Raw genomic sequence first — 460,018 nt, forward strand, 5'->3', positions numbered from 1 at the left:
AACACGCGTGTAACTGCGAAATTGCGCGATGTGTGCGTTAGTGGACTTCGCAGATTTCGCGGTACATGCTGAACCCCATGAGCGATTCAGATGCGCCAGCAGAGGCACGGCTGATCCGGCGCACCAGAGCCGCGCAGATTCCCAAGCTGTCAATCCGGAGGGCGGCAGAGCTCGCAGGGATCAGCGAGGGACGATGGCGGCAGATTGAATCAGGCTTCCAATGGGTTAGGGCGGGTGACAAAGCCCGAGTCGATGCACCACCGGAGACGCTCGCGCGAATGGCTTCCGTGCTGGGGATAAGCGCTCGCGAGTTGAAGGAGGCCGGAAGGTCAGATGCCGCCAGCTTCCTAATGGCCTTGCAGGAGAACGAGCGCCGGATCAAGGAGCATGAGCGACATTTCGCGGGTGCACTTTCACAAGTATCTGATGAGGAGCTTCTTGATGAGCTGGGCCGCCGCCTACGAGCTAAACAACGCCGCAGCGCACTCACCGACGACGAACAAGTTCAACGCCAAATGGAGATCGATCGGGGTGTGCGCCCGAACTTAGACCTCACGTCAGAAGGCAGGCGAAGACTCGGCGTCGTCCCACCAGAGGACCCAACCCCCGACTTCGACGACGAACAACTCGCAGCACACGAGCGCAAACCAGGGGACCGGCACACCAGCGACGACCAGGAGGACTAGCCAATGACCGCATACCTGATGTTCAAGCACCTCGACGTGTGCTACCGCTTCGCAAACGAAACCGTCGAATCCCTCGAAGCCCACGTCGCTGACTGGATGAGCCGCGGCCTCGTCATTCGCATGCCGACCGTTATTAATGGGCAGGCCCGCTCAGCGCTCATCATCAACCTGGCCGCCACGCAATTCGCGGTCATTGTCGAAGAAGCCCCAGAAGATCGTGAGACAGAAGCTGGGCGGCGCGATCAGGGTCGTCGGCTGCAAGATGCCGAGGTGCTAGAACAAGGCGGCTGGCGTCCCCTGGAAGCGCTGTAGCGTCCGGACCGTCATTGCTACCCGGCGATTCTGGAAATCTCGTACCGCCAGTGTCCCTGGCTCCACGGAAAAGAACCCTGAGCATTTCGGAAAGCAACGAGGCCATGTGAGCGACGATAAACCTGACGAGTGCAGCAGCACTCAAATCCCCGATGTCGTGCCCTTCAACACGCTGCACACCCATCCCATCCCCGCGGAACTGAAACTGGCGCGACTGCTGCGTGACTACCTCGCCGACAGCCTGCCAAAACTGCCTGAGGACCAACGAGGCATGTTCCCCATGCTGGCTGGCGCCACGGTGTACCCAACTCAGAAGCTTGAACAGGGTATCCGCAGGCTTGAGGCGCGAGTGAAGAAGCTTGAAGTGACCGTGGCCGCGCAGGCGGTGCGCATTAGTGAGCTTGAGCGTCGGCTGAACGAATGATGCTCGTGTTGTCTACGCGGAAAACGCGGTTACGCGGTAATTCGGTGGGTGTCGTTCGAACGGTCTAATCTCCAGTTGATGTCGTGAAATCTGTCAGCATCTCACGCTAAATTCGAACGCATGTACGACCCATTCGCTGACCTAATGACCCGCTACCCCCAAATCCCGCTGCACGACCACATCCCGCTCCCGGACTGGATGAACGGATGCACCGACGGCCGCAGCATCTGGCTGCACCCCCGCCTGGTGCCCACCTGCAAACGCTGCACCCTCACCCACGAAATCGTTCACCTCGAACGCGGCACCCACACAACAGGCCCCTACCAAAGCAGAGAAGAACGCATCGTCGACCGCGTCGCAGCAAGACGGCTCATCAAAATCGAACACCTCGCCAATGCACTGAAATGGACCAGAAACCACTACGAGCTCGCAGAAGAACTCAGCGTGTCCCCACACATGCTCCGAGTGCGGATGGAAACACTCAGCAACACCGAACACCTGCACCTCACGGAGGCTCTTGCTGGCTAGAAGCCCGTAGGTGCGACCTCCACTGACAAGTCGCGCGCGCAGTATTTCCGCGGTCCGCGCTGAGACGACCGAAGAATCCTCACACGACACGTCGCGCGAATCACCTCCCTGCGCTGCATCAACGCTAACCCCTCCCACGTGTCAAACGCGTTCTCCCCAGCCAGCTGCGCAACCAGTGGCGAAAGCACAACGTGTTTCGCGCGCCGTTCCAACTGGGCGATCTCACCCAACAGCCTGCCCTCGATCCGCGCGAAAGCCGCAGGGGTGATCTCCCCACCTGCTGCTGCATCCGTGAAAGCGTCAAGCCGCTGCCGGAGTGCGCGGATGTCATCCTGAGCCTGGCGTCCCTCACCACGTTCTTCTGGCGTGAGCTGCTGAATGTCCCAACGCCGCAACGCCGTCAACAATGTGTCCGTGACCTGCAAATCCACCATGTCCACACGTCGGCCCACACAAGACGACTTCGAGCATTGATAGCGGGGTGTCTTCAGTCCCTTCGGCCCGAAATACCGCACAGGCGAATCGCACACGTCGCACAATGCGATCCCCGTCAGAAGGTGCTTCACATCGCAGCCCCTGTACGTCGCGCGCGCTGGATCAGTGAGGATCGCGATCAGCCGGTGGTGCTCGTCGACCGTGATGAGCGGCTCCCACGCGCCCTCCCCAACGACGGTGCCGCGGTGAGTGAGCAGTCCCGCGTAGGTCGGTGTGACGATCATTGTGCGTAACCGCTGTCTGATCCACTCCGGGGCTGGTGCACGGTCGCCGCCGACAGACGGGGGAGTGACGCCCCGCTGGTTGAGGTTGGTGCTGATGCTGTTGATCGGCTCGCCAGCTAGCAGGCGAGCCACAATCTCTCTGACGATCGGCGCGGTCACGGGGCACGGTTGCCATCCCTCGGTGCGGCCTGTCCCGGGGTTTATTATCCTCCGGTAACCGTAGGGCATGCGCCCGTTCGGTTTTCCCTGATTCAGCCGGGAGCGTTTCCCGCGGAGTACGCGTTCCCGGAGTTGTTCGACTTCTTTCTCCGATAGCAGAGCATCGAGCCCCGTAGTGAAGCGATCATCGCCTTTGGTGAGGTCGTAGAGGCGGCCGGAGTAGGACCAGTACACGCCTTTCGCCGCGCAGAGGTCACGCAACTGGGTATAGGCGGCGAGGTCACGTTGCGCCCTTGATGCTTCCCAGGTCACGAGCACATCGCCAGGGGAGAGGGTCTCTTTCAGCCGCTCGTAGGCGGGACGCTGGCGCCCGGAGTGGCGGGATGCGCCCATGTCGTTGTCGGTCAGGACTTCCGCAACATGCCAGTTGTTGCGCGCGCAGATCGCGCGGCACTCGTGTTCCTGGTCAGCGACTGATTTGCCGTGCCCGGTGGTGTCGCTGGAGACACGGCAGTACAGGATAGCGCGGGAGATCGGGGTGTGAGGCACGTGACCAGCATAAACAACAGGCACCCTTTTTCACGGTTGGTTTCCACCATCTGACCGTTGCCAATCACCATGGCGACGTGACCATCCCACACGGCCAGGTCACCCGCCATCAATTGATCAGGCCTGACGGGCGTACCGACATTCTGCTCCTGAGCGAGCCGGGGAATTTCTATCCCAGCCTGTGCATACGACCATTGAGTCAGCCCGCTGCAGTCGAATCCCGCACCCGGTGTTGTGCCACCCCAAACATAGGGCACGCCCCGCTGGCTGAGTGCGTTGCGCACCGCGTCGGCAGCCTGTGGAGTAGGGGCAGACGCGATGCTGCCGTCCGGTAGTTGGACTATCGCGCCGCCCCCGGAAGCGGTCTCGAATGATCCGTTCGCCGGCAAAACATCGGACTGGCCACCGAACGCGGCGGCAGCGGCAGAACCGTATCCCTGATCGGCGATACCCGGCCCGGGGGCCGCCGGGATGCGAATATCTGCCCCTAGCGTGTTGAGTCCGCCGGCGTTCGATGACAACTCGCTGCTCAAGCGGATGACGACGTCAAGGGCACGGGACAGGTGATCGAGTGCTTCTTTCAGCAGGGTGAGCTGGCCAAGCGGGTGAGCGAGGAGGGTTTCCGCGTGCTGCAGAATACGCATGAATGACGCGCCAATCGCCGCGAGCTCACCGACGCCGCGCAGCACCGACTCCGCTGCGGACAACCAGCTGAATCCCAGGCTTTGTCCGTGCGTGGCCAGCTGGCCGGCAGCGTTTCCGAAGTCAAGTCCCTTAGCCGCGGCAGCATCCGCGGCGTGACCACGCCATGCCCCTTCGAGTTGTCTCACGGAGCTGAGTCCAAGATCGCTGACTTGGTTGAGCGTCCCCGCGACGTGCGTAAGTTCCCTCATCGGATCAGTCGCTGGCATCTGCCCGGTGCCTAGGGTTGCAGCGAGGTCGTCGAGGGGCTTCTTCAGCAGTGCGACGTCGATCATTGGCTCATCTCCTGCACCGGGCCCCCGAGCGCGGCAGAGAACGCTGCGTCGCGGGTCGTATAAGCCTGTGCGGTCACCGTAGCGGCGGACGACATCGCGTCGGCCACGTGCGCGAGGGAATTGAGAGCTGAGGCGTATCGCTGCCGCGCGGTGTTGAAGGCCGTCAGATAGTCACTGCCGATCAGTCCGAGTGCTGGCGCTAACTGCGCAGGCTCGAGCGCAGCCACCGAGGCCGAGGCCATGGTGAGACGTGTCCTCTGTTCCTCCACGCACACCCCGAACCGGCGAATCTCCTCTGGCGCCGCAACCAGTTCGCTCAAGGCCGTCTCCCCTCTTCTGTCGGTCCATCTCGTCAGTCGCACATTTCTGCCGCTGAGAAGGTGGGACGCATCGCGACGGCCGAACGGTTCCATTCGGTGGCGAAAATCTTTTACCGATATGCTCGCGACTATGGACACGCTGGTTGTCGATCACCCTTTAGCCGCCGTACGCCTGACATTGATGCGCGATGCGCGCAGCGACAGTGCAGTGTTCCGGAATTCGCTGCGCGAACTGACGCAGATGCTCGTATATGAGGCGATGCGAACGGCGAAAGTCGCGGCATTCGACGTCGCAACTCCGGTAGCGACCGCGACCGGCTTCCGGTTGCAGGACCCGCCGCTGCTTGTGCCTGTGCTGCGTGCTGGGCTGGGCATGGCTGATCAGGCGAGCGTCATGATCCCCGAAGCGCAGACCGGGTTCGTGGGTATGGCACGCGACGAGACAACACACAAGCCGGTGCCCTATCTCGAGGCGCTGCCGCAGCGCCTCGAGGGCAGGCCTGTGTTCGTTCTCGACCCCATGCTCGCCACGGGAGGTTCGATGCTCTACACGCTCGAACTGCTCGCGGAGCGCGGCGCGTCAGACATTACGGCTATCTGTGTCGTCGCGGCGCCAGAAGGGATCAAGGCCCTCGAGCGATTGGGATACCCGGTACGTCTCGTGACAGCCGCTGTCGATGCGGAGCTCAACGATGACGCCTTCATCGTGCCTGGGCTTGGAGACGCGGGAGATCGTCAGTTCGGTCCCCGCTATAGCTGAGCAGTCAGAGCGAAGCAGCGAACGTCCGGCCCGCATCGATCAGTTTGCTCGCCGCAGCACGTGACCCTGGACTGTTGTCGTCCATAGCCGCTTCGAGATAGCACTTTAGCTTCGGCTCGGTGCCTGAGGGACGCACGACGATGCGAAGGTGCCTGCCGCGCAACACGACCGCATCGGTCCGGCGCTGCCCGCGCAGCGTCAGCATGTCAGTCACCTCGATCTGCTCACCGCCGATTTCGGCTGGCATGGCACCGCGCAGCCGGGCCATCGCGTCAGCAATACCGTGAAGCGATGCGAAACGGCGGGAGACCTGGGCGGTGATATGAACTCCGTGCTCGTCCATCAATGTGCTGAGCGCGTCGAGGAGGGTGCTGTTTGCGGACTTCAGGGACGCTGCGAGGTCACACGCGACGACGGCAGCGGAAATGCCGTCTTTGTCGAGAACTGTGTGGGGGTCGGCGCAGATGCCGATCGCTTCCTCATAGGCGTACACCAGGCCTGAACCGGCTCGCACGAGCCACTTGAAACCCGTCAGGGTCTCTGCATACCGCGCGCCGTACGCGGCGGCGATCTTGCCCAGCATCGAGGAGGACACAATGGTCGTTGCGACTAGCCGGTCCCCGGTCGTGTGGCGCAGCACGTGATCGCCCAGGAGCACGCCGGTCTCGTCGCCAGACAGCATCCGCCAGCCCCCGGGCGCAGGTACGCCAATGGCGCATCTGTCCGCATCTGGGTCCAGTGCCACCGCGATGTCGGCCTCTACCTCGGCTGCGAGCGACAACAGGAGATCGGATGCGCCGGGCTCCTCAGGGTTCGGAAAGCGGACTGTGGGGAAAGCGGGATCGGGCTCGAACTGTTCACGCACCAGATGAATATCGGTGAATCCGGCACCCCGGAGCGCTGCGACGGCAGTTTCGCCACCGACGCCGTGCATCGCGGTAAGCGCCACCCTGATGTTGCGTTGCGGTGTGCGAGGGAGCGTGGCAACGCGGTGAAGGTAACTCGTCACGATCTCATCACCTGACGCCTCAACCGGCTGCCGGGGCACTGATGTGGCACCGGGGGCAGCGGCGATCAACTTTTCGATCTCACGGTCCGCAGGAGCCACGAGTTGCGCGCCCCCATCGAGGTACAGCTTGTACCCGTTGTCCTCGGGAGGATTGTGCGACGCGGTGATTTGTATCCCTGCTGCCGCACCTAGTTTGCGCGTTGCATAGGCAACCAGTGGCGTCGGCAGCGGTCGTGGCAGAAGCACGACGCGAAAGCACGCTCCGGCCATGACTTCGGCTGCGGCACGGGCAAAAGATTCAGAACCTCGGCGGGTATCGCGGCCCACGACCACTGTCGAACCGCCGAGGCAGCGCCCCTGCAACCACGCTGCGATACCCGCAGTGGTGCGTGTGACCACCGCGATGTTCATTCCGTTGGGTCCTGCCCGGACGGGTCCGCGGATGCCTGCGGTACCGAATGTCAGGGGCGCAGCGAAACGTTCAGCGAGTAGCTCGGGGTCAAGTGCGCGTAGTTCGTCTCGGGTTGCCGGGTCAGGATCAGCGTCGATCCATGCGGCAATGATGCCGGGATCGACTTGAGTCACAGTCGCGTCACCAGATTGTGCAGGAGCGTGCCCATCCGCTGCGCGGCGGTCCGTCCGGCTTCGATGACATCTTCGTGACTTAGTGGCTCCCCGGTCATCCCGGCGGCCAGATTGGTGACTAGCGAGATACCGAGGACGCTCGCCCCTTCGGCGCGCGCGGTGATTGTCTCGTGAATCGTCGACATCCCGACTAAGTCGGCGCCGAGTGTCCGCAGCATTCTGATCTCGGCGGGTGTCTCGTAGTGCGGACCGGGAAGCCCGGCGTACACGCCTTCGGCCAGGGACGGTTCGATTTGCTGAGCGAGTTCACGCAGCTTCGGTGAGTACGCATCGACGAGATCGACGAATTGAGCGCCCATTAGTGGTGAACGCCCGGTCAGGTTGATGTGGTCGCTGATCAGCACCGGCTGTCCCACGTTCATGTCGCCACGGAGCCCACCTGCGGCGTTTGTCAGGATGATGGTGTGCGCTCCGGCCGCGCAGGCGGTGCGGATGGGGTGCACCACCGTCGATAGCGGATGCCCCTCGTACGCGTGTGCTCGGCCGAGCAGAACAAGGACATGAGTGCCGTCCACGGCCACCGACCGGATCTCACCTCCGTGCCCAACCGCGGTGGGGACCGCGAAGCCAGGCAGCTCTGGCATCGGGATCGTGGCAGTCGGTGCACCGAGGACTGACGCCGCTGGCGCCCAGCCCGAACCGAGTACCACTGCGACTGTGTGCTCCGCGACGCCAGTTCGCGTCGCGATCGAATTCGCGGCGGCGCGGGCGAGGACGTGAGGATTGTCGATGTTTCTCACCCACACCACCCTAGCGGCACTGCAGCGTTTATGACTGCGGTGGCACGGTCATCAGTGGGGACTGGCAGGTGTGGAGCAGAGCACGGCTCGTGGAACCGAGGAGCATGCCGGTGAAACCCCCACGCCCGCGATTGCCGACGACAACCAGACTAGCGGCGGCAGAAAGTTCGCTGAGGTATCTGACCGGCCGGTCCTGGATTACCACACGGCGAACCTCAACCTCTGGGTATTTCTCGCCCCAGCCTGCAAGCGACTCAGCGAGCCGGGCCTCTTCAGCTGTCACCATGTTTTCCCACGGCAGTCCTTGGTCGGAACGGAGGGCCTTCGGGAGTACGACGTCGCTCCATGCGTGCACGGCAATGAGCTGCGCCCCACGAACTGATGCCTCGGCGAACGCTATGTCGATGGCGGCCAAATTGTGCTCTGAACCGTCTACGCCCACGACCACCGGCGCTGAGGGTGCGGTGTCCCATCCGGGCTGGAGCTCCTGAATCACCACCAGTGGTGCCGTGACGTGTGAGGCGACCGCGTGAGTAACCGACCCGACCATGCTCGCCTTAAAAGGGGAGAGGCCTCGCGAGCCGAGAACGAGCATGCGCGCATTGCGTGATTCCGCGATGAGATCCTCATGAGCGAACCCTGACAACACCGCGGTTTCGGCGTTTTCGATGCCAGCCTCCGCAGCGATACGGGCGGATTCCTTCAGCCGAGAAGCGGCGAACTGGCGGGCCTCCTCGAGGTAGGTAGTGGGGATCGCGAAGTCCCCCCAGACCTGTGGCGGTCCATCGAGGGCGGAGACGATCCGTAGTGGCGCATCGTGGAGCACCGCTTCACGTGCGGCCCACCGGACAGCGCTTTCCGCCGCAGGTGAACCGTCTGTTCCGACAATGATCGGCTGAGTAAGTGACATGGTGGCTGCTTTCCGTTGCTCGACTGCATGGACTGTTCCAAGTCTCGCCCTTGCAGACCGTCGTGTGGAGTGCCGAACGGCACTTCGCCTAGATGACAGAGGTCCCTAACGAGTCAGCGCCTATCGCGGCCGCGCTTGTCGAGCCGCGGCGCGAGAATAGCCGCTTGCGTTCGGCGCTCTACACCGAGTTTCGCGAGAAGACGCGAGACATAGTTCTTGACGGTTTTCTCCGCCAGGAACATCCGCTCGGCGATCTGCCTGTTCGTCAGACCTTCACCGATCAGGGCGAGGAGCGTGTGCTCCTGTTCCGTGAGAGTGGGGAAGGGGTCCTTCTCATCGGGGCCCGATCGGAGCTTCGTCATCAGTGCCGCCGCGGCGCGGTTGTCAAGGAGCGACTTGCCTGACGCGACGTCGATGATGGCTCTGGTCAGATCCATCCCACGGATATCTTTGATCACGTAACCAGCGGCACCCGCGAGTATGGCGTCGACCATCGCCTGCTCGTCAGTGAAGGATGTCAAGATGAGGCAGGCTTGCGCTGGGTTTGCGGAACGCAGCTCTCGGCACAGTTCGATGCCGTTCCCGTCCGGCAGCCGGACATCGAGCACCACGACGTCAGGTGCTGCCGCGGGCACACGCGCGAGCGCCTGCTCCCGGCTGCCAGCCTCACCGACCACAGAAAGTTGTGGGTCGGCAGAGATCAAGTCAGCTAGCCCACGCCGGACGACTTCATGGTCATCCACCAAGAACACTGTGTACATTCGGCCTCTCCTAGCTGTTCCTGCCTTGATCGTAGCGCTGATAGTCCTTACTGGCCGCAGCACAACGGCCGTACCCGTTGGGACTTTGGTCCCGGAACCTGCGACCCAGCGACTCTCGTGTCAGGAGCGTGCCGCACGGTTGGCTAGAGGTCACAACACCTGCATAGAAAGGCACGGACCTATGGCACTCACCGACGGATCTGTCCTCGTTACCGGCGGCGCGCGCGGAATCGGGGCGGCGATAGCGAGAAGTTTCTGCGCCGAAGGCAGAACGGTCGTGATTTCGGACGTCCTGCACGAGGAGGGCACGCTGCTCGCCGAGGAACTCGGCGAGCGCGTCACCTACGTTCCTCTCGATGTCCGCGACGAATCACAATGGGCCGCGGCGATTGCGGAAGCCACCAAGAATGAGCCGCTGGCAGTCCTTGTGAACAATGCGGGGGTCGTGAAGTTCGGTGGAATCGAGGAACAATCCACCGAGGACTTCAGGTTCGTTCTCGATGTTAATCTCATCGGCGCGTGGCTTGGCATGCGCGCGGCTGCCCCGTCGCTGCGAGCGAGCCGCGGTGTCATCATCAACATCTCGTCCACTGCCGGGATGGCTGGCTATAGCCAGGTCGGCTCCTATGTGGCAAGTAAATGGGCAATGCGCGGACTCACGAAGACTGCAGCACTCGAATTCGCCCCGGCTGGTATACGAGTGTTTTCCGTCCACCCCGGCCCGATCCGCACGCCCATGACGGCCGGATTCGGCGAGGAAATGGTCGAGAACCAGCCAATCCCGCGCTTCGGAGAGCCAGAGGAAGTTGCGGACCTCGTCACATTCCTGGCACACAAGGCGACCTTCTCCACAGGATCAGAGTTCCTTGTCGACGGAGGTGCACTCACAGGAGTTGTCCTGACGCCGCCGGAATGACTTCGTCGAACCTGTGTGACCACGCCAAATGGCCCTCTACTGCGGGAAGTAGAGGGCCACACCTTCGGACTTCAGTTGTCGGGTGAGACCCGTATCCGCAGGATCTCCTCAACAGGACGCCGACCAGTTTCGGGCGGGAGCCCAGACGAAAGACGTTCCCCCGCGCGAATGACGACCTGCGGGTACCTGCGAACCTCCCCAGCGCGCTGCGCAGCGTCACGAACGAGAGCGCGGCTGTCCTCGATTTCGGTGACATGGGTGACCGGGCACGCACCCAGCCGTGACGCCGCCGCTCGAAGCAGCACAGCCGACATCGCCTCACCACAGCGCAGCCAGTCTTCGGCTGAATCCCCCGACGTGCTCATGACGAGAAGGCTTGCCCTATCGGGCACATCGCGCTGCGGCTTCAGCGTGCCCGCAGGGAACTCACGGCCGCTCGGCACCGCCCCGCGTTTCTCGAGTGAGGGGAGCGACGAGCGCGGTACCCCGTCGAAAAGTCGATAATGGCCGCTCCACCAGTTCAGTTCGCGATGGTACTGCTCGTCGGTGGCGCGTTCACGTACCGCCAATTCGGAGGCTTCTTTCACGATCTGTGCCCCGTCGCGGTCGAGGACGGCGATCGACACCAGATCATCGTGAAATGCCGTTTTGAGGTTGTATATCTCGTTGTCGGACAACGGGCCGAGCGGACGCCGATCGCTTCGACGCATCTGCACAGCCTCACCGAGGATACGATCACGCTCGTCGGGGAAAGTGACCGGTTTGATGGTGATCGTCGCGAGGTGGAATGCATCTGACGGGTCGGGCATCCGAACGATGGCTGCCTCGTAACCCATGCTCGTCAGCGCGACCTTCGCGTGATGCAGTACGGCCCCGCAGCTGATCACCATTTGCCTGCCACTGGGGTCCGCCACATTGACCATCCGTTCAGGATCGGCGAACAATTCCAGCGACCCGTCCCGGAGTTCCCACAGCCAGGGCTGCGTGTTGTGGACTGATGGTGCCCGATGAGCTCGCGCGACAGCGCGCCGCAGGGCCTGCTCTGGGGTGTGGCGGTCGTTGGACATCGGTGATCCTAAGGTTGAACTGGTGTGATGTCTCAAGCATCCGTCGAGCCGGGATCGGGCCATAGGGTCCACGGTCAGCGATCGGAGGGACGGAAGTCCCTGAGCCCAGCCGTCGTACTCAAAGAAGCAGAAACCAGGACTGCTGCGCAGGTCTGAGTCACAGTTGTAGATGTGGGATACCTGATCGGCTTCGCACCCTGGATTGTGTACTGGATCCTGGTCGGCAACACGGGTTTCGTCCATGCGGTGGCGATCGCGCTGGCAATCGCGATTGCAGGACCGATCGTGCAGAGAATTCGTGGCGAGCGCCTGCATTCCCTGGACGTGGGGACTGTGGTCGTGTTCGTCGCGCTCCTCGTGCTCGCACTGCTTCTCAGCGACGCAGTGCTTGAACGCTGGCTGCAGCCGGTGAGCAACGCGGGACTGTTCCTCATATCGCTGGCTGGCCTCGCAGTGGGGCGCCCGTTCGTCCGCGAATACGCGGAGTCGGAAGTCGATGCACAGACCGCCGCCAGTGACGGTTTCCGGGTGATCACCACCGCGATGACTTGGATGTGGGTGGGCACGTTCGGCGTGATGACCGTTTCGTCACTGATTCCTCCCATTGTTGACGGAGACGCCACGATCCGGGATCAGGGCCACCTGCTATCCGTCATCTGCTACTGGGTGGTGCCATTTACCTTGGTTGGCATCGCTGGCCTCATCTCAGGGGTGTTTCCGCAGTGGTTCGACTCCCGATCGCGGTCGGTGTCGGCGCGAGACGCAACGCTGCCGATACGCGAGCAGCCGGTCCCGCCGAAAGATGTTGTTGACACACGGATTTCACTGTCCGTGCCGGACATCTCACGTCACGATTCGCCGTTTCCCGTGCGCGTCGAGGGATGCGCCAGCGGCACTGAGGTGCGAATTCAGACGAACGGCACCGATCTGTTCGGGCGGAAGTGGCGGTCTGCCGCAGTTTTTACCGCGCCTGTGGCTGGACCGCTGGATCTCGCATCCGCAGCACCCGTGTCGGGCGACTGGGCGGTAGCTGATGGTGACGCACCCATCTGGGCGATGCGACCCGCTCCAGCTGAGGGGCCGTCAGGAATGTTCGTCGCGCCGGCCGGAGACTGGCTCGTCACCGTCGAGGCAACATCGGGCAACGCGGTGGTTCGGCGGACGGTCGTGCGCCACGCGGCGCCATCCTCGGTGACTGTGACCGGGGAGGACATCGATGGCAGGGCTGGCCTGCTCGCGTTGCCGTCCGGTCCTGCTCCGTCCGGCGGCTGGCCTGCGGTGGTCTGCTTCGGGGGGTCGGAGGGTGGATGCGATTCTCAACGCCAGACGATCGCTATGTTTGCCTCGCGAGGGTTCGCCGCCCTCGCGTACAACTGGCTCGACGAGGGTGCGCCGGTGGCGCGGATTCCGCTCGAACGGTTCGTATCCGCAGTGAACTGGATGTCAAGCCGAGCCGATGTCGACTCGGACCGAGTGTCTGGGATCGCCATTTCTCGCGGAGCGGAAGGATTGCTCGCTGCGGCTGTCAGCAGCCCCCTCATCGTTCGAGCGCTCGTTCTGGTCAGTCCCAGCGCGGTGTCCTGGCAAGCCGTTGGGCCCGACGGTGAAATCGCGGACACGCCGTCATGGACGCTATATGGCGAGGGTTTTCCCTATGCTCAGTTGCCAACAGGTGCACTCATGCCGCAGCTTGTGCGTAACGCCTGGCGCGTGCATCGCGACATCGCCGCGGGCAGGCCCAGCCTGCTGAAACTCTGCCCCGCCTATCAGGCCGGGCTAACCGAACCGAACGGGGAAGCGGTGCTGCACGCCGAGAACGTACGCTGCCCCTTACTGTGCATTTCGGGCGCGGCAGACGCGGTCTGGCCGTCCGCGAGCATGGCGGAAATGCTGATCAAGCGCCGAAGCGGCGTCCCTCATGACCGACACATTGACTTCGCCGGCGCTGGACACGTATTCCGGTTCGGCCGCTTCCCCACAGACGCCTTGTGGGCGGAGGGAATTGCGTTCGGTGGCGAACGGCCCGCTCACGCAGCTGCGGAGCGTGAAGCCGCCGAACATGTCGTCCGGTTCATCGCCGAGGTTGCAGGTGACGTGAGGGCCTTCGGGCACGGCCAATGATCGGTCAAATTATTGGCCGTCAGTCGTGCCGGGCGTGCCGCCGACGGCGCCCTCTTCGCTGACGTGTTCTTTGGGTTGTTCAGGGTCGGTGCTGCCCTTAGCGGCATCGAATATCTTCTGCTGTTCGTCCCGGTCGTCAGGTACTTCTCGGTCCACGGTGTCCTCCGTTTCCGGCGCGGTCACTTTCGCCCCACCGTACGCGGATTTCGTTATGCGATGCGACCAGGTGAGCAGAGTTGCTCGAGGCGTAGTTTTGACTACCGTTCTGAATTGTCGCAACGCTTGCCGCAGCGCCCAGGAGCCGGCGCGGTGGTACGCAATGCCGATCACGATGCTCGCGACGAGCGCGGTCCACTTCCCGAACTCGTCGCGCACGAAGGGGAAGACCTGCCAGTGCGTCAGATAGATGTACAGGGAACTGTGCGCGACAAGCGCCGCGCCCCAGACGACCGGTGCGGGCAGCCGTACTGACCGCACCCACAGCAGCAGGAGCACGCCAGCGAGGACGAGAATTCCGCGCCGAGTGCCATCGAAATAGGTGGGCAAGAAGACTGCCGCGAGTGTGGTGACGAATGCGCGCTCTTGCCAGGTCCGAGCGGCCCAGGCTGCCCAGCCCAAAGTGAACACCCAGAAGGTAAGCGGCAGATACACCGCGTCTTTCGGTGCGATCGGATCCCACGGCAGCCCGTAGCGAAAAGCGATTCCCACGCCTGTGAGCGCCACTGGAAAGCCGAAAGGGTAGCACCGCTGGAGCCGCGCGACCGCGGGAAAGCTAAATAGGACCGCTGCACTCACCAGAATCAGTGCAAGGATCTCGATGAACCACAGCACCCCAGATGTGCGCGTGTGCGGGCCGACGAGTTTGTTGACGAGGAAGAGGTTGCTGACCTCGTACCAGTCAGTCGCCACATAGACCGCAGCTATCCAAGCGACTGACGGGATGGCGACGCCGCCAAGCGCCTTCAGTATGGCGCCGCGCCGGCTCTGGATTGACGATCCGCTGAGCGTGAAGCGCGCGAACATGTAACCCGCGACCGCGAGGAGAATGTGCGCACCGCCTAAGAATTTCCACAGCGGGACGTGCACCCCCACGATCGCGATGATTGCGACTGCGCGCAGCAGAATGGGTGTTTCGACGGTGCGAAGCCACGATGATCGTGGTCGCATCGCTGTTTCCAGCTGCGCGATCGACAGCGCGTGCCAATTTCGCGGGAGATTGCCGAGGAGTTTTTCGAGCCGAACAGACATGGTGACGTAGGAGAGCGAATTGCCGCCGAGTGTCGTGAAGCTGTCGTTCGGTGTGATCGTGCTGAGAGGGACGTTCAGCACATTGCTGAGAAGGTCGGCCACGTTCGACGCCTGCGGGCTGTCCGAACGGAGAGCGAGCACGGCCGGGTAGTTAGGTTTGCCGTTTTCAAGCCGGGGCAGTTCGGTGACGTCCGCGACGGTTATCGTCCAGCCGGGGAGCTTTGTGAAGCTGGCGACGCGCTGACGAACGCGCTCCGCGGCGCCGTTCGTGACGGCTACGACGAGGTGTTCGTCGGTTGCCGCGGCGAGAGCGGCCACGCCTTCCTCGCGGAGTGTTGCCTCGATGTGATGAAGGTCGATTCGCAACCCGAAGATCTTCGCGAATCTGCTGCGCCGTCCAACGATTTCATACAGCCCCTCCATCGTCCTTGTCGCGATGTCGCCGGTGCGTAGTTCTTCGAGGTCACGTCCGCGGCTGAGGTCGGATGGGTGCTGGGCATAGCCGAGCATCACGTTGGGTCCGGTGTAGACGAGTTCGCCTGTCTCGTGGCCATCAAACCCTTCGCACGCTGCGAGAGTGAAGGCTCCACCGGGAATTGGCACTCCGATTGCCTGCGGATGCTCGGCGGCACAAGAAGGCGGCAGATAAGCCATGCGCGCGGTTGCTTCCGTCTGCCCATACATCACGACCAGTTCCCACCCTCGCTGGCGCCCGAGTTGGGAGTATTTTCGCACCAGGCCGGGATCCATACGGCCCCCGGCCTGCGTGATGTAACGCAGAGTGGGCAACTCCATTTCGGTGAACCCTGCGCGTTCGAGCAGTTCGAACGTGTATGGGACCCCTGCCAGTGACGTCCCTCCGTGGCGACGGAACGTCTCCCAGAACCGTGGTTCGGCGACTGAATCATCTGTGAGCAGCAGACCCGCGCCGCGCAGCAGATAGCTGTGCAGGACCGAGAGCCCGTAGCAGTAATTCAGCGGCAGAGTTGTGACTGCTCGGTCCGATGACCGGATCGCGAGATATTCGGCGATGGAGTCCGCGTTGGCGTCGAGATTGTCATACGTCAGCCGCACAAGTTTGGGAGACCCCGTTGATCCTGACGTGCTCAAGAGAAGTGCGAGATCAGGGTGGAGTTCGTGAATGGATGCCGCGCGCCGGTCGACCCAGCCGGATTGCGCCGTATAGACGCTGTCCGGGTCGTAGGTCCGCAAAATGCGTTCGAGTGAGTCTGGGGAGTCGGGGGAGATGAGAATCACAGGCTGCGCGGCCCATAATGCGGCCAGGTACGCGATGATCGAGCCTGGCTCATTGGTGATTGACACGACGACGAGGCGGCGACCGTCGGCGAATCGCGCGGCCTCCTGGACGACCGCAGCAGCGAGTTCAGCATAGGAAAGAGTTCCTGAACTGTGTGCTAGAGCTAGGTTTTCGCCGTAACCCGCCAGTCCGTTGACGATTCGCGACGGCGTTACTTCGGTGAGGTTGCGCACCTGTGTCTCCTGAGTTCGCGTTGCCGGGGAATTATGACGCCCTTACTTGGGGCCTCCACAAGTCCACGCGGGGTGTCGACGGCTCGCAGATCGCGGCGGACTACGCTCCTTCTATGCCATATGTCTCACGCGAGGGCGACGTTTTTGTTCTGAACCTGGGCGCCGAGGGCGAACAGGCCGGCGAAAACCGGTTCCATCCGGATTGGATGGACGCGATTCATGCGAGCCTCGACGAAATCGAGGGATCCGAGGGGCCAGCTGCACTTGTCGTCACGTCGACCGGCAAGTTCTTCAGCAATGGACTCGACGTGGAGTGGATTTTCGGTCACCTCGACCAGTTGCCTGAATATCTCGATCGCACGCACTCCATCTTTTCTCGTTTGCTGACCTTTCCCATGCCGACGATCTCGGCAGTCAGCGGCCACGCGTTTGGTGCGGGCGCGATGCTCGCTATCTCTACTGACTTCCAGCTGATGCGCGAGGATCAGGGGTTCTTTTGCCTGCCTGAAGTGGACCTGAATATGCCGTTCACCGTCGGTATGAGCGCGCTGCTCAACTCCCGTTTGCCCAAGCAAACTGCGATTGAAGCGATGACCACAGGACGCAGGTACGGCGGTCCGGACGCGCTCGCAGCGGGGATCGTCCAGGCGACGAGTGACGCGACTGCGCTGCTGAGTTCGGCTGTAAGCCGGGCTGAGCAGTTGACGAGCAAGCGCGGCGCGAACCTAGGCGGCATCAAACGGAGTATCCACGGCGATCTGATTGGCGCACTGGAAACGAAAACCCGCGACACGAACTTCGCTTTCGGACAACAATAATTGGCGAGACACCAGAGGAGCATGCGTAGCTGTGAGGGAGATGATCGGCAAGTGGCTAGTCGCACACCGGGACGATCTCGTCCGGTGGCGACGCGAGCTGCACCGGCACCCCGAACTCGCGCGGGCCGAATTCCGGACGACCGCTTTTGTGGAGGACCACTTCAAAAAGGCGGGGCTGAATCCCGTGCGCTTTCCTGGCGGCACGGGGCTGTATTGCGATCTGGGACCGCCTGACGCACGTGGCAAGCGTCTGACGCTGCGCGCGGACATGGATGCTCTCCCTATGCAGGAACTTAACGACGCCGACTACACCTCCGACGTGCCCGGTGTCGCCCACATGTGCGGGCATGACGCGCACACCGCGATTCTTCTGGGCACAGGGCTGGCTCTCGCAAGTCTGCCGTCTCTGCCGCGCGGCGTGCGGCTCTTGTTCCAGCCCGCGGAGGAAGTCATGCCAGGCGGCGCGCTCGATGTGATCGCATCTGGTGTGATGAGTGGTGTCTCACGGATCTTCGCGCTGCACTGCGACCCCCGGCTCGAGGTAGGCAAGGTCGGGGTGCGCACTGGGGCGATCACGTCTGCCGCCGACCTCATCGAAATCGTGTTCTCGTCCTCTGGAGGGCACACGTCCCGGCCGCACCTCACCTCCGATCTCATCTACGCGATGGGTACGGTGATCACGTCGCTGCCGGGCCTGCTCGGGCGCCGGGTCGATCCGCGTTCCTCGACGGTGATGGCCTGGGGTGCGGCTAAGTCTGGGGACGCCGCGAATGCGATCCCTCGGGTAGGCGTGCTTCGCGGAACCGTCCGCACCGGTGACCATGCAACGTGGGCGCTGCTGGAACCACTCGTGCGCGAAATCGTCGCGTCAACTATGGCGCCGACCGGTGTGGATTACGAGATCAAGTACCGGCGCGGTGTGCCACCGGTAATCAACGATCCTGAATCGACCGCGATATTTCGCGCGGCGGTTACGGACGGCGACCCGACCGCGATCACGGAGACCGAGCAGTCTGGTGGTGGGGAGGACTTCTCCTGGTACCTCGAGCACGTGCCGGGTGCTATGGGGAGACTCGGCGTCTGGTCAGGCGAAGGTCCGCAGCGTGACCTGCATCAGCCGACGTTCGACATTGACGAGCGTGCTCTTGAAGTGGGGGTGCGCGTTTTCACGAGTTTGGTGCTACAGGAAGATTTGGATAACCAAGCCTTATATAGGTTAGGGTAGCCTCGTCGTAATTGTCTGGTTGTAGATGAGGAGCCCAGCGTGATCACACGCAAGCGTTTTACGACAGTCCTCGCGGCTGTCGCCCTAGCGGTTCCCCTCGCGGCATGCGGTTCGGACGAGCCGACGACCGCCGCGCCTGAGGGTGAAACCAACGGAGCAGCTGAGGAAACCACTCTCGTGCTGTATTCGGGGCGCAACGAGGATCTCGTCGCGCCGCTTATCGAGGATCTCGAAGCGGCCACTGGTGTGAGCATCGACGTGCGATACGGAAACACCGCAGAACTCGCCGCCCAGATCCTCGAAGAAGGCGCCAACTCTCCCGCTGACGTCTACTTTTCCCAGGATGCTGGTGCGCTGGGCGCGCTATCGCAGGCAGATCTGCTCGCGACGCTCGACGATGAGACTCTCGAACTCGTGCCGGAGCAGTACCGCGCGGGTGACGATACCTGGGTGGCCACATCCGGGCGCGCACGCGTAATCGCCTACGACAGCGAAGCACTTGACGAAGCAGCGGTGCCGGACACCATCGACGCTCTGGTCGAGCCTGAATGGCGCGGGAAAGTCGGCTTCGCACCGACCAACGCTTCGTGGCAGTCATTCGTGACCGCGCTGCGCGTTTCGCGCGGGGACGACGGCGCACGCGAGTGGCTCGAAGCTTTCCGCGATAACGAGCCGGTCAGCTACGAAAACAATAATGCGATTCTGACGGCGGTCAATGAAGGCCAGGTGGAGATCGGGCTCATCAACCACTACTACTGGTACAAGCTTGCGAAGGAAGAGGGTGCCGAGAGTCTCCGCGCGAACGTGAAGTACCTCGCCCCGGGTGACGAGGGTGCGCTAATCAACATTGCGGGCGTAGGTGTCCTTGCCAGTTCGCAGAACCAGGAAGCCGCCCAGGCGCTCGTGGCCGCGATGCTCGCCGAAGACGCCCAGCAGTACTTCCTCGACGAGACCTCCGAGTATCCCGTCATTGACGGGCTTTCCTTCACCGACGAAGGCCGCCCCCAGCTCGACGAGCTGCAGGGGCCAGATATCGACCTGTCCGACCTTGCTTCTCTCGAGGAGACGCAGGAGCTTCTGACTGAGGTCGGTCTCCTCTGATTTCGCTCGCCCGCAGGACCCAGCGCGGCCGCCCGGTAACCGGGCTGGCCGCGCTAGGTGTTGCGGCGCTCGCCGCAACACCGCTGATCTACCTCTTCATTCGCGCGTTCGAACGAGGCCCCGACGTTTTCTGGTCGGTCCTGACCCGTCAGCGGACCGCGGAGCTCTTCTGGCGCAGCTTCTGGCTTGCGCTCGTCGTCACGGTTGCGTGCATCATCCTCGGTTCGGTGCTCGCGTGGATCACTGTTCGATCTGACCTGCCAGGCCGCCGTTGGCTGGGCATCGCGTTCACCGTCCCGCTCGCTATTCCGTCTTACGTCCTGGGTTTCATCTGGATCGCGGAGTTCCCGCAGTTCGCCGGGTTCACTGGCGCGGTTCTGGTCCTGACGATCGCAAGCTATCCCTACGTGTTTCTCCCAGTCGCCGCCGCTCTTGCGGCAGCCGATCCAGCTGGTGAAGAAGTCGCGCAGACTCTCGGCAAAACGCGGTTAGGCGCGGTTCTTTCCGTCACGGTCCGGCAAGTGTGGCCAGCGGCGACCGCTGGGGGACTACTCGTCGCGCTCTACACGCTCAGCGATTTTGGTGCCGTCGCGCTGATGCGATACGAGGCGTTCACCGTCGCGATCTACACAAGCTACCGCGGATCTTTTGACCGCACGCCCGCCGCCATTCTTGGACTGATCCTCGCGCTTGCCGCCATATTGCTGACCATCGCCGAGCGTCGCGCACGCCGCGGGTATGCGGCGCGTATCGGGTCGGGAACACCGCGACGTGCCCAGCCCTTCACGCTCGGGAAGGCGCGCGGCGCCGTTTTCGCGCTCTCCGCGGCCGTGATCACTATCGGTGTCCTTCTGCCGTTCGCGGCTCTCGGGCGCTGGATCTACCGCGCCCAGCAGGTCAGTCCGCAATGGGACATGGTGATCTCGGCGGCCTGGTCGACAACCCGAATAGCCGGAGTCGCCGCGCTGATCACCACACTGGTGGCTTTGCCCGTCGGCGCCTATGCAGCCCGCTCAAGGTCAGTTGCGGCGCGGACTGCCGAGTCAGTCTCATATGTCGGTTTCGCGCTGCCAGGTATCACCGTGGGCCTAGCGATCGTGTTTCTGGGCATCCGAGTCTTGCCGCAGTGGTACCAGCAGGTGCCAATGCTGGTACTTGCCTACATTGTCTTGTTCCTACCGCTCGCTGTCGGGGCGATCCGATCCGCCGTCGCCGCAGTCCCGGAGTCACTTGAAGACGTCTCAGCAACGCTCGGCGAGCGGCGGTGGCGCACCAACCTCCGCGTTGTACTTCCGCTAGCGCTGCCCGGTGCAGCAGCGGGCGGGGCACTAGTTTTCCTCGCTGTGGCCAAAGAACTGCCCGCGACGCTTATGCTTAGGCCTACCTCAGTAGATACACTCGCTACCCGGCTATGGAGCCACACAGACGCACTTGCGTATGGAGCAGCCGCGCCGTACGCCGCTGCCCTGATCCTTGTAGCGGCGCTGCCCGCGCTGTTGCTCGGAAACGTAATGGGCTGGAAGTCTGCAGCACCACAGCTGCAGACAGAAATCGAGGCGCAAGCTAGCAACCGTCCGCCAGCACAGCGGGGGACGGCAGTGACAGAGGACGTGCACCAGTGAACGAGCGGCCAAGCGATCTGCAGGTGAAAGGGGTGACCGCCTCGTACGGCCGGTCACGCGTCCTTCATGATGTCTCGTTCGACGTCAATGAGGGAGAGCTCCTCGCGGTGCTGGGTCCTTCCGGCTGTGGCAAGACGACACTGCTGCGCGTGATAGCGGGTCTGCACCGCGCTGAAGCCGGCCTCGTAAGTCTGGGATCACGTGTCGTCGCGGACGGTAACGGGCGGCACATCGCGCCGGAGCGGCGCCACGTCGGCCTCGTGCCGCAAGAAGGCGCGCTGTTCCCACACCTGTCCGTCGCCGGGAACATTGCGTACGGCCTCGGGAACAGCCGAATGCGCAGAATGGATCTCAAAGCGCGCGCGTCGCGTCGAGAACAGGTCACCGCTTTGCTCGATCTAGTTGGCCTTCCGGGGACTGGGAAAGCGCGGCCTGCGCAGCTCTCTGGCGGTCAGCAGCAGCGTGTGGCACTGGCACGCGCCCTTGCGCCCTCGCCCGCTCTGGTCTTACTCGATGAACCGTTCAGCGCGCTCGACGCGGGACTACGGGCATCTTTGCGCGCCGACGTCCGAACTTTGCTGTACGAACGGAAAATGACCTCGATCTTGGTCACGCACGATCAGGACGAGGCGCTCGGCATGGCTGACCGGGTTGCGGTGCTGCTTGACGGCAGGATTGCGCAAATCGGAACGCCGGAAGACGTCTACCACAATCCGGTGTCACTCGAGGTCGGGCGCTTCGTTGGTGACTCAGTCGTCCTCGACGCGGATCCCTCGGCAGCGCCGAGCGGATGGGTGCGCACCCCGATCGGGTTCATCCCCGTTCTTGGTACGCCGAGTGGCCGCGGCAAAGTGCTGATCCGGCCTGAGCAAGTCGTATTCAGTTCCGCCGCCGAACCCACCGGACTGACCGTCACCAACGTGCGCTTCACCGGTCCGTCCACGCTGGTGACAGCCGCCACCGAAGACCGCAAGATCTGGGTGCGCGCACACTGCGCTGGAGACCGCCAGTTCACTCACGGCGAGGAAGTCAGCGTGGACGTGACGTCGTCAGTACCGTTCTTCGCGGACTAGCCGAACGAGGTCCCTGGGCCGACGTTGCGCGCTTCACGAGTTCTTATCCAGCGGACGTACTCGGCGGGTGCGCCTGCCTTCTCCGCCGCATCAGCCATGACACCGAGATACCGCGCCGATGGAAGACCACCCTCATAGGCGTCGAGGACATATAGCCACGCGAGTGCAGGTTCGCTGCCATTGATATCCACACGCACGCGAAGTTTCCGGTGAATGCCCATTTCGGCGCCTTCCCACCGGTCCATGCTTGATTCATCTTCAGGCGTCACGTCGTAGAGGACGACAAAGACGCGCGACGAGGGGTCTTCGACGACCGTGGCGAGGGCACCTTCCCAGCCAATATCGTCGCCGCCAAAGGTCAATCGCCAGCCGTACAACCAGCCGGTTCCCGCCATCGGCGAGTGCGGAGCACGGGACAACATCTGTTCAGGGTCCATGTTCGACCCGTACGCGGCATACAAGGGCACGGCGGCAAGCCTAGATCTTCTCGGTCAACATTTCAGCTGTCACGTCCCATCATCCCCGATATTGGTACCCGATTCGAGGCCGGGGTGCACGAGAGGTGTGACGACGCTATAGCGTAGGTGCCGATGACGAGGAACCCCGGGGCGACCTTGGGGCTTCCGCCCTTGGGAATGGAGGACAAACATGACCCGGATCGTGATCATCGGTGGCGGGCCAGCGGGCTACGAGGCCGCGCTTGTCGCAGCTCAGCACGGGGCCGATGTCACGGTTATCGATGCTGACGGCATCGGTGGGGCGTGCGTGTTGTTCGACTGCGTGCCATCAAAGACGTACATAGCCTCGACAGGTGTGCGCACAGATATGCGCCGGGCGGCTGCTCTGGGCATTGAACTCGATCCCGCGAACGTCGGAATTTCGGTGCCGCGGATCCATTCCCGCGTGAAAAGTCTCGCCCAGGCCCAGTCGTCCGACATCCGGGCACGTTTGCAGCGCGAAGGCGTTCGGCTGCTCAACGGCACCGGTCAGCTCATGGACACGGGTAAAGGGCTCGCTGCCCATAAAGTGCAAGCGACGCTGGCGTCCGGCGAGGAACTCGTACTCGATGCTGACTTCGTCCTGATCGCGACGGGCGCGTCACCGCGGATCCTGCCAAGCGCCCGCCCGGACGGCGAGCGGATCCTCACATGGAGGCAAATATACGACCTCGACGAACTGCCGGAGCACCTCATTGTTGTCGGGTCCGGCGTCACCGGTGTCGAGTTCGTGAACGCGTACACGGAGATGGGGGTGGAGGTTTCCCTCCTCACTAGCCGCGACCGCGTGCTGCCCAGCGAGGACGCCGACGCCGCGATGGTTCTCGAGGAATCACTCGCTGAACGTGGAGTGAACTTCATCAAGCACGCACGCGCCGATTCAGTGAAGCGCACCGATGACGGCGTACTTGTCCACCTGAGTGACGGCCGTACCGTCACTGGCAGCCACGCTCTGATGACGGTGGGTTCAATCCCGAACACAGAGTCTCTCGGTCTCGACGGTGTCGGCATCGAAGTGGATCCGGGGAGTTACATTCGCGTTGACCGTGTCTCGCGGACCAGCATCCCAGGTATCTACGCGGCGGGTGACTGCACGGGCCTGCTCCCGCTCGCGTCGGTGGCAGCCATGCAGGGCCGCATCGCCATGTATCACGCGCTCGGCGAGGGTGTGAACCCAATCAAGCTGAAGACCGTAGCCTCCGCGATCTTTACACGCCCCGAGATCGCCACCGTGGGTGTCGCACAGACCGCGATTGACGAAGGTCAGGTGCCTGCGCGGACTGTGATGCTGCCGCTGAATACCAACCCGCGGGCGAAGATGATGGGGTTGCGCCGGGGCTTCGTCAAGATCTTCTGCCGCCCAGCGACAGGTGTGGTCATTGGTGGCGTGGTGGTAGCACCCGTTGCCTCAGAGTTGATCCTGCCCATCGCGATGGCCGTGCAGAACCATTTGACTGTTACCGACCTCGCGTCGACGTTCTCTGTGTACCCATCTCTCTCGGGGTCAATCAACGAGGCTGCCCGCCAGTTGATGCGTCACGACGATCTGGACTAGTCGCGCTCCTTCACGATGGATGCGCCGCACTAGTTATGTGCAGTCGCGGTAGAAGCAACTAACGTCGCTGCACATTTCCAGTGCGGCCAGTCCTATGCGGCGGGGACCCAAAGCCTGGTTGGCCGCTGCTGGCGATATGCCTCATCAAGAGCCCTCCGTATGCGCTGGATAAGCCGCTCAGGGTGTGCCAGGTCCGCCCAGGTCCATCGGATCACGATCCAGCCCGCCTCGCGTAATGCATCTTCGCGCAGCTTCTCACGGACAACGGCGTCGGCGCTCGTCTCGCCAGGCCTCAGGTGTGAGCTGTATTTGACCCGGCCGTCGAACTCCCCGATTACACCCTCGTCGAACAGAAAGTCGACGCGGGCGAGCACTGCACCACGTTCATCGACGACACGAGCCTGCACGTGCATGCCCGGGAACTCGGTATGTAACAGGACTCGGCTTCGCGATTCACCGACGCTTTCGCTGCGGCCATCGAGGAACTCCACAACTCGGCGCGCGGCTTCGATCCCGTTCCTGTTCACGGCGCGCTCGAGGCACTTCATCAGGTCGGTCTTTGACACCAAGCTGCGATTCAGGGCTGCGTCGCCGACAACTACCGCGTGTTCGAACGGAACGGTGCGGGCGATATCCACGATGGTGCGTTGAGGGGTCGTGAGCGCAACGCCCTCTTTTCTGGTGACATCGGAGGGGGAGAGAGGAGCGACATGAATGGTGCGCGACCGTTCGGTTCGGCCTCCTCCGTTGCCCGGCCGCGAGAGGTGTACGCGGTCCAGGGGCAAATCCCATATCGGCAACCCCCACATTGCAGCTGCGGAGACATGACTAACCACGGTCGACCGATTCTGCACGCTGTCTATCGCGTCAAATGTACGCAAAACGTGTTGGTGCTCAGGAGTGAGCGCTTCCCACACGTCGCTGCGCACGTAACAGTTGCGCCGCAACTGCACGAACTCACGTTTCCGCCGGTTTGCCCGCCGCTGCGACGACGTGAGATTCCTGACGAGGAGTCCCCTGTGCGGGGAGAAGTTCGATGTCACGCAGGCAATCTTGTATCAAATCTGGCTGTGACCGCGGAAGTTATCCACAGTTCTAGGGCCTCACTGCACGCCGGACCCGTTATCCACATGCCCCCGCGTGAGATACGTGCAGCCGCGTTAGATATGACTCCCGCGCGTGCCCATTTCTCACGCGGCTGGAGGCGGCTAGACCCAGCCGTAGGTCCGCTCAACCGCCTTATTCCAGTCGGCGTAGAGCCGGGCGCGTTCACTGGCCTCCATCGATGGCTGCCAGGCTTTGTCTTGCGCCCAGTTGGAGCGAACATCCTCGACGTCATCCCAGAACCCGACGGCGAGCCCTGCCGCATAGGCGGCTCCTAACGCGGTCGTCTCCGACACCACCGGTCTGATCACGGGAACATCAAGCATGTCAGCCTGGAATTGCATCAGAAGCTCGTTCGACACCATCCCGCCGTCGACCTTCAGTGTGGTGAGGGCAACGCCGGAGTCGGCTCGGGCGGCTTCGAGAACTTCACGTGTTTGATAGGCGGTCGCCTCCAGAGCCGCGCGCGCGATGTGTCCTTTGTTGTGGAACCGTGTGAGACCGGCGATGACTCCCCGGGCGTCTGGTCGCCACCGTGGAGCGAACAGCCCAGAGAAGGCGGGAACGAAATACACGCCCCCGTTGTCGTCGACGGACCGGGCCAGGGATTCGACCTCCGCTGCGGACGAGATGAGCCCGAGGTTGTCTCGCAGCCACTGCACCAGGGATCCCGTAACGGCGATCGATCCTTCGAGCGCATAAACAGGATCAGCGGCCCCCAGGCGGTAGCACACCGTTGTCAGCAGGCCGTTTTCACTGTGCACGGGAGAGGTGCCTGTGTTCAGCAGAAGGAAGTTGCCAGTGCCGTAAGTGTTCTTTGCTTCTCCAGGGGAGAGACACGCCTGGCCGAAGGTGGCGGCCTGCTGGTCGCCGAGGATCCCCGCAATCGGGACCCCGTCTAGACCGCGTTTCGGCCGGGCGCTGCCGTACACCTCAGACGAGCTGCGGATCTCCGGGAGCATCGCGACAGGGACTCCGATATCTTCACAGATCGCCTCGTCCCACTCGAGAGTCGTGAGGTCCATCAGAAGCGTTCGCGAGGCGTTGGTGACATCGGTGACGTGAACGCCTCCATCCGGTCCGCCTGTGGCATTCCACAACACCCAAGTGTCCATGGTTCCAAAGCACAACTCGCCCCGCTCGGCGCGTTCCCGGGCCCCGTCGACCTCGTCGAGAATCCATCTGATCTTTGGGCCCGAGAAGTACGTTGACAGTGGCAGTCCCGTTCGTTCGCGGTAGAGGTCGGGACCTTGCGATCCAGCAATTTCGCGGCACAGCTCTTCAGTTCGAGTGTCCTGCCAGACGATCGCGTTGTAGATCGGCTTTCCCGTCGCACGCTCCCACACGACAGTGGTTTCACGCTGATTTGTGATTCCAACAGCCGCGATTGAGTCCTTCGGTATATCAGCTTTCCCGATGGCCGCACCGACGACCTCACGAACGTTTGACCAGATCTCGGCCGGATCATGTTCGACCCAGCCTGCTCGGGGAAAGATCTGTTGGTGTTCCTTCTGAGACACCGAAACGATTCGTCCGGAGTGGTCGAAAACAATACAGCGGCTCGAGGTCGTGCCCTGGTCGATAGCGGCAACGTAGCGGGTCACAGTCACATGTCGCTCCAGTGTGTTCGTCCTGTGCTTCCTGGCCCAAGCTACTAGCCTGGGAATCACTCCGGCGCCGTTTAGGGGGTTCTCGTTGCGTCATCAGTCTGACACCCATGTTCTCGGTCCTGCCCGGCGAAAGCAGGCCTGGGAAGATCTGACGACCCAGCAGTTCGATGTCCTTGTGATCGGCGGCGGTATCGTCGGCGCCGGCGCGGCACTCGACGCGGCGACCAGGGGTTTGAAAGTGGGCCTAGTTGAGGCTCGGGACCTGGCTTCTGGCACGTCGAGCCGCTCGTCGAAGATGTTTCACGGGGGACTGCGGTATCTCGAACAGCTCGAATTTGGGCTCGTCCGCGAGGCGCTGAAGGAACGGGAACTCGCACTGAGCCGCCTTGCACCGCATCTGGTGAAGCCACTGGAGTTCTTGTTTCCCCTGACGAAGCGCTATTGGGAGCGTCCCTACATTGGTGCCGGGATTTTCTTGTACGACAGGATGGGTGGCGCGAAATCGGTGCCCGCGCAAAAGCAACTGACACGCGCGGGCGCCCTCCGGATGGCGCCGGGACTGCGACGGCAGTCGCTCATTGGCGGTATCCGCTACTTCGATACGGTGGTGGATGATGCTCGCCACACGATGACCGTCGCGCGGACCGCCGCGCACTATGGCGCTGTGGTTCGTTCATCGACGCAGGTCATCGACTTCCTCAAGGAAGCTGACCGTGTATCGGGTGTGACTATCCGGGATTGTGAAACCGGAGACACCGGTGAGATCAAAGCTCACGTGGTGATCAACTGTACTGGCGTCTGGACGGACGAAATTCAGGCTCTTTCCGGCCAGCGCGGCAGGTTCCGTGTGCGCGCCTCGAAAGGGGTGCACATTGTGGTTCCGCGCGACAGGATTATCAGCGAAGCCGCGATCATCTTGCGGACCGAGAAATCAGTACTCTTTGTGATTCCTTGGGGCCGGCACTGGATTATCGGCACTACCGACACCGACTGGCACCTCGACCTGGCCCACCCAGCAGCAACCCGAGCTGACATCGAATACATCCTCGCGCATGTGAACAAGGTTCTGGTGACACCGTTGACGCCCGGCGATATTTCGGGTGTGTACGCCGGTCTGAGGCCGCTGCTCGCCGGTGAGAGTGATACGACGTCAAAGTTGTCGCGCGAGCACGCTGTCGCGGAGGTCGCGCCGGGGCTCATAGCGATCGCTGGTGGGAAGTACACGACGTACCGTGTGATGGCCGCGGACGCACTGGATGCTGCTTCCGAGTTCATTCCTAATCGCGTAGCACCTTCCATCACGGAGAGAGTGCCGCTGATCGGCGCGGATGGCTACCACGCGCTGATCAATCAGGCCGATCACCTCGGCGCGCAATACGGCGTCCATCCCTACCGTGTGCGCCACCTACTCGACCGGTACGGCTCGATGGTGTACGAGGTGCTGGCGTGCGCAGAGAAGGCACCGCATCTCCTTGATCCCCTGGAGGCGGCGCCGGACTACCTGAAGGTCGAGATTGTGTACGCCGCCTCCGCTGAGGCGGCGCTGCACCTCGAGGACATCCTTGTCCGGCGTACCCGGATCGCTATCGAATACCCGCACCGGGGTGCAGATTGTGCCCATCAGGTCGCCGAACTGGTCGCCCCGGTCCTTGGGTGGGACGACGTGGACGTCGATCGCGAAGTAAACCTTTTCCTCGCGCGCGTGAAGGCTGAGAAGGAATCCCAAGCGCGCCCGGACGACGCGTCAGCGGATGCTTTGCGGGCGGCGGCTCCAGAAGCGCGGCCGTTCATCAAAGAACCAGTCAGCGCGAATATCCCGCACTAGCAATCAGCAGGTCGACCGGACCGGGCGGTCAGCGAATCTGGCGTTGATGAACTCGATTGATTCACCTATCCCCGCCAGGTAGGGCACTGCGTGGTTAACCGCAAGCCCGGGAATGATCGGCGGGAGTTCGTTCGGAGACAGCTCGACAGTAGCGTCTTGGCTGCACCACTCACGGGCCAACTGACGGACCTGATGCGCCGGCACGATGTCATCTGCGGTTCCGCTCTGAATCAGCACGGGTACGGTCGGCGCGATGCTACCGAGGCGCTGGTCCGCCAATATCGCACGCACTTCCTCGTATCGATCGAGGATGACCGACAGTGGTTCGCCTGAGCGCGTGTAGTCGCGGGTTTGCTGGAAACCGAACCGTAAAGCGGTTTCCGCGACGCATTGGCCCGCCACCTCATTGAGTACTGAACGGCCGACCTCATTCACCTCGTTGTCGACGATCGGGCGGATTTCCGGATAGGCCTGAGAAAAACCATTGATGGCGTAGCCGATGACACCTGTCAAGATCGTGCCGTCGACGACCTGCAGCACTTCGGCAAGGTCGGCGGGCGGCGCCCCCACATATGCGCCCTTAATGTCGAGTTCCGGGGCGTAACTGGCATGAAGCTCCGCTGCACTCGCGGACGCGCCACCGCCCTGTGAATATCCCCACAGGGCGACAGGGCCCCCACTGCTGATCTTCGTGCCGGGAAGCCGCTGTGCTGCTCGGACAGCATCGAGAACAGCGTGACCCTGTGCCTTGCGATTGACGTAAGTGTGATGCCCTGGCGTGCCGAGGCCTTGATAGTCGGTCATCACGACAGCAATGCCCTGCGCGAGCATGGCGGTCATGAATGGCAGCTCATACTCGCCGCGCAGGTCGAGCGGATAGTCAAAGTGAATCAGCTGACTGAGAAGTTTGGAAGGGGCGCATTGATCGCCCTGGCCCTGAGTACCGGGCGCCATACTGATGAGCGGCCGTGGCCCAGGACCGGGCCACGGCGCCGCCGGATCGAGATACGTTCCAGTGACGGCGACAGGAGCCCCGTGCGTGTCCGTGGACTGGTACATGAACCGAGTTGCTTCAGCCGGGATCAGGCCGTCGGGCGAGGGGATCTCCAGCAACAGCGGCGACGGCTCGGTGCGGATGATTTCCCCGGGCGAGCTGGCCGCAAGGGGAGAGGGCGGCTCGTAGAAGCCGGGCGACGGAGCATTCTGCGCGACAGCCGGTGAGCCGCTCACGAGAACCATGAGCGCAGCCGAGCAGGCAAGCAGCACTCGATTGGCCCGGATTCTTGACATCACAAGAGGATTCTAAGTGATCGCTGTCACGATCCTGTGGAGGGGCTTAAATTCGGCTGAGTGCCGTTCTCAGATAGCCGGGGTATCGAAGTGGGTTGAGCAGGCTGCGCGTCGAGGATGCCGCAGCCTGCTGTGCATCGTGCAGGCGTGTCAGCGGCATGTCACGTGGTCGGCTGCGGCGGGGGACCAATCCCCCCGGCTTGTTGTCGCGCCCGATCTCGCCGAGGCACTCGCGAGCGAGATTCAGCCGCCGACGGATCCTGCGGTCACGCACGGCTCGAGCAAGGATCCGAAGCTCTTCCTGGACTGCGTGCAGCTTCTCGATATCACTCTGAGTGAGGACGGGTAGTTCCGGCTCGGTGGTCGTTTTCGGGCCGAGGCTGCTCGAGGCGTGAGCGATGACCTTGCGAGCCGGGGACAAGGCACCTTTTGCGGTCTTTCCGATATGTGCGGGCACCGCCGCGAGCGACCTCAGAGCATCCCCGGGGGATGACTCGTCAAGGAGGGGCAGTGGGGCAGTTGGGTGCTCAGGACGAGGCGGCTGTGAGCGGCGAAAGTGCCCGCCCCCCAGCACAGATGGCAACGGAACACGGAGCCGAGCGCGAATGTCGGATGCTGCTGCCCGCGGCGGCATCTGATCGTTCTTAGGCCCGTTTCTCACACGTCTGAGCCTACCGGTTCGACGGGTGTGAGTGCTCGGCCGAGGCGCGACCAGAAGAGTGGAGGAAAGTCGCGCGTGCGGCCATCAGGCCAGCGATCGCTCCCGCAATGTCAGCCGCCACATCCAGTGCGTCAGCAGTCCTGTTGCCAGGAAGAGCCCCTTGCAGCAATTCGGACAGTACTGCGAAGGCACAGACCCAGAGGAGCGTTGGAAAAGCTCTTATCTGCGCAAAACGCGAGGTGAGAGCGAGCGCAGCGAAAAGTACGAAGTGGACAGCTTTATCGAGATGGGGGATAGGACTCGGAGCATCCGGAGCGGGGCCAAAGAGCATCACGCACGCGACCACGAACGTGATTGCCAGTGGAATGCGCCGCCACATGGAGCGTGTGAGACACCCCACAGTCTTAGTTAGTGTCGCTAATGGAAAGCCCGAGGCCCGCTTCACAGAAGCGGATGACCGCCTCGCGTGAGGTGGCTACCGCTGCCTCTTGGCCTGCACGATGCCAGGTCTCGACCACAGCAGATCTTTCGCCTGGGTGAAGCGAGACCTCACCGAGCATTTCGCCAGTGGACGGTTCGCACACCGCCCAGGTATATCGCGTGTCAGCGCTCCACTCGGCAGTGCAGGTCCGCACGTACCGCGCGGGATCGGTGACCCCGTGCGCGCGCAATGCGGGACTGTCATCGACGCGTTCGTCACAGCGCAGCGCACGCAGGTACCACTCGCCAGCGTTGATCTCGACAGGTTCCACTTAGCACTTTCCTGAGTTGTCATCCGAGCTGCCAAAACCGAAAAGCAGGATCGCTGTCACCGGGACTAGGAGAAAGAAAAGCCAGTTGTTATGGAAGTCCGTGACGATGAAGAGAGTGAGCGCGACGAATGGCATCAGGGCCATGATGGGACCGCGGGGGAGCTCCCGGCCGCTAGGTTTTGCAACCTGGGGATGCTGTTGGGCAGGAGGTGGGGCGGGCTGCCCCACGCGTGCTGGAAGTAGCGGAAGATCTGTGAAGAGGGTATCCAGATCTCTGCGCGTGGTGGCAGCAACAGCCCTTGCGGACCGATCATCGTATTCGGTGAGAGTGAGGCGTCCAGCGGAGAAATGCTCGTTCAGCGCCGCTATGGCCCGCTCCCGCTCCTCATGACCAACGCGAATGTCAGGTACGTCCCCATAGCGGCCATTCTAGTTGCTCACGACAGCGCGGCTACTTGAGCTCGAGAAGAACAGTGCCCTGTGTAATCGCCGAACCGGGGCTTACTGCGAGGCCCGTGACAACACCTGACTTGTGGGCGCTCACCGGGTTCTCCATCTTCATCGCTTCGAGTACGACGACGAGTTCGCCTTCTTGGACTTCCTGTCCCTCTTCGACGGCTACCTTGACGACGGTTCCCTGCATCGGCGCGACGACCGCGTCACCAGAAGCGACGGCGCCTCCTGCGGCGCCACGCGTACGTGGCTTTGGCTTTTTGCGTACACCGCCAGTAGCTGCACCGTTGCTGGCGACTGTGAAGTCGCCGGGCAGTGAAACTTCGAGGCGTTTTCCGCCGACCTCAACGACGACACTCTGGCGCGGCAGTGGTTCTTCTTCAGGCGCAACAGAACCGACGTACGGTTCGACGCTGTTGTCCCATTCGGTCTCGATCCAGCGTGTGTGGACGCTGAAGCCTGTTTCGTCCCCGATGAAGGCAGGGTCCGCGACGACCGCGCTGTGGAAGGGAATAACGGTCGCCATACCCTCTACGTGGAACTCGGCAAGCGCTCGCCGAGACCGTTCAAGTGCCTCTTTCCGCGTCTGCCCGGTGACGATGAGCTTCGCGAGCATGGAGTCGAACTGGCCACCGATGACGCTTCCATTTTCCACGCCGGAATCGACACGAACGCCAGGCCCTGACGGTACTTCGTATCGCGTGATTGAGCCGGGAGCGGGGAGGAAGTTTCGGCCGGCGTCTTCTCCGTTTATCCGGAACTCGAAGGAGTGGCCGCGAGGTGTGGGGTCCTCTTTGAGATCGAGAACCTGACCTTCGGCGATGCGGAACTGCTCACGGACGAGATCGATGCCGGAGGTCTCCTCAGTCACCGGATGCTCGACCTGGAGACGCGTGTTGACTTCGAGGAACGAAATGAGGCCATCCTGGCCGACGAGGTACTCGACGGTCCCCGCGCCGTGGTAGTTCGCCTCGCGGCAGATCGCCTTGGCGGAGGTGTGGATCTCGTCGCGCTGGCTGTCAGACAGGAACGGAGCAGGAGCTTCCTCAACGAGCTTCTGGAACCGCCGCTGAAGCGAACAGTCGCGCGTGCCGACGACTACGACGTTGCCGTGCACGTCAGCAAGCACCTGAGCTTCGACATGCCGGGGCCGATCTAGATAGCGCTCGACGAAACACTCGCCGCGGCCGAAAGCCGCAACTGCCTCTCGTGTTGCGGACTCGAACAGTTCAGGCACCTCTTCGAGGGTGCGTGCCACCTTCATGCCTCGCCCACCGCCACCGAACGCAGCTTTGATCGCGATCGGGAGGCCGTGCTCCTCCGCGAACGTCACCACTTCGTCGGCGTCCTTTACCGGATCTTTCGTTCCCGGGACCAGCGGCGCACCTGCACGTGTGGCGATGTGCCGCGCGGTTACCTTGTCGCCCAGGTCGCGGATGGACTGTGGGTCGGGACCGATCCAGATCAGGCCAGCGTCAATGACGGCCTGGGCAAAATCGGCGTTCTCCGACAGGAAGCCGTAGCCGGGGTGAATCGCGTCCGCGCCGGAACGGCGCGCTGCGTCGAGAAGCTTGTCAAAAACCAGGTAAGACTCTGCAGAGGTCTGACCGCCGAGTGCGAAGGCTTCATCGGCCAGTCTCACGAAGGGAGCATTTGCGTCCGGTTCGGCGTACACGGCGACGCTCGCGATACCTGCATCCCGTGCCCCGCGTATCACCCGGACAGCAATCTCGCCACGATTGGCGACGAGAACCTTTGTGATGCGTGCAGTCGTCTCGCTGGGCACGGGGCCTCCTGTTTTCGCCCTAAGTCGTTGCCTCCGGTTCTAGTCGTGTTGAGCCGGGGAACGATGAACTTCCACGTTGTGTCGAAGGTGAGTCTATGCAGAAGGGCTACCACAGCGTAATCCGAGGGTGCCCGTCTGCTGACTTCCTGTCTCTCCACTGTCACAGATTACCGATGGGTAACCCAGCAGCGACGCGAGCGGAGCACCAGCGGAAAGCCGCGATTTGATCACATTTTCTCACGCAGCTTCCGTTTGATGCGCGCGAGCATCGCCGACATACCGCGCAGGCGAAGCGGACTCACCACGGAACTGAGACCAAGGTCCGAGTAGAAGTCGTCTGGAACCTCGAGGATGGCGTCCGCGCTCAGCCCGTCGAGACCCTGATGCAGTATCGAGGCGAAACCACGAGTCGTGGGCGCCTCCGGCGGAGCACTGAAGTGGAGACGCACACGCCCACGATCTGCGGCATCAACGGCGAGGAACAGTGGGGACTGGCATTCCGGAACGGGTTCCATGGCCGCTTCCTCCAACTCGGGGGGAAGCGCCGGCAGTTCCCGGCTGAACTCCAGTAGGAGCTGGAGTTTGTCCTGTCCGTCAACTGATCTGAAGTCCTCGACGATATCCCCGAGTGACTCAGGAATTGAGCCCATCAGCTATCGGTCCTCACGACGCTCGAGAAGGGGCTTCACCTGGCTCCTCGCCCTTAGCGATCGGCACACGCACGGTATTTCCCCACTCTGTCCACGATCCATCGTAGTTGCGCACGTCCGTGAACCCCAGCAGGTACGTAAGGACGAACCACGTGTGGCTTGAACGCTCCCCGATGCGGCAGTAAACGATTGTGTGGCCGTTCGGGTCGAGATCCCCGTAGATCGCATCGAGTTCGGTGCGTGACTTGAATCGGCTGTCATTAGCGGCGGCCTTCGCCCAGGGGATACTCGCTGCCGTCGGGATGTGGCCGCCGCGCAGTGCGCCCTCTTCGGGATAGTCCGGCATGTGGGTGCGTTCGCCCGTGTACTCAGCGGGTGAGCGCACGTCGATGAGGGGCCCCGAGCCGAGGTGGAACAAAACCTGATCGCGGAATGCGCGAATCTTCGAGTCGTCCCGGGCCACGACCGGATAATCAGCTGCAGGCAATTGTGGGACGGAGAAGCTCATGTCGCGTTCTTCCGCGATCCACGCATCCCTGCCGCCGTCGAGAAGGCGAACGTCGGGGTGACCGAACAATGTGAAAACCCACATTGCGTAGGCCGCCCACCAATTCGATTTGTCGCCGTAAATGACGACTGTGTCGTCACGGTTGATGCCTTTGCGGCGCATCAGGTCGGCGAACTGCTGGCCGTCGATGTAGTCACGCGTGACGGGGTCGTTGAGGTCTAGATGCCAATCAATTTTGATCGCGCCGGGAATGTGGCCGATGTCATAGACGAGCACATCCTCGTCTGACTCCACGACCTTGAGCCCGGGAGCACCGAGGTTGGCGGAAAGCCATTCGGTCGAGACCAGGCGCTCTGGATGTGCATATGCGGCGAAGGCTGCGTTCTTCTCCGGAGGGACTGGCACGGCGTCAGCTCCTTTGTGGTGCCTATGGAAATGTTGTCACGTCAACGTTAGCGGTTCTTTGTACGTTGCGGCATGCAGCAACAATGCGCAGCGCCGCTTGGATGCACTATCAACGGCGTTGACGTCACCTGCGCAGCAGTTCATCAAACTGCGCCACTGTCTCGAGGGCGGTGTGGACAGAGCCGTAGCTGACGTCAGCGGTCACGATGACCCGGCCCGTCCGCACTGCGGGCAACTGCCCCAGGAAAGGGTGATCTACCAGGTAATCCGGCTCGAGTTCGGGATCATCGCTGGAGACGAGGATGCGGTCGGCTTCCGCAAGTGCTGCTGCTGCCGCGTCGGGATCTGCTGGCGCCTCGGGATCCGTTGTGAAGCGGACAACGGTGGCCCCGAGGTCCTCCACAGTGACTCCCGGAATGGTGGGCGTGTGACTCAAGTCCGTAATTGTGCCGTCTGTGGCGATCCCCACAACTGCGACACTTTCGCGCAGGTTTTCGCCGTGGCGGCTGCGCACGCGCTCGATACGATCCTGGTAATTCTTGATTTCGGCGTCTGCGACGTCCTCCCGGCCGAGCCACCCGCCGATCGTCGCGAGATTTGTCTGCCATGGGGCGCGGGGGTCGACCGGCAGCACCGGAGCCACCGATCTGAGTTCCGGCGTGAGCCAGAACGGGCTTTCGATGTTCGTGCAGATGATGAGGTCGGGATCGATCCGGACCAGTTCGACGATGTTGACCGGCGAGCGCAACGATTCAGGGTCGCCGCGCAGCGGAACCCACGGCCGAATGAGCGGGGAGGTATACCCTGCGACGGGCAGACCCAGCGCGAGAGCGATCTCGAGATCTTGACGGCTGTCAACGGCGACGACGCGTTGCGGGTCGAGCGGAACGGTCACCGTGCCGAGGGGTGTGGTTACGGTAGCTGTACTCGCGGCGCCTGAATCACCGTCCCCTTCGCCGCCGCAGCCAACCAGTGCCGCCCCGCTCGCGCCCATGAATGCGCCGAGGAATGCTCGACGAGAGAGCCGAGGTGTCATTGAGTGTGGCTCCAGAGGTCGGAGATACTAATTCCAAGTCTGGTGAGCAGGGACCGTACAAGAGGCAGCCCGATCCCGATGACAGACGAGGGGTCGCCTTCGATACGGTCGATAAACCAGCCTCCGAGACCGTCCAGAGTAAACGCCCCAGCGACATTGAGCGGTTCGCCGGACGCGAGGTACGCGTCAAGGTCTTCTTCGCTCGGATCGCCGAAATGAACGGTGGTCGTGCTACAGCCCGATGCTTCGCCCACGACAACGCCATCACGAACGTGAATGGCGCAGTGCCCGGTGAGCAGATCACCGGTGCGCCCCATCATGTGCTTCCACCGCTGTCTGGTCACATCGGTGGTGAGCGGTTTTCCCTGCAGCTCACCACCGATGAACAACATCGAGTCGCATCCCACCACCACGCAGTCGGTGAGCCCAGCAGCGTTGCCTTCACCCGCCCATTCGGTACCTCCCCGAGCGATCTCCTCAGCCACCCACCGGGCTTTCGCCTGAGCGAGCACAGTCACGACTTCGTCGGGGTACGCACCGGGGCCCAGATCTTCCGCGATCGCCTCTTCGTCGACTCCGGAGACTCGAACCAGCGGTTCGACACCGGCCGCGCGCAGGACAGCACGTCGCGCCGGTGATGCCGAAGCGAGGACAAACCGGGCCATACTTTTACTGCCAGTACCGCTGGTTGACGAACGCACCCGGCGGGAGGGGCGGCTGGTGGCGCAAGTTGTCGACAACGTTTCCCCACATCTCCCGCGGTCGCGGATCTGGGGCTGGATTCGCAGAAGCCGCCGCGGCAGCACCGGCGAAGACGGCGACGAGCGCGGCAAGTTCCTCATCCGTGACGTTTCCGCGCTCCACCTGGAGAAAGGTGGGGGCTGGTGTTGGGTCTGACTCGCTCACAGTGGAATATTCCCATGCTTCTTCGGTGGAACGTTGACGACCTTCCGCTCCAGCAGTCGCAGCGCAGTGGCAACCTGCCAGCGTGTGTGCGACGGCGGAATCACTGCGTCGAGGTACCCGCGCTCCGCAGCCATGTAGGGGTTGACGAGAGTGTCTTCGTACTCCTGCTGCAGCTGCAGCCGTAGCGCGTCGACGTCTTCCCCGTTCTTGGCTGCCTCGAGCAGACGGCGCCGGTACACAAACCCGACCGCGCCGGACGCGCCCATCACGGCGATCTGTGCCGTCGGCCAGGCAAGGTTCACGTCGGCGCCCATGTGCTTGGAGCCCATCACGTCGTAGGCCCCACCGTATGCCTTGCGGGTGATGATGGTGATCTTGCCGACTGTGGCCTCACCGTAGGCATAGAGGAGCTTCGCTCCTCGCCGAATGATGCCGTTGAACTCTTGGTCCGTTCCGGGGAGGAAGCCCGGCACATCAACGAGAGTGAGGATTGGCACGTTGAACGCATCACAGGTGCGGACGAACCGCGCTGCCTTCTCTGACGCAGCAATGTCGAGCGTGCCCGCGAACTGGGTGGGCTGATTTGCGACGATCCCCACGCTGCGGCCCTCGACGCGCGCGAACCCGCAGAGAATGTTCATCGCGCGCTGGGCTTGTACCTCGAGGAACTCGCTGTCGTCGACGATTCGCCTGATGACTTCATGCATGTCATACGGCTGGTTAGGTGAATCGGGGATGATTGTGTCGAGTTCGAGGTCATCAGCCGTAAGGGAGTCCTCCGCGCTGCCGTGCAGAGGGGCTGGCGACGGGAAGCGCGGCGCCTCGCCCCGATTGTTGCTGGGCAGGAAGCTGAGTAGTTCTTTGACGTAGTCAAGCGCGTCGTCTTCGCTGTTTGCGACGTAATGCGCGACACCGGACTTGACCATGTGCGTGTGTGCGCCACCCAGTTCTTCCATCGTGACCTCTTCGCCGGTGACCGTCTTGATGACGTCCGGCCCGGTCACGAACATCTGGGACTTCTGGTCCACCATGACGACAAAGTCGGTTAGGGCGGGGGAGTACACGTGTCCGCCCGCGGCGGGCCCCATGATGAGGGAGATCTGGGGAATGACGCCCGAGGCGCGAACGTTCCGGTGGAAGATCTCGCCGTACAGGCCGAGCGATACAACGCCTTCCTGGATGCGCGCTCCCGCGCCCTCGTTGATTCCGATCAGTGGACGTCCCGTCTTGAGGGCGAGGTCCATGACCTTGACGATCTTCTCGCCGTAGACTTCGCCGAGACTGCCGCCGAAGACGGTGACGTCCTGGCTGAAGACGCACACCTCACGCCCGTCGATAGTGCCGTAACCGGTGACGACCCCGTCGCCGAGCGGACGATTGTCGGCCAGCCCAAAGTTCGTGGAGCGGTGCCGGGCGAGGGCGTCGAGTTCGACGAAGGACCCGTCGTCGAGAAGCTGCTCGATCCGCTCGCGGGCGGTGAGTTTCCCCTTGTCGTGGACCTTCGCGACCGCAGCTTCACCTACCGGATGCTGCGACTCCTCGAGCCGCCGCCGAAGGTCAGCAAGCTTTCCCGCTGTGGTGTGGATGTCGATTGTCTCTGCGGCTTCGCTGTTCCCGCCCGGCGTTGCTTCTGGCGCTTCCGGCGAGGTCTGCTCTGGCTCGGTCACACTGGTCATGGGCGCGAGTGTATCGAGAAACTCCCAGAAAGATGTGACCGAGTACCCATTACACGCCATGCCCCGTCGTAGTGTGAGGCCATGGCACACGCGCAATCCGGCCCTCTCAGCGCACAAGAAATCCGCTCCCAACTCGAATCTGAGTGCAGTAAAGCGTCGGACTTCTGGGACACAATCGACGTTGTTTCCGAGACTGGCTCGACGAACGCGGACCTCCTTGTGCAGGCGGCGAACGGCACGGACCGTGCGGTTCTCCTTGCTGAACAGCAGACTGCCGGGCGGGGCCGGCACGACCGTACCTGGGTTACCAGGCCGGGCTCGGGCCTCATCATGTCGGTGCTTTTCCGGCCGGTCGGCGTGGAACCCGCGCGGCTCGGATGGATTCCGCTACTTACCGGCGTTGCGGTTGCGCGCGCACTGCGTGAGGCAGCAGGTGTCGATGCGAGGCTGAAGTGGCCGAACGACATCTTGGTAGGCGAGCGCAAGATTGCCGGGATTCTCGCAGAAGTTGCCGCTCAGCCAGGCACTCCAGGGGTAGTGGTGGGATTCGGTATCAACGTCCGCCTGGCCGAGAACGAACTTCCCGTACCCACCGCGACGTCACTGATGATCGAGGGCGCGCCCAGCGTTGACCGCAATTTGCTCGCAGCCGCCGCTCTGAAGGAACTCGCGACTCGGCTCGATAACTGGATGGCTGCGGGCGGCGGCGACTCGGAAGTCGCCGCGGAGTACGTGGCGTGGTGCGTCACGCTGGGTCAACAGGTACGAGTGTCATTGCCAGGTGACGAGTCGCTGTACGGCCGTGCCGAGCGCATCGACGCATCTGGCCGCCTGGTGGTGCGCCCCGATTCTGGCGGTGAGGTGGTTTCGGTATCAGCTGGTGACGTGACTCATGTGCGTCCAGCTGAATAGGGACGCAAAATAAGAGCATGGCTTTTCTGGGTGGCCCCTTCCGCGGGGGACGATCATCAGCACGCGAAGAACTCGTGCTGATGCAGCGGCACCCGCATTGGAAAATGCTGCTTGGACCCGCTGCGTGGATGATCGCTGCTACTGCTATCGCGGGTGCCTTGATCGGTCTGATCGAAGTGAGTGCTCCGGCAGGCATCCGGGGCATCGCGATTCTGTTCGTGATTTTTGTGTGGCTGATCACTGCGATCGCCAAGTTTTTCCGCCCATACGTCAGTTGGTGGCGGACTGTGCTGATCATCACTGACCAGCGGATTGCGGTGCGCGAAGGCCTGCTGTCGAGACGTGGATTCGATATTCCGCTGCAGCGTGTAGCTGGCGTGCGATTTCACTGCGGGTTCACCGACCGTCTGGCAAAAACAGGAACACTGATCATCTCACCAGTTGGTGAGCCACCCTTTGAGTTCGCACACCTGCCTGCCGTTCGCGACGCCCACGCAGTGCTGTACGAACATGTTTTTGGTGCCGGAACGGCGCCCAAGGGGCGACGTTTCTTCGGACTCCTCAAAGCCAAGTAGGCCACGTAACGCGCTGAATCCGCGCAGAAACTCTAACCTGGTGTTCGTGAGATCCGTGCTGCTCGCCGAAGATGACGAAGCAATCGCCGCGCCGCTGTCCAGGGCGCTTGAACGCGAAGGCTACGAGGTGCGTATCGCCCCCAACGGCGACGACGCGCTGGAACAGGTGTTAACAGGCACCTGGGACCTGCTGTTGCTGGATCTTGGCCTCCCCGGAATGGACGGCCTTGAGGTATGTCGGCAGATCCGGTCGAACAAGCTCGATGTGCCGGTGCTGATGCTTACCGCGCGCACAGACGAGGTTGACTTTGTGGTTGGCCTCGATGCGGGTGCCGACGATTACGTGGGGAAGCCGTTCCGGCTTGCCGAGCTCCTCGCGCGAGTCCGCGCGTTGCTGCGCAGGCATGGCGGGGCCAGCGATGAAGCGTCCATCGAGATCGGTGGACTCCTCCTCGACAAGCCGGCACGCCGTGTTCTGCTGGAGGGAAAAGAGCTTTCCCTGGCAAACAAAGAATACGAGCTGCTGAAGCTCCTGATGGAACACGCGGGCGAGGTCGTATCCCGGGATCAGATTCAGCGGGAGGTCTGGGGAGACGTTGACCTCCGAGGTTCCAAGACGCTCGACATGCACATGTCGTGGCTGCGCCGGAAGATCGGTGATGAAGGCCGGGAACTGGGCCGCCGGATTTCGACCGTCCGTGGCGTCGGATTCCGGTTCAATGCTGACTAGCCGCCAGGCGGAAGACCAGTGAATCGCCGCATCTTGCTCTCCACTGTCGCGGTTGTCGTTGTGGTGGCGATGCTTCTCGGAGTGCCTTTGCTGCTCAGCGCCTGGCGCATCGTCGAGGAGTTCACTCGAGAGGATATGAAGGTCCGTCTCGACCAGATGGCGACCGAGGTGCTCAGCCAGCAGGGACAAGAGGGCCTGATCCAGGGGCGACTCGACACGGAACCGCTACGGCTGGTGGTGCCCCCTGGCGGCAGGCTCGAGGTTATTTATCCGACGCCACTCGACAGCGCCTCACGAGCTTCCGTAGGTGAGCAATTTGTGGAGCAGGCGATCGTCGAGTCGTTGTCTCTTGGTGTATCGGGGTCGCTTCGCCTGGAAATCCCTCCAGACGAGATGCGGGCCGCGCAATGGCAGGCTATCGCGGTCGTCGGGGGTCTCCTTATCCTGTCGATCGGCGCCGGTTCTGTAGTTGCCCAGCTGACCGCCCGCAGGCTGTCTGACCCGCTCAGTGACGTCGCGGCCCGCGCCGCACGGCTTGGAGCAGGTGACTTCCGTCCAGATCCCCGCCGCCACGGCATCCCCGAACTCGACAGGGTCTCGGAGGTGCTGGATGCGGCGAGCGTCGAAATAGCGGAACGCCTCCAGCGCGAGCGCACGCTCGTTGGCGATGTGTCCCACCAGCTCCGCAGCCGTCTGACCGCAATCCGGCTGCGCCTAGATGAACTCGCTGAGCACCACGACTCGTACGTGGTCGCGGAAGCAACTGAGGCGCTGGGGCAGGTCGACCGGTTGTCGCAAGCGGTTGACGATCTTGTCCGGGCGTCGCGTGACCACAGTCTCGACGACTCAGCGCCCCTTGAGGTCGTAGACGAACTCGGCAAGCTCGTCTCGGATTGGTCCGCACCGTTTCAGAAGGAGCGCCGCCGCGTCACCCTCGAAGGCAGCCCAGGTGTCACTGCCAGAGCTACCGCATCACGGCTTCGCGAGGCAGTGTCGGTGCTGATCGACAACTCCCTCAGATACGGGGCGGGAACATGCACGATCCGCGTACGCAATGTGCGGTCGTCCGGAGACCGTCGCGAGATGGTAGTTGTCGAGGTTGCCGATGAAGGGCAGGGAATTCCCGATGACATTGCCCCCCGGATTTTCGAAAGAGGATTCTCCGGGGGTGGTTCATCCGGAGTTGGGCTCGCCCTCGCCCGTGCCCTGGTTGAAGCCGACGGTGGTCGTATGGAGCTACAACAGCGCAAACCAGCCGTATTTGCCCTTTTTGTCGAATCTGGCGCTGAGCAACGTCGCGGGAGAGTGGTTCACAGCACAGGCGGCGAGCCTCGCTAAGCGTGGCCCAGCTCCTCTTCGAACAAATCTTCCGGCGTGGGCAGAATAACTGCGGATCCAGCGGTGGCGACGAATTCGTCGGGAAAAACGTACCTGCGCATCGCCCAGAAACGGAACAGCATCTGGAGGATATTTCCGATCAAGTAGGCGCTGATGAAATCCGCGATGTTTTCGGTTGTCAGAGAGACATTGGGAACCCTGAGTTCGAGGACGTAGGACGAGACCCATAGTGGGATGAACGCGATCACGACCCCAATGCCGCTGACCACGAAGAAGAGGAACGCTTCGTGGTGCCGCTCGCGCCCGCCGCGGTTCTTGAAAGACCATTCTCTATTGAGTACGTACGACAAGATGACGGCCATCACGCCAGCGATGATCTTCGCGGTTACTGGATTATCGGCGAGAATCGTTAACTTGAGGGTGTAGAAGATCGCCATGTCGAAGATAAATGTCGTCCCGCCGACGATCGCGAACTTGATGAATTCGCGGTGCTGGATTGCGAAACCCCGGAAAGGGTGCGGAATTCGCGAGATGACGACGTCTGCCAGGGACACAAGATCGCAGTCTACTGAATGACCTCGCGGGCTAACCCGGTTCGGTGGGTGACATCACGGAATTACGCTCACCGCGGCTCTTCTGTCACCATGGACAATCGTGGTAACAGACCAGTTCAGCCAGCCGCGTGCTGATATCGCCTACCAGCGTCAGAGTTCCCAGCTCCCGACCGTACTAATGGTCGGTGGCGGACAGCTTGCACGAATGACCCACCAGGCCGCGATCGCCCTCGGTCAGTCGTTGCGCGTCCTCGCCGCGTCACCCGAAGAGTCGGCGGCGCTCATATGCCGGGACGTCGTCCTTGGCCGCCACGACGACCTCGAAGCCCTGCGTAAAGCAGCAGATGGGGCGACCGTTCTGACGTTTGACCATGAACATGTTCCGCCCGGCCACCTCGAGACCCTCATTAGTGAAGGGGTGAATGTCCAGCCCCCACCAACCGCGCTGATCCATGCCCAAGACAAGCTGGTGATGCGGGAAAAACTCGCGAGTATCGGTGCTCCTGTGCCTCCGTTTGCGGCAGTCGACTCGGCTGCGGACGTGACCGCCTTCGGTGCGGAACACGGTTTCCCCGTCGTCGTCAAAGCTACGCGCGGAGGTTACGACGGCAAGGGCGTCTGGGTCGCCGAGACAGCGGATGAAGCGGCGAAGATCGTCTCAGATCAGCTCGCTGCCGGCGTGTCTCTGCTCGTCGAGGAGAAAGTGGACATGCGCCGCGAGCTCTCCGCGATGGTCGCGCATTCGCCCTTCGGGCAGGGCGCTACGTGGCCGGTTGTCGAAACGGTTCAGCGTAACGGCGTGTGCGCGGTGGTGATCGCCCCCGCACCTGAGCTGCCTACAGCCCGCGCGTCAGAAGCGCAGCAACTCGCCCTCAGAATCGCGGAGGAATTGGGTGTCACCGGCTGCCTCGCGGTCGAGCTCTTCGAGACGAGTGATGGCAGGATCCTCGTGAATGAACTTGCGATGCGGCCACACAACTCGGGGCACTGGACTATGGATGGCGCCCGAACCTCGCAGTTCGAGCAGCATGTCCGCGCTGTGCTCGACTATCCACTCGGGGACACAAGCCCCACCGCGCCTGTGACGGTGATGGCGAATGTGCTCGGTGCTGCGGAGCCTCCAGCGATGAGCATGGATGAGCGCGTCCACCACCTGTGCGCACGAATGCCAGACGCGAAGGTGCACCTCTATGGAAAAGGGGAGAGGGCGGGCCGGAAACTTGGTCATGTGAACGTTCTCGGTGCCCCGGGAGGGTCACCCGACGATACTGAGTACGTCGAATCGGTCCGTAACCGCGCAGAACTCGCCGCGCACTGGCTTTCCCACGGTGTGTGGGCCGATGGGTGGAATTCGCATACAGCAACTTTTGAGGAGCAGTAACGGTGGCGGCACAGCACACAACCCCAGGTCCGCAGGTGGGTCTGATCATGGGCAGCGATTCGGACTGGCCGGTGATGGAGGCCGCCGCGGAAGCTCTCGCGGAGTTCGGCGTTCCGTTCGAAGTGGGGGTCGTTTCGGCGCACCGCACGCCGCAGCGGATGCTGGATTACGCGAAGAGCGCGGCTGCACGTGGCATCAAGGTGATCATCGCGGGCGCGGGCGGTGCGGCGCACCTTCCAGGCATGGTGGCATCGGCCACGCCGCTGCCGGTAATCGGCGTTCCAGTACCCCTGAAGTATCTCGACGGCATGGACTCGCTGCTCTCCATCGTGCAAATGCCTGCAGGCGTACCGGTCGCGACGGTCTCGATCGGTGGCGCGAAGAACGCGGGGCTGCTTGCCGTGCGGATTCTCGCTGCGGCAGATGTGCAATTGCAGGAAAAAATGACCAGTTTCCAGGATGGACTTGAAAAGATGGTTCTGGATAAGGATGACGCATTGCGGCGGAAGCTCCTGGGCTAGGATTCAGGCCAGACGGCCGTGATGTATCCAACCGCAAGGAGCTGCAGGAATGGCTGGTAACCCGGACTTCGATCTCTTTCAGCTCGCCGACGAGCATAACGAGTTGCGTTCGGCGATCAGAGCGCTGTGCGAAAAGGAGATAGCTCCTCACGCGGCAGATGTCGACGAGAATGAACGCTTCCCTGAAGAAGCACTAGCAGCACTCACAGCATCCGGTTTCAACGCAGTTCATGTGCCGGAGGAATATGACGGTCAGGGTGCTGACTCTGTCGCGACTTGCATCGTCATCGAGGAGGTCGCGCGTGTGTGCGCCTCATCCTCGCTGATTCCGGCAGTCAACAAACTCGGCACGATGGGTTTGATCCTCAGCGGATCCGACGAACTGAAGCAGCAGGTACTCCCCTCGCTCGCGTCCGGAGAAGCGATGGCCTCGTACGCGCTCTCCGAGCGCGAAGCAGGCTCTGATGCCGCTGCGATGCGTACTCGCGCGAAAGAAGACGGCGACGACTGGATCATCAACGGCAGCAAGTGCTGGATAACTAACGGGGGCAAGTCCACCTGGTACACCGTGATGGCGGTAACCGATGCAGATCTCGGTTCGAGTGGCATCTCCGCGTTCATGGTGCATAAGGATGATGAAGGCTTTGTTGTCGGTCCCAAGGAAAAGAAGCTGGGGATCAAGGGCAGCCCGACCGCGGAGCTCTACTTCGAGAACTGCCGCGTCCCTGGCGACCGCATCATTGGTGAGCCCGGAACTGGATTCAAAACCGCGTTGCAGACGCTCGACCACACCCGTCCGACGATCGGTGCGCAAGCGGTGGGCATTGCCCAGGGCGCGCTAGACGCGGCAATCGCGTACGTAAAGGACCGCAAGCAATTCGGTTCAGCGGTCTCGTCGTTCCAGGGTGTGCAATTCATGCTCGCTGATATGGCGATGAAGCTCGAGGCGGCTCGGCTGATGGTTTACCACGCCGCAGCACGCGCTGAGCGTGGTGAGCACAACCTCGGATTCATCTCGAGCGCATCGAAATGCTTCGCCTCGGATGTGGCGATGGAGGTCACCACAGATGCGGTGCAATTGTTCGGTGGTGCCGGATACACGCGTGATTTCCCAGTCGAGCGCATGATGCGCGACGCCAAGATCACTCAGATCTACGAGGGCACCAACCAGATTCAGCGCCTCGTCATGTCGCGCTCGCTTCTCCGCTGAGAGGACCACGCATGGCTGGGCCGTCGGTTCCGGCCGCTGGAAAAGCCGCCGACGGGTCCTTCGTGTCGCGCTGGTTCGCATGGTCGCGGCGGAACGCGATGCGGATCGACGTCGGCATCGCTATCTTCGTGTCGCTTTTCGGGCTGCTGGGCGTGCTCGCCACCGCCGATCGGCTGCTTGAGCTGGTGCTCGCGCTCGGTATGACCGTGCCTCTCGCATGGCGCCGCCGGAATCCCGAAATTTCCGGCTTCACGGTCGCGGTATTCGCGTACGCTAGCCTCGCGCTGATTGGCGAACCGCGGCCCGCAGCAGTTGGCGTTCTTTTCGCAGCGTATGGACTTGCAGCGTACGGCTCAACGCTGGCCGCCAGAGCCGGAATCGTGGCCGGTGCGTTGGGCATGGGCATCATGGGCGTGCTCAATACCTACGAGGGCGCGCCGATGCAGGCGAGAATCGCGAACGTCGTGTTCGCCGTCATCCTCATCACTGTTGTGTGGACGTTCGGCATGATCCGTCGGTTCCGTATCAATGAAGTAGCTGGACTCACCGAACGAGCGCGACTCCTCGAGCTCGAGCGGGAACAGGAAATGAAACTCGCCGCGGTTGAGGAGCGCACGCGGATTGCCCGCGAAATGCACGACATCGTGGCTCACTCACTGACTGTCGTGATCGCGCAAGCAGACGGTGGGCGGTATGCGGGGGCGACGAATCCGGACGCAGCGGTTGACGCTCTCAGCCAAATCTCGTCCACGGGACGACAAGCGCTGACCGATATGCGCGCCTTGCTTGCTGTGCTGCGGGAGGGGGATTCGCGAGATCTGGCAAGTGCGCCAGGGATTGACGATATACCGCCGCTTCTAGAGGATTACCGTCGCAGCGGCGTATCGACGACGCTGCGGGTCACCGGTTCGCCTCGGGAAATCTCGACGGGCGCGGCTCTTACCGCTTACCGCATCGTGCAGGAATCGCTCACGAATGTGCTCAAGCACGTGGGCCCCATGGCGACAGCTGAGGTGCGGTTGTCTTGGGGGGAGAGCGAACTGACAGTCACGATCACAGACGACGGTCGTGGTCTCGCTGGAATACTCCCGAAGCCCGAGGCGCCAGGGCAGGGTGTGCTCGGGATGAAGGAACGCGCCCAGCTGTACGGTGGCTCGGTTTCGGCGGGTCCCGGTGAGGGTGGTGGTTACGAAGTGCGGGCCTCACTGCCGTACCGCTTGGCTAGCTGAATTCTGTTACGTTATGGCCGTGCCCGGGGACCAGATTCGCGTTGCTCTCATTGATGACCAGCAGTTGGTTCGTGCGGGCTTCCGGATGGTCATTGATTCGCAGCCTGACATGAGCGTGGTCATCGAAGCCTCCGATGGTGAACAGGGTGTGCGGGAAATTGCCAGGGTTGGCTGTGACATCGTTCTGATGGATGTCCAGATGCCGCGGCTCAATGGGATCGACGCAACTCGGCGCCTGACGGATATGGGGGACACGCCCAAGGTCGTCGTGCTGACGACGTTCGACAACGACGACTATGTCATGAACGCGATCAGCGCCGGTGCGAGTGGTTTTCTCCTGAAAGACGCAGATCCTGAGCAGCTCCTCGCCGCGATCCGGACCGTGCACCGTGGCGACGCTGTGATGGCGCCGAAGGCCACGCAGAGGCTGCTGCGTCACGTTGGGCCGCTGCTTCGTGACGGAACAGATCAGGGTGAAACGCGGCCCTCCCTCCCTGCGGAGCTCACGCCTCGCGAGGTCGAAATTCTGACGGCAATGGGCCGGGGCCTATCCAACAGCGAGATCGCCGAGACGTTCTTCGTGTCTGAAGCCACAGTGAAAACGCACGTGGGTCGCGTGCTCGCGAAGACGCAGTCCCGTGATCGCGTGCAGGCGGTGATCCTCGCTTTCCAGACTGGCCTTGTGCGGCCGGAAGACCTGTTGCGTGGAGTTTGAGCTCACGTGTGGATGTCACGATTTTCAGCCTCAGGCCTGAACCCGGCACAATAGGCGTGCGTTCGTGTCACCCTGCTGCCCTCAAGGAATGTTGCCGTGTCGATCCCAAAAATCGTGCTGTTCTATGTGTTCGCGCCGCTGCCCGATCCGGAAGCGATCCGGCTGTGGCAGCACACGCTGTGCGAGGCGAACGACCTCAAGGGACGCATCATCATTTCCCAGCACGGAATCAACGTCACGGTTGGCGGTGAATTAGCGCAGGTCAAGCGCTACGTTAGGGCGACGCGCGGCTACGCGCCGTTTCGCGATGCGGACGTCAAATGGTCGGATGGCTCCGGTAACGACTTCCCCCGGCTCACTGTGAAAGTCCGGCAGGAAATCGTGACATTTGGTGTCCCCGGCGAGATCAAAGTCGATACCAGCGGCGTTGTCGGGGGTGGCACTCGTTTGAGTCCTCAAGGTGTGCACGACCTTGTCGCACAACGCGGGGACGAGGTGGTCTTCTTCGATGGCAGGAACGCGATGGAAGCGGAAGTTGGCCGGTTTCGCGATGCGGTGGTGACCCGGGCGGAAACTACGCGCGACTTCGTGGCAGAGATCGATAGTGGGCGCTATGACCATCTGAAGGACAAGCCAGTCGTGACGTACTGCACGGGCGGTGTCCGCTGTGAGGTGCTTTCGGCGCTCATGCGAAATCGTGGTTTCAGCGAGGTCTACCAGCTTGACGGCGGAATCGTTCGGTATGGCGAGCAGTACCGTGATGGTGGCCTGTGGGAGGGCGCGCTCTACGTGTTCGACGGACGGATGACGACGACGTTCTCGCCACAGGCGAAAACACTTGGCCAATGCACGCTGTGCTCGTCACCTACCTCCCGTTTCGAGAACTTCCCCGACCCGGAGGGGCGCGATCTCAAGCTCGTGTGCGAACGCTGCTCATCAGCCGAGATACCTGCTGGTCATGCCTAAGCTTCCGCTGCCAGTCCGGGACGGTTTGGGTCCCGCACGGGTTCGTGTCGAGCCTGGGTCACCGGCAGTGACGATGTTCGGCTACCTGATCGAACGTTTCCCAGGGTCCGATGATTTCTGGACTGAACAATCACATCGCGATCTGGTGGTAGACCAGAACGGCCGCAAGATCACACCGGACACCGCCTATCAGCCGGGACGACTGATCTATTACTACCGAGAACCAGTTCCGGAACCTCCCGTCCCCTTCAGCCTGACAGTGCTTCACCAGGACGAGCGGATCGTCGTAGTCGACAAGCCCCACTTTCTGGCGACAATTCCCCGTGGACAGCATGTGACCGAGACAGTGCTGGTTCGGGCGCGCCGACAAACCGGAATCATGGAGCTCACGCCGGCGCACCGGCTCGACCGGATGACCGCAGGGGTGCTGATACTTGTGGCAGACCCGCGCTTCCGGCAGCCCTACCAAGACCTTTTCGCACGCCGGGAAGTCACCAAAACCTATGAGGCAGTGGCCCGGTATGACGAGACGGTCCGCCTCCCCGTGACGGTGCAGAGCCGGATCGTGAAGCAGTCAGGTGTGATGGTGGCCGAGGAAGTGCCGGGCGAACCGAACAGTAAAACCGTTGTGGAACTCGCCGAGATCGTAGGAGAGTACGCACGGTACCGGCTTCATCCGATCACGGGTAAGACACACCAGTTGCGGTTGCATATGGCGTCGCTCGGCATCCCGATTTCGGGTGACAACTATTACCCGGATTACCGGCCAGTCACACGAGAGGACTTCTCTCAGCCGTTGCGGCTGCTCGCGCGTGAGATCGAGTTCACCGACCCGCTAACCAACGAAGCCAGACACTTCGCTAGTCAGCAACAACTATCTATCCCTGCCAGTTAGGCTCACTTTCGTGAGTGACGAGAGGCCGCGGTTCTCCGCGCTGCGCGCAGCGGCGCGAAGCAGCTGGCAGTCAACCGTGGTGACGGCGCTGGCGCTGCTCTACGCGCGGATGCTCGGCTCGAAGCCGCGGTTTGAGGGCCGCAGCCGACTGTTCATCGCCTCTGGCATGCGCGGGGGTTTCGCCCGGGCAGGTACGACGGTTGGTGGAGTGTTCCTCACAGGTAAAGCCCCCTCAGAGCGCCTGATCCGCCATGAATCGGTGCACGCGGATCAGTGGGCGCGGTATGGATTTACTTTTCCCGTCCGGTACTGGATCGAGGAGCTGCGCAACCCGCGAGGGAGAAACCGTTTCGAGATCGAGGCGGGCCTCGAAGACGGTGGTTATGTGGGATAGACGCTAGGCTTGCTTATCCAGCGTGTGGGTCACCTTCTCGGTCGCGATCCTGCGCTCGAGGGCGCGCGGATCCAGGTTTGCCACCTGGACGAGTGAAGCGGACACCGCCAGGATCGAGATGAAGCCGGTGATCATGTCTTCTGCGTCGGTCCAGTCGAGCGTCGACAGGATGCGGTCCGTCGCTACCCAGCCCCGGCCCGCCGCACCTGCCTGGGCGCGCGATAGGACCTCCTGAGCGGTGAGGCCAGCGAGTACGGGGCCACTGGGGGTTTCGTAGGACCGGTACTGGTCGCCATGCACGCGGACTGATGAGGCGTAGTCGGTGGCCCCTGGAGGCAGGTCCGGAACAGGGCGACCGAAAGGGTCTAGGGAAAGGACGACAAGTTCCCCGTCAGTGCCGGCGGCGGCGACCGTGTCGCTCGTTGCGAAAGTGAGATCGGCATCCTCTTCCGCGGCAAGCACAACTTCACAGCCAGCCCACCAGGAACCCAGGAGTACTGCTGCTGTTTGCCAGTGTGCCGGAAGAAGGACTGCGACTTTGTCGTCCGTAGAAAGCATGAACTCGTCGCGAAGAAAGTTCGCGGTTTTCGCGGCCCAGTTCGCGAGAGTCACGCCCGACAACTCGATGCGTTCACCGGTCGCATCGTCATAGAAGGTGATTCGGGGAGCAGCTGGATCTGCGGTGAGGATCGGGCCGAGTAAATCGTCGGTGAGAGTCATTCCTCATTCCTACACCTAGTCGATGCACGGAGGTCCGGGGTTGTCGGCAGTCATTGGCGGGGGTGGAGCGTCCTCTTCCCCTGCGACGAACTGCTCGGCTGCCTCCACCGAATCCGGGGGAGCTTCGGCGCCGGGGCCGTCGTAGCGTGTGGTCAGAACCACTTGGATCTGGTTCTTTTCGAGGCTCGGATCCTGCTCGATAGCGAGACCTCCGAGGTGCTCGGCGATCGCCTGCGCGGACTTGCTCGACGCGTCCGCCGTAATCACTTTGCTCTGCGGGGTCGGGCGCCCGAGCCAATTGCCCACTTCACCCTGGCTGAACCCGACTCTATTGAGCTCGTCGGACACACGCGTTGCGAGACCTTCGATGAAGCTCGCGTTCGCGACACTGACGGTGACTTCAGACGCGTCGAATCCGAAGTCGGGGACCTCTTCTTCCTCTGGTTCGGGGTCGGTTGCGAGCACTTCAGCGATGCGTTCGCGGACCTGGTCAGGATCGATTTCGACCACACTCTGCATGCCATCTGTGCTCCAGGAATTCATGCTCACGACCGGGATGGTCTCGAATTGAACATCGCCGACCGCGAGACCCTGGAACTGTTTCGCAAAGCCAAGGATGTCCCACTCGGAATCGAGAACGACGGATCGCTGGATTGCCTGAGATAGGCGGTTGAGTGCGGTGGGGTTCGTGAGTACCTGCGTGCTGAGCACACGCTGTGCGAGTGACGCCATGAACACCTGCTGGCGGTGAATACGGCCAATATCCATACCCGGAAGACCCTCACGCTGGCGGACGAAACTCAGCGCGTCCGCCCCATCAAGGGTCTGCCGCCCTGCCGGGAAGTTTGCGCCGGACTTCGGCTCGTTGACAGCATTGTTGAGGCACACCTCGACACCACCCACAGCATCAGTGAGGAGGATGAAGCCCAGCAGCCCGATCTCGGCGTAATGGTCGACTGTGATGTCAGTAAGACCTGAGACGGTGCTGACCAGAGCCTCGCGGCCCGCCGCGGTCGCACGAGGCTCCGCTTCTTCGTGGCTCATGCCTTCCCGCTCAACCAGGCGCACAAGTTCCTGGTGGCGGGTTGATCCGAACACGCTATTGATCTTGACTTTTCGGTTAGATGGCCAGTCCTTGCCGGGCACGTCCTCGGGGATTTCGACATACGAGTCGCGGGGGATTGAGAAGGCCGCTGCTGAACCGCCGTCTTCCGGGATTCGGATCAGGATGATTGTGTCGGTGTTTGTCCCGTCCACGTCTCCAGCCCGGAGCTGCTCGAGTTCCTCGTCTGACAGCTCATCGCCGTGCGCATCAGTACGGCTATCAATACCCACCAGCAGAATGTCAATCGCCCCGTCCTCGCCATTCCCCAAGTTGAGGCCGGCGGCTGTCGCGAGACGGGAGGAGAATGAGTCGAACTGCTTCCATGCGAAGCCCGTAATGAGAAGAACCGATACCGACAGCAGCGCCACCGCGATCTGAAGATGGCGCACAAACGGGGGCTTCGGCGGCGGGCCCTGACGAGTGGCCGGCCTGGCGCGTCCGTAACCGCCATCGCGAGGAGGGTTTCCCCGGTTTGGTGACGGATCCCGTTCCGGCACAGCGAGAGTCCTTTCAGCTAGTGCAGGGCAAGTCAGAGCGGTGGTGGCGCTGGTTAAACGATGTGGAACTTGGGTTCACACACTATCGAGGACACCCCTTGTTTGGGTGGCGGCGCTCCGTGGCGGTGCGTGACGTGTAACACTGACAAAGATCTGTGGAGGGAGCCACTCGCGTGCGAATCCTTGTGACAGGAGCCCGCGGCCAGGTCGGTCGGCAAATCGTGCAACGCGGCGCAACGACCGGCCTGGACGTCGTCGGGATGTCGTCGAACGAACTCGATATCACCGCTGAAGCGTCGGTGCACAGCGTGCTCGGCGATGTGCGGCCGGACGTAGTGATCAACTGCGCCGCGTACACGGCCGTCGACAAAGCCGAGCTGGAACACCGGCGCGCAGCCGACATCAATGAGCGCGGAGCGGGGAATATCGCGGCGGCGTGCCACGCGACGGGTGCGCACCTCATCCACGTGTCGACCGATTACGTCTTTGGCGGCGACGCTATGGAGCCGTACGAGATCGATGCGCCGAAGAACCCCAGAACTGTGTACGGCCGCACCAAGCTGGCTGGCGAAGTTGCAGTGCATGCGCTGGCGCCGACATCCCAGATCGTTCGTACTTCCTGGGTTTTCACGGGCATAGGAAGTGACTTTGTCGCGACGATGCAACGGCTTGAGTCGGAACGAGAATTCCTCAATGTCGTCGACGATCAGGTTGGATCACCGACCTACGCTGCTGACCTTGCGGAAGGTTTGCTCCGGCTCGCCGCGACGGCTCAGAGCAGAACAGTGACGACGCTGCATGCGGCGAACTCCGGCCTAGCCACCTGGTATCAGCTCGCCAGAGCTGTGTTCGAGGAGATCGGAGCGGATCCGGACCGGATTCGCCCATGCACCACCGACGAGTTCCCGCGGCCCGCGCCGCGCCCACGGTATTCGGTCCTCTCGGACCGGGCTTGGCGGGAGGCAGGGCTCGAACCGTTGCGGCCGTGGCGTGACGCGCTGCACGCCGCACTCGCTGTTCACAGTGCTCAGTGACGACAGAGTTGCCTGGATTACGGCGATTATGGCCGACGCCCGCTACAGTGACCGCGTGACTTCCCGACTCGCCGTAGTGACCGTGACCTACTCGCCCGGTCCGCACCTCGACGCCTTTCTCTCGACGCTCGCAGTAGCGACGCGGGAACGGCCCGAGGTCATTCTGGCCGACAATGGCTCCACTGATGGCGCGCCGGAAGCCGCTGCCGAGAAGTACCCGACGACGGTGCGGCTGCTGCGAACTGGGGCGAACATTGGTTATGGAGCTGCAGTCAACCGGGCGGTGGCGGAGGTCGATCCTGCCGTGGAGTTCATCGTTGTCGCCAATCCGGATATCAGATGGAGTATGGGCGCGATCGACGTGCTACTTGCGGCAGCTGGGCGATGGCCGCGTGCTGGTTCGCTCGGACCTCTGATCCGCAACACGGACGGGTCGGTGTACCCCTCTGCTCGCCAGGTGCCCACCCTGTTCGCCGGCGGTGCGCATGCTGTTCTCGGATCGGTGTGGCCCGGCAATCCGTGGACGCGCAAGTACCGGCAGGAGAATGAGCGGATCACCGAACGTGCGGTGGGCTGGCTGTCTGGATCGTGTCTGCTCCTGCGTCGGGCCGCTTTCGACTCGGTGGGGGGATTCGATTCCCGCTACTTCATGTACATGGAGGATGTGGACCTAGGTGACCGGTTGGGCAAGGAGGGCTGGCTGAACGTCTACGTGCCCGGTGCTGAGATAACCCACGCAAAAGGGCACGCGGCTGGCCGGCATCCCGAGATAATGCTGCCAGCCCATCATGAAAGCGCGTACCGATTCCAGGCTGATCGGCATCCCCACTGGTGGCAGGCGCCGCTGCGGGCGGCACTGCGTGGCGGGCTGAGGGCGCGGTCAAAGGTTGTGGTCGCTGCCGCGCTGCGAAGCGAACGAGACAGTCGGAAGGAAGTGAGCTGAGAGTGGTCGGCCAGATTTTTCGGTTTGGTGCTGCTTCGACCGCTGCGAGCGAGAATCGGGAAACGGACCTGTCCCTGGCGGACGGTACCGATGCTGTGATCCTCGTTGGCGGCAAAGGCACGCGGCTGCGTCCCCTCACACTTTCGGCGCCTAAGCCGATGCTCCCGACTGCAGGCCTTCCGTTTCTTCAGCATCTGCTGTCTCGTATCAAGGCCGCCGGAATCAAACACGTCGTGCTTGGGACATCCTTCAAAGCTGAGGTGTTCGAGGAATATTTCGGCGATGGGTCCGGACTCGGTCTTGAGATCGATTACGTGATGGAGGATGAACCACTCGGTACCGGTGGAGGCATTCGGAATGTGTTGCCGAAGCTCCGGGGCGATACGGTCCTCGTGTTCAACGGCGATGTGCTCGGTGGCACTGATCCCCTCGCGGTGTTGCGGACACACCGCGAGAAAAATGCCGATGTCACGATGCATCTCGTGCGGGTAGGTGATCCGCGTGCCTTCGGTTGTGTCCCCACCGATGAGGAGGGGCGTGTCACCGCGTTCCTCGAGAAGACGCAGGACCCACCTACAGACCAGATCAATGCGGGCTGCTACGTGTTCAGCCGCGAGATGGTCGAACAGATCCCGGCTGACCGGCCCGTCTCCGTGGAGCGAGAAGTCTTTCCGAAATTGCTGACCGATGGGGCGAAGGTCTACGGCCATGTCGACGCGGCGTACTGGCGTGACATGGGTACCCCAGAGGACTTCGTCCGCGGCTCGGCTGACCTGGTTCGGGGAATCGCGCCCTCGCCTGCGCTCAACGGGCAAAGCGGGGAATTCCTGGTTCACGAGGGCGCAGGTGTTGCGCCGGGTGCCCTGCTGATGGGCGGAACAGTGGTCGGCCGCGGTGCGGAGATAGGCGCTGGTGCCCGCGTAGACGGTGCGGTGGTGTTCGACGGAGCCAAAGTTGACGCGGGTGCGGTCGTCGAACGGTCGATCATCGGATTCGGTGTCCACGTCGGCCCGCGCGCACTTGTCCGGGACGCCGTCATCGGTGACGGAGCCCAGATTGGTGCTCGCTGCGAACTGGTGGGTGGCGCGCGCGTCTGGCCCGGGGTGATCATTCCCGACGGCGGGCTGCGGTTCTCCACCGACGTGTAGCAGCCGCTAAATGAGGCTCTCGTGGCTTTCTGCGAAGGTGATGAGCTGGCTGATCGTGTCGTGCTCGGCATTCGGTGGGAGGTCTGCGACCGGCCACCAAGCTAGGTCCACGGACTCTTCGCTGCGTGCGATTTCCGCAGTGGCAGGCGCCCACACCAGAAAACGAACATCAAGGTGACGGGTGGGTACGCCGAGCGAACACGTTATTGGATGTGTGTGTAGTCCAAGCACGCGCGGATCAAGACGGAGCCCGACTATCCCCGATTCTTCCTCCGCCTCGCGCAGCGCAGCCGCATGTATGGTCGCGTCGGTCTCCTCGCAATGTCCGCCGAGCTGAATCCACCGGCCGACCTTAGGATGCAGTGTCAGCAGTACGCGCGTCCGATCCTCCGTCATCACAAGGCTCGATGCAGTGATGTGTCCGGGCGCGTGTTTGCGGAGGCAGCCGTCCGGCGCTGAGTCCAGGAACGCAAGCATTGTGTGCCGCACCGAGTCCTGTTCCGTGGTCGGGGCGCGGAAGTCACGCAGAGCGGAGCTGGCTGAGGCATGGAGAGAGGACATTACAGTTCCCAAACGAGCTCATCAGTTTCGCGCGGTGGCCGAACAGACAGCGGCGAACTGGGGTGTCCGAGTGCGATCGCGCCGAGCGGCATCCAGTCGCTGTTGAGGCCGAGTTCTGACCGGACGACGGTAGGCGCGAATATGGTCGATCCTACCCAGCAACTCCCGATTCCCCGAACCGCGAGAGCAACCAGCAGACCCTGGACCGCGGCACCGACAGCGACGGTGAACATCGTCGTCTCGGCGTTTCGGCGCGCAGCGTCAGAATAGTCGTGGGCACCTTCGGGGACGAGGAAGGGGATGACGACTTCTGGTGCGCGATAAAGGATTTCCCCGCGCGCTAACCGCCGCTCGATCGCCTTCTCCGAGAGACCGTCATTCGTGAGATCCTGACGCCACGCTACGCGCATCGCATCGAGAAGCCGGATGCGCGTCTCTGGTGTCCGCAGCCAGATGAAGCGAACTGGGCGCGTGTGATGAGGGGCTGGCGCGGTGAGCGCATCGCCAAAGGCTTCGCGGAGGACGTTGGCGTCGACCGGTTCGTCGGTGAACTCACGCACGGAGCGGCGCACCAGCAATGCTTCCTGCCGGCCCTGTTCGAGCGCTTCACTGGTTCCGAGCCAGAAGAGATCTTCCTCGCCGCCACGGATCAGATCGCGGGCAGATGAACCGTCGTCGACCGTTGAGAATCCGCGAATAACAGCTGCCGGAGTCGCGGTGAGCTTTCCTTTGACGAGATCAGCGGCGGCTGCGAGTTCATCCGCAACCGCGACGCTGGTAACGAGAAGATCGTTACCGTAGTCGTCGTGTGCTCCAGCATAGGCGTGGAGGACTCGCAGACCGCACGCCCCGATCGCGGCGTCGGTTTGGCCGAGGCGCCACGCTCGGCCCATCGTATCTGTGACGATGACAGCAACGTCGGCACCGAGTATCTGTTTGATGCGCGCGCGAATCTCTGCGGCGCTTGCATCTGGATCCTCGGGCAGAAGTGCTAGTTCGTTGGTCGCGACATTCGAACCGTCCACACCGGATGCAGCCTGGACGATTCCGAGCCGATTCTCGGTAATGAGAGTTCTCCCGAAACGGGCGAGAACACGCACAGCTTCCCGCTCGACGAGACTGCGGCGCAGCACATCTCGATCATCCGGGTCGGATGGAGCCTGGACGATACGCCCCTCGGCCTTGGACACCGCTTTGCTCGTGACGACGATTATGTCGCCATCTTCGAGCCACGGCGCCGCGTCTGCGAGGGCTCGCCCGAGGTCGGTGCCGGACGTTATCTCGGGAATGCCCCGTACGGGGATGATCCGCAAGTCGTCAGCCGACGCATGGTCGAAATGTGTCACGGGCGCACCCCTGCCACTTCCAGTGCCTCGCTCACGATTGCTGCTGTCGCAGCAGTGCTGCTCATGAGGATAGGAGTAGTGCGGGATGTGACTCCTGGTACTTCTGCCGAATCACCGGGATGCACTAGCCACCCGTCGAGGATCCCTGTTTCCCTGCGTGCGCCGTAGTACTCCGCGACTGCTTGCGCGGTAGGTTGACTACCGATCACTCGCAGGCAGGTATCTGCCATGCCGCGCAGAGGTGCCCCGCCGATGATGGGGGAGACGCCGATGACTGGAGCAGAAGCAGTTCGGAGCGCTCCGCGCACACCAGGGATGGCAAGAATCGGGGCGATGCTCACTACCGGGTTGGAGGGTGCGATCAAGATCACATCTGCTTCCGAAATGGCATCGAGGACACCGGGAGCTGGGGAGGCGTCCTCGGCGCCGATATAGACGAAGCTGTGTGTTTCGACCTGTGCGCGGTGACGCACCCACCATTCCTGGAAATGTATCGCCCGCTGGCTGGCGTCTTCAGGGTCGGTGATGACCGCGTAAGTCTCGCAGCGGTCGTCGCTGACGGGCATCAGATGCACGCCGGGGTTCCACCGTTTGCACAATGCCTCGGTGATGGCAGACAGCCGGTAGCCGGCGCGGAGCATCTGGCTGCGAATGAGGTGCGTGGCTGCATCGCGGTCGCCGAGGCCGAACCAGTCCGGCTTCGCTCCATAGGCTGCGAGTTCAGCTTTGAGATTCCACGTTTCGTTCGCGCGGCCCCACCCGCGTTCCGCATCGATACCACCACCGAGGGTGTACATGCAGCTGTCTAGGTCGGGGCAGAGGCGCAGGTCATGCATCCACGCGTCATCGCCGACGTTCACGATCGCAGTGATCTTGTGATCGCCTATTTCTGGTACGCTCGTATCATTCCTGGGGTCGAAACCGGGTCGCAGCACCTCTCGGGCGCCGACGAGGAATCGTGCACCGCCAACTCCACCGGCGAGGACTGTCAGCTTCACGGAGTGACAGCCTACGTGGTTTTCGGGGGCGCCGCCCGCTCGGGCGGCGGTGTACCGGCGGCTGCGGAACGGTATGAATTCGGCATACCTTCATTTGCTGTCCGTGTCGTCATTCATGATAGGGGTGAGAAGTGGTAGGGAATCTTTTCCGTTTACTTGCGGAGTCCGCCGAAAAAGTGTCTAATCACACATGTGTCATTCACTCCATGACATGGGGCGAACACCGCACAGGGGCCGTGCGGAACTTGGATGGGGCTGTCCATCTGTGCGGCGCCACGCGTTAAGACGTCCGGCACCGTGAACTTCATTGCCATCAGTGCGCGACAACAGGTTGGGGATACAGACTATGCCGCACTTTCAGGGATTCAGCGAACCATCCACATCAATGTTGACTAATTCATCCAGTGACGGAATGCCGGAAGCCGGGGTGGCTGCCGGGATTGCCGTTGATGCAACGCGTGGGCGTGGTGAAGAGGGCCGGCCGCGCCTGAGTTTGGTCGAGGCGGAGTTCGACGATCTCTTTGAGGTCGTTCATGAGGAGTGGCAGGACCGTGCCCTCTGCGCGCAGACAGACCCTGAGGCATTCTTCCCAGAAAAAGGTGGCTCTACCAGGGAAGCGAAGCGGATCTGCCTCGGCTGCGAAGTACGTGATGAGTGCCTGGAGTACGCATTGGCGAACGACGAGCGGTTCGGCATCTGGGGCGGACTGTCTGAGCGTGAGCGTCGCCGCCTCAAGCGCGGGATCGTCTGAACGTCCGGCTCGATTGCTTGATGCACCCGCACGGTATCTGTGAGATTGCTGAGAGAATCGCAATTTCCCGGAATTCATTGCGATCGTGCTGTAACGCTTTCCGGTTCCTATTTCGCAATTGAGTCCTTGGGTGCAGTGCATCGCCGCGTATCTCAACGTGACTCGATAGGCGAATTCCCGAAATATTTATGTAGGTAAGCTAATTACAACCCCTGCGCCCTTCTTTGTGAAAGGGTCGGCAAATCGACGCGATCGTTCTGCCCGTAATGCCGGATTTACGAATCCACCTCGTCAGGAGATAGTCCGAGGTAAGTCGCCACCTGTTCGACGAGGATGTCGTGAACAAGCTGCGTGAGTTCTTCCGCAGTTTCCGCCCTTAGTTCGAGTGCGCGGCGAAATAGCACAATGCGGGCACGCGTTGCCTGTCCTCGCTTGTCGATCCCTGCAGGAACAAGGCGAGACAGGGGCACCGGACCATCAGCAACGATCTCAGGCGGCCACGTCACAGATTCAGGATTGAGCGCACGGATCATCGGCACCTCATCGACGGCGATATCGAGCTCCCCGAGGCGTTTGTGCCATCGGACTTCGATCGGCTCGAACGCTGCGAGTGCAACAGCATCAAACTTCTGTGCGCGTGACTTCCACGTGGGTACGGATTGCTGAACGAGCCTGCCGCGTAATCCGCGGCCACGTCTTTCAATCGCTCGGGTAGACCGTCTGCGTGCCGCCGCGACCGGGGACGCGTCGCCGTGCGGGGTTCGTGCAGAGCTTCGCGGAGGGACGGCGCGCTTTCGGTTCATGGCGGCACTTTACCGCCCGGCCACGGGGCGCAAAGGGGCGACACCTCGACACGAGGTTGAGACTCGCCGCGTCAATCGCGCGATTGTTGGCTCCGGCGCGTTAGCCTCCAGTCTTGTGAGTATCGTGCGGCGCTGTTGTAAACCAGGGTGCAAAGGCCCCGCAGTGGCAACGCTGACTTATGTATACGCAGAGTCTGTCGCCGTTGTTGAGCCACTTACGGACAGCGATGGTCCGCACTCGTGGGATTTATGTGAAGCTCATGCGCTGCGGATCACCGCGCCGCGCAACTGGGAGCTGATCCGGCATTGGTCACCTGTCGACGCGATACCGGCGGAGTCCATTCCGGAGGCGGGGGACCGTGCAGTCCCGGGCGACATGGACCTGGACCCACGGGGCGACGAGCCGCTGTATCGTGAAACGCAGTCGCGTCGGTCGCATCTGCGGTCGCTTCCAGCGCCGGGTGTCGAATCCCCCGTTTTCTGACGGCTCCTTATCGCACGCCTGTAGTTAACTGCAGCTAGGCTGACTCAAAACCCGGGCTGTTCAGTGCTGACAGGAGTGTTCTAGATGAGTCGTTCGGCCGACGCCGTGAACTCGGTGATCAAGGCATACGACGTTCGTGGTGTAGTCGGAGAACAGATCGACGCAGCCTTCGTCCGCGACGTCGGCGGCGCCTTTTCCCGGCTGGTTCGTGACGAAGGCGCTCAGCGCGTCGTCGTCGGGCATGACATGCGCGAGTCCTCCCCGGGGCTGGTGGAAGCGTTCTCCGAGGGTGTGATGGCGCAGGGACTCGACGTGGTGCACATCGGCCTCGCTTCTACGGATGCGCTCTACTTTGCCTCCGGTCGTCTCGAATGCCCGGGTGCGATGTTCACCGCGAGCCACAACCCTGCCCAGTACAACGGGATCAAACTATGTCGTGCAGGGGCAAAGCCCGTAGGACAGGACACCGGTCTCGCGCAGATTTCCGGCGAGGTAGTCGAAGGTGTCCCGCACTACGACGGTGCCCCTGGGCGCCTCACCAAGCGGGAAGTGCTCGACGACTATGCGGCATTCGTTTGCAGTCTCGTTGACTTGGAGCGGCTTCGGCCGCTCACCGTCGCTGTCGATGCTGGCAATGGGATGGGCGGCTATACGGTCCCGGCGGTCTTCAGATCGCTCAACGTTGATTTGAAGCCGCTCTACTTTGAACTCGACGGCTCTTTCCCCAACCATGAAGCCAACCCGCTTGACCCCGCCAATCTGGTCGATCTGCAGAAGTTCGTCAGGGAGACCGGTGCGGACATCGGGCTGGCGTTCGATGGCGACGCTGATCGGTGTTTCGTCGTCGATGAACGGGGCGAAGCCGTCTCGCCATCGGCAGTGACCGCGCTTGTCGCGGGTCGTGAACTCCTGAAGGAGCCGGGCGGCACAATCATTCACAACTTGATCACGTCGCGTGCCGTCCCAGAACTCGTCACAGAACGCGGCGGGCGAGCGGTGCGAACCCGGGTCGGTCACTCTTTTATAAAGCAGACGATGGCAGAGACCCAAGCGATCTTCGGCGGTGAGCACTCTGCGCACTACTATTTCCGGGACTTCTGGGGCGCAGATTCAGGCATGCTCGCGGCGCTGCACGTGTTGTCAGCGCTAGGCGAACAGGAGCGTCCCCTGTCCGGACTCATGGCAGAGTATGAACGGTACGTAGCCTCGGGGGAGATCAACTCGACTGTGCCAGATGCGCGAGAGCGGATGGAAGCTGTCGCCAGTGAATTCAAGCACCGGGCGACGCAGGTCGACTGGCTTGATGGACTCACCATCGACCTCGAGAGCGGCGAGTGGTTCAACCTCCGCGCCTCGAACACGGAGCCATTGTTGAGGCTCAATGTCGAGGCGCAAAACAGCGAGCGCGTCCGAGAGATCACAAATGAGGTTTTAGCGATCGTACGCCGGTAATACACCAAGGGAAGAGACGATAATAAGAAGTGAAGCAGCTCGAGCCCCTAGTTGACGCTTTGTCCAACTAGGCCGAACGCACTGGAGAGGGGTGGCTTCGATGGACACACTACTGCCAGGCGTTGGGCTAGATGATGCGGACGGGCTGTTGGCAGCTGACCGGGAGGGACTGCTCCGCAGTGCTGCCCTGTCGGGCGCCCAGGTTCGGGCCGCGGCGGTCGCAGCCGAGGAGGGCGCGCTGGCGGCGCTGTCTACCTCCCGGCCCCGGAGTCTCGTCCTCGTAGCAAGGCGCGGATCGGCGCTCAGCGCGGTCGAAACCGTAAGCGCGGCGTTTGCGCGGCAATTCGCTGTGCCCGTGGTAGCGGCCGATCATGCGCCATCCTGGGTTGGGCCGCTCGACGTAGTCATTCTTGCAGGTGACGACGCCGGGGATCCGGTTCTCGTCGAATCGGTCGACCGGGCCGTACGCCACGGATGCGAGGTTGTGGTGGTGGCACCCGAAGGCGGGCCCCTGCAGGCGGCCGGCTCGGGCAGGGCGATCACGCTCCCCCCGCGCGTGGTCGTGCCAGATCCGTTTGCGATGGCTGGTTACATCGCAGCTATCGCGACAGTTCTCGCAGCCCTGGAAGGATCCCTGCACGACGGGGTGCAGATCGACCTGATGGCGTGCGCAGATGCCCTCGACCATGAGGCGCTTCTGAATCATCCTCAGCGTGAGACTTACGAGAACCCAGCGAAGTCTCTAGTCGAGAAGGTAACGAATCACCGTGTCGTGATTGCGGCGGATTCGGCTGCCAGTCGCGCGATCGCCTCCCACGCGTCGCAGATATTCGTGCGGATTGGGGGTCAGCTCGCACCTGATGCAGATCTCGCGGATGTGCTCAGCGGTCTGCCGGTGTTAGCGTCAGTTAGTGTTCCGCCGGGGTTCGATCCGATCTTTCACGATCCGCAGCTCGATGGGCCACCGCCCGTCGCTCCGCTTCGTGTCCTCCTCCTTGCGACTAATCGCGGTCGTGCAGAGGCTGAGCGCCGAAGTGCCCTGCTTCGCGGTAACGCGGTGCTAGTCGTGCCCGAACATGCAGCGGACGGGAAGCTGCCGGGTGTGGAGCTACAACACGGTCTTCCTCGGGAAGGAAGTCGATCATCCGGCGCGGAAGAGCAGTCCGATAGAGGGAAGATGAAGGAACTGTGTGAACTGATGGTTCTTGCGTCGCGGCTCGAAATGGCCGCAGTGTATGTGCAGATGGTGGGGTCTCACTAGTGCGATTGCTCGAATGCCCTATCCGGAATTACGCATGGGGATCGAGGACATCACTTGCCGAGTTGCGGGGGGTGCCGACGCCTGCTCCCCACCCTGAGGCGGAACTCTGGATGGGGGCACACCCGGCTGACCCGGCCTGGGTGGTCAGCGACGGCGACCGCGTCAGCCTCATCGAAGCGATCGGTGCGGATCCCGGGGCCACGCTCGGAAAGCGGGTGGCCTCTGAGCACGGAGAAAAACTTCCCTTCCTCCTGAAAGTCCTTGCGGCGGAAGAGCCGTTGTCTTTGCAGGCGCATCCGAGCCTCCAGCAGGCGAAGGAGGGCTTCGCCCGCGAGAACCGTGCCGGCATCGCCCTTGGCGCCGCGCATCGCAATTACAAAGATGACAATCACAAACCGGAACTGGTCGTTGCCCTGACGCCTTTCAAAGCGCTGGCGGGATTCCGCGATCCCGTGCGAACTGCCAAACTGCTGACCGAGCTGGCGGGGCCTGCAATGAAGCCGTACTGCGACATGCTCGCTGAACAGCCAGACTCGGCGGGACTGCGGGCGCTCTTCACGACCTGGATCACCCTGCCTCAACAGCCCCTGCGAACGTTGCTGGACGACCTGACCGACGGTTGTGTGCGTCACCTCAAGGGGGCGAAGAACGGCCCTTTCAGGCGAGAAGCACAGATGCTACTTGAGCTGGCAGAACACTACCCGGGCGATGCAGGCGTGCTGACCGCGTCTCTGCTCAACTATGCCGAGTTAGCTCCAGGCGAAGGGCTGTACGTTACAGCTGGAAGCTTGCACGCCTATCTGCATGGCATGGGTGTGGAAGTGATGGCCACCTCCGACAATGTTCTGCGCGGCGGAATGACACCGAAGCATGTTGATGTAGCCGAACTTCTCCGCGTGCTCGACTTCTCACCGTCAGATGCGCTTCCTGTGTCAGTGCACAACGCGAGCCCAGGAGGTACCGCTGAGTACATCTATGACACACCGGCGCCTGAATTCCGCCTGTCACGGATTGAACTCGATGCAACTGGACTACATCACAGCGTGTCACTCGGGCTGATAGATCCGGGCCCGCAGATCCTGGTGTGCACCCGGGGCGGCGTCACAGCCCGCTGTGGATCTGAGGAGATCGATGTGCCGCAGGGGGGCGCGCTCTGGGTTCCAGCGCAAGATCCGGAAGTCATTCTGCACGCCCACACGGCCCGAACCCAGGTGTTCAGGGCTCTCGTGCCTGCAGTTGGGTAGCAAGCGCTGCAATGGTCTAGTGCTCGATTTCACTGGGTTTTGCTGCAGTTTCCCCGCGGAACTGCTAGCTGCAGCTAGCAGCTGTACCGATTCAGTTTAGACAAATAGGCCCTTCGTGTCTAGCTAGCGAACGTTTATGCCGCTATAGTCAAGTGAACGAGTTGCTACGACATCGGGGTCTAGCACGTAGACATAGTTAGGCATGATGTAAATGTCTGCACCGACCGAAGGCATTGTTGCCGAGTCCGGGGAGCGCGATTCTGCTGCGCTCGAGCGCTGGCGAGACCGGAAGCGCTACCTCTGGCTGCTTTCTCTTATCCCCTCAGCCGCTACGTTCATCGCGTGGGGACTTGTTTCCGCGACCGGGTGGGGCGGATTCTGGTGGGCCGGAATAGTCATCGTCTTCGTCTTGATCCCGCTGATCGACGTTCTCCTCGGCGACGACGGACAGAATCCGCCGGATGAGTTCATCGAGGAACTCGAGAACGACAAATTCTACCGGTGGTGCACCTACCTCTATATTCCTCTCCAGTACGCGGGGCTTCTGGCCGCGGTTTACCTCTGGGCCTCAGGCACGCTGAGCGTCGTTGAAAGCCTGGGTCTAGCGACAACCGTGGGTGTTACGGCTGGTATCGGCATCAACACGGCACACGAACTTGGCCACAAGAAGGAAGAGAACGAGCGCTGGCTGTCCAGGATCGTTCTTGCGCAGACCTTCTATGGGCATTTCTTCATCGAGCACAACCGCGGGCACCACGTCCGAGTTGCAACTCCCGAAGACCCAGCGTCATCGCGCTTTGGTGAGTCCTTCTATCGTTTCTGGCCACGGACGGTCCGGGGCAGTCTGACGTCAGCATGGGAGATCGAGAAGGCCCGCTTCGGCCGCCTCGGTACCTCACATTGGACGCTCAAGAACGACGTCCTTAACGCCTGGCTGATGTCGGTCGCGCTGTTCGGTTCGATTTTGATCGGCCTCCAGGCGCTCAGCTTTGCGGGATTGCTTGACGGCTACAGCATCTGGAACGTGCTCCCTTACCTGGTTGTCCAGGCCGTCTTCGGTTTCACCTTGCTCGAGGCCGTGAACTATCTTGAGCACTATGGTCTCCGCCGGAAGACGCTGCCAAGCGGCCGGTACGAGCGCTGCACGCCCGAGCACAGCTGGAACAGTGACCGCATCTGCACAAACGTGCTCCTCTATCACTTGCAGCGGCACAGTGACCACCATGCGAACCCAACGCGCCGCTACCAGACGCTGCGCAGCATGGAGGGCGCCCCGCAGTTGCCGGCTGGTTACGCCACCATGATCGTCGTCGCGCTGGTTCCCCCGCTGTGGCGCAAGATTATGGACAAGCGAGTCCTTGCCCACTACAACGGGGATATTACGCAAGCTAACATCGACCCGAGCAAGCGAGAAAAGGTTCTCGCGAAGTTTGCGGAATCAGCGCCAGCTACAAAGGTGTAGGAGGTTATGGCGATGAGCACGTATAAGTGCGAGGTATGTGACTACGAGTACGACGAGGCCAAGGGTGATTCGCGTGAGGGTTTCCCGCCAGGCACCCCCTGGGGTGACGTGCCTGACGACTGGCCTTGCCCCGACTGCGGCGTCCGGGAGAAGGTTGACTTCATTCCCCTCAACAACGCCTGATTGACACAGACAATGTCGTCGAAGATTGCGAGAAAATCATGAGCGTCGAATACAAAGTCTATCGCTGTCTGCAGTGCGGCTTCGAATATGACGAAGCTGAAGGCTGGCCAGATGAAGGCATCGCCCCGGGGACTCTCTGGGACGATATTCCCGACGACTGGAGCTGCCCCGACTGCGGAGCGGCAAAGGCTGATTTCGAGATGGTCGAGGTTTCGCGCTCGTGACTGATCAGATCGCCCCAGACGGCACCGTCGTCATTATCGGCAGTGGCGTCGCGGCGGCCACAGCTGCCGAGTCTCTCCGGAAGGAGGGCTTCGGCGGCCGGGTAATGATGATCAGCAACGACGCTGAGTACCCCTACCGCCGTCCACAGCTGTCGAAAGAGCTCCTGCAAGGGACGATCGCCTTCGAGCGGTCGCGTCTTCGCCCCCCGGATTTCTGGGAAGAGCAGAACGTGGAGATCGTTCGAGGCGCCACGGTCACCGATATCGACACCGCTGAGCGTGTGGTCCTCCTCGAAAATGGTGAACAGCAGCGGTACGACGCGCTATTGATCGCGACGGGAGGCCGACCGCGCGCTGTGCCAGGCTTCGCGCCCGAGGAGCAGTCGAACGTTCACTATCTTCGCAGCGTCGCTGATGTCGAACCGCTGCGTAAGGCGATCGAGGAGCCTGGCGCACTGCTCATCATCGGCGCCGGTCTTATCGGTTGTGAGGTCGCCGCAACTGCGCGCGGCCTCGGCAGCGAGGTAATCCTGCTCGAAGCCGGCGATCGCCCACTGGGCCGCGTCCTTCCGGAACCGGTCGCTGAAATCTATTCGAAGATGCACCGGGACAACGGTGTTGATCTGTGGACCAACGTTGAACTCGACCAGCTAGATGTCAGGCCTGACGGCGTGACAGCGATCTCCCCTCGGGGCCAGGTCTGGTCTGGTTCATCCGCGCTGATTTCAGTGGGCATGGCACCGAACACGGATCTTGCCGATCGTGCGGGTATCTCGATCGACACGTCTGGGCGCGGCGGGATAATCGTTGACAAGTACTGCCGGACTTCAGATCCCCACGTCTACGCTGCCGGTGACGTAGCAATCTTCCCGAACCTGCTGCTTGGCGGTGTTCAGCGTGTCGAGCACTGGAACAATGCCCAGGAACAGGGGGCCCATGCGGCCCGCGCGATCCTCGGCATGCCAACGCCGTTCGCTGATGTGCCGTGGTGCTGGACTAAGCAATACGGCAAGAACCTGCAGATCGCTGGCTGGCCATCACCTGACGACGAACTCATTGTTCACGGTTCGCTTGAGGACCTGGACTTCACAGTGTTGTGCCTTCGGAATGAGCGCCTCATTGGTGTCATCTCCATGGGACGCCCGAAGGAGTTCCGCAGTGCCCGCGCGCTGATTAACGATGCGCCGTATATCCGTCGCAAGGTCCTGGAGGAAGGGATTCCCACGACCGCGCCGCTTGCGATCCCGGACCTCTCCTCAGCCTCCGCTCGCACGTAGCAAACGACCCCCGTGTCAAGTTCGTTGACACGGGGGTCGCGTTTCCATACTGTCGACGTCATGCCCGGTGTACGAACTCGTGGGTCCTATCAAGAAGCTGCGCGGCAACTGCTCCGCACGTCTGTCCTCGACGCTGTCCGTTCCCTCCTTGATGAGAAGGAGTGGTCCGACATCACGATGGCGGAAGTCGCGCGCGCTGCGGGTGTCAGTCGTCAGACTCTGTACAACGAATTCGACTCGCGGCAGGGCGTTGCGCAGCAGTACATCCTGCGCCTTGTCGATCAATTCCTCGACGAGGTAAAGGACGCAGTCGCGGCGCATCCGGACGACGCGCGCGGGACAATAACGAGCGCGTTCGAGCGTTTCATCAGCATCGCCACGAGTGATCCAGCCGTTCGGTGGGCGCTGCTCGGCCGTGCGAAATCCGAACTGCTCAGCCTGATCACCACTGACGGGTGGCCGGTCCTGGAAAAAGCTGTGAACTCCCTGGCCGAGGTGTTCGAGGGAAGCTGGGTCCAACTCTCGCCGCGCGACGCCCGGATAGCGGCAAATCATGTCGGCCGGATCGCATTGAGTTTCATCGCCATCCCGGCGCGCTCTCCGGACACGATAATCGACGACTTCACGGACTTTGTCGTGCCATTCTTCGAGCGCGCGTACGAGGATTCACTCGCGCGCCGGCAAGTGTCCTAGTTGTCGGCAGCGGGACCTCCCCGTTCCTGCCACAAATCTGCGAAGCGTATAGCCTGACGTATCGGGGCGGGAACTTACCCGTGTCCCGCGAAAAGGAGTTGATGAGGAGCATGGCGGCACAGCCATCTGTGGAACGGCGGAACGGTCTCGACTACAAGGTCGCGGATCTCTCCCTCGCTGAGTTCGGACGAAAAGAAATTCGCCTGGCCGAGCATGAGATGCCCGGATTGATGACCCTGCGTCGCGAATACGCTGAAGTGCAGCCCCTCAAAGGGGCAAGGATCACGGGCTCGCTGCATATGACTGTCCAGACCGCGGTCCTGATTGAAACACTGACAGCGCTTGGCGCGTCCGTCCGGTGGGCGTCTTGCAACATCTTCTCGACCCAGGATCACGCGGCCGCCGCCATTGTCGTCGGCCGATACGGTACTCCTGAGGATCCCCAGGGGGTCCCCGTCTACGCCTGGAAAGGCGAAACGCTCGAGGAGTACTGGTGGTGCACTGAGAAGGCACTGACCTGGCCGGAAGAGGCTGGGCCCGCCAACATGATTCTCGACGATGGCGGCGATGCGACGATGCTGGTTCTTCGCGGCGCTCAGTTCGAGGCCGCAGGGACCGTTCCCCCCATCGATCCGGACCAGCATTCGGCTGAATACCAGGTATTTCTTGGCCTGCTCAAGCGTTCACTGGAGGCAGACGGAAAGAAATGGACCCGGATCGCCGATTCGGTGCAGGGCGTCACCGAAGAGACAACGACCGGCGTGCATCGCTTGTACCAGTTCGCGGCGGCCGGTGAACTCGTCTTTCCCGCGATCAATGTCAACGATTCCGTCACCAAGAGCAAGTTCGACAACAAGTACGGCACCCGGCACTCGCTGCTAGACGGGATCAACCGTGGCACCGATGTCCTGATCGGCGGCAAGCACGCTGTCGTGTGTGGTTACGGCGACGTCGGTAAGGGATGTGCGGAAGCTCTGCGCGGCCAGGGTGCACGTGTGACGGTGACCGAGGTTGACCCGATCAACGCACTCCAGGCGATGATGGACGGATTCCATGTTTCGACTGTGGATCAGGTGATTTCGGCGGCGGACATCGTGATCACATCAACCGGCAATATGAACGTGATCACTTTTGAGCACATGGAGCGTATGAAGCACCAGGCCATTCTGGGCAACATCGGACACTTCGACAACGAGATCGATATGGCTGGGCTCGAGAAGGCGCCGAATGTTCGGCGGGACACGATCAAGCCGCAGGTGGATGAATGGATGTTCGATGACGGGCACTCGATCATCGTCCTGTCAGAAGGGCGCCTGCTGAACCTGGGTAATGCGACCGGTCATCCTTCTTTCGTCATGAGCAACAGCTTCTCGAACCAGGTCATCGCGCAACTGGAACTCTGGACGAAGAACGATGAGTACGACAACGAGGTTTATCGACTGCCCAAGCACCTTGATGAGAAGGTCGCGCGCATCCATGTCGAAGCTCTTGGGGGAACACTCACAAAGCTGACAAAGGAGCAGGCTGAATACATCGGGGTCGATGTGGAAGGGCCATATAAGCCGGATCACTACCGCTACTAATGGGAGAGCTCATCGCGCTGGAGGGTCTCGACGGAGCGGGAAAGAGAACTCTGACAGCGAAGCTTGTCGTTGAACTCGAGGCGGCAGGTGCGAGGGTCGCGACGTTGGCGTTCCCTCGATACGGCGAGTCGATTCACGCCGACATAGCGGCTGAGGCGCTGCGCGGCCAGCACGGCGACCTCGCCGCTTCGGTGCATGGAATGGCGATGCTCTTCGCCCTCGACAGGGAGGAGGCGAAGTCGCATCTGTGCAGGCTGTGCAGTGACAACGACGTCGTCATACTCGACCGGTATGTCGCATCGAATGCGGCGTACGGAGCGGCACGCTTGCGTGAGAATTCCGATGGTCCATTTGTGCAGTGGATCGAGAACCTCGAATTCGGAAGGTTCCGGCTTCCGCTTCCTGCCAGACAAATGTTTCTCGGCGTGCCGGTTGAGCTTGCCCAGCGGAGAGCGGCAGGGCGCGAAGGGAGTGAGCCGGGGCGCGAGCGCGACATCTTTGAGCGCGATGGCGGGCTTCAGCAGCGCACCGCAGACGTGTACTCGGCGCTCGCGGCCGCGGCCTGGGTGTCGCCCTGGCGTGTACTCTCTGCGACTGACCCTGGGGCGGAGCTAGCACAGTGGATTCTCGGCTAGCACCCATTGGCGGTCGTTTCGGTACTCTCGACAGTGAGGGCATCGGCAATGCTGGACAACGTGCGGCGCGCCGGCCAGGTCAAAGCGCCTCTTCACACTATTGGAATGTCACGATATGAATATGAAGCCGAAGATTCTGGTTGTCGATGACGATGCGGCCCTCGCCGAGATGCTCACGATTGTGCTGCGGGGTGAGGGATTCGAGCCGTACGTGATCGGAGACGGCACTCAGGCTTTGAGCGCGGTGCGTGAGATTCGCCCGGACCTGGTGCTGCTCGATCTGATGCTGCCAGGAATGAACGGGATCGATGTGTGCCGAGTTCTTCGAGCGGACTCTGGCGTTCCGATTGTGATGCTCACTGCGAAGACGGACACTGTCGACGTTGTGCTTGGACTGGAGTCGGGCGCCGACGACTATGTCATCAAGCCATTCAAGCCGAAGGAACTCGTGGCTCGTGTGCGCGCTCGGCTGCGCCGCCGCGACGATGAGCCCGCCGAGCTGCTCAGCATTGGCGACATCGAAATCGATGTCCCCGCGCACAAAGTAACGCGGGAAGGCGAGCAGATCAGTCTCACTCCGCTGGAGTTCGACTTGCTGGTGGCGCTTGCCAGGAAGCCTCGGCAGGTCTTCACCCGTGAGGTCCTTCTGGAGCAGGTGTGGGGCTACCGCCACGCGGCAGACACCCGCCTGGTCAATGTGCACGTGCAGCGACTGCGTGCGAAGGTCGAGAACGATCCCGAGAAGCCCGAAGTTGTGCTCACTGTGCGAGGAGTTGGATACAAGGCCGGACCGCCGTGATCGGGCGCGCCCGAACGCGGCGCAAGATCAATGGTCGGACGACCAGATGGGTGCGCCGTATTCGCGCCACCGGTGCACTACTCGCACGATGGTGGCGACGCTCCCTGCAGCTTCGAGTTGTTACGTCAACGCTTGCGCTGTCACTGGTAGTTATTCTTGTGCTCGGGTTCACTCTGACGAACCAGCTCACCGAGAGGATGCTGGAAGCCAAGATTGCTGCGGCGGAGCAACAGATTGAATCCGCGCGACAGACTGTTGAGCGTGAACTTGCCGGGGCGGGGGATACCACGTCCCGGCAAGGGCGTCTCAATAGCGCGCGGTCGGCACTGAGCTGGCAGGAAGAGACTGAGCAGACATCGGGCGGCGCGGGTCAGTTCAGCCCCGTTCTGATCGCTGACGCCGATGCTTCATCGCCTTTGATAACGAGTGGTCAAGCTGAACAAATCCCCACCTCTCTGCGTGATTACGTTCGTCAGGGCCAAGTAGCCCGGCAGTACTCGACAGTTCAGAATGCTGCGGGAGCTCAAGTCCCGGCGCTGATCATGGGCAGTCCGACTGCATCGGACATCCCGGCGCTCGAGCTCTACCTGGTCTTCCCACTCGAGAGTGAAGAGCGCAGTCTCGCGCTGATGCGCGGCACCATCGTCACCGGCGGCGCGGTGCTGCTGGTCCTGCTTGCTGCTATCTCGCTGCTTGTCGCGCGCCAAGTCGTGATGCCCGTCCGCTCGGCTGCTCGGGTGGCCGCCAGATTTGCCGAAGGCCGGCTCAAGGAACGGATGCCGGTACGTGGTGAGGATGACATGGCGCGGCTTGCGATGTCGTTCAACGAGATGGCGGAAAGCTTGTCGCGGCAGATCACGCAGCTAGAGGAGTTCGGGAATCTCCAGAAACGATTCACGTCAGACGTCAGCCATGAGCTGCGTACGCCGCTCACGACGGTGCGCATGGCCGCCGATGTGATTTACGACAGCCGGGATGACTTGGACCCCATGCTTCAGCGGTCAGCGGAACTCATGGTGCGCGAACTGGATCGGTTCGAGGGGTTGCTCGCAGATCTTCTCGAGATCAGTCGTCACGACGCGGGCGTTGCGGAACTGGCGGCGGAGCAAATTGACGTTCGGTCGTGTGTCCAAGCCGCGCTAGCGACCGTAAAGCATCTCGCGGCGGATGCGCGGACCGAACTGATCGTGGACATGCCCGACCAGTCAGTCGTGGCGGAGGTAGATCCGAGGCGAGTCGAGCGTGTGGTGCGGAATCTTCTCGCGAATGCGATCGATCATGGTGAGGGCAATCCCGTACTGCTGCGAATGCGCTCAGACGGTGAGGCGTTTGCCGTCATTGTGCGTGACTGGGGTGTGGGCCTGAAATCTGGGGAAGAAAAACTGGTGTTCAACCGGTTCTGGCGATCGGATCCGTCCCGCGTTCGCCGCTCAGGCGGCACTGGGCTGGGTCTCGCGATCAGCGTCGAAGATGCGAGGCTGCACAACGGCAGGCTCGAAGCCTGGGGTGAACCTGGCCATGGCTCGTGTTTCCGGTTGACCTTGCCCGTCGTGCGCGGGCGACGGATCACTGGCAGTCCACTTCCGCTGCGACCTGAGCCCGGTGATATTGCGCTTCCTGAGGTGCCCTTCATTCAGTCGTCCGAGTCTCCCGCCGACAAGTCACAGGACAGCGAGCCGCATAGTCCCGGTGGCACGATGGACAGCGAAGCGATGATGAGCGGACCGCGGGGAGCGGGACGGGAGAGCAGTCAGTGAGTGACTCCAGCGCTGCACGTCTCAGGCAGCCCAGGGCGTGGAGCCCGGCGGCCCAGCGTGCTGCGCCACGACATTCACGCACCGTCCACGTGATGGCTGTGGTCATCTCGGGCATCTCGGCCGGGGTTTTGCTGTTGAGTGGGTGCACGGCGCTGCCGACACACTCACAACCGCAGGCGATCGGCGCCATCCAGCACAATCCTGCGGAGACTGCAGTCCCTGAACCCACCCCGGGTATTGACGCTTTCCCGCTCGTCAGGGAGTTCATCAAGGCCAGCGCACAACCGGCGGGCCGTCATGCGGCGGCGCGCCAGTTCCTCACAACGGAGGCTGAGAGTCGCTGGAATGATAGTGCGAGCACCACGATCGCCAATCGTGTCGATGTGCTCTCCGAGGGGCTGAGGTCAGAAAACACGGCGACCTTCATCGTGCGTGCAGAGAAAGTGGGTCAGCTGAGCCCAGACGGGGTGTTCACCGCGGAGGAGGGCACGGTAGAGACGAAGATCTCGGTGGTACGTGTCGACGATGAGTGGCGGATCGACGACCTGCCCAGTGGAGTGATGATCGAGCGGCCGCACTTCCTCAGCCATTACGAACGTCAGGCCGTCTATTTCCTCGACCCCACCGGACGTCGCCTCGTCCCCGATCTTCGGTGGGTGGCGGTGAACCCCGAACAGATCGTGCCGCAGTTGATGGCGATGCTGATGGACGGCCCGTCGACGAACCTCGCACCAGGAGTGACGAGTCAGTTCTCGGAAGAGGTGCGGCTTCGGGGGCCGATCACGAAAGCTGATGGGCGCACCACACAGGTAGGCGTGGGGCTCGGTGGAATCAAAATGGATCTTCAGGGGCTTGCCGCGACGGGTGCCGAGGAGCGTCGCCGACTTGCGGCCCAGATAATCTGGACGCTCGATCACGCGGACGTGCCAGGGCCTTACGTGATCGAGGCAGACGGTGCCCCGCTTGACGAATCGCTGCCGACTGGCTGGACGCGCCAGGATGTTGCGTCGATGGACCCGAACGCCGCAGCGTCGGCTGATGTCGGTTTGCACGCGATCTTCAACGGAGCACTCGTATCAGTGACAGATTCTGCGGTCAGTCCTGTGCCTGGGACGGCTGGGGCCCTCGACTCACTGGATTCCGGCTCGATTTCGCACGACGGCAAACAAGTGGCGGTGATCACGCGCAACGAAGATTCCGAGGGGAGCGCGTATCAACTCTTGATCGGCGCTTACGGCGGCGCGCTGACCGTGGCTGCTGAAGGCAGTTCGATAACCAGGCCGAGTTGGTCAGCGAGCGACAACTCGCTGTGGGCGGTCATCGATGGCGACACGGTGATTCGTGTCGTCAGGGAACCGGCCACCGGAGAACATTCAGCGCTCGAGGTCGAATCGGGCGCTATTGCGGGACTGCAGGGCCAGATCACCAGCTTCCGTCTCGCTCCGGACGGCGTGCGTGCGGCACTGATCGTGGGCGGGAAGGTCTATGTGGCGGCTGTAGCGGAGCCACGCCAGGGGCTGCATACGCTCCTCAACCCGAAGCCCGTAGCGCTGAACCTAACGGACACTGCAGTCGCTCTTGACTGGGGAAGTACTGACTCTCTGCTCGTTGTGCGCAACTCGTCCGAAGCGCCGGTGGCCAGGGTGACAGCGGACGGCTCCCGCGTCGAACAACTTCCGCGTGGGAATCTGTCGCCGCCAGTGACGGCGGTCGACGCTTCACCGACAACTGAGTACGTCACCGACAGCAGGGGGGTCTTGCGACTGGGTCAGGATGAGCCCGACGGTGAGCGATTCTGGCGGGAAGTTTCTCGACTCATGGGTGTGGACGCGAAACCCATCCTGCCGGGCTGAGCGTTCTCCACAGGTGCGCCCCCGGACGACGGTTTTCCACAGTTAAAAAATTTCCCGTTGTGACACCCCCTGGCCAGCCACGATCCTGAGAGCATGCGTGCATTACTCGACCTTGTCCTGCCAGCGGAGTGTGGCGGGTGCAGTGCCCCCGGGCTGGTGTGGTGCGGCCAGTGCGCTGAGGTCGCCTTCGGCTCCCCTCGCCTGTGTAACCCCAGATCCGACCCCGGCGTTCCGGTCTGGGCGCTTACGCGCTATCGCGGCGCCGCGCGTGAGCTGATAGTCAATCTCAAAGAGCGTGGTCGCTCGGATCTCGCAGCGGTTGCGGGGGCCGCAGTGGTGAGCGGGATTGAGACTCTGAGACAGGAAGGTGAGCTTGATCCCGCACAACTGGCTCATCTCTTACTGGTGCCGGCCCCTAGCAGGTGGCTCGCCGCGCGCAGACGTGGCGGTGACCCGATTGCGTCAATCGCGGCACACGCCATACGAACATTGCCCGACGAAGCGGCTTCCGTGGTGAAAGCACTCCGCTTCACGCGCGGCGTGAAGGACTCGGTAGGTCTTACTGCTTCACAGCGTCACCTTAACGTGGCGGGGCGCGTACGGATGCGTCAGCGATTCGCGTCCCAGCTTTTGCCCAGTTTGAGCAGACCCGCGTCTGCGGTTCTGCTTCTCGATGATGTGGTCACGACGGGGTCGCTGCTCACGGAATCGGTGCGGATCCTGCATTGCGCGGGCGTCCGGGTTAGCGGGGCGCTTACGTTGGCTAGCGCTTGAGGGGCCGTGAAAAGAGGGTTCCCTGCGTTTGGTGAGGCACTAGATCTAACGGGGCGCAAAGTGAAACTGCTTCTAGGCAAATATCCCGTGACATTTCTGTTGTAATGGTGGCAGAAAAGGAAACGGCGTACTACCGTCGCGAACACAGCCCGTTGCACCGCATGTAGGGGAGGTGAGGAACATCGATCCCTCGTGCCGGGTGCTGATATGGGAGTCTCCCGGCACATTCGCAATGCAGGTCGATGCCGTGTAAGCGCGCATCGGCAGATTCTGGGAGGTACAGTGTCGACCGTTCCACAAGCGGATCTCGTGAGAGCCCGCAATGGCGAAACCGAACGTCTGTCCGAGCAATCTGATTCGCTCCACGCCGATATCGTGGTGAAGGGGCGCAACGTAGAGGTCCCCGACCACTTCCGAATTCACGTGGAGGAGAAGCTTTCTCGACTCGAGCGTTTCCATCCGAGCGTTTACCTCTTCGACGTTGAGCTCCACCACGAGAAGAATCGCCGCCAATCGAAGACATGCCAGCGGCTCGAGATCACAGCGCGAGGGAAGGGCCCGGTTATCCGAGCCGAAGCCTCAGCGGAGAGCTTCTATGCCGCCCTCGAAGTCGCGGTGGACAAGCTTGAGAGCCGCTTCCGGCGCTTCCGCGACCGGCGGAAGGTTCATCATGGCAGCCGCACACCGATCTCGGTTGCTGAGGCCACAGCTGCCCTCACTAACGCGCAGCCGCCGCTGCCGAATCTAACTAGTGAAACCAAAGCTGCTGAATCAGCCAGCGAAGAAGCTGAGGAAGCCGCGACCAAAAACGGAGCCGAGTTCGCTGAGGACGAATACCCGGGCCCCGGGCACATAGTTCGTACCAAAGTGCACCCGTCGCAGCCGATGACTGTTGACGACGCGCTCTCTGAAATGGAACTTGTGGGACACGACTTCTATCTCTTCCACGATGTCGAGACCGACAGTCCGTCGGTGGTCTACCGGCGTCACGCCTTCGACTACGGTTTGATTAGGCTGACGTGACGGGAAGGGACGGATTCGCGTCTGCGTCCTAACATGGAGTCCGGCTGGGTTTCGCCTAGCCGGACTTTCCATGGCGGGGCCAGTCCAGGCCGGGCCCGCCATGCGGGCGCTCCCCGACGCGGGTGGGTGCCCGTCACAACGACGATTGAGGGAATCTGTTCATGCTCTCGAAGCTGCTGCGAGTCGGCGAAGGCCGCCTGGTCAAGCGACTCAAGGTCATTGCCGACCACATCTCTACGCTCTCACCCGAGGTAGAGAAGCTGACCGATGAGGAGCTGCGCGCAAAGACTGACGAGTTCCGGCGCCGCCACGAGTCAGGCGAGTCGCTCGATGACCTGATGCCGGAAGCTTTCGCCGTCGCCCGCGAGGCATCATCGCGGGTGCTTTCGCAGCGGCACTTCGACGTCCAGGTCATGGGCGGCGCCGCACTTCATTTCGGCAACATCGCCGAAATGAAGACCGGCGAAGGCAAAACGCTGACCTGTGTGCTTCCCGCCTACCTCAACGCGATATCCGGTAAGGGTGTCCACGTCGTCACGGTCAACGACTACCTCGCGAAACGTGACTCGGAGTGGATGGGCCGCGTTCATCGATTCCTGGGGCTCGAGGTTGGCGCAATCTTGTCGGGCATGACGCCCCAGCAGCGTCGCGACGCTTACCACGCAGATATCACCTACGGCACGAACAACGAGTTCGGCTTCGACTACCTGCGCGACAATATGGCTCATTCGCTGTCGGACCTCGTCCAGCGCGGACATAATTTCGCAGTCGTCGATGAGGTCGACTCAATCCTCATCGATGAGGCTCGGACCCCGCTCATCATCTCGGGACCTGCGGACGCCTCGTCGAAGTGGTACGCGGAGTTCGCCCGTCTTGCCCCGCTGATGAAGAAGGACGTCCACTACGAGGTGGACATCAAGAAGCGGACGATCGGCGTTCACGAAGCGGGTGTGGAGTTCGTCGAAGATCAGCTGGGTATCGAGAACCTGTATGAGGCAGCGAACTCACCGCTGGTGAGCTACCTCAACAACGCCATCAAGGCGAAGGAACTGTTTCAGCGCGACAAGGATTACATCGTCCGCGACGGTGACGTCATCATCGTTGACGAATTCACTGGACGTATCCTCACCGGACGCCGCTACAACGAGGGCATGCACCAGGCCATCGAGGCTAAAGAGAAAGTAGAGATCAAGGCGGAGAATCAGACTCTCGCCACGATCACTCTGCAGAACTATTTCCGCCTTTACGACAAGCTCTCCGGCATGACGGGTACGGCACAGACCGAGGCTGCCGAGTTGCATCAGATTTACAAGCTCGGAGTGGTGCCGATACCGACGAACAAGCCGATGATCCGTGCAGATCAGCAGGACCTGATTTACAAGTCAGAGCGCGCGAAGTTCGAGGCCGTTGCGGACGATATCGCGGAGCGTCACGCCAAGGGCCAGCCTGTTCTCGTCGGCACGACGAGTGTCGAGCGTTCTGAGTACCTGTCCGAACAGCTCCGCAAGCGCAAGATCAAGCACAACGTACTCAATGCGAAGTTCCATGAGCAGGAAGCCCAGATCATCGCCGAAGCCGGCCGGCTCGGTGCCGTGACTGTGGCAACCAACATGGCCGGCCGCGGTACGGACGTGGTGCTTGGCGGCAACCCCGAGATCATTCTGGACGTCGAACTCCGCAAGTTGGGACTCGACCCAGTCGAGGCCCCCGAGGATTATCAGGCCAAGTGGGATGAGCGAATCGAGGAGTCGCGCGCCGAAACCGCCGCGGAAGGGGACCAGATCCGTGAGGTAGGCGGCCTGTACGTCCTCGGCACGGAACGGCACGAGTCACGACGGATCGACAACCAGTTGCGCGGCCGTTCCGGCCGACAAGGTGACCCCGGCGAATCACGGTTCTATCTGTCTCTTGGCGACGAATTGATGCGCCGCTTCGGGGCGGTGGAAGTGATCATGTCCCGCTTGAATCTGCCGGATGATGTGCCGATCGAGTCGAAGATGGTATCTCGGTCGATCAAGTCGGCCCAGACGCAGGTCGAGCAGCAGAACTTCGAGGTGCGCAAGAACGTCCTCAAGTACGACGAGGTCATGAACCAGCAGCGCACCGTCATCTACGAGGAGCGCAACCGCATTCTGCGCGGCGAGAACCTCGAGGGTCAGATCAGTCACATGATCACCGATGTGATCACCGCGTACGTCAACGGTGCGACCTCGGAGGGGTTTGCGGAGGACTGGGACCTCGAGCAGTTGTGGAGCGCTCTGAAGACCCTGTACCCGATTTCCGTCAGCTGGCAGGAACTCGCAGGCGAGACGGAGATCGGTGACCGCTCCGACCTGACACGCGAGCAGTTGCTTGATGCCGTCCTCAAAGACGCGCACGCGTCGTACCAGAAGCGTGAAACGGACATCGACGCGATCGCCGGCGACGGCGGAATGCGGGAGCTGGAACGGCGAGTTCTCCTCCAGGCGCTGGACCGTAAATGGCGCGAGCACCTGTACGAGATGGACTATCTGAAGGAAGGCATCGGTCTGCGCGCGATGGCGCAGCGTGATCCCCTCGTCGAGTATCAGCGCGAAGGTTATGACATGTTCGCCGGAATGCTCGAAGGTCTCAAGGAAGAGGTTGTGGGCTTCCTGTTCAACGTCGCGATTGAACAGCCCGGCCAGCAACAAGCTGCCACACCGGCGTCAAGCCTGAGCGGCGCTGGTGCGAGTCCTCTCGCCCAGGCTGCTGCCGCTTCGCGCGCTCAAGGCGCGCCCGTGGCTGCCGGGGCGGGTGTGGGAGCGGCGTTGCGGGCTCGTGGGCTCGAGGATCAGCGTTCCCCGCAAGGTCTCACCTTCTCAGGACCGTCAGAACAGGGCGGAACCGAGGTACGGCGCGACGATGGCACAGACGCAGAGAGCGGCAACCGGAAGGACCGGCGCGCATCTCAGAAGGGCCGCAAGAAGGCCGGTCGGCACCGCCGCTAGCGATTGATGTCCGTGCGCAGAGCACGTGCACTCGTGGTGTGCACGTGCTCTGCGCACGTGGATGTGTGTTTCACCGGACTACCCGCAACGAGGTGCAGACCCACCGGGGTGGAACTCCAGGCGCCAATTCAATCTTTGCGGCGATCGCGAACACCCGATCACCCCGTTCGCAGGTGCAGAACGCCTCCGTCGCCATCGAGCTGACCGGCCGTACATGTACACGGAGTAGTCGCGCATTGCCGACAGTGCCGCGTAAGTCGTTTCTGCGCGAAATCGCGCCCACCTGATCGACTATTAGCCGTGTCGCGCACTGGGACAAGTGTGTGACTGGCCTGCGCCGGTCGAGGATCTCAAGTGTCATGCGAAACAATGCGCTGGCGGCGGCATGAGCGCCGCCGGGCGGCGATACACGGCGTGCGGGCGGCAAGCCAGCGCGTCGCTGCCGCGGCTGTGAGGACCCTGCGCATCGCTGGGCATCCTGAGTGGGTGCTGCAGGGCTTGAGGCTGGGTTCTGCTCGGCTGATGGTGGTTCAGCGGGGACGACCCGGCGGACGCTGAGACCTGTCGGGCATGGCCGACTCGATGGCTCCCGGCCTCGTGCGATGCTCGACTCCGCGACACTGGGGGAGTCGGTGTCGAGCGAAACGTGGCGGCTCAAGATAGATTCCTCTCCGTAGAAAAGCATGCGTCTGCCTGCGGTATCTCCGGGAGAGGACGGAGCGCGCCGCCAGTCTAGCGTGACCAGGTCGGTAGTGCCGCTTTTGTACGTATTGAGCTCAGTACGAGTAATATTTCCGCAGGGAAAACAGTTTGCGCGAAACGCGGTAATCTGTGGTGCATCATCTTGACGAGAGCTCATGTGAAGGGGACAACAGCTTGGTGACGGTGTGGGTGCACCGCCACGTCGGGGGCGTCACGATCGAAGTGAGTGTGCTGAAGGCGGGGAGTGCCGCGGCGGACGGGCCGTATGAGTCGAGTATGCGCAGCCAACGTGGGGAGGTGGCGCGGCAGTGATGAAGCTGTCCAATCTCGATTCCGCTTTCTACTATCTAGAAGACAGCACCACGCCGATGCATGTCGGTACGCTAGCGATCTTCCGCACTCCACAGGAGGGGCTTGATTACGACAGCCTGCTCAATCTGGTGGAGGAGCGCATCGGATTAGTGCCCCGGTACCGGCGGCGTGTCAAAGAGGTAGCGCGGGGGCTGGGCCGCCCCGTCTGGGTAGATGATTCTGATTTTGACATCACTTATCATGTGCGCCGCTCGGCGCTTCCGAGGCCGGGTGGCGACGATCAGCTCCACGACTTGATCGCACGGCTCATTTCGCGGCCGCTCGACCGGACTCGTCCGCTATGGGAGATGTATCTCGTAGAAGGACTTTCAGAGGGGCGTGCAGCACTCTTCATCAAGTCGCATGAGGCCCTCGTTGACGGCATCGAGAACATGGAGATCGGGCAGGTCATTTTTGATCGCAAGCCGCGCCCGCCGGAACTCGCGGATGACCTGTGGATGCCAGAGCGCGAGCCTAGTGATGCCCGATTGCTCGCGGGCGCGGTGATGGACTTGGTGTCCCGCCCTCGTGAAGCTGCTGACACACTGCGGCTGGCTACGAAGGACGTATCCACGACGGTCACGAAGGTTGCACAGGGCGCCGGCAAGCTCGCGTCCATGGTGTGGTCTGCGGCAAGCAACGCTCCTACGAGTCCACTGAACGTGACGATCTCAAGGAACCGCCGCTACGCGGTCGCGGCGGTGATGCTTTCCGACTTCCGGCGGATCCGGGCGCGCTATGGGTGCACTGTCAACGACGTGGTTCTGTCTGTGCTTACCGGTGCCCTTCGGAACTGGCTGGTTTCGCGGGGCGAGCCCGTTTCTGCGTCGACGACGGTCCGCGCGCTGGTGCCGATGGCGGTGTACCTGGAAGGCGCACCTGAAGGGCCTGACTCGCGGAAGAAACTATCTTCTTTCATGATCGACCTGCCGGTCGGCGAGGCGAATCCGATCGTCCGGCTGTCACAGGTGGCACACGCGACGGAAGTGCATTCCACCTCAGGCCGTTCGGTCGACGCGGGGACACTCGTGCAACTGAGTGGGTTCGCGCCGGCCACCCTCCATGCGTTGAGCGCGCGCGTCGCCAGTTCCTTCTCACAGCGTGGGTTCAACTTGATCATCACTAATGCGCCTGGTCCGCAATCACCGCTTTTCTCGGCCGGCGTCCAGATGACGGAAATGTATCCGGTGCCGCCGCTCGTCAAGAACCAGGCGCTGTCTATCGGCGTAACGTCTTACGATGGTCGCATCTACTTCGGCTTCAATGCGGATCGTGCCGCTATGCCCGATGTCGATGTGTTCGCTGCGATGCTTGGAGAGTCTCTCGACGAGTTGCGCGAGGCATGTAGCTAGATGGCGAAGAGCCAGGCAGTGACACTGTGGTTGCCAACTGGTGCACTGCGAGGCTGACACCGAAAAGGCGGGTTATGCGCATTTATGTTCCAGTCACTCTGCGTGGGGTGCAGCAACTGGTCGAGCAACGCGAGCTGTTCCCGCTCGCGGGGCGGGCATTTGCGGTCACACCTGCGCTGCGTGAAGCGTATCGCTCCGGCGACGATGACGAACTTGCGGAGGTCGCGATGCGCGATGCCGCACGGGCGTCTCTCCGGCTACTCGCGGCGGAGGCGGAAAGCGGCGCCCAAGCTGATGTGCGGTACCGGCGCGCGGTGATTGCGGCCGACGTCGACGACGGCGAGGTGACACTCCGGTCAGATCTTGACGACGCGGTCGTGTCGGTCAGTTCGGCCATCACGCTGGAGCAGGTCGCGTCAGCGCACATCGATCTCGCCGACGCAGAAGAGTCTGTGTCACGTGCCGCGGCAATCATCGATGAGGCAGACCTGGGGGACAGTGAGGCGGAGTTCGTTCTAGGCGATGCCGAGGACCATGATCTGGCCTGGTACGCCACGCAAGAACTGGGGTTCCTCGTCGAGCTGCTGTGACAGAGTGAGTTAGGTCTCATCGCTTCGGTAATGTCGCGGCCCGGAACGTAACCTACGTAACCGTAACCTACGAGCGCTGGGGTCCGTAGGGTAGCGGATGGTGAAAGGGTGGCTATGAAGTTCAAGGATCTCGCGCGATGGCTTGAGGAGCCGATCGAGGGGGTTCCCGCTCTCGAAAACCGCAGGCTGAACGCGGTGCGGGGCTTCTTTGCGCGCCTTACGACACCACTGATCCCGGATGACTATCTGCACCTTGTGAACCCACTTTGGTCGGCGAGGGAACTGCGCGGCCGAGTTGTCGAGGTACGGCCGGAGACCGCTGATTCGGCAACGCTTGTCATCAAACCTGGCTGGGGCTTCCAGTTCGACTATCAGCCTGGTCAGTTTGTCGGAATCGGCCTGCATATCAACGGGCGGTGGCACTGGCGCTCGTACTCGCTCGTTTCGCCGCCAGCACGTGATGAGGGCGTGATTTCGATCGCGGTGAAAGCGATGCCGGAAGGCTTTCTGTCTACGCACTTGGTTGGCGGAGTGAAGCCGGGGACGATCGTCCGGCTTGCTGCTCCGCAGGGTGACTTCACGCTGCCCGAGCCGCCGCCGGAGAAGATTCTCTTCGTCACCGCAGGCAGTGGCATCACCCCTGTAGTGGGGATGCTGCGGACACTGGCGAGACGCGATGAGATTGCGGACATTGCGCATATTCACTCAGCTCGCAAGTCGGATGACATCATGTTCCGAGCCGAGTTGAGCGAGTATGAGGAACGCGCGGGTTATCAGCTTCACCTTCAGCTCACGACCGAGGATGGCAAGTTCATGCCGGAAATGCTGGACGAGCATTTCCCCGACTGGCGCGAGCGTGAGGTGTGGGCGTGCGGGCCTGAAGCGCTGCTCGACAATCTCGAGGTTTATATGGAGGAGCAGGGACGGGCGGGCCACCTTCATGTCGAGCGCTTTACCATCGACCGCACCGCGAACGCGGGTGAAGGCGGAACAGTGAAGTTCCGGCGTTCCGGCAAAGCTGTCGAGGTCGACGGCGCCACAACCGTCCTTGAAGCTGGCGAGAAGGTCGGCGTGCGAATGCCGTTCGGTTGCCGAATGGGCATCTGCCATACCTGTGTTGCGGAACTGAGCGAAGGATTTGTTCGGGATCTGCGCAGCGGCAGGGAATCGAACCCGGGGGAGCGCGTCAAGACGTGTGTGAATACGCCGGCCGGCAACTGTACCTTCGAGCTATGAACTGCGCCACACATACGATACCGTAACTTACGGTTTGGTAACCTACGTACGCGTAGGTAAGATTACTGCCTCCGATTACGTTAGGACGGACTCAGATGGCGATCACCGACATCAAAGAATACGCGCATCTCACTACAGAAGACGTCGAGGCGCTGGGGCGCGAGCTCGACCAGATTCGCGCGGAATTCGAGGAGTCGCTCGGTGAGGGTGATGCCCGATACATTCGCAACACCATTCGTTTTCAGCGTTCGCTGGAGTTCGGCAGCCGCGCGGTTCTTTTCGCCAGCTGGTTCCCTCCAGCCTGGGTCCTCGGGACCGTGGGACTTGGGGTTGCCAAGATTATCGAGAATATGGAAATCGGGCACAATGTCATCCACGGCCAGTGGGACTGGATGAATGACCCTGAAATTCACAGCTCCACCTGGGAGTGGGACATCAGCGACCCTGCGGCCCACTGGAAGCAGACCCACAACCACATGCACCACAAGTACACGAACGTGGTGGGTCTCGATCCTGATGTGGGGTACGGTCTGCTGCGCGTTACGCGTGATAACAGGTGGACGCCGTTCAACCTCGGCAACCCGATCTACAACTTCATCCTCGCGGCGCTCTTTGAGTACGGGGTTGCGATTCAGCACCTCGAATTGGGCAAGGTAGCAGCTGGAAAGAAGGATCGCGAGGAGTTCGAAGAGCTTCGCGCAGAGGTTCTCAAGAAGATCGCCAAGCAGATCGGCAAGGACTACCTGCTGTTTCCGGCGCTCACCGGCCCCGCGTTTCTGACGACACTGGCAGCGAATTTCACTGCGAATGTTATAAGAAACTTCTGGTCGAACGCGATCATCTTCTGCGGGCACTTCCCAGACGGTGCTGAGAAGTTCACGAAAGAGCAGTACCGCAACGAAACTCCAGCCGAATGGTACTTGCGGCAGATGCTCGGTTCGGCGAACTTCAAGGCGGGCCCGATCATGCGTTTCATGAGTGGCAACCTCTGCTACCAAATCGAGCACCACCTCTTCCCTGATATGCCTAGTAACCGGCTCAAGGACATAGCTGTACGGGTGGAGGCCCTGGCCGATAAGTACGACCTGCCCTACACCACGGGCTCATTCCCGAAGATGTACCTGCAGACGTGGCGGACCATCGCGAAGCTTGCGCTTCCAGATCGCTACCTGACAGCCACGCGAGACGACGCGCCGGAAACCAACTCGGAGCTGAAGTTCCGTATTCGCGGCGGGCTCAAAGACACATTCGCAGGTATAGACCCGGTGACAGGAGCGCGCCGCGGTCTCCGCTCCGCGATGAATGCCACAAAGAAGCAGCGCGGGGTTGTTCCCGCGATCCGCAAGCTGATCGGCCGTCCCGCCACACCGGCGGAGTCCGCTCGCGCATTGCAGGCGGCCTGACAGTCACCACATATCGTTCGAACGGAGCGCCTCAAGCATCCGCCGAACGGCCATAGCTCGCGCATGGGATGCGCCTTCGAGAGAATCGAGGGCGCATTCTGGATCTTCAGGCGGCCCGAGGTGGTTGCAGCCGCGTGAGCAGTCCTCCGCTGCCTCGGCCAAATCAGCGAAAGCGCCAAGAACATCGTTCACGTCGATGTGTGCGAGGCCGAACGAGCGGACACCCGGGGTATCTACCACCCAGCTAGGCCCAGGCAACTGGTCCAGTCTCAGGGCGACCGATTGCGACGATGTGTGTCGGCCTTTGCCGACACCGGTGACTTCACCAGTTGCGCGGTAAGCCCCCGGGACCAGCCTGTTCACCAGCGTCGACTTCCCGACACCAGAATGCCCCAGCAGTGCGGTGACCGAGCCTGCAAGAAGAGTGGTCAAGGGTTCGAGCCCGTCATCGATACCGCAGCGCACAATCGGCAAGTCGAGCTTTTCGAAATGCACAGTGAACTCTGCAGGATCAGAGAGATCACCTTTCGTGATGCCCAGAATCGGTGCGATGCCGCCCGCGTATGCCGCGATGAGCGCCCGTTCCACGAAACCAGTTCGTGGTGGGGGATCAGCGGCCGCGACGACGATGAGGAGCTGCTCGGCGTTAGCGACGACGATCCGTTCGAACGGGTCCGTATCATCCGCAGTGCGCCGTAATACGCTGGTTCGTGCTTCGAGCCGGACTATCCGCGCGAGCGAGCCAGGCTTCCCTGAAAGGTCTCCGACCAGCGAGACGCGGTCGCCTACAACAATCGGGGTCCGGCCCAGTTCGCGGGCACGCATCGCGGTGACGGTGCTGCTGTGGTCTCGTTCCAGTACGCAGCCCCAGCGGCCACGATCGACCGATATCACCATCGCCATCTCGGCGTCTAGGTGCTCAGGCCGAGTCTTGGTGCGCGGACGAGTCCGTTTCCCCGGTCTGATGCGGACATCAGACTCATCAAATTCACGTTGTCTCAGAGCGAATCCCTTCGTCGAGACCCTGATCAAGCATCGCTCCCCAAAGTTGGGCAAACCCGGGAAGTGTCTTAGCGGTCGTGTCGATGTCGTCGACCCTGACCCCCTCGACACGCAGCCCAATGATCGCGCCAGCAGTTGCCATCCTGTGGTCGGCGTAGGCGCGCCAGTCGCCGCCGTGAAGCGGCGCAGGTACGATCCGCAGTCCGTCTGCGGTTTCCTCGCACTTCCCGCCAATCCCGTTGATTTCGTGGCTCAGCGCGGCCAGCCTGTCAGTTTCGTGGCCGCGCAGGTGCGCGACTCCCCGTATCTGTGTTGGCGTATCAGCGAAGACAGCGAGCGCAGCGACAGTCGGCGTGAGTTCACCGACGTCCCCAAGGTCAACGTCGATCCCGGTGAGGTTGCCAGAACCCGTGACGGTCAGTGCGCCGCCGTCATGAGTGACCCGCGCACCCATTTCCGTGAGGATGCCACGAATGTGGTCGCCAGCCTGCGCGGTGCGGCCCGGCCACCGCGGCACCGTCACTGAACCACCAGTCACGGCAGCGGCGGCTAGGAACGGGGTCGCGTTCGACAGGTCCGGCTCCACATTCCAGTCGGTTGCGCGGATTGGCCCAGGTTCGACCTTCCACTGTGACGCTGTCGGTCGCGTGGCCGGAACTCCTGCTGCTGCGAGCATTTCCACCGTCATATCGATGTGGGGGGTTGACGGCACGCGAGCGCCGGTGTGCCGGATCTCGACCCCACGCTCGAATCGCGCGCCCGAAAGGAGGAGACCCGAAACAAATTGGGATGAGCCGGACGCATCGATGTCCACAGTGCCCCCGCGCAGAGCGCCCGTCCCGTGCACAGTGAAGGGCAGTCCATCGCCGGTGACCGAGGCGCCGAGCGCGCGCAGAGCATCGAGGGTGACACGCTGCGGGCGCTTGCGGGCCTGCGGGTCACCGTCGAAGTGAACGTCTCCGGCTGCGAGCGCTGCGGCAGGCGGGAGGAACCGCATTACCGTTCCCGCGAGACCGCAATCGATCGCCGTGCCGTGCATCGAAGCTGGGGAGACGTGAAGCGTCGTCTCATCCCGAGGGTCCTCGGTGATGCTGATTCCCAGCATTCGCAGCCCATCGATCATCAGGTTCGTGTCGCGACTGCGGAGTGCACCGCGAATGACTGAGGAGCCGTCCGCGAGAGCAGCCAGAATGAGGGCACGGTTGGTAACCGACTTCGAACCTGGGATTTCCACCTTCGCGTGGATGGGCGACGGGTGGGTAGGTGCGGTCCACATGCTCATGTTCCTATCTTCGCGCATAGCGGCGACACCGGGGCAGTTGGCCCGTCCCCTTTTTGCGGTTCGTGCTTAGCATGGAACTTATGTGTGGCAGATACGCAACCACCGCCGATCCCGCAACGCTAGCGGCGGAACTCGATGCTCTCGACGAGACGCCCAAAGCTGAGGGCGGCGGCTCACCGCGGGTGGGTTACAACATCGCGCCCACGACGACCGTCGCTGCCGTGGTCGACCGTCGTGACGACTCTAATGATGCGGACTCCCCGCTGCGCCGGCGAATCCGGGCGATGCGCTGGGGACTCGTCCCGCACTGGTCGAAGGAAATCAAGAAGGGGCCTCCGCTGTTCAACGCGCGGGCCGAATCGGCGGCCGACAAACCCGCGTTCAGAACGTCGATGAAGAGTAAGCGCTGCCTCATCCCGATGGATGGCTGGTTCGAGTGGGTACAGGCCGATGATCCCGCCACTGGAAAGCTCGTGAAGGTGCCGTACTTCATGACCCCGCACGATGGATCTCGGCTCTACGTCGCTGGTGTGTGGTCCGCATGGCGGGACCCTTCCGCGCACGATGCGCCCCCGCTTCTCAGCTGTGCAGTTCTCACGACCGACGCGGTGGGGAGCCTGACCGAGATTCACGACCGCATGCCGCTCGTAGTGAGCCCTGACTGTTGGCAAGCGTGGCTCGCGCCAGATCGTCCAGCGGCTGAGGACCTACTGCACCCGCCCGCTGATTTCGACAGCACAATCGAGATCCGCCGCGTGAGTACCAAGGTCAACCAAGTGCGCAACGAAGGATCTGACCTCATCGTGCCGGTAGGTGATGCCGATGAGCGCGAGCCGCAACTGTTCTGAGAACGTGCAGAGCGACACAGTTAGCGGGGAACAACTGCGCCTTTTCAGCTGTTGAATCGATGCGTACGGAATGTCCGTGTGCCAAACTCGATGAGGAGCGTGTACGTAACGATGGCGGTGCTGTGCCTAGACGATCCTCCTACTTCGCAGACGCAATATTTCCGGCGGGCACGCAGGTATCAGGACTTACCTTCCCGGGCGGTAGGCTTGGAACCTGCTATCAGCGAAGGGAAGCCTGTGCCGGAAAGTAATCAATCGGATGCACCGCGTGGCGAACCATCGCAGGGTGAAACGCCCGAGCAGATGATTGCGCGGTTCGAGCGTGACGCGATGCCGCTCATCGACCAGCTCTACGGCGCTGCGCTGCGGATGACGCGCAACCCTGCCGATGCGGAGGATCTCGTCCAGGAGACCTATTTGAAGGCGTACTCCGCTTTCAATTCCTTCAAGGAAGGGACGAACCTGAAGGCGTGGCTGTACCGCATTCTCACGAACACCTACATCAACGGGTACCGCAAGCGGCAGCGGCAGCCAGCCCAGTATCCGACGGAGGAGATCACCGACTGGCAGATCGCGGCCGCGGCGGAGCACAGCTCCACCGGCTTGCGCTCAGCTGAGGTGGAGGCGCTCGAAGCACTCCCCGACGACGACATCAAAAACGCACTCCAGTCGCTGCCTGACGAATTCCGCATGGCGGTCTATTACGCGGATGTCGAAGGGTTTCCGTACAAAGACATCGCGGAGATCATGGGAACGCCCATTGGCACTGTGATGTCACGCTTGCACCGCGGACGTAAGCAATTGCGCGGCATGCTTGCCGACGTCGCCCGGGATCGTGGATTTAACCGTTCGAACAGCGAGGCTTCCGCTGAAACTCAGGAGAGGGCGCAATGATGACCCCACCGGACAATTACGGCGAGGAGGGGTTCCTCGAAGCGGATAGCCATGTCGACTGCGCCGCGGTCATGGCTGACGTGTATTTATTGCTCGATCATGAGTGTGACGAGATCATCCGTGAGCGACTGCAGGCCCACCTCGACGAATGTGGGCCCTGTCTCGAGGCATATGGCGTGGAGGAGAAGATCAAACGACTGCTGTCGCGAAAGTGCGGCGGTGAGCGGGCGCCCGAGTACCTCCGTGAGCGGCTGACCATCGAAATCCGCAGGCAAGTCACGATTCACCGGATCGTCACCGATGAGTGAGGCCGCCTAAAACGACGAAAGTCCGGGTTTAACCCGGACTTTCGCGGTATCAGGCGTTTGGACGCTTTCCGTGATTCGCCTTGTTCTTACGGCGGGCGCTACGCTTGCGGCCACGCTTGCTCATGGTCACTCCTTATGCGGACGGGCAACCCCGGCCTTCTGCTCTCTTTATTGCCGGTCCAGTGTACGCGCCCCGCGGAGCATGTCTGTGCACACATGGTGGGCGAATCGCGGTAGCCGCCCTGATGTCGCTGCACGTATTCGCGCTCGATTAGCCTAGAGGAGCTAGCGAAACAGCGGAGGTCCCCATGGCGGAAGATGTGCGCGCGGAAATGGTCGCGCAGGTACTCGATGTTGTCGTCAACGTCGGTGATGCGGTCCGTGAAGGTGACACACTTGTGCTGCTCGAATCGATGAAGATGGAAATCCCTGTCCTCGCGGAACTCGACGGCACCGTCAGCGCCGTCAACGTCACCAAAGGTGATGTGATCCAGCAGGGCGACCTCATCGCTGTGATTTCATGAGGGTGCTCGCGTATGTCAACTCTTAGTGCCCTCCTCGCGGAGCACACTGACCTCCCAGGCGATGCCGTCAACCATTTGCAGCGGCTTGTGGGGGAGTGGCAGTTAGTCGCGGACCTCTCGTTCTCTGACGTCCTCATGTGGGTGGCTACTGGCGATCTGGACGAAGCAGAGGGGCAAGATGACCTGGCTGGCGCGAAAGCGGTCTGTGTGGCCCAATGCCGCCCCACTACCTCTCCGACGGTGTACTCCCACGACCGGGTAGGAAGCTCCGTCGATTGGGCGGATCACCCCGAGCTTGTCGCAGCGATGCTGCGGGGCGAGATTCTGCGCGAAGACACACCTCGCTGGTATGAAGGCACGCCCCTTGCGCGCGAGGCAATACCTGTCCGCAGCGGCGGGCAGATCATCGCGGTTCTCACCCGCGATACGTCGCTTGCCCAGCTTCGAGTTCCGAGTGCGCTCGAGATGGCCTACATCGCGTGTTCGGCTGACTTGTGTCAGATGATCTGCGACGGGAGTTTTCCTTTGCGGGAGGATCTCGTTGGCATCCAGTCGAGCCCGAGAGCCGGTGACGGGCTGATCCGGATCGACGTCGAGGGCACCGTCGCGTACGCGAGCCCGAATGCGCTGTCGGCATTCCACCGGATGGGACTCAGCACCGAGATCGCGGGCCAGAACCTCTCAGCGGTGACACGGCCGCTGATTTCCGACCCGTTCGACGCGCAGGAGTTTGGTGTCCGCCTGCAAGCCGTCACAGCCCGTGAATCGAGTATGCGAATGGAGATCGACGCCCGGGGTGCGACTGTGCTCTTCCGGGCTCTGCCGCTGTATCCGCAGTCGGAACCCGCAGGGGCGCTCGTGCTCGTGCGGGACATCACGGAAGTGAAGCGCCGCGACCGGGCACTGCTCTCCAAGGACGCGACGATTCGCGAAATCCACCACCGCGTGAAGAACAACTTGCAAACCGTGGCCGCACTGCTGCGCCTACAGGTGCGACGGACAACGAACGAAGAAGCACGCCAGGCTCTCGCGGAATCGGTGCGCCGGGTCAGTTCAATCGCCCTTGTGCACGACACCCTGTCGATGTCCGTCGACGAGCAGGTCAACCTTGATGACGTGATTGATCGTCTGGTGCCGATGATGGTCGACGTCGCCACTGTGGGCATGCCGATCGCTGTCCGTCGAGAGGGCAGCCTCGGTGTTATGCCCGCGGACAAGGCGACGCCTCTTGTCATGGTGCTGACTGAACTTGTCCAGAATGCGATCGAGCACGCGTTCAACCTTGGAGTTCCAGAGGACCTCGAGTCGGCTGAGTCGAGTGATCGGGAGGTGCCTGGAGAGATAGTCCTCAGGGCCGAACGTTCGGCGCGATGGCTCGATGTCGTCATCCACGACAATGGCAATGGCCTGCCCGAAGGGTTCAGCCTGGAACGTTCCGACCGTTTGGGTCTGCAGATCGTCCGCACACTCGTCGCCGCGGAACTGGGAGGCTCGCTCGGGCTGCACGAGAGCGAAGCGGGCGGCACGGACGCCGTTCTGCGGGTGCCGCTCGGTCGCCGAAGGGCGTGAATTCAACACATTAATTGTGTGCTGTCGGAAAAGACAGAAAAATGGCCTGGATCCCGAAGAATCCAAGCCAATTACTGTTTGCGAATAACTAACGTCAGACAGTGCTGCGCGCGCGCGTCCGTGCTTTCCGTCGCTTCAGTGCACGACGTTCATCTTCACTCATGCCACCCCACACGCCGGCGTCCTGGCCGGATTCGAGTGCCCACGTTAGGCATTCGGGGGTGACGGGGCATCTGCTGCAGACAAGTTTTGCCTGCGCGATCTGCGCAAGCGCCGGGCCACTGTTTCCAACGGGGAAGAACAGTTCCGGATCCTCATCGCGACAGACCGCCCTGTGGCGCCAGTCCATGATCGGTACTCCTCACTGGGTGTGCTGCGCACGAGGAACCGAAGTGCGTCACACCATTGTTGTCAACAATTAATTCACGCGTAGCCGTTGTGTTTCCACGCCGTTAACTAGAAATGCTGTCACGAACTCACTGGAAGCTCAATACTCCCGAGTAGGTCGTAACGAACATCACTAAGCCGCCGTCCGCTGCGGTCCGCACCAGACGTAGGGGTCTAGATCAGGTGTGTGGATACCCATCTATTTGTACGCTCGGATGTTCCAGTCTGTGTCAAATCGGGCAGAATCTCTAGATGAAATTTGACATTGACGCGTAGATGTGCCTGAACTCACATGGTTTGCGGGCCGTTTTAGGCGGGATTCTTTGGTGCAACAACGTCGAGCATGTTAGGCGTTGCGCGGAACGTGACGTTCTCACGTAACCCGACAAAATCTCCGTCGAGCTGCAGTCCGATAGGCCGACTGCTGGTGATCCGGATTTCTTTCACGTCATCGATACGCAGTAGATCTCGATGCCGGGGCCCGCCGCGCCGCGGAAACACCAGCTGCCTCGCTATGCGCAGTGTGGACATCCAGCGAGCAGTTTTCAGGGCGAACACACCAAGACCGGAGTCGTAATCGGCACCAGGGTTCGTATAGACAGGGCGGTCATCGAGGTATGTCCACGGACTCGCGTTCGACACGAATGCGTAGTACACGCCCTCTTCTTTCGCTCCATCTGGAGTCTCGACGGTCAGTGCGGGGGTGAGTTTGCGTTCGCGGATGAACGTGCGAACTGTCGCGCGTACATATCGCCCCGAGGTTGCGGTCTTGCCGCCTGCGCGGCTCGCTTCAACGGACTCGACGACGTGCGCATCAAGTCCCATTCCTGCGTTGAACAAGAACCAGCGCCCATCGCAGTGTCCAAGGCCAATCCGGCGATGGTGGCGCAACTGAACGAGGCTGATGAGCTGATTTGCGGCGTCGAGAGGGTCATTCTTGATGCCAAGCGACCGTGCGAAGACATTCGCCGACCCGCCGGGCACTACCGCAATCGTCGGTAGCGCGGTCGCGGCGATCGAGGCCATCGAGCCCCCCTCGCCCCCGAGAACCTCACCCCCGAGCACCCCATTGACGACTTCGTTGACGGTGCCATCGCCGCCATGGACGATGATCAGCGGGTAGCCATCAGACGCGGCCTCCGCAGCGAGTTCCGCAGCATGGCCGCGATACGCGGTGTGGGCCACCCGGAGCTTGAGAGCGCTCGATAGCGCGAGCGCGATCAGGTCGCGACCCGCTGGTGTAGTCGAGGTCGCGTGAGGATTCACGATCAGCAGCGCACGCACGATGAGTGAGCCTAGCGTGTTGATGCGTTGCGACCGGGACCGGCGCCGTGGAATACCCTATCGGGGTGGCCACCCACTCATCGTTTCCGGAAGACTCGCGCAAGCCCGTAGAACCGCCGGTGCCTCCTGGTATCAGGGCGGCGGGCGTGATCGTCTCGCTGCAGGGTCTCGTCTTGCTCGGACTTGGGGCCTGGCTGCTCGTGCGCGCGGTCACCGGCACCGGGGGTACCGAAGTCAGCGGTTACGCGACAGCTGGGTGGTTCGTATTCCTGGGTGCGCCGGTGCTCGGCGGAGGCATCGCCCTCGCGCTGGGGAAACGCTGGGGACGGGCTATAGCAGTGGTAATCCAGTTGCTGCTGCTTCCTGTGGTGTTTTCGCTCATTTCAGGGTCGCAGCAGTACCTCTGGGGATTCATCCTCGGCGGGGTGGTTGTTCTGACACTTGTGCTCCTGATGAGCGGGCGCTCGAGCGAATGGATGTCCGCTGACTGACGACCGCCTATTTGTCAAATCCACAGCCAAAACACCCGGCAAAACGCCGCGCATGTCCTCGCATCTGCAGAAATAATCGGGGAGTATGGCGGTGTGACCAGAGTTCTCGCAATAGCGAACCAGAAAGGCGGGGTCGCCAAGACCACGACGGTGGCGTCGCTCGGTGCCGCACTGTCGGCGCTTAGCCAACGAGTGCTCGTGGTTGACCTCGATCCACAAGCGTGCCTTACATTCTCGCTCGGGCATGACCCGGACAAACTTGAAATGTCGGTGCATGACGTTCTGATCGGCGAGCAGAAGATCGGCAATGTTCTTCTCGATACAGCTGATGGGGTGACGCTGCTCCCAGCGAACATCGACCTCGCTGGGGCGGAGGCGCTCCTGCTGATGCGACCCGGTCGCGAGTTCACCTTGCGCCGCGCGCTCGACCCGGCATCGTCTGATTTCGATGTCATTCTCATCGATTGCCCACCGTCGCTCGGCGTCCTAACACTCAACGGCCTGACGGCAGCGGACTCGGTGATCGTGCCGCTCCAATGCGAGACACTCGCCCATCGAGGTGTTGGTCAGCTGCTGCGCACGGTGACCGAAGTGCAACAGATCACGAACCCAGATCTGGCGCTGCTCGGGGCATTGCCGACGCTTTACGATGCGAGAACCACCCATAGCCGGGATGTGCTCGCAGATGTGTCCGACCGCTACGGGCTGCCCGTGCTGGCGCCACCAATTCCGCGGACGGTGCGTTTCGCGGAGGCATCCGCATCAGGTGCGTCGATTTTGGCAGGACGGAAGAACAAGGGCGCCGTCGCTTATCGAGAGCTCGCTGCGAACCTGCTGAAGACCTGGACAGAGGGCGGCGAGCTCAACACTTTCGCGTCCTACGAGTAGGGCGCGGGACCTGTTAGCTGGTGCCCCTCGGCCGTGCCGAAGTGCGTTGGCCCAGAACGACGACAGTCCCCGCGTCACCGTTGCGTTGTTCGAGAATGAAATCTCCAAGGACTGCAAGGCCAGTCACGTTGTCGCCGTTCCGATCGAGGGCGATGGTGCGCTCCAAAGCCCCGGTGCGCGCGTTGTGGACGCTGATTCCGGCAGGGGTGGGAATAAGCAACTGCCCAGCCATTGTCGCCGGGAGACCCGAGGCGGGAACTCGCCATAGCGGCCGGAAGTCCCGTCCCGACAGGCTGACCACATCGGTGCCAGTGAACCAGTACGCCATATCCATGGGAGCACTGACGGTCCCGGTGGACATTCGCTCCGGACTGAACCCGATTGGGGCGTCATCGGAGATGCCAGGAGCGGTGGGCACATCCGTGAGCGCCCACCGATGGATCGCTGTGCCTTCCTGCCCGTATACGGCGATCTCGTCTGCATCTCCCGGGACGAAGATCGCAGTTAACTGGGCAGATACCGCGGCAAGGGACGTGCCGTGAGCTCCCGGAATTTCACCCAGGGCGGAATCTTGAGTCGTGAGGAGCGTGCTTCCGTGCTCTTCGGGCTCGTTGTTCCGCTCGGGTGTGCTGTCGAGCAGGACGAGCCGTTCACCCGATTCGTCCGGGCACTGCAGAATCGCCGCTACACGGGACCGGGTGAGGTGTGCGTCGAGAATGTCGCAGCCAGCGCGCTGCTGGCGGTCCGGATTCACTGGCGCGGCAACCCTGCCGAATTCGAGCGTCCGAACCAAGTCGGAGCGCCATACCTCGAGCCGCTGCGGCCCCTGCGACATGACGTGGGGTCCGTCGGAGGACAGCATCACCGAGGCATCCGCGTCGCTCGTTCGCTGCTCCCCGCGCACACCGGTAGCGCTCTCAAGGGCGGTCACCTGCGTGCAGCCGCGCGGAGTCCGGTACACCGCGACCACCTGGTGTTCTTGTCCTGTCACCGCGCACAGTTCGCGCTGGCGTTCATAACGCCAGCGCGGGTCGCCGGTGGCTACGTCATGACCAGTAACCTCGCCCGCGTGTGTGCTCACGACGGTGCCGCCGGACGTTATGGGAACGGTCGACGCTTCATTTGGTGCGCGCCACAACTCGCGCACGGATGTGGGTGTTGCTAGAGCCCCGGCGACTGCTTCGATCGGACGCTCGGCGGGGGAGGATTGTGCTTGTCGGTAGTCGCTGCGCCACCAGATCGCAAATGTCGCAACGATGACAAGCACAGTGATTGCAACGGCGGCGACCACATCTGCCCGGGTACGGCGCTCAGGTGCGATCACGACCGCTCCCCGCACCCTGTGCGCGGTTGATCATTCTGCGGAAGCGTTTTCCGGTGCTCCCTTTTTGGCAGCTGACGGTGCACCGTCAGATCCGCCTTCCATGGCGGGTTTGCGGCCACGCGTGCGTGTGCGGCGCCGCTTCGGGCCGTCAGGAGAGGAGGGGGTACTTGGAGTTTCAGGAGAGGTCGAGGCCGTATCGCTCGTCGCGTTCGTCCCGCCCGGCGTATCGTCGTCCCGTCGTGCTCCCCGTGTGCGTCGCCGCCGGGACGTCGTGCGCTTCTTCTCGTCGCTCGTCTTGACGTCTTCGGTTTGTGGCGGTGCGTCACTGCGTGGCGGCACCGAGACACGTCCGCTCGCGTCGTCCGGGATATCGAGGTCCTTGAAGAGGTGATCGGACGTGGAGTATGTCTCGACCGGAGCATCGATCTTCAGGTCCAGCGTCTGGCTAATGTGCTTCCAGCGCTCGAGGTCTTCCCAATCCACCAGGGTCACTGCTATTCCGGTGCGCCCGGCGCGGCCGGTGCGGCCCACCCGGTGAACGTAAGTGTTCTCGTCGTCGGGGCAGTGGAAGTTGACCACGTGCGTGACGTCATCGATGTCGATGCCGCGGGCTGCAACGTCAGTTGCAACCAGCACATTTGCTCGGCCTGACCGGAACGAGCGCAATGCCTTCTCCCGAGCACCCTGCCCGAGGTCGCCGTGGATGGCACAGACCGCGAAACCCCGCTGCTCGAGGTCGCGGGAAAGCTGGTCGGCCTGCCGCTTGGTCCGGGTGAAGACCATGGCAGCGCCGCGTTCGCGGGCCTGGAGGACCTTGCTGACGAGTTCCAGTTTGTCTAGCGCGTGCGCGCGGTAGACAAACTGGCGAGTGCGGTCATGAACCGCTGATGAGTCGGTCTCCTCCGCGCGGACGTGCGTCGGCTGAGTCAAGAATGTTCGCGCGAGTGTGATGATCGGCCCAGGCATCGTGGCTGAGAACAGCATCGTCTGCCGCGCGTCAGGCACGCGGCTGAGAATCTTCTCGATATCGGGAAGGAAGCCCAGATCGAGCATCTCGTCGGCCTCGTCGAGTACGACGATTGAAATCCCGTCGAGCTTCAAATACTTCTGATTAGCCAGGTCCAGCAACCGGCCAGGGGTGCCGACAACAACGTCGACCCCAGCGCTCAGCGCCGACGTCTGCTCCTCGTATGGCCGACCACCATAAATCGCGGACACACTCAGCTTGCGGGTACTCCCGTTCGCCCCGGCGCTGAGATACCGTCCAGCCGCTGTCAGATCTTTCGTCACCTGAATGCACAATTCGCGCGTTGGGACCACAACGAGCGCACGCGGAGTGCCGTCGAGCGGTGCGCTGCCAGTCACGACGCGGTGCAGAAGTGGGACACCGAAACCGAAGGTCTTACCCATGCCGGTGCGAGCTTGCCCGATCAGATCTTCGCCTGCGAGTGCCAGCGGAAGTGTTAGCTCCTGGATCGCGAACGTACGCTCGATGCCCTGCTCGTTCAGGGCGCGAACGATGTCGTCGATGACGCCCAATTCAGCGAAGCTCGGTGATTCATGGGGTGCGGTGAGGGCGCGGGCGTCCGCAAGTACGGTCTTCTCCGTAGCGGACGCAGTTCCTGGCGGCCCTGCCATACCCGTGTCTTTCGTGAACTTGCTCAGGATGTGCCTTTCTGTTGTTCGCCGCGGCTTCATAAGCGCGGCGCGAGGTTCAAGAAGCCGGCGCGGTGTCATCAAAATCCGCTGCGGACTGACCACCCAAATGAAAGGTGAGCAACCGCTCGTTGCCAAGGGCTTGCAGCCATGGTACCGGCCACCGCGGGCCCTGGAGGAAAATCGCATGTCAGGGGCAGGCATATTGGCTCGCCTCCGATCTGGACGCCAGAAAACCTGCGTCCGGAACAGCAGCTGATTGACGGTAGGCGCGCGGGTGATCCGATCAGTGGAATAGGCTCTCCGTTATGGGATCTGTGACTAGCGATCACCCAGGAATAATCGAACTATATGGCGCATTGGCATGCGGCGAGATCACGGCGTTCTATCGACTGGCAGACGAGGCGAAATTCGCTCCGCACCTCTACGGTCGCGTGGCGATCGCACGTATGGCCGGTTCCGAGATGCGTCATTACGAACTATTGCATTCGGCCATCACGGAGCGGGGCCGGGATCCGTTCGAAGTGATGGCACCTTTCATCGACGTCCTGGATGCCTATCACCGCTCGACCACGCCGAGTACGTGGCCGGAAACCTTGGTCAAGGCCTACATCGGCGACGGCATCGCGGCGGACTTCTATCTGGAGATCTCGAGCGCCTTCCCCTCTGACGTCGCCGCGGTGGTCCAGGGCGTGCTCGCTGAAACACACCATTCCGAGTTCGTGAAGGATGAGGTGCGCTCGATCGTCGACGGTGACACCATCGCTGCGGACCGGCTGCGCCTGTGGGCGCGGCGCCTGTTCGGTGAGGCGCTCACGCAAGCACAATTTGTACTGGGGCAGCGTGACGACCTTGCGGAACTTGTCCTCTCAGCCAGCGGCGACCTCAACCACATCGCCACGCTGTTCGACAGCATGCAGGCTAAACACGACGAGCGGATGAAGCTTCTCGGCCTGTAAGTGCCTGGCCGTTCGCTTACAGCGCAGGGTAACGGCGGCCCTCTGGCCCGCCGTTTCGATAGCCTGACATCAGGATGACTGGATCGTGTTCAGCAGCACGCCATTTTATGTGATCGGAGGACAGCGTGGAGGTCAAGATCGGGATCGCCGACAGCAGTCGGGAGCTGATCGTAAACAGCACCCAGTCCGTTGATGAGGTAGAGGAACAGGCACGCTCTGCCTTCGAGAAGGGCAATAGTGCGACGTTCATATTGACGGACGAGAAGGGCCGCAAGTATCTGATTCAGTCCAGCAAGATCACCTATGTGGAGATCGGTCCGGCCGATTCACGCAAGGTCGGGTTTGCACCAAGCTGATTGACAGCTAATTCGGGCGCGGCAGCGAAAGCTGCCGCGCCCGACGTGTCAGATCAGACTGTGCGGGGGCTCGTATCCGTGGACGTGGGTGTGCGCGTGGACGGCGCCACGGCCTTTCCCTCATCAGAGGACCGCTGGTAAGGAACGTGCGACAGTCCACCCCAAGCAAGCGTGACGGTTGTTTCGACCGCGTCACTCTTACTGATCGGGCGGTTCGCTTCGAGCCAGTAACGAGCGTTGACCTGGCTGACACCGACGAGCCCCACAGCGAGCATGCGGGCCCGGTACGGATCAAGGCCGGAATCGTGGCTGACCAGATCGAACACGGCGTCTATACAGTCCTCGCTGGCTTGCTCGACGCGCTCCTGAACGGAGGGGTCGCTCAGTGCATCGGATTGAAAGATCAGCCGGTAGCCCTGAGTGTCATTGTCGACAAAGTCGAAGAAAGCCATAACAGCGGCGTAGAGACGCTGCTTGTTGTGAGTAGTTGAGCGCAGCGCTTGACGAACGCCCGAGATCAGCTTTTCGACGTGGGCTTGCAGCACAGCGAGGTATAGGTCGAGTTTGCTCGGGAAGTGCTGGTACAACACAGGTTTGCTGACGCCGGCCCGCTCCGCGATCTCATCCATCCCTGCGGCGTGATACCCCTGGCTGGCGAAGACATCGCTCGCAGCATTGAGAAGCTGAGCACGTCGCGCGCCGCGCGGGAGCCGGGTGTTCTTCCGTGCTGGTGTGCGGGGCTGCTCAGTGCCTCGCACTCCACTGTTGTGTTCCTCAGTGGATGAGGGTGGAGTGCTGATCCGTTCCGTCAATGCCATCACCGTTCGTATACCGCTGGTGTCGTTGCTGGTTACCAGTGCATTGACACTACCCTGTAGCGGCCTAAATTCCGATCTCGCGTCCGCCCTCTCGGTGGGTGTGACGGTGGCTGGTTCGGGTAGGCTCGCGGTGGAATTGTCCGTCTGCGTGGCAGCTGCGCCGCGCGGCGCGGCGGGGTTTGTGCCCGGTCGAATTGTGAGAGTGTGGGAGGGTGACGATTCGCGGAGCACGTCACCAAGAAGACGGTCGGCGGCGGCCTCGTGACGAGGTTCGTAGTGTCCGTGGACGGCGGACACGGGCGCCGTCACGCTCGCGCTCGGCTGTGCGGCAGAGCCCGTGGAACCAGCCGCTCGAGGCGCAATGGGATCCCACAGAGCACTCGCCCGGCACGGCAGACTTTCATGGCGAGCCTGAACCGCCGCCCTATGTGCGCCGGCGGCCGCCGAGGGGCGCCCGACGGCTCCGGAAACGCGCGAAGCGCTCACCCAGAACAAACCGGGCGCTCGCTTTCTTGCGCGCGAATGGGTGGCGCGCGTACGCGGTCCCGATGGTGGCGCTTCTGATTGTGGCGGTCACGGTGTTTTCCGCCAACGGTTCTGAGGATCGGTTTTCGTCGGATCAGACGGTGGCAGGCATCCAGAACCTGCCGATGCTCGATGGCGGCACCAGCCAGAATGAGGAACTCGCGCCGCCTCCTGCTGACGGTTCTTTTCCTGATCTGCCCACCGGTGAACTTCCCGCGGGTGGCCCCTACACCGAGCACGGCACGGGCGAATGGCGCATTGTTCCGGGCCATACAGGCGAGGTAGGGGCAGGGGAGAACCGCGTGTTCACGTACACGGTCGAAATCGAGGAGGGTGTCGACACGACCAGCTACGGCGGAGACGAAGCGGTGACTCGGATGGTGGATGAGACGCTAGCCAACCCGAAGAGCTGGATCGCGGACCCGCAATTCGGTTTCCGGAGGATCTCGGGGCCGGAAGACGGACCGCCCGACTTCCGGGTTTCGCTGACTTCAGTGATGACGGTGCGGCAGTTCTGCGGTTACACGATCCAGCTCGAGGTCTCTTGCTTCTCGCCGCGCAGTGGCCGAGTGATCATCAATGACGCGCGGTGGGTCCGGGGCGCGCTGGCATTCCAGGGTGACATTGGGTCGTATCGCCAGTACCTCGTCAATCATGAGGTGGGCCATGCGATTGGCTACCCGGAACATGTCCCGTGCGAATCTGACGGGGGGCTTGCGAACGTCATGATGCAGCAGACGCTGAGTACGGCGAACAACGAAATCGCCCAGCTTGACCCGGGCGGTGTGGTCCCGCCGGATGGTTTCGTGTGCCAATACAACGCGTGGCCGTACCCGCGAGCCGGGCAGTAGGCTGGTGACGGAATGAATGCGTTACCCCCGCTGGTAGCCCCGGCTGCTGAACTGACGCGCGATGACATCGCGCGGTACTCGCGGCACCTTCTGATCCCCGGGATCGGTGTCGGAGGTCAGCGCAGGCTGAAGAACGCGCGCGTACTCGTGATCGGCGCAGGTGGGCTCGGCTCGCCGGTTTTGATGTACCTCGCGGCTGCGGGCGCTGGCACGATCGGCATCGTCGAGTTCGACAGCGTCGAAATGTCGAACCTGCAGCGGCAGGTTATTCATGGCGAATCCGATCTGGGGCGGCCGAAGGGTGAGAGTGCCCGCGAGTCAATCCGGAATATCAATCCGCATGTCGAGGTGCGCTGGCACAACCTGCGTCTCGAGAATCGCAACGCGGTGAACATCTTCAGGCAGTACGACCTGATTGTCGATGGAACAGACAACTTCGCGACCCGGTATCTGGTGAACGATGCGGCTGCGCTAGCTGGAAAGCCCTACGTATGGGGGTCGATCTTCCGGTTCGAAGGTCAGGTCTCAGTCTTCTGGGAGGACGCTCCGCACGGTCGCGGTGTCACCTACCGGGATCTGTTTCCCGATCCACCTGCACCGGGAACGGTGCCGTCTTGCGCCGAAGGGGGAGTGTTCGGTGCGCTGTGCGCGACGATCGGTTCCTTGATGGCGACGGAGGCGATCAAGCTCATTACCGGGACCGGTGACCCGCTGCTGGGGCGCGTCCTCGTGTATGACGCGCTCGCAATGTCCTTCCGCTCACTTGGACTGCGGCGTGCGGCAGGCGCGCCGCGCATAACAGAACTGACGGATTACGAGGAGTTCTGCGGAACGGCGATCGCGCCCTCAGCGGGGGACAGCTCGATCGCGCCCACTGAGCTCGCGGACTTGCTCTCATCTGCTGCTCCGCCGGTGCTGATCGATGTCCGGGAGCGCACCGAATGGGAGATTGTCCGCATTGAGGGAGCTACATTGGTGCCGCACTCTGAGTTCGATTCGGGCGCGGCGCTCAGCCAGCTGCCGCAAGACCGGGAAGTTGTGCTCTATTGCAAGACCGGTGTCAGGTCCGCAGAGGCACTCGAAGCGCTGCATAAGGCTGGGCTGAAGAATGCGCGCCACCTTCGCGGGGGTCTGGCTGCGTGGGTGAAGCAAGTGGATCGCTCGTTGCCGATGTACTGATCTACGGCAGCCGGGACCCGACACGGCCGCGGTCCTACCGGGTATCCACTGTTCAGAGGAGTAGGTTACGGTCGTGAGTTCCGCCCCGCCTCCAGACCATGTGCGCTCGACTTTCGGCTTGCGAGAAAAAGAACCCGTGTCATTGGGTGCGGATTGGGACGGTGGCTGGCGTTTCGGCGACGTTGTGTTGTCCCCGGTCGGAGATCATGCGCGCGCAGCGTGGTCCGCAAAAGTTCGCGAGACCTTGATGGTCGATGGCGCGCGCGTAGCCAAGCCGGTGCGTGCAACGGATGGGCGCTATGTGGTCTCGGGATGGCGTGCGGATACCTTCATTGAAGGTTCTCCTGAACCTCGGCATGATGAGGTGGTGTCGCTCTCGGTCCGGTTGCATGCGGCGACGTCGCGGCTTGAAAAACCTCGATTCCTGACGCAGCCTCCGGTAGCGCCTTTCTCAGATATCGACGTGTTTGTTGCCGCGGACCGTGCTGCGTGGGAGCCGGTGCCGTTGCGTGACCCGCGGCGTACGGGTCTGCTCGACATGTCGAAGGAAGGTGTGGAGGGAAGCCTCGCACTGCTCAAGCATCTAGCTGAGCAGCGCAAACCGGTGGAGTTGCCGACTCAGCTGGTCCACGGTGACCTGTTCGGAACGGTGCTGTTCGCTGAGACCGAGGCCCCGGGAATCACGGATATTACGCCGTACTGGCGACCGATTTCCTGGGCAGCTGCGGTTGTCGTGGTGGACGCCTTGTCCTGGGGTGGTGCGGACGAAGGTCTCGTCGAACGGTGGGATGCGATGCAGGAGTGGCCCCAGATGCTGCTTCGCGCACTGATGTTCCGAGTTGCGGTCCATGCACTGCACCCGCGTTCAACGCCGCCGGCTCTCGTCGCGATAGAGCGGACCGCCGAGCAGATTCTAGCTACTCTCTAGATCCCTACCCGATGTTTTTCAGCACGCTGGCGAGGAACTGCTGAGCCTCCCGGCTCGCCTCCCCCGGATCGCCCGCGATGATTGCCCGGACCAGCCTGGCATGCTCGGGGTCATAATGGGTCTCGGCCAGCCCGTGGTATTCGAGGTGATAGTGAATCGACGACTTGATAATCGGTACGAGCGAGTCGTAAAACTCCAGGTAGAGGGCGTTGTGGCTGGCGGCGACGATCGCGCGGTGCAGATCGACGTCGACCTCGATCGCGCGATCGAAGTCGCCCGCGGCGTTAAGTCGTGTGCGTTCGTCTAGAAGCCGCTGCAAGGTAGCGATGTCGTGGTCATCCCGGCGTATCGCGGCGAGGGCCGCGGCGGTCACGTCCAGGGCCTGCCGCAGCTCGACGACGTCACGTTCCGCCGCATCCGCTAGGTGTTTCGACAGCGCTCCAGTGACATCAGAGGCGGAGAGGACGTACGTACCCGAGCCCTGACGTCGCTGCAGCATCCCGGCATGGACAAGCGCCTGTACGGCTTCACGAACCGTGTTCCGCCCAGTTCCGGTCAGTTCAGATAGTTCGGGTTCAGTAGGGATGCGCCTGCCGACTGGCCACGCCCCGGAGGTGATCTGCTCGCGGAGCATGTCAGTCACTTGCGAAATCAGGCTTTGTCGCTGCACGTGTCGCACCGGTGCCTCCTGACGGTGTGCTGTGTGGCTCAGAATACGTTGCCGATGTTCATAGGGTCATCCTATGATTTGATGAACCCATCCTTTTTGCCTAGGGAGAGACCTGTGCCTCCATTCGTTCCGGCCGAAGCAGTTGCGAGCGACGCTTCCCGCATCGAGGTTGCCGACGCGGCAATCGTGCGTGGAGTGCGCGAGCATCTGTGGCGCGGACGTCTGCTGGTATTCGCTGGGCTCCTTCTCGCCGCTTTTACACTCCGCCTAGCAGTGACGTCGCTGACGCCGTTGCTCGCCGACATCGGTTCGGCAGTGGGCTTCGGTGCCGTAATGGCCGGAGTATTCGGCATGATGCCGCCGACGATGTTTGCGGTAGCAGGTCTTCTGACCCCAGCGGTGATGGTGCGTATCGGCCTTGAGCGGACGGCGCTGCTGTCAGTGGTGCTCTCAACGCTAGGCCTCGCTGTCCGGCCCCTCGCCGGGCACGTCACCCCGATGCTTCTGCTCACCGCGATAGCACTGATGGGGATGGGTATCGGTAATGTCGTCCTGCCTCCGCTGGTCAAGCGTTACTTTTCCGACCGCATCGCGCTCATGTCCACGCTGTACATCAGCTTTGTGCAACTCGGCACGGTCATTCCCGCGGTCATGGCGATCCCAGTCGCCGACGCGGTCGGCTGGAGGTTCTCGCTGGGCATGTGGGCTGCGGTCGCGGCGGCCGCAGTTTTGCCCTGGATAAGCCTGACTCGACGCACGCGGGTTCAGCGCACGGCTGCTGCGGGGGCTGTGAGCGTGGCCGGTGACGGCCAGGTCTGGCGGTCGCCACTCGGATGGGGCCTCGCGGTCATGTTCGGAATGACAGCGCTCATGACGTACACCTTTTTGACCTGGCTCCCGACGATGCTTATGGACTTCGGCATCAGCCGGGGTGATGCCGGAACGCTGTTTGGTGTTTTCATTTTGGCCGGCCTGGTGGGTGTGCTTGTCATGCCGACTCTGACGACACGGATGGCTAACCCATATCCGTTGGTGGCTGGATGCATGAGCGTCATTGTTGCGGGAATGGCCGGGCTGCACTTCGCGCCACTGCACGGCACTATTATCTGGATCGTGCTGCTCGGCCTCGGGCCGTCGACGTTCCCCATGTCGCTGACGCTGATCAACCTGCGGTCCCGAACGGACGTTGGCGCAGCCAGGCTGTCGGGATTTGCGCAAGGGTTTGGCTACGCGCTCGCGTGCATCGGACCGTTCGGCGTCGGAGTTCTGCACGAACTGACCGGAGGATGGACTGTGCCCTTCGCAGCGCTCGCGGGAGTTGTTGTGATCACCCTCATAGCCGCACGTCACGTATGCGCCCCACGTGTGATTGAAGACACGTGGAGGCGTCCGATCTTCACCCACTGACACAGCGGCGAAACACGGAAGAAACCCTCACGGGGCAGGATTTGTCCAGGTGAGGAGATTTTGACGGTGCAGTCATCTAGGGCAGCACCGTCGCAACACCCAATTCCTACATTGAGGTCTCCACACTAGAAAGGGGACCGCGATGACGCTCGTGAGCGAACGACCCGCACCAGAGCCAGGGGCGGAAGAGACCGCCGCAGCGGCTCACCGCAAAGGACGCTGGATTGACCACTGGGAGCCAGAGAACCCCGACTTCTGGGAGAAGAAGGGCAAGAAGGTTGCCAAGCGCAACCTGATGTTCTCGGTTTTTGCCGAGCATCTCGGCTTCAACGTGTGGGTGCTCTACAGCATCCTTGTCACGCAGATGGGCAATGCAGGGTTCGCGTTCATGCAGGGCGATGCGGCTGTCAACAATGCCCTAATCCTGATCTCGGTCCCGGTCATCGTCGGCGCAATTCTCCGAATCCCGTACACCTTCGCTGTATCGAAATTTGGTGGGCGTGGCTTCACCACTTTCAGCGCGGGGATGCTGCTGATTCCGACAATTGGTCTGGCGGTCGCGTTCAGTCAGCCGTCCACGCCGATGTGGGTGTTCGTGGTCCTAGCCGCTCTCACGGGTTTCGGTGGCGGCAACTTCTCGTCGTCGATGACCAACATCTCCTTTTTCTTCCCGGAGAGCAAGAAGGGTGCCGCCCTGGGCATCAACGCAGCTGGCGGAAACCTCGGTGTAGCGGTCACGCAGCTCGCGATGCCGCTGGTGATCACGGGAGCCTTGCTGTTCACCGCGCAGGATGAGGGCGGCTACCGATTCGCCCTCACCGTGGCAGCTCTCTTCTGGGTGCCGTTCGTCCTCGTCGCTGCAATCGGTGCGTGGACCCGCATGGACAGCATCAGCGGCGCAAAGCCGGATGGTGACTCGTACCCACGCGCAATGAAGAACAAGCACACCTGGATCATGGCCTTTCTGTACATCGGAACCTTCGGTTCGTTCGTTGGGTTCTCATTCGCGTTCCCGACGCTGCTCCGTGCCTACTTCCCTGAACTGCAGAACGTCGGATGGATGGTCGCGCTCGGCAATCTCGCCTTCATCGGTGCGCTCGTCGGCTCGTTCGCGCGCCCAGCGGGCGGCTGGTTCGCTGACAAAGTGGGTGGCGCGAAGCTCACCTTCTTCGTCTTCGTAGGTCTGTCTGTGAGCATCGCGGCAGTGATGGGATCGCTCGCGCTCGAAAGCTTCCCGCTGTACCTCATTTCCTTCATCGCACTCTTCATCATTACCGGCGTGGGCAACGGATCGACCTACCGCATGATTCCGATGATCTTCAGCGCGAGCGTGCGGCATCGTGCTGAGTCAGAAGGCATCAGCATGGAGAAGTCGCTCGCATCAGCGAAACGCCAGGCTGGTGCAGCAATTGGCGTCATTGGAGCAGTCGGCGCTTTCGGTGGCTTCCTGCTGCAGCAGGCGCTTCGCTTGTCCAACGTGCACCTCGGCACAATGGCTCCAGCTTTCTGGACTTACGCGGTGATCTTCCTGGTCATGGCCAGCGTGACGTGGTGGTACTACCTGCGCTCTTCATTCGCAATCTCGCGCGCACCGAGCCTGGCCCACGCCAACGTCTAGCTTGGCGCCGTACAACCCCCAACTCGGTATGACGATCCGGTATCTGGGCGCAGCGTGGGATTTGCTTCTTGCGTTCCCATGCACCCAGATGCCGGATTTGGAGGCACAGCCGGTGACGATTCCTGCAGTGAGATCAGTAGCTGTGCGGCGCCGGCTCCCTGTGGTGGCGCACAGCCCGTGCGGATGGCTTAAAAAGGGCGACCCGGACGCGAAACAGGGAGGTAACGAAGCGTCCATACCGTTAGAACATCAGCACCAAGAAGGAGCGGCATGATGCAGAAGAAGGTCGTTGTTGTCGGCCATGGAATGGTCGGACACCGATTCGTCGAGGCGCTCCGGGCACGTGATGATCGGGGCGAGTGGACAGTCACGGTTCTTTGCGAAGAGCCGGAAGCGGCGTATGACCGCGTTGCTCTGTCGTCCTATGTGAACACCTGGGATCCGAAGGAACTCGCTCTCGCCGGTAATGACTATCCGGACGATGTGAACGTCGACGTCCGTCTCGGCTCAACTGGTGTCAAGATCGACCGCACCGCGCATACGGTGACCACGAGCACGGGTGACACCCTCAGCTACGACAAGCTCGTCCTCGCAACCGGTTCGTACGCCTTCGTTCCGCCGGTTCCGGGCAAGGACTCGCGAAACTGCTTCGTGTACCGCACGCTCGACGACTTGGACAAGATCAAGGCAGCGGCGGAGACAGCCTCTGCGGGCGGCGGTGTTGGTGTCGTGGTGGGTGGTGGCCTGCTCGGTCTCGAAGCGGCGAACGCGCTCAAATTGCTGGGACTCACTCCACATGTCGTCGAGCTTGCGCCCAGGCTGATGCCGCTGCAGGTCGATGAGGGTGGCGGCGCGCTGCTGAAGAACCTGGTAACGGATCTGGGTCTCACGATTCACACTGGGGTTTCAACCGCCGCCATCAACGAGAAAGAAGACGGCTCCCTCACGGTCGAGCTGTCCGACGGCGCAACAATCGACGCATCACTGCTGGTCTTCTCGGCTGGTGTGCGCCCCCGCGACGAACTGGCGCGGACCGCAGGGCTTGACGTCGGCGAACGCGGCGGGGTCATCACCGGTCTCGAATGCCAAACCTCAGACCCGGACATCTACGCGATTGGTGAGGTCGCGGCGATCGAGGGCCGTTGCTACGGGCTCGTCGGCCCCGGCTACGCCACCGCAGAGGTTGTCGCCGACCGACTGCTCGGCGGCGACGCCGAATTCCCCGGCGCGGACCTCTCGACCAAACTCAAACTGCTGGGCGTCGATGTGGCGAGTTTCGGCGATGCCTTCGCTCAGACGCCGGGAGCTCTTGAGGTTGTTTTCAGCAACCCCGCTGCCGGAACCTACGCGAAGATCGTCGTCTCAGATGACGCGAAAACGCTCCTTGGCGGCATCCTTGTCGGTGACGCGAGCTCCTACGCGACCCTTCGGCCGATGGTCGGCCGCGAACTGCCTGGCGACCCCGCTGCGATGATCGCGCCAGCCGGTGGCAGCGCCGAAATCGGCGCAGGCGCGCTTCCCGATGATGCCCAGATCTGCTCGTGCAACGCCGTCACCAAAGGCGACATTTGCCGAGCCATCGCGGACGGCGCGTGCGACATCGCGGCCGTGAAAGGCTGCACCAACGCAGGCACCTCTTGCGGAGGCTGCCTCCCGCTCGTGAAGAAACTGCTCGCAGATTCTGGAGTGGAGCTGTCGAAGGCGCTGTGTGAGTGCTTTGCACATTCACGTGCTGAGCTGTTCCAGATCGTGCAGAGCACTGGAATCCGCACATTCTCGAAGCTCATCGACAAGCATGGCGACGGCAGCAGAGGCTGTGACATCTGCAAGCCAACGGTGGCATCGATTCTGGCCTCCACCAGCAGCGATCATATCCTTGACGGTGAACAAGCCTCCCTTCAGGACACCAACGATCACTTCCTCGCGAACCTGCAGAAGAACGGCACGTATTCAGTTGTCCCGCGCATGCCAGGCGGTGAGGTAACTGCAGACCAGCTAATCGTTATCGGTGAGGTGGCGAAGGAATTTGACCTCTATGTCAAAGTCACCGGTGGTCAGCGGATCGATATGTTCGGTGCTCGCGTTGAGCAGTTGCCCGCGATCTGGAAGCGACTCGTAGAAGCGGGGATGGAATCCGGCCACGCCTACGGGAAGTCGCTGCGAACGGTAAAGAGCTGCGTGGGTTCCTCGTGGTGCCGATACGGGCAGCAGGATTCCGTGAAAATGGCCGTTGACCTCGAGAAGCGCTACCGCGGCCTCCGCTCTCCGCACAAACTGAAGCTGGCGGTTTCCGGTTGCGCCCGTGAATGCGCTGAGGCCCGCGGCAAGGACGTGGGAGTCATCGCGACGGAAAAGGGATGGAATCTCTACGTCGGCGGAAACGGCGGTCAAACGCCGAAGCACGCTGAACTGCTGGCGGGCGATCTCGACGACCACACGCTGATCAAATACATCGATCGGTATCTGATGTTCTACATCCGCACCGCCGACCGGTTGCAGCGCACCGCGCCGTGGCAGGAGAGCCTCGAGGGTGGACTGGACTACCTCAAGCGGGTCATTTGCGAGGACAGCCTCGGCATCGCCGCCGAACTCGAAGCGGCAATGGAAAGGCACGTGGCTGGCTACAAGGACGAGTGGGCCGGTGTGCTCGAAGACCCGCAGAAGCTTTCGCGCTTCGTATCGTTCGTCAACGCGCCGTCTGAGCCAGATCCCCTGGTTCAGTTCGCCGAGTCTGATGGGCGCAAGATCCCCGTGACCTTGGGGATGCCAGCAATGCCCGAAACTGCGACAACAGGGGTGAAATGATGACCGCACTCGATGTCCGAGAGGCCGGTGAGGCTCTCGACCTGAATGGTTCGGAAGGCTGGACGACTGCGTGCGCCTACGATTTTCTGATGCCGAATCGAGGTGTTGCGGTCCTGCTGCCGGGCAATGAGCAGGCCGCGCTATTCCGACTCGATGATGGATCGTTGCGGGCAGTGGGCAACATCGACCCGTTTGCTCACGCGGCTGTCATGTCACGCGGCATCGTCGGCGATCGCAAAGGGGAGCCCACTGTTGCGTCGCCGCTGCTCAAGCAAGTGTTCTCGTTGGAGAGCGGCGTATGCCTCGACGACGCAGGCCATTCGCTGCCCGTGTATCAGATTCGGGTTGTCGACGGTCTTGTCCAGGTGCGCGCCGCAGCCACGGAGTGACCGACACGACAGGTGCCAGGAACCAGTTATCAAGCGAACTAGGACCGCGCACCGTGCGCGACACATCAGTACAGGGGAAGCCAGTAGCGTGAACATTATGGGAGCGAAGGAGAGGACTGTGCCGCTAAGGTCCGACGAGGACAGTCCAGCGGCGCTCGCCGGCTTCACGATTGGTATCACCGCTGCGCGCCGGGCTGAGGAGTTCGCCACCCTCCTGAGCAGGCGGGGCGCAACTCTTGTGCACGCGCCAGCCATCCGGATCATCTCTCTCGTCGATGACACCGAGTTGCGTAAGGCGACTGAGTCGGTGATCGCGTCCCCTCCGGATATCGCCGTGGCGACGACGGGAATCGGTTTCCGGGGCTGGGTTGAAGCTGCCGACAACTGGGGTCTCGCGGAGCCACTTCTCAGCGCGCTGACTTCGTCGAGGCTGTTGGCGCGCGGCCCAAAAGCCAAGGGTGCGATGCGCGCTGCGGGCCTGCGGGAGGAATGGTCTCCCGACTCGGAATCCTCTGCCGAGGTGCTGGACCACCTTCTTGAAGAAGGGGTCGAAGGCAAGCGGATCGCCGTGCAGCTTCACGGCGCAACCACAGAGTGGGAGCCGATTCCCGACTTTTGTGAGGTCATGCGCAGCGCTGGAGCGGAGGTAGTACCGGTTCCCGTATACCGCTGGGTCCCGCCGGACGATCGTTCTCAGCTCGACCGAATGATCGAAATGTCGATCAACGGCGAACTCGACGCCATCACATTCACCAGTGCGCCGGCCGTCGCGTCGCTGCTCGGCCGGGCGAAGGAGACACGTGTGCTCGAGTCTCTGCTCAACGCGCTGCGAGGCCGTGTCGTCCCGTTCAGCGTGGGGCCGGTGACGGCCGCTCCGCTAGAGGCGCTCGGTGTCGCGACTACGCAACCGCATCGCGCTCGGCTGGGTGCCCTTGCTCGCCACATCGCGGAAGAGTTGCCTCGCAGGGCGAACCACCTGCAAGCTGGTGGGAGCCATTTGAGTATCAGGGGCAGCTGCATCGTCGTTGATAGGGAAGTGAAGCAGGTGCCGCCCGCATCGCTTTCGATCATGCGCGCGCTTGCGAGGCGTCCTGGTGCCGTCGTGTCGAGGGAGGATTTGCTGTCGGTCCTGCCTGGCGCGGGAGGTGACACGCATGCGGTGGAAACTGCGGTGGCCCGCTTGCGGGCGGCCCTTGGCACGCCAAAGGTTGTGCAAACAGTGGTGAAGCGCGGCTACCGGCTGGCGCTCGACCCCGTCGAGTCGGATCCGAAGGGAGACCGGTGATGGAGACACACGGGCAAGTGCTCGTAGCGCACGGCACGCGGAACCCTCGGGGCGTGTCCATGATCGCTGCTGTCGCGGATGCGGTGTCCGAGCAGGCCGGCCCAACCCGCGTTGCTTTCGTTGACGTCTTGGGCCCCTCTCCGGCCGAAGTGTTAGCGCAGATGCGTGGACCGGCAACGCTGGTGCCGGCGTTCCTCGCGTCGGGCTACCACGTACGGACCGACATCCCCCGGGAGGTCGAGGCCTCCGGCCACAGCCGAGTCCGCGTAACGCAAGCGATAGGTCCTGACCCAGCGCTCGCCGCTATCCTCGCCGATCGGCTGGCTGAGGCGGGATGGGCCCCCGGAGATGCTGTTGTTCTCGCGGCGGCGGGATCATCAGACGCACGGGCTTTGCGAGATGTGCGTCGCGCAGCGGTGCTGCTCGCCGATCGTTTGCAGACGCGGGTTGACGTGGGTTACATCGCGACCGCCGCGCCTCGGATCGGTGACGTGGTCACCGCTGTGCGGCAGAAGACGGGGAAACGCGTGTTCATCGCGTCCTACTTGCTTGCTCATGGTCTCTTCCACAACCGGCTCCACGAACTCGAAGCTGATGGCGTTGCCGAGCCGATCGGTGTGCATCCCGACCTCGTGAGCCTGATCCATTCGAGGTTCGCGGCTGCTCAGTGCTTGCCAGCGCCGACGTTGCACTACTGAGCGGAGTTCGCGTCAGGCGCTGAAATCGTGCCTGTACTCAGCGACGCGAACCCGTCCATCAACGATGTGGACTCCCTCCCTGGCGAGCAATCCCGCCTGTTTGTCAGCGAGGTGTGCAGGGAGAATGCCGTCAGCTCGCACTACACGATGCCACGGGATATCGGCTCCGTCTGTCTTGAGAATCCAGCCGACGATACGTGCGGATGGAAGCCCAGCTGCAGTCGCAATGTCTCCGTATGTGGCGACACATCCGGGAGCGATTCCGGACACGAGTTCACGCACGTGCTCCACAGTCTCGTCTGAGATCGCCGGAGTCACTGCTCTGCACTCCTCGTGCCGCGGACATTGTCCCTTGCGTTGATGAGGGCATCTCTGACAATGCTGCCCACGAGGCCGGGGTCTTCTTGCGCCACCATATGGTCAGTTTCGGATTCGACTACCGTGAGCGCGGGGCCAAGATGATTTTCCAGCATGGCCCGAAACTCCGCAGTGACGAACGGTGGGGCCGATCTTTTCGCTACAACGAGGACAGTCGGAATATCTTTGGGCGGCAGAGCCGCGGGGCGAGCGAGTTCGCTGAACGTGGTGATCACTCCGGGCACTGAGATGCGCCAATTGACACGGCCATTGGGCAGTACAACGAGGTGCTCGGCGAGTTCCCGTTCGAGTACATCAGGGTCGACGTCACGCCAGGCCCCGTTGACTTTGTCGCTGCGCGCTTCTTCTCTGTCGGTGTAATCCGGTGATGCCGTGGTGGCCTCCGCGAGACGTAACATCCAGGCCGGGTCGAGTTCGGCTGCGGGGTCAAGAAGTACCAGCCCGGCGACGCGCTCAGGCATCGCGCGCGCCAAGTGGATCGCCAGGTTTCCGCCGAACGAGTGGCCAGCAAGGACCACACGATCGAGTTGGCCAAGAATCTGCTTAAGATCGTCCACGTGTTTTTCGATCGTCCATGGTGGTTCCCACGTCGATCTGCCGTGGCCCCGCAGATCCGGGGCAATCACCTGGAACTCGGGAAAGTGCCTGCGTGCGAGGTCCTCCCAGCGCTGCCCGTGGCCGGTGAGCCCATGTAGCGCGAGAAGGGCGGGATCGCGCCGGCGCATATCGGTGGACGGTTCGGTGCATCCGAACCTGTGAACGTGCAGTTCTCTACTTAAATTCACCATAGTGATCTCGGCCTGTTAGCAGGTACAGTTAGCCCCACTGAGGGATGCAGCGACGGGGGTGCAGCGACTCTTTTCCTTCGGGCATGGGGAATTAACCCGGTTGAAATAGCAGGGACTGTACGCTGATCACACGTGGGTCACGCAATGCTAACCTTCGAGATTACGAAGGTTCGAGTGGAGTAGTTAAGCAATGGGTCACAACGCCGGAAACAACGTGCGCCCGGTCTGCGGCGCGACGCAGGGGCGCGGGCTCTGGCTGCTCGATGGGACTGCAGCGTACGCGGCGCCCGCATCACTCTTCTCGGCCACGTCGGCCTTTTATCCTGCCACGGTGACGTCATCGGTGCGTGGCACCGTGTCGTTACACGATCACTGGCTCACTGTGATCGAGAACCCAGCTAGCTGCATCACTGGCAGCAGCGGACACAATGCAAGGAGCGCCTGAATATGAGCGACGCACCAGACACCGTTGCCTCCGTGCCCGTAAGCAGCCAGGACAACGCGCATCCGAGGGCTCCCTGGAATGCCGGCCAGCGTCCCGCGCTATCGGGCCGTGAGCGACCGGAGCGCATTCCGCTATCACTCGGTGAGCAGCGGCTATGGCTCATCAACAGGTTCGATCCCTACTCACCGGTTCACAACGTCCCCATTTCGGTTGAACTGATCGGTGAGCTGGATGGCGCCTCGCTAACGGCAGCAGTACAGGATCTCATTGAGCGCCACGAGGTCTTGCGGACGATCTTCCCGGCATCCGCGGATGGGCCCTACCAGACGATCGTGCCCGCGTGTGAAATTACCGTTGACATGACGCCTGCGGACCTGGATTTTGCCGATGCTGAGGATCCGGCAGGGGCCATTCTCGCGTTCGCGAGAGAAGGCTTTGACCTGACTAGTGAGGTCCCTTTCCGTGCGCGCCTGTTCCGGATGGCAGACAGCGAATACATTCTGACGCTCGTCGTGCATCACATAGCCGCGGATCGGGCATCCCTGCGTCACCTCTTGAGGGATCTCTTTCAGGCGTACGAGTCTCGCTGTTCAGGCGCCGCCCCAGACTGGTCGGCGCTTCCTCTGCAGTACGCGGATTATGCGCTGTGGCAGCGCGAGCTACTCGGCGAGGAATCCGACCCAGAGAGTGTGATCGCGCGTGAGATCGAGTTCTGGCGGGCAGAACTCGACGGATTACCGGATGTGCTGAATCTGCCGCTGGACCGGCCCCGCCCAGCCTTCCAGTCGCTGTGCGGGAAGGCTGTGGACTTCTACCTCGGTCCACAAGTTCACGCAAGCCTGAAGAGCATTGCTGAGCGGTACAACGTGCCAGCGTTCACGGTCCTTCAATCAGCGTTCGCCGTTCTGCTCTTCAAGTTGTGCGGCTCCGACGATATTGTGCTCGGCACGCCAGTGGACAAGCGGGCTGATGACTCGCTCGATCCAATCGTCGGAATGTTTGGCAACACGCTGGCGCTGCGACACCGCGTCATCGAGTCTGAGCGCTTCTGTGACCTGCTCACGCGGTCACGTGAGCGCAGTGTCGAAGCCTTCAGCCACGCCGAGACTCCGTTCGAGCGACTCGTGGAGGTTCTCGGCATCCCGCGCTCTCCGTCCTTCCATCCGGTGTTCCAGGTAATGATCTCGCTCCACGACGAGGAGCAGCAGATGACCTCCATCGCTGGCCTCGATGTGGCAATCGGTGGGCTGGAGGCCAAAGCCGCCGACTGCGACCTTGAGCTCGTCCTGACCGAGAGTTTCGGCCATGAGGGTGAGCCAGCCGGAATCACCGGGTCGATGGTGTATGCGGTGGAATTGTTCGACGAGGCGACGATTGTCGGAATCGTGCAACGGTTCCAGCGTCTGCTGACAGCGATCGGGGCGCACGCGGAGTTGCCGGTCAGCGACATCGATGTGCTGACTGATCGGGAGCGGGGGCTCTTGCTGCCGCATCGCAAATCGCGCAGCTCGCTCGACCGCTTGGTTGGCTACGCGGCGAGCCACGGGACGGCGCTCTTGCCAGGGACAGAGGGTGGTTACGCGGAGCTCGCGGGACGCGTCGGTCAAGTCGCGTCCCGAGCGACTGGTTCGACGCTCGGGGCCGGCAGCGACCTCGCCCTCGCCCTGCTCACCTATGCGGCCGGAAAGATGGACGTCACGGCGGCGCAGCGGCTCGCAGACACAGTGCTGCCAACGCTCGACAAAGCCGCGCAGAATCGGCCTCCGCGCGACACCCGCGAGCTGAGCGCGTAAATCTGTCAGACCTTCGTGATGTCATGTAGCGCATGACGGCACGGCGGGGGCTGACGGATGACGTCAGAGTCAGGTTAGTTGGCGCAGAAGCGCCAAAGCAGCGTGTCCGGACGTGGTCGGGCGCGGCGGCGTCGCTCCTTGACCGTGTTGCGAGTGGGGACGTTCCACGTGCCACGTCGTCGAATCCGGTTCCGTCCGGGTGGGCTCCTGTGCAGCTTCTCGGTGGCCCCGGCACTGGGAAGACCGCCTACATCGCTGACCTGGCTGTGGCGATGATGGCGGCGGGGGTGGATCCCGAATCGATTCTTGTGCTGACGCACTCACGTGCAGCCTCTACGTCTATGCGGGAAGTCATCACCTCTGCGCTGCTGGCAGAGGGAGGTAACGCACCGCAAGCCACGCGCGAACCACTGGTGCGAACGGTGCACTCGTACGCGTTTGCCGTCCTGCGGCTGCAGGCCGCGCAGTACGGAAATCCGCCGCCTCGCCTCATCACCAGTTCTGAACAGGACGCTGTGTTCAGGGAGATGCTCCGCGGTGACATCGAAGATGGTGCCGACTACTGGCCGGCAGAGTTACGTCCCGCACTGGGCCTGGCTGGGTTCGCGTCCGAACTTCGGGGTCTCCTCCGGCGCTCCGCAGAGCGGGGGCTAGGGCCGGAGGATCTTGTGAAGCTAGGCCGGAAACACCGCAAGGCGGAGTGGGTCGCGGCGGGCCGGTTCGCCGCAGTTTACGAACAAAGCACGCTTCTCCGGGGGTCCGTCGGTATGGAGGTCCCGCAGGCCACGGCACCCGCACTCGATGCGGCTGAGCTCGTGAGTTCGGCGGTGACCGCGCTGTCAATCGATCCAGATCTGCTTCAGCGTGAACGCCAGCGCGTACGTTTTCTTCTGGTTGACGATGCTCAGCATCTCGACCCTCAGGCTGCCTGGCTCATCGAACTGCTGGGAACAGGGACTGACCTCACTGTGATAGCTGGGGATAGCGACCAGTCGGTCTTCCGTTTCCGGGGTGCTGAGCCGGCGTTCCTCGAGCAGTTGGCGGACAATGAAACGGCTGCACGGATCGTTTTCGAAGAGAATCACCGGAGTGCCCCCGAAATCGTCGGTGCAGTGGCGCGGGTGGCAGCGAAGCTCCCAGGCATGCAGCCGCAGCGCAAGGCGTTCACTGTCAGCCCAGCAACGGGGACTGGCCGTGCGCTGGTGCGCGTACTCAGCACGCCGGCACGGGAAGCGGCGGCCGTCGCCGACACACTTCGCCGCGCACACCTCCACGACGGAGTCCCCTGGTCGAGGATGGCGGTGATTGTCCGCTCGGTTCCGCAGCTTTCAGCTCCGCTGCGGCGAGCCCTGCTGGCTGCGGGAGTGCCGGTCAACACCCCGGTCCCGGAACTGCCGCTCGGGAGGCAGCGGGCGTCGAGGTCTCTGCTGCTCGTCCTGAAAGCGGTAGCGGGGCCACCTGACCAGAATTCGAGTCTGACAGCGGAGGAAGTACTGGAGCTTTTGGCCGGCCCGATCGGTGGTGCAGACCCACTGACACTGCGGCGTATGCGCCGCGGAATCCGGCGCGCTGAGGTTGCCCGCGGCGGTGACCGGGAGTCGGCAGAAGTTCTGACGCGGCTGATCTGTTCGCCCGAGACGTCCGCTGACTCCGGAATCCTGGGTGCGCTGACGCCAGTGGAAGCCGCACCAATCGAGCGGCTGAGGAAGGTGCTCCGCCGTGCACGAAAGGTCCGGGAACGGCATCGCGGCCTCGAAGAGGTGCTCTGGGAGGTGTGGCGCGCTGCGGGACGCGAACGGCAGTGGGTGCGGCAAGCCCTGCGTGGTGGTCCCGCAGGCGTGCAAGCGGACCGTGATCTCGACGCCGTGGTGGCGTTGTTTGACGCCGCGGCCAACTATGTAGACCGGCTGCCCGCCGCGTCGATCGCGGGGTTCGCCGATTACATCTCTCATCAGGAGCTCCCAGCTGAGCCGGTGGTCGGCAAGGTTACACACGCCGATTCAGTCACTCTGCTGAGTGCGCACGCGGCGGCGGGTAACGAGTGGGATGTCGTCGCGGTCGCTGGTGTCCAGGAAGGCGTGTGGCCGTCTCTGCGTGGCCGGGGAAGTGTGCTCAACGCTGGGGATATCGACGATGTGCTGCGGCGAGACATGACGGGGGAGTCGGCGACGCCCGTTTCCCGGCTCGCGCCGCTGCTCGCGGATGAGCGCAAGCTATTTCTCGTCGCTTGTTCGCGCGCACGCCGACAGCTCCTCGTGACCGCCGCGCAGTCGGTATCTGGCCAGTCAGAGCTCGTACCCTCGCGATTTATCGGCGAACTTGGTCTGGATGCCACCGCGGGACAGGAAGACGACCCGCGGTCCGAGCGCGGTGAGGAGCCAGAAACAGTGCTCGCGCTGCCAGCGCTCGTCGCGAAGCTCCGCGCTGTGGTGTGTTCGCCGTGCGAGCCCGAAGGGCGGAAGGCTGACGCTGCCGTCCAGCTCGGCCGTCTGGCGGAAGCGGGTGTCCCGGGCGCGCATCCGCAAGAGTGGTACGGGCTGCGCCCCATCACAACTGATCGCGCGATGTGGGCCGCCGAAGACGGCCCGGTCCGCATGTCGCCTTCGACAGTGGATCAGCTTTCAAAATGTCCACTTAGGTGGCTTCTGGAACGTCACGGCGGCTCAGATGGCAACGACACAAGTGCGGTCAAGGGAGTGCTCGTTCACACGCTCACGCAGGCGATTGCGGGAAACATCTCCGATGCGCAGGTGCGCGAGGCGCTCGTTCAGGCCTGGGACAAAGTGGATCTAGGGTCCCCGTGGTACGCGCGGCATGAGCGTGCACGGATCGAGAACATGCTCTCGCACTTCGAAGAGTGGTTGCGAAGTTCGCGCACCGAGCTGACTGAGGCGGGCGTCGAGGTCGCGGTCGACGGTGTGCTGGCCGACCCGTCCGGGGAAGGCCCCGACGTTCGGTTGCGCGGGCGGATTGACCGGCTCGAACATGACAACGAGGGGCGGCCCGTGATTGTGGACGTGAAGACGGCACGTACCCCAGTGAGTGCAACTGCCGCTCTTGACCACGCTCAATTAGCTACGTATCAAGTTGCGGCGGCATCCGGCTTGATCGACGGGGAGCCTGCGACCGAGCCCGGCGGCGCGCGGCTCGTGTTCGTCGCGAAGCCGCACAAAAACACCGGTGCCGCCGAGCGGAGTCAGCCAGCACTGACCCCGGAACAGGTTCAGCACTGGATTACGCTGATTCGCGACGCTGCGAAGGCAACCCGGGGACCGTCATTCGAGGCTCGTATCAATGACGGCTGTAGCCACTGTCCCGTTCGCTCCAGCTGCCCCGCCCAGGATGTGGGAAGGCAGGTGACCCAATAATGAGTACGAATTCGGTGCGCAGCGGACGCCGCAGGAAGTCCTCTGGCGCCGACTTCTCCCGGCCCCGATTCACACCCTCCCAACTGGCTCAGTCGCTCGGGCAGCCGCTGCCGACTCCTGAACAGCAGGCGGTCATCACAGCTCCCGCTGGGCCGTTGCTCGTTGTGGCGGGCGCTGGCGCGGGAAAAACTGAAACGATGGCCACCCGCGTCGTGTGGCTGGTTGCCAATGACTTCGTCCACCCAGAAAAGGTTCTTGGGCTTACTTTTACGCGCAAGGCCGCGCACCAGCTCACGACGCGTATACGCAGCAGGCTGGCGCGGCTCGCTGGAACGCAGCTTCTACACAGTGCTGATCCTTCGGGAGAGCTTCGTGCCCGCCTGAGTATGAGTGAGCCAGAGGTCAGCACTTATCACGCCTACGCTGGAAAGTTGCTGGCCGAACATGCATTGCGGCTGCCGATAGAGCCCTCCGCGACGCTCCTCAGCGAAACCCAGCTATGGCAGATCGCCCACCGTGTGGTCAGTACTTGGGATGGTGAGCTCGACCTCGAACGAACACCCGCATCGGTTACGAGCGCGGTGCTGGCGCTCTCCGCAGCGCTCGATGAGCACATGATCGATATCGACGACCTTTCCTCCGCACACCTCGAACTAGAGAAGCTGGTGTACTACCTGCCTCCCGGACCGCGGCAGCGGCAGGAGCCTAACCAGCGCCTATTGTCACTGCTCGCGACCCAGCATCAGCGGTTGCAGTTGCTCCCGCTTGTGCAGCAGTTACGGTCAGTGCTGCGAGAAGAAGGTGCACTCGATTACGGCAGCCAGATGTCGCTCGCTGCCCGGCTGGCAGCTAATCACCCTGAAGCGGGGCAGGGCGAGCGGGAGCGCTACCGTGCGGTGCTGCTCGACGAATACCAGGACACTGGGCACGCGCAGCGAATCCTCCTCGCCGGACTTTTCGGCAACGGCAGTGATCCAGCGCTCGCGGTCACCGCGGTGGGCGATCCAATCCAGTCGATCTACGGGTGGCGCGGCGCGTCCGCGGCCAACCTTCCACGATTCGCGATGGACTTCCCATGCGGTGACGGTAGTCCTGCGCCGCGCCTCGAACTGCTAACGAGCTGGCGCAATCCAGTGACGGCACTTTCGATCGCGAACAAGGTTTCGGAGCCGTTGCGGAGTCGTGGCGTGCCTGTCAGCACCCTCAAACCGCGGCCCGATGCAGCCGAAGGCGAGGTTCAGCTCGCGTTGTGCGGAGATGTCGCTGCCGAACGCAGATGGGTGGCACAGCAGATGTTGCTGGAGTACGACGCGGCGCGTGAGCGAGGGGAGCCGCCACCTACTGCGGCCGTTCTGGTGCGGCGCAACCGTGACGCCGCACCGCTCGCAGAGGCTATGCACGAATTAGGCATACCGGTGGAAGTGGTGGGGCTCGGCGGGCTGCTCGAGACACCCGAGGTGCAGGACCTGGTGGCAATGCTCCGCCTGATAGCCGACCCAATGGCGGGCACGGCGGCCGTGCGCGTGCTCACAGGAGCCCGCTGGAGGCTCGGGGCGGCAGACCTTGCTTCGCTGTGGCGGCGAGCGCGGGAACTCGCAATTGCCAGTGGTCAGAACCAGTCAGCGGTATCCACTCGTGAGGAACTCGATAATGCGCTCGATGACGCGATACCGGGCGAAGTCGCCGAGCAGCCGGGCATCTCTGATGCACTTGCAGATCCGGGCGCGGCGGACCGATACTCATCAGCGGGTTTCGCGCGGATCACTGAACTAGGTCGCGAACTAGCGGCACTTCGTGAGCGTTTGGGTCAGCCGCTCACGGAACTCGTCGCGGACGTGGAACGTACCGTCGCGCTGGGCATCGAAACTGAGGCGCGCGGTTTCTTCCTCGCCGAGAATGCACTTGGCGCCGGACGCGAGCACCTTGACGCATTCGCCGACGTTGTCGCTGGTTACGCGCGCCACCCCGCAGCATCGCTGACGGGGCTGCTTGCCTTCCTCGACGCTGCCGCAGTGATCGAGAACGGCCTCGCACCGGGTGAAACACAGGTTGCACCGGACCGAGTGCAGATACTCACCGTGCACTCAGCCAAAGGCCTCGAATGGGAGGTCGTCGCAATCCCGCACCTGGTCGAGGGAGTTTTCCCCTCGTCCACTTCAGCGGAGACCTGGCTGACGTCCATTGGGCAGATTCCGTCAGCGCTCCGGGGCGATCGCCAAGAGGGGCCCGATGGGGAAGGCTCAGACGGTGTGCCGGTGCTGAAGCTCGAGAATCTGAACGACCGCAAGCAGCTCGAGGAAACGATAACTCGGCACCAGGATGCCTTCAAAGCTCGCGGGCTGGATGAAGAACGCCGTTTGCTCTACGTTGCGCTGACTAGGACGGAACGCGTGCTCTGCATCTCGGGCCACCAGTGGGGAGAGACGGGTGACAAGCCAAAAGGCCCGTCGTTGTTCCTTGAGGAGCTTCGTGACCTCGGCGAATCCGGGGGCATCTCGATCTGTGAATGGGCACAAACGCCAGGCCCGGGCGACGAAAACCCACTTACCACCACCACGCGGATCGCCCAATGGCCCATCGATCCGCTGGGGCAACGGCGCGCAGACATCGAAGCTGGAGCGTCACTGGTGTTCACCGCGCTCAAGCGTCTTAACAGTAGCTCCGCGCACGAAGATGACGATCAGGCAGAAACCAGCGACGGAGCTGCATGGGCAGCCGATGTCGATGTCCTGCTCGCGGAGCGAGAGCGCCGGCGTACCAGCGAAGTGCTCGTAGAGATGCCCCAGCACCTTTCGGTGAGCAACCTTGTCGCCCTCGCTAGCGACCCTGCGGAACTTGCGTTGCGTTTACGCCGCCCGCTGCCGTTCCCGCCGAATCCGCTCGCGAGGCGCGGAACGGCTTTTCACGCCTGGCTAGAGCGCAGATATGGCGCAACACGTTTGCTTGACCTAGATGAGCTCCCCGGAGCCGCTGACACGGGTGCCAGCCCCGACGCTGACCTCGAGCAGCTGCAAGAAGCGTTTCTCGCTTCCGAATGGGCTCTCCGAAGTCCAGCAGAAGTCGAGGTGCCATTCGAGACGACAATCGGCGGCACAGTTTTGCGCGGGCGGATAGATGCTGTCTTCCGGGACGATGACGGCGGCTACAGCGTCGTTGACTGGAAAACGGGCGCTGAACCGGGGCCCTGTGATCGCACGGCTGTGAGTATGCAGCTGGCCGCGTACAGGATCGCGTGGGCTGACCTCATGACAGCGCGAGGGACTCCAGTCTCACTGGAGAAGGTGCGCGCGGCATTCCACTACGTCCGGTCCGGGAGAACCATTGCGCCGCAAGACCTTCCAGACAAGGATGGTCTTCGCACGCTGCTGGCGAACCCGGGTGACACGCACCATACCGACGGTGCCGGATCGAGCGAGCAGACGCGAGGCGATTAGGCTCGGACAATATGACGAGAAGAATCCTGCTCTTTGGCGCAACCGGATACACCGGGGGACTGGTCGCGCGAGCGCTTCTTGAACGCGGCGAAGTCCCTGTCCTCGTGGGACGTGACCGCGCGGCGCTCGACAGGCGTGCCGCGGAGATTCGCCCCTCGGACCCGCCGTACACGATGGTTCTCGACGTGCACGACGTCGGGACACTGCGCCGCACCATCTCGGCGGATGATGTCATCGTCACCACCGTCGGTCCATTCCACAGCCACGGCCGTACAGTGGCGGAAGCTGCCGCTGAAGCAGGTGCTTCTTACATCGACGCAGCCGGTGAACCTCCGTTCATCCGGTGGACGTTCGAGAAGCTCGGCACACGCGCGGCGAACCGTGGTGCGCGCATCCTGCCAGGCTTCGGCCACGAGTATGTGACGGGACAGCTCGCCGGAGCGTGGGCGCTGGAGCGTGCAGCCGAGATGGGGGTGCCACACCGTTTGGAGATCGGGTACTTCAGCACTGGCGGGTCGTTGTGTTCGCTGAGCCGTGGAACTATCGCATCCCTCGCTGGATCGAGCCTCGAACGCTCCTACACATACCGGAACGGAATCCGTGCGGAACGGCCCGGTGCGCGAAGCGGTTCATTCCGGATTGGTGGCCGCAAGTACTCGGGGTTCAGTCTTGGGACAACGGAACACCTGACGCTTCCGGAAGTGTCGCCGAGCCTGCAGGAACTCGATGTGTACCTCGGCTGGTTCGGTAAAGCATCTCCGCTGCTTGCGAGCGCGAGTCTTGCGGGCCCACTGATCCGTCGACTGCCCGGAGCGAAACGCGTCGTTTCGACCGTCGGGGCGCGGCTGGGCGGATTTGGCAAGGATGGACCGGAATCGCATGAGCGTGACCGCTCAGGCGTGCTTGTCTCTGCACGCGTCTTTTCGAAGACGAAACACAAGTTGAGCGAAATTACGCTGGCAGGGCCAAACGGATACGAACTCACGGCATCGTTGATGGCATGGGCTGCAACTGTGGAGTCGCACGCCAGTACGCGTTCGGTGCACCGCAGGACCGGCGTGCTTGGCGCAATTCAGGCCTACGGCCTTGGTGTTGTGCGCGATACCTGTCTGCATCTCGGCGTACGGGAAGTAGAGCCGGCCGTCGTGTCGACATAGCCGCTAAGGCCACTGCCCGACCTGTTGTTACGGCTCGGGCTCGGTACCCCGGACTTGTCAGCACAATCCGGGTGCTGGCGATATGCTTCCGCGAGTGCGAAGTCTTGTGCGGAAGAGCAGGGCGCCCGCGGAATCGCTGACGGAGCGACCTCTGTACGCGCTGGTCGGCGTCGTCACGATGCCGAAGCTCAAGCGGAGTCCCGTTCAAGCGATAACGAGGCGCATCGCCGGGGCGATCGTGGCGCTAGTTCTGACGTCTACGCTCGTATATTTCGACCGGGACGGTTACAGCAATTCGACCGTCGAACCGCTGACCTACCTTGACTGCTTGTATTACGCCACGGTGAGCCTGTCCACGACGGGCTATGGCGATATCGCTCCGCTGACGCCTTTCGCGCGAGCTACCAACATTTTTGTCATCACGCCGCTCCGGGTGATGTTCTTTATCTTGCTCATCGGCACGACGCTGGAAGTCCTCACGGAGACTTCGCGGCAAGCCTGGAGAATTCAGCGCTGGAGGCAGCAGGTGCGCAATCACACCATCGTTGTGGGTTACGGAACCAAAGGCCGCACCGCGGTTGACGCAATGATTGGAGACGGCGTGCGGCCGTCCGAAATCGTGGTGGTCGACACGGAACAATCTGTGCTCGACCACGCACAATCACGTGGGCTCGTCACGGTTCACGGATCTGCGACACGTTCGGATGTTCTGAAACTGGCTGGGGCCCCGCACGCGGCAGCGATTGTCGTCGCGACCAATCGAGACGACTCAGCTGTGCTGGCAACGCTGACGGCCCGCGAACTCGCACCTCGCGCGAAGATCGTCGCATCGATCAGAGAGGCGGAAAATACACACCTGCTCAAGCAGTCTGGAGCTGACTCAGTCGTCGTGTCCTCGGAAACTGCGGGACGCCTCCTCGGGATTGCGACAACAACCCCGAACGTCGTTGAAATGATTGAGGATCTGCTGACGCCCGAAGTGGGTTTCGCGATTGCGGAACGACCTGTCTCCCGGGAAGAGGTCGGCGGCTCGCCTCGTCAGCTCCGCGATATCGTGCTGGGCGTGGTGCGGGCGGGCCGCTTGACCCGTGTGGATGACCCGTCCGTGGGTACTGTCGAAAAGAACGACCGGCTTCTCTATATCCGCCGCGCACACGATGACAGGCGACAGTGATTAATGCATTCGAGCTGGCGAACACCCCGGCGCTTTCCAGGTCCGCGTTAGAACGCGCAGCGGAGCTCCGGAGCGCTCCAGATGTCCTCGGAGCAGGCTGGAAGCACGCAAAGGTGCTGTTGCTGAACGAGCAGAATCACGCGTTCGGTACTGCAACCCGGCTGCACCTTCTCGCAGGGCCTGCCGTAGCGGAGGCGCCACCATCGAACGCAATTCTTATTGCCATCGAGGGGGAAGAAGGATCCGGACGTCACGTCTGGGCGCTGCGCGGATCGCTGCCACCAGGCCAGGTTACGACGCTACGTGAGTCGGGCTCACTTCTCAGCCCCCGTGATGCTGGCCTTTTCACTACGGCTCAGGCAGTCCTGAACTGGCATGACGCGGCACGTTTCTGTGCTGTTTGTGGCGGCCCCACGGACGCTATCTCGGCGGGATGGGCGCGCCGATGCCGGTCGTGTGGCCGGGAAGACTATCCGCGAACCGACCCTGCGGTCATTTGCCTAGTGCATGACGGGGGAGACCGAGTACTGCTCGCGCGCCAGCCATCTTGGCCGTCGGGTCGATATTCGCTGCTAGCGGGCTTCGTCGAGGCAGGGGAATCCGCTGAGGCTTGCGTGCACCGCGAAATCGCCGAAGAAGTGGGCGTCGCGGTGCGCGACGTCCGTTACCTGGGCAGCCAGCCGTGGCCTTTTCCGCGGTCGCTGATGCTCGGCTACCACGCGCTTGCAGATCCGGCCGAGCCCATCACTCCCGAACCGGGGGAAATCGAGGAAGCGCGATGGTTCGGTCTCACCGAGGTCGAGTCCGCGGTGGCCGCCATGGCTGCTACCGCAACCCGCGGCGAATCCAGGACTGCGGCTACTGCGTTTACCCCTCCGGGGGCTGTCTCTATTGCGCACGGCATTCTGACAGCGTGGGTACGGGCTCGGCGCGCGTGAGTTCAGTTCGCCAGAATCTGCTTGACCTGCGCGAGTGACGGGTTGGTGGCGGTAGCCCCGTTGGGGAACTTCACAGTGGGTACCACGTGGTTGCCGTTGTTGACCCTGCCAACGAAATCAGCCGCATGCTGGTCGAACTCAATGTCGACCTCTTCGTAAGCGATCCCCGCTGCACTGAGCTGTTTCTTGAGGCGGATGCAATATCCGCACCATGTCGTGGAATACACCGTGATCGGGCTGTTCTGAGAAACTGCTACATCTGTCACGCTGAGAGTGAACCACTTGTTGAGCCCGGACATTCCGGATGCCGCCCGGTGTGTGGGATTCTTCACTGTCGTACCCACCTGCCATGATGGGTGCCATGTCCCGACCTTCCGCGACCAAAGCCCGTATCTCCGCTACTGACTTGCTGGACGGTCTCGACCCGGAGCAGCGCGCTGCTGTCATCGCGCCTCGCGGTCCTGTGTGCGTACTTGCGGGAGCGGGCACCGGAAAGACCCGAACCGTCACTCGCCGAATCGCACATCTGGTCTCATCCGGCCACGTGGCTGCGGGGCAGGTCCTTGCCGTCACCTTCACGACGAGGGCTGCGGGGGAAATGCGCACGCGTTTGCGCGAGCTAGCCGCCACGGGGGTCGCGGATCCATCGTGCGGAACTGTGCAGGCCAGGACCTTTCACGCTGCAGCAATGCGCCAGCTGAGGTACTTCTGGCCACGCGTCATTGGCGAAACATCGTGGCAGCTGATGGATCGGAAGTTCCCCGCTGTTCGGCAGGCGGCCCAGGCTGCCCGCGCATCGACAGATCCGGACAGCGTACGTGACCTCACCGCAGAGATTGAATGGGCGAAGTCGCGTCTGATCGCACCGGACGATTACGCCTCCGCGGTCGTGGAAGAGGGCCGTGACTCACCTGCTCCGCCTGAAATTTTCACCCGTGTCTACCAGAATTACGAGCAGCTCAAAGTCTCCGGTGACACGATGATGCTCGACTTTGACGACCTTCTGATATTCACCGCCGCCGCACTGGAGGAGAATGCGGTCGTCGCTGATGAGTTCCGCGATCGCTACCGCTCGTTCCTGGTCGACGAATACCAGGATGTGACACCGCTACAGCAGCGCGTACTCGATGCGTGGCTCGGTGAACGGGACGATCTTACGGTCGTCGGTGATGCGAACCAGACCATTTACTCGTTCACGGGCGCCACGCCCGCGTACCTACTGAACTTCTCCCGCCGATTCCCCGAAGCTACCGTGGTCCGTCTCGTCCGCGACTATCGTTCGACCCCGCAGGTGGTGGGACTGGCGAACGATGTGATCGGTGCCGCGCGTGGCCGGATCGCGGGTATGCGGCTCGAACTAGTTGGACAGCGGGCGAACGGGCCCGAACCGGAGTTCACTCAGTTCGATGATGAAGCGACCGAAGCCGCGGGGATTGCTGCACGCATCAAGAAGCTTCAGGCACGCGGGGTTCCGGCATCTGAAATGGCTATCTTGTTTCGGATCAATGCCCAGTCCGAGGTGTATGAGCAGGCACTGACTGAAGCGAAGATCCCATTCCAGGTGCGCGGTGGTGAAGGGTTTTTCTCGCGGACAGAGGTAAAACAGGCAATGGGCGCGCTGCGCGCAGCGGCGGACCGGAGTGATTTGCCTGACGACGTGCCGTTGGACCGATTGGTGCGAGCCGTGCTCGTGCCGCACGGGCTTACTGAGGCTGCGCCCCCGGGACAGCAGGCACGGGAACGGTGGGAGTCGCTCGTCGCGCTGGAGCGACTAGCAGCCGACCTGGCCGCGATGCAGCCAAATCTGACGATCAGGGAACTCGTCAGCGAATTGCAGGAAAGAGCCGCGTCGCGCCAGCCACCAGTGGTGGATGGCGTCACCCTCGCTTCGCTTCATGCCGCCAAGGGCCTCGAGTGGGATGCGGTTTTCCTCGCTGGACTGACCGACGGAACGCTGCCCATTTCGCATGCTCTCGGCGACCGTGATGGGACGGGCGCGGAGAACGCGATCGAAGAGGAACGCCGTCTCTTCTATGTCGGCGTGACACGTGCGCGTGAACACCTGACGCTTACCTGGGCGCTTGCGCGGGGAGAAGGTGGCCGCAAAACGCGCAAGCCCTCGCGTTTCCTTGCTCCGTTTCTGCCAGCGGGATCTTCCACCCAGCGCGCCGCCAGTGGTAAGCGGTCTAAAACCACACGGGACCATCTCGATCCGGCGGGGGAGGAACTCTTCGAACGTCTGAAGACGTGGCGCCTTGCAACCGCACGTGACCTTGACGTTCCCGCGTTCGTGGTGTTCACCGACGCAACGCTCACTGCAATCGCTGAGAAACAGCCAGCCGACGGGGCAGCACTCGTGAAGATCCCCGGTATCGGTGCCGCGAAGCTCGAGCGGTTCGGCGCGGATGTTCTCGCGGTCGTCAACGGTGGGGGCGTGGGCTGAGGATGGGCACTCGGGAATGTGTTTGTGCAGCTAGAAAATAGGTTGTGCCTTCTGTAGGTCACGGATTACTCTGAAAACACCCGACACGCGAGGGGCCGGCTACTGCTGGCGTCGAGCGTGTCACAACTCGGGCAGGGCTCACTCTTAGGTGCCTCCCGATCTGACTGAGGAGGAGCGAGGTGGACAACGCAATCGTAGGTGCGATCCATGGCATTGGTGTCAATGCATGGGGCGCGACGGCTGCTGCTCCCGCTTTCCTCGCTACTGCAGGCGACGTAGCGACTGCGCGCCGCCGCGTGACGGCCACCGCCGCAGAACTAGCGGCCATGCAGCCCATCAGCCAGATCGCACCAGGGTCCGTTCAAGGTCTCACAGCGAATCCCCGAACGGCGTAGCCGAGGGATTACCGCCGCACGAGGCCACGGACCGCCAGTCGGATCCGTGGCTTCGGCCATGTCGTCGCATGACAGCCCAAAACATCTGTCACGACGCTCAATTAGCTGAGGCCCCGGTCCGCTGGTCAAGGAATGCACTAAGTCAAACCTTCACCTGAGCCCGAGGAGCACTACCGTGACCATCGACATTGGACACAGAACCGGTGTCGGACTATCCGCATCCGTCGTCCGCGTTCTGCCGGACCGTCTTCGCGCACTCCCGTGCCGACGCGAGGATCCTGACCTGTGGTTCGCTGATAGTCCCGCTGACCTTGAATACGCGAAAACACTGTGCGCAGAGTGCCCGGTGCGTGCGAGGTGCCTCGAACTTGCGCTCGACCGGCAAGAACCCTGGGGCGTGTGGGGTGGCGAGATATTTGATCGCGGCGCGATCGTCGCGCGAAAAAGACCGCGTGGTCGCCCGCCGAAAGCATCACCGGCCGCATGAGGCGCTGGTCCGCCGTGCCGGGGGCTTGTTGAGTCAGTCTGCAACAGCCTCCGGCACCCACTGGCGAACTATCTGGCCGAACGGTACGTGCGCGTCAAGCTGGCAAAGCACGGCCACGGTGCTGATCAGCACCCGGTGCAGCATCATGTACTGCGCGGGCATCGTGAAGGTTCGCGCAGTCCGGAACTCGTTGCCCCGCCAGTTCGAGTATTGAGCGGCGACGCGCTGCATCCATTCCCTGGAGAAAGTGAACGATTCGGCCCGAAGAGGTTCAAGCAGCGGATGCAAGAACTCCGCTAGGTCCTCTGTCTCCGGGGAGCGTTCTGCGGCTAAATAGCCCGCTTCGACCATGTGATCAAGCAGTTCTCCGTAATGCTCACCGACAGCCAGCGCAATCATTTTCGTCAGCTCCGGCGGGAAGCCACCGCTCAAGGACACAATCGCACCGAAGTCGATCACGCCGAGCCGTCCGTCATCGAGGATCATGAAGTTCCCCGGATGTGCGTCCGTGTGAATCATCGACGTGAGCGCCGGTGAGGACAACGCGAACTCTGTGAGCATTTGCGCTGCGTGACTGCGCTGCACCGCGCTGCCGCCAGCGATCACTCGGGATAGCGGCAGACCTTCGATCCACTCCGTCACGATCACCTTGGGCGCACTCGCCACCACCTTCGGGATCCGAATGTACGGACTGTCGGCAAACGCCTCCGCGAAAGTGCGCTGGTTGTCAGCCTCGAGCCGATAGTCGAGTTCCTCGACAGACCTCGCGGTGAGTTCGTCAACGAGCGCGCGGATATCGGTCCCTGGTGCCAGCGGCTTGAACAGAGGAGCGAGGCGGCCGATCTGGCGCAGGTCGGAGCGCAGCGCCTCATCCGCCCCTGGATACTGAATTTTGACAGCGACCTCTCGGCCGTCTGCCCATCGTGCCTTGTGTACCTGACCGATGCTCGCCGCGGCCGCCGGTATTTCGTCGAACTCGGAGACGTGATCGCGCCACGAGGTACCGAGTTGTTGATCGAGGACCCTATGGACCTGCTGCGGGCGCATCGGCGGAGCGTCCCGCTGCAGCTTTGTCAGCGCCTCCCTGTACGGCGCGGAGAGGTGCTCCGGTACGGCAGCTTCGAAGACGCTCATCGCCTGGCCGAGCTTCATCGCGCCGCCCTTGAGTTCACCAAGGACGTTGAAGAGCTGCTCCGCGGCTCTTGCAGCCATTTCGGCGCTCACTTCTTCGCTGCTTTGCCCCGCGATCCGGCGGCCCAGGCCCGCCGCTGCCCGGCCAGCGTAGCCAAGCGGCAGTCTGGCGAGTTTTGCGGTGCGGGCAGCGCGGCCTCGTGGAATAGCAGTCACCCCAACATCATTACTGAAATTGCTGGCCGTGCCCAACTTCCCTGCCAGTCGTGTCCGAAAACATTCGTCAGGCAGCTGAATCCCCGGCGCCGCCCGGCTCGCCTGTCCAGCACGAGCAGAGCGGATGACGCGGCCAGTCCCGTGTCGTCATGGTGACCGTCAGCGGGTCGATCTCCACAGTCGCACCGAGAGTCGCGGGCGGTCCGAGTGGGCCCGGATCGTTCGGCCTCCTAGCAGCGGCGAGAACAAGTTCGACCTGGCTGAGCGCATAGCCTGCTGCCGCGTGGATCGTCGCCGGTGACGCATGGGTGACACTGCCGGTAAGCTGCGCGGCGATATGCGGCCACTCCGGGTCGCGATCGGTTCGGTACAAGTCTGCACACCTGAGGCAGCTGGTAGCGCCGGGGAGGACTAGCGGACCGATTAGTCCGCGCCCGTCACGCACACGCACGGCGAGATGGGGCAGCTGCTCGCGGATGAGGAAGTCATTGAGGACCGGGCTGACAAGCGCAGAATCTGTGAGTACGACGAGGAGCGGGCGTGTTCGCGCGATACATTCTTGGGATCGTTGCTGGTTCGGTGTTGTGAACTTGGTCACCTGAACTCCAAGTTCAGGGAGCGCGCCTGCGAGCACATCGGCCAGGGGGCCCCTTCCCGCCAAAGCAACGGCAGCCGCCTCCGGAGCAGTCGTATGCCCGGCGCCGGCAAGCACTCCAACGTCCCGCAGGTGACTTAGGAGCGTCAGAAAGGACGTGCGGGAAGCGCCCGCGCGCTCACCGGCGCGCACCGCCGCATCGATAGCCATCGTGCCATCCAGGGAACGGAGTATTCGGGCCAGGGCGTCCGCGCTGCACCCCGGTGGCGGTGAGATGAGCAGAGCGGTCTCGGGGTCCCAGCCGATCTGCACATCTCCGCACGGACGGACCAGTACCGGCCTGTTCCGGTCGACGACGGGATTCTGTCGGCCATTCGTGTCAGCCGTCCATGGGGACTGGTTGTCGTGCGTCACATTCCAAGCTTTGCATGAAGCACCGGTGGCTCACCGAAGTTATCCACAGCGCTGGAGCAGGGGGCGGTAAATCACGATTTATCCACAGGCGGACGCGCGGAAGCGACTCTGGGGCGGACGGCTAGCCGCTACATCGCTATCCTTCACATCATGAGCGACGGATCGCGGCGGGGCCGCAAGGCCGCCCCTTCTCCCGTCAGTGCGGGGATTCTTGATCAGCCATCAGTGATTCGGACCGCGCGTCCGGAAACAGTCACAGAGCATGCACTCGGCAAGGTTGAAATTCGCCGAAGTCCGCGAAGGCGAAAAACGATCAGTGCCCGGCGCGAGGGCGATCGCATCGTTGTCCTTGTTCCGAGTGGCCTTTCTGAATCCACCGAGGCTGAATTGGTGGAGCGTATGGTCACGAAGATCCGGAAGGCAGATCAGCGGCGCGATGTACAGCGCGGCGGGGACAACGAGCGGCTCGAAGAACGAGCGCGCCAGCTTTCGTGGCGGTGGCTCGACGGTGCGGCAGAACCGAAATCCGTCCGCTGGGTGCCAGCTATGCGTACTCGGTGGGCGTCGTGCACCCCTGAAGACGGGACGATCCGCGTCAGTACGCTACTTCGCGCAGTTCCGGACTACGTCCTCGACTACGTGCTCGTCCACGAACTCGTACACCTCATCGTTCCGGGCGGGCATCCACCGGAATTCTGGGAACACGTCTACCGGTTCCCACGGACCGAGCGCGCGGTCGGCTTCCTTGAGGCGTACTCACGGATGAGCACCGTCAATCCCGATGGCAACAACGAGATTGGCGAGTGCCGAGACGGCGATCGCGCGGTGGCGGCGGAGCGCTAGAGACTGGCCGGGTCAGGAACCCGCGGTGCCCTCAGGACGTTCGTCATCGTCGCCTTTCTCGCTTTCCTCTGCTCCCCGCTCCGCAGCAGAACGTTCCTGCTCTTCAGTCCGGCGCAACTGTGCGATTGGGTCGTCCTCAAAGGCTGAGGTATCACCGCCGACTACACGGTCAACAAACGCGGCGGGGTTGTCGAGGTCTGACGAGTCAGGCAGCAGGTCAGGGTGCGCCCACACTTTGTCGCGCTGTTCGACTCCGCCGAACGCAACGATCTGGGACCACATTTGAGTCGCCTCACGGATACGACGTGGCCGAAGTTCGAGACCAATCAGGTTTGCGAACGTCTGCTCGGCCGGTCCACCAGACGCTCGGCGGCGACGCAGGTTCTCCGTAAGTGCGGAGGCCGAGGGGATACGGTCCGCGAGCGCCTGCGACACCACGCACTCGACCCAGCCTTCAATAAGGGCCAGCATCGTTTCGAGGCGCTCGAGAGCGGCCTTCTGTTCAGGGGTGTTCTGCGGTTCGAAAGCGCCCTGCTGGAGCAGCTTCTCTAGCTCGGCGGGATTTGCCAGCGCCATAGGGTCCATCCCCCGTGCCGCTTCTTCGATCGAACTGAAGTCAATATGGATGCCCCGCGCGTATTCTTCGACGGCGGCTAGGATCCTGCTACGCAGCCAGGGCACGTGACTGAAAAGTCGCTGATGTGCGGCCTCACGCGCAGCGAGGAAGACGAGAACCTCGCGGTGGGGGAGATCAAGGCCCTCCGCAAACTTGCTGATTGCCTCCGGTAGTAACGCCGCGGTGCCCGCCGGTCCGAGCGGCAGTCCAATATCAGTAGACGTCAGCAATTCCTTCGCGAGGTGGCCAAGGCCCTGGCCTAGTTGCGAGCCGAACGCCGCGCCACCCATTTGTCTGACTATCCCCATCATCGGACCCGCGATTTCGCGAGCTTCCTCCGGAAGGCCTTTGATCCACATGCCCGACATCTGCTCGGCAACGGGATCACAGAGTTGGGGCCACGTGCCGATCGTGTTTTCGAGCCAGTCGTTTGGAGTCCAGGCAGCCGTGCGGGTCGCGCCCGACGGGAGGGTCGTCACGCCGTCAATCCACACATCGACGAGGTGGATTGCGTCGTTGACAGCAGTGCGCTGGCTTTCGCTCACGGGGCTGAACGAGCCAATGTGCTGCCGCGCGATATTCTTGGCCAGCTGGTAATTGACGGGGCTCTGGCCTTGCTGCCCCTGCTGACCCATTGACGAACCCATGCCGGACAGCATCTGGCCGAACTGGCTCAGCATCTTGCCAAGAGCCGCGGGATCGAAGCCACCGGAGCTGAAGCCGAACTGGCCGCCCTCGTTAGGCGGCTGTCCACCCGGCCCGGAACCCTGTCCACCCGAACTGCCGCCCTGGCCACCGCCCTCGCCCCCCTCGTTCTTCTTGCGGCGATCGGGGTCGTCGTCGGAATGGGAAAAACCAAAGGGCGAATCGCTCATGCCTCAACGGTACAAGGCCGCCGTTGTGAGATGGCGGGCAGTCGTGACGCCCTGGGCGAACAAACCCTCCGGGAACTCGGCCAGAGAACCATCTACTCTGGGCGGGGTGAATCGCCGGATCGTGACGCTAATAGCGGCTCTTGTGCCGATCGTGATCTTTGGATCACTGGGCGCGAACATGAAAGTTCCGTATGCGGCGGTCGGTCCCGGGCCGACCTACAACACCCTCGGAACACTGTCTGGCCGCGACATCATCGAGATTTCCGGCATCGAGCCTGAGGACTTCGGCGGGAATCTCAACATGACGACTGTGGCTGTCCGCAGTGAACTTTCACTTTTCGACGCCCTGGGATTCTGGATCGGTGGGCGCAACGGACTCGTCCCACTGGATGAGGTGATACCACCGGGCAGAACCAACGAAGAGGTGCGGGAACTGAACCGGCTGGACTTCGAGCAGTCAGAGCGGCAGGCCGAGCGCGCCGCGCTGCGGCACCTTGATTTTCCATTGGTGGTGGAGGTCGCGGAGGTCAGCGAAACGAGTCCGTCCGCCCGCTTCCTCGAGCCCGGCGATGTGATCACCCGCGTCGACGATGTGGAAGTCTTCTCCGCTGCCGACGTCCCCGCGCAGCTTGACGGTCTTCGACCGGGGGACAGTGTCGAGGTGACCTTCACCCGTGACGGTGAAGCAGGCATGGTCACAATCGCGCTCGGCTCCCATCCAGACGACGAAGACCGCGGCATATTGGGCATCGCTGTGGTCGACGAGCCTCAGAAGGACTTCCAGGTCGATTTCAATGTTGAGCAGGTTGGAGGGCCCTCGGCTGGCCTCATGCTCGCCCTGGCGCTCATCGACAAACTCACCCCCGGGGAACTGACCGGCGGACAGTTCATTGCGGGAACCGGGACTATTGATGCTGAGGGTGCGGTCGGACCCATTGGCGGCATTCGCTACAAACTCGTTGCCGCCCAGGAAGAAGGCGCGAGTGCGTTCCTCGTCCCCGGCGGAAATTGCCGCGAAGCTCTGACCTTTGCTCCTGATGGTTTGACGCTGGTGCGTGTCGATACGCTAGACGATGCGGTGAGCGCCCTAACCAGCATTACGACGGGTGAAGAGGCGCCGACGTGCTGAGACCGTTCACTCTCAGCCGAAGCGGTGGCGGTAGTGGTTTCGTGCAAAGCGTCCGGATTTCCGTAGAGTTGAGAGTGAACACTGAATTGATCGCAGCGGCGCGAGAGTGCCGCCAGGAACGTATGGAGAGGCCCTCGTGGGCATAAGGCCCCCCGCTGGAGTACCAACCCTGTCCCGTCGCAGCCGGATTCTTATCGTGCTCGCCGCTGTCGGCGGCATTTTGCTTGCCGTGGGTCCACGGCTGATCGATACGTATATCGACTGGCTGTGGTTCGGTGAAGTCGGCTTCCGGAACGTATTCACCACCGTCATTTTCACGCGGCTCGCCCTGTTTGTTGCGGTTGGCGTGATCGTCGGACTGATCATCTTCGGCGCTCTCGTCCTGGCGTACCGAAGCCGTCCAATCTTCGCGCCGACCTCGCCGAACGATCCTGTTGCGCGATATCGCATAGCGGTGACGAGCCGGCTCAAAGTCTTCGCGATCGGTGTCCCGGTCGCCATCGGCGTCCTGGCCGGTCTCGTTGGCCAAGGCAACTGGCAGACAGTGCAGCTGTTCCTCAACCGCCAGGAATTCGGAGTCAACGATCCGCAGTTCGGTCTCGACGTGGGCTTCTACGCATTCGCGCTGCCGTTCTACGAACTCGTATTGAACTGGCTGTTCGTCGCCGTTGTGCTCGCTTTCATCCTGAACTTGATCACGCACTACATATTCGGCGGCATCCGGCTCGACAACCGCGACCGTGCGCTGACGAATTCCGCTCGGATCCAGCTCGCTGTTTTAGCGGGAACGTTCATCTTGCTGAAGGCAGTCGCTTACTGGTTCGACCGCTATGGCCTCCTGACGAGCAGCCGCAAGGAACCAACGTTCACCGGTGCGGGATTCACAGATATCAACGCAGTGCTTCCGGCAAAGCTCATACTGCTCGCGATCGCGGTTATCTGTGCCGTGGCCTTCTTCGCCGCGATTGTCCTACGTGACATGCGTATTCCTGCATTGTCAGCAGGGTTGCTCTTGCTGTCGTCGATTCTTGTCGGCGCCGTATGGCCCATGCTGATGGAGCAGTTCTCGGTACGTCCTAACCCTGTTGACCGCGAGGGCCAGTACATCGAACGGAACATTGCCGCGACGCGCGCGGCATACGGCATCGAGCCGGAGCGGATCGATTACGAAAGCTGGGCGGGCGTGGGCAGCCGCTCACCGAGCGACGATCCTGCCGATATCACGACGATTCAGAATATCCGCTTGCTGGACCCCGCGATCCTCTCGCGGACCTTTACCCAGCAACAGCAGCTGAAGAACTTCTATGGCTTCCCCGAAGAGCTCAACATTGACCGGTACGCGATCAATGGAACCTTGCAGGACTACATCGTGTCGGTCCGCGAGCTCAATCCGCGCGGACTTGCTGCCAATCAGCAGGACTGGCTGAACAAGCACACGGTGTACACCCACGGCAACGGCTTCGTTGCGGCACCGGCGAACCGCGTCAACGCGGCGGTCGGCGACGTTGACGGTGCTGACGCGTCAGACAGCGGGTACCCGATCTACGCCGTCAGTGACCTGTTCAACGAGAGTGACATCATTCCCGTTGACCAGCCGCGGATCTATTTCGGCGAACTCATCGCGCAGATGAATCCGGACTACGCGATCGTTGGAGAGACGGAGCAGGCCGGCGCTCGCGAGTACGACACGGACCTCGAGCAGTACACCTACACCGGCGCTGGTGGTGTAGCCATCGGCAATTGGGCGAACCGGCTGGCGTTCTTCGCGAAATACTCCGAGCGGAACATTCTGTTCTCCGATGCTGTCGGGCCTGACTCGAAGATCCTCTTCAAGCGTGATCCGCGGGACCGTGTCGAGGCCGTTGCCCCGTGGCTGATCCCCGACAGCAACACGTATCCCGCAGTGGTCAATGGTCGCGTCGTCTGGATCGTGGATGCGTACACGACGCTGGACAACTACCCGTACGCGCAGCGCTCGACCCTCGACAGTCTCGTCGCCGACAGCACGGAGTCACTCCGTCCGCTGCCGCCCGAAGAGGTTTCCTACATCCGTAACTCCGTGAAGGCGACAGTGGATGCCTACGACGGCACTGTCAATCTCTATGAGTGGGACGAGGAAGACCCTGTCCTCAAGGCGTGGATGGGCGTGTTCCCGAACACCGTTGAACCGAAGGATTCGATCGACGACGAACTCCGGGCGCACTTCCGGTACCCCGAGGATCTGTTCAAGGTCCAGCGCGAAATGCTGTCGCGCTACCACGTCAACGATCCACGTGAGTTCTTCACCACGAACGCGTTCTGGTCAGTGCCAAAGGATCCGACGGTCGAGAACAATCCGCCGGACCAGCCGCCGTACTACATGCTGATGGGCGACCCCGAAACAGGTGACCCAACCTTCCAGCTGACCAGCCCGATGGTGGTGTTCAACCGTGAGTTCCTCGCCTCGCATATCTCGGTGAATTCTGACCCAGAGAACTACGGCCAGTTCACGATCCGGAGACTGCCAACTGACACTCAGACACCGGGTCCGCAGCTCGCTCAGAACTCGATGGTTACCGACACTCGTGTGGCGACCGATATCACTCTGCTCGAACGGGCAAACCGGCTGCACTTCGGTAACGTGCTGACGCTCCCTGTCGGCGAGGGCGGAATTCTCTACGTCGAACCCATCTATACCGAGCGTCGCGGTGCGGCAGACAGTGCCTTCCCACAGCTCGCCCGCGTGGTCGTGAGCTATCGAGGTGAAGATGGCCGAGTGCGAATCGGCTACCACGCGACGCTGGCCGGTGCACTTCGCCAGGTCTTCGATACACGGACAGCTGGCCTGGCAACCGCCCCTGGCGGGGATGCGGTCGAGGCTGAAACCGCTGAAGAAGCCGGCGTAGACATCGAAACGGAACTGCCGATCGACGAACAGGCAGCGGGCGTCACTGATGGTGTCGAGGAGGAGACGGTCACTCCGCCTCCTGCTCCGTCCCCACCAGCGGATGGTGCTTCCGACGACGTCGTTGCTGAACTTGATGCGGCACTCGCCGCGCTTCGAGATGCCCAGCGCAACGGTAACTTCGCTGAATACGGCGCAGCACTAGATCGCCTTGAGCGAGCAGTGCAGTCGTACGAGCAGACCGGGGGGAACTAGCACCCAGGTGTAACTCAGGCGCACGCGCTTGAGGGTTCGAGTCAGCATCAGCCGAGAGGCGCCGCAGTCCTGCTGCGGCGCCTCTCGTTTTTATCCGCGAAATTGCCTGTGGCCTGGCCATATTCGGCCGATTTGCAATCGCAGAACGCGTGCCTGTAACCTTGGGTTCACCAACGCGGGGTGGAGCAGCTCGGTAGCTCGCTGGGCTCATAACCCAGAGGTCGCAGGTTCGAATCCTGTCCCCGCTACTACCAAAACCCCCTTCCAGTCTCAGGACTTGAAGGGGGTTTTTCTTTGTGTCTCTCCGCTGATCGTCAGGATGCTGGCGACATTTTCCGGACCAGCATTGCGCGAATGGTGTCGGTCAAGATCTGCGCGGAGACACTGGGATCGATAGCGCGCTGTAAGCCGAGTCCAATCCCGAGGCTCAGTAGTGCGGTCGCAACATCGCCAGCGGGCATGTCGAGTTCGAGGTCGTAGGACTCTGTGGCTGCGGAGACGAGTTGAGTGATCACTCTGCGGATCTCGGCAGCGTCGCTGCTGAGTTGCTGTCGCAAGAGTTCGTCCGCGCTGGCCCGAACGGCGAACTCTGCTTCCAGGGTTGACCACTTCTGGTCGCCAATGGTGCGTTCCGACCAGGCAGCGAATGAGTCCAGAAGCTCCTGAAACGAGGTGGCCGAAGAAACTTCCGTGACCAGCGCAGCGGCATGATCTGCCCGAATGTGGCGGAGGACCTCACGACACAACGCATCCTTGTTTTTGAAGTTCGAGTAGACAGCGCCTTTTGAGAAACCGGCTTCGTCGGCGATAGCCTCGAGTGACGTTGCGGCATAGCCCTGTGCCAGTAGCATGCGTTGAGCGGTTTCGATCAGATGTTTTCGTGTTTGCGCCTGGCTTTCTGCGCGGCTCATACGAACCATATTCGACTCCTCGACCAGCATCCCCCGCCAACCAACCTACCGGGGGAATTCAGATACTGCTAGTATTTGTCCTAGTTGGGCGTCGCTCGTGGTGCCGCTTCGTTAGACGCTGCCCGAAGGCGACGGTAGCGTCGAGACTGCGGGCAGACGCACAAGGGACACAGAAGCGCCGGACACGGTGAGACCGGATGATGCATCCTGCCGCCCGGTCCCATTGCTGATGCGGCACGTAAGGAGTTGGACCCATGAGGAGGCGTTACCCGCAGATTCCGCTCGATAGCTCGGTAGTGGTCATCACAGGCGGAGCGAGGGGGATTGGACGTGCTACGGCTGAACTTCTCCACGACATCGGAGCGATCGTCTGGATCGGCGATATCGACTTCGAGCAGGCCCAGGCGACGGCGGACTGTCTTGGGCCCGGAGCGTTCGCTTTCCCGCTTGACGTGACATCCAGACAGTCGTGGGCGGAGTTCAGGGAAACCATCATCGAGCGGCACGACTACATCGACGTGCTGATCAACAACGCGGGAATCATGCCGGCGGGGGGCTTTCTTGACGAGCCGGATGACGATAGCTTCGCGACGCTCGATATCAACACAATGGGGCTCGTCCTCGGAATGCGGGCAGTCCTGCCGACGATGATCGAACATGGCCGTGGCCATGTGATCAATGTTGCGTCTATGGCGGGGAAGGTGCCGATCCCTGGTCTTGCCGTGTATAACGCGAGCAAATACGCAGCTGTGGGGCTTTCAGCCGCCGTGCGCGCGGAGTTTGCGGGCACCGGCGTGAGCATCAGTACAGTGTTGCCGTGCGCGGTCAGGACTGCGCTGAGTTCGGGTATCCCACTCGGACAGGGGCTGCCCACAGTCAATCCTGAGGATGTCGCCGCCGCCATTGTGCGCAACTGCGCAACTCGTAAGGCAGAAGTGGCGGTCCCGGGCTATGCAATCGTGTGGGACGCCCTCCGTGCGGTCGTTCCGGAGCCGCTGTTGCGCACCGCGATGCGGCTCCTCCGTGCAGATCGCGTCCTCACAGCTGTCGATGATGGGCAGCGTGCCGAGTACCGGTCTCGCATGCGGCAGCACGTAGGAGCAGTCACGCGCGGTGGCAGGATTACCAGCTAGCCGTCGCGACGGCGACCGCAGCTTCGCTGTCCGCCGAAGTTCCGCTCGCGCGGCATAGCTAAATCCGGGCATATCACCACCCGACTCGGACCGGGATTCTCCGATGCCGTATCGTGACTAGGCACACAGTAGCGGCGGCGCGATACGCATCTGGCTGAGCTACTTCGGGGGTCCCAAAAACCGTGCATGTGGCTCATTGTCACCACGGGTTTTTGGGAATTGGGTGCGTAACACGGCCAGGTTCGTTATCGTGCCGTTATAGATAGCTTAAGGGGGCGGTTCTTGGCCGGGAAGTCCACCGACGGATCGAAAGTGGTTGCGGCAGCTGAAAGTGGCAGCACAAGTCAGCGACCAGCGAAGTCGGGTAAGTCCGCCGCAATAGCGCGCACGTTCGGCAAGGCGCGAGCGCGCATCCCTGATAGTGCGTTGACGGTTTTGGTGGCCGTCGCGTCGACTATTGTTGCGGGGACCCTTGCTGCCCAGGTGAGCGCGGGTAGTTCGACTGACGCCGCAGAAGCGCGTGCCGCCGTAGCTGAAGTGCCCCGGCATGACGTCAGCACTGCGGGTGCTCAGTCGCCGCTTCAGCAGGCCGCTGTGACGCCGGAATTGCCTGAACAGCAACAAACCACCAACCCCACTGACGAACCGGCCGCAGAAGCGGCTGCAACGCCAAATGAACCTGCTGGTGCTCCCGCGGCGGACCCGCTGGGGAGTATCGCGCTGCCAGAGAGTGTCGCGCGTCCTTTCGCTATCGGGCCCACTTATGGCGGGATAGTGACGTCTGACTTCGGTCCTCGATGGGGGCAGTTCCACTACGGACTGGACATTGCTGCGCCGCTCGGCGCTGCTGTCCTGGCCGTAACCGACGGCGTCGTGCTCGAATCGGGTCCCGCGCAGGGATTCGGCCTGTGGGTGCGGGTGACTCAGGATGACGGCACGATCGGTGTGTACGGTCACGTCGACCGGTCACTGGTGACGGCCGGGCAGCACGTCAAGGCAGGCGAGATGATCGCCACTGTGGGCAGCCGAGGCCACTCAACCGGCCCGCATCTGCACTACGAGGTGCGAAAGACCGACGGGACCCCCATGAGTCCGCGTCACTGGCTCGCGCTGCGCGGCGTGTGGCTGAACTGACGTCAGCTCTGCTCCGTCTGCGTGTTCAGTCCAGTCCGCTGAGCAGAGCGTCCTCCTTCTGACTCCCAGCTTTGCTGTGCAGCGAGTCCTTCTTGGTGTCTCAAAAGGGTTGATGACTGGGGGTCCAGTAGGTCAGCCACCGTGGATACATCGTGCGGCTGTGCGGCGACCCGCAGGATGGCATGCGCGGTATCTGATGAGGCCTCAGGGGATATCAGAAGGATCGCTACGGTCCTGCCGTTGACGCCTTGTACATTCAGAGTCTGGCGCGCCTGGAAGCGATATCCGTCGAGTTTCACGGGGTGTCCGTTGATGGACACACTCGATGGCGCGAGAGGCCATTCCTGCCGCGAGTACGCGACTCGGCCGATGCGTCCAAGGATCGGATCAAGCGCGTCCTGAAGGGCAGGCATCTCGCTGGCGAGGTCGTTGCTCTGAGGCCACCACGCGCCGTCGACTATCCCTGTCTGGGAACCACCGGGCTTCATGAGCAATCGTGGGCTTTGTGTGGGGAGGGTTCGTTGTAGCGTCATTGCGACGCTCCGATCCGAGCCTGTTCGATCAGGCTGATTCGTGACGAGGGACGAGGGCGAGCTGCCCTTGATGCGCTAGCTCGTCACACCACGACTGTACGCCGTTCACCTGTGCTTTCTCTGGCAGAACGACTGCGGCCCTGGCGGAATTTGATGTTCGCCAGGGCCGCAGGAGTCGCGGTGCTGTTACTTCAGTTCTGCTGAGGACTTGTTCAGCAGGCGGCGAGCCACGATGAGCTGCTGGATCTGCTGGGTGCCTTCGAAGATGTCGAGGATCTTCGAGTCCCGCGCCCACTTCTCGAGCAGCGGCCGCTCTGAGTAGCCAAGGGAGCCAGCGAGTTCGACAGCGCGAAGTGTGATTGCCGTGCCAACCCGGCCGGCCTTCGCCTTCGACATGGAAGCCTCGAGCGAGTTGGGCTTCTTGTTGTCAGCCATCCAGGTGGCACGCATAGCCAGCTGGTATGCCGATTCCCAGTCTGCCTCTAGTTCGAGGTAAGCGGCAGCCGCAGCGTGCTGTGTCAACGCGGGCGCGTTGTAGTCGATCTCGACACCAGCTTCGCTGAGGATCTTGCGCAACTCCTCGAGGGCTGCACGTGCGACACCGATGGCCATGCCGGCGACGAGCGGACGAGTGTTGTCGAAGGTGGCCATAACACCGCCGAAGCCCTTTTTGACGTCCACCTCAGGCGAGCCAAGGATGTGGTCCTTCGGGATGCGGCAATTGTCGAGAATGATCGTTGCGGTGTCGGATGCGCGGATACCTAGCTTGTGCTCGAGACGCGCAACGGTGATGCCGGGCGCATCCTTAGGCACAACGAAGGACTTGATTGCGGCACGCCCGGCGGACTTGTCCACCGACGCCCACACCACGACGTGCGTGGAGCGGTCACCCGCCGTCACGAAGATCTTTTCACCGTTGAGCACCCACTCTTCACCGTCGAGGACAGCGGTGGCTGTCACGGCAGCGGAGTCGGATCCGAAGCTGGGCTCGGTGATCGCCATGGACGCCCACACCTTGCCGAACCGCTCGAGCTGTTCATCGGTGGCGACGGCGGCGATAGCCGAGTTGCCCAGACCCTGGAAAGGGATCGCCAACGTCAGTCCCACGTCACCCCAGCACGTCTCGATGACGTTGAGCAGGGCGGACATGTTGCCACCGTTGATGTTGCCTTCGCGTGCTTTGTCACCGCGGCCCAGCGTTGCGCCGGACGCGGCCTGTCCAGCGTCGGCCATGCCTTCGACGAGGCTTGCCATGGTGTCGAGCTCAACTGGACGCTCGTGCTCGAGCAGGTCGTATTTGCGTGAGATGGGGCGGAAAATCTCCGCGGCGGCTTGGTGTGCCTGATTCGACGCGGCCACCAGCCTCTTGGGGAGTTCGAGATTGATCATGAAAATCTCCAGGCTTGAGGAGGGGAGGACTAGATGACGACGACGCCTTCAGCGACACCAACGGCCCGAAGGTCGCGGTACCAGCGTTCGACGGGGTGTTCCTTGGTGAAGCCGTGGCCACCGAGGAGCTGGACACCGTCGAGACCGATCTGCATGCCTTTTTCGGACGTGAGCCGACGGGCAAGGGCAGCTTCGCGGGCGAACGAGACGCCCTGCTCAGCGCGGGACGCGCCGCGCCAGGTCACCAGCCGCATGCCATCAAGTTCGATGCCGATATTCGCAACCATGAACGCAACGCCCTGCCGGTGACTGATTGGCTCACCGAACGCCTCACGCTCGTTGACGTAAGGAATGACGTAGTCAAGCACGGCCTTGCTGGTGCCGCACGCGAGCGATGCCCAGCCGAGGCGTGACAGTTGAATGATGTCCTCGTAGTCCTTGGCGCGACTCGCGGGGTCACCATCGCCCAGCAGTGCGGATTCCGGAACGACGACGTTATCGAGGTTCAGGCGCCCGATGCCAGCGGCACGCAGTCCCATGCTCGGGTCAGCTTCGACAACCAGCCCAGTCGCATCGGATTCCACGATGAAGAATGCGGGCTTGCCACCGAGTTCAGCAGCGACGAGGAAGAGTTCGGCGGACGATGCGATAGGCACCAGGCTCTTCACACCCTGCAGGGTGTAGCCGCCCGCAGCGCGGTTCGCCTTCGTCTCGAGTGCGAATGGGTTGAACAGCGCTCGTGGCTCGTTCACGGCGACGACGGCGCCGGGGACGTTCTCACCAGCGAACGCCGGAAGGTAGGTCTGCTGCTGCGAATCGTTGCCGTACTGAGTCAGCGCCACGGCGAAACCGCTCGGCGCGAGAATCGGCAGGGCAAGTCCCATGTCGCCATGCGCAAGTGCCTCGGCGACCAGGGCGTTCGTGATCGCACCACGTTCAGAAGCAGCACCTTCGAAGTCCTCAGGGACATTGATCAGCGTGATTCCGAGTTCGGCCGAACGCTTGATGAGATCGGCTGGTGCTTCCGAAGCGCTATCCGCGTCGGACGCGGCAGGGCGGAGGATTTCCTCCGCGAAGTCGGAAACAGTCTCGACGATCATCTGTTGTTCGTCGCTGAAGGTCAGGTCGTAGAGACCCTTCTTCTTCGCCTCGGAATCGGGGAGTCGCTTCGGCTTGCCGCCGCCCGAGACCTTCTTGAAGGTGCGGGTTGCGGTGCCGAGGGTGCGGAAGCCCGTCTTGGTGGCTTCGTATGCGACCCGATCGATTGGCTTGCGGAGGTTGTACTTTTCTGCCAGCTCTGAACCGGTGAGCGAGGTCAGGACACGCATTGCGGTGCCGATCGCGTCGCGCTTCACCGGGTTCAGGCCCACAGCGGAGGTGGAGCGCCTTGACGCGCCGCCTGAGGAGTTCTTCTTACTCATGATCTCCAGCTATTCCTGAGAGAAGGGTCATTGTGTGGTCGCTATCTTACCCGCCGGTAAGGTCGAAGTGCGCGGGGCCGGCGATTTTGTTGCGCGTGTGTTGCGAGGGTCACCCCAGGGCACTCAGTGTGATGTCCTGGAGCAGGCCATTTGTTGCGACGGCGCTGCCTCCATGCGGCCCCGGGACGCCTTCGAGAGAGGTGAAGTGGCCGCCCGCTTCGCGAACGATGATGTCGAGCGGCGCCAGATCCCACAGCGACACCTCGGGCTCGGCGGCGATGTCGACCGCTCCTTCGGCGACCAGGCAATAAGAGAAGAAGTCTCCGTAGCCGCGCAGGCGCCACACCTGATCGGTGAAAGTGATGAGCTTGTCGCGAATGCCCCGCTCCTGCCAGCCAGAGAGGCTGGAGATGCTGAGGCTCGCGGCGGAGGGGTCACCGACCTTCGATACTGAGATACGTTCCGGCTGCGCGCTGTGCAGTTGCCGGAAGCTTCCCTGGCGGGCGGCCGCCCACCAGCGCCGGCTGAGTGCGGGCGCGCTCACCACGCCGACAACGGGGATGCCGTCCTCGAGAAGCGAAATCAGCGTGGCCCAGATCGGCACTCCGCGCACGAAGTTCTTTGTACCGTCGATCGGGTCGATGACCCATTGACGCCCTTCGAAGGTCGCGTCACCACCGAACTCTTCCCCGAGCACAAGGTCGCCGGGCCGCTGGCGGGCGAGGTATTCGCGCGCCATCTTCTCGACGGCGATGTCAGCGTCGGAGACGGGCGTCAGGTCGGGTTTGTCGTCGACTGCCAGGTCAAGCGCACCAAAGCGAGCGAGTGTGATGGCGTCAGCGCGATCAGCGATATCGCGGGCGACAGCGAGGTCCGCGGTGAAGTCGGTCATGAGGGAAACGCTACTCGTGCGCTTCACGGGGGCGCGTGAATGTCCTTATTGAAAATGATTACTATTAAGAAATGACTTCAGTTGCTGAAAGTGACCTGATCCCCGTCACCGTTCTGTCGGGTTTCCTCGGCGCCGGCAAGACGACGCTGCTCAACCATGTCCTCGCGAATCGCGAGGGTCGGCGCGTCGCTGTCATCGTCAATGACATGAGCGAGGTGAACATCGACGCCCGCCTCGTCAGCGGCGCGTTCGGGAATGAGCCGCACCTCGATAGGACGGAAGAAAAGCTGGTTGAGCTCACCAATGGCTGCATCTGCTGCACTCTTCGGGAAGACCTCGTCGAGTCGGTCGGTGCGCTCGCACGAGAAGGCAGATTCGACCAGATCCTCATCGAATCCACCGGCATCTCCGAACCCATGCCTGTCGCTGCGACATTCGAGTGGGAATTCCAAGGGGGATTCCGGCTCGGCACGCTGGCGCGGCTCGACACTATGGTCACAGTTGTCGACTCGTCGACGTTTCTGGCAGAACTCGCGCGCGGCGAACACCTCGCGCAGCGAGATCTCGAAGCCGGTGACGGAGATTCCCGCACTATCTCTGATCTGCTCGTTGACCAAGTCGAGTTCGCGGATGTCATCCTACTGAACAAGACCGATCTGGTTACGGACGCGGTGGCGGGAGTAGTCGAGGCCACAGTCCGGCGACTCAATCCGCACGCCCGGATCCTCCGGACCTCGCATGGGGTGGTGGCGCTTGACGATGTTCTCGCCACCGGACTCTTCGACCGCGAACAAGCGTGGGAGGCCCCTGGATGGGCTGAAGAACTCGCAGCGGGTCACACTCCAGAGACTGAAGAATACGGAATCAGTAGCGTGACCTTCCGCAGCGATCGGCCATTCCACCCAGAACGCTTAGCGGAGGCGATCCAGGGCTTCACAGGCCTGTTGCGCAGTAAAGGTTTTTGCTGGCTCGCAAGTCGTCACCCCTACGCTGCGGTGTGGTCGCAGGCGGGTCCGCATCTCACGATCGATCCAGCCCAGCGCTGGAAGGACGTCGATGTGGAGCCTGGCCAGGAGATCGTCCTCATCGGTCTTAAGCTTGACCAATCAAAACCGCAGCTCGCGCTCGCACGGGCGCTGCTGACCGACCGTGAACTCAAGGCCGGACCCGCACAGTGGCGGAGTTATGCCGACCCGTTCCCCCAATGGGAGGTTGCGCAGCTTGTCCACCAGCATTGAGCTGCCGCCAAGCGTCCCGGGGCTGGCGTCGTCGTGGTGGGGAAGCGGGTAGGCTAGAGGATTGTGCATCCTGATGTTTCCGCAGATATCGCCGACCTCGACAACACTCTGAAGTCTGTCGAGGCGGTAGTTGACATCGACGAGTTGCGCCGGCGGATCCGCGAACTCGAAGACCAGGCGGCATCACCCGATCTCTGGGACGACCAGGAGCATGCGCAGCAGGTCACCAGCCAGCTCTCGTATGCGCAGGGTGAACTGCGGCGCTTGGAGGAACTGCGTCAGCGCATCGACGACCTCCCCGTGATGTACGAACTCGCGGAGGCTGAGGAAGGCACGGCCGCGCAGGAAGCTACGACTGAAGCTGACGATGAGCGTACGGCGCTCCGAGGAGAAATCGAGCTCCTCGAGGTCCGCACCCTCCTGTCCGGTGAATACGACCAGCGCGAAGCGCTCGTCACGATTCGGTCCGGCGCGGGCGGCATCGATGCTGCCGACTGGGCGGAAATGCTGATGCGCATGTACATCCGCTGGGCCGAGAAACACAAGTATTCGGTCGAGGTTTACGACACGTCATACGCTGAAGAAGCGGGCATCAAGAGCGCCACCTTCGCCGTCAAAGCGCCCTACATGTACGGCACGCTGTCCGTCGAGCAGGGGACCCACCGGCTCGTGCGGATCAGTCCGTTCGACAATCAGGCGCGCCGCCAGACGTCCTTCGCTGAGGTGGAGGTCCTTCCTGTGGTCGAGACGACCGACAGCATTGACATCCCCGAAACTGAGCTGCGAGTGGACGTCTTCCGTTCCTCAGGCCCTGGCGGACAGTCCGTTAACACGACCGACTCCGCGGTACGCATCACGCACCTCCCGACCGGCATCGTGGTCTCCTGCCAGAACGAGAAGTCGCAGCTGCAGAACAAGGCCGCCGCGATGCGAGTCCTTCAGGCCAAGCTTCTCGAGCGCAAGCGCCACGAAGAGCGCGCGGAGATGGACGCGCTGAAGAGCGAAAGCGGCAGTTCATGGGGCAACCAGATGCGCTCCTACGTTCTGCATCCTTACCAAATGGTCAAGGACCTTCGGACTGAAGTCGAGGTGAACAACCCCTCCACAGTGCTCGACGGAGAGATCGATCGTTTCATCGAAGCAGGCATTCGCTGGCGCAAGAGCGAAACGGTCTAGGACGCGAAAATGCTAGCTGTCGGTGTCGCGCTATACACTCGGCGGCGTGATCAGCCTCGAGAACGTGACGAAGTCGTACAAGACCTCGACACGCCCCGCGCTGGACAACGTGTCCGTCTCGATCAAATCCGGTGAGTTCGCTTTTCTCATTGGGCCGTCGGGATCGGGAAAGTCCACGCTCCTGCGCCTTCTGCTCCGCGACGATGTGCCCACTTCAGGCGACATCCACGTAGCGGACTTTCATGTAAACAAGCTTCCGCCGCGCAAAGTGCCGAAGCTGCGCCAAAGCGTCGGCTGCGTCTTTCAGGATTTCCGGCTGCTGCCTAAGAAGACGGTTCAGGAGAACGTGGCTTTCGCGCTCCAGGTGATAGGGAAGTCGCGCAGTGAGATTCGCGAGACGCTGCCCGAGGTGCTGCAGCTAGTCGGCCTCGAGGGTAAAGCCAATCGATTGCCGGACGAGCTTTCGGGCGGTGAACAGCAGCGTGTAGCGATGGCACGCGCCTTCGTTAACAAACCCAAGGTGCTGCTCGCGGACGAGCCGACAGGCAACCTGGATCCGGATACGAGCAACGACATCATGCTCCTGCTTGAACGCATCAATAGGACGGGTACGACGGTTCTGATGGCGACGCACGACAACCACATCGTCGATGCGATGCGTAAGCGCGTCGTCGAACTCAGTCATGGTGCGGTCGTCCGTGATGAGAAGAGCGGTATCTACGGAGTAGGGCGGTAATGCGACTCACCCTTATCATCCGCGAGGTCTTCGCGGGGCTGACCCGCAACATCACGATGACTCTCGCCATGATCATCACGACCGCGATATCGCTTGGCCTCTTCGGAGGAGGGCTGCTCGTCGTCGACATGACGAACAAGACGGAGCAGCTCTATCTCGACAACGTTGAAGTCGAGATTTTCCTGACCGACGACATCAGTACCGCCGACCCGGGATGTGAGACGGACATCTGTTCGACGCTCCGGGAAGATCTCGGCGAGTTCCCTGGTGTCACAGATGTGCGCTACGTCAGTCGTGAGGAAGCGCTCGAGATTTATCGGGAGACGTTCGAGAACAACCCGGAGATCCTCGATCTGGTTCGCCCTGAGGCTCTGCCCGCGTCGTTCCGGGTCCGGCTCGACGACCCCGAGCAGTTCGTCGCTATCTATGAGCACTTCAACCTGTATCCGGGTGTCGAATCCGTCCGGAACCAGGAAGAACTAGTGCAGCGATTGTTCTCCGTTCTGGACGGCCTTCGCAACGGCGCGTTCGCGATTGCGATCTTCCAGGCTTTCGCGGCGCTCATGCTCATCGCGAATATGGTTCAGATCGCTGCCTTCACTCGCCGTACGGAAGTCAGCATCATGCGGCTCGTCGGTGCCACACGCTGGTACACACAGCTGCCTTTCCTGCTCGAGGCGGTGGTCGCCGCACTTGCCGGTGCGCTTGTTGCGGTGGGTGGTCTCTTCGTTACGAAGAATGTATTCCTCGACGACGTTCTCAGTGAGGTGTACCAATCGAACATCGTCGCGCCGATAACGAACGCTGCGATCGCCTCGGTCTCACCCTGGCTCGTGGGAGCGGCGGCCGTGCTGTCCGCATTTACGGGATACTTGACGTTGCGGTGGTACGTGCGCGAGTGAAAACCAGTTGCGTATGCCCGTATCGTTGGAAGGTCATGATCAGAAGGAATCCAGGAAGGGCCCTGACGTGAAGGAGAAGGGCCGCAAGGTCATCGCGAGCAACAAGAAGGCGCGCCACAACTACGCGATCCTCGACGTCTACGAAGCGGGCGTCGTGCTGCTCGGCACCGAAGTGAAGACCCTGCGTGAAGGTAAGGCATCGCTGGTAGACGCGTATGCCACCGTCGACGACGGCGAAATCTGGCTGCGCGGCCTCCACATTCCCGAATATGGGCAAGGCAGTTGGACGAATCACGAACCGCGACGGACACGGAAGTTGCTGCTCCATAAGCGCGAAATTGAGCACCTCGTCGGCAAGACCCGTGAAGGACAACTGACGCTCGTCCCGCTCTCCATGTACTTCTCCGATGGCAAAGTGAAAGTGGAACTCGCGCTCGCGCGAGGCAAACAGTTGCATGACAAACGCCAGGACCTCGCGCGCCGCACCGCGGAGCGTGAAGCTACCAGCGAACTCGGACGGCGCATCAAGGGAATGAGCGGATAGGGAGTTATCCACAGGGTTGTGGATAGATTTCTCGTGGCTTGCCGGATCCGCGGCAAACTCTGTACGTGACGATCGAGAGATATGCGGCCTGCCGAAAATCGCTGTTGACGAATCTGCCGCCCAGGGAACGTCGGCAGGGTGGGGCCGAACTTCTGAAGTTGCGCCGCAATTGCTATGTCCGCAGCCGCGAGTGGGCAGCAATGTCCACTGAACAGCGCCACCTCCTCCGCGTCGCGGCGGTTTCGGCCGCGCGACGGCAGGGCGATGCTGTGTTGAGCCACTCGTCAGCCGCGGTCATGTATGGCCTTCCCACATGGGGTGTCGACCTGCAGCGGGTTCACGTCACTCGTGGTCAGCGCTCCGCGGGGCGGGTAACTGGTGACATGCACGTGCACTCCGGTTCGGTTTCTGGTTCGGGACTGGTCGCGGGTCTGCCCGTCACGACGCCCGCGCGAACGGTCGTCGATATCGCCCGGACGGTGCCATTCGAGCAGGCCGTCGTGATCGGCGACGCTGCGCTCCAACGAGGCTTGGCTACCAGAGACCAGTTGAGCAGCGAGCTTGGTGCAGCGCGCCACTGCACGGGTATCCGGGAGGCACAAAAGGCAATCGCTTTCCTCGACGAGCGAAGCGAGAGCCCAGGCGAATCACGCAGCAGGGTGTTCATGCATCGATATGGACTTCAGTTGCCGTGTCTCCAGGCGTCTATCCGGGACAAGCGCGGAAAGGTGATTGCGCGCGTGGACTTCCTCTTTCCGTGCGGCGTGGTCGGAGAGTTCGATGGGCGCATGAAGTACGGGCGAGGTGATGACGTCTTTCGCGAGAAACAGCGCGAAGACGCGCTGCGAAGGCTGGGCTGGCTGGTGGTGCGCTGGGTGTGGGCCGACCTTGAGCGACCTGATGAACTTTTCCACCGCATCTCGGAAGCACTTGCTGAGGCGAAGCACCGGCCAGCGCCTGTGGGGGAATGGTCTGAGCGGCCACGGTGTTAATCTCCTCAGGAACCGCAGATTGCCTAAAGATACTGTGGATTTCCTCGGGACGTTTCCGAGTAGATCTGCAGTATGTTGCGCGAATGTGCGGTGCACGAGGAAATTGACAACTGGAAACGGGAATGACAGGGCCGCCGGGAGGCGTTAGAGTAGGTAGTCCTGTAGAACCCAGGCGCGAGGGGCTGATCGGTTTCGACTCTGTTCGTCGCGATGGGGGAAGCGTGCCGGTGCAGGCAAGAGACCACCGTTAAGCGTCGTTGCAAACCAATAAGCGCCGACAATGCTCAGCGCAGCCAGTCTGACTTCGCTCTCGCAGCTTAGTTAGGCAGATGGCTCGTCAGACCGGGAAGGCCCTCGGCCCGGACCCTGGCGTCGACTAGAGGGACAAACCGTTTACCCCGGTCACGGGGGTAGATGGGACATCAAACAGTGACTGGGATCGTCATCACAGCTCGTCCGTGAGACTGTGAGATCCGAGTAGAGACACAACGGACTGCGCACGGAGAAGCCCCATCAACACTGCGGAGGACCCGGGTTCAATTCCCGGCAGCTCCACGAGAAGCGGCCCGGACCGACAAGGTCCGGGCCGCTTTGTTATCTCCATTCACTCTCTTTCGAGTTGCGGGCTGCCCCACCATTGGCGAAAGTGATCTTTTCGCGGTGTCACCACCGCGAGACAGCACAAACCTCAAGGGGTCGTATGCACTACGCCGTAGGGATAGCTGGTCTCGCCGTTTTCATGACGCTGGCCTGGGCTGCCAGTTATGACCGGAAGCTGGCGCTCAAACGGCTCAAATACGTGGCCATCATGCTTGCGATCCAGGTGGTCCTCGGTTTCTTCCTAATCCGCACCGCCGTTGGTCAGACCGTCGTCGACGGAATAGCTAGCGGTTTTGGCCGGCTCCTCGAGTTTGCGTTCGAGGGAACGTCATTTGTGTTCGGTGGCCTCGCTGGTGATCCAGACGCGACGAACGGCCTCACCCCAGCGTTCTTTATGGCAGTGCTCATGCCGATCGTGTTCATCTCGGCGATTATCGGCATCCTCGAATGGTCGAGGCTCTTGCATGTCGTGATCCGGAATTTAGGCCTGGCAGTCGGCAAGATCAACGGCCTTGGCAAGCTCGAATCATTCGGCGCATCGGCATCCTTGCTTCTGGGCCAGTCTGAGGTGTTCATTGCGCTGAAGAACCAGCTGCACCACCTGAATGAACGACGGCTTTACACGCTGGCGGCCGCGGCAATGTCGACGGTCTCCGCCTCGATCATGGGCTCCTACATGGTGCTCCTCGACCCGCAATATGTGGTCACAGCGATAGCGCTGAACTTCTTCGGCATCTTCATCGTGGTGACGCTGATCAATCCGTATGACCTCGAACCTTCCGAGGACGTGGCCGTTTTCTCCGACGCGCGACACCGGTCATTCTTCGAGATGCTCACCGAATACATCTGGGACGGTTTCCGCGTGGCGATCACCGTTGCTGCGATGCTGATCGGCTTCGTCGCGCTGATCGCGATGGTGAACGGCATCTTCAACGGAATCTTCGGCGTGACATTCCAGCAGGTGATGGGCTACGTGTTCGCGCCGCTGGCGTTCCTGACGGGGGTTCCGCCATCGGAGATAGTGGACGCAGGCAGCTTGATGGCAACGAAACTCGTGACGAACGAATTCGTCGCGATGACACAAATCGCGGCGGGGGAGTACGAGTTGTCGGACCGCGCCTACGCGATCGTGGCAGTGTTCCTGGTTTCGTTCGCGAACTTCGCGTCAATCGGAATCATCGCGGGAGCGGTGAAGGGCCTCGCGCTGGCGCAGGGCGACACGATCGCAAGATTCGGTCTCCGGCTGCTGTACGGTGCAACACTCGTGAGCTTCATCAGCGCAACGATGGTCGGGCTCCTCATCTGATTGTCAGTGCGCTATGGCACGCTAGTACCGCCCCTCAACGAACAGCGGAAGGACGACAGTGAGCGCGAGGAAGACGCCAAGCAAGAGCGCCTACACTCCCGAGAAACCTTCCAACTCAGCGACGTACATCCTCGGCGCGATCGCTGTCGTCATCGCCGCAATCGCTGTAGTCGGGATGGTGCTGTGGCAGCAGCGCACAAGTGAACCCGTAGACGAGGGGTACGGAACAGTCCGCGAAGCGCCCGTGGCGATCGCCGACGACGGTGTCATCGTGCTCGGCTTCCCGGACGCGCCCCGCTCGATCGCCATATTCGAAGACCATATGTGTGAAGGATGCCAGTCCTTCGAGCGGCTGTTCGGCCAGCACATCGCACGGGTGATCGACGAGGGCGAAATCTCCGTCGAGTACAACACGATGAACTTCCTCGACCCCGCATCGGGCAGCGGCACGTATTCCACTCGCGCCGCGGCGGCAGCTGAATGTGTGGCCGAAACGGGCAATGGTGCAGCATTCAGCGGGTTCCACGCTGCGCTCTATGAGGCGAAGCCGCGAAGCGGAGAGGACCGCACGAATGAGGAACTCGCGGACGTCGCGCGCGAGGCGGGCGCCGACGATGCCGCAGTTGACTGCATTGCGACGGGGGCGCGGGAAGACGCCGCGCGCGAGCATGCCGACCTAGCTCGCGCGGCCATGGAGGCCGCGGGCGGCCAGGGAACCCCGACCGTGGTGGCGGACGGCGAAATCGTCGACTGGAACAACCGGCACTGGCTGAACAACCTGATAGGCGAGTGACCCCAGCAGATTTGCCGGAACTGCTCGACGTGGTGTAATTTCGGTCGAGCACCGGCCCGATAGGCTGATGTGAACGGGGCTATGGCGCAGCTGGTAGCGCACCACACTGGCAGTGTGGGGGTCAGGGGTTCGAGTCCCCTTAGCTCCACCCAAAGTGTCTTATGGGAACACGCGACATGGCTCGACGAGTCGTGTTCGTGTTCCGCTTCATTGCCTTCGTCGTCTGTCTCGCTTTCGCGGATGATGGTGGCGATGGCTCGGCGAGCCGCGGGCGTAGTTCCTCGTTGTCGGTGATGTCCAGCCGCGTGTAGAAGGCTTGGTTCGCCAACCGCCGGTCGGTGCCGCGCGGGTTGGTGGCGAAGTCGAGCAGCATCCGCGACCCCGCAGGTGCCGCAGTGCAGCAGCCCTTTGAGGTGGTGGGCGTGCTGGACGTGCCGGGTCATCTTCGCTGTGCGCGCCAGCAACAGTGACTGCATCTTGTCGAACATCGCCGGTTTCACGGTGGTTTCGTGCGCGCCAGGGTGGAGCGCGACGTGTAGCGGATCACTCCCGCGTAGTAGGGGTTCGTGAGCAGCTTGTAGAGCGTGTTCTTCCCGAGCGGCTTGGACGGGCGTTTCGGGGTCGGCACCGTCGTCAACGCTCGTGCGGTGAGGTCGCGCAGCCCGGTCACGGAGGTCTCGCCCTCGGCGTAGCGCTCGAACGCGTCAGTCAGTCAGCACGGATGCCGCGAGGAGGCCCGCGATGAGAGCTCGATATCGGTCCACCGTGCCACCGCCCTGACCAACGAACCGGTCGTAGAGTTCGACGGCGCCAATCAGCGTCGTCCGATCGGTGAGTTCTTCGAGGGGGGTGTCATCTCGCAACCAGCCCTTTGCGTGCCACATCCTGATCACGAGGGCGTTCTGCTCCCGGATCGAGGCGGTGAGCGCGCGCAGCTCTGCAGCGAGAGCCGCATCATGACGGGCCGCCTCGGCGAAGGCCTGCCACAAACCGTGTCCGGCCTGGTTGACGGCAGTCAGCACCTCGGCGGCCACCTGCGCCGCCTCGTGAGGAGTGCGTGCAGCCAGAAGCTGGAGTCCAAGTTCTGTCTCCAGCACCGGCTGATCCCGGCCTCCCGCGAAGGACACCAGGTCGATGGCGGCCCGGAGAAGTTCGGGCTTCGGTCCGTAGTTCTGCACGGTCTCAGTTGACACGCCCGCGCGCTCTGCGATCTTCGGCAGTGTTGTGGCGGCGTATCCGCTGCGGCCAAAGAGCTCGGCAGCTGCCTGCACGACACGGACCCGAGTCTGCTCCGCCTGCTCACGGCGCAGGCGTGACGTGTAAGGGCGTGTCGGTTTCGCAGACATATTGACTCCAGTGCAGACAAGATGGATACTAGAGCACAGTATCGAAATATCCTCACCCTGACCGGAGGATCGATCATGGCGCACGCAGGTGGCACTCTGACTCATCCTGTCACCGGGGAGCGTCTGAAATGGCGGCAGGTCGCCACCGACACGGACGGAGAGCTGCTGCAGGCCGACATGTGGGTGCGTCCGGGCGGATTCGTCGCTGCGGCGCACATCCACCCGCAGCAGGAAGAGCGATTCGAGGTCCTCACTGGCACCGCCGCGTTCATGCTCGACGGCGTGAAGAGCACCGCGACAGCGGGGCAGTCCGTCACGGTGCCCGCCGGACACCCGCACGTATGGTGGAACGGCGGCGACGATGAGGTGCATGTACTCGTCGAGCTACGCCCCGCACTTCGCACCGAGGTGTTCTTCGAGACGTTCTTCGGCCTCGCACAGGATGGGAAGATCACGCAGAAGGGTCTGCCTCACCTGCTTCAGATGGCAGTGATCCTGCGGGCGTTCGCACCCGAAATCCGGCTCGCGCAGCCTCCCAGCAGGGTCCAGGCGATGCTGTTCGCGCCGCTCGCAGCTCTCGGCCGAGCACTCGGCCGTCGGGCCTCGTACTCGAAGTACAGCTCGAAGCCGCTCCCGATGTGGGAAACCGCATAGCCTTCTCACCGTTGACCGAATTTTGTGTTCACCCGCCGTTTGCCATGGTCGACCCCGCTCGGCGACGCACTGAACCTGCTTCTTGATCGCCTCGACCTGTACCGCGACGTCATCCAGCATGGTCTGGCCGGACATGGCTATGTGCTCGATTGCCTTCTCGACGCTCGCGAGCGCCGGTGACGCATTGCCGACAATGCTCGTGAAGTCGCCGTAGTCCTCGGCAATTCCCTTGTGTCGAGCCCGAGTTGTGGGACGCTGACCGAAGGTGACGAAGTGGAGCTCGTCAGCAGAACTCTCGGCTGGGTTCGCAGCGCGAGGATCATCAGGCCGTCGCGTTTTAGAGCCGGGCAGTAATTGTCCGTTCGGGGTCAGGGTGCACATGGATCGATCGCAGACAGTGCGGCACGCGGGGGAGCGAACCACGCACCGTCGTGTCCCTGAATGGCTCCTCACCACCCTCGCCGCCCTACTGGTCTTCCTCGCACTCATCGCACCTCCCGACACCCAGCACCTAATCCCCCTGGCGATACTGCGGATCCCCGTGGAGGGACTGCTCGCTGCCGCGCTCCTGCTCGTTCTGCCAGCACGCCCACGCCGGATTGTGGCTCTCGCCCTAGGCTCCCTGCTCGGCTTGCTGACCCTGCTGCGCATCATCCAGATGGCCTTTTCCGGTATCCGGGGTAGGCAGTTCGATCCGGTCTTCGACTGGCCTCAGCTCGGCAACGGAGTGTCCCTGCTCGAAAGGGAGATCGGCTCGCTCGGTGCGTTCGCCGTCGCAGGCGGGGCCGTCGTCCTCGCAATTGCCCTGGTCCTACTTATTGCGCTGTCTGTCGGGCGGCTTGCGCGCGTCGCCACCAATCACCGGCGCACGACGGGACGCACGGTCGCCGGACTGACCGTCATCTGGCTGGTGTGTTTAACGTTCTCCGTGCAGCTCGCGCCATCGTTGCCGGTGGCGTCGCGGAGCGTCGTGGAGCTCGCCTACCAGGCCGGCCACCAGGTGCGGACGAGCGTGGAGAATCAGCGACAATTCGACTCTGAGTTGAGCGCCGCTGACGACACTTCGGTCGTGGGTCCGCTCGCCGCGCTACGCGGGAAGGACGTCGTCTTCGCCTTTGTGGAGAGCTACGGGCGGATCGCGCTCGAGGACCCGGAGTTCGCGCCAACGGTCACGGCGGTGCTCGACGATGGAACCCGCCAGCTCGATGCGGCCGGATTCGCTTCGCGCAGTGGATACCTCACCTCGCCGGTATCCGGCGGCGACAGTTGGCTGGCGCACGCAACGTTGCAATCCGGGCTGCGGGTGGCAAACCAGTACAGCTACGACAAGCTCGTCGAAAGCGACCGGCTCACGCTCACGAGCGCATTCAACACTGATTGGCGGACCGTCGCGGTCATGCCGGCCAACCGAGGCCCGTGGCCGGCGGGAGACTACTACGGCTTCGACCAGATCTACGACGAGCAGAGCCTCGACATCCGATCCCGAACCTATTTCGGCTTTCAAGCCCCAGACCAGTACACGCTGTCCTTCTTCCAACGCACCGAACGCGAGCGCGCGGGCCGGGAGCCGGTGATGGCGGAGATCGCGCTCGTGACCAGTCACTGGCCGTGGCATATGATTCCCTACCTGCGCGACTGGAACGACGTCGGCGACGGCGCCGTCTTCGACGAGCCCGACGCCGGGCAGAGCGCTTCCGCGCAGGTGGTCATGCTCGACAACGCCCGTATGCGCGACGGCTACCGCCGAACCATCGAATACTCGCTGTCCACCCTGGTCTCCTATCTGCAGACCTACGGCGACGACGACCTGGTGCTCGTCCTCCTCGGCGACCACCAGCCGCCCACCTACCTCATTGGCGAGGACAAGGGCTTGGACGTCCCGATCACAATCGTCACCCGCGACCGGGCCGTGCTGGATCAGATCGCGGACTGGGGTTGGGAGGCCGGGCTGCGGCCGAGCCCACACGCTCCGGTCTGGCCGATGGAGTCCTTCCGCGACCGGTTCCTGACCGCCTTCAGCAAGTAGGGCCGCTCGCTCAGAGCAATGCCACGTTTCGGCCCTACCGACGTGGTATACACGGTGCACGGGCCATGGAACGAAAGCTATTCGGAGGGCCGATGTCTGAGGGCGACGCACGTGCTTACTGGGTGCGTGCCCCCGGGCTGGGCGAGCTCCGCGACGTTCGGCTGCCACCCGCGAATCCCGACGAGGTGCTGGTCCGAACCCTGTTCAGTGGGATCAGCCGCGGTACCGAGATGCTGGTGTTTCGCGGCGGCGTCCCGGCCGACCAGCATCAGGCGATGCGGGCGCCATTTCAGGACGGGGACTTCCCAGGGCCGGTGAAGTACGGCTACCTCAATGTCGGGGAAGTCGAGGAGGGGCCGGCGCACCTGGTAGGTCGCACGGTGTTCTGCCTCTACCCACACCAGACCCGTTACGTTGTCCCCGCCGATGCCGTGGTCGTCGTGCCGGACGACGTCCCGCCCGCGCGGGCGGCACTCACCGGCGCAGTGGAGACGGCGGTGAACGTGCTCTGGGACGCGCCGCCGCTCATCGGTGATCGGGTCACGGTCGTGGGTGCCGGGATGATCGGCTGCTGCGTGGCCCGGCTGCTCGCCAAGTTTCCCGAAGTTTCGGTCACGCTCGTCGATGTGGACACCTCACGTGCCGAGGTCGCGGCAGCGCTGGGTGTCGAGTTCGCGCAGGCCGGCGACGCACCTCGGGATCAGGATCGCGTCATCCACGCCACTGCGACGGCCGAAGGGTTGTGGTTGGCTTTGCAGTTGCTGGCCACCGAGGGGGAAGTGATCGAAGTGAGCTGGTACGGCGATACCGACGTCCAGGTCCCGCTTGGCGGAGCGTTCCATTCGCGGCGGCTGGCAATCCGTTCCAGCCAAGTCGGCCTGGTCGCTCCGGTTCGTAGGACGAGCCGAACGAACACGGAGCGGCGCAAACTTGCCCTGGAACTTCTCCGAGACCCGGCCTTTGACGCACTGCTGAGCAGCAGGTCGCCGTTTGATCAGTTGCCCGAAACGATGGCAAAGCTCGGTTCGCTGCCAGGCCTGTGCCACGTGATCACCTACGAAGGGAGTGAAAGCAGTGTTCAGTGTGACGGTGCGTGAGCACATGATGATCGCGCACAGCCTGCGTGGCGAGGTGTTCGGGCCCGCGCAGAAGTTGCATGGCGCCACGTACGTCGTCGATGCGACGTTCCGCCGGACCGAACTCGACCCGAACGGCATCGTCGTCGATATCGGCGCTGCGACTACTGCATTGCACTCGGTGCTCTCGGACCTGAACTATCGGAACCTCGACGACGATCCGTCCCTGGCGGGCACGAACACCACCACCGAGGTGCTCGCGAAGCTCGTAGCTGACCGGCTGGTGGACCGCATTCATGCTGGCGAGCTCGGCGAAAGTGCTTCCGGGCTTGCCGGGATCATGGTGACGCTTCGTGAGTCGCATGTGGCGTGGGCGTCGTACGAACGAACACCATGACCGTTCATCTCCTGGTGCCCGAGGGCTTCGACGATCCAGCCCGTCCGAGCGGCGGCAATTACTACGACCGTCGGATCGCGGAGGGGCTCACCCGGCTGGGGTGGCAGGTATGCGTCCAGCCGGTCGCGGGCTGCTGGCCGCGGCTCGGGGGCGTTGAAGTCACCGAGGTGACGGCCGAGATTCCGGACGACTCGGTGGTGCTCGTCGACGGCATCATCGTCTCTGCCATGCCGCAGGTTCTTGTGTCGGCGGCCAGACGCCTTCGGCTGGTTGTGTTGGTGCACATGCTCCCCGAGAACCAACTTGAGCGCGAAGTGCTTTGGGTAGCCGACTCAATCGTCACTACCAGCCGCTGGACGCGGGAGAAGCTGCTGGCCGAGTACGGTCTGGAGGCCGGTTGCGTGCACGTGGCCCATCCCGGCGTGGACTCCGCTGAACTCGCACGTGGAAGTCCGGAGGGGCGACAGCTGTTGTGCGTGGCGACAGTCGCCGAACACAAGGGTCACGACCTTCTGCTCGACGCGCTGGACCGCATCGCCGAACTGTCATGGCATTGCACCCTCGCTGGTCCGCTGGATCGTGAACCCGTCTTCGTCGATCGTCTGCGGCAGCAGTTGCACACCTCGCGGATCGCCGGTCGCGTCACCTTCACCGGGGCGCTCGACACCGACGCCGTTTCGAAGAAGTACGCCACTGCCGATCTACTCGTGCTGGCATCGCGGGGCGAGACGTACGGAATGGTGATCTGCGAGGCGCTTGCCCGGGGCGTTCCCGTGTTGGCGTCCGAGGTGGGCGGCATCCCCGAGGCCGTCGGTACCGCCGCTGACGGTACTTCGCCTGGCCTGTTTGTACCGCCGGGTGACGCCGGCGCACTGGCCGCAGAATTGGCTCGCTGGTTGCAGGATTCTCAGCTCCGTCACCGGCTCCGCAGCGCGGCGCGGGACCGCCGGAGTTCGCTGCCCACATGGCAGGCAACCACCGAGCGAGTTGCCGAGGTACTCGCCGGATGAAAGTGCGCGTTTTCCTACAGGTCGCGGTCGCTGTCGCGATCCTCGTCCTACTGGTGGTTCAGTTCGGTACCGGACCATTTGTGGCGGGCTTTCAGGCCGTCAGCATTCCGTCGATCGCCATCGCGGCGACAATCGCCCTCGCCACCACGGTGTGTTCAGCGTGGCGGTGGCGGCTCGTGGCAGACGGCCTCGCCCTCAAACTTCCCATGCGGGATGCCGTTGCCGCCTACTACAAGTCGCAGTTCCTCAATATCGCGCTTCCCGGTGGTGTACTCGGCGACGTTCACCGCGCCGTGCGGCATGGTTTGGATGTCGGCACTGTGCCGCGTGCGGGACGAGCGGTCGTGGAGGAACGCGTCGCCGGGCAACTCGCGTTGATTTCGCTGACCGTCGTGGCGCTTGCCGTTCTGCCGTCCCCGGTGCCTGTGGCGGTGCTTGCCATAGTCTCTGTTGTCCTCGTCGGGCTGATTGCGGTGGTAGGGCGGTTGGGCCTCGTCCCGCGCGCGTGGCCGGGAATCGTGCTCGCATCAATAGCCGTCGTGGTGGGCCACGCCGCGATCTTCGTCCTCGCCGCCCACACCGTTGGAGTCGACGTCTCGATGGCGCACCTTCTGCCCCTGACCTTGCTGGTGTTGGTGGTGGCGGCACTTCCGTTCAATGTCGGCGGCTGGGGACCGCGCGAGGGCGCGGCCGTTTGGGCGTTCGGAGCGGCCGGGCTCGGCGGCGCACAAGGGCTTGCCGTCTCCACCGCATTTGGCGTATTCACCATCGCCGCAGCACTTCCCGGTGCGATCATGCTGTTGGTCCCACATCGAAGGCCGCAGAGATCTGTTGAACTCATCGAAGGATCGTCCGCGCATGGCTGAACGTCCCTACACACTGCTCAGTTGCAGCATGTCGCTCGACGGCTACCTCGACACCGCAACAGCCCCACGCCTTCTGCTGTCCAATGACGCCGACTTTGACCGGGTCGACGACGTTCGGGCGTCCTGCGATGCGCTCCTCGTCGGCGCGAACACCATCCGCAAAGACAACCCCAGGCTGCTGGTTCGATCAGCCGAACGTCGGGAACAGCGAGTCGCAAGCGGGTTGTCGCCATCGCCGATCAAGGTCACGGTAACTCGCCGGGGTCTCCTGGACGCCGCTGCGAGCTTCTTCACTTTCGGTCCAGCCGACAAGATCGTTTACTGCGCGACTGCCAGCGCAACAGAGGCGGCCCGACGGCTCGAATCGGTGGCCTCGGTTGTCGATGCAGGTGAAGGCGTTGACATGCAGTGGTTGATCAGCGATTTGGGCGACCGAGGGGTTCGCCGGCTGATGGTCGAAGGTGGACGAACGATCCTCACCCAATTCCTCACGGCTGGTCTGGCTGATGAGCTGCAACTAGTCGTGGCGCCGTTCTTCGTCGGTGATTCACGAGGCTGCCGATTTGTCGGCGACGGACAGTTCCCGTGGAATCCGGGCCACCGCGCCACGCTTGCCGAAACTCGTCAGATCGGCGACGTCGTCCTGTTGCGCTATGCGCTCTCACCGCGATTCGCCACGTGAGCGCGCTGGAACGGGCGCGGGCGAGCGCGTTCCCCGCGGACGAGTATGTCGGCCAGGAGAGTTTTGTGTCGGGCGGCGAGGTCCGGCAGCTGGCTCGCCAGGCCCGGGTCGGTCTCGGCGTCTCAGTGCTCGATCTGTGCTGCGGGGTCGCTGGTCCCGGCCGGATGATCAGCGCGGAGTTCGGGTGCAACTACTTGGGCATCGATCGCTCCGCAAGCTCACTGTCCACCGCACGGGAGCGGGCCGAAGACCTACGGTGCCGTTTCGAGCAGCTCGAAATCCCGCCGCTGCCCGATGGCCCCTTCGAGGTGGTTTTTCTGCTGGAGACGATGCTCGCGTTCCGCGACAAAGACGCCCTCGTTCGTGAGGTGGCGCGCGTGCTGGAGCCGGATGGGCGTTTCGCCTTCACCGTCGAGGAAGGCCGCCCGCTCACCCACCGGGAGCAGGAGCTGATGCCCGCCGCCGATACTGTCTGGCCCATCGAGCTTGCGGAACTGACGGCCGTACTGGGCAACGTTGGGCTGACTGTGACCTGGCAGCAGGACTGCAGCTCCTCGCATCACGCGATAGCGACTGCGCTGCTTCTCAGCTATGGAGCGCATCGCAGTGAGATCGCCGCTGAGATCGGGACGCAGGCTACCGCCGATCTGATCACGTCCCATGAGCTGTGGAGTGACTGGCTGGGCAGCGGGCGGGTGCGCAAGTTCGCGATGGTGGCCCAGAAATGACGGCCGAGAAATGACCTTTGACTATGCGGGTTATCTGGTGGCGAAGACGACCGTGGACGACCGGGCGCTCAACCGACATGTCCTGGACGAGTTGCGCCGGCTGATGCCCGCAGATGCGCCGCGAGTGCTGGAGGTCGGCGCTGGGCTCGGAACGATGGTGGCCCGCCTGATGGACTGGGGAGTGGTCAGCGTTGGCGAGTACATCCTCCTGGACGCCGACCGGGAGTTGCTGGATTCTTCTCGCCAATGGCTGTCCGATTGGGCGGCCGCTCGCGGTCTGCGTATCGAATTACTGCCTGATGGGCTTCAGGTGGGCGATCTTCGGGTGCGCCTCGTGCAGGCCGAGCTCGGGAGTTACGTGGAGGCCGCTCACGAGGTGCGGGCGGATGTGCTGATCGCCAACGCCGTCCTCGACTTGGTGGACGTGCCGACGGTCCTGCCCGGCTTGCTGCAGCTTCTCGTCCCCGGCGGCGTCTACTGGTTCACGATCAACTACGACGGCGAAAGCATCTTCGAGCCCTCTCACTCCGCGGACGACCAGGTCCTGCGGGCCTATCACCGCGACATGGACGAGCGAGTCCGCTACGGACGTCCGGCGGGGGAAAGCCGCACGGGTCGACGACTGTTTCACCACCTGCGGGACGCGGGGGCGCCCGCGCTGGCAGCAGGGTCGTCGGACTGGGCCGTGTACCCGGGACCGGACGGGAGCTATCCGGCCGAAGAGGCTTACTTCGTGCGCATCATCCTCGACACGATCCGGGACGCTTTGCGGGTTCGCCAGGATTGGGTGGGAGCCGCGGAGCTTGCCGATTGGCTGGCCGAGCGCCGCCGACAACTGGCCGCGGGGGAGTTGGTCTACATCGCACATCAGCTCGATTTCGTGGGTCGCTCGCCCCACAGCCAGAGTATGTAGCGACCGAACGACTCACACAACAGCACCAGCGCAACGCCGACGATGATGATGTTGGCGACCGGCGGCAGCACGTCCGCGGCCGCGATGATCAGCGCGATGCCTTGCACCGCCGCCACCACCTTGCCCCAGTAGCGTGGAGGTACGGGCTTACGCAGCCATGGCCACAGCCGCTCGGCAGCCCAGAGCGCATAGCGGGCCAGCCCGATCACCAACACCCAGGCGCCGAGCGCTCTGCTGACGTGGATGCTCAGGACGAGGATCAGGAACGCGTCGACCTCCTGGTCGAACAGAGCGCCCGTCGCCGACACCGACCGGGTGCGCCGTGCGACCCAGCCGTCGACTCCGTCGAGGATCAGGGCGGGCACGGTGAGGCCTACGAGCAGGGCGGGCGGGATGTCGGTGCTGAATCCGCTGACCACGAGCGCGGCGACGCTGCCGACCAGGATGGCCCTCGCGAGCGTGACCTGGTTCGCCGGCCCGAGCGAGGTAAGACCTTCACGGTCGAGCAACTTCGCGACCAATACGTTGACCACAGCACCGAATGCGAGTCCGACCAGCCATCCCAGCGCGCTCACGCGGACGAAGCCGGCAAGGACAGCCAGCAACACCAGCTGCGCGGCGAAGCCGATCAGCACCCACGCTCGAAGCAATGCCACGTTTCCTCTCTACAGGGGCGTATCGCCGACGAGGTCGATTTCGGGGCATCAAAGATGGTCACGCGCCTGCGAGCTTGCCACTTTTCGACAATTCCGGGTCGGTGCATGACGAGAGATCGAAACAGCACGGGCGTCGTTTGCCAGAGCGCAGTTTCGAGATGCTGACCGCGACGCGACGCGCGCGCGTCTGTGGGTTCTTCGTGGCGTTGATCCAGCGCACCCATTCCCAGCGCGCCATCGACGTGATGGTGCGCCATTCCTCTGCGATATCTGGAGCCTCGAGCAGAGCGGCACGGAAGTCGTCGGGCAGTTCGGGCTCTGGCCAGTCTTTGGTCGGTTCGACTTCGAGCGTCACCGGATCGTTGGCATCGAGGGCGAGAAGGTCGACCAGCGAATTCTCGATCGGAAGCCAATGGCCCCGCATGCCATCAGGTTCGACAACCGTTTCAAAGGAGTGCCCATTCAACACGGCCTTTACCGCGACCTGTCCACGCGACGGCAGTTGTGCGCTCGTCTTGTCGGGGAACCGCAGAATTGCCCGGTCACCGACTTTCTGCACGCGCCCGTCGAAGACGATCGCCGACGAAGCGGATGTGTTTTCGACAGTCGGTTCCTTGGTCATTGCACTGCTCCTGGAGGTTCCGTTTATGTCAGCGTAAGCGCTTTTCGCAGGCCGGACGCACGCGGAATACCCCGGTTTCCAAGCCGGGAATTAGCGGACGCTGGCCGACTGTCCGGCAATGCCAGGATGAGACTGCTAAGCAGTCCCTGGCTCTGCCTCGAACAGTTTGTTGAGAAACCTATACGCCAGCAGCTCATGAGGCATAAATTTGTCTTTGTGAAACGTTGTAGCGAAGCTACTTCGTCGCCAGCCGTGCATGGCGGCCATGGGCCTGCCCAGGGTGATACGACAAGCACCCGGGTGTCTTCTAAGACCCTCATCAGATCTTCAGTAGTCCCCTTTCCCCGCATCGATGGGAGCTTTCATGAGCACAGCGGCGGAACGTGCAGCCCGTCTTGATTTGGTGGCCCGGCTTAAATCCTCCTATCCGGAGATTCCGGAGGCACCAACTCCGGATCTCCTCGACCACGAGCGGTTCAACGCGTACATGAAGACGGTTCACGACGTGGGCGGCGAACCGGATGCGCCGATGAAGTACGAGAACAAGCAGTACGAGGTGTGGGAGCACAACACCTATGTGATCTGCGAGGTTCTCGCCTGGCGCGGGATCTGGTTGTCGGAAGAGCGGCGCCGGATGGGCAATGTCGATGTGGGGCGCGCGGTCTACCTGGGGATTCCGTACTACGGTCGCTGGCTGTTGGCGGTCGCCCGCGTGCTTGTCGAGAAACACTACGTTGGCCTCGGCGAGCTGAGTGAACGGATGGCCGAGGTAGCGGCCCGGTATGAGGGCGGTCTCGACGGCAAGGCGATCGCGGCGCACCCCAAGTTCGAGGGTGACGGTTCTCAGGTCAAACGCAACAAGCACCACCTGCATGCGGTCGGCAAGGGTGATCCGCAGGTGTATGCCGGCCAGGCCGGTGAACCGAAGTTCCAGGTCGGCGATCCAGTGGTGGTGCGCGAACTGCCCGCCCTGCTGTATACCCGCACCCCTGAATACGTGCGCGGCGCCAAAGGGGAGATCGCTTCCGTTGCGTACGAGAGCCCAGCCGCAGAGGACGAGACCTGGGACCGGCCCGATGCGAAGGCGGAATGGTTCTACGTCGTCCGGTTCAACATGGCGGAGTTGTGGCACGGCTACACAGGCACGACGGACGACAGCCTGCAAACGGAGTTGCCCGAACGCTGGCTGAAAGCAGCAACCTAGGCGACGGTCCCTTCCGTTTCCACTGATCCGGCACCTTGTCAGAAAGGGATCCCATGAGCGGCCACGATCACGATCACGATCACGAGCGCACTGTTGCGCCAATGGTGGACGAAATAACCGACTTCGAAGTCCTGGAGATCGCCCTGCGCGAACTGTGCATTGAGAAGGGCATTTTCACCGCCGAGGAGCATCGTCGGTTCACCGAGTTCGCCGAGCAGATCGGCCCCACGCCGGCCGCGAACCTGGTTGCCCGGGCGTGGCTGGACCCCGATTTCAAAACGCTCGCGCTCGCCGACCCGATGGCCGCCAGTAAAGAAGTCGGTGTGGACTGGATGGAACCTACCGGCTTCGGCACGCCGAGCGACTTCACCGCGTTTGAGATCCTCGAGGACACACCAACACTGCACAATGTAATCGTCTGCGCACTGTGCTCGTGCTACCCGCGACCCATTCTTGGCAATTCACCCGAGTGGTATCGCACACCTAACTATCGTCGGCGTCTGGTTCGCTGGCCGCGCCAGGTGCTCGCCGAGTTCGGACTGTATCTGCCCGATGATATTGCAATCCGCGTGCAGGACTCCAACCAGAAGCACCGATTTATGGTGATGCCGCTCCGTCCGGAGGGGACCGATGGGTGGGACGAAGACCAGCTCGCGGAAATTGTCACGCGCGACTGCCTGATCGGGGTTGCGCTGCCCAAGCCTGGCGTAACGACCAACGTCATCACCGACACCCGTCCAGCTATCCACCCAGCCACCTGACGGAGCAGTCACAAGTGAGTACGCCGAACGATCCGCGCTCAATCAGCGATATCGATATCGCGCCACTGAAAAGCATCATGGAACGGAATCAGATCTGGCCGCGCATGGCCGCCAAGTATGGCGTCACTAATCCTGTGCCGCCGTGGAAGACCAGCCTCGACGGCATGTGCGACGCTCTCGACCACTCCGCGTGCGATACGAGCGTCCCCAATTTCAAAGAGCGACGTGATGAGGAAGATGCCCTATCTGAATCGTCGTATGCAAGCCTGCCGTATCCCGAGAATCAGCTCGTCGCGTTAGCGCATTCCCTCGTGGTTCGCGGCCTCATCAGTGAGACGGAACTAAAGGAAAGACTCGCGAGCATCCGGGCCAGACTGGAGGCGTAACAACGCGGCACGTCACTCAAGCGCGGCCCGTGGGACGGCGGGAGCATCCACGGCAGCGCACTCGAAGCTGTCCTTGTTCGTGCCTTGGAACGTCTGCCGCACCCAGTTCCGATGCTGTGGAGCTCAGGTTCACGATCAGTCTTGAACGTGAACCCGTCGGCAGTTGGGTTGCGCTGGAAGCCACCACCACACTTGGCGGTCAGGGAACGGGGTTGCACAGGCGCGAATCCACGACATAGCCAGCCCGGTCGCTCGAGGGAGCCAATCGCTGTTCGTGGAGGAGCGTGCGCACTCACTAGCGTAGGTATCAGTGCGAATCCGGCATGTTTCACAAGATGCTTGCGGTGCGTGCGATTGGGTAGCAACGTAGGGGGAGACCGCGAAACGATCAAGGGAAGTCGGTGCCGCGATGGCAATCCCAACGCACGAACGACGCCCCGATGCGGCCCTGGGACTCGAGGGTGTTCCGCATACCGGCGAGGAAATGACTGACGACGGCCATCTGGTTGAGCCGCAGGCCAACGAGTTCGCACATGCGAGAGAGGCGAAACGCGAACCGGAGTGGTACAAAACCGCGGTCTTTTACGAGGTGCTGGTCCGCGCCTTCCATGATTCCAACAACGATGGCACCGGCGACATGCGGGGCCTCGTCGACAAGCTTGATTACTTGCAATGGCTAGGCGTCGACTGCTTGTGGCTGCCGCCCTTTTACGCGTCGCCACTGCGTGATGGCGGGTACGATATTTCCGATTTCCGTGCCGTGCTGCCCGAGTTCGGCACCGTCGATGACTTTGTTTACCTCCTTGAGCACGCGCATCGGCGCAATATCCGCGTCATCACTGACCTTGTTCTCAACCACACTTCGGACGCTCACCCCTGGTTTCAGGAATCACGCAATCATCCGGACGGTCCGTATGGCGACTTTTATGTGTGGTCCGACACTGACACGGGGTATCCCGACGCGCGGATAATCTTCGTCGACACGGAGTCGTCGAACTGGACATACGATCCCGTTCGCGGTCAGTTCTACTGGCACCGGTTCTTCTCGCATCAGCCCGACCTCAACTATGAGAACCCCGAGGTCGGTGAGGCGATGATCGATGTCCTGAGGTTCTGGCTTGACCTCGGCATCGACGGTTTCCGGCTGGATGCGGTCCCGTACCTGTTCGAAGAGGAGGGGACGAATTGCGAAAATCTGCCGCGCACGCATGAGTTCCTCAAGCACTGCCGGAAGGTGGTCGACGACGAATTCCCGGGCAGGGTGCTGCTTGCGGAGGCCAACCAGTGGCCGTCCGACGTCGTCGCGTACTTCGGCGACCCCGCCGTGGGCGGGGACGAGTGCCACATGGCCTTCCACTTCCCGCTCATGCCGCGCATCTTCATGGCCGTCCGGCGGGAATCGCGCTATCCGATCTCAGAAATCCTGGCACAGACGCCGCCCATACCTGCTGGGGCGCAGTGGGGGATCTTTCTGCGTAACCACGACGAGCTGACGCTGGAGATGGTCACCGACGACGAGCGTGACTATATGTACTCCGAGTACGCCACAGACCCGCGCATGAAGGCGAACATCGGCATCCGCAGACGGCTTGCGCCGTTGCTCGACAACGACATCAATCAGATGGAGTTGTTCACCGCGATGTTGTTGTCACTGCCAGGATCTCCGGTTCTGTACTACGGCGACGAGATCGGTATGGGTGACAACATCTGGCTCGGGGACCGGGATGCGGTCCGCACACCGATGCAGTGGACTCCGGATCGCAATGCCGGTTTCTCGACTTGCAACCCTGGACGCATGTATCTCCCGCCTATCGCGGACCCTGTCTACGGCTACCAGAGCGTCAACGTCGAGGCGCACCTGAATAATGCGTCGTCCCTGCTGTACTGGACGCGCCGCATGCTTGAGATTCGGCGCCAGCACCACGCTTTCGGACTGGGTGAGTTCATTGAGCTTGGCTCCTCGAACCCGAGCGTCCTCGCGTACTTGCGTCACTACAACGATCCGGCCGACGGGGACGATCTGGTGTTGTGCGTGAACAACCTGTCCCGCTTCCCTCAGCCCGTAGAACTGGACCTTTCCAGGTACGCGGGTCGGCAGCCCACCGAACTGACCGGTGGCGTGAGATTCCCCGTGATAGGGGAGCTTCCTTACCTGTTGACGCTTCCGGGTCATGGCTTCTACTGGTTCCAGGTCACCGACGCGGTCGAGGGTGGCGACGCGCAGTGAAAGCCGATGAGATCGTGACCTCACTGGCGGAGCCATTGCGCGAATGGCTGCCACGGCAGCGCTGGTTCGCCAGCAAAAACCGCTCGATCGATGCCGTCGAACCCCAGGCCTCTGTGTGGCTGGAAGACGGCGATCCCGGAGTGGTGCACGCTTTGGTGACGGTACGGCAGCAGGATATCGCCGATACTTATCAACTCCTGATCGGCCTGGCGAGCGAGCCTGCGGAGTATATCGAGGTGATCGGCAACGTAGGCGAACTCGCTGCATTCGATGCCTCAGTGGACCCAGCGCTCTTGGCCCCGCTGCTGGACTTCTTCGCTGCCCGGGCTGACCGTCACGGCGTGGTGTTCGCGCCTGAGCCTGGTACCGGGCCGAACACGGGGCTGAAGACTGGGTTGCGCCCCAGGAGTGTCGGCGCGGAGCAGAGCAACACGTCGCTGATATTCGGCGACGCGTACATTCTCAAGCTTTACCGTCGGCCGCTTCCTGGCAAGCAGCGCGATCTTGAGCTGCACCGCCTGCTGCATGCCGCGGGCAGCCCCCATATAGCAACGCCGTTGGGCAGCATTCAGGCGCGAGACACGGTTCTGGGTTTCCTGCAGCAGTACTTACCGGACGCAACGGAGGGCTGGGCTGCGGCGAGCGCGAGCGTACGGGACTTGATGGCTGAGGGAGACTTACATGCTTCGGAAGTCGGCGGTGATTTCGCTGGTGAAGCGCGCCGCCTGGGCGCTGCAGTAGCGGCGGTGCACGCCGATCTGGCACGTGTCGGGGGGAGTAGCGCCGCGAGCCCCGAACAGGTCGCGAATATGGTGGCGTCGATGCACGCTCGTCTCGATAAGGTGCTCAAGCAGGTGCCTGAGATTGCCGAGCACGAAACTACGGTGCGTGCGGCGTTCGATGAACTAAACGCAACCCCGTTGGTTCTGCAGCAAATCCATGGCGATCTGCACTTAGGGCAGGTTCTGCGCACCACGTCGGGCTGGGTGCTCATTGACTTCGAAGGAGAGCCCGCGGCGACCCTTGCGGACCGGTCGGCGCTGGGGAGCCCGCTTCGTGATGTTGCGGGGATGCTGCGTTCGTTCGACTACGCGGCACACCACCTTCATGTTGGTGAGGGCGATGCGCGCGGTGAACATCAGCGCGAAGTCCGGGCCGAAGAGTGGGTGGAACGTAACTGTGCGGCGTTCTGTGAGGGATACACCGCGGCGGGTGGCGAAACACGCGACCTGCGCGAGCACCACGCCGAATTGCGTGCATTTGAACTGGACAAGGTCGTCTACGAGGTGGGGTATGAGCAGCAAAACCGGCCAAGCTGGCTGCCGATCCCGTTGGGCGCACTCGCCAGACTGACTGCGAACTGATCGATTCCTTCCGCTGCTGAGGCGGAGTATTTACGTCCTAAAGCGTGGCGTAAGCGGGCGCCCAATTGCGAGGATATCGAACCGTTATAGGTGATCCTCGTCGCATAGCAGGACGCTCCAATCGGGCTTGTCATTGGCGGGAAAAAGCTGGTCAGCACCTAATTATGTCGAGGTCCGCCCGAAATTCACCAACAAAGATCAACTTTGCATTTCCCTCAAGCAGTACGTATGTTCTGGAAGCGATTTGGCCTCGAAAGGACATGACGTGGAAATGCACCGGCTCCCTTTAGCAAGGATGCGCGGACAAGTAGCGGTAGCCCTTGGAATTGTTTTGGCATCCACCAATGTGGCGGTCGCTGAAGCGCCCTCGCCCATGTCCAGCGAACGCGCCACTGTTGGCGTTCTTGCCCTTGAGGCTGCGCAGAGTTTCTCGCCGAGGACGATAGCGCCACCACCCCCGCCAGTCGTCGAAGCCCCTCCCCGGCCGCCGAGTGTGGTCGACATCGCGCAGCGGGAGTGCCCGTTTGGCTCCGCGGAGAGTCTGGGCCTGACCGCCAACGCCGCCATGGCCTACCGCGCGGTGTGCGCGCTGTTCCCTCAGGTGGGCGCCTTCGGTGGCCTACGGCCTGGCGACGGCGGCGATCACGGACACGGGCGCGCTGTCGATTTCATGATCAGTAGCGATATCGGTGACGCGATAGCGGAGTTCGCGCTTGCTCATGCCGCGGAGTTCGGGGTCACATACGTAATCTGGCGCCAGCGCATCCGCTATCCAGGTGGCGAGTGGAAGCAGATGGAAGACCGCGGTTCAGTGACTGAGAACCATTACGACCATGTGCACGTCAGCTTCCACTGAACCACACCTGCCTTAATCTTGACGACCCCTATTTCTTGACGACCTGTGTGCCGCCGGCGATGCGGTCGTGGAAGCCCTGTTTCGCGGAGCTCGTGCTGATTGTGAAGCCAATCGCCACCACGGCGATGAGCCACAGCAGCGAGCCGACGAACGAAATGAGATTCAGCAGCATGTACGCGTTGCGGACTGCGGATTCTTTCAGGCTTGGTTTCGAGCGACCGCCGGAACCCATGACGTGCAGTCCAAGGACTTTCTTGCCGGGTGTCGAGCCTGTCGTCACTTCGAACACCAAGAAATAGAGAAACCCGAATCCAGCACCGGGGAGAAGTGCCGCCCAGGCTGGGACTTCGCCGCCTTGGCGGAGGAGCCAGAAGACTATGGCGCCGAGGATCCCCGCGATCACCCAGTCGATGAGGCGCGCAATACCGCGAGGTGCGACTCCCGCCGGCTTGGTTCCGAATCCGGTGCCGGCGAACTGCGGGTTAGTCTCCGGATCGTATCCGCCACTGCTCATGGTGATTCACCTTGCCTCTGTTGCGTGTCTATCCGTCTCGGTCACTTGAAAGCATTTCTGAGTGCCTTCTGGTGAGAGTAGTACCAGACTTGGGTATCCCGGGACAAGAATAGAGCGATTGCCTGCAAGTAAAGTTTGTTACAGATTATCGCAATTAATATAGCTGCCGGAATGTGTAAATCGCCCTATTCTGTGAAATGCAATTCCGAGACGTCATTCTGGAAGGGAAATGCGTCGTGGCGGCACTTATGCCAGTCCGCCCCGGCGGACACGGCGCCACTCCGAGACAGCGAAATCGAATACCCGCCGGCCCTCCTCGCGTGCGCAATTAACGTGTTCGACGTCAACTGGGTGGCTGCCGATGCGCTGCAGGCGAAGGACGTCACCACTGCGGGCGAAGTCAGGAAGCCACGCTGCGAAGCAGAAACCCAGACGCTCGAGTTCTGTCGCTAGCGCGCCAGCGGCGACATCGGTCAACGGGAGGTCAAGGTAGGTGACCGCGAGATCAAAGGCGTTGAGCCCGTCCAGTTCCTCCGCGATTCGAGTGCCGGCGTCCGCGCCGATCTGCGCGACCCGAATATAGGCGGTGGCAGTGCTGGGGACGGCCATTACGCGAACTTTCGTGCGCCCAGCACGTCCAGTCGGAAGTGACGAGCTGCTATCGACGTTGCGGTCGAGTTGTGCTGCGGTGGCGAGATCAGAGAGCAGCGCAACAAGCTGACGGGGAGGATACAAAATACGTCCGCGTGACTGGAGTGGCGTGTACATCGCGACGAGAGTCCGGCGTCCCTGATTGATGTTTTCTAGTTCAGCCATGGTCACCGTGGCGGGGGACGCGCCGATGAGCAGTCCCACCTCAAGGCCTCCGAGATGGACAACTTCCTTTTGGCTGCCAGGGTGATTCGTTACTGCTTGGGCCCACACCCCGGGTATGGCTTCTTCGCGGGCGATGTTGAGACGCAGCGCTGCCATTCGTTCGGCTAAGTGCCGGCCGCGGTAGCGCGGGTCAACAACGAGCTTTCCGGACTCGGGTACCGGGTCACCTTCGCGCTGGACGAACAGCGCCGCGTGGCCGACGATTCCCCGGTCGGGGCTCACGGCGGCGACAGAGTGCATCAGACCGCGTTTCAGTAAGTGCGTGATATGCCTGGGCTCATAGAGGGTGGTGTCCTTGTACGTGTAGCCGTAGCAGCGGTAGATGCATTGGACGAGCCCCTCTGCATCTGCCGGTGTCATGCGGCGGATGACGATCGATTCCGCTTCCTCATCCGATACTCGTTGCGCCGTATCGTCGAGGACTGGTCCGCTGTAACGCGTGTTCGCGGTCGCGACACGGATCGAGCAGGAGGCAACATTTCCTTCGTGCCCGTGGCTTGCGATGTGGAGTTCGTCAACGAACCCCAGGGCGGCTAGCCGGCGCGATGGTGCCGCGCGCGCCTGTGCACCGGTCATGGGCAGGCCCTGGTCGGTGACGGTCACAGTCACGGTCCCAGAGTCCGCAAGCACCGCGACCTGGACATCCGGCTGAGCGGTTTCGAATTCACGTGTCAGGGCTTCGCGCACCAGTTCTTCAACGACCACGCGAAAACGCGTTGCGTAGTCCTCGCGCAGACCCGCAGTGGTCACCATCGCGCGAACGGCCGCACCAACAGCGGTGAGTGAGCCGTCAGACCCATCGATGTGAATCTTCATCGACGGTCATGACCCGTTTGTCGCCATAGACAGAGAAGCTACTCGGTTGATCAGCGCGACACTTGACGTTCTGCGGATTCAGCTGAGTGCGGGGGAGGCAGCAGTCGCGTTCCCCGCACTCCCGTATCACTTACTCGCGCGCTGCATCCTCAGATACGGCATCATCGCCGCAAACCCGAGGAGAACGACTACTGCGCCAGCGATGACGTTCGTCATTACCGTGGCAGTTGCGGCTACGGTGCCGCTGACCAGCCATACCGCAACGATCGTCCAGAGACCGAGAAGCGGGCATACCCACCCTAGGCGGTGCGTTCGGTCGTATGCGGCCGCGTAGCCGACGCCGAGGGCAGCGATCACCAGCCCTACGACCAGGTTGTTCATCGCGAGTGCTACTGATACGTCGTGGAACCCTACGATCCACGGGGACAGCGCGACAAACAAGCCGGCCAGAACAGTCAGTGAATCGGTCATTTGCGCGGACCGAGCCTCAGCCATCTGTTCGTAGCGCGCGCTCATAGCGGTGATATCTGGATGCGACTCGATGTTCGGTGCGCCGTGCGTTGTCATCACATCACCTCCAATGGTGACGAAACCCAACCGGAAAGCATCGCTGCGGCTCCTCCGAAAAACGGACAAAAGCCCCATGATGCTGCCCTCAGGATACGCCCAAAGTTGTGGCGTTTGCCGAATCGTGGAGGGGCCGGGCAGGCCCTGGAACTAGGGGATTGTGCGCTACGTCACCCGCCAGGTCTAATGGAGGTGTCAGGCCGTTACTGAATGGTCCGCGACGTGGAGGTCATCCGGCTTGGCTCGTACGTGTGCGAGGAGGAGCGATGAAACGCAGGGCAACGGTGCTGGCCGCGTCCGTGTTGATGGCAGCCGGGATCTCGTTGGCGGCTGCACCGACCGCTTCGGCGCACCCAGGTGTGGGATTTCATGTGTACCCGACTCAAGCTGAATGCCTGATGGGCATGCACGAGCACCTCATGGCGGGGCAGTGGCGGCTGAATTGCATAGGCTTCCTGAATACGCCTTATATCCTCTTCCACTACTGAGGTCTGTTGGGCGAAGTTGTCGGCGCGGGGTGCGGCGCGGTGCGCGTATGCACCCCGATGCCCGTTTGCCCGGGCAGGATCTCAGGCTTTAGTTTGCGCGCGGCGTCATAGTCGCCGCTGCGCATGGCGCGGTACGGAATCGGTTCTTCGTCCGGGAGCCCGGCAAGTCGCGTCAGCAGTTCACTCTCCACACCGGAGGCACCTTCCCACCCGGGTGCGTCGACAGCGGGTATCAGGTGCGGCCGCAACGGCGCCATCCCGGTGTACCAAAATGTGCCATGCAGGATCGGGAAAAGCAGGGACTCGATATCGCCGTTGATCCCGCGCGCCTCGAAGGAGGACGCTCTGTCACCTGCGGTGGTGATGATGAGCGCGCGCTTTCCTGCGAGCCCGCCTTCGCCGTACTTCAGGGTCCGCCCGGTCGCTGGGTCTTTCACGCCGAATGCGAAGCCTTTGACGAAGACTCGGTCGAACCAGCCTTTGAGGATCGCGGGCATTCCGTACCACCAGAGCGGAAATTGGATTATCAGCAAGTCGGCTGCCGCGAGTTTTTCCTGCTCGACCCGAATATCGGCGGCGATTTCGCCGGTGAGGAACGCGTGGTGTGACTGTTCGGTGACTGTGCCGCCCTGCGCTCGGGCACGGCCAAAGTCGTCCTGCCTGAAGATCGGGTTCCAGTTCATGTCGTAGAGGTCGGACGTGATGACGTGGTGCCCAAGGCCGCAGAGGTGCTGGGTGCCCGCTTTGAAGAGCCGTGCGTTGAGTGAATCAGCAGCTGGGTGAGCATGAATCCAATGGGTTTGCATGGCGTCTGACCTTCCTTGATGAAGCTTCTCACTTCATACTGGAGGTATATAAACAAATGACACAAGTACGGTCATTTTTGTGTAGTACTCACATTTATGTAACTGATGAGGTGAGAGCAATGCGGGATTCTGTGGCGAAGGCAATGGAGGTCTGCCCAGTCGAGGTGGCGATCGCTGTCCTTGGAGGTTCGTGGAAGATGACGATCGTCAAACACCTGGTCTCGGCGACGCTGCGATTCGGTGAGTTGTCTCGAGTGGTGGGCGGGGTGAGTGCGCGCATGCTCACCCGGCAGTTGCGGGAACTCGAAGCGGATGGCGTCGTTCATCGCGAGGTGTACGCGGAGGTACCCCCGCGTGTGGAGTACTCACTGACGGAGCTAGGCCGCACTCTCGTTCCGCTCGTCCAGATGCTCGACGAGTGGGGAGCGAACTACCAGGAGCGAGCTGCCCAGAGTCCGAGCCGGAGCCGGATACGCTGAGCATATGACCGAGCACAGTGGAATCTTCAAGTTGGTTATGCGCGTGGGAGCCAAGGTTGAAACGTGGCGTTTCCGCAGGTCGGGCGGAACATCGAAGTTCATGGGGAATGAGCAGCTCCTGCTCACCACGGTTGGGCGCAAGTCGGGTAAAGAGCGGACAACGCCCCTCTTTTACGGGCGAGACGGTGACCGGCTGATCGTCATCGCATCGTTCGGCGGGAGTGACACCCATCCGGCGTGGTACCTGAATCTCCGGGATAGAGGTGAGGGCTGGGTCGAGCTGGGTAAGGACAAGTTCCGAGTCACACCGGAATTACTGGAAGGTGAAGAACGTGAGCGCAATTGGCGTGCGATGTCAGAGTTCTGGCCCGACTACGATAAATACACGACCAAGACGTCGCGCACGATCCCGGTTGTCGCGTTAGTTCGAAACTGACGTCCGAAACATTCAAGACGCAACCCGTACGCGGTCATACGGTGGGTTCATGAAACCGCGTTTGAATGTGATTGCCCTTGTCGTATCGGACATGAGCCGGTCCCTGGCGTTCTATCGGCAACTGGGCCTGGACATCCCTGCAGATGCAGACTCTCAGCCACATGTGGAGTATGAACTCGCGGGCGGCGTTCGTCTCGCGTGGGATGACATCGCCACCATTCGTACTTTCGACCCAGGCTGGGAGCCGCCCGGGCATGGTCAGGTAGGTCTCGCGTTCGAATGTGCAAGCCCCAGCGACGTCGATTCCGCCTATCAGGATCTCGTTGACGCTGGCTACAAGAGCCATATGGCGCCCTGGGACGCATTCTGGGGGCAGCGCTATGCCGTCATCAACGACCCTGACGGCAACAGCGTAGATCTCTACGCGCCGCTTCCCGCTATTTCAACAGAGACGTGACGGTGTGGCCGGTCAGCGAGCGGGTGTCGCGCGCAAAGTGTGCTTGGTCCGCGTAGCCGGATTCTGCAGCGGCCACGCTGGGCGGCATCCCGCCGCGGGCGAGGTCCAGCGCGCGATTCAGCCGAAGGATTCGGCCAAGGGTCTTCGGTCCATAACCAAAACAATCGATACTTCGCCGGTGCAGTTGGCGCGAACTGAGACCGGTGTGATGGGCTACGTCCGCGACCGGCCAACCCCGATGCAGCATGGTGTACATGCGCTCCGCTAGCCCGTCCGAGGGTGGCGCGACAGAGAGTCGCTCCGCAGTGATCTTTTCCAGCGCAACTCCAGGGTCGGTGGCTTCGGCGACCCGTTCACTGAGTCGCCTGGCCTCGGCCGCGGGCAGTAGTGCGTCGATCGCGATGCGTGTATCGCGGAGCTCAGCAGCCGGTATTCCGGCGACCAGCCGTCCCCGGCCGCAGGCAAAACGGATGCCAACCCACTCCGAGGCAGTCCAGGTGGTGGCGTAGGCGTGGGTATCTGGTCCGGCAAGGAGCAATTGATCGTCGTGCCAGAGCAGGTCCATACAGCCGTCTGGCAGCACCAGCTGGTCTTCACTTTCGGGTGATGACGCCGACCACACCACCGCATGGCGAATGGTCGACCGGCGCTCTGTATACACGCCTACAGGATCTCACGTGCGGCGAGATGCCTGGGGCGTGATCTGTGACGTCACCATCGCGGCGAGTGCGATTACGAAACCGAGCGTTTGCCATGACGTGAGCGTCTGTCCCAGAAGAAAGAGCCCCGCGAGTGTGGCGGTCATCGGGTTGGCCAATCCGAGGAACACAACCGACGTTGACGGAAGCCGTTCGATACCCCTGAACCAGAACACGTAGGCGAGAGCCCCGCCGACAAGGGTAAGATAGGTGTACCCGAGCATGTTCGCCCCGCTGAGTGACGGTGGGAGGCCTTCGAAGACCAGCGCCACGGGAATGAGCATCACCCCACCGATCGTCATCTGCCAGCCAGCTATCGAGAGCATGGACGTACCCTCGGGCCGGCCCCACCTCTTCGCAAGCACGATGGCGGTGCCCATCATGGTGATTCCGGTGACCTGCGCGATGATGCCCAGGGGATCGAGCGTCGCAGAAGCGGTGAGTACCAGCAGTCCGACGCCAACGACTCCCGCTAGTGCAGCACCCAGCGCCCATCCTGATGGCCGGGCCCTGAGTACGAAGTAAGCGACCGCGAGGACCACGAGCGGCTGCACGGCGGCAATCGTCGCCGCAACGCCGCCGGGAAGCCGGTACGCGGCGAAGAACAACAAAGGGAAGAACGCGCCAAAGTTGAGAGTCCCCAGTACGGCGGCTTTCCACCACCAGTCCCCGCGCGGCAGCTGTCGGGTGATCGCCAGGAGCAGCACGCCCGCCGGCAGTGCGCGGAGCAGCGACGCGAGCAGGGGGCGATCTGGTGGCAGCAGCTCAGTCGTGACGACGTAGGTCGTACCCCAGGTGACCGGGGCGATGAGTGTCAGCAGAATATCCGTCGGTCGTGCACGACTGTGCTTTGGTGGTGCGACCGGTCTTGCGCGCGCAGTGGCCATCTCAGTGGAACACTTTCTCATTTATCTCAACATTGAGACAAACTGTCCGCTGATAATCTCTTAATGTCAACTAGATCAATATTGAGATACCTTCACAAATTTCTTGAGGGGCCATGTCAGACACCGATGCAACGGATGCCACGGATGCGATTGACGAACTGGTGGGGCAGTGGCGCGCGCGCCTCGACCGCGATGGCCGTGAACAAACCCACTTCGGCGACCTTAGCGTCGTGGGCACTGGCGCACGCCTGACTCGCGCCGCCCAGCATTTCGGTAAACATGTGCGTGCTTTGCACGCGAAATACGATCTGGAGTGGTGGGAGTTCGACGTTCTCGCGACGCTCTACAGAGCGGCAGACCCTGGAGGCTTATCAGGAAAGGCGCTGATCCGTGCGATGCTTCTTACGTCTGGTGCAATCACCAATCGAGTCGATCGCCTAGTCACGCGCGGCTTCGTCGAGCGCCGTACCGATCCCGCGGATCGCAGGTCAATGCTCGTCGGTTTGACAGACACGGGACGCCGGAAAGTGGAAGCGGTCATGCCAGCACACGTCGCAAATGAGGAAGCACTGTTCAGCGCGCTTACCGCCGTGGAACGCGTGCAACTGGACGCAATCCTGCGAAAGTTTCTGATCGCACGGGATGACACGACGCTTTCGCCCTAAGACAGAATTCGGGTGCATGACGCGACTGCGTCATGCACCCGATTCCTGGCTAGTCGGGAAAAGCCAGGTTCTCAGCCCGCCATGCTCGACGCCTGGGCTGCGAGTTCGGTGATCCTCGCCCAGTCACCATTCGCGACGGCGTTCTTCGGAGCCAGCCACGTACCGCCGACACAACCCACATTCGGCAAAGCCAGGTAGTCACGGGCGGTGAGCGGCGTGATTCCGCCGGTCGGGCAGAAGCGAACCTGAGGCAGTGGCCCGGCCACGGAACTCAGATAAGCGTGCCCGCCTGCGGCTTTAGCGGGGAAGAACTTCATCTCCGTGATGCCACGGTCGAGCAGCGTCATCATCTCGGACAGCGTCGAGACACCCGGCAGGTGCGGCACACCACTGTCACTCATCGCGGCGAGCAGCCGAGATGTGCTACCGGGGCTGACAAGGAACTGGGACCCTGCATTGACGGCGTTGCGGACGTCTGCCGGGTTGAGAATGGTGCCCGCACCGACGAGCATCTCAGGCACCTCCGCTGCGATGCGCTCAATTCCTGGTAGCGCAGCCTCCGAGCGGAGTGTCACCTCAATCGTTCCGATACCGCCGTCGATAAGGGCGCGCGAGAGCGGCACCGCCTCGTCCGGATGGTTGAGGACAACCACCGGGATGACGGGGGAGATGTCGAGCAAGCTCACGGAGGGGGGTGTTCCCAGGGAGGGCATCGTGGGTGTCGATGGCACGGTCATACCAGGGCTCCTTCAGAGGTGGTGGGGGTCAGTTCCTGAGCCAGCCACTGGGTTATCCACTGGGCTGCGCCAAGTAGTGCAGGTGAGTCCGCAATGATCAGTTCGGTGGAGATCGCGGACACGTATCCCGTCATGGGGGCTTTGTTTTCAAATCGCGCACGGAACTCGCTGTTCTGGAGAACGTCACGCATTCTCGGGAGAATCCCGCCGCCGATCAGTACCCCGCCGCGCGCACCCATGGTGAGCGCGACGTTGCCAGCAAAGTTTCCCAGCATTGCGCAGAATACCTGGAGTGTCTCCACACAGATAGGGTCTGCTCCCGATCTGCCGCGTGTACACACGTCCGCAGGCGAGATGATGACCGACTCAGCACCCCTGATTGCCGCGATGCAGTGATACAGCCGGGTCAGGCCAACACCGCACAGCACGGTTTCAGCGCTGACGCGGCCGAACCGGCGTCGGAGCAGTGCGGCGATCTGTGCCTCGAGGTCCGTCTCGACCGGGAGGGTGACGTGGCCGCCTTCGGTGGCGAGGGGAATCCACATGCCCTGATGCGGCACGATGCCTGATACACCAAGACCTGTCCCGGGTCCGATTACAGCGACGGGGAGGTTCGTGTTGCGTTCGCCGCCGCCGAGCGGGACGACCGCGTTGTGGTCGAGATACGGCACCGCGAGAGCGAGCGCGCTGAAGTCATTGACTAGCCCGAGGTGCCCAAAACTCAGCGCTTGTTTCGTCGCGTTGACAGAGAAATCCCAGGATGCGTTCGTCAGCCGGAAGCGGTCACCGCTGACGGGACCCGCGACTGCCACGCCTCCCACCGTGGGGCGGCCTACGCCGCTGGTTGTCGCCATGTACGCCTCGATTGCGGAGGCGAGGTCCGGGTAGTCCGCCCCAACAAGGCTTTTGACCTGATGGGGACGTCCGCCGGGCTCAGTGACGACACCGAACCGCGCGTTGGTACCGCCGATATCGGCTACGAGCCAGGGGGATTCGATGGAAGGGATCGAGGTCATAGGGCTGCTCCAAAAACACTAGCTCCACGATCAGCTGTCCCCACTGCACCTCGAAGGGCGGCGAAGAGTTCTCGCCCGGTTCCGAAGGTCGTGCTGTCGGCCAATTCGGCGGGCAAGCGCTGATCAAAATCTTCTGCGAGAACGGTGATCGTGCCGGCTTCCGCATCGAGTTCGACAACATCTCCGTCGCGCACTCGTGCAATTGGGCCACCCGCTGCAGCTTCAGGTGTGACGTGAATTGCTGCGGGGATCTTTCCCGAAGCTCCGGACATCCGGCCGTCGGTGACGAGCGCGACCGCGAATCCACGGTCCTGCAGAACGCCGAGCGTTGGCGTGAGCTTGTGGAGTTCCGGCATGCCGTTTGCCTGCGGCCCCTGGAACCGGATCACTGCTATGAAGTCTTTCTCAAGTTCGCCCGCCTTGAACGCCGTGAGGAAATCGTCTTGATCGTCGAACACCACAGCGGGCGCCTTGACTACCCGGTGCTCTGCTTTGACGGCCGAGACCTTGATGACGCTCTTGCCGAGGTTGCCGGTGAGCATTCGCAAACCGCCGTCAGGCGAGAAGGGGTCACCTGCACTTCGAAGGACCTGCTTGTCGAGACTGTCCCGCGGTCCCTCCCGCCATGTCAGCGTTCCCTCTTCCAGCGTGGGCTCACTGCGGTAACGCGCTTCAAGCCCCCCTCCGGCGACAGTCTTGACGTCCGCGTGGAGCAGGCCTGCATCAAGCAACTCACCAATCAGGTACGGCATGCCGCCCGCGGCGTGGAAATGATTCACGTCCGCGCTGCCGTTGGGGTAAATCCGGGAGAGCAGCGGAACCACATCGGATAATGCGCTGAAATCGTCCCAGCGCAGATCGATCCCAGCAGCTGCGGCCATCGCGACAAGATGCATCGTGTGATTGGTCGAGCCGCCCGTAGCGAGGAGGGCGACCACACCATTGACAACGGCGCGCTCGTCGACGACCTCGCCGATCGGTGTGAACTCGTCACCCCCCGCGGTGAGTTTGACAACCCGTTTCGCGGCCGCCTCGGTCAGCGCGTCGCGCAGCGGGGTGCCCGGGTTCACGAAACTTGCGCCAGGCAGGTGCAGGCCCATGACCTCCATCAGCAGCTGGTTCGAGTTGGCGGTGCCGAAGAACGTGCAGGTGCCTTCACCGTGGTACGACTGAGCCTCGGCTTCGAGCAGCGCCTCGCGGCCGACCTTGCCTTCCGCGTAAAGCTGCCGCACACGTGCTTTCTCTGTGTTCGGAAGGCCAGACGTCATTGGTCCGGCGGGCACGAAGATCGTCGGCAGATGACCGAAGGAGAGCGCTCCGATCACGAGGCCGGGCACGATCTTGTCGCAGACGCCGAGCATGAGCGCCCCATCGAACATGTCATGTGACAACGCGATCGCAGCGGACATTGCGATGACGTCGCGGCTGAAGAGTGACAACTCCATGCCCGCGCGTCCTTGAGTGACGCCGTCGCACATGGCAGGCACGCCACCGGCGAACTGGGCGATGCCGCCACCATCGATCACTGCTTCTTTGATCCGCCGCGGGTACGACTCGAAAGGCTTATGTGCCGACAGCATGTCGTTGTACGAGGACACGATGGCGATGTTCGGCTTGAAGCTGCGCCGAAGCAGGTCCTTGCCAACTGGCTCAACCGCGGCGAAACCATGGGCGAGGTTGGTGCACCCGAGCTTCCCGCGCGCAGGCCCTTGTGAGGCGGCGGCGCGGATACGCTCAAGGTATGCGGTCCGGGTGTCCCGGCTGCGCTCAGCGATGCGTTCGGTGACAGCGGTAACTGTCGGATTGATGGGTGTGTTGTTGATCGGGGTGGTGTCAACAGTCAAGGTCATTCCTCGTCGTTCCAGGTACGGCCGTCCCGCTCGATCAGAGCGGTTGCGGCAGCCGGGCCGTGGCTGCCGGAGGCGTAGCGCTTGGGCAGGTGCTGTGATTCTTGCCAGGCGGTGAGGATGGGCTCCGCCCACTCCCATGCCGCTTCCACCTCGTCACGACGCATGAAGAGCATGGGATTGCCACGCACGACGTCCATCAGCAGGCGTTCGTACGCGTCGGGCAGCCGCTCGTCGAAGGTTTCGGCGAAGCTCAGATTCAGAGGTACTTCGCGCAGCCGCAATCCACCTGGACCAGGAGCTTTGGTGACAAGGTGCAGGCGGACGGCTTCATCGGGCTGCAGGCGGATGACTAGGCGGTTCGGCGGGATCATCTCGTCATCAATGGCGGGGAAGATCGAATGCGGTACCGACTTGAACTGCACGACGATTTCGGAGGCGCGACGGTCAAGGCGTTTCCCGGTGCGCAGATAGAACGGCACGCCCGCCCAGCGCCAGCTGTTTACCTCAGCTTTCAGGGCGACATAGGTCTCCGTGTTGCTGGGCTGCCCTTCGAGTTCCTCGGAGTAGCCGGGGACGGACTGGCCGTCGATGCTGCCGGGGGCGTACTGCCCGCGCACTGTATTGCGGTGAACATTGTGCCCAGTCAGGGGCTTGAGCGCCTGCAGGACCTTCAGCTTTTCGTCGCGCACAGAGTCACGGTCGTAGTGGTTCGGCGGCTCCATCGCGACCAGGCAGAGGAGCTGCAGCATGTGGTTCTGCACCATGTCGCGAAGCGCGCCGGAACCGTCGTAGTAGCCGATGCGGTTGCCCACGCCGACTGTCTCGCTCACGGTGATCTGAACGTGGTCGATTGCGGCCGAGCGCCACAGTGGTTCGAGCAGGGTGTTCGCGAACCTCAGAACCAGCAGGTTCTGGACGGTTTCCTTACCCAGGTAGTGGTCGATGCGGAAGATCTGCTCTTCCGAGAAAACGGCACCCACCTCGTCGTTGATCTGCTGAGCCGAGGCGAGGTCTGTGCCGATGGGCTTTTCGAGAACGACGCGGGACTGGGGGCTGACCAGACCGTTGTCTTGCAGCCGGTGGCAAATGCCACCGAAGAGTTTTGGGGCGCTCGCGAGGTAGTACACGCGGACGCGGTCCTCTGCTGCGGTAAGGAGATCGGCGAGCTCTACCCATGGCTCCGCGGACGTGACGTCGAGGGTGACGTGATGAAGCCGCGTCAGGAAGGCGTTGACGGTCTCGGGGTCGTAGGTGTCTTTCGGCAGGAAGTGCGGCAGCTCAGCGGCAACCTTGTCCCGGTATCCCGGTCCGTCAAGACCCGCGCGGGACACGGCGATGATTCGTGAGTCGCTGGTGAGCTGGCCATCGCGATCGCGCTGGTAGAGCGACGGGATGAGCTTGCGCATGGCCAGGTCACCGGTGCCGCCGAATACGACGATGTCGCACGTGTCGACCTGTTGCGTGGTGAGCATTTTAGGGCTCCTCAATTGCCACTGATTGTGAGGGGGCGCACATCACGTTACAGGACTTAGGTATGATGTGGCTAGTACTTATGTATTTCTTGTACATTACTAGGAAAGCTTACGCCTCTACCGCCCGTAGTGACGCGAAGCAGGCCGGAAACTCAGTTCCGCCCATCGGCGACCGCAATACGGGTACTGAGCGGGAAACGGTTAACGTAGTGACGACGAAGGGAGCAGGAGGTGAAGGAGCTGCTGTCCGTAGTGCCGGGCGCGACCGCGGGGGAGATTCTGGCGCTTCTGCGTAGACGCGGCCCCCTGACGCGCAGCGATATCGGCCGCCTCACCGGGCACTCCCGGACCGCTGTGACTGCGAGGGTTGATCAGCTGCTCGCCAGCGGCCTTGTTGTTGAGCGCGCGGACGGGGGCTCAACTGGCGGGCGCCCTCCGGTGCGCCTAGAACTCAACGCGGACGGCGGCGTCGTCCTCGCAGGTGCGCTCGGTGCCAGCCGCACGATCGTCGCGGTATGCGACCTCGGAGGGAAGCCCCTCGCGGAAGCTGAGCTCATGGTGGACCTCACCGACGGTCCCGATGCGGTTCTTGGTGCAGCGGTCGCCCGATTCGAACGGCTGCTGGCTGACAACGGGTTCAGTCGAGACAACGTACGGGGAATTGGCCTGAGCGTGCCTGGTGCGATCGACGTTGTCACCGGCCGAAGCGTGAGCCCGCCCGTCCAGCAAGGGTGGGGTGACGTGCCCTTCCCGGATTACTTCACGGCCAAGTTCCCGGTGCCGATCACTGTCGACAACGACGTCAACGCTTTGGCGCTCGAGCAGCGGCGCCGCCACCCTGATGTCGACGACCTCATCATCATCAAAGCCTCCACGGGCATCGGTGCCGGCCTGATCTGCCGTGGTTCACTCATTCGCGGTGCGGTGGGCGCGGCGGGCGAAATCGGCCACGTCAAGGTCAGCAATGGTGGCGGGGCACTCTGCAGATGTGGAGGCATCGATTGTCTCGAAGCAGTCGCGGCCGGGTGGGCGCTCGCACCGAGAATGGCAGCTGCGGGGCTTCCGGTGACTCGCACCCTGGACATCGCGGACCTCGCGCGTGCGGGGGATCCGACGGCGGTGCGAATGATCCGCGAGGCAGGCCGTCATATCGGTGAGGTCGCTGCAGGTCTGATCAATCTTCTCAATCCAGAATTGCTCTTCGTTGATGGTGACCTTGCGTATGCGGCTGAGCCGCTGATCGCGGGAATGCGCGAAGTCATCTATCAGCGCGCGACCGCGATGGCCACGCGGAAACTGCGCATTGAGGCAAGCGATCTGCACGGTCAGGGTTCCGTGGCGGCATGCGCGACGATGATCCTCGACGACATTTTCTCACCGCGCGCGGTCGATTCGCTGCTAGCCGCCGCGTAGGTTCGGTGCAATCGGGGGCGGGCAAACTCACGAGTAACAGGACAGCCTCAGTGAAAATGACGCATGCGTCTGTCCCGTTACTCCTGAATCTGGCCGACTGGAGTCACCGGCGCTATTGAATCTCCCTCATGCAGCGGCATGGGGACAAGAACGTCTTTGCTCTCGCCGCCCTTCCTGACGGGCGCATCGAGCAGCGTGGTGACGGCTATTTTTCCGAGTTCGTAGTGGGGCAGGGCAACACTTGTCAGGCTGGGCCGAAGCCACGAAGCGAGGTCTGACGCATCGAACGACACGACAGAAACATCCTCAGGCACACGCATACCGCGCTCTCCGAGCGCCTGGTAGGCGCCGAAAGCGAGGCGGTCATTGAGGCAAATGAGTGCCCGCGGCCGATGGCCGTCGCTAAGAAGTTCAGTTGTGGCCTTGTAGCCAAACGCGGGTTCGTACTCGCATTCATACGACAGGACGACTCCGGCGCCGTACGTCCGTAGTTCGTCTTCCACGCCGCGCATACGATTTACGCCTGCGTAAAGGCCGCCAGGCGTTTTGGGGATGTCGTGCCGCCCACCGATGACGTATATGCCGTTCAGGTGGCCCGCATCGGCCAGAGCCCGCGCTGCAGTGCGACCTCCCTGGTATTCGTCCGGGACTATTCGGGGGGAGCTGGAGGTCGGATCCAGGCAGTTGATGAGGACCGATTGCACCTTCGACAGCACCGCAGGCGCCTTCTGATAGCGCGTGAACATCGTCGCGTAAACGATTCCGTCTACTTGCCGATCGAGCATTTCGGAGATCAGATCGGCTTCCACTGCCTCGTTACCAGCGGTTTCTGCGACGAATAGCAGATGGCCGTGCGCGAGTGCCGCATCGAGCGCACCATGAATGACCTCACCAGCGAAGGGAGTAGTGGCGATGGCGTCCGAGATCAGACCGATGGTGTGCGTCTTGCTGGTCCGGAGGCTGCGCGCGGTGAGGTTTGGACGGTAGCCGAGGTCGGCGGCGGCTTTGAGGACCTTTTGTTGCGCTGCCTCTGAGATTCGCATTTCGGCCCCGCGCCCGGACATGACGAACGACGCAGTGGAGCGCGAAACCCCAGCTCTCAGGGCGACGTTCGCAAGTGTCACACGGGGTGCGTTCATGTCTTTCCGACAGCTTTCGGCGAAGGGGTTGACAGTGATCCGACATGAGAAAGATACTCGAGCTAACTCGATTTAGCTATGCTTCATCCAACCATGCAATCCTTGATCAGGAGGACAGGTGTCCGACCCCGCTATGACCGATCCCAATTGGTGGCGTCAAGCCGCCGTATATCAGATCTACCCCCGTAGTTTCGCTGACGCGGACGGCGACGGCCTGGGCGACATCAAGGGCATCACATCAAGGGTGTCCTACCTGAAGAATCTGGGTGTCGATGCGGTGTGGCTGAGCCCGTTTTATCCGTCCGAACTGGCAGACGGCGGATACGACGTCGCGGACTATCGCAATGTCGATCCGCGTCTCGGTTCCCTAGAGGACTTCGATGAGATGGTCGCGGCGCTCCACAGTGCTGGAATCAAGATCATTGTCGACATTGTCCCCAATCACACCTCTGACCAGCACGAGTGGTTCCAGGAAGCATTGCAGGCGCCTGCGGGCTCGGCCGCGCGCGATCGCTACATCTTCCGCGATGGGGAAGGGCCGGACGGATCCCTGCCGCCCACGGATTGGCAGTCGGTTTTCGGCGGGCCCGCGTGGCACCAGACACCCGACGGGCAGTGGTACCTCCACTTGTTCGCACCCGAGCAGCCAGACTTGAACTGGGATAATCCCGAAGTGCGTGAGGACTTCATCAAGACTCTCCGTTTCTGGTCCGATCGCGGCGTTGACGGCTTCCGTATCGACGTGGCCCACGCGCTTACGAAGGACCTATCCGAGCCGCTGCCGACGTGGGACGAACTCCGTCATCTGATGCACGAACACCTTCCGCTAGACGGCACACATCCGTTCTGGGACCGCGACGAGGTCCACGAGATCTATGCCGAATGGCGCAAGGTTTTCAACGAGTATGATCCGCCGCGAACCGCAGTCGCGGAAGCGTGGGTGCCTAGGCCGCGACGCCCGCGCTATGCCAGTGCCGAGGGACTCGGTCAGGCATTCAACTTCGATCTGCTTGAAGCAGCGTGGGACGCAGAAGAGTTTCGGGACGTCATTGACGACAACTTGAAGCTGTCCGCCGAGTCTGGCGCATCGTCAACGTGGGTCCTGTCGAACCATGATGTGGTGCGCCACGCCACCAGGTATGGGCTACCGCAGGACAGTGAAACGAAGAACGGTAAGTCGTGGCTCATGACCGACGGTCAGGAACCTGAACTCGACCGTGAACTCGGTGTGCGCCGGGCTCGCGCGGCAGCGTTGCTTCTGCTCGCACTACCCGGGTCGACCTACATGTACCAGGGCGAGGAACTCGGCCTCCATGAAGTCGGCGACCTTCCCGAAGAGGTCATGCAGGACCCTGCGTTCTTCCGTAACCGCGGCATCGAGAAGGGCCGCGACGGATGCCGCGTGCCGCTGCCCTGGACACCCGACGGCCCGTCCTACGGTTTCGGACCCGGACATGCGCATCTTCCCCAGCCGGAGTGGTTCGCGGATGCGGCCGTGTCGGTCCAGGAAGAGGACCCGAACTCCACGCTTGCTCTCTACCGGTCCGCGCTCGAAGCGCGGCACAAAATGCAGACAGACGAATCTCTCGAATGGGTGGCGACAGACCAACCGGCCGTGCTGCACTTCACTCGCCCTGGCGGGTGGCACAGCATCACGAACTTCAGCTCTGAAGCGGTACCGCTTCCGCAGGGCACGGTTGTTGTGGCGAGCGCGCCGACAAACGGGGGGCTGCCGCCGAACGCGACGGCGTGGGTCCAAATCTAAGTGAACCGAATGAACGTGGCCTCCGTGTAGATGGTGAGCGGGTACATCACCCGCGCTTCGCACCGACTTACACGGAGGCCACATTCATGACAACTTCAGCAGCGGTAACTGAGGCGTTTACGGAACGAGTGTTCCGCTCGGTGCTCGGAGCCGCGGAGACGCAAGCCATCTACCTTGGAATGCAACTTGGCTACTACACAGCACTGAGTGACGGTGGATCGCTCACCGCCGCAGAGCTGGCTCGCCGCACCGAGACGGCGCCCCGCTACGCGAGGGAGTGGCTAGAACACCAGGCGGTTTGCGGTTACCTCCACGTTGACGACGTCAGCGCGGACCAAGAGGAACGCCGATTCACGCTTCCGCCGGAGCACGCGGAGGTACTCGCGTGTGAAGGTTCGCTGAACTACATCGCGCCCTTCAGCCAGCTTTTCGCAGCCACCAGTCAGCGACTCGAAGACCTGGTCCACGCCTACCGCACTGGAACTGGTGTGAGCTGGGAACAGTTCGGAACGGACGCACGTGAGGGCCAGGCGGCCGCGAATAGGCCCCTCTTCCTCGGCCCATTGGGTAAGGAGTATTTACCGTCGATTCCCAGCATCGAGCAGGCGCTCCGTGCAGGCGGGACCGTCGCCGACATCGGGTGCGGGTACGGATGGTCCTCCATTGGGATCGCGCAAGCCTACCCGGATGCCACTGTCGACGGCATTGACACCGATATTGCGTCGATAGTGAAAGCCCGTGCCGTCGCGGAGTCCTACGGAGTCTCGGACAGGGTGTCGTTCTCCGCGACGATGCCAGGCCCTGACCGCAGCGCCCAGTACGACCTCGTATGCGCGTTCGAATGCATCCACGACATGTCCGACCCAGTCGCAGTGCTGCGGGAGATGCGGCGCCTTGTGCGTCCAGACGGGACAGTACTGGTCATGGACGAGCGCGTGGCGCACGAGTTCACCGCGCCTGGAGACGAAGTCGAGCAGTTGATGTACGGCTACAGTCTGCTGTGCTGTCTTCCTGACGGACTTTCCCATGAGCATTCGGTTGGTACGGGAACCGTCATGCGTCCGGCCACGCTGGACAAGTACGCACGTCAGGCGGGGTTCAGTGGAATAGAGATCTACGACATCGAGAATGACTTCTTCCGGTTCTACCGACTCGTACAGTCGTGACCGAACGCGCGGAGTATGTTCGACAATGTGAGTGCTGACCATGATGCGCAGCGTGGTGCGCCCAAGACTGAATACTTCACCTACGCAGATTTCGGCCTGGCGTTCTTCCACCGCGCCATCTCGAAGAAGCGAATACTGTCGGCCGTTTCCGGCATCACTGGAGCGCCGATCGAATTCGGGCCGATCGGTGCTGGTCCTGGGCGTATCGCGAAGGTCACTGCGCACGGAATCGTCAATGACCCCACCGTCACGCGAGTGTCCGACGAAGAACCGCTCCGCTTCAACCTGCATATCCCGGTCGATCTGAAATTCGTTGTCCGGTTGACCGGCACGGTGCACCGCTTTCGGGCCGATGTCGCTGTCGATCTGAAACTGACGGCGCGCGCCGCGAAACCGTTGCGCGCCGTGATCGAAGTTGAGCCACCAGATAAGAGCGACGTCGCGGTAGAGATCCGCGCGGAGGGTCTCGCCTCCAGCGTCCTCCAAATCGTGTCGGGCATGGAATCGGAGGTGAAGCGATTCGTCGCGAAGTACATCAAGGAGGAAGTGAACAAACCACATATCCAGAAAGCGCGCGACGTGGACCTCGGGCCGATGATCGATGCGGCGGAGTACTAGTCGAAGTTGACTCGCAGGATCTGATCGTCCTCAGGAGCAGCGCGGCCACGGCCGTCGCGGTTGCTGGTCGTAACCCACAAGCTGCCATCGGGAGCAGCGACAGCCGCCCGTAGGCGCCCGTAACCCCCGAGCGACGCGCGGGGTTCACCCGTCGCGCCGTTGTTAATCGGGATTTCCCACAGTCGATTGCCGCGCAGGGCAGCCATGTACAAGACATCATCGATGATGGCCAGGCCCGCCGGGGAAGCCTCGGCTGGCCGCCACACTTCGACGGGGTCGATGAAGCGGTCCTCGCCACCTATGCCTTCGATCTCAGGCCAGCCGTAGTTTCCCCCGGGGACGATCAGGTTGAGTTCATCCCAGCTAAAAGCTCCGAATTCTGACGCCCACAACTGATCACGGGAGTCGAACGCGAGACCCTGAATGTTTCGGTGACCGTAACTGAGGACCGCCGACTCGGGGAAAGGGTTGCCGGGTGCCGGTCGCCCGTCTGTGGTGAGTCGCAGAATCTTTCCGCCGAGCGAGTTCAGATTCTGCGAAAATGCTTGTTGCCCAGCATCTCCCGTCGCGGCATACAGGTAGCCATCAGGGCCGAATGTAAGCGCTCCTCCGTTGTGGATGGTGCCCGACGGAATCCCCGCCAGGGTCGGCTGCGGATCCGTGAGAGCGCCCTCGCTGAACGTGTAACGAACGATGCGGTTGTCCGCGTCTGTCGTGTAGTACACGAAAACGTGTGCGGTGTCGGCGAACTCGGGGGAAACGGCAATTCCCATGAGGCCACCTTCACCCCGATTGTCGACGTCGTCGATCTGAACTACCTCGGTGGTAGTACCCGCGTCACCGATGAGAAGCACACGTCCACTGTCGCGTTCAGTCACCAGCGCATCGCCGTCGGGCAGGAATGCGACATCCCAGGGGACCTGTAGCTCTACCGCCAACGCGGAGACCGCGGTAGCGTTCTCGTCAACCGGAACGGACCTCGAGGGCGAAGGGTCTTGCGCGCAACCGGCCAGAATTGCTGCGAACACCGCTGCCGCAGCCCAGCGGATTACGCGCATCGACACTGAGAGCTTTTACGTTTGTGTGTCGTAGCTGAGACCGATCTGGGGAGACTCTGGTCCACCCTCGGACAGTTCGTCCCAGTGTTTCGCCATGTACGCGGCAAGCCCAGCCAGTCCGAGCGCGCTTGTCACCCAGATCGTGCCGCGCATTACCTTGACCTTTTTGGAACGCTGCTTCTTCGATGTCGCTGCCGCTTTGCGCCCTGACCGCAGTCGCTGGGCTGCAAGAAGGCCAATCCCGACCGGACCCCGGGCGACTGTTAGCCCGACAAGCGCCGCCTTGCCAAGGCGTTTCGCCACCGGCGACGACGCGTCGTCCGCCTTCTTTTCTGTACTAGCGATCACGTCATCCAGGGCCGTCTCCTGGCTTGCGTCCATGCTTACACCTCTCTGAAGACACCGGTACTTCAACCCTGTCACGATCTTTCGCCCGATGGTGCCGGAATGGTCCGTGTTCCCTCGCAGCGAAGCGCTGACACTACTGAAGCACATGCTTCTTCGACCGAGGCGTGCTCCCATACTCGGAGTACGGTCCAGCCGGCGCTTTCAAGTGCCTGCTTCTGCCGACGATCGCGGTCGGCGTTCCGCGCGAGCTTCGGGCTCCAGTATGCGGAGTTGGTCCGTGGCTTTGTGCCATGGTCCGGGCAGCAGTGCCAGAAGCAACCGTCGATGAAAACGGCGACGTGTGCTTTCGTGAAGACGATGTCCGGTCTGATCAGCATGCCGCCTGTACGGATGGGAAGGTCCTTGCGGAAGCGGTATCCCATTCTGTGCAACGCCGAACGCACGAGCCGTTCCGGTTGCGTTCCGGCTCGCTTGATCGCCGCCATGTTCCGCGACCTGCCTGGAGTGGGCGCTATCAGTCCGTTCACAGGGTCCATAGGCCCACACTGCCATCCGGGCGGTCGTCCGGCGAACCCCGGCGATCGCGTCACTCACCCGAGTAGCTGACACGTCCTTCTGCGAGTTCTGCGGATGCTTCTGCTCCACCGAGCATGTCGATGAACTCGACTGTTGCCCGGACAAGGTCGTCTGGGTTCGAGATGGGGGACCAGTGACCGGAATCGATCGTGCGACGCCACAGCTGTGACGCGAACTTCCCGTAGTCGTCGTACCCGCTGGGCCGCACCGCGCGGTCCCGCGCGTTGATGACTACTTGGACTGGCACCGTTGTTGGCTTCGGCTGTGAACGAAGCAGTCGCCGCGCAATATTGGCGCGGTAACGGTTGACTCCGTTCGCCATGTCCTCGGCAATTGTCGCGGCCGGCTTAACCCGGGCCGGGTCCAGGCCGTCAAAGAGGCCGAGGAAGCGGGCCCAGTTACCGGCCATGACGCGGCGCAGTACCGCTTCTGGCAGCCACGGTAGCTGGAAAAGGTAGGTGTAGTAGGAGGCGAGGCCTTGCTCTAGCGGGCCCGCGAGGTTGCTGAAGGTCGGCCGTCTGAACCGGTCTCGCACCCAATGCATGAGAATGTCGAGGTTGGGTCCGGACGTCACGGTGAACGAGGCGACGCGGCTCGCGGCGTTCTCCGTTGCGAGCGCTTCCCACACCTCCACACCGCCCCAGTCGTGTGCAAGGACGTGGACCGGAGCGTCCGGGCTCACGGCATCGATCACGGCGCGGAAGTCCGTGGCGAGCGCAGCGAGTTCGTAGTCGGACACGCGAGCGGGAACCGTGCTTTCACCGGCGCCACGGGTGTCGTAAGAGATAACGCGGAAGCGTTCGGAAAGCTGCGGAACCACGTACTGCCACAGGTCGTGCGTGTCTGGCCAGCCATGCACGAGGACAATGGGCTCACCGTCCGGATTCCCGGTTTCGAAGACCGCAAGGGAAACGTCACCATTGGTGACAGTTCGGCGTTGAACGTCCACAGTGCTGATCATAGAGGTCTTCTCCGTAGCTCTCAGGTGGCCCAACCTCCGCAGCGGCTTCGGCAAGACCCCTCGACGTCCATCACGGACGAACTTGCCGTCGCTGTTGCGCGGTTCTCTCGGACCACTTATCGGGCATCGTTGGGCCGACAATTCCTCGATACTATAGAACAACATCTACTGTGACAATATTCGTTGTCATTATCGGGTTGTGGTGAATGCGGGGAACGCAGGCCCACCTTGCAGCGACAACTGGTCGATGTCCATGGTGGTTGTCGCTATGAGGCGGGCGGACGGCACCACTTTAGGGCGCGCGAGTTAACAGATCAGCGTCTGCGTGGGCGCGCCCATGGGCGCGGTAGGAACCGGGTAGAAACGACGTCGGGGCGGAACGGTATCTGCGGGCGACGCAAAGTCCGCGCCATCCACTCACCGAGGACGACACCCGCGGCGAGCGCAACACCAATCGCCATGGCATTGGCAAGGTTCGCGATGCCTTCGAATCGATCGTCGGCAACGAGCCCATACAGCCCGCGGTAAATCGCGAGGCCGGGTAGCAGCGGGGTGATGCCGGCGACAGCCACCACAAGTGGGGGAACGAGCGCGCGACGTGCGACCAGGCCACCGGCGAACCCTACGAGGATCGCCGCGGTTCCTGCCGCCGCGACGGTTCCGGCCTCAGCGTTCACCGTGGTGAGGAACGTGGCCATGCCCGCTGCACCGCCGAGCGCTGCGGCCGTGAGAGCCCTGCGCTCGGCGTAACTTGCGAGCGCGAAACACATCGCGGCGACGGCGCCCGCGAGGATCTGAACAGGCATTCGTGTGAAGCCCTGGACGAGCGTTGTTCCGATCATCGGCAGATCTATTCCGAGCTGCTGGCTGATTTGCAAGGTCATCGTGACGCCGGTAATGATTCCCGCGGTCATCATCACGACTTCCAGCAGCCGCGCTGACGCGGTAATCGGTGCACCCGTAATGGCGTCCTGAACAGAGCCGACCAGCGACAAGCCAGCGAGAAGGACGACGATTCCGGTAGCGACGATTTGGGAGGGGTGCACGGTGATCCCCAAAGGTCCACTGAGCTGATACATGATCGGCGCGGGAATCGTCGCGATGATTCCGCCAACCACCTGCTGGTAGAAGAGCGGCAGCCCGAGCTGGTTCAGCGCAAGGTTCGTGCGGTAGATAGTGATCGTCGTCAGAAAGGCAACCAGCGCGGTTACTGGGCCGGCGCCGAGCAGTACGGCGACCGATGCTGCGAGCCCTGCCCACCCCGATGTCGCCACCCAGCGCGGGTAAGGGTGCGGGGCTGAAACGATGGTGTCGAGAATGCGATGCGCCTGAGCCGGTGTCAGCGCGCGGTGGCGCATCCGCCGAATTAGCTGATCGACCGCCGAGAGCCGCGTGAAGTCCAGCGATCGATGGTGGACGACGCGCATCGTGGTCGCAGGCGGTAGGGAGGCGCCCCGATGCGCCGTGATGACGATCGAGTTGTATGTGACGTCTACCTCACACTGTTCGAGGCCGTAGGTGGAGGCGACGAATTGAATTTGGGTCTGGGTATCGATCGCGCCGGTACCCGCATCGAGTAGCACCGCTCCTACGCGCACGGCGAGGTCAAGGGTCTCGGTCACCGCGCTGTCGTCGCTGAGGTCGATTGGCCGCAGCGGAAGGATCGCGGGAATAGCAGCAGTGTCGATGGTTGCGGGTTGCGCGCTGGGTGGCCCAAAAAGCGCCGTCATCAGGCGCTGCGACCATCCACTCATGCTGATGACCCTCCCTCTAGTATCCGGCGCACCGCGATTTCGATGACCGACTCCATCCATGATGGCGAGTGAGCCTCGACAATGCGACGTGGGGGTCGTCGCTTTCCTGAACGGATGATGTGCTGGGCGTAATAAGCCTCTGGGACATGCCGCGCCTGTGTGCCCGCAGAAATGTGTCAGACCGATACCGTACGGTGCGAGGCGAAATGAAGCGCCCTGTTTTACGGGCAGGGTAGGCGTGGCAGGAGGAACGGTGACGGAGGAGCTGACGTGCTTGGAGATCTGCGCGGGGGCAGGTGGGCAGTCGCTCGGACTGGAGGTCGCTGGGTTTCGCCACGAACTCGCTGTGGAGATCGAACCAGAACCTTGTGCGACCCTTCGGATGAACCGCCCCTCCTGGAAGGTGCATGAAGGTGATGTCCGGGAAGTGCGCGGCAGGGATTTCCGCGGTGTTGACTTGATAGCGGGAGGCGTCCCGTGCCCGCCGTTCTCGATCGCGGGACATCAGCTCGGGGCTGACGACGAGCGAGACTTGTTCCCCGAGGCGCTTCGCCTCGTCTCGCAGGCACGTCCCGCAGCCGTAATGCTCGAGAATGTGCGTGGCCTGTCAACCGCCCGATTTGCGCCCTATCGGCAGTCCATTCTCGATCGTCTCGATTCCCTTGGCTATGACGCGGACTGGCAGGTGCTGAATGCCTCCGAGTTCGGGGTGCCCCAATTGCGTCCTCGATTCATTCTGGTCGCGGCGAAACGGCGTTTCATGCGACGTTTCGAATGGCCTGGGGCGAAGGGCACACCGCCGACCGTGGGTGAAACGCTGCATCGGTTCATGGCCAGGGATGGGTGGCCGGGGGCAAGCCGCTGGGCCGCGGGCGCGGAAGGTATCGGCCCGACCATCGTGGGTGGTTCCCGCAAACACGGAGGTCCAGATCTCGGCCCGACCCGCGCTCGGGCGGCGTGGCTTGCACTCGGAGTTGACGGACGGGGTATTGCTGATGCCGCACCTGCAGCGGAGACACCGACGGACTTCACTCCGCGGCTAACTCTGGAAATGGTGGCTGCGTTGCAAGGCTTCCCGCCGGAGTGGCAGTTCTCTGGTCGTAAAACGGCGGCATACCGACAGATTGGGAATGCCTTCCCGCCGCCGGTCGCCACCGCAATCGGTGGTTCCATCAGGCGGATGCTGGCAGGGGGCTCCGCCATCAAGCGCCGGTCCAGTGCGGCGACGGTGCGGAAGGACAGGATCTTGCATCCTGTCAGAGCAGCCGGATAACGTCGTCATCGACGCTGGTCTCGACTGAAACGCGCCGTGAAGCAGGGATGGTAGGTGCAGCGGCGGTCGCGGACTCTCCGGGGCTCGCGCAGCGCCACAGGCTGCCTTCGATCTCGGCGATAGGGCCCGGGTCCCCACTCTCTGCGGGCACCACACGGATGCTGACGAACTCGCCTGGCTGCGGCACCGGGGCACCAAGTTCGTGTGCCACAGCCCTATGCGCAACGTAGTCGCCGCCAGCGATCAGGATTCCTTCTGCCTGCAATGTTGAGCGGGCACCGCCGTTCGCTCGCACCCGCTTCATATAGTCATCTTGCTCCGCCACCGTCGCCACTGTATTGCGCCCGATGCGATGGTTCGTGACACGTCGGAAAAGCTCATTCACGCGCTGCTGACCTGTGGGGAGTGAGAAGATGCGCGCCACGACGGCTGGATCCACCTTCAGCAGCACATTCGGTGGGAGTTCGGCGTCCTTGTGCAGCCACGCGATCTCCGCTATGCCTTTCGGGCTCAGCGCGGTCTTCCCGTCGCGATTCACGCTGAGCCGACAGATTTCCGGTCGCGCGCGCACCACGCCGACGCTCCACGTCCCGGCCTGGTCGCTCGCGGTGCAAGCAAGAATGACGTGACCTAACGCTTCAGGTGGAAGCATCCACCCGCCGGACCGTTGCGAAAACTTGCAGTCCACGTCATAGCCGTTGATCTTGTAGTCGAGAAGCTCTCCGTCTCGCAGCACGTCCCCGAAAGCGCGACGCAAGTTGATTTCGATGAGCGTCCCAAAGTGGGTCTTCTCGGTTTTATAGAGCTGATCCCAGCAGTAGCGGCCAGTGTGCTGCCCGTCGTAGAGCTGGTCGAAGGTCGCACGGAAAACGGCCGCGAAACGTTCACCTTGTGGGTCTGCCTGTCGCAGCGACGACACGATCTCCTGCACTATTGGGTCCCCGATGTCGAGCGGCGCGGTGGCGGCGCCCGCCGGGACGAGCTCGAACAGTGCCTCGGTTTGCCAGTCCGATCCCTGAGGGGCCGGTGCTGCGGCGTCCGTGAAGCCGTCGAGGGGCAGGAAGCTAGAGTCGTCGTGCACTCCGCCACTGTAATGTGCTGTATCGTCCGCTGATCCGCATGACCGGCCGTGCAGTTGACGTGGCGAGCTGTTGATCAAAGGAGGCTGTGACGTTGGCGGGAACAGACCGAGAGCCATTATCGGCGGGCCATGTTCGGACCGAAACGGCGCACATTCACTTCGAGACGTACGGGGACGTCACGTTCTCCCCGCTCGTCGTGCTGCACGGAAACGGCGAGGATCTGCATAGCCTGGATGAACAGATTCGTGCCTTCGCGGCCCGCCACTGGGTGGTCGCGATTGATACTCGCGGCCACGGCCGGTCAAGTGGTGGTACCGAGTCCTGGGACTTCCCGCTTTTCTCCCGTGATGTGCTCGCGGTGCTCGACGAACTGAACATCGATTCCACGCATGTATTCGGTTACAGCGATGGCGGCAACATCGCCCTGCAACTCGTTTCGGATCACCCCCAGAGGGTCCGCTCCGTAGCGGTGGTCGGTGCGAATCTGGACCCGACCGGCCTCCATCCCTGGACCCGGGCGGTTCTGATTGTGCAGCGCGCCGCGCTGTCGATCGCGGCACGTCGTTCGCGCCGGGCAGCAGCAGCGCTGGCGAAGATCGTGCTGATGACTGATCATCCGCACCTTGATCCGGTCCGGCTTCGCCGTCCGCATATCCCGGCGCTGGTCATCGCTGGCCAGCGCGATGTTGTGCGTTCCGGTCACACTGAACTGATTGCCCGGTCCTTGCCGGGCTCGGAATTGCACATCCTGCGGGGCGCGAAACATGAAATCCCGTTTGAGAACGCGGAACAGTGCAATGCGCTGGTGCTGGATTTTCTGCGGACAGTGGATGCTTGACCGGCGGAGTGCGGGATGGATGCTGATCGGGGGAGGGGCTGCAGGATTTGTTGCTGCCGTCCTGCTTACCGTCGAACGGACACGAATGCTCGCCTCGCCCGGCTACCTGCCGCTGTGCGACGTCAATGAGCGATTGACTTGTGGAACTGTGCTGACGTCCTGGCAGGCGGAGGCGCTGGGTTTCCCCAACACCTATCTGGGCCTAGCGGGTTTTCCGCTCGTAACCGCGGTGGGGGTGCTCGCTTTGGGTAACGTACGAATGCCCCGATGGTTTGTACTGACCCACCTTGGTGGCGTGATCGCAGCATGCATCTTCGTGCTGTGGCTCGTGTATCAGAGCGTCGCGGTCATTCAGGTGCTGTGCCCGTACTGTCTCGTGGTGTGGGCGGTGACGCCGCTGGTACTGATCGCGTCGATCAGACTGGCGGTCAGCGCCACCAATCGTCAAACGGCGTAACGGGCACCGTGCGCTTGTGCCGCGTTGCCAGGTACAAGCGTTCGATACGCGCAGCGGTCTCCTCGCTGACCGAGCCACCCTCGAGGTAGCTGTCGATTTCCTCGTACGTCATCCCCAGCGCGGCTTCGTCGGGGAGTGCGGGCCGACCGTCCTCGAGATCTGCGGTGGGGACCTTTTTCCAGAGAGTTTCGGGCGATCCGAGTTCTTGAAGAAGCTGCTTACCCTGCCGTTTAGTCAGCCCGGTTAGAGGCGTGAGGTCAACGCCGCCGTCCCCATACTTTGTGAAGAACCCCGTGACTGCCTCCGCCGCATGGTCTGTGCCCACGACGAGCATTCCCAGCTGGCCAGCGATGGCGTACTGCGCGACCATGCGTTCCCGCGCTTTGACGTTGCCCCGCACGAAGTCGCTGATGCCATCGTTCCCGCCTTCGAGGTGGGAGATCGCTTGTGAAATCTCTGTTGCCGCCGCAGCGGTGCTTGCTTTGATGTTCACGGTCGTCAGATCGTCGGGCCCGATGAATTCGAGTGCTGCACTCGCGTCGGCCTCGTCGGACTGCACACCATGCGGCAGGCGCACCGCCACGAAGCGCGCGGGCGTGCCCTCGGAGCGAAGCTCGGTCGCGGCCATCTGGCAGAGCTTGCCAGCGAGCGCGCTGTCTTGACCACCACTGATGCCGAGTACGAAGCCCAAGGTCCGTGTAGCTGCCACGTACTGTTTCAGGAACTCGACGCGCTTCCGGATCTCTGCTGCAGGGTCAATCTTGGATGTGACGAACAGTTCACGCTGGATCTCTTCACGCAGGCCGCTCATGCGTATCTACCTTAGCGGGGCCAGCGTGACACCGCAGGCCAGCCGGTGGTGCTTCTAGCGCGCGCCGCGTTCGGCTTCCGGACGCAGATGATCCCGAATCGCGCGGAGCGCGTCGAAGAACGGCGCCCGCGCTTCGGCGGGCACCCCGTCTAGAAAGGCATCTTGAACGATGCTGAGATGGCCGGGCAGCACCTCCGTTACCTTTCGGAGCCCGTCATCGGTGATGACGGCGGTGGTTCCGCGGCGATCGTCAGGGCTTGTCTCTCGAGTGACGAGGCCACGGGACTCGAGGCGATCGACTAGCCGGGTAGCGCCACTATTGGTCAGCCCCGCCTGTGCGGCAAGGTCGGACATGCGCAGACTGCGCTGCGCGCTTCGGCTCAGCCGCAGCAATGCTTCGAACTCGGCTGGGGCCAGATCGTGTTCGCTGATCTGGCTTGCGGTTCTGCTGGTAAGTGCGCCGTGCGCTTCGACGAAAAGGCCCATCAGGGTGATTCTGGGGTCGTCGAAGAGGGTGCGATCATCGGCCATAACGAAAATGCTAAGCCTTCACGATCGTGTAGTACTTGCCTATGCAAACTCTAGTGGTCGCTGCCACAAGTCGAACGTCGCGACGTCAGTCAGAGCGCGGCACTACGGCGCGCACCAGATGCTCCCAGGTCATCACCAGTTCATCGAGGGAAAACCGTTGAGTGCGAAGCTGATACAGCACGAGCGCGGCGGTGAGTGAAGCAAGCAGAGAATCGGCGAGCAAACGTGGGTTAATCGTCACTTGCGCCTGGATCAAGAGATTCATCACATGGGTGTGTTCGACCGCGTGTGGGGGCGCACGGAATGTGCTCATTGGCTGCCTGTCGGCTTGCAACTGCAGTTCTCCGTGTTCGTCGAGAAAGGTCAGGCGCGCACGTCCGTACGCAAGCAGGCGGTCGACGGGTGCAGCCCCCGGCCCGAGGGGAGGAGGGCCAAATAGGTAGGCGCGTTGGAGTTCTTGCTCAGCCTCATCGAGTAATGCGAACATCAGCCCAGACCGGCTGCCGAATCGCCGGAACACTGTGCCCTTGCCAACGCCGGCGCGGTGCGCGAGGCGCTCCATGGTCAGTGCCTCTGCGCCCTCATTGCGTACGATCTCCCGCGCGCTGCAAAGCAGCCGCTCGCGGTTTCGGACGGCGTCTGCGCGCTCCGTTTCCGGTGCACCGATGAGCGGAATCTGGCGCGCGTGGTCCGCAGGGTTACTTCCGGGAGCTGTCACTTAAGAGATCGTAGCCGCCGAGTTTGTCGTGTGATCTCCCTCACATGACGCGAGCTTCGGGATGGAAACGGACCGCGGTCCGGTTATGCCGAGTATCGAGCGGCGACCGCTGCAGAAACTATCGGACATTCTGGAGGGCATCATCATGGTTACGAAGAACGGCACGTCGAACGGCGTTAAGGTCGCAGTGCTGGTGGGAAGCCTGCGCGCGGACTCACTGAATAGAGAGCTCGCCGAAATCGCGGTCGCCAACGCGCCCCAGGGGGTCGATGTATCGATCGTGGATGGCCTCGGGCACGTGCCGTTCTACTCGGAGGATGTCGACAGCCCCTCCGGCCTTCCCGCGCCCGCTGGAGAGCTTCGCGCCGCAGTGGAGGCCGCTGACGCACTGCTGCTGGTGACGCCTGAATACAATGGCACCCTCCCGGCGGTACTCAAGAACGCCATTGACTGGCTGTCGCGCCCCTTCGGTGAGGGAGCAATTAAGGACAAGCCGGTCGCTGTCGTGGGTATCGCGGCAGGGCAGTATGGCGGAACCTGGGCCCACGATGATGCTCGCAGGTCGGTCGGGGTTGCGGGTGGCCGCGTGGTTGAGAAGATCGCCGTCTCGATTGGCGGTGCATACCAGCGTTTCGCCGAGAATCGTCCGGCCGACGATGCCGAGGCAGTGACCCAGGTGCGGGAGGCAGTGGCCTCGCTGGCCGGAAGTGTCGCCCTCGTCGCCTAGGGAAAGTAGGCCCCTCTTAGCTATAGTGAAAATCATTATCGGATAAGAGGAGGGTGGATGAAGGTCCGTAAGTCATTGCGGTCACTGAAGAACAAGCCAGGAGCGCAGGTCGTTAGGCGCCGCGGCAAGGTTTTCGTGATCAACAAAAAGGAGCCGCGTTTCAAAGCTCGGCAGGGATGACTGCCGCGCGCGTGGATATAGTGTGACTGAACTTCGCGCGGATGCCGCCGCGGTGCGGTAGACAGTGAGCAGCAACGCTGTCACGACCTACCGCGCAGCGGCGAGCGGCGAGGAGTCACGGATGGCCACATCAAAGGCAACAAAGTCCCACTTCCCTGGGTTCGTAGCGAGTTCACCCAGTGCGCAGCACTGCCTCACGGTTCTCATTCGGGGCGGGGAGTTTCGCAGCGCAAACTTCGTTGTCCCGATTTCGGACGGTGGCCTGAAGATCAGTGGTGGAGTCGAGAACGGCACGTTCGTGGCTCCTTCAGATGGGAGCCACGGTATCTACGGAAAGTCGCTCGCTGTTCCTGGCGGCGTCACCGGACTTGGTGCTGTGTCTCGCGCGCTTGGCTCGATGGGCAATGTGACAGCGCAGGTGCAGGCGGTCAAGCCGATGCTGCTCAACGATTTGCTTGCCTTCGATCTCACGTTGTTTCTCCGCATACATGTGCAGAATCCGCTCGTCGGGGGTGAGTGCTACATCGGCACACCGAGCGAGCCGCTCACTGTTCGGATGCAGCGGATCGAGGGTGACGACCACATTCCCAAGCTGACGCGTGACGGCATTCCCTCCGGGGTAATTGCGATCGGAAACATCAACGTCGCCGCCTCGAACTTCAAGGTGCCCGCCGTGACGGGTGCAGGCCCGAGGGGTGCTTTCAATACCGTCGTCAATGTGCGGGCGAGCCTGCCCAATTCTGGTGTTTCCACCTCATTGAGTATTCGCGCTGACGCTTATTTGGCGCAGAATCCCGACTACAACGGTGACTAAGAGTTGATTCATAAGTCGGCGTGAGCCGATTCATGTTTCGTGGGGGTGTGGCTGGTCCGCCTGTTCCGTCGACGTCCCCACCGCCACCCGCGTGTGCGGGACTGCTGCCGGTGGGGTCTGTTACGGGATAGGGCGGGGCGTTCCCCTTGACCGGCAGGGGCCACGGTGTGGCTGCCGTCCTCACCAATGGCCAACACTGCGGGTGTCGGGTTGTGGTGGACGGTTGACCGGTCCGGCCCCTCTTGCTGGGCCGTTCCTACAGGTGATTCGTTCCCGGTGACGGGAATGTTCTGGACGTGACCGGCGGTCACGAGTTGGTGCGCGTGTACACGCACAGCGTGGTTTATGTACGCGGTTTTCGGGTCTGGTGTCCCGTCCTTGCCGCACGCACCGTGGGTGACGGTCGCGGCCAACAACGCCGACACGATATCCCGGTCGCCGGAGAATCCACACACGCCACAGGAATGCGTCCGTTGCGATAACGCCTTTTTGGCCCGTGCCCCGCACACGCAGTGCTGCGACAACGCGGTGGTCCAGGTCGAGGCCTTCGACATGCGGCCACCAGCGGTTTCGCATTCGGCAGTGAGCGCGGCGAGCATGATGCCGGGCGAGAACGCTGCGATACCTCGTCCCCACCGCAACGCCCAGGTGCGGATGCTGACGTCCTCGGTGACCAGGTTCGGGCCGTGTGTGGCGACGATCGCTCGTGCGGTATCGCGGGCATAGCAGGCTTTACGGTGGGCTGCTGCTGCGGATGCTGCGGCGTGATCTGCCCGAATCTGCTGGTACCGGCGGGACAGGGCGTCTCTGCGGTACGCGCGTTTAGGCACTCCGGCACCGTTCGCGTGACGGGCACCGCCCGGTGTGGTCACCTGTTTGGGTTCCAGACCAGCGGCGGCCCGGCGTTGTGCTCGGGCTTGCTGCTTTCTGCTCAGCCGGTACTGGCTGGTGTTGTTGGCGCGGCGTGATCGGTCCAGAGCGCGCTGGCGACCTCTGGCCTTATGTGCTTCACGTTCGGTCACAGCTCTCTGCTCGCCGGTGATCGTGACGCGTGAAGTTAGCACCACGCCGGAGTAGTCGCCGGGATTGGGGAAGGAGGCGATGGCGATGTTGGAGACGTTGCCGTCCACCCCGGCACACCGATCCAACGGTGCCGCGGCACGCGCGGCAGCGACGGCTGGGCTGGTCCACCCGTGGCCGAGGATCACCAGGTGAGCCTGGTAGCGCCAGCCGCCGGGAGCGTGGGCCTTGCAGGGTTCCGACGAGTCGGTACGTTTCCCACGTCGGCTGTGTTTTGGTGTGCGAGCGGGCGCGGCCTGGGATGCGGGCGAAGTTCCACCACGACCCGATCTGCGGTGTGCCGAACCTCTTGCCGGTGCGGTCGGGGAACAGGAACCGGTCACACGTTTCCCACACCTCGTCAGCGACATGCAGGCCGGTGGCTTTGGTCAGGTGATCACGCATCCACCCCGAGTCCTCCGCATGGGTTTTCGCGCGAGCCTCAACACCTTTGCGCGACAGCCCCAACCGTGCCAGGACCGCTTTGTAACCAGTCTCGCGTTCACGGTGCGCGGCCAGATACGCGGTACACGCGTTGCGGGCATCACGCTGCAATGCGCGACGCAACCGGAACACTGCGGACCAATGCTGCTCGACGCGCCTGCGCATCACCGAGTCGGCGGACACATCCAACTCCAGGGCTATGACAGCCACCTGTTCCGGGCGGCGCCAATTCGCCGTCTTCGAGCGCCCGCGCGTACGCCGCGCAGGAGCCGGAACACTCGTCGAACTGGTCACGATATCCAGCAAAGCACGCCGGTACGACAAGTTTTTCAATCCCAGCGCTCACGAGAAGTCGCCTCATCGATTCTCATAAATGTCAGAGGTGACCGGCATGAACAACGTATGCGAACCAGAACGCTCGGACCAGCCGATATCCATGCCCTGACCGGACTGACCTGACCGAACGCGCGTTGGCGGCGATCTTCGGAACCAGTCAATCCACCGCGCACCGCATCATCCGGGACCTGCTCCCAGCCGTACCGGCCTTGTTCGACGATGGTGGCGGTGCTCGTCATGGTGAGACATTGTTGTTGGACAACACACTGATCCCGGTGCACGACCAGTCGCTGACCAGGCCGAGCAAGAATTACCGCAGGTCGGTCACCATCCACGTCCTCGCGACCACCACCAGACGGATCGTTCACGTCGGTCGGGCTTGGCCGGGCAACCGCAACGACATCATAGTCGCCAAAGCGACCGTGAACCTGCCCGCTGGAGTGACCACGTTGACCGACGGCGGCTACCGCTCCCTGCCCGGCGCGACCCTCCCTCCACCGAAAACCGACGAGCAACGTCATGCCGCGCACCGGAAAATCCGGGCCAGGATCGAGCACATCCTCGCGAGGATGAAGGACTGGCAAATGCTTCGGCAATGTCGCAGACGCGGCAACAACATCAACCACGCCGCCCGCGCAGTCGCCTTCCTCTGCAACCCCAACTACGGCAGGTACTTATGAATCAACTCTTAGTCGTCAGATTTAGGCGGCCGTCCCTGGCGCCTGGCAGGCCGTGCCTCGTCAGGCATCCTCCGTGCCTCTGTCAGAGCTCTGCGCAGCAGAAACTCGATCTGCGCGTTGGTGCTGCGCAACTCGTCCGCCGCCCACTTCGCCAGTGAGTCATGGACGGCGGGGTCGAGTCGCAGCAGTATTTTCTTCCGCTCCGTCGCCATTGCTCGGCCTACTGGTAGAGCGTTCCTGTGTTGACTACCGGTTGTGCGTCCCGGTCGGCGCACAGTACGACGAGCAGGTTGGAGACCATCGCTGCTTTCCGCTCGTCGTCGAGATCGATAACACCGTCGCTTTCGAGGCGATCCAGCGCCTGCTGGACGATCGTGACAGCACCCTCGACGATGCGCTGCCGGGCCGCGATGACGGCGCCCGCTTGCTGGCGCCGCAGCATGGCCTGGGCGATCTCGGGCGCGTATGCCAGCCGGGTGATCCGGGATTCGATTACGCGGACACCTGCAGCGTTAACGCGGACGGCGATCTCTTCGGCAAGCTTCGCGTTGATGTCGTCCGCGTTCTCGCGCAGCGATAGCCGGTCGGATGCGTCGTATGGGTACGACCCAGCGATGTGGCGGACCGCCGCTTCCGTTTGAAATTCGACAAATTCGACGAAGTCATCCACCGCGAACACAGCTCGCGCGGTGTCCTCGACCTGCCACACGACAACCGCTGAGATCTCGATGGGGTTGCCGTCAACGTCGTTGACCTTCGCGCGACCGGTTTCGTGGTTGCGGATGCGGACGGAGACGCGTTTACGAAGCGTCAGGGGGTTGACCCAGCGAAATCCTGGTGTGCGCAACGTCCCGCTGTAGTTTCCGCCCAGGACCTGCAGGACCCGCGATTCGTTTGGTGCCACGAGGGTGAGCCCTGCGCCGACGATGAGGGCGGCGAGAACGAGCGTTACCCCGATCCCGACTGCTGTCCAGCCGGCTGGCGATTGGGCTATCACCCCCACAACGATGAGTACAGGTGCCGCCAGAAAAGCGACTAGGACCGCTCCAGCTACTGGCCACCCCTTGGTGTTCGCTGCGGCACGTTCACTGATTTTGGGTGCGGGAATCAGTGGGACCTGGGATTTCTGGGGCGCGGGTACGGTTGTCATTGCCAGAAACCTCCTCTCCGAGGCTCGTTGCTAGCAATATGATATCAGTTTTCTGCGACGGAGTGGCCCTAAGGTTCTTTGCGCACTACCGCGAGAATCTCCGGCCCCCGCGACTGAAGTGCGCGGGACGAAACCCGACCGCCGAGGATCCACGCGCCGTATCCCACACCAGCGCCGACGGGCACCGCGAGCCACGCGATCCAGCCGCCGGGTGAGGTCAGCAGCGCGAACGCAGTGAAGACCGCAGCAAGGGCTGCGATGGTCAAAAAGAGCGACGCAAGCGAAGCGCTATTGAACGAACCGCGCGTCGAGAACGGGTTGCCCTGTTTCGCGGAAGGCACCGGATACGGCGCGAGAACCGACGACAGTCCGACCGCTGCTGCACCCACCCCTAGCGCCGCGAAGTAGCTCGAGAGATCGTAGGCGAGGGCGTCGAGCCCTCGGTCGTACAGGACGTAGCGGCCGACCAGCACAAGCATCAGGATTGGTGCCGCGAGTATCACCCAGGCGAACTGCTTGCCGCGCAGGTCGTGACGGGCACCGTCTGGCGTCACGAGAACCTGCCATACCGCGGGTCCATCAAACCCGTACAGGTTGAGGAAGCCGGACAGCAGCGCGATCGTCATGATGACGAGCGCACCGGCGAGGTACGCGTCAAAACCCTCCATGAGGGCAGGGCCTACGAATACGAGCGCGAGAAACATCGGCACTACCAGTAGGGCAGCTTTACGGCGCGGGTCCCGCCAGAGTAATGCGAACTCTTTGCCCACGGAAGCGCTCAGCGGTCCCTGTGCCCGGCTGCTGCTGCGTCGTGATTTCTCCGGTGAGCCTGATTCGCTTCCAGGCCAGAGCATTTGACGCGTTACCACGGGCATCCACGCCCAGAATATGACGGCAATGAGGCTCGCGAGCGCAAGCAGCATGCCCAGCGCTGAAATCCATGATCCTGCGACGGCAAGGTCAGTCGCGTGAGCTGCCCAGCCGAACGGGACCGCGCGCAGCAACGTGTTCAGCCAGGGTGCATCGGCGTTGATGACGGCAGGGACGATCAGCTGCATGGCCATGTACACGAGCCACAGCCCGGCACCGAGAACCACGGCAGCGAGCATCGCCAGGTCGCGGCCCTTGCGCGTACTTGCAAGTGCTGTCAGCCAAATCCCTACAAGGCGGGCAAGTCCGACGACGAAGATAGTTTGCAACACCACGGCCGGGACAGCGACAAAGCCAGCCTCGGGCGCGGTCCGAAGCGCGTACAGAACAGGTCCGCCGAGGCCTAGCAGGGTAAACGCCACCGGTGCGGTCGCAAACGACGTCAAGAGGAATGCCACCGCGAATTGGCGCGGTGGTAGCGGAAGTAGTGCGAACTGCGTGGGCCGAAGCGCACCGCCTACTGTCCCGGCGACAAAAGGCGTGAAAATCCAGACAACGCCCCAGGTGGCAGCTACGAGCGCGATCAGGTCCGCTTCCGCGCCTGGCCGGTCAAACTGTGCCAGCCCGACGAGGAGGGACCCGATGCCTGCGAGAAGCCCGAGCACCCCAAGCAGGATGTACAGCGCCATGCGGCCACCCGTGTGATTGTTTCGGGTAATCGACCACCGCAAACGCATCAGGAGCGCAACCACGACAGCTCCTCTCCGCCATCGGTGCGGCCACCGACGAGGCGCACGAAAACATCCTCGAGCGGTTCGCTGCCGCGCACGTCCTCGATCGTTCCGGACGCGACGATCGCGCCCTCGGCCATGATTGCGACATGCGAGCACAACTGTTCGACGGTGGCCATGACGTGACTCGAGAGAATGATGGAACCGCCTCCCGCGACGAACCGCTGGAGGATTTTCCGAATGGTTGCGGACGACACGGGATCGACGGCTTCGAACGGCTCGTCTAGCAGCAGTAGCCGTGGTGCGTGGAGCATCGCGCACGCGAGCCCAATCTTCTTGGTCATACCCGCCGAGTAGTCGGCGACGAGCTTGTTTCCTGCATCGCTCAGTCCAAGGACGTTCAGCAGTTCAGTGCTGCGCTGGTCCACAGTCGACTTGTCCATACCGCGCAGAAGGCCCTGAAACGTCAGCAGTTCGCGCCCAGTCAGGCGGTCGATCAACGTGAGGCCGTCGGGGAGAACACCGAACAGCGTTTTTGCAGTGACCGGGTCTGCCCAGACGTCGTGGCCGAACACTTGAGCCCGCCCGATGTCCGGGCGCAGCAGGCCGGTGGCCATCGCAAGTGTGGTTGTTTTTCCGGCTCCATTGGGTCCTACGAGACCGTAGAACGACCCTCGCGGCACAGTCAGTGACACGGAGCGGACGGCTGGATTCTGTCCGAATGATTTCGACAGTCCCTCGAGGGCGAGCGCGGGCTCAGACATGTGCAAGCCTCCTGAATTGGTTAGTGACAGCCTGCCGCAAAAAGGGCCTGATCGGAGTGCCAGCCAATCAATCCGTGTCGGAACTCACCGGCGCGGCGGAACTGTGAATCAGCGCATCAAGGCCCGCGACGTATTGTTCCACCGTAAGGTCGCCCAGCAGATTTCGCTGGACGATGAAGCCGACCATCGTGCTGTACATCACCTTGGCGACATCGCGTACCTCGGCGTTTGGTGCAATATGGCCAGCATCCTTCCAGCGCGAGGCGGTATTCATCCACCGTGCAAGAACCGCCGCGCCGACCGTTTTGACTTGATCGCTGATCTCTTTTTCGCGAAGTGCCTCCGACCACACGTGCATGGCGACGCGCGTCAGGTCTTCGGTCTGGGACGCGATGTATTGCAGCATCGTGGATGCAAGGAACCCGAATGCTTCCGCGGGAGGCGGCACTGGCTCAACGGCGTCGAGCGTGTCGAACGCAGCAGTGAGACCGTAGGAGACCCGTTCTGCAGTGGCTTTAATTAGGTCCAGCTTGCCTGGAAAGTAGCGATACACGGCACCCGCGGAGAGGTCTGCTTCGGCAAGAATGTCCTGCATCGACGTCATGTGAAAGCCGTTGCGTGCGAAACAGCGCCACGCTGCCGAAAGAATCTGTTCCCGCCGGGCGCTGAGGTGCTCTTCGGAGACACGTGGCATGTGATGAACCCTATCCGTTCTCTCCAGCGAAGCCGCGCTCTTGTTTGAGTGGTGGCACTCTGTCATTATAAGAGAACGGTTGTTCGTTTTATAGGAGGATGTCATGGATGCCACCTCAACCGCGTCCCCGTGGTCGAAGGCGATTGGGATCGCCTGCGCGCTATCCCTTCTTGTCGGTCTGCTGCTCGCTGCCTTCGCCTGGCCTGCGGCGCGTTCGGCTCCCGCAGATCTTCCAATCGCAGTAGCAGGCCCACCTGCCGCTGTCGCAGAGTTCTCGGCCCAACTAGACGACAGAGCCCCCGGGGTGTTCGCGATAACCGAAGCGAATGACGCGTCGGCGGCCGAGGCGCTCGTCACAGACCGCGAGGTCTACGGAGCGTTCGTACTGAGTCCAGGGTCGCCGCCAGCCTTGCTGACCGCCTCGGCGGCAAGCCCTGTGGTGGCCCACCTGCTGACTGGGGTCGCTAGCGGCCCGGCGATGTCGGACGTGAACGATCTCGCCCCGTTTACGGGGGATGACCCGCGCGGCGCGGGGTTCGCGGCAGCTGCGCTTCCGATGGTTATGGGCGGACTGCTGATCGGCGTCGCTTCCTCCCTGGCCCTCGCGGGAGCAACGCGCAGGCTAGTTGCTGTGCTGCTTGGTGCGGCTCTGTCCGGACTCGTTGCGGGCCTTGTAGCGCAGGGGTGGCTCGGCGTACTGGCTGGAAGCTATTGGATTAATAGTGCAGCCATCGCGCTGACGATCGGGGCGATTGGCATCACACTTGTGGGGCTGCATTCTGTGCTGGGCCACGCGGGGATCGCGCTCGGCGCCATCACTGTGTTCCTGATCGGGAACCCGCTCTCGGGTGTCGCCGTGGCGCCGGAAATGCTCCCGGGAAGCTGGGGGACCGTCGGCCAGTTCCTGCCGCCCGGTGCGGGCGCGGATTTGTTGCGATCGGTTTCTTTCTTCGACGGTGTGGGGCTCGCTCAGCCCACTCTCGTGCTTGCATTTTGGGGAGTGGCGGGGTTGTTGCTGATCCTCGTGGGCGTCCTGCGCGGGCGGCACGACTGAGGTGCGTGTTTGCTGCAGCTTACTTACAGCGATGTAGTTCGCAGCCTTTCCACAGGCCTGTGGACGACACGCCAGGGGCTAGTTCGACACGCCACGGATGCCTGGTCACACGGGTTACAACCTGCGAATTCCAAAAATGTCATTACTAGATATGCGATTCGCTTGCGGTGTCAGACACTAGGTGTAGTGTTTAGAGCAGAGCAGCACCCACAGGGTCGGCGGTCGGAGGGGAAGCCAGCCGATGGCTCGCGAAGGGTGAAGTTCGACCACATTCATCAATGATGACGGCCAGTCCGCGCGGCGATGAGTGTTTTCAGATGCAAGCACCAAAAGGTTCTGGTGCGCCCTTCACCACGAGAGGTCGGTAGCAGATGAGCATCACCGTCTACACCAAGCCAGCATGCGTTCAGTGCAATGCGACCTACCGCGCCCTCGACAAGGCGGGGCTGGCGTATGACGTCGTCGACATCACCGAGGACGCTGAGGCGCGCGACTTTGTCATGGCGCTGGGCTACCTGCAGGCTCCCGTAGTGGTGGCCGGGGAGAGCCACTGGGCAGGCTTCCGTCCCGACCAGATCAAGTCGCTGGCGACTGCCGCCGCCTGACCTCCTGCACCCAGGGAAAGTGGGCCACCAGAACCGCCCTCGATGAGATGTGAGTGGAGCGGAAATGCTGGTCTACTTTTCCAGTGTCTCGGAGAACACGCACAGGTTCGTCCGTAAACTCGACTTGCCCGCCGTTCGCATACCTGTCCATGGTCAGAACGGCGACATTGAAGTCAATGAACCGTTCGTTCTGGTGGTCCCGACGTACGCGGGCGGGAAAGATTCGCAGGGCAGGCACATCGGTGCCGTGCCGAAACAAGTGATCCGGTTCTTGAACAACCCACACAACCGTTCGCTGATTCGCGGAGTGATTGCGGCGGGAAACACGAATTTTGGCGACGCTTTTGGCGTTGCAGGAGACATCATCTCGAAGAAGTGCAAGGTGCCCTACTTGTACCGATTCGAGCTAATGGGGACATCTGAGGACGTCGAGCGCGTCCGCGAGGGATTGGAACAGTTTTGGCACCGACAGTGACTGCACCGGAATCGGCCGCACCGGCCCGCGGAGCGGAGAGCGAACTCGATTACCACGCGCTCAACGCGATGCTGAACCTCTACAGCCCGGACGGCAAGATCCAGCTGGACAAGGACCGCGAAGCCGCCCGGCAGTACTTCCTGCAGCACGTGAACCAGAACACGGTGTTCTTCCACGACCTCGACGAGAAGCTCGACTATCTCATCGAGCACGACTACTACGAAACCGAAGTGCTCGACCAGTACGACCGTGAGTTCGTCAAGGCACTCTTTCAGCGGGCTTACAAGAAGAAGTTCCGGTTCCCGACATTCGTGGGTGCGTTCAAGTACTACACGTCTTACACACTGAAAACGTTCGATGGAAAGCGCTACCTCGAGCGGTTCGAGGACCGAGTCTGCATGGTCGCGCTCACCCTCGCCGCCGGTTCTCGTCCCCTCGCTGAGCGGCTCGTCGACGAAATGATCTCCGGCCGATTCCAGCCAGCAACGCCGACTTTCCTCAACTCAGGCAAGAAGCAGCGCGGCGAGCCAGTCTCGTGCTTTTTGTTGAGAATCGAAGACAACATGGAGTCAATTGGCCGTGCCATCAACTCTGCGCTGCAGCTGTCCAAGCGTGGCGGAGGCGTGGCACTGTTGCTCTCCAACATTCGTGAACACGGTGCGCCGATCAAGAAGATCGAGAACCAGTCGTCGGGCGTCATCCCCGTGATGAAGCTCCTCGAAGACTCGTTCTCCTACGCGAATCAGCTCGGTGCCCGTCAGGGCGCGGGCGCGGTCTACCTGCACGCACACCACCCTGACATTTACCGTTTCCTGGACACGAAGCGTGAAAACGCGGACGAGAAGATCCGCATCAAGACCTTGTCGCTCGGTGTCGTGATCCCCGATATCACCTTCCATCTGGCGAAGAAGAACGAGGACATGTACCTCTTCTCGCCTTATGACGTGGAGCGGGTATACGGGGTGCCGTTTGCGGACATCGACGTCACAGAGAAGTACTACGAAATGGTCGACGACAAGCGCATTCGGAAAACCAAGATCAAGGCGCGCGAATTCTTCCAGACCATCGCTGAGCTGCAGTTCGAGTCGGGCTACCCGTACATCATGTTCGAGGACACGGTGAACCGGGCGAACCCGATCAAGGGGAAGATCACCCACTCGAACCTGTGCTCAGAGATCCTCCAGGTCTCAACTCCGAGCCTGTACAACGATGACCTGTCGTACAGCGAAATCGGCAAAGACATCTCGTGCAACCTCGGCAGCCTCAACATCGCGAAGACGATGGATTCGCCGAACTTCGGTGAAACAGTCGAAGTCGCGATCCGAGCGCTCACCGCAGTATCGGATCAGACGCACATCACCTCAGTGCCGTCAATCGAGAAGGGCAACAACGAGTCCCACGCGATCGGTCTGGGGCAGATGAACCTCCACGGTTATCTTGCGCGGGAGTACATCCAGTACGGCTCTGACGAGGGTGTCGACTTCACGAACATCTACTTCTACTCCGTGCTGTTCCACGCATTGCGGGCGTCCAACAACCTTGCGATCGAGCGCGGGACATACTTCAAGGGCTTCCCCGATTCGAAGTACGCCAGCGGCGAGTTCTTCGACAAGTACACCGAGCGGGAGTGGAAGCCCCGGACGCCCCGAGTGCAGAAACTGTTCGACGATGCGGGCATACACGTCCCGACGCAGGAGGACTGGCTCGAGCTGAAGGCGTCTGTGCAGGAACACGGCATCTACAACCAGAACCTGCAGGCCGTGCCGCCGACCGGTTCGATTAGCTACATCAACCACTCGACGTCCTCGATCCATCCGATCGCATCGAAGATCGAGATCCGTAAGGAAGGCAAGATCGGCCGCGTTTACTACCCGGCGCCTTACATGACGAACGACAACCTGGAGTACTTCCAGGATGCGTACGAGATCGGGTACGAGAAGATCATCGACACCTACGCGGCAGCGACCCAGCATGTCGACCAAGGGCTTTCGCTGACACTGTTCTTCAAGGACACGGTGACCACGCGTGACCTGAACAGGGCTCAGATTTACGCGTGGCGCAAAGGCATCAAGACGCTGTACTACATCCGGCTGCGGCAGATGGCACTCGAAGGCACTGAAGTCGAGGGCTGCGTCAGCTGCATGCTGTGATCGAAACACCGCCGGTTGTGTGCAAATTTGAGCAGCTTGCGCGCACGATCCGTGCAAGTATCTGCACACGACCGGCGGTGTGCTACTCGGGGGACTTCAATCGATCGAGCTGACGACGCTCTCGCTTCGTAGGGCGGCCGGCGCCGCGATCGCGGCGGGGGATCGAGGCGAGAACTTCCTTCGGGGGTGGCGGCGGACTGCGGTCGATCAGGGCCTGCGCGGCCGCCGGTGCTCCGACACGCTTCTTCAGCGGAGCCACGACTTCGACAATTCGCAAGACCCCGTGTGACCACAGACGAACCTCGTCTCCCGGGCCGATCACCTGGGACGGTTTAGCTGGGGCGCCGTTGACCCGGACGTGACCGCCGCGGCATGCACTTGCTGCGGTCGAGCGAGTTTTCACCAATCGCACAGACCACAGCCAGACGTCCACCCGCACTCGGCTCGATTGTTCGGCTGGTTGAGGCATGTCACCAGGATAGAAGGCGTGCGTTCAGCCGAGGTCTTTCGCCAGCTCCACCAGATATCGAGTGAGCAGCAAGCGGTCAACAAGCAACTCCTGATTGTCGTCGGTCACTGGCTGGTCCAACAGCTCCGTTGGGATTGATGTCAGTGCCGATCGCGCTACAAGTGAGCCGAGGAAGCCCTGGCGTACATCCCGCTCGGCACACCAGTAGCGATCTTCAGCAAGGCCTTCGACGTACGCAGGAACAATCACGGACTGAATGTTCTCGAGCTCCGTAGGTGCCATTTCGCCCGCGTGGACAAGGCCCACAAGTAGTTGGCCGAGGTCGAAGCCTATTGGCAGGAGTGTCCCGAACCCCCAGTCGATGACGACTCGTTCGTCGCGGTCCGTGCGCGGGATGAGGAGGTTCTGCGGGCTGGCATCGCCGTGCGCAAATGTGTGTGGCAGTCGATCGAGCTGATCGAGTATCGCGGGCAGGCGGTCTGCCAGCCGCGCGAGGTCCTCAGGCAGCTCCGGATCGTCGACCACGGCGAGGGCCTGTGCCAGCAGCGGGGTCTGCCATGTTGAGCGTTCTCGCAGAATCGGCAGTTCGGCTTGCTGGACCCGCGTTGTCACGAAGTAGCGCAGCGCGCCTCCGAATCTTCGCTGATGACAGATGGCGGGGAGTCGAGCATTAACTGCTGCGCCCGGGCGCCTCTTTGCTGCGAGGCGGCCGAGCAGATAGGCAGTTCGCGCGAAATCATCAGCGCGCCAGGGCTCAGGGTCCAGGTCCACGCATTCCCACCACAGTGCCAGCCAGTCGTCCCCCGTGTGTTCCGCGTGGTACAAGATCGGCATTCGCATGCCCGGCGGCAGCGCTTCGGCGATGCCGCTCTCATGGACCTCATACTCGAACTTCCAGGGCAGGTAGTCCAGGAATTCTCGACGGATAGCTTCGGGGAGGAGGTTCAGTTGTGGCCACAGCCGGGGATTCCGGAGAAGTTTCACAAAGAATGCGTGATCACCATTGCGCTGCGACGGTGTCGCGTAACTGACGACGACTTTCCAGAGGCCTGCGGTCGAAACCGAACCCCACTGGTAGGGGAACGCCGAATGCCGCACTGTCTGCACGTGGACGGGCTCACCCACTGCCTGGGCCGTGACATGGTTCATCGTTCGCGTATTGAGTTCCGCGAGCCGGTACAGGTCCTCATCGGTTTCGGTGTGCGTGGACCGGACGGACATAGCGCCCTCCCGTCGTGAGTAAGGAAGCCTTACTATTTATAATAAGGTAACCTTACTAGTATGCACAAGGGTCGATTGTCAGCAGCGTCCCATCTTCCCGACCACGTCCTTGTCTTGGTTGAGGGTGTGAACCGCAGAATGCACCGTGAGCTGCTTGAGGCGGGGGATCCGCCCCATCCGCGCGGCGGATTCATGCGCTTGCTCCAGATGATCCCCGAGCGCGGGATCCGGATTACTGATCTCGCGGCACTATCCGGAATGACCAAGCAATCACTTGGCGAATTCGTCAACGCGATGGAAGAAGACGGACTTGTCGTGAGCGAGAAACTGCCTTCCGACAGGCGCGTGCGGGTGGTTGTCCGAACAGCCGACGGCGAGAGGGTCGCTCGCGAGGTGTCAGCCCGGATCGCTGCAGTTGAGCAAGCGTGGCGAAAAGAGGCCGGACCGGAGCGCTACGACACCATGAAAGCTGTGCTGTACGACCTTGGGATGGAGAGCTTCGGGACGCGCACCGAGCCGGAGGCGTAGTTTATATCCGTGCATCCCGACGAGTACCGTGCAGCGATTGTTCGTGAAGGCGAGCTGATGGCGGCCCAGCCCTCCGACTCACTTGATGTGCCCGTGCCGACGTGTCCGGGCTGGAACCTCGAGCGCCTCGTGGGTCATCTCGGGCGAGTGCACCGTTGGGCTGCAGCGTACCTAGCCGACGGGACCGAAGCGGCGGCTGGAGTGTCGAGCGGCAACCGGCCGCCGCGAGGGGCTGACGTCTTGCCCTGGTATAAGGAGTCGCTGGAGATCCTCATTGACGAGCTCTCCCGTACGGATCCAGACACTCCCGCAGATACTTTTGCGGGACCAGGTACGGCAGCCTTCTGGTTCCGCAGACAGGCGCATGAGACTGCCGTGCATCGATGGGACGCGGAGAATGCGGTGAGTCCCGGCCACGCGAGCGGCATCGATGCGACGCTCGCGGCCGACGGCATCGAAGAATGGCTCACCGTGTTCGTGCCGAGAATACTCAGTGCTCAGGCTGATGGGCGTGGTTCCGGAACCTCATTGCGCCTCGAATGCTCCGAAATAGATTCGGCCCGGTGGACCCTCACTCTCGGCGATGACGGTCCGAGTGTTCGGCGCGGCCGGGGTGAGGCGCAGGCCGTGCTCAGGGGGCGAGCCTCCGACTTGCTCCTCGCCGTGTGGCGCCGAACCCCCCTCGATAGTGTCGAGCTAACCGGTGACCGCGCATGTGCCGCGCAAATTCTTGATCTGATCCAGGTGTAGCAGCGCACCTTCGATCACAACGACATGTCGAACACAAGACGGGCGTCGATCTTGCCTTGCTCGACGTCGCGAATCGCATCGTTGACTTCGTCGAGCTTGCGCGTGTGGTAACGAACTGACGTCTTGCCTGCTGCATGTAGCTCGAATACTTCTTGCAGGTCAGCGCGGGTGCCCACGATCGAACCGACGACGGTGATGCCGTTGAGGACGGTCTCGAAGATCGGTAGGCTCATCTGGTTTTCAGCTGGTAAACCGACAAGCACCAGGGTGCCGCCCCGCTTGAGAGAGCCATATGCCTGCTCAAAGGATTTGGGGTTCACGGCGAGGGCGATCGCCGCGTCCGCGCCACCCAGGCTCTTGATGTACTCGACGGGATCGGTTTCGCGTGCGTTGACGGTGTAGGTGGCGCCAAGCTCCCGCGCCATCGCCAGCTTCTCATCGATGAGATCGACTGCGACAACGCGGGCACCGGCAATCTGGGCGTATTGGAGCGCGAGGTGCCCGAGGCCGCCGATCCCGAAAATCGCAACGAGGTCCGAGGAGCGCGCACCCGATACCTTCACCGCTTTGTAGGTGGTAACGCCCGCACACGTCAGAGGCGCCGCCTCGAAGGGGTCAACGCCCTGTGGGACTTTCACAACGTACCGGCCATCAGCGACGACGTAGTCCGCCCACCCGCCGTCGATGGAGTAGCCGGTGTTCTGCTGCTTCTCGCAGAGAGTTTCCCACCCAGTGATGCAGTATTCGCATTCGCCGCACGCTGTGCCAAGCCACGGAACAGCTACGCGATCACCGACCGCTACGCGTGTGATGTTTGCGCCAGCGCGCTCGATGATTCCTACACCCTCGTGGCCCGGAATGAAAGGCGGTGTGGGCTTTACTGGCCAGTCTCCGTTCGCGGCGTGGATATCCGTGTGGCAGAGACCCGAGGCCTCGACGCGCACGAGGACTTCGTGGGGGCCCACGTCGGGGATTGGGCGATCCTCGATGCTGACAGGCGTGTGGAAGCCGTGGACAACTGCTGCTTTCATGTTTTTCTCTCCGCTTGTGATGCACATGGCTGGGCTGGTACTCCAACCTTGTCGTGGCAGAGCGCAAATAACAGGTGCCGAACGGCCCCCAATCGGGTGACGTTGGATAGCTTGAGGGAGAATCAATGTTGTACGGGAGGATGCCGCGCGACACGCCACGGGACGCGCCGCACCGGTGAATTTCATCAATGTAACTACTACATCTACGCTTTGGGTTAGAGTGTTGCCACTAAGTGTTGTGGTTAGCGACACTCAGTTTCCCTGGGCTTCAGGACGGCCATCGAAAATTTGAGAGACTTGTATTGAGTCAGCCTTCGACAGGAAAGAAGCACCCATGACCCTCACCTCTGCTGCGCACAGCCCCGCCGAAGGGGGAAAGGTAAAGCTGGTCAGTCGAGTCTCGGCGATCAACTGGAACCGCGTGCCCGACGAGAAGGACGCGGAGGTGTGGGATCGCCTGACCGGCAATTTCTGGCTGCCCGAAAAGGTACCGGTGTCGAACGACATCCCGTCGTGGGGGACGCTCACCGACTACGAGAAGCAATTGACCATGCGGGTCTTTACTGGCCTGACGTTGCTGGACACGATCCAGGGGACCGTCGGCGCGGTCAGCCTGATCCCCGATGCGCTCACCCCGCACGAGGAAGCGGTCCTGACAAACATCGCATTCATGGAATCGGTCCACGCGAAGAGCTACTCACAGATTTTCTCCACGCTGTGCTCGACCCGGGACATCGATGACGCGTTCCGCTGGTCCGAGGAGAACGAGAACCTTCAGCGCAAGGCCGAGATCGTCATGGAGTATTACCGCGGTGACGATCCGCTGAAGCGCAAAGTCGCCTCGACGCTGCTCGAGTCATTCCTCTTCTACTCCGGCTTCTATTTGCCGATGTACTGGTCGTCACGCGCGAAGCTCACGAACACCGCAGATATGATCCGGCTGATCATTCGCGACGAAGCAGTGCATGGCTACTACATCGGGTACAAATACCAGCGCGGGCTTGAGCTGGTAAGCCCTGAAAAGCGGCAGGAACTGAAGGACTACACGTTCGAGTTGCTCTTTGAGTTGTACGACAACGAAGTGGAGTACACGCAAGACTTGTACGACGGTGTCGGGCTTGCGGAGGACGTCAAGAAGTTCCTGCGTTACAACGCCAACAAGGCACTGATGAACCTGGGGTACGAGCCGCTGTTCCCGAAGGACGAAACCGACGTCAACCCGGCCATCCTTTCCGCGCTGTCGCCGAATGCGGATGAGAACCATGACTTCTTCTCCGGTTCGGGTTCGTCGTACGTCATCGGCAAGGCCGTAAACACCGAAGACGAAGACTGGGACTTCTAGCCGAGCCTTCTTTGCGCGTGGCCCGTGAAGGCGGTACATGAACAGCGAGTCTCGGCACCCGGCGCAGCACAGCGCGTTCGAGGTGGCTGCACGTAGTGGGTATGTTGTCTCTGGCCTGCTGCATATCGCGATTGGCTACCTTGCGATCCAGCTCGTCATAGGCGGGCAGGAAAGTGTGGATCCAGATCCCGCCGGAGCCTTCGCGGAAATTGCTCGCGAGCCCGGCGGCAGGATCGGACTATGGATGGCCACCGCGTGCTTTACCGCGATGGCGCTGTGGCGGCTCGTGGAAACCGTCATGGGGCGGGCCGCGGACGGCTCGCCTCACACCATGAGCCTGTTCGACAGGATCAGCGCGCTTTCGGTTGGCGCCGTACAGGCAGCACTGGGCTATCTCGCGTTCAGGTTCGCTTCCGGTCAGGCGCCCGACGATGCTGAGGCGGTCGCTTTCACCGGACACCTGATGCAAACCGGAGCGGGCAGCCTCATCCTCGTCGTTGCCGGTCTAGTCGTTGTTTTCGTCGGCGGCGCGCACGTCTACAAAGGCGGAAACCGGAAGTTCCTGGGTGAATTGGTTGGCCGGTCAGGCGTACCGCTCATGGGGCTGGGGATGGCCGGGTATGTCGGCAAGGGTCTGGTGATCGCCACGGTCGGTGTGCTCGTCATCATTGCCACCTTCCGTTCCCAGCCAGACGAAGCTGCCGGGCTTGATGCGGCGCTGCGCACTCTCGCTGCCCAGCCGTTCGGGTTCGTCTTCCTCGGGCTGGTCGCGCTCGCGATGGTGACGTTCGGGATATTCAGCCTGGCACAGTCAGGTCGGGCCAAAATGTAAGCAGCGCTAGGCTGGACTGGCGGCGTGGGGCTAGACCGACTGGAGTGAACGCAGCGCTGATGAACATTGCAGTACGAAGCCTAAGGAACCAGCAAGCCTGCCGAGAGACGCGCAATGGCGATCTGCTCAGCAGGCTTGCGGTGGTGTTATAGGTCCAGGCGCGGCCTACACGGCGGTTTCGTCCCCGCTCTCGTCGGCGGTTTCGTCGCCGTTCTCATCTCCAGCGTCGTCACCCTCGTCATCGCACAGTTCGATCGATCCGACGACATCAGCTTCGCAGAGGAACTCGAGGAAGATTGAGTCGATGTCGGGGAGGCCGCCGTCAGCAGGTTCGTCAGCGAAGGCAGTACCCGCCCCCGCCAGCATGCCGCCGGAAATGAGTGCGGCAGCGGCGCCGGCCGCGGTGAATCGTTTAATTGACTTGCGCATGGATTACTCCTGTGCTTGGGTGCAAATTTCATGTGAGCGTGCCCGCGGAAATGGAAAGCTAGCGTGGTTCCGCATTTCTTGCTCCGGCCCGGCTCGACGCTTATATTGCCTTCTCATTCGTTCAAGATCAAGGCGTCCGACATTAATAAATGTGATCGAAAATCAAACTAACAACTTGTAATTCCCCCAAAAGTCACATGCATAACCAGCAATAACAAATGCAGGCTGCCAGGCAGGCGATGACCTCGGGGGGTCGATACACCGCTGCCGGGGGTGTCATTCAGCTAGCGATATGACTTACGTCACACCAGGTCTTACTTGGTACGGCCGGTGTCCAATCAGCAGGCGGAAGAATGCCTACTGTAAGAACCAGGGAATCACGTCTTCATTCTCACGTGGCTCGCCACTGTCGAGCGCAGCCACGGCGCGACGTATCCGGACCCGTGACGACTCGCTCAGGCCCTCCGGCAGATCTTGCGGTGAGAACCACGCGACAGCCGTGTTCTCATCATCCGCCGGATGTGCGGTGCCTGCGACGTAGCGAGCTGTGAAACAAAGGTCTAAGTACTGACACTGGTCGCCGTTGGCGTGGACGATCTCGGGGCTGACGTCGACGCTCGCGAGGTGCAGTAAGTCGACTTCGATGCCCGCTTCCTCACTGATTTCCCGCTTGATTGCCGGTGCGGGGTGCTCGCCGGGCTCCAGAATTCCCGATATCACTGCCCAACGGCCGTTATCGGCACGCTCGGCGAGCAGCACGTTCGCGGCATCATCGAAAATCACGGCACTCACGCTCGGTAGCCAGAGCATGTCGTGGCCGATGTGCTGGCGAAGTTTGAGGACAAAATCGGGGACTGCCACAACGCGAGGCTAGCTGACCTGCACATGCAGCGCCTTGCCTGTGGCATTGACGGTGGCAGTCACCCGCCTGGTTCCCACCGGCCTAACCCGCACTAGTTCGCGTGCGAGTGGAGCGCTCACCAGCTCCCGAATGGCCCGCCGCAACCCCCGTGCTCCGTAGACGGGGTCGAAGCCCCGGTCGGCAAGGGTGCTAACAGCTGCCGGGCTCGTGGTGAGCACGACGGACCGCCGTGCGAGCCGCTGCGATAAGAGGTCAAGTTCGAGCCTTGCCACCCTCATCGCTGTCTCCTGAGTGAACTCCCTAAGAATCACGGTCTCATCTATCCGGTTGAAGAACTCGGGATCAAAGAAGCGCTCGAGTTCCCGCCGCGCGACTGTGGCGCCGTCTCGTGCAAGTCCGAATCTAGAAGCGATTCGCCGTTTGGACTGGGAAATCGAACGCGAACCAAGATTCGACGTCATGAAGATGTAGCTGTTGCGGAACGATATCGTGCGCTCGCCATTGGCGAGGTGCAATACACCACTGTCCAGAATTTGCAGCAGCGCCCGAAGGACTGTTCGATCTGCTTTCTCGATCTCGTCAAATAGGACTATTCCGGGAGTGTAGGGATCTCCTTCAATGGTTCCTTTATCGAATAAGGTGAAGGATTCTTTGCTGCCCGCATATCCGGGTGGTGCCCCCGAGAAAGACGCCGCATAGTGCTCTTGTGCGAGCGCGTTCATATCGATACGGCAGAGATCATCTGGCCCGCTGCGCAGTTCGGCCGCGACACGTCGCACCAGTTCGGTTTTGCCGACGCCAGTGGGCCCAACAAGCAGGATGTTCGCGAGTGGTCGCACAGGATCACACAGTCCGCACTGCGCTAGCGTGACGGCCCTGACCACGGTTGCTATCGCGGCATCTTGCCCGATGATGCGCTCACCGAGTCTGGCGGTCAGCTCGTCTGGGCTGAAGCCACCATTTTTGATTCCTTGCGAGGGTTGGGATGCAGGGACATCAGCGCGGGTGCAGGATCCGCCAGCCGAGTCGGTCGGGTGGTTCTTGTTGTTCTCGTGGAACATATCGGTCAGAAACGGCATGGCGGATCCTTACTGCCCCTGGGTATTAGGCTTCGCGCGTTTGTTCGACGGGCAGATTTCCAACACGGCACTCGGCAACGCCGACTGTCTCGCGGGTGATTGCTTCTACCTTCTCCTGAGCTTTCTGCGCGTCAGTAACCCAGAGCTTGTAGAACTCAAAGGGGCAGTCGGCAACGCCTTTGTCGCCGTCGCCAGCAGCGTGCACACCGGAGTAGCCGCGGTGCAGCAGCTTGAACAGGTGGTTCTGGGATTGGTCGTGGGTTCGTGCGTCACGGATGGCGGAGAGCGAGAGTTGCGCGTACTGGATTCCGTATTCCTCCTCACCGGTCTCGCCGAGCGTGCGTCCGTCGAAACCGATGATCGAGGAGTGGCCGAAGTACGAGTACACGCCGTCGAATCCTGCGGCGTTGGCCACTGCGACGTAACAGTTGTTCGCCCAGGCCATCGCCTTGGCCATCAGTACCTGTTGGTCCTTCGATGGGTACATGTATCCCTGGCAGCGGACGATGAGTTCGGCACCCTTCATCGCGCAGTCCCGCCAAATCTCTGGGTAGTTGCCGTCGTCGCACACGATGAGTGAAATCTTCATGCCCTTTGGGCCCGCCGTGACGTAGGTGGTGTCGCCCGGGTACCACCCTTCGACGGGGCACCACGGGAGGATTTTCCGGTACTTCTGAACGATCTCGCCTTCGTCGTTGATGAGGACGAGAGTGTTGTAGGGGGGCTTGTGCGGGTGATCTTCGTGCTGCTCGCCGGTGATGGAGAAGACCCCCCACGTACGCGCCTGGCGGCACGCTTTGGCGAAGATCGCGGTTTCGTCACCTGGGATCGTCGCTGCGGTCTCGTACATCTCGGACTCGTCGTACATGATGCCCTGCGTTGAGTACTCCGGGAAGATGACGAGATCCATGCCCGGAAGGCCGGATTTCATCCCGACGATCATGTCGGAGATCTTCTGTGCGTTCTCGAGTACCTCGGCTCTGGTATGCAGGCGCGGCATCTTGTAGTTGACGACCGCGACGCCGACTGTGTCTGGGCTAGATGAAATATCGCCGTGACGCATGAGGGATCCCTCCTTGTTGTGGTGTAACTGAGTGGTTATGCGTGGATGGCTCGGGATGAGGCGCCCACGTGACTGGTGGCTGTTTCGTGGTGGGCTATTGCCGCGGCGAGCGCGATAAGGGTGAGGAACGCCGCAGCGGTGCCCCAGGCAGCGGCTGCCGTAGGTGTGTAATTGCCGGTGAGCCCCAGGAATGCGGGAATCGTGCAGGTCGGCTGACTCAGCAGCACGACCGCCCAGCCGGTGAACCGGGTGAATTCAGTCCGGCGCAGTCCGAGAACCAGGAAGAAGAGGGACCACAGGAGTGCCCACGCGAGCCAGATGACGCCGAAGACAGGATCGGCGCTCAGTGTGAACGAGAGGGCCGAGTAGATCACTGCGGCGGCGGCCACGAAAAGGGAAAACCAGCCGAGCCCCTGGGCATCGAGACCCGCAAGAGTGTTTATTCCCACGTAGAGGTAGGTGAAACCAAAGAGGTACAGGCCAGAGGCGGCCAGAATCGCGGTGGTGTCACCTGCGGCCTGGATGAGCAGGACGGTGGGCAGGACGCACTGGAGAGCGCCGACAAACAAGTTGAGCACTGCCGCTGAGCGCTGGGGGACCGCTCCCAGCAGCATCAAGCCGTTGACGAACAGGACAGCTCCCACGTATAGCAAGCCCACGTTGCCCATCGGATCCTCCATATAATTTCAAATGAAAAGATTTCAAATGAATCTAAGTGGTGGCCGTCACATAGTCAAGGTCTGAGCGAAGACTGGCTAAAACGATCTGGGCTAGAGCGTCGTGATGACGTCGAAGTCGACACCATCCGCCACAGCGAGATGGACTCGCTGGCTTCCTTGCGAGCCGCGAAACTCGATGGGGCCGCGAGGCCCGTCGTAACCAGCACCGTCAACAACGGCATCGAGCCGGTTGATCTCAAGCGACCCAGCACGTTCCACCAGCGTGGCGAGGGTCTGGATGCCCTCGTAACACGATTCGGCCGCATTGTTGAGCGCTGGAGCATGGGCGCCGTGCAGAGATGTGTATCGGCTGACCAGGTCAAGAGAATTGGCGCCAATCATCGACCGGAAATACGCGGCGGCGACGAAGAGGCCGATGGTTGCGTCTGCCCCGCTGGCCATCAGCATGTTCTCTTCCATCAGCGGACTGAAACGCACGATCGAATCGTGCAGACCGGCTCGCGCGAAGGCTCGATTGAACTCGACGGCATCCTGCCCCACAAGCAACATCAGCACACCCTCGGGCTGCAAGGCGGCCACGCGTTGCGATCAAGTCGCGCATGTCACTGCGTCCGAGGTGAACGAACGTTTCATCAAGAATGGTCAGGCCGAGATCGTGGGCGTAGTGATGGACTGCCGAGGCTGACAAATGGGGCCAGACATAATCATCGCCGACGATCATCCATCTGCGCGTGCCCAGGTTGTCCCGCAGCCACTGAAGCGCGGGGCTGATCTGTTCGCCCGGTGTCTCGCCGCAACAGTAGATTCCACTTCGATGCTCCCCGCCCTCGTAGAGGGAGGTGTACGCATAGGGGATGCGCCCTGCCAGTACCGGCGCGAGCGTATGGCGGACCGACGAGATATGCCATCCACTCACCGCATCGATGACCCCGTCGTCAGCAAGTCCCCGGACGTGTTCCGCCACATTGGCCGGTCGCCCACCGCCGTCGATGATCTCGAGTTCGACCTCGCGGCCGAGCAGGCCGCCCCGAGCGTTGAGCTCATGCGCGGCGAGGGCCGACAGCGCTTCGCACGACGGGCCAAACAGCCCGGCGGGGCCCTGAAGTGGCACAACCATGCCGATGCGCAGCGCGGCGCTTCTCCGGGGCCGGAGGAGTCTTCCCGGAGGCACTGTCATTTCTTCCCCGCTGCGGGCTACACTCATTTCAATTGAAAGTATTAGCGTTGGTCACATCGAGCGCAAGTAGGTGAAGCCGTCATTTCTGGGAAGACGCTGAGCGGACAAGCCAGGCAAGGGCGAGCGCCCTCGCTGGCATACGTGCTCCACCGACTGGCGAAGGTACGCGCGAAAGCGGCGGAAGCGCTTATGCAATCGGAATCGCTCAGCTTCGATCAATGGCTCGTCATCGAGGCGCTGGCGCTGGCCGAAGGCAGGTCCGCAGAAGGGCGGACGATGGCCCAGGTTCAGCACGCGACGCAGGTGTCGGGTCCGACACTCACGCGCGTGGTAGACAAGCTCGTCATGCGCGCTTTTCTGTATCGCGAAGTAGATCCCGCGGACCGCCGGAAAGTGCGCGTACATCTGAGCGACAGGGGAGCGGACCTCTATGCGCGCCTCGCGGACCTACTGGCGGCGGACGAGAGTGAATGGCTGGGCTCGGAAGCGCTCGACCGAGAGTCTCGACAGAACATTGCCCGCATAACCGATACGGTAGAGGCGTGACTGGTCCCTTCGCTGCCATCCCCACCCCTTACGAGGACCTGCTGCGTGACGTGCTCGAAAGCGGCGAACCCAAGCCCGATCGCACCGGCACCGGCACACGCAGTGTCTTCGGCCGTCAGCTTCGATATGACCTAACTCAGGGCTTCCCGCTGATCACGACCAAGCGTGTGCACCTCAAATCGGTTGTCTACGAACTCTTATGGTTCTTGCGCGGCGAATCGAACGTGCGCTGGCTCCAGGAGCATGGCGTCACCATCTGGGATGAGTGGGCACGGGAGGATGGTGAGCTGGGCCCGGTTTATGGCGTCCAGTGGCGTTCCTGGCCGACCCCAGATGGTCGCCACATCGATCAGATCTCTCAGGTTGTCGAGTCGATCCGCAACGCTCCGCATTCACGGCGGCACCTCGTCTCGGCATGGAATGTCGGCGAGATCGAGAACATGGCGTTGCCGCCCTGTCACGCGTTCTTTCAGTTTTACGTCGCCGGCGGGAAGCTCTCATGCCAGCTCTATCAGCGCAGCGCGGACCTATTTCTTGGCGTGCCGTTCAATATCGCTAGTTACGCGTTGCTCACCGAGATGGTGGCTCAGCAGACCGGGTATCAGCCCGGGGAATTCATCTGGACGGGCGGGGACTGCCATATCTACGACAACCACGTCGAGCAGGTGACGAGGCAACTTGAGCGCGACCCGTATCCATACCCGGCGCTGAAGTTTGCCCGGAAGCCAGCGACGCTGTTCGATTACAACTATGACGACTTCATCGTCGAGAACTATCGGCACCACCCGCCGATCAAGGCGCCGGTGGCAGTCTAGGGGGCATGGATGAGGATGATCTGGGCCCAGTCGCGCGGCCGGGTTATCGGCAACCAGGGAGCGATACCGTGGCATATCCCGGAGGACATGGCCCATTTCCGGGAAACCACCCAGGGCTGTCCCGTGATCATGGGGCGGGCCACCTGGGACTCGCTCAAGCCCAAGTTCCGCCCGCTCCCGGGCCGCGACAACATCGTCGTCACGAGACAGCCGAACTGGGCAGCTGAGGGCGCCATCGTGGCGCATTCGCTGCCGGAGGCTTTCGAGGAAGCAAACCGCAAAGCCTGGGTGATGGGCGGCTCGCAAATTTACGCGGAAGCGTTGCCGTACGCGAGCCTGGCTGTCGTCACCGAAGTCGATATCGACGTGCCTGGTGACGCGTTCGCCCCTGAACTTGACGATTCATGGACGCTCGAATCGGCCGATCCGGCTGAGGGCTGGCATACCTCGAAGAACGGCCACCGGTATCGATACCTCCGCTACCTCAGGCCGGCCTGAGGGGCCCGTGCTGTGACGGACCCCTCGCTGCTAGGGGTTCTGCGGGTCGACGTCGAACATCTCTGCGAGGTTATCGAGGATTGCGTGCGCACCCTGAATGCTCACGGGCGTCATCCAGATATCGTCACGCACATCGACCTTCCGGCCGTTGAGAGTTTCCCAGAGCGGGTTGTTGATGAACTGTGCAGCCGCTTCGCGCACTTCGTCGGCTTCTGAATCGGTCCCAGGATTCCAGGTCGAGACGATGATCACGTCAGCTTCGGCGAGGTGCAGGTTCTCGGGGCTGATTGAGTTCATGATGTTTGTGGGATCGTCAGGGTCTTCGAGCTGTGAGGCAGGGCGCGCAAGCCCAGCATCCTCGAGCACGATGCCGCTGAACGAGGTGCTCCGGTAGAGGCGCGCGGTGGGCTCACCGGCGAAGCGGACGATCGAAACCACGGGAGCGCCATGTTTCTCGTTGATCGCTTCGCCGATCCTGCGTGCTCGCTCTTCGTATTCACGGATTTTCTCGTCCGCGACGTCCTCCTTGCCGAGCGCTTCGGCAAGAAGCCGGATATTTTCCTTCCACGTAGGCCCCGTTGTCTGTGAGAACACGGTAGGAGCGATTGCGGAAAACTGGTCGTAAAGGTCCTCGTGACGGACGGCCGCGGAGACGATGAGGTCAGGGTCGAGCGCGGCCAGTTTCTCGACGCTCGGGGAGCTGAGATCGCCGATTGATTCGGCGGTAGTCCCGAATTTCTCTCGGTCGTCGCCAAGGTAATCGGGCAGCCCGGGCTGTCGGTAGTCGGTGTACGCGACGAGTTCAGATTCGAGCAGCAGCACAGCGTCGGCGTAGCTGGAGTCGAGGCCGGCAATGCGAAGAGGTTCCGCGGATATTTCCGTTTCGCCCATGTAGTGCTCAACCGTGCGGGGGAACGGCCCGTCAGACGACTGGCCTGTGGGCGCGGATTCAGGCGAGGTGCCGCATCCGGCGAGTAGCGCTGTCGCCGCGAGCGCGCCGATGGCAGCGCGGCAGGAGCGGCTGCGTGAAAGCAGGTGAGAGGTCACGTGGATCCCGATCTCGAATGGATGATTAGGTGTGGCAAACCTATCTACCAGATCGTGGAACACTTTGGGAAGCCTCACCTTGGTTTCGAAGTTGCGATCCTTCCACGGCACGCCGGATCGTGACCGAGCATGAGTGAGGACGCCAGCGACTGGATCGCGGCGAGATCCGTCCTCGTGGGCGATGTCCGATCGCGAGGCAAAACCGCAGGTCATGGTAAACGAACCGCGTGGCTTTCGGCACTGTTTATCGCTCAGTTACGACAAACCGTAGGACCGGTGCACACGCACTCACGGCGAGGGTTTAGGATTTGCCTCAGCGACAGCAAACAGTCTGCGCTCACTCGTTGTGGGCGCAGGCGCGCAGTCAGGAGGATCAGTGACCGCCGTAGCGCCCAAGCCGGATCTGGATCGGCCGTACCCGCCCAGGCATAAGCCGAAGGGTTCCCTGATCTATGACATGATGACGACAACCGATCACAAGCTGATCGGGATGATGTACCTGACTACATCATTCTTCTTCTTCTTGGTCGGCGGCGTCATGGCGCTGCTTATGCGTGCCGAGCTTGCTGTGCCGGGGCTGCAGTTCCTTTCGAACGAGCAGTTCAACCAGCTTTTCACCATGCACGGCACCGTTATGCTGCTGCTCTACGCAACGCCGATTGTGTTCGGCTTCGCGAACGTGATCCTCCCGCTGCAGATCGGCTCGCCGGACGTCGCGTTCCCGCGTTTGAACGCATTCAGCTACTGGCTGTACCTCCTCGGCGCGCTGATCGCCGTGAGCGGTTTCGTCACGCCTGGCGGCGCGGCTGACTTCGGCTGGACTGCGTACACCCCGCTGTCGACTGCGATCCACTCACCTGGCCCAGGCGGTGACCTGTGGATCATGGGTCTGGCTGTCGGTGGTCTGGGCACCATCCTTGGCGCGGTCAACATGATCACGACGGTCGTGTGCCTCCGCTGCCCGGGTATGACGATGTTCCGGATGCCGATCTTCACGTGGAACATCCTGGTCACCAGCGTGCTGGTCCTTCTCGCGTTCCCGCTGCTTACGGCTGCACTGCTCGGGCTCTTCGCTGATCGCCAGCTAGGAGCGAATATCTACGATCCGGCGAACGGTGGAGTGCTGCTCTGGCAACACTTGTTCTGGTTCTTCGGTCACCCGGAGGTCTATATCATCGCGCTGCCGTTCTTCGGCATCGTGTCTGAGATCTTCCCGGTGTTCTCCCGCAAACCGATCTTCGGCTACACCGGTCTGGTCTACGCAACCCTCGCGATTGCGGCGCTGTCCATCGCTGTCTGGGCGCACCACATGTACGCAACGGGTGCGGTACTGCTGCCGTTCTTCAGCTTCATGACATTCCTCATCGCGGTGCCTACCGGTGTGAAGTTCTTCAACTGGATCGGCACGATGTGGAAGGGTCATCTGACGTTCGAGACGCCGATGATCTTCAGTCTCGGCTTCCTCGTGACGTTCCTCTTCGGTGGTCTCTCCGGCGTTCTCCTCGCGAGCCCGCCGCTCGACTTCCACGTCACGGACTCGTACTTCGTCGTCGCGCACTTCCACTACGTGCTCTTCGGCACCATCGTGTTCGCGACCTTCGCCGGAATCTACTTCTGGTTCCCGAAGATGACGGGCCGCATGCTCGACGAGCGCCTCGGCAAGTGGCACTTCTGGACAACCTTCATTGGCTTCCACACCACCTTCCTCGTCCAGCACTGGGTTGGTAACGAAGGCATGCCGCGGCGCTACGCGGACTACCTACCGGGCGATGGCTTCACCACCCTGAACACAATCTCTACGATTGGTGCCTTCATCCTCGGAGCCTCGACGATCCCGTTCATCTGGAACGTCTTCAGGAGCATTCGCTTCGGCGAGGTTGTGTCGGTGGATGACCCGTGGGGCTACGGCAACTCCCTGGAATGGGCGACCAGCTGCCCGCCGCCGCGGCACAACTTCTACGAGCTTCCCCGCATCCGGTCCGAGCGTCCCGCGTTCGAACTGCACTACCCGCACATGATCGAGCGGATGCGTGACGAAGCCCATGTAGGACCCGGCCACGGCCACAAGTCCAATGAACTTGTCGAAGCTGACCGCCACGCTCCGCCGCCATACCGACCGGTGGCGACGCCTGAGGACGAGAAGTAGCCTCAACCCGACCGCAACGGCCCTGCCTGCACCCGCTGGCAGGGCCGTTTCAGTGAGCAGCGGATAATCTCTTCTAGAATTTGGACGCCGAAAGGGGAGCGCGGTGAGCACACCGGAAACCACGGTTCTGATCACGGTGACGGGACGGGACAAGCCTGGTGTTACTTCCGTCCTGTTCGGTGCGCTTTCGCGGCACGAAACGAACCTGCTTGACGTCGAGCAAGTGGTGATTCGCGGACGCCTCACGCTCGGTGTCCTGCTCACAACTCCGCATGACGCGGAGGCCCTCCAGGACGAAGTCGAGCAGGCGATGGCCTCCATCGGATTCAACGTCGATGTGGAGATCGGGGCGGACCCCGTTGGCGGGCGCTCCTTATCCACCCACGCTATCGTCGTCCTGGGCAGGCCGGTAACCGCTCGAACATTCAAAGTCATTGCCCGCGAGCTAGCCCGGCAGGGCGTCAACATCGACACGATCCGCGGCGTTGCTGACTATCCCGTAACGGGCCTCGAACTCCAGGTGAGCACACCGCACGGCACCCACGATGACGACCTCAACCTGCGCCAGGGGCTCGCCGAACTCTCGGTTTCCGAAGGCGTCGACATCGCTGTCGAGCGCGGCGGTCTCGCCCGGCGCGCGAAGCGCCTGATTGTCTTCGACGTGGACTCGACCCTGATACAAGGTGAAGTCATCGAGATGCTCGCCGCCCACGCCGGCCGAGAGGCGGAGGTCCGGCAGGTGACCGAGGCAGCAATGCGCGGTGAGATCGATTTCACCGAATCGCTGCACCAGCGGGTAGCAGCGCTGAACGGTCTCGATGCCGCAGTCATCGATGAGGTTGCGTCGAAGCTTGAGTTGACGCCGGGTGCACGGACGACAATCCGGACCCTGAGGCGACTCGGATTTCGGTGCGGGGTGGTCTCAGGCGGTTTCCGCCAGGTCATCCAGTCCCTCGCAGACGAACTTGAACTGGATTTCATCGAGGCGAACACGCTCGAGATTGTGGACGGAAAGCTCACCGGGCGCGTGCTCGGACATGTCGTGGATCGGGCCGCGAAGGCTGTAGCGCTGCAAACATTCGCCGATCAGCGAGGAGTTCCGATCGAGCAGACCGTCGCCGTTGGCGACGGGGCAAACGATATCGACATGATCCAGGCAGCCGGGCTGGGTATCGCTTTCAACGCGAAACCGGCGCTGCAGGAAGTCGCGGATGCCTCGCTCACTCACCCGTATCTTGACGCGATCCTGTTCATTCTCGGGATCACGCGGGACGAAGTCGAGCACGCCGATGCGGCCGAAGGTCTTATGCGGCGCGTCCCCATCTTGTGAACACGATGGACCCAGTTATCGATGAGGGCTTCGCGGCGCGACACGCACGCCTCGCCGCGCTTTGCAGCCCGCTGGCGCGCATGGGCGCACGTGCAGACCCGGAGGACCCCGCCGCGGTGCTGGCCATGCAGATTGTTCTGCACATTCCGAAGCGAGAGCCACCAGCTCGCAGCGGCTTGCTCGCCGCAGCCGCCGCGGCCTCGGTCGCTGTGTGTCTTGATGAGCGTGTGAGCGAAGGCGGCGCGTGGGAAGAGCCCGTCACGGCCTGGATGTCCTCGCGGATCCGTAAGGTCGCGCGGCGCGCACGGGGTGCGCAGTGGGAGGCAGTTCAGGAACTCGACGGGGTGACCAGCACCGTGAACGGAGCTCAGGCGCGAGCCTTCGTCCCGGGCCCAGTGGGTGCCCTCGATTCGCGCCTGAAGCGTTTACAGATATCGGGCACCGATCTTGAGAACGACACTCCCGGCGCGGACCAGGACGATTTGCCGGTGTTGTGGGTGAACTCGTCCCTCGGCATGACCGTGGGCAAGGAAGCCGCGCAAGTGGGGCACGCTTCGATGCTGCTGGCCGCGGCGCTGAGTACCGCGCGTGCGGAGATCTGGGCGAGCAACGATTACGCCTGCACGGTACGCGAAGCCGACCCCGGACAATGGCCGCAACTGCTTGCCGCTGGGGGTGTCGTCGTCCGCGACGCGGGCTTCACAGAGATCGCTCCTGGCTCGCCTACCGTAATCGCTTGCTGGTGACGTCAGAGCTCACGACGTGCGCGAATGCGCTGAAGTGCACCGAGGGCGACGTCGCGGTCAGTTGTCTGCCAGAACGGCGGCAGTGACGCACGGAGGTAGTTGCCATAGCGAGCCGTGGCGAGCCTGGGGTCGAGGATAGCGACGACACCGATATCGTCGACGCTCCTCAGAAGTCGTCCCGCTCCCTGCGCGAGCAGGAGCGCAGCATGGGAGGCCGCGACCGTCATGAAGCCGTTACCCCCTCTGGCCTCGACAGCGCGCTGACGGGCGCGCAACAACGGATCGTCCGGCCGCGGGAAAGGGATGCGGTCCACGATCACCAGGGATAGTGATGGCCCAGGCACATCGACGCCCTGCCACAGCGAAAGCGTGCCGAACAGTGAGGTCGCTTCGTCTGCGCTGAACTGTCGCACAAGTTGGCCGGTCGAGTTGTCGCCCTGACACAGGATGGGGGTGCTGATCCGGTCCTGGAGAGCGTCAGCGGCCGCGCGTGCGGCGCGCATGGAGGAAAACAAGCCCAGCGTCCGGCCGCCTACCGCGTCGACGAGCGCCGCGATTTCGTCGAGGCATGCGGGCGCGAGTCCATCCCGGCCGGGCGGGGGAAGGTGGCGGGCAGTGTAGAGGATGCCCGCGCGGGGATGGTCGAAGGGAGAACCCGCATCCAGACTGGTCCACCGCAGCGCGGACGCGTCGGACGGTGTTTCCTTGCCCGACGCGAGCGCAGGGTCGGGCCCCGGCTCACTGGAACTGGACTGCGTCGGGAGGCCCCAGTTGCGTGCCAGCGCGTCGAACGTTCCGCCGATCGCGAGAGTCGCCGAGGTGAGGATGACGGTCGCTTCCGCGAACAACCGGGATCGCAGCAAACCCGCGACCGAGAGCGGAGCGACGCGCAACACATCGCCGCGCCGGTCGTCCCGGTTCAGCCACACCACGTCGCGACGTCGCGCCGGATCGGGCTCCCCGTACGCTTCGAGCACGCGCACAGCGGTGTCATGTAACTCATCGAGCAGCGCTAACGCACTGGTGCGTGCGGCGGCCGCCTCCGGCTCTGCGGCCGCCATGCCCTGCCGGATCGGGCCGATCGCCGTTCGCGCGGTCCATGCGGCGTCGCGCAGACCTGACAAGACGAGTGCTGCTGTGGGGGATAGCGTTTCCCACAGTCCTTCCGGCGCGTTTTCAAGGAGCCCGTCAAGGTCGTCCGCGACTGCGTGCAGCGCGTCCGACTCAGCGTCCTCGATGAGCCGCACACACTTGCGGGCCGCCGCGATCACGGACGCGGACGTGAGTTCAGCGGTAGCGGCACCAGTCACGCGGTCAACGAGTTCGTGTGCCTCGTCAATGATGACGACATCATGGTCGGGGAGGATGCTGGCTTCGGAAAGGGCCCCGATCGCGAGAAGCGCATGATTGGTGACGACGACGTCAGCATGCGAGGCGGTGACGCGGGCCCGTTCAGCGAAACACTGTTCGCCGATTGGGCAACGACTAACACCGAGACATTCGCGGGAGGTCACGCTGATCTGTCGCCAGGCCTGGTCGGTGACACCAGGGATGACTTCCTCACGATCGCCGGACTCTGTTTCTTCTGCCCATTCGTGCAAACGCCGGACGTCCCGCCCGAGCCGGGAGGCCGCAAAGGGGTCGAAAAGACCGTCACCGCCGCCGTCGTCGGGATCGTCCGGTGTGTTGTGGAGTTTGTTCAGGCACAGGTAGTTGTTGCGGCCCTTGAGTATCGCGAATTCAGGTGCGCGGCCCAGCGCCGGTTTGAGCGCTTCGGCGAGACGGGGCAGATCCCGGTCGATCAGCTGCTTCTGAAGCGCGATAGTCGCCGTGGACACCACAACTGTGCTACCGCTTTGCACCGCATGGGCTATCCCGGGAACGAGGTATGCGAGCGACTTGCCCGTCCCCGTGCCAGCCTGGACGGCGAGGTGCTCACCAGTGTCGATGGCGTGGGCGACCGCGGACGTCATCGTGAGCTGTCCGGACCGTTCCTTTCCGCCCAGCGCTTCGACCGCGCGCCGGAGCAGCGATTGTGTGCGCAGCACGGCGGGTGTGCCTGCAGCGACGGGCGGAGAAGTCACGAGACGAGACTACTTCAGCGAGCCACCAACGGACCCGGCTGTGGTCACACCGTTGTCGCGGAGTTCGGTCAGGGCACGATCGATTGTTTCCGCGCTGACCCCGACGGTGTAGTCGAGAAGGACACGTGTGGCGAACCCTTCGCGTGCGGCGTCGAGCGCGGTGGCTCGCACGCAGTGATCTGTCGCGATGCCGACGATGTCGACAGTTTCCACACCGTGCTGACGCAGCCAGTCGGCTAACGGCTTGCCGTCAGCTGTCGCACCTTCGAAGCCCGAGTAGGCGGCCGTGTAGGCGCCCTTCGAGAAGACTGCTTCGACATGCTGCAGGTCAAGATCAGGGTGAAACTCTGCGCCCTCGGTGCCGACTTTGCAGTGCACCGGCCAGGTGTCGACGAAATCCGGGTTGTCGGAGAAGTGGTCGCCGGGGTCGATGTGATAGTCGCGGGTGGCGACGATGGTGTCATAGCCGACTTCCGTCTCGAGTGTGTCGGTGACGAGGGACGAGATCTCGCCCGCGATCGCCGCTCCACCAGCCACGGCGAGTGAGCCACCCTCACAGAAGTCATTCTGGACGTCGACGACGATGAGTGCCTTCTTCGTTTCGCGAGTCATTCCTTAGCCTCCTCAATGCGGGCGCGCGGTCACCTATTCGGTGGCGAAGCGTGTGGGAATGGCTGGTTCCCCGTGTGACAGGACCAAACCTTCCCAGGGAAGGCTTTTCAGGCCCGTTGCCACAAGCTGCCGTCCTTCCTCCAGTGTGGGCGCTTCAGCGTCCGGTTCGCCACCTCGGAGCAGACTGACCGTCACCTCCCGCGCCGTAAGACTCATCGGCACAGGTGGGGGTTCGGCGGCGGCGAGGCAGATCACCTCTTCGACGACGGTTCCCGTGTCCCGTGCGAATCGGACGGCTCTTTTCGATCCGCCCCGCGTTTCTTTGCTGGAACTCCTCTTCGCGACCGGGCGGCCGTCGACTTCGGTGAGCTTGTAGACCATGCCCGCGGTGGGAGCGCCCGAGCCAGTGACGAGCGACGTGCCCACTCCGTAGCTGTCGACGGGTTCAGAGCGGAGAGCGGCGATCGAGTATTCATCGAGATCCCCCGACACGACGATCTTGGTTCGAGATGCTCCGAGGTCGTCGAGTTGCTGACGCACCTGGCGTGCGAGCACGCCAAGATCGCCGGAATCGATCCGGACTGCGCCGAGATCAGGTCCCGCGACATCGACCGCGGTGCGGACGCCTTCAGTGATGTCGTAGGTGTCGACGAGGAGTGTGGTTGCCGTTCCCAGCGCGGCTATTTGCGACCGGAACGCAGCTGCCTCGTCGGGGCCGTCTGCTCCTGTGTGCAGGAGTGTGAAAGCGTGGGCGCTCGTGCCAGCGCTGGGCACCCCGTACTGGCGGGCCGCTTCGAGATTCGACGTCGCGGTGAAGCCGGCGAGGTACGCGGCACGTGCTGACGCGACCGCTGCGCTTTCGTGAGTACGACGCGAACCCATTTCCATCAGTCCACGGCCATCTGCGGCGGTGACCATGCGCGTAGCTGTCGACGCGATCGCCGTGTCGTGGTTGAGAATAGACAGCACCACGGTCTCGAGGATCACGCACTCAGCGAAGGTCCCCGTAACAGATAAGACTGGCGACCCAGGGAAGTACATTTCGCCTTCGCGATACCCGGTGACGTCGCCCCGGAAGCGGAACTCCTCAAGCCAGCGCAGCGTCTCTTTGTCCAGGAAGCGGCTCAGCGAGCGCAAGTCATCGTCGGTAAACCGGAACCGTGCTATTGCATCGAGCGCCCTCGCGGTACCTGCGACGATGCCGTACCGGCGACCGTAGGGCAGTTTTCTCGCGAACACTTCGAAAGTGCACCGGCGCTGGGCGGTGCCGTCTTTGAGTGCTGCCGCGAGCATCGTGTATTCATACTGATCCGTCAGCAGCGCCGTGGATTGAGCAGTCACAACGACAACGGTACGGCCATGATCGTCTGTGCGGTGGGTTGTCGAATGGCTGATTGGTGGATTTGGGCGAGTTTCGCGGAGCGCTAAGTGTGACTCGAGCTGTAGGTCGTACCCTGGTTGTATGCCTGTTCCGATGGAAACCGACCCCCAGACTTCGCCTGGAGTGACGCCGGGTGGTCTGTCTGTCGCCGACGAGGATGAGGCCAGTCAGCGCCCCTGGGTGACGATCGTGTGGGATGACCCGGTCAATCTCATGCAGTACGTAACGTACGTTCTTCAGAAGATTTTCGGATACAGCCGCCAGAAGGCGACTGAGCTGATGCTGAAGGTTCATAACGATGGTAAGGCTGTCGTTTCGTCCGGGACGCGCGAGAAGGTCGAGATCGACGTCCGTAAACTGCATGCTGCGGGCCTGTGGGCGACGATGCAGCACGAATCGTGATTGGCCGGGTGACGGCTCTGCGCTCGCGCCCCTACAAGGTTCCCGTGCAAAGTTGCCGATTTGGGGAAGGGCGCGATTAGCCGGTGCATGCCTGGAGCAGGAAGAACACCTTAGGTGGACCGAGGTTTCGCTCGCAGATCGATGCGCACGAGGCCAAGGTGCTGCGCTCTGTGGTGCAGTCCGTTGTCACGATGCTCGACGAGCGTGAGAATGTTTCGCCGCACGACGAGCTCGAGGAGCTAACGGGCATGCGGACAGGAAGTGCCAGCCCTCCCGAAAACTCGGTCTTGGGGCGTCTGCTGCCGGACTTCCACCGGGCGGACGCGGAGGGCGTTGAAGAGAAATCTGATGAGATGGCGGGCCTCAACAGCGCGTTACGGAGCCTTAACGAGCCACAAATCATCGAAGCCAAGCGTGGCGTCGCCTCCGTCCTGCTCGAGACACTGCCACCAGAAGGCGGGAAGGTCTCACTCAGTCCAGAACAGGCTGACGCGTGGGTAACGGCCGTCAACGATGCCCGGCTTGCGCTCGGAACAATGCTCGAAATTTCGGACGAAACCCCAGAGGAAATCGACCCTAACGATCCACGTGCGCCCCAACTGGGCGTCTATCACTGGCTCACGTGGATGCAGGACTCCCTGGTCACAGCGGTAATGGGAGACTGAGGAGCGAGCCTATGGCCGCAGCTGCGGGTACTGACCGGAGGACGGGGGCGAGAAACGCCCTCACCGACGTGCCCGGGTTGCTGGTGGGCCACTGGAGTCGGCTAGATTCTGACGCATCGCTCGGCTCGGGCTGGGCGACGGGCTGCACGGTTGTCCTGGCGCCTGAAGGAGCGGTCGCGAGCGCTGATGTTCGTGGCGGCGGGCCTGGGACGCGGGAAACTGACCTGCTACGGCCAGAGAACACCGTGCAGCATGTGCACGGTGTGCTGCTTTCGGGCGGCAGTGCCTACGGTCTTGCGGCGGCCGGGGGTGTCATGCGGTGGCTTGAGGAGCGCGGCCATGGCCTCGCGATTGGCGGGGAGGGGCTCGTTGTTCCCATCGTGGCTGGCGCGGTGATCTTCGACCTTCCTGTCGGAGCTTGGGGGAATCGGCCGGATGCGGAATCCGGCTATTCCGCTGCCGATGCGGCCAGTCGGCATTTCGCCACTGGGTCGGCGGGCGCGGGCACGGCTGCCCGGGCTGGTGCGATCAAGGGCGGTGTCGGAACAGCGAGTGTAGTGCTGGGTGCTGGCCCGGCGGCGGGAGCGACCATCGGCGCCCTTCTAGTGGTGAACCCGGTCGGCTCGGTGTACTCACCGAAGACCGGTCTCCCTTGGGGTGCGGAAAGCGAAATTGGGGACGAATTCGATTTGCCACAGCCTTCGGAAGAGCAAATCGCGGCCGCGGCGGCGCTCGCAGCAAAGGGGACAGTGGTCAACACAACAATCGGGGTTGTCGCGACTGACGTGCCGCTGGATAAAGCGGGCTGCAAGCGACTTTCCATTGCGGGACAAACCGGCCTGACGAGGGCAATCCGGCCCGCGCATTCGCCGCTAGACGGCGACACCATTTTCGCGCTCTCCACTGGTAAGGGCCGTGCGGCCGCTCCGGAACTGGACTCCAGCGTGACACCGGCGCCCCCAGACGGTATACCGGCAGAGACAGGTGTGCTTGACGCCCTGTGCGCGGCAGCGGCCGATTGCGTTGAACGGGCGATTGTTCACGCCGTCCTCGATGCAGCGCCGGTCGCGGGAATTCCGGGATACCGTGACCTGTTCCACGCCAAGTGAGCAGCGATAGCACCCCGGCACGACGCGACGATGCACGCGGTCGCATGCGAGAGGAGGCGAGATGACTTTCGGCTCAGGAGGGTACGGCGGACCGGGTGGATTCGGTCCGCCGCCGCTAGGAGGAGGTCCTGGCGGTGCGGGCCCAGCTGGGCGGCCTGAGCGCAAGGGGCCTGGCCCGCGATGGCAGCAAGGTATCGTCGCCACGGTCTCGTTCGTTGGCATTCTCTACTTGATTGAGTTGCTCGACGTGATGACTGCTCATCCCTTTGCGCTTTCGGGGATTGCGCCTCGCACGACCGACGGACTGAGCGGCGTGTTGTTTGCGCCGCTGATCCACGCGGACTGGGCACACCTGATGGCGAATTCGGTGCCGCTGCTTGTCCTCGGCTTTCTTGTTTTTCTGTCGTCGCTGACGCGTGCCGTGATGGCGACTGCGATCATCTGGGTGATCGGCGGCATGGGAACATGGCTGACCGGCGGCGAAAACACCGTGCACATTGGGGCTTCGATCATCGTATTCGGATGGCTTGCCTTCCTCGTGACGCAAGGAATTTTCACGCGCAGTGGGGTGCAGTTGCTCATTGGCGGGGTTGTTCTGTTCTTCTACGGCACGCTCCTCTGGGGTGTTCTGCCCGGACAGCAGGGTGTCTCGTGGCAGGGCCATCTTTTCGGCGCACTCGCCGGGGTGGTAGCCGCGTGGGTCTTGTCCGGTGATGCGCGAGCGAGACGGCGTGCCTCGCGACAACAGTTGCCTCCCCACGGTGGGATGTTTCAGTGACTGAATCAATCGCGGTCGACTCATCGGGCCGGCCTAAGTTCCGTGAACCGGATGCGAACGCTCCTATCGGAATTTTCGATTCCGGGGTAGGCGGTCTTACGGTTGCCCGCGCAATTATTGATCAATTGCCCGACGAAGATGTGATCTACGTCGGTGATACCGCCAACGGGCCCTATGGGCCGCTCACCATTCCGGAAGTTCGGGCACATGCCCTCGCAATCGGAGATGATCTTGTTCATCGGGGCGCTAAAGTGCTCGTTATCGCCTGCAATACGGCTTCAGCCGCCTATTTGAGGGACGCTCGCGAACGGTATCCGGTCCCAGTTGTCGAAGTAATCCTGCCTGCGGTACGGCGCGCGGTTAAAGCGACACGGAACGGGCGAATCGGAGTAATTGGCACGCAGGCGACGATCGCTTCCCGGGCATACGAGGACAGTTTCGCAGCAGCCCGCGACGTTGATGTCGTCTCCGCGGCATGTCCGCATTTTGTCGACTTCGTTGAACGTGGAATCACCAGCGGCAGGCAGGTCATGCAGCTTGCGCAGGGTTATCTTGATCCACTGCAGCGCGCCGGGGTCGACACCGTCATCCTCGGCTGCACCCACTATCCGTTGCTTTCGGGTGTCATTCAGCTGGCAATGGGTGAGGACGTCACACTCGTTTCGAGCGCTGAGGAGACGGCTAAGGATGTCGTCCGTGTACTAACCGAACGGGATTTACTGCACGAGCACACGGACCGCGTCGCGAATCGGGAGTTCCTGGCAACGGGCGAGCCGGAGTTGTTCCGGAAACTCGCCGCGCGTTTCCTTGGACCTTCGGTTCCCGTTGTTGGGCACGTGTGACGCCGCTTACTTGGCTCCCATTTGCAAAGGCGATATGTCACAAAAGGATTCGGGTTAGACGCAGGTTCCATCACGGTCAGGTGTAAATCTCGCACATTTCAGGGATTTGGGGGAGAAGTTGAATGTGAATTGACGGGACGTGGCAGCATTAGCGTATGCGTGTAACCGTCCTGGGCTGTTCCGGAAGCGTCACCGGTCCGGATTCGCCAGCGTCGGGATATCTGATCAGTGCAGAGAACTCCCCGCCGCTGGTGCTTGATTTCGGTGGTGGCGTCCTTGGTGCGCTCCAGCGGTACCTCGACCCTGGTGACGCGACGCTTCTGCTATCGCATCTGCATGCTGATCACTGCCTCGACATTCCAGGTCTTCTCGTCTGGCGGCGCTATCACCCGAACCCGCCTGAAGGAAAAGCACTCGCCTACGGACCTACCGACACCGCCATGCGTATCGGCGCCGCGTCGTCGGAAGTGGGAGGGCACATCGACGACATCTCGGACGTTCTCGACGTGCACGTCTGGAAAGACGGACATGCCGTCACCTTCGGAGATGTAACAGTACTGCCCCGGCGCGTCTTCCATCCGCCCGAGTCCTACGGTTTCCGGTTCACAGACGGTGATGGCGCTGTGTTTGCCTCGAGCGGTGACACCGGCATGTGTGACGCGGTCTTCGATCTCGCGAAGGATGCGGATGTGTTCCTATGCGAAGCATCGTGGACCCATTCCCCGGACCGTCCGGTGGGAGTCCACCTATCAGGCACAGAGGCTGGTCAGATCGCACGTGAAGCCGGTGTTGGGCAACTGTTGCTGACCCACATCCCACCGTGGACTTCCCGAGAAGCGATATTCAAGGAAGCCCAGGCTGAGTTCGACGGACCCGTGCATGTGGTACAGCCAGATGACCAGTTCCAGGTAGTCCAGGTGGCCCCAGCCGACTTGGGCTGACAGGGAATCGCGCACGTTGTGAGGGCGTCCCCGACGGGTTGTCGGAGTGAACAGTTAGGCTCGTTGTGTGACGAGACGTGATGATGGCAGAGAAGACAACGAACTCCGTCCCGTTCGGATTACCCGGGGCTTCACAAACTACCCGGCTGGGTCCGTGCTCGTGGAATTCGGGCAGACGAGAGTCTTGTGTACCGCGTCAATTGACGAGGGTGTGCCGCGATGGCGAGAGGGTTCCGGGCAAGGCTGGCTGACCGCTGAGTATGCGATGCTGCCGTCGGCAACCCACACTCGGAGTGGCCGCGAATCGGTCCGGGGCAAACTCGGTGGCCGAACCCAGGAGATCAGTCGACTGGTAGGCCGGTCACTGCGTGCGTGCATTGACCTCGGCGCTATCGGCAGTCGCACTGTCACGGTCGACTGTGATGTTATCCAGGCTGATGGTGGAACACGCACTGCGGCTATCACTGGGGCATACGTCGCGCTTCACGATGCGATGACCTACCTCGGCGCGGCAGACGCGCTGGTGGATCCCAAACCTCTTTCCTGCGCTATCGCGGCTGTGAGTGTCGGAGTTGTCGATGGGCGCGTCCGGCTCGATCTTCCGTACGAGGAGGATTCGCGCGCTGAGGTGGACCTCAATGTTGTTGCAACTGACGTGGGCACCCTCGTCGAAGTCCAGGGGACCGGTGAGGGCGCCACATTCCCGCGGTCGACGCTCGACAAACTGATCGACCTGGCACTCGAGGGCTGTGAACAGCTGTTCGTCGTGCAGAACGAAGCGCTGGCGGCACCGTACCCGGGTGAACTCCCGAAGCCAGATCCCACCGCTCCGAAGAGGAAGTCGTTCGGATCCAAATGAGCAAGACTCTGCTTGTCGCGAGCCGCAACAAAAAGAAGCTTGCTGAGCTGCGCCGAATTCTCGATGTTGCGGGCATCGCCGGCATCACACTCGTAGGGCTCGGAGACGTTGAACCGTACACGGAATCTCCTGAAACAGGCGAGACCTTCGAGCAGAACGCCCTCGCGAAAGCCAGAGACGGTGCGCAGGCAACTGGTCTCGCGTGCGTGGCCGACGACTCGGGGCTGGAAGTGGCCGCGCTGCATGGCATGCCTGGAGTTCTCTCTGCACGCTGGGCGGGCGAGCACGGCGACGACGACGCGAACAACCGTCTCTTGCTCGGTCAGCTTCGGGACGTGCCTGAAGGGCGACGCTCCGGGGCGTTCGTGTCCGCATGTGCGCTCGTTGTTCCCGGCGGGGTGGAAACCGTGGTGCGGGGAACGTGGAAGGGAAGGATCGCCACCCAGGCGCATGGCGAAGGGGGTTTCGGATACGACCCCGTCTTCATCCCGAATGAAGCGCTCGCTGTCGAAGAGGGTGGAACGCCCCGCACTGCGGCGCAGATGACAGCCGATGAGAAGGACGCTGTCTCGCACCGTGGGCAGGCATTGCGCAAGCTGGTGCCGACACTGGCGCATTGGGCGAGCAGCTAAGTACTTTACTCCTCGGTGCGCGGGGTGACGGTGAGACTTCCGTCTATCTCCTGCACCGAGTCCGTCACCGACTCGGCGTCGTGCGATCGTGCCGTCACGCGCAGCTGGATGACGTATGAGGCGTCGTCGTCCTCCGCGATAACGGTACGCTCGACGATCGCTATGTACCCCGCCTCATCATCGAGGTATTCACCCGAAAGAGCGTACGAGCGCAACCCGCTGACCTCCGAGTCAGGGTCGTCCACAGCGATTTCGAAGCCGGGAAGATTGGCGACAGCTCCGCCAGCATGTTCCAGTAAGTCCTCGGCGTCGACGACGCGATCGAGGCGAAGCACCGTCAGGACGGCCGCGGGCAGTGGTCCGGGGTCATGCTCAGACTCCCACTGAGTGCCGACCGCAGCGACGTATGACTGTGGGAACATTCCGGGCGCTGCGAGTTCCCAGCCGCTTGGCAGGTCGAACGCGACCGCCGGTCCAGTCTCAGTTCCGGCAGCAAGAGGAGTCCGGCCGATGCCGTTATCCGCAAGGTAGTCGGCGATCGAGTAGGCGGGTTCCGGCTCTTCTGGATCGGCAGCCTCCGTAGTTGTTGCCACCGCCGGAGGTACTGAAACCGCCACTGTCGTAGGCGGAGCAGGGGGGGCGCCATTAGGCGTGTCCCCGTTGTCGGCAGCGCATCCACCAAGAATGATGGCGGCCGCAGCGATTCCGGAAATCCGAACCAGGGGACGGTTTGTCATGCAATCTACATATCCCGGGAGGGCACCCATGTCAAAGTCCCGACGGGCGATTCACAAACGCTGCCCAGCTCTGACCTTCTGCGTCACGCGGTGCTCGACATAGAAGGAGAGGAAGGGCACCGTGCCCGCGAGCAGTACACCGATCGTCGGGAAAGGCCGCCACCTCGCTTTTACTGCGAGATCTGTCGCCATGATCAGGTAGACGAAGTACACCCAGCCGTGAACTATGGGGATAATGCGTGCCCACTCGGGGAGATCCATATTCATCGGGTACTTCATGATCATCTCGACGGTGAGGACGAGTAGCCAGATGCCGGTGGTGATGGCAAGAACGCGGTATCGCGTGAGCGCCGAACTGACCCGGGCCGAAAGCAGCCCGCTCGTTCCGGACGCGGCCACCGTGCTCGACGCGCTCGCGGCACGCTCAGATGTCACGAAGTACTCCTATCGCGGTCATGTTGAGAGAGTTCTGCAAGATAAGCGTTATACGCGGTGATCTCAGGATCTTCGTGTGCGTGCCCCGCAGGCGCTGGGCGCGGAGGCAGGACGCCCTCGGGCACCTCACGAGGAGGGCCTGGTACTGGTTCGCCTTTCTCCTCTTCCTTCTCGAGCCGCACGAACCGGAAGTAGGCGTACACGAGGAATCCGGCGAAGAGGGGCCATTGCAGCGCATAACCGAGGTTTTGCGCAGACCCTGCAGCGGATTCATAGCGCTGCAGTTGCCACCAGCCGAGGGCGAGGCATGCAACAGCGCCGACGATCACAAAGATGATCAGCGCTAGCCTCGGCGATCTGCTTGGTGCGGCCACGTATTAAAGGTACCTGCAGAAGTGATGTGAGCGCGCACACGGACTGTTGACGAGCACGGCGTCCAGCACGACCGCAAGCACCACCCGATGACGAACTGCCCGCCGCAGCGAATGCGTACGCCCCTCAGCGAACAGGAACGGCGTGACAACGCTCAGCCAAGCAAAAAGCTCCTCGGTAACGTCACCGACGTGCAATGCCTCGGGATACTGCACATTTCCGCAAGAAACTCGGTAGCTGTCAACCTGTCTGAGACAGGTGGGGTGGTTTGATGTTGATTCCGGTGGCTTCGGGGAGCCGGGGTGCTTGTGGGGGTTGCCGGAATCGTTTGGGGTGGGCGGCGTAGTACTGGTCGAGGTGTTGTTGCCGCTGGTGCTGCACGTGGTGGGCGGTGCTGTGGTAGACGCTGGCGGGGGTGTGCCAGTTCAGGCCGCTGTGGCGGTGCTGGTGGGCGTAGGTGTGCAGGTACTGCCCGGTCCATTCGCGGGCGTGTTCGATGCTGTCGAAATGGTCCGGGCAGTTCAGGTCGTATTTCAGGGTTTTGAACATTGATTCGGAGAACGGGTTATCGTCGCTGACCCGGGGCCGTGAGTACGACATGGTGGCGCGGTGGGGGATATTTTCGAGCAGGCTGGTCAGCTCGCTGGCGCGCATGGCGGCGCCGTTATCGGAGTGCACGATCGCGGGCGCGCCGTGCGCGGTGAGCGCGGCGGTGAACATGTTTTTCGCGTCCGCGGCGTTCTCGCTGTAGCCGATGTACCAGCCCACCGGGTAGCGGGAGTACACGTCCACGATCAGTCCGAGCCGGTAGCGGTCCTGATTACGCGGCCCGCGCAGTTCGGTGGTGTCCCAGGTCCACAGCTCATTCGGCGCGGCCGCTGGCACGACGGGTTTTACCCGTTTGCTGCTGGCGCCTCGGCGGATCCGGCGTCGGTCCCCGGTGAGCTTCTCGCTGCGGGCAACGCGGTAGAACGTGCTCAGCGAACAGCCGATGTTCTTCGCATCGAAGGCCCGCCAGTACGCCTGCAGCACCGACAAATCCATGTACTCCTCGCAGCCGAGCAGGTCAATGATCGTGTCACGCTCGGTGTGACTCAGCGCCGCGGGCTGCTCCCGCCGGGCTTGCGGTGTTGGATCGGTGACCGGCCGATAATGCTGATAGCCACGGGTGATGCGGTAAAACGACGACCGCGCAACACCAATGAGCGTGCATGCGGCGAGCACGCTCATCCCGGCCGCGATAAGAGCGAGGAGCACGCCGGTCAGGACAGGTTCTTGCGCTGCAGCCACCGTGCGTACTCGTCCGCGCTCATCAGCGCTGGCGGGATCTGTTCGTGCTGCTCGCTGGAGCTCTCGTTGATCCCATGCAAGAGCTCGTAGGCTTTTCCCAGGATTTCCTGAACGGCTTCAGCCTGGGCGACCTTCTTCTTCAGGGCCTCATTCTCGCTGCGTAACCGCGCTAACTCGGCCCGATCACGATTACTCACACGGTTCCTTGACTTCTCTGAGGCAGCCACCATCGCGGTGGTGTATTGCCCCCGATCATATGCCTGCAGCCAGGGGCGAACAGTTGCCTCATCCAGGCTGAACTCGCGCAGCAGCCGGGCCTTCGCACCACGCTCGGTGCAGTCCTGCCAGCGCCGCACAAAATTTACCCGGAAGGCCAGCGGAAACATCCGCTTTCCAGTCGGGGACCGGCCGATCTCAACATCACTCGTCACGGGGATCCAATCCCCGCCCTACCCGTCAGACGGTGTCTCACCACCATCCTGACAAATACGGAACTTCCTGAGGAAATGCGGGGTATCGTGAGGAGATCCGAAGTACCCGAGGAAATCCCGACAGCCGAGTTAGGAACCTCTGCCTCGAATAGCGTTACATGATGGGCACCAAAGTGCGCCTATTTGAACCGACTCGGAAGATGTCGGCAAGTAGGTACTCCTTGAGAATGCTGAGCTCCTCGGGACATTGAGGCCGGCTGGAGTCCTTGGCCGGGTGGGCCGATAGAGAATAATGACGTAACCGCCTGCGGTCTTCTACGCGCCCGGCCGTTGCCGACTGGACGGCAACCTCTGTTTCTACTTGTGCGCGAGGGGGGACTTGAACCCCCACGTCCTAAGACACTGGAACCTAAATCCAGCGCGTCTGCCAATTCCGCCACTCGCGCGCACCTGCGGACTGGCGACAGGCCACAGGTTGACGGGCTAAAGATTACGTCTTCGGGTTGCCATTTGCCAGTAGGGCGAAAAAAGTGCCCTTGAACTGCGGTTTCTCTCGATGCGAGATGGAGTTTGTGGCCTGGATTACAGTAAATGTAACGATTTGATAACGTTGACACGGGCCGCTCTGATGTCAAATCGAGCCAAAAACCCGTTCTGAACGGCCAAAACAACGAAACTTGAGGGAATCCTCATGATCGCGCGAAAAGCTACTCGCAAGTAGAAAAAATCGCCCGGCCAGAACATGAGGAAATCCTCACGAATCTATGCCACTCTGGGTTCAGCGCGTGAACGGACGCAACTCGCCCACCGCAGTGTCGAGCGTGTGACGTCACGTCGCCTCCTGAACCCCTAACACCCCGCCTGGGTAGTGATCCTCACCCGGGTCCATCCAGGCACGTCTACAACACAGGAGCGAACAGTGACCCTGAGCGATCATCCGACCTTTTCATCCCGCAGTTCACAAGCAGCTAATAACACTCTTGCGCTAGCAGCCCAATTCCGCAGTGGCACTTCGTACACAATCGCATTCGGAGGACAGGGCGCCGAGTGGCTTCCCGCGATCCGTGAACTTATCCATGACGGCGGCTTTGCCACCGAACTCACCGATCTCGTCTCTGAGGCGAACGCGATGCTCGCGCCGGTCGAAGCGGAACTTCAGATCGTGCGCTCCGAGTTCGCGCCACTTCAGTGGGCCGAGGAGCCCGAGACCGGAGTTGACACTCAGACAGCGGCGATTTCCCTTCCCGGCGTCTTTCTCGCGCAGCTTGCGGCACTGCGGCTGCTCGAACTTGAAGGCCTTGACACCGTAGAGGTCGCGCCCGCTGCAGCTGCGGGCCACTCGCAGGGTGTGCTGGGCGTTGAGGTTCTGCGACAGGGCGGCACCCGCAACGCGGAGCTCCTCGCGATCGCCCAGCTGATGGGTGCAGCCGCGTCTCTGACCGGCCGCCGCCGCGGGCTGCGTTCCATCGGCTCACACTCGGCTATGGTTTCGGTTTCCAAGGCAGACCCGCAGCGCATCGCCGACATTGTCGCCGAGGCCACAAGTGGGATGCACCCAGACCTCGCACCCGTTGTTGCTATCCGCAACGGCCGTCGCCGCGTCGTCATCTCCGGCCGCCCCGAGCAGATCGAGCGTATCCGTCTGCGCTGCGCCGAGATCGCTGCAAAGGAAAAGGAAGAGCGCGCCGAGCGCACGCGTGGCGGCGAAATCTTCGCCCCCGTCTTCGACCCGATCGCCGCAGAGGTAGCGTTCCACCACCCCTCTATGTCCGCAGCCGTCGAGCTCGCCGTGGAGTGGGCTGAAGAATGCGGTATTGACACCGATCTCACCCGCAGTCTCGCGACAAGCGCACTCGTCGATCCCGTCGACTGGGTTGCGGAAGTTGAGCGCCTCGCCGATACCGATGCGAAATGGCTCCTCGATGTGGGTCCAGGCGACGTTTTCGCCCGCCTCACCGCATCATCCGTGCGTGGCCTGGGCATTGCGGTCGTTCCAGCTGGAACGCGCGGCGGCCACCGTAACCTCTTCACCCCAGGTGCGGCCCCCGAGGCTCCAAGCCCGTGGACCCGGTTCGCGCCGCGCGTCGTTCAGCTTCCTGACGGCACCAAGGTTGCGGAAACCCGCTTCTCACGGCTCACCGGTCGCTCACCGATCGTGCTCGCCGGTATGACCCCCACCACCGTAGACGCGAAGATTGTCGCAGCAGCAGCGAACGCTGGCTACTGGTCAGAGCTCGCAGGCGGCGGCCAGGTCACCGAGTCGATCTTCAACAACCGTGTCGAGGATCTGAAGAAAATACTCAATCCGGGCCGGTCCGTCCAGCTCAACGCGATGTTCCTCGACCCGTACCTCTGGAAGCTGCACGTGGGCGGTAAGCGTCTGCTGCAGAAGGCGCGCGTCGCTGGCGCCCCATTTGACGGCGTGACCATCACCGCGGGCATTCCTGAACTCGACGACGCGCTGTCGATCATCGAGGACCTGAACAACGCTGGCCTGTCCTACATCGCGTTCAAGCCGGGCACCGTCACCCAGATCCGCTCCGTCATCCGGATCGCAGCTGAGGTACCGCACCAGACCGTCATCGTCCAGATCGAGGGCGGCAAGGCCGGCGGCCACCACTCCTGGGAAGATCTCGATGATCTCCTCCTGGAGACCTACGCCGAACTGCGTTCTCGCCCGAACGTCGTTATCGCCGCCGGCGGCGGCATCGGAACCCCCGAGCGTGCTGCCGACTACCTGACCGGACGCTGGTCTGTTGCACACGGTTTCCCTGCCATGCCCGTCGACTCGATCCTCATCGGCACGGCAGCGATGGCAGCACTCGAAGCCACCACCTCGCCAGAGGTCAAGAAGCTGCTCGTCGAGACGCAGGGCACGCCAGACTGGATTCCTGCCGGCGGTGCGGAGAACGGCATGTCCTCCGGGCGCAGCCAGCTCGGCGCAGACATTCACGAGGTCGACAACACCGCTTCGAAGACCGGCCGTCTGCTGGACGAGGTTGCGGGGGACGCAGCCGAGGTCAAGCGCCGCCGCGACGAAATCATCAACGCGCTGAACGGCACAGCGAAGCCATACTTCGGTGATGTCGCAGAAATGACCTACAAGGAATGGCTTGAGCGCTACGTCGAGCTGACCGTGGGCGCAGCTGAGCACGTCTTCGATATCGGAGGCGACTTCTCGGATGCTGACGACACCGTCAAATCGGTTTGGATTGACGAGACCTGGCGTGAGCGATTCGCATCGATGGTCCGCCGCGCTGAGGCACGGCTGAACCCCGCGGACCGCGGACGTATCACCTCGCTGTTCTCCGATCGTGTGCACCTCGAGCGGCCACACGCCGCCATCGCTGAGCTGACGGTCGCCTACCCGGAGGCCGCAACCACCGTGCTGCACCCCGGCGACGTTCCGTTCTTCATGTCGCTCTGCCGCACACCCGGCAAGCCAGTCAACTTCGTCCCCGTCGTAGACGCCGAAGTGCGCCGCTGGTGGCGGTCCGACTCGCTGTGGCAGGCCCACGATCCGCGCTACAGCGCCGATCAGGTGTGTGTCATCCCCGGCACCGTGTCCGTCGCAGGTATCACCAAGGCGGACGAGCCAGTAGCTGACATTCTCAAGCGTTTCGAGGATGAGACGGTTAAGGCCGTCGGCGCTGAGCCCGTTCAGGTGGCGAGCCGCCGCCGCGCAGACGCTGATGGCGCTCTCGGGATTCTCCTCGCGGCGCCGGACGCCATTTGGGGAACCCGCCTCACCAAGAACCCAGTGTTCCGCATCGGTCCGCCGTCAAGCTGGAAGATCGTCTCGAACGATCTTGCTCGGCACGCCGCCACGGGCGCTGTCCTGCGTGCCAGCGGGCAGAACGTCGCCCACCTCGAGTGCCCAGTCCTGGGCGGAAAGGTGTCGCTGCGACTCACCGCTCCCGAGTCGTGCGCCACAGGTGGTGCGCCGATCGTCACCGCTGAGGACACGAGCGCCGCGATGAGCGCCCTGCTCGAGATCGCCGCAGGCGGCGGTGACCTGCCAGCGGTTGTTGACGGAGTTGCCGAATTCGCCACGACCTACCAGCCAGAATTGGTCGCCGACCATGCTGCCGTCACAGCTACCGGCATCGGATCCGACATGATGCCAGGCACGGTTCCGGACGTTCTCGTCGGTACTTGCTGGCCAGCGGTGTTCGCTGCTATCGGCGCTGCTGAGGCTGCCGATGGATCCCCGTGCGTCGAGGGCCTGCTCGACCTGGTCCACCTCGATCACAACGCATCGCTGCTCAGCAGCCTGCCAACGGAAGCTGTCACGCTGAACGTGCGTGCGAAGCTCGGCCGCGTCGTTGACGCCGAAGTAGGCCGCGTCATCGAGGTCGAGGTTGAAATCCGCACCGCCGGTGACGTGATCGCTACGCTCACCGAGCGTTTCGCGATTCGCAACCGCACCGGCAGCGCATCGCTCACCGATCCGGTGTCGGTCGCCAGCAAGAGCGCGGAAAGCACGCCACGCAAGCTGATCCGCAAGGTCAGCTTCAAGGCTCCGACCGCAATGCGCGCATTCGCCCGCATCTCAGGCGATCACAACCCGATCCACACCAGCGACGGCGCCGCAGCACTTGCTGGTCTGCCCGGCCCGATTGTGCACGGCATGTGGCTCTCGGCGGCCGCCCAGCATGTCCTCTCGGGGCGTGACATCAGCAGCGATGAGCGCAAGTTCCCTGCCATCGAGGCATGGACCACGCGTTTTCTCTCCCCGGTGCTGCCCGGCGACACCATCGACGTCCGGGTTGAGCGCATCAGCATCGATTCCGGCCGCGAGATCGTTGAGGTGACCTGCAAGGTCGGCGACACTCCCGTCATGATCGGCACCGCTCGTATGGCGCCGCCGCGGGTCGTCTACGCCTTCCCGGGCCAGGGCATCCAGCACAAGGGCATGGGTCTCGACGCGATGAGCCGATCCAAGGCGGCTCGCGCAGTGTGGGAGCGCGCCGACGCACACACCCGTGAGGTTCTCGGCTTCTCGATCCACGCGATCGTGCGGGACAACCCGACCGAGGTCAAAGCGCGCGGCGTGAAGCACTACCACCCGGATGGCGTGCTCTTCCTGACCCAGTTCACGCAGGTCGCGATGGCCACCCTCGGTCTCGCGCAGATCGCTGAACTGAAGGAATCCGGCGCCTTCATCGAAGGTGCGTACTACTGCGGCCACTCCGTCGGTGAGTACAACGCACTCGCCGCGGTCGCTGAGGTTCTCCCGCTCGAAGCTGTTCTGGAACTCGTGTTCCGCCGCGGCTCCGCGATGCACACGCTAGTTCCGCGTGACGCCAAGGGACGCAGCGATTACCGTCTCGGCGCGATCCGGCCGTCGCAGGCAGGCATCGCGGATTCGGACGTCACCGCGTACATCAACGGCATTGCCGAGGAAACCGGTGAGTTCCTGCAGGTCGTCAACTACAACCTGCGCGGCTCACAGTACGCAATTGCCGGTACCGTCAAGGGGCTCGAGGCGCTTGAGTCCGACATCGATGCACGCCGCACCGCTCTTGGCGGTAAGCGGGCGTTCATCCTGGTCCCCGGTATCGACGTACCGTTCCACTCCTCAGTTCTGCTCGGCGGTGTGCCAGAGTTCCGTGAGAAGCTGCGCGAACTTGTTCCGCACGACATCGACCCGCAGATTCTCGTTGGCCGTTACATCCCGAACCTCGTGCCACGGCTGTTCAACCTCGGACGGGACTTCGTCCAGGAAATCGCCGACCTCGTTGACTCGGACCCGATGAAGGCAGTTCTCGCTGACTTCGACAACTGGACCGCCAAGCCTGTCGCATTGTGCCGCGAGATCCTTATCGAGCTGCTGGCCTGGCAGTTCGCGAGTCCCGTGCGGTGGATCGAGACTCAAGACCTGCTGTTCACCGATGAGCTCGAAGGTGGCGTCGCGGTCGAGCGATTCGTTGAGATCGGCACCGGAAGTGCACCGACCCTCGCGAACCTCGCGAAGTCCACGCTGGGCCTGCCCGGATTTGTCGCGAAGCCTGAGGTCTTCAACATCGAGCGTGACGCGCTCGCGGTGAAGAGCCAGGATGAGAGCCAGGACTTCGACGACGACGTGGAAGACTTGGCGGAAGCGCCCGCTGATTCTGCTCCTGAGGCAGCCGCACCAGCACCGGAAGCGGCTCCCGCTCCGGCGGCACCTGCCGCACCTGCTGGCGGTCCACGTCCCGACGACCTGCCCTTCAGCGCAGCAGACGCCACACGCGCGCTCATTGCTTCGCTGACGAAGCTGCGGCCGGAGCAGATCGGTTCCGCTGACACCATCGAGGCGCTGTGCGACGGTGTCTCCTCACGCCGCAACCAGGTGCTTCTCGACCTCGGTTCCGAACTGGGGCTCGGCGCGATCGATGGTGCCGCAGAAGCGGACATCCCGACCCTGTCGCAGACGGTCAACAAGCTCGCCCGCACCTACAAGCCGTTCGGCCCGGTGCTCACCGACGCGTTCGGTGACCAGCTCCGTAAGGTCTTCGGCCCGACGGGCAAGCGCCCCGCGTACATCGGCGACGTTGTCACCGACGTGTGGGAACTCGGCCCAGGCTGGGTGAAGCACGTCACCGCGGAGCTGGCGCTCGCAACCCGCGAAGGCACGAGCTCGCGCGGTGGTGAACTCAGCAGCATCAGCGGCAGCACCGCAGATGACCTGATCGACGCGGCGGTGCAGTCCGTCGCCACGCGCAACGGTGTCACGGTGGGCAAGCCTTCCGCCGCCGGCGCCGGCGGCGGGACGGTCGACTCGGCCACTGTCTCGGCTCTCACCGAGTCGATCACCGGTCCCGACGGCGTCCTCGCATCGACCGCACGCCACCTTCTCGAAGAGTTGGGCCTCTCGGCACCGAAGTCCCTTGCCGATTCCGACGACGCCTCCGCTGAGCTTGCTGAGCTGGTCGCTCAGGAACTCGGCAGCGACTGGGCACGCCAGGTCGCGCCAGGATTCGATGCTCGCAAGGCAGTCGTGTTCGACGACCGCTGGGCGAGCGCTCGCGAAGACCTCGCGAAGCTCTGGCTCGGGGACAACGCCGACTCAGCTGGCACGTTCGCCGGCAGCGGTCAGATCGTCGCCACCCAGGCGCGCTGGTGGGCCCAGAAGGCCGAGGATGCTGGCCGTCCCGGTCTTGCCGAGACCTACTTGCGTCTGGCAACTGAAGCCGAGGACACCTCGGCCGGAAAGTGGGCCTCAGAGGTCGCGATCATCACGGGTGCGAGCGAAGGCTCCATCGCGGCGGCGGTGGCCGGGGACCTGCTGAACGGCGGCGCCACGGTCATCGCAACCACCTCCCGCCTGAACTCGGAGCGGGTCGGCTTCTACAAGGAGCTGTACCGGGCGAATGCGCGCGCTGGAGCCACCCTGTGGGTCGTACCGGCCAACATGGCAGCGTTCAGCGACGTCGACGCACTCGTCGACTGGGTCGGCAGCGAGTACGCGATCAGCGCGGGCCCGGAGACCAAGGTGCTGAAGAAGGCTCTCACCCCGACGATGCTGGTTCCGTTCGCGGCGCCACGCGTCAGCGGTGACCTCGCCGATGCAGGTGCCAAGGCGGAACTGCAGATGCGCGTCCTGCTGTGGTCGGTGGAGAAGATGATCGGCGGCCTGTCGGCTATCGGCAAGGACAACGACATCGACAACCGGCTGCACGTCCTGCTGCCAGGTTCACCGAACCGCGGCATCTTCGGTGGCGACGGTGCTTACGGCGAGTCTAAGGCCGCGTTCGACGCGATCATCGCCAAGTGGAAGTCCGAGTCGAGCTGGGCGCAGCGCGTCACCTTCACGCACGCACTGATCGGCTGGGTACGCGGCACCGGCCTCATGGGCGGAAACGACCCGCTGGTTCGCTTCGTCGAGGCTGCGGGCGTCAAAACCTGGTCTACCGCAGACATGGCCCAGGAACTGCTCAAGGGCTGCACCGCGGACGCCCGCAGCTATGCGGAGTCCGAGCCAGTTGTCTTGAACCTCACCGGCGGCCTCGACACCGCTGACCTCGACCTCTCTGCGCTGGCCGGCAAGGCTCAGGCGGCAGCCGAGGAAGAGGCAGAGGAAGAGACCGCGGATGAGTCCGGCAACCTCGTCGGCGCACTGCCACCGGCACCTGCAGCTGACCCGGTGCGCCGCCTCGGCTGGAGCAAGGTCGCGGCGGACCCCGCCGACATGGTCGTCATCGTCGGCGCCGGGGAACTCGGACCGTACGGATCGGCGCGTACCCGCTTCGAGATGGAGGTCTCCGAGGAACTCTCGGCGGCCGGTGTCCTGGAACTCGCCTGGACCACGGGTCTCATCACCTGGCACAACGATCCGAAGCCAGCGTGGTACGACGCCGAATCCGGTGACGAGGTCGCTGAAGAGGACATCTGGGAGCTCTACCACGACCGCGTCGTCGAGCAGTGCGGCATCCGGCCGTACGAGAACGATGGGGCACTGCAGGACGGCACCCAGCCGCTGCTCAGCTCCGTCTTCCTCGACAAGGACCTGAGCTTCACGGTCAGCGGCGAGGCAGAAGCGCGTGCATTCGTCTCCTCAGCACCAGACTCCACGGTCATCGAATCGCTGGAGTCCGGTGAATGGCAGGTCACCCGCAAGGCTGGCACCGAGATCCGCGTCCCGCGGCGTGTCGAGATGACCCGCACCGTCGGCGCCCAGATCCCGCTGAACTTCGACGCAACCCGTTGGGGCATCCCAGCTGAGCTCGCCGAGTCCATCGACCGGGTCGCACTGTGGAACCTGGTCACCACTGTGGACGCGTTCCTCAGCTCCGGATTCACGCCATCCGAGCTGCTCCGCTGGGTCCACCCGGCAGAGGTCGCCAACACGCAGGGCGTCGGCATCGGCGGCATGAAGTCGATGCGTTCGCTCTACATCGACGCGATCCTCGGCGAGAACCGGCCGAACGACATCCTGCAGGAAGCCCTGCCGAACGTCATCGCGGCTCACGTCGTCCAGTCCTACGTCGGCAGCTACGGCGACATGCTCCACCCAGTGGCGGCCTGCGCGACCGCAGCAGTGTCGGTCTCGGAGGGCTTCGACAAGATCAAGCTCGGACGGGCGCAGTTCGTGGTCGCCGGTGGCTTCGATGACCTCGGAGTCGAAGGCATCACCGGCTTCGGTGACATGAACGCCACCGCCCACACCCAGGCGATGCTGGACAAGGGCATCGATCCGCGGCGCTTCTCCCGCGCCAACGATCGTCGTCGCGGCGGATTCGTCGAGGCGAACGGTGGCGGCACCATCCTGCTGGCGCGCGGTGACCTAGCGTTCGAGCTGGGCCTGCCTGTGCTCGGTGTGGTCGGCTGGACCGGCACCTTCGGTGACGGTGCGCATACGTCCATCCCGGCACCCGGTATCGGTGCGCTCGGTGCTGGCCGCGGCGGCCAGGCTTCCAAGCTCGCTCGCGAACTCGGCAAGCTCGGCGTCACCGCGGACGACATCTCGGTGATCTCCAAGCACGACACGTCAACCGGCGCGAACGACCCGAACGAGTCCGAACTGCACGAGCGCGTCGCCAGCGCTCTCGGACGGTCGGACGGAGCACCACTGTTCGTGGTCTCCCAGAAGTCCCTCACCGGCCACTCGAAGGGCGGTGCGGCAGCATTCCAGATGATCGGTCTCTGCCAGGTCCTCGCCCAGGGTGTGGTTCCGCCGAACCGCAGCCTCGACTGCGTCGACGAGGTTCTCGCTGAGCATCCCCACCTTGTGTGGGTGCGCGAGGCACTGAAACTGGGTGACAAACTGCCGCTCAAGGTCGGTCTGGTGACCAGCCTCGGGTTCGGGCACGTATCCGCGTTCGTCGCGATCGTTCACCAGGAGGCGTTCCTCCAGGCACTGGGTGAAGAGCGGGCCGCTGACTATCTGGCCCGGGCAGGCAAGCGCGTCGCTGACGGCCGCCGCCGCATCGCGGCCGCCATGGTGGGTGGACCGGCACTGTACGAGCGCCCTGAGAACCGCCGGTTCGAGTCTCAGGTCCGCGAGTCCGAGGCCGCGCTGCTCCTCGACCCGGAGGCCCGCCTGAGCGAGTCCGGCACGTACCCGGTAGCCCCATCCCGGTAATCGGCGTGCAGTGACCGGAATGGCCGTACGAGGTATCGGGATTGACCTGGTGTGTGTGAGTGAGTTCGCAGAGCAGCTCACACACCCAGGCACCACGATGCTGCAGAACTTCACCGTGGGCGAGCGGCGATACTGCTCGAGCGTCGCCGACGATCCAGCACGCCACTACGCCGCACGGTGGGCCGCGAAAGAGGCCCTGATCAAAGCCTGGTCAGGGTCCCGGTTCGCCCGGCCACCAGTGATGTCGGATGTTCGCTTCAGCGATATCGAAGTGCGCACCGACAACTGGGGCCGGCCGAGCCTCGCGGTGAAAGGTGACATCGCCGGGTACATCGGCGACGCCACCATTCATGTCTCCCTCACCCACGACGGGGACATGGCAGGAGCCTTCGTCATCATCGAAGATCCATAACCAAAAAATGAAGCCCCGAGTGCCGCATCCAGCACTCGGGGCTTTTACTATTTGCGCTTGCGGCGAAGGTCCCGCTCAGTCTGTAAGAGATAGGCGCTGAGCAGGCTTTTGAGTTCGCCCACTGCCTCCGGGTGGTTCTGCCCGTCGCGCACCGCGAAATTGAACATCGAATACGCGATATGAACCAGCACCTCAGCGATTTTCTGCCGGAAAGCCGTGTCCGCGGAGGGGAAGAGGGGCTGGATAAGCTCTGAGACCTGCTGAGCGAGCGCACGTTCGTAGATCGCAGCAGTGGCCCTTGTTGCTGGTGTTGATTGCACAGCGAGCCACACAGCGCGCCTAGAGGGGTCGTTCAGCCATAGGTCCGCGAGGTGGTCGAGGAACCTGTTCAGAATGACCGGCCACTGCATTGTCGGGACCATGCTCTGGAAGGCTGCGAGCTCGCGCTGCACACCCACAAGATCGTGGCGGTCGAGTTCGCAGACGATCACATACTTGTTGGCGAAAAACTGGTAAAGCGTGCCGATCGGCACACCGGCCCGATGTGCCACTTCCTCGCAGGTGAATGATTCGAACCCCTCTTCGACCAGCAGCTCGCGCGACGCACTCAGGATTGCCTCGAACTTCCGTCGGCTTCGCTCCTGCGCGGGGCGGCGTCGAGGCAGCAACTCCTCCGGGGTGCCGGGGGGCGCGGGGAATGACAATCCTTCAGTGCTCCTGATAATGTCGTCCGATTCGTCCGGTTTCACATCATCGGCATCGGCTGCGGGGGAACTCACTGAACCCCTCGGGCGGCTCTCTGTCGACGACTCCACGCCCGAAGGATATCCGTACCCGCCAGTTTTTGCCCGAACCGGGCAGAACCAGCGCCCTTCGGCGGGCTTTCTTAGCGGCCTCCCTGCACCACACACCGCGAGTACCGACCAGGACCCCTTGCAGTCGGTGTGTGGCCGGGAGAGCGGCTGTATGGCCGGGGAGAGGGTGTGCGGACTAGAGCCTGCGGCCAGCGCGTTCCGCCGCGCGGAGAATTTTCGCGTAAATGAACTCTGGCGTGCTCAGTTCACGCCAGATCCACCGGGCGAATTGCCAGTCGAGATCGCGAGCCTTGTCCTCCCGCTGCTTTTCCCTCCACAGCACCTCTTCAGGCGGCTGACCGGGATTAAGTGCACGCCCGTATTTGATTCGCCCGTCGAACTCGCCGAGGACGCGAAGCGAAGGAACCGCAAAGTCGGCCCGCGCGACAAGAAATCCGTTCTCATCGCGGACGGGGTACTGCACCTCGATGGGCGGCAACGGAAACTGATCCAGGGCCACCCGGCTGCGCGATTCGCCCACACTTTCACTGCGTCCGTCGAGAAAGTCGACCACCTTGCGGGCCACTGGCAGTCCCTTCCACCTGCGCATCGACGCGAGGACGGAGCGCAACTCGTCCCGCGATGTTCCGCGGCGCAGGGCTGCGTCTCCGACTACAACGGCGGCTTCAAAACCAGCTGTCCTCGCGATGTCGACCACGGTGCGGGCGATCGTTGTAGCGAGGTGCCCGTCCACGCACGTCAGGTGTTCAGGCGGCAAAGGGGAAGTATGCAGCGCTCGATGCTTGCTGACTTTCCCGCCGCTAGCTGCATCGGCGGTCAAGTGGACTCGATCGAGTGGAACACCCCAGACCGGAAGCCCGTGCAGCAGGGCCGCGGAGCTGTGGCTGAGCGCAGCGCCTGCACGGGCATCGGAGAGAACCTGACGCGCGGCAACCATGTGCCGTGCAGCTGGGCTCATAGAGTCATGCGCTGAAGCTGGAACGTAGAGACCGCGGTGGAGTCTCGTGAGTTGTCCGCTGCGGCACCGAGCGGTCAGCTCTTCATCGGTGATTCCACGGGCGTGAGCTGACTTCCTGGTGAGATGCTGATCGGGTGTCACGTTTCCATGACACCCGAGTCTGAGACCACCTATCCACATTGATTACCGAATTGTGGATAACCCGCGTCTTGTGGATAACGCGTGAGTGGCGGGATGGTTATCCAGGTCAGTCGGCCTTGGCCCTGGATCGCACGGTCATACGGCCAGGTCTCGCCGGAGTTTGGCGACGTGTCCGGTGGCTTTGACGTTGTACTGGGCCACCTCGATTTTCCCGTTTTCGTCGACGAGAAATGTGGACCGGATGACGCCCTGGACAGTTTTGCCATACAGTTTTTTCTCGCCGAAGGCGCCCCATTCCGCGAGCACGGACTTTTCGGGGTCAGAGAGCAGCGGAAATGAAATGTCTTCTGCATCACGAAACTTCGCGAGTTTCTCCGGCTTGTCCGGCGAGATGCCGAGGACGGTGAGACCGGCTCCGTTTAGATCGCTGAGGTTGTCCCGGAAGTCGCATGCCTGCTTCGTGCACCCAGGGGTGCCAGCGGCAGGGTAGAAGTACACGATGACCTTCCGGCCTTCGTAGTCCGCGAGCGACACCGGATTGCCGTCGGCGTTGGGGAGAGTGAACACAGGCGCATTGTCGCCAGGGCTGAGACGGTTGTTTTCTGTCACAGTCGCAAGCGTAGGGGACCTTCGTGTCGCGTGGGACACAGCTGTGGATAACCCGCGCAAACCAGACTGCTTGTGGATAACTTGGCGTTTTCGGGGTTGCTGCGGCACCGTGCGCGATCTCTCTACTACGGTAGGAACGAACATAGTTTCGCCGACGATGGAGGACACGTGTCGAGGGACACTGAAAGCATTGAACGCGATATCGAGCGTGCCCGGGAGCAACTTGCGAGCACGCTGGACGAACTGACGGTTCGTGCGAATCCGCGTCGGGTGCTCGATAACGCAAAAGAGAAGGCCATCGCCAAGTCGGAGGAACCGGAAGTTCGCATCGCGGTCGTTGGTGTGGGTGTCCTTTTCGTCTTCGTCGTTCTCTGGCGAATCTTCCGCTAGAGAATCAACTTTTCAGCTTCCACTGCGAAACGCCCAGTGCGATCACGCGAAGCTGGTTCGTGCCCCGGCTGATTGCGGCACGCTCGTCAGCCGGGTTGCGCGGGTCTGCGCGCAGCAAGTCGTCGACGATGGCGATGATTGCGGTGACGACTAGGTCTGCAACCCATTCGATGTCGTCGTAGTCCCATTCGCGCATAGCGGGGACTCGCGCCAGTTCAGCCGCTAATTCTCGCGAGAACAGACGTAGTTCGGTGGCTATCGCGCGCCTGATTTCGGCGACGCCTCCATAACGTTCCTGTGTAATAAAGCGGAATTCCCGCTCATGCTCACGTACCTCGCGGGCGATGATGGAGAGAAAGTCCCGAATCGTCGGGTTGGGGTTGCGGCGTGCCTCACGGAGGATCTGGCGAAGCGCGCGCGTACTCATCTCCACGAGATTGACGCCGAGGTGCTCCATGGAGTCGAAATGCCGGTAGAACGCCGTAGGCACAATCCCAACTGCGCGAGTTACCTCGCGCAGGGAAACGCTGACGAAGCTGCGGTCATCAAGCAGTTCGAGCGTCCCGTCAAGGAGTGCCTGGCGCGTACGTTCCTTGCGCTCAGATCTGCTACCGGGCCCTGTCACGTCAATCAGTTTAGGCGGAGACGGGACGGTGAACGCGCACACACTGTCATGCGGATCACGAAAGGGGTTGTTGACATGAGGGTTGAGGAGTCGGCACACTCTTTGGTGTACACACGTTCACTGAAAGTTCGAGCGTCGGTCTGAGAGGGCCGTGCCGGAGGTTCAGCACACACGATGAGGAGACAACGATGACGACATCGATCTCGCCGCGGACGCTGCCGACCGCACCTAACCCGCCTCGGTTCGCGAGTGCCAAGACCGCCAAGAAGGTCCAGAAGGTCGCTCGAGTTTCCGCTCTCAAGGCCCGGTTCTCGCTGGTAAGCCTAGTGGAGAAGCTTGCAACGCCGCACGCTGTCGACCGCTACCTCGAACTCGTCAACCCCATGATCACCGTCCGCGATTTGCGGGCGAAGGTGACCCGGGTTGAGCGTTACACCAAGGATACGGTCACGCTCGAACTCGAGCCCACGCGTCAGTGGAAGGGCTTTGAAGCCGGTCAGTTCGTCCAGATCGGTGTTGTGATCAACGGTGTACGCCACACCCGCTGTTTCTCACCGGCGAACTCAGCGCACAGCAGGGACGGCAGGATCGAGCTCACGATCAAGGCGCATCCTGACGGCTTTGTATCCCGGTACCTGCGTGATGAGGCAAAGCCCGGCCTGGTCGTCGAGCTTTCGCAGGCTGCAGGCATATTCCATCTCCCGCAGGAACGCCCGGACAAGCTGCTGCTGCTCAGCGGTGGCAGTGGAATTACTCCGGTACTCTCGATGCTCCGCACGCTGGTCGACGAGGGATACACCGGAGATATCACCTTCCTCCACTACTGCGACACGGTTGATGATGTACCGCACGCTGACGTACTGCGGGAAATCGCAGCGAAACACCCGAACGTGACGCTCCTGATTGCCTCGACCGCTCCAGGCGGTGGCGGTGACCTTGAAGGTTTCTTCGGATCCGAGCACGTCAACACCGCAGCGCCGTGGTTCGGCGAGGCGCAGACCTTCCTTTGCGGTCCGCCGCCGATGATGAAGGCGATCCGCGAGTTCTACGACGATCTGGGCCTGAGTGCACGCCTGCACACGGAGGAGTTCCAGACCGCTCCAGCAGTTGTGGACGACACCGAAGAAGCTACCGGAACAATCCGATTCAGTGGGAGCAGTGTCGATCGGGAGAACTCCGGCTCGTCGTTGCTCGAGGAGGCTGAGGACGCAGGTCTGACACCTGAGTACGGCTGCCGTATGGGTATCTGCTTCACCTGCACAGCGGTCAAGAAAACGGGTTGCACCAAGAGCCTCCTGACAGGCGAGATCAACGATCTGCCTGACGAGCCGATCCAGCTTTGCGTTTCCCGCGCTGTGGGTGACGTCGAGATCGACATCTAATCAACTAAGTCCAAAAGTCCCAGTTCACTACCCGTGACGGTATCCCCATAGCAAAAACAGGGGATGGATGCCGCCAACGGAAGCATCCTAAGGAGACATCTCATGGCTGTATTGACACTCCCAGTGTCCGCGCCCACCCTCCCGTCCCTGCCCGGTAAGGAACTTCGTCGACGCGTGACCAAGGTGGCCACCGCCCCTATTGCGAAGGCTTCGAAAGCACTGGGCGGCAGCTCGAACGGCAAGGAGCCCGTCCACCTCACCCACGAGCAGGTCGAAGAGTTCGGCCGCGAACTCGAGGAACTTCGTGCCCGTATTGTCGCGGATCTGGGCGACAAGGACCGCGACTACATCTACAAGATCATCAAGGCGCAGCGTGCACTCGAAGTCGCAGGTCGCGGCCTCATGTACGTGCTGCCTGCTTGGCCGCTGGCCGTGACCTCCCTTGGTCTCGCGAAGATTCTCGACAACATGGAGATCGGCCACAACGTCATGCACGGCCAGTATGACTGGATGAAGGAGAAGGGCCTCAACTCCCGCGTCTTCGAGTGGGACAACGTGTGCCCCGCCGATCAGTGGCGCCACTCACACAACTACATGCACCACACGTTCACCAACATCCTCGATATGGACCGCGACATCGGTTACGGCATCCTGCGGATGGACAAGGACCAGAAGTGGCACCCGTACTACCTGGGTAACCCGCTGTACGCGTTCGCGCTGATGATGGCCTTTGAGTGGGGTGTCATGCTCCATGACATGCACGCTGAAGAGGTCGTGCAGGGCAAGCGCGACATGAACGAGGTCAAGGAACTCGCCAAGGGCTGGGTGCGCAAGGCAGGCCCCCAGGCGCTGAAGGACTACGTGATCTTCCCAGCGCTGACCGGGCCGCTGTTCCCGACCACTCTGGCCGGCAACTTCGCTGCCAACCTGATCCGCAACGTGTGGGCCTACAGCATCATCTTCTGTGGTCACTTCCCAACCGGTGTCCAGGTGTTCACCAAGGAAGAGACCGCGAACGAAACCCGCGCTGAGTGGTACCTGCGTCAGATGCTGGGTTCCGCGAACATCACCGGTGGGAAGTTGTTCCACATCATGTCGGGCAACCTGTCGCACCAGATCGAGCACCATCTGTTCCCGGACATTCCGGCGTTCCGCTACCCGGAGATGGCTCCTGAGGTGGAGCGGATCGCCACGAAGTACGGCCTCCCGTACAACAAGGGCCCGTTCTATAAGCAGATCGGCTCAGTGTGGGGCAAGATCTTCAAGCTTGCGGTTCCTGATGCGCTCGTGAAGATGGACGAGCCAGCAGGCGTCATCATCGAGCGTGCAGCGGACGTCGAGAAAGACCCAGCCGCGTAAGTAACAGCGCGATCAATCGGCCCGGACAGGCATCGCCTGGCCGGGCCGTTGTCGGTTCGGCTGGTTCGGCTACACCACGCCGAGCGCGCACATCGAATCGGCTACCTTCGTGAAGCCGGCGATATTCGCACCGAGAACGTAGTCGTGTGGTGTGCCATATTCTGCGGCGGTATCGCGGCAGCGTCCGAAGATGTCGGACATGATTTGCTCGAGTCGCCGGTCCGTGTATTCGAAATGCCACGAATCACGGGAAGCGTTCTGCTGCATCTCGAGGGCTGAGGTAGCGACCCCGCCCGCATTAGCTGCTTTACCTGGGCCGAACCGGACGTCCGCATCTCTGAAGGCCGCGACGCCCTTCGGTGTGACCGGCATGTTGGCGCCCTCGGCAACGATTCGCACCCCACCCCGAATCAGCGATTTGGCAGCAGATTCGTCGAGTTCATTCTGGGTGGCGCACGGTAGCGCCACGTCACACGGGACGTCCCAGATCGAGCCGCCGCTCATGAACCGGGCCGAGTCGCGTTCGTCGGCGTAGAGGTGGATCCTGCCGCGTCGACGTTCCTTGATGTCCTTGAGAAGGTCGAGGTCGATACCCTTCTCGTCGACGACGAATCCGCTCGAATCCGAGCATGCGACGACAGTCCCACCTTGTTCCTGGACCTTCTGTATCGCGTAGATTGCGACGTTTCCAGAACCCGACACCGTCACGCGCTGGCCGTCGAGCGAGTCGTTGTCCTCGGCGAGCATGTTCGCGACAAAGTACGCCACTCCGAAGCCAGTCGCTTCTGTGCGCACCAGCGAGCCGCCCCAAGCGGTTCCCTTGCCGGTGATCACGCCGGATTCGTGTGCGTTGCGCAAACGCATGTACTGGCCGAACAAAAAGCCGATCTCGCGCTGGCCGACACCGATGTCACCGGCAGGTACGTCAGTGTGCTCACCGATATGACGCTGCAGTTCTGTCATGAAGGACTGACAGAACCGCATCATTTCGTTGGCACTTCTGCCTTTGGGGTCGAAGTCAGCTCCGCCCTTCGCGCCGCCGATAGGTAAGCCAGTGAGCGCATTCTTGAAGATCTGCTCGAAACCCAGGAATTTGATGATCCCGACGTTGACCGAGGGGTGGAAACGCAGCCCGCCCTTGTATGGACCTAAGACACTGCTGTATTGCACGCGATATCCGCGGTTAACGTGTACCTTTCCGGCGTCATCAACCCAGGGCACGCGGAAGATGATCTGCCGTTCGGGCTCGCACATTCTGTCGATGACGGCGTTTTCCGCATACTCGGGATGCCGTTTGACGACGACCGCGAGGGAAGCAAACAGGCTCGCTACAGCCTGCTGAAACTCTGGTTCGCCTGGATTGCGGCGGATCACACTGTCGTAGATTTCGCGCAGACGGTCAGCCATGGCCCCACGGTACCTGCACTAGCGCAGGACGCGGACTTCGTCCTGACCGGACAGCCATTCATCAGCGAGGTCTTCGAGTACTCCCTCGTGGTGCAGGTTTTCGAGCGCGGTCGTCGCGCATTCGGTGAATGAGCTGCCCTTTTCGAGTACAAGTCCAAAGAACTCGGTGACTTCGTTCGGTGCCGGGAACCGCCCCACGACGACGCCATCAGGGGCGAGGCGTTCGTCGGCGATCTGTACAGCAGTGGGCAAATCGGCGATGAGCGCATCAATCTCGCCATTCTCCAGCGCTTCGATCGCGCCCTCCGTGGTCGGATAAACGCGTGGCTCGTCCTGGGGGTGGATACTGTGCGCGGCGGCATAGAGTGCTGTCGACCCTTCGTGCGCGCCAAGCTGTAGCTCCTCGAGGTCGGCGAGGGCAGCGGCATCGGCGGCGGCGTTGTCTTCGAGAGTCACCACGGCTTGCGCAACGGCATAGTACGGCGCGGAGAAGTCGACGTTCTCTCGGCGCTGACCGAGGATGCTGAACTGGCTGATCGCGAAGTCGAATTCTTTCGGTCCTGCTTCCAGGGCTTCGTTGAAGGCCACACGGACAAACGTGGTGAGGTCCGGCGCGTATCCCAGTCCTTCAGCTACCGCGCGCGCCACCGCGCCTTCGAAGCCTTGGCCGTTTGCGGGATCATTGTCGGTGAACCAGGGTTCATATGCGGGATCATCGGTGGCGATCGTGAGGACGCCAGGTTCGATTGTCCGGCCCCCTCCCGGTACACAGCGTGGCGGGACACCTGGCGGCGCAGCGTCAGGCAGTTGGAGGGACCCTTCTTGCGGGGGGAAGTATTCGTCGAGTTGGCTCTCCGGGGGCGCGGAGCTGCTGCTGCAGGCGCTTGCGAACATGGCGAGTGCAGCCGCCGCGGCTGAGGCACGGAGCATCCCGGGAGTTCGAGGCATGAGTCACAATCTTCTCGTCACATGAACATGGGCGTGAACGCCAGTATGACGCAAGGAGTCCGCAGATCGTGGCCCACGACACAACTGTGAACGGCGCGGCACGACAGGTATACGGGTAATCTCCGTGCGATAGCAAAATGGCGACAATCTGTTTGAATAACGTGACGTTCTTCATATCGCGATGCTTATACGCACGCGGTTCCAGTAATCTCTATCGAGATCAGTGGTGATCTTGTGCAGTATGCAGTTCATGTGGGAGGGCGTGCGTATGGTGGCTCAACCGCTTATCGGCTTCTTCGGGGAAGATGCCGGGCGGCCTGGCTCAGCACCGGTCCGCACACTCAAGAGAATCCCATTAATTCGGAATGCCTCTTTTGTTCGGGATGCTGAAACCCAGCAGGCGGAGCCGATTCGGCTGACGGCCGAGCAGGTGGAAGAGTTCGGGCGATCGCTCGACGCGATTCGCGAACGGGTGCTGGCTGACCTGGGTGAGCGTGATCGGGAATACATTTACAAAGTCATTCGCGCGCAGCGGGCATTCGAAGCTGCGGGCCGTGGACTTTTCTTCCTTGGATTCATTCCGCCGGTGTGGATCGCCGCGGTTGCGTCGCTGAGTATGTCGAAGATTCTCGATAATCTGGAAATCGGTCACAACTTGATGCATGGCCAGTACGACTTTATGCGCGAGCGTGGCCTGAATTCGCGGGTATACGAGTGGGATATCGTCGTACAGGCCGATTTGTGGCGTTACAGCCACAACTATCGCCACCACACGTTCACGAACGTGGTGGGCCAGGACCGTGACATTGGCTTTGGGGTGATGCGGCTCGACGAAGATCAGCCATGGCACCCGTTCTTCCTGCTCAACCCTGTGATTGCGGCCGCGATTGTGACGCTGTTCGAGTGGCTGGCTGCGCTGCATGTGCTGGAACTCGATCATTCAGTGTTGCCGGGGGACCGCTGGACGAACCTGAAGAAGGTGTCTCGGCACTGGTGGCAGAAGATCGCACCCCAGGCGGCGAAGGATTATGTCTTCTTCCCGGCGCTGACGGGCCCGCTGTTTCCCCTGACAATCGCGGGCAATGCGGTGGCAAATGTCGTCCGGAACATCTGGGTCGGTAACCTGATCTACTGCGGGCATTTTCCGACGGGCGCGCAGACTTTTACGGAAGAAGAGATCGCCGGTGAGGGGCGCGGCGAGTGGTATCTGCGGCAGTTGCTTGGCTCGGCGAACTTCACTGGCTCCCGTTTGCTTCACATCCTTTCCGGCAGCACGGGTTTCCAGATCGAACACCACCTCTTTCCCGATATCCCGTCGTGCCGACTGCCTGAAATCTCACGCGAGGTGCAGGAACTTTGTGCGCAGTTCGGTCTGCCTTACAACACGGGCCCGCTGCCAAAGCAGATGTTCTCGGCATGGAAGAAGATCTGCAAGCTGGCTCTGCCCCCTTCACTCGTGAAGCCTGAGAAGGTGCGCACTGTTATGGTTGAGCGCAAATCTTCCCAGGCTTAGGAGGGGATATGGTCGGGAAGCTGGAGCGCGGCAAAGACGTCACCCAGCAGCTGGTTGAATCGGCTGCTACGCACGTCGGTCGCATCACAGTGATCATCACCGGTGCTGTCGCTGGAGTCGCACGCGAAATCGGTGACTGGGTCACCGACGGCTTCGAGATGGTTGAGGCAGCGAAGCGCGCTGAGCAGGACAAGCCGCGTGAACTGCGACAGCGCGAGGATTACGCCGAGTACGTGGATGAAGACGCGGACTACGACGCTGACGACGCAGAACGCTAAACGCCCTACATCTGCACGCCCACGTACTTGACCTCGAGGAACTCGTCGATCCCGGTGAATCCGCCCTCTCGGCCGAGCCCGGATTCCTTGACACCGCCGAACGGTGCTGCCGGATTCGAGACGACCCCCTGGTTCAGCCCCACCATGCCCGACTCGAGTGCTTCGCAGACGCGGAGTCCTCGTCGCAAATTTTCCGTATAGACGTATGCCACGAGCCCAAACGGCGTGTTGTTCGCCCTGCTGATGACCTCTTCCTCTGTTTCGAAGACGCTCACGGCCGCGACGGGACCGAAGATTTCAGTGTTCGCCATCTCCGCGTCGTCGGGCACGCCGGTCAGAAGAGTGGCGGGGTAGAAGTAGCCCGGCCGTTCGGGGCGTTCGCCGCCGAGGACGACATTCGCGCCCCGCTCGGTTGCGTCAGCCACGAGTTGCGTCACCTTGTCGATCGCCGCCTGCTCGATGAGTGGCCCGACGACCACACCGTCTTCTGTGCCGCGCCCCATCTCCAGCGCACCCATGCGCTCGCTGAGCTTGCTAACGAACTCGTCGGCGACAGCGCGCTGTACGTAGATACGGTTAGCGGCGGTACATGCCTGCCCAATGTTGCGCATTTTTGCCGCCATCGCGCCGTTGACGGCTTCGTCGATGTTCGCGTCCTCGAACACGATGAAGGGCGCGTTCCCCCCGAGTTCCATGGATGTACGCATCACTGTCTTCGAGCACTGCTCGAGGAGGATCTTGCCGACCTCGGTGGATCCGGTGAAGGAGAGTTTGCGGCTGCGGGGATCGTAAATGAGCGGCGGCATCACCTTGCTGGGGTTCGTTGTGGTGACAACGTTGACAACGCCGTCGGGGAGCCCGGCGCGCTGCAGAATTTCAGCGAGTGCGAGCATGGAAAGCGGCGTGAACTCGGCAGGTTTGATGATGGATGTGCAGCCGGCGGCGATGGCTGGGCCGATCTTGCGAGTGCCCATGGCCATCGGGAAGTTCCACGGCGTGATCAAAATGCTGGGTCCGACTGGCTGGCGTGTCACGAGGAAGCGTGCGTTGCCGGCTGGGGAAGGCATGAAGCCACCGTCTATACGGACAGCCTCTTCCGCGAACCAGCGGAAGAACTCGGCGGCATAGCCGATTTCGCCGCGGGCCTCCGCGAGCGGCTTGCCCATCTCCAGCGTCATGATGAGAGCGAGTCGTTCTTTCTCATCGATCAGTAGCTGGTAAGCGCGGCTGAGGATTTCGCTGCGCTCTCTGGCAGGAGTGGCGGCCCAGCCAGCCTGGGCTTTGGCGGCCGCATCGAGCGCAGCCATCGCTTCGTCAGGATTCGCGTCCGCGACTTCACACAGCGTTTCTCCGGTCGAGGGGTCGGTTACCGCGAAGGTTCTCTCGGTTTCGCGCCATTGCCCGCCGACAAACAGACCGGTAGGGACTGACGCGATCGCTTCGCGTTCTTCCTGAGCGGTGGGGGGCATTGCAACTCCTTCTTCGCCATTGCCACACTGTCGAGGCCATGGTATGCCTATTGTTGACAATCCGACAATGGGAGGGTGTCAGTGACACGGTTATCTCCACTCCTCAAGCAAGCGACCCCGGTCACCGTCGATCACGGCGAGGGCTGCTACCTGTATGGCACCGACGGACGCCGATACCTCGACTTCACCGCGGGTATTGGAGTCACGAGTACCGGGCACTGTCACCCACGCGTTGTCGAGGCCGCGCGCGCCCAGGTCGGATCGCTGATCCACGGGCAATACACGACCGTCATGCACAAGCCCATGCTGGAACTTGTCGAAAAGCTTGGCGAGGTGCTGCCTGACGGGCTCGATTCGCTCTTCTTCTCGAACTCGGGAAGCGAGGCTGTCGAAGCGGCGCTGCGGCTCGCCCGGCAAGCAACGGGACGGCCCAACGTCATCGTTTTCCACGGCGGCTTCCACGGTCGCACGGTGGCAGCAGCGTCGATGACGACCTCCGGAACCCGGTTCAGCGCGGGCTTCAGCCCACTGATGGCGGGAGTGCATGTTGCGCCGTTCCCAACGGCATTCCGCTGGGGCTGGAGCGAGGAGGAGGCGACTGACTTCGCTCTGCGCGAGCTCGACTACCTCTTCGCGACGATCAGCTCACCGAAGGAGACGGCGGCGTTCATCGTCGAGCCGGTACTAGGTGAGGGTGGGTACGTCCCCGGTAACACGCGCTTCTTCCAGGGGCTTCGCGAGCGCGCCGACCAGCATGGGATCGTACTGATCCTCGATGAGATCCAGACAGGCTTCGGCCGCACCGGCAAGTTCTTCGGCCACCAGCACTTCGATATCAAACCCGACGTCATCACGATTGCCAAGGGGCTTGCCAGCGGGTTCCCGCTCTCAGGGATTGCCGCACCGGAAGAGCTGATGGCCAAGGCCTGGCCCGGCTCTCAGGGCGGCACATACGGCGGAAACGCGGTTGCTTGTGCCGCGGCTGTGGCGACGATTGATGTCATCCGTGACGAGGGGCTGGTCGACAATGCTGCCGAGCGCGGGACCCAGCTCTTGCACGGCGCGGCGAATCTCGCAACCAAAGCCATCGGTGACACCCGTGGCCTCGGCCTGCTCGTGGGCAGTGAGTTCGTCGACGAGAACGGCAAGCCCGACGGCGCGAAAGCCGCAGCAGCCCAGAAGCTTGCGGCACAGAAAGGAATGTTGCTGCTGATGTGCGGCGCGTACATGAACACCGTGCGCATGATTCCGCCGCTGATCGTCACGAGTGAACAGATTGACGAAGGTTTGAGCATCTGGGAGGAAGTGCTCGCCGAGATCTGACAGCGACTGCACCGGAGGATGGAGTGGCCCGATACATCTCGATCACGCTTGCGAAGCGCGGCGTCACCTGCCGAGCACGGCTTCTGGACCGAGAGGCGCCAGGCACGTGTGAAGCTGTCTGGAACGCGCTGCCGCAAACAGGAGACGCTTACCACGCCAAATATGCGCGCAACGAGGTATATACGCTGGTCCCCAGGATCGCGGGGGCGCCGCGCCGTGAGAATCCCACAGTTACGCCGATCCCGGGTGACGTCTGCCTTTTCGATTTCGAGCCGTGGGAGATTGGGAACCCGGCTTACGGTTATGAGCCGGGCTCCGAAGCGCACGCCGCACTGGGGGCGACCGATCTCGCGATCTTTTACGGGCGCAACAACCTGCTGATCAATGGTGACATGGGCTGGGTTCCGGGCAACGTCTTCGCAATGATCGAAGACGGATTGCCCGAGATCGCGGCAGCCTGCAACGACCTGTGGATCAATGGGTTCGCGGGCGAAGAGATGGTATTCGCTCGAGCCTGAGGCAGGCTCGAATTACGCCATCGATCCTTGCTCAGCATTGCTCGCGTGGCCGGCGACGTCGAAGATCGTGAGGCGAGGTTCGACACCGACGCTGCGGAATAGAAGAATCCCGCCTGGCGTATCGACGGACCTGCGGTACTCCTCGAGCGCCTCACGGCTGTGCCAATACGTGAGAATCCGCCAGGAGGACAGGTTCGTAGTGTCGTGAACCAGATAAGTTTCGATCATCTGTGGGGGCAGTTTCGCCGAAGTCACAGCTTTGAAGTTGGCGGTGAATTCGTCCCACTTGTCGATGGGAACGACTCCTTCGAGAACGGTGACGACCATGACGAACCTCCTCCGGGTGAGGGTTCTATTCCGGCTGGATAATTCCAGGTCCCAACTCAATGGTAGCCACTGTGCTGCCGGTGAGATAGCCCTGCAGTACAGGGCCGATGCTGTCAACAACTACCTTTGGCGGAGCTGACGCCAGCGGTTCAATCCGGAGGATGTAGCGAGTGACAGCGAGGCCGATGAGCTGCGATGCGACGAGACTTGCCCGGACCTTCTTTTCAGCTGCAGGCGCCTCGAGTGCCGAGGCAACGGCGGGCAGCATCTCGTGTGTCACGAACTCGCGCATCGCGACGGTCATACCGTCCTGAGCGAGAGCTCCGCGCATCGCCTGCGCAAGTCCGGAGCCCGCTGGCGAATCCCATACGCTGACAAATGTTTCAGCGATCCGGAATCCCAGTTTGTCCGGCCCTCCCGCGGCGAGCCGCTGAACGATCTCGACTGGGTTGACGGGCGCCCGCATCGCCGCAACAAAGAGCTTCTGCTTGCTCCCGAAGTGGTGATTGATGAGCGCTGGGTCCACACCAGCTTCAGCGGCGATCTTCCGGACGCTTGCCTTGTCGAACCCGTGCTTCTCGAACATGGCCCGGGCGGCTGACACGATTGCTTCCCTGGTCTCGCTTGGATCGCCCGGCCTGCGGCCGCGGGGGACGTGCGGCACAATCTGTTCCCATCTCGTCAGGGCGTTCTCCTGCGCAAGGTCGCAGCCGCAAGAGCGAGGGCGAGTCCAGCGACAGCGGCGACGATACCGGCGTGGCTCCAGATTGCAGCGTACGAGGGTGTGGCGCTGGCTATCTCCTGCAGTGCCTCCACGCCGTACGTCAAAGGCAGAACGTCACTGATCCCTTGTAGGACGACCGCCATCTGGTCGCGGGGTACGAACAATCCACAAAGAAGTACCTGTGGCAAGACGATGAGTGGCATGAACTGCACCGCCTGAAACTCGGTTCTGGCGAATGCACTGCTCAGCAGTCCGAGGGCAACCCCGAGTGTGGCGTTTACCAGTGCGATGACGACGACGGGAAGCAATCCGGCGGTTGGCCGGACGTCGAAAGCCCAGTAGACAACGGTGATGGTGACAATCGCCTGGGCAGCCGCAGCGAGCCCGAAAGCGAGACCATAACCGAAGAGTAAATCGAGTTTGTTGAGTGGTGACGCCATCAGTCGCTCGAGCGTGCCGCTCGTCCTTTCGCGCAGCATGGCGATGCTGGTGATGAGGAACATGACGACGAACGGCAAGATGCCCAGCATGATCGTCGCGATGCTTTCGAACAATAGGGGATTGTCGCGATACATGTAATACAAGATCGTCAGCAGGAAGCTGGGAAGGAAAAGGATCATCACCACTGACCGGTGGTCGCGGCTGAGCTGGCGCAGGGCGCGAGTGGCGGTGGCGAGCAGGATTCGACGGTTCATGGCGGTCCCTCACGTGTGGGAGGCGAGCGCGAGGAATGCGTCCTCGAGGTCGGCTTGGCCTGTGCGGGTGCGGATATCGGCTGGGGTGTCATCGGCAATGAGGTGGCCGTCCCGCATGAAGAGCAAGCGGTCACACCTGCGGGCCTCGTCCATCACGTGACTCGAGATGAGAATGCTGGTCCCGTCTTCGGCGATGCGATGGAACATTCGCCACAAGTCATCGCGCAGTACAGGATCGAGCCCGACTGTGGGCTCATCGAGGACAAGAACTTCAGGTGCCCCGATCAGTGCGCATGCGAGGGTGACGCGCGTCCGCTGTCCGCCTGATAGGTCGCGTACGAGTTGCTTGCGGGGGAGTGTGTCGAGATGGACTGCGGCGATCGCACGCTCAGCTTCAGGTTTGCTGCAACCGTAGAGGGCAGCGAAGTACCCCACGTTCTCCGCGATGGTGAGATCGCCGTAGATGCTCGGTTCCTGCGTGACGTAGCGGACCCTCCTCCGGAGCGACGGTGATCCGGCAGGCTCACCCAGGACATCGACCGAGCCCGACTTGATGATCTGGACGCCGACGACGCAGCGTATGAGCGTCGTCTTGCCGCTTCCGCTGGGACCAAGGAGTCCGGTGACGGTGCCGGCTTCCACTGTGAAAGTCAGGGAATCAAGTACGGGGCGGCCGCCGCGATGCACGGTGAGGGCCCGGACAGTGATCGCAGTTGTCATGGCGACTCCTAATTCAACACTGTTGAAATAAGCATACGCCGCGCCTCACAGCCGGCCAAGAGGTGTTGCGATGTACTTTTGAGAACGGTTGGGACTCGATTCTTCGACACCCCCGGTGGCTACGGTTGCGTAACTGATCATCAGTCGCCCACTGTGATCACATCATTCACAGTAGTAAATCTCCTCACCGGTTAAGGGATCACTGTCATGGGCCACTACATCAGCAATACACGCGACCTCGAATTCAACCTTTTTGAGTCGCTGAATCTCGATGAGGTGCTGTCCACAGGTGAGTTCGGCGATCTGGATCGCGAAACCGTACGGATAATTCTCACCGAGGCGCGTCGGCTGGCTGAGGGCCCCCTCGCTGAGCCGTTTGCCGAAGCCGACAGAAATCCGCCCGAGTTCGACGCCGAAGCTCACAGTGTGCGGCTTTCAGAATCACTCAAGAAAGCTGTGCGAGTGTGGGCGGAAGCCGGTTACTACCGGCTAGGCCTCGATGAAGCCGTTGGGGGTGAGCCTGCCCCTCTGATGCTTTCCTGGGCCATCCGGGAACTTATTCTCGGTGCCCAGCCAGTCGCCTACATGTATCACTCGGGACCGAAAGCTGCGGAGATCTTATACGGCATCGGCAACGAACAACAGAAACGCTGGGCGCAGCTCGCCGCGGAGCGCGGCTGGAGCGCGACGATGGTTCTCACCGAGCCAGACGCAGGTTCGGATGTAGGTGCGGGCAGAGCGAAAGCCATCGAACAGGCGGATGGCACCTGGCATATCGAAGGTGTGAAGCGGTTCATCACGTCGGCAGATGTCGACGATCTCGCCGAGAACATCATGCATCTCGTTCTGGCGCGGCCGGCTGGCGCGGGCCCCGGCACCAAGGGTCTAAGCCTGTTCTTCGTTCCGAAGTTCTTGTTCGACGCCGAAACAGGCGAGCCGCGGGAGCGGAACGGCGTGTTCGTCACGAACGTCGAACACAAAATGGGCATCAAAGCGTCCGCAACGTGTGAGCTGACTTTCGGCGGTCATGGAGTCCCAGCCAGAGGCTGGCTAGTCGGAGATGTCCACAACGGTATCGCCCAGATGTTCCGCGTGATCGAAGAAGCACGAATGATGGTGGGCACCAAAGCTATCGCGACGCTATCGACGGGGTACCTGAATGCCCTGTCCTATGCGAAGCAGCGTGTGCAAGGTGCGGACATGGCGGAAATGACGAACAAGGACGCGCCCCGCGTCTCCACCATGCGTCATCCCGACGTCCGCCGGTCGCTCATGATGCAGAAGGCCTATGCCGAGGGCTTGCGGGCCGTGTATCTCTATACCGCTGCGCATCAGGACACCGCTGTTGCGCGGATCGTGTCGGGTGCGGAGCCAGAAATGGCAGAACGGGTGAACGACCTGCTCCTCCCCATTGTGAAGGGCGTGGGATCAGAGCGCGCCTACCAACTGCTTACGGACTCGCTTCAGACGCTCGGCGGCTCCGGCTTTCTGCAGGATTACCCGATTGAGCAGTACATTCGTGACTCGAAGATCGACTCCCTCTATGAGGGGACCACGGCTATCCAGTCGCTCGACTTCTTCTTCCGGAAAATCGCCCGCGACCAGGGCGGCGCACTCGGTCACATCGCGGGCGAGATCACGAAGTTCCTGGAAAAGCCGGATGCGGACGCGCGCCTCGCTGAGGGCAGGGCGCTGCTGAAATCAGCTCTCGAGGATGTCCAGGCGGTGCTCGCCACCTTGTTTGGGCACCTGATGGGCGCCCAGAAGGAACCCGCCGAGCTTTACAAAATCGGACTGGGGTCCGTGCGACTGCTGCTCGCGGTCGGTGACCTGATTATCGGCTGGCAGTTGCTTCGTCACGCGGAGATTGCGCTGGGTAAGCTCGGCACAATTGCTGACGGCAGCCCTGACATTGCGTTCTATCAGGGCAAGGTCGCGAGCGCGTTGTTCTTCGCTCGCAACGTCCTCCCGGGCATCTCCGCGACTCGCGCAGCACTCGCGAACATCGACGCTTCCATCATGGAGCTGGACGAAGCAGCTTTCTGAGGGAGCGCCTGGGGTCTACTCCTGGCCTGCGGTGGCGCGCCGAAGTTCGGCATGAAGGTGGTGGGTGAGCGGCGTGTCTGCGTGCGCCATCCACATGTCATAAGTAAGAAGATCACCGCGGCGGACAACCCGGCGGCGGATCTCCTGCACCGGTTTCGCCTCCGGTGAGCGCGCCAGCGTTGCTGTCTCGAAATCGAGGCAGCCGTCCTCAAGGCGAGCACGATAGATTTCGCCCAGACCGATCGGCTGGCTGACGAGCAACTCGGTGAAGCCACTTGCCGTTTGGCGGAGGTAACCGCATTCAGTGTGCATCGGTTGCCCGGTGACCGCGTTCCACGTGCGTGACCGATAGGCGAGGAAGGGTTTCCCGCTGGGACTGAACTCGATTTCTTCGCGATAGCTGAAGCTGTCGATCGTCGGGTAGTGGCCTTCACCTACTCCAACCCAGCGGCCAGCGAATTCAGCGAGGTCTCCAAGCGGTGCAAGCATATCCGTCACGACGGTCAGCTCAGCACATGCTCCGCGTATCTCGCAACAGCAAGCACAAGGTCATCGGAGTGGCGTGGACCCACGATCTGCAGCCCCACCGGCATACCTGCCTTCGTGGTGCCGACCGGGATGCTGATGGCGGGCTGTTGCGTCATGTTGAAGGGATAGCTGAATTGCGTCCACTGCGGCCAGCTCCGCAGGCCGCTTTCTGGTGGTACATCGTGGCCCGCTTCGAATGCAGTGATCGGCATTGTTGGTGTCAGCAGCAGATTGTGCACACTGTGGAATTTGCCCATGGTGATGCCCAGCTGCGCCGCCACCGCGCGCGCTTCGAGATACTCGACAGCTGAGTGGGAATCGCCCTTCTCCCAGACCTGACGAAGGCCAGCTTCGACCTTCTCGCGTGACCCTTCCGGGAAACCCGCGAGCAGGGCGGCCGCCCCCGTGGCCCAAAGCAGTTCGAACGCTTCGAGTGGGTCGCTGAATCCGGGGTCGGCTTCGGTGACTGGGACGCCGGCCTCGTCGATTTTGCGGACAGCGCGGTCGACTATCTCTTCGACCTCAGGATCGACGCGCACATACCCCAGGTTCTTCGAATAGGCGACGCCGAGTCCGCGCACGTCGCGGTTCATCTGCCCGCGGTACGTCGTGAAGATCGGGCCGAGGGAGGTGGGGTCGCGGTAGTCCGGCAACGACATGATATCGAGCAGTAGTGCAGTGTCTTCGACTGTCCGAGCCATGGGGCCACCGTGGGCGAGAGGACCAAATGGGCTTGCCGGGAACATGGGGACACGGCCGTGGGTGGGCTTGAAGCCCACGATGCCGCAGAAGGACGCGGGGATCCGGATGCTGCCCCCGCCATCTGTTCCGACGGAGCACGGCCCGAGCCCTGCTGCCACGGCAGCGGCGCTGCCCCCGGATGATCCGCCAGCGGTTTTCGTCGTGTCAACGGGGTTGCGGGTGATGCCCGTCAGCGGACTGTCAGTTGTGGCCTTCCAGGCGATCTCTGGTGTTGTGGTTTTGCCGACAAAAATCATCCCGTCTTCGCGCAGCCGCGCGCTGATGGGGCTGTCGACGGTCCACTCCTGCTTCGGGTCGACGCACTGCGACCCGCGCAGCGTCGGCCAGCCTTTGGTCAGGAAAATGTCCTTGATCGATATGGGAACACCATCGAGCAGTCCCTTGACATGTCCGTTCTGATAGCGCTTCTCGGATAGGCGGGCTTGCGCGAGGGCGCGCTCCGGGTCGACGAGGCAGAACGCGTTGATGTCACCGTCCCGCGTTCCAATTGCATCGAGGACAGCTTGGGTCGCTTCCACCGGGGAAAGCGCCCCAGAGGTGTAGCCAGTGACGAGATCGACCGCCGTCATCGAAGTGATCTCGGTGGGATTCATCGTGTGCTCCTTAGCCCGGGACGTAGCCACGCTCTTTGTCGACGATGTTCAGCAACGTTTTTCCCGCCATCCAGCGCTGGAAGTTCCGGGTGAAAAGGTGAGTGAGGTCATCACGCCAGCCAATCACGTCGCCGGCGTGATGCGGGGTGATCAGCACATTGGGTGCGCGCCACAGCGGGTGGTCTGAGGGGAGAGGCTCTGGATCAGTCACGTCGAGTGCTGCGCCAGCTATGGTGCCCGACTCGAGCGCAGACACAAGGTCATCGGTGACAGTCAAATCGCCCCGGGCAACATTGATGAACCTGGCCGTGGACTTCATCGCACGGAAGGCGTCCGCATCAAACATGTGGTGGGTCTGCGGCGTGCTAGGGGCAATGGCGACAACGAAGTCCGCCGTGCTGAGAGCATCGTGCAAGTCTTCTTGAGCGGTGACCGTGCCGAAGTCCGGGTCGTTCTCCCGCGCGCGACGGCCGGACCCGGTAACTTTCATGCCCGCTGCGGTGAGGAGCCGTGCGACAGCCCGGCCGATCGGTCCGGTGCCCACGACAAGCGCCGTGCGACCGCCGACGCGCTGGGAATCGCGGTGCTTCCACTCCCGCTGCTGCTGCAAACGCCAGGACCCCGGAAAGTCCTTCGCGAATGAAATAATTTGGCCAAGAACGTATTCGGCGATCGTGCTGTCGAACACGCCGCGCGAATTGGTGACGACGACCCCGCTGTCCCGGAGTTCGGGAAAAATGAAGCGTTCCACGCCGGCGGACGCGATGTGAATCCACTCGAGCGAGTCGGCCGCCAACCAGTTATCGGGCAGAGCGTGACTGAAAAAATCATAGGCGAACAGCACGTTTGTGCCTGGTAGAGCGTCTGAAAGATCCGACTCATCTGCGAAACGGAGAGTAGCGTGCTCGGAGACAGGGGCGAGGAGGTCCTCGTCCGGTTTGGCTTCGGCGTGGAGGACCGTAACAACTGGGTTCGCGGTCACGTTGACACCGTAGGAGCCCATCGTATGATTGTCAACAATCTGATTAGTCGCTTGGCATAGCCACCGAGTGAAGGCGAGGGCCGGCCTTGGAACTCAATATCCCGGAATTCGATGGCCCCATCGCGCAGCGGGGCATCGGGATCATCGCTCCGTTCGACCTTGCCCTCGAACGGGAGCTCTGGCGCTGGCTGCCGATGGAAGTAAGCCTGCACCTCGCACGAACTCCCTATGAGCCGGTGGTGGTGAGCGCTGAGATGGCTGAGCTGGTGTCGGACCGCAGAAGCGTCATGCTTGCCACTCGCGATGTACTGCACGTCGAACCGGAGGTCATCGCGTATCTCTGCACTTCAGGCAGCTTCATCAAGGGACTGTCGCATGAGCGGGCGCTCGTCGAGGCTATGCTCGAGGCTGGCGCACCTGACGCTCTGACCACAAGTGGTGCGCTCGTCGAGGCCGTACGTCACCTCAACCTCAGCAGGGTCTCCGTCATTACGCCGTACGACTCGATTCTCACCGAAAAGCTGAACGACTTCCTGGGCGAACTCGGTGTGGAAGTTGTTCAGTCGGATTATCTCGGTCTCGGTGGTGGCATGTGGCGGGTGAACTACCGGACTATCGCGGAACGGATCATCAAAGCGGACGATCCGCGCTCCGAAGCGGTGTTTGTAAGCTGCACAAACTTGCCCACCTACGACTTGATCGAGCCGATGGAACGGCAGCTCGGCAAACCAATCCTGACTGCCAACCAGCTGACAATGTGGGCCTGCCTCGGACGAATGAAGTTGCCCATGATGGGGCCCGGAAAATGGCTCCGTGACGTCTTCCAGGGAGAGTGAATGAGCACAGCAATCGGCTTCATCTACCCCGACCATGCCGCTGAGGATGACTACCCTCTCGCGGAGAAGCTGCTTCGCGAATCTGGGGTCTCAGTGTCGCTCGAGGTGGCGCACATTTACGGGACTGACCTGCATGCCGTGCCCGAACTACTCGATTTGGGCAGTCCGGAGAAGCTGTCGCAGGGCGCCGCACTGCTCGCTGAGAAGCAACCGGCGGCCGTAGTTTGGGCGTGCACCTCAGGCAGTTTCGTTTACGGGCCGGATGGCGCTCCAGGACAGATCGCGGGTCTCGCCGACGATGCCGGTGTCCCAGCGTCAAGCACCAGCTTCGCGTTCGTCAATGCGGCTCACACGTTGGGTGTCAAGAAGGTCGCAGTCGCTGCAAGTTACCCGGAGGACGTCGCGGCGCTGTTCGTTGAGTTCCTCGCAGCTGGCGGTATCGAGGTAGTGGCTATGTCGAGTCAGGGGATCGACACCGCAGCTGAGGTCGGAACGCTCACACCTGAGCAGGTCCTCGACATCGCACGCTCCCATGACCACCCGGATGCCGAAGCGGTACTCATCCCAGATACCGCGATGCACACGATCGGCGTGCTAGCTGACCTCGAGGTGGAACTGGGCAAGCCGGTGCTGACGGCCAACCAGGTCACTATCTGGGAAGGGCTGCGGCTCGCAGGATTTACCAGTGTGCAACCGTGCCTCGGTGCGCTGTTCCGCGGAAGGCCCGACAATGACAATCTTCGATCTTGAACCTGTCGCGCGACAGTCGACGGCTGAACTCATCGCCGACCGCCTCAGAGTGGCGATCATGCGAGGGAACCTCACTGCCGGAAGTCAGCTCGGCGAGGCAGATCTCGCAGCGAAGTTTCAGGTCTCACGCGGGCCTGTACGCGAAGCGATGCAGCGGCTCGTTTCGGAAGGGCTGCTGAACAGTGTCCGCCACCGCGGCATCTTCGTCATTGAACTGACAATTGACGACATTGAGGACGTTTACCACTCCCGCGCAGCGATAGAGCGGGGTGCACTAGAACGGGTGCTGGAGGGCCGCCGTGACGTGACCGCCGCGGCGCTCTCCTCGGCGGTAGAGGCGATGCGTGACGCTGCTGACCGCGGTGATATTTCGGCTGTCTCCGACGCTGACCAGCAGTTCCATGAAACCCTCGTGCAGAGTTCCGGCAGTGCGCGTCTCGTGCGTGCAGCCCGCACCCTGCTGATCGAGACCCGGATGTGCCTCGGTGCGCTGCAATCAACGTACGCGGACATCCATGAGCAAGTCACCGAGCATGATCAACTGCGTGACGCGATCGCCGCTGGACCGCCAGAACGCGCGTTCAAACTGTTGGCAGACCACATGGATGACGCCGTGACCCGTTTGCGCGAACAGCAGGCGGCAGAAGCAGGCAGCCCAGAAAAGGGCACAGAGATCGGTGGCTGAGCCTAGCTGCTGGCCTGCGTGCTGAGCCTGTCAGCGACCATGTGCGCCGCGCAGTCTTTCGCATTCATCCAGGTTTCGTCCGGCAGACCTGGGCTGTCGCAGCGCAAACGGACGGCTGGGTCGGCGTAGCTAAGATGACGGTCAAGGGGCGTGACACCGATCGTGCCACGCGCGTTACCCAAATCTTCTGGGTGCTCCACTGGGTCGCAGACGTTGTCGCCGGGAATGCAGAAGGAGATGGTCACGTCCGGATTCGCGCGCATCCACTGGTCCTGAGCAGCAGGGAACAGGGCGAGAATTCGGAAGATCCCCTGCCCGCGCTGGGCGCCTACCGCGCGCGAATGCTGTTGATCAGAGCGGCTTGGGTCACCGAAATAGGTGATGACCGAAACGTTGCGGAAGTCGTCACTGGCTGAGGTGACCTCATTGCCGAGGGCGAGGTTGATGGCATCCGCTCCCTGCGAGTTGCCCGCTATGACGACCTGGGTTTCGCTGTCGGCACACGCCGTGTTGATCTGCTGTAGCGCGCGCCGCAAATTCTCCGCGCCGATCCTGGCGGATCTCACATAGTTCGAAAAGTAAGAGAGCCCGCCATCGCCCACCTGGACTGCGGGGTACACGATGCCGTAGCCGGCCGGAGCTGGCAGTGAACGCTCACCGGTTTGCTGCTGCAACGCTGTAAAGAAGGCGCTGAGCAGCGGTCCCATTCCGCCCGTCGCAACGCTAGCGGGGTAGACGGGTGATTCGTGAACAACAGCGTCCTGAGGCGGTTCGTTCGATCCACGCAGCGCCAGCAAGTAATGGGCTTCACAACGGCTGCCGAGGCTGCCAGTCACGGCTGGGTCCGCACTGGCGGCGGGCACCGTCAACAACGCCACACCAGCGACGGCCGCAGGAACGGCAACGAGAACACATGCTCGGCGAACTGCCTCAGCGAAGATCACTCGCTCACTTTATGACGACCGGCGAGACATCGCGCGCTACGGCGTGCGCGTTATCGTTGGATGTTCCAGTCAGCGCGTCTGCGCGAGAGTGCTCTGCGGTACTGACGATTCGCTGCCTACGCGGTCCGCCACCATCTGAACCGCGCACTCTTTGGCTGTGAGCCAGTTGTCTTCGCTGGCAGAGGAACTGCTGCATTCCAGCTCGATGTCGCTGTCGTGGTAGCTCTCATGCCGAGCGAAGGGAGACACGCCAACGAGCCCAAGAGCGTTGCTGGAGTCCTGTGGATGTTCTAGCGGATTGCACACGTTGTCACCCGGTATGCACAGGGAGATCACGGCGCCGGGATGGTTTCGCATCCATTCGTCTTGCATCTCGCCGACCATGGGGAACATGCGGAAGAAGCCTTCGCCACGCGTTGCGCCGACATGAACCGCTGACTGATCACTCGATCGGCTTGGATCGCCAAATAGCACGACTGTCGTGACGTTGCGAAGATCATCAGAACCGTTGCTCACTTCCTCGCCGAGCACTTGATTGATGACGTCCGCGCCCTGCGAGACACCAGCCAGCACAACCTCGGTTTCCCCATCGGTGCATAGTGCGTTGATCTGTTGCAGCGATTCGCGGAGGCTTTCAGCGCCCTCGGCTACCGAATCGCGGTAGTGAGTCGGGTAGCGGAACCATCCTTCACCGACGCGAACTGCCGGGTATGCGACACCGAAGCCTGAGGGCTCCGCCTCGCCGCGAGCGGTGAGCTCCTGGGTGAGCGCCTCGTGAAACTCGTTGAGCAGCGGCCCCATGCCGCTGGTCTCCACTCCGGCTGGATATACGGGATCCTCGTAAATCACGGCGCCATCCTGAGGTGGCTCGTTTGAACCCCGTGTCGCCAGCACGTACAGAGGTTCGCAGTCAGCCCCTAGTGGTTGCGCCGTACGCTCCACTACCTCGGCGTGCTCTGGAATGGTGTCCGGATCGCTGGGCGGGTTCGCAGCCGCTGTGGGAATTGCGACGAGCGCCATCATCATCCCCGCAGTCATCGCTTTGTTCAGCCGCTGGCGAAGGAGCGGGTGATGGTTGCGGCAGTGGCTGTCGTCACTCATTTGTTCTCCATTGTTGCGAAGAATTTCGCAAAGCGGAACCTTGACAGCGCGTGTTCCTTAGTTCTCTGCAGGTCAGCGCGTCAAATGGAAAGGGTGTGACGTTAGTCCTAGTGCCTGGATGGGCCGAAACCGGGTTAGCGGAGCAGCTAAAGCCGCCGTTCTAGTTTTGTGTCTGTGCCCCCGACAGGAATCGAACCTGTGGCCTACTCCTTAGGAGGGAGTCGCTCTATCCGACTGAGCTACGAGGGCCGGTGCCCGCGCCATCGGTCGGGCGGCAGTGAGTCTACCGTGTCTGCAGCCGGTTCGCTCACAGGCCCGAGGAGCATCGATAGCGAATGTGACAACGAACCTTGTCGAAATTGTGCTGTTGTAAACGGACGCGAACGGTTTACACTCGTGGACATTCCACAGGGAATTGTCAACCGGGGACGTATCAGGGACTGGTGTGAGAAAAGAAGCTCAGCGCGTCGTGGCGGCACGGCCAACAGTAGAGATCCTTCGCCGGAACGAGATCTGTGCCCGCATCCTGGATGCGGCGGAGGAATGCCTGATGCAGTCGGGCTTCCGCTCACGGGTGCACGCGGCGATCGCCCAGCGAGCCGGGCTGTCGCGGCCCACCGTGTACAAGTACTTCGGCGACCAGACAGCGATCATCGAGGCGCTGTTCGAGCGCGAAGTCAATCGGTTCCTCGCGCACCTGCGCCCGGTGCTGGACGGCACGCACCATGCGAAGGCCAGGCTCGTGGAAAGCGTCGTATTCATTGTGAGCTACGCGCGTCAGCACGAACTCCTTCAGAAATCACTGAAGGAAGACCCTCAAGTGGTCATGCAGTTGCTTTCCTCCCGCGGCGGCGGCCTGATCGAGCGTGTAGCGCAGTACATGTCGCCGTACTACAAGCGGACTCCGGACGCTCAGGGGCCGGACGAGACCGCGCTCGTCCCGGTGGCCGAGTGGCTCTACCGGGTGGTCACGTCCTTGATCACGACGCCCGGAGTGGTCGACACGGAAAGCCCCGAGAAGCTGCGGGACTTTGTGACTGAACTTCTTGAACTCCCTACTCTGGGTCAAGCCGAGAAAACTGAGGTAGTTCGGGCGAGCGCAACAGTGTGAGCCAAGCGAGCTTCGTTCTGTGCGTTGAGCCGACTGTGGCACGGTAGACGCATGCGGACGCTGTATGTGATCGGGATTGGCGCGGGGGATCCAGAACACCTCACGCTTCAGGCCATCAAGGCGATGAATCGAACTGACGTGTTCTTCCTCGTGGACAAGGGCACGGCAAAATCTGAACTCGTCGACATCCGGCGGCAAATGCTCGACGACCATGTCCACGACAAGGACTACCGCGTCGTGGAGATTCCCGATCCGCCCCGCGACCGTGCCGCCGCAGCGTACGAGTCTGCGGTCACCGATTGGCATCACCGGCGCGCGGGGCTTTTCTCGGACGCGATCAATCGAGAGCTTGGGGATGAAGGCGTCGGTGCTTTTCTAGTGTGGGGTGATCCTGCGCTCTACGACAGCACGCTGCGCATTTTCGATCTGATGCTCGCCGCGAAATCTGTCGAGTTCGAATTCGAGGTCATTCCCGGCATCACCAGTATCCAGGCGCTCACTGCGAAGCATCGCATACCGATGAATCGGATAGGGGAGTCAATCCACATCACCACCGGACGGCACCTGGCTGAGGGCCTGCCGGCCGGTATCGATAATGCGATTATCATGCTTGACGGAAGCTGCACCTTCACCCACGTGCCGGGAGACGACCTAGATGTTTATTGGGGCGGCAACGTGGGCACCCCTGATGAAGTTCTGATCGCTGGCGACCTGCGCAGCGTTGAGCACGAAATCGAGGCGCAGCGCGCAGAACTGAAAGAACGTGCTGGCTGGGTCATGGACACGTACCTTTTGCGGCGGCGCCAAAGGGAATAGGTGTGCGTCCGGAATGCGATCGAGCCCCGAACGATCGCACACAGACTGGAAGCACTTAGTCGACAGAGAAGTCGGAGGCAAGGACGAGGGCATGGTCAACCCAGCCGAAGCACCGAACGCCTCAGTGAAAGGCTCGGACCGGATCGGACGCGTGCTCGCTGAACGCTACCGGCTGGAACGAGTTCTCGGCCGCGGCGGGGCAGCGGACGTATACCGCGCCACCGACGAACTGCTCGGTCGGCCCGTTGCCGTCAAAGTCTTCCGCTCCTCCGGGGAGGACCCAGATGCAGACAGGCTGCGCATCGATGCCGAAATGCGCACTCTGGCGGCATTGAGCGACCCCGGTCTGGTCACCCTGTTCGACGCCGGTGTTGCGACAAAACCCAACGATCTGCCCGTCCCGTTTCTCGTGATGGAACTCGTGGCCGGCCCCACGCTCCGTCAGCACATCGACACGCATGGCCTTGCCCCGCTCGAAACCGCACGCTTGGGAAGTGAACTTGCTGCCACGCTTGCCTACGTGCATGCCTGCGGTGTGATTCACCGCGACGTCAAACCCGGCAATATCCTGTTCGGCCCGCCCCGCGGCCAAGGCCGATATTCGACGAAGCTCACCGACTTCGGAATCGCGCGACTCGTCGGGAGCGACCCGCTGACCGCGCATGGATCAGCGGTGGGTACCGCTCACTACCTCAGTCCGGAACAGGCGCTGGGTGAGCCGGTCAGTTCTCCGTCCGACATCTACTCGCTGGGCCTGGTTCTCATCGAGTGTCTCACTGGTGAAATGGCGTTCCCCGGCGACGCAATCCCCGCTGCGGTGGCACGCCTGCGCAGCGACCCGCCGGTGCCCAGCCGCTTTGGCGCTGGCTGGGAGAGCGTGCTCAGCGCGATGACGAACCGTGACCCCGCTAAGCGTCCTTGCGCCGCCGACGTTGCACGTGAACTAGACGCGATGAGTCACGGCAACGCATCCGCCGCGCCCGTAGTACCACGGTTTGCGGGAGTGACTGCCAACACGGCGCCGGCGACCACCGCTGCGAATACGATTCCGACCGCACTTCCCGGTCCGGGTCGCAGGAGCCCGTCGCGAAGTCACATTGGTGGGTGGGGCGTGGCTGCCGCCGCAACAGTGCTACTGACCGGTGTCGCGGCGTCCGTAACCCTTCTTAACAGCACCGGCGACGCCCCTGCGCCGATAGCAGACACTGGACCTAAAGCCACGTACACCGTTCCCAAGGTCCAGTCCGGCCCCGAGTTCAACTTGGAACCCACGTCACCTGCAGATTCGCTGGTACCTGTTCGTTCCGCGGTCCCGGCCACGTCAGTTGAGCCCGCGCCGGCACCGATCGTTCCTCCAGCAACCGAGCAGCCTGCCACTGAGGAGCCGCTCCCAATGCCTGATATCCCCGGTCAGGGAAACGGAGTGGGAAGCAGTGGAAGTCCGCCCGGGCTGGGGGACGGTGGCCCTCCAGGCCAGGGCAACGGCCAGGGAAACGGCAACGGCCGCGGGCCCAGGTGAGAGAACGTCGGGCGATCGACTGACCCATCAGAACAGGGAAGAAGGCCCGCCGGGCAGGCCTAGGCCTGGCTGATCGCTATCCCAGCTTTGCGGGACAAGCCCCCATTTTTCCAGTTCACGGATCACCAGGTTACGCAGCGTCTGAGCGTCACGGAACCGTAATGGGTTCACGCCGAGGACTGACAAGGTGTAGCGGTCGCCGTTGCGGAGCAGGCACAAATCGAGGCTGAACGGTGATTCGAGCGCCCCTATCGCGGTGATTCCCGGGTGCACGGCACGCGCAGCCGCAGATTCAATGGTGTAAGGACCGAGTTGCGCCATTGTCTGCGGCAACTGCCCAATGTACGTCGCGACCGCATCTGCGGTACCAGTGGTGCGGACGAGACGTGTGGAGATCCGGTCGGGAACAATGTCCAAGATTTCCGTAGGCATGCCTGCGGGGCGCGCATCTTGCGGGAACCCCTCGTTTACGGCGGCTTGGAAAGCTTCCCGGCATTTGTCACGGATGAGGAAAAGCTCACCGTAGCGGGTGCCGCGCGGTCGCAAAGTAATAGGTGCCAGGGTGAGATCGTTCTTCCGGAGCGCGGTCTCCGGAACCTCAGTGACCTCGCTGAGGTCCACTGGGACGCCAACGGTGATCGATTCATTCGCGCCCCGAGCGCCGCTGCTGAAAAGCAGGTTTGCCGCTATACCGATCAGGAGGCTGTTCGGCGTGCCACCGGACTTCGCGGCGATGGCGTCCCATTCACTGGCTTCGATGTCGATCAGGGTGCCTGGTTCGCGCCACGACTGGTCCAGTTTCCCCGTCCGGGCAAGCGTCGCCGCGCGTTTGCGGCGGAGGACATCCACACGATTCTTACGTAGGTAGCGGACGATCTCATCACGGTTGGATCCCTGGATGAAGATCGTGTAGAAGGCGATAAACGAGCCGATCAGCACAGCCCAGTACTGCCGGAGCGCTTGCGCGAATTCGTGCCAGATGCTGTGGCGTTTGGTGCGCATCGGGCGCTGCGTGAGCGGCTGATTCCTCACTGCTTCGTTGACGGCTGAGATCATCCCCTGGGCATCGGTCAGTGCGTGGGTACAGACGAGTGACATGACCATGCCGCCGTCTTCGAGACGGGCCACGCCCAGTTCCCAGCCGATTCCGTGCTCCGGATTAAGCCGCACCTGAGCGCGTTCGTCCGCCCACGTGACGATGTCTTCGCGGGCAACGGGCTCGGGTGTGTAAAAGACGGGCGGGATGCTGGCGCCTCGCACCCAGTAGTGCCGTCCGCCGTGGATTCGAGGCCGAATGACTCTACGGTTCAGTGGCCCGACGGAAAGGCGGCGGTGGAGTTCGGTGAGAAGGTCGTCGTCGACAACTTCGTCGAGCATCCACAGTCCCTGCATCGCGACCGGCACCCCGTGGCCGCGATGCATACGGACAAAGTAGGCGTCGACAATGCTGAGGTAGTCGACTGAATCTTGATCGCTCATGCCCGCCCGCGCCACCGCCTGTACTGCTTGAGGAGTCCGTCGGTCGACGAATCCGCGGCGCCCGCGGCGGGATCCTCACCGGTGACAGCGGGCAGTAGCTGCTTCGCCTGGGTTTTGCCGAGCTCCACACCCCATTGGTCGAATGGATTGATACCCCAGACGGTGCCCTGTACGAGGACCTGGTGTTCGTAGAGTGCAATGAGCTGCCCGACAGACGAGGGTGTCAGGTTGCGGGCAAGGATGGTTGTGCTGGGCCGGTTCCCTGGCATGACCTTGTGCGGCACAAGATGGGAGGGGGTTCCCTCGGCAGCGATTTCATTGGCATTCTTGCCGAATGCGAGGACCTGCGTCTGCGCGAAGAAGTTGGACATCAGCAGGTCATGCATGCCGGTGCCGTCACCGCTGTCAATGTCATCATTGGGCTCCGCAAACCCGATGAAGTCGCACGGAATCAGCCGGGTGCCCTGATGCAGCAATTGATAGAAGGCGTGCTGGCCGTTCGTCCCGGGTTCGCCCCAGAAGATTTCACCGGTCTGTGTGGTCACCGGTTCGCCATCGAGCCGGACCGACTTTCCGTTCGATTCCATCGTCAGTTGCTGCAGATATGCAGGGAAACGAGCGAGATCGTTCGAGTAGGGAAGCACCGCACGGGACTCAGCGCCGAAGAAGTTGGTGTAGAGGACACCGAGCATGCCGAGCAAGACGGGGGCGTTTCGCTCAAGGGGAGCTTGCCGGAAATGGTCGTCGACAATGCGGAACCCAGCGAGGAACTCGGCGAACTGTTCTTTGCCGATTGTCAGCATCACACTGAGGCCGATCGCGGAGTCAACGGAGTACCGGCCGCCCACCCAGTCCCAGAAGCCGAACATGTTGTCCGTGTTGATGCCGAACTCAGCTACTCGTTCGGCGTTCGTGGACACCGCGACGAAATGTTTCGCAACAGCGGATTCGTCGGTTCCGAGTTTGTTGAGCAGCCAGGTGCGTGCGGCGCGCGCATTGCTGAGCGTCTCGAGCGTGGTGAACGTTTTGGACGCGACTATGAACAGAGTCGACGCGGCATCGAGTCCATCGAGAGTGGCGATCAGGTCCGCGGGGTCGACATTCGATACGAAATGGGCGGTGATGCCCGCATCGGCGTACGAGCGGAGCGCACCGCACACCATCGCGGGGCCAAGATCGGAGCCACCGATACCGATGTTCACTACCGTTGTGATGCGCTCACCAGTCGCGCCGCGGAACTCCCCGCTGCGCACAGCATCCGTAAAGGTGCCCATTTGATCCAGCGTGCCGTGTACGTCCCGAATGATGTTCTGGCCGTCCACAGACAACGCTGAGGTCCTCGACGCACGCAACGCGGTGTGGAGGACGGCCCGGTCCTCAGTGGAGTTGATGTGCGCACCGCGCATCATCGCGTCGCGCTGCTCCGGCACTCCAGCGGCACGGGCAAGATCTGCTAGCAGTGAGATCGTCGTGGGTACGACGAGATGCTTGCTGAAGTCAATGTAAAGATCTCCGGCGTGCATCGTCAGGGCGGACCCGCGGCTAGGGTCGGCGTCAAACAGTGCCCGGAGATTTGTTTCTTGAAGAGTTTTTACATGAGTAGCCAAAGCCTGCCATTCGGCAGACGCTGAAATATTGTTCACTATTTGCTCCCGCTTGTGGCGTTCGTTCAAACCAACAGCTATCGAGACTAGCCGGTGTGAAACACCGATGAGAGGCGAAGGACCAGACCTCTGCCTGAGCGGTCGGACGCTCGAGCACGAGCGGTTCGCGCACGCGGCGAAATGTTTCCGTGTAGAGGTTTCGTCGCGCCGAGTGTGGAAAGGTTATGAGAATGCCAGCGCAACAAGACGAATCACGCGAGGAACGAACAGAGCGCCTGCTCAGGGAGTTGCCGAAGCAGCTTTGGGTTGGTGGACAGCAGCGACCGGCCGAGACGGGCAAGACCTTTCCGGTGCGAAACCCAGCAACTGGCGACGTCATTGTCGAAGTCTCAGATGCTGGACCTGAGGACGGTGCGCGCGCACTCGACGAGGCGGTTCGCGTCCAGGAGAAGTGGGCGCACACCCCGCCGCGGGAGCGGGCCGAGATCCTTCGAGCCGCATTCGATGCAATTTCGAGCCGCAAAGCTGATATGGCGCACCTAATGACGCTCGAAATGGGTAAGGCACTGCCAGAAAGTGACGCGGAAGTCGCGTACGGCGGGGAATTCTTCCGATGGTTCAGTGAAGAAGCAGCGCGGATCGGCGGCCGCTTCACGCCGTCGCCCGCTGGGACTGGCCGCATCCTGACCATCCGGCGGCCCGTGGGGCCGTGTCTCGCGATCACCCCCTGGAACTTTCCCCTGGCGATGGGGACACGAAAGATCGGTCCAGCGCTCGCAGCGGGATGCACGATGATCGTGAAGCCCGCGGGCGAAACGCCACTGACGATGCTGCTGCTCGGCCAGATTCTGGCGGATGCGGGGCTCCCGGAGGGGGTCTTGTCGATCCTCCCGACCTCCCGGTCTGCCGATCTCGTGACGCCGCTGCTGGAAGATCCTAGGCTGCGGAAGCTAACGTTCACCGGCTCCACGGCGGTGGGCCGCACTCTGGTGAAGCAAGCTGCGCCGAACCTGCTGCGGATGTCGATGGAGCTCGGCGGGAACGCGCCGTTCGTCGTCTTCGACGATGCAGACGTTGATGCTGCCGTGGACGGCGCGATGCTCGCGAAACTCCGGAACGGAGGTGAAGCGTGCACCGCTGCAAATCGCTTCCATGTGGCGGACTCGGTGCGCGACGAATTCACCGAGAAACTCGTCGCGCGAATGTCAGACGTCACTATGGGGGCGGGAACTGAGCCCGGAGTGCAGTTGGGCCCACTGGTCAATTCGGATCAGCTCACCACCGTGCAGGGCCTCGTTCAGGATGCGATCGCGAAGGGAGCCAGGCTGCTTCTGGGCGGCGTCGCACCGGATGGGCCGGGATACTTCTATCCAGCGACTGTCTTGACTGACGTTCCCGCTGAGGCGCGCATCCTCAAAGAGGAGGTGTTCGGCCCAGTTGTCGCCATCACTGGATTCACTGATGAAGACGAGGGAATCAGGCTTGCTAACAATACCGAGTATGGGCTCGCTGCCTACGTCTATACACGCGACCTAGATCGGGCACTTCGCGTCGCGGAATCTGTCGAAACCGGCATGATCGGCATTAACCGCGGTGTGATTTCTGACGTCGCGGCTCCATTTGGGGGAGTCAAGGCATCTGGTTTCGGTCGCGAAGGCGGCGTGGAGGGCATCGACGAGTACGTCGAGACTCGCTACGTGGCGCTCCCAGTCCCGTGATCAGCGGTCAGTCATGCCCGAGGCGGCCACGGCCAAGGCGAAGCAGCAGAATCGCCAGGTTGTGGCCTTCGGGACCAAGCGCACTGAAGCGCTCGATGACTTTCATCTCCCGGTTGTGCACGAGCCTGGTGCCGCCGGACGCCATTCGCAACTGACCGATGGTGCGGGACACCTCCGTACGGCGCTGGACCGCAGCGAGGATTTCCGCATCGAGCCGATCGATCTCCTGGCGGAGCTCATCGATGTCCGGAGCGGACGCGGTCTTGTCGTCGTCATCGGATGTGGACCCGTTGTCAGCAGCGTGGGTACTCATTGTGTTTGTCTCCTGTGCAGGGGAAGGCGGCGGTGTGCGTGGCGACTGCCGGGAAGCGCGGCCTGGCTTCCGGCTAACAGCGCCGTGTTCCTTGTACACGAAAAATTTCCGCGATCCGGGATCGGACCGCGCTACGTAAGGCCGTGCTCATCCCGCCGCCGGACCCGGCCGATCCCTGCCCGGAAACTGCCGATACACCCGGAGCGGTGGCCGGGGCGAGCAGTCTCTGCGGGCTTTGAACATGCATTGATTGTGCCATGACCGTAAGTCTGCGCAATCTCCCAGGCAGCGTCTGCCAAGACCGGAGGCTAGCGGCAACTGTCAGACTGGGCGCCTATGCTTGTGGGGCACAGTCCATGGTCGTGGAAGAGGGACGTTCTGATTACTGCAGGTTCTATTGATCATGACCGGAGGTCTGCGGTTGAGGGTGCGGCAGCCCTGCTGGACGGGCTCAATCGGCACCAGCGTGAGGCTGTCTTACACGAGGGCTCACCGCTCCTGATTGTCGCCGGAGCGGGCTCCGGAAAGACGGCGGTTCTGACGCGGCGGATTGCGTACTTGCTGGCCGAGCGCCAGGCACGCCCCTCCGAGATTCTCGCGATCACGTTCACCAACAAGGCCGCGGCTGAAATGCGGGAGCGCGTATCGCAACTCGTCGGGCCCCGCGCGGGTTCGATGTGGGTGGCAACGTTCCACTCGACATGTGTGCGTATCTTGCGCGCGCAAGCTGGCCTCGTTGAGGGGCTCAACTCGAACTTCTCGATCTACGACGCGGACGACTCGCGGCGACTGCTCGCGATGATCGCTAAAGATCTGGAGATTGACGTCCGGCGCTACACACCGCGGATGCTGGCGACGCAGATCTCTAATCTCAAGAACGAGCTGATTGGCCCGGCGCAGGCAGCACGGGACGCCGACTCCGATCCGGCTGAGGTCAGTCGCACTGTTGCGCGGGTATACGGCGTCTACCAGCGTCGTCTGCGTGAAGCCAATGCACTCGACTTCGACGACTTGATCAGCGAGACTGTGCGGATCTTGCAGGACTTTCATGAGGTCGCCGCTTACTATCATCGGCGTTTCCGTCATGTTCTTGTCGATGAGTATCAGGACACAAACCACGCTCAGTACGTGCTGGTGCGGGAACTCACCGGTGCGGGCGTTAACGAAACGGAAGGCGTGCCAACCGCGGAGCTGTGCGTTGTGGGTGACGCCGACCAGTCGATCTACGCGTTTCGCGGGGCGACGATCCGCAACATTGTTGAGTTCGAACGGGATTTCCCGAACGCCCGAACTATCCTGCTGGAACAGAACTACCGGTCGACGCAGACGATCCTTTCGGCCGCGAACGCGGTGATCTCCAAAAACTCCGGCCGCAGGCCCAAGCGACTGTGGACGGATAGTGGAGATGGTGAGCCGATAACGGGTTATGTCGCTGACAACGAGCATGACGAAGCAACGTTCGTCGCGTCCGAGATTGACCGGCTCACGGGTTCGGGCAGCATCGGCAGCGGTGTGGCTGGGGACATCAAATACAGCGATATCGCCGTCTTCTATCGTACGAACAACAGTTCGCGGGCATATGAAGAAGTGTTCATCCGCCATGGGCTTCCGTACAAAGTGGTGGGCAGCGTGCGCTTCTACGAGCGCAAGGAAGTGCGAGATATCGTCGCTTACCTCCGTGTACTCGCCAACCCAGACGACACCGTCAGCCTGCGCCGTATTCTGAACACACCTCGGCGGGGGATCGGTGACCGCGCCGAGGCCTGCGTGGCGGTGCACGCGGAACAGCGCGAAATCAGTTTCGCGGAAGCTCTCCGTGATGCCGCAGAGGGAACAGTGTCTCTTCTGGGCACCAGGGCGCAGCGCTGCATCGCCTCTTTTGTCGAATTGCTTGACACGCTGCGGCAGCCGCTCACTGCGCGCGAACCCGCTGATCTCGATGTCGGGAAGCTCATCGACGGAATCCTGTCCATGACGGGCTATCGAAAGGAACTCGAGGCCAGTAACGATCCCCAGGACGGCTCCCGGCTCGACAACCTGAACGAACTCGTCAGCGTCGGCCACGAGTTCAGCGCCGAGGCGGCACAGTTGATCGCTGATGGTTATGAACCGGCCGAGGGCGACCCTGTGCCAGGCTCACTAGAGGCGTTCCTCGAGCGTGTGGCGCTCGTCGCGGATTCGGATCAGGTCCCGGACTCTGATGCTGGTGTCGTCACCCTCATGACGCTGCATACCGCGAAGGGCCTCGAGTTCCCGGTCGTTTTCGTTACGGGGTGGGAAGACGGTCAGTTCCCGCATATGCGTGCGCTGGGAGATCCTGATGAACTTTCTGAAGAACGGCGTCTCGCATATGTGGGTATCACGCGTGCGCGTCGGCGCCTCTACCTCACTCGTGCGGTTACCCGGGCAGCGTGGGGACAGCCCGTGTCGAACCCGGAGTCGCGTTTCCTGCAGGAAATACCAGACGAGCTTCTGGAGTGGAAGCGGACAGACCCGGGACCATCACGATCATTCGGCAGCGGCCGTGCGATCGGTTCACGATGGAATGCGCCCAGTGGGGGATATGACTCGCCGTTCGGGAATGGCAACCGTGGTCCGAGTGCGGGACGTGGCCGCGGCGCACCCCTGGTTCTGAAAGCGGGGGATCGCGTGAGCCACGACAAGTACGGCCTGGGGACTGTGGTTGCGACCGAAGGCAGCGGCAACCTCGCTCGCGCGACGATCGACTTCGGCGCCACCGGCAAGGTTTCTCTGCTCCTTATCGGCGGCGTGCCGATGGTAAAGCTCTAAAACAGGAAAGAGGGCTGCGGGATAACCCGCAGCCCTCTTAGCTGTCGCGATGTGGTGCGCTATCCGCGTCCACCAAATACGTCGATTCCCAGGTCGGCCAGCCACCCGATCGGGTCGATCTTGTTGTCGCCACCAATCCACACTTCGAAGTGGACGTGCGGGCCGGTGGAGAAGCCGCGGTTGCCGACAGTGGCGATCTGCTGACCGGCGTGCACACGATCACCCACCTGGGCGATGTTGGTGTCGTTGTGGCCGTAGACGGTAACCGTTCCGTCGTCGTGACGGATCCTGACCCAGAGACCAAAACCTGCAGCAGGTCCGGAGTCGATGACTTCGCCGTCTGCGACCGCGACGATCGGTGTGCCGATTGGTGCAGCGATATCGATACCACCGTGCAGGGTGCCCCAGCGCTGACCGAATGTCGAGGTCAGGACACCGACGACGGGGAGTGCCGCGACCGGGCGGCGCATCTCCGCTTCGCGGGCGGCGCGCTCATCGCTGAAGCGCTTCGAGGTAGCGAGCTGCTGAGCGTAGGAAGAGGGGTCGAGCGCCCGAGTGACGTTCAGGACCTGGACGGTCCCTGCGGGGCTGTTCGAGTCGGACGTGGCCGCGAAAGCAGGACTGTCGAGGCTCGCGTTTGCGCTTGCAAACGAAATGTTGCTGTCGGCGTGTGCCGCCGAGTCAGCCATCAGGACAGCCTGGCCGCCCGCGAAAGAAGCGCCGATGGTGACGACGGCAAGCGCGATCCGGCCCTTCGGGGCACGTTTCTGGGCATGTTTGTTCGGTGTGGTGCGCAGCATGGATTCCAGAAAGGGGTGCGAAACCCTCGGGTCGATTCTGCCGCGACGCCGCTACGCGCCGCAGTGTCATCCAGGTTGATGACTCCGGACGGGCGCAATCCAGCGCACCGCTCCGGTCGCACGATCCGCGGGACGGCTAGGACCGGTAAAGATTGTCGGGTGGTCCAGGCCGTAACGTGGTCGTGATATTCACTGGGTTGAAAGGTAACGAAACGGTTGCGACGCCTGCAAGCAATCGGTGTCCGATTGAGGGAAGTGAGAGCGTACTCACAATCCGACCTGGGGAAACAGAGATTCGCTTGTGTGCACGGTTACTACGCTTGCTTGCACGATCTCACTATATGGGATACAAGTTGGGTCTTCGGCGCCCTCTTGTGTAACGGGGTCTGCCCGCTTCGTCGGTCGAATTCTGGTGAATAACGTGCAAAGTGCGCAAACGGCTGCGCTCAGCCGCATGCGCATCAGATGAGCCGTAATTGTGCCCTTCCGCGTACAAGGTGCAGCCACCGCGATAGGTTAGACGTGACCAAACAGTGACATAGCGCACGTCCTGGCGGACCCCCTGTGGTGAGCTGGGTCGCCTCGACTAAGGTCCGACTTGGCTCACCCCAACCTGGGTGGGCGGCACAGTAGATGAGACGGTGAGCACATGGATCTCTTCGAATACCAAGCGAAAGAACTTTTCGCGAAGCATGGAGTCCCCACCACTCCGGGGCGGGTGGCTGACACTGCAGACGAAGCCGAGCAGGTCGCTGCGGAAATCGGCAAGCCAGTTGTAGTGAAGGCTCAGGTCAAGACCGGAGGCCGTGGCAAAGCGGGCGGCGTCAAGCTCGCCTCGGATCCCGCCGACGCGAAGGCGAAGGCTGAGGGGATCCTCGGACTCGACATCAAAGGACACGTCGTCAAGAGACTCCTCGTCGCTGAAGCTAGCGACATCAAAGAGGAGTACTACATTTCCTTCCTCCTGGACCGCGCCAACCGGACCTTCCTCGCGATGTGTTCCAAAGAAGGCGGCGTCGAGATCGAGCAGGTCGCGGCTGAAACGCCCGACGCTCTCGCACGGGTGGCGGTAGACCCAAACGACGGAGTCGACCTTGCGTTCGCACGCAAGATCGCAGAAGACGGCAAACTCCCAGCCGAGGTCCTGGACGCGGCAGCGGAAACAATTGCCAAACTCTGGGAGGTCTTCGTCAAGGAAGATGCGCTCCTGGTAGAGGTCAACCCTCTCGTTCGCACACCGGATGACCAGATTCTTGCACTCGACGGCAAGGTGACGCTCGATGGCAACGCAGACTTCCGTCAGCCTGAGCATGAAGAGTTCGTCGACGCAGAGGCTGCTGACCCACTCGAAGCCAAGGCCAAGGCTAAAGGCCTGAACTACGTGAAGCTCGACGGTGAGGTCGGCATCATCGGTAACGGCGCCGGACTTGTGATGTCCACGCTCGACGTCGTCGCGTACGCCGGTGAAGAGTTCGGTGGTGTGAAGCCCGCGAACTTCCTCGACATCGGTGGCGGTGCCTCAGCAGAGGTCATGGCCAACGGTCTTGACGTCATCCTCAACGATCCGAGCGTCAAGAGCGTTTTCGTCAACGTCTTCGGCGGCATCACAGCGTGTGATGCTGTAGCCAACGGCATCGTGAACGCGCTCGAGATCCTCGGCGATGATGCGAACAAGCCGCTCGTTGTCCGTCTGGACGGCAACAACGTAGTCGAGGGTCGCCGCATCCTCGACGAAGCCGCGCACCCATTGGTGCAGCAAGTAGACACCATGGACGGCGCGGCGGCACGCGCCGCTGAACTCGCCGCTGCGGCGAAGTGACAAGGAGCGCATCGTGGCAATCTTTCTGACCAAAGACAGCAAGGTCATCGTCCAGGGCATCACCGGCGCTGAGGGCACCAAGCACACCCGGCGCATGGTGAAGGCTGGCACCAACATTGTCGGCGGCGTTAACCCGCGCAAGGCAGGCAGTGATGTAGACGGCATTCCCGTGTTCGCCTCCGTCAAGGAAGCGATGGAGAAGACAGGGGCCGACGTCAGCGTCGTTTTCGTTCCCCCGGCCTTCACAAAGGCGGCCGTCATCGAGGCAATCGACGCGGAGATCCCGCTCGCTGTTGTGATCACCGAGGGCATTCCGGTGCACGACACCACCGCGTTCTGGGCCTACAACAACTCGCAGGGCAACAAGACCCGGATCGTCGGTCCGAACTGCCCCGGTGTCATCAGCCCAGAGCAGTCGAACGCGGGCATCATCCCGGCAGACATCACCAACGCCGGCAAGATCGGCCTGGTTTCCAAGTCGGGCACCCTGACGTACCAGATGATGTTCGAGCTCCGTGACTTCGGATTCACCACCTGCGTCGGTATCGGTGGCGACCCGGTCATCGGGACGACTCACATCGATTGCATCCAGGCGTTCCAGGACGACCCGGACACCGAACTGATCGTCATGATCGGCGAGATCGGTGGTGACGCTGAGGAGCGTGCAGCCGAGTACATCAAGGCGAACATCACCAAGCCGGTGGTCGGGTATGTCGCCGGATTCACCGCGCCTGAGGGCAAGACGATGGGTCACGCTGGCGCCATCGTCTCGGGCTCGTCCGGCACCGCGCAAGCGAAGAAGGACGCGCTGGAGGCCGCTGGCGTTCGCGTCGGCAAGACTCCTTCCGAAACCGCAGAAATCGCTCGGGAGATCCTGGAGAAGCTCTGACTTCTCGCCAGTAACCGCTGAAGAAAGTGCCGCAGACGAGCAACTGTCTGCGGCACTTTCTCGTGTGAGCGTTATGTGTGATCAGTCATGGCTATATGCCACGGCGCGCCTGCCGAATCCGCAGTGGTGAAGGTGTAACTCTCGATAACGATGACTGATCTGCACGTGCGTACTGAGAAGGAGCGCTCCGAACCGGACCCAGGAGTGCCGCCCGAGGCTGCGAGGACGCTGATGAAGGCGGCGTTTATGCCGACCGGAATCACCGTCGGCATCCTCGTTGTCGTGGTCCTGGCAGTCCTGCTTACCGGTGACGGTGATTTCACCGGCGTGCTCGCCGCCGTCGGTGCCGGGTGGCTCGGCATCCATCAAGTTGCATTGCCAATCAGCGGCGTGAAGCTCGGTGTGCTGCCTCTCGTCGCTACCGCCGCGATCTTCGCCGCGTCATACAAACAGTGCCGGAAAGTTGCGCGCGACGGACTTGAGCCTCGTGATGCAGCGCAACTCGTCGCCGCCGTCGTGGGTGTGCCGCTGGTCATGACGATCATTTCGCTCGCCGTCGTCAAAGACGCATCGACCGTGCTGAAGGTCGCGACGCCAAATGTCCTCCAGTCGTTCCTGTGGACGGTCGCGGTACACGGTCTCGCGGCTGTGTTTGCGCTAGGGAAACCGTTCTGGACCCCGCTCGCGGAGCGGGCGCGTATCCCAGCGTGGGGCTGGGGTGCCTTAGGGGCCGCAAAGAGCGGGGCCTTTGCTCTGGGTGCCAGCGGGCTCGCGGTCACTATGGTCCTTCTCGCGGGGTCGCTGGACGAGATCATCGCCATGCTGGAGGAGCATCATGGCGCCGCAGCTCCACTTGGGCTCACTCTGGTGTCCCTGCTGTATCTCGCTAACGTAGTTGTGGGCGTCATCGGAGTGACCACCGGTGCGTCGATCACCGTCGGCGAGGGCCACTACGGATTGTTCGATGTGCTGCCGGCGCCCGTGCCGGGGGTCCCCGTGCTTGCGGCGCTGCCCACAACTGAGGCAGCGGACTGGTGGCCTATCTTGCTGGTCGTTCCCGTCATCGGCGGGGTAGCACTGGCCCGCACCGCATACCGTCAGGATCACGGTATGCGCGAGACCTTCTTCGTGGGAGGCATCGCGGCGGTAGTGGTCAGCGTCGGATATCTCATCGCGGCGACCGCCGCGGGCGGGGCACTGGGGGTTTTCGGCACCGTCAGTTTCGCGCCGCTCTACGGTGCGCTGTTCCTCTGCGCATGGCTGGTCGTCAGCGGTGGCGCGGCGCTGGGGCTGCTCGTGTGGCGAAAAAACCATCGCGAGCGGCAGGAGCGGCGTGCGGACGTCGAACAGGCGATCGCAGAGGCGCTTGCCGAGGAGGAGTCCAGAAAGGCGGCCGCAGCGGAGGACAAGGCACGCACAGCAGAGGAGTCGGCAGACGTAGAGGCCCCTTCGGAAGAGCGGAGCGGTCTCCTCGGACTCGTCCGGAATCGCGTCCCCTCTTTACCCATCTCAGTGAAAGGGATCCCCGGCGCCGTGAGCACGCTGCCCGGCAAGGTGAGGCACGCTCGGCAGAATCTTCCAGGCGCAAAGAAGCACCAGCAAGAGGACACCTCCGGGTCTGAAGAAAAGTCCACCGAAGCTGAGACGGTGGAACCCGCCGAGTCTTCCGCCGCGCAGGAGACCGCTCAGTCCGGCGACGAGGGTGATCAGGCACAAGAAGAAATCGAAGGACAGGACGCTGAGGGTGAGAGCCCTGGCAAGCAGGGCAAGCCGTCCAAGTGGAAGATCTGGCAGCGTAAGAAGCGCAACTAGCGGGGCGGCTGTCGAGTGCGCCGGCCCGGAGCGATTCACCAGATAGGCAGCGGCTAGGCTATGTGCCGGTAGCGAGCTCGGATGAGCTGGCACGTTCGGTAATCAGGAGATCCGCGCTGAATAGCCACACTGACGTAAGGTCGACTCACTCTGCGCCTGACGCTTCGCGTCACCCGGAACGGCTGTCCCGCGTTGTCGTGCTTGCCTCGGGGTCGGGGACGTTGTTCCAGGCACTCGCGGATGCCGCAGTCGGCGATTTCCCGGCGCACATCGCTGCGCTGGTGACGGATCGTGACTGTGAAGCAGAGGCACGCGCCCAGCGTGCGGGAATCGAGTGTGTGCGTGTAGCCCCCGGCTCCTACAGCGACCGGGCAGAGTGGAATCACGCACTCACCAGCGCTGTCGAGACCTACCGGCCGGATCTCGTCGTGACCGCGGGATTCATGAGAATCCTGGGGCCCGAGTTCTTGGCGGCCTTTCCGGGCAAGATCGTGAACAGTCATCCTGCTCTTCTTCCTGCGTTTCCTGGGGCCCACGCGGTTCGCGATGCACTGAGCTATGGCGTGCGGGTGACAGGTACGACTATCCATATCGTCGACGAGGGCGTGGATACGGGGCCAGTTCTCGCGCAGGAAGCGGTGACTGTCGGCACCGATGATTCCGAATCGTCGTTGCACGAGCGAATCAAGGCTGTTGAACGGCGGCTTCTCGTTGAGGTAGTCGCCGCGTTAGTGACAAGAGGTGTGATTATCGATGGACGGAAGGCCCTAATCCCGTGAGTGAATCGAACTCAGCAGCCGAGCGGATTGCTGTTCGGCGCGCACTAATCAGCGTTTATGACAAGTCCGGTCTTGAAGACCTCGCACGCGGCCTCGCCTCAGCAGGTGTGGAGATCGTGTCAACCGGGTCCACAGCAAGCCGCATTGCTGCAGCTGGGGTCAAAGTCACCCCGGTTGAGGAGTTGACCGGCTTCCCAGAGACGCTTGACGGACGTGTGAAGACATTGCATCCGCACGTCCATGCCGGCATTCTCGCTGACACGAGGAAACATGAGCACCTGGAGCAACTCGATGAGCTTGGCGTTGAGGCGTTCCAGCTCGTTGTGGTGAACCTCTATCCGTTTACCGAAACGGTGGCCTCGGGTGCGACGGAGGATGAATGTGTTGAGCAGATCGATATAGGCGGTCCTTCGATGGTGCGGGCCGCCGCGAAGAATCATCCTTCCGTTGGTGTCGTCGTCGATCCGGGCCAATATGACCGCGTCCTTGCCGCCGTCGAGGCCGGTGGTTTCACAATGCAGGAGCGCATCGAACTCGCTGCTGACGCTTTTCAGCACACAGCGATGTACGACGTAGCTGTGGCGAGCTGGATGACGAATGTCCGGGCGGCAGAGTCGGCGGACAGTCAGTTCCCGCGCTGGATGGGCGCAACCTGGGAGCGGCGCTCGACGTTGCGGTACGGCGAGAACCCCCACCAGTCCGCTGCTCTTTATACCCGTCCCGGCGGGGCGGAGGGCATCGCGCAGGCCGAGCAATTGCACGGCAAAGAAATGTCCTACAACAACTTCACCGACACCGATGCCGCGTGGCGGGCTGCATACGACCATGAAGGCCCCTGCGTGGCGATAATCAAGCACGCCAATCCGTGCGGGATCGCAGAGTCACGGCTTGATGGGGGCGCGGCGATCGCGGATGCCCACCGCCGCGCTCACGCGTGCGACCCGGTGAGTGCCTTTGGTGGCGTGATCGCTGCTAACCGGGAAATCACGGTCGAAATGGCCGAGCAGGTTTCGGAGATCTTTACTGAGGTCATCGTCGCACCGTCCTACGAGGAAGGCGCGATCGAGGTTCTGACCCGGAAGAAAAACATCAGGATTCTCCGCTCCGCAGCCCCGGTGCGTGCAGGTGCAGAGATGCGCGCGATCTCGGGCGGGCTGCTGCTGCAGGACAGGGATGTCCTCGACGCCGAAGGTGACAACCCCGTGAACTGGACCCTGGCGACAGGAGATCCGGCGGACGAGAACACTCTCAGCGATCTGGTCTTTGCCTGGCGCGCTTGCAGGGCAGTGAAATCGAATGCGATCTTGCTCGCAGATGGTGGCGCTACCGTGGGTGTCGGCATGGGACAGGTCAACCGCGTCGACGCGGCACGTCTCGCGGTGAACAGGGCCGCTGACAGGGCTCGAGGCAGTGTTGCGGCTTCCGACGCGTTCTTCCCGTTCCCCGACGGGCTGCAGGTGCTTCTCGACGCCGGGGTGCGGGCCGTTGTCCAGCCGGGTGGCTCGGTGCGGGACAACGAAGTGATTGCCGCTGCGAAGGAAGCCGGAGTGACGCTCTACCTGACCGGCGCGCGCCACTTCGCACACTGATAGATGTCGACACTCTCCCAATGGCTCTCCAGACAGGGCAATTAGTTTTCCGGATTCGTTTCAGGCCAGCAGGAGAGTGCCGACTGCAATAGCTGGGATAGCAGCGAGCGTTGTCACAATCGCCGCATCACGCGCCAGTATGACGCCACGCATGTACCAGCTCGCAAAAACGAACACGTTCTGGGCAGTGGGCAATGTGGCCAGAACAACCACGCTGAACAGCGCGTGGCCTTCGAGCCCGAACACGTAACTCCCGATGGCAAAGGCCACGATCGGGTGCACGATCGTCTTGAACGCAGCAGCCATAGCGACATCACGACGAGGGCTGACACCACGCTGCAAAGCGCGCTTACCGTGCATGGACAGCCCGAACGCGATCAGCGCGCCCGGGACTGAGATTCCTGCGACGAGTGTGATCGGCTGCTGGATCACCGTGGGAACTGTGACATCCAGCAGCGAGACTGCGAGCCCAGCAGCTGCCCCAATCAGGATCGGGTTCTTCAGCGGCGCGATCACCACTTTGAACAGTGACCGAGATGCTCCAGTCGTCGTCCGTGAGGTGCTGACTTCGAGCACCGTCAGCGCGATTGGCGCAAGGACGAGCACTTGAAACAGCAATATCGGGGCGACGAGTGCCGCGTCGCCCAGAACGTACACGGCAATAGGAAGACCGAGGTTGATAGCGTTCACGTACGACGATGCGAGCGCGCCGACCGTGCATTCCGGGATTTGACGGCGCAACCACCATCGGGAAATCGCGAAGTAGGTGAGACCGACGAGTACCGCGGATCCGGCGCCCACGGCGAGAGTGGGAGACAGGATTGCGGATAGGTCGGCGTCGGAGAGTGTCGTGAACAACAGCGCGGGTGTTGCTACGAGAAAGACGAGCCTACTGAGGGCCTGCTCTCCTCCGCTGCCTAGGACGCCGGAGAGTCCCAGCAGGTAGCCGATGATGATGACCGCGAAGATAACCGAGAACCCGACGACAACACCGGACATGTGTCGCCTCCTCTCCGGCTCATCTCATTGAGAGCAGAGTAGGGCGGGAAGATGGCCGCGAATTGTCGCTGTGATTTTTGCCACATCAGGGGCTTCGTGTTACGTGGGGGCCGCAGACACAACTGAACCCCCGGTGGATTCGTGATCCGCCGAGGGTTCAGTGAAGTGCAGATTTAGCGGCTTGAGAAAGGAAGCAGCGCCATCTCGCGGGCGTTCTTCACGGCTACGGCCACTTCGCGCTGCTGCTGCGGCGTCAGGCCAGTGACCCGCCGCGAGCGGATCTTGCCGCGGTCGGAAATGAAGGTGCGAAGCAGGTTGACGTCCTTGTAGTCAACGTGCTCGATACCCGCGGTGACCAGCGGGTTCTTCTTCGTTTTCCGGTTCTGCTCGCCGCCCTTCTTCTTGACGGCGGCTGTTCTCTTTGCCATGTGCCCTTCGTTCCTGAACGATCGTTGTTTACCAGCTCGACTTGCTGACGCCGGGCAGTTCTCCCCGGTGTGCCATCTCGCGGAGCCGGACTCGTGAGAGTCCGAACTTACGGAAGTACGCGCGCGGACGACCATCGACCACGTCCCGATTGCGCAACCTTACCGCACTTGCGTTGCGAGGCTGGCGCTGGAGTTCGCTGACGGCCTCCGCCCGCGCCTCGTCAGTTGTCCGAGGATTGCGGATGATGTCCTTCAGCTCGCGACGCCGATCAGCGTACTTCTCGACGACTGCCTTGCGTTGCTCGTTGCGAGCGATCTTCGATTTCTTAGCCATAGAACTGTACCTCAGCGTTCTTCACGGAAGTCAACATGCTTGCGGATAACCGGGTCGTATTTCTTCAGAACCAGCCGGTCGGGATCGTTGCGGCGGTTCTTACGCGTCACGTACGTGAACCCGGTCCCCGCCGTCGACTTCAGTTTGATGATTGGACGGACGTCATTTCGTGCCATCAGCGGTCGGTTCTTTCTCTGTGTGAGGGATTGCTGCGGACCTCAGGTGTGTGGTCGCCGGGTCCTAGACTTTTTCGCCGCGCGCCCGGATCGCCTTGACGACGGCTTCGATCCCGTCGCGGTCGATGGTCTTGATGCCTTTTGTGGACACCCGGAGCGTGACGTGCCGGCCCTCGCTCGGCAGGTAGTAGCGACGGCGCTGGATGTTCGGATTCCAGCGACGCGACGTGCGCACATGGGAGTGCGATACGGACTTCCCGAAGCTGGGCTTGCGTCCAGTGACCTGGCAGTGCGCGGACATGACGGCGGACCTCTCGTAAGTGACATTCATTTTCGACAAAGCCGAAGTGACACGGTACCTTCTTGGAAAGGATTCTGACAATCGTTACTGACAAGCGTTCTAACAAGGCGCTAGCTGCAAAGGGGAACGATCGTGACCGATCAGCGCACACCAGTCGTGCTGGTCTGCGGATGGCAGGGAGATTCACGAGCCGTCGCGCAGGCGCTTCAGCGTGAAGGCACCACCGTTGTGCACCATGACCTCAGCGAGGTCTCGACAGGTGTCGTACGGCGCACGCTGATGACCACCAACGGCGTCACGCCGCGGGAGAAGACGACCATCCTCGAACTTGCGCACGGCTGTGTTTCGTGCACGCTGCGCGAAGATCTACTTCCCTTGTTGCGCAGACTTCATACGCGAAGCCGGGTCGAGAGAATTGTGCTCCTGATCGACCCCGTGCTCGAACCAGAAGCCCTCAGCTGGGCAATTGAGCACGTAATAGTTTCAGGAATGGTCGGGCACGTCGATGGGCCCGCAGGGCAGGACATTCGGGTCGATGCGACCGTGACGTGCATCGACGCGGCAACCTGGCTCAGCGACGCAATGAGCGACGACACCCTGGACGAGCGCGGCATCGTCGCGAGCAACGACGACGACCGGACAGTGGCGCAGGTAGTTGTCGGCCAGGCTGATTTCGCGGATGCGATCGTCATCTCCGGCGAGGCGAATGATGGCTGGGAGCAGGCCAAACTCAACGCGGTACTTGCCCGCCTCGCGCCGGGGGCTCCCGTCGCATGGACAGGGCCAGGCGGAAATATCGATGCGGAACGGTTGCTCGCGAACATCCCAGCACACTCGCGCCGCGGTGAAATCACTGACGCGCATTCACCGATGCTGAGAGGTGAGCCGCCACTGGACTCGGACTGCGGAGTCCAAATCGTCGAGTTCTCGGCACAGCGCCCGTTCCACCCGGAACGGCTGCATGAGTCGATCGACACCCTCCTTGACGGTGTGATCTGCACGCGTGGACGGTTCTGGGTCGCATCGCAACCGGACCAGGTGCTGTGGATGGAATCCGCTGGTGGAGGATTGCGGATCGCGGCGTCCGGACTGTGGCTCGACGCGATGACGCCTGAGCAGCAAGCAGAACAAAACCCTGAACGCCACGCGATCGCCGCGCTCCGGTGGGATCCGCGTTTCGGTGACCGGGATTGCTCTATGGCAGTCCTCGTGCACGACGCGGACCCGCAGCGAATCACCGAAGCGCTGCAGTCCGCGCTGCTCACTGACGAAGAACTCGCGCTCGGCGAGGCTGTGTGGGCGACCTGGGAGGACCCGTTCGGCCAGTGGCATGAGGATCCGTGCGATGAGCTAGCCGGCGCCGAAACCGTTGACCTCACCATCAGGAAAGAAGGGCACTAGTGAAATCAGGCATCCATCCCGACTATCATCCAGTTGTCTTCCAAGACGCGAATACCGGAACTATGTTCCTGACCCGGTCGACCGCGACAAGCGAGCGAACTGTTACATGGGAGGACGGGAACGAGTACCCGGTCGTCGTCGCGGACGTGACTTCGGAGTCGCATCCGTTCTGGACAGGCGCACAGCGTATCCTCGACACGGCTGGACGAGTAGAGAAATTCCGCCAGCGCTACGGCGACCGTGTGCGGCCTGGTCGCAAAGCTAGCGGAAACTGAAAGGAAACTGATCATGGCAGTACCCAAGCGGCGGAAGTCCCGCTCGCGCACACGCAGCCGCCGGTCACAGTGGAAAGCAACCGCTGTGGACCTGGTGCCGGTGCGTGCTGGCGGCGAAGCGCTGCGTGTCCCGCACCGTCTTCTCACCGCAGTGCGCCGCGGGCTGATCGACCCAGACAAACTGCGGTAGCAATCAGCTAGGACCGTTGATCCGGTAGCGAAAGCCGCGTTACACACGCGGTCCTCGCTACCGGATCGGCTTTTATTCGTACGCTTTGTGGGTGCTACTCCGCATCCTTGATCTTTCGGGCATCGCTGTTTTCGCTGCTTCCGGCGCGCTCGTCGGAGTCTCTAAACGACTCGACATTTTCGGTGTGTGCGTCGTCGGCGTCATCACTGGAATCGGCGGCGGAATGATCCGCGATGTACTGCTCGGCATCACCCCGCCGACATCCCTTCAGAATTGGCCGTACTTCGCCACCGCGTTCGCCGCGTGTCTGGTGGTCCTGGTGCTTCATCCCGAAGTCCGGCGAATCCGCGCGGGAGTTCTTGTGCTCGACGCGATCGGTGTCGGAGTCTTCGCGACCGGCGGCGCAGGTATCGCGCTGGCTAGCGGCGCTGGGCCGCTCGCTGCCACGATCATCGGCATGATCACTGCGATCGGCGGTGGCCTGCTCCGCGACGTTCTCGTCAACGAAATGCCGCTACTGCTGCAGCGTGACCTCTACGCCGTGCCCGCACTGCTGGGTGCGACGACTGTCGTCCTCGCGGACGCACTCACGATTCCAGAGTCAGTGGGACTGGCGGTCGGAAGTGTGACTGCCGCGGGGTTGCGGCTGCTGGCGCTCTGGCGGGGATGGAATCTTCCGACTGCTCCTCGCATCGCGTGACGCGACAAAAACACACTGCGGCACACCGTTCTTAATGATTACTTAGTTGCTCAGTACACACTAGGAGCATGCGGATCCTCGTTGTCGATGACGATCGTGCCGTACGTGAATCGCTGCGGCGATCATTGTCCTTTAACGGTTACACAGTCGAACTGGCCGTGGACGGTGCTGACGCGCTCGAGAAAGTAGCGGAAGCGCCGCCTGACGCGATCGTCCTTGATGTGATGATGCCCAGGATGGATGGTCTCGAAGTATGCCGTCGGCTGCGCAGTCAGGGAGACGAGCGTCCCATCCTTGTCCTCACGGCGCGTGACTCCGTCTCGGAGCGCGTCTCCGGCCTGGATGCGGGAGCAGACGACTACCTGCCCAAGCCGTTCGCTCTGGAGGAACTCCTGGCACGGTTGCGAGCATTGCTGCGCCGTCGCGCACCCCATGAAGGGGGTGACGGGGCGGACACGATGGAGTTCGCTGGATTGCGGATGGACCTCGTCACCCGGGAAGTCACCCGTAACGACCGGCCGATCAGTCTGACTCGTACCGAGTTCTCGCTGCTCGAGATGCTGATGGCGAACCCGCGCCGGGTTCTGACTCGAGCACGCATTCTCGAAGAAGTGTGGGGATACGATTTCCCCACATCGGGTAATGCGCTCGAGGTGTACATAGGCTATCTGCGGCGGAAAACTGAGTCGGAAGGGGAGCCCAGGATCATCCACACGGTGCGCGGCGTCGGTTACGTGCTGCGGGAAACGCCACCGTGAGACCTGAGCACATTCTGAGCCAGCCCCGGCAGTTCACCCGAACTATCTCGCTACGGCTTCGTGTCGCTTTGCTGGCGACGACAGTCGTTGCTTTTGCGGTAGCACTGATGGCAGCGGCGGCGTACAGCGTGGTCTCGAGGGCCCTGTACAACGAAGTCGATCAGCAGTTGCTCAATCGCGTTGAAACGATGGTGCAGAACTACACCGCTGAGCGGTTAGGGCCGGGTGCACTGACGACCGCCAGAATATTTTCTGAAGGTCTGGCTGTCATGATGATCTTCCCGGACGGAACCTCAGCGACGTTGCCTCCGCTTATTGAAGTCGACGAGCCTGAGTTCGCGGTCGTGCGCGGCGAGGTTGATTCATCGATTCGCACAGTCGGCAACTATCGGGTGCTCGCGCAGCGGAGCGAAGGCGAGATCACGCTCGTGCTGGGCCAGGATCTCGGTCCGACGCAGGACATTCTCGACAGTCTGGCCATGGTGCTGCTGGTGGTTGGCGGATGTGGCGTGATCCTCGCGGCGGCAGCAGGCACCGCTGTGGGCCGCACGGGTTTGAGGCCCGTTGGACGTTTGACAGCGGCGGCGCAACGCGTCGCGCGTACCGACGACCTCACTCCAATTCCCGTGACCGGAGACGATGAGCTTGCCCGCCTCACACAGGCATTCAACGCGATGCTCGCCGCCCTGGCGGAGTCTCGAGAACGCCAGGCACGCCTCGTTGCTGACGCTGGGCACGAACTCCGCACCCCACTGACATCGCTGCGCACGAACATGGAATTGCTGATCGCAGCGAGCAGGCCTGACGCTCCAGCGATCGATGCAGAAGACATGGCAGGTCTGCGGAACGATGTGATGGCGCAGATAGAAGAGCTTTCCACCCTGGTCGGCGACCTGGTTGATCTGGCTCGTGAAGACGCCCCCGAACCTGGCTTTGAACGCATCGACCTCGCCGAAGTCGTCGAGAAATGCGTTGAGAGGGTGCGTCGGCGCCGTGGCGACGTGGTTGTCGAGGCGAGCACGTTTTCGTGGTTCACGTGGGGAGACCCTGGTGCGCTGAACCGGGCATTGCTCAACGTGCTCGACAACGCCGCTAAATGGAGTCCAGATGGCGGCGTAGTGCGCATCACGATGTCGGTCGCATCGTCCCGTCTTGCGGAGATCAGCGTGGACGATGAGGGGCCTGGAATACCGCTTGACGAGCGTAAGCTCGTTTTCGAGCGGTTCTACAGGTCAGATGCATCTCGGTCGATGCCTGGTTCAGGGCTTGGCCTCGCGATCGTGCATCACGTCATGCATCGGCACGGTGGTTCAGTGAAAATCGGCGATTCTCCGAGTGGCGGTGCTCGAGTGACGCTGTGTTTACCGGGTGAGCCACCTGGCGGGCATGAGGAGCGTCACTGATGCTGATTGTGTTTCATGTTCAATTGTCAGTTTCATCTCACCGAAACTTCAGGCTCGGCCGGCACGTTTGAGGAAGAGACGCTTTGACGCCAAGTGTGCCGGGTCATGATCGGGCCGAATACGGGCCCGATCGGAGGAGGGGATAGATGAGTGACGAGCAAAGTCCGCGCGACCCGCGGCAGCACGGGACGGACGAACCGCCCCGCAGCGGCGATACGCAGCGGATCCCGGCGTACGGCGACTATCCGGGAACAGCTCCACAGCGGCACGGCCTGGGGGAAGCGCCCCGCGGTTACGGCTACCCCGAACAGGGCGGTCCCCGACAGGTTGGCCCCCAGTATGTGCCTGCCGCTGCCACCGAGCGCCCCGTGCGCCGCGGAAAATCCGGGCTTCTCGCTGGCGCACTGATTCTGGCTCTGCTCAGCGGAGGCATTGGTGGCGTGGTCGGCGGCTATGTCGCGAGCCGGGACTCGGGTGGGTCCTCGCCCATCTCAGCTCCCGCTGTAGGCCAGGGCGCAGCCGCAGCTCCCGAGGGGTCAGTGCAGTGGGCCGCGGAACGGATCATCCCGTCGGTCGTGATGATCGATGTGCGGACCCAACGTGCGCAGGGCAGCGGTTCAGGCGTCATTCTGACGTCGGATGGGCTGATTGTGACGAATAACCACGTCGTCGCTCCCTCCGGCGGAACGGTGGAGGTTTCTTTCTACGACGGAACGACCGCGACGGGAACGGTCATTGCGGGGGACCCGAACACGGATGTGGCGGTGGTCCAGGTTGAGGGGCGCACCGACCTCACACCGGCCACGCTTGGCAGTTCCCGTGATCTCCGCGTCGGTCAGGACGTGGTCGCTGTGGGTTCGCCACTCGGTCTTGATGGCACAGTGACCTCTGGCATCGTGAGCGCACTCCATCGACCAGTGTCAGCGACCGGGGAAGGCGGAGACCAATACACCGTGATCGACGCGATCCAGACCGACGCCGCCATCAACCCGGGCAACTCCGGTGGTGCGCTGGTCAATATGGACGGTGAAATCGTCGGGATCAACACCGCCATCGCGACTCTGGGTGCGATGCCGGGAGTGAACCCCGGTTCGATTGGCTTGGGCTTCTCCATCCCGATCGACCAGGCTCGCCGTATCGCGGACGAACTGGCGACGACGGGGCGTGCCGAAACAGCATCACTGGGTGTATTCGTGGATATGCGCGATCCGGAGCGCGGCGCGCTGGTCACGGAGGTGATCGCGGGCAGTGCGGCGCAGGACGCAGGCATTCCCGAGGGAGCGATTATCACTCGGCTAGATGACAGGATTATCACCAGTGCTGCAGGGCTGATCGCCGCCGTGCGAGCCCAGGTGCCGGGCCAAACAGTGGCGATTACTTGGACAGATGGTCCAGGTGGGGAGGAACGCGCGGTGGATGTTCAGCTTGGCACTCAGGGGTCGACACCATGAGGAGCAGGAGTACGACTAGGGATGCGCTGTCAGCCGAGCCGATGCTGGGCATTACGGTAAAGGGCATGGAGATGGAGACGCTGCCGGGCGGTCGGGCCCTCGTGGTGATCGTTGACGATCGTCAGGCACATGGCGAGAAGACGGACAACATCGGTCCGCTGGTGCGGGAATTGCTGACAGAAGCTGGCTACCATGTCGACGCGACCGTCGCTGTCGCCGCAGACGAGGTGGAAATCCGCAATGCACTGAACACTGCAGTGATCGGTGGCGTGGACTTGGTTGTCTCGATCGGCGGCACTGGGTCCTCGGCACGAGATGTGACTCCCGAGGCCACCGCGGCGGTTCTGGACCGCGAGATTCCGGGCTTAGCGGAAGCGCTGCGTGCCTCCGGCCGGACTGACAGCGTCCATGACGCTGCGCTGTCTCGCGGGCTAGCTGGCGTATCGGGCAGCACAGTGGTGGTCAATTTAGCGTCGTCGCGCGCCGCGGTACGCGACGGTATGGCGACGATCGGCCCCCTCGTAGCGCACGTCATCACCGAACAATCGACCTTCGAGGAATAGTCACATGAGCGCCGAAGAAGTGGCTGAGGGCGCGGTCGCGCGCGCACGCCGCAAGGCGGCGCTCGATGCTGTATTCGGTGAAGTTCTGCCCGGTGATAGGCCCGTATCGTCAGAGACTCACAGCGACCGGTGGCTGATGGAGAATCGTCCACCCCATCACGGCTGATCGCCAGGCCATCGAACCGCAATACGGGCAAGCCCCCTGCTGGGAAAGCAGGGGGCTTGCGCCCGTACCGGTCACCTCAGGACGATGACTTGGGCGGAACGTCCGCGCGCTGAGCAACGTCCGCGCGCTGAGCGGACAGCAGATCGCGGATTTGCTTGAGCAACTCGGTGTCGGTCACTCCTGCTTCTTCGTCAGCTACCTGCTCCTTGATCAGCCTCTTCTTCGCCGCAGTGAATGGAACGATCAAGATGAAGTAGACGACAGCGGCGATGATGACGAAGTTGATCAGTGCAGTGATCACCGCGCCAACATCGACAAACGTCGCGGGGGCGCCCTCGCGGAGCATGACGCCAAGACCTTCGACGTCCTGATCTGCGCCAATGGCGGCGATCAGTGGATTGACGATGTTCTCTGTGAACGCTGTGACGATCGCAGTGAAAGCCGTACCGACGACGACCGCGACCGCGAGGTCAAGCACGTTACCGCGCATCAAGAAATCGCGGAAACCCTTAAACATCGGGCGGACTCCATTTCTCTCAGAAAGATGAGGACTCATCGATTCGTCGGAATCGTATACGAGGAAAGCGCTCAGCGTGCAGCTTCATTCAGCGCAGTGTGACCGTCACCGCACCACGTAGGGAAGCACCTGCTACCGCCACTGCTTCGTCCGGCGGGAGACCAAGAATGACCAGGGCCTCATGTCCCGGGGATTCCTCCGTCACGAAGAGCACCACGGCGTCCTCGGTGACGACGCTGGTGGCACGTTCGGGTTCGAGCGGAGAGCCAGCTGGATGCGAAAGAACGTCGACGCGATCGCCCGCTCTTAACAGTCCTGCGACACTCGAGTCCGCAAGCCGGACCGGCACCCCCCGTGACTGTCGAGCACCGAGAATCTCATCGATCAGCTGGGGAGTCAGGACGCGGGCATCCGTCAGCAGCTCGCCCGCGCGGACAGGGGTGGCTACGCGCTGGCCAACAGCCTGATCAGCGCGTACAAGTGCCGACTGGGGGCGCTGTGCGCTCGTAACGAGGGTGAGCTCGATATCGTCATCCGTTAGCTCGGACCCAGCCGCGAGATCTCTGGTAACCACGACTACTTCCACCCCAGCATCGCGTCCAGGAGCAATAGCAGCCACGAAGGCAGCTATTACCAGCAGCCCAGCCGAAACCCGGCGCAGAAGTGCAGAGTGACGGCGGATCCGCTCGGCACATTCGGTCACCTGATCGCGGAGGTGTGGCGCGAACTCGTTCCCCACGTCGTCCCTTCTCTTAAGGAATCGCCGCACGTGGCGCGCGACATCAATAAGAGCAGCGTAGGGGCGTGGGGTTCAGTGCGTCAGTACCGATTTTAGCGAACTGTGGATAACCCCTGTCTCGGGACCAGCCTGGGGATAACGCAAGCAGACGAGCAGGTCAGGATGCGGCAGCGGCTGCGCTCGTCGAGGAGGTTGACGACGAGGTTGACGAAGACGAGGTAGATGCCGAGGCAGAACTGTCCGCCTTACTCGACGAACTCGATGATTCTGCGGTGGCGCCTGCGGATGCAGATTTGCGGCTGTCGGTGCGGTAGAAGCCGCTGCCCTTGAAGACGATCCCCACGGAATTGAACAGCTTGCGCAGCTTGCCGTTGCACTTCTCGCACACGGTCAGCGAAGCATCTGAGAAGGACTGCACGATGTCGAACTTGTCATCGCAGTCGTAGCAAGCGTAGGAGTAAGTCGGCACAGGGCACCTCCGAGGGCACAGAAGACGTGCTAGCACTCTAGCGTGAGGAGTGCTAGAAGTGAAGGCTAGTGAGGCGAACCCCACAGTCCATGTGGGTACCCCTGGCGCCGGTCAATCAAGACGAACAAGACCGAGCTCAGGGGTGATCACCCCGCTGACGCGGCGATCATGGGGTGATTCGGGCAGTTCGGTGACGAATTCGCTGTCGCGCACAATTGCGATCACCGGGCAGTGGACGGGACTCACGGCGAGCGCCCGGTCGTAGTAGCCCGCGCCCCGCCCGAGCCTGACACCCCGCCGGTCAACCGCAAGCGCGGGCACGATGATGAGCTCCGCCTCGGAAAGCGCGTCCATGCCGAGACGAGTGCCGCCGGGTTCCTGGAGGCCGTAACGCGCGGCGACGAGTGGCTGGTCCGGGTCGTACAACGCCCAGTCGAGGGTGTTGCCCGGAGCCGTGACAGGTAGCAGGACCCGTGCTCTGCACGCCGCGAGTCCGTCGAGCATCGCGATTGAGCCAGGTTCGGACAAGGCTGGCACATAGGCGGCGATCATCGAACCGGCGGGACTTTCTGCGGCGATGCGCGCGAACGCACGCACGACGTGTTCAGCAAGGGCACCGGACTCGTCGGACGCCGTTGCCGAACTCACCGTGGCGCGTTCCCCGAGGACTGCCGATCGCCACTTATCCTTCGAATCGTGGCGCGTTAATTCCCCTACGAGCTGCGGTACCCGTAATTGCGATGACAATGGTGACTGATCGGTGTTGAACTGCTCACCTTTACCGTTCATAACTGAATATTCACACGTCCTGCTGTTGAAAAGTCCCCTAAGGTGCGAGACGCTTTCCGGGTCTGGCCAAAACGCACGCTCCCGACCCTACCGAGATCCCGAACAACGTGGGTCAACGTATCGGGACAGCGCGTTCGGCGCAGTAACTAACAATGAGGTGGATCTATGACTGAGGCCAATGGGCAGTTGGTACCGCCGTTCCGCACGGCGATCGTTCCTGCTGCCGGGCTCGGGACGCGGTTCCTGCCGGTGACCAAGACCGTCCCGAAAGAGCTTTTGCCGTTGGTCGATACGCCAGCAATCGAGCTGGTAGCGAGTGAAGCCGCGGAAGCGGGCGCCGGTCGTCTGGTGATCATCACCTCCGAAGGTAAGGAAGGCGTCCTCGCGCACTTCGTTCGGCACGAGATCCTCGAAGGTACCTTGGAGCGGCGCGGCAAGCACGCGCTGCTTGACAAGGTACGCCGCGCTCCTGCGCTGATGGACGTCGAAGCCGTCGTTCAGGAAGAGCCGCTCGGGCTTGGCCACGCTATTGCGTGTGCCGAGGCAGCACTCGATGACGACGAGAAAGAAATCGCCATCCTCTTGCCTGATGACCTGGTACTTCCCACTGGTGTGCTCTCCCAGATGGCCGAGGTTCGCGCTCGGTACGGGGGCAGTGTCCTCTGCGCCATCGAAGTGGATCCGAAGGAAGTCAGCGCCTACGGTGTTTTCGCCGTCGAAGCGACCGGCGATCCTGCGGAAGCCGGCCAAGTGATGCGCGTCACTGCAATGGTGGAGAAGCCTCCCGTCGATCAAGCTCCGTCGAATCTCGCGGCCGCGGGCCGCTACCTGCTCGACCGCGAGATCTTTAACGCTCTGCGCCGGATCACCCCAGGGCGGGGAGGCGAACTCCAGCTCACCGACGCGATTGAGCTTCTCGTCGAAGACGGCCACCCTGTGCACGTTTTTGTCCACAAGGGAACCCGACACGACCTCGGAAATCCCGGCGGGTTCCTCAAGGCTGCGGTTGACTTTGCACTCGACGATGAGGAGTACGGCCCAGACCTCCGCACATGGATTGCGGAGCGTCTCGGGCTGAACGTTCCCGACGGTGACGCGTCCGCGCAGAGCGGAGTCACCGCAGCGGGGAGGTGACAGAAGGGGAGGGGTTCATGCGCTCGGTCGAAGAACAACAAGCCCGGATCCGGGCAGCAGCCGTAGCGCCGCAACCCGTCCGCGTCGCGATTTCGCAAGCACACGGGCTTGTCTGTGCAGAAGAAGTGATTTCAGAGCATCCGCTTCCAGGGTTCGATCAGGCCGCGGTCGACGGATACGCAGTACGAAGCGTCGATGTCACAGAAGCGGGTCCGGACTTCAAGGGCCAATTCGGGCAGCCAGCCGATTTTGCGCTTCCCGTGGTGGGGGAGATCAGGGCAGGTTCGCGTCAGCCAGCCCGCCTTCAGCCGAGGCAAGCGGTCCGGATCGAGACAGGCGCACCGATGCCGACTCTCGCCGACGCGGTGATCCCGGTCGGCTGGACCGATTCGGGCCGCGCGAAGGTCAAGATCTACCGCCCTGTGCGGCAGGGTGGCTATGTGCGCCACGCGGGGGATGACGTCCGGCTTGGTGATGTCGCAGTGGCTGAAGGCGCCGTGATCGGTCCCGCTCAGGTTGGTCTGCTCGCTGCGGTGGGACGTCAGCGCGTCCTTGTCCGCCCGCGACCCAGAGTTGCGGTCGTCGCGGTAGGCGCGGAGCTCGTCGACATTGATCGCAAACCCGGCTCAGGCCAGGTCTTCGACGTCAACACTTACGCACTCGCCGCAGCAGCCCGGGATGCGGGGGCGGATGTGACGCGCGTCGGAATCGCGGGCAGTGAGGTCGCGGAGATCCGGGCAGCCATCGAAAGCCAGGTAAGCCGATCGGAAATCATCGTGATATCCGGGGCGGTGGGAGGCAGTGCGTCCGAGATCGTGCAGGAAGCGCTGCTGGACCTCGGGCACATGGAAATCGGGCGCGTAGCGATGCACCCAGGATCAATCCAGGGGTTCGGCCAGCTCGGTGACCTCAAGGTGCCCACATTCCTGCTGCCCGCGAATCCGGTGAGCGCGCTCGTCGTGTTCGAAATCATGATCCGGCCACTCATCCGCCTCGGGCTGGGGAAAACAAACCCACAGCGACGGTTCGTCCGGGCCAGCCTGATCAATGATGTGGTCTCTATCGACGGCCGTACCGGTTACGTGCGCGGGCAACTCATGCGCAACAGCGAGGGACATTACGTCGTACGCGCGCTAGGTGTAGGGACTATGTCGAATCTGCTGGCTGACCTTGCTGAAGCGAACTGCCTGATTCAGGTGCCTCCGGAGACAACCCAGGTTGAAGCGGGAGAGGACGTCGACGTCGCGTTCCTCGCGCAGCGCGGGTGAACCAGCCAGGATGGCCGGCGAATGCGGGGCCGGTGACGATAGCTGCGGGGGAGGTTCGGCTCCGTCCGGTTCGGTTGCGCGACGCGACATCGTGGAGCAAGTATCGCCTCCAGGATGAGGACTATCTTCGGCCGTGGGAACCGTCAGGACCAGGGACTTGGGAGGGCCGTCATCGGGCGTCATCCTGGCCGTCGGTTTGCATGAACCTCCGCAATGCGGGACGCAAAGGCATGATGCTCCCGTTCGCGATAGAACTCGACGGACAGTTCTGCGGACAGTTGACGGTCGGAAACATGGTCCGTGGCCCGCTGTGCTCCGCATGGATCGGTTACTGGATCGCGAAGGACCTTGCGGGTAAGGGAATCGCGACCACGGCACTGGCGCTTGGCGTTGATCACTGCTTCCGGGCTGTGGGGCTGCACCGGCTTGAAGCCACGGTTCGCCCAGAAAACGAAGCGAGCCAGTCGGTGCTGCGGCGTGTGGGGTTCCGTGACGAGGGATTCCTGCGCAGGTACCTGCATGTGGACGGGGATTGGAGGGACCACAAGCTGGTCGCAATCCTCACCGACGACTATCCCGACACCGCGATATCGCGGCTTGTCCGGCAGGGCCGGGCCAAGTGGTGAGCGCCTATGGGCACGAAACGCGTGAATTCGCCTCTTCCTGGGGTGATGCTCGGCGTGCCTTCCGTTGTCTTTCCGTTATCCGCCCTAGCCTGACGTGTGGACCGTGATCATCGATCGGATCCGCGCCGCGCACCAGGGAAGGAGAACTGACAATGCCGAACTCGTTCCTCTGGCTTGGTTTGGTCGTTCTCAGTCTCTTCGTCCTCGTTCCGATGGTCGTGAACCTGCGGCAGCCTATTTTCAAGGCTGGAGATCGAGCGCTGTCATCGCGGTTGCTGCACCGGGGTGGGGGACGGCTCCGCCTGGCGAGGCAAACCCTATCCGGGCATGGGAGCAGTCCCGATGGTGGCGCAGACAGTGCGCACCAGCATGCCCAGCTGAACACAATTCACGGGGAGGACGTGATGGATTCTCGCGCGCACAACGAGGGCGGGTTCGTCGCTGATGACGGATTCGGGATTCCCGACGATGCCGAACTCGAACTCGAGAACGAACAGGGTTCGTCTCGCCGCGGAAGGGGTGGTTTTGACCCGGAAGCGGACGAGATTGCTGCTGCGGCTCGCTACACCCTTCGCCAGCGAATTGTGATCGGCCTTGGGGCTCTGGTAGTTCTGAGCGCGGTGGTGGCTCTTCTGTTCACCTCTTATGCCTGGTATGTCACCGCTATCTCGATCGTGGCTTTCGCTGGCTATCTTGTCTATTTGCGGACGCAGGTTCGTATCGAGCAGAACATACGTGAGCGGCGTCTGGCGCGGTTGCGTGGTGAGCGGCGCCGGGAGAACGCGGCAGGCGGGCCCGACGGCAGCGTTGTTGGTATTGACGATGAAAACCCAGAGTTCGACCATCTCGACCGGTTCGGTGACACTGCAGGCGCAAGAAGGGCTGGTTCGGGGCTGCCACGTGCGGCTGGTCAGTAGTTGTCACTGAAGGTCTGGTCGGCACGGGATATCGACTGCGGTGCGTTTCGCAACAGTTCTGCGAGGCGCTCTGCGTCAGCTTGGTCGGAGAGCAGGATTCTCCAGCGCAGCCCTGACGCGCTTTCAAGGTCCATCTGACCGTATTCGACGATTGGTAGTTGCTGATTGTCGCGGTAGCGCCGGTCTGGGCTGCCGTCGTTGTTGACGTACTGCCACGTGTGGTCCACAACTTGTGCGCTGATGGGAAGCGATTCTTGTTCGGTGAATCGGACTTTTCGGGTGGTTGCTGTCACGAGATCGTATCCGACGTCGGAGAATGAGTCGCGGTTGCGCACCAGCACTTGGTCGGGCAGTAGATGCAGGGTGTGGGTACCGGACGTGAAGGTCGGGACCGCGAGGTTGGTGACGAGCGGCTGACCTGGGGACGTAGTGACGCGGAGTGGCAGCCTGCGCATTACAGTGTTGATTCCGCCCTCGGTGCGCCGAGCGTAGGGGTCCGCTACCGCGCCTTCTGATTCCACACGCCACATCTGGGCATCCTGACTGAGGTGTGTGACTGCCGAAACCAGGTCGCTGTACCACTGCGCCGGCTCGTCATCGAGGTCGTAGAAGACCGCAACTGACCGGTTTGTTTTGTCGTAGCGTGCAAGCCACCACACCAGTGGTATCGCCACGATCCACACCGCGATTCCCCAGGGCAGAGTGACCAGACCTGTTACGCCGAGCAGCGCCGCCAGCCAGGGCGCGAGTGTGTGCTTCGCAGCTGCTTGATTCAGCTGACCGACGAGTTCGCCGCCAGTGGGCACCATCTGATCTGGCGGCACGCCCGTGAGGTCCTTCATGGTGGCCTGGGCAGGGTGCGCCTGATGATTCGTGGCCTGCTTCGTGCGCGCAGAGCCTCCAGGGTTCAGCGACGCTCGATAGTAAACGCCGCGCCTGCCAGCGTGCACATAATTTCCGCGAGGGCCGGTACCCATCCGGAACCCGGGCACCCCGCTACTGACACCGACGCCGGACTTGCTCACATTGAACCGCAACGGCCCGGCCCGGAGACTCTTACGCAGAAATAGTGGCATCGTTGCTCCTCGTGCATGAGAGAGAACGCTTTGCGGCACTACAGCATTCCCGATTTGACGGGTTCTCCCTCTCTTGTTTCCTACTCTGATTGTGCGCCCGAGGTATGACAAAAAACGGGCAAGTTGGGTGTACTGCTACTTCTATCGCGACATCCGGTTCGAACGTTGCGTGCCGGTTTCGTCAGCGGTCGCGCGCCCTGCTAAGGTTTCCGTTGCAGTGACAAAATCACTGCACCCGGGGCTATAGCGCAGTTGGTAGCGCGTCTCGTTCGCATCGAGAAGGTCGGGGGTTCGATTCCCCCTAGCTCCACCCTTGCCCGTCGTCGGTCGTGACGAGGAGATTCTCGAGCTGGCGAACATTCGCCGGATGTTTTCGGGAGCTTGCCGGTAGCTGTTCCCGCATGCTGGGCTATGTCGAGCGCGACCGTTCGCGCGTCCCGCGCCGCCACGCCTGAGCCAGGCCTCAAGTACAACCTAAGATGTGCCTGAGGCGGGAGAGACACCACATGGCACTGACCACCAATGAAGGACAGCGCGACACGGGCGAACCGGAGGCCGCTAGCATCCGAGCTTTCGCCAACTTTGACGGTCGCCTAGCGGTGGTTACGGGTGCGGCTTCAGGAATCGGCCGCGATCTCGTCTTCGAGCTTGTTCGTAAGGGGACACATGTCGCGGCTTGCGACCTAAACGATGTCAAGCTTCGAGCCGTGGTTCGGAAAGCGAAGGATGTGAACCCAGAAGTTCGGGTCACCCCGCATGTGTGTGACGTCGTTGATAGGGCAGCCGTGAGACGGCTTATGCGCGAGGTTTCGGACGCGCACCAGTCTGGTGTCATCCATCTCCTATTCAACAACGCCGGAACCATTGGCGGCATGTCATTCGTAAAGTCACCACCAGATGAGTGGGAACGCACGTTCGCGGTTTCGTGGAACGGCACATACAACTGCGCGAGAGAGTTCCTCCCCATGCTGCTTGCATCGGACCAGGGCGCAATAGTCAACACTGCGTCGGTCAACGCCCTGTGGGCAAGCCTCGGATCGCGCACTCCACACTCGGCATACTCCTCTGCAAAGTTCGCAGTACGCGGGTTCACCGAGTCACTTCTCGTGGACTTTCAGCGCAACGCTCCGCACCTTTCAGCCGTTTTGGTGCTGGCAGGTCATGTTCGTACGGGAATGCCAGCTCCACCTTCATCATGGAAGCGCGCGCTTGACTCCCTCTTTGCGGGCTACGAGCCCGTGTCAAGCAAGTCGGCAGCAGAACAGATTCTGAACGCGGTGGCGCGTGGAGACTAACGAATAGTCATTGGGGCAGACGCTGCGGCCGTGGATGAGCGCGTCAGAGCTGATCCTTGGACGGTGTACGAATGAGTGAGGATTCACCGGATCACGTCGAACGCGATAGCAACCTGAGCAAGTCCAAAGCGAACATTCCGCGTCGGTGAGCCGTTCCGCAGTTCGTTTGCATGTCGCGAGCAGTCAAGCTCACTATCGTCTGGAATTCGCGGCCATGCTGTTTGTTTGCGTCAACCAAAGAATGCGCCGGTCCGCTGGAAATAGAGTGGATGCAGGGGGCTGTTGCCGCAAGGCATAGGCCGTCGCGTGTTGCGTACAGGAAAATCGTTCGGTATCTCGGATAAATGGACTCACGAAGAAAACCCCTGCTAGCGTGGGGTCTAAGTGGCGGGTGTGTAGTTGTGGGGTTTACCCGGGAGTTCGCAGATCCGCGCTCGCCTGAAAAGGACGCGGGCCTTGAAAAGGTAGTTTCCGAAGCGAATTAATAAAGATGTGTTGCAAATCAAGATCATATTTGTGGGTCAGAACTACCACAGCCAGATTTTGGAATTGAACTTTTGACATTGTTGTGATGCGGGTGTGATATACCTAACAGCAGCTGCATGTTGTATGCAGTGCAGATCTCTTAGATGGAGGCGGGTCAGTGTCCAGCGACTTCCTTAACTGGGTGTTCAACTTTAGTTCGGACTGGGCGTTCAGCTCCGAGTGGTTCCACTTCATGAGTTCGGACTTCCTGAACTTCAACTTCAGCTGACGCAATAGAGTCACTGCAAGTGCTGGGTGCGGCGGGGTCGCGCCCAGCACATCTGCATTCAAGGACATTTCCACTTCAGCCCTTCCCGACATAGGGGGTTCCGGCGTTGAAACTCCGGCTGGGCGCAGGCGTGACGCTGGCGCTTTCCTTATTATTCGTGAACTCAGGTGCGGCGGTAGCGCAACCTGGGGAAACGGAAGTACCGCCGCAAAATGCGCCGTCGTCACTCGTTCGTGTAGAGCGGGTCAACGACCGTGAACTGATGCTGTACGTATATTCCGGATCAATGGACAAAGTCATCCCGCTCGAGGTGATCACACCTGCGGATAACTCGGTTCCGCGTCCCACGCTCTACCTACTTAATGGAGCGGGTGGCGGTGAAGACTCGGCTACCTGGCGGGCGCGCACCGACCTGCTTGGGTTTTTTGCGGATAAAGACGTCAACGTGGTCACACCAGTAGGTGGGGCATACACCTACTACACGGACTGGATCCGCGAGGATCCCGATCTGGGTGTTGTGAAATGGGAAACTTTCTTGACCAGGGAAGTGCCGCCTATCGTCGATCAGGCGTTAGGGACCACCGGCCGCAACGCGATCGCGGGGCTCTCGATGTCTGCTACGTCGGTTCTCGCGCTCGCGATCGCGGCACCCGAGGTCTACGACGCCGTCGGCTCCTACAGCGGCTGCGCGCGCACGAGTGACCGGCTCGGAGAGTTCTACGTCAGAACTGTCTTAGCGGGGCCAGGTGACGTCGACAATATGTGGGGGCCGTCCGGGTCGCCCGGCTGGCGAGACTATGACCCCTACCTCAACGCCGAAGGCCTGCGCGGGACCGTCGTGTATGTTTCGAGCGCAACGGGTTTGCCGGGGCCTTACGACACATTCGACAACGATTTCGTGGAAGGCAGCCCGGCGCGTTACGCGAACCTACTCGTGGTCGGCGGACTCCTCGAAGCCGCGACCTATCAGTGCACTGTGGACTTCGCCGACCGATTGAACGAACTCAACATTCCCGCGCACTTCAACCTTCGTCCCGCGGGAACACACTCGTGGGCCTATTGGGAAGAAGATCTCCGCGTGTCATGGCCGATCCTTAGCGAGGCCCTCACTCGCGGCTAGCCGTATGACCCTTGAACATCCCCTGTGAGGAGTTGAATCTTATGCTTGATCTCGTTGCTATGTTCCTCCCGGAAGTATCGCTCGGATCGATAGTTGACTTTCTAACGGGAGACGGCTTCTCATTCAGTTCTGACTGGAGCTTCAGTTCGGACTGGTTCAACGTGCCCGGTTTCCTCAGCTAATCCGAACGCTCACCTGCTGTCGCAACTCCAATAGTGAGCTGCGACAGCAGGTTCGTTCTTATTTGGATTCGAGATCCCGGCGCTTGAATCCCGCCACGCCTGCGGCGGTGAGCGCGGCTGCGATCGCGAGGAGCGCGAGCGTTGGAGTCCATTCGAAGCCGACAGCGGGCATGTCCGGGATGTGCCCGAACGGGGAGTAGTCGTACATCCAGTCCGGGAAGCCGAGGATGGCGCCCATGTAGACGACGAGGATGCCGTAGATGGGGATGAACCACGCCAGCCCTTGCAGTCGCGGTGCAAGCCCAAACAGTGCTGCCGCGAGGCCTACCGCGACCCACACCGCCGGAATATGCGCGGCGGCCGCACCGAGCATGCGGACCAGGAAGTCCCAATCGCCAAGCGCGAGCGCCCCGGCGCCGCCGAGTCCGAAGCCTGCCGCCATGACAACGATTGCGCTGCTCACGTAGGCCACCGTGAGGTGACTGCCCATCCAGCGCTGCCGTGATACTCCGGTTGCCAGTACGGGTTCTGCGCGCCCTGAGTTCTCCTCGCTGCGCAGCCGGTTCACGGCCATCACCGCCTGAACGGACGCGACGATGGAGAGGAATGTGATCAGCATCGCGACCCACGAGTCCACCAGGGATGCACCCGGGATGTCCGGCAGTACGTCACCGAGCGCACTCAGCTGCTCCAGCATGTCTTCAACACCGTTGATCAGCATCCCGTAGGTGAGGCCGAAAACGGCGAGACCGGCTGTCCATGCGATGACGGACGCACGGTGCAAACGGAGGGCAAGCCCGATCGGGCTGGTCAGTGCGGGCGTGGCGACGGGGGCCCCCATTTTCGGGGGACGCAGCCCCGCGCCGACGTCACGCATCGTGCTGAGACGGAACCCGGCACCGATCAGGACAGCGGCGACGAGCACCGCGAGAAGCAGCGGCCACCACCGCTGATCCTCTGCGAACGGGCGTGAAGCCTGACCCCAGAACAGTGGTGATAGCCACCGCAGGAAGTTCTCGCCGATATCGCCGGCTGCTCGCAGCGCGTACGCGCCGCCCAGCACAGCGAGTGCCATACCCGCAGCTCCGCGTCCGTATTCCGTTATCTGCACGGTGATCGCGGTGACGCCCGCGAAAACGATCCCAGCGGCGGCGAGACTCAAGCCATAGAGGAACGAGCCGTCGGTGGTCACGCCCTCAAGGCCGCTGCTTGCGAGTCCGAGTGCTGTCAGGACGCCCGTGGCTATATTGGCGCCCACGATGACGATGAGCGCGGCCGCGAGTGTGGAGTGACGGCCGACGACGCTGGAACGAACGAGTTCTGCGCGCCCCGCTTCTTCCTCCGCGCGTGTGTGGCGAACCAGCAGCAGGATGCTCATAAGGCCGAACACCAGCGCTGTCATGACAGTCATCTGGTGGCCAACCATGATCCCGAAGTTGTAGTCGGCTGGCTGGTAGTTGCGTCCGACCATGCCGACCATCGCGGGAAGGTCGGCAAGCTGGGCGACGGTCGCGCGGTCTTCCGCGGTGGGGTAAGTATCCCGGAAGCTTTGCAGGCTGCCGACAGTCAGGAGGGTAAGGGCGCCGATCCAGATAGGCAGGCGAATCCTGTCGCGCCGGAGTATTAGGCGCGTCATCGTCCAGGTGCCGGCAAGCGGATGCCGTGCACCACTGACTTCTGCCTGCGGCCGGGTGGCCGTAGCGTTCGTCATGTCCGTGCTCCTGCGGTTTCGACCGTTCCGTTGAGGTCGTCCTGGTAGTGGCGAAGCATCAATTCTTCGAGGGTCGGTGGGTGGCTGACGAGACTGCGGATTCCGAGCGGGCTGAGCTCGCGGATCACACTGTCGAGGTATTCACCGTCTACGGCGAATCGCACGCGGTCACCGTCAGTGGTGAAGTTGTGAACACCACGCATGTTCTCGACGGCAGCTGCAGATCCCGCTGTGGTCACTTCAACGGTCGTACGCGTCAGGTGCCGCATTTCCGCGAGCGTGCCGGACTGGACGACCTCGCCGAGGCGAATGATGCTGATCCGGTCGCACAACGCTTCGACCTGCGCAAGGATGTGGCTGGAGAGAAGTACCGTCTTGCCTTCGGCAGTAGCTTCTTTGATGTAGGCCTGGAAGACGGTTTCCATTAGCGGGTCGAGACCTGCGGTCGGTTCGTCGAGGAGGAGAAGCTCCACGTTGGAGGCGAGCGCGGCGATAATCGCAACCTTCTGCCGGTTCCCCTTCGAGTAGGTCCGCCCCTTCTTCGAGGGGTCGAGGTCAAACTTCTCGATGAGATCGGCCCGGCGCCGCTTGTCGAGACCGCCGCGGAGGCGCCCGAGGAGGTCAATGGCCTCACCGCCGGTCAGATTCGGCCAGAGTTCGACGTCACCAGGAACGAACGCCAGCCGTTTGTGAAGTTCAACCGCGTCGTTCCAGGGGTCGCCGCCAAGGAGTTCGGTCTTTCCACTGTCCGCCCGGAGGAGCCCGAGTAGGACGCGGATCGTGGTGGACTTGCCGGCACCGTTCGGACCGAGGAAGCCGTGGACTTCACCCGTCTCGACGTGCAGGTTCAGGTTGTCGAGGGCGCGTGTCTTCCCGAAGGTCTTCACGATGCCCTTCATTTCGATCGCCGTAGTCATGCAGATGAGCGTACACTGTTTTCACAAATGTGTGAATACTCTGAACCTTGTTAAGCTAGTGTTGTCGTCAGTGCGAGAGGGGTGTCGTGTGTCCGACCTGCAGGATGATGAGTACCGCGAAAAGCTGCTGCAGTTCGTCGAGAAGCTTGCGATGCTCCTGACGGAAGCAGGCCTGCCGCGCATGGCTGCGCGCGTGTTCGCTTACGTCCTCGCAGAGGACTCCGACAAGTACACCGCCAAAGAACTCGCGGACGGGCTTCGCGTCAGTCCGGCCGCGATTTCCGGCGCGGTGCGGCCACTCGTTCAGGGCGGAATGCTCACGCGCGGACGTGATCCCGGTGAGCGCGCAGACCATTATCGTGTTGATGATTCCGACGTGTGGGGCACGATCATTAGCCAGCGCCGTCCGATGCTTCGTCGCTACATTGATGTTCTCAGTGAGGGTGCGCGTGATCTCGGGGGAGACCGGCGAGGGTCACGACGGCTCCGTGAGACTGTCGAGTTCTATCGATTCCTCGACGAGGACCTAACCGAAACCATGAAGCGCTGGAAGGAACGGCGCGCTGAGTGGGTTGAGGAAGAAGAACGCCGGATCAAGGAGAGCTGATACATGGCGCTGCGTACGTTTCCCGCCGACTGGACGCGAGCGGTCTTCATCGTTGCCCATCCTGACGATGTCGAATACGGAGCGGGTGCGGCCGTGGCGAAATGGATTTCCGAGGGTAGGTCAGTTACCTACGTCATGATCACCAGCGGCGAGCAGGGTATCGAAGGAATGGTCCCTGAACTGTGCGGCCCGCTCCGTGAAAAGGAGCAAATTTCGAGTTCCAGGGTTGTCGGCGTGGAGGATATTCGGTTTCTCCGATTCCCCGACTACACCCTCGAGAACACGCAGGAACTACGTGATTCCCTAGTCGATATCATTCGTGAACTTGACCCGGAATTGGTCCTCACCCTGAACTTCCGGGACAACTGGGGCGGCGAATTCCAGAACTCGCCTGATCACATGAACGCCGGTCAGGCCGTTGTCGAGGCAGTGCGCGCCGCAGCCGCGAATGTGCGGTGGATTGCTGCAGCTGCCTCACCTGAAGCCACGCACGCGGTAGATGTTACTGGCTTTGAGGACACGGCCATAGCGTCCCTGCGTGAACACCGGGCTTATCTCGCCGGGCTCGGTGGGGGAGCCGAATCACTGAAGATGATTCGTGAATCGCTCGCGTCAACGGGTGCTGAGTTCGGCACGGGTGCGGCCGTCAGCTTCGAGCTGATCGACGTCGCGTGATCGCCTCGGTGATCGCCCCGGGGTAAATTCACCAGAAACAGGACAGCCTCCCCGGAAACGACGTGGGAGTTTGTCCTGTTTCTTGTGATGCTTACCCGCGCTCAGGCGAGTGTGAGAAACAGCTTCTCGATCTCGTCCGCGGATAGCGGGGTTTCTTCCCCAGCGTCTGATTTGGTCAGGCACTCGCGAAGCGACGTTGCGACGATCTTGAATCCGGCGCGGTCAAGTGCTCGGGAAACCGCGGCGAGCTGAGTGACGACGTCGCGGCAGTCGCGCCCCTCCTCGACCATGCGGATCACGCCCGCGAGCTGGCCATGGGCCCGGCGCAGCCTGTTCAGGATGGCAGCGGCGTCTTCTTGAGTGTGGTCCATCGTGACTCTCCTACGGGCATTGGGGCGTGATACTCGCCCGACGACAATGATACCCTATGGGGTATATGAGTGGCTTCAACGATCAAGGAGGAGCGCCGTGCCCAATGGGTCGATTGGCATCACAACAGTAGTGGACTTGCCGTTTGACGAGGCGGTGACCAAGACGCGCGAGGCACTCGCCGATCAGGGTTTCGGCGTGCTCACCGAGATCGACGTCAAAGCGACGCTCAAAACGAAAATCGACAAGGACATCGAAAACTACCTCATTCTGGGAGCCTGCCGCCCGCCACTTGCCTACGAAGCAGTGCTGGCAGACCCCCAGATCGGACTCCTGCTGCCCTGCAACGTCGTTGTCCGCGACTCGCGTGACCGTGAAGGCGCGGTCATCGTTGAAGCCATGAATCCCGACATGATGGTTGACGTCAGCGGCAAGGCGGCCCTCGGCCCAGTCGCCAGCGACGCAGGCATCCGGCTCCGTGCTGCGCTGAGCGCGCTGGGCGGCACGGCAGTCAGCTAGGGGCTCCTCACCCGAGTGCCTCCACAGGGGAAGTGCGCACTGCCCGCCGAGCCGGAACGAGAGTGGCGATCACCGCAGCCGCTACTGCGGCGAATGCGATTAACGCGAGCTGCCCAGCGGGTATCGCCCCAATCACAACCTTGTCCAGGCCAAACACCGAAGCCGTTCCCGCCGTGCCGTAAACGATGCCCAGCCCGATCCCAATTGCGGTGGCCGCCCCCGCAATCAGGGACGCTTCCCAGATCAGCAGAGACCGCAAGCTGCCGCGATGAAGGCCGACGACACGGAGCAGCGCCGATTCCCGCCGCCGCTCAATGACGGACAGCGCCATCGTGTTGCCGACACCGATCAGTGCGATGAGGATAGCGACCGACAAGAGACCGGCCACGATCATCACCATTGTGTCGATAATCGTATCGATGACTGCTCGTGCCGCTGCGGTCCCGGTGATATCGGCACCCGGTGAAATCTCATCCACCACTGTCGCGATCTGATCCTGCACCTCGCGTAATGCGTTCCCATCGAGGTCATCAGCAAGACGCACGATCAGCGACAGTGACTCACTAGCCTCAGGTGCGGCGTCGGCGATGTTCATCAGCGGTATCTGCGTCGGATCGCCCAGTCTGACGATGAGCATTCTGCCATCGCCAACAGTGAGGATGTCACCGTCGTTGAGCCCCGAATCACTAGAGAGCAGCGCAGTCCCCGGTTCGGGTACGGCTGTCCCGCCACGGAGCGCGGTGCGGAATTGGGAGTCCACAGCGTAGAGCGAGTGCACTCCCGCGTCACTGGACACGCGTTGTTCGTCCGCTAGCGCTGTGCCTGCCACATCTTCCAGACCAGCAATCCGGGTGTCGAGCGCCTGCGCATCGGTGTCCGCGGCACTCGTGATCATGACATCGACGGGAAGCTCCTCGTTCACGCTGTCAGCCGCCGCCACCTTCGACAGGCCCGCCCCGACGACGATCGTGGAGGTCAGCGTCACCCCGATGAGGAGTGCCATAGCTGTAGCCGTCGTGCGACGGGGATTCCGTGAAGCATTACGGACGGCGAGTTCGCCGACCGAACCGGACAGCCGCGTGAGGATGCTGCCAAGTCCAGCGACGGTGCCAGGCACGATGCGGTTCGCGAGTGTCACCATTGCGAGAAACGTCAGGAGCCCGCCTGCGCAGCCCGCCAGGATGTTCTCGGCAAGGGCCGCGAAAACAAGTGCCGCGATGCCAGACCCGAGGAAAATCAGGCCGGTCGCGATTCGCAATACCGAGGTTCGTCGCGATTCCCGCACCGTTTCGAGCGGCCGGAACGCGGCCAGCGGTGACACGCGCGTTGCCGCCCTAGCGGGCGCATGCGCGGCCACAAGTGACATCACGATGCCAACGAGAAGCCCAACGACGATCGCGGTTATGGGCAGCGACACCGTGTGGAGCGGAATCGGGAGCGAGAGCGCTTCGCCCGCAGCGCGCAGACCGTATGCTGCGCCGCACCCGAGGATGACTCCAGCCACGGCGGAAAACGCGCCGACAATCAACGCTTCCAGCGACACCGATGCGCGGATCTGACTGCCCGTCGCGCCAACGGTGCGGAGCAACGCGAGGTCACGCGTTCGTGAGGCCACAATCACCGAAAACGTGTTCGCGATGACGAGCCCAGCTACCACCACGGCGATCGCGCCGAAACCAAGCAGGACGTTCTGCAGCAAACCAGACGTCCCGAGGTATTCCTCTGCTGCGGCTGCGGCGGCATCCTCACCCGTGGTGATCGGAGCACCGGGAAATGCATTCCCGACTGTGCTGAACACCTCGGGTGTGCCGTCGCTCGCGATGTGCACGGAGGATGTTTCCGCGCCAAGCTCCTCGAGGAGGGCGGGGGGAACGTAGAACGTCGCGCCGTCCATTGCCTGTGGTGACCCCCGCAGATCAACGAGACCCACGATCGTCCATGCGAGGGGCGCACCGTCGCTTCCTTCAGCGTCGAGGGTAATGACCGTGCCGGGTTCAATTCCCGTGGTTGACCCGGCGAGCACCTCGCCGTGAACCTCGGGGAATCGCCCCCTCAGAAAGGTTTTGCCAGCGCAGCGGCCCTGGGTCGGCCAGCGTCTCGGCGAGCCCGTACCGCGTCCCCTGGCCTGGAACGGAAGCGGAGATGAAGCCAGTCGACATCGGTTCAGCGGCGACGACGCCAGTGGTGGTCAGGAGCCGATCGAGGTCCGCCGTGGAGAAGCTGCCCTCCAGTACGTAGTCGGTGCCCCGGTACTGCATCGCGAGCGCATCGGTGATGCTCCGCTCAACTGTGCTGCCCAGCGACAGCGTGGTGACAATGAACGCCACCGCGATCATCACTGCAAGCGACGACGCGGCATACCTGCCCTTGTGTGCACGGACCTGAGCGAACGTCACCCCCAGCGTCAGCGGGCTCCCATCGGAGTAGCTGGGTCGCTGAGGTCGCGGCGCGCAGCGAGGACCGACTCGGTTGTAGGACAATCGATTTCGCCGGAACGCTCACCGTCTGCGAACAGAACCACCCGGTCCGCGTATGAAGCCGCGACCGGGTCATGCGTCACCATGATGACCGTTTGCCCCATTTCGTGCACACTGCGCCGCAGCAAGGAGAGGACCTCAGTACCGGACTGGGAATCGAGGTTTCCAGTAGGTTCGTCCGCGAAGATTACGTCAGGCCGTGGCAGCAGCGCCCGGGCCACAGCAACCCGTTGCTGCTGGCCTCCCGACAGTTCGTGCGGCAGATGATGCATTCTGCTGGTTAAGCCCAGCTTGTTGATGATCTCCTCGTAGAAGCCCCGGTCCGGTGTCTTCCCTGCTAGCCGGAACGGCAGCGTCACGTTCTCTTCAGCAGTGATGACGGGGAGCAGGTTGAACGACTGAAAAACGAAACCGATGCGCTCCCTGCGCAGTTCGGTCAGGGCGCGATCCGGGAGTGCGGTGAGCTCCGTCCCGCCCAGAAAGACTTGCCCTGATGTCACTGTCTCGAGTCCGGCCAGCACGTGCATCAGGGTTGATTTTCCTGAGCCTGATGGCCCCATGATCGCCGTGAACTCACCGGACTCGAAGTCCACGTCGACACCGCGCAGGGCCTGCGCGGTCGCGTGACCCGAACCGTACGTCTTGGTCACGCCGACCGCTCGTACCGCGTGTCTGGCCGCTTGTCTCGCCATCAGAAACCTCCTCATCGTGGGCTCCTGCTGACGCTATGGCGGGCCGCCCAAGTTGCCATCAGCGCGAAGAATGATCAGCGGTGACGGTCCGTCATACCTGGGTCTGATCAAGGCTCGACCGCCCGGCGTCTTCGCGGAGGCAGTTTTGTCACGAAAGTTCCCGCGCACAATCGCCGCATCTGGGTAACCTCGCTTCACCGCAACCTTGCAGAGAGGAATGCCGGGCCCATGAACGCCACACCTGATTCCCCAGAGACGGTGAACCGCTTCAACATCCGGATAATCGGGATCTGTGTCGCCGCTGCGCTTGGCGGCTTCCTCTTCGGCTTCGACACAGCCGTGATCAACGGCGCCGTCGATGCGATGACCGAGACCTTCGGGCTGAGTGCTGCCCTGCAAGGTTTCGCCGTCTCATCCGCACTGCTGGGCTGTGCAGCGGGCGCGTGGTTCGCGGGCCCGATCGCGAACCGGCTCGGTCGCGTGCCCGTCATGCTGATCGCAGCCTCGCTGTTCCTTGCCTCGTCGATTGGGTCCGGGCTTGCGTTCGGTGTCGTCGACCTCATCGTGTGGCGTGTCATCGGCGGTCTCGGTGTGGGGGCCGCCTCCGTGATCGCCCCCGCGTACATCGCGGAAGTCTCTCCCGCGAGGATTCGCGGCCGCCTCGCATCGCTGCAGCAACTCGCCATTGTGACGGGCATCTTCGCGGCACTGCTGTCAGATTCCATGCTCGCTGACTTCGCTGGGGGGTCGATCGAGATTCTCTGGCTCGGCCAGGAAGCCTGGCGCTGGATGTTCATGGCCGAGGCGATCCCGGCGATCGTCTACGGGCTCGCTGCGCTGCGGTTGCCGGAGTCGCCCCGATTCCTCGTCGCCAAGGGCAGATATGACGAGGCCACGCGAGTGTTGCGCGTTTACACCGGCATCGTCGACGTGTCGGACAGGATCACGGCGATCAAGGACTCGCTGCGCGCCGACCACCGCTGGTCCCTCGCTGATCTGCGCGGCCGCCGACTTGGACTCAAGCCGGTTGTGTGGGTCGGTATTTTGCTGTCCGTCTTTCAGCAATTCGTCGGCATCAACGTCATCTTCTATTACTCAACGACGCTATGGCGGTCGGTCGGATTCGAGGAGGGCGACGCCCTGCAGATCACCGTCATCACTTCGGTGACCAACATCGTGGTGACGCTGGTCGCGATCGCGCTAGTGGATCGGGTGGGACGGCGTCCGTTGCTCCTGACGGGATCGGCGGGCATGTTCCTCTCCCTCACGACGATGGCGATCGCGTTCTCCCAGGCAACCCTCGTCACCGACCCGGATGGCACCACAAGTGCCATTCTGGAAGGTGGCTGGGACGTGACGGCGCTTATCGCAGCGAATGCGTTTGTTGTGTTCTTCGGCGTCAGCTGGGGTCCGGTGGTCTGGGTGCTGCTGGGTGAGATCTTCCCGAACTTCATCCGCGCGGGTGCGCTCGCCGTGGCCGCCGCGGCTCAATGGCTCGCGAACTTTGCGATTTCCACCACATTTCCGACATTCAGTGAGATCGGGCTGACCTTCGCGTACGGTTTCTACGCCTTCTTTGCCCTTCTGAGCTTCGCGTTTGTGTTCACCCAAGTCCCGGAAACCAAGGGGCGCGAGCTCGAGGACATGTCGTACGAAGTGCATTCACGCCGTCGCTGACACCTCTGAAGACGCTCAAGCGCGTCCGCTCCGTGGGATTCACAGCCCGCATACTGTGCAAGTTGTCGGCGTGTCGCGTTCCAGCAGCCATCCGCGGTAACGCTGCGGCGTCAACGCCATTACTATCGTGGATCGGTAACGGGCTTCGGTAGTCGCAGCATTTGAGGGCATGGAAGAAGGGTGGCGTTAGTGGCGCAGGGGGGCAGCGTTCCATCGAGTGGTTCGGCAGCATCGATCGGAGACTGGCTCAGCGACCGCGAATACGAGATCACCAAGCGGCTCGAGCGGGCGACCCTGGTCATCGAAGCGCACCCCGGCAAAGCTGTCGCGGATGAGATAGCGGTGGCCTATGCACAGCAAGCCGCGCGGCTGTCTGGCCCCGGAGTGTCGCCCGGCACTGCGCTCGTCAGGAAGTACCCGGCACTTACCCTGCTGACCCTCGTCGCGCATGCGTCTGCCACCGGCCGCACAACTGACTTCTGGGAGAGCTTCTGGACCGAGTTGGGTGTCGCCCGCGACCCCAAAACCGAAGCCGACATCCGCCAGGGGATTCCGAAACTGCTGCGACGCTTCTCCCTGGCCGAGTTCCCGCGCCTCCGAGGCCGCTATGTCCAGGTCATCGGTGTGCACGCGGGTGTGCCGGTGCCTAGTGCGGACACGCTCGTGGCGGTGCTCGCCGACCACTTGGCGCGCGGCGGGGAACCTAACGGGTCGAGTTTCACCAATTGGCTCACCGACCCTAGGAAGCCCAACCGGCTTGCGAGAGTTGACGTGCCAGTGCGCACGTTCGTCACCGAAGGCGGTGAATACGCGATCGACTTCATCGATCGTGTGCTCGACATTGTCGCCGTCTCGATGAGCAATCCGCAGACATGGCGGGACTCCATTGATGCACTCGCCGTGACAAGCGGCCTGCCGGAAGTGTTGTTCCGGGAGGTCGTGCGCGCAGTCGAGGGGCAGGGGATCAGCGGTGGCCTCCTCGCTGGCGATGGGCACATCGAGCCGCCGCGGCTACGTCTCGATACTGGCGACGGTTCGGTTCAGGTCCTCGTCCCGCACCCGCCAGCACAGCCAGACGAGCGCTGGCAGATTTCATCGGATGGTGATGTCTCCGAGGTTCGGGTGCCCGCGAGTATCTTCCACGCAACCAACCCCAACTGGCGGACGACCCCGCACGCCATTCGCACGATCTCCAGCCCAGCGAGGCACGTCAGCGCGGAACACCCCTCGATCCCGCGCAGGTTCGTCTTCTCGCTGGTTGATCCAAAAGACCCCCTCGTTCTTTTCACTGACCAGGGGAAGCTACTCGGCCGCAGGCTGCCCGTACCGTTGGGTTCGATTTACGCGCTGGTGCCGCGCGGTCATCAGCTGGCCGATACTGGTGCTGCCGCGCCTGGGACGCCATTGGGCCGAGTCATCGAGCCGGAGGCAGATCGGGGCAATCCGGCGGGGTGGCGCGACTGGCAGCTGTTGCAGATCGACACGACGGAACTCCGCTCGATCCAGCTGGTTAAGGACACTGACAAAGTGGGAACGGCCAGGCAGGTGCGACGCAGCTACCTGCCTGAGGTTCTACTGGCCGATCCAGTGCGCGGCGTGCGCGCGGCGAACGGCTCGCCCCTCTACAACGAGCGGCCCGCCGTGTGGCTGCCGGGCGATCCACTGGGCCACAAGGTTCCGTGGCAGGTCAGCGCGAGGCGACTCGGCGCAGCGGACTGGGTCGCCACGTTCGTATGGACGTTGGAAGGCGAAGACTTCAGCTGCGACCCGTTCGATGAGGTCGAAGTACCACTTTTCGGGACGTATGAGATCGTCGTGCGCGGCCCCCTCGGAGCGGACCTCCGCAAAGTCGTCCACCTCGCGGAAGGCTTTGAGTCCAGCGTCACCCCCGACTACCGGGTCCCCGCCAGCAACGGGCTGTCGGACTCCGTTGTTGAATTGGCGTGCGAGGCTCCGATCAAGGCGGACCCGGACGTGCTGCGGTTCGCGAGCGATGAGACAGAGCAACTGGCTGTCCTCAGTGGCGCCGGAGAACTTCCGCTGCTCATCAATCCGCCGCAAGCGGAAATCCGGCTGACCGGTGCAGGGCAGTCTTTGCCCTGGTCGGGCCTGCCGCATGTAGTGACGGTCCACGAGCTCGCCGAGAACCGAACTCTGGCGTACCGAGTGCCCGCAACCGCGGACATCAACACCTGGGTCGAGTTGCGCGACCGGGCTGGGAAAGTGCGCCTGCAGGAGCCTCCGAGCTACAACGAGCACACTGATGCGTTCGAAGTGCAGACCTCGCGCCTCGCGGAAGGGCTCGGACGCCTTCGTTCAGCACGTGTTGTGGCCGTCGTTCAGGCGGAAGACGAAGACCCGCACTTCATTCAGCTTGCGAGCGTTCGTCCAGCAGGATTGTCCTCGGAGATTCGCCTTGACGGTGAGGTGCTCGTCTTTGAGGATGTGGCTGAGGTTGCTGGACTGACGGCGCAAATCTGGCCCGAATCAGCTCCCTGGAAGGAACCTGTTTCACTTCCCGTTCGGGACGAACGTGTGGTGCTGCCCGACGAGCTAGCCGCTAGTGGGCCACTTCGCGTCAGGCTGGTCGTCGGTGATCAGTCGGCTGCTCCCTCGACTCCGCCAGAAGACACTACGCGCCTCGACCAGCGAGGCTGGGTGCGCAGCAGCGACCCTGCGCTCGAAGCCCTCGCACGGTACCTGTCCGGCGATGCCGACCTGCCGACGGGCCTCAAACCCAGTCCACACATGTGGACAGCACTGCATGCGCTGACGATCGCGTCGAACTACGACGACGTGTGCGCCGGGCTCGGGAGGATGCTCCGGGAGCAGCCACGAGAGGCTGTCCTCGCGCTCACGCACAGCACTGTGCCGGTGTCTGAACAGCCTGCGCTACTGATCGGGACAGGCGTCGCCCAGGCCAATTACACGGCGGAGGAGCCCTCCGACGAGTCAAGTGCGAACTCGTGGGTTCAGTGTCTCCTCACGATGGCGGAACTGCCTCTGTTTGAGCGTGGCGGCACCGAGTGGGAGCGTGCACGTGAGGAACTCGATGAGCACGGCGGCGAAGCGCTACTCCGTGTCTTGGACACGGGCCGGGACACCGAACTGGCGAAAGCTCTGTTCGACCACACCACCGTCATGTTGCACCACATGCCCGCAGAACAGGTCGACCAGATCTTCAACGTCGCACGGATCATCCCTGGCGCGGTCCTCGACGTGGACACACGCGTCAGTGCGATCGCGGAAGCATTCGCGATGCGCATGCGCTGGGCGGAAACCGCAAGCCACACGGAATTGATCGTCAGGGCAAAGAAATTTGTCCGGGCAATCCGGAAAGCGGGCAAGCAGTTCTATGACCAGATCTCGATCCGCAGCGATGCGCTGGGAAACGCCGACACGCAAGCGCACCCGTGGCTGATGATCCCGATGGTGTCGCTGATCATGGCGCTGCTAGCGCGACTTGAAGCGCACGGGGGAGTGAAAGCGGGTGTCATCGACGAGGACATCATGCGCGCCTGGGCTGACCTCGCGCGGCTGTGCCCGCAGCTGACGCGCATCGACCTGGTGTTCGCCGAATCCCTCATTGTCCACGCGAAGGTGGAATCCGGCCTGAGCTGGGACTGAGGGTCGGCTTGCGGGCCTCCCGCTGTAGGCTCAAGCGGAGTGCCCGACGAGCGTTTCCCGGTACATGAGCGCAAAACGGTCGAGGGCGTCCTGGCTCATCGCGGCGCCCCCGCCGCGGAAACCGAAGAACAATTCGCGGTTATGGCCTGCGACGCCGACCGAGACGGGGATCGTCTGCGACACGAGAGGCGGACTGAACCACAGTTCACGCACCTCCCCGGCGTCGCCGAACGCGGGTACAGCCTGTCGGCCGAGATTCGATAGTGTCGTGGTTTCGACGAACTGCTTCTCAACAAGTGGCAACAGCGACGTGAGACTGCGTTTGAGCACGTTTGGCAGCAGGTTGCCCGGTTCGAGCACATCGACGATCCAGTTCGCCGCGCCGTTCTGTTTGAGCGTCGTTGTTTCGTCGCGGACGAGTCCGGTTGCTTCGGTCAGGTCGTTGGCCGTGGTTGGCACGAAAACCGTGAGATAGCTCGCGAAATTGGAGACCACCTCGGACGACCACTCCGCAGGGCGCAGATTCACGGGCATCATGACCGATACAGTGTCGCCGAGTTCGCCGGCGTGCTCGGAGTTCCAGCGAATGATGGTCAGCGCGTGCGCTGCGATCACTAGATCGTTGATCGTCGCACCCCGTGGACGGCGCCCAGCCGCAATCGCAACTTCGTCAGCGGTAAGTCGCAACTGTGAGAGCACGTATCCGCCGTCCGCTGACCCACCGTCGGGAGTGACCTTCGTGATGCGTCGTCTGTTCGGAAGGTCCCCAGCGACTTTGGCCACCCGGGGTGTCAGGTCGCTGAGCCTGCGAGAACCGAACAACTTCTTTAGGTCACGCGCCTGCATAATGTCAGGCCCACCGGCCGGATCCTGAGTACCGGCGTACTCTCGCGCGACTGAGATCAGGAACCGGATGCCGCCCATGCCGTCGAACGTCGCGTGGTGCAGGTTGAACATCAACCGGTCGCCGTCATCCTCGCGAACGAGGGCCACATGGAAGCTCGGGCTCTGATAGAGATTGGGTGCCACCGACTGCAGTCGCGCGCGGACTATCCGGCTCGGCTCATCGGTCACCTCCACGGAAAGGTAGTCCGCACTGTCCGGGATCACCCACGTCAGCGTGCGGCTGCCGATCGCGGCAGGCGCTAACTTCGCCCTGGCGAGCGGATGGGTCAGCGCAGCTGCCCGTAACGCGCGGGTCAGGCAGTCGATGTCTAGTCTTCCTGACACTTTGACTTCGAACTCCACCGACATCGGCGTCTTGCTACCGAGGTTTATGAATGCTTCATCGAGCGAAGTGACTGGCAGAGTGCGCATCGTTTCCTCCGAATTAGAGGCGCTTACGTGTTGGACGATAGTCCCCGCATAGTTCGAAGCGCTGCAAAACCGGGCACACTATCCCGGCAGCATTCAACGGCTTCGGCGACAAATTGCCAATGTATACCCGCGCCAGTTGCGGGTAGTTCTGTCGTGACTGCAGAAAGGGGTAGGCGATGCCGAAGACCAAGAAATCTGGTGAGCCGAAGAAGGACGAATTGCCCTCCACGGTGAAACGGTCGAGCAAGAAAGCGCAGCGCACTTTCGCCAAAGCGTACGACGCGGCCGTTGACGAATATGACGGCAACGAGGAACGTGCTCATCGTGTGGCGTACTCCGCCCTGAAGCAGAAGTACGCCCGAGTCGGGAAAAAGTGGAAGCGCAAGGATAAGAAGGGGCCTTCGGACTCCAGGTCAGAAGGTGGCTCTGGCGGCAAGACACACGAAGGCGTCGACGCGAAGGCGACGAAGGACAAGCTGCTGAAGACGGCTCGCCGCCTCGGTATCAAGGGGCGCTCGACGATGCGAAAGCGTGAACTGGTCGAGGCGATCAAAAAGGAAAACAAGCGGGAGACTGACGCGGCGCGAAGAAAGAACTAGGGCGCATGGATGAGTGCTGTCGTAGTGTCGTCCCATGGATCAGCCCTTGTGGGAACAACATTGCTGCCTGCCGTTGTCCGCCGCAGCGAACGTCGGTGATCTTGCCGCGTATGGCCCGGCCTTCGTGTCCGTGAACGTCGGCTACGCCCTGCACGACAAAGTTGAGTGCCTCGCGGTAATCGACCACTTCCGGGCGGGAATCGAAGCCGACGAGAGGCTAACGACCGCGACCACTTACGAAGCCACCGAACATGCGGCGCGGCAGGGCAAGACGGCGATCGCGTTTGATCTGGAAGATGCGCGACCGCTGGCCGGGGACCTGGCGAATGTTGAACTCTTCTACCGCCGAGGGGTTCGTACGCTGCTGCCCACGTACAACTTCGCCAATGATGCAGGCTCGGGGTGCCTCGACGAAACCGATCGCGGGCTCACCGCTTACGGCCGTGACCTCGTGTCGGAAATGAACCGGATCGGCATGGTTGTCGACGGTTCGCACTGCAGCACACGGACGGGCCTTGGTCTGAGCGAGGCGTCTAAGCAGCCGATGATCTACTCGCACAGCTGTATGCGATCGGTGTGGAAGCACGAACGCAACATCACCGACGAGCGAGCTGTCGCATGCGCGGAAACGGGGGGCGTTGTGGGCATCACAGGTGTCGGCATTTTCCTCGGCGCAAACGACGCCAGCATCGACGCGATGATCCGCCACATCGACTACGCCGTTGAACTGATCGGTGAAGACCACGTGGGGGTCGCGTCGGACTTCCCATTCGACTACGACGACTTCCGCGCAGAGATGCTCAGCAACCCACATTTCTTCCCCGCGGCCTACACGCGATATGGGCCGATCGACTTCGTCACCCCGGCGATGATGCTTCAGCTACCCGGCGCACTCAAAGCGCACGGATACTCGACCGGTGTGATTCGGAAGATCCTGTGGGGCAATTTCGCGCGGATAGCAGCGCAGGTGTGGAAATAGGATCTGTCACACGCTTATGGCTTGACGCTCGGAACTCGTGGGGGACCGGGCAGCATCCACGGCGGCCCGCAGTAGCGCGGATACAGCTGCCGAGAAAACAGCGACGAGCGCAACCGTAGCGCCAGCGGCCGTCGCCATGTACCAGGAGATGAGCAGCCCAAGCCAGACGCTCACCGCTCCGATGCATGTCGCAAGTGCCATGGTCGTAGGAATACGGCGGGTCCATCGTCCTGCTGCCACCGCGGGGCCGAGGAGCATCCCGAGCACGAGTAGCGAGCCGACTGCCTGATAGGCGGACACCACTGCGAGTGCGACAAGACCAACCAGCGCGGCGTGCGCGGCGCGGGGGTGCAGGTGCAGCAGGTGGGCCTGGCGCGGATCAACGGCGAGGGCGACGAAAGCGCGGTGCCAAACGAATGCGAGAACAGCAGTGACCACGGTGGCGGTCGCGATCCCTAAGAGTTGGCCGGACTGGATGGCCAGTATGTCCCCGAACAGGATCGCTGTCGCGTCCGAAGCGAAGGTGCGCGATGACGAGATGATGACGACGCCGAGTGCGAGGCTTGCGACGAACAGCAGCCCGATGCTGGTGTCCGCCGAGAGCCGCCAGCGGCGCTGCACGACGCTTACACCCAGGGACATTATCGCGGCGCTCGCCGCGGCGCCGATGACTGCGGGCAAGCCCACGAGGAGGGCGATCGCTACGCCGGGGAGTACGCCGTGCGCCATCGCCTCACCCAAGAATGCCATGCCGCGGGTCACTACCCACGTGCCGACGATGGCGCACATGGTTGCTACTAACACGCCCCCGATGAGGGCGCGCATCATGAACGTGGTCGTGAAGGGATCGGAGAGGACGGCAAGCACAGCCATAGCGGTCGACCTTAGCAGTTATTGGTAGTGAGTTTCATTTGCTAAAGTTTCGTACGTGTCTTCCGCAATCCCGCCGCGCTCACTGAACGGCCAATCTGCCGCCGCTTCCGGTGCCGAGCGCGGGGCTGCTGACGAGAAGGCCCCTGTCGTCCGCGCTGCCGGCGTCAGCGCCAGCCTGGGTGGGCACACAGTGCTACGCGACATCGACCTGACCGCACGAGCGGGTGAGGTTACGGCGATCGTCGGCCCCAACGGGTCAGGGAAGTCAACGTTGCTGACCGTCCTCGCCGGGCTGCTGAAGCCGCAAGCCGGGCATGTCGAACGCGCGGATCACGTTGGCGTTGCGCTTGTTCCGCAGCGCAGCTCTTTGCCTGATCAGCTTCCGATCACCGTGGAGGAGCTCGCCTCGATGGGGCGGTGGCGCCGCGCTGGGCTATGGCGCCCGCTTTCCCGAAACGACCGCGCGATCGTCACGGAAGCGCTCGACGCCGTCGGGCTTGCTGATCTGAGAAAACGCTCCGTGGGATCGCTATCTGGAGGGCAGCGTCAGCGTGCGCTGCTCGCGCAGGGCGTAGCGCAGCGCGCAGAGTTGCTGCTGCTCGACGAGCCGATGACGGCCCTCGACGCAGGTTCTCGCACCGCGGTGAACGATGCAATCGGTTTCGCGACGGAAGCGGGAGCCGCGGTCGTCATCGTTACCCACGACTTGAACGAACTCTCCACGATCGACAGCGTCGTCGAGCTCGCACCACCAAGCCATGCGTGAAAGGACTGCATGACCCGCTGTCTCGCTTCCATTCCGGTTGCCGTGCTGGCCGCAGTGCTCGTTGCCTGCACCCCAGCCCCTGATACCCCGGAACCTGACCCCGCTGCTGACCAGACGGAGCCCACTGCACTTGGCGACGGCCACGGTGCCATTCCTGGTGCTCAGGAAGTCGCTGAACCGCAGCTTCACCTGCTGACAATCGACCCCGACGGAGAAATCCGCCACCTCGACCTTCTAGACGAAAGCGTCGCCACCCTCGGCACCGTGGACGGTGTAGAAGCGCTGACCACTGAGGGACGTTACGCGTACGCTGTGCGACCCGATGCTGGAGCCGTCACCGTCGTCGACAGTGGTGTGTGGACATGGAGCCACATAGATCACTTTCACTACTATCGTGCCGAGCCCTCCATCCTCGGTGACGTGACCGGCGCTGGCGGGCCAGCCACCGTCTCAGCAAATGACGCCGGAGCCGGAATCTTCTTCCCCGACTCTGGTGAAGCCGTGGTTCTCGCCGCCGGAACTCTCGGCGAAGGGTCGCTCGAAGAGCGGTTCCGGATTACTGGTGCACCGCACGACGGGCTCGTTGTTCCGATCGGAAACCGCGCCCTCGTCACAGAACCGGACGCTGATGGCTTCACAGGGCGCATACTCGCGCTCGACGAACTCGGTGAGCCGCTCGGAGCTACCGTCGACTGTGCTGACGCACGGGGGACGATCACCACTGTTGTCGGCACTGTCATCGGCTGCCGCGATGGGGCCGTTCTCGCGACAGCAACCGACGACGGGGTTGAATTCGAGCACATCCCGTACCCGACGGGGGACGCGCCGCCCTCCGACGAGTTCCGCGCCCGGAAAGACCGGCCCACGGTTGCCGCGGTAGCTGGGGACAGCGGGGACAGTGGAAGCTCGTCCATCTGGCTGCTCGATACCCGCAACCGTGAGTGGACGCTCATCGACGTGGGCGAGCCGATCCTTCAGGCGACGGCCGTCGCCAATGCGGACGATCACCTCCTCGCTCTGACCGCTGAGGGGCGTGTACTCGTGCTTTCTGGTGAGACTGGTGAACTACTCGCGGCAACAGATCAACTTGTCGCGGAGTCCGTTGCTGACCCAGAGCGGCGTCCGGGACTTGAACTGACTGCCGACCAGCAGCGCGCCTACATCAACGGGCCGGCAGAGAAAAAGCTATTCGAGATCGACTTCGCGGATGACGCGCGCATCGCGCGTGTCTTCGACACCGACGCGGAACCGAAGTTCGTTGTGGAGACGGGCCGATGAAAATGCGAGTCGCGTTAGTCGCTGCACTTCTCGCGGGCGGGAGTCTCACCGCCTGCGTGTCACCCGGATCAGATCAGCCGCTGGTCGTCGTGACGACCAACATCCTCGGCGATGTCGTCGAGGAAATGGTCGGCGACGAGGCTGAGGTACTCACTCTGATGCCGCCCGATGCCGACCCCCACTCCTTCGCGATCTCCGCGCAGACAGCAGCGCGCATGCGAGGGGCAGAACTAATTGTCGCCAACGGTCTGGGCCTCGAGGAAGGGCTCGCGAAGCACGTCGAGTCCACCGCAGCTGACGGCGTGCCAGTCTTCTTCGCCGGCGATCACATCGATGTGCTCGACTACAGCGACGGGGACTCGGCAGGGCAGCCCGATTCGCACTTCTGGACCGACCCGGCCCGCATGATCGATGTCGTTTCAGCCCTGAGCGATGCACTCGGCGAAATCGACGGTATCGACCAGGCGGCACTAGCTGACCACACCGCCGACTACCGCGGTGAGCTCGAATCGCTAGACACCGATATGACGTCCACGTTCGCCGCGATTCCGGAGCAGCGGCGCGCACTCGTCACCAATCACCACGTCTTTGGCTATCTGGCTGACCGGTTCGGGTTCCGGATCATCGGCGCCGTAATCCCCAGCGGCACAACCCTCGCGGCGCCGAGTGCGAGTGATCTGCAGGGGCTCATCAACGCAATCGACGAGGCAGGTGTCACCACGATCTTCGCAGAGTCGTCGCAGCCTGGCCGGCTCATGGAGGTCCTCGCCGACGAAGCCAACCGTGACGTCATCGTCGTTGAACTTGTCACCGAATCGCTGACACAGCCCGACGGCGATGCACCCACATACCTCGACATGATGCGCGTCAACACCGAGCGCATCGCCACCGGCCTCGCGCCGTGAACAGAAATCCGTTCCGCTCAATAATTAGAAAGGACACAATGAAGAACCGATCCCTCTCGCGCGGTGCGCTCGCTGCCGTGGCAGCGTCGCTCAGCGGCGTGCTCGCCCTCGCAGGATGTGCCTCGAACGAGGAGTCACCCGACACCGCCGACGGCGCTGGCACGGCAGACGTCACCGGCGCGCAAGGCGCCACTGACGCGGCGGCGACTGCGGCTCCGGGGCCACGTGTCACGCTGACGTATGAAGGCGGTGTGCTCGTTCTCGATGTCACAACACTTGACGTCCTCGGTGATTTCGACTCGGAAGAGTTCACTCGCCTGAACCCCGCCGGTGATGGCCGACACGTGTTTGTCACGACGTCCGAGGGCTTTCAGCTCCTTGACGCCGAAACGCCGAACCTCACCGACCTGGTCGTCGAGGCGGACACTGCCGCCCACGTGGTCAGTCACGCAGGCCGCACCGTCCTTTACGACGATGCCACCAGCGACACGATGATCTTCAATACCGCGGATTTCCTCGACGCTGAGGGCGCGCTGCCTGATGCTGAGGTCGTGCCTGGTGTCGACGTCCACCACGGCGTGTCAGTTGTCCTTGAGGACGACACCCTGCTGACCAGCGTCGGTGACGACGACGGCCGGACAGGTATTCGTGTGCTCGACGCCGACCGCAACGAAATCGCATCAAACGATGAGTGCCCAGGTGTCCACGGCGAAGGCACCCTGCAGAACGAGGTCGTCGTATTCGGTTGTGAAGATGGCGTTCTCATCTACGACAACGGCGAAATTCACAAGGTTGACGCCCCCGACGAGTACGGCCGCACCGGCAACGCGTACGTCACCGAGACCAGCCCCATCATGGTGGGCGATTACAAGGATGACCCTGACGCCGAGGGCTACCTCCTGCAGAAGATTGTCCTCGTGGACACTGAGGCACGCACGCTCGAGGTCATCGAGTTGCCAGACGGTGTCGAATACACCTGGCGCGGAATCGCGCGCGGGCCGCAAGATGAAGCGTTGATCCTAGCGACAGACGGGTCGGTCCACGTTCTTGACCCCGCAAGCGGCGAAATCACCGACTCCTGGGATGTCATCGAAGCGTGGGACGGCCCCGATCAGTGGCAGAACCCCCACCCCGCAATCAAGGTGAATGGCGACATCGCTTACATCACTGAACCCGCGGCGAACACGATCCACGCACTCGATCTGACCACCGGAGAAATCATCGCTTCGGCGGAACTCGACCAGACACCAAACGAGATCGCGATCGCGACAGGGTAGTTGACCCAAGATTCCCGACGGCGCCTGCATTTCCTGCAGGCGCCGTTGTGTGCTTTGAGTTCGGATCTGTGCCCGCGATCCGATCAGAGGTTCCTCGTCACTATCTGAGGGGACCCAGCTCAAGGGACTGTTCGGCGACGCAACCTCCACCGGGAGCGTCGCCGCCGGGGTCGTTCTCGGCTTGAAATTTATCGGTCCTTCGTCGGACACCCGCGCGTACTTGGCGAGGCTTCGCACCGACGTAACCGGACAACTTCATCAGCACCGGCGTCGACGTGCCCTCTCCGGGCAGACCTAAGAACCACAGGTGGATAGTTCTGCGTATGGGATCCTGAGGTGTATGAGACAAAGTAGTGAGCTGGCGCGCGCGGTCGCCTTTGTGGAGCAGTCAGCTCCTCACTCCGAGTTACTTTCGGAGCTCTTCGGACAGATCGCTGAACAGGTCCGTTATGACGCTGAGGGAGTAGAGCGTGAAGTTCAGGCCATCCGTGGGGAACCCGGAGACGAAAATAGGGAGAACGCGATCGCGTTCCGAGAAGGAGCCGCCCGCACGCTGCGGGAGGAAGCTCAGCGCTGGCTGAAGGTGTCGCGGGCGTTTGCGGACGCACCCGCGGTCCGAGATCTGGATCCCGACAACTTCGCTTATGTCCGGATCGAGGCACCCGAAAATGACGGGCCGCGATTTTCAGGTGGTGGCGTTGAGACAGCTGATAAGTAGCAATCGGTGAGAACAACCTGGGCGATGACCGATATTTGTTCCGCACCCTTTCCATTCGAAAAAGCCGAAACAAACGCTAGCGAAAACGTCGCGGGGCTGGTTTCCGCTGCCTTCCCGGCGTATGCAAGAATCCTTCACCCCGCCTACCGGCGAGTCTCTGAAGCCACCGCAGCTGCGCCAGCGGCATTCGCATTTGTTCGCTGGACTACGGTAGCGAAGCATTCGGGAGCGATAGCGCATCCCGCGATGGAATGGGAAGCTATCTCAGCCGGACAGCGAGACCCAGGAACTCCAGTATGGGACGTGCCCCCTTCCATGGGGCGTCTCCCAAGCCAAGAGCAGATGGTGCTCGCCAGCGTGCTCCAAGATCACACGAGCATGCCAGAACGATGCTGGTTCGCGTTCGCGGAGGCACGGGGCCTGACTGTGCCGCCTGACTACCCGCGAATCGTCACCGCGATGGGCCTCATGATCGTCTTCCGTGGTGCGGTATTTGATGCTGGGCGCACATTTCAGCACGAGAGCCCGAATCTGTGGTGGTCCGATGATAGAGACTGGTGCGTCGCCTCCGATATAGACCTAATGGCGACCTACGTCGGGGGTTCACTCGCGTGCATCGAGGACCTATTAGCTACACCACGCCTGGAAGCGGTGCCCGCCAAGCCAGATCAGAAGGTCACAATCGACGCTGACGCAGTGAACCCGCCTCCACAGCAACCATGAAGCCGGGGCGCCCCAGCTCTGATCTCACGACTGCGGGCCGAGCTATTTTACGGAAGTTCTGTCATCGCCTCCTCGGCGGCCTTTACTGACGCCGACATCGCGGGTGATCTCCCGCAGCGACTGCCCCTCCGCACGGCGGGCCAGGATCGCGAGAAGTGTGGTGTGCCACTGTGCTCTCCTTCCGTTGCGGTGTGGCCTTCACTGTACGGTCGCGTCATCGCATTAGTGGGCTCGAGTTGATTCAAGCGCCACCCAGGCCGGGCCTAGGTGGCTGTGGTGTCGATGTCTTTGCAGAGGGCCTGGGCGGCATCCAGAATGGCCGGGTGGTCCAGTGCTAGCTCGTGCACGTCCTGCAGTTGGGGGCGTACCCAGCTGGCCAGCACTGTCCAGGAGGGCCGGTGAAAGGACCACCACTGCACGGCTTGCCAGCGCTGAGCATCGGGCAGTGCGGTATCGGTTTCGTTCCATATGCGATGCCCCCACGTGCTGGTGACCGCAAGGTTTCTTGTCACTATCTGAGTGGGACGCAGCCCAAGCCGGGCTAGCTGATGGGGGTCATCGAGATCGCAGATGCGCAGCTCATCTGACAGCCGGTAGACCCCCAGCGCTCGCCTGGCACCCGGGATCGCCAGGAACCGGAACATCGAGTCTCTCCACACGGGGAGGTTCCCGAAGACTTCCCCGCAGGATGCCTCTGCATGCCGCGAGAGGTACCAGACGTAATAGTCGGGGTGGTCAATTCTCCCGCCGATTTGGGGGCGATGCTCGTAGAGGGGATGCCCCGGCTGACCGGGCTTCGCTGTAGGCAGATAAGGGAAAACACGATAAACCAGCACCGCCTATGCCGCTCCGCCCCACATCTCAGCGTGAAGCGCATCGAGCACCGGGGCTGGGCCCCGCAGTTTGAGGACATCAATAGGCCTCGCGCCCTGCAGGTATGCGTTATGCCCGGAGAACCAGTCGATCGCGGTCGGCTCACCCCACACCAGCCGGGCTCTGGCCAGGATGTGTTCCAGGTCGATGAGCAGCGTCGCAGAGTCAGGACCCGGATGCTCCTTGCCCTGCGCCCACCTGGTCGGCTGCGACGGGCTCACTCCAATCATCCGGGCAAGACCCCGAGAACCAAACCGGTCCACAAGAAACTGGGTCCGCTCACGAGCGAGCGGATCGGCGTGCGAGGCGGGCACCCGTTTCGCTGCTTTGCCTGACTTCGCATCCATACTTCCGATAGTACCCAACATAAACGCTGGGCACTCTCTGATGCGCGGTACTGCTGCGTACCCATCTTAGTCCATGGGCTCCGCCCAGTCCTTGCCTTAGCAGCGCTGCACGAGGGCGGCCTGCCGTCGACACGCCGCGCGACCCAACGCGACATCACTTCCTGGGCCTTCACGATCCATTGTCAAGATGTCAACTTTTAAGGACAGTCTCACGAGCAAGCCGCGTCTGAGTGTCTATATCCGGCCTCAGAGCATCGGACCCGATCGGCAAGCGCGCGAACGATTGACCATACAGTGGAAGGAAGTCGGAACGCCTTCGCAATTACTTTCGAAGGAGGCATCATCCCGAGTCGGAATTTGTCCCTTGTGTCAGAGCTAGATCCACGGAAATCCTTATAGTCCCGCTCGTGCCACGCTATCTAGAGGACTGGCAATAAGCCGGTATTGAAACCCTGTGGTGATCCCCCTCCTCGACTCGCTCCCGTCGCCGAGCAACAGCTCAGGGCATGTGGGTGGGCGGCGAGTCCGGGTCACTAGAGAGACGCTCAACGATGTCGAGTTCGCGGCGAATGCTCGCGAGAATCCCCGCGACCGTCGGAGCCTGTGGCGTGCGGTTCTCATTCTGGATGGTCCGCACTGCCATCTCAGCGAGGTCATCGGCCGCGTGCTGATCACTGCTGCCCTCTTGATGCCACCAGGCGATCCAGTTGAGCATGCCGATGATACCCAGCGCGGCAGTCCGGGCGTTGACGGTGCGGAACGTTCCGGTGGCGATTCCAGCGTCGATGACTTCGATAAGTTCCTTGAGGACGCGTCGACGGCTGGCGGTGTACGAGGTCGCCAAGTGCTCGGGCAGGTCGGATTCCGACCGAATCATGAGTCTGAACCGGTCAGGATTCGCCATCTGGTGCAGCGCCAACGAATGCGCCATGCGCCGCAGTTTGTCTGGAGGACTGAGGTCGTCCATTGAGTTGATCTCATGGAGCACCTGGGCGGGCTGGTCGGCGATCTCGCTGACGAGTTGGGCGAACAGGTCGTCCTTGCTTGCGACGTAGTGGTAGACGGCCTGGCGAGTCAGTCCGGTCGCGTCGGCGATGTCCTGCAAGGTCGTTCCTGCAACTCCGCGCTCGGCGAACAGGCGTGCGGCGTTTTCCTTGATTTCGCGTTCGACAAGCTCGCGCCGCACGCTCGGCCGACCACGACGCTTGGGCGCGGGGTCAGCCGAGTCGGCGGCATCGGATGTCATAGCGCACAAGGTTAGTCCGTCAGCTCGTGAAGGCCACGAGATCGACACGCCCGCTGGCGACAGCGCCAGCGGCGTCGGCGCGGAATCTGCGGGGCAGATCCGCCACGAGCACCGCACCTGTTTCGCGACGAAGGCGCTCGGCGATGTCCAATCGGTCGAGAGCTGCCTCACGATCGTCAGGTCCGGTCAGCCAGTACGTGGTTGCCGGTGGCAGGTCTACGATAAGCTTGGTAGCCGCGTGACTCCACGGTCGGACCGAGATTTCGATTTGCACTGTGCCACTTGCGGTCCGCAGCGTCTCGGGAGCGGTGCGGGCGGCGAACCGATGCTCGCCGGCAGCGAGGGGCTGGTCAAGGATCCACGCTGTCACCGCAGCCGGCGGCGGAACGTCATTGGCTTCAACGCCGGCAAACGCCGCCAGGCCGGGATTGGCGACCTGCGGTGCTGACTCAGCGAAGCGCTCAACGGTGACCTTTCCTGCGCGGGTCATGTAAGCAAGCATCAGTTGTTCCACTGGCATAGACGTGCGGGCGGGGAACGAATCCCACCATGCCATCGAACGCTCGGCGATGGCTTGGAGGTGGTTGACTGCCGGTCGGCGCTCCGCTTCGTAGGCTGCGAGAGCCTCGTCCATATCGTCGGCGGCGAGTACTGCACGATCGAGCGCGATCGCGTCCTCCATGGCGAGTTTCGTCCCAGATCCGATCGAGTAGTGCGCGGTGTGCGCAGCATCGCCGAGCAGGACCACGTTGCGTGTGTACCAGCGTCGGCACCGGATCGTGCGGAACCTCAGCCACTTGGTGCGGTTGCCGATCAGCCGGTTTCCCTGCAATGGCTGCGCGAACGCCTCCTGCAGGTAGTCAAGCGAGATCTGATCGGTCTCCCCGTTCTTGGTCTCGCGGGTAGATTCGTCAAATCCTGCTTGCTGCCAGGTCTGTTCGTCGGTTTCGATCAGGAAAGTGCTGCGATCGCTGGCGTACGGGTAGGCATGCGCAACGAAAGTTCCGTGCTCGGTGGTGACTGGCGTGAACACTGCGCTGGGCAGCGCGAATTCGGTGCCACACCACAGGTAGAGTCCTTCACCTTCGGCGATCTCTGGGGCGAATTCCTCGGCGAGCTCGGTTCGTGTCGTGCTGGCGATGCCGTCAGCGGCGACGATGAGGTCCGCGTCGAGGTCGGCCGCTGAGCGTCGTTCACCGAAGCGCAAGTTCACTCCGGCGGCTCGAGCGTAGGTTTGCAGGACCGACAGCAGTGTGGCCCGGCCGATTGCGAGTAGCTCGCCGTGGGCGAGGCGCACTTCGGCATCGCCGACACGCATCGACATCTCATGTGGGTGTGAGACGGCCACGATCGCGTTGAGTGAGTCCTCGTCAGCGAGACGCAGATTACGTTGGGTTCGCGATGCCAGGCCGACGCCGAATCCGAAGGTCTTGTCCGGCACCCCGTGCTCGTAGACGGTGACCTCCGCGTGGGGGTGACTCAGCTTGAGCAGACGCGCGGCGTACAACCCGCCAGGGCCGCCGCCCAGGACAGCGATCGTGTTGAGTTTCATGAATGAGCCCCCTCGAGCGTCTCCGCCTCCAGGCGCTCGACGATGTCGGCGCGGAGGCTGTTCTTGTTGACCTTGCCCACGTTGGTCCGGGGTAATGCGGGCACCCACACCAAACGCTCTGGCCACTTGAACTTGGCGACGCCCAGGGCATTCAAATGCTCCTGGACCGCAGCCATCGTCAGCTCGGCCGTTGATTCCGGCACTAGATAGGCGCAGGCCTTCTCGCCGAGCCGATCGTCTGGCATCGCCACGACTGCGGCAGCCGCGATGTCCGGATGGCGCAGCAGGAGCAGTTCGATCTCCTCGGCGTTCACCTTCTCCCCTCCACGGTTGATGAGATCCTTGATGCGACCCTCGATGGCCACGTAGCGACGGCTGCCGAACTCGTGCAGCGCCGCTAGATCACCGGTCCGGTAGAAACCGTCGGAGGTGAATGCGTTCGTGTTGTGCTCGGGTGCGCCGAAGTAGCCAGGGATGGTGTACGGACCGCGGCAGCACAGTTCCCCGACGGCACCGGCGGGAAGTTCCTCCTCGCTGCTGGGATCTAGGATCCGGATCTCGTCCGACGGCGCGATGGGCAAGCCGACGGTGTCCGCCCTCGCGGACGCCGGTGCGTCCTGCGGCGTCACGATGAACATTCCCTCCGACATGCCGAACATCTGCCCAGCCCAGCGGGAGTGGCTGCTGCTGTCGTCCAGCTTGCGGAACAATTCTGCCGGCACCTTCGCCCCGGACAGCACCGTGCGGCGCACGGTGCGCAGTACCGGATCGAATCCGGCCGAGTGAGCGGCCTGGTAGTGGCCGTGCCCGATCAGCACGTCGGTGGCGTCGCTGCGTGCCATGAGTTTGAAGGCAGCAACAGGATCCGGTGTCGCCAGCACGAGTGTGGCGCCGACCGCGTGGGCTGCGTGCAGAGCACATGAAATGCCGGCGTTGTGGATGATAGGGAGCAGGTGCGCCACGCGGGTCTGCTCATTCCAACCGAAAGCGCGGGCGTAGAAGACGCCGTTGTTCCAGTATTCAGCATGGATCCGCGGGATCACCTTGGGCACTCCTGTCGTTCCCCCAGACAGCTGGAACACCGCAATGTCCTCGGGGTCCGCGTCCGCCTCAATCGTTTCGACGAGCGCTCGGGCCTCGGCCAGGTCGATGTCCGCGCCGAGATCTTCGATCCGATGTACACCCGGCTCCACTTCGGGTGCCTCGATGGAGAGCACGTAGCGTAGCGAGGAGTGGCCCTTGCCGACCTCGCGGGCAAAGTCCACGAGGTCGAAGGAGAGACCTGCTTCTACCAGATGGGCCACTGCGTCCACTTTCTCGCTGATGTGACCGATCTCATGCATGCGGTGCTGGGACAGCGTGGCCACCGGGATCAGGCCGGCTTTGAGTACGCCGTACCAGGCGAGAACTGTCGCTGCCCGGTTGGTGACTTGGAAGATCACTGGGTCCAGTCGTCGCAGTCCCATCCAGGTCAGTCCGGCGGCGATACGGTCGGTGCGTTCGTCGAGTTCGCGGTAGGTGTAGGTGCCCTCCGCGGTGATGAGCGCGATTCGGTCTGCGTGCCGCAACGCCGACTCGTGCAGCCGTGCTGTTGTGGGAAGCCCACTCCACTCGCCACTCGCGCGGTATGCCGCGGCGCGGTCGGCGGGGAACGGAACAAGGCGTCCGTTCCAATCGTGTGCAGTCACGGGATTACCTCTCTGCGGGTGTCTGTGGCTTACCGGGTGGGAGCAGCGGGCAGGAGCGCGGTCAGTTCGCCCACGTGGTCGGGGTGGTCGGCCGGGACGATGCCGGAGTACACCGCGGACCAGCAACCGGGGCAGCATTGCTGGCGGAAGACGATGTTGGTGTCGACGTACTCCGACGGATCGGAAGTGACCTGCGGCCCCGCGGCGCTCGACGGGCCTTCGTAACGGGCCAGCGACAGCTTGCCGGACTTGGTGTCGCCCAACTGTCGGCCGCAGTGCGCACACGCGATCACGCGTGCTTCACCGATAGTGACCTCGGCCAGGTTGTCGTCGATGCGGCGGGCGTGGCTCAGGTCCACCGTGGCCTCCTGCGATGCGGGCACGTGGGAGCGCTCGCGGCGCTCTTCGAGCATGCGCGCTCGCAGGTCGGCGGTACTGTCCTCGTCGAGTTCACCGTCGGCGACCACGACGCCGTAGTTGGAGCGGGCACCGTCGGCGGTCACCTTGCCGTTCACCACATCCCGGGCGACGGAGTCGGGGTCGCGGCGCAATGGGTCGCCGTAGCCGCCGCCACCTTGCCAATGCATGTACAGCACCTCGCCGGGTGCGAGGTAGCTCTCGGCGTAGCAGGCACCAATCTCCCGCGTGCCGGCCAGGTCGTCGAGGTTGCCGGGCAGCTTCCCGGACGCGAGGAGCTCTCGCACGCCGGAATCACGCGCCAGGATCTCCAGGCCGGTGTTGCCGGGCAGACCGCCGGCGAGGCCGCTGTTCTGTGCCACGGCCTTACCAGCAGAGGCGAAAACGAGGCCCATCGGGACGCTGGATCCGTACGGGGTCACAGCCAATGAGGCGCTCACGCCGCCCCGCATGCGGCCGGGGCCGCCCGAGTCTGGTTCCTCGCGCCGCCACAGAGTGAGCAGAGGGTAGAGAAATTCGGTCATCTCGGTATCCGGAATGCGGCCCATCGGGATACAGAACAGCCCACCGGTGTCCATACCGTCGGCTACCGGACGAGCGCCATAGCCGCCTGCCATCGGTTCCATCATGATGTTGAGGAACGGCACAGGCTGCTCACCGCGCTCGTCGAGGCCGGCCACGACCGCGGTGTCCCAGGTGCCGCAGCAGGAGGCCTGCACGTTCTTGCCGAGTTCGATGTTCTGGTCGAGCATCTGAGCCAGGCACTCGGCGATCAGGTTGCCGGTGAGCCATGCGGGGCCGATCGGGCCGCGGCTGACGGCGGCGGGGAAGGTCGCGTTGTTGATCGTTCCTTCCTCCGAGACCAGTTCGAAGCAGCGCATCAGGCCTCCCGCTGACCACGGGATGTCGCCGGCCAGGATGGGCAGGAGGGCCAGCATCACGCCGCCGCGCATGCCTGCGTAGGTGCAGTTGATGACGCCGGTCTGCGGGTCGGTGCCAGTGAAGTCGAAGGTCAGGTGGTCCGCGGACTTGATCATGGCGACGGTGATCTTGTGGAGTCCGCGGTCGCCGACGGATGCTTGATCCTGGTAGCCGGTTGCCTTCCAGGTGCCGTCCGGGAGGCCTTCAAGCTTCGTGCGCAGGCGGGACTCGGCGTCGTTCATCATGCGCTTCATCACCGCCTTGACCGTGTCAGCGCCGTACTGTTCGATCACGGCGAGCAGTCGGTTGCGGCCGACGGTGTTGGCCCCGATCTTGGCGCGCAGGTCCAGGCCCACAAGCATCGGAACCCGGGATCGCCTGGTCCACGCGTCGGCGACGTCGCGCTGCAGCACGTGGTCGCGCACCACCTTGATCGGGGGGGTTGGCAGGGACTCGGAGAAGACGTCCTTGGCGCCTGGGTCGAACGAACCGAGGCCCGACCCGCCGAGGTCGGGTTCGTGGCAGATGGCGCTCGTCCACGCGAAGAGCTTGCCGTCGTGGAAGATCGGTTGATAGACGATCACGTCGCTCTGGTGCAGGCCGCCGCCGACCCAGGGGTCGTTGCAGAGGAACATGTCGCCGTCGGCAATGCCGGGGTTCTCGGCGCGGTGCTGCAACGTCCAGTAGATGGCCAGGTCCACCGCTCCTACGAGCATGGTGTTGTAGAGACCCACCTGCACTTCCTGGCCGACCTCGTCGCTGACCGCGAAGTCGAAGTCGTTGGCGTCGGTGACGATCGGCGAGCCGGACATGCGCTTGAGCGCTTCGCCCATTTCGTCGGTAACGGACCACAGGCGGTGGCGAATCACCTCGTAGGTGAGGGGGTCGACGGCGTCGATCTGATCCTGGGTGACGGTGTGCAGTTCGACGGTGGCGCCGACGGCGCGGCTGAGTGCCTCGGGGTCGAGGGGGCGGCTGGAGAATATCTCTGAGCCGGGGATCGGTGCGGTCATGAAAGTGCTCCTCTGGATCAGGCCTGGGTGACGGCGCCGGGTGCGTCGACGGTGATGTGCAGATTGCCGAGCTTGTCGATGGTTCCGGTGGTGGCGTGGGGGACGACCACAGTCGTGGTGGGCACCTCGATCACTGCGGGTCCGCGTAGCGTGTGGCCGGCGCGTAGCTTGTCGTAGTCGTAGATGGCGGTGTCCACGTAGCCATGGGTCGCGCCAAGGCACACCTTGCGGGTGCCGGTCAGCGCCTCCGAGGCATCGGCGGAATCCGCTTGCGCCATCGGCGGCAGGGTCGGCGAGAATGGCAAGACGCCCGTGCCCCGCACACGGTAGGTGATGGCCTGGATACCGGCCTCGCGGAAACCGCTGCCCTTGCCGAATAGGTCGGCGTACTTGGACTCGAACATGTCGGCGGCCGTGGCCAGGTGCTTCGCTGTCAGATCGCCGGTCGGGACGGAAGTGGCCACTTCCGCCAGCTGCATCGTGTACCGCATGTCGATCTCACGCTCGATCTTTATCGAGGAGAAGTTGAGTCCCTGCCGGGCGAGCATCCCGTGCACTTGCTCTTCCAGCTTCTCGAAGTTGCGCTGCACCCGCTGCGGGTCCAGCGGCAGAGCAGCGGGGTCAGACATTTCACGGGCGAGCACGATGTCCGAGGATGCGAGGCCGTAGGCCGAGAAGGCCGAGGCCACCTGGCCGAGCGGCACGACGACGTTCGGGACACCGATCTCCTGCGCGTACAAGCCGCAGTGGGCGGGACCGGAACCGCCGAAAGCGTAGACGATGAAGCCGCGCGGGTCGTGGCCGGCCTCGACGACGGTCTTGCGCAGGAGGTCGCCGGTCTGTGCGTTCTGCACCTCGTAAATGGCGGCTGCCGCCTCCTCGATGCTGAGCCCGAGCGGTCCGGCGATCCGGGTGCGGATGGCTTCTCGCGCCAGGCTCACGTCCAGTGCGCGACGTCCGCCCAGCAAGCCGCGCTCGGGTATGATCCCGAGCACCAGGTTGGCGTCGGTGTTGGTGGGTTCGACGCCGCCATTGCCGTAACAGGCGGGGCCGGGCACGGCCTGGGCGCTGTGGGGGCCGATCTGCAGGTTGCCGCCGGCGTCGAGCCAGGCGATCGCACCGCCACCCGAGCCGATCGCGTGCACTTTGAGGGTGGGCACATTGATCGGGTGGTGGTTGATGATCGTGGTGGACGAGCGCACTGGTTCACCGTCGACGATGAGACCGGCGAGGAATGTGGTGCCACCGGCGTCGGTGGCAATGATGTTGCTGTGCCCCAACTGCTGGCCGAGGGACACCGCTCCCACCACGCCACCGGTGAGCACCGATCCGACGGTGGAGATCGCGTTGCCGGGGGCTTCCGCGGCGGCGACGGCACCGCCGTTGCTCTGCATCACCAGTAGCGGCCCGGCCAGTTTCTTCTCGCGCAGTTTGCTTTCCAGCTCACCCAGGTAGTCGCGCAGGCCGGGACCGATCTGGGTGCTCATGATGGTGGTGGCATTGCGGGCGAACTCTCGAATGCGCGGTGACACCTCGCTTGAGATCGCCACGAACAGGTCCGGGTCAACCTCGTGGGCGATTTCGCGGATCCGTTGTTCATGCGCCGGGTTGCGGAAGGACCACAGCAGAGAGACTGCGATTGCGGAAATCCCATCGGCCACGAGGGTGCGCACTGCTTCGCGCACCTCGTCCTCGTTGAGAGGGACCACCACGCGGCCGTCACGGTCGACACGCTCGGTGACTTCGAGGGCGTGGCGCTTGCGCACGAGGCCGTGCGATTTGCTCTGCCCGATCGGGTTCTGCAGCTCCTCCGGAGCGCGGCCGAGGTACCGGCCCTCGACGTTCATGATGTAGATCGAGTCGCGGTGCCCCTTGGTGGTAAGGAAACCGATGTCGGGGACCCGGTTCATGACCAGCGCGTTCAGCGACGATGTGGTGCCGTGCGCGATGTGATGAGTCTTCGCGAGCATCTCCTCGATCGACGCGTCGAGTTGTTGCGCGATGACCTCGAGAACATCCATGACGCCACTTGAGTAGTCGGGCGGGGTCGACGGTGCCTTTCCCGCGATAACCATGCCTTCGCCGTCGTCGAGCACGGCGTCCGTGAACGTGCCGCCGACGTCCACTCCGAGTACGTATGCCATGGCTTCCTACTTTCCTTGGGGCCCACTATCGGCGTGACCCAATTCACAACTGACTGCTACGTCGATTATTCGACGTATGCGCAAAGAAAGTCAAGCAGGCGCCCAAGATTGCACAAATTTACGGCGACCGCTTGACTGATCGACGACTGCGTCGAATAATCGACGTAAGCGCAGATTGAATTTGTTGGCCCCGGAAGGATACCCATGAGCACTCACAGGATCGGGCTCGTAGTGCCGAGCAGCAATGTGACCGTGGAGACCGAGATGCCGGCCATTCTGCGCGGACACGCAAGTGCGGACTTCTCGTTCCACTCCACTCGAATGCGCATGCACACCGTCTCCCCCGAGGGGCTTGCAGAGATGAATGCCCAGCGCGATCGATGTGTGATGGAGATCGCCGACGCCTCACCCGAGGTGATCCTCTACGCCTGCCTGGTGGCGATCATGGTCGGCGGTCCCGGTGCACATCAGCGGGTCGAGTCCGCGGTCGCGGACCAGCTGGCAACCGGCGGTTCGGAGGCACGTATCCGCTCCAGCGCGGGAGCCTTGGCCGAGGGTCTGCGCGCGCTGAACGCCAAGTGCGTCGCCCTGGTGATGCCCTACATGAAGCCGCTTGCGAAGCAAGTCGTGGAATACCTGGAAGCGGAGGGATTCGAGGTCGCCGATTGGCGTGCGCTCGAGGTTGCCGACAACAACGAAGTCGGCTGTATCCCGGGTGAGCGCGTCATGGAGGCCGCGCGCTCGTTGGACCTCACAGGCCTTGACGCGCTGGTGATCAGTTGCTGCGTACAAATGCCGTCGTTGAGCCTGGTGCAGCCTGCTGAGGACGAGTTCGGCCTGCCCGTGGTCTCGGCAGCCACCGCTGGCGCATACAGCATCCTGCGCGGCCTCGGCCTCCCGGTCGCGATCGACGGCGCCGGCAGCCTGCTGCGCACGGACGCGTAGGTCGCGCCGGCCTGATCCCTACAGAAATTAAAGGAGATTCGTCATGTCCGACACCCAACACCTGGTCAAGGGCGTCGATCACGTCGCCTACCCCACCTTCGACCCCGCTGGCACCGTACGCTTCTATCGCGATACTCTCGGCTTCCCCGTGGTGCACTCAATCTGCGCTGCGGGCTGGGGCCCCGACCAGCACCCGGACTTCATCCACTTCTTTTTCGACATCGGGAACGACGACCGGATCGCTTTCTTCTACTACTTCGGGCTTAAAGAATTCGAGGGCGGACCGCAGGGCGATGCGTACTCGAAGTTCACCGCCGACGTGCCGATCTGGTTCGTTCGCTCACGCCACCTCGCGATACACGTCGACAGTGCAGAACACCTGATGGAATATCGTCGCCGTCTCGATACGAGCGAGTGGCCGGTCGAAATGCAGATTCAGCACGAGACGATCGAGTCGATCTACACCCACGATCCCAACGGCTACATGATCGAGATCACCAGAGCCATGCGACCGGTGACACCACAGGAAGACCTCGACGCAAACATCACCATCGACGCCCTGGTCGACGTAGCGGCGGGTCCAGCTCCCACGATGGATGCGCTGCTCCTGCGCAAAGCGGAGCTGATCGTCGAGCGCGCCGGGAAATGGCAGGCCAGCCAGCATGCGACCGACGAGGAGGTGTCGTCGCGATGACCACCGTTCTAGTACTCGACGTGCCCGAAAACCGTCCCGTCGTCGAGGTCGCGGCCGCCGCCGAGACCGTCACCGTCGACCGGGTAGGCCCGTACTTCAAGGTCAGTGCACCCGGTCCGATCGTCATCGACCGACCCGAGACCGGTTGCCGCCACGCGGTCTGGTACAGCAGCGTTGCCGGCCTGCTCGACACGAAGATCACCCAGTGGGACAAGGACGCACTGCGCTTGGAGGCGAGGTGAGCTCGCCCGCCACCGAGGAACGCCTCGGCGCGGGACGGTACATCGAAAACGCCGCGATCCCCACCGGCACGATCACATCCGTCCATGAGCTCGAAACAGTGGACGGAGCCAAAGTTAACGGCGTGCTGCGCACGAGGACCGACACCCGCACCGTGGTGAGCCTGATGCACCCGCGCCAGGACCTTACCCACCACGTTCTGGTCCCGGAACTGCTAGCCCGCGGCTTCTCGGTCTGGACTCAGGGCACCCGGTCGACCAACAATGACCTCACCCTGATTCACGAACAGGCGCTTCTAGACGTGGCCGCCGGACAGGTGTTCCTGCGCGATCACGGCTTCGACCACCGCGTCACCCTGGGACACTCCGGCGGTGCCACCCTGTTCGCCTTCTACCACGAACAGGCGGGACTCGCCCCAGAGGCGCGACTGCAGAGTGCACCGTCAGGGCGCTCAGTAGACCTTTCCTCAGCTGATATGCCCGTGCCGGACGCCGCTGTGTTCATGGCGCCGCACCCGGGTCAGGGCGCGCTGCTGCGGCGGCTTATCGACCCGTCAGTTGCGGACGAGGCCGATCCGCTGTCGGTGGTTTCCGAACTGGACCCGTTCTCACCGGCGAACGGCTTCGCCCCACCAGGCGAATCATCTACCTACACTACTGATTTCATCGCCCGGTACCGCACCGCGCAGGCGGAGCGGATAGCCCGCATCGACGCCGAGGCCAAGGCCAGAGTGGCCCTCGCTGACGAGGCCCGCACCCGATTCAAAGCCTCGTCAGACTCTGCAGACCGACGGGCTTCACTCGCGCCGCGCGTGCTCACGGTCTACCGCACCGATGCCGACCTTCGATTCGTTGATCTCTCGCTCGACCCGAACGAGCGGCCATACGGGTCGTTGTTCGGCCGCCGACCGGACCTGACGAACTATGGCCTCGTTGGTTTCGCCCGACTAGTGACGCCGGAGGCCTGGATGTCGACGTGGTCCGCAAACACCACAAACGCGGATTTTATGCGCTGCGCGCCGGGCGTGGAGGCCCCGACGCTGTTCGTAGAGCTCACCGGAGATGCCGCCTGCTTCCCTTCAGACGCGAATTCGATGGTGGCTGCGCTCGGTGCGAACGACGTCGAACACCGGCGGGTTGCCGGCACCCACTTCGGCGGACCGATCCGCCCCAGCGCACCCACCGGCGCCAGCTTGGCGGCGGCCGAGATCGGCGGCTGGCTCGATGAACGGTTCCCCGCTTGACCACACTAATGGTCACAGGCTTCGTCGTGTCCACCGCGCGGACCCCGATTGGACGGGCTTACAAGGGCGCCTTCCGTGATACGTCCGGCCAGAACTGGCAGGACAGCGTCAGTCCCGCACGTGCTGGCAGCGCGGGCACACGTACACGAGCCGCTCGTCGGCATTCGGCACATTTGTTGACTGATAACCAGATTCGCTGATGATGCGTCGTTCGATGTGTGTGCCGCAGCGCCTGCAGGGTTTGCGTTCCCGCCCGTACACCCAGAGTTCTTGACCGCGCCGCAGATTCCCGGTCGTGCATCGCTGGACCCGGTCTTTGTTAGCCCACAGCATCCGGCGGGAGAGGTCGAGTAGCCCGTCAAGGTCGGCGACTTCCGACGTGGGTGTGAGGGGATCAAGGCCGCGTAAGAAGCACAGTTCGCTTCGATACACGTTGCCGATGCCTGCGAGGTTGCGCTGGTCGAGCAGCGCCATGCCTATCGCACGATCTGGTGCTGATTCGATTCTATCCCGTGCTGTCGCTGCATCCCAGTTGTCGTCCAGCAGGTCGGGTCCGAGGTGCGCTGTGACGGACGGTGCCTCCGCGGCAGGCAGCACGCTGAGAATTCCTAGGGAAAAGCCGACGGCTTGCGAGCCGTCAGCCTCGAGGACCACGCGAGCCTGCCATCCAGGTTTCCGCCATTTCTCGCCCGGTTTGTAGGTGTGCCAGGCACCTTCCATTTTCAGGTGAGAGTGGATGACGTGGTCGCCTGCCTGTATGAACAGGTGTTTGCCGTGCGGCCACACGCGCGAAATCCGCAGTCCCGCGAAGTCGAGGTTCGCGTACTTGTCGACCCGGAACTGTGTGCGCGTGAGCACTTTCTGGTCGAGGGCGGCGCGCAGGTTCGTGGCTGCCCTGTAAACGGTGTCACCCTCAGGCACGGGTCACCGCCGGTACCGGTAGCCGCGGGGAACGACTGCGAACCCGTTCTCGCTGAGTGCCCGGGCGAAGAATCCAACCGCACCGTCAGCATGCTCCGCTCCGGGCGCGGGCACACCGTTTATCGTCTCGATGAGCAGCTTGTCGAGGGCACCGCTGCGTGCGATACCGACGAGGGCGCGCGCGGCGCCGTGTAGTGTCGCGGGGTCGTCGCCGTAGACGAGCGCGGTTTTGCCGCCGCGTTCCAGGTAGACCTGCAGGGCGCCGTCGACCATCACGACGAGAGCACCAGCTTTGCGTCCGGCGCGATGGCCACCTGTTGGCGGGTCAGGCCAGGGGAGCGCTGCACCGTAGGGGTTCGCCGGGTCCACGGCAGCGAGCGCGAGGGCAGTGCCGGCCGAATCTTGGTCACCGATGCTGCGCAACTGGTCTACGACCGCTGACGTCGCGAATTGCGCTGCACCCAGGGTTTCGACGAAGTAGCCGCGGCGGCACAGCCCGCGTTCTTCGAGTTCGCGGAAAACTTTGTATAGGACGGTGAATCCGAGGTCAGGTGAGCGCTCCGCAGTGAGAACGTTTTTCGTGACAATGCCGTAGCGGGCGAGGAGTTGTTCACACATGCCGTGGGCGCGCACTGTGATATCGGGTTCGGACATTGGCAGCAGTGACCAGCGGCCCGCCACGGTCGGGGGGCCCGAGCGGGTGGGGAGTGCGGTGCGGGGGAGTCGCGCGGCCCGGAAGGTGCGAGTGCGGGACGGCACCTGTCGTGTTCGGTGAGTGGTACCAGCGGTGCCTCTGCGTCCTGACGACATGCGGGCCCGCACCGGCGAGAACGTGTCGTTGGTGACGCGTCCCGCCCAGACGAGCTCCCACAAACCATCTACGAGTGCACTGTCGGGCGGGGGATCCTCGCCGTCTGCCAGGAGATCGCGGCCCACGGAATCGGCTAGTTCCCGGAAGAAGTATCCTCCGCCGCGGACCAGGACGGCCTCGATTCTCAATGCAACGGCGGAGAGATCGCTCGGCGGAATCTGCGGCAAGGTCACCGGGGCAGTGTCCGCGAGGTGGAGACTGATCCATCCGTCCCGCGTTGACAGTGCTCCCGCACCTGCCCAGAGCACCTCACCTGACGAAGTGAGTTCGTCCAGAAAAGCAGGCGAGTAGTCGGCAACGCGGGTCCCGAGAATCAGGGGCTCGATCGCGGACGCGGGCATTGGCACTCCGGCGAGCTGATCGGTCGTCGACAGCACGCCATCGGCCCCCCGCGCCAGGTGCGATCCGACACCCATCCAGCCAGGGAGGAAACGAGCGAGCGTAGTGGTGCTGACTGGTTCGATCGCGTCGCGCAGTTTCGCGAGCGACCGGCGCCGCAGCACAGCGAGCACGCCAATGTCACACCATTCGGGGACCCCATCGTTGCCCGGCCGGAATTCGCCTTCAGCGACGCGACGATCGGTAGCAAGGGACCGCAGTACTGAGATAACAAGTCCGTAGGGCAGTCCGAACCGCGACGTGATCGCAGCGGAGGTGAACGGGCCGTGAGATCTGGCGTAACGCGCAATGAGTTCGGTGACGGCATCCGGAGCTGGCTCGAGGAACGCCACGGGTATGCCGATGGGTAGCGGCGCACCGAACGCGTCCCGCATCCTTCCGGCGTCTTCGGCGACTACCCACCAGGTGCGTCCTGCGAAGGCCACTTCGATCGCGCGGCGGCTCTCTTCGAGCCCGCGCAGCCAGCCAGCAGGATCGTCGGTGCAGCGCTCCACGATTTCCGAGGTAGTGAGCGGGCCAATGGTGCGCAGCATGTCGGAGAGCTTTTCGGCGCTATCGGCCTTTCTTGTCAGCCACTGCAAATACCCTTCGTACTCGGTGATGACATCACCGTCGAGGAGGTCACGCATTTCCAGGCGGCCGAGAAGTTCGGCGAGCAGCGTCGTATCGAGGGAGAGCGCCGCGGCCTTGCGCTCAGCCAGCGGTGAGTCGCCTTCATAGATGAACGCACCGGTATAACCGAACAGCGCTGACACCGCGAACGGGGACGGTGTGTTCGTTTCGGTTTCGACGATGCGTATTTGCCGCCGCTCCACCTGAGTGAGCAGTTTCGCCAGTCCGGGAACGTCGTAGACGTCCTGCAGACACTCCCGGACCGCTTCGAGGACGATAGGGAATGTGGGGTAGCTGCGTGCCACCTCGAGGAGTTGCGCGGATCGCTGCCGCTGCATCCACAACGGTGAACGCTTCCCTGGATCACGCCGGGGGAGTAGCAACGCTCGCGCGGCGCACTCACGGAACCGCGCCGCGAAAAGCGCGGAACTGCCGATCTCCGCCGTGACGATCGCGTCGATCTCGTCGGGGCTGAACGCGAAAAGGTCCGCGCCGGGCGGCTCCCCTTCGGTATCAGGAAGCCGGACTATTACCGCGTCGTCAGTCGTGACGGCCGCACCGTCGAGAGCGTACCGTTCCCGGATCCTCGCGTTGACGGCGAGCGCCCACGGTGCGTGCACGGGAAGGCCGTAGGGGGAGTGAAGAATGATGCGCCAGTCACCCAGTTCATCGCGGAATCGCTCCACCAGCAGGGTGGTGTCCGACGGGACGACTGACGTGGCGTCACGCTGTTCGCGGATGAACGACAGGGTGTTGGTCACAGCGTTATCGTCGAGCCCTGATTCACTGAGCCGCTCGTGCACGGAACCGTCATCCGCAGCGATGTCCCTGATGAACCTGCCCAATGCCGCACCGAGTTCGGAGGGCCTGCCCAGACTGTCTCCGATCCAGAAGGGCAATCGGCCGAACTGACCTGGCGCGGGTGTCACCAGGACGCGGTCATGGGTGATGTCTTCGATCCGCCAGCTGGTCGCACCGAGTGCGAAAACATCCCCAACACGGGATTCGTAGACCATTTCCTCGTCGAGTTCACCGACTCGGGTGTTCTTCTCACCGACCATGAACACCGGGTACATGCCCCGGTCCGGGATGGTTCCCCCAGATGTGACTGCGAGGCGCTGCGCGCCGGGACGGCCCGTCACCACGCCATGATCCCGGTCCCAGATAATCCGTGGCCGGAGCTCCGCGAACTGATCGGACGGATACTTGCCTGCCAGCAGGTCGAGCGTGGCGTCGAACGCGGAACGCGGCAGCGAACTGTAGGACCCCGTTCGCCGCACGGTCTGGAACCACTGCTCCACATCCAGGGGCTCCAGTGCGCATGCCGCGACGGTTTGCTGCGCGAGCACGTCGAGTGGGTTCGCGGGGACCCTGATCGCTTCGATTGCGCCTTCCCGCATCCGTTCGACTGTCACCGCGCAATGCAGCAGGTCAGCTCGGTGCTTCGGGAAGAGGATTCCCCGGGATATCTCACCGACTTGATGCCCGGCCCGCCCAACGCGCTGTAAACCACTCGCAACCGAGGGCGGGGACTCGACCTGAATGACGAGATCTACTGCCCCCATATCGATCCCGAGTTCGAGGCTGCTGGTCGCGACGACACATCTCAGACGCCCGGTCTTTAGGTCATCTTCGATCAGGGCCCGCTGTTCTTTACTGACCGAGCCGTGGTGCGCCCGCGCCAGGACGGCGGGGGACTCGCGGACTGAACCGCCCTGCGCCATTACTTCCGCGGGAGGCCTTGTCTGCGAAGGCAGTTCCGTTCCCTGGCGCTCGCTGTAAATCTCGTTGAGCCGAGCGGTCAGGCGTTCCGCGAGGCGCCGGGAATTGGCGAAGACGATCGACGAGCGATGGTCGAGGATGAGGTCGGCGAGCTGCTCCTCGACGTGCGGCCACAAGGAGTTCGCTGACAGATTCTTCGCGTCGGAATCGGTTCCGCCGGGTGCCGCGGGCACGTTCGCCATGTCCTCCACAGGAACAGACACACGAAGGTCGAAAAGCTTCTCGGTGGGCGGCGCGACGATGCTCACCGGACGTGCGCCAGCCAGGAAACGCGCCACCTCCTCGCGCGGGCGCACTGTCGCGGAAAGTCCGATCCGCTGGGCTGGCTTCTCCAGCAGCGCATCGAGACGCTCCAGCGAGAGTGCGAGGTGCGCTCCGCGCTTGGAGTCCGCGATCGAATGGATTTCATCGACAATCACGGTCTCGACCCCGGCCAGGGTTTCGCGCGCCGCCGACGTCAGCATCAGAAACAGCGATTCAGGGGTGGTGATCAGGATGTCGGGCGGGTTGCGGAGCATCGCCTGCCGCTGCGCATTCGGAGTGTCACCGGTGCGCACACCGACGCTGACACTGGGGGGTGTCAACCCCTTGACTCGGGCAGTGTTCGCGATGCCAGTGAGTGGTGAGCGCAGGTTGCGTTCCACGTCCACCGCCAGCGCCTTCAACGGAGACAGGTAGACAATCCGAGTACCACGATCTTCCTCAGTGGTGATGCGATCAAGCGCCCACAAAAATGCGGCGAGCGTTTTCCCCGATCCTGTCGGAGCGACCACGAGCGAGTGGCTGCCCTGCCGGATCTCATCCCACGCCTGCTCCTGCGCAGGGGTAGGAGCGCCGAACGACCCGCGGAACCACTCACGGGTCGCGGGCGAGAAGTTCTCGAGCGCGCTCACGATTCCATCATGCCGTGTAGCACTGACAACCGGGCGATCACGATGTTCTCGGCGCCTTCTCTGTGCTCACGCCCCTCGGCCTCGGGTGGGTTTCGTACATGCGAACCGCCACGGCCAGGGCCGATGCGGCACTGACTACGGCGGCACCCCACACCGCGGCATGGAGTCCCATCAGGTCGGCAATTATTCCCCCAAGGATCGCGCCGACGGCGTATCCACTGTCACGCCAGACCCGGTAGATCCCGACGGCGCGACCGCGCCAGGAAGGATGAGCGACGTCCCCGATCACGGCGAGCAGGGTGGGGTAGACCATTGCAGTTCCGGCCCCAAGCAGTACCGTGCCTGCAGCCCAGCCTGTGAAGCTGTCCGACGCAGCGATCAGCATCAGTGCTGCGGCCTGGAGGCTCATTCCGGACGTGATCAGATGCTTGCGCCCGATTCGGTCTGACAGGGCGCCAGTGATCAATTGTCCGGCGCCCCAGACTCCGGGATAGAGCGCGAAGAGGACGCCAATCTGTCCGGCTGTCAGATCGGCGGTAGCGAACAGCAGTGGGAACAGACCCCAGGCGAGCCCAAAGTTGAGATTGTTGACTAGCCCGGCCTGACTTGCAGACGAGAGCGCTGGCTCGGTGAAACTGGTCTGCACTGCGATTTGCCGGTTGGTCAGGTCCGAATGCAGGTGATCGTGCCGACCGTCCGCACGGGGTGTGTGCTGCGAAGCTTCCAGGCGCGCGTGGTCCCGAGTTTCACGAATCAGGAACCCGGACAGCAACAGGGCGATTGCGGTGTAGGAAAGTCCGAGCAGGAACGGGGCTGGTCGTAGCCCGTATTGATCGGCGAGGTAGCCAGCCAAGAGTGAGCTGACTGCCACGGCTCCGTAGCCAGCGGCCTCGTTCAGTCCCATCGCCATGCCACGGCGAGCCGGGCCGACTAGGTCAATCTTCATCACCACGGTGGTTGACCAGGTCAGACCTTGGTTGATCCCCAACAGCACATTGGCGGCGACGACCCACCACCAGTTGGGAGCCGCGATGAGCATCAACGGAACGGGGATAGCGAACAGCCAGCCCACCAGCAGCACAGGCTTACGTCCGAAGCGATCCGACCACGTCCCGGCGAAGTAGTTCGCAGCGGCTTTGGTAATTCCAAATGCCGCCACGTAGGTGAAAATGAATGTGTAGCCGGTCAGCCCGAATTCCTCCGTGGCGAGCAGAGGCAGCACAGTCTGCTGCTGGCCGACCATGCCGCCGACAAGAGCGTTGACCGCAACGAGAAGCGTGAATTGGGCTGCGTTCTCGCGCAGTCCCAGGACAGCGCGATGCGTGGGGGCGTGGACGCTCACGACCCCACCTGCAGTTCTCGGCCGGTGGCGTGCGCCAAGTCGGCGGGACAACCGTCAAGGACACGCACATCGCTGTGCCCGGCCTTTGCGAGGATGCTGGCTGCGCCCATCGCTCGCTCGCCGTGCCCGCACATCACTACCACCGGACCGTCAGGCGCTTGATCAAGCTGTTTGCTGAGGGCGCCGAGTTCGATGTGGACGGCGCCCGCAATATGCCCGGCGGTGAACTCGCCCTCTTGCCGGATGTCGAGCATCGAAGTCAGTGACTGAGCGGCCAACTGATTGGCGCTCTGCAGCGTCACCGTGCCCGCGTCGACCGGACCGTTCCAGCCGTCCATTCCGCCTTGCAACTCTCCGGCGAGAGTGTCGAATCCGACTTTGGCTGCCTCCCAGACGATATCGTCAGAATTCTGATTCGCGGAGCGGATGATGACGACCGGCCGGTTGGGGTCGGCCAGCCAGCCCAGCCAGGTGGCAAACACCGGGCGCAGGGTGATCGACAGAGCCCCGAGTATGTGGCCATCGGCGAATTCGGCGGCAGGGCGCACGTCCACGACCTGCGCCCCCTCATCGACAAGATCCTCGACATCGGCCGTGGTCAGTGATGTCAACGTTGGCGTACTGCCCAGCACCGCGGGGCCCTTGTGGTTGATTTCGCCGAGGCGCAAGAAGTATTCGGGGAACGTGCCGAGAGAGCCGAGCAAGGCTTCGACAAAGGCGTCCTCACCGTCGACCTGCAGCAACGGGTTGGCGGCTCGTTCCTTGCCGATGGTGCTGACTCGTTCGCCACCGATTGAGGATGAGCAGAACGAGCCCACCCCGTGGGTCGGCCATACCGGGGTCTCATCGGGCAGTTCCATCAATCGCTGCAGCGAATGGTACTGGGCTCGAGCGAGCGGCAAAGTGTGGCCGGGGCCGGCGAGGTCGGTGCGCCCTGCGGTGCCGACCATTAACGAGCCCCCTGTGAACACCCCACGTAACTGGTCGCCTTCATTCAGCAGGTAGGACATGTGCTCGGGGGAGTGGCCCGGGGTGAATAGCGCACGCAGGGTGAATCTTCCCAGGTCGATCGTGTCACCGTCGGCCAGTGCGGTAACGGCGAAGCCACGCGGGCCGACATCCGGCGCCAGTACTGTCGCCCCTTCTAGGTCAGCCAGTTCGCGCACGCCGGAGATGAAATCGGCGTGGAGGTGCGTCTCCACGGCGTAGGCGATTGTCAGTTTCCGACGTTGCGCTTCGGAGCGAACCTGTCGCAGGTCCCGTTCGGGGTCGAGCACCAGGGCTCGCCCGTCACCTAGGTCGAGTAGGTATGTGGAGTTGCCCAGTCCTTCGTCGACGATAGGGATGAGAGTGAGATCTGTCGGCATCGTAAGCTCCTTGAGGGTCGGTGACGCGGTCCGGATACCTGGCTCGGCCTGTATATTCCAAAGAAACGTGTAATATAATAATTAGTATTCCATAGAATATTGGAGGAGCAAGTGGGTGATCGAAAAAAGAAGACCGAGCTGTTCGACCAACTGGCCCGGGTGGGAAAGGCTCTCGGCAGTGGCAAGCGCCTCGAGCTCGTCGACCTGCTAGCGCAAGGCGAGCGCAGCGTCGAGAATCTGGCAGCGACAGCTCAGCTGGGGTTGAGCACTGCGTCCGCACACCTTCAGGTCCTCAAGCAGGCGGGCCTGGTGACGACCCGTAAAGACGGCACCAAGGTGCACTATGCATTGGCTGGCCTGGACGTCGCACGTCTGTACGAGCTCGTACGCACAGTGGCGGCAGAGAGGATCGCCGAGGTTGAGCGGGTCCGGGACGACTATCTCCACTCGGGGCGCTCGCCAGCCGCCAGCGCGCTACGGGCAGACAGTGAGGTCACGCGCGAGGAGTTACTCGCACGCGCCGCGGCGGGGGAGGTGATCGTCGTCGACGTTCGCCCAGTCGAGGAGTACGCGGCCGCGCACGTGCCTGGGGCAGTGTCCATTCCGCTCGATGACCTCGCGCGGCGCATTGACGAGTTGCCCGTCGACCAGGAGATCGTGGCCTACTGCCGCGGTGCGTACTGCGTGCTCGCTTACGAGGCCGTCGACATGCTGCAGACTTTGGGTCGCCACGCCCGCCGCCTCCAGGACGGCATGCTCGAGTGGCGACTAAGCGACTTGCCCATCGACACCGGCCGCGCCGCCTGACCGCCGCCCAGTGCGAAGCACTACCGGCACGCTGGTGGATGAACTCCGCCTTCACTATCGTTACCTCGCGCCACCAATACTCGAGTGCGGAGGGAAACATATGTGGGCAATCCGCCCGGTACAGGATGCCGATTCGGAGCAACTCATCGCGCTCATCGGTGCGTGCTGGTCGGAGTTCCCCGGTTGCATTCTCGACGTGAACCTAGAAGAACAGTGGTTGCGTGCACCAGCTACGGCGTATGCGGCTTTCGGGGGCGCCTTCTGGGTCGCTGATGATGAGGGCGTGATCCTGGGTTCCTCGGGTTTCCGCCCAAGTCTGGCTCCCTTGGCGGAGATCAAGGGCGTGTATGTCGCGGCGTCAGCACGACGGCACGGCCTGGCAACCGTTCTCGTGAAGCAGGCAGAGCAGTCTGCGCTCGACGCCGGATACACAGAAGTTCAGGCCTGGTCAGACACGCGGTTCACGGGAGCGCACCACCTGTACACGCGGCTCGGTTACGCGCGCACGGGCCGGTCCCGCGATCTCCACGATATTTCCGAATCGACTGAGATCGAATTCGCGAAGGAACTATAGAGCCGCGACCGCCGTCTGCATCTCGACGACGACCTTGTTGCCGAGACGCTCAAAAAACAGTCGCATCACGGGCGACGCGATTTTCGCCAGACCGTGAAAACTGATTTCAGCCGTGTAATTGACCTCGGTTTCGCCATTCTCGGCGCGTAGCCGGATGTCGTCGACCGCAGTGGCCGTCTTATTCCGGCCCACGAACTTCACGTGGTCAGCACGATGCGTGACGAGTTCGTATACAAGTTGAGTCTCCCGTCCGAGCACACGCGATGTGTTTCGCCATTGAGCGCCTGCGCGAATCGGGCCGGCGTCGAGGCGCGTGCAGTTCACCGTGCCCGGATCCCATTCGACGGTGTTACTGAAATCGGCAAGATACTCGGCCACAACATTGATTGGCTTGTCGACGCTGAAGGTCCGTTGGACATGAACCATGGTGGGCCCTTTCTTGTGGAGGGGCTTGCATGGTTACTTCGGAACGTTGTTACGGCTGGATTGGTTTACGACGGGATCTGCGTCTTTCAGTGTTCTCCACCGAGCTTGCCGCTGAGTCGGTTGTGCCGTTCTTGAGATGCCTCATTGAGGCCGACGATGGTGACGCGCTTGCCGCGCTGCCGATATTTGGTGGTGATCGAATCCAGGGCGGCGACCGTCGACGCATCCCAGATGTGGGATTCGGACAGATCGATGACCACGTTCTCGGGGTCGCCAGAGTAATCGAACTGGTAGACGAGATCATTGGAGGAGGCGAAGAACAGTTCACCACTGACGCGGTACACGCGGGTGTCGATATGGCCGTCCTTCGTGGTGTCGGTTTCGGTGACCTTTTCGACGCTGACGAAGTGGGCGACGCGGCGCGCAAACATCACCATCGCGGTGATGACGCCGGAGATGACGCCGTATGCCAGGTTGTGGGTGAAGACAGTGACACCGACGGTCACAAGCATCACCGCTGTTTCGGGCAGTGGCATGTGTCGTAGCGTCGCCGGGGAAATCGAGTGCCAGTCCATCGTGTTGATCGAGACCATGATCATGACGGCGACGAGCGCGGCCATTGGAATCATTCCGACAAGGTCACCGAGGCCCACGACAAGCGCGAGCAGGAAGATACCTGCGAGGAACGTCGAAATACGTGTCCGGGCTCCCGACACCTTTACGTTGATGATCGTCTGGCCGATCATGGCGCAGCCACCCATGCCGCCGAAGAAGCCGGTGATGAAGTTCGCAGTGCCCTGACCTAGGCCCTCACGCGTTTTGTTCGAGTGTGTGTCGGTGATGTCGTCGACGATCTTCGCCGTCAGCAGCGATTCGATGAGACCCACGAGCGCCATCGCGAGCGCATACGGCGCGATGATCTGCAATGTTTCGATCGTGAACGGTACATCCGGGATTAGGAACATCGGCAGGGACGACGGCAGTTCACCTTCGTCACCCACGTCCGGGACGGACAGGGCGAAAACAGCGGTGATGACGGTCAGAATGACAATCGCGACGAGTGGAGCGGGTACCACGTTGGTGATGCGGGGCAGCACGAAGATAATCAGCAGTCCCACCGCAACCATGGGGTACACGAGATTGGGAACGCCGACCAGGTGCGGGATCTGCGACATGAAAATCAGGATCGCGAGCGCATTGACGAAGCCGATCATCACGCTTCGCGGAATGAATCGCATCAGGCGCGCCACGCCAAGGAAGCTCAGCGCGAGTTGCATCAAGCCGCCGAGGATGACGGTGGCAAAAAGATACTCGATCCCGTAGTCCCGAACCACGGGCGCGAGCACAAGCGCTATCGCGCCCGTGGCGGCCGTGATCATCGCCGGACGGCCGCCGGTGAAAGCGATGACAACAGCCATCGTGAAGGAGGCGAACAAGCCCACTTGGGGGTCAACGCCGAGAATGATCGAGAACGCGATCGCTTCGGGGATCAGGGCAAGCGCGACGACTAGGCCCGCGAGAACCTCGGTCTTCAATCGGGGAAATGACCGCAACGCACCCAGCACTGAAGTGTCAGGACGCTCCGTGGCAACAAGGGGTGCGCCGGAAGTGTGGCTCACGTTCGTCTCCGATCAAAACCTGGACACGGAAATGCCCAAATGAGATGTGGTGTTGGGAAGGCTCGGATTCTACCGGGCCGGCCGGAACTGAAATGACGGATGGGGTGTGCGATGCCGCGCATCGCACACCCCATCTGACGGTGGTTACGGCTCTTGTTTCTGGCTTTCGCCTGCTGTTTCGCCGGACTCTTCGGACGCTTTGAGTACCGCGCCCTCGTGTGACGCAGCGAACTCAGGTGTGTCGAATACCTCGCCACCGAGCGGATCTGGCGCATCAGTACTCGTATGCACCTGTCCTGTTGTGGGATCGACGGTGACGTCACCCGGCGGCACTGCACGCACCGAAACTAGGAGGCCCGTCTTATCACGCCTGTCATCTCGCTTGTCCCACGAACTGAGACCAGCGAAAGTCGCGGAGACGCCGCGCACGCCGCGCCACGGCTTCTTGGTTACGTGGGGCGGCAGGGGTGCCGAGGGTGGGGCTTCCTCTGTCGGCAGTGAAATACCGCCACCGGCCGGAGACTCACCAGAGACCTGGACGACGCGAACATACGTCGGCATCTGCGACACGTCATACCGGAACGCGCGCAACAGGGAGAAGCACGCGAGCACCATGATGATCGAGAACGGTACAGCGGTTGCGATCGACGCTGTTTGCAGCGCCGTGAGAGATTCGCTGCCACCCACAACGAGAAGGACGGCCGCGGCGAAGCCCTCAAGGACTGCCCAGTACACGCGCGTGATCCTGGACGTTTCGACTGCGCCACCGGTCGCGAGGATGTCCACGACGAGGGACCCGGAGTCCGAGGACGTGACAAAGAAGAAGACCACGACACAGATCGCGAGGACACTCGTGATTGTTGCCAGCGGGAGTGTGTCCAGGTGCGCGAAGAGCGCAGTGTCTGCGTTCACGGAGCCCTCTGGCGCGATATCACCGACTTCACGCTGCCGCAGGATCGCGGAATCACCGAAGATCGTGAACCACAATGAGCTGACCAGTGTGGGGGCGATCAGAACGCCAGCAACGAACTCGCGAATGGTGCGGCCCCGCGAGATGCGCGCGATGAACATGCCAACGAAGGGCGCCCAGCTGATCCACCAGCCCCAGTAGAAGATCGTCCACGCGGCTGCCCAGCCGTCTTCCGAGAACGGTGCTGTACGTAGCATCAATTCCGGCAAAGCCTGGAAATAGTTGCCGAGGTTCTGTACCCACGCTTGCAGAAGAAACAGCGTGGTCCCAACGAGAGCGACGAACAGCGCCAGGATCGCGGCCAGGGTCATGTTGATGTTCGACAGCCACTTCAGACCGCGGTGGACACCGGACACGACAGAGACGGTCGCAATCAGAGTGATGACGGCGACGATGCCGAGAATCCAGTAGTTGGATGACTCGATCCAGCCCAGGAACTCGAGGCCCGCCATGATCTGCTGGACACCGAAGCCGAGCGACGTCGCGACACCAAAGAGTGTGCCGATGATGGCGACGGCATCGATGGTGTGACCGATCCAGCCCTCGACGCGTTCTCTCCCCAGGAGCGGCTCGAGGAGCCAGCGCACGGCGAGCGGACGGCCCTTGCGGAACGTCATGTACGCGAGGCCGAGACCGACAACGACGTAGATTGACCACGCGTGCAGGCCCCAGTGGAACATCGTCAGTTCGAGTGCCTGATTGGCGGCGGCATCCGTGGCACCCTCAACCTGCCCAGCGTCCGGCGGGGAAAGGTAGTGCATAAGCGGTTCAGCGACACCGTAGAAGAGCAAGCCGATGCCCATGCCGGCGCTGAACAACATCGCGAACCACGAAAGCAGCCCGAATTCAGGATCCTCATCGTCACGGCCGAGCCGGATTCTTCCGATCTTCGACACCGCGCAATACACCGCGAACACCACGAATCCGGTTGCCGCGAGAATGTACCACCAGCCGACACCATCAGCGATGAAGGAGTTGAGCGTCGAGAAAGCGTCTTCGGCGGTGCCGCCATACACCGCTGCGAATGCGATGAGGCCTAGGATGACGAGTGATGCGGGAATGAAAACCGGTTTGAGCAGTGACGACCACGCTTTTGCGATTGGTGAGTCGCTACTCTGTGTAGTTGCCCGCGGAGGTTCTGTAGACACACTTCCTCCTCGTACGATTGATCTTTGGTAACAGAATTACCATGTCACATTTTGTGGTATTCAGTCAGCCAAGCGCAGAGAAGGTTGTCAAAGTGCAACGAGTGCGCTTCGAGCAGCGGCGATAACGTCATCTTCTAGCCCAATTCCGTGACCGAGGTAATTCTGAATGGTGTCGAACTCGCGCTCGACGGTAGTGCGCGCCTCGGCCAGGTAGGTTTCCCGAACTCGCAATACGGGGTAAAGGAGTTCACGGCGGATACCTCGCTCGACGGCGGCCGCATAGATCGGAGCGAACAATTCATCCACGGCCGGGTTCACCCCAAGGTATTCGTGCTCCAGCACGTCAGCATCGGCACCTGCCAGCCAGAGCAACATGGTTGCTGCCCACCCCGTGCGGTCCTTTCCGGCCGTGCAGTGGAAAAGGACGGGGTGGTTCGAGGGATCGGCGATTGTGAGGAAGAGCGACCGATACGCTGCCCTAGCAGCGTCATCGAGCACAAAGAACCGGTATATTTTCAGGATTTCCTGCTCGGCCGATCCGTCCGAAAGGATCTTGGTCGCATAGTCAGGGTCTGCCAGCGCTTGTGCGAACCGCGCCGCAACTCCATCAGGCCGCGCGGCGAGCACGTCCGCGGTGACAGACGTAACTCCGTCGGGAAGTGCGCTCGGCTGACTGACACGTTCGAGCCCCGACCGCAAATCGATAACCGTGCGCACGCCGAGTTCGGAAAGTGCGTCCGAATTCGTGCTTCCCAACTGTGCTGAGCGATAGATCCGTGCGCGCTGGGTGACTTGGCCCTTCGCCGTCGGGATGCCACCAAGATCTCTGAGGTTGGGGATGGTGCTTTTTACCGTTGGCACGTTAGTTCTGTCGCTCTTCGATTTCTTCGATAAAGTCAGCTGCCATTTTCGCGACGAGTTCAGGCTGGTGGCTCGGCAGCCAGTGCCCTCCGTCGACAAAACGTATCCGGCAGTCGATCGCCCACTCCGCGGCGCCTGCCTGTGCAGCCGGCGGGAACAGCTTGTCATTTTCGGGGACGATGACCAGCGAGGGCACCGGCTTGCGAGGTTCGCCAGTGTGCCGGGCCGGTTTGGCGCCGAAGAGCGCACTGTAAATATTTGCGGAGTAGATGCGAAGGCCGTCGCGATTGCGGCTCGCGAGCCGGTGGCCGTAGCCATCCGGTTCCTTGCCTTTCTCGAACTTCCACTTCGCGAACGACATCGCCGCATCGGCGACACCCACCTTGAACAGAGCGGGAGCAATCACCGGTACCTGAAAGAACGTCATGTAGGTATTGATGCTCCACGTGCCGAAAAGGTCACGGAGGTGCTGCCAGTTGAATCGCAGCTGATCACGTACCCACGCCGAGTAGTACTCAGCTGACGCCGACCCGATCGTGGTCAGGGACAGCAGTTCGATGCCGTCGACTGGGTGCAGCGCCAGGTCCCATGCACCGGCCCCGCCCCAATTGTGGGCCAGGAGGTGCACGTGACCGTTGTCCGCGACCGTCCGCGCAACAGTGGCGATATCGTCCGCGAGCTGGCTCACCGAGTACTCGGCCACACGCTGGGGACGATCGGAGCGTCCGGCACCGCGCATGTCGAACAGCACTACGTGGTATCTGTCCTTAAGCAATTCGGCTACGGGCTCCCAAACGCCGTGGTCATCGGGAAACCCGTGAACGCAAAGCACTGTCGGTTTGGACTGGTCGCCTCGCGTGTATAGCGCCAGTCGGTAGCCATCCGACGTGATCGCCCACTTGTCAGGCTCGGCGGATGGAACGGGCCGCGGTCCCTCCGGCCCTGCAGATTTAACTTCCGCAAGACGTCGGGAACCGCCCGGTCCGGAGGTGTGCTCCGTGTTTGCCATGAAGACCTCTATGTCGTTCTCGGCGTGAATATGGCGGCTGCCATTCGTTCGTTACAGGCAGGCTAACGCAGGTTGAGCGTTGCTGCTAGCACCCAGCTAGCGCTGGTAGGTCGTCGCGTCGTGTCTGGCTACAGGATCTCCTCGACTGTTTGCGGCGGCCGGGCTAGGCGAACGCCTCGCGGTGTGACGACGATGGGCCGCTCGATGAGGATGGGATGTTCTGCCATCGCGTCGAGCAACGCGTCGTCGCTAGTGTCCGGGTTGTCGAGCCCGAGTTCTTTGTACAGCTTTTCGCGTTTGCGGATGGCCTGCCGGGGCGTGAGCGAGGCCGCGCTGATCATCGAGGCGAGTGCGTCACGTCCCGGTGGGGTGTCGAGGTATTTGACGATTTCGGGTTCGATGCCGGCTTCTCGGATGATCGCAAGGACATTCCGGGACGTCGTGCATCGGGGGTTGTGGTAGATCGTCACATCACTCATGAATCAATGATCGCCGACTCGCTCCGGGTTGTCGCCCGAGGGGCGATACTTAGCTGTGGCGTCTTGGGCTTCGTGCGGGGCCCCGGGGGAGGTGAGGTGCTCGTGCTGCTGTCGATCGATCAGGATTCGTCGATACCGCCCTACGAGCAGATCTGTACGCAGATCATCGAGCTTGTGCGGCAGGAGAATCTTCCTGCCGGCTGCAAGCTGCCGACGGTCCGGCAGCTAGCGGCAGAACTCGGTATCGCACCTAATACCGTTGCCAGGTCCTACCGCGAGCTCGAGGCTGCGGGAGTAATCGAGACGCGGGGCCGGCAGGGGTCATTTGTCGCTGCTGCAGGCGATCCCACTCGTTCGCGGGCGCAGACTGCAGCTGTCCGGTATGTCACTGAACTTCGTGGCTGGGGGTTCACGGATGAAGAAATAAGTGGGTTCGTGGCGGCGGCTTTGCGGGGGCTCGGGTAGCGAATTCGGGGCGCGCAATCAGTCCGCCGGTCAGGTCACAAACCGGCCGACCGCGACCGCGAGACACAGGACGAAGAGTGTTCCTGTGAGGGGCATGTAGCTGGAGAGTTCAGCTCGTCGGCGAAGAACAATCATTGCGAGCACGAGCAGGATTGCAAGCCCGACAGCCGCGATGGGGGTGAGGATCGGGTAGAGACCGGTCGCTTGCGGCAGAACCAGCCCTACTGCTCCCAGGATTTCTACGATGCCGATCGCGCGCACTGCGCCGGGGGAGAACTCCTGTGCCCAATCGGCACCCTTTTTGAGCACGTACTTCTCGTATGGGGTGGATGTCTTTGTGACGCCACTCATCAGAAACGCCGCAGCGAGGAGGGCAGCTGGTATCCACAGCACCAGGTCCATGTCCCCTCCTTCAGGGGTTGCGCGGGGTGGGGCAAGTGCTGCCATGTCCGCTTTGTTCACTATGGCGAGAACCGTACGGTGACGCAACAGTACCTTCAGCCAGCGCGGCTTCTGGACAACTAGTTGCTCAGTCAAATAGTGTCGGCGTAGAATTGATCATGATGGGTAGCCGCGCCGGGCGGCGTCCCGCTAGTTCGCACAACGGAGGCATCATGGGTACTGGCTGGCACCGTGACATCGCATTGCTGATCGCCCGCGTCGGCATCGGCATCATTTTCGTTGCCCACGGCTGGCAAAAGCTCAACGATCAGGGAATCGAAGGTGTGCAGGCGTTCTTCACCTCTATCAACGCCCCACTCCCTGAAATCAGTGCCTACGTCGTTACCTACCTCGAACTCGTAGGAGGGGCACTTCTGATCATCGGTGCTCTCACGCCGCTTGTGGGCTTCCTCTTGTTCTGCGACATGGTTGGGGCGTTCGTCCTCGTCCACGCCGAGCACGGCGTGTTCGTCAACGACGGGGGTTACGAATTGGTTCTGGCGCTCGGTGTGGGCTCCTTGCTGATCGCTGCCTGCGGAGCTGGCCGTCTCAGCGTCGACCGGATGATTCCAGGCCTCAACCGATTCTCCTGACGACCCAACCGCCCGGTCAACGCCAGCTAGGCAACCACAACTGGCGCTGCCACATCTCTGGCGTGATCGGTAGCGCCGTCAAGATGGGGTACAGCCAGACGAAGTTGACGACAACAACCGCGAGGTAGCCGCACACCACGAGCAAGCCAAGCTGCTGACGCTCCGGCGGCTGACCTCGGCGGCCAAGTACTTCGCCAAGCGTCAACGCGAAAATCATGATGATAAAAGGTGCCATCGGAGCGGCGTAGAAGTAGTACATCTGCCGGTCCAGAGTCATGAACCAGGGCACCAGTACCGCAGCGTAGCCGGTGAGGGCCGCAGCGTAGCGCCAGTCGCGACAGGTGATGACCTTCCACAGGGACCACCCCAGAACGGGAAGCGTAAGCCACCATAGTGCTGGCGTGCCGACAAGCATGACCGCGCGAACACATTCATTCGCACTGCAGCCCGAGATGTCCTCGCCCTGCGCAAAGTAGTACAGCATGGGCCGCAGCCCCATCGGCCACGTCCACGGCTTGGACTCCCACGGATGAATGTGGCCTTCGGTGTTGGTCAGCCCCGTGTGGAACCCCAGAACGTTGCCGTGGTTGTACCACAGGGCACGCAGCGAATCGGGCAGAAAGCTCCACATGCCGCCCTCGCCGATGGTGCGCCCAACCGCGTGGCGGTCAACTGCGGTTTCGCTGGAAAACCATGCCCAGTAACTTGCGACATAGACGCCCACAGGTACGGCGACGAGTGCCCACAAGCCCGGAACCACATCGCGCGCAGCCGTCCCCACGATGGGCTGCCGCACGCCGAAGCGGTAACGGGCGGCGAGGTCGAATGCGACCGCCATCAGTCCGAAGAAGACTATGACATAGATCCCGGACCACTTCGTGGCACATGCCAGCCCGAGCAGCACACCCGCACCGAATCGCCACCAGCGCACCCCCATCCGCGGCCCAAACGGGGTCTGGCTGATACGCCCCTCCGCGTAAACGCGCGCGTACCGGCGCTGAACGTCATCACGATCGACGATTAGACACCCGAAAGCAGCGACGACGAAAAGCACGAGGAAGATGTCCAGCATGCCCATCCGCGACGTCACGAAGGTGACGCCATCGACGAGAATGAGGACACCGGCGATCGCGCCGACGAGCGTCGATCTCGCGAGACGGCGAGTGATACGGGTGACCAGGAGGACAAGAACGACCCCCGCGACCGCAGCAGAGAACCTCCAGCCCCACGCGGAGTAGCCAAACAGTGCTTCGCCAAATGCGATGAGCTGTTTACCGACCGGCGGATGCACGACTAGCCCATACGCCGGGTTATCCTCCACCCAGCCGCCTCGCAGCATCTGCCATGCCTGCGTGACGTAGTGCTTCTCATCGAACACCGGCGTGCCGGCGTCTGTGGGGGACTGGAGCCCCGTAAATCGTGTGAGGGCCGCAAGGAAAGTCAGAAATCCGGCGACGAGCCACCCGCGAAGCGTGTCGGTGGGCATCGGATCGTAGGGCGGCGTCCGTGTTCCCGGACTGGAAATCGGTGCTGCTGGTGAGGCTGCACGGGGGGAAGGGTGCTGTGAACCTCGCGCAGCGTGAGCTGGCGGTCTTCGGGCAGCACTGAGCACGGGCACCCGATGATCGTAGGCTGTATCACCATGGCCGGACAGCTTGTACTCGCCGCTACACCACTCGGTGACGTTCGTGATGCGTCACCCCGACTCATGGAATTGTTGCGTGACGCCGACGTCATCGCGGCTGAGGACACCCGCCGAACCCGGCAGCTCGCCGCCGCGCTCGGCGTTTCGCTGACCGCGAAGGTCGTGAGTTTCTACGACCATGTGGAAAGGACGCGGCTCCCACTCCTCGTCGAGGAGGTCGCCCGCGGGCACATCGTGCTGCTGGTGACCGATGCGGGGATGCCGTCGATCAGTGATCCGGGCTACCGGCTGGTGGCGGCGTGCGCTGAACGCGGACTATCCGTCACGTGTCTCCCCGGTCCCTCTGCGGTAACGACCGCGCTGGCGCTTTCTGGGTTGCCTGTGGATCGGTTCTGTTTTGATGGTTTCCCGCCGCGCAAGCAGGGCGCGCGGCGCGAGTTCTTCAACGGGTTGCGGGACGAACCGCGTGCGTGCGTGTTCTTCGAAGCGCCGCACCGTCTTTCAGAGTGCCTCGATGACGCTGTCAGCGTGCTCGGTCCGCAGCGGCGCGCTGCGGTGTGCCGCGAACTCACCAAGACGTACGAGGAAGTGAAGAGAGGCACACTTCGTGAGCTTGCCGACTGGGCGAAGGGACACGTACGCGGCGAGATCACCGTGGTGCTCGAAGGCGCGCAACCCGCTGCGCGGAGTGTTGGCGATCAGGTCGCAGACGTCGAACGTCTGGTGACGGCCGGCAGCAGGCTGAAGGAGGCGTGCGCTGTGATCGCGGAACGGGCCGGTGTGTCGAAACGAGAACTGTACGACGCGGTGCTCGCGCAGCGGACGTCAGCGGAGTGACGCCGAAGGGGTGAGGCCGACGATCGTCGCTGCCTTGTCGACGCACTCCTTCCATTCGCGGTCCGGGACAGAATCGATGGTGATGCCACCCCCGACGCCGAGTCGGCACTGGCCGTCGGCAGTGAATTCGACGGTCCTGATCGCCACATTCAGTTCGAGTCCTGCGACGGGAGAGTGGAACCCGACGGTGCCGCAGTACACGCCGCGCGGGGAGGGCTCCCAGCGCTGCAACAGGGTTCGGGCACGATGTTTCGGCGTTCCGGTGACAGAAGCTGGCGGGAACGTTGCCTCGAGCAGATCGCGCACTGGTATGCCGTCGTCGATGTGGGCTTGCACAGTGGAGACTAAATGCCACACCCCCGGTGCGGGATAGACACCGAGGAGGTCAGTGACGGTTACTGAGCCGGAGTCGGCGAGTCTGCCGAGGTCGTTCCGGACGAGGTCGACGATCATCACGTTCTCCGCAACGTCCTTCACCGAGCTGCGCAGCAGCGCAGGGTCGGCGTCGATCGGCAGCGTCCCCTTGATCGGGCTGGATTTCACGATTCGGCCCTTACGGGACAGGAATAGTTCTGGCGAAAGTGAGGCGACAGAGCCCCAGGCGCCCTGGAGGAAAGCTGCTTTCGCCGGCTGCGTCGCGGTGATCGCGTCGGTGAAGAAGTCGAGCGGATCGCCCTCGAACTTCCCGGTGTAATGCCCGCACACGCATGCTTGATACACCTCGCCGGCCCTGATGGCCTCGAGGCACGACTCGACCCCATACCTATGTGCTTCTCGGCTTGGCGGTTCCCAATGGCAGGACCATGCAGATGACGGGGGAAGTGCAGGCGACAGGACGAGGCGGCGCAGCCAATCGGGACAGACTGCGCCGCTGAGAGACTCGAACCACCAGGTACCGCTCCTGTCCAGACGCAGCACGCTGTCCGTGAAGCCGCCCGCCATCTGCGGGAGGGGACCTGTCGCGCCGTCTGGACCAGTGTCTGGGTACGACAAGTAACCGAACCATCCGCCCCCCACTGCGTCTCCTGGCGCGGCGACGGTGTCGGTTTCGCCAAAGGGATGCGGAGAGTTGTCGGTGTGCGTGGCGAGTTCGGGAGCGATGATGGCGAGGGAACCGAACCAGTTTCCGGTGACCGCCGCGGGCGGTGGCGCACCAGTTTTCTGGGCGCGCGAAGCTAGCGCCCGCAGAACCTCCGCGGCACGGGAACCTTCACCGATGCGCTCACATCGCACTGGTTAAGAGTGGCACGCGTCAGGACGCCCCTTCGAGCGCTACCCCCGCTGGCTGCAAAACAGCCTGGTCGGCCGCGACCTTACCGGCAATCCAGCCGCGAGCATCCATGGGAGATGCTGTTTGCTTCTCTGTCCTCGGAAACAGGCGCTCGAATTCTGCGTTCACCGCTTCGTTCTGCGCCGCCAAGATTGGGAGCAGCCGTTTTCCGTTGCGCCGCGCGCGTTTCGCGGCCCGCGCCGTGGTTTCCTCGCCGACTTCCTGAAGCCGCTGGCCGACACGAACCGCGAAGGCAAACAGGAACGCCCGCCGGAAGCTCGCGGTTCTCGTGGAACCATCTTCGCTGTCACGGCCGAGTTCAGTCATCGCATGAGTCGCCTGGACGAGCACCGAGGTGTACAGCATTTCGACCTGCCGCAAGTCGACCGGGGTACCCACGGCGGTTGCCACCGCGTATTCCGCGTCCCAAACGACACGCACCCGGTTGGCCAGACTTATCTCGTGGAGCAGGTGAACCTTCGCTTTTGTGTATGGATTGTCGATGTGGATCCGTGTCGTGAGAACGTCGGCACGCGAGTGTTCTGATCGCAGCAACGCTGAATCAATCGCGTACCGCGTCATGAGTTCCTGCGCCTTGGCGGTGAAAGCCTCGGCTTCACCGGAATAGGTTGTCGCCTCAGCTTTCGCGAGTAGACCGCGAACCTTGTTCAGCACCCGCGAATCAACTGGTCCGGAGCGCTGGGCGCGCGGAGCGGCGTCGGCCCGCTGCTCTGGCCACTGCGAGGGAGGAGTGCACACTTGCGGCCAGACCGGCAGATCATGCCACCGGCCGATCAGCGTGAGGACAGCCGACCAGTCCGTCTGGAGTGGGGGCTCGCCCCCGAGCGCAAGCAGATATGGCCGGTTACCGGGGTTACGGATCGCTGCCCATCGCATGGTTTCCGCAAGGTCCGGGCAGGCTGCGGCGACGTCATCAAGCTGCTCCACCCACGAGAGCGGCGCCCGCTGCGACGCGTTCGTCAGCGCAGCCTGGAAGGCGACTGTCGCGACGGCAAGCTCTGCCACGTGCTGAGGGTGCGCGCGTTCGACAACGTGAATTACGTCTCGCGGCTGCCAGCCGTGCTCGTAGAGCGACTCCATCGCTGAAAGGAGAATGTCCGACGCGACCCGGGTGGCTAGCCACGGTTCACGGCCCGCATCGATCTGCGCGAGTTGTTCCGCGACACGTTCCGCGCTGAGCGTGCCGCCACGGCGGCCCCGCTGCCGCTTGATGGTCGCCTCGGCGCCAGTGAGGATCATTTCGTGAACGAGTGTGTGGGGATCCGCGCCCGGACTGGTGAAGCGGCCGGGCCAATTCCACTGCTCTTCGGTACCGTTGCTGGGCTGCTGCGTTTCTGACCACCGGGCAGACGAAGCTTTACCGTGTCCGTCGGCACTCGGCTTCGAACGTCCGCGTGAGCTCTGGCCGGGACGCGTGGTCCGCGCGCGTCGGGATCGCTCAGTGGTGTTCCCCATGGGACCGCAGTATGCCTGTTCTTGTCGGAAAGGTGTGGGATGCGCCCCGGCTAAGCCCCATTCTCGGCGCGCTATCTGCCCGCGCGAATCTGGCCGGGTTGGGAATCCGGCACCCTCAACGAATAGGCTGGAACGCATGTCTACCCGAGTTCTCACGGCGGTTGCCTGGCCGTACACGAATGGCCCGCGCCACATTGGGCACGTGTCCGGTTTCGGTGTTCCGTCCGACGTCTTTGCTCGTTACCAGCGCATGGTGGGCAACGACGTGCTGATGATCTCGGGGACGGATGAGCATGGCACGCCGATCCTTGTGCAGGCTGACCAGGAGGGCACCACGCCACGTGAGCTCGCGGATCGCTACAACCGCGTCATCGTTGAAGACCTTGCCGGGCTCGGTCTGAGCTACGACTTGTTCACCCGCACGACTACGCGCAACCATTACGCGGTGGTGCAGGAACTTTTCCGAACCCTCCACAAGAACGGTTACCTCGTTCCGAAGACAACGACAGGTGCGATCAGCCCGTCAACGGGCCGCACATTGCCGGACCGCTACGTCGAAGGCACCTGTCCGATCTGTGGGTACGACGGTGCACGGGGCGACCAGTGCGACAACTGTGGTAACCAGCTCGACCCCATCGATTTGCTGAACCCGAGGTCGAAGCTCAACGGCGAGACGCCGAAGTTCGTCGAAACGGAGCACTTTTTCCTGGACTTGCCCGCGCTCGCCGACGCGCTGGGACTGTGGCTCAAGGGGCGCACGGACTGGCGCCCCAATGTGCTGCGCTTCAGCCTGAACCTCATCGATAACCTCCGCCCGCGAGCGATGAGCCGCGATATCGACTGGGGCGTACCGATCCCGCTGGACGGCTGGTCGAACCGCCCTGACAAGAAGCTGTACGTCTGGTTCGATGCCGTCATCGGCTACTTGTCGGCAAGCATCGAGTGGGCAGCGCGCACCGGCGATCCGGAGGCGTGGCGCAAATGGTGGACTGACCCTGAAGCTGTCAGCTACTACTTTATGGGCAAGGACAACATCACGTTCCACTCGCAGATCTGGCCTGCGGAACTGCTCGGATATTCGGGCCGTGGCGCGCGCGGCGGGTCAGCGGGACCGCTCGGTGATCTGAACCTCCCCACCGAAGTGGTGTCGAGTGAGTTCCTGACGATGAGTGGATCAAAATTCTCGACGAGCCGCGGCACCGTCATCTACGTGCGCGACTTCTTGCGTGATTTCGGGGCCGACCCACTGCGGTACTTCATCGCGGTGGCAGGCCCAGAATCGCAAGACACCGACTTCACCTGGGATGAGTTCATTCGCCGCACGAACTTCGAACTCGCGAACGAGTGGGGCAACCTCGTCAACCGTTCCGTCTCGATGGCACACAAGAACTTCGGGGAGATCCCGGCGCCAGCCACGCTGACCGATTTCGACGTCGAACTGCTGCGCACGGCCGAGGCGGCTTTCGAAACGGCTGGGCAGCATCTGCAGCGGAGCCGTTTCCGCGCTGCCGCCAATGAGGGCATGCGGGTGGTCACTGCCGCCAACAAATACATTTCTGCGCTCGAGCCGTGGAAGCTCGCGAAGGATCCAGATCAGCGTGACCGGCTCGCGACTGTGCTGCACACCTCGCTGCAGGTGGTGTCGGACGCGAATGCGCTGCTGACCCCGTTCTTGCCGCATTCGGCGCAGAAGGTGCATGAACTGTTAGGCGGTGAGGGGGTCTGGGCCGCGCAGCCGGAGATCCGCGAGGTTGCTGACGACACCACGCAGGTGGAGCCTGTAGGTGTGAACCTGCCGGAGGCGGGGCGGAGTTACCCGGTTTTGATGGGTGATTACGCCAGCGAGCAGGCCCGGTGGGGCCGCGGAGACATCAAGCCCGGAACCAAGTTGTCGAAGCCAACGCCACTGTTCACCAAGCTTGACCCGGTCCTGGGCGAAACCGGACCCGAATGGGCGCCGATCACCAAATGACGTCGAAGAAACGCGAAGCTCCGCCAGTCCCCGAACCGCTCGGCTCGCTTGTGGATGCGCACACGCACCTCGACGCGTGCGGTGCGACTGATGAGGCGTCCTTGCGGACCATCGTCGACCGGGCGGCGTCCGCTGGCGTGGGCACGATTGTCACCGTCGCTGACGATCTCGCGGCGGCTGAGCTGGCCGTCCGGCTCGCGCACTGGGATGAGCGGGTGTTCGCAGCGACCGCGCTGCACCCGACCCGGGCCCAACATCTTGATGACCATGCGAAGTCGGTTCTCGAGACCCTGGCGGAGGATGAGCGCACGGTTGCGGTCGGCGAGACTGGCCTCGATTTCTATTGGCCGGGGAAGCTCGACGGCTGCGCGGAGATACCCGACCAGGAAGAAGCGTTCCGCTGGCATATCGACCTTGCGAAGCGTGTCTCGAAGCCGCTGATGATTCACAATCGCGAGGCTGACGACGCTCTCATCCGGGTGCTGAAGTCCGAGGGGGCGCCAGAGACGGTGATCTTCCATTGCTTTTCGTCTGGCCCCGAGATGGCGCGCCTGTGCATCGACGAGGGATGGGTGCTGAGCCTCTCCGGCACGGTGAGCTTCCGCAATGCGCGTGCACTGCACGAGGCGGCAACGTTGATTCCCGCGGGTCAGCTGCTGGTCGAGACAGATGCCCCCTATCTGACTCCGCACCCCTATCGCGGTGCTCCAAACGAATCGTATTGCCTGCCGTATACCGTGCAGGCGCTGGCTGAGATTCGCGGTGACGATCCCGCGGAACTGGCTGCTGCGACTACTGCGACCGCGCGCGGGGTGTACAAGCTCTGAGACGGGCCTTGGCCAGTCACCGCAAGTCACGTTGTGTGCGAAACGTCCGAGATGTGCCGAGGCGTCACTGCAATCAACCTTTGAAACTTGACTGCCTGTTCCTGTCCCGGCGTCTGGGCATATCTCAGACGACTGCGTATACGTCGCGCAGTTTTATGTAAACGGCATTCTTGCTGACCGCCTTTTGTGGTCACGTAACACGCCTGAATTAATGTGATCGCCATCACATAAATGGCGGTGACCCGTTTGTCGTGTCCGGTTCGCCTGGTGCTGATGTGACTCGTGGCACATTTGGTAACTAATGTGAATTGGGCCGGTTTTAACCAAATTGTGGCTTCTACCTGGTTCAATGCTTAATGCAACGGCAAGTTGCCGCTGTACATAAATTAATCTGCGAGTTTCTTTACTTTCGCTGAAATGTGCAACAGCTCTCATTATCAGCGAAATGCTTGCTCCAGTTAGCACCCGCTCGTTACTGTTTTGTTATCGACATCCGGGATGGAGAAGCCCGACTCAGTGAGGCAACACCACATTTACTCACTGACTTCTCTTGCCCGGCCAGCCAACAGTCAGGAAGACAATGTCGCAAGCACCGCGTACCTCCAACTCCAAGAAGGCTCAGATCGTCGCTGGGGGCGTTCTGGTTGCCATGATCGGCGGAGCGGGAACAGCAATCGCGATGCACAAGGACGTCACCATCGAGGTCGACGGCGAAACTCGCTCCGTCAGCACCTTCAGGGGCGACGTTGACGGCGCATTGTCCTCCGCCGGACTTCCGCTGACCGAGCACGACGTTGTCATCCCGGCCGCAAACGAATCCGTCAGCCACGGTGACACCATCGTTCTGCAGCGAGCGAAGCTCCTCGAGGTCGACATCGACGGTGAGCCACGCGAAATCTGGACCACCGCCGCCACCGTTGAGGAAGCGCTCGCACAGCTCGACCTCGCGGGTCGCGACCTTGGTGTCTCAGCCTCCCGTTCCGAGCGCATCCCGTTCGACGGTATGCAGCTTTCGGTGACCTCACCGAAGACGGTCAAGATCACTGACGGCGAAGAAGAGGCCGAGTTCCAGACCATCGGTTTCACGGTCGAAGAGGTCCTCGCGGAGATGGGCGTCCCACTCGAAGGCTTCGACGCGGTATTCCCGCACGCTCGCACGGCGGTCACAGAAGGCATGGAAATCACGGTCGAACGTCTCCGTGTCGCCCGCGAAGTACTTGAGGAAGAGTTCCTTCCCGAGAACGTGATCGAAGACCCGAACATGCTCGAGGGTGAGACGCGCGTCGAGGTTGAGGGCGTCCCCGGAATCGAAAAGAACACGTACGTCGTACTCCATGCGAACGGCGGCGAGTCTGCGCGCACCAAGGTAGCGTCCGACATCAGCCAGGAGGCGCAGGCTTCAGTCATCCGCAAGGGTACGAAGCAGCGCCCGTCCGCTCCCGCAGTGTCCAACGGATCCACCTGGGACGCACTGGCGCAGTGTGAGGCGACCGGCAACTGGGCGATCAACACCGGCAACGGCTACTATGGCGGCCTGCAGTTCTCGCAGAGCACCTGGGCGGCCTACGGTGGCACGCAGTACGCACCGCGTGCCGATCTAGCTACCCGTGAACAGCAGATCGCGATCGCCGAGAAAACCCGCGCCAGCCAGGGCTGGGGTGCATGGCCCGCCTGCTCCTCCAAGCTCGGTCTGCGCTGATCGCTAGACCTAGCCAATGCGGCCCAAACCCGCATGTAGCCGAAAGGCGAGACCGCACTGAACCACGCTCATTACGGCGGAAACACCGATGACGTCAGTGACGCTGACCCCGGGTCCCTCGCGGACCCGGGGTCTTCGCGTGCGTCCAGTACCCCGTCGAGCCTGCTCAGCCCCGCTGATATCCGCACCCTCGCGGCGCGCCTCAGCGTCAGGCCGACGAAGCAACTGGGGCAGAACTTTGTGCACGATCCGAACACCGTCCGCCGCATCGTCGGCGCTGCGGGCCTCGCAGCCGGGGAAACTGTCCTCGAAGTTGGACCGGGGCTTGGCTCACTGACGCTGGCGCTGCTCGACGCGGGGCACCCCGTTGTTGCGGTCGAGATCGATCCCGTGCTCGCCGGGCAACTGCCCAATACAGTGCGGACGCATGCTCCGGGAATGGCGGCGAGTCTGGCAGTGGTAACCGCGGATGCCTTGCGCGTCAAGGCGGCGGAACTGCCCGACACGCACCGAACCCCCCAGGCGATGGTCGCGAACCTGCCCTATAACGTCGCGGTCCCCGTGCTGCTGCACCTGCTCACGGAACTGCCGACGCTGCGCACAGTGCTGGTAATGGTCCAAGCGGAGGTAGCCGACCGTCTTGCCGCGCCGCCAGGGAGCCGCACCTATGGAGTTCCCAGCGCAAAGGCAGCTTTCTTTGGAACTGTTCGTCGTGCCGGCTCCGTCGGACGCGCCGTGTTCTGGCCGGTGCCGAACGTCGATTCGGGTCTTGTCCGGATCGACCGGTACAGCGAACCACCCTGGGACGTCAGTGACCGCCACCGTCGCGCGGTGTTCGCCGTCATCGATGCCGCGTTCTCCCAGCGACGCAAAACACTCCGATCAGCACTGGCCACGTGGGCTGGTTCAGCGAAAGAAGCCGGAGAGATCCTTGCTGTGGCAGGAATCAATCCGGCAGAGCGCGGCGAGAAGCTGGGAATCGCCGAGTTCGTGCGCATCGCCGCTGCCCATGACGATCGTGGGCAGAGCTGATCGACACACTAAGCTGTCCAACTGTGTTGCATGTCGTTGACGAACCGGTGAAGGTCCGCGCGCCCGCCAAGGTAAATCTGCATCTGGCGGTCGGCGATCTTCGCGACGACGGATACCACGAGCTAGCAACAGTTTTTCAGGCACTTTCGCTGTACGACGAAGTCGCCGTGACGCGCGCCGATGCGCTAACCGTCTCAGTTAAGGGCGAAGGTGCCCGCGAAGTCCCCCTAGACGAGAACAACCTGGTGTGGCGGGCTGCACAGTTGATGGCCGAGAAAGCGGGCCGGTCGCCGCGAGTCCACATCGCGATAAGAAAAGGAATCCCCGTAGCGGGAGGCCTTGCCGGCGGCAGCGCGGACGCGGCTGCGACCCTCGTCGCCCTCAATACGCTGTGGCATCTCGAACTCAGCCGCAGCGAGCTATCAGAACTCGCCGCCGAGCTCGGCAGCGATGTTCCGTTCTCGCTTCGCGGCGGTACCGCGATGGGAATTGGGCGCGGCGAGCAGTTGTTACCGGTTCTTTCACGGAGCACTTACCACTGGGTGCTGGCCTTCGCGAAGGGCGGCCTGAGCACCCCAGCGGTGTACAAGGAACTCGATCGGCTGCGGGAATCCGGCACACCCCCACGTCTCGGGAGCGCCGATGATTTGATGCATGCGCTGACCGTCGGGGACCCGGATGCGCTCGCACCGCTGCTCGGCAACGATCTGCAGGCAGCTGCGATTTCGCTGAAACCGCAGCTTCGGAGAACGTTGCGGGCCGGAAAGGACGCGGGCGCGCTGGCTGCAATTGTGTCGGGTTCAGGACCGACGTGTGCGTTTTTGTGCCGTGACGCTGAGGATGCGGTCAGTGTTGGGGTCGAAGTTTCGGCAACCGGAGTGTGCAGGACAGTTCGTACGGCGACCGGACCGGTTCCAGGTGCGCGGGTGATCGAGACCGACAGCGGCCCCGATGATCCGGCCCAAGAGCGTGCTGTCGATGGGGGTGCGTGAGTGGCAAACCTGGTCAACCTTGAACAGGTCTCGAAATCGTTCGGCGTCAAGCCGCTTCTCGATGAGGTGTCTCTGGGAGTGGAGGCAGGGGAGCGCATCGGCGTAGTTGGACTCAACGGTGGTGGCAAGACAACGCTGCTCGAGGTTCTCGCTGGTGTGACGCCCGTGGATGACGGCCGTGTCAGCCGCAGGAACGACGTACGGGTAGCGGTCGTCACGCAGCGCGGTGAGCTACCGGCCGGCGCGACCGTCGGGGACGTCGTCTTTGGCCCGCTCGGGCTAGCGGAGCACGAATGGGCATCAGACGCGCGTATCAGAGGCATCCTGACAGGGATCGGACTCCGCGAAGCGGAACGTCACCTCGACAGTCCCGTAGATTCCCTGTCCGGTGGCGAACGCCGGCGCGTTGGGCTCGCCGCTGCGCTGGTACAAGACCTGGATTTGCTCGTACTCGATGAGCCCACCAACCACCTCGATGTTGAGGGCGTGCAATGGCTCGCCGATCATCTGCTGACGCGACGCTCCGCTCTCGTCGTCGTGACACACGACCGCTGGTTCCTCGACACTGTGGCCACACGCACCTGGGAAGTCGTGGGCGGTCGAGTTGAAAGCTACGAAGGCGGATACAACGACTGGGTGTTCGCGCGGGCCGAACGCGCCCGGATCTCCGATGCGCAGGAAGAGCGCCGCCGGAATCTGGCCCGCAAGGAACTGGCATGGCTGCGGCGCGGCCCGCAAGCGCGGACATCAAAACCCCGCTATCGCGTCGAAGCGGCCGAAAGCCTGATCGCGGACGTCCCACCCCCGCGCGACACCGTCACGCTTTCCGCGTTCGCTACGCGCCGCCTCGGCAAAGTCGTCATCGAACTCGAAGATGTGACGCTCAGTACCCCCGATGGCCGAGAATTGCTTCACGACGTCACCTGGCGCCTCGCGCCGGGCGAACGGGCCGGCATCGTTGGCGTCAACGGATCAGGCAAGACCACACTTTTGCGTGCGCTCGCAGGTGCTGCGGAACTGACGACGGGCCGCCGTGTCGAAGGCAAAACAGTTCAACTCGGCTGGCTGCGGCAGGAACTCGATGACTTGCCGCCGGAAATGCGCGTGCTCGAAGCAGTGGAGGAAGTGGGCAGGCGCGTAATTTTGGGAGATAAGGAGATGTCCGCGTCCCAGCTTGCGGAACGCCTCGGATTTCCTCCCGCGCGACAGTGGACACCCGTCGCCGACCTCTCCGGTGGTGAACGGCGGCGCCTGCAACTCACCCGGATCCTGATGGCGGAGCCAAACGTGCTTCTCCTCGACGAACCGACTAACGACCTCGACATCGACACCCTGCAGCAGCTAGAGGACTTGCTCGATAGCTGGCCTGGCACTCTCGTGGTGATCAGCCACGATAGGTACCTGACTGAGCGTGTGTGCGATTCGGTCTACGCCCTCTTCGGAGATGGACAGCTGACGCATCTGCCGCGCGGAATCGAAGAGTATCTGCAGCGGCGGGCTTCAAACGCAGCAAGTTCCGGGAAGCCCACAGCGGTGGCCAAGCCGGCGCCTAGCGGGCAGGCCGAGAACGCGCCTGCGAAAACGAAGGGTGGCGCGGCGGAACGTGCTGCGCACAAGGAATTGACGCGGCTCGAGCGCGCGATCGCCAAACTCGAACAGCGGCAGGGTGTTTTGCATGCGGAGCTCGCGGCTGCGGCGACCGATCCCGAACGCCTCCAAAAGCTGCATGCGGAACTCAAGGTTGTCGACAGCGAACACGATGATCTTGAGGAGCGCTGGCTCGAGCTCGCGGATGAACTGGGTTAACGCACCGGATAGCCAGGAAACTGCGGTAATCCGGCATACAGCGAGTCGTTGTCCCGAGTAGCCTCACCCCATGGCTGCGAAGAAGGATCTATCCGGGATAGCGGAGTACAACGGCAAGGTGAAACCTGCGGAAAAGAAGCTTCCGCTCGATGTTTACGAGCCCGAGCTGAAACGTTTGCAGGCCGAGCTCGTTTCGATGCAACACTGGGTGCAAGATACGGGCGCCCGAATCGTCGCTGTTTTCGAGGGCCGGGACGCGGCTGGTAAAGGGTCTGCGATCAAGCGGATCACCGAGTACCTCAACCCACGGCTCTGCCGAGTGGTCGCGCTGCCCGCGCCCACCGAACGCCAGCGGACGCAGTGGTACTTTCAGCGGTATATCCAGCACCTTCCCGCTGCTGGAGAGATCGTGCTGCTAGACCGTTCGTGGTACAACCGCGCCGGTGTGGAGCGTGTGATGGGCTTCTGCACAAGCGACGAGTATTTTCGTTTCCTCCACCAGGTTCCTACCTTTGAGCGGCTGCTCGTTGAAGACGGGATCATGCTGAGGAAGTACTGGTTCTCGGTTTCCGACGTCGAGCAGGAACGCCGCTTCCATTCCCGGCTGAACGACCCCATGCGGCAATGGAAGCTCTCACCCATGGATTTGCAGTCAATCGTGCGCTGGGAGGAATACTCGCGAGCCAAGGACGAAATGTTCGTCCACACGGATATCCCGGAGGCCCCCTGGTACACCGTGGAAAGCGAACACAAACGGAACTCGCGGATCAACGTCATCAACCATCTTCTGCAGTCGATCCCCTATGAGCATGTAGAACCACCAAAGGTCGAGGTGCCGCCGCGGCCCGCCGCGACCAATTATCAGCGCCCGCCCCGGGAACAGTTCCGCTACGTCGAGAACTACGCCGCTACGCTGCTAGATAACAGCAAGAAGGCGAAAAAGAAGAAGTCGAAGGCTGGGAAGTGATGATTGATGACCGATCCGGGCGCGACCGACACCTCGAATGACCTCGCGGAACCTGGCGGGTTCCCCCGGCCGGGAGCCGTGCCGTACCTGATCGTCAACGGGGCGCATGAGGCTCTCAATTGGTACACGAAAGTCTTCGGCGCGAGCGTGCGCGGCGAGCCGATCACGATGGACGATGGTCGAATCGGGCACGCGGAACTCACGATCGGCGACGGAGTCATTTATCTGGCCGAGGAGTTCCCAGAGATGGGTCTGACGGCGCCCCGTACGGGCACCGCGTCGGTGAGCCTCATGATTCCGGTGGATGACCCTGACTTGGTTCTCACCCGCGCACGAGAGGCGGGGGGCCGTGTGGAGCGCTGGACGTACCAGAGTCATGGGCAGCGAAACGCGACGCTCATTGACGCTTTCGGTCATCGCTGGATGCTTGCCGCGCCAATCGGTGGGACGTTGCGTCACGGCGACATTGCGGCTATCACGGTGTCCACGCCAGATCTTGACCGGGCTGCGGCGTTCTACAGGGCTGTCCTTGGCTGGGAGATGGAGCCGGCAGACGGCCAGTTGCGTGTCACGAACACGAGCGCGGCGATCTTCCTTGAAGGCGGGAATGACGTCAGCGAACTGCGGTGCCGTTACGCTGTGAGAAATCTTGATGACGCGCTAACGGGCGTGGAAGCTTCCGGCGGCGTGTGGACACGCGACGGTGAGATCGTGGCGTGCCGCGGGCCGCACGGTATCCGGTTCGAGTTGGCTGAGATCAGCGGCGACGAGTCGCGTCCCGCGATCAACGGGGACGGCCCTGGTGATCCCGCGTATTTGACCTTCGAGGTGGTCGACCTCGACGAGACACAACAGTTCTATCGAGACGTCGTCGGCTGGGAGTTCGAAGGAAGCGAAGAACGCGGTGGTTTCGAGATGGTGGGGATCCATCCAATGTGCGGACTGACACGAGCGCCGGAAGACCGGATCGTTCCGATGTGGCGGGTTGATGATGCTTCTGCCGCACCAGATTTCATCACGGCAGCGGGTGGCGAGGTGCTGGCAGGCCCGGAGGTGCGGGAGTACGGTGTGTCTGCGCACTGCCGTGACGATCAGGGCGGCCGCTTCTATCTCGGTTCGTAGCCGTGTTCGCGATGGGAGGATGACTTATGCCGTCAGTTGTCGAGCATGCTCTTGGTGAGCGATTCTCGCGCCTGCACCCGAAGGTGCAGTGGCGGTTCGGATTCTCGGCAGCGGATGGTGTGTGCCAGATCGGCACCGGTGTGATGGAAGAGATGTCGCATTCCCTTGCTGTTCCGGTGCCAGTTGCATGGATCCTGGGCTCGCGAAGAATTGCGCCGTCACGGACAGGACTTGATGTCCCATTCGAGGTAGAGAACTACGCGTACACCGACCCCCTTGGACGTGAAACACACGCGACGGTACGCACGTTCCACTTCGAGGGTAAGACCGCGGAGATGGATTCCACCATGGTGGGAAGCAAAACCGGCAGCTACGTCGTCGATTACCTCGGCGCGCAGCCTGACCTGGCTGTCAAGACTCAACTCTGGGTGGATGACAAAGGGGCACTGCGTTTCACAAGCGGTGCACCTAGGTTTCTCATACCCTTCGCGCCGCGCTTGCCGGCACTCGCGTCTGCACGGACGGAGGCTCGCGAGTGGTGGGATGACGATAAGCAGCACCACGGCATCGAGGTCGAGGTCAAGAATCCGCTTCTCGGCCGGATGTTCTATTATCGCGGCCATTTCACGGCGGTCGAGCGTGCCTGCGCGGACGATCAGATTCCCAGCCGTGCCAGAACGCGCAAAGCAGTGAGCCGCGAGTGAGAATTCACTTCTCCACTGGGTAGCCACTCACCATCGCGATCCGGTTCCACATGTTGACCATCATCGTGATCCAGGTGACTGCGATGTACTGCTGCTCAGTCAGAACTGATCGTGCCTCGCGAATAACCACGGGCGGAATGTCTTGTCCCGGAAGCGTGGTGATTGCCTCGGCCAGACCGAGCGCGCCACGTTCCATCGGAGTAAACAGCCCTGTCCGGCGCCAGGCGGGAAGCACTGAGAGCCGTGCGCGGTCTTCACCCGCCTTCGCCGCATCTTCGGTGCAGGCGCGCATCGAGTGCGCACATCCGTTGAGTTGAGACGCGCGGACTTTCAGAAGTTCCGCGAGAGCGCGAGGGATACCGGCTTTTCGTGCGATCGCAGTGACTTCCTGGTTCAGTGAAATCAGTCCGAGGTACGTCCCCGACGACGGATCGGCTACATCGATCCGATAGGTATCGCTCATGACGCATCAGCCTATGGTGAAGCGTCCACCAAGTACAGGTACGGTCGACTCGAGTGTGGAATAGCGACATTAAGTGAGGCTGCTGTGGGTGATTCCCGGTCGGAACAATCGGTGCTGACGAGGACCGCGAACCGTACTGGTGTGATTTCCCTGAATCGGCCGGCCGCGCTCAATGCGCTGGATACGTCCATGATCCAGGCGATCAATGTCGCCTTGGACAGCTGGATGCACGACACATCGGTCAGCCGTGTGGTCATCCGGAGCACCTCACCGAAAGCGTTTTGCGCCGGTGGAGATATCCGCGCGATTCGTGACGCTGTCCTGACGGGTCAGCATGACGCGGCTCACGAATTTTTCCGGCTGGAATACGATCTCAATGAACGCATCGCCACCTTCCCGAAACCCATCATTGCGCTTATCGATGGCGCGGCAATGGGAGGTGGGCTGGGGGTTTCCGTGCATGGCAGCTTACGTGTGGTCACCGAGAATGCGGTGTGCGCGATGCCGGAAACCGCGATCGGGTTCTTCCCAGATATCGGGGCAAGCTACTTTCTCCCACGCCTCGGCCTGAACGGTACGGGCAGCGTCGCACTGGGCAAGTATCTCGGGATGACCGGTGCACGCTTAGACGCCGCGGATGCTGTGACATGCGGCCTTGCAACGCATTTCGTTCGGAGCGAAAGGCTGGCAGATCTGCTCGCCGCGCTGGAGGACGAAGGAGAAGCCGATGCCGCAGCGATTATCGAGTCCTTCGCGTCGGATCCGGGGCCTTCCGCGCTCGCCTCGCACATGGAGACGATCGAGGAGTGCTTCTCCGCGGGCACCGTCACCGAAATGGAGGACTGCCTCGCTAACGGCCGAAGCGAGTGGCATGCACAGGTTTTGGCTACACTCCGGAAGGCCTCCCCACGCAGTGTGTGCATCACGATGCGTCTCATCGAACGTGGCGCAGTCTCAACGCTGCGCGAATGCCTGGACCGGGAACTTGCGCTCACCGCCCCAGTCACTCGCCACCCTGACTTCGCGGAAGGGATTCGGGCAGTGCTGGTCGACAAGGACCGCAATCCCCAATGGGCGGATGCGGCCCTCGCCGACGTTGATCCGGTGCACATTGACGCGTTGCTGCTGTAGCGCGTGTCTTAGGCGATAGCAAAGATCGCTGAGGCGAGTCCGAAGCCCATCAACCCAATTGCAGTCTGCATGACGGTCCACGTTTTGAGCGTCGTCTTGACGTCCATCCCCAGGAAACGCCCTACCAGCCAGAAGCCGGAATCGTTGACGTGGCTTGCCGTCACAGAACCAGCCGCCAGCGCGAGAACGATCGCGGCGAGCTCGACCGAGTTGAAATCGCCCAGGAAAACGGCAGGCTGCACAAGGCCAGCCGCCGTAATGAGTGCGACAGTCGCGGAGCCCTGTGCGATCCGCAGCGCCGCCGCCACGATGTAGGCAGCCACGATGACAGGCAGTCCCATATCCCCGAGCGCGTCCGACAGCGCGTCACCCACGCCGCTTGCGCGGAGTACTGCACCGAACATGCCGCCGGCACCGGTGATAAGGATGATCGCGCAGACCGGACCCAGCGCTGAATCTATGAGCTTCTCTACGACGTCTGCGCCGCGTCCACGCCGGGTGCCGAGAACGTATGACGCGACTAGCACTGTTGCGAGGAGGGCGACAGGGGTGGAGCCTAGTGCCCGCGCGAGAGTGAACCACTCGGCGTCTCCATCCACCCAGCCTGCCGCACGCGCTGTGTCGAGACCGGTGTTAGCGAAAATCATGAGAAGGGGGAGAAGGAGCAGCCCGATGACAGTCAGGGCCGAGGGCGGATCCTCATCGTGTTCCGCCTTTGGCCCGCCCATAAGGATATCCGGAACGGGCAGCACGATCTTTTTCCCGACCCACAGTCCGAACAAGTAGCTCGTCAGGTACCACGTGGGGATCGCGACTACCAGTGCGAGGAGGATGACAAGCCCCACGTCGGCGCCAAGGAGTTCCGTCGCAGCGACTGGTCCGGGATGTGGCGGCACGAAAATGTGCATCACCGAGAACGCGCCGGCGACCGGAATCCCGTAACGGAGCACGCCGCCGCCGAGTCTGCGCGCGACGGTGAACAGAATCGGAAGCATGACGACGAAACCGGCATCGAAGAAGATGGGGAAGCCGAAGATCAGTGACGCGATGCCGAGGGCGAGCGGAGCTTTCTCTTCGCCGAATTTGTTGATGAGCGCGTCGGTCAGTGCCTGTGCTCCGCCGCTGACTTCGATGAGTCTGCCGAGCATCGCACCGAGACCGACCAGCAGCGCAACCGCACCGAGCGTGCTGCCAAAGCCTTCCGTCAGCGTGGGAATCACGTCGCCGGACGGAATTCCGGTTGCGAACGCGGTCAGCAGGCTCACCAGGACCAGCGCCAGGAACGCATGCACACGGAGTTTGATGATGAGGAAGAGCAGCACCGCGACGGCGCCTGCGGCGATGGCGAGCAGTGTGCCCGCGCCGAGGGTTTGCACCCAGTCGTCAGTAGTGATCATGGTTGCGCTCCGAGCTGTGGCAGGTCCGGGTTGGTCAGATTCAGGGCGGTCAGTGCAGTTGTGACGATCTGGTGTGTGGTGTCCCTCAGGTCGACCGTCACGCCGTCTTCATCGGGGTGAAGCGGTTCGAGATCACCGAACTGTGAGTCCAGTAGCGACGTGGGCATGAAGTGTCCGGACCGCTGCTGCATCCTCTCGGCGATGAGGGGTGCAGGCCCGTGGAGAAATACGAAACGTACCCGCGCATTGGCTTGACGCAGCACATCCCGGTACGAGCGCTTGAGTGCCGAACAGGTTAGGACGACGTCGTCCCCGGCGGCCGCCTGTTCGCTGATCCAGTCGCGGATGGACTCGAGCCAGGGCATCCGGTCGGCGTCAGTGAGCGGCGTACCTGACGCCATTTTGTCGATATTGGTTTGCGGGTGGAACTCGTCCGCTTCCGCTCGCATCCAGCCAAGCTGTTCTGCAAGAAGCTGTGCGGTGGTAGTTTTGCCGACTCCGGCGACACCCATCACTACCAGGGCATTCCTGGGTGATTTCACTGGCATGGGGCTTCCTCCTTGTGCCGGTCACGGCGGATACATGGATGTTTGACCAAAGGTACTACCTTTGGTTGTGAAAGATATCACCTTTAGGATACGAATGTGAAGCCCCCCTCAGGGATAGGCTGGGAAACGTGACAGCACAGGGCAGCGGTGGAGCGGCGAGCAGCGCCGGTATTGCTGGCGTGCTGCACAATTCAGTTCTCGACGTCATTGGGCGGCGTATCACTGCGGGCGAACTCACCGCGGGCCAGGTGCTGACTCTCGACACGATTCAGCAGCAGTTCGGGATTTCCCGGACCGTGGCGCGCGAAACCATGCGCCTACTTGAATCGCTGGGCCTCGCGACGTCGCGACGGCGGGTCGGCATCATTGTCCAGCCGAAATCATCGTGGCAAGTGTTCGATCCGCGCGTCATCTGGTGGCGCCTGTCCGGCCCCGACCGTGACGCGCAGATGCGTACCCTGACGGAGTTGCGCATAGCTGTCGAGCCCTTGGCGGCCGCAGCGGCCGCACGCGGTGCCTCAGCTGCCGAACGCGCCCGAGCTGTAGAACTCGCCAGCGGAATGCGGGAACTCGGCGAGGCAGGGGAGCTCCAGCAGTTCCTCGAACTCGATATCGCGTTTCACGCACTACTCCTCACCGCGGGTGGGAACGAAATGTTCGCGGCGCTCACTGACGTCATCGCAGTTGTCCTCGAAGGCAGAACGACGCTGGGGCTGATGCCGCACCGCCCCGAAGCGAAGGCGCTTGATCTGCACGAGACTGTCGCACATGCCGTCGCGGACGGCCGCAGCGCCGACGCGGAGAACGCGATGCGCGAACTCCTGGGCGAAGTACGCGAAGCGATGCGTCCCAGCCCCTAATCCGCGGTGGCGACTAGCGGTTCGAGTGTCAAATCTGGGTGTTCCTTCTGGATGAATTGCAGGCGCCACTTGTCGCTGACCAGCGCGAGAAGGACTCCATCCGTCCGAAGGAACACTTCCACGCCGCGCTGACGGCCAAGTTCAGTGGCTGATTCCGCATCGGTGCGCCGCGCCAGCGCGTAGGGGAGGCGGTCCAACTGTGTTTCGACGTTGAACTCCGCGCGCATCCGGGCGGTCACGACTTCGAACTGCATTGGACCGACTGCAGCGAGAACAGGCGATGCGTCACCGCGCAGATCGTTACGCAGCACCTGCACCACGCCTTCGGAATCGAGCTGTTCAATAGCTTTCCGGAACTGCTTGTACTTGCCCGCACTTGTGGCCCGCAGCACCGCGAAATGCTCAGGCGCGAACGACGGGATAGGCGGGTACTCCACGGCAGGACCGCTGAAGAGCGTGTGCCCTGGTGCTAGCGCGGTGGCGTTGACCAGACCGACTACGTCACCCGGATACGCGGTATCAACTGTTGAGCGATCGCGACCGAACATCGTCTGTGCGTACTTTGTTGCGAAGGGCCGCCCCGTTTGGGCGTGTGTCACGACCATGCCGCGCTCAAACTCGCCTGAGACGATGCGCATGAACGCAATCCGGTCGCGGTGCGCGGAATCCATACCCGCCTGCACTTTGAACACGACGGCGGAGAATGGGTCGGTGACATCTCGCGGCTCGCCTTCGACGTTCTGCCGAGAGCGGGGCGGAGGCGCAAGCTCGACGAGGGCTTGAAGAAGCTGGCGTACACCGAAATTCAGCATTGCGGACGTGAAGATCACAGGCGAAGTCTCGCCAGCGAGGAAGGTCTCCTGGTAATGGTCCTGGCCGGTAGCCGAAAGCAACTCACTCTCTTCGGCTGCCGCTTCCCAGTCCTCACCCTCGATCGACAGCGCTGCTTCGGCTGATAGATACTCCTCCGGCGCGATCGTGGCGCCGCCGGCAGTGCGCGTGAACTTGATGTAGTCCGCAGGTTCGCCGTCTTTACCGCGGCGCAGCAGACCCTTGAAATCACCGGCAATGCCGACTGGCAGATACAGCGGTGTCGGCAACAACCCGATCCGCTCGCTGACCTCGTCTAGCAGTTCCAGCACCGTGCGGCCGGGCCGATCCCACTTGTTCATCACCGTGATGACAGGAATGCCCCGGTGCTTACACACCTGGAACAGCTTCAGGGTCTGCGGCTCGAGTCCCTTGGCGGAGTCAATGAGCATCACAGCGCAGTCAACCGCTGTCAGCACACGATAGGTGTCTTCGGAAAAATCAGCGTGACCTGGTGTATCGACCAGGTTGATCACGCATTCAGCATCGTCATCAGGGGGTATATAGGTGAACTGGAGGGCCGTCGAGCTGACAGAGATTCCGCGTGCCTTTTCCATCTCCATCCAGTCGGAGACGGTCGATTTCCGGCCCGATTTACCGTGCACGGCGCCGGCTTCAGCGATGACCTGTGCGTGCAGCGCCAGTGCCTCCGTGAGCGTCGATTTACCAGCGTCAGGATGGGAGATCACCGCGAACGTCCGACGCCGCTTCGCTTCCGCGGCGACGCTCGAGCTTGCACGCTTTGCGCTAGCGCTGCCAGGAACGGACTGGTCGGTGTCGGTCACGCTGTTTCCTTGCGATTCGGGCGAGTAGGTCTCCTGTAAGCCTAGTCGCTGAAGGAGTTTTGACTTAATCAGCGGATCGCGCCGATCTGCCGGCAGACATCACGCCGCGGACTAACCTGAGAAGGTCGGCCCGGCTCCGGACTGCAAGGCCGAAGCGCGGCATAAGGAGAGGGCATTGAGCAGGTTCACGGACGAGATGTATGCAACGGCAGCCTCAAGCCCGACGGGTCTGGTCACGGGCGAGCCCAGTGCGCCGCTGCGGCAATCGTGGAACGAAGTCCACCAGGTGGCGCGGAAAATGGCGGGAGGGCTCGCGGAACTTGGCATCGGCCCCGGGGACGCGGTGGGAATTCTCGCAGGGCAACCTGTGGAGATCGCGCCCTCAGTGCAGGCGATCTGGATGCGTGGCGGCTCGGTGACCATGCTCCACCAACCGACCCCGCGCACGAACCTTGCCCACTGGGCCGGCGAAACCCAGACCGTCGTGGAGATGATCAAAGCCCGGGCGGTCATCATCAGCGCGCCGTTCGAACCAGTCGCGCCGATCCTCGCCGAGAAGGGAATCACCGCGGTATCAGTTGCTGACCTACAAGAGGGACCTGACGCGGCACCTCTCGAGACAGCCGAAGAGGACATCGCGCTGCAACAGCTGACTTCCGGTTCGACCGGCGCGCCCAAGGCTGTGCGCATCACCCACGGGAACTTCTACACCAATACGCACGCGATGATCGACGCAGCTCACTACGACTTCGATACCGATGTGATGGTGAGCTGGCTGCCACTCTTCCACGACATGGGGATGGTCGGGTTTCTCACCACACCCATGCAGGTCGGATGTGAGAGCGTCAATGTCACACCGCTCGACTTCCTTCAGTCGCCACTGCTTTGGGCGGATCTCATCACCAAGTACCGGGGCACCATCACGTCTGCACCTAATTTCGCGTGGGCCCTTCTCGCCCGTCGGCTGCGGCAGGCTCCGAATGACTACTGTGACCTGTCGTCATTGCGCGTCGCGATGAGTGGCGCCGAACCCATCGACCCGGACACGATGCTGGACTTGCTCGAGGCGGGCGAGCGTTTCGGTTTGAAGCCAGAGGCCCTCGCGCCCGCGTACGGGATGGCCGAAACGACGCTGGCGATCTCGATGGCCGTGGACGAGGGCATGACGATCGACGAGGTGGACGCTGACCTCCTCGAAGCGATGTTCAGCGCGGTGCCCGCGCAAAAAGGCGCCAACACGCGTCGCCTGGTCACGCTCGGGCCGCTGGTGCCCAACCTCGAGGGCAGGGTAGTAGACAACGAGGGAAACGAACTACGCACCCGCGGCGTCGGCACCATCGAGGTACGCGGACCCGCTGTCAGCCCGGGCTACGTCACTATCGACGGTGAGAAACCCACACAGGACTCCGAGGGCTGGCTCAATACAGGGGACATCGGGTACTTCACCGAAAACGGCCATATCGTTGTCTGCGGACGCGCTAAAGACGTGATCATCATGGGTGGGCGCAACATTTACCCGACTGACATCGAGCGTGCGGCCGCGACAGTGTCCGGGGTCCGTGCGGGCGCTTCGGTCGCCGTTCGCATTGATGCAGGTGATCGGCGCGAGAGCTTCGCCGTCGCCGTTGAGTCGAAAGCGCATGACGATCCGGAAGAGGTGAGCCGCATCCAGCACGAGGTAGTGCACGCGGTCTTCGCTGAAGTCGGCGTCAGGCCCCGCACCGTCGCGGTGCTCGCTCCGGGCACGGTCCCCAAGACTCCGTCGGGCAAACTGCGCAGGTCTAACTCAGTCAACCTAGTCGGACTCTAAATCAGCGTGCGTGCACACGGTTCTGTGCTGCTTCAAGTCCGAGTTCGATGAGGAGTTCGAGGGCGTCCGCCGCTTCCTCGACGATGACACCGAGTTCTTTGCGCTCCGTTGCGGAAAACGGTTTGAGTACGTATGAAGCGGCCGCCATCTGACCAGGCGGGCGCCCGACACCGAGACGAACCCTAAGGTAATCGCGCGTATGCAGGTGGGAGGTGAGTGAGCGCAGGCCGTTATGGCCGCCCTCACCGCCGCCGCGCTTGAGGCGCACAACACCAAAGTCCAGGTCAAGATCATCGTGTACCGCAATCACGTTCTCCGGCGGGACCGAGAAGAACTTCGCGGTCGCGGAGATAGGACCCCCGGACAGGTTCATGTAGGTGTGCGGTTTAGCCAACACGGCATTGACACCAGACAACCGGATTTCAGCGAGATCCGCGCGCGTACGTTTCTGTCGTGAAAACCGTGCGCCGTAGCGCGTGGCGAGCACATCGGCGACCAGGTAGCCAACATTGTGCCGCGTGGTTGCGTACTGCGTTCCAGGGTTGCCTAGCCCCGCGACGACAAATGTCACCGCTCGGCCTCCTCACTCCAGTCAGTCGGTACTGATCCTGACACAGCAGACGGCGCGCCGCCCGGGGACGACGCGCCGTCATGAGTGAGCGATCACTCCTCGCTGGCGTCCTCAGGGACTGCGTCGCCCTCGGGTGCCTCAGCCTCGACGGCCTCTGGCTCGGCGCCCTCCTCAGGAACTTCCTCTTCCTGAGCGGCAGTGACGTTCGCGACGAGGGTTTCCGGGTCAGACTCAAGCTCGACACCCGCGGGGAGCTGCACGTCACTCGCGAGGATCTGAGTGCCAGCCTCAGCACCCTCGACCGAAACATCGAACTCTTCCGGGATGTTCAGCGCGTCCGCAAGGACGGTCAGCGTGCCAGCATCCTGAGTGACGAGGGTGTCAGGTGCGGCCTCACCACTGATGACGACGGGGATGTCGACGCTGATCTTCTCGCCCTTCTTCACGACGAGAAGATCGACATGCTCGATAACGGGGCGGATCGGGTGCGTCGAAACCGACTTGGTGAACGCCAGTGACTTCTTGCCGCCGATGTTCAGCGAAAGGATCGCGTTGGTGCCGCCGGAACGGAGGATGGCCGCGAACTCAGTGAAAGGCAGAAGCAGGTGCTGCGGCGGTTCGCCATGACCGTAGAGGACTGCGGGGATTTTCCAGTCGCGGCGCGCGCGGCGAGCAGCGCCCTTACCGAATTCGGTGCGCTCTTCTACTGCCAGCTCGAAAGTGTCAGCCATCGTGTACTCCTCTGAACGGGACGTGTTGTCGTGCAGTCCCGCACGAGTGCGCACACCAGCGCCTGGCTAGTGAGATCGGGCATTTCTGCCCGGTCGCGCCGATAACGGGGCATATTTGCAGCCACCCTCGCCGAGACAACTTGACTATGGTAGCGGTGCTAGGCCGGATGTGCGAAATCCGGCTTCCGTATCACGGCATCAGGTGCCCAGAGTCCACAACGATGTAGCCGGCATCTCCGAAGATGGTTTGCTCTGTGTTGGTCACCAGCGGGATAACCAGGTGTTCACGCAGCTTTTCTGGGTCCGAAGGGTATTCGTCGCCGACCAGACACGCCGACACATGCCGGTATATTCCGGGCAGGGGCACCTCGACTTCGAGAGTCCCGGATTCGCTGGGCCCGACGAGGGTGACCGGAGGCAGCCCGATCTGAGTAAGCGGCAGTCCGAAATACTGCAGGGCGGCGAAGCACGACGCCGGTTCAGACGTGCCGTTGTGGAACGTGAACGTCACCGTGCTGCCGTCCACCTCGAGGTTGCCCTCAGCCTGCGCAGCCGCCGGTACTGCGGTGACAGCAGACACTGACATCGCAGCGGCGGCAACCACGCCGATGGCACCTATCCGGGCCCCGATACTCACGCCACTACTCCCTCGCTCGTTGTACTGACGGCGATGGTAGGCATGCCGAACCGCCAAGTTAGGCGGCTCGGCTCAGCGGTGGCCTGAAAGTTATCCGATTCTTGTTGAGTCGCAACCTGTTCAGGCGCTGCCATCGAAGAGTGAGGTCACGGATCCGTTCTCGAAAACCTCGCGGATGGTCTGCGCGAGCAGCGGCGCGATAGAGAGCACCGTCAACTGCGGGAAGTGCTTGTCCTCAGAGATTGGAAGCGTGTTAGTGACGATCACTTCTTTGGCACCACAATTGGCTAGGCGTTCAGCTGCGGGATCTGAAAGTACGCCGTGTGTGGTCGCGATAACGACGTCTCCCGCTCCGGACTCTTTGAGCAGACCTACGGCCCCGGCGATCGTGCCGCCGGTGTCGATCATGTCGTCAATCAGGATGCTGGTGCGTCCTTCGACGTCGCCGACAACGCGGTTCGACTTCACCTGGTTCGGTACCAGCGGATCACGAGTTTTGTGGATGAACGCGAGCGGCGCTCCGCCGAGGAAGTCTGCCCACTTCTCAGCGACACGGACACGGCCCGAGTCGGGGGAGACCACCGTGATCTGATCGAGCGAGTAGTGGGAACGCACGTACTCTGCGAGCTGAGGCGCTGCGCGCATGTGGTCAACCGGGCCGTCGAAAAACCCCTGGATCTGATCGGTGTGCAAGTCCACCGTGATGATCCGGTCGGCGCCTGCGGTCTTCAGCAGGTCTGCGACGAGACGCGCTGAGATGGGCTCGCGACCGCGGTGCTTTTTGTCCTGCCGTGCGTAGGGGAAGAACGGCAGGATCGCGGTGATGCGTTTCGCTGAGCCTCGCTTGAGCGCATCGATCATGATCAACTGCTCCATGAGCCAGCTGTTCAGCGGGTATGGATGGCTTTGCAGAACAAAGGCGTCACATCCGCGGACGGACTCTTCGAAGCGGACGAAGATTTCGCCGTTCGCGAAGTCACGCGCCGTCTGCGGCGTCACCGCGATGTCGAGTTCCTTCGCGACCTGCTCGGCGAGCTCAGGATGAGCCCGGCCGGAGAAGAGCATCAGGTTCTTCTGGTTGTCAACGGAAAAAGCGCTCACTCGGTGCCGCCGTCCTCGGTTGCGTTGTGTTGTTTCCTCGCTGCATTGCGAGCCTTCACCGCAGCCTTCGCTGCTGCGGAGCCTGGACGATTCGCGTCGACCCAGCCCTCAATGTTGCGCTGTCTGCCGCCAGATATTGCTAGTGCCCCTGGCGGGACGTCTTCGCGGAGCACAGTGCCCGCTCCTGTATACGCGCCGTCACCGACATGCAGTGGTGCGACGAACATGGTGTCCGAGCCTGCCCGAACGTGCGACCCAACGATGGTTCGGCTCTTGTTAACGCCGTCATAGTTCACGAAAACGCTTGATGCGCCGATATTCGTGTGCTCGCCGATAGATGCGTCACCCACGTACGTCAGGTGCGGGACCTTGGAATGCGAGCCGATATCGACATTTTTGGTTTCGACGTAGGTACCGATTTTCGCGTGGTCCCCGATCAACGATTTCGGGCGCAAATATGCGAACGGCCCAATCATGCTGGACGCGCCGATCGTGGAACGTTCACCGTGCGATCTGACTACCCGCGCATCCTCGCCGACAGTCACGTCCGTCAGCGTAGTGTCAGGACCAATCTCAGCCCGATCGCCGATGAGGGTCGCCCCATACAGTTGCACACCGGGGAGCAGGGTCGCGTCCCTGCCGAGACGGACCGAGACGTCGATCCATGTTGTGTCGGGGTCTATGACGCTGACGCCTTCACGCATCCAGTGCTCGACGATTCGGCGGTTCATCTCTTTGCGGAGCGCAGCGAGCTGGACACGGTCGTTGACCCCGGCTACGAGCGCCGCGTCGTCAACGTGCAGCGCACGGACCGTGAGATGGCGCCTGCGGGCAATCTCGATGACGTCCGTCAGATACAGCTCACCCTGCGCGTTGTCGGAACTCAGATCTTGAAGCGCCGAACGGAGATGTCGGGCGTCGAACGCGTAAACACCGGCGTTGACCTCCGTGATTGCGCGCTGCTCATCTGTCGCGTCAGCTTCTTCCACAATGGCGCTGAGGGAACCGTCGGCTTCGCGGACAATCCGTCCGTAGCCCCGCGGTCGGTCGACAGTGAATGTCAAGACCGTAACTGTAGCCCCAGCGCCCGCCTGATGGGTCGCGAGCAGTTCGTCCAGCGTTGCACCGTCGAGCAGGGGTACGTCCCCGGCAGTGACGAGGACTGTTCCGTCGAAGTCGTCTGGGAGCACTTTCAGGCCGCTCTCGACTGCATGCCCGGTGCCGTTCTGTTCCTCCTGCACGGCCACCGCAATATCGCGTTCGAGCAACTCAGCTACGGCTTTCACTTCGCGGGCGACAAGTTCACGTTGATGCCCCACAACCGAGACTAGGGCTCCAGGGTCGATGGCGTTCGCAGCCGTGAGAGCGTGCCCGATCATCGAACGGCCGCACATTGTGTGCAGCACCTTTGGCAGGTCCGACTTCATGCGGGTGCCGGCGCCCGCAGCAAGCACAATGACAGCGGTAGAAGCCCTTGATGGATCAGACGTCGAGTCAGGAACTACTGCAGCAGCCGGTGGAGTCTGCGGCATTCTTCTCCCTTGCTCACAGCGAGTCAGGTCTCAGTCAGGTTGCAACGTTGCGTGGCGCGACCGTGCGCCGATCGTCGATAATACGCAGGATATGCCCGTGCGCCGAACCGCATCGCCGAATTCACGGGTAGCTGTGCACATCTGCGCCGGGTGAGACGCAAGTTGCGGTCTACGGGGCCAGGAAGGCGCGGCCGTACAGACCGTTCAGCTCGACTCGATGCGGCAAAGCCGTGTTTAGGGGTGCGCTCGTTCGGTTAGATTGCAGCGTGAACATCAGCCTGTACCTTGCCGTCTTTGGTGGACTTTCGCTGATCATCGCCGCTTTTTCAGCGTCCCTCCGTAAATGGCCGGTGTCGGAACCGATGCTCGGCCTGCTTGCAGGCGCATTGCTCGGTCCGCAAGTCGTCGGCGCGCTCCACGCGCCAGAAGACAGCGCCTCATTGCTGAGGGAGGCTGCGAACCTCTTGCTGGCCCTATCAGTAATGGGAGTTGCGTTACAGTTCCCCTTGCGGGCCATCCGCGCTCATACGCGCTCACTGCTCATCCTGCTCCTAGTGGCGATGCCGCTGATGGCGGCGATCTCAGCCGGAATCGGGTGGGCAATCCTCGGCGTGCCACTCGTCGCCTGTGCTCTGCTGGGCGCCGCCCTATGCCCGACAGACCCCGTCCTGGCGTCCAATGTGGTGGGCGGGAGATTCGCCGAGCGCGACGTGCCTCAGCGCACCAGACAGCTGCTCCTGCTGGAATCTGGAGCGAACGACGGCCTCGCGCTGCCGCTGGTTCTCGTAGCTATTGCGCTGACGGGAGTCGCTACCGTGGGCAGTACCGCGGTCGAATCCCTATGGCAACTGTCAGGGGCCGTGGCAGTGGGCGTCATCGCTGGGTGGTGTGGTGGGAAGGCTCTGAGGACAGGTGAAAAGCATGGCTCGACAGAGAGCGGGCCCATGCTCTTCTTCGCCGTCACGCTTGCGGTGGGCATCCTCGGGCTGTCCGACCTGGTTCATACCGACGGTGTACTAGCGGTCTTCGTTGGCGGTCTCGCTTTCAGCTTCGCTACTACCGGCCAGGAACGGGAAGCAGAGGTACGCATCGATGAGGCCGTCAACCGATTCGCGGTCCTGCCGCTCTTCATGCTTCTGGGGATGTCGCTGCCCTGGCAGGACTGGAAGAGTCTCGGAGTGCAAGGACTGCTCTTCGCTGCGGCTGTACTGGTGCTGCGGCGACTGCCAGTGATCCTGTTGTTAGCGAAGGCGCTGAAACTGCGCCTGCGCGACGCTGTCTACCTAGGCTGGTTCGGGCCGATCGGAGTTGCCGCGCTGTTCTACCTGCTCTTGATCGACCAACGAATCGGCCTCGATCCGGAGCTTTACGCGGCCGGAACCCTGGTTATCGCTGTCAGCACTGTCGTGTTCGGGCTCACCGCTGCTTCCGGGCGCGTGCTGTACCGGCGCGCGTCAGGTGGCGCTGCGGAAGACAGCGCTGTCGAGGACAAAGTGATGGACCGTGAGGAGTGAACGCTCAGACTTGTCACTGCAGGCGCGTAATCTAGCGCCGTGCAGCTTATCGAGCCCGCACCACCGCACTGTCCCAATGGCCATCGGCTCGGACCAAACGAAGTGCTTGTCGGGTGGCAAACGACGAATGAGCCGTACTGCCGCACCTGGGAATGCCGAACTTGCGGTGCCATCGTCAGAGACTGCGCTGTCACCACGCGCGAGGATGCAAATGTGGCTGATGAGGATCTGATGGTTGAACTCAGCATCGCTGACCTGCGTGAGGTGGCAGCGTTTGCCGCAGCCTGCGCGGAGCCGGTGCTGGCGATCTTCGAGCGCGACTGCGCAGGTGATACACGTGCACGGTCTGCACTCGACGAGGCGCACAGGTTTGCCTCCGGGGGAAACCGGACCAAGGCGCTGCGAATGACTGCGCTCGCAGCGCACCGCGCGGCGCGTTCCGCACAAGAGGGCGGCCTTGAAGCCGCAGTCGACGCGGCGCGCGCTGCCGGTCACGCGGGAGGCGCTGCATACCTGCATCCACTGGCGAAAGCGACCCAGGTCAAGCACATCCTCGGAGCAGCCGCCCATGCAGCCCGAGCACTCGAACTCGATGCTGGCGGCGACTACACAGTGGGCGACGGGTACATCGAAAAGGCGGGAAATCTAGCTGGCCCCATCGTGGTGAGCGTCCTGACGCGTTACCCAAGCGCCCCAGGTGGCGGTGGTCGTGTGGGCGAGCTCATGCGAGCACTAGATACAAGGTTGCGTGGACTGGAAGCCTGCCGCTAATGCCTCTGCACACGGTACGAAGGGTGAGTCCTGCGACATATTTGGATACGAGGTGGACTGAGAAAGTAGCCGCCTCCGACAAGCCGACACGAAAAGTGGTCAAACCGCAAGGTCCTGGAAGCCATCGACTCCACGCGGTAACAACCCAAGGGAGAAGCGCACATGAGCAGGAGAGCATACGAAGTCAAAGTGACTCGTGAGGGTCGCTGGTGGATGGTTCGTGTACCGGAACTAGATGAACTCACCCAGGCCCGCCGTCTGAGCGAAGTTGAGCAAATGGCACGCGAACTCATCGCGCTAGCGAACGACTCGCGCATCTCAGATGTCGATGTCACGGTGACTGTCGAAGTTCACGGACTCCGTGACGTCATCGGCGAAGCGATGCATATTCGGCAGGTCCGCGAGTAAGCCGCAAAACTAGAAGCGGAAGCGCAAGAGTTGTCCCGCCGCCTTGCAGGCGGACTATCCAAGGCAGACGTTCCGGTCCGTGATATCGGCACCGTACTAGGTGTGTCCTATCAGCGAGCACACCAACTAATTAGCCACTAGCGCCAAACCGTATCAATGGCCAGGTGAGGACGACCGGACGCGAGACGCGATCGACACCCTATTCTTGCGTGGGTCCCAGTGGGTCCAAGAGGCCCCTATCGACGCTTCCGAAGGTGGGAAAATATCGTCCCTACCTGCGCTTTGCTCCGCCGCCAGGACTCGAACCTGAACTAGCTGAACCAAAATCAGCGGTGCTGCCGATTACACCACGGCGGATTGTGCGGCACACTGGCGCGGGCCCTGATGGAGGACCGGCAGCAGATGTGCGCAATGATCCTTACATACAGATGGGCGTTTGGTCGACTTGTATACGCGGCGATCCGCAGGGGAAGGATGGAATCGACGATGACTAGCGCAAGGAGCTCGGGTTCTTCGGACGCGGCCCCGGACAGGGACAGCGCGACTGAGAGAGTTCCGCGTGCGCGCATGACCGGTGCGGAGCGGCGAAACCAGTTGATCGAGGTGGCAAAGTCTCTGTTCGCTGAGCGTGGATACGAGGCGACCTCGGTGGAGGAGATCGCGCAGCGGGCGCAAGTGTCGAAGCCTGTCGTCTATGAGCATTTCGGCGGCAAAGAAGGAATCTATGCAGTCGTAGTCGACCGGGAGATGTCCGATCTGCGCGACCGGATCACGTCCTCGTTGTCCTCGCATCGTTCGCGGGTGCGGGTGGAGCAGGTGGCGCTCGCGCTCCTGACCTACATCGAAGAATGCACGGATGGTTTCCGGATTCTCGTTCGCGACTCGCCAGTGGGCGCAAGTTCAGGCACATACTCGAGTCTGCTGAATGACGCGATCGGTCAGGTTACGCATCTGCTGGCGTCGGACTTCGGCAAGCGGGAGCTGCAGCCCGAGTCGGCCGGGCTGTACGCGCAGGCGCTGGTGGGCATGGTGTCGGTCACTGCTCAGTGGTGGCTCGACGAGCGGAACCCACCGAAGGAAATCGTCGCCGCGCATTTGGTGAACCTGTGCTGGAACGGTCTGATGAACCTTGAGCCGGAGCCACGATTGCACGGTTCTGATTCTGCTGAGGCTTGACCTGACGCAAGTTCGCAGGCCGCTGACCTCGTGGGTGAGCGAATTGTCGGTGGTCGGTCATAGAATCGTGCGCGCTGGTCAATTGTGAGTCAGGCCGGCTGGTGGGATTCGTAGATCTATCGCGTGAGGAGCTCGGGGAGTGTCCGCTCAGCAGTCACGGCAAGGTGCGTCCTCGGCGCTCTTCGATTTCGCTCTCGGCGATGCAGCATTGCAGCAGGTGCGTGACGCAGTTGGCCGAACCGAGCGCACACTTGTCGCACCACTGGGGGCGCGTCCCTTCGTCGCGGCTGCCCTGGCCAGCGTCGCCCCAGTGCTGCTTGTCACGGCCAATCGCCGCGAGGCTGAAGACCTGACGAGTGAGCTTCAAGGCGTCCTTGGTGACACTGTCGCATTGTTTCCCTCATGGGAGACGCTGCCGCACGAGCGGCTGTCGCCCGGGGCGGATACCGTCGGTCAGCGGCTTCAAGTGCTGCGGCGGCTTGCGCGTCCGGACGATGCCACCTTCGGGGCGCCACTCAAGGTGATCGTCGCGCCGGTCCGCGCGGTTATTCAGCCGATGTCGCGCGGCCTCGGTGAACGCGCACCGGTTGTGCTGAAAATAGGCGAGGAACGCAGCTTCGACGATCTACTCGCTCAACTCACCGAGTTCGCCTACAAGCGCGTCGATATGGTCGCTAAGCGCGGCGAGTACGCGGTGCGGGGCGGGATCCTGGACATTTTCCCACCCACTGCTGAACACCCAATACGCATCGAGTTCTGGGGCGATGAGGTCACGGAACTGCGCGAGTTCTCCGTTGCCGACCAAAGGTCACTTTCCGGGGGTGCGGTCGAGGTTGTCATCGCGCCGCCGTGCCGGGAACTCTTGTTGACCGACTCTGCGCGGGAACGCGCCGCCGCACTTGCCGCGGACCACGCGGGCAACGACTCGCTGGTGGAACTATTCGACAAGCTGTCCTCGGGAATTCCAGTTGAGGGCATGGAGGCGCTGATCCCAGCTCTGACGGAAGGTCCGCTCGAGCTGCTGCCTGAGCTTCTCCCGCAGGGGACCGTTGTCGTTATCTGCGATCCCGAGAAAACTAACGCCAGGGCGGATGACCTCCGCAGTTCCGGCACAGAGTTCCTCGAGGCTTCCTGGGCTGCCGCCTCTTTCGGTGGGGGTGCCCCCATCGATTCGCGCACGCTCGACCTTTCGGCATCAGCCTTCAAGCCGCTGCCCTTTGTGCGTGAGAGGGCTCTCGCTGGTGGTCGTGGCTGGTGGGATCTGACGCAGCTCGCCAGTGGAAGCGACGACGAACTGGTCTTGCCGGTCCAGGCTGCGCCCGCGATGCGGGGAAGTGAGCAGGAGATCGCGACCACTTTCGCCATGCTCCGCGCGCATATCTCGCAGGGCGGCCGTGCAGCGATCGTCGTCCCCGGTGCCGGTACCGCACAGCGTTATAAGGAGCGGCTACTTGACGCGGAAGTGCCTGCAGCTCTTCTCGAGCCGGGCAAAGCCCTGTCCGAAGGCGTGGTGAACCTGCTGTGTGCAACGCTCAGCAGCGGTGTGGTGTTCGAGGACGCTCAGCTCATCGTGCTCACCGAATCGGATCTGACCGGAAACCGGGCGACCACGACGCCTGCACGCAAGCTCGCATCGAAGCGGCGCAACCAGGTTGACCCGCTTGCCTTGCAGGCGGGTGACCTTGTTGTGCACGATCAGCACGGCATCGGACGGTTCGTGGAGATGGCGGAACGGACCGTCAGCGGCGCGCGGCGTGAATACCTCGTCATCGAATACGCGGCGAGCAAGCGCGGGCACCCGGGGGACAGGCTGTTCGTTCCGATGGAGTCCCTGGACCAGTTGTCGCGCTATGTCGGCGGCGAAGCGCCAGGTCTGTCGAAAATGGGCGGCTCCGACTGGCAGAACACTAAACGCAAGGCACGCAAAGCGGTCCGTGAGATTGCGGCAGAGCTTGTGCAGCTGTACGCGAAGCGGCAGGCCTCACCGGGCCATGCATTCGGCCCGGATTCGCCGTGGCAAAGCGAACTCGAAGATGCTTTCGCGTTTGTGGAGACGGACGATCAGCTCACCGCAATTTCAGAAGTCAAGGGCGACATGGAGCGTGGCGTCCCGATGGACAGGGTCGTCTGCGGCGACGTTGGCTTCGGTAAGACCGAAATCGCTGTACGGGCAGCCTTCAAAGCGGTTCAGGACAACAAGCAAGTTGCAGTTCTGGTGCCGACGACGTTGCTCGCGCAGCAGCACACAGAGACGTTCACGCAGCGGATGGCGGGATTCCCCGTAAAAATCAAGCAGTTGTCGCGCTTCACCGCTCCCACGGACTCACGTGCGGTCATCGCGGGGCTTGCGGATGGGACGGTGGACGTCGTCATTGGCACTCACAGGCTGCTCCAGACAGGTGTGCGCTGGAAAGACCTCGGCCTGGTGATTGTCGATGAAGAGCAACGATTCGGAGTCGAGCACAAGGAGCACATCAAAGCGCTTCGTTCGCACGTCGACATGCTGACGATGTCCGCGACCCCCATACCGCGAACGCTAGAAATGTCGCTGGCGGGAATCAGGGAAATGTCGACGATCCTGACACCCCCTGAGGAGCGGCTGCCCGTCCTCACATACGTCGGGGCCCACGAAGACAAACAGGTTGGTGCAGCCATCCGGCGGGAACTCCTTCGCGACGGCCAGGTGTTCTACGTTCACAACCGCGTCAGCTCGATCGAGAAGGCAGCCAAACACATTCGTGATCTCGTGCCGGAGGCTCGTGTAGTCGTCGCGCACGGTCAGATGAACGAAGAAGCACTCGAGACTACTGTTCAGGGCTTCTGGAACCGCGAATTCGACGTCCTGGTGTGCACCACAATTGTGGAGACAGGGCTCGACATCTCAAACGCGAACACCCTGATCGTGGAGCGCGCGGACACGCTCGGTCTCTCGCAACTTCATCAGTTGCGCGGCCGCGTGGGCCGCGGCAGAGAACGCGGCTATGCCTACTTCTTGTATCCATCGAACCGGGTCCTGACCGAGACGGCGTACGACAGGCTCGCGACGATCTCGCAGAACTCCGATCTTGGTGCGGGGATGGCGGTAGCGATGAAGGACCTCGAGATCCGTGGTGCAGGAAACGTTCTCGGAGCCGAGCAGTCCGGCCACGTCGCGGGGGTCGGGTTCGATCTCTACATTCGACTCGTGGGCGAGGCTGTCGAAGCATTCAAGGCAGTGGCCGATGGCAGACCGGTCGAGGCGCCCGAGGAGAAGAAAGAAGTCAAGATCGACCTTCCAGTCGATGCCCATATACCGCCCGATTACGTCTCCAGTGATCGCCTTCGGCTCGAGGCTTATCGCAAGATTGCAGCCGCGCAGGGCGATGACGAACTCGATGCCGCCACAGAAGAATTGCTCGACAGGTATGGCCCGCTGCCGGAAGAGGTCAAACGACTACTCTCCGTGGCCAGGTTGCGCCTGATGTGCCGCGAACGCGGACTCACGGATGTCACGGTAGTGGGCACACAACTCAGACTGGCGCCGATGACGCTTCCGGATTCGAAACAGGTCAGGCTCAAAAGACTGTACCCATCGGCCCAGTACCGCCCCACAACGTCGCAAATACAGCTTCCGCTGCCTCGCAGCGGGAGGGGAACCCCAGCTGACCCTCGGGTGCGTGACAACGACGTCGTCCAGTTTGTAGCGGACTTCCTGACCTCCCTGGATGGGAAGCCAAAAGGGGAGACGCAGGTGATCGTGAGGTGACCGCCCATGACCGTCGTCTTACTTGACCCACGGCGTCCCGAGGTCGTCCCGCTCCGAGCTGTCCAGCACCTTGCGGGCCCCGTGGAAGCTACTCCCGACGTTCCGGCTTCGATACGCGATCTGCTCGACGTCGTCTCCACCGCTGACACGCTCGTCGCGGTGAGCGAGACACATCCGCAAGTGAGCGCCAGGCTCGCGGCGGGCGAAACGCTCATCGCTGCTGACGGCTTTCCGGGCTCCAGACTGCTGGAGTCAGTGGATCTGATGGACGATCTCCGCACTCGAGGACCGTGGGAACGAGAACAAACTCACGAGTCGCTGCAACGCTATCTTCTCGAGGAGACATACGAGCTGCTCGACGCGGTCAGGGCTGGGGATCGTGACGAGCTCCGCAAAGAACTCGGCGACATGTTGCTGCAAGTGCTCTTCCATGCACGCATCGCTGAGGACGACCCTGATGACCCGTTCACTCTCGACGATGTCGCAGCGGCACTTACCGCGAAACTGCTGCATCGCAATCCGCCCCACTTCGGCACGGACGACGCGCCGATGAACGCAGAAGAGCAAAACCAGCGCTGGCAGGAGCGCAAGGCCGCCGAGAAACCCAAGCAGTCGCTCACCGAAGGCATTCCACTGGCGCAACCCGCACTCGCGCTCGCTGAGAAGGTTCTCGGCCGTGCCGCGGAAGCCGGAATTCCGTCCGATTTGATCCCAGAAGCGCTGGTACAGGTCTCGCTTCAGCCACAAGGCAATAGCGAACTTGCACTGCGCGAGGCCGTCCTTGACCTCATCGAGACAATCGTCGCAACCGAGAAGAAAATCGGACGCAGCGTTGCCGAGCCAGAAAAATGGCGTGCAGCCTGGGAAGGAACCGCGCCCGGACGCTCCAATACTGCTACATGAGGTCACCGGGGGCGTACGAAGGGATCACGGACGCGGCACAGTCTGCTTGAGGGTTGGTGAAAGCGGCTGCACCGCAACGTTCTCCATGGCAATGATGGCCGCGTGACTTCTCCATCTCGACGCAGCGCTCGTTCGCACACATCGCGACGGCTAGCAACAGCCGTCGCCGCATCCATGGCAGCCGCATCGCTGCCCCTCGCGGGTGCAGCAGCTGCATCAGCAGAGACTCTCACTGACATCGCTGAAGCAGTTCTCGAAGCAATGCCACCAGCGCCGGGCACCGGCGTACCGATGATCGACTACCACGCCCCAGGACGTACCTCCGATCTACTCGCCGATTGGGCGCAGGCGCACTCTGACGCCCTCGGCATTCCCCGTCCCGCAATGCAGGCCTACGGTCATGCGGCTCTCGTCATGCAGGAAACTCAGCCCGGATGTGGTCTCCGCTGGACCACCCTCGCAGGTATCGGCGGCATCGAAAGCTGGCACGGCACCTACGAAGGCGCGGCGATCCTGGACGACGGACGTGTTGAGCCGCCGATCCGCGGTGTGAAGCTCGATGGCCGGCCTGGACTTGCCGACATCCCGGACACAGACAACGGTGAACTGGATGGCGACCCCGAACATGACCGGGCCATGGGTCCCATGCAGTTCATCCCCGAAACCTGGCAGCTCTTCGGTACAGACGGAAATGGCAATGGAAACGCCGACCCCGACAACATCGACGACGCTGTGATGTCTGCTGCGCGTTACCTTTGCGCGGCAGGCGGCAATCTCGAAAGCCCCGAAGGATGGCGCAAGGCGATCCTCGCCTACAACCAGTCAGAGGACTATCTACTGGACGTGCGTGACGCGGCCTGGCGATACTCGGCAGACGTGCACGTGCCAGAGCCGGCCCCGGCTCCGGAGCCAGCACCGGAGCCGCCTCCGGAGCCTGAACCGCTACCGGAGCCCCTCCCGGAGCCCCTCCCAGAGGGGGAACTGCCCCCAGCTTCTGAGGGTGAACTGCCACCGCCACCGCCTGAGGGCGAACTGCCGCCGGAAGAGCACCGCGACGGGCATGAACTCGCCCACTCGGAGCTGCAGGAGGGAGAACCGCACGAAGCCGAGCATCACGAGCCGGAACTTCACGAGCCGGAACTTCACGAGCCGGAGCATCCTGAAGCCGAGCATCACGAGCCCGAACTTCACGAGACGGAGCATCCTGAAGCTGAGCACGCTGACCCTGCACCGGAGCATCCCGACGCTCGGGGCGAGGCAGCACTGCGTGACATTCCAGAGGGCGAGATCGACGACGAAGACCTCGAACTTCTGAAAGAGTTTGCTGAGCAATATGGCGAGGGGTTTGAGTACGACGACGAGCTCGATGATGATCGAGTGCCAGCGTCGGAACGTGCTCCTGGCCACATGGTTCCGGACGTATTAGCGAAACTGGCGGCCGAGATCTGGGCATTCCTCGCGAAGCTGGGAATCAATGGCGAACCCAAGGGCGGCGCGTGAGCGTGCCTGATTCATAGAGGCCTCTGGTCCGGTTACCCTCGAACCTGGCAAGATTGTCCACTGCGGAGAACACAGCTCCGCACGTATTTGCCATTTGCCGAAGGAGTAATTCGTGGCCGTCATTGAACAGGTCGGAGCACGCGAGATTCTGGATTCCCGGGGCAACCCCACCGTCGAGGTGGAGGTTGCACTAGACGATGGGACGGTTACCCGCGCCGCCGTTCCCTCCGGGGCATCCACTGGTGAGCATGAGGCGGTGGAACTTCGTGACGGCGGTGAGCGCTACCTGGGTAAGGGTGTGCAGCGTGCCGTCAACGGAGTTCTCGACGAAATCGCGCCTGCGCTGATTGGTCTCGATGCGATCGAGCAGCGCACCGTCGATCAGTCGATGCTTGACCTCGACGGAACGCCAGACAAGTCCCGCCTGGGTGCCAACGCGATCCTCGGGGTCTCGCTCGCTGTGGCACGCGCCGCCGCGGAGTCGTCCGGGCTTGAGCTGTTCCGGTACGTGGGCGGCCCGAACTCGCATGTTCTGCCTGTACCGATGATGAACATCCTCAACGGTGGTGCCCATGCTGACACGGGTGTCGACGTTCAGGAGTTCATGATCGCGCCGATCGGTGCGCCGACCTTCAAGGAGTCTCTGCGCTGGGGCGCCGAGGTGTACCACGCGCTCAAGGGTGTCCTGAAGGCCAAGGGGCTCGCTACTGGCCTTGGCGATGAGGGCGGCTTCGCGCCAGACGTGGCAGGGACAAAGGAAGCGCTCGACCTGATCATCGAGGCTGTCGGGAAGACCGGCCTGTCGCTCGGGAAGGATGTCGCGCTTGCGCTCGATGTCGCGGCCACCGAGTTCTACGAGGAAGGGTCCGGTTACCGTTTCGAGGGGACTACACGTTCCGCTGCTGAGATGGCTGACTTCTACGGTGACCTTGTTGCCGCGTACCCGCTGGTGTCTGTTGAGGATCCGCTGAGTGAGGACGACTGGGACGGCTGGGCGACCCTGACCAGCCAGGTGGGCGACAAGTTGCAGATTGTCGGCGACGACCTTTTCGTCACCAACCCGGAACGTCTGCAGACGGGTATTGAACGGAACATCGCGAACGCACTGCTCGTGAAGGTCAATCAGATCGGCACGCTGACCGAAACGCTCGACGCCGTCGATCTTGCACACCGCAACGGCTATAAGACGATGATGAGCCACCGTTCGGGTGAAACCGAAGACACGACGATCGCGGACCTTGCCGTGGCGGTTGGCAGTGGGCAGATCAAGACAGGTGCTCCTGCGCGCAGCGAGCGCGTCGCGAAGTACAACCAGCTGCTTCGCATCGAAGAAGCACTGGGCGATGCCGCTCGTTACGCAGGTGCCTCTGCGTTCCCGCGCTTCTCATGGAAATCAACAGGTAGCTGATGGCTGAATCGTGGCCGCGAGGCAGGCGCCCCAAAGGCAGCCCAGCTGGCAGGGAACCCCGGCAATCGTCTGATGCACGGGATTCCCGGTCGGCTCGTGCTGCTGCGCAGCCTTCGCGGTCACGGTCCTTAAAGTCCGATCCCACCCAGGTGAAAGGCGCCGCGCGGATCAAGGCGGTGGGGACGAAAGCGATGCGGTCGCCAGCGGGTTCGAAGCTTGTTCGGCCCTCCGGCGGAGCCGCCGATATGGGCTGGTCGACGCGACGGACGTTCATTCTGGTTCTCGTGGCCGGTGCCCTCGTGCTCACTCTGGTGATGCCGCTGCGCACCTACTTCGCTCAACTCGGGGAGGCACGACGCATCTCCGCTGAGTATGAAGTTGTGTACGCAGAGGTGGAGGAACTGAAACAGCAGAAGGAACTTCAGGCCGACCCTGCCTATATTCGGGCTGAGGCGCGGGAGCGTCTTGGCCTCGTCTTCCCTGGTGAGACCGCGTACAAAGTCCAGTTTGAGGATGATCCGCGTTCGGCGCAGGAGGATGAAGTGGCCCGTCCTGGCAGCGCCGACCCCTGGTACACGCAACTGTGGGGTGAATTGTCGGTACCACGCGATCAGGGACCTCAGCGTGAAATGAACCTCCCGATCGCCCCAATTGAACCGGAGGCCGGACCGTAGTGGTTCAGCACGATGTGTCCGCGGACGATCTCGCCGCGGTGGGGGAACAACTTGGCCGGACTCCGCGCGGAGTTCTCGCGATCGCTTACAGGTGTCCTAACGGGGAGCCAGGCGTTGTGAAGACCGCGCCACGGCTTCCGGACGGAACTCCGTTCCCCACCTTGTACTACTTGACGCATCCAGTGCTGACTGCCGCCGCGAGCAGGCTGGAGTCGGCGGGAGTCATGAAAGACATGACGGAGAGTCTCAGCGCTGACCTGGAGCTCGCTGCGGGCTACGAGTCCGCGCACGAGGACTACCTGCGTGAGCGTGACTCTATCGAGTCCCTGGGCACCGAATTCTCGGGTGGCGGTATGCCGGACCGAGTCAAGTGTCTGCACGTGCTGATCGCCCACTCGCTTGCCCGCGGACCCGGCGTGAATCCCGTCGGTGATCAAGCCATCGTTATGATCGCCCAGGAAGACAGAAAGCTGGTCGGCTCAATACTCCCGGCCAATTGGCCAGGCGTCACGACGAGCATGGAGGACAGCGAGCAATGACACGTGTCGCCGCAATCGATTGTGGCACCAACTCGTTGCGCCTCCTCATCGCCGATGTCGAGGAGGGCTCCGACGGGTCGCAGAAACTCACCGACGTCGATCGCCGAATGGTGGTTGTGCGCCTTGGCCAAGGTGTAGACGCGACCGGAGAGTTCCATGTCGATGCGCTCGCACGGACCCGACGTGGATTGCAGGACTATGCGCGTCTTATCGCTGACTCTGGCGCTACGCGGCTTCGCATGGTTGCTACCTCGGCGACTCGTGACGCGAGCAATCGAGACGCATTCTTCGCGATGACGCGGGAAATTCTTGACCCTGTCATCGCGGGTTCAGAGGCAGAAGTGATTTCCGGTGACGAGGAAGCTGAACTGTCGTTCATCGGCGCGGTAGCTGACCTCGACCCTGCCGAGGGGCCGTTCGTTGTGGTCGACCTCGGTGGTGGCTCCACTGAAGTCGTTTATGGTTCGGACAGCATGATCGCGGCACGGTCTGTGAACGTCGGCTGCGTTCGCCTGACAGAACGGTGCCTGCACCACGATCCGCCGACTGATGACGAAGTCCGGGAGGCCACGCACATCGCGCGCAGTATTCTCCGCGACGCATTCAGCGCTGTCCCACTCGCGCCTGCTCACACTTGGGTTGGCGTGGCCGGCACAATGACGACGCTTTCCGCACTTGCCCACGACATGTCTGCGTACGACTCGGAGAAGATCCACCTGTCTCGAGTCCCGTTCCCGCGACTGCTAGAAGTGTGTGACGATCTCGTTCACATGACTCGTGCGCGCCGCATGTCTCTCGGCCCGATGCACCCTGGCCGTGCAGACGTCATTGGGGGAGGTGCGATCATTACACGCGTGCTCGCCGAGGAATTGTCAGCTGTCACCGACATCGATGAGCTCGTCGTCAGCGAACATGACATCCTCGACGGGATCGCGTACGCGCTGGCTAAAGACTGACATACGCCCCCGTAGCCCAATCGGCAGAGGCAGACGGCTTAAAACCGTCACAGTGTGGGTTCGAGTCCCACCGGGGGCACCATCTACCAGCACAACCACAACAATGTGATTCACTCAATATCGTCCAAAAGGACTTTAACTGGACTCAAACGAAACCGCTGGTCAGGCTTCAACAACCCCAGAATGCCCGTCAAATCTGGTGCCACCCGCTCCGCCACCGCCACATAATGCTTCGCCGTCACCTTCGTCGACGTGTGACCAACTGCACGGCAGCATCCTCAAGGCTGCCGTGATTCTTGATCAGCGTCGCCACCGTGCGCCGCAACGTCCGAAACTCCACCCAATCAAACCGCCCCACCCCATCCTCGTCATACGGCGCGCCCGCAGCATGCCGCGCCACACGCCACTGCCGCCGCACATTATTCGGATACCGGTAGCCACCCGTCCCCGACGGGAACAACAACTCCGTGCGGCAACCCCGGTCCTTTGACATGCGCTCCACAGTGGCCTGCGCCCACATCGGCAGCCACACCGACCGGGCACCCGCCGCCCCCGTTTTCGTGTACCCCTGCCGGTGCAATCCCGCGCCGCGCGCATACACCAAAGTGCCGTTCAGGCTGCACAACATCCGGCCCTCTTCCTCCCGAATGTCCTGCCACTGCAACGCGAAAACCTCCGACGTGCGCGCCCCAGTAGCGAGACACAAATCCAGCACATCCAGCAAATCCGGTGCCTGCACACCCGGCCCCATCCTCGGAGTGCTCCGCGGGTGGCCCTCATCGTCAATCACACCCTGCTGCCACCACTGCACCCGCTGCAACAGCTCCGACAGTTGTTCCACCGTCAGCGCTGCACCGGGCCACGCGCTGGTTTGGGGGGTTTCGCTCCCACCACCGGTGATACCGGGATCGCATCCATCCGCGCCGCGAAGTCCATCATCTGCTTCAGCACCTTGTGCGCGTCAGCGGCGCTGCCAGGTGTGAGGGGAATGCAGAAACCGGTGTACCTTCCCCGTGGTGACTTCCCTCAACAGCAGCATCCCTAGGCCGGGGATGATGCGGCCTTCGAACGCCCGCCGATACGTGTCCAATGTTTGTGGCCGCACCAGCCCTTCCCTTTTCAGGTCACTCAGCCACACCTCACCTAACTGGTGGACGCGGGTGCCGCTGGTCACTGTGCCTGTGGTGGTGGATTGCTGCATGTCGGCGAGCCGTTTCCGCAGCCGTGTTTTCGCGGCGGTCGCTGACCGTCCGGTGGCCCGCACTCGTGTGGTGGAGCCGTCGAAGCCACGGAACCGTGCGAGCGCAATGAATACCCCTGGCCCTGGTGGTGTTTCTTTCGCGCTGATTTCCCCCCCACGACCCCACCGGCAACGGCGGTCGAGGCATGATCCCTCATTTCTCCAGCACCGTCCCAGCCCAGTCCACCGCGGCGCGTTCACACCACACATGCAAACCGCGCGCTGCTTCCACCGCTTCCATCGCCACCTCACGAGAAACCGGGTCACCACCCGCGATCATTGTCAATGGGCTGCGCACGAACCGTAAAGCTCCCCGCGCATCCACCGCGCCAGGCATGACCGCCGCGTCCGCCAACTGGTCCGCCGCTGTTTGCGCTTTCGCCTGAACCCTCGTTGAGGGTGTGCCCCCGGCTTCCAAGTGATCCGCGATCGCCGCTAACCCGTCCGTCATCGGGTTGCTGCCGTGCTCGTCGATACCGTAAATCCGTTCACAAAACGCCATTTCGGGGGTGCGTTCCAGGTCTTCACCACCACACGCCACGGTCACCGCGACACCCACCGCGACAAGCAGAGCCCCACTGGTGCGGGCGAACCCCGAATAGTCCGTCATCACGTCACCGCTCATCGTCGACCTGTCTTACTGTCATCGTTGCACCATCGAAACAACCCGGCCGCGCACCGTGTCACCGTCCGCGTCAAGCCACGCGTGGCATTCATAGTCGGATCGCACGAGCGCCCCGAACGCGTTCTGCGCGTCCACCGCACCCTGCACCCGCCACCTGTTACCGGATTCGGGGATCGCGAGCGGGTCGGGGAACTGTGCTGTCGCGGGAGCCCGCAACCGGTTCTTCACCGCGTCCTCACAGATACTCACCGCCATGAACCGGGTAACCGCCACCGACCCATCACCACTGCTGCCGCTCCACCCGCTGCACTGACCAGCGATCAACCCGAGAACCATCAACACGCCGAGCAGGGTGAGCGTCACAAGCTTCCCGTTCCCCGCACGCACCTCACTCATGTGCTGCACACCTGTCGCTGCATCATCGTCATAATCCTCGCCAGTTTCGTCCGGTGCATTCACCGTGTCAGACCATGCCGTTCCACCGCCGACAAATGCTGAAGCCTCGTCACCACCAAATCACTCGTCACACCCACTTCACGCGCAATCAGTGTCAGTGATTGCGTCCAGTGCAGCATGTCCCGCAACGGAATACCGCGTAGTAGAGGGCGTAACCCCCGAGACCAGGCTCGCCGAAATCCGCGACTGGGGAGGGAAGTTCGCGATCAGTGACGAGCAGATCCGACGCAACCGCATCGACTACCTGTCGATGCAGGTCGAGCAAACCCAAAACACGATCGTGAAGAAAATCAACACCGCAGGACTCGCCGCCATTGACGCAGCCCTCGATGAACACGACGCCCCCGTCATCCCCGCCACCGAAGCATGGGACACCGCCAAAACAATCGGCGACCCTTCCACGCTCACATCGAACGGTTCCCTGCCCTTCGCGGACATCGTCCGGGCCATGGCGCATCACGGCCCGGAGAAACCGTTCTCAACGCTCCTTGTCAACCCGCAATAAGCGGCCAGCTTGCGCACACCCTGACGTCCGTAGCGTCGAGATCATGAACTGCGCTGGGATCAACCACCCGTCGTGGTGCCTGCCTGTTTTCACTCGTCGGTGCGTGAATTCCGGCGCTCGAGCTCCTGAATTCGCGCGGCGGCTTTCTTGAGCCGTTTCTTGCGTTCCTTGGCGTCAGCTTCCTTGAGTTCCTCGTACACCTCTTCGTCGCTGTCGCTGTAGTTGAGAATCATCCGCGGAATGCTGAGAGTGAAGATCAACGAGGGCCAGACAATCCACGCATAATTAAAGTCCAGAACAAACTGGAGGATCAGGAATGTCACGAGTGTGACGCCAATGATTACCCAGTCAAGTGACTCGACTAGGTTGCCCCGACGTTTCAGTGAGGCAATTTCCGACTCGGCGCTCAGCTGTGAGGAAACCCTTCGCTGCGTCACTGTCCTGTTTCGGTGCGGGCAGTCGTTCCGGCTCCTGGATCTTCCTGATGAACCCGCCAACGCTTTCGAGAGGCACCCCACCAGGAAGTCCGCGGAAGCTCTCACGGAGCCCATCAAGCGTGCGTGCCGAAGCGACTGTATTGGACTGCTCGTAAAACTCATCGACGTTCAGTCTGCCGGCTGCGTAGTGTTCGCTCAGGACATTCAGCGCGTGCAGGCGCTCGTCATCGCTGAGAAGCAGGTCGTGGTCAGGACTTTCACTCATCTATCACTCACTTCCCCCGAATGCGCGTGCGCACAAGTTTACGTGAGCCACCGGAACCGCGGTGTTATGGCGAATAGTTCCAGATTTTCCAAGCCGTAGCGCAGTCGTTGCAAGGACCATGGGGATATGGCGAAGATTGAGACTGTTTATCCCAGGCTGGTGGTGTCCGATGGAGCGGCGGCTATTGGTTTCTATGTCAATGCCCTTGGTGCCGAGGAACGGTGCCGCTACACCGATAACGACGGCAGGATCGTCCATTCAGAGGTCGTGATTGGCGGTGTCACGGTGGCTGTGAAAGATGCGGATGGTACCGATCCGTCGCCCGATAACGTCAATGGCACCCCTGTGATCCTTGCGCTCTACACCGACGATGCGAATGCTGTGGCTGACAGAATGATGGAGCACGGCGCAACCGTGATCTTCCCTGTCCGCGACCAGTTCTACGGTGAACGTGCCGGGCGCCTCGCGGATCCGTTCGGGCATGTGTGGATGATCGCCCAGAAGAATGGAGAGCTGTCACCCGATGAGATCCAGCGGACGCTGACCGGCTAGCTGACACGCAGGCTGCGTGTCTACGGGTGTTCCATCGACCGCTCGCCATCGATGTCGACGGTGATGCTCTGCATGAGCCCGTCAGCATCGCCGCTGATGTCGCAGTGGTAAGTGAAGTCGACGTCTTCGCCGTCGGCATTCTCGCCGTTGACCTGTCCCTCGATCTGCCAGTCAAGCGCGTCATTCTGTGATGCGGTAATTCCTTTGAACCGTGCGTCGCCCGGTATGTCGACCAGTGACTGCACCGTCTCCTCGCAATACACGTGGGCGAGGCTCTCCGGTATACCCCGGTCCCGCTGCGACCACATGACAGCGAAAGCCGTTGTGAGCGCCAGCACAGCGACTCCAAAGGCAACCCACAGCTTCAGCTTCAGGCTGTACTTCCGGTCCCCGTCGGCCACTGTGTCTGATCCTCATTTCGTCGTGCTGCGGATACTTGAACTCCCGCGAGGGTATACCTGCGGCAGACAATCAACCATGCTCGCTCTATGGTCGATGGGGCAGTGACAGCAACGGAAAGGACACGGACGATGTCAGTAGGTCACGAGGCGCAGCCGTCGCCGTCGGTGAGTGACCTGTTCCGTAATGCTTTCCGCCGCCACCCGGCCGGGCTTGCGATTATCTCGGCTGCCGGACCTAACGGTCCGGCAGGCATCCTGTCTTCCTCAGTAGCCTCGGTGAGTCTCGATCCGCCTGCGCTGTCCTTTACCATTTCCACGCTGACGTCGTCCGCGCAGATCGTGCGGAGCGCGGACACGGTCGTCGTGCACTTGCTTGACGCCGGAGACCTGAAGTTAGCCAGGACATTCGCGACGCCGGGGAGTGTCCGGTTCGGCGACGACATGGCCTGGGATTACCTTCCGACGGGTGAGCCGTTCTTGCTGGAAACTAAGGCGCAGATCCGCTGCCGCCAACTCGGGCACCTTGATGTGGGCAACTCGTCAATTGTCGCCGCTGAAGTGCTTGACGTGACTCAGGGCGAATCGACCGCGCTCCCACTGGTCTACTCGAACAGAGCTTTTCACATTTTTCACGAGTTCCCGATCCGCTGATGATGCCAAGAAGTCACCAGGGCGTCATCGCGGTGTGCCTCGCCACACAGACACCAGGGTCAAAGAGCAGGTAAAGTTCCAGTCGTCGATACCTGCGATCAGCGACCGGCCCAGGTGCCCCGTGAAAACGGGGAACTCACAGGCAGGCATGTTCGTTGACGATGCAGAAACGGGAGACACCAGCGGGCACTGGACCGGTTCAACGTGCAGAAGCCCAGCAGAGAATGGAAGGGACGTCCACGGTGCGCACCAGCAGCAACCCGGTGTTCAAAAACCTGCCGAAAGGCCCCGGGGGTTACGCAACATTCGGCAGCGGGGCGGCAGGCGCTTCGCAGGCCGCCTATCAGTACGGCCAGCAGACTGCGCCGCAGTACACGCCTTCGGCGCCTGAACGGGCGATGACGGTTGACGATGTCGTCACCAAGACCGGCACCACCCTTGGGGTGCTGACTGTCACCGCGATTCTCTCCTACTACTTGACTAACACGAACCCGGGTCTTGCTCCGATTCTCGTGTTCGGCGGCATGATCGTCGGTTTGGTCCTCGTGCTGGTCGCCGTCTTCGGCAAGAAGATGGACAACCCGGCCATCGTGCTCAGTTACGCGGCCGCGCAGGGCTTGTTTGTTGGTGGCCTGTCGTGGTTGTTCGGCAACGTCATGGTGACCGGCATCTCGGCGGGCGCACTGATCGGCCAGGCGGTTCTGGGCACATTCGGTGTGTTCTTCGGCATGCTCGTCGTGTACAAGACGGGTGCTATCCGCGTTACGCCGCGTATGACGCGCATGATCGTCGCCGGCATCTTTGGTGCGCTGGTGCTCATGATCGGCAACCTGGTCGCGAGCTTCTTCATGGAAGGCGGCTTCGGTCTCCGTGACGGTGGGCCGCTGGCGATCATCTTCTCGCTCTTCGTTATCGGCCTGGCAGCCTTCAGCTTCCTGATCGACTTCGACGCAGCGGATGAGATGATTCGGCAGGGCGCTCCTGAGCGTGCAGCCTGGGGCGTCGCACTCGGCCTGACTATCACCCTGGTCTGGCTCTACATCGAGATCCTGCGTCTGCTCAGCTACTTCAACCAGGAATGATCCTGGCTTGACCGAAGGCCCCCGGTGGACACGTCCCGGGGGCCTTCGGCATACGTGGGTGGCTAAATCGTGAAAGATTCTCCCTCTTCAGGAGGGAAAATCCTTCACGATCCGCCGACATAGCTGGTCATAACCAGCAATGACCACTTATACTAAGGCTGCCCGCCCACGATGAATGTGTGAGAGGTATGACTGTGTCCGAGAACCAAGCCCTGCCAGGCCGTGCGGTGCAACAGGTTCTCTCTGACGGGCCCATCCCGAAACACGAGCAGCTACGCGCCATCCTTCACGATCTCTGCCGAACGTCGCTGGGGCCTGGCGACATGCTGCCCAGTGAACGCAAGCTGGTCGACGAATATGGCGTCAGTCGCATCACTGTCCGCGAGGCCGTTGGGCAACTCGTGGCGGACGGGGTCCTCGAGCGGGTGCCCGGCAAGGGTACGTTCGTGGCCCGCAGGACGGTTCGGTCGCATCTGCACTTAGCCTCGTTCCACGAGGACATGCGCCGCGCTGGTGCCCAGCCGTCAACGAGAGTGCTGAGCGCCGAGCAGGCTGTCCCTCCGCTTGAGGCCGCCGAGACGCTGCGACTGCGGCCGGGTGAAAGAGCATTTCACGTCGTCCGGTTGCGGCTGGCAAACGAGCAGCCCATCAGTGTGGACGACGGCTGGTACAACCCGAACTATCTGCCAGAGCTGTTGGCCGCAGATCTCACAGCGTCGCTGTACGAGCAGTTCGACAGCAAATATGGCGTGCCGATCAACAGGGCTGAACAGTCAGTCGCAGCACGTGCGTGCCCCGCTGACCTGGCGCGCCACCTTCAGATCACCGAGGGTGATCCGGTCCTGGTTTTCGACCGGGTTTCCTACAGCGAGAAATTGCCGATCGAGCGCGCCATCTCGACGTATCGGGGAGACCGCTACCAGCTCCAGATGAGCCTGGATGAGACGTCCCCGCAAGGCGGGTCTAATACTGGACAGGTGCGCTAGCGCAAACTGGACCGACGACTGGAAGGACCTTTGCCGTGGTGTACGAAGCTTCCGGGCAGCGTTACGGGCCAATGCCATACCGAGCGTGCGGTCGCAGTGGGCTGAAACTGCCTGCGATCTCGCTGGGCCTGTGGCATAACTTCGGTGACGATAAGCCGCTGGAGGCGCAGCGTGCGATCCTGCGCCGGGCATTCGATCTGGGGGTCACCCATTTTGACCTGGCCAACAATTACGGCCCGCCGTACGGGTCGGCGGAGATCAACTTCGGCCGGGTCCTCGCTGAGGACTTCGGCCCGTATCGGGACGAGTTGATCATCTCCACCAAAGCGGGCTGGGATATGTGGCCGGGACCGTATGGGTTCGGCGGGTCACGGAAGTACCTGCTGGCGTCGCTGAACCAGTCACTCAGGCGCATGGGGCTGGACTATGTGGACATCTTTTATAGTCACCGGCCCGACCCGGAAACGCCCCTCGAAGAAACCATGGGTGCGCTGGACCAGGCAGTGCGGTCCGGAAAAGCACTCTACGCGGGTATCTCGTCGTACAGTCCGTCGCTGACGCGGAGAGCCGCTGACATCATGCGTGACCTGGGGACGCCGCTGCTGATCCACCAGCCGTCGTATTCCATGCTTAACCGCTGGGTAGAGCAGGGTGATCCGTCTTTGCTCGAAACGGCGCACGACGAAGGCCTCGGGGTGATTGCTTTCTCGCCCTTGGCGCAGGGCCTGCTCACTGACCGGTATCTGGGCGGGGTGCCTGCCGGCTCTCGAGCGGCTGCAGGCAAGAGTTTGTCTGAAAGCATGCTTTCCGAAGGAAACCTCGAGTACGTGCGGGCACTCAACGAGATCGCGGCTTCTCGAGGGCAATCCTTGGCTCAGCTCGCGATCTCGTGGGTTCTCCGCAAGCAGGACTATTCAGTGACCTCAGCGCTGATTGGTGCCTCAAGTGTCGAGCAGCTCGAGGACAGTCTCGCGTCGGTGCAGAATCTCGAGTTCAGCGACGAAGAGATCGCAGGCATCGAGGCGCACGCCGTCGATGCGGGAATCAATCTGTGGGGCGGCGCCACCGCTTCTATGGACTGACGTCTCGCTGAAATAGTGTCGATCTACCTACCGTTTCCGGAACGTAGATCGACACTATTTGCGTTGAGTCACCCCCAGCGGAGGAGTACGTCGCCGCCGGAGACATTATGCGCCACGATTGACGCGGTGTCGGGCTTGCTGTCGAGGACAACGACTGGGCAGATGTCGTCGTAGCCAGCCGCGATGATGGCTTCCGGCTCGAATGTGACGATGGGGTCGCCGACAGAGACGCGGCTTTTCTCGGCAGCGAGGAGGGTGAAGCCTTCCCCTTTGAGCTGCACGGTATCAATGCCGATGTGGACGAGGACGCCGACGCCCTCATCCGTGACGATGACGTATGCGTGTGGGTGGAGCTTTGCGATGGTCCCGCTGACGGGCGCCACGGCGGTGAGCTTCTCACCTGTGCGCTGAGGTTTGACCGCAGCGCCTGAGCCGACGAGTTGCTGTGCGAAAACGGGGTCGGTCACGTCGCCAAGGGGAACGACTTGTCCAGGCAGGGGGCTGATGATGTCCATGTCAGCTCACAAAAGGTCGTCGATGTCTTCGGCAAGGTTCTCGGCTTCGGGGCCGACGACTACCTGCACGATGGTTCCTGCTTTCACTACGCCGTGCGCGCCTGCCGCTTTCAGCGCACTGTCATCGACCAGGCTCGCGTCGTTGACTTCGGTGCGAAGCCGGGTGATACACGCTTCGATTTCGACGATGTTGGTGGCGCCGCCGAGCGCGGTGAGGATGCTTTCAGCCTTGGACATGGTCACTCCCTGTTCTGTATGGCTCAGATCACTTAAATTCTGACCAACCTATTGACAACTGATGAGGCGATTGCTCATTCTGAAGTCATCAACAACTGGTCATAACCAGACAGTACCTGTCGCAACCAGAGTGGGCAAGACCACAATTTTAGTTTCCACCCGACACCCCAACTGAGGTTTCTCATGACCGCAACAACGCAAGGCGCGGAGACGGCGCCCAAACAAAACCGGGCTCTCGCCGGACTCCAGCGCATCGGCCGCAGCCTCATGCTGCCGATCGCCGCGCTGCCGGCCGCTGGTTTGCTCCTGCGCCTCGGCCAGGACGATCTTCTAGGACGATTCTCCGCACTTGAGATCCCAGCGAGCGTCATCTCCGCCGCTGGTGGTGCGCTATTTTCCAATCTTGGTCTGATTTTCGCGGTGGGCATCGCGATCGGGTGGGCCAAGAAGGCAGACGGATCTACGGCACTGGCCGCGGTGGTCGGCTACATGGTCCTTATGGGGGTGTTTGAGGCCCTCTCGCCGGTCGTGCTCGACGGCCAGACCGAGCCTGGCGGCGGCCAGCTGATGATCAACTACGGTGTGCTCGCCGGTATCGTCACCGGCTTGCTCGCCGCGATCTTGTGGCAGCGCTTCTACCGGAAGACATTGCCTGACTACCTCGGGTTCTTCTCCGGACGCCGACTGGTGCCGATCATTACCGCAGTCGTCATGATGCTGGTTGGTGTCCTCATGGCGCTCATCTATCCACTGTTCAACAACGGGCTCACCTGGGTTGGTGAGACAGTCAACGAGAACAGCGTCATCGGCGGCGGCGTCTACGGCATGATCAACCGGCTGCTGATCCCGCTCGGACTGCACCATGTCGTCAACTCCGTGGTCTGGTTCATCGTCGGTGAATACGACGGAGTCCGCGGCGACCTGCCCCGATTCTTCGCCGGAGACCCACACGCGGGCATCTTCATGACCGGCTTCTTCCCGATCATGATGTTCGCACTCCCCGCAGCGGCCCTGGCAATCTGGCATGAAGCACGCCCGAAGCAGAAGAAGGTTGTCGGCGGCATCATGCTCTCCACCGGGCTCACCGCGTTCCTCACCGGCATCACCGAACCGCTCGAATACTCCTTCATGTTCATCGCGTGGCCCCTGTACCTGATGCACGCGTTCCTCACCGGAACGTCCCACGCGCTCGTCAACGCCCTCGAGATACGCGACGGCTTCACATTCTCCGCGGGCCTCTTCGACTTCGTCCTCAACTGGGGTAAGGCCACCACGCCCTGGCTGCTTATACCGATCGGCTTGATGTACGCGGTCATCTACTACGTGATGTTCCGGTTTGCGATCCGCAAGTGGAACCTCCGCACCCCAGGCCGGGACGACGAAAACGGTGCCTCAAACGGCGCCACGGCCGACTCCTCCGCCACCAAGTAAGCCCACACCAAAGGAAAGCACCCGAAATGATCACACGCACCGCAGTCATCGGATCCACCGTCGGCCTCCACGCGCGTCCCGCAGCACAGTTCACCCGAGCCGCTGCGGACACGGGGCGCCCCGTCACCATCGCTGTCGAAGGCGGTAAGCCAGTTGACGCCACCAGCCTGCTCGCTGTCATGACACTCGGTGCCGGGCACCAGCAGGCCGTCATTCTTTCCACGGATGACTGCAGCGGCGCCGCGGAGGCACTCGATTCACTCGCCGCCCTGCTCAGCACCGATCTCGATTCCTGATTGGACCCTGCCACATGTTTACCGGAATCGGAGTAAGCCCCGGGAGCGCGGTCGCACCCGTCCTCCGCCTTGCACCGCCGATCACCACCAGCCCGCAAGACTCGGACAGGGGCCCCGCATCGGACACTGCGGCTCAGCTTGCGGTGCTCCGGGAAGGCTTCACCAAGGCGGCGGAGGCGCTCAAGGCCGAGGCGAACGTCAGGGACGGTGAGGCACGTGACGTTCTCAACGTCGCGGCACAGATAGCTGGCGACAGCGCCCTGCACGCGTCCGCGGAGAAACACGTGAAGGCGGGCATGCCTGCCGGTCATTCCGTGACGCTGGCGGCCGCAGAGTTCGCGGAGATGCTCGAAAAACTCGGTGGATATATGGCGGAACGCGCCGCCGATCTTCGAGGCGTGCGTGACCACGTGGTCGCGCTCATCAAAGGTGTGGCAGTGCCGGGAGTTCCGCAACCGGGCCATCCTTACGTCCTTGTGGCGAAAGACCTCACACCAGCGGACACCGCGACTCTCGGGGGCAGCGACGTCGTCGCGATCGTGACGGAGGAAGGCGGGCCCACCAGCCACACCGCGATCCTTGCGCGGGCACTCGGCATACCAGCCGTCGTCGCTGCTCGCGGGGCTAGCGAACTCGACGACGGTGCGGAGGTGCTCGTCAACGGAGCGTCCGGAGTGGTCTACGTGAACCCGTCTGCTGAGCAGCGTCAGCGTGCTCTCGCCGCAAGCGCCGCAGCGCTCGTCACCTCTGGCTCGGGATGCACCCAGGACGGGCACCCGGTTGGATTGCTCGCGAACATCGCCGGACCCGCTGACGGAGTCGCCGCACTCGAGGCTGACGCGGAAGGAGTGGGGCTGTTCAGAACTGAGTTCGCTTTCCTCGACCGATCGACAGCTCCCACGTTCGATGAGCAGAAAGCCCTGTACACCGCGGTTCTCGCGCCGTTTGCTGGCAAGAAAGTCGTCGCGCGAACGCTCGATGCGGGCGCCGACAAGCCGCTCCCGTTCCTGCCGCTCGGAGCAGATGAGAACCCGGCGCTCGGGGTCCGCGGCCTGCGGACTCGGGTGCGGTTCCCAGAACTGCTCGAGAACCAGCTGAAGGCGCTGGCTGCGGCAGGTGCGGAATCGAACGCTGACCTCTGGGTGATGGCGCCAATGGTTGCTACTTTCGACGAGGTCGCGGAGTTCACTGCGCTCGCTCGTGGTTACGGAATTCGCACGTGCGGGGCAATGATCGAGGTGCCGTCCGCGGCTCTCCGGGCTGGCGACATCCTCAGCGAAGCTGATTTCGTCAGCATCGGGACGAATGATCTGACGCAGTACACCCTCGCCGCGGACCGCATGCTTGGTGCGGTCGCACCGCTCCTCGACCCGTGGCAGCCAGCGCTGCTCGACCTGGTGGCCCTGACAGTGAACGCATCTGAGGGCAAGCCGGTAGGTGTATGTGGCGAAGCCGCCGCCGACCCGCTACTGGCCCTCGTCTTCGCGGGACTCGGCGTCTCGAGCCTGTCGATGGCCCCGCGCGCTATTGCCGGTGTCCGCACTGCCCTGCTGGGGGTGACTTTTGCGCAGTGCCAACAGACTGCAGAAGCAGCACGGAAGGCGCGTACGGCGACGGAGGCGCGCAATGCGGTACGGGATCTGGTTCCCGCCGCGCTACTAGCCGAACTGGGTCTCGCGCAAGACGGTCTGGCATGACGGCGCTGCGCGGCCGGATCATCACCGGCACAGAGATCATCGGCGATGGTGTCGTCGAGTTCGAAGGCGACACCATCACGTGGGTTGGGCATACCCGGGACTTCGCTGGCCAAGCGACGGAGACGGGTGCCACGCTCATTCCCGGTTTCGTCGATGTGCACTGCCATGGTGGCGGCGGCGCCGGATTCACGGGCGACCCAACTGCCGCTCGCACAGCGGTGCGGTACCACCGGGCGCGCGGTACGACGACGCAGCTCGCAAGTCTTGTCTCCGCACCGGGGGAGGTGCTGGAGAGTCAGGTCCAGAACTTGGCTCCGCTCGTCCACGCCGGAGATCTCGCCGGAATCCACCTGGAAGGGCCATTCCTGTCCGCCGCGAAATGCGGGGCGCAGGACCCAGCGGCGATCGTTCCCGGGGATCCTGCCCTGCTGAGTCGCGTGCTTGATGCCGGTGAGGGAGTGGTGCGCAGCCAGACCCTCGCCCCTGAAACCGCCAACTTCCGCCAGCTGACCCACCTACTGCGCAGCCACGATGCGGTGCCTTGCCTCGGTCACACCTCAGCGGACGCCGCGACCACCCGCGCGGCGATGCTCAGCTCCCCAGGGATGTGGTGCGCCACCCACCTGTTCAATGCGATGCCTCCGCTGCTGCATCGCGAACCAGGGCCGGTTGCTGCGTGCCTGAGCGCCGCGGCCGCTGGTGACATGGTCGTTGAACTCATCGCCGATGGGGTACACCTCGCACCCGACACGGTGCGCATGGTGTTCGATCTGGTGGGCCCCAGTCAGATTGCACTCGTCACGGACGCGATGGCCGCAGCCGGTATGGCTGACGGTGACTACATGCTCGGCGCGCTCGACGTCAGGGTCGACGGGGGAGTCGCGCGGCTGCGTGAGGCCGAGCATTGCGGCGCGGATGGCAAGCTTCCAATTGCCGGGGGGACGGCAAGCATGATCGACATCCTCAAACACACCGTTGCCGCTGGTGTTGACCTCCTCAGCGCAGTGCAGGCCGCGACCGTCACCCCAGCCCGGCTCATTGGCGCTTACGCTGGAAGTATCGCTGCTCGATACCCCGCCAATATCGTCGCTTTGGATGATCACCTCGAACCGCGCAGCGTGTGGTTCAGGGGTCAGGAAATCGGGACCCGGACGATCTCCGGTGGCCCACTCCCCGCTCCCAGCCACCCATAACGGAGAGCCCTTCATGGAAATAAGAATTGAAGCCCACGTCGCTCACGTCGCCGTCTCAGCGGCCGATGTGCTTGAAAGCTACATCCGGTCCGGCCCAGTCACCTTAGGGCTCGCGACCGGCTCCACACCGGTGCCCACGTACCGGGAGCTCATTCGCCGGCATCGCGAAGAAGGCCTGAGCTTCGCTCGCTCGCGCGCCTTCCTGCTCGACGAATACGTGGGGCTCGCGCGCAGTCATCCCGAGTCGTATTACTCGGTGATCCGTTCCGAATTCGTCTCGCACGTCGACCTCGCTGACACAGCAGTCCAGTCTCCGGCCGGTCAGGCAACAGATCCCGAGCAGGAGGCTGCCCGCTATGAGGCCGCGATCAGGAGCGCAGGAGGGGTCGACATACAGGTGCTCGGTATCGGCAGCAATGGGCATATCGGCTTCAACGAGCCGGGCGAACACCTTGACTCCCGAACACATGTCGGCCTCCTCGCGGAGCAGACGCGCACCGACAATGCCCGGTTCTTCGAATCAATTGACGACGTGCCGCGCCGCTGCATCACGCAGGGGCTTGGGACGATCCGGGAAGCCCGGCATCTCCTGCTCATCGCCACAGGCGCAGCGAAGGCGGAGGCTTTGGCAGCCGCGCTGCACGGCCCCATCACATCGGACTGTCCAGCTTCAGTGCTGCAGTTGCACGAGAATGTCACCGTGATCGCGGACAAGGCGGCTGCGAGCAGGCTGCAACGCGCGGACTGCGGGGCCGCGTAGGCGTTGCCGTTGTGGGAAAAACTAGTGCAGAACAAATGATGCGAGAACGTGGTCCAATGCCTCGAAATCCCGCTCGTCGTTGATCTGGATCTGCACACCGATGACGGCGCTGCGGTCTTCGGGCATCACGCTCACGATGATGTACACCGCGCCGGTGCCGCCGCACTCGTCGAACATGTCGTACATGCCCGCGTAGAGGGGATCGGAGTAGTCGAAACGTCCCGCATAGTTGCACACCTGGTCGAAATTCTCAGACAGACGATCCAGGTAGGACGTTTCGTCGTAGGAACTCGCAAGGTCGGCTGACGCTGTGACGATCACTCCCGGAGTGTCCCAGCTGTTGGTGAACGACTCGAGATCGCTCGAAGCCCGAACATCGATGAATTGCGCACCGTCCCGGGAGAACGGGGTCCCATCGACGTCCGACCATTCAGCGGGCACCTCGACGGTAATAGCACCGGACTCGTCGGCGATCGTCACAAAGCTCTCGTACGGCGCCGCGGAACCTGTACTGACTTCGTCGGCGAGTTCGTCCGCGAAAGAGAACTTCTGTTCGAGCGGACTCCCACCGAGCTGTCCCGCCAGGACTTCGTCGTTCGCGAATCTGACGACCTCGATCGCCATTACGTCGTCGGCGGAGCGGCTGCGCAGAATGTCACAGAAGTCGGCCATCGTGCCGTCAGTCGCGAGTTCAAGCCGCTCGAGGTGGGTGATGATGTCACCCGGTTCAATGCCTGCCTCCGCTGCGACCGACCCTGACGCGACAGCAGCAACCCACACACCATTGAGGCCCGCGCCGTCCGTCACAGCCTGACCGTTGATGCCGATGGAGGTGACATTTTCACCTGAACGGAGCCGGTCGATCAGCGGCCTCGCCTCCGACGGGCTGATGGCGAAATACTGGCGGGTGTCATGGTTGCCCGCGTAGTTCACACCAACGACCTTTCCGTCTGCAGTGACCAGCGGTCCGCCGGAATTCCCGGGGTTGATCGTCGCGTCGTGCTCGATGACGGAATCGACGGAAGCCCAATCGGTGTTGCCGTCGGCCCGTGCTTTGGAAATGATCCCGCGGGTCAGTGTGAATTCGGGATCACCCAACGGGTATCCGGCGGTGTACACGTCGAGTCCGACGTTGGCCTCTCCGTCATGCCAGTCGAGGGAAGGGAAACCCTCGCCTTCCACATCGATGACGGCAAGGTCGGAGCACTCGGAGTAGCCGAGGACGCGGGCGTTGCGCGGCTGGTCCTCACCGTCGATGTACACGCGCAGCAGCGCGGCGCCAGTGACGACGTGATTGTTGGTGACGACGATGCCGCTGGGGTCGATGATGAAGCCGGATCCGCTGCCAGCGGCATTGAGCTGCAAACCGACCTCAGGGTCGACGAACGTACCTTCAGCGACGATCCGGACAGTCGCGGGCCGGACCCCGTCGAGACGGCTCTGCGTTGTCGAGCCGGCGTTGCCATCGGACTCCGGCTCGCTTCCGCATCCGGCAAGCATCAGAAATGCGACGGTCACTATTCCGAGCACAGCCCGCGAATAACCGCCACCAAATGGACGCAGATTAACCCCAGCCATCAGGTCCTACCTTTCACGGTGAACACGATGATGGTGGGGCGTCATCCGCCCGGCCATCTAGAAAGATCGTACTCCGCGCCGGGGCGTTAGCTCAGGCGCTCGAGGATGATCGCCATGCCCTGCCCGCCACCCACGCACATGGTTTCGAGGCCGAACTGCTTGTCGTGAGTCTGCAGGTTGTTGATCAGCGTGGTGGTGATGCGAGCGCCCGTCATGCCGAATGGATGGCCGAGTGCGATAGCGCCACCGGAAACGTTGAGTTTTTCTTCGTCGATCCCGAGTTCCCGGGCCGAACCGAGGACCTGCACGGCGAACGCTTCGTTGATTTCGACGAGATCGATGTCGGAGAGCGCCATCCCTGCCGTGGCGAGCGCACGCTTAGTGGACTCGATGGGGCCGAGCCCCATGATCTCAGGCGACAGGCCAGACACCCCGGTGGCGACAATCCGGGCAAGCGGTGTCAGTCCGAGCGTTTGTGCCTTGGTGTCGCTCATGATGACGAGGGCGGCGGCACCATCGTTGAGCGGGCACGCGTTGCCCGCGGTGACGGTCCCATCAGGCCGGAAAACGGGTTTCAGCTGGCTGATGCCCTCGTAAGTGGTTCCGGGGCGTGGCCCGTCGTCCGTGGTGACCTTGGAGCCGTCAGGAAGCGTGACTGGGGTGATTTCTCGCTCGAAGAAACCCGAATTGATCGCAGCTTCAGCGCGGTTCTGTGACCGTACGCCCCAGCGGTCTTGCTCTTCCCGGGAAATGCCGGTCAGCTGCGCGACGTTCTCCGCGGTCTGTCCCATGGCGATGTAGGCATCGGGAAGCAGCCCGTCTTCGCGAGGATCGTGCCAGGTGACACCGCCCTGGGCGGTGACGGCGGTTCGCTCCTCAGCCTCAGCGAACAGCGGGTTCTTCGTGTTGGGCAATGAATCAGAGTTGCCATGGATGAAGCTCGATACGCTCTCCACTCCGGCGGAAATGAAGACGTCACCCTCGCCCGCCTTGATAGCGTGCAGCGCCATCCTGGTGGTTTGCACCGACGATGCGCAGTAGCGAGTAATTGTCGTGCCCGGCAAGAAGTCATGCCCCAGCATGACGGCGACCTTGCGGGCCATGTTGAAGCCCTGCTGGCCACCAGGGAGTCCGCAGCCGAGGATGAGGTCGTCGATCTCCGTGGGATCGAGTTCGGGAACCTTGGCGAGCGCAGCGCCGACCATTTGGGTAGCGAGATCGTCGGGCCTGATCTCTTTGAGCGAGCCCTTCATTGCGCGCCCAATTGGGGACCGGGCGGCAGCGACGATGACGGCCTCAGGCATGAGAACTCCTCTGTTCACCAACTAGCGGAATCTGGATAGTGCCTCGTACAAGCCTAGTCGGGGATCAATTGCTGCGCCGCGAAATTTTTCCGCCGCTGTCAGCCGCCGAATTCCCGTGCGGTCCGTGGGGTGTCAGGCAGTTCGCGGTCGAGTGAAGCCCGGTAGGCGATGCATCCCCGCATGAATTGCGGCCACTCTGGAACCTCGAGTTCGGGTCTGGTCTCTTCAGGAAGCAGCCCCCAGAGCTGCGGATGATGCCAGCAGAGGGCATGTGCAGTGCTATCGCGGTGTTCGCGGATTCCCGCGCGCAGCCGGCGAACTTCAGCGCGGAGCGTTTCGATGCCCATCTCATCAACATCGTCATCCGTGTCCATCACACAATTCTGCCAACTTCTGGGGGTGTGCAGCACCCGTTAGTCGGGGAATGGCGACTTCTTGTGTCTGCGGTGCTCCTGGGCAACACGCGTCAGTCTCGCGGCGGGATCGTCGCCGAACGGACTCGGGGCGGGCTGCGCCGGCGTGGCCAGCTGTGGGGGATTTAGGTGCTGGAACCACAAGCGGTTGACCGCATTCCATAGCCGAACTGTCGGCCGGCGGGCTTCAGCTGCGACTGATACCTCGGGCAGCTCCTCGAGTGGGCCGCCCTTCCACACGCCGAGTGCGGTGCAAAGCACGGGCAGGAGGTTCTCCGCGGCGAGCTCATAGCCGGCAGGCGACGGATGGAAGCGGTCGGACGAAAACAGGCGGTCGGGGGCATCGAGGAACTCGGGCGTCAGCAGGTCTGCGAGCGGGACCGCGTGCCCGCCCTCCAGTCGCGTGACATCAGACTGCGCGCGAGCGAGGCGCAGGCCCCAGCGGCGAATCACGAATCGTAGAGGCTGCGGGATCTCACTGACGATGCCGAAATCGGGGCAGGTCCCTACTACCACGATCACACCATGTTCCTTCAGGCGCCGCACCGCCTCCCGGAGGCGGCCGGCAGCCCTTCGTACGGATTGGCGCGCGGTCACATCATTGGCTCCGACAAGGATCACGGCGGCATCTGGCGGGCTGCCCGCAATGAGCGCCGCGTCGACCTGCCCCTTCAAGCCTTTGGAGGTTGCGCCGCTGATCGCTTTGGTGCTCAGCCGCACGCGCTTGCCGGATTCCTCTGCGAGACCGCGGGCGAGGCGTACGCCAGGAGTCTCGTCCGCGAAGGTCGCGCCTAGCCCTGCTGCGGTGGAGTCTCCGAAGATCATCAGGTGAATATCCGCGTTGCGGGTCTGGCTCCAGCGCTCGGGCCGTCCGCCATCTGGGTGGTAGACGCCGTCAGCTTCTGGAGGGAAGGGCGGCAGTTTGCCGATACGTCCGCGGGCGGTGCGAGCCTGTGCGGCGAGGAAATTGTAGGTCGCCCAGCTTGCCGCGCCCGCTGAGGTGGCGCCGATGACGGCTGCCGCGGCTGCCCGGGCGGCCACATGTCCTCGCGTATCGGAACGCCTGGCCCGCGAAGGCAGTAGCGGGTGAGGTCCAGCCACACCCTCACCTCCCTTTCACGGTTGCAAACTAGGCGCCTAGCCCACCCAAATTTATACCGCTGTCCTGGTCCTCGCGCCTCCGGAGTGGGCGGTGTTGGACCGCGATGCGTACATGTCGCGCAACATCTGGAACGATGGAGGTATGCGCATTGCAGAACACGTGGTCGACCTCATCGGCAACACGCCGCTGGTGAAGCTGAACTCAGTGGCCGATGGTATCCCCGGCATCGTCGCTGCGAAGATTGAATACCTCAATCCTGGCGGCAGCTCTAAGGACCGCATCGCCCTGAAGATGGTGGAAGCGGCGGAAAAAGAGGGCAAGTTGAAGCCGGGCGGCACTATCGTGGAGCCCACCTCGGGCAACACGGGAGTGGGGCTCGCCCTGGTCGCGCAGCAGCGCGGCTACAAATGTGTCTTTGTCTGCCCTGACAAGGTCAGCGAGGACAAGCGCAATGTTCTGCGTGCCTATGGCGCTGAGGTTGTGGTCTGTCCCACCGCGGTGCCGCCGGACCACCCGGATAGCTACTACAGCGTTTCGGACCGGCTGACTGATGAGATTCCTGGCGGTTGGAAGCCGGACCAGTACTCGAATTTGAACGGCCCGGATAGCCACTATGAAACGACGGGTCCCGAAATCTGGCGGGATACCGAAGGCAAGGTCACGCATTTCGTTGCCGGGGTCGGTACGGGCGGAACGATCACGGGTACGGGTCGCTACCTCAAAGAGGTGTCCAACGGCGCGGTGAAGATCATCGGCGTGGACCCAGAAGGCTCTGTGTATTCGGGGGGCAGCGGCCGGCCGTACCTTGTAGAAGGCGTCGGGGAAGACTTTTGGCCGAGTGCCTACGATCCTGCGATTCCCGACGAAATCATTGCGGTATCGGATGCCGACTCCTTTGAGATGACGCGCCGGCTAGCACGGGAAGACGGACTGCTAGTGGGTGGCTCCTGCGGCATGGCCGTCGTCGGTGCGCTCGAGGTGGCACGCCGCGATGGCCCAGACGCCGTTGTTGTGGTCCTCTTGCCCGATGGTGGCCGCGGCTACATGTCGAAGATCTTCAACGACGCGTGGATGTCCTCGTATGGGTTTCTGCGGACCAGGCTCGACGGCTCGACCGCGGCTTCGACTGTCGGTGACGTGCTGCGTGGCAAGTCCGGCAAGCTGCCTGACCTCGTTCACACGCACCCGCAAGAGACTTTGCGCGACGCGATCGAGATCATGCGTGAGTACGACGTCTCCCAGATGCCTGTTGTAGGTGCCGAACCGCCAATTATGGCGGGGGAGGTGCGGGGCAGCATCAACGAGCGGGACCTCCTTGGCGCAGTTTTCGAGGGCCGGGCACACCTTGCGGATCCAGTCAGCAAGGTGATGAGCGACGCACTGCCGCTGATCGGTACAGGTGAAACCGTCGAGGACGCCCAGAAGGCGCTCGCGGACACGGATGCGTTGATGGTGGTCGAGGATGGGAAGCCAATTGGCGTGATCACACGCCACGATCTGCTCGTGTTCTACAGCTCGGGCCGTGCCTGACCTTTACGCTCGCAGAATCCGCTACAGATACCCGAGATTTCCTTAGGAAACATCGTGAGGAAATCCGCAGTATCTGTGGCGGATCTGTGTGTACTTGGACCTGCAGCCCTCAGTCCCTAATCAGGCGCACAGCTCCGGGGCCTTCGGCGGCGAGTTCGTCGCCCGGGTTGAACAAACGGCACCGCTGCAGGCTGAGGCAGCCGCAGCCGATACAGCCATCGAGGCGGTCGCGGAGCCGCTCGATCTGGCGGATTTGCTCGTCGAGGCGTTTACGCCAGTGCCGCGAGAGACGGGTCCAGTCTGCGCGTGTCGGCGTACGTTCGCATGGGAGTTCCGCGAGGGCGTCGCCTATCTCTGTGAGATCGAGGCCGACCTGCTGCGCAGTCCGGACAAACGCCACGCGGCGAAGAGTGGAGCGTGCGTATCTCCGCTGGTTGCCAGAAGTCCGCTCGGAACGGATGAGTCCGAGCGATTCGTAGTAGCGCAATGCCGACGCCGCGACACCAGACCGCTCCGAGAGCTCTCCGATCGTCAGCAGATGCTCGTGTCTAGCCACATGATCCAGAATAGCCTCTGACTTCAAGTGAACTTGAAGTCATGCGCGAATTGCGGGAGTTCCGCGCCTGGTAGAAGAGGCGGAACTCCCCAACTCTGTATGCGGCAGATCAGCGTCTGAGTGCCCGGCGAATAGCACTTGGGGTGCGGTGCCAATTCGCGCGGACCATCAGTACGAGGACCACGCCCAGCACCGCCGGTATTAGCGCCAGGTAGGCCGGGTGTTCGTCGAGGAGGTGGACGAAAGTGGCACCTGTCATGATGATTGCCAGGCCCGCCGCCGCGAGTGCGGCAAGTGCCGGTATCAGGAGGCCGATTCCACCCGCGACCTCGGCGGCACCGATGAAGTAGCGGAACCATTGGCCCCATCCGAGTTCTTCGAACCCTTCGACTTGTTCTGGATCACCGGCCAACTTCACCGCACCCGAGTAAGCAAAAAGGGCGCCGAAGAGAATGCTGAGGGCCCAGCGTCCGGTAGTCCGAAGGGGATGAGGGGTGGTTGCGGGTTCTCGTACCAGCGTGCTTTGACTCATGGCTGCTCCTTGTGTGTGAGGCTCGGTAGCACGTGGGTCGATTGATGCGGCCGCACATCGACGTGTCGATGAAAGAAGCTGTCGTCTGTTCCTTCCGACGAGATCAAACGTAGAACTTCAAGTTAACTTGAGGTCAATGAGGTGTGTCGGTTGTCACACCTGATCATCCGAACCTCCGGGCGATGAGGCACGTCCAGGCATGGGGCCCGGCGCCGCCTTCGAACTCGCGCACCGCGCCAAAATCGCCCGGCAGGGCGGCGCTGAGGTGGCCATGCGGAATTCTCCACCGTGATCCCGCCACAGGCGAAGCTAGCGCTTGCCAGCCGAGCACGCCGTCTGGGGTGACAGCGTTGCATGCGTGCTCAAATGCGGCGGCGTCCCAGAAGAACGTCGCGAGGACAATCGCGAAGTGCCGAGGCGTGAAGGGGTGGGCGGCGGCGTCCGCTTCGACGAGGTCTATTAGGTCAGTGACTCCGAGCCGCGCAGCTTCGTCCGCAAGTTGATTGAGTGCGACATCAGAAACATCGACAGCGACAACCCGGCGCCCTTCGCGGGCGAACTCGAGTGCAGAGCCTGAAGTGCCACATGCGATTTCGAGCACCGGTCCGTCAGGCGGGTCAATGGCGCGCAACTGGCTGACGAGGGGCGAAACCCTAAAGGAGGGTGCCTGCAGCGAATACCGCCGATTCCACCGCTCCTGATCGGGGCTTGCGCTCATGGCTCCTGCGGAGGTGTTGGACTCACAATCGACAGGATAGACGGGATGGCCACGGTGCTCAGCGGCGTGTAAACGAACTCGAAGTTGGGTACGACCTGTGAGTAAGCAGCGGGTTCCCGCCTGAGTTTTCAATACCCCCGGGTGTATAGTCGCTAGAGAGCTGAAGTCCACAGCAGGAGGCCGAAGATGCACATCACGACCATCGAAACCTCGAGTCTGGGAGATCGCTCCTACCTGATCGATGACGGCGCGGTCGCGGCCGTGATCGACCCCCAGCGTGACGTTGACCGCGCACTGGCGGCGGCAGGCGAGCGCGGTGTCGCGATCACGCACGTCTTCGAAACACATATCCACAACGACTACGTCACCGGTGGCCTCGAGCTCTCGCGGGTCACTGGCGCTCAGTATGTTCTTTCGGAAATGGACGACGTTGAATTCCGGCACCGGGCAATCTCCGACGGAGAGGTGCTGAAGGTGGGAGCAATGCGCTTCCGGGCGATGCACACCCCGGGGCATACCCACCACCACCTCAGCTACGTCCTGCTCGACGAGGCGGGTGAACCGAAAGCCGTCTTCACGGGTGGCTCCATGCTGTATGGCACGACGGGGCGTACGGATCTCCTTGGGCCGGAGCACACTACGGACCTATCGCACAAGCAGTTTCACTCGGTACGCAAGCTCGCGGAAGAACTCCCGCCGAATGTCGAGGTCTATCCAACGCACGGTTTCGGCAGCTTTTGTTCGGCGACGCAATCATCGGGGAACGAATCCTCCACCATTGGCGAGGAACTGCAAGCGAACCCTGCTCTCACGCACGATGAGCAAACTTACGTCGACGATCTCTTGGCGGGCCTGAGTGACTATCCCGCCTACTACGCGCACATGGGGGTCATCAACAGCCAGGGACCAGAGCCTGTAGACCTGCGCGCTCCTGAACCGGTCGACGCGGCTACCTTGCGGCAGCGCATCGATGACGGTGAGTGGGTTGTTGACCTGCGTCAGCGCCGTGCGTTCGCGGCGGGACATCTCGCCGGCACGATGGGGTTTGAACTTTCGACGTCGTTTGTCACCTATCTGGGCTGGCTGTACCAGTGGGGGGCGCCGATCACGCTTATCGGCGGTACGTCCGAGCAGGTGCTTGACGCCCGCCGCGACCTCGCACGAATCGGTATCGACAATGTCACCGGCGCTGCCGTGAGCACACACGAGCATCTCGCGGACCTCGCGCTCACGGCCAGCGACGTGCGGTCTTACCGTGTCGCGACCTTTGCTGACCTCGCTCGCGAGAAGGACGTTCGTGAGATTGTTGTGCTCGATGCGCGGCGCAAGGATGAGCACAATGCGTCGGCGATCCCTGGTGCACTCAACATCCCGATCCATGAGGTGCTGTCACGGCGTGATGAAGTGCCCGAGGGGGAGATCTGGGTGCATTGCGAATCGGGTTATCGCGCATCGATCACTGCTTCGATTCTTGATCGCGATGAGCGTGAAATTGTTCTTATTGATGATGACTTCGATCAGGCTGAGCAGCACGGGCTCGTACCGGAATCCTGATTACGTGGCTTCGAGGATGGTGCGGACTATCAGTTCCGCGCTGATACCGAAGGCGATGACGAAAACGAGGTAGGCGAACCATCGCTGAAGACGCTGGGCGCTGATTTTGGTGCTGAAGCGGCCCGCCACGAGTGAGCCTACGATGGCGGCCGCCGTGAAGAGCGCGGTGATCTTCAGATCGAGTGAGACGCTGCCGATATACCCGAGGAGGCCCGCTGCGGAGTTCGCGGCGATGACTACTAGCGACGTTCCCACGGCAACGGGCATGGTGATCCCAAGCAGAAGAACCAGCGCGGGGATGACGAGAAATCCGCCGCCTACGCCAAACATGCCGGTCACGAAACCCACGCCGATGCCCGCTGGGATCGACCGGCTCGAGCATCGGCGCCAATTGACTTTAGCGACGCCGGTGCGGGAGTCGACCACTGTGCATGCCGTCCCCACATGGTCAGGTTTGCGCAGCATACGGATACCCGCCGCGATCATGACGACGGCGAAACCGGCTAATAGTATGTCCTGCGGCACTGCTCGGCCGACGACGGTGCCCAGCGCTGCCGCTGGCATGCCTGCGGCAGCGAAGATGGCCGCGAGCCGCCAGTTGATGAGCTTCTTGCGGAAGCGGGGATACGCTCCCGTCGTCGCAGCTGCAGCCACCACAATGAGCGACATGGGAATGGCCTGTGTCACTGGCAGCCCAATGATGTACACGAGAGCGGGCACTGCGAGAATCGCGCCCCCGCCTCCGAGGAGACCGAGGAGCACGCCGATAACCAGTCCGATGATGGTAATGGCGGCGGCCGTTGCCATGGTGCTCCTTGGTCGCGACGAGTGAAGGCATTATCGAGAACTATACCCCCTAGGGTATGTAAGTGTCAGTTATACAGGCCACTTTCGAACGCGATGACAACGAGTTGCGCACGATCACGGGCTCCCAGTTTGCTCAGCAAACGACTCACATAGGTGCGGGCCGTCGCGGGTGAGATGAACAATGCCGCGCCGATTTCCTCGTTATTGAGGCCGCGACCCACAGCCGCGAGGACCTCCGTTTCGCGGCCAGTCAGATGTTTGAGCGTGTCACTGCTGGGCGACCGCGCTGTTGAACGGGCCAGCTGCCTCAGCACCGTTGCGGTCACCGCAGGGGAGAGCAGGGCATTGCCTCCGGCCACAGTTCGTACTCCGGCGCGCAGTTCTTCTGGTGAAATGTCCTTCAGCAGAAACCCAGACGCGCCCGCCCGGATCACATCGAGGATCAGCTCCTCATCATCGAACGTTGTCAGCGCAACGACCCGGCAGGAACTCAGCGCGGGATTCGCCGTAACTTCGCGCGTCGCCGAAACCCCGTCCAGCACGGGCATCCGGAGGTCCATGAGTACGACATCCGGCCTGTGCACCCCGGCCGCAGACACACCGCTCCGTCCGTTGGACGCTTCACCCACGACCTCGATATCGCCGTCACGCTCGAGAAGTGCGCGCAAACCAGTGCGTACCAACTCCTGGTCGTCAACCAGCAATACACGGATCATGTAGCCCCCTGCGCAGGTAGCTGAGCTTCCACAACGAATCCCTCCGGGCCGCTTGCCACGGCAAGTGTGCCGCCAATGCTCTCGGCGCGTTCCCGCATGCCTGTGAGGCCATGACCAAACCTCACGTCAGGGCAGCCGCGACCGTTGTCGGCGACGCGAAGAGCTAGCTCACCCTGCTGATGGCGCAGCGAGATTGCGATGCGACTCGCGTGCGAATGCCGAATCACATTCGTCAGCGCTTCCTGCACGATCCGATACATCACGCTTTCTGTGGCGTCACTAGTTTCCCCACCGTCGCGCTCAACAGTGACATCAATGCCCGCGCGCCGTACTGCAGTTGCCAGCGATTCAAGGGAAGTCTTGCCCGGACTCTCGTCAGGGTCGCGCAGAACCTTCACCGCCGAACGTAACTCACGCATCGTGTTTCCAGCTGCTTCCCGGATATGCCGCAGCGAATCTGCCACGACAGAGTCGTCACGCCCAAGCGCTTCGCGCGCGACGTCACTATGCAGCGAGATCACAGACACCGTGTGGCCGACGGCATCATGAAGTTCGCGAGCAATCCGCAGGCGCTCCTGCTGCACGCGGGACGCCGCCTCGTACTCACGTTCCTGCTCCGCGAGCAGATCAAGCTGTTCCTGGCGGTTCCTCAAGAGCCGGCCTGTCCGCACGCTCCACCCGAGTGCCACGGCCGCCGCCATCAGCCCCGCAGATGACGCGAACTCGTACCCGAACAAGTAGCCGGGATCCTCACCATCGATCAGCCGGAAGTACGAAGACACGGCGAGCAGTGCGATCAGGGTGCCAGCAGCCCACCGTATCCGTCCCGCATCAGCGGCAGCGTAGAGGGCGGCACCTACCGGCACAGCGAGGCCGATTGGCGGGAATTCCAGCGCGTAGTACACGCAGATGCCGAACGACGTGAAGAGTAATACGAGAACAGGCCGCGTACGGCGCATCATCATCAGCGCCCCGAATCCAAGCGCGAACGCGTATGCGAAGGGATCAGGGCCGCGTGCGCCGCCGAGATCCATCGAGATGGCGAGGACCACCACGAGCGTCACCGCGACACCCAACAGAGCGTCCGTGACGAGCGCGGCGCGTGGGTATGCTCGCAGCTCCTGCAGACCCGGAGACATGACACCGATTCTGTCAGGGTGCATCAGGGTGCCGCATACGTTCAGAGGCGACAATCACCACGCACAGCGTCGACACTAAAGTGCCGCATCACAGCGGATTCGCGTCGAAGCTGCAATTCGTAGCGTCATACGCATGACATACGAAACGCAAGAATACCGGCGCCACCACGGCCGGGCCCGGCTCGCCTGGCCCTTCATCATAGGACTCGGCTCGCTGGCGCTGCTCGAACCGGTTACTCACGCTCTAGGGCTGTTCGGCGAGATGCATCCCGGCGCCCGCCATTTCGCCATTCTTGCCGGAGTGTCGGTTATCTGGCTGGCCCTGGTTGCCTACGTGCGACCCCCGCGGCCATTCTTGACGGTGATTCTCGCGGGTGCTTGCTACGTGACGGTAGTCGCGACAGCAGGTCTTATTGTGGGCCCACTCATCGGTATCGGCGGCGGCTCACCTGGCCTCTGGGTCTTCCCGATCGCCGTGGTATCGATGGCATCCACCCACATGATCTGGTTCGTCGTGGTGGCGGCAATTGCACACGTCGTCACGCGGGAAGCGCCACAATGAAGCGCATCGGTCCCCTGATTCTCGCGGTGCTCTTCACTCTTAGCGGCTGCGGCATCTTCGCAGGAACGGACTACACAGGCCGGGTGAGCTTTGATCGCCCACTCCCGATCCCGCCGCTGCAAGAAGGCACGGTTGACGATCAGGGACGCCGCGAATTCACGCTGACGGCGCGAGAAGGCAGCTCTCAGCTCGTCAATGGCATGACGACGCCGACATGGGGTTTCAACGGTGACTACCTAGGTCCGACGCTGCGCGCCGCACCCGGTGAACGCGTGCGGGTGAATGTGACTAACGAACTCGGCGAAGCAACCTCGGTGCACTGGCACGGTATGCACCTTCCGGCCGCCATGGACGGGGGACCCCACCAAGAGGTTCAGCCAGGTGGCACATGGCAGCCCGAATGGGAGATCAATCAGCCGCCGGCCACCCTCTGGTATCACCCGCACCCACACGAGGCCACGGAAAAGCACGTGTATCGAGGTCTGGCCGGACTGTTCCTGATCGACGAGCCCACTCAACACCTCCCGTCCGAGTACGGCATTGATGACATTCCACTCATCGTGCAAGACAAGCGCTTCACTGAGACTGGCGAGTTAGTGTTCGACCACTCGTCGGCGGTCGGAACCCTAGGTGAATCGATACTCGCCAATGGGATTGAAGGGGCATACCTAGACGCCACGACGGAGAAGGTACGGCTCCGTCTGCTCAACGCATCAACAGCGCGGATCCTCACGTTCGCGTTCGAGGACGAGCGAGAGTTCGCACAGATCGCGACTGATGGCGGACTGATGGAAGCCCCTAACTCCACGCGCCAGCTCACCCTGTCGCCTGGTGAGCGTGCAGAGATCGTGGTCGAGCTGACACCAGGCGAGGAAGTGAATCTGCAATCCCACCCCACACCCGGATATCTGCTTGGTGCGGGATCAGGACTTTCGGATAGCTTCGACATCCTGCAAATCCGTGCGGCGGACAGGCTGTCACCCAGCCCCGCCTTGCCTGCCGAGTTGTCGGACATCGATTGGCTGCGGGCATCCGACGCTGTCCGTCAACGGCCAATGCGGCTATCCAACAGATCAATCAACGGCAGCGAAATGGACATGAGCCGCATCGACGAGGTCGTCACCGCCGGATCGACCGAAATCTGGACTGTATCCGCGGCCGACGGATACCCGCACAACTTCCACATCCATGACGTGCAGTTTCACGTGCTCGATATCGATGGCGAGCCACCCGGACCGCATTTGCGCGGATGGAAAGACACCATCCTGCTCGAGCCGCATAAGGAACACCGACTAATCATGCGGTTCAGCAATTACGCTGACCCCGACGTGCCCTACATGTACCACTGCCACCTGTTGTGGCATGAGGACGAGGGGATGATGGGCCAGTTCGTCGTTGTTGACGAAGGTCAGCCACCGGGTTCACCGTCGGGGAGCCACCACCATTGAATGCCCCGCATGAGGGCATCGTGCGCGTACTGTCAGTAGACAGCTGAGCGTGCTGAGGAGGAACACATGCAGCAAAGACGCTGGGGTGCAATGGTCTTCACGGCCTTCATGTCACTTCTGACGCTGCCGCTTGCGGCATGCGGCGCGGGATCCACTGCTGACGGCGGTGGGGAAGACTCGCCACGAGGTGTCTCGGTGGTGGGTTCGGGAAGAGTGACGGGCCAGCCGGACACGCTGCGCGCGACAGTGGGAGTCGAAGTCGAACGCTCCACGGTCCAGGAGGCACTCGACGATGCGAACGCCGCTGCGCAAAGCGTCATCGATGCGGTACGCGGTGCCGGGGTGGAGCCAGAGGACACGCAGACGAGTACGTTCTCGATCACCCCGGGCTACGACAGGCCGGAGCCAGGCGAGCCACCACAGATTCGCGGCTATGTGGTCAGCAACCAGCTAGAGATCAAGATCCGTGAACTCGATTCAGCTGGCGCAGTCCTGCAAGCAGCTACTGGAGCAGCCGGTGACGACGCGCGCATACACGGCGTGCAGTTCTCGCTCGAAGACAACGAGGCCCTCCTCGAAGCCGCGCGTGAACGTGCTTTCGTGGACGCGCGGACCCGCGCTGAACACTATGCGGATCTCGCGGATCGCAATCTGGGTGACATCGTCAGCATTTCGGAAGAACTTTCGGCGCCGCCACCATCCGTCCGAGCGCAGGAAGCCCAGTTCGACGGGCTCGTTCCTATTGAGCCCGGAGAAGTGGAGGTAGAGGTGAACGTTTCCGCACGATGGTCGCTGGGCTAGCTCTCGCCCTAAACGTCGCGCGAATCAGCGGAAGGCGTTCTCGCCCGTCAGGGCTTGCCCGACCACGAGCTGGTGAATCTCGGACGTTCCCTCGTATGTGAGGACAGTCTCGAGGTTCGAGGCGTGACGCATCACCGGGTACTCCAGCGTGATGCCATTGGCGCCCAAAATCGTCCTGCAGGTACGCGCAATCTCCAGGGCCTCGCGTACATTGTTCAGCTTGCCGATGCTGACCTGTTCGGAGGTGATCTTCCCGGCGTCCTTCAGCCGGCCCAGATGCAGGGCCAGCAGCATTCCTTTCCCGTATTCAAGCGCACCGTCAGCGAGCTTCGCCTGGGTAAGCTGATACGCGGCCAGCGGCTTGTCGAATACTTCGCGTGACTTCGCGTAATCGATCGCCGTTTCCAGGCAGTCTCGTGCGGAACCCATCGAGCCGAAAACAATCCCGAACCGCGCCTCGGAGAGGCAGCCGAGAGGTGACTTGAGACCCTTCGAGTCGGGTAGGACAGCATCGTGGGGCAGTCGCACATCGTCGAACGAAAGTTCCGCCGTCACAGAGGCGCGCAACGACAGCTTGTGCTTCATCTCGCGAGCTTCAAAGCCCTTCGAATCCGTGGGGACGAGGAACCCACGTATGCCATCTTCCGTGCGTGCCCACACGACCGCGACGTCGGCGAGCGTGCCATTTGTGATCCACATCTTCGACCCGTTGAGGAGCCAATCGTCACCATCTCTACGGGCACGGGTGCGCATGCCGCCAGGATTCGACCCGAAGTCCGGTTCGGTGAGCCCGAAGCAGCCGAGCTTCTCGCCGCGCGCCATGTCTGGGAGCCATTGCTGTTTCTGATCTTCAGAGCCATAGGCATAGATCGAGTACATCGCGAGCGAACCCTGCACCGACATGAGGCTGCGCAGGCCCGCGTCAGCAGCCTCAATTTCGTGGCAGACCAGGCCGTACGCGGTCGCAGATACGCCCGCGCACCCGTAACCGTGCAGGTGCATCCCGAGCATGCCGAGCTTCCCGAACTCTTTCGCCACCTCTCGCGCGGGAAGGGTGCCCGCCTCGTACCACTCAGCGACGTGGGGGCGGAGATGCCGGTTCGCGAACTCCCGCGCCGTGGCTCGGATATCTTTCTCTTCCTCGTTGAGCAGCGGGTCGAGGGCGAACAGTTCATTGAGCGACGTCATCCTCTATATCTACACCCAATCACGCCGCCCACCGCCGGATCGCGGCCGTTGCGGCCACTCCCAGGGTCACACCGGCGATGAAGGACCGGCCGTCCACCCGGTGGACGAGTTGATCACGCGCGCGCTCCTTCATCCAGACCCAGTCCAGCATCGCCGGGTGCGCGAGGTACCAATCCGGTCGATCGTGAACGACGTCTCTGAGGTAGTCGGTGGAGGCTTTCCAGGTGAATGCAACGTCATGGTCGCCGGGCGGGAGGATGCTCAACGACTTCTCAACTGGATCGAAATGGATCGTGTACTCGCCCACGGTCACGTCCGGATCTGTTTCGTAGATGACTGTCCTGAAATTTGCTCCGCCCCACAGTTGCCGGTTCAGTTTCTTGGCCTGCTGGTACCAGAACTTGTCCTTGTTCTCAGCCATCGCCCGGTTGCAGATCAGAAGATAGCCAGAAAGCAGGTCCCTTGTGGTGTTGCCTTGTATCTTCGCAGCTGAAACGTTCATGATGTCCTCCGTTCAGGCGTGGAATGTGAAGCAGTGGCCGAAGCGGAAGGTCCTTCACTATCGACGCTACCAAAAGCAGTCGGTGCTGCACCCCGGCCGAAATCCATCTGTGCACGTCAACAGAACCCCCGGTTTTTGGCTAGTTTTGTTGACCTGCGCAGATGGATTTGTGAGGGAGGAGTTAGGCTGGCCGACGAAGCGCGACAGCCAGGGCGACGGCGGTGATTCCGACGATTTCCGCGGGAGCGAGAGATTGATCGAGAATCAGCCAGCCGATGACCGCAGAGGACACCGGCAGCAACGCGAGCAGAACCGCAAAATAGGCCTGTCCGGCTTTCCGGAGAATCACCTGGTCAAGCCCATACGGAATGACGTTCGCGAAGAGACCAAGAACAAGCCCGAGCGTCAGCACCGGCAGCAGGGGAGTGTCCGGCTGCCACGACAGCACGATCGTCAGCGCGAACGGCGCCGTCACGAATGCAGCGACGGTGAAGCCGACTGCCAGGCTCTCACGCGGGGTTCCCGCCCCCGCGACGCGTTTACCAAGAATGATGTACCCCGCCCAGCACAGTGCCGCGAGCAGCGCGAACACAATACCGAGCGGAGAACCCGCAAGGTGCACATCAGCGATCAGCACTATGCCTGTGCCAGCCACGAGCAGGGCCCCAATATCGCGCAGCGACCGAGAGCCCCAGGCAGCCACCAGAATCGGGCCCAGGAACTCGATCGCCACCGCCGTCCCCAATGGCAGCCGCGCGATCGCCTCGTAGAAGCTGATGTTCATCAGTGCCGTGATAGTCCCGAATGCGGCGGCGAGTAATAACGCGCGACCTTGCCACGCGGTACGGGCGGGACGAACGACAGCAAGCAGGATCAGTGCCGCGCCGAGGATGCGCAGCCAGGCGACGCCAGCGGGCGCGATGTAGCTGAACAGAAAAACACCCGCTGCTGCGCCGACGTACATGGACGTGCCGCTGACCAGCATCAGCGCGGGCGGCAGGAGGCGATTTCGGGTTGCGTCCGCGGACGGAACCGGGGGTGTGCTCACCTGCACCACTTTCACTGAGGTGTCGATGCGTGAGCAAATGGGATTTATGGTGCCGCCCGCGCCGTACTGTGAACTCATGGATTTTGACGGCGAAGTCGCGGTTGTCACCGGAGCGGGAAAAGGGATCGGGGCCGCTATCGCTCGGGCCCTGAGCGTACAGGGAGCAAAGGTGGTCGTCGCGGATCTGGACGGAGCGGCCGCGTCCGAGGTCGTGAACGATCTGCCGAAGGGCTCGGCTTTCGCGGCTGAGGGTGACGTTTCGGACGAAAGTTTCCTCCAGGAGCTTTGTGATCGCGCCGAGAGAGAGTTCGGGCCCGTCTCCGTGTTCGTCGCAAACGCGGGTGTTATTGGGGCAGGTGGCCTCGACGCGTCCGAAGGAGTCTGGGACCTTTCCCTTGACGTCAACGTGCGGGCGCACATCAGGGCAGCGAAGATACTGATCCCGAAGTGGCTAGCCAACGGTGGTGGCCATTTTGTCAGCATTGCCTCCGCGGCCGGCCTGCTGACCCAGCTTGGTTCGGCGCCCTATTCCGTAAGTAAGCACGCTGCGGTGGCATTCGCTGAATGGCTGGCGGTGACGTACGGCGATCGCGGCATCGGTGTCCATTGCGTGTGTCCGATGGGGGTCAATACGGACCTGCTGAATGACGCCCAACTCGGTGGTGACGAGGGCGAACTCGCTTTCAAGGCAGTTACCACTGCTGGGGCGGTGCTTGATCCGGCGGACGTAGCCGAAGCGGTCCTCGAGGGCATTCGCACTGGGACGTTCCTGATTTTGCCGCACCCCGAAGTGCTGGAGATGTACCGCGCGAAGTCAGCTGATTACGACCGGTGGATCGGTGGGATGCGGTGGTATCAGAAGAAACTTTCTGGCTCGCCCGGAGAATGAGAGGCGGCATGACCGGCATGGACAAGCTGGGTGACGAGTTTCTCGACGAGCTGCAGACAGAGCTCCCGAATGTGTCGATCCTGACGGACCCGGACGTCACCGAGCCGTATCGGCGCGATTGGGCCAAGGATCCGGGTGCGGGGAGCCCCCGCGCCGTTATCCGCGCGACTTGTACCGAGGATGTTCAGGCGGTGATGAGGTGGGCGTCGGCGCACCGGATTCCGGTCGTTCCGCGCGGGGCAGGTTCGGGACTGTCCGGGGGCGCGACGGCTGTCGACGGCGGGGTGGTTCTCACGACGGAGCAGATGCGAAGAATCGACGTCGATCCGGTTACCCGCATAGCGGTTGTGCAACCCGGTCTGCTGAACGCTGAAGTCAAGCGTGCTGTTGCCGAGCAGGGCTTGTGGTATCCGCCGGATCCGTCGTCGTTCGAGATCTGCTCGATTGGCGGCAATGCCGCCACGAATGCGGGCGGGCTCTGCTGCGTGAAGTACGGGGTCACGACCGATTACGTCCTCGGCCTGCAGGTCGTTCTGGCCGACGGTACGGCGGTACGTTTAGGCGGGCCCCGGCTGAAGGACGTTGCGGGGCTGTCTTTGACCAAACTGTTCGTCGGCAGCGAAGGCACGCTCGGAATCATCACCGAGATCACTCTTCGCCTTATCCCGCCGCAGCCTCCAGCGAGCACGGTTGTTGCGTCCTTCTCTTCCCTCGACGACGCGACGGCCTCGATTCTGGCAGTGACGCGGGTAATACGGCCAGCGATGCTGGAGTTTATGGACCAGACCTCCATCAATGCTGTCGAGGATGCGCTGAAAATGGGGCTTGACCGGGGCGCACAAGCGATGCTGATTGCGCAGTCCGATTCGCCCGGCGCGGACCGCACCCGTGAGGCGGAGTTCATCGCAGAAGCCTTCAGCCAGCACAACGCCACTGAAGTCTTCACCACGGATGACAAGGATGAAGGCGAGGCTTTCACTGCGGCGCGCCGATTCGCGATCCCGGCGGTTGAACGGAAGGGCCCTTTGCTGCTCGAAGACGTTGGTGTGCCGATCCCAGCACTTCCGGAGCTGCTCAGCGGGATCGCGAAGATCGCGGCTAATCGGGATGTCACCGTGGCTGTAATCGCGCATGCTGGGGACGGCAACACTCATCCGCTGATCGTGCACGACCCTGCGGATGCCGATATGACGGCCCGGGCTCACCTCGCCTTCGGTGAGATCATGGATCTGGCGATCGCGCTCGGCGGCACCATCACTGGCGAGCACGGTGTCGGACGCCTGAAGAAAGCGTGGCTGCCGAACCAGGTTGGAGACGACGTCATGCTTCTGACCAGACGTATTAAAGAGGCACTCGATCCGGAGGGGATCCTCAACCCCGGCTCGGTTCTGTAGTCGGGCCGACGTGGGCACTACTGGTGGGGTTGCTTTTTTCTGAGCGTGTACGAACGGTACAGATTCCCGGCCTAAACGTACGTTTTGACCGTGCTCACGAAAAAGTGTCCCCTCGAGTGGCGGCACCGCGCGAGGGTGCGACACTTAGCACATGCGAAAGCAGTTGGGTGTCTGCAATCTATGTGAAGCAATCTGCGGCCTGGAGTACACGATCGACGCCGGACGCATCGTGTCGGTTCGCGGAAACCCCGATGATCCGCTTTCCCGCGGACATATCTGCCCGAAAGCCGTCGCACTGCAGGATATTTACGATGACCCGGACCGTCTGAGAAACCCGGTGCGCCGAACGCCCCAAGGTGACTGGGAGCCCGTGAGCTGGAAGGAAGCGCTGAAGCTCGCCGCGACGAAGCTCGCTGGCGTTCAGAACAATTACGGAAACGATGCGGTCGCGCTCTATCTGGGCAATCCCAACGTGCACAGCCTCGGTGCACTGACACACGGCACACAGGTTGCGAGCGCGCTGCGCACGAAGAACACATTCAGCGCAACCTCAGTGGATCAGTTGCCCCATCAGCTGGTCAGCCACCTGATGTATGGGCATCAGCTGCTGATCCCTGTCCCCGACGTCGACCGAACCGATTTCCTCCTGGTCTTCGGAGCGAATCCGATGGCGTCCAATGGCAGTCTGATGACCGTCCCCGACTTCCCGAAGCGCGTGCGTGAACTCAAAGCACGAGGCGGCAAGATCGTGCTTTTCGACCCTCGACGTACGGAAACCGCGAAAGTGGCGACAGAGCACCACTTCGTTCGCCCCGGAACTGACGCATTCGTCTTGCTGGCGATGCTCAACGTGCTCTTCAACGAAGGACTTACCACCCAGCCGTTGCATGCCGAGGGCGTGGAAACCGTGCGCGCCGCGGTGGAGAGCTTTACGCCCGACAAAGCCGCCGCGGTTACTGGCGTTTCCGCTGACGTTATCCGGCGCGTCGCACGCGAATTCGCCGAGAGCGGGGCGGCCGCCGCGTACGGCCGCATCGGAGTGTCCACACAGGCGTTCGGGACAATCTGCGCCTGGGCGGTGCAGTGCCTGAACATCCTCACCGGCAACCTCGACCGCGCTGGCGGCGCGATGTTCACCGAACCAGCCATCGACCTCATCGAACGTGGGCTGCTGTCACGTGGTCACTTCGACAAATGGCGCAGCCGCGTCCGCGGCCTCCCCGAAGCCGGCGGCGAATTACCCGTCTCCACGCTGGCAGATGAAATCCTCACCCCCGGTGACGGTCAGGTCCGGGCACTCGTCACCATCGCGGGGAACCCTGTGCTGTCGACCCCGGACGGGAAGCGGCTGGGGGATGCCCTGAAGAGCCTGGACTTCATGGTTGCCGTCGACTACTACATCAACGAAACCACCCAGCACGCCGATCTAATTCTTCCGCCCACATCCGCGCTGGAGCGAAACCACTACGACCTCGTCTTCCATCTGCTTGCAGTGCGGAACACTGCCCGCTTCACGCCCGCGTTGTTCCCCAAACCCAAAGGCGCGCGGGATGATTGGGAAATTTTCCGAGACCTGGCCCTGGGTGTCATCCACCGGCGCAAGCGCAAGCCCAAGCTTGCAAAACGGCTCACGATGGAAGTGCGCTTGAGGGTCTCGCCGACCCTGACCGTGGACGGCCTGCTGCGAACGGGCCAGCGCAAACTGTCACTCAAGCAGCTGAAAGCACATCCCGAGGGTATCGACCTGGGCCCGCTGCGACCTGTCCTGCCGGGGCGTCTACGGACGAAGGACAAGCGCATTCAGCTCGCGCCGCAACTGTTGCTCGATGACCTCCATCGGCTCGCGGAAGTACCCGTCGCGGATGAGGGCGACCTCGTGCTGATTGGCCGCCGTCACCAGCGGGACTGTAACTCCTGGATGCACAACACGGAGCGGTTGACCAAAGGCAGGCCGCGGCACCAACTGCTGATCAACCCGCAGGACCTCGCTGCTCGTAACCTCATAGACGGCGAATCAGTCACTGTGACGTCGCGCGTAGGTGAAGTGACCGTGGAAGTTCAGGCTACTGACGACATGATGCCAGGTGTCGTCTCACTGCCGCACGGATACGGCCACGCAGCAAAAAACGTGAACCACCTGCATAACGCCGAGAAACTGCCGGGGGTGTCGATCAACGATCTCACCGACCCGGAGTTGCTCGATGTCAGCGGAAACGCGGCTTTCAGCGGCGTTCCGGTACGCGTGGCCGCGGCACAGTGAGATTCTTGCGGACCTCTCCGAGCAGCGCCTCCCACGACTGCTCGAACTTCGCAACGGCCTGCTTTTCCAGCAACTCGAAGACGTCGGGAAGGGCAATTCCGAGCGCGGTGAGCGATTCCATGTCTTCAGCAGCAAGCGAGTAGTTCGGCGTGACGGTGTCGCCCTTGATTGTTCCCTGATTGGCCACAGCCTCGATCGTGGCCAGTGGTGCGGTGTTCACCGTGCCGGCCGCGACGATTTCGGTCACGTAGCGCGCTGGGTCGTAGGCGGGGTCTTTGACTCCGGTGGACGCCCACAGCGGACGCTGCTTGTTCGCGCCTACGGCGGCCAGATCCGCCCACCGCCTGGCTGCGAACGTTTCTTCATGCAACTGATAGGCGAGGCGTGCGTTGGCAATCGCGGCCCTGCCCAGCAGTGCTGTGGCTTCAGCCGAGCCGATCTCCTTCAGCTGCCGATCGATTTCGGTGTCGACGCGCGAAATAAAGAATGACGCTACGGAGTGGATGGTGGACACGTCGCGCCCGTTCGCATGAGCACTCTCGAGTCCAGCGATGTACGCCTCCATTACTTGTGCGTAGCGTTGCGCCGAGAAGATCAGTGTGACGTTGACACTGATGCCCTCTGCAATCACTGAGGTAATGGCCGGCAGGCCCGCGAGGGTTGCCGGGATTTTGATCATCAGGTTCGGGCGGTCGACGAGGCGTGCCAGCTCTAGGGCCTGCATGATCGTCGCCTCCGAGTCATCAGCGAGGCGGGGATCGACTTCGAGTGAGACCCGGCCATCGACACCGCCAGTTGCCTCGAAGACGGGAGCAAGGACATCCGCGGCCTCGCGGACATCGTCGGTTGTGATTTGACGAACCGTGTCGTCGACGCTGGCGCCTGCGGCTGCGAGCGCGGTCAGCTGCTCACGATACGCAGGTCCGTCGGACATCGCTGCCTGGAAGATTGTGGGATTCGTCGTCACTCCGACGATGTTGCGTGTCGCTACGAGTTCCGCCAGTCGGCCGGAGCGGATAAGTCCGCGGGAGAGGTCGTCGAGCCAGAGCGAAACGCCATGGGCGGAGAGTTGGGAGAGTGCGTCAGACGCGGGCAGTACGGAAGTCATTGTTCCAGGTTCCTTTCGATGAAGTGTCAACAGCTGCGAGCGAATCTTTCGCGGCAGCCACCGCGGCCTCGGCGGTGATGCCGAATTCGCGGTACAGGGTTGTGAAATCGGCTGAGGCGCCGTAATGCTCGAGGGAGACGGTTCGTCCGAGGCGCCCTATGAAGCGCCACCAGGGCTGGGAGATGCCAGCCTCGATGGAGACGCGCGCATCGACGGACCGTGGCAGTACCGAGTCGATGTAATCCGGATCCTGCGCGTCGAACCACTCGACGCACGGCATGGATACGACACGCACACCAATTCCCTCGCGGTGTAGTGCATCGCGAGCGGCGAGTGCGATCTGGACCTCACTGCCCGTCGCGATCAGGATCACGTCGAGGTCACCGTCCGCGTCGGCGAGAATGTATCCGCCCCGGCGCACCCCGTCGTATTGGGTGTCAGCGAGGACGGGGACTGCCTGTCGGGTCAGGCACAACCCGACTGGTCCGGCGTGCCAGTCGCTTTGGCGTTCGATGATCGCCCGCCACGCGAATGCAGTTTCATTGGCGTCAGCAGGCCGGACAACGGCCAGGCCGGGTATGCCCCGCAACGCCGCCAGGTGTTCGACTGGCTGGTGGGTCGGGCCGTCCTCGCCGAGACCGATCGAGTCGTGCGTCCACACATAGGTGACCGGAGCTTCCATGATTGCAGCGAGCCGGACTGCGCCGCGCATGTAGTCCGAGAAAGTCAGGAAAGTGCCGCCGTACGGCCGGGTCGGGCCGTGAAGGGCAATGCCCGTCAGGATTGCGCCCATTGCGTGTTCGCGAACCCCGAAATGCAGTGTCCGGCCGTAGGGCTGAGCTTTCCACTGCCTCGTCTCCGCTGCAGCCGGACCGAATGAATCCGAACCGGCGATGGTGGTGTTATTTGATTCGGCGAGGTCCGCGGAACCGCCCCACAGTTCGGGCAGTACGGGTCCGAGCGCTGACAGGACTTTGCCTGAAGCGGCGCGTGTCGCCATCCCCTTCGCGTCGCGTTCCCACGAAGGCAGGACGCTCGCCCATGCGTCGGGCAATTCCCGGCTGCAGAGACGGTCATGCAGTGCCTTACGCTCCGGGTTGCCGGCTGCCCACGCGTCGAAGGCATGCTGCCATCTGCTCTTCGCGGCGGCTCCGCGGTCGCGGACTGAGCGTGTATGCGCGATGACTGCATCGCCCACCTCGAAGGACTCCGACGGGTCGAAGCCGAGCGTCCTTTTGATCGCCGCGACTTCCTCTTCGCCGAGCGCGGCGCCGTGGACTTTGCCGGTGTTCATTAGCTTCGGCGCGGGATAGCCGATGACGGTGCGCAGCTGTATGAAGGATGGGCGTGATGTTTCAGCCTGTGCTTGAGTGATGGCATCGAGGATGCCCGCGACGTTTTCGCCACCGTCGACCTTCTGGACGTGCCAGCCGTACGCTTCGTAGCGCGCCGCGACGTCTTCGCTGAGGGCGATTCTCGTGTCGTCTTCGATCGAGATCTGGTTGTCGTCGTAGAAGACGATGAGGTTGCCGAGTTGCTGGCGTCCAGCGAGAGACGATGCTTCCGCGGTGACGCCCTCTTCGATGTCTCCGTCTGAAGCTATGACGTAAATGAAGTGGTCGAACAGGGATTCACCAGCAGCGGGAACCGGATCGAACAATCCACGTTCACGCCGCGCGGCCATTGCCATTCCGACTGCGGACGCCAGGCCCTGCCCGAGTGGGCCTGTCGTGATCTCCACACCTGCCGTGTGGTGCAGCTCAGGGTGTCCCGGGGTGAGCGATCCCCACGTGCGCAGCGACTTGAGGTCGTCGAGTTGGAGGCCGTATCCAGCGAGGTAGAGCTGGATGTACAGCGTGAGCGACGAGTGCCCGCAGGACAGAACGAATCGGTCGCGGCCAGCCCACGTGGGATCCGCGGGGTCGTGCCGCATCACACGCTGAAACAAGGTGTACGCCAAGGGCGCGAGGGACATGGCAGTCCCGGGGTGTCCGTGCCCGGCCTTCTGAACCGCGTCGGCGGCGAGCACACGCGCCGTGTCGACCGTGTGAGTCTCTAGATCCGTCCAGTCTGTGGGGACGTTTCGCGCTGTCAGCGCCGGGATATCGGCGGTGGATGTCATGAAGAGACCTTTCTGGGGTGGCCTGTCGCTGAGCCTCGCGGCGACTTCAGTATGTGCGCGAAGAAATCATATGTGCAACCAAGATGCTCATATGAGCACGATAGGATTGCCGAATGGCGTCAGGCATGGGACCCGACGAGCTTGTCCGGCTCGCACATATCGCTCGGCAGCACTTCGTAGCAGGAAAAACCCGGATCGAGATTGCTGAGGAACTCGGACTGAGCCGGTTCAAGGTTGGCCGGCTCCTCGATGACGCCATCAGCTCGGGAATTGTCCGGTTTGAGATCGCGGTTCCAGGACCGATCGACGACGAGAGGTCGTCCGCTCTTCAGCGGCAGTACGCACTTAAACGTGCGGTGGTAGTGCGAACCCCCACGGAACTGCCGGATGCAGTTCAGGAACAACTCGGCCGCGTCGGGGCCGATCTGCTGCGAGAGATCGCGGGCCCGGACGACATTCTCGGCTTAACGGCCGGGCGTACCCTCAACCAGCTCGGCCAGGCGCTGACGTCGTTCGCGATCGGGGAGGTCGTGCAACTCGCTGGCGTCGCAGGGCCAGTACAAGCGACGGGTGTCGAGGTCATCCGGCGTGTGAGCACCGTCGCGCACGGTCGCGCGTGGACGCTGTACGCGCCACTCATTGCATCCGACATCGGTGCGGCGGAGGCGATTCGCCGTCAGCACGACGTCGCCCAGACGCTCAGGCAGTTCGACCGAGTAACCGTCGCGGTCGTGGCGATCGGCAGCTGGGATCCTCCCGATTCGCAGTTCTACGACAACCTGGGAATCACGCCGGCGCGACGGAACGCGCTGGAAGACAAAGGCGTCGTGGCCGACATTGGTGCCATCCTCATCGATGGCCAAGGCCGGGTCGTTGATGACGTCCAGCAACAATGCATCTCTATCGACGCAGCAGGTCTGCGTCGAATTCCCGAGGTTGTCGGTATTGCGGGCGGCGGGCGAAAAACCGGCGCGGTGCGCGCCGCGCTGGCGTCAGGCCTGATCAACTCGCTGGTGACTGACTCCGCCCTGGCCGCGCGGTTGCTGGAGGAGTAGACGTCGAATGGCGTGTCGCGCCCCCGGGCCCGTATAGCGCGGACCACCTCTGAGCGACAGATCGCAAAATGGACGGGCTTTTTCTGTCGCTGCGAGGTGGGCGCAACGATCATCGGTCAGAGCGCGACTCTGTTTTCCCATCGCCGAACGCTTCGTCGCGTTCGCGCACGGCGTGCCGGAAACCCTCTCTCATTGAACGCATCTGGAACTCGTACCCCTCGCGGGTGTGGCGGGAGATACCGTCGAAGACGGTGCTGATCATGGTTGAGTTTGCGACTCCCTGAGCGATTAACGCGCTGTTGAGTGCAAGCTTCGCCATGATCAGCTGGTTGATGGGCATCATGGCGATGCGTTCCAGCAGCGCCTCTGTCCGTTCGTCCAGGTTCTCGGCCGGGCAGGATTCAACTGCAAGCCCCCATTCCGCAGCCTGCTTCCCAGTGAGGCAATCACCGGTGAGCAGCAGTCGTTTCGCGCGCTGATCGCCGAGCCTGTGAGCCCACATTCCGGCGGCGGGAATGCCCCACACGCGGGTTGGCGGGTAGCCGATCTTCGTGTCATCCGCGCAAATGATCTGATCGGCGTACAGCGCGATATCCGTTCCGCCTGCAACGCAGAAGCCGTGCAGCTTCGCGACGACCGGCTTGTTGGCGTGGAGCAGGCTGGAGAATCCACGGTTGAAGCGGCTCATCATGGCGTAGTCGACCATGGGATCCCAGGTGTTGCCTGGAATATGGTTGCGGGCTTGCACAACTGGGTCGAGAACGGTTCCTTCGGTGTGCTGCCCAGATTCGGCCTGAAAACCCGCTTCAGCAAAGATACCGAGGTCGTAGCCCCCGCAGAACCCTTTCCCGCGCCCCGACACGACCGTGACGTGGATCCGCGGGTCGAGGTCTGCACGTTCGATGGCGTGCGCGAGGTCGAGAGGGGTGTCGGCCGTGATTGCGTTTCCGCGCTCTGGACGGTTGAAGGTAATTCGCGCGACGCGTCCGTCGCGCTTGTAGGTCAGTGTGGGGTAGGTGGCCTCATCGGCGGGCTCCGGTCTGCCTTCATAGAGCCCGCTGGACGGTTCTCGCCATCCCGCGGGTCTGCTGCCGAGAGCGTCACTGTTATGCGAAGTTTCCATGTCGGCCCTCCCCGGAAGCGAACCTTCCAGCACCTGTGAACGTATCGGCAGAAATAGAGATCATGCCCCGCTGCCACTCGTTGACCAAGGCCTGCTGCAGGGTGAGTGATTCTTGCTCATAGCTTGCCAATCGATCCTGACGCATACAGGTTTGCGGGAAAGCAGCCATCTGGCTGGCCAGGTCAATCGCGGTGTCGAGAACGTTGCCGGGTTCGCTGACTCGGTTCACAAGTCCCATGCGCAACGCTTCCGCGGCGTCCACTGGTCGCCCAGTCAGGATCATGTCCAGCGCGTGGGAGTGGCCGATCAGCCGGGGGAGGCGCACGGTGCCGCCGTCGATCAGCGGCACTCCCCACCGTCGGCAGAACACGCCAAACACCGCGGCAGGGTCCGCGACGCGGAGGTCCGCCCAGATCGCCAGCTCGAGTCCGCCCGCTACGGCGTAGCCCTCGACGGCCGCGATGACGGGCTTGCTCAGCAACAGCCGCGTGGGCCCCATGCCAGCGGGCCCGTCCTCGTGCGGCTGGGAAATCTGCACATCGCCTCGCGCGACTGCTTTGAGGTCCGCACCTGCGCAGAAGTTCCCTCCAGCACCGTAGAGAATCGCAACTGATGCGGTGTCGTCACGATCGAACTCGTTGAACGCCTCGGTCAGTGCTCGTGCATGGTGATGGTCGATCGCGTTGCGGACGTCGGGCCGGTCAATCGTCACGATGGTGACGGGTCCGCGTTTGCTGACGGTGATGCTCATGCCGGTACCTTCGCTGTCGCCCGGTCGATTATCGTGCCGGTATCGATCCCGGTGGGCAACGTTCCGAAGACGTCACCGTGCTCACTGCCCAGCCTGCTGCGCGTAAATGCCTCGGCGACGGCAGGATTTCCGTACCGGACGAGGAGTGCGCCCTGGAGCACTTGCGCCATGCGGCCAACGACATGACGAGCGCGATACTGCAGGGTGTCGAAGTCGCTGAACTGAGACTTCAGGTCAGCGAGGGCCGTGCGGACATGTTCAGAGCCGGAAGCTTGCTCGATCTCGTCGAAGAACACCGACAGGGTGTCTGGCTGTTTCGCGAGGGCGCGGAGCATGTCAAGCGCTGCGACGTTGCCCGATCCTTCCCAGATCGACAGCAGCGGTGCCTCGCGGTAGAGCCGAGGCATCCGCGATTCCTCGACGTAACCGTTGCCGCCCAGACATTCGAGGGCTTCCGCCGCGTGGATGGGGCCGCGTTTGCAGACGTAGTACTTGCTCACAGCGAGCCCGATGCGCCGCAGCGCGCGCGAACGTTCGTCCGAGTTGTCGACCAGGGAAGCGAGCCAGAGGCCGG

The 460,018-nt window shown here is 62.4% G+C and carries 443 protein-coding genes, 7 tRNA genes, 1 other RNA gene and 3 pseudogenes (1 of these 454 cut by a window edge); 255 read left to right on the plus strand and 199 right to left on the minus strand.

Going from position 1 to position 460,018, the window contains the following annotated elements:
- Positions 1-77 precede the first annotated feature (77 nt).
- From FHU29_RS00005 to FHU29_RS00020, 4 genes are all read left to right on the plus strand, one after another.
- The gene (locus FHU29_RS00005) at positions 78-686 is read left to right on the plus strand and encodes a helix-turn-helix domain-containing protein (protein ID WP_064442311.1); all 609 of its coding nucleotides are present in this window, start codon (positions 78-80) and stop codon (positions 684-686) included.
- Positions 687-689: 3 nt separating this feature from the next.
- On the plus strand, positions 690-998 hold the full coding sequence (locus tag FHU29_RS00010) for a hypothetical protein (RefSeq protein ID WP_064442312.1): 309 nt from the start codon (positions 690-692) through the stop codon (positions 996-998).
- Positions 999-1,104: 106 nt separating this feature from the next.
- Positions 1,105-1,422, plus strand: a complete 318-nt coding sequence (locus tag FHU29_RS00015) for a hypothetical protein (protein ID WP_064442313.1) — start codon at positions 1,105-1,107, stop codon at positions 1,420-1,422.
- A gap of 120 nt (positions 1,423-1,542) precedes the next feature.
- A complete protein-coding gene (locus FHU29_RS00020; RefSeq protein WP_074390931.1) occupies positions 1,543-1,950 on the plus strand; it encodes an ImmA/IrrE family metallo-endopeptidase in 408 nt (135 codons plus the stop codon).
- Here the strand turns inward: FHU29_RS00020 and FHU29_RS00025 are convergent.
- Genes FHU29_RS00025 through FHU29_RS00035 form a run of 3 tightly spaced genes read right to left on the minus strand, consistent with a single transcriptional unit; the run spans position 1,947 to position 4,674 of the window.
- Positions 1,947-3,350 (minus strand): recombinase family protein, encoded by a 1,404-nt coding sequence (locus tag FHU29_RS00025; protein ID WP_341478965.1) that lies wholly within the window; start codon positions 3,348-3,350, stop codon positions 1,947-1,949. The genes FHU29_RS00020 and FHU29_RS00025 overlap by 4 nt on opposite strands.
- Positions 3,233-4,354, minus strand: a complete 1,122-nt coding sequence (locus FHU29_RS23540) for a C40 family peptidase (RefSeq protein ID WP_279347089.1) — start codon at positions 4,352-4,354, stop codon at positions 3,233-3,235. The genes FHU29_RS00025 and FHU29_RS23540 overlap by 118 nt, the downstream gene beginning before the upstream one ends.
- Positions 4,351-4,674, minus strand: coding sequence for a type VII secretion target (locus FHU29_RS00035; RefSeq protein WP_064440610.1), 324 nt, complete (start codon positions 4,672-4,674; stop codon positions 4,351-4,353). Before FHU29_RS00035 ends, FHU29_RS23540 begins: the two co-directional genes overlap by 4 nt.
- Before the next feature lie 130 nt (positions 4,675-4,804).
- Between FHU29_RS00035 and upp the strand changes: the two genes are divergently transcribed.
- Positions 4,805-5,434, plus strand: a complete 630-nt coding sequence (upp, locus tag FHU29_RS00040; protein WP_064440748.1) for a uracil phosphoribosyltransferase — start codon at positions 4,805-4,807, stop codon at positions 5,432-5,434.
- Between the two features lie 4 nt (positions 5,435-5,438).
- Here upp and FHU29_RS00045 read toward each other — a convergent pair whose 3' ends face one another.
- The 4 genes from FHU29_RS00045 to FHU29_RS00060 form a co-directional block, all read right to left on the minus strand.
- Positions 5,439-7,028 (minus strand): phospho-sugar mutase, encoded by a 1,590-nt coding sequence (locus FHU29_RS00045; RefSeq protein ID WP_064440611.1) that lies wholly within the window; start codon positions 7,026-7,028, stop codon positions 5,439-5,441.
- Positions 7,025-7,819: a purine-nucleoside phosphorylase gene (locus FHU29_RS00050; protein WP_064440749.1), complete on the minus strand. Its 795-nt coding sequence runs from the start codon at positions 7,817-7,819 to the stop codon at positions 7,025-7,027. The genes FHU29_RS00045 and FHU29_RS00050 overlap by 4 nt, the downstream gene beginning before the upstream one ends.
- 37 nt (positions 7,820-7,856) lie before the next feature.
- On the minus strand, positions 7,857-8,738 hold the full coding sequence (locus tag FHU29_RS00055) for a universal stress protein (RefSeq protein WP_064440612.1): 882 nt from the start codon (positions 8,736-8,738) through the stop codon (positions 7,857-7,859).
- A 113-nt stretch (positions 8,739-8,851) separates the two neighbouring features.
- Positions 8,852-9,499: a response regulator gene (locus FHU29_RS00060; protein ID WP_064440613.1), complete on the minus strand. Its 648-nt coding sequence runs from the start codon at positions 9,497-9,499 to the stop codon at positions 8,852-8,854.
- A 181-nt stretch (positions 9,500-9,680) separates the two neighbouring features.
- On the opposite strand from FHU29_RS00060, the gene FHU29_RS00065 reads away from it, so the two are divergent.
- Positions 9,681-10,415 (plus strand): SDR family NAD(P)-dependent oxidoreductase, encoded by a 735-nt coding sequence (locus FHU29_RS00065; protein ID WP_064440614.1) that lies wholly within the window; start codon positions 9,681-9,683, stop codon positions 10,413-10,415.
- 71 nt (positions 10,416-10,486) lie between these two features.
- On the opposite strand, the gene FHU29_RS00070 is transcribed toward FHU29_RS00065, so the two are convergent.
- Positions 10,487-11,482 (minus strand): Acg family FMN-binding oxidoreductase, encoded by a 996-nt coding sequence (locus FHU29_RS00070; protein WP_064440615.1) that lies wholly within the window; start codon positions 11,480-11,482, stop codon positions 10,487-10,489.
- Between the two features lie 171 nt (positions 11,483-11,653).
- Between FHU29_RS00070 and FHU29_RS00075 the strand changes: the two genes are divergently transcribed.
- Positions 11,654-13,603, plus strand: a complete 1,950-nt coding sequence (locus FHU29_RS00075) for an acyl-CoA thioesterase/bile acid-CoA:amino acid N-acyltransferase family protein (RefSeq protein ID WP_064440616.1) — start codon at positions 11,654-11,656, stop codon at positions 13,601-13,603.
- A 9-nt stretch (positions 13,604-13,612) separates the two neighbouring features.
- On the opposite strand, the gene FHU29_RS00080 is transcribed toward FHU29_RS00075, so the two are convergent.
- Positions 13,613-16,342, minus strand: a complete 2,730-nt coding sequence (locus tag FHU29_RS00080; protein WP_064440617.1) for an AMP-binding protein — start codon at positions 16,340-16,342, stop codon at positions 13,613-13,615.
- Between the two features lie 113 nt (positions 16,343-16,455).
- Between FHU29_RS00080 and FHU29_RS00085 the strand changes: the two genes are divergently transcribed.
- From FHU29_RS00085 to FHU29_RS00105, 5 genes are all read left to right on the plus strand, one after another.
- Positions 16,456-17,160, plus strand: coding sequence for an enoyl-CoA hydratase-related protein (locus tag FHU29_RS00085; RefSeq protein ID WP_064440750.1), 705 nt, complete (start codon positions 16,456-16,458; stop codon positions 17,158-17,160).
- Positions 17,161-17,200: 40 nt separating this feature from the next.
- A complete protein-coding gene (locus tag FHU29_RS00090) occupies positions 17,201-18,385 on the plus strand; it encodes a M20 family metallopeptidase (RefSeq protein WP_064440618.1) in 1,185 nt (394 codons plus the stop codon).
- 39 nt (positions 18,386-18,424) lie between these two features.
- Positions 18,425-19,486: an iron ABC transporter substrate-binding protein gene (locus tag FHU29_RS00095; protein ID WP_064440619.1), complete on the plus strand. Its 1,062-nt coding sequence runs from the start codon at positions 18,425-18,427 to the stop codon at positions 19,484-19,486.
- 98 nt (positions 19,487-19,584) lie between these two features.
- Positions 19,585-21,108 (plus strand): ABC transporter permease, encoded by a 1,524-nt coding sequence (locus tag FHU29_RS00100; protein WP_423785866.1) that lies wholly within the window; start codon positions 19,585-19,587, stop codon positions 21,106-21,108.
- Complete coding sequence (locus tag FHU29_RS00105) at positions 21,105-22,181, plus strand: ABC transporter ATP-binding protein (protein ID WP_064440620.1); 1,077 nt, start codon at positions 21,105-21,107, stop codon at positions 22,179-22,181. The genes FHU29_RS00100 and FHU29_RS00105 overlap by 4 nt, the downstream gene beginning before the upstream one ends.
- Here FHU29_RS00105 and FHU29_RS00110 read toward each other — a convergent pair.
- On the minus strand, positions 22,178-22,648 hold the full coding sequence (locus FHU29_RS00110) for a gamma-glutamylcyclotransferase family protein (protein WP_064440621.1): 471 nt from the start codon (positions 22,646-22,648) through the stop codon (positions 22,178-22,180). The two genes, FHU29_RS00105 and FHU29_RS00110, sit on opposite strands and share 4 nt — an antisense overlap.
- A 181-nt stretch (positions 22,649-22,829) precedes the next feature.
- On the opposite strand from FHU29_RS00110, the gene FHU29_RS00115 reads away from it, so the two are divergent.
- Entirely contained in the window at positions 22,830-24,233 is a 1,404-nt protein-coding gene (locus FHU29_RS00115) for an NAD(P)H-quinone dehydrogenase (protein WP_064440622.1), read from the plus strand.
- Positions 24,234-24,325: 92 nt separating this feature from the next.
- Here FHU29_RS00115 and FHU29_RS00120 read toward each other — a convergent pair whose 3' ends face one another.
- Together FHU29_RS00120 and glpK are read right to left on the minus strand one after the other, a co-directional pair.
- Positions 24,326-25,276, minus strand: a complete 951-nt coding sequence (locus FHU29_RS00120; RefSeq protein ID WP_157095142.1) for a hypothetical protein — start codon at positions 25,274-25,276, stop codon at positions 24,326-24,328.
- Between the two features lie 165 nt (positions 25,277-25,441).
- Positions 25,442-26,941: a glycerol kinase GlpK gene (gene glpK / locus FHU29_RS00125; RefSeq protein ID WP_064440752.1), complete on the minus strand. Its 1,500-nt coding sequence runs from the start codon at positions 26,939-26,941 to the stop codon at positions 25,442-25,444.
- 91 nt (positions 26,942-27,032) lie between these two features.
- Here glpK and glpD point away from each other — a divergent pair, with 91 nt between their 5' ends.
- Positions 27,033-28,772 carry a glycerol-3-phosphate dehydrogenase gene (gene glpD / locus FHU29_RS00130; RefSeq protein ID WP_064440624.1) on the plus strand — a complete coding sequence of 580 codons (1,740 nt, stop codon included), beginning with the start codon at positions 27,033-27,035 and terminating at the stop codon, positions 28,770-28,772.
- A 3-nt stretch (positions 28,773-28,775) separates the two neighbouring features.
- On the opposite strand, the gene FHU29_RS00135 is transcribed toward glpD, so the two are convergent.
- The 13 genes and pseudogenes from FHU29_RS00135 to FHU29_RS00190 form a co-directional block, all read right to left on the minus strand.
- Positions 28,776-30,062: an alpha/beta fold hydrolase gene (locus FHU29_RS00135; RefSeq protein WP_064440625.1), complete on the minus strand. Its 1,287-nt coding sequence runs from the start codon at positions 30,060-30,062 to the stop codon at positions 28,776-28,778.
- A gap of 46 nt (positions 30,063-30,108) precedes the next feature.
- Entirely contained in the window at positions 30,109-30,723 is a 615-nt protein-coding gene (locus FHU29_RS00140) for a hypothetical protein (RefSeq protein WP_157095144.1), read from the minus strand.
- Between the two features lie 10 nt (positions 30,724-30,733).
- Entirely contained in the window at positions 30,734-31,102 is a 369-nt protein-coding gene (locus FHU29_RS00145) for a VanZ family protein (protein WP_064440627.1), read from the minus strand.
- A gap of 25 nt (positions 31,103-31,127) precedes the next feature.
- Entirely contained in the window at positions 31,128-31,475 is a 348-nt protein-coding gene (locus FHU29_RS00150; RefSeq protein WP_064440628.1) for a GNAT family N-acetyltransferase, read from the minus strand.
- Positions 31,476-31,610, minus strand: a complete 135-nt coding sequence (locus tag FHU29_RS22935) for a hypothetical protein (protein ID WP_260151891.1) — start codon at positions 31,608-31,610, stop codon at positions 31,476-31,478.
- A gap of 120 nt (positions 31,611-31,730) precedes the next feature.
- Positions 31,731-31,877 (minus strand): annotated as a pseudogene (locus FHU29_RS22940) (DUF1707 SHOCT-like domain-containing protein); the annotation flags it as partial.
- Between the two features lie 49 nt (positions 31,878-31,926).
- A complete protein-coding gene (locus FHU29_RS00160) occupies positions 31,927-33,714 on the minus strand; it encodes an acetyl/propionyl/methylcrotonyl-CoA carboxylase subunit alpha (RefSeq protein WP_064440630.1) in 1,788 nt (595 codons plus the stop codon).
- A gap of 227 nt (positions 33,715-33,941) precedes the next feature.
- Positions 33,942-34,364, minus strand: a complete 423-nt coding sequence (locus FHU29_RS00165; protein WP_064440631.1) for a SufE family protein — start codon at positions 34,362-34,364, stop codon at positions 33,942-33,944.
- 13 nt (positions 34,365-34,377) lie between these two features.
- Positions 34,378-35,277, minus strand: coding sequence for a sulfurtransferase (locus FHU29_RS00170; RefSeq protein ID WP_064440632.1), 900 nt, complete (start codon positions 35,275-35,277; stop codon positions 34,378-34,380).
- A gap of 124 nt (positions 35,278-35,401) precedes the next feature.
- Positions 35,402-36,313: an ABC transporter substrate-binding protein gene (locus FHU29_RS00175; protein WP_064440633.1), complete on the minus strand. Its 912-nt coding sequence runs from the start codon at positions 36,311-36,313 to the stop codon at positions 35,402-35,404.
- Positions 36,310-36,978 (minus strand): Maf family protein, encoded by a 669-nt coding sequence (locus FHU29_RS00180; protein WP_064440634.1) that lies wholly within the window; start codon positions 36,976-36,978, stop codon positions 36,310-36,312. Before FHU29_RS00180 ends, FHU29_RS00175 begins: the two co-directional genes overlap by 4 nt.
- A 4-nt stretch (positions 36,979-36,982) precedes the next feature.
- Positions 36,983-37,219, minus strand: a complete 237-nt coding sequence (locus tag FHU29_RS00185; protein ID WP_064440635.1) for an acyl-CoA carboxylase subunit epsilon — start codon at positions 37,217-37,219, stop codon at positions 36,983-36,985.
- Complete coding sequence (locus FHU29_RS00190; RefSeq protein ID WP_064440636.1) at positions 37,216-38,895, minus strand: acyl-CoA carboxylase subunit beta; 1,680 nt, start codon at positions 38,893-38,895, stop codon at positions 37,216-37,218. The genes FHU29_RS00185 and FHU29_RS00190 overlap by 4 nt, the downstream gene beginning before the upstream one ends.
- 81 nt (positions 38,896-38,976) lie before the next feature.
- Between FHU29_RS00190 and FHU29_RS00195 the strand changes: the two genes are divergently transcribed.
- From FHU29_RS00195 to FHU29_RS00210, 4 genes are read left to right on the plus strand one after another with little or no spacing between them, the layout of a single operon-like run.
- Positions 38,977-39,807: a biotin--[acetyl-CoA-carboxylase] ligase gene (locus FHU29_RS00195; RefSeq protein ID WP_064440637.1), complete on the plus strand. Its 831-nt coding sequence runs from the start codon at positions 38,977-38,979 to the stop codon at positions 39,805-39,807.
- 17 nt (positions 39,808-39,824) lie between these two features.
- Positions 39,825-40,382 (plus strand): PH domain-containing protein, encoded by a 558-nt coding sequence (locus FHU29_RS00200; protein ID WP_064440638.1) that lies wholly within the window; start codon positions 39,825-39,827, stop codon positions 40,380-40,382.
- A 46-nt stretch (positions 40,383-40,428) separates the two neighbouring features.
- Complete coding sequence (locus tag FHU29_RS00205) at positions 40,429-41,112, plus strand: response regulator transcription factor (protein ID WP_041452191.1); 684 nt, start codon at positions 40,429-40,431, stop codon at positions 41,110-41,112.
- 18 nt (positions 41,113-41,130) lie between these two features.
- The gene (locus FHU29_RS00210; RefSeq protein WP_064440639.1) at positions 41,131-42,450 is read left to right on the plus strand and encodes a sensor histidine kinase; all 1,320 of its coding nucleotides are present in this window, start codon (positions 41,131-41,133) and stop codon (positions 42,448-42,450) included.
- Here FHU29_RS00210 and FHU29_RS00215 read toward each other — a convergent pair.
- Positions 42,447-43,004 carry a GtrA family protein gene (locus tag FHU29_RS00215; protein WP_064440640.1) on the minus strand — a complete coding sequence of 186 codons (558 nt, stop codon included), beginning with the start codon at positions 43,002-43,004 and terminating at the stop codon, positions 42,447-42,449. The genes FHU29_RS00210 and FHU29_RS00215 overlap by 4 nt on opposite strands.
- Before the next feature lie 136 nt (positions 43,005-43,140).
- Between FHU29_RS00215 and FHU29_RS00220 the strand changes: the two genes are divergently transcribed.
- From FHU29_RS00220 to FHU29_RS00255, 8 genes are all read left to right on the plus strand, one after another.
- Positions 43,141-44,385, plus strand: coding sequence for a 5-(carboxyamino)imidazole ribonucleotide synthase (locus tag FHU29_RS00220; protein WP_064440753.1), 1,245 nt, complete (start codon positions 43,141-43,143; stop codon positions 44,383-44,385).
- A gap of 2 nt (positions 44,386-44,387) precedes the next feature.
- Positions 44,388-44,906 carry a 5-(carboxyamino)imidazole ribonucleotide mutase gene (purE, locus tag FHU29_RS00225; RefSeq protein ID WP_269747848.1) on the plus strand — a complete coding sequence of 173 codons (519 nt, stop codon included), beginning with the start codon at positions 44,388-44,390 and terminating at the stop codon, positions 44,904-44,906.
- Positions 44,907-44,955: 49 nt separating this feature from the next.
- Positions 44,956-46,116 (plus strand): acyl-CoA dehydrogenase, encoded by a 1,161-nt coding sequence (locus FHU29_RS00230; RefSeq protein WP_064440641.1) that lies wholly within the window; start codon positions 44,956-44,958, stop codon positions 46,114-46,116.
- 11 nt (positions 46,117-46,127) lie between these two features.
- Positions 46,128-47,345 (plus strand): sensor histidine kinase, encoded by a 1,218-nt coding sequence (locus FHU29_RS00235; protein WP_064440642.1) that lies wholly within the window; start codon positions 46,128-46,130, stop codon positions 47,343-47,345.
- 13 nt (positions 47,346-47,358) lie between these two features.
- Entirely contained in the window at positions 47,359-48,060 is a 702-nt protein-coding gene (locus FHU29_RS00240) for a response regulator (RefSeq protein WP_064440643.1), read from the plus strand.
- Between the two features lie 96 nt (positions 48,061-48,156).
- The gene (gene trhO, locus FHU29_RS00245) at positions 48,157-49,026 is read left to right on the plus strand and encodes an oxygen-dependent tRNA uridine(34) hydroxylase TrhO (protein ID WP_064440644.1); all 870 of its coding nucleotides are present in this window, start codon (positions 48,157-48,159) and stop codon (positions 49,024-49,026) included.
- Positions 49,019-49,921, plus strand: coding sequence for a pseudouridine synthase (locus FHU29_RS00250; protein WP_064440645.1), 903 nt, complete (start codon positions 49,019-49,021; stop codon positions 49,919-49,921). Before trhO ends, FHU29_RS00250 begins: the two co-directional genes overlap by 8 nt.
- A gap of 10 nt (positions 49,922-49,931) precedes the next feature.
- Positions 49,932-50,315 (plus strand): hypothetical protein, encoded by a 384-nt coding sequence (locus FHU29_RS00255; RefSeq protein WP_064440646.1) that lies wholly within the window; start codon positions 49,932-49,934, stop codon positions 50,313-50,315.
- Between the two features lie 3 nt (positions 50,316-50,318).
- Here the strand turns inward: FHU29_RS00255 and FHU29_RS00260 are convergent, their stop codons facing one another.
- Positions 50,319-51,035, minus strand: a complete 717-nt coding sequence (locus tag FHU29_RS00260; RefSeq protein WP_064440647.1) for a TIGR03089 family protein — start codon at positions 51,033-51,035, stop codon at positions 50,319-50,321.
- 15 nt (positions 51,036-51,050) lie between these two features.
- Positions 51,051-52,529: an LCP family protein gene (locus FHU29_RS00265; protein WP_064440648.1), complete on the minus strand. Its 1,479-nt coding sequence runs from the start codon at positions 52,527-52,529 to the stop codon at positions 51,051-51,053.
- A gap of 281 nt (positions 52,530-52,810) precedes the next feature.
- Between FHU29_RS00265 and rfbD the strand changes: the two genes are divergently transcribed.
- The 3 genes from rfbD to manB all read left to right on the plus strand — a co-directional run bounded on the left by rfbD (position 52,811) and on the right by manB (position 55,762).
- The gene (gene rfbD, locus FHU29_RS00270; RefSeq protein WP_064440649.1) at positions 52,811-53,671 is read left to right on the plus strand and encodes a dTDP-4-dehydrorhamnose reductase; all 861 of its coding nucleotides are present in this window, start codon (positions 52,811-52,813) and stop codon (positions 53,669-53,671) included.
- Between the two features lie 55 nt (positions 53,672-53,726).
- Positions 53,727-54,614: a glycosyltransferase family 2 protein gene (locus FHU29_RS00275; RefSeq protein ID WP_064440755.1), complete on the plus strand. Its 888-nt coding sequence runs from the start codon at positions 53,727-53,729 to the stop codon at positions 54,612-54,614.
- Between the two features lie 68 nt (positions 54,615-54,682).
- Complete coding sequence (gene manB / locus FHU29_RS00280; protein ID WP_064440756.1) at positions 54,683-55,762, plus strand: mannose-1-phosphate guanylyltransferase; 1,080 nt, start codon at positions 54,683-54,685, stop codon at positions 55,760-55,762.
- 6 nt (positions 55,763-55,768) lie between these two features.
- On the opposite strand, the gene FHU29_RS00285 is transcribed toward manB, so the two are convergent.
- From FHU29_RS00285 to cofD, 3 genes are read right to left on the minus strand one after another with little or no spacing between them, the layout of a single operon-like run.
- Complete coding sequence (locus FHU29_RS00285) at positions 55,769-56,323, minus strand: NUDIX domain-containing protein (protein WP_064440650.1); 555 nt, start codon at positions 56,321-56,323, stop codon at positions 55,769-55,771.
- Positions 56,323-57,669: a coenzyme F420-0:L-glutamate ligase gene (locus FHU29_RS00290; protein WP_064440651.1), complete on the minus strand. Its 1,347-nt coding sequence runs from the start codon at positions 57,667-57,669 to the stop codon at positions 56,323-56,325. Before FHU29_RS00290 ends, FHU29_RS00285 begins: the two co-directional genes overlap by 1 nt.
- The gene (gene cofD / locus FHU29_RS00295; protein WP_064440652.1) at positions 57,666-58,667 is read right to left on the minus strand and encodes a 2-phospho-L-lactate transferase; all 1,002 of its coding nucleotides are present in this window, start codon (positions 58,665-58,667) and stop codon (positions 57,666-57,668) included. The genes FHU29_RS00290 and cofD overlap by 4 nt, the downstream gene beginning before the upstream one ends.
- 493 nt (positions 58,668-59,160) lie before the next feature.
- Between cofD and FHU29_RS00300 the strand changes: the two genes are divergently transcribed.
- Positions 59,161-59,418, plus strand: coding sequence for a WhiB family transcriptional regulator (locus tag FHU29_RS00300; RefSeq protein WP_013808593.1), 258 nt, complete (start codon positions 59,161-59,163; stop codon positions 59,416-59,418).
- A gap of 275 nt (positions 59,419-59,693) precedes the next feature.
- Here FHU29_RS00300 and FHU29_RS00305 read toward each other — a convergent pair whose 3' ends face one another.
- On the minus strand, positions 59,694-60,221 hold the full coding sequence (locus tag FHU29_RS00305) for a metallopeptidase family protein (RefSeq protein WP_260151894.1): 528 nt from the start codon (positions 60,219-60,221) through the stop codon (positions 59,694-59,696).
- Between the two features lie 163 nt (positions 60,222-60,384).
- On the opposite strand from FHU29_RS00305, the gene FHU29_RS00310 reads away from it, so the two are divergent.
- The 17 genes from FHU29_RS00310 to secA all read left to right on the plus strand — a co-directional run bounded on the left by FHU29_RS00310 (position 60,385) and on the right by secA (position 79,894).
- Positions 60,385-60,705 (plus strand): DUF3499 family protein, encoded by a 321-nt coding sequence (locus FHU29_RS00310; protein ID WP_423785854.1) that lies wholly within the window; start codon positions 60,385-60,387, stop codon positions 60,703-60,705.
- An 84-nt stretch (positions 60,706-60,789) separates the two neighbouring features.
- Positions 60,790-62,157, plus strand: coding sequence for a phosphomannomutase/phosphoglucomutase (locus tag FHU29_RS00315; protein ID WP_064440654.1), 1,368 nt, complete (start codon positions 60,790-60,792; stop codon positions 62,155-62,157).
- 100 nt (positions 62,158-62,257) lie between these two features.
- Complete coding sequence (locus FHU29_RS00320; protein ID WP_064440759.1) at positions 62,258-63,418, plus strand: hypothetical protein; 1,161 nt, start codon at positions 62,258-62,260, stop codon at positions 63,416-63,418.
- Positions 63,418-64,662 carry a mannose-6-phosphate isomerase, class I gene (gene manA, locus FHU29_RS00325; RefSeq protein ID WP_064440655.1) on the plus strand — a complete coding sequence of 415 codons (1,245 nt, stop codon included), beginning with the start codon at positions 63,418-63,420 and terminating at the stop codon, positions 64,660-64,662. Before FHU29_RS00320 ends, manA begins: the two co-directional genes overlap by 1 nt.
- A 211-nt stretch (positions 64,663-64,873) precedes the next feature.
- Complete coding sequence (locus FHU29_RS00330; protein ID WP_064440656.1) at positions 64,874-66,124, plus strand: alkane 1-monooxygenase; 1,251 nt, start codon at positions 64,874-64,876, stop codon at positions 66,122-66,124.
- Positions 66,125-66,136: 12 nt separating this feature from the next.
- Positions 66,137-66,307: a rubredoxin gene (locus FHU29_RS00335; RefSeq protein WP_064440760.1), complete on the plus strand. Its 171-nt coding sequence runs from the start codon at positions 66,137-66,139 to the stop codon at positions 66,305-66,307.
- A 38-nt stretch (positions 66,308-66,345) separates the two neighbouring features.
- Positions 66,346-66,531 (plus strand): rubredoxin, encoded by a 186-nt coding sequence (locus FHU29_RS00340; RefSeq protein ID WP_064440657.1) that lies wholly within the window; start codon positions 66,346-66,348, stop codon positions 66,529-66,531.
- Complete coding sequence (locus FHU29_RS00345) at positions 66,528-67,808, plus strand: NAD(P)/FAD-dependent oxidoreductase (RefSeq protein WP_083962348.1); 1,281 nt, start codon at positions 66,528-66,530, stop codon at positions 67,806-67,808. Before FHU29_RS00340 ends, FHU29_RS00345 begins: the two co-directional genes overlap by 4 nt.
- 60 nt (positions 67,809-67,868) lie before the next feature.
- On the plus strand, positions 67,869-68,501 hold the full coding sequence (locus tag FHU29_RS00350; RefSeq protein WP_064440658.1) for a TetR/AcrR family transcriptional regulator: 633 nt from the start codon (positions 67,869-67,871) through the stop codon (positions 68,499-68,501).
- A gap of 110 nt (positions 68,502-68,611) precedes the next feature.
- Complete coding sequence (ahcY, locus tag FHU29_RS00355; RefSeq protein WP_064440659.1) at positions 68,612-70,084, plus strand: adenosylhomocysteinase; 1,473 nt, start codon at positions 68,612-68,614, stop codon at positions 70,082-70,084.
- A complete protein-coding gene (locus FHU29_RS00360) occupies positions 70,084-70,719 on the plus strand; it encodes a dTMP kinase (protein ID WP_064440660.1) in 636 nt (211 codons plus the stop codon). The genes ahcY and FHU29_RS00360 overlap by 1 nt, the downstream gene beginning before the upstream one ends.
- Positions 70,720-70,840: 121 nt before the next feature.
- Positions 70,841-71,518 carry an MtrAB system response regulator MtrA gene (gene mtrA, locus FHU29_RS00365; RefSeq protein ID WP_041451199.1) on the plus strand — a complete coding sequence of 226 codons (678 nt, stop codon included), beginning with the start codon at positions 70,841-70,843 and terminating at the stop codon, positions 71,516-71,518.
- Positions 71,515-73,275: an MtrAB system histidine kinase MtrB gene (gene mtrB, locus FHU29_RS00370; RefSeq protein WP_083962349.1), complete on the plus strand. Its 1,761-nt coding sequence runs from the start codon at positions 71,515-71,517 to the stop codon at positions 73,273-73,275. The genes mtrA and mtrB overlap by 4 nt, the downstream gene beginning before the upstream one ends.
- A gap of 92 nt (positions 73,276-73,367) precedes the next feature.
- Complete coding sequence (gene lpqB / locus FHU29_RS00375) at positions 73,368-75,128, plus strand: MtrAB system accessory lipoprotein LpqB (protein ID WP_064440661.1); 1,761 nt, start codon at positions 73,368-73,370, stop codon at positions 75,126-75,128.
- Between the two features lie 93 nt (positions 75,129-75,221).
- On the plus strand, positions 75,222-75,902 hold the full coding sequence (locus tag FHU29_RS00380) for a ComF family protein (protein ID WP_064440662.1): 681 nt from the start codon (positions 75,222-75,224) through the stop codon (positions 75,900-75,902).
- A gap of 309 nt (positions 75,903-76,211) precedes the next feature.
- Entirely contained in the window at positions 76,212-76,925 is a 714-nt protein-coding gene (gene hpf / locus FHU29_RS00385) for a ribosome hibernation-promoting factor, HPF/YfiA family (protein ID WP_064440763.1), read from the plus strand.
- A gap of 161 nt (positions 76,926-77,086) precedes the next feature.
- Positions 77,087-79,894, plus strand: a complete 2,808-nt coding sequence (gene secA, locus FHU29_RS00390) for a preprotein translocase subunit SecA (RefSeq protein ID WP_064440663.1) — start codon at positions 77,087-77,089, stop codon at positions 79,892-79,894.
- 70 nt (positions 79,895-79,964) lie between these two features.
- Here secA and FHU29_RS00395 read toward each other — a convergent pair whose 3' ends face one another.
- Positions 79,965-80,552 (minus strand): Rv3235 family protein, encoded by a 588-nt coding sequence (locus tag FHU29_RS00395; RefSeq protein WP_157095148.1) that lies wholly within the window; start codon positions 80,550-80,552, stop codon positions 79,965-79,967.
- A 355-nt stretch (positions 80,553-80,907) separates the two neighbouring features.
- Between FHU29_RS00395 and FHU29_RS00400 the strand changes: the two genes are divergently transcribed.
- The 4 genes from FHU29_RS00400 to FHU29_RS00415 all read left to right on the plus strand — a co-directional run bounded on the left by FHU29_RS00400 (position 80,908) and on the right by FHU29_RS00415 (position 85,528).
- Positions 80,908-82,299, plus strand: a complete 1,392-nt coding sequence (locus FHU29_RS00400; protein ID WP_064440665.1) for a WS/DGAT/MGAT family O-acyltransferase — start codon at positions 80,908-80,910, stop codon at positions 82,297-82,299.
- 74 nt (positions 82,300-82,373) lie between these two features.
- Positions 82,374-82,889, plus strand: a complete 516-nt coding sequence (locus FHU29_RS00405; RefSeq protein WP_064440666.1) for a DUF6912 family protein — start codon at positions 82,374-82,376, stop codon at positions 82,887-82,889.
- Between the two features lie 114 nt (positions 82,890-83,003).
- Entirely contained in the window at positions 83,004-84,125 is a 1,122-nt protein-coding gene (locus tag FHU29_RS00410; RefSeq protein WP_064440667.1) for a ferredoxin reductase, read from the plus strand.
- 95 nt (positions 84,126-84,220) lie between these two features.
- On the plus strand, positions 84,221-85,528 hold the full coding sequence (locus tag FHU29_RS00415; RefSeq protein ID WP_064440668.1) for a fatty acid desaturase family protein: 1,308 nt from the start codon (positions 84,221-84,223) through the stop codon (positions 85,526-85,528).
- Positions 85,529-85,531: 3 nt separating this feature from the next.
- Here the strand turns inward: FHU29_RS00415 and rsgA are convergent, their stop codons facing one another.
- A complete protein-coding gene (rsgA, locus tag FHU29_RS00420) occupies positions 85,532-86,530 on the minus strand; it encodes a ribosome small subunit-dependent GTPase A (RefSeq protein ID WP_157095172.1) in 999 nt (332 codons plus the stop codon).
- Positions 86,517-87,812 carry a 3-phosphoshikimate 1-carboxyvinyltransferase gene (gene aroA, locus FHU29_RS00425; protein WP_064440669.1) on the minus strand — a complete coding sequence of 432 codons (1,296 nt, stop codon included), beginning with the start codon at positions 87,810-87,812 and terminating at the stop codon, positions 86,517-86,519. Before aroA ends, rsgA begins: the two co-directional genes overlap by 14 nt.
- A gap of 80 nt (positions 87,813-87,892) precedes the next feature.
- Here aroA and FHU29_RS00430 point away from each other — a divergent pair, with 80 nt between their 5' ends.
- The 3 genes from FHU29_RS00430 (at position 87,893) to rsrA (ending at position 89,862) form a co-directional block, all read left to right on the plus strand.
- A complete protein-coding gene (locus FHU29_RS00430; protein WP_064440670.1) occupies positions 87,893-88,660 on the plus strand; it encodes an SOS response-associated peptidase in 768 nt (255 codons plus the stop codon).
- Positions 88,661-88,897: 237 nt separating this feature from the next.
- Positions 88,898-89,554 carry a sigma-70 family RNA polymerase sigma factor gene (locus FHU29_RS00435; protein WP_064440671.1) on the plus strand — a complete coding sequence of 219 codons (657 nt, stop codon included), beginning with the start codon at positions 88,898-88,900 and terminating at the stop codon, positions 89,552-89,554.
- Positions 89,551-89,862, plus strand: coding sequence for a mycothiol system anti-sigma-R factor (rsrA, locus tag FHU29_RS00440; protein WP_064440672.1), 312 nt, complete (start codon positions 89,551-89,553; stop codon positions 89,860-89,862). Before FHU29_RS00435 ends, rsrA begins: the two co-directional genes overlap by 4 nt.
- 49 nt (positions 89,863-89,911) lie before the next feature.
- Here the strand turns inward: rsrA and FHU29_RS23795 are convergent, their stop codons facing one another.
- The gene (locus tag FHU29_RS23795) at positions 89,912-89,986 is read right to left on the minus strand and encodes a 50S ribosomal protein bL37 (protein WP_407636578.1); all 75 of its coding nucleotides are present in this window, start codon (positions 89,984-89,986) and stop codon (positions 89,912-89,914) included.
- Positions 89,987-90,170: 184 nt separating this feature from the next.
- Here FHU29_RS23795 and FHU29_RS00445 point away from each other — a divergent pair, with 184 nt between their 5' ends.
- Positions 90,171-90,386 (plus strand): biotin/lipoyl-binding carrier protein, encoded by a 216-nt coding sequence (locus FHU29_RS00445; protein ID WP_013808562.1) that lies wholly within the window; start codon positions 90,171-90,173, stop codon positions 90,384-90,386.
- Between the two features lie 12 nt (positions 90,387-90,398).
- Positions 90,399-91,955 (plus strand): sensor histidine kinase, encoded by a 1,557-nt coding sequence (locus tag FHU29_RS00450; RefSeq protein WP_064440673.1) that lies wholly within the window; start codon positions 90,399-90,401, stop codon positions 91,953-91,955.
- A gap of 94 nt (positions 91,956-92,049) precedes the next feature.
- Here FHU29_RS00450 and FHU29_RS00455 read toward each other — a convergent pair whose 3' ends face one another.
- Together FHU29_RS00455 and FHU29_RS00460 are read right to left on the minus strand one after the other, a co-directional pair.
- Positions 92,050-92,304 carry a WhiB family transcriptional regulator gene (locus tag FHU29_RS00455; RefSeq protein ID WP_013808560.1) on the minus strand — a complete coding sequence of 85 codons (255 nt, stop codon included), beginning with the start codon at positions 92,302-92,304 and terminating at the stop codon, positions 92,050-92,052.
- A 347-nt stretch (positions 92,305-92,651) separates the two neighbouring features.
- Complete coding sequence (locus FHU29_RS00460; protein WP_064440674.1) at positions 92,652-93,626, minus strand: diacylglycerol/lipid kinase family protein; 975 nt, start codon at positions 93,624-93,626, stop codon at positions 92,652-92,654.
- 65 nt (positions 93,627-93,691) lie between these two features.
- Here FHU29_RS00460 and FHU29_RS00465 point away from each other — a divergent pair, with 65 nt between their 5' ends.
- Together FHU29_RS00465 and FHU29_RS00470 are read left to right on the plus strand one after the other, a co-directional pair.
- Positions 93,692-94,117, plus strand: a complete 426-nt coding sequence (locus tag FHU29_RS00465) for a hypothetical protein (protein ID WP_083962351.1) — start codon at positions 93,692-93,694, stop codon at positions 94,115-94,117.
- A gap of 93 nt (positions 94,118-94,210) precedes the next feature.
- The gene (locus FHU29_RS00470) at positions 94,211-95,005 is read left to right on the plus strand and encodes a ParA family protein (protein WP_013808557.1); all 795 of its coding nucleotides are present in this window, start codon (positions 94,211-94,213) and stop codon (positions 95,003-95,005) included.
- 13 nt (positions 95,006-95,018) lie between these two features.
- Here the strand turns inward: FHU29_RS00470 and FHU29_RS00475 are convergent, their stop codons facing one another.
- Together FHU29_RS00475 and FHU29_RS00480 are read right to left on the minus strand one after the other, a co-directional pair.
- Positions 95,019-96,329: an Rv3212 family protein gene (locus tag FHU29_RS00475; RefSeq protein WP_064440675.1), complete on the minus strand. Its 1,311-nt coding sequence runs from the start codon at positions 96,327-96,329 to the stop codon at positions 95,019-95,021.
- A 30-nt stretch (positions 96,330-96,359) separates the two neighbouring features.
- A complete protein-coding gene (locus FHU29_RS00480; RefSeq protein WP_064440766.1) occupies positions 96,360-97,967 on the minus strand; it encodes a DEAD/DEAH box helicase in 1,608 nt (535 codons plus the stop codon).
- Between the two features lie 326 nt (positions 97,968-98,293).
- Here FHU29_RS00480 and FHU29_RS00485 point away from each other — a divergent pair, with 326 nt between their 5' ends.
- On the plus strand, positions 98,294-98,944 hold the full coding sequence (locus FHU29_RS00485) for a ferritin-like fold-containing protein (protein ID WP_064440676.1): 651 nt from the start codon (positions 98,294-98,296) through the stop codon (positions 98,942-98,944).
- Between the two features lie 125 nt (positions 98,945-99,069).
- Entirely contained in the window at positions 99,070-99,300 is a 231-nt protein-coding gene (locus FHU29_RS00490) for a DUF3107 domain-containing protein (protein ID WP_064440677.1), read from the plus strand.
- Positions 99,301-99,353: 53 nt separating this feature from the next.
- Here the strand turns inward: FHU29_RS00490 and fasR are convergent, their stop codons facing one another.
- Positions 99,354-100,118 carry an HTH-type transcriptional activator FasR gene (fasR, locus tag FHU29_RS00495; protein ID WP_064440767.1) on the minus strand — a complete coding sequence of 255 codons (765 nt, stop codon included), beginning with the start codon at positions 100,116-100,118 and terminating at the stop codon, positions 99,354-99,356.
- Positions 100,119-100,441: 323 nt separating this feature from the next.
- Between fasR and FHU29_RS00500 the strand changes: the two genes are divergently transcribed.
- The 3 genes from FHU29_RS00500 (at position 100,442) to FHU29_RS00510 (ending at position 103,601) form a co-directional block, all read left to right on the plus strand.
- The gene (locus tag FHU29_RS00500) at positions 100,442-101,494 is read left to right on the plus strand and encodes a DUF3152 domain-containing protein (RefSeq protein ID WP_232322976.1); all 1,053 of its coding nucleotides are present in this window, start codon (positions 100,442-100,444) and stop codon (positions 101,492-101,494) included.
- Between the two features lie 12 nt (positions 101,495-101,506).
- On the plus strand, positions 101,507-102,673 hold the full coding sequence (gene moeB, locus FHU29_RS00505; RefSeq protein WP_064440678.1) for a molybdopterin-synthase adenylyltransferase MoeB: 1,167 nt from the start codon (positions 101,507-101,509) through the stop codon (positions 102,671-102,673).
- 73 nt (positions 102,674-102,746) lie between these two features.
- Positions 102,747-103,601, plus strand: coding sequence for a TIGR02569 family protein (locus tag FHU29_RS00510; protein WP_064440679.1), 855 nt, complete (start codon positions 102,747-102,749; stop codon positions 103,599-103,601).
- A gap of 4 nt (positions 103,602-103,605) precedes the next feature.
- Here the strand turns inward: FHU29_RS00510 and FHU29_RS00515 are convergent, their stop codons facing one another.
- Positions 103,606-104,280: a FadR/GntR family transcriptional regulator gene (locus tag FHU29_RS00515; RefSeq protein WP_157095152.1), complete on the minus strand. Its 675-nt coding sequence runs from the start codon at positions 104,278-104,280 to the stop codon at positions 103,606-103,608.
- A 105-nt stretch (positions 104,281-104,385) separates the two neighbouring features.
- On the opposite strand from FHU29_RS00515, the gene FHU29_RS00520 reads away from it, so the two are divergent.
- The 6 genes from FHU29_RS00520 to FHU29_RS00545 all read left to right on the plus strand — a co-directional run bounded on the left by FHU29_RS00520 (position 104,386) and on the right by FHU29_RS00545 (position 112,473).
- Complete coding sequence (locus tag FHU29_RS00520) at positions 104,386-105,678, plus strand: MFS transporter (RefSeq protein WP_083962352.1); 1,293 nt, start codon at positions 104,386-104,388, stop codon at positions 105,676-105,678.
- Between the two features lie 142 nt (positions 105,679-105,820).
- Positions 105,821-107,296: an MFS transporter gene (locus tag FHU29_RS00525; protein WP_064440680.1), complete on the plus strand. Its 1,476-nt coding sequence runs from the start codon at positions 105,821-105,823 to the stop codon at positions 107,294-107,296.
- A 270-nt stretch (positions 107,297-107,566) separates the two neighbouring features.
- Entirely contained in the window at positions 107,567-110,101 is a 2,535-nt protein-coding gene (nirB, locus tag FHU29_RS00530) for a nitrite reductase large subunit NirB (protein WP_064440681.1), read from the plus strand.
- Positions 110,101-110,490, plus strand: coding sequence for a nitrite reductase small subunit NirD (gene nirD / locus FHU29_RS00535; RefSeq protein ID WP_064440682.1), 390 nt, complete (start codon positions 110,101-110,103; stop codon positions 110,488-110,490). Before nirB ends, nirD begins: the two co-directional genes overlap by 1 nt.
- Before the next feature lie 97 nt (positions 110,491-110,587).
- Positions 110,588-111,775 (plus strand): uroporphyrinogen-III synthase, encoded by a 1,188-nt coding sequence (locus FHU29_RS00540; protein ID WP_064440683.1) that lies wholly within the window; start codon positions 110,588-110,590, stop codon positions 111,773-111,775.
- On the plus strand, positions 111,775-112,473 hold the full coding sequence (locus tag FHU29_RS00545) for a sirohydrochlorin chelatase (RefSeq protein ID WP_064440684.1): 699 nt from the start codon (positions 111,775-111,777) through the stop codon (positions 112,471-112,473). Before FHU29_RS00540 ends, FHU29_RS00545 begins: the two co-directional genes overlap by 1 nt.
- Before the next feature lie 12 nt (positions 112,474-112,485).
- On the opposite strand, the gene FHU29_RS00550 is transcribed toward FHU29_RS00545, so the two are convergent.
- Both FHU29_RS00550 and FHU29_RS00555 read right to left on the minus strand, forming a co-directional pair.
- On the minus strand, positions 112,486-112,791 hold the full coding sequence (locus tag FHU29_RS00550; protein WP_064440685.1) for an MGMT family protein: 306 nt from the start codon (positions 112,789-112,791) through the stop codon (positions 112,486-112,488).
- Positions 112,788-113,576, minus strand: a complete 789-nt coding sequence (locus FHU29_RS00555) for an alpha/beta fold hydrolase (protein WP_064440686.1) — start codon at positions 113,574-113,576, stop codon at positions 112,788-112,790. The genes FHU29_RS00550 and FHU29_RS00555 overlap by 4 nt, the downstream gene beginning before the upstream one ends.
- Before the next feature lie 510 nt (positions 113,577-114,086).
- On the opposite strand from FHU29_RS00555, the gene FHU29_RS00560 reads away from it, so the two are divergent.
- The 6 genes from FHU29_RS00560 (at position 114,087) to nudC (ending at position 125,948) form a co-directional block, all read left to right on the plus strand.
- Positions 114,087-115,877, plus strand: coding sequence for a condensation domain-containing protein (locus tag FHU29_RS00560; RefSeq protein ID WP_064440688.1), 1,791 nt, complete (start codon positions 114,087-114,089; stop codon positions 115,875-115,877).
- A 32-nt stretch (positions 115,878-115,909) separates the two neighbouring features.
- Positions 115,910-119,245 (plus strand): ATP-dependent helicase, encoded by a 3,336-nt coding sequence (locus FHU29_RS00565; RefSeq protein ID WP_232322977.1) that lies wholly within the window; start codon positions 115,910-115,912, stop codon positions 119,243-119,245.
- A complete protein-coding gene (locus FHU29_RS00570) occupies positions 119,245-122,679 on the plus strand; it encodes an ATP-dependent helicase (RefSeq protein WP_064440689.1) in 3,435 nt (1,144 codons plus the stop codon). Before FHU29_RS00565 ends, FHU29_RS00570 begins: the two co-directional genes overlap by 1 nt.
- A gap of 11 nt (positions 122,680-122,690) precedes the next feature.
- Entirely contained in the window at positions 122,691-123,836 is a 1,146-nt protein-coding gene (locus FHU29_RS00575; RefSeq protein WP_064440690.1) for a saccharopine dehydrogenase family protein, read from the plus strand.
- Positions 123,837-123,918: 82 nt separating this feature from the next.
- On the plus strand, positions 123,919-125,010 hold the full coding sequence (locus FHU29_RS00580) for a potassium channel family protein (RefSeq protein ID WP_064440691.1): 1,092 nt from the start codon (positions 123,919-123,921) through the stop codon (positions 125,008-125,010).
- Entirely contained in the window at positions 125,010-125,948 is a 939-nt protein-coding gene (nudC, locus tag FHU29_RS00585; protein WP_064440771.1) for an NAD(+) diphosphatase, read from the plus strand. The genes FHU29_RS00580 and nudC overlap by 1 nt, the downstream gene beginning before the upstream one ends.
- Positions 125,949-125,950: 2 nt before the next feature.
- Here nudC and FHU29_RS00590 read toward each other — a convergent pair whose 3' ends face one another.
- Positions 125,951-126,247, minus strand: coding sequence for a mycoredoxin (locus tag FHU29_RS00590; protein WP_064440692.1), 297 nt, complete (start codon positions 126,245-126,247; stop codon positions 125,951-125,953).
- A gap of 50 nt (positions 126,248-126,297) precedes the next feature.
- Between FHU29_RS00590 and FHU29_RS00595 the strand changes: the two genes are divergently transcribed.
- The 3 genes from FHU29_RS00595 to FHU29_RS00605 all read left to right on the plus strand — a co-directional run bounded on the left by FHU29_RS00595 (position 126,298) and on the right by FHU29_RS00605 (position 129,273).
- Positions 126,298-128,391, plus strand: coding sequence for an ATP-dependent helicase (locus FHU29_RS00595; RefSeq protein ID WP_064440772.1), 2,094 nt, complete (start codon positions 126,298-126,300; stop codon positions 128,389-128,391).
- 179 nt (positions 128,392-128,570) lie between these two features.
- Entirely contained in the window at positions 128,571-128,786 is a 216-nt protein-coding gene (locus FHU29_RS00600) for a hypothetical protein (RefSeq protein WP_064440693.1), read from the plus strand.
- A gap of 235 nt (positions 128,787-129,021) precedes the next feature.
- Positions 129,022-129,273, plus strand: a complete 252-nt coding sequence (locus FHU29_RS00605; protein ID WP_064440773.1) for a WhiB family transcriptional regulator — start codon at positions 129,022-129,024, stop codon at positions 129,271-129,273.
- Positions 129,274-129,306: 33 nt separating this feature from the next.
- Here FHU29_RS00605 and FHU29_RS00610 read toward each other — a convergent pair whose 3' ends face one another.
- Together FHU29_RS00610 and FHU29_RS00615 are read right to left on the minus strand one after the other, a co-directional pair.
- Entirely contained in the window at positions 129,307-130,620 is a 1,314-nt protein-coding gene (locus FHU29_RS00610; RefSeq protein ID WP_064440694.1) for an ABC1 kinase family protein, read from the minus strand.
- A 67-nt stretch (positions 130,621-130,687) separates the two neighbouring features.
- Complete coding sequence (locus FHU29_RS00615; protein WP_064440695.1) at positions 130,688-131,629, minus strand: hypothetical protein; 942 nt, start codon at positions 131,627-131,629, stop codon at positions 130,688-130,690.
- 150 nt (positions 131,630-131,779) lie between these two features.
- On the opposite strand from FHU29_RS00615, the gene FHU29_RS00620 reads away from it, so the two are divergent.
- The gene (locus FHU29_RS00620; protein ID WP_083962353.1) at positions 131,780-132,472 is read left to right on the plus strand and encodes a M48 metallopeptidase family protein; all 693 of its coding nucleotides are present in this window, start codon (positions 131,780-131,782) and stop codon (positions 132,470-132,472) included.
- 12 nt (positions 132,473-132,484) lie between these two features.
- Here the strand turns inward: FHU29_RS00620 and FHU29_RS00625 are convergent, their stop codons facing one another.
- Positions 132,485-133,963: a zinc-dependent metalloprotease gene (locus tag FHU29_RS00625; protein WP_064440696.1), complete on the minus strand. Its 1,479-nt coding sequence runs from the start codon at positions 133,961-133,963 to the stop codon at positions 132,485-132,487.
- 106 nt (positions 133,964-134,069) lie between these two features.
- Here FHU29_RS00625 and FHU29_RS00630 point away from each other — a divergent pair, with 106 nt between their 5' ends.
- The 3 genes from FHU29_RS00630 (at position 134,070) to FHU29_RS00640 (ending at position 138,479) form a co-directional block, all read left to right on the plus strand.
- Positions 134,070-135,092: a YlbL family protein gene (locus FHU29_RS00630; RefSeq protein ID WP_064440697.1), complete on the plus strand. Its 1,023-nt coding sequence runs from the start codon at positions 134,070-134,072 to the stop codon at positions 135,090-135,092.
- 136 nt (positions 135,093-135,228) lie between these two features.
- On the plus strand, positions 135,229-138,231 hold the full coding sequence (locus FHU29_RS00635; protein WP_074390875.1) for a UPF0182 family protein: 3,003 nt from the start codon (positions 135,229-135,231) through the stop codon (positions 138,229-138,231).
- Positions 138,232-138,405: 174 nt separating this feature from the next.
- A tRNA-Met gene (locus FHU29_RS00640) sits at positions 138,406-138,479 on the plus strand.
- Between the two features lie 66 nt (positions 138,480-138,545).
- Here the strand turns inward: FHU29_RS00640 and FHU29_RS00645 are convergent.
- Positions 138,546-139,151: a TetR/AcrR family transcriptional regulator gene (locus tag FHU29_RS00645; protein ID WP_064440698.1), complete on the minus strand. Its 606-nt coding sequence runs from the start codon at positions 139,149-139,151 to the stop codon at positions 138,546-138,548.
- A gap of 245 nt (positions 139,152-139,396) precedes the next feature.
- On the opposite strand from FHU29_RS00645, the gene FHU29_RS00650 reads away from it, so the two are divergent.
- Both FHU29_RS00650 and FHU29_RS00655 read left to right on the plus strand, forming a co-directional pair.
- Positions 139,397-140,275 carry an SDR family oxidoreductase gene (locus tag FHU29_RS00650; protein WP_064440699.1) on the plus strand — a complete coding sequence of 293 codons (879 nt, stop codon included), beginning with the start codon at positions 139,397-139,399 and terminating at the stop codon, positions 140,273-140,275.
- Positions 140,276-140,557: 282 nt separating this feature from the next.
- Positions 140,558-141,409 carry a M23 family metallopeptidase gene (locus FHU29_RS00655; RefSeq protein WP_232322978.1) on the plus strand — a complete coding sequence of 284 codons (852 nt, stop codon included), beginning with the start codon at positions 140,558-140,560 and terminating at the stop codon, positions 141,407-141,409.
- A gap of 2 nt (positions 141,410-141,411) precedes the next feature.
- Here FHU29_RS00655 and FHU29_RS00660 read toward each other — a convergent pair whose 3' ends face one another.
- From FHU29_RS00660 to FHU29_RS00675, 4 genes are all read right to left on the minus strand, one after another.
- Positions 141,412-141,942 carry a DUF5994 family protein gene (locus tag FHU29_RS00660; RefSeq protein ID WP_064440700.1) on the minus strand — a complete coding sequence of 177 codons (531 nt, stop codon included), beginning with the start codon at positions 141,940-141,942 and terminating at the stop codon, positions 141,412-141,414.
- Between the two features lie 186 nt (positions 141,943-142,128).
- Positions 142,129-143,331, minus strand: a complete 1,203-nt coding sequence (locus FHU29_RS00665; protein WP_064440701.1) for an acyl-CoA dehydrogenase family protein — start codon at positions 143,329-143,331, stop codon at positions 142,129-142,131.
- Between the two features lie 29 nt (positions 143,332-143,360).
- Positions 143,361-144,752, minus strand: a complete 1,392-nt coding sequence (locus FHU29_RS00670; protein WP_064440702.1) for an acyl-CoA dehydrogenase family protein — start codon at positions 144,750-144,752, stop codon at positions 143,361-143,363.
- 109 nt (positions 144,753-144,861) lie between these two features.
- Positions 144,862-145,644 carry an inositol monophosphatase family protein gene (locus FHU29_RS00675; protein WP_064440703.1) on the minus strand — a complete coding sequence of 261 codons (783 nt, stop codon included), beginning with the start codon at positions 145,642-145,644 and terminating at the stop codon, positions 144,862-144,864.
- Positions 145,645-145,715: 71 nt separating this feature from the next.
- Here FHU29_RS00675 and FHU29_RS00680 point away from each other — a divergent pair, with 71 nt between their 5' ends.
- The 11 genes from FHU29_RS00680 (at position 145,716) to FHU29_RS22950 (ending at position 154,242) form a co-directional block, all read left to right on the plus strand.
- Complete coding sequence (locus FHU29_RS00680) at positions 145,716-146,882, plus strand: GTP-binding protein (RefSeq protein WP_064440704.1); 1,167 nt, start codon at positions 145,716-145,718, stop codon at positions 146,880-146,882.
- Positions 146,883-146,945: 63 nt separating this feature from the next.
- Positions 146,946-148,058: a peptide chain release factor 2 gene (prfB, locus tag FHU29_RS00685; protein WP_064440705.1), complete on the plus strand. Its 1,113-nt coding sequence runs from the start codon at positions 146,946-146,948 to the stop codon at positions 148,056-148,058.
- Positions 148,059-148,104: 46 nt separating this feature from the next.
- Positions 148,105-148,794: a cell division ATP-binding protein FtsE gene (gene ftsE / locus FHU29_RS00690; protein WP_064440777.1), complete on the plus strand. Its 690-nt coding sequence runs from the start codon at positions 148,105-148,107 to the stop codon at positions 148,792-148,794.
- A complete protein-coding gene (ftsX, locus tag FHU29_RS00695; RefSeq protein WP_064440706.1) occupies positions 148,794-149,696 on the plus strand; it encodes a permease-like cell division protein FtsX in 903 nt (300 codons plus the stop codon). The genes ftsE and ftsX overlap by 1 nt, the downstream gene beginning before the upstream one ends.
- A gap of 67 nt (positions 149,697-149,763) precedes the next feature.
- Positions 149,764-150,240 carry an SsrA-binding protein SmpB gene (gene smpB / locus FHU29_RS00700; protein WP_064440778.1) on the plus strand — a complete coding sequence of 159 codons (477 nt, stop codon included), beginning with the start codon at positions 149,764-149,766 and terminating at the stop codon, positions 150,238-150,240.
- Between the two features lie 65 nt (positions 150,241-150,305).
- Positions 150,306-151,232 (plus strand): hypothetical protein, encoded by a 927-nt coding sequence (locus FHU29_RS00705; RefSeq protein WP_157095154.1) that lies wholly within the window; start codon positions 150,306-150,308, stop codon positions 151,230-151,232.
- Positions 151,233-151,410: 178 nt separating this feature from the next.
- Positions 151,411-151,790: a transfer-messenger RNA gene (gene ssrA / locus FHU29_RS00710) on the plus strand.
- A 142-nt stretch (positions 151,791-151,932) separates the two neighbouring features.
- Positions 151,933-153,138 carry a NupC/NupG family nucleoside CNT transporter gene (locus FHU29_RS00715; RefSeq protein ID WP_064440707.1) on the plus strand — a complete coding sequence of 402 codons (1,206 nt, stop codon included), beginning with the start codon at positions 151,933-151,935 and terminating at the stop codon, positions 153,136-153,138.
- 58 nt (positions 153,139-153,196) lie between these two features.
- A complete protein-coding gene (locus tag FHU29_RS00720) occupies positions 153,197-153,931 on the plus strand; it encodes a DsbA family protein (protein ID WP_064440708.1) in 735 nt (244 codons plus the stop codon).
- A 75-nt stretch (positions 153,932-154,006) separates the two neighbouring features.
- Positions 154,007-154,079 (plus strand) — tRNA-Ala (locus FHU29_RS00725).
- A 28-nt stretch (positions 154,080-154,107) separates the two neighbouring features.
- Positions 154,108-154,242, plus strand: a complete 135-nt coding sequence (locus FHU29_RS22950; RefSeq protein ID WP_260151913.1) for a hypothetical protein — start codon at positions 154,108-154,110, stop codon at positions 154,240-154,242.
- Between the two features lie 185 nt (positions 154,243-154,427).
- Here FHU29_RS22950 and FHU29_RS00730 read toward each other — a convergent pair whose 3' ends face one another.
- Both FHU29_RS00730 and FHU29_RS00735 read right to left on the minus strand, forming a co-directional pair.
- A complete protein-coding gene (locus FHU29_RS00730) occupies positions 154,428-154,643 on the minus strand; it encodes a recombinase family protein (RefSeq protein ID WP_260152200.1) in 216 nt (71 codons plus the stop codon).
- Entirely contained in the window at positions 154,636-155,277 is a 642-nt protein-coding gene (locus FHU29_RS00735; protein ID WP_064440709.1) for a TetR family transcriptional regulator, read from the minus strand. Before FHU29_RS00735 ends, FHU29_RS00730 begins: the two co-directional genes overlap by 8 nt.
- A gap of 75 nt (positions 155,278-155,352) precedes the next feature.
- On the opposite strand from FHU29_RS00735, the gene FHU29_RS00740 reads away from it, so the two are divergent.
- The 10 genes from FHU29_RS00740 to FHU29_RS00785 all read left to right on the plus strand — a co-directional run bounded on the left by FHU29_RS00740 (position 155,353) and on the right by FHU29_RS00785 (position 163,629).
- Positions 155,353-155,931 (plus strand): cupin domain-containing protein, encoded by a 579-nt coding sequence (locus tag FHU29_RS00740; RefSeq protein ID WP_183377434.1) that lies wholly within the window; start codon positions 155,353-155,355, stop codon positions 155,929-155,931.
- A 24-nt stretch (positions 155,932-155,955) separates the two neighbouring features.
- Positions 155,956-156,111 carry a hypothetical protein gene (locus FHU29_RS00745; RefSeq protein ID WP_157095158.1) on the plus strand — a complete coding sequence of 52 codons (156 nt, stop codon included), beginning with the start codon at positions 155,956-155,958 and terminating at the stop codon, positions 156,109-156,111.
- A 199-nt stretch (positions 156,112-156,310) separates the two neighbouring features.
- Entirely contained in the window at positions 156,311-157,957 is a 1,647-nt protein-coding gene (locus tag FHU29_RS00750) for an alkaline phosphatase family protein (RefSeq protein WP_064440711.1), read from the plus strand.
- A gap of 65 nt (positions 157,958-158,022) precedes the next feature.
- The gene (locus FHU29_RS00755; protein WP_083962357.1) at positions 158,023-159,054 is read left to right on the plus strand and encodes a zinc-dependent alcohol dehydrogenase; all 1,032 of its coding nucleotides are present in this window, start codon (positions 158,023-158,025) and stop codon (positions 159,052-159,054) included.
- Positions 159,032-159,430, plus strand: a complete 399-nt coding sequence (locus FHU29_RS00760; RefSeq protein WP_064440712.1) for a 6-pyruvoyl trahydropterin synthase family protein — start codon at positions 159,032-159,034, stop codon at positions 159,428-159,430. The genes FHU29_RS00755 and FHU29_RS00760 overlap by 23 nt, the downstream gene beginning before the upstream one ends.
- The gene (locus FHU29_RS00765) at positions 159,427-160,440 is read left to right on the plus strand and encodes a glycosyltransferase family 4 protein (protein ID WP_064440713.1); all 1,014 of its coding nucleotides are present in this window, start codon (positions 159,427-159,429) and stop codon (positions 160,438-160,440) included. Before FHU29_RS00760 ends, FHU29_RS00765 begins: the two co-directional genes overlap by 4 nt.
- Positions 160,437-161,306 (plus strand): lysylphosphatidylglycerol synthase transmembrane domain-containing protein, encoded by an 870-nt coding sequence (locus tag FHU29_RS00770; protein ID WP_064440714.1) that lies wholly within the window; start codon positions 160,437-160,439, stop codon positions 161,304-161,306. The genes FHU29_RS00765 and FHU29_RS00770 overlap by 4 nt, the downstream gene beginning before the upstream one ends.
- The gene (locus tag FHU29_RS00775; RefSeq protein WP_064440715.1) at positions 161,299-161,988 is read left to right on the plus strand and encodes a RibD family protein; all 690 of its coding nucleotides are present in this window, start codon (positions 161,299-161,301) and stop codon (positions 161,986-161,988) included. The genes FHU29_RS00770 and FHU29_RS00775 overlap by 8 nt, the downstream gene beginning before the upstream one ends.
- The gene (locus FHU29_RS00780) at positions 161,985-162,716 is read left to right on the plus strand and encodes a class I SAM-dependent methyltransferase (protein WP_232322979.1); all 732 of its coding nucleotides are present in this window, start codon (positions 161,985-161,987) and stop codon (positions 162,714-162,716) included. Before FHU29_RS00775 ends, FHU29_RS00780 begins: the two co-directional genes overlap by 4 nt.
- Positions 162,661-163,629 carry a class I SAM-dependent methyltransferase gene (locus tag FHU29_RS00785; RefSeq protein ID WP_183377435.1) on the plus strand — a complete coding sequence of 323 codons (969 nt, stop codon included), beginning with the start codon at positions 162,661-162,663 and terminating at the stop codon, positions 163,627-163,629. The genes FHU29_RS00780 and FHU29_RS00785 overlap by 56 nt, the downstream gene beginning before the upstream one ends.
- On the opposite strand, the gene FHU29_RS00790 is transcribed toward FHU29_RS00785, so the two are convergent.
- Together FHU29_RS00790 and FHU29_RS00795 are read right to left on the minus strand one after the other, a co-directional pair.
- Entirely contained in the window at positions 163,584-164,285 is a 702-nt protein-coding gene (locus FHU29_RS00790; RefSeq protein ID WP_232322980.1) for a CDP-alcohol phosphatidyltransferase family protein, read from the minus strand. The two genes, FHU29_RS00785 and FHU29_RS00790, sit on opposite strands and share 46 nt — an antisense overlap.
- 58 nt (positions 164,286-164,343) lie before the next feature.
- The gene (locus FHU29_RS00795) at positions 164,344-164,907 is read right to left on the minus strand and encodes a YdeI/OmpD-associated family protein (protein WP_064440717.1); all 564 of its coding nucleotides are present in this window, start codon (positions 164,905-164,907) and stop codon (positions 164,344-164,346) included.
- A gap of 364 nt (positions 164,908-165,271) precedes the next feature.
- Between FHU29_RS00795 and FHU29_RS00800 the strand changes: the two genes are divergently transcribed.
- The 6 genes from FHU29_RS00800 (at position 165,272) to FHU29_RS00825 (ending at position 171,705) form a co-directional block, all read left to right on the plus strand.
- Positions 165,272-166,111: a nitrile hydratase subunit beta gene (locus FHU29_RS00800; RefSeq protein ID WP_064440718.1), complete on the plus strand. Its 840-nt coding sequence runs from the start codon at positions 165,272-165,274 to the stop codon at positions 166,109-166,111.
- 53 nt (positions 166,112-166,164) lie between these two features.
- Positions 166,165-166,872, plus strand: a complete 708-nt coding sequence (gene scnC / locus FHU29_RS00805) for a thiocyanate hydrolase subunit gamma (RefSeq protein ID WP_064440719.1) — start codon at positions 166,165-166,167, stop codon at positions 166,870-166,872.
- A 77-nt stretch (positions 166,873-166,949) separates the two neighbouring features.
- Positions 166,950-167,258: a hypothetical protein gene (locus tag FHU29_RS00810; RefSeq protein WP_064440783.1), complete on the plus strand. Its 309-nt coding sequence runs from the start codon at positions 166,950-166,952 to the stop codon at positions 167,256-167,258.
- 484 nt (positions 167,259-167,742) lie between these two features.
- On the plus strand, positions 167,743-169,485 hold the full coding sequence (treS, locus tag FHU29_RS00815) for a maltose alpha-D-glucosyltransferase (RefSeq protein WP_221194731.1): 1,743 nt from the start codon (positions 167,743-167,745) through the stop codon (positions 169,483-169,485).
- The gene (locus FHU29_RS00820; protein ID WP_064440721.1) at positions 169,482-170,849 is read left to right on the plus strand and encodes a maltokinase N-terminal cap-like domain-containing protein; all 1,368 of its coding nucleotides are present in this window, start codon (positions 169,482-169,484) and stop codon (positions 170,847-170,849) included. The genes treS and FHU29_RS00820 overlap by 4 nt, the downstream gene beginning before the upstream one ends.
- A gap of 331 nt (positions 170,850-171,180) precedes the next feature.
- Entirely contained in the window at positions 171,181-171,705 is a 525-nt protein-coding gene (locus tag FHU29_RS00825; protein WP_157095160.1) for a VldE C-terminal domain-containing protein, read from the plus strand.
- A 28-nt stretch (positions 171,706-171,733) separates the two neighbouring features.
- On the opposite strand, the gene FHU29_RS00830 is transcribed toward FHU29_RS00825, so the two are convergent.
- The 3 genes from FHU29_RS00830 to FHU29_RS00840 form a co-directional block, all read right to left on the minus strand.
- Positions 171,734-172,219 carry an RDD family protein gene (locus tag FHU29_RS00830; protein WP_064440723.1) on the minus strand — a complete coding sequence of 162 codons (486 nt, stop codon included), beginning with the start codon at positions 172,217-172,219 and terminating at the stop codon, positions 171,734-171,736.
- Positions 172,220-172,465: 246 nt separating this feature from the next.
- Positions 172,466-173,911 carry a GNAT family N-acetyltransferase gene (locus FHU29_RS00835; protein WP_064440724.1) on the minus strand — a complete coding sequence of 482 codons (1,446 nt, stop codon included), beginning with the start codon at positions 173,909-173,911 and terminating at the stop codon, positions 172,466-172,468.
- Between the two features lie 126 nt (positions 173,912-174,037).
- Entirely contained in the window at positions 174,038-174,478 is a 441-nt protein-coding gene (locus FHU29_RS00840) for an SPW repeat protein (protein ID WP_064440784.1), read from the minus strand.
- 266 nt (positions 174,479-174,744) lie between these two features.
- Here FHU29_RS00840 and FHU29_RS00845 point away from each other — a divergent pair, with 266 nt between their 5' ends.
- Positions 174,745-174,966, plus strand: coding sequence for a hypothetical protein (locus FHU29_RS00845; RefSeq protein WP_064440725.1), 222 nt, complete (start codon positions 174,745-174,747; stop codon positions 174,964-174,966).
- Here FHU29_RS00845 and FHU29_RS00850 read toward each other — a convergent pair.
- Complete coding sequence (locus tag FHU29_RS00850; protein WP_064440726.1) at positions 174,960-175,772, minus strand: NAD(P)H-dependent oxidoreductase; 813 nt, start codon at positions 175,770-175,772, stop codon at positions 174,960-174,962. The two genes, FHU29_RS00845 and FHU29_RS00850, sit on opposite strands and share 7 nt — an antisense overlap.
- A gap of 119 nt (positions 175,773-175,891) precedes the next feature.
- Here FHU29_RS00850 and FHU29_RS00855 point away from each other — a divergent pair, with 119 nt between their 5' ends.
- Genes FHU29_RS00855 through FHU29_RS00865 form a run of 3 tightly spaced genes read left to right on the plus strand, consistent with a single transcriptional unit; the run spans position 175,892 to position 177,144 of the window.
- Entirely contained in the window at positions 175,892-176,251 is a 360-nt protein-coding gene (locus FHU29_RS00855; protein WP_183377436.1) for a winged helix-turn-helix transcriptional regulator, read from the plus strand.
- 4 nt (positions 176,252-176,255) lie between these two features.
- Complete coding sequence (locus FHU29_RS00860; RefSeq protein WP_064440727.1) at positions 176,256-176,687, plus strand: nitroreductase/quinone reductase family protein; 432 nt, start codon at positions 176,256-176,258, stop codon at positions 176,685-176,687.
- A gap of 49 nt (positions 176,688-176,736) precedes the next feature.
- Positions 176,737-177,144 carry a VOC family protein gene (locus tag FHU29_RS00865; RefSeq protein WP_064440728.1) on the plus strand — a complete coding sequence of 136 codons (408 nt, stop codon included), beginning with the start codon at positions 176,737-176,739 and terminating at the stop codon, positions 177,142-177,144.
- On the opposite strand, the gene FHU29_RS23565 is transcribed toward FHU29_RS00865, so the two are convergent.
- A complete protein-coding gene (locus FHU29_RS23565) occupies positions 177,125-177,805 on the minus strand; it encodes a helix-turn-helix transcriptional regulator (RefSeq protein ID WP_064440729.1) in 681 nt (226 codons plus the stop codon). The genes FHU29_RS00865 and FHU29_RS23565 overlap by 20 nt on opposite strands.
- Before the next feature lie 12 nt (positions 177,806-177,817).
- Positions 177,818-178,729, minus strand: coding sequence for an EamA family transporter (locus FHU29_RS00875; RefSeq protein ID WP_064440730.1), 912 nt, complete (start codon positions 178,727-178,729; stop codon positions 177,818-177,820).
- A 113-nt stretch (positions 178,730-178,842) separates the two neighbouring features.
- On the opposite strand from FHU29_RS00875, the gene FHU29_RS00880 reads away from it, so the two are divergent.
- The gene (locus tag FHU29_RS00880) at positions 178,843-179,394 is read left to right on the plus strand and encodes a MarR family winged helix-turn-helix transcriptional regulator (protein ID WP_064440731.1); all 552 of its coding nucleotides are present in this window, start codon (positions 178,843-178,845) and stop codon (positions 179,392-179,394) included.
- Positions 179,395-179,465: 71 nt separating this feature from the next.
- Here FHU29_RS00880 and eda read toward each other — a convergent pair whose 3' ends face one another.
- Genes eda through zwf form a run of 4 tightly spaced genes read right to left on the minus strand, consistent with a single transcriptional unit; the run spans position 179,466 to position 184,469 of the window.
- On the minus strand, positions 179,466-180,131 hold the full coding sequence (gene eda, locus FHU29_RS00885; RefSeq protein WP_064440732.1) for a bifunctional 4-hydroxy-2-oxoglutarate aldolase/2-dehydro-3-deoxy-phosphogluconate aldolase: 666 nt from the start codon (positions 180,129-180,131) through the stop codon (positions 179,466-179,468).
- On the minus strand, positions 180,128-181,147 hold the full coding sequence (gene glk, locus FHU29_RS00890) for a glucokinase (RefSeq protein ID WP_064440733.1): 1,020 nt from the start codon (positions 181,145-181,147) through the stop codon (positions 180,128-180,130). The genes eda and glk overlap by 4 nt, the downstream gene beginning before the upstream one ends.
- Positions 181,144-182,997 (minus strand): phosphogluconate dehydratase, encoded by a 1,854-nt coding sequence (gene edd / locus FHU29_RS00895; protein ID WP_064440734.1) that lies wholly within the window; start codon positions 182,995-182,997, stop codon positions 181,144-181,146. Before edd ends, glk begins: the two co-directional genes overlap by 4 nt.
- The gene (gene zwf / locus FHU29_RS00900; protein ID WP_064440735.1) at positions 182,994-184,469 is read right to left on the minus strand and encodes a glucose-6-phosphate dehydrogenase; all 1,476 of its coding nucleotides are present in this window, start codon (positions 184,467-184,469) and stop codon (positions 182,994-182,996) included. The genes edd and zwf overlap by 4 nt, the downstream gene beginning before the upstream one ends.
- 231 nt (positions 184,470-184,700) lie before the next feature.
- On the opposite strand from zwf, the gene FHU29_RS00905 reads away from it, so the two are divergent.
- Positions 184,701-185,882 (plus strand): ROK family transcriptional regulator, encoded by a 1,182-nt coding sequence (locus FHU29_RS00905; RefSeq protein WP_064440736.1) that lies wholly within the window; start codon positions 184,701-184,703, stop codon positions 185,880-185,882.
- A gap of 77 nt (positions 185,883-185,959) precedes the next feature.
- On the opposite strand, the gene FHU29_RS00910 is transcribed toward FHU29_RS00905, so the two are convergent.
- Complete coding sequence (locus FHU29_RS00910; protein ID WP_064440737.1) at positions 185,960-187,021, minus strand: LacI family DNA-binding transcriptional regulator; 1,062 nt, start codon at positions 187,019-187,021, stop codon at positions 185,960-185,962.
- Positions 187,022-187,154: 133 nt separating this feature from the next.
- Between FHU29_RS00910 and FHU29_RS00915 the strand changes: the two genes are divergently transcribed.
- From FHU29_RS00915 to FHU29_RS00925, 3 genes are all read left to right on the plus strand, one after another.
- The gene (locus FHU29_RS00915; RefSeq protein WP_064440786.1) at positions 187,155-188,786 is read left to right on the plus strand and encodes a glycoside hydrolase family 13 protein; all 1,632 of its coding nucleotides are present in this window, start codon (positions 187,155-187,157) and stop codon (positions 188,784-188,786) included.
- An 86-nt stretch (positions 188,787-188,872) separates the two neighbouring features.
- The gene (locus FHU29_RS00920; RefSeq protein WP_064440738.1) at positions 188,873-189,952 is read left to right on the plus strand and encodes a class I SAM-dependent methyltransferase; all 1,080 of its coding nucleotides are present in this window, start codon (positions 188,873-188,875) and stop codon (positions 189,950-189,952) included.
- A 27-nt stretch (positions 189,953-189,979) separates the two neighbouring features.
- Positions 189,980-190,570, plus strand: a complete 591-nt coding sequence (locus FHU29_RS00925; protein WP_157095162.1) for a hypothetical protein — start codon at positions 189,980-189,982, stop codon at positions 190,568-190,570.
- On the opposite strand, the gene FHU29_RS00930 is transcribed toward FHU29_RS00925, so the two are convergent.
- From FHU29_RS00930 to FHU29_RS00950, 5 genes are all read right to left on the minus strand, one after another.
- The gene (locus FHU29_RS00930; protein WP_064440787.1) at positions 190,567-191,628 is read right to left on the minus strand and encodes a PQQ-dependent sugar dehydrogenase; all 1,062 of its coding nucleotides are present in this window, start codon (positions 191,626-191,628) and stop codon (positions 190,567-190,569) included. The two genes, FHU29_RS00925 and FHU29_RS00930, sit on opposite strands and share 4 nt — an antisense overlap.
- Before the next feature lie 15 nt (positions 191,629-191,643).
- Entirely contained in the window at positions 191,644-192,009 is a 366-nt protein-coding gene (locus FHU29_RS00935) for a hypothetical protein (RefSeq protein WP_064440740.1), read from the minus strand.
- 38 nt (positions 192,010-192,047) lie between these two features.
- Positions 192,048-192,512: a very short patch repair endonuclease gene (locus FHU29_RS00940; protein ID WP_064440741.1), complete on the minus strand. Its 465-nt coding sequence runs from the start codon at positions 192,510-192,512 to the stop codon at positions 192,048-192,050.
- Between the two features lie 50 nt (positions 192,513-192,562).
- Positions 192,563-193,513, minus strand: coding sequence for an alpha/beta fold hydrolase (locus FHU29_RS00945; protein ID WP_064440742.1), 951 nt, complete (start codon positions 193,511-193,513; stop codon positions 192,563-192,565).
- Positions 193,514-193,827: 314 nt separating this feature from the next.
- Positions 193,828-195,267, minus strand: a complete 1,440-nt coding sequence (locus FHU29_RS00950) for a threonine/serine exporter family protein (RefSeq protein WP_083962358.1) — start codon at positions 195,265-195,267, stop codon at positions 193,828-193,830.
- A 253-nt stretch (positions 195,268-195,520) separates the two neighbouring features.
- Here FHU29_RS00950 and FHU29_RS00955 point away from each other — a divergent pair, with 253 nt between their 5' ends.
- Complete coding sequence (locus FHU29_RS00955; RefSeq protein WP_232322981.1) at positions 195,521-196,540, plus strand: DNA cytosine methyltransferase; 1,020 nt, start codon at positions 195,521-195,523, stop codon at positions 196,538-196,540.
- Here the strand turns inward: FHU29_RS00955 and FHU29_RS00960 are convergent.
- Positions 196,524-197,621, minus strand: coding sequence for a NaeI family type II restriction endonuclease (locus FHU29_RS00960; RefSeq protein WP_083962359.1), 1,098 nt, complete (start codon positions 197,619-197,621; stop codon positions 196,524-196,526). The two genes, FHU29_RS00955 and FHU29_RS00960, sit on opposite strands and share 17 nt — an antisense overlap.
- A 92-nt stretch (positions 197,622-197,713) precedes the next feature.
- Between FHU29_RS00960 and FHU29_RS00965 the strand changes: the two genes are divergently transcribed.
- The gene (locus tag FHU29_RS00965) at positions 197,714-198,460 is read left to right on the plus strand and encodes an alpha/beta fold hydrolase (protein ID WP_183377437.1); all 747 of its coding nucleotides are present in this window, start codon (positions 197,714-197,716) and stop codon (positions 198,458-198,460) included.
- Entirely contained in the window at positions 198,453-198,917 is a 465-nt protein-coding gene (locus FHU29_RS00970) for a vitamin K epoxide reductase family protein (RefSeq protein WP_183377438.1), read from the plus strand. The genes FHU29_RS00965 and FHU29_RS00970 overlap by 8 nt, the downstream gene beginning before the upstream one ends.
- On the opposite strand, the gene nadE is transcribed toward FHU29_RS00970, so the two are convergent.
- The 3 genes from nadE to FHU29_RS00985 all read right to left on the minus strand — a co-directional run bounded on the left by nadE (position 198,889) and on the right by FHU29_RS00985 (position 200,977).
- Positions 198,889-199,728, minus strand: coding sequence for an ammonia-dependent NAD(+) synthetase (nadE, locus tag FHU29_RS00975; RefSeq protein WP_064440744.1), 840 nt, complete (start codon positions 199,726-199,728; stop codon positions 198,889-198,891). The two genes, FHU29_RS00970 and nadE, sit on opposite strands and share 29 nt — an antisense overlap.
- Positions 199,729-199,782: 54 nt before the next feature.
- Positions 199,783-200,259, minus strand: a complete 477-nt coding sequence (locus FHU29_RS00980; RefSeq protein WP_064440745.1) for a MarR family winged helix-turn-helix transcriptional regulator — start codon at positions 200,257-200,259, stop codon at positions 199,783-199,785.
- Positions 200,260-200,344: 85 nt separating this feature from the next.
- On the minus strand, positions 200,345-200,977 hold the full coding sequence (locus tag FHU29_RS00985; protein WP_232322982.1) for a TetR/AcrR family transcriptional regulator: 633 nt from the start codon (positions 200,975-200,977) through the stop codon (positions 200,345-200,347).
- 145 nt (positions 200,978-201,122) lie between these two features.
- Between FHU29_RS00985 and FHU29_RS00990 the strand changes: the two genes are divergently transcribed.
- The 3 genes from FHU29_RS00990 to FHU29_RS01000 all read left to right on the plus strand — a co-directional run bounded on the left by FHU29_RS00990 (position 201,123) and on the right by FHU29_RS01000 (position 202,698).
- Complete coding sequence (locus tag FHU29_RS00990; protein ID WP_064440793.1) at positions 201,123-201,704, plus strand: NAD(P)H-dependent oxidoreductase; 582 nt, start codon at positions 201,123-201,125, stop codon at positions 201,702-201,704.
- A 57-nt stretch (positions 201,705-201,761) separates the two neighbouring features.
- Positions 201,762-201,884: a type B 50S ribosomal protein L36 gene (gene ykgO, locus FHU29_RS00995; RefSeq protein WP_013808454.1), complete on the plus strand. Its 123-nt coding sequence runs from the start codon at positions 201,762-201,764 to the stop codon at positions 201,882-201,884.
- 64 nt (positions 201,885-201,948) lie between these two features.
- Positions 201,949-202,698 carry a hypothetical protein gene (locus FHU29_RS01000; RefSeq protein WP_183377439.1) on the plus strand — a complete coding sequence of 250 codons (750 nt, stop codon included), beginning with the start codon at positions 201,949-201,951 and terminating at the stop codon, positions 202,696-202,698.
- A gap of 8 nt (positions 202,699-202,706) precedes the next feature.
- Here FHU29_RS01000 and FHU29_RS23570 read toward each other — a convergent pair whose 3' ends face one another.
- Together FHU29_RS23570 and FHU29_RS01010 are read right to left on the minus strand one after the other, a co-directional pair.
- Positions 202,707-203,720, minus strand: coding sequence for a zinc ribbon domain-containing protein (locus FHU29_RS23570; RefSeq protein ID WP_183377440.1), 1,014 nt, complete (start codon positions 203,718-203,720; stop codon positions 202,707-202,709).
- On the minus strand, positions 203,707-204,495 hold the full coding sequence (locus FHU29_RS01010) for a hypothetical protein (protein WP_183377441.1): 789 nt from the start codon (positions 204,493-204,495) through the stop codon (positions 203,707-203,709). The genes FHU29_RS23570 and FHU29_RS01010 overlap by 14 nt, the downstream gene beginning before the upstream one ends.
- 176 nt (positions 204,496-204,671) lie before the next feature.
- On the opposite strand from FHU29_RS01010, the gene FHU29_RS01015 reads away from it, so the two are divergent.
- The gene (locus tag FHU29_RS01015; protein ID WP_183377442.1) at positions 204,672-205,217 is read left to right on the plus strand and encodes a transposase; all 546 of its coding nucleotides are present in this window, start codon (positions 204,672-204,674) and stop codon (positions 205,215-205,217) included.
- An 8-nt stretch (positions 205,218-205,225) separates the two neighbouring features.
- On the opposite strand, the gene FHU29_RS01020 is transcribed toward FHU29_RS01015, so the two are convergent.
- The 5 genes from FHU29_RS01020 to FHU29_RS01040 all read right to left on the minus strand — a co-directional run bounded on the left by FHU29_RS01020 (position 205,226) and on the right by FHU29_RS01040 (position 209,426).
- Entirely contained in the window at positions 205,226-205,429 is a 204-nt protein-coding gene (locus tag FHU29_RS01020) for a type II toxin-antitoxin system antitoxin (RefSeq protein ID WP_064442517.1), read from the minus strand.
- Positions 205,430-205,437: 8 nt separating this feature from the next.
- Complete coding sequence (locus FHU29_RS01025; protein WP_064442516.1) at positions 205,438-206,367, minus strand: SPFH domain-containing protein; 930 nt, start codon at positions 206,365-206,367, stop codon at positions 205,438-205,440.
- Positions 206,368-206,435: 68 nt separating this feature from the next.
- Positions 206,436-207,989 carry a hypothetical protein gene (locus FHU29_RS01030; protein ID WP_064442515.1) on the minus strand — a complete coding sequence of 518 codons (1,554 nt, stop codon included), beginning with the start codon at positions 207,987-207,989 and terminating at the stop codon, positions 206,436-206,438.
- Positions 207,974-208,732 (minus strand): ABC transporter ATP-binding protein, encoded by a 759-nt coding sequence (locus tag FHU29_RS01035; protein ID WP_064442514.1) that lies wholly within the window; start codon positions 208,730-208,732, stop codon positions 207,974-207,976. Before FHU29_RS01035 ends, FHU29_RS01030 begins: the two co-directional genes overlap by 16 nt.
- A gap of 67 nt (positions 208,733-208,799) precedes the next feature.
- Positions 208,800-209,426, minus strand: coding sequence for a TetR/AcrR family transcriptional regulator (locus tag FHU29_RS01040; protein ID WP_064442513.1), 627 nt, complete (start codon positions 209,424-209,426; stop codon positions 208,800-208,802).
- Positions 209,427-209,529: 103 nt separating this feature from the next.
- Here FHU29_RS01040 and FHU29_RS01045 point away from each other — a divergent pair, with 103 nt between their 5' ends.
- From FHU29_RS01045 to nrdE, 4 genes are all read left to right on the plus strand, one after another.
- Positions 209,530-210,480: a hypothetical protein gene (locus FHU29_RS01045; RefSeq protein ID WP_064442512.1), complete on the plus strand. Its 951-nt coding sequence runs from the start codon at positions 209,530-209,532 to the stop codon at positions 210,478-210,480.
- 371 nt (positions 210,481-210,851) lie between these two features.
- A complete protein-coding gene (gene nrdH / locus FHU29_RS01050; protein WP_013808446.1) occupies positions 210,852-211,085 on the plus strand; it encodes a glutaredoxin-like protein NrdH in 234 nt (77 codons plus the stop codon).
- A 64-nt stretch (positions 211,086-211,149) separates the two neighbouring features.
- On the plus strand, positions 211,150-211,560 hold the full coding sequence (nrdI, locus tag FHU29_RS01055) for a class Ib ribonucleoside-diphosphate reductase assembly flavoprotein NrdI (RefSeq protein ID WP_064442511.1): 411 nt from the start codon (positions 211,150-211,152) through the stop codon (positions 211,558-211,560).
- Positions 211,545-213,710, plus strand: a complete 2,166-nt coding sequence (gene nrdE, locus FHU29_RS01060) for a class 1b ribonucleoside-diphosphate reductase subunit alpha (protein WP_064442510.1) — start codon at positions 211,545-211,547, stop codon at positions 213,708-213,710. The genes nrdI and nrdE overlap by 16 nt, the downstream gene beginning before the upstream one ends.
- An 82-nt stretch (positions 213,711-213,792) precedes the next feature.
- Here nrdE and FHU29_RS01065 read toward each other — a convergent pair whose 3' ends face one another.
- On the minus strand, positions 213,793-214,179 hold the full coding sequence (locus FHU29_RS01065) for an RNA-binding S4 domain-containing protein (RefSeq protein WP_064442509.1): 387 nt from the start codon (positions 214,177-214,179) through the stop codon (positions 213,793-213,795).
- 24 nt (positions 214,180-214,203) lie between these two features.
- A complete protein-coding gene (locus FHU29_RS01070) occupies positions 214,204-215,400 on the minus strand; it encodes a phosphotransferase (RefSeq protein WP_064442508.1) in 1,197 nt (398 codons plus the stop codon).
- Positions 215,401-215,460: 60 nt separating this feature from the next.
- On the opposite strand from FHU29_RS01070, the gene FHU29_RS01075 reads away from it, so the two are divergent.
- On the plus strand, positions 215,461-215,928 hold the full coding sequence (locus FHU29_RS01075) for a MarR family winged helix-turn-helix transcriptional regulator (RefSeq protein ID WP_064442507.1): 468 nt from the start codon (positions 215,461-215,463) through the stop codon (positions 215,926-215,928).
- A 9-nt stretch (positions 215,929-215,937) separates the two neighbouring features.
- On the plus strand, positions 215,938-216,678 hold the full coding sequence (locus tag FHU29_RS01080) for a maleylpyruvate isomerase family mycothiol-dependent enzyme (RefSeq protein ID WP_083962592.1): 741 nt from the start codon (positions 215,938-215,940) through the stop codon (positions 216,676-216,678).
- 14 nt (positions 216,679-216,692) lie between these two features.
- Here the strand turns inward: FHU29_RS01080 and adhP are convergent, their stop codons facing one another.
- Complete coding sequence (gene adhP / locus FHU29_RS01085) at positions 216,693-217,709, minus strand: alcohol dehydrogenase AdhP (RefSeq protein WP_064442506.1); 1,017 nt, start codon at positions 217,707-217,709, stop codon at positions 216,693-216,695.
- Between the two features lie 334 nt (positions 217,710-218,043).
- Between adhP and nrdF the strand changes: the two genes are divergently transcribed.
- Entirely contained in the window at positions 218,044-219,051 is a 1,008-nt protein-coding gene (gene nrdF, locus FHU29_RS01090; protein ID WP_013808438.1) for a class 1b ribonucleoside-diphosphate reductase subunit beta, read from the plus strand.
- A 37-nt stretch (positions 219,052-219,088) separates the two neighbouring features.
- The gene (locus FHU29_RS01095; protein ID WP_064442505.1) at positions 219,089-219,883 is read left to right on the plus strand and encodes a DUF1206 domain-containing protein; all 795 of its coding nucleotides are present in this window, start codon (positions 219,089-219,091) and stop codon (positions 219,881-219,883) included.
- 165 nt (positions 219,884-220,048) lie between these two features.
- On the opposite strand, the gene FHU29_RS01100 is transcribed toward FHU29_RS01095, so the two are convergent.
- The 6 genes and pseudogenes from FHU29_RS01100 to FHU29_RS01125 form a co-directional block, all read right to left on the minus strand.
- Positions 220,049-220,312: a hypothetical protein gene (locus FHU29_RS01100; protein ID WP_064442504.1), complete on the minus strand. Its 264-nt coding sequence runs from the start codon at positions 220,310-220,312 to the stop codon at positions 220,049-220,051.
- A gap of 357 nt (positions 220,313-220,669) precedes the next feature.
- Positions 220,670-221,173 carry an NUDIX hydrolase gene (locus FHU29_RS01105; RefSeq protein ID WP_064442503.1) on the minus strand — a complete coding sequence of 168 codons (504 nt, stop codon included), beginning with the start codon at positions 221,171-221,173 and terminating at the stop codon, positions 220,670-220,672.
- 9 nt (positions 221,174-221,182) lie between these two features.
- Entirely contained in the window at positions 221,183-222,253 is a 1,071-nt protein-coding gene (locus FHU29_RS01110; protein WP_064442502.1) for an AAA family ATPase, read from the minus strand.
- Positions 222,254-222,278: 25 nt separating this feature from the next.
- Entirely contained in the window at positions 222,279-223,316 is a 1,038-nt protein-coding gene (locus FHU29_RS01115) for an aliphatic amidase (protein WP_064442501.1), read from the minus strand.
- A 35-nt stretch (positions 223,317-223,351) separates the two neighbouring features.
- Entirely contained in the window at positions 223,352-223,984 is a 633-nt protein-coding gene (locus FHU29_RS01120) for an AmiS/UreI family transporter (RefSeq protein ID WP_064442500.1), read from the minus strand.
- Positions 223,985-224,086: 102 nt separating this feature from the next.
- Positions 224,087-225,113, minus strand: a pseudogene (locus FHU29_RS01125) (substrate-binding domain-containing protein).
- A gap of 201 nt (positions 225,114-225,314) precedes the next feature.
- Here FHU29_RS01125 and FHU29_RS01130 point away from each other — a divergent pair.
- The 3 genes from FHU29_RS01130 to FHU29_RS01140 are packed head-to-tail and all read left to right on the plus strand — an operon-like array spanning position 225,315 to position 227,032.
- Positions 225,315-225,719 carry a MarR family winged helix-turn-helix transcriptional regulator gene (locus FHU29_RS01130; protein WP_232323092.1) on the plus strand — a complete coding sequence of 135 codons (405 nt, stop codon included), beginning with the start codon at positions 225,315-225,317 and terminating at the stop codon, positions 225,717-225,719.
- Positions 225,716-226,534: a thymidylate synthase gene (locus FHU29_RS01135; RefSeq protein ID WP_269747879.1), complete on the plus strand. Its 819-nt coding sequence runs from the start codon at positions 225,716-225,718 to the stop codon at positions 226,532-226,534. Before FHU29_RS01130 ends, FHU29_RS01135 begins: the two co-directional genes overlap by 4 nt.
- Before the next feature lie 9 nt (positions 226,535-226,543).
- Positions 226,544-227,032: a dihydrofolate reductase gene (locus tag FHU29_RS01140; RefSeq protein ID WP_064442498.1), complete on the plus strand. Its 489-nt coding sequence runs from the start codon at positions 226,544-226,546 to the stop codon at positions 227,030-227,032.
- Positions 227,033-227,062: 30 nt separating this feature from the next.
- On the opposite strand, the gene FHU29_RS01145 is transcribed toward FHU29_RS01140, so the two are convergent.
- Positions 227,063-228,079: an ABC transporter substrate-binding protein gene (locus FHU29_RS01145; RefSeq protein WP_064442524.1), complete on the minus strand. Its 1,017-nt coding sequence runs from the start codon at positions 228,077-228,079 to the stop codon at positions 227,063-227,065.
- Positions 228,080-228,455: 376 nt separating this feature from the next.
- Here FHU29_RS01145 and ctaD point away from each other — a divergent pair, with 376 nt between their 5' ends.
- The 3 genes from ctaD to FHU29_RS01160 all read left to right on the plus strand — a co-directional run bounded on the left by ctaD (position 228,456) and on the right by FHU29_RS01160 (position 232,301).
- Entirely contained in the window at positions 228,456-230,225 is a 1,770-nt protein-coding gene (gene ctaD / locus FHU29_RS01150) for an aa3-type cytochrome oxidase subunit I (protein WP_064442497.1), read from the plus strand.
- Positions 230,226-230,328: 103 nt separating this feature from the next.
- Positions 230,329-231,555 carry a phosphoserine phosphatase SerB gene (serB, locus tag FHU29_RS01155; protein ID WP_064442496.1) on the plus strand — a complete coding sequence of 409 codons (1,227 nt, stop codon included), beginning with the start codon at positions 230,329-230,331 and terminating at the stop codon, positions 231,553-231,555.
- Positions 231,556-231,560: 5 nt separating this feature from the next.
- Positions 231,561-232,301, plus strand: coding sequence for an aminoacyl-tRNA hydrolase (locus FHU29_RS01160; RefSeq protein ID WP_064442523.1), 741 nt, complete (start codon positions 231,561-231,563; stop codon positions 232,299-232,301).
- Positions 232,302-232,303: 2 nt separating this feature from the next.
- Here FHU29_RS01160 and FHU29_RS01165 read toward each other — a convergent pair whose 3' ends face one another.
- From FHU29_RS01165 to FHU29_RS01175, 3 genes are read right to left on the minus strand one after another with little or no spacing between them, the layout of a single operon-like run.
- Complete coding sequence (locus FHU29_RS01165; protein WP_423785855.1) at positions 232,304-234,385, minus strand: ATP-dependent DNA helicase; 2,082 nt, start codon at positions 234,383-234,385, stop codon at positions 232,304-232,306.
- A gap of 9 nt (positions 234,386-234,394) precedes the next feature.
- Positions 234,395-234,997 (minus strand): isochorismatase family protein, encoded by a 603-nt coding sequence (locus FHU29_RS01170; RefSeq protein ID WP_064442495.1) that lies wholly within the window; start codon positions 234,995-234,997, stop codon positions 234,395-234,397.
- A 33-nt stretch (positions 234,998-235,030) separates the two neighbouring features.
- Positions 235,031-236,290: a nicotinate phosphoribosyltransferase gene (locus FHU29_RS01175; RefSeq protein ID WP_232323093.1), complete on the minus strand. Its 1,260-nt coding sequence runs from the start codon at positions 236,288-236,290 to the stop codon at positions 235,031-235,033.
- 169 nt (positions 236,291-236,459) lie between these two features.
- On the opposite strand from FHU29_RS01175, the gene clpS reads away from it, so the two are divergent.
- The 8 genes from clpS (at position 236,460) to FHU29_RS01215 (ending at position 242,606) form a co-directional block, all read left to right on the plus strand.
- Positions 236,460-236,780: an ATP-dependent Clp protease adapter ClpS gene (clpS, locus tag FHU29_RS01180; protein ID WP_148262499.1), complete on the plus strand. Its 321-nt coding sequence runs from the start codon at positions 236,460-236,462 to the stop codon at positions 236,778-236,780.
- Between the two features lie 83 nt (positions 236,781-236,863).
- Positions 236,864-237,445, plus strand: a complete 582-nt coding sequence (gene aosR / locus FHU29_RS01185; protein WP_074390938.1) for an oxidative stress transcriptional regulator AosR — start codon at positions 236,864-236,866, stop codon at positions 237,443-237,445.
- Between the two features lie 11 nt (positions 237,446-237,456).
- Positions 237,457-238,554, plus strand: coding sequence for a P1 family peptidase (locus tag FHU29_RS01190; protein WP_064442493.1), 1,098 nt, complete (start codon positions 237,457-237,459; stop codon positions 238,552-238,554).
- 61 nt (positions 238,555-238,615) lie between these two features.
- Complete coding sequence (locus FHU29_RS01195) at positions 238,616-239,332, plus strand: rhomboid family intramembrane serine protease (RefSeq protein WP_083962588.1); 717 nt, start codon at positions 238,616-238,618, stop codon at positions 239,330-239,332.
- Positions 239,329-240,174 carry a glutamate racemase gene (murI, locus tag FHU29_RS01200; protein ID WP_423785856.1) on the plus strand — a complete coding sequence of 282 codons (846 nt, stop codon included), beginning with the start codon at positions 239,329-239,331 and terminating at the stop codon, positions 240,172-240,174. Before FHU29_RS01195 ends, murI begins: the two co-directional genes overlap by 4 nt.
- A 155-nt stretch (positions 240,175-240,329) precedes the next feature.
- Positions 240,330-241,115, plus strand: a complete 786-nt coding sequence (locus FHU29_RS01205; RefSeq protein ID WP_064442492.1) for a cyclic nucleotide-degrading phosphodiesterase — start codon at positions 240,330-240,332, stop codon at positions 241,113-241,115.
- A 67-nt stretch (positions 241,116-241,182) separates the two neighbouring features.
- Positions 241,183-241,974 carry a ribonuclease PH gene (rph, locus tag FHU29_RS01210; protein ID WP_064442491.1) on the plus strand — a complete coding sequence of 264 codons (792 nt, stop codon included), beginning with the start codon at positions 241,183-241,185 and terminating at the stop codon, positions 241,972-241,974.
- A complete protein-coding gene (locus FHU29_RS01215) occupies positions 241,971-242,606 on the plus strand; it encodes a non-canonical purine NTP pyrophosphatase (protein ID WP_064442490.1) in 636 nt (211 codons plus the stop codon). The genes rph and FHU29_RS01215 overlap by 4 nt, the downstream gene beginning before the upstream one ends.
- A 5-nt stretch (positions 242,607-242,611) precedes the next feature.
- On the opposite strand, the gene FHU29_RS01220 is transcribed toward FHU29_RS01215, so the two are convergent.
- The 6 genes from FHU29_RS01220 to FHU29_RS01245 all read right to left on the minus strand — a co-directional run bounded on the left by FHU29_RS01220 (position 242,612) and on the right by FHU29_RS01245 (position 246,317).
- Positions 242,612-243,343 (minus strand): LpqN/LpqT family lipoprotein, encoded by a 732-nt coding sequence (locus FHU29_RS01220; protein WP_064442489.1) that lies wholly within the window; start codon positions 243,341-243,343, stop codon positions 242,612-242,614.
- Positions 243,344-243,394: 51 nt separating this feature from the next.
- On the minus strand, positions 243,395-243,742 hold the full coding sequence (locus FHU29_RS01225; RefSeq protein ID WP_064442518.1) for a DUF3817 domain-containing protein: 348 nt from the start codon (positions 243,740-243,742) through the stop codon (positions 243,395-243,397).
- Positions 243,743-243,774: 32 nt separating this feature from the next.
- The gene (locus FHU29_RS01230) at positions 243,775-244,152 is read right to left on the minus strand and encodes a hypothetical protein (RefSeq protein ID WP_064442488.1); all 378 of its coding nucleotides are present in this window, start codon (positions 244,150-244,152) and stop codon (positions 243,775-243,777) included.
- A gap of 238 nt (positions 244,153-244,390) precedes the next feature.
- Positions 244,391-245,440 carry an IS3 family transposase gene (locus tag FHU29_RS01235; protein WP_064442701.1) on the minus strand — a complete coding sequence of 350 codons (1,050 nt, stop codon included), beginning with the start codon at positions 245,438-245,440 and terminating at the stop codon, positions 244,391-244,393.
- Positions 245,413-245,871: a hypothetical protein gene (locus FHU29_RS01240; protein WP_232323104.1), complete on the minus strand. Its 459-nt coding sequence runs from the start codon at positions 245,869-245,871 to the stop codon at positions 245,413-245,415. The genes FHU29_RS01235 and FHU29_RS01240 overlap by 28 nt, the downstream gene beginning before the upstream one ends.
- A gap of 364 nt (positions 245,872-246,235) precedes the next feature.
- Positions 246,236-246,317, minus strand: a tRNA-Leu gene (locus FHU29_RS01245).
- Positions 246,318-246,790: 473 nt separating this feature from the next.
- On the opposite strand from FHU29_RS01245, the gene FHU29_RS01250 reads away from it, so the two are divergent.
- Together FHU29_RS01250 and acpS are read left to right on the plus strand one after the other, a co-directional pair.
- Positions 246,791-255,937: a type I polyketide synthase gene (locus tag FHU29_RS01250; protein WP_064439542.1), complete on the plus strand. Its 9,147-nt coding sequence runs from the start codon at positions 246,791-246,793 to the stop codon at positions 255,935-255,937.
- A gap of 19 nt (positions 255,938-255,956) precedes the next feature.
- Complete coding sequence (gene acpS, locus FHU29_RS01255; RefSeq protein WP_064439543.1) at positions 255,957-256,349, plus strand: holo-ACP synthase AcpS; 393 nt, start codon at positions 255,957-255,959, stop codon at positions 256,347-256,349.
- A gap of 47 nt (positions 256,350-256,396) precedes the next feature.
- On the opposite strand, the gene FHU29_RS01260 is transcribed toward acpS, so the two are convergent.
- The 3 genes from FHU29_RS01260 to bcp form a co-directional block, all read right to left on the minus strand.
- Positions 256,397-257,074 (minus strand): TetR/AcrR family transcriptional regulator, encoded by a 678-nt coding sequence (locus FHU29_RS01260; protein WP_232322929.1) that lies wholly within the window; start codon positions 257,072-257,074, stop codon positions 256,397-256,399.
- Between the two features lie 265 nt (positions 257,075-257,339).
- The gene (locus FHU29_RS01265; RefSeq protein WP_083962208.1) at positions 257,340-258,263 is read right to left on the minus strand and encodes a type IV toxin-antitoxin system AbiEi family antitoxin domain-containing protein; all 924 of its coding nucleotides are present in this window, start codon (positions 258,261-258,263) and stop codon (positions 257,340-257,342) included.
- Between the two features lie 135 nt (positions 258,264-258,398).
- Positions 258,399-258,872 (minus strand): thioredoxin-dependent thiol peroxidase, encoded by a 474-nt coding sequence (gene bcp / locus FHU29_RS01270; protein ID WP_064439545.1) that lies wholly within the window; start codon positions 258,870-258,872, stop codon positions 258,399-258,401.
- Between the two features lie 168 nt (positions 258,873-259,040).
- On the opposite strand from bcp, the gene FHU29_RS01275 reads away from it, so the two are divergent.
- The gene (locus FHU29_RS01275) at positions 259,041-259,262 is read left to right on the plus strand and encodes a DUF3618 domain-containing protein (RefSeq protein WP_013808402.1); all 222 of its coding nucleotides are present in this window, start codon (positions 259,041-259,043) and stop codon (positions 259,260-259,262) included.
- A 4-nt stretch (positions 259,263-259,266) separates the two neighbouring features.
- Here the strand turns inward: FHU29_RS01275 and FHU29_RS01280 are convergent, their stop codons facing one another.
- On the minus strand, positions 259,267-259,887 hold the full coding sequence (locus tag FHU29_RS01280; RefSeq protein ID WP_064439796.1) for a TetR family transcriptional regulator: 621 nt from the start codon (positions 259,885-259,887) through the stop codon (positions 259,267-259,269).
- 188 nt (positions 259,888-260,075) lie between these two features.
- Here FHU29_RS01280 and FHU29_RS01285 point away from each other — a divergent pair, with 188 nt between their 5' ends.
- Together FHU29_RS01285 and FHU29_RS01290 are read left to right on the plus strand one after the other, a co-directional pair.
- Entirely contained in the window at positions 260,076-261,269 is a 1,194-nt protein-coding gene (locus tag FHU29_RS01285; protein WP_232322910.1) for a ferredoxin reductase, read from the plus strand.
- A 102-nt stretch (positions 261,270-261,371) separates the two neighbouring features.
- Complete coding sequence (locus tag FHU29_RS01290) at positions 261,372-262,628, plus strand: fatty acid desaturase family protein (RefSeq protein ID WP_260151927.1); 1,257 nt, start codon at positions 261,372-261,374, stop codon at positions 262,626-262,628.
- Positions 262,629-262,697: 69 nt separating this feature from the next.
- Here FHU29_RS01290 and gdhA read toward each other — a convergent pair whose 3' ends face one another.
- Together gdhA and FHU29_RS01300 are read right to left on the minus strand one after the other, a co-directional pair.
- Positions 262,698-264,035 (minus strand): NADP-specific glutamate dehydrogenase, encoded by a 1,338-nt coding sequence (gene gdhA / locus FHU29_RS01295; protein ID WP_064439546.1) that lies wholly within the window; start codon positions 264,033-264,035, stop codon positions 262,698-262,700.
- Positions 264,036-264,053: 18 nt separating this feature from the next.
- Positions 264,054-264,983 (minus strand): ABC transporter substrate-binding protein, encoded by a 930-nt coding sequence (locus FHU29_RS01300; protein WP_064439547.1) that lies wholly within the window; start codon positions 264,981-264,983, stop codon positions 264,054-264,056.
- A 268-nt stretch (positions 264,984-265,251) separates the two neighbouring features.
- Between FHU29_RS01300 and FHU29_RS01305 the strand changes: the two genes are divergently transcribed.
- Complete coding sequence (locus FHU29_RS01305; RefSeq protein WP_083962243.1) at positions 265,252-266,496, plus strand: fatty acid desaturase family protein; 1,245 nt, start codon at positions 265,252-265,254, stop codon at positions 266,494-266,496.
- Between the two features lie 8 nt (positions 266,497-266,504).
- Positions 266,505-266,774: a hypothetical protein gene (locus FHU29_RS01310; RefSeq protein ID WP_064439548.1), complete on the plus strand. Its 270-nt coding sequence runs from the start codon at positions 266,505-266,507 to the stop codon at positions 266,772-266,774.
- A 5-nt stretch (positions 266,775-266,779) separates the two neighbouring features.
- On the opposite strand, the gene FHU29_RS01315 is transcribed toward FHU29_RS01310, so the two are convergent.
- Positions 266,780-268,243: an NAD-dependent succinate-semialdehyde dehydrogenase gene (locus FHU29_RS01315; RefSeq protein WP_064439549.1), complete on the minus strand. Its 1,464-nt coding sequence runs from the start codon at positions 268,241-268,243 to the stop codon at positions 266,780-266,782.
- 81 nt (positions 268,244-268,324) lie between these two features.
- Between FHU29_RS01315 and FHU29_RS01320 the strand changes: the two genes are divergently transcribed.
- On the plus strand, positions 268,325-269,566 hold the full coding sequence (locus FHU29_RS01320) for an aspartate aminotransferase family protein (RefSeq protein ID WP_064439550.1): 1,242 nt from the start codon (positions 268,325-268,327) through the stop codon (positions 269,564-269,566).
- Positions 269,567-269,589: 23 nt separating this feature from the next.
- Positions 269,590-270,084, plus strand: coding sequence for a DUF3830 family protein (locus tag FHU29_RS01325; protein ID WP_064439551.1), 495 nt, complete (start codon positions 269,590-269,592; stop codon positions 270,082-270,084).
- A 12-nt stretch (positions 270,085-270,096) separates the two neighbouring features.
- Here FHU29_RS01325 and FHU29_RS01330 read toward each other — a convergent pair whose 3' ends face one another.
- From FHU29_RS01330 to FHU29_RS01345, 4 genes are all read right to left on the minus strand, one after another.
- Complete coding sequence (locus FHU29_RS01330; RefSeq protein WP_064439552.1) at positions 270,097-270,411, minus strand: antibiotic biosynthesis monooxygenase; 315 nt, start codon at positions 270,409-270,411, stop codon at positions 270,097-270,099.
- 25 nt (positions 270,412-270,436) lie between these two features.
- The gene (locus FHU29_RS01335; protein ID WP_232322911.1) at positions 270,437-271,015 is read right to left on the minus strand and encodes a TetR/AcrR family transcriptional regulator; all 579 of its coding nucleotides are present in this window, start codon (positions 271,013-271,015) and stop codon (positions 270,437-270,439) included.
- A 77-nt stretch (positions 271,016-271,092) separates the two neighbouring features.
- Positions 271,093-271,830, minus strand: coding sequence for an ABC transporter permease (locus FHU29_RS01340; RefSeq protein WP_064439554.1), 738 nt, complete (start codon positions 271,828-271,830; stop codon positions 271,093-271,095).
- Positions 271,831-271,839: 9 nt separating this feature from the next.
- Positions 271,840-272,550, minus strand: coding sequence for an ABC transporter ATP-binding protein (locus FHU29_RS01345; RefSeq protein ID WP_064439555.1), 711 nt, complete (start codon positions 272,548-272,550; stop codon positions 271,840-271,842).
- Between the two features lie 207 nt (positions 272,551-272,757).
- Here FHU29_RS01345 and FHU29_RS01350 point away from each other — a divergent pair, with 207 nt between their 5' ends.
- Positions 272,758-274,596: an acyl-CoA dehydrogenase gene (locus tag FHU29_RS01350; RefSeq protein WP_064439556.1), complete on the plus strand. Its 1,839-nt coding sequence runs from the start codon at positions 272,758-272,760 to the stop codon at positions 274,594-274,596.
- Between the two features lie 15 nt (positions 274,597-274,611).
- On the opposite strand, the gene FHU29_RS01355 is transcribed toward FHU29_RS01350, so the two are convergent.
- Genes FHU29_RS01355 through FHU29_RS01365 form a run of 3 tightly spaced genes read right to left on the minus strand, consistent with a single transcriptional unit; the run spans position 274,612 to position 277,461 of the window.
- On the minus strand, positions 274,612-275,085 hold the full coding sequence (locus FHU29_RS01355; protein ID WP_064439557.1) for a heme-binding beta-barrel domain-containing protein: 474 nt from the start codon (positions 275,083-275,085) through the stop codon (positions 274,612-274,614).
- 14 nt (positions 275,086-275,099) lie between these two features.
- On the minus strand, positions 275,100-276,479 hold the full coding sequence (locus FHU29_RS01360) for an amidase (RefSeq protein WP_064439558.1): 1,380 nt from the start codon (positions 276,477-276,479) through the stop codon (positions 275,100-275,102).
- Between the two features lie 10 nt (positions 276,480-276,489).
- Positions 276,490-277,461 carry a D-2-hydroxyacid dehydrogenase gene (locus FHU29_RS01365; protein ID WP_064439800.1) on the minus strand — a complete coding sequence of 324 codons (972 nt, stop codon included), beginning with the start codon at positions 277,459-277,461 and terminating at the stop codon, positions 276,490-276,492.
- A gap of 86 nt (positions 277,462-277,547) precedes the next feature.
- Between FHU29_RS01365 and FHU29_RS01370 the strand changes: the two genes are divergently transcribed.
- The 3 genes from FHU29_RS01370 to FHU29_RS01380 are packed head-to-tail and all read left to right on the plus strand — an operon-like array spanning position 277,548 to position 279,732.
- A complete protein-coding gene (locus FHU29_RS01370; protein WP_064439559.1) occupies positions 277,548-278,297 on the plus strand; it encodes a maleate cis-trans isomerase family protein in 750 nt (249 codons plus the stop codon).
- Positions 278,298-279,047, plus strand: a complete 750-nt coding sequence (locus FHU29_RS01375; protein ID WP_064439560.1) for a maleate cis-trans isomerase family protein — start codon at positions 278,298-278,300, stop codon at positions 279,045-279,047.
- Positions 279,028-279,732 carry a GntR family transcriptional regulator gene (locus FHU29_RS01380; protein ID WP_064439561.1) on the plus strand — a complete coding sequence of 235 codons (705 nt, stop codon included), beginning with the start codon at positions 279,028-279,030 and terminating at the stop codon, positions 279,730-279,732. The genes FHU29_RS01375 and FHU29_RS01380 overlap by 20 nt, the downstream gene beginning before the upstream one ends.
- A 2-nt stretch (positions 279,733-279,734) precedes the next feature.
- Here FHU29_RS01380 and FHU29_RS01385 read toward each other — a convergent pair whose 3' ends face one another.
- From FHU29_RS01385 to FHU29_RS01395, 3 genes are all read right to left on the minus strand, one after another.
- Complete coding sequence (locus FHU29_RS01385) at positions 279,735-280,676, minus strand: cutinase family protein (protein WP_064439562.1); 942 nt, start codon at positions 280,674-280,676, stop codon at positions 279,735-279,737.
- 69 nt (positions 280,677-280,745) lie between these two features.
- Positions 280,746-281,777: a cutinase family protein gene (locus tag FHU29_RS01390; RefSeq protein WP_064439563.1), complete on the minus strand. Its 1,032-nt coding sequence runs from the start codon at positions 281,775-281,777 to the stop codon at positions 280,746-280,748.
- A 175-nt stretch (positions 281,778-281,952) separates the two neighbouring features.
- A tRNA-Arg gene (locus FHU29_RS01395) sits at positions 281,953-282,026 on the minus strand.
- A 196-nt stretch (positions 282,027-282,222) separates the two neighbouring features.
- Between FHU29_RS01395 and FHU29_RS01400 the strand changes: the two genes are divergently transcribed.
- Genes FHU29_RS01400 through FHU29_RS01410 form a run of 3 tightly spaced genes read left to right on the plus strand, consistent with a single transcriptional unit; the run spans position 282,223 to position 285,223 of the window.
- Positions 282,223-282,888: a TetR/AcrR family transcriptional regulator gene (locus tag FHU29_RS01400; RefSeq protein WP_083962209.1), complete on the plus strand. Its 666-nt coding sequence runs from the start codon at positions 282,223-282,225 to the stop codon at positions 282,886-282,888.
- Positions 282,889-282,939: 51 nt separating this feature from the next.
- Positions 282,940-283,704 carry a precorrin-6A synthase (deacetylating) gene (gene cobF / locus FHU29_RS01405; protein WP_064439564.1) on the plus strand — a complete coding sequence of 255 codons (765 nt, stop codon included), beginning with the start codon at positions 282,940-282,942 and terminating at the stop codon, positions 283,702-283,704.
- A gap of 13 nt (positions 283,705-283,717) precedes the next feature.
- Positions 283,718-285,223 carry a serine/threonine-protein kinase gene (locus tag FHU29_RS01410; protein WP_083962210.1) on the plus strand — a complete coding sequence of 502 codons (1,506 nt, stop codon included), beginning with the start codon at positions 283,718-283,720 and terminating at the stop codon, positions 285,221-285,223.
- Between the two features lie 27 nt (positions 285,224-285,250).
- Here the strand turns inward: FHU29_RS01410 and FHU29_RS01415 are convergent, their stop codons facing one another.
- Both FHU29_RS01415 and pgi read right to left on the minus strand, forming a co-directional pair.
- A complete protein-coding gene (locus FHU29_RS01415) occupies positions 285,251-286,702 on the minus strand; it encodes a hypothetical protein (protein WP_157094980.1) in 1,452 nt (483 codons plus the stop codon).
- The gene (pgi, locus tag FHU29_RS01420; RefSeq protein ID WP_064439803.1) at positions 286,699-288,348 is read right to left on the minus strand and encodes a glucose-6-phosphate isomerase; all 1,650 of its coding nucleotides are present in this window, start codon (positions 288,346-288,348) and stop codon (positions 286,699-286,701) included. The genes FHU29_RS01415 and pgi overlap by 4 nt, the downstream gene beginning before the upstream one ends.
- Before the next feature lie 188 nt (positions 288,349-288,536).
- Between pgi and FHU29_RS01425 the strand changes: the two genes are divergently transcribed.
- Positions 288,537-290,024: an NAD-dependent succinate-semialdehyde dehydrogenase gene (locus tag FHU29_RS01425; RefSeq protein ID WP_064439804.1), complete on the plus strand. Its 1,488-nt coding sequence runs from the start codon at positions 288,537-288,539 to the stop codon at positions 290,022-290,024.
- A gap of 7 nt (positions 290,025-290,031) precedes the next feature.
- Here the strand turns inward: FHU29_RS01425 and FHU29_RS01430 are convergent, their stop codons facing one another.
- Positions 290,032-290,337 carry a chorismate mutase gene (locus tag FHU29_RS01430; protein WP_064439566.1) on the minus strand — a complete coding sequence of 102 codons (306 nt, stop codon included), beginning with the start codon at positions 290,335-290,337 and terminating at the stop codon, positions 290,032-290,034.
- A 336-nt stretch (positions 290,338-290,673) separates the two neighbouring features.
- Here FHU29_RS01430 and pcrA point away from each other — a divergent pair, with 336 nt between their 5' ends.
- A complete protein-coding gene (gene pcrA, locus FHU29_RS01435) occupies positions 290,674-293,127 on the plus strand; it encodes a DNA helicase PcrA (RefSeq protein ID WP_232322912.1) in 2,454 nt (817 codons plus the stop codon).
- A 59-nt stretch (positions 293,128-293,186) separates the two neighbouring features.
- Here pcrA and FHU29_RS01440 read toward each other — a convergent pair whose 3' ends face one another.
- Positions 293,187-293,927 carry a M23 family metallopeptidase gene (locus tag FHU29_RS01440; protein ID WP_064439567.1) on the minus strand — a complete coding sequence of 247 codons (741 nt, stop codon included), beginning with the start codon at positions 293,925-293,927 and terminating at the stop codon, positions 293,187-293,189.
- Between the two features lie 649 nt (positions 293,928-294,576).
- Between FHU29_RS01440 and sucC the strand changes: the two genes are divergently transcribed.
- The 5 genes from sucC (at position 294,577) to purH (ending at position 300,815) form a co-directional block, all read left to right on the plus strand.
- Positions 294,577-295,746: an ADP-forming succinate--CoA ligase subunit beta gene (gene sucC / locus FHU29_RS01445; RefSeq protein WP_064439568.1), complete on the plus strand. Its 1,170-nt coding sequence runs from the start codon at positions 294,577-294,579 to the stop codon at positions 295,744-295,746.
- 13 nt (positions 295,747-295,759) lie between these two features.
- Positions 295,760-296,635, plus strand: coding sequence for a succinate--CoA ligase subunit alpha (sucD, locus tag FHU29_RS01450; RefSeq protein WP_013808369.1), 876 nt, complete (start codon positions 295,760-295,762; stop codon positions 296,633-296,635).
- A 150-nt stretch (positions 296,636-296,785) separates the two neighbouring features.
- Positions 296,786-298,447, plus strand: a complete 1,662-nt coding sequence (locus FHU29_RS01455) for a cell division protein PerM (RefSeq protein WP_064439569.1) — start codon at positions 296,786-296,788, stop codon at positions 298,445-298,447.
- Positions 298,448-298,509: 62 nt separating this feature from the next.
- Positions 298,510-299,226 (plus strand): phosphoribosylglycinamide formyltransferase, encoded by a 717-nt coding sequence (gene purN, locus FHU29_RS01460; RefSeq protein WP_183377445.1) that lies wholly within the window; start codon positions 298,510-298,512, stop codon positions 299,224-299,226.
- A complete protein-coding gene (gene purH, locus FHU29_RS01465; RefSeq protein WP_064439570.1) occupies positions 299,223-300,815 on the plus strand; it encodes a bifunctional phosphoribosylaminoimidazolecarboxamide formyltransferase/IMP cyclohydrolase in 1,593 nt (530 codons plus the stop codon). Before purN ends, purH begins: the two co-directional genes overlap by 4 nt.
- A 60-nt stretch (positions 300,816-300,875) precedes the next feature.
- Here the strand turns inward: purH and FHU29_RS01470 are convergent, their stop codons facing one another.
- From FHU29_RS01470 to rpmB, 5 genes are all read right to left on the minus strand, one after another.
- On the minus strand, positions 300,876-301,814 hold the full coding sequence (locus FHU29_RS01470) for an AEC family transporter (protein ID WP_064439571.1): 939 nt from the start codon (positions 301,812-301,814) through the stop codon (positions 300,876-300,878).
- A gap of 173 nt (positions 301,815-301,987) precedes the next feature.
- A complete protein-coding gene (gene rpsR, locus FHU29_RS01475) occupies positions 301,988-302,242 on the minus strand; it encodes a 30S ribosomal protein S18 (protein WP_064439572.1) in 255 nt (84 codons plus the stop codon).
- Between the two features lie 28 nt (positions 302,243-302,270).
- A complete protein-coding gene (rpsN, locus tag FHU29_RS01480; protein WP_013808363.1) occupies positions 302,271-302,576 on the minus strand; it encodes a 30S ribosomal protein S14 in 306 nt (101 codons plus the stop codon).
- Between the two features lie 11 nt (positions 302,577-302,587).
- Positions 302,588-302,752, minus strand: coding sequence for a 50S ribosomal protein L33 (gene rpmG, locus FHU29_RS01485; RefSeq protein ID WP_013808362.1), 165 nt, complete (start codon positions 302,750-302,752; stop codon positions 302,588-302,590).
- A 64-nt stretch (positions 302,753-302,816) separates the two neighbouring features.
- Positions 302,817-303,053 carry a 50S ribosomal protein L28 gene (gene rpmB, locus FHU29_RS01490; RefSeq protein WP_041451176.1) on the minus strand — a complete coding sequence of 79 codons (237 nt, stop codon included), beginning with the start codon at positions 303,051-303,053 and terminating at the stop codon, positions 302,817-302,819.
- Between the two features lie 132 nt (positions 303,054-303,185).
- On the opposite strand from rpmB, the gene mrf reads away from it, so the two are divergent.
- The 9 genes from mrf (at position 303,186) to FHU29_RS01535 (ending at position 309,960) form a co-directional block, all read left to right on the plus strand.
- Complete coding sequence (mrf, locus tag FHU29_RS01495; RefSeq protein WP_064439573.1) at positions 303,186-304,454, plus strand: ribosome hibernation factor-recruiting GTPase MRF; 1,269 nt, start codon at positions 303,186-303,188, stop codon at positions 304,452-304,454.
- Entirely contained in the window at positions 304,454-304,729 is a 276-nt protein-coding gene (locus FHU29_RS01500; RefSeq protein ID WP_013808358.1) for a type B 50S ribosomal protein L31, read from the plus strand. Before mrf ends, FHU29_RS01500 begins: the two co-directional genes overlap by 1 nt.
- Positions 304,730-304,742: 13 nt before the next feature.
- A complete protein-coding gene (gene rpmF, locus FHU29_RS01505; RefSeq protein WP_013808357.1) occupies positions 304,743-304,919 on the plus strand; it encodes a 50S ribosomal protein L32 in 177 nt (58 codons plus the stop codon).
- A gap of 91 nt (positions 304,920-305,010) precedes the next feature.
- Entirely contained in the window at positions 305,011-305,619 is a 609-nt protein-coding gene (locus tag FHU29_RS01510) for a trimeric intracellular cation channel family protein (RefSeq protein ID WP_064439574.1), read from the plus strand.
- A gap of 68 nt (positions 305,620-305,687) precedes the next feature.
- Positions 305,688-306,377: a response regulator transcription factor gene (locus tag FHU29_RS01515; RefSeq protein ID WP_064439575.1), complete on the plus strand. Its 690-nt coding sequence runs from the start codon at positions 305,688-305,690 to the stop codon at positions 306,375-306,377.
- Positions 306,374-307,780, plus strand: coding sequence for a sensor histidine kinase (locus FHU29_RS01520; protein WP_064439576.1), 1,407 nt, complete (start codon positions 306,374-306,376; stop codon positions 307,778-307,780). The genes FHU29_RS01515 and FHU29_RS01520 overlap by 4 nt, the downstream gene beginning before the upstream one ends.
- A 146-nt stretch (positions 307,781-307,926) precedes the next feature.
- Positions 307,927-309,231, plus strand: coding sequence for a S1C family serine protease (locus tag FHU29_RS01525; protein ID WP_064439577.1), 1,305 nt, complete (start codon positions 307,927-307,929; stop codon positions 309,229-309,231).
- A gap of 65 nt (positions 309,232-309,296) precedes the next feature.
- Positions 309,297-309,794, plus strand: a complete 498-nt coding sequence (locus FHU29_RS01530) for a MogA/MoaB family molybdenum cofactor biosynthesis protein (RefSeq protein WP_013808352.1) — start codon at positions 309,297-309,299, stop codon at positions 309,792-309,794.
- A 4-nt stretch (positions 309,795-309,798) separates the two neighbouring features.
- Positions 309,799-309,960: a hypothetical protein gene (locus FHU29_RS01535; protein ID WP_183377446.1), complete on the plus strand. Its 162-nt coding sequence runs from the start codon at positions 309,799-309,801 to the stop codon at positions 309,958-309,960.
- Between the two features lie 76 nt (positions 309,961-310,036).
- Here the strand turns inward: FHU29_RS01535 and mscL are convergent, their stop codons facing one another.
- The 4 genes from mscL to FHU29_RS01555 all read right to left on the minus strand — a co-directional run bounded on the left by mscL (position 310,037) and on the right by FHU29_RS01555 (position 312,432).
- A complete protein-coding gene (gene mscL, locus FHU29_RS01540; protein ID WP_064439579.1) occupies positions 310,037-310,477 on the minus strand; it encodes a large conductance mechanosensitive channel protein MscL in 441 nt (146 codons plus the stop codon).
- Positions 310,478-310,565: 88 nt separating this feature from the next.
- Entirely contained in the window at positions 310,566-311,216 is a 651-nt protein-coding gene (locus tag FHU29_RS01545; RefSeq protein WP_157094982.1) for an RcpC/CpaB family pilus assembly protein, read from the minus strand.
- A gap of 157 nt (positions 311,217-311,373) precedes the next feature.
- A complete protein-coding gene (locus tag FHU29_RS01550) occupies positions 311,374-311,685 on the minus strand; it encodes an FmdB family zinc ribbon protein (RefSeq protein ID WP_064439580.1) in 312 nt (103 codons plus the stop codon).
- 111 nt (positions 311,686-311,796) lie between these two features.
- Positions 311,797-312,432, minus strand: a complete 636-nt coding sequence (locus tag FHU29_RS01555) for a 5-formyltetrahydrofolate cyclo-ligase (protein ID WP_064439808.1) — start codon at positions 312,430-312,432, stop codon at positions 311,797-311,799.
- 207 nt (positions 312,433-312,639) lie between these two features.
- Here FHU29_RS01555 and FHU29_RS01560 point away from each other — a divergent pair, with 207 nt between their 5' ends.
- The 4 genes from FHU29_RS01560 to FHU29_RS01575 all read left to right on the plus strand — a co-directional run bounded on the left by FHU29_RS01560 (position 312,640) and on the right by FHU29_RS01575 (position 316,419).
- On the plus strand, positions 312,640-313,608 hold the full coding sequence (locus FHU29_RS01560) for a UTP--glucose-1-phosphate uridylyltransferase (protein ID WP_064439581.1): 969 nt from the start codon (positions 312,640-312,642) through the stop codon (positions 313,606-313,608).
- Positions 313,609-313,625: 17 nt separating this feature from the next.
- Complete coding sequence (gene glp / locus FHU29_RS01565; protein ID WP_064439809.1) at positions 313,626-314,876, plus strand: molybdotransferase-like divisome protein Glp; 1,251 nt, start codon at positions 313,626-313,628, stop codon at positions 314,874-314,876.
- Positions 314,873-315,502, plus strand: coding sequence for a GNAT family N-acetyltransferase (locus tag FHU29_RS01570; protein WP_064439582.1), 630 nt, complete (start codon positions 314,873-314,875; stop codon positions 315,500-315,502). Before glp ends, FHU29_RS01570 begins: the two co-directional genes overlap by 4 nt.
- A 152-nt stretch (positions 315,503-315,654) precedes the next feature.
- The gene (locus FHU29_RS01575; RefSeq protein WP_064439583.1) at positions 315,655-316,419 is read left to right on the plus strand and encodes a gephyrin-like molybdotransferase receptor GlpR; all 765 of its coding nucleotides are present in this window, start codon (positions 315,655-315,657) and stop codon (positions 316,417-316,419) included.
- Here the strand turns inward: FHU29_RS01575 and FHU29_RS01580 are convergent.
- Entirely contained in the window at positions 316,413-317,495 is a 1,083-nt protein-coding gene (locus FHU29_RS01580) for a DUF4236 domain-containing protein (RefSeq protein ID WP_064439584.1), read from the minus strand. The genes FHU29_RS01575 and FHU29_RS01580 overlap by 7 nt on opposite strands.
- A 237-nt stretch (positions 317,496-317,732) precedes the next feature.
- On the opposite strand from FHU29_RS01580, the gene FHU29_RS01585 reads away from it, so the two are divergent.
- The 4 genes from FHU29_RS01585 to FHU29_RS01600 all read left to right on the plus strand — a co-directional run bounded on the left by FHU29_RS01585 (position 317,733) and on the right by FHU29_RS01600 (position 320,846).
- A tRNA-Ala gene (locus tag FHU29_RS01585) sits at positions 317,733-317,805 on the plus strand.
- A gap of 196 nt (positions 317,806-318,001) precedes the next feature.
- Positions 318,002-318,790 (plus strand): SDR family NAD(P)-dependent oxidoreductase, encoded by a 789-nt coding sequence (locus tag FHU29_RS01590; protein WP_232322915.1) that lies wholly within the window; start codon positions 318,002-318,004, stop codon positions 318,788-318,790.
- Positions 318,791-319,650: 860 nt separating this feature from the next.
- Positions 319,651-320,664 (plus strand): alpha/beta hydrolase, encoded by a 1,014-nt coding sequence (locus FHU29_RS01595; RefSeq protein WP_064439585.1) that lies wholly within the window; start codon positions 319,651-319,653, stop codon positions 320,662-320,664.
- A 41-nt stretch (positions 320,665-320,705) separates the two neighbouring features.
- On the plus strand, positions 320,706-320,846 hold the full coding sequence (locus FHU29_RS01600) for a hypothetical protein (protein WP_157094984.1): 141 nt from the start codon (positions 320,706-320,708) through the stop codon (positions 320,844-320,846).
- A gap of 58 nt (positions 320,847-320,904) precedes the next feature.
- On the opposite strand, the gene FHU29_RS01605 is transcribed toward FHU29_RS01600, so the two are convergent.
- Both FHU29_RS01605 and FHU29_RS01610 read right to left on the minus strand, forming a co-directional pair.
- Complete coding sequence (locus FHU29_RS01605; RefSeq protein WP_064439586.1) at positions 320,905-322,557, minus strand: ABC transporter permease; 1,653 nt, start codon at positions 322,555-322,557, stop codon at positions 320,905-320,907.
- Positions 322,554-323,474: an ABC transporter ATP-binding protein gene (locus FHU29_RS01610; RefSeq protein ID WP_064439587.1), complete on the minus strand. Its 921-nt coding sequence runs from the start codon at positions 323,472-323,474 to the stop codon at positions 322,554-322,556. The genes FHU29_RS01605 and FHU29_RS01610 overlap by 4 nt, the downstream gene beginning before the upstream one ends.
- Positions 323,475-323,562: 88 nt before the next feature.
- Between FHU29_RS01610 and FHU29_RS01615 the strand changes: the two genes are divergently transcribed.
- Positions 323,563-324,081: a GbsR/MarR family transcriptional regulator gene (locus FHU29_RS01615; protein ID WP_064439588.1), complete on the plus strand. Its 519-nt coding sequence runs from the start codon at positions 323,563-323,565 to the stop codon at positions 324,079-324,081.
- 3 nt (positions 324,082-324,084) lie between these two features.
- Positions 324,085-324,756, plus strand: a complete 672-nt coding sequence (locus FHU29_RS01620) for a PIG-L deacetylase family protein (protein WP_064439589.1) — start codon at positions 324,085-324,087, stop codon at positions 324,754-324,756.
- A gap of 101 nt (positions 324,757-324,857) precedes the next feature.
- On the opposite strand, the gene FHU29_RS01625 is transcribed toward FHU29_RS01620, so the two are convergent.
- Entirely contained in the window at positions 324,858-325,127 is a 270-nt protein-coding gene (locus tag FHU29_RS01625; RefSeq protein ID WP_064439590.1) for a metal-sensitive transcriptional regulator, read from the minus strand.
- Positions 325,128-325,224: 97 nt separating this feature from the next.
- On the opposite strand from FHU29_RS01625, the gene FHU29_RS01630 reads away from it, so the two are divergent.
- Positions 325,225-325,644: a DUF302 domain-containing protein gene (locus tag FHU29_RS01630; RefSeq protein WP_064439591.1), complete on the plus strand. Its 420-nt coding sequence runs from the start codon at positions 325,225-325,227 to the stop codon at positions 325,642-325,644.
- Positions 325,645-325,651: 7 nt separating this feature from the next.
- Here FHU29_RS01630 and FHU29_RS01635 read toward each other — a convergent pair whose 3' ends face one another.
- Genes FHU29_RS01635 through FHU29_RS01645 form a run of 3 tightly spaced genes read right to left on the minus strand, consistent with a single transcriptional unit; the run spans position 325,652 to position 328,813 of the window.
- Positions 325,652-327,667, minus strand: a complete 2,016-nt coding sequence (locus FHU29_RS01635; RefSeq protein WP_083962213.1) for an ABC transporter permease — start codon at positions 327,665-327,667, stop codon at positions 325,652-325,654.
- Positions 327,639-328,040, minus strand: a complete 402-nt coding sequence (locus tag FHU29_RS01640; protein WP_083962214.1) for an ABC transporter permease — start codon at positions 328,038-328,040, stop codon at positions 327,639-327,641. The genes FHU29_RS01635 and FHU29_RS01640 overlap by 29 nt, the downstream gene beginning before the upstream one ends.
- 8 nt (positions 328,041-328,048) lie before the next feature.
- Positions 328,049-328,813, minus strand: a complete 765-nt coding sequence (locus tag FHU29_RS01645) for an ABC transporter ATP-binding protein (RefSeq protein ID WP_064439592.1) — start codon at positions 328,811-328,813, stop codon at positions 328,049-328,051.
- Positions 328,814-329,041: 228 nt separating this feature from the next.
- Between FHU29_RS01645 and FHU29_RS01650 the strand changes: the two genes are divergently transcribed.
- Positions 329,042-330,490, plus strand: a complete 1,449-nt coding sequence (locus tag FHU29_RS01650) for a sugar porter family MFS transporter (protein ID WP_064439593.1) — start codon at positions 329,042-329,044, stop codon at positions 330,488-330,490.
- A gap of 189 nt (positions 330,491-330,679) precedes the next feature.
- Positions 330,680-334,117 carry a hypothetical protein gene (locus FHU29_RS01655; protein WP_157094986.1) on the plus strand — a complete coding sequence of 1,146 codons (3,438 nt, stop codon included), beginning with the start codon at positions 330,680-330,682 and terminating at the stop codon, positions 334,115-334,117.
- Between the two features lie 30 nt (positions 334,118-334,147).
- Here FHU29_RS01655 and FHU29_RS01660 read toward each other — a convergent pair whose 3' ends face one another.
- Positions 334,148-335,434, minus strand: a complete 1,287-nt coding sequence (locus FHU29_RS01660) for a hypothetical protein (RefSeq protein ID WP_064439595.1) — start codon at positions 335,432-335,434, stop codon at positions 334,148-334,150.
- Between the two features lie 176 nt (positions 335,435-335,610).
- On the opposite strand from FHU29_RS01660, the gene FHU29_RS01665 reads away from it, so the two are divergent.
- Both FHU29_RS01665 and FHU29_RS01670 read left to right on the plus strand, forming a co-directional pair.
- Positions 335,611-336,033, plus strand: coding sequence for a ChaB family protein (locus FHU29_RS01665; protein WP_064439596.1), 423 nt, complete (start codon positions 335,611-335,613; stop codon positions 336,031-336,033).
- A 34-nt stretch (positions 336,034-336,067) separates the two neighbouring features.
- The gene (locus FHU29_RS01670; RefSeq protein WP_064439597.1) at positions 336,068-337,012 is read left to right on the plus strand and encodes a dipeptidase; all 945 of its coding nucleotides are present in this window, start codon (positions 336,068-336,070) and stop codon (positions 337,010-337,012) included.
- 6 nt (positions 337,013-337,018) lie between these two features.
- Here FHU29_RS01670 and aztB read toward each other — a convergent pair whose 3' ends face one another.
- On the minus strand, positions 337,019-337,885 hold the full coding sequence (gene aztB / locus FHU29_RS01675) for a zinc ABC transporter permease AztB (protein WP_064439598.1): 867 nt from the start codon (positions 337,883-337,885) through the stop codon (positions 337,019-337,021).
- Between the two features lie 55 nt (positions 337,886-337,940).
- Between aztB and aztA the strand changes: the two genes are divergently transcribed.
- From aztA to FHU29_RS01705, 6 genes are all read left to right on the plus strand, one after another.
- The gene (gene aztA, locus FHU29_RS01680; RefSeq protein ID WP_232322917.1) at positions 337,941-338,651 is read left to right on the plus strand and encodes a zinc ABC transporter ATP-binding protein AztA; all 711 of its coding nucleotides are present in this window, start codon (positions 337,941-337,943) and stop codon (positions 338,649-338,651) included.
- Between the two features lie 9 nt (positions 338,652-338,660).
- Positions 338,661-339,929, plus strand: coding sequence for a hypothetical protein (locus FHU29_RS01685; protein ID WP_064439599.1), 1,269 nt, complete (start codon positions 338,661-338,663; stop codon positions 339,927-339,929).
- Positions 339,926-340,834, plus strand: a complete 909-nt coding sequence (gene aztC, locus FHU29_RS01690; protein WP_198156518.1) for a zinc ABC transporter substrate-binding protein AztC — start codon at positions 339,926-339,928, stop codon at positions 340,832-340,834. Before FHU29_RS01685 ends, aztC begins: the two co-directional genes overlap by 4 nt.
- 38 nt (positions 340,835-340,872) lie before the next feature.
- Positions 340,873-342,111 carry a zinc metallochaperone AztD gene (gene aztD / locus FHU29_RS01695; RefSeq protein WP_064439600.1) on the plus strand — a complete coding sequence of 413 codons (1,239 nt, stop codon included), beginning with the start codon at positions 340,873-340,875 and terminating at the stop codon, positions 342,109-342,111.
- 340 nt (positions 342,112-342,451) lie between these two features.
- Positions 342,452-342,829 carry a hypothetical protein gene (locus FHU29_RS01700; RefSeq protein WP_157094988.1) on the plus strand — a complete coding sequence of 126 codons (378 nt, stop codon included), beginning with the start codon at positions 342,452-342,454 and terminating at the stop codon, positions 342,827-342,829.
- Between the two features lie 6 nt (positions 342,830-342,835).
- The gene (locus tag FHU29_RS01705; protein ID WP_074390793.1) at positions 342,836-343,552 is read left to right on the plus strand and encodes a hypothetical protein; all 717 of its coding nucleotides are present in this window, start codon (positions 342,836-342,838) and stop codon (positions 343,550-343,552) included.
- Positions 343,553-343,815: 263 nt separating this feature from the next.
- Here the strand turns inward: FHU29_RS01705 and FHU29_RS01710 are convergent, their stop codons facing one another.
- From FHU29_RS01710 to FHU29_RS01740, 7 genes are all read right to left on the minus strand, one after another.
- Positions 343,816-344,388, minus strand: coding sequence for an RES family NAD+ phosphorylase (locus FHU29_RS01710; RefSeq protein ID WP_064439603.1), 573 nt, complete (start codon positions 344,386-344,388; stop codon positions 343,816-343,818).
- A gap of 3 nt (positions 344,389-344,391) precedes the next feature.
- A complete protein-coding gene (locus tag FHU29_RS01715) occupies positions 344,392-344,772 on the minus strand; it encodes a hypothetical protein (RefSeq protein ID WP_064439604.1) in 381 nt (126 codons plus the stop codon).
- A 499-nt stretch (positions 344,773-345,271) separates the two neighbouring features.
- Positions 345,272-346,018, minus strand: coding sequence for a TetR/AcrR family transcriptional regulator (locus FHU29_RS01720; RefSeq protein WP_064439605.1), 747 nt, complete (start codon positions 346,016-346,018; stop codon positions 345,272-345,274).
- Between the two features lie 19 nt (positions 346,019-346,037).
- A complete protein-coding gene (locus FHU29_RS01725) occupies positions 346,038-347,570 on the minus strand; it encodes an FAD-dependent monooxygenase (protein WP_064439606.1) in 1,533 nt (510 codons plus the stop codon).
- Positions 347,567-349,258 carry a (2,3-dihydroxybenzoyl)adenylate synthase gene (locus FHU29_RS01730; protein WP_064439607.1) on the minus strand — a complete coding sequence of 564 codons (1,692 nt, stop codon included), beginning with the start codon at positions 349,256-349,258 and terminating at the stop codon, positions 347,567-347,569. Before FHU29_RS01730 ends, FHU29_RS01725 begins: the two co-directional genes overlap by 4 nt.
- Before the next feature lie 29 nt (positions 349,259-349,287).
- Entirely contained in the window at positions 349,288-351,609 is a 2,322-nt protein-coding gene (locus FHU29_RS01735) for a hydantoinase B/oxoprolinase family protein (RefSeq protein ID WP_064439608.1), read from the minus strand.
- Positions 351,610-351,626: 17 nt separating this feature from the next.
- Positions 351,627-353,753, minus strand: coding sequence for a hydantoinase/oxoprolinase family protein (locus FHU29_RS01740; RefSeq protein ID WP_064439609.1), 2,127 nt, complete (start codon positions 353,751-353,753; stop codon positions 351,627-351,629).
- 204 nt (positions 353,754-353,957) lie between these two features.
- On the opposite strand from FHU29_RS01740, the gene FHU29_RS01745 reads away from it, so the two are divergent.
- The 4 genes from FHU29_RS01745 to FHU29_RS01760 are packed head-to-tail and all read left to right on the plus strand — an operon-like array spanning position 353,958 to position 356,875.
- Positions 353,958-354,698 carry a maleate cis-trans isomerase family protein gene (locus FHU29_RS01745; protein ID WP_064439610.1) on the plus strand — a complete coding sequence of 247 codons (741 nt, stop codon included), beginning with the start codon at positions 353,958-353,960 and terminating at the stop codon, positions 354,696-354,698.
- 43 nt (positions 354,699-354,741) lie between these two features.
- Entirely contained in the window at positions 354,742-355,392 is a 651-nt protein-coding gene (locus FHU29_RS01750) for a VOC family protein (RefSeq protein ID WP_064439611.1), read from the plus strand.
- Positions 355,389-355,634 carry a hypothetical protein gene (locus FHU29_RS01755; RefSeq protein WP_064439612.1) on the plus strand — a complete coding sequence of 82 codons (246 nt, stop codon included), beginning with the start codon at positions 355,389-355,391 and terminating at the stop codon, positions 355,632-355,634. Before FHU29_RS01750 ends, FHU29_RS01755 begins: the two co-directional genes overlap by 4 nt.
- The gene (locus FHU29_RS01760; protein ID WP_064439613.1) at positions 355,631-356,875 is read left to right on the plus strand and encodes a hypothetical protein; all 1,245 of its coding nucleotides are present in this window, start codon (positions 355,631-355,633) and stop codon (positions 356,873-356,875) included. The genes FHU29_RS01755 and FHU29_RS01760 overlap by 4 nt, the downstream gene beginning before the upstream one ends.
- A 108-nt stretch (positions 356,876-356,983) precedes the next feature.
- Here FHU29_RS01760 and FHU29_RS23575 read toward each other — a convergent pair whose 3' ends face one another.
- From FHU29_RS23575 to FHU29_RS01780, 4 genes are read right to left on the minus strand one after another with little or no spacing between them, the layout of a single operon-like run.
- A complete protein-coding gene (locus tag FHU29_RS23575) occupies positions 356,984-357,796 on the minus strand; it encodes a DNA-formamidopyrimidine glycosylase family protein (protein ID WP_064439614.1) in 813 nt (270 codons plus the stop codon).
- Positions 357,797-357,799: 3 nt separating this feature from the next.
- Positions 357,800-362,356, minus strand: a complete 4,557-nt coding sequence (locus FHU29_RS01770) for an ATP-dependent helicase (RefSeq protein ID WP_064439615.1) — start codon at positions 362,354-362,356, stop codon at positions 357,800-357,802.
- A gap of 34 nt (positions 362,357-362,390) precedes the next feature.
- Positions 362,391-363,695 (minus strand): MFS transporter, encoded by a 1,305-nt coding sequence (locus tag FHU29_RS01775; RefSeq protein WP_064439616.1) that lies wholly within the window; start codon positions 363,693-363,695, stop codon positions 362,391-362,393.
- Positions 363,692-365,062 carry an MBL fold metallo-hydrolase gene (locus tag FHU29_RS01780; protein WP_064439617.1) on the minus strand — a complete coding sequence of 457 codons (1,371 nt, stop codon included), beginning with the start codon at positions 365,060-365,062 and terminating at the stop codon, positions 363,692-363,694. The genes FHU29_RS01775 and FHU29_RS01780 overlap by 4 nt, the downstream gene beginning before the upstream one ends.
- 111 nt (positions 365,063-365,173) lie before the next feature.
- Here FHU29_RS01780 and FHU29_RS01785 point away from each other — a divergent pair, with 111 nt between their 5' ends.
- Entirely contained in the window at positions 365,174-365,869 is a 696-nt protein-coding gene (locus FHU29_RS01785) for an ArsR/SmtB family transcription factor (RefSeq protein WP_064439618.1), read from the plus strand.
- Between the two features lie 10 nt (positions 365,870-365,879).
- Complete coding sequence (locus FHU29_RS01790; protein WP_157094989.1) at positions 365,880-366,443, plus strand: GNAT family N-acetyltransferase; 564 nt, start codon at positions 365,880-365,882, stop codon at positions 366,441-366,443.
- Here the strand turns inward: FHU29_RS01790 and FHU29_RS01795 are convergent.
- The 6 genes from FHU29_RS01795 to arsC all read right to left on the minus strand — a co-directional run bounded on the left by FHU29_RS01795 (position 366,438) and on the right by arsC (position 372,955).
- Positions 366,438-366,869 carry an SRPBCC family protein gene (locus tag FHU29_RS01795; RefSeq protein WP_064439620.1) on the minus strand — a complete coding sequence of 144 codons (432 nt, stop codon included), beginning with the start codon at positions 366,867-366,869 and terminating at the stop codon, positions 366,438-366,440. The genes FHU29_RS01790 and FHU29_RS01795 overlap by 6 nt on opposite strands.
- A gap of 86 nt (positions 366,870-366,955) precedes the next feature.
- A complete protein-coding gene (locus tag FHU29_RS01800; protein ID WP_064439621.1) occupies positions 366,956-368,488 on the minus strand; it encodes a SulP family inorganic anion transporter in 1,533 nt (510 codons plus the stop codon).
- Between the two features lie 144 nt (positions 368,489-368,632).
- Positions 368,633-370,606, minus strand: a complete 1,974-nt coding sequence (locus FHU29_RS01805) for a BCCT family transporter (RefSeq protein ID WP_083962216.1) — start codon at positions 370,604-370,606, stop codon at positions 368,633-368,635.
- A gap of 87 nt (positions 370,607-370,693) precedes the next feature.
- Positions 370,694-371,467: a tyrosine-protein phosphatase gene (locus FHU29_RS01810; protein ID WP_183377447.1), complete on the minus strand. Its 774-nt coding sequence runs from the start codon at positions 371,465-371,467 to the stop codon at positions 370,694-370,696.
- A 1-nt stretch (position 371,468) separates the two neighbouring features.
- Positions 371,469-372,476: an alpha/beta fold hydrolase gene (locus tag FHU29_RS01815; RefSeq protein ID WP_083962218.1), complete on the minus strand. Its 1,008-nt coding sequence runs from the start codon at positions 372,474-372,476 to the stop codon at positions 371,469-371,471.
- Between the two features lie 128 nt (positions 372,477-372,604).
- Positions 372,605-372,955 (minus strand): arsenate reductase (glutaredoxin), encoded by a 351-nt coding sequence (gene arsC / locus FHU29_RS01820; RefSeq protein ID WP_064439622.1) that lies wholly within the window; start codon positions 372,953-372,955, stop codon positions 372,605-372,607.
- Positions 372,956-373,051: 96 nt separating this feature from the next.
- Here arsC and FHU29_RS01825 point away from each other — a divergent pair, with 96 nt between their 5' ends.
- The gene (locus FHU29_RS01825) at positions 373,052-373,420 is read left to right on the plus strand and encodes a GntR family transcriptional regulator (RefSeq protein ID WP_183377503.1); all 369 of its coding nucleotides are present in this window, start codon (positions 373,052-373,054) and stop codon (positions 373,418-373,420) included.
- Between the two features lie 30 nt (positions 373,421-373,450).
- Here FHU29_RS01825 and FHU29_RS01830 read toward each other — a convergent pair whose 3' ends face one another.
- Positions 373,451-373,822, minus strand: a complete 372-nt coding sequence (locus tag FHU29_RS01830) for a DoxX family protein (protein WP_064439623.1) — start codon at positions 373,820-373,822, stop codon at positions 373,451-373,453.
- Positions 373,823-374,034: 212 nt separating this feature from the next.
- Here FHU29_RS01830 and FHU29_RS01835 point away from each other — a divergent pair, with 212 nt between their 5' ends.
- Positions 374,035-374,454 carry a DoxX family protein gene (locus FHU29_RS01835; protein WP_064439624.1) on the plus strand — a complete coding sequence of 140 codons (420 nt, stop codon included), beginning with the start codon at positions 374,035-374,037 and terminating at the stop codon, positions 374,452-374,454.
- Positions 374,455-374,470: 16 nt separating this feature from the next.
- Here FHU29_RS01835 and FHU29_RS01840 read toward each other — a convergent pair whose 3' ends face one another.
- On the minus strand, positions 374,471-375,940 hold the full coding sequence (locus tag FHU29_RS01840) for a dolichyl-phosphate-mannose--protein mannosyltransferase (protein WP_157094991.1): 1,470 nt from the start codon (positions 375,938-375,940) through the stop codon (positions 374,471-374,473).
- Positions 375,941-376,096: 156 nt separating this feature from the next.
- On the opposite strand from FHU29_RS01840, the gene rsmI reads away from it, so the two are divergent.
- The gene (gene rsmI / locus FHU29_RS01845) at positions 376,097-376,936 is read left to right on the plus strand and encodes a 16S rRNA (cytidine(1402)-2'-O)-methyltransferase (RefSeq protein WP_064439816.1); all 840 of its coding nucleotides are present in this window, start codon (positions 376,097-376,099) and stop codon (positions 376,934-376,936) included.
- On the opposite strand, the gene FHU29_RS01850 is transcribed toward rsmI, so the two are convergent.
- Together FHU29_RS01850 and FHU29_RS01855 are read right to left on the minus strand one after the other, a co-directional pair.
- Positions 376,925-378,169: an aminodeoxychorismate synthase component I gene (locus tag FHU29_RS01850; RefSeq protein ID WP_064439625.1), complete on the minus strand. Its 1,245-nt coding sequence runs from the start codon at positions 378,167-378,169 to the stop codon at positions 376,925-376,927. The genes rsmI and FHU29_RS01850 overlap by 12 nt on opposite strands.
- Positions 378,170-378,188: 19 nt before the next feature.
- Positions 378,189-379,682 carry a DUF2786 domain-containing protein gene (locus FHU29_RS01855; RefSeq protein WP_183377448.1) on the minus strand — a complete coding sequence of 498 codons (1,494 nt, stop codon included), beginning with the start codon at positions 379,680-379,682 and terminating at the stop codon, positions 378,189-378,191.
- Positions 379,683-379,818: 136 nt separating this feature from the next.
- Between FHU29_RS01855 and metG the strand changes: the two genes are divergently transcribed.
- The 9 genes from metG (at position 379,819) to FHU29_RS01900 (ending at position 390,803) form a co-directional block, all read left to right on the plus strand.
- Positions 379,819-381,654: a methionine--tRNA ligase gene (metG, locus tag FHU29_RS01860; RefSeq protein ID WP_064439626.1), complete on the plus strand. Its 1,836-nt coding sequence runs from the start codon at positions 379,819-379,821 to the stop codon at positions 381,652-381,654.
- A complete protein-coding gene (locus FHU29_RS01865) occupies positions 381,651-382,481 on the plus strand; it encodes a TatD family hydrolase (RefSeq protein ID WP_064439818.1) in 831 nt (276 codons plus the stop codon). Before metG ends, FHU29_RS01865 begins: the two co-directional genes overlap by 4 nt.
- A 580-nt stretch (positions 382,482-383,061) precedes the next feature.
- Positions 383,062-384,180, plus strand: coding sequence for a resuscitation-promoting factor (locus FHU29_RS01870; protein ID WP_064439627.1), 1,119 nt, complete (start codon positions 383,062-383,064; stop codon positions 384,178-384,180).
- A gap of 162 nt (positions 384,181-384,342) precedes the next feature.
- A complete protein-coding gene (gene rsmA, locus FHU29_RS01875) occupies positions 384,343-385,212 on the plus strand; it encodes a 16S rRNA (adenine(1518)-N(6)/adenine(1519)-N(6))-dimethyltransferase RsmA (protein WP_064439628.1) in 870 nt (289 codons plus the stop codon).
- 23 nt (positions 385,213-385,235) lie between these two features.
- Positions 385,236-386,204 carry a 4-(cytidine 5'-diphospho)-2-C-methyl-D-erythritol kinase gene (locus FHU29_RS01880; RefSeq protein WP_064439629.1) on the plus strand — a complete coding sequence of 323 codons (969 nt, stop codon included), beginning with the start codon at positions 385,236-385,238 and terminating at the stop codon, positions 386,202-386,204.
- Positions 386,205-388,010 carry an ABC-F family ATP-binding cassette domain-containing protein gene (locus tag FHU29_RS01885; RefSeq protein WP_064439630.1) on the plus strand — a complete coding sequence of 602 codons (1,806 nt, stop codon included), beginning with the start codon at positions 386,205-386,207 and terminating at the stop codon, positions 388,008-388,010. It begins immediately after the preceding gene.
- A 70-nt stretch (positions 388,011-388,080) separates the two neighbouring features.
- Positions 388,081-388,977 (plus strand): polyphosphate kinase 2, encoded by an 897-nt coding sequence (gene ppk2 / locus FHU29_RS01890; protein ID WP_157094994.1) that lies wholly within the window; start codon positions 388,081-388,083, stop codon positions 388,975-388,977.
- A gap of 6 nt (positions 388,978-388,983) precedes the next feature.
- Positions 388,984-390,099: a VOC family protein gene (locus FHU29_RS01895; RefSeq protein WP_064439631.1), complete on the plus strand. Its 1,116-nt coding sequence runs from the start codon at positions 388,984-388,986 to the stop codon at positions 390,097-390,099.
- 26 nt (positions 390,100-390,125) lie between these two features.
- Positions 390,126-390,803 (plus strand): DUF4166 domain-containing protein, encoded by a 678-nt coding sequence (locus FHU29_RS01900; protein ID WP_064439632.1) that lies wholly within the window; start codon positions 390,126-390,128, stop codon positions 390,801-390,803.
- Between the two features lie 4 nt (positions 390,804-390,807).
- Here FHU29_RS01900 and FHU29_RS01905 read toward each other — a convergent pair whose 3' ends face one another.
- Entirely contained in the window at positions 390,808-391,266 is a 459-nt protein-coding gene (locus FHU29_RS01905; RefSeq protein WP_064439633.1) for a carboxymuconolactone decarboxylase family protein, read from the minus strand.
- Positions 391,267-391,350: 84 nt separating this feature from the next.
- On the opposite strand from FHU29_RS01905, the gene FHU29_RS01910 reads away from it, so the two are divergent.
- Positions 391,351-392,397: an enoyl-CoA hydratase/isomerase family protein gene (locus tag FHU29_RS01910; RefSeq protein ID WP_064439634.1), complete on the plus strand. Its 1,047-nt coding sequence runs from the start codon at positions 391,351-391,353 to the stop codon at positions 392,395-392,397.
- Between the two features lie 8 nt (positions 392,398-392,405).
- On the opposite strand, the gene FHU29_RS01915 is transcribed toward FHU29_RS01910, so the two are convergent.
- Both FHU29_RS01915 and FHU29_RS01920 read right to left on the minus strand, forming a co-directional pair.
- Complete coding sequence (locus tag FHU29_RS01915; protein WP_198156520.1) at positions 392,406-393,794, minus strand: GntP family permease; 1,389 nt, start codon at positions 393,792-393,794, stop codon at positions 392,406-392,408.
- Entirely contained in the window at positions 393,791-394,342 is a 552-nt protein-coding gene (locus tag FHU29_RS01920; RefSeq protein WP_064439635.1) for a gluconokinase, read from the minus strand. Before FHU29_RS01920 ends, FHU29_RS01915 begins: the two co-directional genes overlap by 4 nt.
- Before the next feature lie 128 nt (positions 394,343-394,470).
- Between FHU29_RS01920 and FHU29_RS01925 the strand changes: the two genes are divergently transcribed.
- Positions 394,471-395,202 carry a FadR/GntR family transcriptional regulator gene (locus FHU29_RS01925; RefSeq protein WP_064439636.1) on the plus strand — a complete coding sequence of 244 codons (732 nt, stop codon included), beginning with the start codon at positions 394,471-394,473 and terminating at the stop codon, positions 395,200-395,202.
- On the opposite strand, the gene FHU29_RS01930 is transcribed toward FHU29_RS01925, so the two are convergent.
- Complete coding sequence (locus FHU29_RS01930; protein ID WP_064439637.1) at positions 395,199-396,857, minus strand: peptide chain release factor 3; 1,659 nt, start codon at positions 396,855-396,857, stop codon at positions 395,199-395,201. The genes FHU29_RS01925 and FHU29_RS01930 overlap by 4 nt on opposite strands.
- A 175-nt stretch (positions 396,858-397,032) precedes the next feature.
- Between FHU29_RS01930 and FHU29_RS01935 the strand changes: the two genes are divergently transcribed.
- Complete coding sequence (locus tag FHU29_RS01935; protein WP_064439638.1) at positions 397,033-398,667, plus strand: fatty acyl-AMP ligase; 1,635 nt, start codon at positions 397,033-397,035, stop codon at positions 398,665-398,667.
- Between the two features lies 1 nt (position 398,668).
- Here FHU29_RS01935 and pth read toward each other — a convergent pair whose 3' ends face one another.
- From pth to glmU, 5 genes are all read right to left on the minus strand, one after another.
- The gene (pth, locus tag FHU29_RS01940) at positions 398,669-399,238 is read right to left on the minus strand and encodes an aminoacyl-tRNA hydrolase (RefSeq protein ID WP_064439639.1); all 570 of its coding nucleotides are present in this window, start codon (positions 399,236-399,238) and stop codon (positions 398,669-398,671) included.
- 92 nt (positions 399,239-399,330) lie between these two features.
- Positions 399,331-399,969: a 50S ribosomal protein L25/general stress protein Ctc gene (locus FHU29_RS01945; RefSeq protein ID WP_064439640.1), complete on the minus strand. Its 639-nt coding sequence runs from the start codon at positions 399,967-399,969 to the stop codon at positions 399,331-399,333.
- A 190-nt stretch (positions 399,970-400,159) separates the two neighbouring features.
- Entirely contained in the window at positions 400,160-400,606 is a 447-nt protein-coding gene (locus FHU29_RS01950) for a hypothetical protein (protein ID WP_064439641.1), read from the minus strand.
- Positions 400,607-400,726: 120 nt separating this feature from the next.
- On the minus strand, positions 400,727-401,707 hold the full coding sequence (locus FHU29_RS01955) for a ribose-phosphate diphosphokinase (RefSeq protein ID WP_074390795.1): 981 nt from the start codon (positions 401,705-401,707) through the stop codon (positions 400,727-400,729).
- A complete protein-coding gene (gene glmU / locus FHU29_RS01960; RefSeq protein ID WP_074390797.1) occupies positions 401,704-403,239 on the minus strand; it encodes a bifunctional UDP-N-acetylglucosamine diphosphorylase/glucosamine-1-phosphate N-acetyltransferase GlmU in 1,536 nt (511 codons plus the stop codon). Before glmU ends, FHU29_RS01955 begins: the two co-directional genes overlap by 4 nt.
- A gap of 266 nt (positions 403,240-403,505) precedes the next feature.
- Between glmU and FHU29_RS01965 the strand changes: the two genes are divergently transcribed.
- The 3 genes from FHU29_RS01965 (at position 403,506) to FHU29_RS22980 (ending at position 405,932) form a co-directional block, all read left to right on the plus strand.
- Positions 403,506-404,753: a cation:proton antiporter gene (locus tag FHU29_RS01965; RefSeq protein ID WP_064439642.1), complete on the plus strand. Its 1,248-nt coding sequence runs from the start codon at positions 403,506-403,508 to the stop codon at positions 404,751-404,753.
- Between the two features lie 213 nt (positions 404,754-404,966).
- Positions 404,967-405,524 (plus strand): putative immunity protein, encoded by a 558-nt coding sequence (locus tag FHU29_RS01970; RefSeq protein ID WP_423785857.1) that lies wholly within the window; start codon positions 404,967-404,969, stop codon positions 405,522-405,524.
- A 162-nt stretch (positions 405,525-405,686) separates the two neighbouring features.
- Complete coding sequence (locus FHU29_RS22980) at positions 405,687-405,932, plus strand: hypothetical protein (RefSeq protein WP_232322918.1); 246 nt, start codon at positions 405,687-405,689, stop codon at positions 405,930-405,932.
- A 285-nt stretch (positions 405,933-406,217) separates the two neighbouring features.
- On the opposite strand, the gene FHU29_RS01980 is transcribed toward FHU29_RS22980, so the two are convergent.
- Positions 406,218-406,289: transfer RNA gene (locus tag FHU29_RS01980), tRNA-Gln, on the minus strand.
- Positions 406,290-406,418: 129 nt separating this feature from the next.
- On the opposite strand from FHU29_RS01980, the gene FHU29_RS01985 reads away from it, so the two are divergent.
- From FHU29_RS01985 to FHU29_RS02025, 9 genes are all read left to right on the plus strand, one after another.
- Positions 406,419-407,108 (plus strand): TetR family transcriptional regulator, encoded by a 690-nt coding sequence (locus FHU29_RS01985; protein ID WP_074390799.1) that lies wholly within the window; start codon positions 406,419-406,421, stop codon positions 407,106-407,108.
- 139 nt (positions 407,109-407,247) lie between these two features.
- Complete coding sequence (mfd, locus tag FHU29_RS01990) at positions 407,248-410,853, plus strand: transcription-repair coupling factor (protein ID WP_064439643.1); 3,606 nt, start codon at positions 407,248-407,250, stop codon at positions 410,851-410,853.
- A gap of 6 nt (positions 410,854-410,859) precedes the next feature.
- Entirely contained in the window at positions 410,860-411,756 is an 897-nt protein-coding gene (locus FHU29_RS01995) for a nucleoside triphosphate pyrophosphohydrolase (protein ID WP_064439644.1), read from the plus strand.
- Between the two features lie 102 nt (positions 411,757-411,858).
- The gene (locus tag FHU29_RS23580; protein ID WP_341478949.1) at positions 411,859-413,256 is read left to right on the plus strand and encodes a lytic transglycosylase domain-containing protein; all 1,398 of its coding nucleotides are present in this window, start codon (positions 411,859-411,861) and stop codon (positions 413,254-413,256) included.
- 112 nt (positions 413,257-413,368) lie between these two features.
- Positions 413,369-414,664: a phosphopyruvate hydratase gene (gene eno, locus FHU29_RS02005; RefSeq protein ID WP_064439646.1), complete on the plus strand. Its 1,296-nt coding sequence runs from the start codon at positions 413,369-413,371 to the stop codon at positions 414,662-414,664.
- A gap of 191 nt (positions 414,665-414,855) precedes the next feature.
- Entirely contained in the window at positions 414,856-415,338 is a 483-nt protein-coding gene (locus FHU29_RS02010) for an FtsB family cell division protein (protein ID WP_183377449.1), read from the plus strand.
- Positions 415,338-415,877 carry a DUF501 domain-containing protein gene (locus FHU29_RS02015; protein WP_083962222.1) on the plus strand — a complete coding sequence of 180 codons (540 nt, stop codon included), beginning with the start codon at positions 415,338-415,340 and terminating at the stop codon, positions 415,875-415,877. The genes FHU29_RS02010 and FHU29_RS02015 overlap by 1 nt, the downstream gene beginning before the upstream one ends.
- Positions 415,874-416,833 carry a Ppx/GppA phosphatase family protein gene (locus FHU29_RS02020; RefSeq protein ID WP_064439648.1) on the plus strand — a complete coding sequence of 320 codons (960 nt, stop codon included), beginning with the start codon at positions 415,874-415,876 and terminating at the stop codon, positions 416,831-416,833. The genes FHU29_RS02015 and FHU29_RS02020 overlap by 4 nt, the downstream gene beginning before the upstream one ends.
- A gap of 5 nt (positions 416,834-416,838) precedes the next feature.
- Positions 416,839-416,915 (plus strand) — tRNA-Leu (locus FHU29_RS02025).
- A gap of 156 nt (positions 416,916-417,071) precedes the next feature.
- Here FHU29_RS02025 and FHU29_RS02030 read toward each other — a convergent pair.
- From FHU29_RS02030 to FHU29_RS02045, 4 genes are all read right to left on the minus strand, one after another.
- On the minus strand, positions 417,072-417,674 hold the full coding sequence (locus FHU29_RS02030; protein WP_064439649.1) for a tyrosine-type recombinase/integrase: 603 nt from the start codon (positions 417,672-417,674) through the stop codon (positions 417,072-417,074).
- Positions 417,675-417,794: 120 nt separating this feature from the next.
- Positions 417,795-418,274 carry a tyrosine-type recombinase/integrase gene (locus FHU29_RS02035; RefSeq protein WP_157094996.1) on the minus strand — a complete coding sequence of 160 codons (480 nt, stop codon included), beginning with the start codon at positions 418,272-418,274 and terminating at the stop codon, positions 417,795-417,797.
- Positions 418,228-418,698 carry a hypothetical protein gene (locus tag FHU29_RS02040; protein ID WP_064439651.1) on the minus strand — a complete coding sequence of 157 codons (471 nt, stop codon included), beginning with the start codon at positions 418,696-418,698 and terminating at the stop codon, positions 418,228-418,230. The genes FHU29_RS02035 and FHU29_RS02040 overlap by 47 nt, the downstream gene beginning before the upstream one ends.
- 18 nt (positions 418,699-418,716) lie before the next feature.
- Positions 418,717-419,157, minus strand: coding sequence for a hypothetical protein (locus FHU29_RS02045; RefSeq protein WP_064439652.1), 441 nt, complete (start codon positions 419,155-419,157; stop codon positions 418,717-418,719).
- 94 nt (positions 419,158-419,251) lie between these two features.
- Between FHU29_RS02045 and FHU29_RS02050 the strand changes: the two genes are divergently transcribed.
- Positions 419,252-419,659 carry a phage major capsid protein gene (locus FHU29_RS02050; protein ID WP_157094997.1) on the plus strand — a complete coding sequence of 136 codons (408 nt, stop codon included), beginning with the start codon at positions 419,252-419,254 and terminating at the stop codon, positions 419,657-419,659.
- Between the two features lie 89 nt (positions 419,660-419,748).
- Here the strand turns inward: FHU29_RS02050 and FHU29_RS23800 are convergent.
- Positions 419,749-420,361, minus strand: a pseudogene (locus FHU29_RS23800) (DUF1707 SHOCT-like domain-containing protein).
- A gap of 126 nt (positions 420,362-420,487) precedes the next feature.
- On the opposite strand from FHU29_RS23800, the gene FHU29_RS02060 reads away from it, so the two are divergent.
- Positions 420,488-420,913, plus strand: a complete 426-nt coding sequence (locus FHU29_RS02060; RefSeq protein WP_064439654.1) for a VOC family protein — start codon at positions 420,488-420,490, stop codon at positions 420,911-420,913.
- 20 nt (positions 420,914-420,933) lie between these two features.
- Here the strand turns inward: FHU29_RS02060 and FHU29_RS02065 are convergent, their stop codons facing one another.
- Positions 420,934-421,314: a hypothetical protein gene (locus tag FHU29_RS02065; RefSeq protein ID WP_064439655.1), complete on the minus strand. Its 381-nt coding sequence runs from the start codon at positions 421,312-421,314 to the stop codon at positions 420,934-420,936.
- Positions 421,315-421,443: 129 nt separating this feature from the next.
- Between FHU29_RS02065 and FHU29_RS02070 the strand changes: the two genes are divergently transcribed.
- The 4 genes from FHU29_RS02070 (at position 421,444) to mgrA (ending at position 425,115) form a co-directional block, all read left to right on the plus strand.
- A complete protein-coding gene (locus FHU29_RS02070) occupies positions 421,444-421,965 on the plus strand; it encodes a flavin reductase family protein (protein ID WP_064439656.1) in 522 nt (173 codons plus the stop codon).
- A gap of 242 nt (positions 421,966-422,207) precedes the next feature.
- Positions 422,208-423,047: a Bax inhibitor-1/YccA family protein gene (locus FHU29_RS02075; RefSeq protein ID WP_013808248.1), complete on the plus strand. Its 840-nt coding sequence runs from the start codon at positions 422,208-422,210 to the stop codon at positions 423,045-423,047.
- Between the two features lie 188 nt (positions 423,048-423,235).
- The gene (locus FHU29_RS02080) at positions 423,236-424,033 is read left to right on the plus strand and encodes a GntR family transcriptional regulator (RefSeq protein WP_064439657.1); all 798 of its coding nucleotides are present in this window, start codon (positions 423,236-423,238) and stop codon (positions 424,031-424,033) included.
- Positions 424,034-424,068: 35 nt separating this feature from the next.
- Positions 424,069-425,115, plus strand: a complete 1,047-nt coding sequence (mgrA, locus tag FHU29_RS02085) for an L-glyceraldehyde 3-phosphate reductase (RefSeq protein WP_064439658.1) — start codon at positions 424,069-424,071, stop codon at positions 425,113-425,115.
- 68 nt (positions 425,116-425,183) lie between these two features.
- On the opposite strand, the gene FHU29_RS02090 is transcribed toward mgrA, so the two are convergent.
- Positions 425,184-425,630: a PTS sugar transporter subunit IIA gene (locus FHU29_RS02090; RefSeq protein WP_064439659.1), complete on the minus strand. Its 447-nt coding sequence runs from the start codon at positions 425,628-425,630 to the stop codon at positions 425,184-425,186.
- A gap of 6 nt (positions 425,631-425,636) precedes the next feature.
- Entirely contained in the window at positions 425,637-425,894 is a 258-nt protein-coding gene (locus FHU29_RS02095) for a PTS sugar transporter subunit IIB (RefSeq protein WP_074390801.1), read from the minus strand.
- A 156-nt stretch (positions 425,895-426,050) separates the two neighbouring features.
- On the opposite strand from FHU29_RS02095, the gene FHU29_RS02100 reads away from it, so the two are divergent.
- The 5 genes from FHU29_RS02100 to nagB are packed head-to-tail and all read left to right on the plus strand — an operon-like array spanning position 426,051 to position 431,244.
- Positions 426,051-427,298 carry a PTS transporter subunit EIIC gene (locus FHU29_RS02100; RefSeq protein ID WP_064439660.1) on the plus strand — a complete coding sequence of 416 codons (1,248 nt, stop codon included), beginning with the start codon at positions 426,051-426,053 and terminating at the stop codon, positions 427,296-427,298.
- A 26-nt stretch (positions 427,299-427,324) separates the two neighbouring features.
- A complete protein-coding gene (locus FHU29_RS02105; protein ID WP_064439661.1) occupies positions 427,325-427,594 on the plus strand; it encodes an HPr family phosphocarrier protein in 270 nt (89 codons plus the stop codon).
- A 14-nt stretch (positions 427,595-427,608) separates the two neighbouring features.
- Positions 427,609-429,291 carry a phosphoenolpyruvate--protein phosphotransferase gene (gene ptsP, locus FHU29_RS02110; RefSeq protein ID WP_064439662.1) on the plus strand — a complete coding sequence of 561 codons (1,683 nt, stop codon included), beginning with the start codon at positions 427,609-427,611 and terminating at the stop codon, positions 429,289-429,291.
- Positions 429,288-430,484, plus strand: coding sequence for an N-acetylglucosamine-6-phosphate deacetylase (locus FHU29_RS02115; RefSeq protein ID WP_064439663.1), 1,197 nt, complete (start codon positions 429,288-429,290; stop codon positions 430,482-430,484). The genes ptsP and FHU29_RS02115 overlap by 4 nt, the downstream gene beginning before the upstream one ends.
- Before the next feature lie 13 nt (positions 430,485-430,497).
- Positions 430,498-431,244, plus strand: coding sequence for a glucosamine-6-phosphate deaminase (gene nagB / locus FHU29_RS02120; RefSeq protein WP_064439664.1), 747 nt, complete (start codon positions 430,498-430,500; stop codon positions 431,242-431,244).
- Positions 431,245-431,265: 21 nt separating this feature from the next.
- Here nagB and FHU29_RS02125 read toward each other — a convergent pair whose 3' ends face one another.
- From FHU29_RS02125 to FHU29_RS02140, 4 genes are all read right to left on the minus strand, one after another.
- Positions 431,266-432,822 (minus strand): S1C family serine protease, encoded by a 1,557-nt coding sequence (locus tag FHU29_RS02125; protein ID WP_064439665.1) that lies wholly within the window; start codon positions 432,820-432,822, stop codon positions 431,266-431,268.
- Between the two features lie 86 nt (positions 432,823-432,908).
- Positions 432,909-434,126 (minus strand): acetyl-CoA C-acetyltransferase, encoded by a 1,218-nt coding sequence (locus FHU29_RS02130; RefSeq protein WP_064439666.1) that lies wholly within the window; start codon positions 434,124-434,126, stop codon positions 432,909-432,911.
- A 98-nt stretch (positions 434,127-434,224) separates the two neighbouring features.
- Positions 434,225-434,500, minus strand: a complete 276-nt coding sequence (locus FHU29_RS02135) for a hypothetical protein (RefSeq protein WP_064439667.1) — start codon at positions 434,498-434,500, stop codon at positions 434,225-434,227.
- A gap of 39 nt (positions 434,501-434,539) precedes the next feature.
- Positions 434,540-435,580: an SGNH/GDSL hydrolase family protein gene (locus FHU29_RS02140; protein WP_232322931.1), complete on the minus strand. Its 1,041-nt coding sequence runs from the start codon at positions 435,578-435,580 to the stop codon at positions 434,540-434,542.
- Between the two features lie 202 nt (positions 435,581-435,782).
- Here FHU29_RS02140 and FHU29_RS02145 point away from each other — a divergent pair, with 202 nt between their 5' ends.
- Complete coding sequence (locus FHU29_RS02145) at positions 435,783-437,171, plus strand: cystathionine beta-synthase (protein WP_041452101.1); 1,389 nt, start codon at positions 435,783-435,785, stop codon at positions 437,169-437,171.
- 109 nt (positions 437,172-437,280) lie between these two features.
- On the opposite strand, the gene soxR is transcribed toward FHU29_RS02145, so the two are convergent.
- The 3 genes from soxR to FHU29_RS02160 all read right to left on the minus strand — a co-directional run bounded on the left by soxR (position 437,281) and on the right by FHU29_RS02160 (position 438,977).
- Positions 437,281-437,727: a redox-sensitive transcriptional activator SoxR gene (gene soxR, locus FHU29_RS02150; protein ID WP_064439669.1), complete on the minus strand. Its 447-nt coding sequence runs from the start codon at positions 437,725-437,727 to the stop codon at positions 437,281-437,283.
- 109 nt (positions 437,728-437,836) lie between these two features.
- Positions 437,837-438,259 (minus strand): DoxX family protein, encoded by a 423-nt coding sequence (locus FHU29_RS02155; RefSeq protein WP_083962223.1) that lies wholly within the window; start codon positions 438,257-438,259, stop codon positions 437,837-437,839.
- Positions 438,260-438,422: 163 nt separating this feature from the next.
- Entirely contained in the window at positions 438,423-438,977 is a 555-nt protein-coding gene (locus tag FHU29_RS02160) for a methyltransferase domain-containing protein (RefSeq protein WP_064439670.1), read from the minus strand.
- A gap of 186 nt (positions 438,978-439,163) precedes the next feature.
- Between FHU29_RS02160 and FHU29_RS02165 the strand changes: the two genes are divergently transcribed.
- The gene (locus tag FHU29_RS02165) at positions 439,164-440,531 is read left to right on the plus strand and encodes an MBL fold metallo-hydrolase (protein ID WP_064439671.1); all 1,368 of its coding nucleotides are present in this window, start codon (positions 439,164-439,166) and stop codon (positions 440,529-440,531) included.
- On the opposite strand, the gene FHU29_RS02170 is transcribed toward FHU29_RS02165, so the two are convergent.
- The 3 genes from FHU29_RS02170 to FHU29_RS02180 all read right to left on the minus strand — a co-directional run bounded on the left by FHU29_RS02170 (position 440,532) and on the right by FHU29_RS02180 (position 443,193).
- Positions 440,532-441,338 (minus strand): sulfite exporter TauE/SafE family protein, encoded by an 807-nt coding sequence (locus FHU29_RS02170; RefSeq protein WP_064439672.1) that lies wholly within the window; start codon positions 441,336-441,338, stop codon positions 440,532-440,534.
- Positions 441,339-441,403: 65 nt separating this feature from the next.
- Positions 441,404-442,054, minus strand: coding sequence for a response regulator transcription factor (locus FHU29_RS02175; protein WP_064439673.1), 651 nt, complete (start codon positions 442,052-442,054; stop codon positions 441,404-441,406).
- A complete protein-coding gene (locus tag FHU29_RS02180; RefSeq protein ID WP_064439826.1) occupies positions 442,051-443,193 on the minus strand; it encodes a sensor histidine kinase in 1,143 nt (380 codons plus the stop codon). The genes FHU29_RS02175 and FHU29_RS02180 overlap by 4 nt, the downstream gene beginning before the upstream one ends.
- Before the next feature lie 133 nt (positions 443,194-443,326).
- Here FHU29_RS02180 and FHU29_RS02185 point away from each other — a divergent pair, with 133 nt between their 5' ends.
- The 3 genes from FHU29_RS02185 (at position 443,327) to FHU29_RS02195 (ending at position 446,004) form a co-directional block, all read left to right on the plus strand.
- On the plus strand, positions 443,327-443,755 hold the full coding sequence (locus tag FHU29_RS02185) for a hypothetical protein (RefSeq protein WP_064439674.1): 429 nt from the start codon (positions 443,327-443,329) through the stop codon (positions 443,753-443,755).
- Positions 443,752-445,203: a multicopper oxidase family protein gene (locus tag FHU29_RS02190; protein WP_064439675.1), complete on the plus strand. Its 1,452-nt coding sequence runs from the start codon at positions 443,752-443,754 to the stop codon at positions 445,201-445,203. The genes FHU29_RS02185 and FHU29_RS02190 overlap by 4 nt, the downstream gene beginning before the upstream one ends.
- A 66-nt stretch (positions 445,204-445,269) precedes the next feature.
- Positions 445,270-446,004 carry an SIMPL domain-containing protein gene (locus FHU29_RS02195; RefSeq protein WP_064439676.1) on the plus strand — a complete coding sequence of 245 codons (735 nt, stop codon included), beginning with the start codon at positions 445,270-445,272 and terminating at the stop codon, positions 446,002-446,004.
- A 24-nt stretch (positions 446,005-446,028) separates the two neighbouring features.
- Here the strand turns inward: FHU29_RS02195 and FHU29_RS02200 are convergent, their stop codons facing one another.
- The 3 genes from FHU29_RS02200 to FHU29_RS02210 all read right to left on the minus strand — a co-directional run bounded on the left by FHU29_RS02200 (position 446,029) and on the right by FHU29_RS02210 (position 448,679).
- Complete coding sequence (locus FHU29_RS02200; protein ID WP_064439677.1) at positions 446,029-447,192, minus strand: acyl-CoA dehydrogenase family protein; 1,164 nt, start codon at positions 447,190-447,192, stop codon at positions 446,029-446,031.
- 19 nt (positions 447,193-447,211) lie between these two features.
- On the minus strand, positions 447,212-447,694 hold the full coding sequence (locus tag FHU29_RS02205; RefSeq protein ID WP_064439678.1) for a hypothetical protein: 483 nt from the start codon (positions 447,692-447,694) through the stop codon (positions 447,212-447,214).
- 181 nt (positions 447,695-447,875) lie between these two features.
- On the minus strand, positions 447,876-448,679 hold the full coding sequence (locus FHU29_RS02210; protein ID WP_064439827.1) for an EamA family transporter: 804 nt from the start codon (positions 448,677-448,679) through the stop codon (positions 447,876-447,878).
- Positions 448,680-448,818: 139 nt separating this feature from the next.
- Between FHU29_RS02210 and FHU29_RS02215 the strand changes: the two genes are divergently transcribed.
- From FHU29_RS02215 to FHU29_RS02225, 3 genes are all read left to right on the plus strand, one after another.
- Positions 448,819-449,631: an SDR family oxidoreductase gene (locus tag FHU29_RS02215; RefSeq protein ID WP_064439828.1), complete on the plus strand. Its 813-nt coding sequence runs from the start codon at positions 448,819-448,821 to the stop codon at positions 449,629-449,631.
- A gap of 8 nt (positions 449,632-449,639) precedes the next feature.
- On the plus strand, positions 449,640-451,025 hold the full coding sequence (locus FHU29_RS02220) for an FAD-binding oxidoreductase (RefSeq protein ID WP_064439679.1): 1,386 nt from the start codon (positions 449,640-449,642) through the stop codon (positions 451,023-451,025).
- Between the two features lie 151 nt (positions 451,026-451,176).
- Positions 451,177-453,285 carry a molybdopterin-dependent oxidoreductase gene (locus tag FHU29_RS02225; RefSeq protein WP_064439680.1) on the plus strand — a complete coding sequence of 703 codons (2,109 nt, stop codon included), beginning with the start codon at positions 451,177-451,179 and terminating at the stop codon, positions 453,283-453,285.
- Here the strand turns inward: FHU29_RS02225 and tal are convergent.
- Positions 453,248-454,393: a transaldolase gene (tal, locus tag FHU29_RS02230; RefSeq protein ID WP_064439681.1), complete on the minus strand. Its 1,146-nt coding sequence runs from the start codon at positions 454,391-454,393 to the stop codon at positions 453,248-453,250. The genes FHU29_RS02225 and tal overlap by 38 nt on opposite strands.
- Positions 454,368-456,515 (minus strand): transketolase, encoded by a 2,148-nt coding sequence (tkt, locus tag FHU29_RS02235; RefSeq protein WP_064439682.1) that lies wholly within the window; start codon positions 456,513-456,515, stop codon positions 454,368-454,370. Before tkt ends, tal begins: the two co-directional genes overlap by 26 nt.
- 113 nt (positions 456,516-456,628) lie before the next feature.
- Here tkt and FHU29_RS02240 point away from each other — a divergent pair, with 113 nt between their 5' ends.
- Positions 456,629-457,570, plus strand: a complete 942-nt coding sequence (locus FHU29_RS02240) for a sugar-binding transcriptional regulator (protein WP_064439683.1) — start codon at positions 456,629-456,631, stop codon at positions 457,568-457,570.
- Positions 457,571-457,679: 109 nt separating this feature from the next.
- Here FHU29_RS02240 and FHU29_RS02245 read toward each other — a convergent pair whose 3' ends face one another.
- The 3 genes in view from FHU29_RS02245 to FHU29_RS02255 are tightly spaced (each overlapping or abutting the next) and all read right to left on the minus strand, a layout consistent with a single transcriptional unit that may run on beyond the window.
- Positions 457,680-458,693, minus strand: coding sequence for a crotonase/enoyl-CoA hydratase family protein (locus FHU29_RS02245; protein ID WP_064439684.1), 1,014 nt, complete (start codon positions 458,691-458,693; stop codon positions 457,680-457,682).
- Positions 458,677-459,444, minus strand: coding sequence for a crotonase/enoyl-CoA hydratase family protein (locus FHU29_RS02250; protein ID WP_064439685.1), 768 nt, complete (start codon positions 459,442-459,444; stop codon positions 458,677-458,679). The genes FHU29_RS02245 and FHU29_RS02250 overlap by 17 nt, the downstream gene beginning before the upstream one ends.
- Positions 459,441-460,018: the 3' end of an acyl-CoA dehydrogenase family protein gene (locus FHU29_RS02255; protein ID WP_064439686.1), read on the minus strand. The gene runs 1,045 nt beyond the window's last position; the window shows 578 of its 1,623 coding nt (coding positions 1,046-1,623); its start codon lies beyond the right edge, outside the window; it ends in the stop codon at positions 459,441-459,443. Before FHU29_RS02255 ends, FHU29_RS02250 begins: the two co-directional genes overlap by 4 nt.

This window comes from Hoyosella altamirensis (assembly GCF_014191505.1).
Lineage (GTDB): Bacteria > Actinomycetota > Actinomycetes > Mycobacteriales > Mycobacteriaceae > Hoyosella > Hoyosella altamirensis.

What these genes read in the sequence shown, in the direction of transcription:
- FHU29_RS00005 (WP_064442311.1), top strand. Translation starts at nt 78, where the DNA reads ATGAGCGATTCAGATGCGCCAGCAGAGGCACGGCTGATCCGGCGCACC.
- FHU29_RS00010 (WP_064442312.1), top strand. Translation starts at nt 690, where the DNA reads ATGACCGCATACCTGATGTTCAAGCACCTCGACGTGTGCTACCGCTTC.
- FHU29_RS00020 (WP_074390931.1), top strand. Translation starts at nt 1,543, where the DNA reads ATGTACGACCCATTCGCTGACCTAATGACCCGCTACCCCCAAATCCCG.
- FHU29_RS23540 (WP_279347089.1), bottom strand. Translation starts at nt 4,354, where the DNA reads ATGATCGACGTCGCACTGCTGAAGAAGCCCCTCGACGACCTCGCTGCA.
- upp (WP_064440748.1), top strand. Translation starts at nt 4,805, where the DNA reads ATGGACACGCTGGTTGTCGATCACCCTTTAGCCGCCGTACGCCTGACA.
- FHU29_RS00055 (WP_064440612.1), bottom strand. Translation starts at nt 8,738, where the DNA reads ATGTCACTTACTCAGCCGATCATTGTCGGAACAGACGGTTCACCTGCG.
- FHU29_RS00060 (WP_064440613.1), bottom strand. Translation starts at nt 9,499, where the DNA reads ATGTACACAGTGTTCTTGGTGGATGACCATGAAGTCGTCCGGCGTGGG.
- FHU29_RS00065 (WP_064440614.1), top strand. Translation starts at nt 9,681, where the DNA reads ATGGCACTCACCGACGGATCTGTCCTCGTTACCGGCGGCGCGCGCGGA.
- FHU29_RS00070 (WP_064440615.1), bottom strand. Translation starts at nt 11,482, where the DNA reads ATGTCCAACGACCGCCACACCCCAGAGCAGGCCCTGCGGCGCGCTGTC.
- FHU29_RS00085 (WP_064440750.1), top strand. Translation starts at nt 16,456, where the DNA reads ATGCCATATGTCTCACGCGAGGGCGACGTTTTTGTTCTGAACCTGGGC.
- FHU29_RS00090 (WP_064440618.1), top strand. Translation starts at nt 17,201, where the DNA reads ATGATCGGCAAGTGGCTAGTCGCACACCGGGACGATCTCGTCCGGTGG.
- FHU29_RS00115 (WP_064440622.1), top strand. Translation starts at nt 22,830, where the DNA reads ATGACCCGGATCGTGATCATCGGTGGCGGGCCAGCGGGCTACGAGGCC.
- FHU29_RS00135 (WP_064440625.1), bottom strand. Translation starts at nt 30,062, where the DNA reads ATGTCAAGAATCCGGGCCAATCGAGTGCTGCTTGCCTGCTCGGCTGCG.
- FHU29_RS00145 (WP_064440627.1), bottom strand. Translation starts at nt 31,102, where the DNA reads ATGTGGCGGCGCATTCCACTGGCAATCACGTTCGTGGTCGCGTGCGTG.
- FHU29_RS22935 (WP_260151891.1), bottom strand. Translation starts at nt 31,610, where the DNA reads ATGCCATTCGTCGCGCTCACTCTCTTCATCGTCACGGACTTCCATAAC.
- FHU29_RS00165 (WP_064440631.1), bottom strand. Translation starts at nt 34,364, where the DNA reads ATGGGCTCAATTCCTGAGTCACTCGGGGATATCGTCGAGGACTTCAGA.
- FHU29_RS00175 (WP_064440633.1), bottom strand. Translation starts at nt 36,313, where the DNA reads ATGACACCTCGGCTCTCTCGTCGAGCATTCCTCGGCGCATTCATGGGC.
- FHU29_RS00180 (WP_064440634.1), bottom strand. Translation starts at nt 36,978, where the DNA reads ATGGCCCGGTTTGTCCTCGCTTCGGCATCACCGGCGCGACGTGCTGTC.
- FHU29_RS00190 (WP_064440636.1), bottom strand. Translation starts at nt 38,895, where the DNA reads ATGACCAGTGTGACCGAGCCAGAGCAGACCTCGCCGGAAGCGCCAGAA.
- FHU29_RS00195 (WP_064440637.1), top strand. Translation starts at nt 38,977, where the DNA reads ATGGCACACGCGCAATCCGGCCCTCTCAGCGCACAAGAAATCCGCTCC.
- FHU29_RS00200 (WP_064440638.1), top strand. Translation starts at nt 39,825, where the DNA reads ATGGCTTTTCTGGGTGGCCCCTTCCGCGGGGGACGATCATCAGCACGC.
- FHU29_RS00230 (WP_064440641.1), top strand. Translation starts at nt 44,956, where the DNA reads ATGGCTGGTAACCCGGACTTCGATCTCTTTCAGCTCGCCGACGAGCAT.
- FHU29_RS00235 (WP_064440642.1), top strand. Translation starts at nt 46,128, where the DNA reads ATGGCTGGGCCGTCGGTTCCGGCCGCTGGAAAAGCCGCCGACGGGTCC.
- FHU29_RS00240 (WP_064440643.1), top strand. Translation starts at nt 47,359, where the DNA reads ATGGCCGTGCCCGGGGACCAGATTCGCGTTGCTCTCATTGATGACCAG.
- FHU29_RS00250 (WP_064440645.1), top strand. Translation starts at nt 49,019, where the DNA reads ATGCCTAAGCTTCCGCTGCCAGTCCGGGACGGTTTGGGTCCCGCACGG.
- FHU29_RS00260 (WP_064440647.1), bottom strand. Translation starts at nt 51,035, where the DNA reads ATGACTCTCACCGACGATTTACTCGGCCCGATCCTCACCGCAGATCCA.
- FHU29_RS00285 (WP_064440650.1), bottom strand. Translation starts at nt 56,323, where the DNA reads ATGTCCTCTCTCCATGCCTCAGCCAGCTCCGCTCTGCGTGACTTCCGC.
- FHU29_RS00305 (WP_260151894.1), bottom strand. Translation starts at nt 60,221, where the DNA reads ATGAACCGAAAGCGCGCCGTCCCTCCGCGAAGCTCTGCACGAACCCCG.
- FHU29_RS00315 (WP_064440654.1), top strand. Translation starts at nt 60,790, where the DNA reads ATGAGTCGTTCGGCCGACGCCGTGAACTCGGTGATCAAGGCATACGAC.
- FHU29_RS00320 (WP_064440759.1), top strand. Translation starts at nt 62,258, where the DNA reads ATGGACACACTACTGCCAGGCGTTGGGCTAGATGATGCGGACGGGCTG.
- FHU29_RS00330 (WP_064440656.1), top strand. Translation starts at nt 64,874, where the DNA reads ATGTCTGCACCGACCGAAGGCATTGTTGCCGAGTCCGGGGAGCGCGAT.
- FHU29_RS00335 (WP_064440760.1), top strand. Translation starts at nt 66,137, where the DNA reads ATGAGCACGTATAAGTGCGAGGTATGTGACTACGAGTACGACGAGGCC.
- FHU29_RS00340 (WP_064440657.1), top strand. Translation starts at nt 66,346, where the DNA reads ATGAGCGTCGAATACAAAGTCTATCGCTGTCTGCAGTGCGGCTTCGAA.
- FHU29_RS00350 (WP_064440658.1), top strand. Translation starts at nt 67,869, where the DNA reads ATGCCCGGTGTACGAACTCGTGGGTCCTATCAAGAAGCTGCGCGGCAA.
- ahcY (WP_064440659.1), top strand. Translation starts at nt 68,612, where the DNA reads ATGGCGGCACAGCCATCTGTGGAACGGCGGAACGGTCTCGACTACAAG.
- FHU29_RS00360 (WP_064440660.1), top strand. Translation starts at nt 70,084, where the DNA reads ATGGGAGAGCTCATCGCGCTGGAGGGTCTCGACGGAGCGGGAAAGAGA.
- mtrA (WP_041451199.1), top strand. Translation starts at nt 70,841, where the DNA reads ATGAAGCCGAAGATTCTGGTTGTCGATGACGATGCGGCCCTCGCCGAG.
- lpqB (WP_064440661.1), top strand. Translation starts at nt 73,368, where the DNA reads ATGGCTGTGGTCATCTCGGGCATCTCGGCCGGGGTTTTGCTGTTGAGT.
- FHU29_RS00380 (WP_064440662.1), top strand. Translation starts at nt 75,222, where the DNA reads ATGCGTGCATTACTCGACCTTGTCCTGCCAGCGGAGTGTGGCGGGTGC.
- secA (WP_064440663.1), top strand. Translation starts at nt 77,087, where the DNA reads ATGCTCTCGAAGCTGCTGCGAGTCGGCGAAGGCCGCCTGGTCAAGCGA.
- FHU29_RS00400 (WP_064440665.1), top strand. Translation starts at nt 80,908, where the DNA reads ATGAAGCTGTCCAATCTCGATTCCGCTTTCTACTATCTAGAAGACAGC.
- FHU29_RS00405 (WP_064440666.1), top strand. Translation starts at nt 82,374, where the DNA reads ATGCGCATTTATGTTCCAGTCACTCTGCGTGGGGTGCAGCAACTGGTC.
- FHU29_RS00410 (WP_064440667.1), top strand. Translation starts at nt 83,004, where the DNA reads ATGAAGTTCAAGGATCTCGCGCGATGGCTTGAGGAGCCGATCGAGGGG.
- FHU29_RS00415 (WP_064440668.1), top strand. Translation starts at nt 84,221, where the DNA reads ATGGCGATCACCGACATCAAAGAATACGCGCATCTCACTACAGAAGAC.
- aroA (WP_064440669.1), bottom strand. Translation starts at nt 87,812, where the DNA reads ATGAGCATGTGGACCGCACCTACCCACCCGTCGCCCATCCACGCGAAG.
- FHU29_RS00430 (WP_064440670.1), top strand. Translation starts at nt 87,893, where the DNA reads ATGTGTGGCAGATACGCAACCACCGCCGATCCCGCAACGCTAGCGGCG.
- rsrA (WP_064440672.1), top strand. Translation starts at nt 89,551, where the DNA reads ATGATGACCCCACCGGACAATTACGGCGAGGAGGGGTTCCTCGAAGCG.
- FHU29_RS00445 (WP_013808562.1), top strand. Translation starts at nt 90,171, where the DNA reads ATGGCGGAAGATGTGCGCGCGGAAATGGTCGCGCAGGTACTCGATGTT.
- FHU29_RS00450 (WP_064440673.1), top strand. Translation starts at nt 90,399, where the DNA reads ATGTCAACTCTTAGTGCCCTCCTCGCGGAGCACACTGACCTCCCAGGC.
- FHU29_RS00455 (WP_013808560.1), bottom strand. Translation starts at nt 92,304, where the DNA reads ATGGACTGGCGCCACAGGGCGGTCTGTCGCGATGAGGATCCGGAACTG.
- FHU29_RS00480 (WP_064440766.1), bottom strand. Translation starts at nt 97,967, where the DNA reads ATGGCAGGGCCGCCAGGAACTGCGTCCGCTACGGAGAAGACCGTACTT.
- FHU29_RS00485 (WP_064440676.1), top strand. Translation starts at nt 98,294, where the DNA reads ATGGGATCTGTGACTAGCGATCACCCAGGAATAATCGAACTATATGGC.
- fasR (WP_064440767.1), bottom strand. Translation starts at nt 100,118, where the DNA reads ATGGCATTGACGGAACGGATCAGCACTCCACCCTCATCCACTGAGGAA.
- moeB (WP_064440678.1), top strand. Translation starts at nt 101,507, where the DNA reads ATGAATGCGTTACCCCCGCTGGTAGCCCCGGCTGCTGAACTGACGCGC.
- FHU29_RS00525 (WP_064440680.1), top strand. Translation starts at nt 105,821, where the DNA reads ATGACGCTCGTGAGCGAACGACCCGCACCAGAGCCAGGGGCGGAAGAG.
- nirB (WP_064440681.1), top strand. Translation starts at nt 107,567, where the DNA reads ATGATGCAGAAGAAGGTCGTTGTTGTCGGCCATGGAATGGTCGGACAC.
- nirD (WP_064440682.1), top strand. Translation starts at nt 110,101, where the DNA reads ATGACCGCACTCGATGTCCGAGAGGCCGGTGAGGCTCTCGACCTGAAT.
- FHU29_RS00540 (WP_064440683.1), top strand. Translation starts at nt 110,588, where the DNA reads ATGGGAGCGAAGGAGAGGACTGTGCCGCTAAGGTCCGACGAGGACAGT.
- FHU29_RS00545 (WP_064440684.1), top strand. Translation starts at nt 111,775, where the DNA reads ATGGAGACACACGGGCAAGTGCTCGTAGCGCACGGCACGCGGAACCCT.
- FHU29_RS00555 (WP_064440686.1), bottom strand. Translation starts at nt 113,576, where the DNA reads ATGCGCCGGCGCGATCCCGCCCTTCTCGCGCTACATGGGCTCACCGGC.
- FHU29_RS00560 (WP_064440688.1), top strand. Translation starts at nt 114,087, where the DNA reads ATGAGCGACGCACCAGACACCGTTGCCTCCGTGCCCGTAAGCAGCCAG.
- FHU29_RS00565 (WP_232322977.1), top strand. Translation starts at nt 115,910, where the DNA reads ATGACGGCACGGCGGGGGCTGACGGATGACGTCAGAGTCAGGTTAGTT.
- FHU29_RS00570 (WP_064440689.1), top strand. Translation starts at nt 119,245, where the DNA reads ATGAGTACGAATTCGGTGCGCAGCGGACGCCGCAGGAAGTCCTCTGGC.
- FHU29_RS00575 (WP_064440690.1), top strand. Translation starts at nt 122,691, where the DNA reads ATGACGAGAAGAATCCTGCTCTTTGGCGCAACCGGATACACCGGGGGA.
- FHU29_RS00580 (WP_064440691.1), top strand. Translation starts at nt 123,919, where the DNA reads ATGCTTCCGCGAGTGCGAAGTCTTGTGCGGAAGAGCAGGGCGCCCGCG.
- FHU29_RS00590 (WP_064440692.1), bottom strand. Translation starts at nt 126,247, where the DNA reads ATGTCCGGGCTCAACAAGTGGTTCACTCTCAGCGTGACAGATGTAGCA.
- FHU29_RS00595 (WP_064440772.1), top strand. Translation starts at nt 126,298, where the DNA reads ATGATGGGTGCCATGTCCCGACCTTCCGCGACCAAAGCCCGTATCTCC.
- FHU29_RS00620 (WP_083962353.1), top strand. Translation starts at nt 131,780, where the DNA reads ATGAGCGACGGATCGCGGCGGGGCCGCAAGGCCGCCCCTTCTCCCGTC.
- FHU29_RS00625 (WP_064440696.1), bottom strand. Translation starts at nt 133,963, where the DNA reads ATGAGCGATTCGCCCTTTGGTTTTTCCCATTCCGACGACGACCCCGAT.
- FHU29_RS00645 (WP_064440698.1), bottom strand. Translation starts at nt 139,151, where the DNA reads ATGGTTCGTATGAGCCGCGCAGAAAGCCAGGCGCAAACACGAAAACAT.
- FHU29_RS00650 (WP_064440699.1), top strand. Translation starts at nt 139,397, where the DNA reads ATGAGGAGGCGTTACCCGCAGATTCCGCTCGATAGCTCGGTAGTGGTC.
- FHU29_RS00660 (WP_064440700.1), bottom strand. Translation starts at nt 141,942, where the DNA reads ATGACGCTACAACGAACCCTCCCCACACAAAGCCCACGATTGCTCATG.
- FHU29_RS00665 (WP_064440701.1), bottom strand. Translation starts at nt 143,331, where the DNA reads ATGATCAATCTCGAACTCCCCAAGAGGCTGGTGGCCGCGTCGAATCAG.
- FHU29_RS00670 (WP_064440702.1), bottom strand. Translation starts at nt 144,752, where the DNA reads ATGAGTAAGAAGAACTCCTCAGGCGGCGCGTCAAGGCGCTCCACCTCC.
- FHU29_RS00675 (WP_064440703.1), bottom strand. Translation starts at nt 145,644, where the DNA reads ATGACCGACTTCACCGCGGACCTCGCTGTCGCCCGCGATATCGCTGAT.
- FHU29_RS00680 (WP_064440704.1), top strand. Translation starts at nt 145,716, where the DNA reads ATGACTTCAGTTGCTGAAAGTGACCTGATCCCCGTCACCGTTCTGTCG.
- ftsX (WP_064440706.1), top strand. Translation starts at nt 148,794, where the DNA reads ATGCGACTCACCCTTATCATCCGCGAGGTCTTCGCGGGGCTGACCCGC.
- FHU29_RS00715 (WP_064440707.1), top strand. Translation starts at nt 151,933, where the DNA reads ATGCACTACGCCGTAGGGATAGCTGGTCTCGCCGTTTTCATGACGCTG.
- FHU29_RS22950 (WP_260151913.1), top strand. Translation starts at nt 154,108, where the DNA reads ATGGCTCGACGAGTCGTGTTCGTGTTCCGCTTCATTGCCTTCGTCGTC.
- FHU29_RS00735 (WP_064440709.1), bottom strand. Translation starts at nt 155,277, where the DNA reads ATGTCTGCGAAACCGACACGCCCTTACACGTCACGCCTGCGCCGTGAG.
- FHU29_RS00740 (WP_183377434.1), top strand. Translation starts at nt 155,353, where the DNA reads ATGGCGCACGCAGGTGGCACTCTGACTCATCCTGTCACCGGGGAGCGT.
- FHU29_RS00750 (WP_064440711.1), top strand. Translation starts at nt 156,311, where the DNA reads ATGGATCGATCGCAGACAGTGCGGCACGCGGGGGAGCGAACCACGCAC.
- FHU29_RS00755 (WP_083962357.1), top strand. Translation starts at nt 158,023, where the DNA reads ATGGAACGAAAGCTATTCGGAGGGCCGATGTCTGAGGGCGACGCACGT.
- FHU29_RS00765 (WP_064440713.1), top strand. Translation starts at nt 159,427, where the DNA reads ATGACCGTTCATCTCCTGGTGCCCGAGGGCTTCGACGATCCAGCCCGT.
- FHU29_RS00770 (WP_064440714.1), top strand. Translation starts at nt 160,437, where the DNA reads ATGAAAGTGCGCGTTTTCCTACAGGTCGCGGTCGCTGTCGCGATCCTC.
- FHU29_RS00775 (WP_064440715.1), top strand. Translation starts at nt 161,299, where the DNA reads ATGGCTGAACGTCCCTACACACTGCTCAGTTGCAGCATGTCGCTCGAC.
- FHU29_RS00795 (WP_064440717.1), bottom strand. Translation starts at nt 164,907, where the DNA reads ATGACCAAGGAACCGACTGTCGAAAACACATCCGCTTCGTCGGCGATC.
- FHU29_RS00800 (WP_064440718.1), top strand. Translation starts at nt 165,272, where the DNA reads ATGAGCACAGCGGCGGAACGTGCAGCCCGTCTTGATTTGGTGGCCCGG.
- scnC (WP_064440719.1), top strand. Translation starts at nt 166,165, where the DNA reads ATGAGCGGCCACGATCACGATCACGATCACGAGCGCACTGTTGCGCCA.
- FHU29_RS00810 (WP_064440783.1), top strand. Translation starts at nt 166,950, where the DNA reads ATGGAACGGAATCAGATCTGGCCGCGCATGGCCGCCAAGTATGGCGTC.
- treS (WP_221194731.1), top strand. Translation starts at nt 167,743, where the DNA reads ATGACTGACGACGGCCATCTGGTTGAGCCGCAGGCCAACGAGTTCGCA.
- FHU29_RS00830 (WP_064440723.1), bottom strand. Translation starts at nt 172,219, where the DNA reads ATGAGCAGTGGCGGATACGATCCGGAGACTAACCCGCAGTTCGCCGGC.
- FHU29_RS00835 (WP_064440724.1), bottom strand. Translation starts at nt 173,911, where the DNA reads ATGAAGATTCACATCGATGGGTCTGACGGCTCACTCACCGCTGTTGGT.
- FHU29_RS00840 (WP_064440784.1), bottom strand. Translation starts at nt 174,478, where the DNA reads ATGACAACGCACGGCGCACCGAACATCGAGTCGCATCCAGATATCACC.
- FHU29_RS00845 (WP_064440725.1), top strand. Translation starts at nt 174,745, where the DNA reads ATGAAACGCAGGGCAACGGTGCTGGCCGCGTCCGTGTTGATGGCAGCC.
- FHU29_RS00850 (WP_064440726.1), bottom strand. Translation starts at nt 175,772, where the DNA reads ATGCAAACCCATTGGATTCATGCTCACCCAGCTGCTGATTCACTCAAC.
- FHU29_RS00855 (WP_183377436.1), top strand. Translation starts at nt 175,892, where the DNA reads ATGCGGGATTCTGTGGCGAAGGCAATGGAGGTCTGCCCAGTCGAGGTG.
- FHU29_RS00860 (WP_064440727.1), top strand. Translation starts at nt 176,256, where the DNA reads ATGACCGAGCACAGTGGAATCTTCAAGTTGGTTATGCGCGTGGGAGCC.
- FHU29_RS00865 (WP_064440728.1), top strand. Translation starts at nt 176,737, where the DNA reads ATGAAACCGCGTTTGAATGTGATTGCCCTTGTCGTATCGGACATGAGC.
- FHU29_RS00875 (WP_064440730.1), bottom strand. Translation starts at nt 178,729, where the DNA reads ATGGCCACTGCGCGCGCAAGACCGGTCGCACCACCAAAGCACAGTCGT.
- FHU29_RS00880 (WP_064440731.1), top strand. Translation starts at nt 178,843, where the DNA reads ATGTCAGACACCGATGCAACGGATGCCACGGATGCGATTGACGAACTG.
- eda (WP_064440732.1), bottom strand. Translation starts at nt 180,131, where the DNA reads ATGACCGTGCCATCGACACCCACGATGCCCTCCCTGGGAACACCCCCC.
- glk (WP_064440733.1), bottom strand. Translation starts at nt 181,147, where the DNA reads ATGACCTCGATCCCTTCCATCGAATCCCCCTGGCTCGTAGCCGATATC.
- edd (WP_064440734.1), bottom strand. Translation starts at nt 182,997, where the DNA reads ATGACCTTGACTGTTGACACCACCCCGATCAACAACACACCCATCAAT.
- zwf (WP_064440735.1), bottom strand. Translation starts at nt 184,469, where the DNA reads ATGCTCACCACGCAACAGGTCGACACGTGCGACATCGTCGTATTCGGC.
- FHU29_RS00910 (WP_064440737.1), bottom strand. Translation starts at nt 187,021, where the DNA reads ATGAACGCACCCCGTGTGACACTTGCGAACGTCGCCCTGAGAGCTGGG.
- FHU29_RS00915 (WP_064440786.1), top strand. Translation starts at nt 187,155, where the DNA reads ATGACCGATCCCAATTGGTGGCGTCAAGCCGCCGTATATCAGATCTAC.
- FHU29_RS00920 (WP_064440738.1), top strand. Translation starts at nt 188,873, where the DNA reads ATGACAACTTCAGCAGCGGTAACTGAGGCGTTTACGGAACGAGTGTTC.
- FHU29_RS00930 (WP_064440787.1), bottom strand. Translation starts at nt 191,628, where the DNA reads ATGCGCGTAATCCGCTGGGCTGCGGCAGCGGTGTTCGCAGCAATTCTG.
- FHU29_RS00935 (WP_064440740.1), bottom strand. Translation starts at nt 192,009, where the DNA reads ATGGACGCAAGCCAGGAGACGGCCCTGGATGACGTGATCGCTAGTACA.
- FHU29_RS00940 (WP_064440741.1), bottom strand. Translation starts at nt 192,512, where the DNA reads ATGGACCCTGTGAACGGACTGATAGCGCCCACTCCAGGCAGGTCGCGG.
- FHU29_RS00945 (WP_064440742.1), bottom strand. Translation starts at nt 193,513, where the DNA reads ATGATCAGCACTGTGGACGTTCAACGCCGAACTGTCACCAATGGTGAC.
- FHU29_RS00950 (WP_083962358.1), bottom strand. Translation starts at nt 195,267, where the DNA reads ATGAGTGGATGGTCGCAGCGCCTGATGACGGCGCTTTTTGGGCCACCC.
- FHU29_RS00970 (WP_183377438.1), top strand. Translation starts at nt 198,453, where the DNA reads ATGCTTGACCGGCGGAGTGCGGGATGGATGCTGATCGGGGGAGGGGCT.
- nadE (WP_064440744.1), bottom strand. Translation starts at nt 199,728, where the DNA reads ATGAGCGGCCTGCGTGAAGAGATCCAGCGTGAACTGTTCGTCACATCC.
- FHU29_RS00980 (WP_064440745.1), bottom strand. Translation starts at nt 200,259, where the DNA reads ATGGCCGATGATCGCACCCTCTTCGACGACCCCAGAATCACCCTGATG.
- FHU29_RS00990 (WP_064440793.1), top strand. Translation starts at nt 201,123, where the DNA reads ATGGTTACGAAGAACGGCACGTCGAACGGCGTTAAGGTCGCAGTGCTG.
- ykgO (WP_013808454.1), top strand. Translation starts at nt 201,762, where the DNA reads ATGAAGGTCCGTAAGTCATTGCGGTCACTGAAGAACAAGCCAGGAGCG.
- FHU29_RS01020 (WP_064442517.1), bottom strand. Translation starts at nt 205,429, where the DNA reads ATGGCGACGGAGCGGAAGAAAATACTGCTGCGACTCGACCCCGCCGTC.
- FHU29_RS01025 (WP_064442516.1), bottom strand. Translation starts at nt 206,367, where the DNA reads ATGACAACCGTACCCGCGCCCCAGAAATCCCAGGTCCCACTGATTCCC.
- FHU29_RS01035 (WP_064442514.1), bottom strand. Translation starts at nt 208,732, where the DNA reads ATGTCTGAGCCCGCGCTCGCCCTCGAGGGACTGTCGAAATCATTCGGA.
- FHU29_RS01040 (WP_064442513.1), bottom strand. Translation starts at nt 209,426, where the DNA reads ATGCCACGTGTCTCCGAAGAGCACCTCAGCGCCCGGCGGGAACAGATT.
- FHU29_RS01045 (WP_064442512.1), top strand. Translation starts at nt 209,530, where the DNA reads ATGGATGCCACCTCAACCGCGTCCCCGTGGTCGAAGGCGATTGGGATC.
- nrdH (WP_013808446.1), top strand. Translation starts at nt 210,852, where the DNA reads ATGAGCATCACCGTCTACACCAAGCCAGCATGCGTTCAGTGCAATGCG.
- nrdI (WP_064442511.1), top strand. Translation starts at nt 211,150, where the DNA reads ATGCTGGTCTACTTTTCCAGTGTCTCGGAGAACACGCACAGGTTCGTC.
- FHU29_RS01065 (WP_064442509.1), bottom strand. Translation starts at nt 214,179, where the DNA reads ATGCCTCAACCAGCCGAACAATCGAGCCGAGTGCGGGTGGACGTCTGG.
- FHU29_RS01070 (WP_064442508.1), bottom strand. Translation starts at nt 215,400, where the DNA reads ATGTCCGTCCGGTCCACGCACACCGAAACCGATGAGGACCTGTACCGG.
- FHU29_RS01075 (WP_064442507.1), top strand. Translation starts at nt 215,461, where the DNA reads ATGCACAAGGGTCGATTGTCAGCAGCGTCCCATCTTCCCGACCACGTC.
- adhP (WP_064442506.1), bottom strand. Translation starts at nt 217,709, where the DNA reads ATGAAAGCAGCAGTTGTCCACGGCTTCCACACGCCTGTCAGCATCGAG.
- nrdF (WP_013808438.1), top strand. Translation starts at nt 218,044, where the DNA reads ATGACCCTCACCTCTGCTGCGCACAGCCCCGCCGAAGGGGGAAAGGTA.
- FHU29_RS01095 (WP_064442505.1), top strand. Translation starts at nt 219,089, where the DNA reads ATGAACAGCGAGTCTCGGCACCCGGCGCAGCACAGCGCGTTCGAGGTG.
- FHU29_RS01100 (WP_064442504.1), bottom strand. Translation starts at nt 220,312, where the DNA reads ATGCGCAAGTCAATTAAACGATTCACCGCGGCCGGCGCCGCTGCCGCA.
- FHU29_RS01110 (WP_064442502.1), bottom strand. Translation starts at nt 222,253, where the DNA reads ATGCCGTTTCTGACCGATATGTTCCACGAGAACAACAAGAACCACCCG.
- FHU29_RS01115 (WP_064442501.1), bottom strand. Translation starts at nt 223,316, where the DNA reads ATGCGTCACGGCGATATTTCATCTAGCCCAGACACAGTCGGCGTCGCG.
- FHU29_RS01120 (WP_064442500.1), bottom strand. Translation starts at nt 223,984, where the DNA reads ATGGGCAACGTGGGCTTGCTATACGTGGGAGCTGTCCTGTTCGTCAAC.
- FHU29_RS01140 (WP_064442498.1), top strand. Translation starts at nt 226,544, where the DNA reads ATGAGGATGATCTGGGCCCAGTCGCGCGGCCGGGTTATCGGCAACCAG.
- FHU29_RS01160 (WP_064442523.1), top strand. Translation starts at nt 231,561, where the DNA reads ATGGACCCAGTTATCGATGAGGGCTTCGCGGCGCGACACGCACGCCTC.
- FHU29_RS01170 (WP_064442495.1), bottom strand. Translation starts at nt 234,997, where the DNA reads ATGACTCGCGAAACGAAGAAGGCACTCATCGTCGTCGACGTCCAGAAT.
- FHU29_RS01175 (WP_232323093.1), bottom strand. Translation starts at nt 236,290, where the DNA reads ATGCTCGCGGCAGCACTCAAAGACGGCACCGCCCAGCGCCGGTGCACT.
- clpS (WP_148262499.1), top strand. Translation starts at nt 236,460, where the DNA reads ATGCCTGTTCCGATGGAAACCGACCCCCAGACTTCGCCTGGAGTGACG.
- FHU29_RS01190 (WP_064442493.1), top strand. Translation starts at nt 237,457, where the DNA reads ATGGCCGCAGCTGCGGGTACTGACCGGAGGACGGGGGCGAGAAACGCC.
- FHU29_RS01195 (WP_083962588.1), top strand. Translation starts at nt 238,616, where the DNA reads ATGACTTTCGGCTCAGGAGGGTACGGCGGACCGGGTGGATTCGGTCCG.
- FHU29_RS01205 (WP_064442492.1), top strand. Translation starts at nt 240,330, where the DNA reads ATGCGTGTAACCGTCCTGGGCTGTTCCGGAAGCGTCACCGGTCCGGAT.
- FHU29_RS01215 (WP_064442490.1), top strand. Translation starts at nt 241,971, where the DNA reads ATGAGCAAGACTCTGCTTGTCGCGAGCCGCAACAAAAAGAAGCTTGCT.
- FHU29_RS01220 (WP_064442489.1), bottom strand. Translation starts at nt 243,343, where the DNA reads ATGACAAACCGTCCCCTGGTTCGGATTTCCGGAATCGCTGCGGCCGCC.
- acpS (WP_064439543.1), top strand. Translation starts at nt 255,957, where the DNA reads ATGGCCGTACGAGGTATCGGGATTGACCTGGTGTGTGTGAGTGAGTTC.
- FHU29_RS01285 (WP_232322910.1), top strand. Translation starts at nt 260,076, where the DNA reads ATGACGACATCGATCTCGCCGCGGACGCTGCCGACCGCACCTAACCCG.
- FHU29_RS01290 (WP_260151927.1), top strand. Translation starts at nt 261,372, where the DNA reads ATGGCTGTATTGACACTCCCAGTGTCCGCGCCCACCCTCCCGTCCCTG.
- gdhA (WP_064439546.1), bottom strand. Translation starts at nt 264,035, where the DNA reads ATGGCTGACCGTCTGCGCGAAATCTACGACAGTGTGATCCGCCGCAAT.
- FHU29_RS01300 (WP_064439547.1), bottom strand. Translation starts at nt 264,983, where the DNA reads ATGCCTCGAACTCCCGGGATGCTCCGTGCCTCAGCCGCGGCGGCTGCA.
- FHU29_RS01305 (WP_083962243.1), top strand. Translation starts at nt 265,252, where the DNA reads ATGGTGGCTCAACCGCTTATCGGCTTCTTCGGGGAAGATGCCGGGCGG.
- FHU29_RS01310 (WP_064439548.1), top strand. Translation starts at nt 266,505, where the DNA reads ATGGTCGGGAAGCTGGAGCGCGGCAAAGACGTCACCCAGCAGCTGGTT.
- FHU29_RS01315 (WP_064439549.1), bottom strand. Translation starts at nt 268,243, where the DNA reads ATGCCCCCCACCGCTCAGGAAGAACGCGAAGCGATCGCGTCAGTCCCT.
- FHU29_RS01330 (WP_064439552.1), bottom strand. Translation starts at nt 270,411, where the DNA reads ATGGTCGTCACCGTTCTCGAAGGAGTCGTTCCCATCGACAAGTGGGAC.
- FHU29_RS01340 (WP_064439554.1), bottom strand. Translation starts at nt 271,830, where the DNA reads ATGAACCGTCGAATCCTGCTCGCCACCGCCACTCGCGCCCTGCGCCAG.
- FHU29_RS01345 (WP_064439555.1), bottom strand. Translation starts at nt 272,550, where the DNA reads ATGACAACTGCGATCACTGTCCGGGCCCTCACCGTGCATCGCGGCGGC.
- FHU29_RS01350 (WP_064439556.1), top strand. Translation starts at nt 272,758, where the DNA reads ATGGGCCACTACATCAGCAATACACGCGACCTCGAATTCAACCTTTTT.
- FHU29_RS01355 (WP_064439557.1), bottom strand. Translation starts at nt 275,085, where the DNA reads ATGCTTGCACCGCTTGGAGACCTCGCTGAATTCGCTGGCCGCTGGGTT.
- FHU29_RS01360 (WP_064439558.1), bottom strand. Translation starts at nt 276,479, where the DNA reads ATGAATCCCACCGAGATCACTTCGATGACGGCGGTCGATCTCGTCACT.
- FHU29_RS01375 (WP_064439560.1), top strand. Translation starts at nt 278,298, where the DNA reads ATGAGCACAGCAATCGGCTTCATCTACCCCGACCATGCCGCTGAGGAT.
- FHU29_RS01380 (WP_064439561.1), top strand. Translation starts at nt 279,028, where the DNA reads ATGACAATCTTCGATCTTGAACCTGTCGCGCGACAGTCGACGGCTGAA.
- FHU29_RS01390 (WP_064439563.1), bottom strand. Translation starts at nt 281,777, where the DNA reads ATGAGTGACGACAGCCACTGCCGCAACCATCACCCGCTCCTTCGCCAG.
- cobF (WP_064439564.1), top strand. Translation starts at nt 282,940, where the DNA reads ATGCGGACGCTGTATGTGATCGGGATTGGCGCGGGGGATCCAGAACAC.
- FHU29_RS01410 (WP_083962210.1), top strand. Translation starts at nt 283,718, where the DNA reads ATGCGATCGAGCCCCGAACGATCGCACACAGACTGGAAGCACTTAGTC.
- FHU29_RS01415 (WP_157094980.1), bottom strand. Translation starts at nt 286,702, where the DNA reads ATGAGCGATCAAGATTCAGTCGACTACCTCAGCATTGTCGACGCCTAC.
- FHU29_RS01425 (WP_064439804.1), top strand. Translation starts at nt 288,537, where the DNA reads ATGCCAGCGCAACAAGACGAATCACGCGAGGAACGAACAGAGCGCCTG.
- FHU29_RS01430 (WP_064439566.1), bottom strand. Translation starts at nt 290,337, where the DNA reads ATGAGTACCCACGCTGCTGACAACGGGTCCACATCCGATGACGACGAC.
- pcrA (WP_232322912.1), top strand. Translation starts at nt 290,674, where the DNA reads ATGCTTGTGGGGCACAGTCCATGGTCGTGGAAGAGGGACGTTCTGATT.
- FHU29_RS01440 (WP_064439567.1), bottom strand. Translation starts at nt 293,927, where the DNA reads ATGCTGCGCACCACACCGAACAAACATGCCCAGAAACGTGCCCCGAAG.
- sucC (WP_064439568.1), top strand. Translation starts at nt 294,577, where the DNA reads ATGGATCTCTTCGAATACCAAGCGAAAGAACTTTTCGCGAAGCATGGA.
- FHU29_RS01455 (WP_064439569.1), top strand. Translation starts at nt 296,786, where the DNA reads ATGACTGATCTGCACGTGCGTACTGAGAAGGAGCGCTCCGAACCGGAC.
- FHU29_RS01470 (WP_064439571.1), bottom strand. Translation starts at nt 301,814, where the DNA reads ATGTCCGGTGTTGTCGTCGGGTTCTCGGTTATCTTCGCGGTCATCATC.
- rpsR (WP_064439572.1), bottom strand. Translation starts at nt 302,242, where the DNA reads ATGGCAAAGAGAACAGCCGCCGTCAAGAAGAAGGGCGGCGAGCAGAAC.
- rpsN (WP_013808363.1), bottom strand. Translation starts at nt 302,576, where the DNA reads ATGGCTAAGAAATCGAAGATCGCTCGCAACGAGCAACGCAAGGCAGTC.
- rpmG (WP_013808362.1), bottom strand. Translation starts at nt 302,752, where the DNA reads ATGGCACGAAATGACGTCCGTCCAATCATCAAACTGAAGTCGACGGCG.
- rpmB (WP_041451176.1), bottom strand. Translation starts at nt 303,053, where the DNA reads ATGTCCGCGCACTGCCAGGTCACTGGACGCAAGCCCAGCTTCGGGAAG.
- rpmF (WP_013808357.1), top strand. Translation starts at nt 304,743, where the DNA reads ATGGCAGTACCCAAGCGGCGGAAGTCCCGCTCGCGCACACGCAGCCGC.
- FHU29_RS01515 (WP_064439575.1), top strand. Translation starts at nt 305,688, where the DNA reads ATGCGGATCCTCGTTGTCGATGACGATCGTGCCGTACGTGAATCGCTG.
- FHU29_RS01525 (WP_064439577.1), top strand. Translation starts at nt 307,927, where the DNA reads ATGAGTGACGAGCAAAGTCCGCGCGACCCGCGGCAGCACGGGACGGAC.
- FHU29_RS01530 (WP_013808352.1), top strand. Translation starts at nt 309,297, where the DNA reads ATGGAGATGGAGACGCTGCCGGGCGGTCGGGCCCTCGTGGTGATCGTT.
- FHU29_RS01535 (WP_183377446.1), top strand. Translation starts at nt 309,799, where the DNA reads ATGAGCGCCGAAGAAGTGGCTGAGGGCGCGGTCGCGCGCGCACGCCGC.
- mscL (WP_064439579.1), bottom strand. Translation starts at nt 310,477, where the DNA reads ATGTTTAAGGGTTTCCGCGATTTCTTGATGCGCGGTAACGTGCTTGAC.
- FHU29_RS01560 (WP_064439581.1), top strand. Translation starts at nt 312,640, where the DNA reads ATGACTGAGGCCAATGGGCAGTTGGTACCGCCGTTCCGCACGGCGATC.
- glp (WP_064439809.1), top strand. Translation starts at nt 313,626, where the DNA reads ATGCGCTCGGTCGAAGAACAACAAGCCCGGATCCGGGCAGCAGCCGTA.
- FHU29_RS01575 (WP_064439583.1), top strand. Translation starts at nt 315,655, where the DNA reads ATGCCGAACTCGTTCCTCTGGCTTGGTTTGGTCGTTCTCAGTCTCTTC.
- FHU29_RS01580 (WP_064439584.1), bottom strand. Translation starts at nt 317,495, where the DNA reads ATGCCACTATTTCTGCGTAAGAGTCTCCGGGCCGGGCCGTTGCGGTTC.
- FHU29_RS01590 (WP_232322915.1), top strand. Translation starts at nt 318,002, where the DNA reads ATGGCACTGACCACCAATGAAGGACAGCGCGACACGGGCGAACCGGAG.
- FHU29_RS01600 (WP_157094984.1), top strand. Translation starts at nt 320,706, where the DNA reads ATGCTTGATCTCGTTGCTATGTTCCTCCCGGAAGTATCGCTCGGATCG.
- FHU29_RS01605 (WP_064439586.1), bottom strand. Translation starts at nt 322,557, where the DNA reads ATGACGAACGCTACGGCCACCCGGCCGCAGGCAGAAGTCAGTGGTGCA.
- FHU29_RS01610 (WP_064439587.1), bottom strand. Translation starts at nt 323,474, where the DNA reads ATGACTACGGCGATCGAAATGAAGGGCATCGTGAAGACCTTCGGGAAG.
- FHU29_RS01620 (WP_064439589.1), top strand. Translation starts at nt 324,085, where the DNA reads ATGGCGCTGCGTACGTTTCCCGCCGACTGGACGCGAGCGGTCTTCATC.
- FHU29_RS01625 (WP_064439590.1), bottom strand. Translation starts at nt 325,127, where the DNA reads ATGGACCACACTCAAGAAGACGCCGCTGCCATCCTGAACAGGCTGCGC.
- FHU29_RS01645 (WP_064439592.1), bottom strand. Translation starts at nt 328,813, where the DNA reads ATGGCGAGACAAGCGGCCAGACACGCGGTACGAGCGGTCGGCGTGACC.
- FHU29_RS01650 (WP_064439593.1), top strand. Translation starts at nt 329,042, where the DNA reads ATGAACGCCACACCTGATTCCCCAGAGACGGTGAACCGCTTCAACATC.
- FHU29_RS01660 (WP_064439595.1), bottom strand. Translation starts at nt 335,434, where the DNA reads ATGCGCACTCTGCCAGTCACTTCGCTCGATGAAGCATTCATAAACCTC.
- FHU29_RS01665 (WP_064439596.1), top strand. Translation starts at nt 335,611, where the DNA reads ATGCCGAAGACCAAGAAATCTGGTGAGCCGAAGAAGGACGAATTGCCC.
- FHU29_RS01670 (WP_064439597.1), top strand. Translation starts at nt 336,068, where the DNA reads ATGGATCAGCCCTTGTGGGAACAACATTGCTGCCTGCCGTTGTCCGCC.
- aztB (WP_064439598.1), bottom strand. Translation starts at nt 337,885, where the DNA reads ATGGCTGTGCTTGCCGTCCTCTCCGATCCCTTCACGACCACGTTCATG.
- FHU29_RS01685 (WP_064439599.1), top strand. Translation starts at nt 338,661, where the DNA reads ATGACCCGCTGTCTCGCTTCCATTCCGGTTGCCGTGCTGGCCGCAGTG.
- aztC (WP_198156518.1), top strand. Translation starts at nt 339,926, where the DNA reads ATGAAAATGCGAGTCGCGTTAGTCGCTGCACTTCTCGCGGGCGGGAGT.
- aztD (WP_064439600.1), top strand. Translation starts at nt 340,873, where the DNA reads ATGAAGAACCGATCCCTCTCGCGCGGTGCGCTCGCTGCCGTGGCAGCG.
- FHU29_RS01700 (WP_157094988.1), top strand. Translation starts at nt 342,452, where the DNA reads ATGAGACAAAGTAGTGAGCTGGCGCGCGCGGTCGCCTTTGTGGAGCAG.
- FHU29_RS01715 (WP_064439604.1), bottom strand. Translation starts at nt 344,772, where the DNA reads ATGGATGCGAAGTCAGGCAAAGCAGCGAAACGGGTGCCCGCCTCGCAC.
- FHU29_RS01720 (WP_064439605.1), bottom strand. Translation starts at nt 346,018, where the DNA reads ATGACATCCGATGCCGCCGACTCGGCTGACCCCGCGCCCAAGCGTCGT.
- FHU29_RS01725 (WP_064439606.1), bottom strand. Translation starts at nt 347,570, where the DNA reads ATGAAACTCAACACGATCGCTGTCCTGGGCGGCGGCCCTGGCGGGTTG.
- FHU29_RS01735 (WP_064439608.1), bottom strand. Translation starts at nt 351,609, where the DNA reads ATGACCGCACCGATCCCCGGCTCAGAGATATTCTCCAGCCGCCCCCTC.
- FHU29_RS01740 (WP_064439609.1), bottom strand. Translation starts at nt 353,753, where the DNA reads ATGGCATACGTACTCGGAGTGGACGTCGGCGGCACGTTCACGGACGCC.
- FHU29_RS01745 (WP_064439610.1), top strand. Translation starts at nt 353,958, where the DNA reads ATGAGCACTCACAGGATCGGGCTCGTAGTGCCGAGCAGCAATGTGACC.
- FHU29_RS01750 (WP_064439611.1), top strand. Translation starts at nt 354,742, where the DNA reads ATGTCCGACACCCAACACCTGGTCAAGGGCGTCGATCACGTCGCCTAC.
- FHU29_RS01755 (WP_064439612.1), top strand. Translation starts at nt 355,389, where the DNA reads ATGACCACCGTTCTAGTACTCGACGTGCCCGAAAACCGTCCCGTCGTC.
- FHU29_RS01780 (WP_064439617.1), bottom strand. Translation starts at nt 365,062, where the DNA reads ATGCCGACAGATCTCACTCTCATCCCTATCGTCGACGAAGGACTGGGC.
- FHU29_RS01795 (WP_064439620.1), bottom strand. Translation starts at nt 366,869, where the DNA reads ATGGTTCATGTCCAACGGACCTTCAGCGTCGACAAGCCAATCAATGTT.
- FHU29_RS01815 (WP_083962218.1), bottom strand. Translation starts at nt 372,476, where the DNA reads ATGGCAAACACGGAGCACACCTCCGGACCGGGCGGTTCCCGACGTCTT.
- arsC (WP_064439622.1), bottom strand. Translation starts at nt 372,955, where the DNA reads ATGAGTGATGTGACGATCTACCACAACCCCCGATGCACGACGTCCCGG.
- FHU29_RS01830 (WP_064439623.1), bottom strand. Translation starts at nt 373,822, where the DNA reads ATGGACCTGGTGCTGTGGATACCAGCTGCCCTCCTCGCTGCGGCGTTT.
- FHU29_RS01835 (WP_064439624.1), top strand. Translation starts at nt 374,035, where the DNA reads ATGGGTACTGGCTGGCACCGTGACATCGCATTGCTGATCGCCCGCGTC.
- FHU29_RS01840 (WP_157094991.1), bottom strand. Translation starts at nt 375,940, where the DNA reads ATGCCCACCGACACGCTTCGCGGGTGGCTCGTCGCCGGATTTCTGACT.
- rsmI (WP_064439816.1), top strand. Translation starts at nt 376,097, where the DNA reads ATGGCCGGACAGCTTGTACTCGCCGCTACACCACTCGGTGACGTTCGT.
- FHU29_RS01855 (WP_183377448.1), bottom strand. Translation starts at nt 379,682, where the DNA reads ATGGGGAACACCACTGAGCGATCCCGACGCGCGCGGACCACGCGTCCC.
- metG (WP_064439626.1), top strand. Translation starts at nt 379,819, where the DNA reads ATGTCTACCCGAGTTCTCACGGCGGTTGCCTGGCCGTACACGAATGGC.
- FHU29_RS01865 (WP_064439818.1), top strand. Translation starts at nt 381,651, where the DNA reads ATGACGTCGAAGAAACGCGAAGCTCCGCCAGTCCCCGAACCGCTCGGC.
- FHU29_RS01870 (WP_064439627.1), top strand. Translation starts at nt 383,062, where the DNA reads ATGTCGCAAGCACCGCGTACCTCCAACTCCAAGAAGGCTCAGATCGTC.
- ppk2 (WP_157094994.1), top strand. Translation starts at nt 388,081, where the DNA reads ATGGCTGCGAAGAAGGATCTATCCGGGATAGCGGAGTACAACGGCAAG.
- FHU29_RS01895 (WP_064439631.1), top strand. Translation starts at nt 388,984, where the DNA reads ATGACCGATCCGGGCGCGACCGACACCTCGAATGACCTCGCGGAACCT.
- FHU29_RS01900 (WP_064439632.1), top strand. Translation starts at nt 390,126, where the DNA reads ATGCCGTCAGTTGTCGAGCATGCTCTTGGTGAGCGATTCTCGCGCCTG.
- FHU29_RS01905 (WP_064439633.1), bottom strand. Translation starts at nt 391,266, where the DNA reads ATGAGCGATACCTATCGGATCGATGTAGCCGATCCGTCGTCGGGGACG.
- FHU29_RS01915 (WP_198156520.1), bottom strand. Translation starts at nt 393,794, where the DNA reads ATGATCACTACTGACGACTGGGTGCAAACCCTCGGCGCGGGCACACTG.
- FHU29_RS01920 (WP_064439635.1), bottom strand. Translation starts at nt 394,342, where the DNA reads ATGCCAGTGAAATCACCCAGGAATGCCCTGGTAGTGATGGGTGTCGCC.
- FHU29_RS01945 (WP_064439640.1), bottom strand. Translation starts at nt 399,969, where the DNA reads ATGGCTGACACTTTCGAGCTGGCAGTAGAAGAGCGCACCGAATTCGGT.
- glmU (WP_074390797.1), bottom strand. Translation starts at nt 403,239, where the DNA reads ATGCCGCAGACTCCACCGGCTGCTGCAGTAGTTCCTGACTCGACGTCT.
- FHU29_RS22980 (WP_232322918.1), top strand. Translation starts at nt 405,687, where the DNA reads ATGAGCAGGAGAGCATACGAAGTCAAAGTGACTCGTGAGGGTCGCTGG.
- FHU29_RS01985 (WP_074390799.1), top strand. Translation starts at nt 406,419, where the DNA reads ATGACTAGCGCAAGGAGCTCGGGTTCTTCGGACGCGGCCCCGGACAGG.
- FHU29_RS01995 (WP_064439644.1), top strand. Translation starts at nt 410,860, where the DNA reads ATGACCGTCGTCTTACTTGACCCACGGCGTCCCGAGGTCGTCCCGCTC.
- FHU29_RS02010 (WP_183377449.1), top strand. Translation starts at nt 414,856, where the DNA reads ATGCGGTCGCCAGCGGGTTCGAAGCTTGTTCGGCCCTCCGGCGGAGCC.
- FHU29_RS02020 (WP_064439648.1), top strand. Translation starts at nt 415,874, where the DNA reads ATGACACGTGTCGCCGCAATCGATTGTGGCACCAACTCGTTGCGCCTC.
- FHU29_RS02040 (WP_064439651.1), bottom strand. Translation starts at nt 418,698, where the DNA reads ATGAGCGGTGACGTGATGACGGACTATTCGGGGTTCGCCCGCACCAGT.
- FHU29_RS02060 (WP_064439654.1), top strand. Translation starts at nt 420,488, where the DNA reads ATGGCGAAGATTGAGACTGTTTATCCCAGGCTGGTGGTGTCCGATGGA.
- FHU29_RS02070 (WP_064439656.1), top strand. Translation starts at nt 421,444, where the DNA reads ATGTCAGTAGGTCACGAGGCGCAGCCGTCGCCGTCGGTGAGTGACCTG.
- FHU29_RS02080 (WP_064439657.1), top strand. Translation starts at nt 423,236, where the DNA reads ATGACTGTGTCCGAGAACCAAGCCCTGCCAGGCCGTGCGGTGCAACAG.
- FHU29_RS02090 (WP_064439659.1), bottom strand. Translation starts at nt 425,630, where the DNA reads ATGGACATCATCAGCCCCCTGCCTGGACAAGTCGTTCCCCTTGGCGAC.
- FHU29_RS02100 (WP_064439660.1), top strand. Translation starts at nt 426,051, where the DNA reads ATGACCGCAACAACGCAAGGCGCGGAGACGGCGCCCAAACAAAACCGG.
- FHU29_RS02105 (WP_064439661.1), top strand. Translation starts at nt 427,325, where the DNA reads ATGATCACACGCACCGCAGTCATCGGATCCACCGTCGGCCTCCACGCG.
- ptsP (WP_064439662.1), top strand. Translation starts at nt 427,609, where the DNA reads ATGTTTACCGGAATCGGAGTAAGCCCCGGGAGCGCGGTCGCACCCGTC.
- FHU29_RS02115 (WP_064439663.1), top strand. Translation starts at nt 429,288, where the DNA reads ATGACGGCGCTGCGCGGCCGGATCATCACCGGCACAGAGATCATCGGC.
- nagB (WP_064439664.1), top strand. Translation starts at nt 430,498, where the DNA reads ATGGAAATAAGAATTGAAGCCCACGTCGCTCACGTCGCCGTCTCAGCG.
- FHU29_RS02125 (WP_064439665.1), bottom strand. Translation starts at nt 432,822, where the DNA reads ATGGCTGGGGTTAATCTGCGTCCATTTGGTGGCGGTTATTCGCGGGCT.
- FHU29_RS02130 (WP_064439666.1), bottom strand. Translation starts at nt 434,126, where the DNA reads ATGCCTGAGGCCGTCATCGTCGCTGCCGCCCGGTCCCCAATTGGGCGC.
- FHU29_RS02135 (WP_064439667.1), bottom strand. Translation starts at nt 434,500, where the DNA reads ATGGACACGGATGACGATGTTGATGAGATGGGCATCGAAACGCTCCGC.
- FHU29_RS02145 (WP_041452101.1), top strand. Translation starts at nt 435,783, where the DNA reads ATGCGCATTGCAGAACACGTGGTCGACCTCATCGGCAACACGCCGCTG.
- FHU29_RS02155 (WP_083962223.1), bottom strand. Translation starts at nt 438,259, where the DNA reads ATGAGTCAAAGCACGCTGGTACGAGAACCCGCAACCACCCCTCATCCC.
- FHU29_RS02160 (WP_064439670.1), bottom strand. Translation starts at nt 438,977, where the DNA reads ATGAGCGCAAGCCCCGATCAGGAGCGGTGGAATCGGCGGTATTCGCTG.
- FHU29_RS02165 (WP_064439671.1), top strand. Translation starts at nt 439,164, where the DNA reads ATGCACATCACGACCATCGAAACCTCGAGTCTGGGAGATCGCTCCTAC.
- FHU29_RS02170 (WP_064439672.1), bottom strand. Translation starts at nt 441,338, where the DNA reads ATGGCAACGGCCGCCGCCATTACCATCATCGGACTGGTTATCGGCGTG.
- FHU29_RS02175 (WP_064439673.1), bottom strand. Translation starts at nt 442,054, where the DNA reads ATGATCCGTGTATTGCTGGTTGACGACCAGGAGTTGGTACGCACTGGT.
- FHU29_RS02180 (WP_064439826.1), bottom strand. Translation starts at nt 443,193, where the DNA reads ATGTCTCCGGGTCTGCAGGAGCTGCGAGCATACCCACGCGCCGCGCTC.
- FHU29_RS02185 (WP_064439674.1), top strand. Translation starts at nt 443,327, where the DNA reads ATGACATACGAAACGCAAGAATACCGGCGCCACCACGGCCGGGCCCGG.
- FHU29_RS02190 (WP_064439675.1), top strand. Translation starts at nt 443,752, where the DNA reads ATGAAGCGCATCGGTCCCCTGATTCTCGCGGTGCTCTTCACTCTTAGC.
- FHU29_RS02195 (WP_064439676.1), top strand. Translation starts at nt 445,270, where the DNA reads ATGCAGCAAAGACGCTGGGGTGCAATGGTCTTCACGGCCTTCATGTCA.
- FHU29_RS02200 (WP_064439677.1), bottom strand. Translation starts at nt 447,192, where the DNA reads ATGACGTCGCTCAATGAACTGTTCGCCCTCGACCCGCTGCTCAACGAG.
- FHU29_RS02205 (WP_064439678.1), bottom strand. Translation starts at nt 447,694, where the DNA reads ATGAACGTTTCAGCTGCGAAGATACAAGGCAACACCACAAGGGACCTG.
- FHU29_RS02210 (WP_064439827.1), bottom strand. Translation starts at nt 448,679, where the DNA reads ATGCTGGTCAGCGGCACGTCCATGTACGTCGGCGCAGCAGCGGGTGTT.
- FHU29_RS02215 (WP_064439828.1), top strand. Translation starts at nt 448,819, where the DNA reads ATGGATTTTGACGGCGAAGTCGCGGTTGTCACCGGAGCGGGAAAAGGG.
- FHU29_RS02220 (WP_064439679.1), top strand. Translation starts at nt 449,640, where the DNA reads ATGACCGGCATGGACAAGCTGGGTGACGAGTTTCTCGACGAGCTGCAG.
- FHU29_RS02225 (WP_064439680.1), top strand. Translation starts at nt 451,177, where the DNA reads ATGCGAAAGCAGTTGGGTGTCTGCAATCTATGTGAAGCAATCTGCGGC.
- tal (WP_064439681.1), bottom strand. Translation starts at nt 454,393, where the DNA reads ATGACTTCCGTACTGCCCGCGTCTGACGCACTCTCCCAACTCTCCGCC.
- tkt (WP_064439682.1), bottom strand. Translation starts at nt 456,515, where the DNA reads ATGACATCCACCGCCGATATCCCGGCGCTGACAGCGCGAAACGTCCCC.
- FHU29_RS02240 (WP_064439683.1), top strand. Translation starts at nt 456,629, where the DNA reads ATGGCGTCAGGCATGGGACCCGACGAGCTTGTCCGGCTCGCACATATC.
- FHU29_RS02245 (WP_064439684.1), bottom strand. Translation starts at nt 458,693, where the DNA reads ATGGAAACTTCGCATAACAGTGACGCTCTCGGCAGCAGACCCGCGGGA.
- FHU29_RS02250 (WP_064439685.1), bottom strand. Translation starts at nt 459,444, where the DNA reads ATGAGCATCACCGTCAGCAAACGCGGACCCGTCACCATCGTGACGATT.